The following is a 461,373-nucleotide window of genomic DNA, read 5'->3' as shown; positions in this document are numbered from 1 at the left end:
TCACCGACCCCGAACACCTGCGCCACCAGCTGGCCACCTGCGGTATCGACCCCCACCGTCCCACCCTGGTGCTGCTCGGCGAGGTGCTCGCATGCATGGACGACGCCCAGGCCCTCCACGTCCTCTACACCCTCACCGACCTTTTCGCCACCGGGTTCGTGGCGGTCTCGCACCTGTCCGGGCTCGGGCCCGCCCCGGGCGCGCTCACCGGCGCCACTCGCCAGCGTGTGCGCGCCCGCTCGGCCGAGGAGATACGGGCCCTACTGGAAGCGGCCGCTTTGGAGCCCCACCAGGGGCCGACCCCGCTCTCGTCCTGGCCCCGGCCCATGTGCCCGACCCCGGGCACCGACCTGCTGGGGGCCCTGGCGCGAATCGGAGGATCCCCGTGAGCGCACAGGCCGACTTGGACCAGGCCTTGGCCGGGTTGCACCAGCACAGCACCCCTAAGGAACTGGGCACCGTCTACGAGCACGGCGCCACCTTGCGTCAGCTCGCTGGGGCTACCAAACGCTCCAACACCTGGGTGCTGCGCAAGCTGCGCGAGGCACGCACACCCATGCGCCCGCCTGGCCGCCCCGTCCATGGCCGGCCCCCCAGCACCGGACAGAACCAGGGGGACTCCGCCACCTCTTCCACCGTGCAACGTCATGTGCTCAGCCGCCGCCTGGTGGAGCTACGTACTCACGCCAACCTGACCCAGAACCAGGCCGCCCGTGGAATCGGGGTCTCGCTCTGGAAAATGGTGCGCGCCGAACGCCCGCAGGGGCCACGGTCGCTGGCCCTGCTGCACGAGCTGTGTACCTTCTACGACACGCCGCCGCACGTGCGTGAGGACTTGGCCCGTCTGTGGCGGGAGGGCCATGTCCCCGAGTGGTGGACTGCACAGGGCCTGCGCGTGCCCGATGACCGGCAAACAGCGCTGGGGCTGCGCGCTGACGCGCGCCACGTCTACGGCTGGTCCGACACGCTGGTGCCCGAGTTGGCGCAAACCGCCGCCTACGCACGCGTCATCGAAGCCTCCCGCGGCGATGAAGAGCCCGTGGACATGGCCGTTGCCGTGCTCATGGCCGCCCAGCGCCGGGTGCGGCGCCGCGGCATCGACCAGCGCTACGTCCTGGATGAGGCCGTCATCCGCAGGGGTGTCGGCGGCGCCCAGGTGATGGCTGACCAGCTCAAGGGCCTGCGTCAGATGGCGGTGCGCGGTCGGCTGCGGGTGCTGGCGTGGGACAGCGGCCATATCCCGCCCATCAACGGCTTCGAGCTGTGCTTCATCCCCGAGCTGGGCACCGCGCTGTATAAGCCCCACACCCAGAAGATCAGCGTCCCGGACCCCTCTGACACACCCTCACTGGACTCCTTCCGAACCACCCTGACTCACCTGTGGGAACACGCCGCTGATGCTACGGCCACCACAAACCTGATCGACCACGCCCGCGCCCAGCTCCTAGGCGCACAGGCACCTGACGTCCACACCACTGCCAGCTGAAAAGGCCCATGTCCCACCACGTTTTTGAGCACCACGTCCTGGCCCCCACTCTCGACTCGCCCGATGAGGTGGCCGCGACCACGCGCGCCCTTCTGGCCCGGTGGGGTGTGCGGACGGAGGTGGCGCTGCTGATGATCGCGCGGGTGCGCACCCTGGCCACGCTGCTGACCGCTTGCGCGGCCCACGAGTTCCACCTGCGCCTGCTTAACGAGGACGGGCAGGTGCGGGCCCAGGTCACGACCCCTACCGGTGTGCTGAACCACGACCTGCCCACCTGGCAGGTCCACCCTGCCCACCCGAACACGCTCTATATCACTTCGGCGGCCGTACAGGACCAGCCGCTCGGTGAGGGCGCGTCCTGCCGCCAGCACGCCCTGGCTCCTCAGGAAAGGAGGAGCGCGTGAAGCCCTTGAGGACGCTGCGGGTCGCCCTTGGCCGTTGCGGTGGGTCATGCCGCTTTCGGTCCCTGGCCGCACTGGTGCGGCCAGGCACCCTCAGTGCTGGTGGGAGACGGCCCCTGCCGCACCGAGGAGTCCTTCCATCAACGCCACCATCCGCCTACCTGGTAGGGCCCTAGGCCCTGACCCGGTGACCTTCGTACCGAGGAACCGACCCGACATGACGCATCCGCCACCCCCGCCCAGCTCTGAGCAGGCGGCCCGCCTGGTCCGACACCTGATCACCCAGGACCGCGACGCCGCGGTTCTGCTCACCGTCCACCCCGGCCCCCGATGGTCTACCGGGTTGGCGGCGGCCCTGTGGGACCTACCGCTGGGAGAGGCTCACCAGCGGCTGGAGCGGCTGGTGCACCTGGGCGTGCTCACCCGCCACGCCGACGGGCACCACACCATGGCCATCGAGGTGCGGGCCGCCTTGGAGCGCACCGGCGCTACGGTGCTGCTGCCCGGGTGTCGCCGTGCCCGCAGCCGGGTGGTGGCCTACTACACCGATCAGGCCATCGCTGCGGATCTGGTCCTGGATCCGGGCCGGTGGCGCTGGCACCCGCCCGCGGTCGAACAGATCCGCCGCACCCGGGCCAGGGTCGCCACCCTGGAGGAGACCCAGGCATGGCTGGACGATGAGCTGAACAACCTGCTGGCAGTGGTCGAGCTGGCCCACCACACCAGCCACCACCAGCAGGTCATCCTCATCGCGGAAGCGATCAGCTCCAATGAGGGCGTCGCGCATCGGCCCGCCGCCCTGCGCATGATCCTGGAGCTTGGTGTGGCCTCCGCCGAGAGCTCAGGTGATGAGGGTGCCCAGGCGGTGATGCACCAGGCGATGGCCGCTCACCACCTGCGCCGCGACGACGCCGAGCAGGCGCTGGCCTGCGCCCACTACGCGCTGGCTTTGTGGGCCAGCGCCGAACCCCGCCGCAGGCGCCCCTACCACGAGCGTGGTCTGGTCCACCTGTACCTGCTGCTAGCCCAGGCCCACGACCAAGCCGACGATGTGCTCTCGGCGGCCCGCTACACCGATCTGGCCAAGAGCGTCCACGCCACCTACGACCACCAGCGCGATGCCGCCCTGGTCAGCTACCACCAGGCGGGCGCTCTGTACAACGACGAGCGGTTCAAGGACGCCCGGGCGTTGCTGAACTCGACTCTGGAGATGCTGGCCCCAGAAGAACCGGTATGGCAGGCGCGTGTGCACCAGGCGTTGTGCGAGGTGCTCATGGAGCTGGAGCAGTACAAGGCCGCCCGCGAGCACGGGCAGGCCGCCCTGGATGCGCTCTCGCCCCAGGTCGCTCCGCTGGTGTGCGCCAGCGTGCACGAGTCCCTGGCGTGGGTGGCTCACAAACTGGGCGAGTCGGCCCGGGTACGGGACCACTTCGAGCAGGCCAGAGTCTATTCGGCCTCCGTAGCTCCCGCCTACGCCAGGCAGATGATGGCTGCCCGCGATGAACTCGCCCCCATCCCAGGGGGTCACCTGTGGCCCTGACCCGCGCCTACGCCGCGCTGACCCCCAAGGCCCGCACCCTGCACCAGCTCCTGGTGCTCGTCCCGGGTGAATCCTTCACGGTCGAGGCCGCCGCCGCTCTGGTGGATCTGCCCCTCGCCCAAACCCAACCGCTGCTGGATGAACTGGTGGCCCAGCGGCTGCTCACCCTCGCTGAGGAGCGCTACCGCCAAGACCCCCGGGCCCGTACCCATGCGCTGGAGGTGAGCCGTGAAGCCGACCCGGCCCCAGCCGAGACGGCCCCGGCTCTGCACCGCTTGTTGAGGTGGTACCTGCACACCGCCTCAGCCGCCTCTGCTGTCCTGGACCCGCACCACTGGCACACCACCCCGACCTCGGCCCGCCTCTTCACCGCGGACCGCGCGCGCTCGTGGTTTGCCGCTGAGCTCGGCGCGCTGCGCCTGGCGGTGCGCCTGGCCGCGGAGGTCGGTCACCCCCGCCTGTGCTGGCAGTTGCACGAGGCGATGCAGCCCTACCTGCGGCTGCGCCGCTCCTTCACCCTCTGGCAGGAGACCGTGGGCTGGGCGCGGGCCGCCGCACGCACCGCGGCCGACACTGTCGGCCAGGCCATGACTCTCACCAGCCAGGCCACCCTGGCCCGGGACATGGGGGACCGGGAGGGCGCGGCCAGGGACTACGCGCACGCCCTGGAGCTGTGGGACCGCACCGGGCGCATGGCGGGCTACGCCCACACTCTGATCGAGTACGCACACCTGGAGGTATCCGCTGACCGGTGCGGGCGGGCGCGCCTGAAATTCCTCGACGCCCTGGAGCTGGCCCAGACCGAGCAGGACCTGGACCTGGAGTTGAGGGCCTGGGCGGGGCTGGGCCAAGCCGAACTGGGCCAGGGCCGTCCCAGCGAAGCGCTGACCTGCCTGGAACAGGTCAGTGAGGCCCCCTCCACCGCGCCGGGGCTGCGCCTGCCGACCCTGGTCTTTATGGCCGCCGCCCACCTGCAGCGCGAGGATCCGATCAGAGCCGCGCACCTGCTGCAACGGGCCGACCTGCTGCCCGTTCTGGACCCGGTCGCGGTCGCTGATGTGGACCTGGTCCGTGCCCACCTGCACGCGGCGAACCCCGAGCATGAGCGCACCCATCTGGTGCGCGCCTACAACGTGCTGCGCAGCGCGGGCGACCCACGTGCGGACGCCCTCCAAGCCCAGCTCGACGAACTGGGCGGGTGAGGCCGATGTCCACCTCCGCCCAGCTCTGGCAGAGCAGGGGCCGATTCCCCCTCACGCTCACCTGCGAGCTCCCGTACTGGATGGTGCAGCTGGGGGTCTACCTCTACGCGCTGGATCTCCTGCTCGGCTGGGGCGCCCATCCAGGGCTGAGCTGGGTGGCATTCCTAGTGGCCTTGGGTGCCACCACCGCTCTGGTGCCCTGGCAGGTGTGGGTTCTCGCAGCATCGGAGAGTGTGCGCCGAGCCCAAGCACGCGGCCCCTACCGGCCAGGGCCCGTCTCGTGGATCTGGGCGCTCCTGATCGCATCGCTGTGGATCTGCTTCTGGCTGGAGCATCCCCTGGCGGCCACAGTCATCGTCGTGGTCTCCGGGCTCGTGAGCTTGCTGTCGATCCGGCGTTCCCGCGAAACAAGCAAGGGCTGGAGGTGAGCTCCCCTTCGTAAACCACCCGCGCAGACGCGCCCTTCTCCCGCTCAGCGGCCGGTCGAACACCGACCGGTCAAGCCCGGCCCGGTCAGGGCCAGCAACCCACCACCACAGGAAGCCGCACCATGGACACCATCTTTCGCTGTATGTCCGCCAACGTCTGGCGCTCAGGAGTCTTGACTCCCGAAGGCACCCGCCAGAACCGGATTCCGGCTCTGTGTGAGGCCATCGCCGCCCAGTCCCCGCACCTGCTCGGGGTGCAGGAGGCCAACGAGTGGGCCAAACACGATCACCGCCTCCTGGACGAGGTCTCCGAGCGGGTCGGCCTGAGCGCGGTTCGAGACTCCTTTGCCCCCGACCGCTCCACCGGGCTGCTGTATGACCCCCAGGTGATGGAACTGGTCGAGTGGGAGCCCGTCTTTGAGGCCAACGCGGGGTTCGGCGGCACCGCCCTGTTCGACGTCGGAGGGCCCTTCTTCCTGTCGGTGATCGTCGTCCACCTGTCCCACCAGAGCGCCCCGCGGGCCCTGCACCAGGCCAGCCTGGTCAACGACAGGGCGCGGCGCGTGGCCGACCGGCGCCAGCCCCCCGGCGCGGTACGCGCCGAGGCTTCCCTGGTGTTCGGTGACGTCAACCAGCCCGACCTGTTCCACCCCGGCGCCCCTCCCGAACCCGCGCCGGAGTCCCTGCCCGCGGCCAACCTCGCCTACCGGTTCAAGGGACGGGCTGGCGCGGAAACGGTGAATCGGGACGTGGCCGAGCTGTTCGAGCGCTGCCGGTGGCACAACGTGGCCCATCTGCTGGCCGAGCAGACCGATGACCCCGGAGGGCAGGCCCGGCTCTTGGCGCCCACCGGCCACAACGGCGGGTTCGCCGTCGACCGGGTGCTGGTCACCCAGTCGGTAGCGCCCGCGGTGAGCAACCTGCGCCACGTGGACATCCCCAGCGACCACCGGGCCCTGGTGTGGGAGCTGGCCCCCGAACTGATCGACCCCGCGTTGACCACCCGTCGCCACATCTAGCCCATCCCAGGGGGCGCCCCTCGGGCTGCCAGACCCGCCCCCTTTTTTCCTCTTGTGACTGGTCAAGGAGTGCACACCGCTGTGAGCTTTCGCCCCCCACTGCCCGTTGGTATCGCCGTGGCCCCTCACGTGTCCGGGGTCTGGACCTGGAGCGTGCACACCCCCACCACACGGTGGAGAAGCACCGACGCGACCGCGGCCAGAGTGGGCGAGTTGGCGCCGGTGATCGGCGAGCAGATCACCACACGGATGGGCAAGCACATGGTCCTGGTTGGCCCGCCCGAACTCGGTCTGGACACCCCCGGCTCGGCCGTGGTCACCGCGGACCTGATCGAGCAGGCGCGCTCTTTGGCCACCCAGGCCGTCTCCGATCTGTCCACGGGCCACTTTCGCACCCTGGATCTTGGTCTCCTGCCCGCTGACCCGGGTCGGCTGCCCGGCCCGGCGTGGACGCTGGCGGTCCACGCCATCAGCGACACCGAAGGCGCGGACTGGGCCTGGGTGAGCGGTGCGGGATGGTACGCCATCGGCACCCACCCGCAGGTGGGAGCGCCAGCCGACCAGGTGGCTCGCGCTGGCATCGAACACGCCGCTTCCATTTCGCCTCTGGGCGGGCGGGTGCGGGTGCTGTGTGACGACTACGACGCAGTGCAGGCGGCCGCGACCATGGCGCGGGCCGCCCACCAAGCCCGCCTGCGGGCTGATCCGCGAGCAGTCGCAGAGCTGGAGATCGACTGGATCGAGGCCGACTCCACCCCTGAGCACACCGCGGCCATGGACCTGTGCGAACAGACCATGGCGCCCCTTCCGGCCCCGCCCGCTTCCCCCGACGCGGCCCTGACGGAGCGCCCGGCGCAAACACCCTTGGTTCCTTCACCACCGCCAGAGCCCGAACCCGAACCCGAGCCTGAGCCCGAGCCGGTGCAGGTGGCGGCCCAGGTGTCTGCGTCACCGGCACCACACGTTGAACCCTCGCCCCTGCCTGCCCCACCCGCACCGGTCCAGGGTGGGCTGGAGTTACGCCCTGAACAGCGCGCGGCCATCACGCAGATCGTGCGGCTGTGGGAACGCGATGGCCTCGCCCAGCTGCGGTGGCCCTGCGGGTACGGCAAGACCGTGGCCTACGCCGGCGCGGCCCTGGCGGTGAACGCTTCCTTGACGGCGGTGGTGGTCACCACCCTGGAGCTGGTGGAACAGATCGCCCGTACCTGGCAGGGGTTGTGGGGCGCCCAGTTGGACCGGGTCGTGGCTGTCTGCTCTGACCAGGAGATTCTCCAGGCAGATCGGGCCCGGCCCACCGACGCCTTCGACCAGGAACTGTCGGTGTTCACCGACCCAGACCTGCTGGTCAAGGCCTGCTCAGAGCCGGGCCACACCCTGGTGGTGGTCACCTACCAGAGCCTGGAGGTGCTGCTCAAGGCGTGCGCCAACGGCCTGGATCTGGGGGTGTTGGTCGCTGACGAGGCCCACCACACCGCGGGGCCCGAAACCTCGGTGTGGACCCGGGTACACCAGATCGACGCGCTGCGCCTGTACGGCACCGCCACCCCCCGCTTCATCGAGGCCGCCCCGGATGGGCCTCGCTATTACTCCATGGAGGACACGAGCACCTTCGGCCAGGTCGCTGATGAGCGCACCTTCGGCCAGGGCATCGAGGAGGGGCGTCTGGCCGATTACCAGGTCATCGCCTCGGTGGTTGAACAGGCCAGGATCCTGGCCGCCATCCAGGGCCGCGAGGAACTGGGCGCCGGCCACGTGCGGTTGTCCGCGGATCTGGTGGCCGCCCAGGTCAGTGTGCTCGACGCCATCACCACAGGCGACCTGCGCAGCCTGATCTGCTTCGCCCCCACCCTGGCCTGGGCCGAGGCGTTCACCGGCTCCCTGAATGAGATGGCCACGCTCGTGGGAGGACAGGCGCCCGACCGGGAGCTGGTGGCCCTGCACATCAACGCCTCCTCTGGCGGCCCGGCCCGTACCCGAGCGCGATCCTTGCTCGCCGCGCCGGGCGAGAGGGTCGTCGTGGTCACCGTCGTGGGCTGTTTCGGTGAGGGGGTGGACGTGGCCGCGGTGGACGCGGTGGGTTTGTTCAGCGCGACCGCGTCGTTGGAAAGGCTGCTCCAGCAGATCGGCCGGGCCCTGCGCAAGGGCGGGCGAGCGGACAAGGTCGCCCAGCTGATCACCCCGATGTACACCACCGCCTCAGATGATGCGTCTGCGGTGTTGGAGGAGAACTCCTACGCCGCGCTCGCCCAGGTACTGCGCGCCCTGCGTTTGGTGGACGCCCGTTTCGACGCCGCCGTGCACACCCACTTGCGCACCGGACAAGGGTTGGAGCGGTGGGTGCGCCCGCGTCAGCTAGCGTCCGGTTCCCCGCAGATGAAGGTTGATCTTCCGGCGCTGGCCGAGGCGATCAGCACCGTCATCCTGCCCGATCTGAACTCCTCCTGGTGGAGAAACTTCGCCCTGTGCCAGAGGTGGGTGCGCGCCCACGGCACCCTGCGCGGGGACACCGCCTTCGTCACCATCACCGGCTCCCCGATGCGGGGGTGGCTCATCTACCAGCGTCGGCTCTACCGGCGGGGCCTTTTGAGTCAAGACCAGATCGCGGCGCTCACCGGTCTGGGCTTCGTGCTGGACAGCTACCGGGGCAGGTTCTGGGACCGGCTCGTCGCCGAGACGACCCAGTGGCGAGCCCACCAGGATGACCTACTCCCCAGCTCTGATCACCCTTTCAACGCCACGCTGAACTACGCCCGCCAACTCCGCAAGTGCAACTTCTTCACGACCGGGCAACTGGCGTGGCTGGACGAACAGGGCATGATCTGGGATCCCCTTCACGCTGAGCGCAGCAACCGCATCACCGAGCTGGGCGAGTTTCTCGCTGCCCAGCAACGCCTTCCCGACCCCCTTTTCACGGCTCAGGAGCAACGGCTGGCCCGGTATGTGGCCATCCTGCGTGAGGCTCATCGTGCAGGCTCCCTGCACCCCGACCACGCAGCGCAGTGCCAGCGCTGGCAGGTACCGCTGAGTACCGGCGGCTCCCGGATCCCCCCGCCCTCACCGGACCGCCGCATCCAGGTGGTGGGCGAGCTAGCGCCCAAAGCCCGGGTGGAAGAGATTGTGGACGCGGTGGGCAGGGGGGCGACCAACGACGAACTGGCTCAGGCCACCGCAGTGGCCGCGCCCTCGATCTCGACTCGGCTCACCCGCAACGGCCATCCTCCGCTCACGCGTCTTCGTGAACAGGCGCTGGCCACCCACGCCGCCCAGGCCAGCTGTGTGCAGGACTTGGTGGGCATCGCTGGCCGCTTCCAGGTCACCCCGTCCCGGGTGGCCCGCCTGGCCCCCGCCCACCTACGCCAACAGGTCGACCCATGACCTTCACAGGCCAACACCGCAACCCCCTTGTCGGCTTCGCCCCCGGCCAGAGCCCGTACCCGCCCCCGCAGCTTCCTCACCCCTGATGGAGATCGACCATGTCCGCCCCCTCCAGGTTCGGCTGCCTGAGCTGGACCAGCATGCCCTGCCGCCCCTTGAGCGAGCAGATCGCCCTGGCCGCAGCCCCCGGACTGGGGCAGCTGGAAGTGCACCTGCCCCAGGTGCTGGCCGAAGGGGCCCAAGCGGTGGCCAGCGCGCTGGCCCGGCACCGGGTGCGGGCGGTGGCCGCCACCGGCCTGATGCCCGGCTCCCTCCTGCACCAGGACCTGGACCTGCCCCGCCTGCGAGAAGGGTTGGCGGCCTTGGACCGACTCGGGTGCCCGGTGGCGGTGCTGACGTTGGACCACACCATCGGCGCCCCCTACCCGCAGGCTGAGCAGGCCATCCTGAAGCGGTTGCGCGCCCTGGTCGGCACGGCCGCCACCTACGGTGTGCGCCTGGCCGTGGAGGCGCTGGGCACCCCCGGCGGACACACCCCGGCCCAGGGCAGCGGCCCCGAGGCGGGGATCCGCACCCTGCTCCAGGTCGCCGAACTCCTGGACGGGCTCGGCCGCAAGTCCACCCGGGTGGGGGTGTGCGTGGATGCGGTCTCCTGGGCCGCCACCGGCGCCCACCTGGAGCACATCACCGGTCTGGGCCACCCCGTGCGCCACGTGCGGGTGGCTGACGCCCCCTGCTCCCGCAAGCTCCCTGTGGCCCAGTGGCGGCCCTCCCACCGGCTCATGGTCGGGGACGGGGCCCTGGACTGGTCCTCCTTTGGCACCGCGCTGGCCCAGGCGGACTACAGCGGCCCGTGGGCGTTGGCCGTGACCAACCCCGGCATCCGTTCCCTGCCCGGGCCAGAGCTGGTGGCCCGAGCCCTCGCGGCCACCCAGTACCTGCACTCGAGCACCACCAGCAAGCCTTCCGCCACCCGAGCGGCCTGAGCCAGACACCACACGAAAGGACGACCACCCCTATGAGCAGTGCGGCCACGCCAGAGTTGCCCCAGCAGCTACTGGACAGTCAGACCTGCCTCAGCGCCGACGAGCGCCAGGCCAGCATCGACGCCTTCAGCCCGGCCATCGTCCCAGGCCCGCTACAGACCCCCGCCTACGCGCGCGCCGTTCTGTCCGCCTGCGGAGTCACCAACCCCGCCACTCTGGAAGAGGCGGTGCAGCTGAGGATGGGCCGCGGCCACCATGTGCGCACCGATCACGGACACCCTCACCGCTACCTGCTGACCGAGCAGGCCCTGCACACCCCCTGGCTGGGGGCACAGGAGGTGGGTGAACAACGCGCGTTTTTGCGCGAGTGCGTTCAGCTTCTCCACCTGCGGGTTCGGGTCCTGCCGACATTCAGCCCCATCCCCTGGACCGGGGCGTTCGCGATCCTCACCTACGCCGAGGGCGAGGCATCGGTGAACGTGGAAACCCCCGCGGGCAGGTTGGTGGCCCCCCAGGAGATGGTGCCCGCCTACCGGGCCCACTTCGAGGCCTTGTTCGCTGCCGCCCAGCCCCTGTCCCGCGTGCTGGCAGCACACGAAGGGGCCGGTCCCCAGTGACACGACACAGCGCCGAGCCCACCAGCACTCGGACCACGGCCAAGAGCCGATACATGGCCCTGGCCAGGGAACTGGCGCGTGCGTGGGCCGATACGCCACCGGCGCCCCGCGAGCTCTACCAGGAAGGGCACTGCCGCTCACACCCCGACCTGCCTCCCGAGGCCTGGTTCCCCGCCCAGGGCCTGGGAGAGGTCGCTCGTCAGGCGCGCAAGGTGTGCCGCTCATGCCCGGTGCGGGACATCTGTCTGGCGTGGGCTCTTGAGGCCCAGATCGCCGACGGCATCTGGGGTGGCACCAGCCCCACCGATCGCAAATGGATCACGACCTCTGACATACCCGCCTACCTGCACAGCGAGGCTTTTGCATGAACCGCGCACACGAGCCCGCCCAAGTCCCCGAACCCCTGACCGGAGCCCCTTCCATGAACCCGCCGACCCGGCGCCACCGTGAACAGGACTGGGCGATGGTGGTGCGCAGGGCCGCCGCCCTGTGGGAAACCGAACCCCGCGACTGGCTCACCCCCGTCCAGGCCCGCGCCATCACCGGACTGGGCCCACAGCCGCTCAGCCAGCTCGCCGACGACGACCAGGTACGCACCCAGCGCACCTCGGGCGGGCACCGCCGCTACAACCGCGCCCACCTGATCGGCTACCTGCGCGAGCACGGTCATCCCCTCACACCCCTGGAGGGGGTGGTCGAACACGCCCGCATCCACGGCGCCGCCTTGGATCGCCCCGCCTACCACCAGCACGCCGCCCACACCCGCCGACGCTGCGATCTGAGCGGACCCATCTACCGGCTGGACCTGCACACCCACGCCGGGGACGACCAGGACCCCGCCTGGCAGGCCTGGCAGGAAGGAGATCGGGCGCGGGCCCAACAGCTGCTGAAGGAGGAGCTGCCCGCCCTGCAGGCCCAGCACCGTGCCGAACAGAACCGCGGCCTGCCCTGGCGCCGCATCTGGGTCGTGGACGCCCTGTCCACTACCTACCTGGAGTTTTTGGCCCGCGCCCACCGAGTAAAGGCCCAGGCGGGCGGCCAGATCCGGGTGCTCAACCCCGACCTGCTGCGGTCCTGGCAGGTGGACCAGTGGCCCGAGCTGGTCCTGTACCCCAACCGGCTCGTGTACGTGCTGCGCCACGCCTCGACCGGGCACCCCGAGGGTGCCCACCACGCCCTGCTGCCCGACCCGTTGGCACAGGCCGCCCGGCTCCAGCTGGAGCTGATGTGGCAACAGGCCGGACCTCGCTCCCTGGACCATCTCCTGGGCCGCCACAGCGGGCCCTGACCACCCCGACCGTGCTGGAGGCCACCAGGTCAGAACACACCCTGCGCGAGGTCGGGGTCGGGAAGGCCGCGACCACAACCCCGCACACGTCGGGGCGGTATCGGCGCCGCTTTCGGGGGGTGACTATCCCCCCGATTTTCCCGGGCACCACCAGCCCGGGCTGGTGGCCGAGAGCGCCCGGGGCCACCACCGGTTGGGGTCGCGAGCCCGGCCCGCCTTGTAGTGGCACCGATCTGGTCGGCCCAGAACACGAAAACACCTCGAAGAAGGTCACCGCCAGCGGACATGATCGCTGGCGTCCACCACCATCCACGACTTCAGGGAGACCCTCATGCACCGACATCGCCACCACGCCACACCCCAACCCCGCCCGCCCCGCATGGAAGGACCCTTGCGTGACCAGTGCCGCACAGCACACCCCCACCCCCACCGCCACCAGTACCAGCGCTGACCCCGCTGATGAGCACGAAGACCTGTCCCTGCCCGAGCTGAAGACCGCACGCTACTTCCACTTCCAGGAACAGGTCGCCACCGCCTCCTGGGCGACGATGGCCCGCCGCATGCCCTCCCTGCTCCGGCACGCCATCGTGCTGGCCTGGCAGAGCAGCCCCCGCGATGTGCTGGCCACCACCACCTTCAACATCGGAGTCGGTGCCGCCACCGCCTGGGCCCTGGTCGCCACCACCAGCGTGCTGGACCAGCTCTTCTCCACCGTCCCCACCCCTGACCGGGTGATGGCGGCCCTTCCCGCCCTGGTGTGGCTGGCGGCCGCGCTGGTGACCCGCGGGGCGTGCTCAGCTCTGGCAGGCCGGGCCCAGGCGCGCCTGGAACCGCAGGTGGTGGTCACGGCCGAGGAACGCTTCATGGGCGATGCCACACACGTGGAGCTGGCCGCCTTCGACGACTCCGACTTCCACGACCACCTCTTCCGCTGCTACCTGCGCGGCTGTGACGAGGGCGGCGCGCTGGTGCGCCATGCCACCGACGTGCTGACCGGCCTGGTGAGCGTCGTCGCCGCGGCCGGGGTCCTGACCGCGCTGCACCCGGTGCTGGTGCCCCTGCTGCTGCTGACGATGGTGCCCCAGTGGTGGGGGTCGGCCGCCGCCTCACGTCTGCGGTACCGCACGATGCTGGCCATCACCCAAGGGCGCCGCCGCAAGCACCTGGTCGAAAGGCTGATGATCGACCGCACCACCGCTGCGGAGGTGCGCTCCTACACTATGGCCGACCGGTTGACCTCGGCGTTCTCCAAGCTCGCCCGGCACGAGCTGGCCGTGCACATGCGTCTGGCCACCCGCATGGTCACCATCCGCCTGGCCGGTGACACCGCCAGCGGCCTGGTCATGGGCCTGGTCTTCGTGGTGTTGGGGTGGCTGCTCGTCCAGGAGATCGTGCCGATCGCGACCGCCGGAGCCGCGGTGGTCGCCATCCAGGTCGCCCGCGGCGCACTGAGCCGGGCCCTGTCCTCGGTCGCCCAGGTGTATGAGTCGGGCCTGTACTTCTCCGACTACCTCAACTTTCGCCAGGAAGCCCGCACCCGCCTGCCCGGCCAGGACCTGGCCCCGGCCCCGGCCGGTTTCGACCAGATCTTGGTCGAGAACGCCACCTTCACCTACCCGCAAAGCGCCGGTGAGGACGAGGAGGGCACCCAGCGCCGCGCAGCGCTGCAAGGGGTCTCGGTGACCCTGCGCCGAGGCCAGACCGTCGCCCTGGTGGGAGAGAACGGGTCGGGCAAGACCACGTTGGCCAAGCTGTTGTCGGGCCTGTACACCCCCCAACAGGGCACGGTGTGCTGGGACGGCACCGACCTGGCCGGGGTGGACGGGGACAGCCTGCGCTCCAAGATCGCCGTCATCGCCCAGGACCACACCCACTGGCCGCTGACCGCACGCAGCAACGTCACCATGAGCAGCCCCCGCGACACCGGCCGGCTGGAGCGTGCCGCCCAGGCCGCCGGAGCCGACACCGTGATCGCCACCATGCCCGCCGGCTGGGACACCCTGCTCGACAAACAGTTCGCGCACGGCTACGAGCCCTCCGGTGGCCAGTGGCAGCGCCTGGCCGCGGCCCGAGGCTTCTACCGGGGCGACGACGGCACCGAGGTGCCTTTGCTCATCGCCGACGAGCCCACCGCCGCCCTCGACGCACGCGCTGAGCACAGGTTCTTCTCCTCCCTGCACGCCCATGCCCACCGCACGGGAAGCGCAGTCGTGCTGATCACGCACCGGCTCGCGTCAGTTCGCATGGCCGACCTCATCATCGTGCTCGACCAGGGCCGAGTGGTCGGCCAGGGCACCCACGAGGAGCTGATGGCCATGGGGGACCAGACCCCCTACCGGGAGCTGTGGAACCTGCAGGCCAACGCCTACCGTCCCAGCGACCTGACCGACACCACGTGATGCCAGCCCGGGCAGCGGCCAAAAACCGCTGACCGGGCACCCCAACGCGGACCCCACTAGGTGGGGTCCGCACCTTCAGGGGTGGGCGCCACCGCAGAGCACACGGCAACGCCCGCCCCTGCCCACCATCCCAGGAAGGACCCCATGGCCCCCATCACCGTCGTGTCCCAGAACATGTCCCACTCCGGCCTATACCACAGCAATGGAACCCCCGACCCTGACCGGTGGGACGGACTCATGCACACCATCGCCCAGCACCGGCCCGACGTGCTGCTCCTGCAGGAGGTCGGCCGGTGGAGCGGGCACAACCGGCAGCCGATCGCCCGCGCCGAACGGGACTTGGGCCTGCGCATGGTCGGTATCGTCACCGTCTCGGCCAACGGCGGCACCGCGGTGATGATCAACCCCGCCACGGTGGGGTGGGAGGAGTGGGAGGACCGCTACAGCGGCGAACTCCACCACGGGTTCGGGGTCGCCGTCCTGCGCCTGCCTGACCTGGCCACCCCGCTGGCGGTGATCAGCGCCCACCTGACCCCCTACTCCGCCGCGGCCGCCGCTCAGGAAGCCCAGGTACTGATCGCCCGCGCCTACCGCTACGGCGGTGTGGGGATCATCGGCGGCGATATCAACCACTTCCCCCTCGACTCCCACGCCATCCCCGACCCGGACACCATCCCGCCCTACAACCGCTCCTCACGGTGGATCCGGGAGCAGGACGGCACCTACTCCCCCAACCGGATCGTCGCCCGCACCCTGGCCACAGGGGGCCTGAGCGACGCAGCCGCTCTGGTGGCCCAACGCGCCGGCGACACCTCACTGCTGGGCGCGACCGGGCGCGGTCGATGCAGGGTCGACCAGTTCTGGCTCACCCCGCCTCTGACCCCTGCGGTGGTGGACTACCAGGCCCACGCCCACGAGTTCTCCGACCACCACCTGGTCCTGACCCGCCTGGACCCGGCCCGGGTGGACCTGAACGCCGCACTCCCGGAATGGATCTAATGCTGCAACCCCTGGATATGGCCTCCTCACGGTGGCCGGACCGCGCCGTGCCGCACCTGTACCTGCTCCCTGACCTTGCCGATGAGCACAACGCTGGCTTCGCTCAGCTGGCCGCAGGCTGCCACGACCTGCTCGCCCACCAGTTCAGCGCCCTGATGGATCCGGTACCGACCCGGTGGTGGCATGCCACCGTGCGGATGCTCTCGCCCCTCCACGCCACCGTGCCCTCACCGGAAACACTGCACGCCCTGGCACGCGAACTGCAGCCGCACCTGGACCACCAACCCCCTCTGACCTTGCAGGCCACCCCCGTCCTGGGGCCCTGGAGTGTGCGGGTGGGCCTGGAGCCCACCGAGCACTTCACTGACCCGGTCAGGGTGTGCACTCAGGTAGCGGCCCGGGTCCTGGGACCCGAACACTCGGGTGATTCCTACCGGCGTGCGCACATCACCGCCGGGTACTGCCACACCGCAGGCGATGACGCACCGTTGAGCGCGGCGCTGCGCGCCCTGGGCTCCAGGCCGCTGCGCCTGTCCTCGATGTCCCTGGTGATGGCCATCCAACGCCAGGGACCGCGCCGGTTCGAATGAGCCGAACCGGTGGCGACCTTCCCCCTGGGCGGCGCCCTCCAGCAGGACCCGCCGTGAACAGTCCCACCCCACCACCCCCGTGACAGACCGCAGAAAGGACGGCCCGTGCACCCCTTCATCGGCCACGGCACAGCCCAGTGGCCCCCCAACAGCCATGTCCCGCACCTGTACCTGATCCCCGACCGGCAAGACCAGAGGAACCAAGGGTTCTTCGACCTCGCCCGCCGCCACCGCACCATCCTCACCACCAAGTTCACGCACCTGCTCACCCCGGTCCAGGAGCCGTGGCTGCACGCCACGGTCCAGATGGTCACCAACCCCCACGCCCCACCCCTGAACAAGCCGGTGATGGGCGAGCTCATCGACCGACTGCACTCCCAGCTGGAGCCGCTAGCGGCGTTCACACTTCAGGCCGCACCGCACGTGGGCAGGTATGGGCCCAGCCTGGACCTGGCACCAGATGAGGATTTCGACCAGCTCGTCGAGGTGACCGGCACGGCCTTGGGCACCGTCCTGGGCCAGGCCCGCGCCTCCTACCGCACCGGCGCCCCGCACATCACCACCGGCTACTGCCACACCAACGGCGACTCCGGGCCGGTGGCCAGCGCCCTGCGCGCCTGCCGCCCCTCCCGCGCCGAGCCGGTGTTCTCCCAGGTGGCGTTGGTGATGGTCACCCAGGACGCCGATCGCCACACCTACCAGTGGGAGCCCCCGCTGGCCCTCTTCGACCTGCAGGGGGCCGCCCGGTGAGTCTCATCCGCTCCACCGTGGCGGCCGGCTCTGCTCACCACCCCAACGAGGACTGGATCCGCGCCACCCCTACAGCGATGGTGCTGCTGGACGGGGCCGGCGGCCCCGCTGAACTGGCCAACGGCTGCCCTCACGGCACCGCCTGGTACGTGCACCAGCTCGGCTGCACCCTGCACACCCTGCTCACCCGCCCTGACCACCACCTGTCCACCCTGCCCGCGTTGTTGGCCCAAGCCATCACCACCGTCGCCGCCACCCACCCCGACTGCGACCTGACCCACCCGGGCACCCCCTCAACCACCGTGGTGGCCCTGCGCCAGAGGCCCGGCCAGGGGTGGGACCACCTGGTGCTGTCCGACTCCACCCTGATCCTGCAACCCCCCGGCCAGGAACTGATCGTGGTGTGCGATGACCGCATCGACACCATCGCCCCCACCGAGAAGGCCGCAATGGAGTCCCACCAGCTGGGCACCAGCGCACACCAGCGGCACCGCATCGCCAAGGTCGAACGCGAACGCACCATGCGCAACATCGAAGGTGGGTACTGGGTCGCGGCCGCCGACCCAACCGTGAGCGACCAAGCCCTGACGGGCTCCGTTCCCTCCCTTGACCGTGCGGTGCTGCTCAGCGACGGCGCCGCACGGTGGCTCGGTTTCACCCACCGCGGCCCGCGAGAGCTGTTGCAAGCCTTGGACGAGGTCGGCCCGGACGGGGTCATTGGTCAGGTGCGCGGCTTTGAGGCCCAGGACCCCACCGGCACCCGGCTGCCCCGCCCTAAAGCAGCCGATGACGCCGCGATCGTTGATGCCCGTCTGAACAGGAGCCCCGTATGAGCCACCCCCACACGGACACGATCCGAGTTCTGATCTTCAACGTCCGCAAACGCGACGAACTCCAGGAGAACTTGCCCGATTTCACCGACCACATACGTGCCATCGCCGCGCACGACCCCGATGTGGTCCTGCTGCAGGAGCTGGACGGCACCACCGGCAAACCGCTCGCACCAAACGGGCGCCCCGCGCCCGGGGCCGCGGTGGACACCCGCCAGGCCGAACGGCTCGCCCACTCCCTGGGCATGCGCATCCGCATCGCCGACGCACCCGTGTCCACGGTGCACACCGCCATCGCCTGGCGCCCCGACCTGGAACTGCTGCACTGGGAGGAGCTGTCGGATCGACCTTTCCATCACGGCCAGTCACTGGCCCTCCTTCAGGGCCCCGGCTGGGCTGACCCCATCACCTTCGCCAGCGTCCACTTCGACCCCTTCAGTACCTGCCACGCCGCAGAGGAGGGCCGTCACCTCATCGAGCCGCTGCTCAAACACAGCCCGCTCGCCTTGGCTGGTGGGGACTTCAACACTCCCACCCGCACCGATGTTCAGCGGGGTGTGGACTGGGCGAGCCTGCCCCCGCACAACCGCTCCGCCCGTCTGGTGGCCGACGGCGGGCCGCCGCGCCCCAACTTGGAACTGGACCACGTACTGGCCCTGGCCGACCTGGCCGACCCGGCCGAGCGCTTGCACGCCCAGAGCGGCGACCCCGAGCTGATCGCTGCCACCGGCAAGGGAGGCCTGCGGGTGGACCGGTTCCACCTCACCCAACCGTTGCTGGAGCACGTGGTGGACTGTCGCCCCGTGCCAGGCCACGAGGCCAGCGACCATGTACCGGTCCTGCTCACCCTCACAGCAACCGTATGAGGCCACACACCCACCCCAGCCTGGCGGCCTTCATCAACTCATGTATCGCCATCGGGCTGTGCCTCATGGGCGCGGCCGTGCTGATCGCGATCACCGGTGCTCCGCCCGTGCTGTTGATCACGGCCGCGCTGATCACCGGGGCCGCTGGTGGCCTGTGGATCACTGAACTGCTGGGATGCTTCACCCCCCGGCCACGCAACGCCGGCTGAGAACGGGGTGGCGACCCTCACCGAGGGTTTGCCACCCCACGCCCGTGACCAGAACCGGCCCCGGGCCCATATGTCACCGCGCAAGACCGCGAGCGCCTCCAGGACCCGAACAGCCGAGGTGAAGGTCCAGGCCAGGGCCACGCGGGCGGAAGGAGCAATGCCGTCTTGGTAGTGAGTCTCTCCGCCAGGGCCAGGCACTGCGGTAAGGCTGACGCCTGCAGCACCAGGGTGCGCGTTCAGTTGCTCGTCTCCTTGGCGGGAAACGGTGACGTGGGCGCGAGCTGGTCGGCGTCGAACACTTCGCCCTCGCCCTGCAGTGGACGCTGTTTGCCGAGGTGCACCTTGTACTGGGCCGGCGGCGTCAACGGCTCCATGTTCTGAGAGCTGTCCTCCACCCGTGCGGCCACCACGGTCCCGGGACGCTCAGCGTGTTCCCCTGAGACGACTTGCACCCGGGTGCCGAGGGGGATCGCGCCGATGGTGCGGGCCAGCACCGGGGCGGCGATGTTCTCCGCCCAGGGGGTCAGGAGCACATGCGCGGCGCACTGGGAGCCTCCCCAGGCCACGCTTCGGCCGCGCCCGCCGTACCGGTGGCGGTCGGTGCCGTGGAGAGTCGGTGGCCATTCCCGGTGCACCCACGCCCAGGCCGAGGAGACCTCATCAGCCAGGTCGCACTGGTCCACGTCGTGCCCCAAACCCCGCAGAGCGGCCGGAACGAAAGCGTAGAAGCGCTCGTGGCTGCGCAGCAGCCACACCGTCCGTGCCAGCAGCTCGTCGTTGTGGGCGTCGGGGTGTTGAGCGGCGACCGTGTAGCGGGCCAGCGCCAGCAAGGCACACACCCCTACCCCGTCCCAACTGCCTGCCCCCCACCGCGGTTGGGCCTGCTCACACATCTGGCCCGCGTCCTGCCAGGCCCGCCACCACGGTCCACGGCGCTGAATCGGTTCCACCGGGTGGGTGGGGACCTGGACTTGCGCGGCCGAGCCGACCCATTGAGCCAGAGCGGCCCAGGCCAGGCCACCGTGGTCCAGGTGCTGGTCAACCGCGGTTTGCACCACCACGGTTCGCTGCCGTTGCCATGGCTCGGGGAACGCGGTCTCCATCGCCGTGACCGCTTCCCTGGCCCGTTGCGGGGCGTCGGGGTGAGCCACCATCTGCGCCAACACCGCGAGCCGGTCCTTGCCCTGCGCCCGCGGTTTACCCACCCATGCATGCCACCACAGCAGAGCGAGGACCCCTAGCTGGTTGGTCAGGTGGCCATCAGCGCCCGCACTCAGGTGAGGGGCCAGCATCTCCACGACCGTGAGCACGTCGTGGTCCCAGGGCTCCACCAGGCGCTGCTCCCCCAAAAGCAGGGGTTCCCAGACGGGGTAGAGGGATTCCACGCTCCGCCCACGTCCCGGGGGGTGGGCGCGGCCAGCCACACACGCCAGAGCGGTGTGTAGATGGCGCTCGATCATCCCCGCGTCGCCTTCCAACACCGCCTGCACAGCCTGGGCGCGGATCATGTCGCAGGTGGGCAAGCACGCTTGCGCCGCGGCCATGCTCGCCAGGATCCGCACCCGTGTAGTGAGGGCATCCTCAGCCAGTTCCTGCTCAACACGGGAGGTGAGGACGTCGAGGTCGCTGATCCACCTGCGGAGCTGGGCGTAGGCTCCGGCCGACTCTGCGATGGCCCCTGCCCGCTCGGGGAACGGGTCAGGTTCTCTCAGCAGATTGGTGATCTGGGGGCAGGGAGGCAAGGACTCGGTGACGGGTACGGGAGCCAGGCAGGCCCGGTACCTCTCCGGGGTGGGTTTGGTGCGCACCCAGGCCAGAGCGATCGCGTAGGCGGCGGCTCGCCCCGTTTTGTGCCCTTGGCCCAGCAGCTGTGCCACCGCGTCGTCGGCGCGCGCATGGCTGCCCACGAGCGTGGTCAGCAGCGGTGCTGCTTCTGCCGGGGAGCAGGTAGGGTTCCCGGCGCTGTCGGTGGGTAGGTGAGCGAGGAGCTCGTCAGCGGTGGCCACTCAGGAGGCCCTTCATCGGGGGGTACGAACGCGTCGTACCTTACTTGCCCGCTTCACGATCCCCGGTAGGCGTGAGGGCGTAGGGCTAGTGCGCATGCAGGAGCAGACCCCGCAGGAGCGCACCCCTGGACGTGAGTCGATAGCCGACACCATCCGGATCTGGCTGGTAGGCCAAGGTGCGCAGCATCGTGGCCGGCGGCTCGCTCTCGGCCCACCCAAGGGGGTCGAAGCTGCGCAGCTCCTCCATGTGCGGCAGATAGGACATCGACTGTGCGATGCCGGTCATGTCCACTCGTCTCGGCCCGGAGTGCGGCACGACTCCCCACAGCTGTGCGGTCGTGCCCTGCTCGTACAGGGCCTCCGTCGCGAGCATCAGCATGGACAGAAAGAAATCGTCGGGGTCATAGCCGCTCTCCAGACGGATCCACTCAGGGGAGCGGTCAGCCAGCAGACGCAGCAGTACGCCCACCTGCTCCCACACGACCGCGTGTGCATGCGGTGAGGCCACCCCCTCCAACACCACACCAACAGGCGGCCGGACATGGCTGTGCGGAGTGATCCCGGACAGAAGCTGGGCGGGTTCCTGCCCGGTCAACACAACGACGGTCTCGCTCACACGGCCAGGAGCGTTACCGACCACGACGAGGTCATCCTCGGGGCCGACCGGCGCCCAGGGAAGTGGCGCTGTATCGAGGGCGAGCACCACATGGGTTACCAACACGATCTCCTCAAGGGGGGGTGGGCCCTGACGTTCGCACACTACCGAGAACGGGGCAGGAGGCCGCCGAGTGGATACCTCGTCGGGAACCAGGCGTCTTCACCCGCAGACCGGCGCGGGGCCGCGGCTCGGGGAGCCCTGCGCAGCGAGCCAGGGGGTGCTGTGTGGTGGATGCCCACTCCTCCAGCCCCTTGGAAAGCGGGCTCAGGTAGTTGGGCTACGTCCACATCCGGCCATGAAGACTCCTGCCCAGGCCAGCGCCAGCCCGGCCGAGTCGGGCATCATGAACGCCATGAGCTCACCCCCACCTGGCGCACCGTGATGACCACCCCGAAGGAAGGGCGCCCTCCCCTGTCCGAGTCTGGTGGAAGGCCCCGGGTCTGGGCCCATGTTCGCGAAATACCCGGGGCCCGGGTCATGACCAGCCCTATCGAGGTTGGGGTGTTGCTCGTGCACCGGGACGGCCCCTACGGCGGAGTCCTGATGTCCCACCCCACCCCCACGCTCTCACCCAGGAGGTGAGAGCCAAGGCAGCTGAAGGCGACAGCTACTACAGGGCCACCTGTGTAACAATCTCCCACCGGGTGGTGCAGCTGGCCCACTCATCGAACCGCTGGCGGACCACAGCCAGGGACTCAAACTCAACCGTGATTGGTGACGGGCGGCCCAGCGCTTCCACCAGCTCCTCGACCACCGCGGGGGTGTGGCACCGGGCCAGGGGCAGATGCGCGGTCGCGGTGAACCCACCATGCGCGCCCATCGTTCCCAGGACCCCCTCAGCGAGCTCGCGCACGAGGCGCTGCAGGGGCTCCACCCCCTCGGTGAACTCGTCCAGGTAAATGCCCACCTCTCGCGGAGTTCCGGTGGGGATCAGTCGCAGATCACCCTGCACCGGTAAGGTCTGCCCCGTAGTCGTAACCTTGCGTGCCAGGGCCGCAGCCAGCGCGCCCACATCCGCCGCGGACAGGTTCTTCCCCCAGACGATGGGCCACGCCAGTTCACCGGCCGAGACCGCGCTCACCACATGTGAGTGAGCGGCCCAGGTAGGCAGCAACCGCTCCACCACAGCAGTGAGCTCGCCCCCTTGCCGTGGGAGGACCGCGATCACGGTGATCTCATCACCAGCACGCACCCACTCATCACTCACCCGGGACATGATCGGGGCACCCGGGGACGGGTCGGGTCGGGCCGGGTCCGCCAGAGCGTCCAGGTGCAGCCCCGTGATGATCGGCCCAACTCTCACGTGGTGGGCGATGCGTGCCAGCAGGTCGGTGTTCTCCCCCAGCACCGCCGCCGCTTCCTCGCGTGCGACCTCCTCAGAAACCGGGTGCCGTACCGAGATGTAGGCGAGCTCGTCCCGAGCCACATCAGCGATCTCACCGAGCACCTTCTCCTCAACGCCGTGTTCGACCAGGTACTGGAGCTGTGCGTGTGCGGCGACTGCGAGCATGCGGGCCAGAACCAGCGCGGAAGGTGGGTCGGTGCTCAGGGTGGTGCGTAGTTTCTGACCTACTTCCCTCAGCGCGGCGTACCGCACTCTCACCCCCGCGTGGTGAGCCACCAGGAGCATGGCGGCGAGCCGGTGGCGAGCCGCCTCGCCCCATACGGCCTCGTCAACGCCTGGGCATTCGCGTGGATGTTCCAGAGTTAGGCGGAGGGGCTCTTGGGGGGCTCTCATGGGGCCAGCGTAACCGCCCTGCGGTAGGCACTGAAAGCCACGATAGGTTATGGCTGTTGAAGCCGATTCCAGCCTTTTCTTTCAGTATCGGCAGTGTAAAGGAGAACCACTGAGCACCATGGATCATCCACTGATCGGGATCGATGCTCGTTTAATCGCCCCTGATATCCCCTTCGACGATGAACCGCGTTTGGAGATACGGGTAGAGAAAGAAGTCGATCGGCTCACTCTGGCTGAACTGGATGACCACATCAACCTGCTGCATAGGTTGAGGGAGGGTGCCGTCCAGCCAGTTGTGCGGGTTGTGAACCACCTCATGTGGGCCCTGGATGTGGGCCAGGTTGAGGCTGAGCGAGCCGCACAGGTGTTGGCAGACAAGGGTCATGTTCTTGAGGACTCGGCGACGGCATGGTGGGTGCTGCGCCAAAGCCCCACGACCCTGCGCGTGCTAGTGAACCCTGAGGAGATCCCCTGACCCTGTTGGACCCCACCGTTGCACCCGGTAACGAACGTGAGCGCACGCTGCTGGGGATGCTTCTCGGCGTGGACCCTGGTGGATCACCTGCCCCGGAGCGCCGCTACATGAGCATGTACGGGCTCGTCCTAGATCAGGGCCGCTTCTGGACCCCAAATCCTTTTCCAGACGCATGGGAGGGCTTCCAAGGGGAGCAAACGTGGTGCTTCATGGCCTCCGGGAGAATGGCTGACAATATCCCTGAACTCCACTATGTGGAAGGATATGCGTTCTCTGGTGACTTCGATTTCCCCATTGGCCACGCCTGGTGTGCCCGAAGTGATGGGCGTGTGGTCGATCCTACCTGGGGCGACGCGGGAACCGCGTACTACGGTGTGGCGCTAACCCAGGCTTTCCGCCGCCTGCAGCACGATCCACTCTTGGGGCAGACCTCGACCCTGGTACAGGTCGCGCCGAGCGACCTCTTGGAGCACGGGCTACCCAAGACAGCCCGTGCCCCATGACCTCGGAAAGCAATCAGCGATAATCTCCCCTAGGAGTGGCGCCCGCACCACGAATCGCTGTCCAGGGAATCCAGCTCCTGCTCCTCATCCGCTGAGAGACCTAGAATGAAAGCATCCCAGGCCTGCAATTCTTCGAGCTCTTTATTCTGGGCTGGCTCGACACGGGCGACCTGACCATTCTGCAGCGTGAAGATGACTGCTTCACCCGCCGACTCAACCTTTTCCCAGGTCAGTGCTCGGCGGCGACAGAGTTCGAGGTTATAGACTCGCACACCTGAGCTGGGGTCATCGGAACCAGGCGCGATCGGTCGGATCCACAACAGGTTCTCTTCATCTTGGTCGAGTCGGCAGTGTCGAGCGAGGGCCGCCCGGAAGACCACCTGCCCACCTGGATCCGTAACGACGAGCTGTGCGCCTGCATCGGCGTCATCGCCGGTAGGACTATGAGATCCACTGAGCAATCCTTCTACGATCCGCTGCCATTCAGGCATCTAACACCCTTTCTAGACGGTGACTACCTGGTCGATTGCTTTACCCCCAAGCTGGGTGACGCCCTTTTTCTTCAGCACAGAAAGAACCTTTTTCTTTTCCGCCCCGTCCTTGCATATGATTCGACTGGGTGCGTGCACTCCAAGCAAATCAAGCCCGTTTTTCACCATGACTTCGTTACTCCCCCCGGAGAACTCCGCGATCTTTTTCGGGTCCTTGGTCAAGGATCCGGAGTGCAGGTGGTGATCAGGGTTGATGGCGCCGAAATGGTCTGAGGGGTATCCGTAGATACTGGTGTTGTCCAGGACTTTCAAGGGGTCGTCCCACACGAGTTTGGGCCCGTGCGAGATCGTGCTCTTGCGCACGCGCATGAAGACTGATCCCGCACCGCCGGTGAACTTGTCTTGTTGCTCGCTCATACCCAGGCCGGTGGAGATGCCCATGGTGGCTCGGCGTTCGGTGGAGGCCAGCACTCCTGTAGCGAGGATGTTGGCCAAGTTCCCGCCGGTGACACTGTGGGCGAGGGACTTGCCTTCCCATGCCTTGTTCAGGACCTCCTTGTCGTTGCCCAGATCGAAGCGTCCCCAGGTCAGCCACCCCCCAGCCGCCTTGGGCTTGGGGTCGTAGCCTGTGCTGGCGGCCAGCTCCGCACCGTTGGTGAACCCAACAGAGGTTGCGACGGCCTCACGCACGAGACGAACCTTCTTCGGAAGGCACGCTGCGGCGGCTTCGATCTGCCACCCCTTGGCGAGGGAGGACAGGCCGTCGGCGTTCAGCCCGACCGCCTGGTGGGCGTTCTGGTGGAAGAGCTCCTGCAGCTGCAGCTCTTCCATCTGGTCGGCCTTGGCCAACGCCTCCTTGACAGCAGGCTTGTTCCCGAGCCCTTGGGCGTGGATGTTGTTGGTCAGGTAGGTCCACTCCGCTTCCCGGGGGGACATGGCTCTGTTGACCAGGTGCAACGCCCCTAGGCGTTTGACGAGGTCCTGGCCGTGTCCGGATCCCTGCGGCGCATGCACCTCCAACTGACCGCGCAGGCTGTACTCGCTCTTGTTCTCGGAGTTGGCTGCGTGGGGGCGGTAGACGGCTGTATACCCGTCCCCCAAGTCGATCTCGTACTCCTTACCCTTGGCGGGAGACCGGCTGGTGCCGTCCCAGCTGGTGGTTCCGGTGGACAAGTCGATGTTGGCCTTGATGCGGCTGGCGTCGCGGAGCTTCGCGGTCAGCAGACCATGTGGCGATTCTTCCGTGGGGGCGGGCACCATCTTGGTGACGGTGACCATGCCGCTGTGCTCATACGGCCCGATCTTGGGAACCTTCCCGCCTTGGGCGTAGGGGACGGTCCCGGCCTTGTCGATACGGTCCTGCATGGTGTTGAGCCAGTTCTTGTACACGCCAGCCATGACAAGTTCGTCCTGGGTGGAGTCGGAGTTGTCCAACACCTCCTGTACCGCCGTCGTCGCGTTGTTCAGGTAGTCGAGCGTCTTCTGTGGGATCGGCTGGTCGTGCTTCAGCCTGTGGTTGATGGACACCGCCGTCTTGGAACAGAGCTCATAGAGCTGCTTGTCCTGGTCAAGGGGCAGTCGCCCATGGATCTCCTCTTCGACCTGGACGGGGACGAGCTTTTCTTCGGACAGCGCTAGGGCGTCCATCAGTTTGGCTTCAGCGTCTTCGTTCAGCGTGGTCAGCAACACCTCGCGAGGCCCAGCCTCGTCGGTGGAGTGGTACGAGATGAGGGTGGCTGCAGAGTCCTGCAGGTCCGCCCCGCCCACCAGTACCGGGACGCCGGCCGCCACTCCTTCAGGGGGAGTTTCAGGGACCGGCAGTGCTGCTTCTGAGGCCATGGCATCCGGAGTAACCAAGGACGTCTCGGGGACGTCTGGGGACAACTCGTGGGCCCCCGCAGGTTCCTCCTCTTCCCCCTCAGCGGCCCCAGGAGCAGGCGCAAGGTTCTCTTCGCTTGGCGGTTGTTCCTGTTGCAGGTGGGGTTCAGGAGCGATGAGTTCGGTGATGTCTTCACCCCATGCGGCCTGCTCCTCCTCGACCACGATCTCTTCTGGGGCGAGCTTGATGGTGGGGGCGGTGGCGTACGTGGCGTGCGTCGTCTTTCCAGAACTGCCCATGTCAGCCCCCGTACTTCAGTACGTCGGCGCCGGGCAGGTTGAGCTCCTTGCTGAAGAAGCTGGTGAAGGCCTGCCTCAAGCCGTTCTTTCGCTCGCAGGCGTGGTCAAGGAACGCCTCGGCGATCTGATCGCTGGTGACCTTGGAGGCGGGGATCTTGTGCTTGGTGGCGGCCCTCTTACGCATGTGCGGTACCCACCCGATCTGGGAGTTCTTGGCCCCCTGGTGGGCGGTGGCATGCAGCATCGCCCTCCATTGGGAATCGGGGATGGATTCGAGCTGCTTGATGACGGGGTGGGCCACCGCGGGTTTGATCTTGACCCCGTCGGCAAGACCGCCTTTGGCAGCGGCTTGGTAGGCCTGCTGGTAGGCAGGCCGCGGGGCTCCGAAGCTGGCGTTGGGGTGGTAGTCCAGGCTTAGCTTGTCGGTGCCGTAGTGCTTGAAGGCTTGGCCGGCGTCGATGGGCACGAGGCCACCGGAAGGGGTTTTGAGGATATTTCCGGGGTGACTGTCGTGGTCGCCGAAGACCCACTGGGCCACGTGGGCGCGCACCATGTGGTCGACGTCGGCTTGGGTCCAGGCTTTGGGTTCAGAGGGCAGGGCGGAGGCGCCTTTGACCATCGGCTGGACTGCGCCCGTGTGGCCGCCGACCTTGGCTGTGTACACGGGCACAGCCGAGACTCCGGCGGCTTGGAAGATTTGGGAGGCAGCGGCCTCGGCAGCGGCTCTGGCCCCGCCGGTCTTCTTGTCCGGCTTGAACATCCACTGGCCGCCGTCAGGCCCGGTGTGCAGCGACTTGGAGTGCACACCGCCCAGGCCGGTGGCGGAGGTGCCGGAGCCGAAGTCGTGGGTCGCCACGGCCTTGGCGTCCACCGGTTTGGGTACATCCACAGCGGCACCGCTGTAGTGCTTCAGGGCGTCCAGGAGTTTGGCGTGGTGGCCACCGAAGCTGGTCTTGGCCACCACGCTCGTTTTCGTGGATGGGAATGCCGAAGCAGTTGGAGCAGGCGAGGGTGTGGACGCGGACGCCTTCTTCGCAGTAGAAGGCGCCGCCGGGCCTGTGCTGGGTGGACTCACTCCAGCCCCTTTGAACCACACCGCAGCGATGTGCATCTTGGCGTAGGTCTTGGAGAGCTTGGCCGGTGCTTTTCCGCCAGTCATCCCCAGTGTCTGGGCTGCTTGGATCATGGCGTGTTTGTCTTGGCTCACCGCCCACGCCTTGAACTTCTTGGACAGGTCCTCGGGTGTCAGCGGTCCGTTATGCGCCTCTGTCCCGGAAATCTGCTTGTACATGTTGGGGGCGTCGGAGGTTTGTAGGATCCATTCCGATACGTCTTTCTGGGCCGCGAAGTACTTCTGTGCGGCCTGAGCCACGTTGACGATGTCATCGGCCGAGGCCTTTCCGCCCTCAGCACTGGAGACTGCGAGTTTGCCGTCGTCGGTGAAGGAGATGAGCCCGCCCGGGGCCATGAGCGTGTCGTGCCAGTGCTTTGCAACAGTGAACTGAGCGAAGCGGTGGTCGGCGACCTTGAGCAATTCATCCTTTTCACTTTGGGGCACCGAGGCCCGAGCTAGCTGCAGAGCTGCCATATCTGCTAGGAACTGTCGCTGTACAGCGGGGATGTGCCCCTGTTTCTGTGCCGCTTCCAGCGCGATCTTGACGTCTGGGGTGTTGGGCGGCAAGCCTGCCAGGACTTCGTCGACCTTGACCGTGGCTTCGGCTTTGGAACCGCTCAGTGATTCGGATTGGATCCATGGGATCTTGGCTGTGAAGATCTTGTTCTCAGCGTCGATCATCTGTGCCAGCGACTGAGCACGTTCCTCGGCGGGCAAGGAGGTGAAGGCTTCAGCCTGTTGGTTCAGGGTGGAGCACATGGCCGTGTACTGCTCCTGAGACACCGTCCAGGTACTGGACCCGTAGCCGGAGTGGTCCACGTCCGCCAGTGTCTTACCTGCGACTGTTTGACCTGCGCACAGCTGGGTGAAGCGCTCTTGGGCTTTGGCCTGGATCTTCGTTTTGGAATCCAGGTCCGAGAAATAGTGCGGGTCCAGCCAATGCACAAGTGCGTGATTGGCACCAGGAGCATGGTTAATCCCGACCAGCTCGGGATACAAGAATCCCTGGCCCTTGGCGATCTTCTGCAGCTGCTGATCGCTCAGACCCGCCAACGCCTCTGCAGTGGCTTTTCCCTTGAGATCATTGAGCTCTTCGGCTTGATCTCCCGGAAATCCCTGACCGACGGCATTGATGAGATGGTGGCTGGCCAGATTGGTGGTGTGCTGAAGTTTCTTGTACCAATCCAGTTCGGGGTCTTCGTCGGAGGATTCGATCATGGCGAAATGGTCAGGCCCTTCCTGAAGGGCCTTGATTTCGTCAAAGAGTTGGTGGAACTTCTCCAGGTGCTCAGCCGCCGCCTCACCCAGCCCTTCAGCGGGCTCAACCTCGCTCGGTTGAGCTTCCTGCTCCTGGACCAGGTCCACCACCTGATCCACGTCCAGCCCCAGTTCCGAGGTCACCTCCTCGTGGACGGTGGGAGCGGTGGTGTAGAGCGCGTGTGTTTGCGATCCGCCCGAACCCATCAGCGCCCCTCCCCCACAGCCAGATCCACCAGCACCTGGTCCAGGTGTCCCTCGACCAGGTGGGACAGGCTCGGTGCTTCGGACACCTGCTCCTCTTCGATCAGGTGCACGGTGCCGTCCTGGTCCAGCCAGTACTCCAGCAGTTCAGGGGTGAGCGGGCCCGCGGTGCGCAGGCGTTCCTGCCAGGGCCAGGCGCTCCCCTCGTGTGAGCGCACCCAGGAAACGTGGGAGTCGAGCTGGGGGCTGTTGCCTTTTCTTTCTGTGCCGAGCACGCCCACTGGGTCGGCGGGCACCCCTAGGGAGGGAGACCATACGAGCAGGACGAACAACCGGCGGGCCGGCGTGAATTCGGTCATGAGCTCACCTCCGAGGGGTGGGGCATCAGGGATGCGAAGTAGCGGACGCTGCTGCGGAAGGCGTCCGGGGTGCTGGCGTGTACGCGTTGGCGGCCCTGGGGGCCCATGACCTCGCCGTGCAGCCCGTAGGCCTGAGGGGTCTGGTTGAGCAAGGTCATCCGATCCCCGAGCAACTCGGTCGCGGTGCCGATGCGGTCGGGGCGTGAGAGGCCAGTAATGATCACCGGCAGGTCCGCCGGGATGTGGGCAGCCAGCCAGTGCAGCCCAGGAAGCAACCAGCTGTCCCAGTCGGCGCCGGTACGCATGGTCTGGGCGTTGATGGCGATCGCGGGAGGGCTGGCCTCAGCGATCCACTCGGCCCATCTCTCGAGGTCTTCGAGCCTGAACCAGTAGACGTTCGGAACGGTGGGCAGCCCGGCCTCGGCGAACTCGGTGGCCAGCAGCAGGGAGCGACGCATGTTGATCAGGTGCTCTATACGGGGCCAGTTGCCGTAGATGCTGTAGTTGCAGGCCAAGACCAGGTCCCAGCCCTGGTCGGCGATCTGCTCGATGAGACGGTCGCGGCGGCGCAGCGACCAGAACGCCTCCACCAGCGGGTCCTCCCCGTACCCGGACAGCACGGCGAGCTGGCCGGGTTGGAGTCCCAGCAGTTCTTGGGCGCGAGCTCCGTCTCGCCAGCGCGGGTAGATGGTGTGCGAGCGAGGGCTGAAGACCCGGCGCAGGCCCACGGCGTAGGCGGGCCAGGACAGGTGCTCGTCCAGCGCGGTGACCGCGGTGCCGTCGACCTGGGGGATGTATCCGGGCAGGTGGGGCAGGCCGTGGTCAGGCAGCTCGATGTCGTCGAAGGACAAGGTGGCTTTGACGTCGACCATCCACTCGCGCAGGTTGTCGCGGGAGGGGCAGCGGATGGGGCAGGTTCCGCATGCTCCGGCTGGGGCGTCGGCTTCTGCGCGCGAGCACCCGCAGTAGGAGCAGTCGCTGTTGCTGCCGGAGCACAGGGGCTCAACTGTGGCCGGGCCACCCGTACCGTCGGGGCCAGCCCACCAGGGGCAGGCAGTGCAGTCGCACCCGCGCGTGGGGACAGGGACCTGGGCGGTGGGGATGGGTAGGTCGATGGGGCTCATGCACGAACCTCCTGATCGTGGGCGTTGTCTAGGTGAGGGTGGAGTTCGTCCAGGAGCAGGCGCAGCGACCCGCGCGCGTAGCGGCTCAAGGCCTTGCCGGAGCGCAGGTCGGCGAGTAGGAGGCGCAGGCTCTCCAAGCAGGCAGTGGCATCCGCCTCGGCCTCATCTCCAGCACGGTGAGAGGCCGGGGACTCCTCCAGCGGGGCGTTGGTGCTTTCGCTCTGCTCGTGTTCTGTGGCCTCGCCCGGTACGGGACAGGGGTCTTCGTGGTCGTCGGCGAGTTGCTCGGCCTGCAGAAGTTCCTTGGGCAGACCGGCGTGGGTTCGGCTCAGCGCCTGGGCGCGCGACTCGTTGGCCTGCGCGCGCTCCTGCTCTGCCTGATGGATCACTTGCTCGGCTGACAGGTCTGGGTCAGTCATGGCCGTTTGCACGGCTGAGGCGAGCACAGGGGTCTTCTTGGAGGCTTTGACCGCGGCCCAGATCGCGTCCGCTGCCTCCTCACGTCCCGCCCGCAGTCGCGCAAAGCGGATCCTGGTGGCCAAGCGGACCTTCTCCTCGTCCATCTCCTCGGACAAGGAAGCGGGCAGGGCTTTGAAGGCAGAGACGAGCTCGCGGGCTTTGCGCGGGCTCAGCTGGAGCCCAAGCCGGTTGAGGACTTCTGTCCATGGAGCAGCAGCGGTGATGTCTCCACCGCGGATGCGTTCCAATGCCTCCCAGCGCTGCACCGGATCCTGAAGAGCATCGACCTCGGCGGGTACTGGTTTGCCAGAGTGCAGAAGCTTGGCGGTGAGTACCGCGCACCGATGCCACATCAGAGCGGCGGCCTGTTCGCCTGGACGCAAAGGTTCGCGGGCCAGGTTCTCCACGATCTGCCAGGTACGGCGTTCAGACTCTGACAGCGGACCGGGGCAGATGATGGCGGGCAGGGCGTCGAAGTGGGGGTTGTCCGACAGGTTTGCCGCGCCCCACCGGCAGGCGCGCAGACGCCGTTCCCCCGTGACAAGCTGCAGACGTGGTGGACCCTCCTCTGCCGGGATCTCCTCGGCCAGGACCGGCTGAAGTACCCCGACAGTGGAGATGGAGCTGATCAGGTCCGACAGTTCCGTAGGGGTGGTGGTATCGCCGGGCTGGCGTCCCTGCACGAGGGTGGTGGGGGCGCTGGGGCCGCGCAGGGGGATGGAGTCCATCCGCCGTTGCCGCAGGCGTGGGGAGGACATCAGGGCCGAGATGCCGCCCAGCACGGTGGTGTCATCAGTGCTCATACAAGGAACAAGCCCTCAAAGCATCAGCTTGTGACAGGCTGCGCAGGAAACAGCCCATAAGAAGCCCAGGTGGCGCGAACAACCACCATCAGGCACAAGCCTGTGCCCGGCCATTGGCCGGGCACAGGCACTTACCCGTTAGGTGCGGTTCTGGGGGTCGCGGTGCAGGAAGCTGGTTGCTTCCTCCTCTGGCCGCAGCAGGTTCAGCCAAATCGGCTCATGCGGCCCCTGCTCTTTCAGATCGTGCATGGTGGCAGCGCCGATGTAGAAGCCCGGACGCGGGTGGGCCAGGTGCATCATGTTGGAGGCGTAGACCGCCAAGTCGACACGCCGACGCTCTTGGAGTTGGCGCTGTTCGCCGTCCAGAACCACCAGCACGCGGGGCCATTTGGGATAGCGAGTACGCCAAGCGGGTTGAGCGGCACGTTTGGCCGCAGACCTCTGCCCCTTCGGCTGGGGGTCATAGTCGTAGTAGCGGGCGTAAGCACCGAGCTTGCTGGCCAGGCGGGGAACCGGCATCGTTGCCCGATCCACCTCCACTAGTGCCTGAACCTGCAACCGGCTTCCCTTGGCGGTGATGCGGGTGTAATGCACCAAGGCGTCGCTGATCAGGTGGGTGTCTTCGAAGCGCATGTCTCCGCCGCGGTAGCGGTGCGCCACCTCTGGCATCCAGTCCAGGGGCCCGAAATCATCGCCTTGTTGTGCGGCAGCGTCTATGAAGGCCAGTCCCATGTCCACGACGGAGAGCATGTGCTGCTGTAGGGGTCCAGCCGCCCGCTGGGCGCTCATACGGAAGTTGCGTGCACCCCCGGGCATGGCCTCCTCCGCAGCTTCGGCGCCCGCGTTGGTCAGGTACCAGCGGTGGTGCTCGCGGGTGCTGGGGATGACCCGTTCGATGAGGCCGTAGCGACGCAGCTCGGTGAGGATTTTCCACAGGTACTGACGACTGGAACCTTGGGGTGTGACCAAGCGCCGTAGCTGGTAGCTGGTGGCCAGGCGGTGTTGATAGAGCACGCTCAAAGTCGTGCGAGCAACGCTGCTGAGCTGTATAGGAGCGATACTCACAGGATGCCTCCCTGCTGAGTGAAGCCTTCTTCTTCGGCAGGTGCGGTGTCAGTGTTCTTGGGTTCTGTCGGTGCGGTGAGTGAGGTGGTGGTGCCCTCCCCTGCAGAGCCGGACCGATCGCCCGAGAGCTTGGGTTCTTTACCGGTGTTGTTGCCTGTTTTGGGTTGCGGTAGATCGGGGTCAGGTAGCCCGAGGACCAAGTGGATGCGGGTTTCGAGGGTCTCCATCTCCTCCAAGACTTCCCCGATCCGGCGCCGCTTGAGGTTGGCGTCGATCGCGCGTTGCTGGAGGCCGAGCCGGTCGGGGCGGCTGTGCTCGGCGAAAAGCTCGTCCAGCAGGGGACCGCGTACGCGGAAAGGTTGGGTGGTCTCGCCGGCCACCGTGGTGGAGACGACGTGGTGGTATCGGGGCAAGTCGACCAGGGTGTCGGGGTGGACTCGGTTGGCCCACTGGCGGGTGATGACCCGGACCGCGTCGACCTCCCCTGCGGTCGAGCTGAGCAAGCTCTGGTTCTGCAGCAGCGCGTCGCGGGTGTGCTTGGACAGGCGCTGGGCCATCTGGGTCATGGCGTGCAACCTGACGCCGAACTTACCGAGCTGTTCGAGGATGGCGGCGAGGTGGCCCTTGGAGGCGCCGTCGATCGCGGTGAGCTCGTCGATCATGGCGTCGTAGCGGCGGCGCTGTTCCGGCGGTAGGTCGCCGCGCGACTTGCCGGCGCGGAAGAGGTCGTAGACCAGCAGGCAGTTGACGATCCTGCCGACATCGCCACCAGGAGGGCACAGGAAGACGACCTTGCCCTCGTCCATGGCCCTACGTACGTCATAGGAACCGTGCGCGGAACCAAAGAAGGCCGACAGCGTCGGTGAGGCCGCCAACCGGTCGATGATGTTGGTGACGGTCGGCGTCGCCTCCTGCGGGTACCGCGGGTAGGTGTCCTTCCACCATCGGCGCAAGCTCGCGGGCAGGAAGGCAAGCAGGGGGTCGCGCCACTCGGTGTCAGTCAGCAACCGCGGAATGGTGAACAGAGTGGGTTGGGCCTGACGAGGAAGCCGCAATCCCAGGTGGCACAGGGTCTCGCATGCCTTGGTCAAGATGGTGCGAGCGCGGGAGGCGGTGTCGGACCAGGACAGGGCGCTGGCGATGGCGGTGACGACAGCATCGACCCGGTCCTCGATGTGCTCGGCGCCCAGGCCGTGCATGCTCAAGGGGTTGTAGCCGGCGATCTTGGCGTTGGTGCCGCGCACGGTCAGGTCGATCTCCCACAGTCGGGATAGCACCTCCGGGCTGGTCAACATCGCCGCAGCACGTCGCCATCCGTCAGCATGCGGGTCCAGGAACCACACGCCGTGGCCGCTCAAGGCCAAGGCCACTGCCTGCACGAGGGCGACTTCGGTCTTGCCGTACCGAGACTTGCCGGTTCGGAAGGAGAAGAAGAGATCGTCGAGCGGGGTGCCCAGGAGGCGTTCGGTGCCGTCCTGCATCCGGGCATAGCCCAGCGGCAGCACATCCGGCTGCCCCTGATAGGTGGGCAAGGTGGTGGGAGGTGCAGGCACCAGGCCGCCAGAGCGCAGCACGTTCTGGCCATGGCAGTGCCGAGTAGGGGGCTTGAGCAGACCCATGATCTCGCGTGCGGTCACCAGGTTCTCCGCCCGCGGCGCGAACCTGCCGGTGGCAACGCGCTCGTCAAACCTTCGGCGCCAAGGCCAGGCGTCGGCACCCAGATGGAGGAAGCCGAGATTGACCCCGGCAGCCTTCCAGTAGTTGTCGCCAGCGTAGGTGTCCAAGGCCGACATGATCTGGTGCAGATGAGCCTGGGCCCGGCCCGGGATCTCGCTCTCCACCCGAATGAGGACCTGAGCGGAGAAGACCGGCTCACCGAAAGCGAATTTGGTGCCCTGGCCCCCATGAAAAGCATGGTCGGTCCCTGGCGCCAGTGCGGGAGAGCGGGACGAGGTCGTGCCGGGCACGACCTCGTCAACCAACTCGCTCAGGAGGGAGCCCAATCCGCGGCTTAGGGACGACAAGGCCCGGACCACCCAGCCGTTCGCACCACCTGGGTGGGTGCCCTCTTCGATGAGGTGGGCCACGCGGGCGGGCGTCACGGGTGACAGGTCCAGGCAGATCTCAGCGTGCTCGCCCAGGTCGTGCCGCACGGCGGCCACAGCCGAGACGATGCTCTGCAACGGGTCAGGGCGCAACGGCACCTCCCGCAGCGCCAGGTGGGCGTCGCGGGCCAGCACGAGCTCGGCACGAGCCACATGGATACGTGCCTCGGGTACGGGTCCTGTGGGAGGCGGTGGGGCGCCCTGTTGGTGAGGTTGTGTCACGTGGGTGTCCTTGGGCTAGGGATGAAGATTCACCCTGAACAAGCCCTCAAACGTGCAGAATGTGACATCTCGATGCGAACTACGCCAGGTGGTATCTCCCGCCCGGTTACCCCTCCGAGCCGGACCTACCACCCCATCGCAGGTAGGTGCGCAGACCCAACAGAACCTCCAGGCTCACCGCCCGGACGCCCGGTAGACTGGTGCTGTTGCCGCGATTCTCGGACAACACTGCGGTGCGTGTCTCTCCCAACTGACACGCACCGCTCTACGCCAAAAGCCCTTGGCCCGCTTTCGGGCCAAGGGCTTCTTTGTCGGCGTGCGTTAACCGAGCCTCTCGGTGGCTCAGAGCTGGGCTGTCAGTGGCAAGGGAGCTCCTCCACCGCCGTCAGGATGAGCTCCTCTACCTGATCAAGCGCGAGAGGGTCCTCCAAGTGAGGCACTCCGACCACGGCCGCTTGAGCCGGAACCCAGATGTAGGGCTTGAGCAGCTCGTTAACGCGCCACATGACGCGAACCAAGGACACAGGACTGATGGCGCCCTCCAGGTCGAGCAGGCTGGTCTCTAGCGCTCCCACACTGAGACTGTCGGCAGTGAGAAGGACTCCCACCCTGGGGCTGTCAACGGTGAGATAGGTAAGGCATTGCAATAGTTTCTCCGCTTCGTTGGCATCGAACTTTCGGCGCAACAACAGCGGGGGTGGGCGGCACCGATGCCGCCCACCCCCGCTGCGGCGCTCAGATGCCCAGAGACGACACGGAGAATGATTTGCGAGTGATGACAGTCAGATTCAGGGCGGACCAGTCCTCGATGACCTCATCGCCTTGGAAGGCCAGTTCCATAAGGATGGCTTGCGCGAGTGATTCCCGGGCTTCCCCAAAGCTGTTCCCGGTCACATGGCAGGGCGGTGTCGCGGTCGCGCCGAGCATCCCCATGAGCAGTTCCGCCTCACGTTGCTGCGGGGTGGCGCAGATGCTACCGCCCAGGGTGGTCAGCACCCAGCCCTTCTGGCCCCGGTCCGCCGCAGCCGTGACAGTGAAGTCGCCGCCCAGGTGCTCCCCGTCACGCTCGTAACGGGAGACAACGCGAGAGTAGAGGCGAACCTTCGTGATCTCGGAAAGGGCGACACCAAGGTCTACCGCCTGCGCGTTCTCCCACACCTTCGTGGCCAGGTAGGTACGCACCTCACTCACTTTGTCAGCAGCGATGCCAGGCTGGGTCCCCTTCCCGTCCAACCTCCCCAGCCAGCCATCTTCAACCTGCGTGATGACGGCGCGTGCTTCCAACACACCGGCAGCGGTGATCTTCCAAGAGTTTTCTTCAGTCATGTTGCCTCCAAAGTACGATTCTCGAACTTGCCCGAATCTCCCTTTCGGACAAGACCTATATTACCGCATTTGCGCGACAATGACAAAACCCTGGGGGTTATTTCAGGGCCAGGGAGATCCCTCCCGGGCTCTTTTTAGGGAGTAGCTAGGGAGAAATCTCCTCGGCTCCTATTCCTCCCCAGAAGCGCTCTCTCTTTCAGTTTCGACGTGGGAGTAGGCCGGACTCCCCAGAATGGACTCAGCCCCCCTGGGACCGCCCCAGGAGTAGACCAGGCGCCCGTCTGACCCGGTGGCGAGCTTCACCCGGACCCCCGCGCCTTCCTGGGGGTTAAGCCGCCAGGCGGCGGGGCGTGTACGGGTGAGCTGGTGCGCCACCCGCCCCACCTCCTCAGGCGAAGGCTCAAAGAAGGGACTAGGGAGAAGGCGAAAAGATACACGTTTACTCAGATTTCTGGCGACTAGCTTTCGGCGAAGGATAGAGATCGCGATCAAGAGGAACACGCACAGGATGGTTACTGTCAGCGCGGTCCACAGGACTTCAGGGGGCATACGAAGGAGCGCCTCCGGCGCACTGTTCTCACTGAGATTGCCATGGTGAACCATGACAGACATGAATTACCGTCCTAATAGACTAGGGTTGTTTGAAGAGTAAGATGTCGGCGCTTGCCGATCGGCGACAGGCCTGAGCCGGTAGGGCTTTGAGGCCTCTTCGTCGGATGCTTGTGTCAACCTGCGTGTCAACCGTCCGGTCAACCGTCCGGTCAACCGTCGGGTCAACCGTCGGGTCAACCGTCGGGTCAACCACAAGTAAGGTTTTTCCTAACCCCCCAAGGGGTTTTTAGAAATCATTCCCTACATCCGCGCCAGTTTCCTGAATGCCACTTCCGCTTGGAGTGGAACGACGCCATTTCCCAGCATCTGGAGCTGGCGCGGATTAGGAATTTCGCATCCGGTCACCCATTCCTCGGGCAAGCCCATAAGCCATTCCACCCAGGCCGGGGAGAGTCGAGATCCCCCGCGCTGGCCACGCTGGGTGGGCCAGGGGGCGGGTCGGCCAAGCACGTGTTCCCATCGCTGGATGGCTGGTGTGTACGGTCCCCACGGCATCGTGTGAGCCGTGCAGGCGTCGCGCGCTGGAGGTGTGGGGCGAGCTAGTGCTGTTCGGGTGGAGTGTTCGGTGCTCTGGTTGAGGCTGGTGTAGCGCAGGAGTCGTCGGTGTCGGTCGGGCAGGGTGTTGGCCACTGGGAGACGATGTCGGTGAGGTTGACTTGGCGTCCGGCGCGTCGTCGGCGGGCAGGGTCGGTTCCGCCCCGGTCGCTGTCTCTGGCCTGGGGTGTGGGCAGCAGCGGTATCTTTTCGGGGGTGGGCGAGCAGGAAGAGCCTCTCCCTGCTGTGGGGGGCTCCCACGTCTGCTGCTCGTAGGCACAGCCAGTGCGCGTCATACCCGATCGTGGCCAGGTCTGCGAGTACTCGGTCGAGCCCTCCTCCTCGCCATCGCAGAGCCGCCACGTTCTCCACGAAGAGGAACCGGGGTTCCAGCGTGCGAGTCGCTTCCACGACGTAGGACCAGATGCCACTGCGTGTCCCTTCGGTAATTCCTTGCCGCCGTCCTGCGGCGGAGATGTCTTGGCAGGGGAAGCCAGCGGTGATGATGTCCGGGCGCTCCAGTGCGGCGAAGTCAGCTGTGGTGATGTCGCCGATATTGGTGGCCCCTGGCAGCCGCTGGCGAAGGAGCTCACTAACGTGAGGGTCGGGGTCAGCGCACCAGAGAGTGCGTGTGTGTCCCAGGGCTGCGGAGACCCCGAGGTCGAGTCCGGCATAGCCGGTACACAACGATCCCAGGGTCCATTCCTGTGGGATGGTCATCTTCTCCTTGTGCTATTTTCTGACAGAAACCGTGCAATAAGAAGAAGCCTTGGACGAGGCAGATTGTGACCGAGAAACTGAGAAGACCTTCGCGCCCGGAGCAGCCCTGCCGCAGCCGAACGGTATGAGCACCTGCACTCAGGCTGAGCTCAGCGGAGTCCAACCGCACCGTGGTAGGTGGCGCGCTGCTGCCAGCCTTCGGCGATCCGTACGTCCAAGCCGGTTCTGGGGGCTTCGAGCATGCGGTTCTCGTCGATGTACAGGCCTACGTGGCCGATGCCCCAGGGTGGGTTGGAGCCGAAGAAGAGCATGTCTCCGGGCTGCAAGTCCTCAATGCGGTCGATGCGCACGAACTGGTCGGGGTGGGATTCGGGGAGTTGGACTTGGTCGTATGTGGTGCGGGGCAGGTCCACGCCAGCTCCGTGGTCGTAGGCGTATCGGGTGAGGCTGGAGCAGTCGCACCCATCGGTGGCAAGGTTCCGGCAGTCGCCTGCCCACTGGTAGGGGGTGCCGAGCCAGTCCTCGGCAGCGGTGATGATGGCGTCCTGGCTGCCGCTGCGGTCTACGGCTTGGCCTGATTCACTCATTTCGGTGTAGGTGTCGATCCACTCGGTGACATCGTCGGCGTAGGTGTGGGACTGGTTGTAGCGCCATAGGGCGTCGGCAAGGCCGTCGTCGTCGGACAGATCGGTGGGTTCGTTTCCGCACAGGTAGAGGGCTGCGGTCAACGCGGCGTCGTAGGCGTTGTGGGGGTCGGGTTCTTCTCCGTCTCGGTTGGTGGTTCCTTCGCTTGCCCAGGTGGCGGGGATGAACTGCATGGGTCCTACTGCAGCGTCGTACTCGGCGTCGCCGTCCCATCGGCCGTCGTCGGTGTCGAGGTGGGGTGTGGTGTTGCCGCCGGCACCGGAGCCGTCCAGGGTGGGGCCGATGATGAAAGGGATGATGGTTCCGTCCGCGGAGATGGTCGATCCTGCTGCATGGTCCGACTCGATCTTGCCGACGCCCGCCAGGACGGCCCAGGTCATTCCTTGGCAGTCGGGGGCTCGTTCAGCCATGGCGTCTGCGGCCTGCTGGTAGGCGTCGAGCATGACTCTTGGGATGCCATCCACCTCTGCCGGAGCAGTGGTACCGCCCTGCCCGTTGTGGGTGGTGGCGCTCATGGCGATGAGCGCGATCATCGGTATCAGGACAGATCCGCCCATGAACAGGAAGGTCACCGCAGCGAGGATCCAGGCCTTCTTGCTGTCCAGGATCACTCCCGGTTTCGTCGGGTGTTGCCGCGTCGGCGCATGTGGGCGCGGACCTGGCCGTGCAGGCGAGTGCTGGGTTCGTCCAGGGGCACGAGTTCACCGTGTGGGGCGCCCGCAAAGTCGTCCTCCCGCGGGCTAGCGTCGGGGGTTGCCGTGGTTGCCGACTCGTGTTTGCGGACTTGCTGGGTGTTGCCGACGTCGTACTTGAGCGTTTCGTTGTGGCGTTGCTGAACGTGGTTGCGGGTGCGGGTGGCGTCGGCGTCGGCGGCCAGGGAGGAGCGCACCGCGCGCACTGAGGAGCTCACGGTGGCCTGCACCGCGCGGGCGGGTGGGGTCTGCTTCCACGCGTGAGCGAGGTCGAGGCCAGCACGAGAAGCCGTCACAGCTTTGCTGGCGAGTTTGGCTTTGGTGGCGGCTGAGCGTGTTTTGGCTACGGCCTTGACGGTTTGGGCGGCCTTGGGCAGGGCGATGGGGGCTCCCACAGTGCTGCCGAGGGCGACCTTGCCGACCATGGCTGCGGCCTTGCCGGCTCGCCAGGCGATGCGTCCGCCGCGGGTCTGGTTCATGCGTTGCTGGAGCTTGCCCGCGCTGGGGGGTGTGGGTTTGCCGGGTTTGCCCTTCCAGGCCTTGCCGGCCATGGCTGCGGTGCGGGTGATGGGGGTGGTGACTCGCTGTACTTCGGAGCGGGCGTCGCGGGCCATGCCCGAGAGGGTGGGTGCGGGTCCGCCGGGACCGAGCCAGCCTCGTCCGCGTGCGCCGCCAAAGCGGGCGGTTTCCAGCCGTCGGGACAGGCGCTGGCTGGCCCTGGATCCGGCGTTCAGCAGCTTGCGGTGGTAGATCAGCCCGCCGATGGCGACGATGTCGAGGATGGCAAAACGCGCTACCAGCGGCATGTTCTCGCCTGCGCTCATGAAGGCGCTGATGAGCAGGGTGAAGATGGCGATGAACAAGCACACGGCGAGAATGCTGAGCAGGCTTTTAACGACGCCGCCAACCCAGCGCCACAGCAGTTGCCGGCCTCCCCCGGGAAGAAGTGCGGCAACCAGCGCGAGGGGGCACAGCACCACGTACAGGCCCATGGCCAGCACGGCGATGAGTAGGGCGCATACGAGGAGCAGAATGAGCAGGCTGACGATGACGGTGGCGCCCAGAAGCAACAACGCACCGAAGAGCCGATCTGCGGTGGGGTCGGCGTTGTAGTCGGCCAGGGCCTCGCACTCGGCTTCGTTCATCCGCTCGCGAGGGTCATCTTCGTCCCCCCAAGGGCCGGTCTCGACGATCTCGCGGTAGGCATCCCAGCAGGCGTGGTCTTCGTCGATGGTGGTGCCGTAGTTCAGGGCTTGGTGGGGTTGGACGATGAGCACGTCGACCAACGCGTTGGTGAGGGGTTCGGCTGCCTGCTCAGGGTCGGTGGAGCTTGATTCGCCGTAGGTGAGGGTGACCGAGGTCAAGGCCATGGCGGTGTCGCGGGTGTGCATGAGCATCCCGTCTTCGCCCAGGAGCAGGTCTGCGGGGCGGGCGAGCACGGTCGCGGCCAAGGCGCTGATGATCAGGGTGACTGCGAGTTCTCCTGCGCCCATGGCCACACGGCCCCGCATCATCTGCACGCCGCACCAGGCCGCTCCCAGGAAGAGGAGCACGCCGGGAAGGCCGAGGCGGTCGATGACCGCGCTCTGGTAGGTTTCCCCGATCTCGCGCATGGGGTCGGTGATCAGCTGGGCGAGCTGAAATTCGTAGGCCCAGTTGAGTAGCCAGGCGCAGGCGCCGATGGTGAGCCGGTTCAGGGACATCAGGCCGTTGGTCAGCCAGAGCTGGAGTTTGAGGTCCCAGTCGGACATGCCGCCGGTGTCGGCGGTGATGTCGTAGTGGTCCAACGGGACGCCGTAGGCGTCGGTGAAGTTGAAGGGGGCGAGCAGGCCTTCAGTGTCTGTGGTGGGTTCGGCTGCCGCAGCGCCGGGGGTGAGCACCACCAACACGGCGGCCAGCACCAGGGCGGCAGCACGCCCCCAGCGGCGCAGCGTGAACATGGCAGAGTCCTAGGCTGAGGGGGTGGTCAGGATCGAGGTCTGGATGCGTTCCACGGGCGGGATGAGGACCTGGATGCGGCCCACGCGGCGGCGGGTGTCAGCCAGAAGTGCTTCGCCCTTGCGGGTGGGGTCGCCCGTGGGTGACAGATCGGTGGTCACCAGGTCGACCATTGCCTGGTCGTCGGGGTCCAGGCCGAGGAAGGCCAGGGCCTTGCGGGCCAGGGTCACGTCGCGGTGGCGTAGGACGACTTTGGTGGACAGCAGTCCCTGGACGATCTCGTCTCCGAAATCCGTGGGGTCGTGGGAGCCGAGCATGGCCCCGGCTGCGTGTTTGCGGCCGTCTCGGACGAGCTCGAGGACTAGGTCGGTGCCTTCGGTGGAGCTGGTGAGCCAGTGGCACTCGTCCAGGGCGATGGCGGTGAACCGGGAGTCCGTGAAGGCCATCTCGCGTGCGACGGCCGCTACCAGGTAGAGCACTGCTCGGCCGATGAGGGTTTCCAGGGGTTGGCGCTGCATGTGCCATTCGCTCGCGAAGACCTCACGCTTGGGCAGAGTCAGGCCTGCGGTGGCGAAGACTGTGAAGTCGGCCGAGTCGTTGTCGAGCTGTAGAGGCGGCAGGTCGCCGAAGACCAGTTTCCCGAGTCGGTCCTGAGCGACCGCGGTGAGAAGTCCAGCCAGTTCCTGCGACCGCTCGGCGCGCTCGGTGTGTCCTTCCTCGTCAGCGATCTTCTCCAGTTCAGTGATCACAGCACCCATGTGTGGATCAGTGCTTGCGGCGACGGCGTCCACGGCTTGGGCCAGGGCTAGGCCCCCGGTGGACATGGCGGGAACTCCCAACTGCAGGGTCAGATAGCTCTTGGCGTAGCGGGCACCAACGGCTCCGTTGAAGACCCTCAAGGGGTCCAGGCAGATGGTCGCGTCGGCGTCAGCCCGGATGATCTGGTGCCGGTCGGGGGCGGCCTCGGTAGCGAACCGCGCCCACTCGCCCAGCGGAGTGCGGTCGATCGCGATGACGCGGTCCCCGCGGTCGACGAGACCGATCTGGATCGCCTTGAGCAGCACGGACTTTCCGGCGCCGAGCTCTCCGACCACTCCCAGTGAGGCGCTGGCGTCCTGGCGTGGGGCTCGGGCCAAGTCCACCAGCACGGGCCGAGCGGTGCCGCCGTCCAGGGACACGCCCAGCAGGGAACCCGTGGGGTCGCCGACTTCGGAGGAGGACCAGGGCATGGCCATGGCGTAGTCGCTGGCCAGCTGGTATTGGGTGGCCTCAGCCAACACACCGGGGACGGGTGTTCCGGGGAGCATGCTGGCCCACAGGGCGCGCTGTCCGCCAGTGGGGCGGATCAGCTGGTACTCGGCTGCAGAGAGGGAGTGGCGTAGAAGTTCAGCGTGCCGGTCGGCTTCTTCAGGGCTCTCACCCCATACACACAGAACCGTCGCGGACTGGATCTCCACTTCGGTGCGCGAGCCCTGGAGGCGGGTGCGCTCATCATCCAGGTCCGAGGCGGCGTCAAACAGGCTCTGCGGTGGGCCGGAGGTGTCGCCGTCGTACTCATCCACCTGGGCGGACAACTCTCGAGCCTTGCGTTTGGTCTTGGCGTCGGCCTCGGCGTTGGGCACGATCTTCAGGCGCGAGCACCAGTCCACAGGCATGGGAAAGCGGTCGATGGTGGCCAGCCACTCGCTGCCGGGGAAGGTGAAGGCCGCTGGCATCTCCCCCAGTGTCAGGAAGGCCTGGTAGGCGCAGCCCTCGGGGGTTTCCACCTGGAGCCAGCGACGGCGTAGCGAGACCTGCGCTCCATCTTCAGGGGTGCCGCCCTCCACCAACCGCACCTCGCCCAACCCTGCGAGGGAGGGTCCACGGAGCCACCCCTTCCACAGGCGTGAAGCGGACAGGTGATGGTCGGCGTGGGTGGTGTCGGCGAGCAGGGGTTCAGCGATCCCGCGCCGTACCGAGTGGGCCAGGACCCACAGGATTTCCGCTGGTGTGGCCGGGCGGATGACAGGCTGGCCGGTCATTTGGCGGCTGACCCGGTCTGCTTTGGTCAGGTAGGACTCCACCTGTGAGGCTGATGGCGCCTGCGGGTTCAGCCCAAGGAAGGTGGCAAGGGTGGAGGCGGCGGCGGTGGCCAAGGACCGCAGTTCCAGGGTGGGCCGGTCTGCGGGCAAGGGCAGGGCCAGCCAGTGGGTGCGCTCGGTCAGGGAAACGCCATCAAGCCAGTCCAGGGTTGCCTCAGCGACCTCGGCCCACTGAGGGTGAGCGTCCAGGTCGACGCCTTCCACCATGGCCTCGGCTACGTCAGCGGCGGCGGTCTGGGCACACAGCGACAACAGCATCGGCTCACCGGTCAGGCGCTTGAGCAGACTGGTGGTCTGGGCGTGCAGCTCGGCGCGGGCACGAGGACTGGCATGCAGGTAGGGGTTGGGGGTCACGCGCCACAGCGCCCACACCTGACCGGTGGTGGTCCAGGCGAGGTTGCCGATGATGTGTTGGATGGGGATTTGCATCAGCCCTCCCTCTTCGATGTCGGGGCTGGTTCGGGTTCGGTGAGCAGGTCGCGCAGGGTGGTGGCGCGAGGTCGTGGTGACCACTGCGGAGTTGTTTCGTTGGCGGCCTTGACCCGGTCATCAGGGGTGGGCTGGATGGTGATCACTCCGTTCAGTCGGACGGGGTCGGGTGTGGGGACCGGGCGGCCGTTCAGGGTGCCGCGCCGGGGGGCGGTGTACAGGGCTAGGTAGCCGCCCAAGGCACGGAGTGGGGCGCGGCCTTCGATCTGTGCGTGGCGCACCGCCCAGGTCGCAACGAAGGGGACGGTGACGGGTATCAGGGCGAAGGGGCCCATCTGGGTCCACAGCGGTGCGGTCTGGATGAGCAGCCACAGCGAAAGGACCAGGACGCCGAGCTGGGTGGCGCTGAAAGGTCCCAGCGGCAGCGTCCAGCCCTGGATACGGCCGATGACCCACGGGTGGCGGCGGGCCCGGGTGTAGGAGCGCCCCACCAGCGTGTGCTGGTCGGGCGCTCCTTCCGGTTGACTCACGCCAGCGTGTGCTCAGTCGTGGCGGGGGCGGAGGCTTCGACTTCGCCCTCGAACATGTTGGCGATGCCGTCGACGTTGTTGATCAGCGCGATGATGATTGCCATGCCCAACGCCGCGATCGCTGCTTTCTTCCAGCTGCGGTACACGACGTAGCTGGCCAGGACGACGAAGACACCGATGAGCCACAGGGTTGGGTTGACCAGGTCAGTGATCTCGTTCAGCTTGGTGTCGTACCAGTCCAGAACACCTGCCTGGAGGATGGTTTCGGGCATGGTTGACCTCCACTTGTCGGTGGTGTGGGGACCGTGATGGGTGGGATTGGTGGCTAGGTCAGAGGCGAGGTCGCAACGGCGCTGATCTCCCAGCGCTGGCTGCGGGAGCTCAGCTCCAGGGCGTAGCTCATGGGCCAGGTCTGGTCGTCCGCGGTGGTGACGGTCAGGTCCACCAGCACAGAGACGGTGTCGCCATCGGACGGGGACGCGGTTGCGATGTCCTCATCGCTCTGGGCGGGATAGACACCGTCGACCTTCACCGCGGTGTGCGCCATGGTGATGGGCGGATGGGTTGTGTCGGGAGCCAGATAGCGGTCGAGCTCTCCGTCTGCGACCAGGTAGGCAGCAGCCCAGCCCTGTACCGCTTCAGTGAGCGGTGAGTCGGCCAGCTTGCGCGAGACGTAGCCGAGATCGGGCAGGTCGCCAGGGCCCCAAACGCCCACTTCAGCGGGCAGCGTCAAGGCTGTCCAAGAGGCGTCCTTGCCATGAACCGCCAGTTGGAGGTGTCTTACCGCTGGCGAGGCGGGGTCTTCCCGGCGGGGGTAGACCGCGACAGTCACGGCCCATACCTCGTCGGTGGTCTGTTCAAGAGCCACGGTGCTGACCCGAGTGGGTGCAGCAGCCGGGTCCGGTAAGGAGGACAGCTGGCGATCGCTGACCGGGAATGCCAGCCGGACGGTGTCGAGGTCTCCTTCCACGTAGGCGGTGATGGCGCGTTCAGCCCAACCCGCCACTGCAAGTGCGGACAGGTCCACCTGCTGGTCGGACCGCTCTGGCCCAGCCTCTGGTACGGCTGGTCCACCTCGGGTGACCTGCACGAACAGTGCTGCGGGGCCGCTGAGAATGGCGATCCACACGATGAGTTGAACCAGGATGGTCCGAATGGGCCGGGGCAGGTGCGGGGTGAACCACGGCTCGCGTGTCGGCTCCGTGGTGGGCGCCTTGCCTACCACTCCTCCCCCTCGTACTCCGCGTTCAGTTCGGCAAGGCGGTTGGTCAGGTAGGTGGGGCCGAGCTCGCACAGGCGGTTGAAGGCGTCCATGGCCTCCTCGGCCTGGAAGTCCAGGTATTCACGCAGCTCTGCGATGACACGGGCGTTGAAGGGGTTGTCCTGGAGTGCCTGCAGAATCGGCGTCAACGTCAGATGGGCAAGTCCGACAGTGTGCTCATCGTCGGTCAGCAGGTTCAGACCATCGGTGTACAGGAAGTCGGGCTCGGGGTCGGCGTAGAAGTCATACATACAGGTCCTCGTCAGGTCGGTGAAATGGCGTCATAAGAACAAGCCCTTAAAGGCGAGGCCTGTGACAGGGTTCAGCGGATCTGTTGTGCGAGATAGCGACCTGAGACCTTGGCGATCTTGCGTGCAGCGCGACTGCACCGCTGCCGCATGGCGTGTGGGCTGATGCCCATCTGGTCGGCAACGGCGTGGGAGTCGGCCAGGCTGGACCAGGATTCACGTCCTGGGGATTCCTCGCCGTACCGGTGTGCGAGCAGCTCAGCTTCACCCGCGTTGATGACTCCTTCGGCAATCGACCAAGCTAGGACCTGAGCCAGCTCTTCGCTCGGGTGCAGATGCTCCTCGTGATGTAGCTGCTCGTCGTGGTGCAGCGGTGCGGTCTCCACGCCGAACACACCGATAGGGGTTTCTGCGCCCCCCACCCGGGCGAGGCTCAGCGCGCGCTTGTGCGCCGTCCATGCCAGGTGCGGGGGCAAGAAGCGTGTCTTGTCTCTTGGGCAGGTGCGAATTGCCTCGTACAGGGCCACAGTGGCGAGCTGTGTGCGCTCCTCGATGTCATTGATGAGGTTGGTCATGGACCGCGAGGTGTGGATGACGCGGGCGATCATCAGCTGCAGCAGAGCCCGTGCGGCTAGATCTCCGTCAGAGCCAGGCTCGGAGGCGTAGTCGAGCAGAGCTCGGAAGAGAAGGTCGGTTTCTGCCGAGGTGGGCCCGGACACGAGGTCTTGAAGGTCGCGCAGGCTGGTGGCTTCGCGCAATCTCATGTCGGAGGCCGACCACTGCTGTACCTGCTGCTGTGTCCGTTCCTGGGCGCACAGTCGGTCCCACTCCTGGTGGAGGTCATCGACGATGGTGAGGGTGCGGTCGAGGTCGCTGGCATTACCCACGTGTTCTCCCTGGTTAGGGCGGTTGCTGTGGGTGCCACTTCAGGGAAGAGGGTTTGCCGAGTCGGGCTGCCGATTGTCACGCGAAAGTAACGATCGCCTTGGGGTTCTGCCGCCCGCGTTCCTCTGTCCGGCGTCATTGGACTTGATCCGTCGGCAGGCAGTTGATCTGTTGCGTCAGTCGTTTTGCTCCCCAGGCCGGGCTTGCGCCAGTAGGGTTACTCCACACTGACAGTGAGCGTTTGAAAGCGGTATGGATGCAGCCTGGGTATGGGGTGCAGGAGACCGGGGCGCCCGTAAGGTTCGAGGTCGTCTTCCTCGCCCCTGACGGCACCGAGGAACGTCTGCCTCTGGAGCAAGCGGCCCGATACCCCTTCGAGTCCGTGCTGCCGATCCGTTCCTTCCCGTCGTTCCGGGGTCAGCGCAACAACACGGGCTGGTGGTGGACCGCGACGACCGGCTCCCACGTGGGGTTCGAGTCATGGCTGGAACGGGACCTGCTGATCGGCTTCGACTTCGACCCGACCGTCACGGGCATCGCCTCCCAGCCCTTTTGGCTGCTGTGGCACGAGGACGGACGAGAACGCCGCCACGCGCCCGACTTCTTTCTCCGCCACGTATGCGGAACCGGTTCGGTCATCGACTGCCGCCCGGCCGACCGGATCGGAGCACGCGATGAGGCGGTGTTCGCCATGGCCGCTCGCGCGTGCTCCTGGTTGGGCTGGCGCTTCGACGTTCTCCACGCTCCCGACCCTGTGCGCACGGCGAATCTGCGCTGGTTGTCCGGCTACCGGCACGCCCGGTGCGGGCGTGGGGATCTTGCCCGGACCGCTGTAGGGCTCGCCGCCGATCCTGTGCCGGTGTGGGAGCTGGCGGCAATCCTGGGTGATCCGCTGGGCACCCTGCCTGTCGTGTTCCACCTGCTCTGGCACACAGAGCTGGAGACGAACCTGTCCGTGCCGTTGACGGAGAACTCGCTGGTCGCAGCCCGAAATGTGGTAGCTAGCACGGCACACGGCGCCCAGGGCTCAGTACAAGCGGCCACGGAAGGAGGCGGCGATGGCGGGGCGCGTCCTGCGGCCGGGTGACCGGATTCTTTTCGACGACGCGGAGTGGACCGTGACGGCGGTGGGTGAGGCGGTGCGTCTGGTCGATAGGACGGGGGCCTCGCAGGTGGTCCTGTTGTCGTATCTGCTGTCGTCTACGGGCTTTGAGCTGCTCTCAGGTGCGCCGACCCCGGTGGCGCCCCGGTTGGAGCCGGCCGGGTTGCTGGAGGCCTTGCCCACCGCGGTGGTCAAGGAGGCCCGGGCATGGGAGCGGCACGTCCTGGAGGTCCAGACGGGCCTGCTACCCGGGGCGCAGCAGCCGCGTGCGGGCTTCGACCCCCAGAGCACGACGCTGGAGCAGCGCGAGGAGGCCAAGGCCACCGAACTCACGGCCGCGGGCAGGCGGACGAGCGCGGTCACGGTCAAACGGCGCCGTCTGCGCTACCGCGCCCAAGGACTGTGGGGTCTGGTCGACCACCGACACACCCGCCCCTCCAGCCCTTATGGGCGGGTGGACGAGCGTGTCGTGCAAGCCGCCCGGGAAGCGATCGCCGCGCAGGCCGTGCAGTCGACGGGGACGAAGTCACGGCTACGGCGTCAGGTCCAAGAGGCGGTGATCGCCCGGTTCGGCGAAGGAACGGTCCCCTTGCCGTCTGCGCGCACGTTCGATCGGCTGGTCGATGCGCTCTCCACCGGGCAGCACACCTTCGGGTCGGCGACCACGCGGCGCTCCCTGGCCCAGCGCCCGGAAGGGGCCTTCACACGCACGGTGGCGAACCGGCCGGGCGAGTTGGTGCAGATCGACACGACCCCGTTGGACGTGATGGCGGTGTTCGATGACGGGGTGGCCGGGCGGGTGGAGCTGACCATCGCCCTGGATGTGGCCACCCGCACGATCTGCGCGGCCATCGTGCGCCCGCGGGCCACCAAGGCGGTGGACGCTTCCCTGCTCCTGGCGCGCATGCTGGTCCCCGAGCCGATGCGTCCGGGCTGGTCGACCGCCCTGTCGATGGCCCATTCCCGTATCCCCCACTCCCGATTGCTAGAACTGGACGCGCGCTTGGAGCAGGCGGCGGCCCGGCCGGTCATCGCCCCGGAGGCGGTAGTGATCGACCGCGGCCGGGTGTTCATCTCCGAGACGTTCGTGCGGGCGTGCGACCGGTTGGGGATCTCGGTGCTGCCCGCCCATCCGCGCACCCCGACCGACAAGGCAATCGTGGAGCGCACCTTCGGGTCCATCAACACCCTGTTCTGCCAGCACGTAGCCGGGTACACCGGCCCCTCGACCACCCACCGCGGCCAGGACGTGCAAGCGCGCACCGTCTGGACGGTGGAGCAGGTGCAGGAGCTGTTCGACGAGTGGGTGTTGGCCGGGTGGCAGGTCCGCCCGCACGAGGGACTGCGCGATCCCCACCTGCCCGCCACGGTCCTGTCCCCCAACGAGATGTACGCGGCCCTGATCACCGCAGCCGGTTACGTGCCGATCCCACTGGTCGGTGAGGACTACCTGGAGCTGTTGCCCGTGCAGTGGCGGCGGATCAACGCCGACGGCATCCACCTGGACCACCGAACCTACGACTGCTCCGACCTCAACCCCCTGCGCCGCCAGGATTCGGGTATTTCGGCCAAGGACGGCCGCTGGGCCGTGCACTACGACCCCTACGATCTGTCCCGGGTCTGGGTCCGCGACACCCGCGCGGGCGGCTGGGTCACCGTCCCCTGGACCTTGCACCACCTAGCCCGCCAGCCGTTCGCCGACTTCACCTGGCGCGCGGCCCGGCAGATCGTGACCCAACGCGGCGGAGACGACACCGACCAGGCGGCCATCGCCGCCGCGCTGGAGCGACTCCTGACCCGCGCCGGTGAGGGCCCCGCCCGCCAGCGCCGCACTGCGGCCCGGACCCACTCGGCCCCCTCCCACCTTCCGCACACTGCCGCGCCCGAGCCGTCGGAGTCCAGCCCCGATGAGGAGCAGGAACTCGCTCAGATCATCCCGTTCGGAGTGTTCGACCCCACCGCAGAGGAGCCCTACCGGTGAGCACGGTTTCCGACCCGGCCCGCGAGATGGCCGGGTCGTTGACGGTCAAGTCGAACTGGGCGCGGTTCGTCGCCGACACCCCGGCCCCTCCCGAACTGCTGCCCTCGGAGCAGTGGCGGCAGCTCTCCGAGGCCGCCAGAGAGGACTACGACGAGCTGCGGCTGCGCCATCACGCACGCCTGGTCACGGTCGCCACGCCCCTGGTCAACGAGATCAGCCGCCTGGGGCGGCGCTTGGTTCTGCTCAACCGCGACCAGTTCTCGGCCCGCCGCGGACTGGTCGTCTCCGGCCAGGCCGGCACCGGCAAGTCCACCGCGATCACCCAGTTGGGTAAGCACCACGAGATCCGCTCACGGCGACGGCGAGGGGATGTGCAGGGCCCCTACCTGCCCGTGGTCTACATCACCGTCCCGCCGGCGGCGACACCCAAGACCCTCGCCGGGGAGCTGGCCCGGTTCGTCGGTCTGCCCATCAAGAACCGGGCCAGCCAGGTCGACATCACCAACAGCCTGTGCGACGTGCTCGACCGGCTGGGCACGGACCTGGTCCTGGTGGACGAGATCCACAACATCTCCCTGGAGACCCGCGCGGGCGCTGACGCCTCCGACCAGCTCAAGTACCTGGCCGAGCGGATCTCGGCGACCTTCGTCTACGCCGGGATCGACGTCGAGGCCAAGGGGTTGTTCTCCGGGACCCGCGGGCGCCAGATCGCCGGGCGGTTCGCGAGCGTCGACGCGCGCCCCTTCGCCAACGGCACCACCATCCAACGCCAGGAGTGGGGTGCGCTGGTGGCCACGCTCGAACAAGCGCTGTGCCTGCACCGCCTCCCGGAGGGAAGACTCCTGTGCCACGCTGACTACCTGCATCAACGCAGCGGCGGGATGATCGGCAGTCTCGCGCACCTGGTCCGCGAGGCCGCGGTCGAAGCAATCCTGGACGGCACCGAGACCATCACCAAGGCCTCACTGGGGCGGGTGCGGCTGGACCATGCCGCCGAACACCAAGAGCACGCCCGCCCTGCGCTGCGAGGAACCTCCGCTCGGGCGGGGAGCCGCCGGTGAGGGCCATGTGGGAGGTCCCCGCGACGGTGACCTATCCCTTCACCACGCCCCCGGTCGCCGCCGAGACCACCTCCTCCTACATCGGCCGGCTGGCCGAGATGAACGGCATGGACGAGTACCTGGCCCTGTCCCACATCGCCTTGTGCGGCACGTATGAATCCATCCGTACCAACGGGTGGCACCACTACGACTTCGCACTCAACCCCCGCGCCGCCCAGCGTCTGGCCGCGGTCAGCGGCTACCCGCTCAACACGCTCCATCGGACTCTGTCGTTTCGGGATCTGTGGGTTCATTCCAAGCATCGCCGGGATGTGCCCATCGCTCAGGGCCACCTCCTGAAGAGGGTGCTGACCCCTCCCTGGAATGTGGTGTCCGCCTGCCCGAGGTGTTCCGCGGCCCGCGGGCTCACCACACGCCCGCAGATCGTCCTCGCACCGGGGCGGCTGGTGTGTCTGCGCCATGGGTTCTGGCTGGCGGACCAACCTCAAGACCGTCCGCTCAAGCTGGATGAGTATCCCGGGCTGGAGGCCGCGGCGCACCGGTTCCTGCGCCTGCGGCGCAAGGACGCCGAGCGTGCGGACAAGGCGGTTTTCGCCGCTTATCAGCTCTGGTCGCAGTACCGCTACGGCTCTCATCCGCACCGCTCGGACGTCGTCCAACGAATCTGGCAGCGGCGCGAGAACGCCTGGGGTTGGGTGGTGCGGGATCCATCCCTCACGCTTCGCTTTCCCGAGATCGTGGCGCTGACCGAGATGATCTGTTCTCGGTACTGGGTGCAGGCGACCAGCCGACCGTTCACTACGCGCACGACCCACCGTCCACGACCGGATCAGCGTGACTTCCTTCTCGAAGTCGGGCGGCGGATCGGCCATCCCCGGCCGGACGTCTTCTCCACCAACGCCAGCTCCGTTTCTTCCTGGCTGAGACGAGTGGGGTTCGGGCCGGTCGGCGAAAAAGAACGGGTAGATTGGCGGACTCTGGTCATGGCCGCGCCGGGATAGATGGTCTGCTACTGGTCAAGAACTTCTCTCGAATCAATTCCACTGATACCGGAAATCGGGGTGCCTCTGCCCCTGTGTGTGCAGTTGCAACCCGAATGGGCATCCCCGTCGGCTGATTCGGTTGGGGCTGAGGCAAATGCGATCAATGTTCAATTGATCACGCAAGTGGTCCTCATTCGACGCCAGTGGGATTGGTCTACGGGCGGGCAGTCGAATATTTCCAAAGTACGTCTGCGGATCGTGCGCGTGAGACCGCTCACGGCCGCGTGGGGCCGGTGCGGCCCAGGCAGGTGCAGTGTTGGCAGGCTGCGGTATTCGCCCCGGGACCCGGTCGGTGACCGGAGACCGTGGCGTTCCATCTACCGGCCTGGTCAGGAGAAGGGACATCGCGGCTTCCGGGAGTCAACCGTGGTAGGGCTGGGGCAGTCGGGCCAGCGCTGCTTCGGTGACGGCGTCGGTGCTCAGGGTCTGGAGCATGGGTCTGTGTTGGATGTGGTGTTCGGCGGCCAGAGCCGTATGAGTGTAGGAGCCTGCGGCTTCCTTCGGGCGGCGGCCGGTGTGCTCCCAACCGGTGACGGGAGCACACCGACACCCTCGGCTCACCCCCCGGCACGGGCATCCCGTTCCGGGACACCCGGCCCTGGCGCTCACCGCTGGTTGGCGTTGCGGCTGATCCTGGCCAGGGAGGCCTCGACGTCCACCTTGTTCCGGGGCTGGTTGTAGGGCAGCTTGGTCAGGGCCATGCCCATGGCGCAGGTGTTGGTGATCGCGGCGAAGGTCAGCCCGGCACCGATGAATCCGGCGACCCCCACCGCGGGCGGCCACCAGAGGCCCGCGATCACCGACAACAGGACGATGCTTCCGGCGACCAGGCGCACCTGCCGCTCCAGCGCCCAGCGCTCGGGGCCCCTGATCACCGGTGCGCCGGCGGCGGTCCAGGCGTTCATGCCGCCCGACATCACCACGGTCTCCTCCAGCCCGGCCTTGGTGAGCTTGCCCTGGCACTGTTCGGCGCGGCTGCCGGACTGGCAGATGAGCACCATCTGCCCTCCAGCGTCCTGGGTGATGCGCTCCAGGTGGCGGTCCACCTGTCCCAGGGGAAGGTTGATCGCTCCGTCGATGTGCGAGCTCTCATACTCAGCGGGTGTACGCACATCCACGAGCAGAGTGTCGGGGTTGGTCTCGATCAGAGCACGGACAGCGGCGGCATCGATGGCCTTCGGCGGCATGGGTGACTCCTCGTGGGTCTGGTGGGTGCGGGGGTGCCAGCCCGCTGCCGGGCTGGCACCCCCCGGGGAAACGCTGTGGACAGGGCCTTGCGGGAGGGTGGGAAGGAGCCCTTCGGGTTAAGCGGAGGCGAGCTGGTAGGCGTTGTAGCCGCCGACCAGGTCGGACACCTCCTGGAAGCCGCGGGCGCGCAGGTAGCTCGCCGCGACACTGGAACGGTAACCGCCGGCGCAGTGCACGACCACGGGGCGGTCGGTGGCCAGTTCGCCCGTCCGCTCGGGCAGGTTGGCCAGCGGGATGTGCACCGCGCCCTTGATGGCGCCGCCTTCGCGTTCGGCGCTGCCCCGTACGTCCACCACGACCGGGGCCGCCTGGCCGTCCCGCAGGGCGTCGTTCAGCTCGCTGGCGCTGAGACGCGGTGCCTGGACGGTCTCCTGGGGAACCTGGGCCATGGCCGACTCGGGCTGGGGCAGATAACCGGCGATGTCGTCCAGTCCCACCCGGGCGAGACGGGTGACCGTCTCGCGCTCCCGGCCCGGGTCGGTGACGACCAGGATCGAGCTGCCGGGCTCGACCATCATTCCGGCGGTCTCGGCGAAGCGGCCCTCGGTACCGATGTTGAGGGCGCCGCGCAGGTGCCCGGCGCTGAAGGCCTGCTGGTCGCGGGCGTCGACCACGACCGCGCCCTGGGCGCGCAGGGCCATGAACGTGTCCAGTTCCAGTGGCCGAATCAGGGCGTCGATGTCGAGGGGGTCGCGCTGCTGCCTGTTGCGGGCCGCGTCGTAGGGGAAGTAGTTCGGGATGGCCTCCTGTCCCTCGCGGACCAGTTCGACGAAGGCCTCCTCGCTCATCGGCTGGCAGGCGTAGTTGGTGCTTCGCTGTTCACCGATGGTGGACTGGGTCTCGGTCGAGATGTTCTTTCCGCAGGCCGACCCCGCACCGTGGCCCGGGAAGAGGCGGGTGGCGTCGGGCAGTGCCATGAGCTTGTGGTGCACCGAGTCGTAAAGCATCGGGGCGAGCTTGTCCGGCGTGTGCCCGAAGGAGGCGGCCAGGTCGGGGCGGCCCACGTCACCGATGAAGAGCGCATCGCCGGTCAGGACACCGTAGGGAACCGTGTGGTCGGGCTTTTCGTAGACGAGCACACTGATGGACTCCGGGGTGTGGCCGGGGGTGTGCATGATCTCCAGGGTGACTTCACCCAGGCTGACGCGTTCGCCCTCGGCCAGGCGGCGGATGGGGAACTGGGTCTCGGCCGTGTCGCCGTAGCCGATCCAGGCGCCGGTGCGCTCGGCGATCTCGAAGTGCCCGGAGATGAAGTCGGCGTGCAGGTGGGTGTTGATGACCCCCTCGACCGTCAGGCCCCGGTCGCGCACGTCGTCGAGGTACTCGTCGACGTCGATGCGCGGATCGATGATCACGGCCTTGCCGGTGCTCTCGTCGGCGACCAGGTAGGAGGCCTGGGAAAGGCAGTCAAGGTAGTACTGGGTGAAGATCACGATTCGCTCCTTGTCCGTAAGACCCCCGGGGGTATACCAATGGTATGAGTGCCCCCGGGTGTGTGTTGCGAGGCGGTTCCGTGCTGCCCTCCAGCGAGGACCGGAAGCCTACAGAGGGGCCAGGGAAGACTGAGGGGGAGTTCTCCGCGTTCTGTTTGGCCTGACAGGAGCGGTCTGGGTATGTTGCGGCCGGAGCAGAGTGCCACCGCTCGTCTCCGCCTGGAGTCCCAACCTGTCATCACCTCTCTCGTTCTCACTCGGACCAACATACCCCGGGGTGTACCTATTCCTGGCGGAATCTTCCTGTATCCGTGGGGCCGTCCTTACTCGGGAGGCGTCCTGCGGGCGGGCGCGTCACCGAAGACGGCCGCCGTGAGGCATGCCCGGGACTCCACGGAGCGTGGATGAGACAGGTTGGAAAGGATGATGCCCAGGTCAGTGGGCAAGCAGGGGCAGGGGTGGGCGCATCAGGATGGCCAAGGCCGCCGCGGCGCGGCCCTGGTTCGCGGCCGCCCGGAACCTGCGGCCAAGCTCGGCGCGGTCCTGCTTCAAGCCCGGGCGCGGGCGAGTGCCGACCGTCGCCAGACACATGGGACGACGGCTGTGTGTCTATGCCGCGTCGGTGCCCACTGTCACGCGGGGCGCTGCCGCGCCTGTGCTTGACGGGCTCGCCGGTCTGCTCGGCCATGGCGTGCCCCCGCCACCCGGTCGCCGCTGCAGCAGGGTGGTGCGACCGTACGTTAGGGCTTCCGCCTGCCGTGTCAAGCGGCCCTACGGTTACCTCATTGCCGGGCCTTCAGGCGAACTGGGCCGACCACCGGACCAGGGTTCTCAGGGCCCCACATATGAAGTTATGAGTGAATTTGCCCCATGTAGAGATGTGAAAGGTGATACTTGGGCACTGTTGGCTAGAGAAGGGGGGCTGAGCGATGCACATGGTGGAATGGCTGGAGAAGAACATCATCGCGGACCGGGTGCGCCAACACACCGCCGTGTCTGCGCAGAGGGAACTCGACGAGCAGCTTGTCGATCGCCTTCACCGTTACGCGAACAACCTGGGGACCGAGGACGGCGAGAAGGCGATCACGGCCCGCATCGACGAGTTGGAGCATGAGTCCGACATCGAACGGCTCCTGGAGGCGAACGCGGCCGCCCTGGCCCTCACCGGCACGGTTCTCGCGGGAACACACCACCGGCGCTGGCTGTGGCTCCCAGGAGTCGTCACGGCTTTCTTGCTCCAACACGCGCTACAGGGGTGGTGCCCTCCGATCTCGGTGATGCGTCGCATGGGCATCCGAACGCGCAAGGAGATCGGCATCGAGCGCTACGCGCTGAAGGTTCTCCGCGGTGACTTCGATGCCAGCGCCCAAGCACACGGCAACGACGCCAGCGCTCTCGTTCAGTGGACATTGACAGCGACCGCCCGGTGAACCGCCCCGACGAACCGACCGCAGGGAGGGTTCCTGCCGGAGCGATAGTGGTGGAGGCCGTGGCCGCGTGGTCGGTGCGACAGCCGGGCGCCCGGGCCACTGGCGGCCTGAGGAAAACGCACCTACGAGCAGAGGAACAAGCCATGGACTATGCCCGTACGATCACCCTGGACGTGCCCTACCAGGAAGCCGTGCCGCAAGTGAAGGAAGCCTTCAAAGCCCAGGGATTCGGCACGTTGACCGAGATCGACGTACAGGCAACCCTGAAGGAGAAGCTGGGTTTGGACATGGAGCCCTACACGATCCTGGGCGCCTGCAACCCCGAACTCGCCCACCGGGCTCTGGAGGCCGAGCGCGAGATCGGGCTGCTCCTGCCCTGCAATGTGGTGGTGCGCGCTCATGATGGCGGTGTCCTCGTCCAGGCACTGGACCCGCAGATCATGGTGAGTGTGCCTGAGCGCGACGCACTCCAGCCCATCGCGGAGGAGGCCGACACCCGTATCCGGGCCGCTCTGAACTCACTGAACCCGGAAGGCGCCTGACCTCCGCGACCGCCACAGCGGGCAGGAGTGTGGACACGCGCTCTCGAAGGTGCGCGTCCGTCATGGGACCGCGGACGTGGTCGCGGCTTCCCACCGATGTGTCCTGTCCGCCCCGCCCTCTGCCCGCCAGAACACGACCCTTCGGCTTCGTTCTCAAAGCTGCTGGTTCTAGTCGGCGTGTCCGTTAGGCACCAGCTCCCACGTTGGGAACACATACGGGCGGGGGTACGTTGGAAGCGGTGAAAGGCGGTGGAACATGGACGTGTCCCCGGAGTTGGTGGGCGATGCCCTCACCCGACTGCGCCGTGCCCAGGGTCAGCTGACCGGTGTGATCTCGATGATCGAGGAGGGCGAGGACTGCGCGGCGGTGCTCACACAACTCGCGGCGGTCTCCCGCGCGCTGGACCGGGCGGGCTTCAAGATCGTGTCCAGCGGGATGCGGCACTGCCAGGCCGCACGCGAGCGGGGAGAGGAACCGCCGATGACCGAACAGGAGCTGGAGAAGCTCTTCCTGTCTTTGGCCTGATCGGAACGCGCGGCAAGACGGCTTGCCGCGCACACTTTTACCTGCCTTATACCCCCCGGGGTGTATTACAGAAAGCATTGAGAAGTCACTCAACGTATGGATGTGCGTGGGAAGCAAGGAGAGTGATCACGATGACTGCCGGAATCGACGTCCAGGTGATCGAGACGTCCTCACTGGGCGACCGCAGCTACCTGGCCACCGATGGCGAGGTGGCGCTGGTGGTCGACCCCCAGCGCGACATCGACCGCGTCATCGCGCTGGCAGGACGCCTGGGAGTGCGCATCACCCATGTGCTGGAGACCCACGTCCACAACGACTACGTCTCCGGTGGGCTGGAACTGTCGCGGCTGACCGGTGCGACCTACGCGATGGCGGCCGCCGACGAGGTCCCCTTCCAGCGGATGCCGCTGGCCGACGGCGACCTGGTGGAGGTCTCCCCGCGTATGCGGGTGCGGGCCATCGCCACCCCCGGACACACCTTCCACCACCTCTCCTACGCGCTGGAAGGCCCCCAGGGAGCCGAAGGGGTGTTCACCGGCGGTTCGCTGCTGTTCGGCACCACCGGGCGCACCGACCTGCTGGGCCACGAGCACGCCGAAACGCTGGCCCGACACCAGCACGCCTCCGCGCACAAACTCGCCGACCTGCTGCCCGAAGGGGCACAGGTATGGCCCACCCACGGTTTTGGCAGCTTCTGCTCGGCCACCCAGGCCGAAGGGGACGCCTCCACCGTGGGACGGGAGAAGGAGCTCAACCCGGCGCTGCGCCTGGCCGCCGAGGAGTTCGTCACCCAGACCCTGTCGGGCCTGGACGCCTACCCCGCCTACTACGCCCACATGGGGGTCACCAACCTCGCCGGACCCGAACCGGTGGACCTGCGCGCCCCCACCACCGCGGACCCGCTACAGCTGCGCCGGCGCCTGGAGGCGGGCGAGTGGGTCGTGGACCTGCGCAACCGCAAGGCCTATGTGAGGGCGCACCTGGCCGGCACCGTCAGCCTGGCCCTGGACGGGCCGATGGCCACCTGGCTGGGCTGGATGATCGACTGGGGAGCCCCACTCACCCTGCTCGGTGAGACCACCGAACAGGTCGCGCAGGCCCAGCGCGAGCTGGTACGCATCGGCATCGACCGCGTCGCCGCCGCGGCCACCGGCACCCCCGAGGAGCTCGCCGCCGAACCCGACCAGGTCCACACCATGGCCACCGCCGACTTCGCCGCACTGTCCGCAGCGCTGGAGGGGCAAGCCCCCGACGGCCTGCCCGCGCCCGAGGTCGTGCTGGACGTGCGGATGGGCAACGAGTGGAACACCTCCCACATCGTCGGCGCCGTGCACCTCCCGCTGCCCGAGCTGCCCCACCGCCTCGACGAGGTTCCCGAGGGAGCGGTGTGGGTCCACTGCGGCAGCGGCTACCGCGCCACCGCCGCGGCCTCGCTGCTGGCCCGCGCCGGCCGCCACGTGGTGGTCATCGACGACGCCTTCGACACCGCGGCCGACAAGGGCGTCCCCATGACCGTTTCCGCATAGGCGTCCGGCTTTTCCAAGGACACAGAACCGTTCGGGCGTTCACCGGCGACCGGTCCGCGTGAACGCCCGGCGGCGCCGCGCATCAGCAGCGACCACGCCCAGACACGCGCTCTGCCACCGGGACGTCGCCTCGCGCACCCGCCTCCCGACCCGTACGAACACCAACACGCACTGTCGGCGACGCGTCCCGCGTGCCTGAACCGTGACGCCCATCCGACGCGAAGGACTTCCCACCATGACCATGGCGATACTGTTCGGTCTGCTCATCGGGCTGCTGCTCGGCCTGCTCGGAGCGGGCGGATCCATCCTCGCCGTGCCGGCGCTGGTCTTCGGTGTGGGGATGGGGCTGCACGAGGCCATCCCCGCCTCCCTCGTCGTGGTCGGCGCCTCCGCCCTGGCCGGTCTGATTCCACGACTGCGCCAGCGGGTGATTCGCTGGCCCGTCGCCCTGGTCTTCGGCGCCGCGGGCCTTCCCGCCGCCTTCGCCGGAACCGCGGTCGGTCGGCTCCTGCCCGAGCGCTGGCTCATGCTCGGTTTCGCCGTACTCATGGTCGTCGTCGCCGTGCGCATGCTCCGTAGCCAAACCGAGCAGGGCGGTGCGTGCCGTACCCGAGCAGGCGGGATCAACTGGCGCAGCTGTCTGCCCAAGGCGCTCGCAGCCGGTGCGGCCGTGGGGTTCCTCACCGGGCTGTTCGGTGTCGGCGGTGGCTTCGTCATCGTTCCCGCCCTCGCCTTGCTGCTGGGTTTGACCACTATCGAGGCCGTCGCCACCTCCCTGGTCATCGTGGCCATCAACGCGGCCTCGGGCCTGGCCGCTCATGCCGGAGCCGCAGCCGACCTGGACTACACCGTCATCGCGGTCTTCGCCGCCGCGGCCATGGCCGCCTCCCTTGCCGCTGGCCGCATAGCGAACAAGATTCCCGCGAAGCCGCTGCGCAGGGGGTTCGCCGGAGTGGTGCTGACAGTGGCCGCCGCAGTGGCCGGGACGGTGCTGCTGGCTCCCCATCTGCTCACAGCCTGACCGGGGCGCTCTGCGCCCCGACGATCTCCTCAGGAGCCGTCCGCCTGGACTTGGGTGACGCGTGTCCGCGCAGAAGCCGGTCCGCGTACGGCGCCGGAACCGGGCCAACGACGACAGCGGTACCAGGGCCAACGCCATGAGAACAGTGGAGGTCGGCCCTCCGGTGCCGCTGACGGCGCCGTACCAGGGCGAGGCCTTGAGCAGGAGAAGCGCGACCGAGTGCCACAGGAACACGTACGTCGTGTGGTGGCCCGCTGTGGAGCCCGACCCTCTCGGATCGGGTTCCGTAGCGGGATACCGTTTCTATGGTTGATAGAATTCCCACTATTGCCCATAGAAACCACAGTGTGCGAGGTCCTCGACCATGTCCGAGCAACCCCGACGGAATGCCGTCCCGGCCCTTCTGCTCGCAGGGGCGGCCTGTGCGCTGTTGCTGCTCACGGCCCTCTTTCTGAACGCCGAGGATCCCGGCGCCGCAGGCTCCCCGGGCGGGACCGCCGCCGAAACGGTCAGCGAGGAGATGCGGGCCGCAGGAGAGGAACTGGCCCGCCGGGACGAGGCCGATCCGCACGCGATGGGGGCCGTCGATGCTCCGGTGGTGCTCATCGTCTACTCCGACTACCTGTGCCCGTTCTGCGCCCGCTGGGTTGAGCAGACCCAGCCAGACCTGGTCGAGGCCTACGTCGATCCGGGGCTGGTCCGGATCGAATGGCGTGAGTTCCCCTACCTGGGGGAGAGTTCCCGCCTGCTCGCCCGGGGGGCGGTCGCGGCCGGGAACCAGGACCGGTTCTGGGAGTACCACGCCCGCGTCTACGACGCCCCGGAGGACTTCACCGGTGACGCGGACGAGGTGCGCACGCGCATGCTGGAGGCCGCCGAGGAGATCGGCCTGGACACCGACGCCTTCGCACACGACCTGGACGCCCCCGAGAGCGAGGAGGCCGTGGCGAGGGATTTCACCGAGGGACAGGACATGGGGATGAGCGGCACACCGGCCTTCCTCGTCAACGGTGACCCCGTGCTGGGGGCCCAGCCCCTGGAGGCCTTCACCACCAGCGTCGACGCGGCGCTGCGCGCGGCCGGGCGGTGACCATGGCGACCCCACGGTTTCCCGGACGCCTCCTCCGCCATCGGAACGTTCCCGGGCCGGGGCGGGCGAGACGGGCGCGGAACCCGGTGTGCACGGCCGCTGCGGCGTGCCTGCTCCTGGTGCTCACGGCCTGCGGCAGACCCGAACTCGCCGCCCCCCAGGACGCACAGCCCCTGGACGAACCGCCCGCTCCCCCGGTGGCCGTGGACTCCGGACGGATCCCCGGCCTGCTCAGCGACCGGGGGCTGTGGACTTCCCCCTACTCCTCCGAGCCCAAGGCCACCGACGACGGCTTCGTCGGTCTGGTCGCCGACGAGGAGGGCGGGGACCTGCGCTTCCTCGGGGTGGACTCCCGAGGGCACACCCGTTGGTCGACGGCCCGCAACCCGAGCTGCACGGGGTTCACCACGACCCGCGACAATCGGGGCGAGGAGCTGGTCGTGCTCCTAGACAGTGACGCCGCGCCCGAACGGGGCCTGTTGGCCGCCACGGTCACCGCGGCCGCCTACGACCCCTCCACGGGGCACAAGGTCTGGGGGCCCACCGAGGTACCGGGCACCTGGGTGGGTCCCGGCCTGGTCTTCGCCCAGGTCTCACACACGGTCATGAGCGAGGAGACCGGCCCCAGGGTCGCCCTGGCCGCGGACACCGGAGCGGTGGCGGCCGACGAGCAGGACGGTGACGCGGTGCTCCACGAGTACCAGGGAACCCTCCTGGTCCACCGCGACGGCGGGCTCCGCGCCATCGACACCTTCTCGGGCGAACAGCTGTGGCGGGGCTCCGAACTGCCGGTCCCCGCATCCCTGGCCGAAGAGACGGGAGAGACCACCCTGACCTACGGCCACCGCCCCGCGAGCGACTCCGCCAGGCTTTTGACCCTGCGCTGGGAGCGCGGCGGGGCGGCGGTGTACACGGTGCACGACATACGCGAGGGCCGCCCCCTGGCGGAACTGTCCTCGCGCGCCGAGCCCGTCACGGTCGGGGACGGCTCCGGGGGCGCGGTGGTCGCGGGTGTCTCCGCGGCGACGGACGCACCCGTGCTCTTGGGCCGAAAGGGGCCCTCCCAGGACAGACTCTGGTCGGTGGAGGCCCGCTCCGGCGAACGCCCCGTGCGTATCGTCGCAGGCCTTGCGTACACCACCACCGGCGATGGAAACCGTGTCCTGTCCATGGCGGACGGGCGGACCCTGGAGGAGGGGGCGTGGGAGATCCCCGTGGCGGGACCCGAGCACGGCCCGGTGCTGGTGGAGGCGGTCGACCGCAACGGGGACGGCGCCTACGTCGCCGTCGACCGCCCCGAGACCGAACACGGCTGAGAAGGAGCGCCACTATGCTGAACCCGATCCGCGCGGTGAGAGGTGGGACGAGGACACCATGATTCCTGGACTCGGACCGTTGGAGGCGACGGTCATGGAGATCTTGTGGGAGGCGTCCGAACCCCTGCCGGTCCGACAGGTGCGAGAGCACCTCACCGACCACGCGACCGCCTACACCACCATCTCCACCGTGCTGGAGAACCTCAGGCGCAAGGGCTGGGTCGACCGCGAACAGCTCGGCCGCGTGTGGTTCTACCGCCCCGTGCGGGAGCGCTCGGCGCACGCCGCCGACCTGATGTACGAGGCGCTGACCGGCAGCCGCGACTCCGAGGCCACACTGCTGCGGTTCGTCGACAGCATGCGACCCCAGGACGTGCGCGCCCTTCGCACCCTGCTCGACGGCCTTCCTCCCGAGGAGGAGGCGTGATCTGGTCGTTCGCCGCCGTCTGCGCGGTCGTCGCGCTCGGTGTCACAGGGCCCGGGCTCCTGCACCGCGCCTCCCGCGCCTCCCGCGCCTGCGGCCCCGGGCCGAGGGCGATGCTGGCGCTGTGGACCCTGGCGACCGCGGTCTGGTTGGTCTCCTGCGCCACCCTGGCGGCCGTGTTCGCCGCCGAACTCCTGGGCCCCTCGGCCAAGGCGGTCCTGGCCGCCTGTCTCAGCGTGTTGCAGGCCCTGGAGCGCAACAACGCCGGGTGGGGCATCGGCGTCAGCGCCGCGCTGGTCCTGGCGGCGGCGCTGCGCCTGCTGTGGACGGGGGTGCGGCGCAGGCGGGAGGGCACCTCGTGGCGGCGCTCCCACCACCGTGACCTGCTCTCCCGCGCGCGGCGCCGTCTCCTGCACGGTCAGCGGGTGTGGCTGGTCGACTCCGCCGAGAGCGGCGCCTACTGCGTTCCCGGCGCGCACGGGGGCGTGGTCATCACCCGGGGCGCCCTGGCGGTGCTGAGCCAATCCCAGGTGCGCGCCGTCCTGGCCCACGAGAAGGCCCACCTCCAGGGGCGTCACCACGTCCTGGTCGGGTGGGTGCGTCTGCTCGACGCTGCCTTCCCCTGGGTCCCCCTGTTGCGCGCGGCGGCGTCCGAGGTCCCTGTCCTGGTGGAGTGGGCCGCCGACGACCGCGCCGTGCGCGAGGTCGGTATGCGCCCGCTGGTGCACGCCCTGGGAGCCCTGGCGGAGGCCGGTCTGGGGCGTTCCCCGCAGGTCCTGTCCATCAGCGGCGCCTGTCCGGTCGACCGGGTCCGACGTCAGATCACACCGCTCATCGGATGCCGACGGTGGAGGACGCGTGCGCGCACCGCGCTGGTCACCGCCCTGGTGACGGCCCCCCTGGTGCTCACGGTCGCCTCGACGCTGGCCGGGGTCCTCCTCCCGCACTGCGACTGCGCGGCCTACTGACTCCTCCGTCAGCGGTCCGTGCCGGTACGCACCCCGTCCGCTGTTTCTATTAAGCTTAGAAATTGTACTAGGCTCCATAGAAACAGCGTGAGTCGACCGAGGGGCACCCACATGTCCAGCCCATCCGGGCCCGAACCCGACGGCAAGAAGAAGCAAGCGAACGCCCGGCCCTCGCCGGGCACGAAGCGCGAACGGGGGCGCACCGCGGACGGAGGCGCCGGTGGTTCGTGGCGGGGCCTCCTGTTCGCCGGCCTGGCCCTGGTGGTCATCGCGGGTCTGCTCGTGGCCAACCGTGCCATGGACGACCAGGCGGACGGGCCGGCGGCCGACTCCGCCCCCCAGACCGCCGCCGAGGCCGACGGCCAGCTCCCCGACCACCGGGAGTTCGGGGCCCTGCTGGCCCGTCAGGACCCCGAGGACCCCACCGCGATGGGCGACGTCGACGCGCCCGTGGTCATGGTGGCCTACTCCGACTACAACTGCCCCTACTGCGGCCGCTGGGCCCGGGAGACTCAACCCGAACTGATGCCCTACGTCGAACAGGGGGATCTGCGCATCGAGTGGCGCGACTTCCCCATCATCACCGGATCCTCGGAGACGATCTCCCACGCCGCCCGGGCCGCCGGCATGCAGGGCAGGTTCTGGGAGTTCCACGAGACCTACTTCGCCTACGAGGAGAAGTTCGAGGGTGAGGCCCTCGAAGAGGCGTTGGACGAGATCGTCGCGGAGCTCGGCATGGACCCCGAGCGCTTCGAGGAGGACCGCCGCAGCGACGAGGTGGCCGAACGGGTGAGCCGTGACTTCGCGGAGGCCCAGGGGATAGGGGTCACCTCCACCCCCGCCTTCCTCGTCAACGGCCAGCCGCTCATGGGCGCCCAACCGCTTCCCGTGTTCGAATCGGCCATCGAGAACGCCCTGGCGGGCGCCGGGAGGGGCGATGATGGCTGACGTCGGTTTCGTCGCCGCCCTGGCGGGCGGTGTGCTCGCCCTGTTCAGCCCGTGCAGCGCCCTGCTGCTCCCCTCCTTCTTCGGGTACGCGTTCCGCGACCCGCGCCGCCTCCTGGCCCGCACCGGTGTGTTCTACCTGGGCCTGTGCACCACACTGGTTCCGCTGGGGGCGGGATCGTCCATGGTCAGCCGCCTCTTCTACGGAGAACGCGAACTCCTCATCACCATCGCGGGCTCACTGATCATCGCCTTCGGCGTGGCGCAGATCATCGGCTTCGGGTTCTCCTCGGGGCTGGCCCAGCGCCTCCAGGGACGCTTCTCCGGCCGCACGAACACCGTCTCGGTCTTCGCGCTGGGCGCGGTGTACGGGTTCGCCGGTTTCTGCTCCGGACCGATCCTCGGCGCGGTCCTGACCGTCGCAGCCACCGGCGGCCCCATGCGCGGCGCCCTGCTCCTGGCGGTCTACGCGCTGGGAATGGCGGGTCCGCTGTTCGTGCTGGCGCTGCTGTGGGACCGCTACGACCTGGGAAAGAAGCGTTGGCTTCGCGGACGCACCATCTCCCTCGGGCCTGTGCACATCCACACCACGAGCACACTGTCCGGTCTGCTATTCATCGCCATCGGGATCGTGTTCCTGCTCTATGACGGAACGGCGACCCTCTTCGGTGGCATCGGAGCGTTCGACGACCAGAGCTACCGGATCCAGGAGTGGCTCTTCGCCGTCGGCGGGACGGGGATCGACGTGTTCGTCCTCGCCGCACTCGGGACGGCCCTACTTGCGATGGGTGCCTGGAAGTGGAGCCGCTCGCGCAGGACGAGGGGAACCGAGGGGAAGAAACCGATTCCTGAGGTCATCTCCCAGAGCATCCGCCCCGACACCACCGACGGAGACGTGTGAGTGCACTGTTCTGCGGGTTCTTCAACGAAGGGACGACGAAGCGATGACGCGGTGGACGTACCGGCAGTGGCTGGTGGCAGCAGGCGGTTTCCTGGGTGCCCTGATACTGCTGGGAGTGCCGACGGTGCTGTTGCCCAACAGCCTCTTCACCAGGGAGATCGAACCGACGTGGTGGTCCTATCCCGTGTGGGGCGTCACCGCCGTGCTGTGCGGCCTCCTGGCGGCCACCTACGTCAGAAACGGAAACCTGCCGGCGAGGACCGAGGAGGCCAGGAGCGTCACCGGCGTCGTCCTGACGTGGTTCGCCATCGGCTGCCCGGTATGCAACAAACTCGTCCTGTTGGCCCTGGGCACCTCGGGCGCCCTGGCCTGGTTCGCACCCCTGCAACCGCTACTCGCGGTCGCGGGCGTCGTACTGCTGTCGATCGCGGTCAGGACGCGGCTGAAGCGAACTCGTGCGTGTCCGCTTCCATCGCCCCAGAATGGGTGAGGGGCACCGTGCCACCGGTACGGCATGAGGGCTGTAGCGCCGGGACCACCCACACCCAAGGAAGCGGCCGGAAACATTCCTGAAGTGACGGCAAGGGTTCTGGCCTGTTCCCGACGGAGATGCTGAGCCGGGAGTGGCGCCCCTTCGACGCGATGCGCACCGAAGTCATGGCCGGACAGTACCTGGACACCCTGGAGCAGGCGCAGGGCACCGCCACCCGCGAGGCCGCGCTGCGTTACAAGCCCGCCCAGTACACGGTGGAGCGCCCACTGGGCCTGGGCGCGACCCTGGTGGGCGACGGCTCCAGCTCGATGGCGTTGAGCAGCTCCCGGACGGTGCGGGCGCCGGTGAGGACATGAGCCAAGGTCTCGACCGGGGCATCCTCGCAGGCCACGCCGAGGTCGTTGGGGCTCACCGAGTCCAGGCGGGTGGCGATCTGACAGGCCCGTTTGACGGGGTCAGCGACGCAACATCTCCAGGTCTGCGTCAAGGCTCTGGCTGGATTGAACCCGTCAGTGCAAGCACCGGCGGGCCTGCGTGTTTCGCCCTTGGGCCTCGGGTAGTCGTGTACGACAGCTCGACACAAGACCGGCCCAGCCTCCCAGGGGGAACCGATGCCCACACCAACACGAGGAAAGCCGCGCTCACGCCATGGCCGCAACCTGATCGCGGGCATCCTGCTCGGCTTGGGCACCGCCGCCTTCCTCGACGAGATGGTCTTTCACCAGCTCCTGCACTGGCACCACTTCTACGACCTGTCCACCAGCGACGTGGGACTGGTCTCGGACGGGCTCTTCCACGCCTTCAGCTGGTTCGCCACCGTCGCCTCGCTGCTGATGGTCGCCGCGCTGCGCCGCGAACACACCTTCTGGGGCGCGGCCTTCACCGCCGGGTGGCTGACCGGGGCAGGGTTCTTCCAGCTCTACGACGGATTGGTCCAGCACAAGGTGATGGGTATACATCAGATCCGCTACGGCGTGAACCTGGTGCCCTACGACGTGACGTGGAACGTCATCGCCGCCGTCCTGCTCCTCGCTGGAATCGTGCTGTGGATCGTCACCGCACGACGCGCGGGCCGGTCCGCAAAACCCACCGAGGCCACGGCCTGACCCATGGACCACCACGAGCACCACGTCCCCGAGGCCGCCTGGCCCGGCCCGGGAGAATCGGCGACAGCGCTGCTGTTGGTGACCGCCCTGGTGGCCTACGCGGTGGCGGTGGCGATCCTGCACAGGCGCGGCACCTCCTGGCCGATCGCCCGCACCGCGTCCTGGGCGGCAGGCCTGCTATGCGTGGGCGTGGCCCTGGTCGGCCCCGTGGCCGAACGGGCCCACCACGACTTCGCCGTCCACATGGCCGGACACGTCCTGTTGGGAATGCTGGGGCCGCTCCTGCTGGTGTTGGCGGCCCCCATCACCCTGGCCCTGCGGGCCCTGCCGGTGCGGACGGCCCGCCCCCTCGCCTGGCTGCTGTCCTCGCTTCCGCTGGCGGTGCTGACGAATCCGTTCGTGGCGGGGGTGCTCAACATCGGCGGACTGTGGGTGCTCTACCGAACCGGCCTGTACACCGCGATGCACACCGACCCGTGGGTGCACGCTCTGATCCACGCGCACGTGTTGGCCGCCGGATACCTGTTCACCTTCGCCGTCCTGGGCGGCCCCGACCCAGCGCCGCACCGGCCCTCCCCGCCGTGGCGGGCAGCGGCGTTGGTCCTGGCGATCGCCGCGCACAACATCCTCGCCAAAACCCTCTATGCCGCCCCGCCCGAGGGGGTCCCCGCCGAACAGGTGCGCGCGGGAGCCGAGCTGATGTACTACGCGGGTGCGCCGGTGGAGATCGCGCTGATCTTCCTGGTGTGCCGCCCCTGGATCCTGCCACGCAGGAAGGCCTCGAACGCCTCCAGGTTCGAGTCCGTGTAGGGCTCGCAATATCCTGCAGACGGATGTGAGCGGCATGCCCCAGCGCGACTTCCTGCGCGGCATCGAGTTGTTCGGCACCAGGGTGCTCCCGCGGATCCGCGCCGATCTGGGAACGCCGTAAGCGCGGATCCCGGCAAGGCGGAGAAGGGTCGCCCGGGACTTCGGCGGTGGGCCCCGGCCGAGACGATGGGGAGCACACCCAGGGCCTTGCGCAACGTCTCGTTGCGCAAGGCCCTTTGATCGTGCTGGCCCCCGCGAGTAGAAGCGGCTCCTGTGAACAAGTCAGGTTCGGGCCGGGCAGCGAAAAAGAGCGGATCGATTGGCGGACTCTCATCATGACCGCGCCGGGATAGATGATCCGCTGCTGGTCAAAGACCTCTCTCAGATCAAGTCCAATGACGCTGGACATCCTCATTGGAAGGTGTTTGAGCAGGTCAAAGCAGGATTCTGCGTGGCAGTGATATGGGTTGCCATTACAGAGGGCATGCCGGGCGAGGACATCTGGTGCCTGATTGACTGCACACATCGGTGTGGCCTCGCCAGGTCGCTGCGGAGCCTGTCAGCCTTGCTGCACTTTGAGCGCACCGTCCGTGTAGAAACTTCCGGAGCCTCGTGGGGTGGGAGTTCGGACAGCTCCAACCTGCTCCCCGGGCTGCGGTACCAACTCTCAGCGCCTGAACGCTTTCCTGCCTCATTCGGGATCGCCTGCGCATACAAGCGGGCATGCGTGCATCATGAGTGCATGCTGAACGACATGCTGTACGCCGTGGAGCGGTCCTTCTTGACCCCTGACGAGTTGGGGCGCGACTATCGCCGGGTGTGCCGTGTCGCGGGGTTGCACCCGACCCGCGAGGGGTACGGGCTTATCCACGCTCGTAACACCCAGGGTGAGCGGTACACACTCATGACTTCGGACGTGGAGTACGTGCGAACCCTCGCAGGAGCCCCCGGTGCGGTTCTTGAGGGTCTGAAGCTAAGTGCGGGCAAGTTCCCCCGGTACCGCAGAGGGTGGCCGGATGAGTGGCTCAAGTAGATGCCAGCGTTTTAGCGCCCAGCACACATCAGGCTCGTTGGTGGAGTCGACTCAGCTCTAGGTGCTGGCGGTATCCTCGGCGGCCCTGTGCGAAGTCGGGGCTTGCCGGCGCGAACGGGCCAGGTCGTGGTCGTGGGCGGCTTGGACATCTTGTTCTGTGGCACCGAAGACCTCGGCCAAGGCTTGGGCGTCCATGGGCCGCAGACGGGTGATGCGTCCGGATTCGACCCCGCGGTAGGCCTGTAGAGACAGGCCTGTGCGCATCTGCTCGATCACTTGCTGTTGGGAGAGCCCTGCCCTGGCGCGCAAGGCGGCCATACCTTGGGCTTGAGGGTCGATGAAGGCGGAGGGTGAAGTCCCCAAAGCCTGAGCCAGTGGGCGAAGCTTCTCAGCTGCGGGTGCTGCACCGCCTTGGGTCTCATAGCGCACGATCATCTGGCGGCTGATCTTCAGTTGCCGGGCCAGGTCGGTCTGGGTGAGCCCCGCGTCCCGGCGGGCTTGGGAGAGGGCATGGGGGAGCCATCCGTGTGCCCCGCTTCTGCTGCCCACGTTTGCCCCGCTCGTTGGATCCGTGCCTACTGTCGTGCACCTACGCGAGGCGCATTCTACCGACGGCACCTGGATACCCCGGCCACAGGTTCTCAGAGTGCTCGCGACGAAGCACGAAATGACTGGCGGGCGGCCTTGGCCAAGGCCGCCCGCCCATGTATAGGCGTTTTACCTGCCCGCCTTAGCTCGGTGGTTCAGGGCCCGGATGTAGTCCTTCATGCGGACTTTGGCGGTCACAGAGTGGCCTTCCGAGCGAAGCACGATGTCTTCGGGGGTGGCTCCTGCGCCCTCGTCCAGGGCTGCAAGAGTGGCTGGTAGTTGCCTGGCCAGGAAGGCATTTATTCCTTCGATGGCAGTCGGGAGCCAACGGCATTTTCCTGCTTCTAGCGGTGCTTGGCGGCTGCGGTGAGCACGTCTCGCATGGCGTCGCGGGCACGTTGCTTCTCCGCGGTCACCAGGAAGTGTTTGCACTCACCGCAGTCTGTTTCTGTGGTGTCTGGTACCTCTGTGGCTTCCGGGCTTACGACCCTGTAGCAGTGCGTCCATGAGCCGTTGCGGTCTTTGATGGTGTCGTCGACTTCGTGGACGGTGGGGGACCAGGGCTGGCGGATCTTCACCCGTTCTCCTTGGCTGAGGTGGCAGAAGGTCAAGTCGGACGGGACGGCCTGCTGTGCAGTCACTTCTGGTTGTCTCGGTCGAGGGTGTCCTTCAGCGGCCCGTAGAGATAGCGGACTTTGTGGATGGGGATGGTGGTCCTTGCGTTCAAGACCATCGCGTATTCCCCGTTTGGTTGGGGGTACCATTGGTGCCCGTCCGCGTCGGTGTAGATGTCCTGGTCCATCGTTTTGCCTCCCGAGTGGCGTCCACGACCTTGTCCAGAACGCTGATGTAGGGCTGAACGAACTTGGCCCGGGTGTGGCGGTTGAAGCGGCTGATTTCCTGCTAGCCAGTTCACAGTGCCCGCATCTGCTCTTCAGCGTCCTCAAAGGTGGGGGCGCACTGGGCTCGAATGTAGGGCAACGTGTCGGCCCCCTGGCCCAGGAGTTCAGTGATGCGTCGGGCGATAGCGTCCACATCATCTAGGCCCAGCTGAACAGGCACGGTGCCGACCGCATCATCTCGACTGTCCATAGGCCCTGTGAGCAGTTCCAACGGTGTGTCGATGCCCAGGGACTGGAGCCAGGCCTCACCGAGTGCGGAACGAACGGGTGCCTTGTCCAGCGGTAGGCCGGAAAGCTCGCGTGCTTGGTTCCACAGGGCGGTGGCGATTCCCTTGCGCCGCCACCGGGGCTGTACACCTACCAGCTTGAGCATACCTTCGTCGGTCCACAGCAGTAGGCCACAGGAGCCGTCTGCGGCATCAGGCTCCTCGGAGTGAACGAGTTGCCCCTGGGTGGGCGTGGACGGCCCGCAGGGGTGGGGGGAGAGGGCGTGGACGGGGTCGCCCAGGGAGTCCTTGGTGCGGGTGTAGACGAAGTAGCAGTTGTGTGACATGGGCTTGGCCTTCCGTCGGTGAGGCGCCTCTCAGCGATTGACAACTTTAGATTAATAACTAATCTAAAGTTGTCAACCTGTTGGGCACCCAACCCCGGAGGAGGCCTCATGGGCACCCCACACCCCTCATATGACGACAGCTACGTCGACGTGGACACACGCCTGTCCGCGTTCTTGACCAAACACCCCGAAGGCGCGCTCCAGCCACTGGATCCGGCCCGCCCGTACCGGGTTGAGCGCGTCGAAGGCACCGACGAGCGCGGGCGGTCCGTGGTGACGACCTTTTTGGTCTACACCGCCGCTGCCTACCGCTCTCCCGACGATCAACTGCCAGGGGTCGGAGTCGCGTGGACGCCTTTCCCTGGCCGCACCGATTACACCTTGGACGCTGAGTTGCAGAACGCGGAGACCGCCGCGTGGGGGCGCGCGATCCGGGCGGTCATGCCCATCGACCGCGCCTCTTCGGCTCGCCGCTCTCCGGCTCAGGGCAAGCCCTTGCCTGAACGCCAGGTCCAGGGGCTGCGCACACGGGCGAACAAGAGCGCCACACCGGATCTGCTCAAGGTCCTGGTGGCTGAGATCGATGACTTCCAAGCCCAGGGCCGCCTACACAAGGAAACAGCGGATGAGCTGCGGAAACTTGCGCAAGATCGCCAGGAGCACCTCGCCGCTTCTACGGCTTCGAACGACGGCAAGAAGACACCGCTGAGCGTGGTCGAAACCCCGGGCGAAAAACCAACTCCGACCGCAGATGAAGACCTCAAAACTCGCGCCAAGCGGATCTCCGCCAAGTACGGCACCCCACCCGCCAGCTCGAAGACGAAGAAGAACGAGGGGGAAGCCAGTGAGTGATCAGACTTTGCGTCCAGAACAGATCAGTTCGGCGGTACTGGATGTGGCCACCACACGCGGTGTGGTGGACGAAGCCAGCGAACACTATGAGAGCGCACGCAAGAAGGCGCGTGCGGGCCTTCTCCCCTATGTTCGAGCCGGGGTCAAGAGCTTGACAGCAGCCCTGCCTGACGGAACCGCGCTGGGAACCCTGACTTTCAGTCGCCCCGCCCCGCGAATCACGTGGGATGAGGATGCCCTCACAGAGTTCGTGGATGAGACCGCCCCGACCGAGATCGATGAGGACATCGATCCTGCGATCCTGGCCAACCCGGATGTGGTGGAGTGGATTCTGGAGCATCACCCCGAGGCGCTGAGGCGATCAGTACGCCCCAAGTACGTGACCCTGCTGGAGCAGGATCTGGATCATCAGGGATGTTTGGCTCACCCCGTCACGGGTGAGCTGGTAGCGGTGGCCACCGTGACCGTCCCGAAGGTGACCGGGCAGTTCCAGTGGAAGGCCGATCACTCACAACGCTCCCGGCTTCTCACTGCGGTGCGCTCTGGGGAAGTCGGTGGTGGCGCTGACCTACTCAAGCTGCTCCCGGACCAGCAGGATGAGGGGTCCGAGGGCAACGACCTGGTGACCGAGGATGATCCGCTAATCGAGCGTCAGCACCTGGCTGAGCTGCACAGCAGGATGCACCAGGCAGGCCTGACCGAACGCGATGAAGCGTTGGCCTACATCGGCCAGGTGCTGGGCACCACCGTGTCCTCGCGCAAGGAGTTGCGCCTGTCCCAGTGGCAGCAGGTGGTGATGGCGCTGGAGCAGGCTACGGCAACCGCGGTCTGACGCTCATACGCAAGTTCTCAGCAGGGGTGGCGTTCGCGCCACCCCTGCTCGCTGTTTCCATCTCGGCGTGACATCTTTGCTTCTCAAACGTGATCTGACCAGGGAAGATGGCCTGAGGGGCGCCTTCGCTCCCGCATCCCTTGCCACCACGGCGGTCTCGGCTCACTTCAAGGCCGAAGGAACGAAGTTTCGCATGGGTTGTCCTTTACTGTCCGTTTTCTACAATCGACCGGCATCCATGAAACCCCTGGTGGGAGCCCTTGGGCTGCCATGACGTCGTAACTGCGGAGGTGCCGTGCGCGTCCCCCTGTCCCCCGGGCCAGCCATCCTGCCCCGAACAGCGGTGGTCCTGTCCGCAGCAGCGCTCTGCCTGACTGCGTGCTCCACCGCAACAGAGACCGAAGGCACTCCTGTCGAGCCTGGCTCCTCGATCGACTCCGAGCAGGCAGAGGCAGCGCTGGAGACCTACCGCTCCGCCCAAGAGCTCTACATCACCGTGGTCCAGGGCGAGAGCGAACTGGACGAAGCCCTGCCTGAACTGGAAGAACTCAGCAGTGGTCAGGCTTTGGAGGCTTTCACTGCCGATGCTCGTGCCTTTGAGGAGGCGGGTGTGACCTTCGAGGGAACGCCGAGCAGCACCCCTGAGGTCACCGGTCTCGACACCGAGGCGGATCCGGCGGTCGCGACCATCACAGACTGCTGGGACGACGCAGCCTGGCAGCCGGTCAGCGAAGAGGGGCAACCTCTGGAGTTCGAAGACGGTCAGCCCTCGCGCCGTGTCATCAACGCCCGTGCCGAGCAGCAAGAGCAGGGCTGGGTGTTGACGCAGATGAGCCCGGAGGAGGGACGGACATGCTGAAAAGGGCAGGCTTCCTTGCATTGATCGGTGTGTTCCTTCCGCTGTCGGTCCCACTCTCTCCGGCCGCCGCAGACGGCTCAGTCGTGTGTTCTGAGGCTCTGGGGGGTTGCGTCATCGTCGCCGAAGACAGCAGTTCCTCAGGGGGCAGTTCCACGCCCGGGAACACCGGAGCAGCAGTCAGCGAGGCTGAGGGACAAACGATCGAACCTGAGTGTGAAGTCGGTGAGGACTCTGCGATCTGCGTGGGCTCCGCAGCCTCGTCGGGAACCGCAGCCCCTGCGGTCTCCCCGGTTCAGGTAGCCGCACAGGCGATTGAGATGTTGCCGCTGCCCGCTCCCGAGATCGGGCTGGCCCCGAACCCGCCCTCGACAGCGCTGGTCGGCTCACCTGTATGGCTGTGGGTCGACAACCAGACGTGGACAGCGGCGAGCCGGACCGCGACGGCTGGCTCGATCAGCGTGACCGCCACCGCCACACCTGACCGTGTGGAGTGGAGCATGGGCGATGGTTCCTCGGTCACCTGCTACAACGCTGGCCGCCCCTACACCCGCGGGACGTCCTCTTCCTGCACCCACACGTACGTAAGCTCCAGCCGGTCCGGCCCCTACACCATCACGGCGACGGTGTACTGGGATATCTCCTGGTCAGGTGGGGGCGCCTCTGGGGGCCAGACCCTCTCCCAGTCCTCGACTGCGTCGTTGGGCGTGCGAGAAGCACAAGCCATCGTGCAGTAGCCCCCTCCCTTCCCTCGCTTCGCCATCCCCCGGTGTCCCATTCCGCTCTCTTGGAGAGGTACCGCGATGACGGCTGCGCCGACACGCTCCCCGCACACACGGGCCCAGGCCCCTACCGACCAGCACATCGCCTCGGCTCCGACGATCGCACCGCCGACGCGGCGGCGGCCGTGGCTGATGGTGCTGGGGGTCTTGCTCATCACCACGTGTGCGCTGGCCGGGGCCGCGCTCGTGCAGTCCCTGGACGAGCGCACGCAGGTGCTCGTGGTCGCGCGTGAGGTGGCCATCGGGCAGGTCCTGGCCGAGGAAGATCTGGTGGCCGCGCAGGTTTCCGCGGACCCGTCCGTAGAGACAGTCCCCGCTGACCAGGCAGATTCCGTGGTCGGCCAGACCGCGGTGACCCCCCTTTCCCCCGGCGAGCTGGTGACCAGGGCCAAGGTCGACTCGGATCCCTTGCCCGAGTCAGGGCACCAGTTGGTCGCTATCGCCCTGCGCCCCTCCCAGCTACCCGCCCAAGGGTTGCGTGTGGGCGATGTGGTGCAGGTGGTCAGCACCCCGGGTGAGGGCGGTGAAGTTCCTACCGAGCTGCCTTTGTCGGTGGCCGCGACCGTGTTGCGTGTGGGTGAGGCGGACATGGACGGCATCACGGTCGTGGACGTGCAGACTCCGGAGACCGACGGCGCTGTTTTGGCCGCACGTGTGGCCACCGGGCGTATCGCCCTGGTTGTGGAAGCCCCTGGCGGTGGTGCGTGATGCTGGTCTGTGTCACCTCTGTCAAGGGCTCCCCCGGCGCCTCGACTGTGGCGTTGGCGATGACTCTGGCCTGGCAAAACCCGGTGCTGCTCGCTGAACTCGACCCGGCCGGCGGGGACCTGCGTCCCCGGCTCATGCCTTCTCTGTCCGGTAGTCACCAGCTTCTCAACCTGGCGTCACTGGACACTTTGACGTCCCATGATGTGGCCTCCCAAGTGGTTTCGCTCAACCCGCCCCAGCACACCAAGGTGGTGCTGCCCGGGCTGACAGACCCCTCTACGGCCGCCGCTCTGGGGCAGACCTGGCCCCAGCTCGCCGACGTGTTGACTTCCTTCCGCCTACGGGAAGGCCAGCCCCCGCTGGACGTGATCGCTGACTGTGGACGGTTGGGCTCCGATGGGCCACAGGCTGTCCTTTCCCAGGCCGATGTGGTGCTGGTGGTGCTGCGGGCCCGTTTGGACTCCGTCGCACTGGCGGCACCCGTTATCCGCAGGTGGAAAAAGACCTCTTCCGTCCCGTTGTTGCCAGTGGTGGTGCAAAACGGCCCCTACAGCCCGCGAGATGTGGACCAGACCCTGGGAGCTCGGGCAGCGCGATTGCCCTTCGATGCCAAAAGCGCGCAGGCCTTGGAGTTGGGACGGTGGGGGCGCAAGCTTGACCACTCACCGCTGATGCGGGGAGCACGCAAGCTCGTCAGCCATGCGACCAAGAAGGGTCCCCGCCGTGACGTGGAATCGTTCCTGACCGCAGGGGGCACCCGTGGATGAGCTCGAAGTCCTCCCCGCCCCCGCCCAAGACCTCGACTGGAGAGTCGTCCGTCAGCTGCGAGACGTGGTGGTGGACCGTCTCAGCGCCAGCCGGGTACCGCAAGCGCACCAGCGTGAGCGCGGACGCGAGATCATTCAGCGCACCGTCGCCTCGTGGGTTCAAGAGCAGATCGCCTCGGGGTCGCGCCCGGCCAGCTCGTACACGACGCTGCTGCAGGAGGCCATCTTCGATTCGGTGTTCCAGCTGGGTCGGCTGCAGTCTCTGCTGCGCCCGGATGTGGAGAACATCGAGATTCACGGCTGTGACACCACCTGGCTGCGCTTGCAGTCCGGTGAGCTCGTGCGTGGACCGGGTGTAGCCGATTCCGATGAGGAGTTGGTGGCCGAACTGCAGTTCCTGGCTTCCCGAGCTGGGCGGAGCCTGTCGGCATCCCATCCTCGGCTGCACATGGAGCTGCCTGACGGATCCCGCCTGGCCGCGGTCATCGCCACCACCCGGCGCCCTCAGGTCGTGATCCGTCGCCACCTTCTGCAGACGGCCACCGTGGAAGACCTGGTCACCAAGGGGGCGCTCACCCCAGCGCTCGCTGCGTTCTTGAGCGCTGCGGTCAGAGCCAAGCGCAACATTGTCGTGTGCGGGGGACAAAACTCCGGCAAGACCACGCTGATCCGTTCCCTGGCCGGCCTGATCCCGCCACACGAGCGCTGGGCCACCGCCGAGCAGGAATACGAACTGCACCTGGACAAACTCCGCCAGCACCCACACCTGGTGTCCTTCCAAGCCCGCGAGGGCGGCTCGGAGATCGGCGCCGACGGGCGTGCGGCCGGTGAGGTGAGCCTGCAGGAGATCGTGCGCGACAGTCTGCGGATGAACCTGTCCCGCATCCTCGTGGGTGAGGTGCGCGGGTCTGAGGTCATCCCGATGCTGGACGCGATGTCCACCGGTGACGGCGGAAGCATGTGTACCCTGCACGCCCGCTCGGCCCCCGATGCCGTCGAACGGTTGGTGGTGCTGTGCGGCCGGTACGGGGTGACTCCGGATGTGGCCTACCGGTGGATCGCTGGCGCGGTGGACCTGATCGTGCACCTGCAGATGTGGGACGAGAGTGCAGTGGGCGGTGGCCGCACCCGGTTCGTGAGCCAGGTCAGCGAAATCGTCGGTATGGGAGAGGGCGGCCGACCCGCCATCAACACCCTGTTCCAGGGGCAGGGAAACATCCCTGAGGCGGTGCCGACGGGGATCGCACCCCAGTGCGCCCCCGAGCTGCGACGCAACGGCTTCGACATGGGGTGGCTTCAGCACGGCCGCGTCCCCCTCGCGCAGACGGGCGGTGTGTGGTGACCAGCATGGGTGTCCTCGCCTCTGTGTGCGGTGCTGGCATGGCCGCAGGCGTGTTGCTCATGGTCGCGGGCATCCGCCGCGCCCCCGCGCGCGCGAACCGCCCGCGGGGGGTGAGTGTGTCGTGGGATCGCCGCCAGATCGTTCTCGGGTTGAGCGGTGTGGTCCTGGGCGCGGTCGGGTGGGTGGTGACTGGGTGGGTGTTGGCCATCGTCATCGCTCCGCTCGCCGTCGTCGGGCTGCCCTACCTGTTGGGCGGTGGCAAGCAGGCCCAGCAGGCCATCACCCGGCTGGAGGGTGTCGAGGAGTGGGTGCGGCTGTTGGCGACTCGGCTTTCGGCCGGGATCTGGGTGGAGCAGGCGCTGGTCTCCAGCGCCATGTCCGCTCCCGAAGCGATCAAGCCCGAGGTTGAGCGGCTGGCGGCTCGGATCCGGTCCGGGCGCACCACCGAGGATGCGCTGCACGCCTTCGCGGCCGAACTGGCCTCCCCTGTGAGCGACTTGGTCTGCTCTGAGCTGGTCCAAGCCAGCCGAAGCCGCAGCCACGGTGTGGCCCACGCCTTGACCCAGCTGGCTGAGCTGGTCTCCGAAGAGGTCTCGATGCACCGCCAGATCGAAGCCGAGCGGTCCAAGCCACGCACCACCGCACGGTTGGTCATCGTGCTCACCCTCGGCGCCGGAGCGGCCTTGGCCGTGTTCGGGGACTTCATGGACCCCTACGCCAGCGCCACCGGCCAGCTCGCCTTGGCCGCAGTCGTGGCCTGCTTCGTGCTGGCCATGGTGTGGATGCGCCGGCTGACCACCCCGCAGGCGGCTCCGCGGTTCCTGGTCGAGGAAGGGCAGGCATGATGGCACTTCTACCTCTCGCCTTCGGTGCCTTCCTCGGTCTGGGTGCCACACTGCTGGTCGCCGGCCTGATTCCGGCCCATCCCGACATGCGTGCCGTGGTCGCTGGTTCGGCCACTTCGCACCAGCCTGTCAGTGGCCATGGGTGGCGCCCTCATCTGCGGGTTTCTCTGGAGCGTTTGGCCGAGTCATCCCTGGTACGCACACCGCATCAGCGTCTGGCGTTGGCACGCCTGAGCCCGGCGCGCTACGTGGCCTACAAGATCGGCGGCCTGGTGGCCGGCGCCGCAGCACCCCTGCTGCTAGGCGCCGTGCTCATGCTGCTGGGCACCCCAGTGGCCCTGGTGATCCCCGCTGGGTTCGCCCTGGCATGCGCAGGTGTGGGCTTCCTCGTACCCGACGCTCTGATCCGCCAGCGCGCGGAACGCGCCAAGGCCCAGGTCCGCGAAGCCGTCACCGCCTATCTGACCCTGACCGCGCTGTCCCTGCGCTCCGGGCTCGGGCTGGACGCGGCACTGATGGAAGCCGCTCGCGTAGCCGACACCTGGATCTGGCGCACCATCTACCAGGCCCTAGACCACGCCGTCCTGGCCCGCCAGCCAGCGTGGGAGGGGTTGCGGGCGCTGAGCCGGGAGTTGGACGTACCCGAGCTGGTCGACATCGCCGACATCGCCATGACCGGTTCTGAAGGAACCGCGGTCGCTGATGCGCTGATGGCCCGCGCCCGCGCCCTACGCCACCAGATCCTGGCCGAGCAACGCGGCCAGGCCAACGAGATCAACGAGAAGTTGGTCGTGCCCATCGCCCTGATGGGGCTCACCTTCCTGGCGATGCTGTTCTACCCCGTCATCAGCCGACTCCTCGAAACCACCATCTGAAGTGGAGAGTTCCATGATCCCCGTGCTTTTCACCGCTCTGCGCCAGCGCATGAGCGACCTGTGCCAGGCGTTGGCGCCCAAGGACGCCGACGACGCTGGTCTGGGCACCTTGGAGACCGCGATCATCGCCTTGGGTGTGATGGGGCTGGCCCTCGCTTTGGTCGCGGCCATCACCTCAGCGGTCAACTCCCGGTTGGAAGGCATCCAGTAGTGCTGCGGCTGCGGCCACGCTCCACTGACCAGCAGCAGGACCGGGGGTCGGTGACGTTGGAGACCGCCATCCTCTTCCCTGCGATCCTGCTGCTGGTCATGGTGGCCATCCAAACCGGCCTTTGGTACTACGGCCGCTCTGTGGCTCTGGCCGCAGCTCAAGAAGGTGTTTCCGCAGGACGAGCTGAAGGTGCCTCGGTGACCCGTGCGGCTCAAGCAGCCCAGGACTTCGCTGCTGATCAGGGCCGGGGCATGCTGGGCGAGGCGAGGGTGTCCACTGCGAACTCCAGCGCTACCCGGATTCATGTGCATGTCTCCGGGGAGATCGTCTCCCTCATCCCGGGTGTGCCCATCGCGGTCTCTCAGGAGGCTTCTGGCCCTGTGGAGCGCTGGACCCAACCATGAGCGAACACGACGACCGTGGGAGTTCCACGCTGGAACTGGCGGTGCTCTCGATCGGGCTGCTGCTGGTGATCTCCACGATCATCGGGATCGGCCGTATCCAGATCGCCTCCCACGGAGTGGAAGAAGCCGCGCGGTCTGCCGCCCGGGAGGCCAGTATCGCCCGCACCACAGGCGAGGCCCGTTCCAACGCCATCAGCGCCGCGAGCACCACCCTGAACGACCAAGGGCTGACCTGTCAGGGCATGAGCGTGGAAGTCGACTTGGCCGACTTCACCAAAGCAGCCGGCACGCACGGAACCGTCACCGCCCACGTGTCCTGCAACGTAGCGCTGTCCGACGTCATGCTGCCTGTGCTGCCCGGCCGCCTATCCCTCAGTGCTCACATCGACAGCCCCATCGACACCTACAGGGAGACCAGCCGATGAGACCGCCAGCACGTGATGAGGGGCAGTTGACGCTGTTCTTCGCGATCGCTGTGGTGGGCCTGCTTCTCGTTGCCGGCCTGGTCCTGGACGGCGGTGCTCAGCTCCGCGCGGCCCAGCGTGCCCAGGCCATCGCCGAAGAAGCCGCGCGCGCCGGGGCCCAAGCCGTGGACGTGGACGCGCTGATGCGAGGCGAGGCCACCCGCCTGGATCCGCAACAGGCGCGCACCGCTGCCACCGCCTACCTGAACACCTCAGGTGCCACAGGCTCAGCAAGCGCAGGGACCGAGACGGTCAGCGTCGAGGCGACCCTGACTGAACCGACCCTGTTCCTGTCCCTGATCGGCATCGGCGAACTGTCCGCATCCGGATCGGCCACCGCCCGGCTGGCTCTTGAGGAGGGCTCCCCATGAACTCTCGCCCCATACGCTCCACCCTTTTCGGCCTCGCAGCCCTGGCTGGCATCATGCTGGTCGTCGCGGGCTTCCCCCTCGTGCTGTTGGCCGTTGGCCACCTGCCGAACCCGACTAGTTGGTCGGCTCAGGCCCTCATGGACGCCTTCACCCGCCCTGACGATGGCTCGTTGTTCCTGAGCGCGCTGACCATGGTGGCCTGGGCCAGCTGGATCCTGTTCACCGGGCTCATCGCGCTGGAAGTGGTCGCCCAGCTACGTCAGCGCCCCGTGCTTCGCCTTCCCGGCCTGGGGTGGGCCCAAGGCTTGGCCGCGGGGCTGGTCTCCACCGTCGTGGTGGGCCTGTCCAGCCAGACCGCGATGGCGGCAACGCCAGAGATCATGCCGGTGGAGATGACGCAGACAGCAGCCCACGACTCCTCCACCACGCCTTCTGCCAGTGAGGAAAGCGCGAAGGGAGCGGGTCAGGCCGAAACCAACAGCAGCTATGTGGTGCAAGACGGTGACACCTACTGGAGCATCGCAGAGAACCAGCTCGGTGCCGGGGAGCGCTACACCGAAATCGTCGACCTGAACCAGGGCCAGGAGATGGTTGACGGTGTGGTCCTGACCGGAGACGAATTCCCTCACCCCGGTTGGGAGCTGCTCCTGCCAACCGGTGCCGCCGACACGCAGAAAGCCCCTGCCCAGGAAGAGCCGAGCGAGGTCCTGCACACCGTCCAGAGCGGCGAGAGCCTGTCACAGATCGCTCTGGACCACCTGGGTGAAGCCAACGCCTACCCCGACATCTTTGAGGCCAACGAAGGGCGTGCCCAAACGGTCGGCGGGTCACTGACCGACCCCGACCTCATCCGTCCCGGCTGGGACCTGGCCATCCCCAGCACCGACCAGGCCTCTACCGAGAGCACCAGCGAAGAACCCGCAGACCAATCGGCTGAGGACGACATCGCTGACCCTGAAGAGCCGTCGAACGAGGACGACGACACCACACCAGCAGACCCAGCAGAAAGCGCCGCTGGCGACACACAAGAAGGCGAGCCCGAGGAATATCCACAGCCTGTGGATACAGAACCAGAGCCCGCCACCGCTTCCCCGGCCCCGCCATCAGCTTCCCCACAAGCCCCCCAGGCCGAAGCCGATGATGAGGACGTTGTTCTCGACGCGACCTTGACCGCGGACGACTCAGACCTGGCCGCGACCGTGGCCCCATGGGCGGGCTACAGCGCCTTGGCCGCCGCTGGACTGGGCGCCATCCTGCTCATGCGCAGACGCATCCAGCAGCGCGACCGCCGCCCTGGCCACCGCATCGTCCAAAGTCAGGATCCACAGATCCACGAAGCCGAGGCGGACTTGCGCGCCTCAGCTGACCCGGTCTCGGTCGAACTGTTGGACCGAGCCCTGCGCAGCTTGTCAGCCAAGTGCGCTTCGACCCAGACCCCACTGCCTCACATCCTGGGCGCACGCCTAGGCGAGGACTGCGAGCTCCTGGTCGGCGAGGACCAAGGCATCCCCGTCACTCCGTTCCGTCGGGTCGACGCGCGTACCTGGCGTGTGGACCAGACCTCGAGTGCCCTGCTGGATGAAGAGAGTGCACGTGAGATCCCCGCCCCCTACCCTGGCCTGGCCACGCTAGGTCTGGACAACGAGGGCGGGCAGGTCTTGGTGGACCTGCCCCAGATCGGCGCCATCGGTCTAGCCGGAGAGGAAACCGCAGTCTCCGAGGTGCTCACGTCTTTGGCTGTGGAGCTGAGCACCTCCCCAGCAGCCGACCACATCAACGTCACCTGCATCGGCCCGATCGCCCCTGACCTGGCCCAGCTGGTCAAGACCGGACGTGTGCGCGCCTTCGCAGACGTGGACGCCTGTCTCAAGGAGCTGGAGCTGCAGACCCTGGAGTACGCCTCCACCGGGCCTGGGGAGGACATCGCGCCTGAGGTAGTGCTGTCCGCACGGCCGTTGAGCGGCCAACACCTGGACCGGCTGAGTCGGGTTGTGGGCTCGGCCGCTGCCCCGCCCATCGCCCTGGTCGCCCGTGAGACCGATGCCCATCAGCTTCCCGGAACCTGGCATCTGCAGGCTGAGGGCGAACAGTCCCTTCTCGGGCTCGGCGACATCAACGTCACCTTGCAGCGTGTTTCGTGGGAGTCCTACGCACAGATTCGCACCTTGCTGGAGACGGCCGAGGTCACGGCCAGTGTTCCGGCCCCGGGCTGGGAGCAGGTCCCCCAAGAGGCACAGCTGGTCAACTCTGGCCGCACATCCTCTGCGGAAGCGTCCGCGTCCATGTCGGCACTGATGAACCTGTCCGAACCCGCTTCTTCAGAATCCGCGTCCCTGGGTTCCCTGCGCCCCAGGCCCCTACAGGGCTACGAAGTCCAGGTTCGGGTGCTGGGAAGGGTAGAGATCATTGGCCCCGACACATCCACTCTGGAACCTGGCCGCCGCCGCTCTCTCACCGAGCTCGCTTGCTATCTGAAACTGCGGCCCGGACGCACCCCGGACCAGATTTCTCGCAGCATGGGCGGCCCCCGAGGCCCGTGGACCGCGTCCACCCGCAGCGCCCACCTGAGTAAGCTGCGCGCCTGGCTGGGGCGCGACAGCACCGGAGCCCCGCATTTCCCCACCCAGGCCGACGGCACCTACGTCCTGGCTCCGAGCGTGGGTTGTGACTGGGAGGTGTTCCAGGAGCTGGCCAAACTCGGCCTCGCTGAGGACGCTCAAAGGGCTACCACCCTTCTGGAAGAGGCCTTGGACCTCGTCTCGGACGAGCCTTTCAGCGGCGTGGGCTTGGACCGCTACGGGTGGGCTGAGCCCCTCAAACCGGAGATGCACGCAGCGATGGTCGATGTCGCCCACACCATCGCCGTCCGGCACCTGAGGGATGGCTTCCTGGAAGCGGCACGAACCGCGCTGACCAAGGTCCTCGAGCTCGACCCCGCGTGCGAGCTGCTCTATCGGGACCTGTTCCGTATCGAGCACAAGGCGCACAACCCCGAAGGGATCACACGAGCTGTACAGCGCCTGCACATCGCCCTAGACCAGTTGGATCTGGAGATGTCAGAGGAAACAGAAAAACTCCTGGCAGACCTAAAGAGGTAACCGAAGCCAGCCAGAAGTGCGATTACTTCACCTGGGTGAGTCCAACCCCACCCAGGCACCAGGGTGGGAAAGGCTGATATTTTCGTTCTGGCAAACGGCCTCACAGCCATAGCCGGAACCGGACACCAGAACCATGCCTTCCCTACCAAGAACAAGATTCCCTAGAAAACCCGCGAGGGAAGAACGTGCTCATCGCCTACAACCACGACGACGAGCGAACCCTAGCAGCCAAAGACACTCCAGATGGGCCTTACACCTGCCCGGAGTGCACTTCGGAGGTCATCCTTAAGAAACGCGGACGAAAGGTCGCGGCACACTTCGCTCACAGGCCAGGGGCCAACTGCACAGCCGAAGGCGAAAGCTGGCGCCACCTACTCGCCAAGAAAGTTCTGGCAGAGGAGTTCACGCGCCTTGGCTACACCGCTGAGATCGAGGTAAGCCATAGAACCCAGGGACGTCGTGTGGACGTTGTCGTCTCCCGCATCGACTCCCAGGGCAACACCCGCAAGGTTGCCGTTGAAATCCAAGACTCCGCGATCCAGGTAGAGGAAGCGAAAGACAGGCTCATACGGGATCGCCGCCTCGGTTACGATGCCACAGTGTGGCTGTTCACCAGTAATCGCGCGTCGACCCTGCTCATCGCAGACGATGACGATGAAGTACGTGTGCCTGCGGAGATGCTGTGGGTGGATAACCGTTACGGGCAAGGAGTACACATCATCGACCCCGAGAGCCGCGAGGTGTGGCGCATCGACTTCACGAATCTCCACCGTTCTGGGGAGTCTTACTCCTGGTACGGGCCAGGGGGTGAACCGACGGGTGTGGACTATCCGGGATACTCACCACGAACCCTCAGAAAATGCTCGCGCAAAAGAGGAGGGTTCAAGTTGAGCTCGACTCGTGGGAAGTTCGGCAAAGAGTGGGCCATCCTTCTGGTTCCTGAGGAGCAGGAAACGAAATCAGACCTTCAACGTAGACGTCCCGAGCAGCGACGTTGAGACATCCCCTCGAAGACCAGCTCAAGCTCCTCCATGGAGCTTCAACGTAGACGCCCCGGTCAGGGACGTTGGGACGGTGAAGAGGCCGTCGGTGTGTTGGAGCGCCTGGACCTTTAACGTAGACGCCCCGGTCAGGGACGTTGGGACACTTCGAGGGACGCCCTTGTCGTTGTCGACATGCACCTTCAACGTAGACGTCCCGGTCAGGGACGTTGAAACCTTGCGGTCTCGGCAACGGGGGTTGACCGCCACGGTCCTTCAACGTAGACGCCCCGAGCAGGGACGTTGAAACGCGGGGGCCGCGCGGCGGGAGGAGGCCGCCTTCTTCCTTCAACGTAGACGTCCCGAGCAGGGACGTTGAGACCTGGCCGTGTGGTCCAAGCCCATCCCGCCCCTGTCCCTTCAACGTAGACCTCCCGGTCAGGGACGTTGAGACTGCTCGTCCGGGGCTTCCCCGAACCATTCCCGGAACCTTCAACGTAGACGTCCCGCTCAGAGACGTTGAGACTCCTTGACGAGCTGGGCCATCTTGGTGTCCTTGCACCTTCAACGTAGACGTCCCGAGCAGGGACCTTGAGACGGGCGGGGGTCGCGCGGCGGGAGGAGGCCGCCTTCTTCCTTCAACGTAGACGTGCCGAGCAGGGACGTTTGGACGGTCTGCCAGTCGATTTCGGAGACCCGGAGGATAACCTTCAACGTAGACGTCCCGAACAGGGACGTTGCGACGCCCCTACGCCCACGGGGTGGGGGTCAAGACCTGCCTTCAACGTAGACGTCCCGTTCAGGGACGTTGAGACCGGCGCACAGCCGGTACGTGGAACCGGTGCTGGACCCTTCAACGTAGACGTCCCGAACAGGGACGTTGAAACCGGGCGCCACGGTGGGCGTGCTCGTCCTGCTGATGTCTTTCAACGTAGACGTCCCGAACAGGGACGTTGAGACCTGACGGTGTCGGCGTTGCCGTGGTGGCGGATCAGCCTTCAACGTAGAGGTCCCGAGCAGAGACGTTGAGACCGCGCGATCCCTCCGAGCGACCCCATGCGCCCGGTCCTTCAACGTAGACGCCCCGAGCAGGGACGTTGAGACCCACCTGGCCGCCGCGAACCGCGTCCCCAACGCTGTCCTTCAACGTAGACGTCCCGAGCAGGGACGTTGAGACCGGGGCGTCCTCCAGAAGCTCGGGGACCTCCTGGGAACTTCAACGTAGACGTTCCCCTCAGGGACGTTGAGACGCCGGATGGGTGCCGCTCCCTCGACGCACCACCGACCTTCAACGTAGACGTCCCGACCAGGGACGTTGAGACTCATCCCCGGCTCGCCGTAGGACGTCCATGGAATACCTTCAACGTAGATGTCCCGAGCAGGGACGTTGAGACAGCCGCACCCGGGGCACTCCGGGCAGATCCACGCGACCTTCAACGTAGACGTCCCGAGCGGGGACGTTGAGACGCGGGCGGTGTGCTCCACCACCTGCGAGTCGTCCTTCCTTCAACGTAGACGTCCCGAGCCGGGACGTTGAGACCCGCTGCTGTCCGCGCTGGAGACCGGCAAGACACCCCTTCAACGTAGACGTCCCGAGCCGGGACGTTGAGACGCCGCCCGCCGCCTGCCGACCCTGGACGTCAGCCCGCTCCTTCAACGTAGACGTCCCGCTCAGGGACGTTGAAACCGCTCGAGGTGATGGGGACTTCTCCGCACGACAGGCCTTCAACGTAAACGTCCCGACCAGGGACGTTGAGACTTCTGCCGGGTCGACCCGTGCCTGTGGAGGATCATCCTTCAACATAGATGTCTCACTCAAGGACGTTGAGACTTCCTGGCGATCTCGTAGGTCTCGCCGTCGAGGGTCCTTCAACGTAGACGTCCCGACCAGGGACGTTGGGACGTGTGAGGGTCATCAGAGGTGGGCCAGAAATACTTCCTTCAACGTAGACGTCCCGCTTGAGGACATTGAGACCCAGTAGGTTTCCACGTGCTCGTGAGCGTGGGTCTTCCTTCAACGTAGACGTCCCGATCAGGGACGTTGAGACAGCGCGTGAACAGGCAAAACCCTCTGCAGAAGCTGCAGGAAACTCCCGTCACAGGCCGGATGCTAGGCGTTTTGTGTGGATTTGTGGTTGGGGACCTCCCAGGGATGTGGCGTGCACTTGGGGTTCGCGCTTCAGAACAAGTTGATGGGCATCGGTGTGAGCACGCCTGCGGACTTGCCACCCGGGATGGGGCGACGGTGCGCTGCGGAGACGGTGAGCACACCCAACGGGACCAGGCTCTTCCGGTCCAGACGGGGTGTCGGTTGCTCTGCGGGCTGAGGTGTCAGGTTCGGGTGGGTGAGAAGGGCTTGGACGCTGTCCAGGTCCAAGGGGTGTTTCCATACGGGCCAGAGCATGATGCGTTGCCGGTTGTGGCGGTACCACAGGCCTGAGCGCAGGTATCTGCCATCGCCGAACAGCGGCAACAGGGGTAGGGCTTGGGTGGCCAGCCAGGTCGCGCCGGGCACCCCGTTGGGTGTGGAGGCGCCGGTGGTGGTGTCCACCGCGGTGCGGATGGCTCGGTGGTCGAGGTTCTCCCCGGTGCACCCCTCCAGACGCTGCCAACCGGTGAGGGCCTGGTGCAGAACTGCGGGGTCTTTGAGGACCAGTTCCAAGGGTTTGGAGAAGAACGTGGCGGCCTTCTGCCCGCCCGCGGGGGCCATGAAGGGTGTGAGCACGACGCGGCCGTCATTGTCGGTGGCCAGGTCGGTGACGATGGTGTGCAACCAGGCCGGGGCGTGTTCACCACCCACCTGTCGGGCCCGATCTCGCAGCTCCTGCAAGTGTTGGCGGGGAACGCGCAGAGGGTCCTTGCCGACACCGATCTGGGGTGGCCAGGCCGCCTGCACCTGCGGGAGAGCCCCGCCCGTGGGGATGTCTTGGACGATGCGGTGCAGGACGGAGCTGATCTGTTCCACGTCGCCGAGTGGGCTGGTGATCTGCGCGGTGGCCATCAACGGGTCGAACGAGAGCCGTACTCGATCGGGGCCCAGGTGTTGGTGGAGTAGGCGCAGCACGCCCAGGCTGGTGAGGAAGCCCAAGGGGTCGCGCCCGTCCAGGGCCGGCAACGTCACCGTGTGCGCCTCGATCGCTGTGGCGGCGGGGGTGGGGTGCTGGTGGGGCCGGGGTGGGGTGTGCGTTGTGGTGGTGACCGATTGCCCAGCCGAGCACCACATGTCGGCCATGCGCACCACCGCTTCCAGCAAGGTCAGCTTCCACCGTCCATGCGTGTGGTTGAGGCGGGCGAACCGGGCTGGGGAGCGCCAGTCCAACAGGTCCGCGGTCTCCACTGTGGTGTCGGTGCCCGGGATGGGCACCTGGACGGGTGCGGAGTCGGGTACCGGTGGCAGCAGGGGGCGGGAGTGGCCGTGGTGGGAGGCCACCAGGTGCAACACCAAGTCCCGTACCTGTTCGTCGAGGCCGTGGGAGCCCAGGTGGTGTTGGGCGATGCGGGCGGAGAGCCCTTCATGGCGTGTGCCGGGCGGGTAGCCCGAGGCGTGGAGCGCCTGCTCGCGTGCGGTCGGGTCGGTAGGGGCCTGGAGTGACTTGGCGAGCACCTGCCCTGACTGTGCTTGCGCGGCGGGCAGGGGGAGGCCGCCGCGCAGGATCGTTTGGAAGCGGGGGTCGCGTTTGCCCTCGTCGTGGTACAGGCCCGCCAGGTAGACGGCGTGCACCTCGGTCTCGGTCAGGCCGATGTTGCGGGCGAAGGCCGCGGCCTGGCGGGCGACCTGGTCCTGGTGATCGTCCAACCACACCGGTTTGGACTCGTCGGTGGTGGAGGCCGAGGCCTCGTCGGTGTCGCCGCCGCGCAGCACCCTGCGTGCGGCCAGCACGACCCTTCCCCGCAGCGACTCCTGTTCCACCTCAACCCCGGGGCCGGGGGTGCTGGGCTCTGTGCCCTCGGCGGGGAGGATTTTGACGAGCAGACTGCGGTTCTTGGCGGCGTGGGCGAGCCGGGTCAGGTTCGTGGCCAGCGGATGCTGTAGGCGTTGTTCTTGGATGAGTGCGTTGACCTGTTCCAGAGCGGCTCGGTAGTCGCCTGGTTCGGGGGCCCTGCCCGTCTCCTCGAAGGCGTCCTGGACCGCGAGCAGTTCGTGGAGGGCTTGTCGTAGGTCCTGGGCGGGGGCGCTGGCATCGTTCGCCTCGACCAGGCCGACGGTGTGGATCAGGCGCTGGTCCAGGCGCACGGTGGGGAAGCCGCGGCGTGAGGCCAGGTCGGCCACGTCCACGACGGGCCCGATGTGGTGCTGGGGTGCCCATCCGTAGCGGTCGCATCCGCCGAAAGTACTGGGCAGGATGAGGGCATCTCCTGGGCGGACCTGGTTCAGGGTGATGCGTTCCAGGTCGCGGTGGCCGCGGTAGCGCAGCACGAACTCCTGCTCAGCCACCTCCTCCACGTCCCGGACCGGGCCTGTTTCGAGGTCGGCGATCTGGCCGGCCGCGACGTGGTCGCTGTTGCGCCAGCGGCGCAAAGCGGTCAGGGAGACCTGGAGTTGTTCGTCGCTGCTGGGCGGTACCAGCCGCAGCCGCTCGACCACCTCTTGGGCGACCTTCCCGGTCTTGTCCAGGCAGGTGGCGGGGTCAATGTCCTCGCGCCAGAGCACGGTGACGTCGGGGTCGCGGGTGTCGAGTCCGTGCAGGAACGGCGCCACGGGTGGGTCGGTCACGGGGGTGGGGCTGGTGTGTTCCCAGGACCGCAGCACCCCCGGGTGCATCACCGGCGGTGCTTTGGCCGCCTCGCGCAGGGCGGCCCGCTCCTCCCCGGTGGCCTGGGCGAGCAGCTCCTTGAGGGCCGCGGGTGAAACCTCGATCCCGGCACCCAGGTCCTCCACAGTGCAGGCCTGCTTGGGGGTGGTGGCCAGGGGCGGACACAGGCGGGACAGCAAGCGCCAGGTGCCCTGGCGGGCTGCCCCGTAGACGGGGTCCTCGTCTTCCACCGATGGGTCGTGGACGATGACCGCAGGAGCCCGCCACTCACCTCCGGCTGTGGCGGAACTGCGGGTTTCGGGGGTGCGGGCCAGCCGTCCCAGGCGTTGGATGAGGGCGGTCATGGACGCCGATTCGCTCACCAGCACATCTGCGTCGATGTTGGCGCCCACCTCCACCGTCTGGGTGGCGACCACGTACAGCGGCTCGCTCTCCCGACCGTGTTCGCGTTTGACCTGGATACGGTCGTAGAAGGTGTCCATGAGGCGTTGCCGGTCCGCGGGGCGGCTGCGCCCGATCAACAACACCCTCTGCTCGGGGGCGATCTGTGCCTGGGCCAGGGCGGTGAAGACCGCTCGGGCTCGCGCGACGGTGTTGCACACCACCAGCACCACCGGGCCGGCCATGGGTTGGGCTGCTGCCAGGGTCTGGGCCCAGGAGGCGAGCTGGGCGGTGATGACCTGTGAGGCGTTCTTCTTGGTGACCTTGTGTGGTTCGACCAGGTGCATCCACCGCGGCGAGGTCAACCGGCGCGAGGCCACCGGGTGGGCGTGGTCGGCCTCGCCGATGGAGTGGGTCCGGCGGGCGGCACCGTCTTTGACGGTGGCTGACATCTGCACCACACGCGGCCGGGCGAGCCGGTGCTCGGGCTGATCGACGGTGGCGGCGTCGATGCTGGTGAGCATGGCCTGGGCCAGGTGGGCCTCATCGACCAGGATGAGACTGTCGGTGCCCACCAGGGCCGCGTCGATGGGGCGCAGCCGGTCGGAGACGCCGTAGCCGCGTAGGAACAGGCGGGAGCCGATCTGGTCGACGGTCCCCACCACGAGGGCGTGGCGGTCGGGGCGTTGGATCCACTGCCAGGACCAGGTGGTGCCGCCTCGCATCCGCGTGACCTCCACGACCGGGCCTTGGTCCTCGGGCTGGCGCAACCGGTCAGCAATCGCTCCCAGCACGGCCATGTCCTCGGCGGTTCGGCCCGAGTCTGGGGGTGTGTGTCCGTTGAGCAGGTCGGCGATCACGTGGGCGTGCTCAAAGGCCTCATCCACCACCAGGCGGCGGTCGACGATGAAGAACACGCGGCGACGCCGGTCAGGCGCACCGGCTGCGGCGGCGTACAGGGCGATGTCGAGCAGGCTGGTCTTGCCCAGCCCGGTGGGCACATCCACAGCCTCGGGCCAGCCCTCACCCGCCAGGAGCCGGTCGGCGAGAGCTGCTTGCCAGGGGAAGGGGCCATGGCCGTGTACGGCCTTGAAGAACGCGGTGAACGTGGGCAGTTCAGCCGGTGACATCGACAACCTCCTCCGAGCGGGCACGGTTCTGGGCCGTGGTGCGGGGGCGGGCTGTGGGGTGGGGTTCGAACAACCCCAGGCCCAGGTAGCGCATGGAACCGACCAGCACGGGTCCCACCACGGGTTCGGGGAACTCGATGCGGGCGTGCAGCACCCACCGCCGGGGCCGCCTTGGGGGGTAGGTGTCCTTGCGGGGGCGCAGCATCGCCCCCGGGGTCAACGGGACCTGGGAGACCTGCACACGTGAGGGGGCGGGGTAGCCCGCGGTCACCACGGAGCGAGCGATGCTCTCGGTGGGGTCGCTGTTGCGGCGCACGAACCGGTCCAGCATCAGCGGGGTCGCGCTCACCCACACCCGCGAGCCCGTTCCGGGGGCACTCCAGCGTGTCGGGTCCAGCGCCTTGGTGTTGGAGCCTTCTGTCTGCAGGCGCAGGGGGAAGATGGGGCCGTAGCCGCGGTTGAGATGGGTCAACGGCTCCTCCACCAGGGCCCGGTGCACCGCCTGGGCCGCCTCGGGGTCCACCTCGTGGGGCAGCACCACCGCCAGGCCGTGCAGGGCACCGCGGGCGTGACGGTGGCCGACCTCGGGCAACCCCACAAAGCCCACGTGGTGACGGCCCGTCTCGGCGTGCCCGGACACCTGCCCGGGGATGTTCTCACCGATGCGCGCCATCACCGTGTCACGGAGCTTGTCGGTCAACGTCAACAGCTCACCGGAAGCAGGCAGCACCACCTCGCGGCCGAAGGCGAACACCAGCATCGTCCCGAACGGGCCCCGCACCACCTCAGGCTCTTGCACGGCTGGGGTGTCGGGGGTGGTGTAGCCGATCGTGCGGCGCACATCCCACGCACTCTCCCCTTGGGTGAAGGCCCGGTCCAAAGCCTCCAAATAGCCCGGGTAGGGCACGCCCAGCGCGGTCGTGGCCCGCTCGCCCAACGCCACGGGGGTGTAGGGGGTCCACTCCTGCCGCGGGGCGGGGGTGGTGTGGACGCGGATGGCGACGGTGCTGGTGGAGCGGCCCAGGTAGGGCACCTTCCACGCCAGCTCCGCCAACGCCTTCTCCACCTGCGCCGGCGGGTCGGCCTGGGCCCACACGAACGCGAACTCATCCGTGTCCGGGATGCCCGACACCCTTGTCAACGGCGCGGTGGTCCGCCCGGGCAGGGACTGACTACCGCCCTTGCTCGAGGTCTTATTGGTCACCGCATACCCATCCGAACGAAACCGCGCCCGCTCGGGCAACTTCCCCGCCCACACCTGGGGTGGGCCCTGGTTTTCCAACCAGACCAGGGCTTGTCGTTCCTCCTCGGTGGGGGCCGAGGCCACCAGGGCGCAGAACAGCCGGGAGGGGGCGGGGGGCCATTCCACGTTCTCGCGCCACCCATCGGCGGCGTCATAGCGGCCCTGCAACAGCCGCACGCTCATCACCAACGGCACAGGACTACTCCCCCGGCTCGTCGGACTTGGCCACCGAGTACTCGATGGCCTTGGCCAACGCCGGAACCGGGTCCAGGGCGATGATCTCCTGGGACATGGCGATGCCGGCCTTGGCGGTGCGCTCGCACAGCTCGTGGAAGACCTCGATCGCCTCACCCGCCCCCAACGTGATCTCTTCACGCGTCTCGCCCTCGCCTTCGAAGACCAGACGCTGGCCGGTGTGGATCAGGTCGCACCCCGAGCGCAGCCATACCGAGGGCCCACCGAACGCCAACCGGTCCCCGGCCAAAGCCAACGCGGCCAGCGTGGCCCGGGCCAAACGCACCGCCTCCACCGGCGCGTCACCAAAACGCAGCCGCGCCAGCGCGGCCATCGACAGCCAACCCGACCGCCGGGCGCCGGTGATGGACACCCCGCCGTGGGCGGAGTTGGGGGCGATGTTGCCAAGGCCGCGCTCGCTGAGCTTCTCGCCCTTGGTCTTGGCCTTCTTCTCCCCCGGGACCATGAACTCCCAGTCATCCTTGGCCGAGTCCTTGACGGCACCGGTGAGGTTGACCGGGTCCATCCGCCCGCCCTGACGCTGACCCAACCGCGGGTCCAGGCCGACGATGGAGGAGGAGTAGGCACGAGCGAACCGGGTCTGGTGGCCCTTGCGGTGGGAATCCCAGCCGCCGAACAGCAGCGACTCGGGCGAGTACTCGAACAGGGCCCGCACATCCCGGGCGGTGACCGAACGGATCTTCTGCCCCACCTCCGTTTTTGGGAAGCGCTCCCCGTTGATCTGGCTGTCGCGCAGGTAGGCGTCAGCGAACCGGTGTGGCATCTCCAACGAGGTGATCCGCACCGGACCACGCGAGGTGGAGGTGGTGAGTTCGAACAACGGCAGCCGGATGCGGCCCTCGTCACGGGCCTCCAGCAGGGCGGTCTCGATGCGATTGGCCTGGCTGGGCACCTGGTCCAGCACCACGACCCACCGCTGCTTACCGTCCACCCAGTGCTCCTCGGCCAGGTAGGGCGCATCGGCCAGCGGGTTGTCCTTCTCCTGGCCCCTGTCCTTCTCCTGGTTCCTGTCCTTGGGGTAGGAGGGCGGGAACACCTTGTCGCCCGCGGCGGGACGGTATTCGGCCTGGGCCGACACCCCGGCCCAAGGGCGTTCGGGCCCCACCGCGGCCAGCAACAACTCCAGGAACTGACTGGACATCAACGTCTCCTTCAACAAGGCAAGGGGGCTGCGTAGTGATGGCGGTGACCAGCGGGGTGAAAGGGGTCCTACAGCGGTGTGGGTAGCACCAAGCAACACCGTAGGGGCAGGGTGTGACAGAACCGGGTGTTAGTCTGCCGATCCGACAATCGCCAAGCATCTGTGATGACGGAACTCGGCCCGCGCGAACCTGGAGTGCGCATGAAAACCCCAGCAGGTTCCCAAGCAGAAAACGGACAAAACGTCTGCAAGTACTGGCCTGTCCGCACTCCTGCAAAGGTCTGCTACAGGTATCCCCTGGTCAGATGCTGTCTCAACGGCTCCTTGGGAGCCGTCCACGTTGAAGGCAGGTGGTGGTGCGGCCGACCTCCGGCCCGGTGTCGTCTCAACGGCTCCTTAGCAGCCGTCCACGTTGAAGGCGGTACTGGGCTGGGGAACGGGTCAACCTCGCCGGATCTCAACGGCTCCTTCGGAGCCGTCCACGTTGAAGGGCGTGAGCAGAGGAGCTGAGGCTGGACAGCCAGTAGGTCTCAACGGCTTCTTCGGAGCCGTCCACGTTGAAGGGAGCGCCAGGACCACACCGGACTCAGGCCAGGACGTCTCAACGGCTCCTTGGGAGTCGTCCACGTTGAAGGCGGTCGGCGGCCCTCTTTTTGCGCACGGCTTGGTCGTCTCAACGCCTCCTCGAGAACCGTCCACGTTGAAGGACGTCCAGGGGGACGAACAGGCCGGGGTGTTTCACGGTCTCAACAGCTCCTCGAGAGCCGTCCACGTTGAAGGTTCGAACGCGCGGTCGGCTTCGGCCAGGGTGGCGCGTCTCAACGGCTCCTCGAGAGCTGTCCACGTTGAAGGTTGTTGCAGATCCACGCGGCCCAGAACAGACCGACCGTCTCAACGGCTCCTCCGGAGCCGTCCACGTTGAAGGACCAACGCGGCGATCGCGATGGGGCAGGCCACGAACGTCTCAACGGCTCTTTGAGAGCCGTCCAGATTGAAGGGACAACGGCCGGCCGCTGGCGGCAATGGTGGCCGCGTCTCAACGGCTCCTTCGGAGCCGTCCACGTTGAAGGTCGGTGTGGCCGGTACGCAGCGTCCGGTAGAGCGAGGTCTCAACGGCTCCTCGCGAGCTGTCCACGTTGAAGGGTGGTTCCGTAGTCGAGGCCGACAGCGTACATGGTGGTCTCAACGGCTCCTTGGGAGTCGTCCACGTTGAAGGGACTTCCAGGAACGTGGCCTCAAAAAGTTCAACATGTCTCAACGGCTCCACGTAAGCCGTCCACGTTGAAGGACCGAGGAGGCCATGGGCACCGCAAGCCTCATCAACGTCTCACCAGCTTCTCAGGAGCTGTCCCTGTTGAAGGCTCCTATCGTTGGTGCTTCTATGGTGTGTGGGGTGCGCCTGGGAGCGCGCTACGCGGAACACCTCAGCCTCCTATGGCTCGAAGCGTTGGGGCACTGCCCCTACTTTTTGCCCTGCCGATGCAGTCCCAGTTCCCACGTGGGGCTGCGTACACGCTTACAACCCAGATCATGTAGTGTCCTTCCTAACCCACAGCAGACTCTGAGAAGGGCTTCCAGAAAATCGAAGGCATCGTGCTCGACTTAATGAGTCGCCCACATTACGTTAGCAATTTTACAAGCTGACGCTGCCCAAAATCTGGAACCAAGCGCTTCTCAACTCAGCCCGAGGCAGCTCCTTAAGTACCTCTTGGCCGCCGGAGCCGGACTGTCCACCTGCATCTTCATGACCGGTCTCGCCCTCCTCACCCTCCGGATCATTAAGCGCCAAATGGAAATTTGGTGGAGCAGAAAAAGGCTTCTGCAACTTCAGCAAAAAATTGATACCCTGACCACAGATACGCCTGGGGTCGAAACTACGCGCAACGCAATTCATGGCAGTATCCATGGCTCCAGCACGGTCCTGCAGGCCGGTCACATCAGCATCCACCTGCACGCATCCATGCCACCAAGGAGCTCCGACGGCAGCCCCAGGACGCCCGGCCCTCAGCACCACGAGGAACCTGACGCGTAGGCCCTCAGCCCCGACTAGGACGTGGCACGGCTTCATCCTCCGGGAAGAAAACTGGGACGCTGCCCTTCCCACTTGATGCAAGTACCTGGGCTGGATGCGGGAGTTATCCACAGCCGTGTGTGGACAACCACTGAAGCCCCGCAGGACGCCGTAGCCTAAGAGGGTGCTGCTGACCTATGTGGACGAGAGCTACTCGTCAGATGCTTACTACATCGCTGCGCTGATGGTCCCTGAGCGAGAAGCGATGCCCCTAGCTGATGCTTTGGACACGGTTGTGGCCAAGGCCGCGGTCGATCACGAGGTCAGTACCACTGCCGAACTTCATGGGCATGATCTTTTTCAAGCCAAGGCTGACTGGGCGCACCTCGAAAAGAAGCCTCGAGTGAGGATCGGTGTCTACAACGCTGCGTTCCAGGCCATCGCGGACCACGACGTGAAGATCATCCTTCGGGGGGTCGACGTCGCTGGCTTGAAGCGACGCTACACGAACGCCCATCATCCTCATTCCATTGTCTTGGCTCACCTCATCGAGCGGGTGAACGAGTGCGCAGCAAGCCAGAGCGAGCTGGCGTTGCTGATCGCTGATGAGATCTCCGAGCAGGATCAGTATCGAAGCGAGTTGGGCCAGTACCAGAAGGTGGGCACTTGGGGGTATCGAGCCACCCAGATCACCAACATCGTCGACACCATGCACTTCGCACCTTCCAAGGCGAGCCGCCTAGTGCAGGCTGCCGACTTGATCGCCTTCTTGCATCGTCGACGGTGCTCCGAGAGGGCTCGCAAGGCCAAAGGGCACACGATGGATGAGCGGGCCCTGCGTGCCAACCAGAAGCTATGGGAACGCATCATGCCGAAGATTGCTCACCAGAACACGTGGTACCCCTAGATGCACGAAGGTCCCGCTACGCTGAGTAGCAGGACCTAAGGCTCACCGGAGCGTGCCCCCAGAGGGTTTCCCGTCCTGTGGAGCACGTCCTGGCAGCATCATATCAATCTGATATGACATGAGCCCTGCCGACCTCACCTTCGGCAGGTCAGTTTTTGTGCGTCCTGGTCTCAGAGCAGCTTGTTGGCGCGCCGAAGGCCCTCGGTGAGCCGCGGCTGCATCACAAACTGGCGGGCCGTGGCAACACCTTGCAGCCGATAGGGCAAGGTGGGGGCATGACGACCACGGCACACACAACAAGCAGTAGCTCGCTACGGACCGCTTCAAAGGTCTTGTCAGAGCCAGGTGTGAGCGCCCAGGTCGTGCGGACACTGAACATGCGAGCACTCATCCTGCACAGGAAGAACAAAGCCGAGTATCGGCGCCGGCGCCAGGTTTCCGCAGCACCTCTCAAGAGGCTGGCAGATCTGGACACACTCCTAGGCCTACCTGTGGCCATGCCGCTACCTCTCCTCTCCCTTGGGGATTCTGAGAGGAAGCGCGTCCACAAGCTGCCCTCGGGCTCGGTCTCCTTCGAACAGGGTTGTGTTGTACGCCGGGCAGTCAAGCCCGTCGAGGTCAAGCTCGCGATTGTTGCAGCTGCCCAGCCACGCCGTGGTTTGGAGCAAGCCTCGCGTTTTGCACCTTTCTGTAGCAGAGCCGTCCTGCTACACCAACCAGCTCCGCGGATGGACGATTTCCTGAACGAGGCCTCTTTTTACGGGATCGGGGTGCTGTTGCACCGCGAGGACGGGGTCGAGGAGTTGTTGGAGGCCGACCCCTACCGGCCGGCCAGGCACACGGCTGGTGCCTGGGGGTTCGTTGAGGACCTTTATCAGGAACTCTCCTGACCAGCAGCCTTGGCAGAGGTGGCGGCTTCGCTCTGCTCGGGCAGAGGCAGCGCAGCCCACAGCGCTACCTGCTTGGGAACAGAGAAACCCTTGGGCACTCTCAGTTCGGCGTTGATCGACTCGCACCGGCCTTGTACCTGTTGGCAGGACTCACGCCATGACCGCTGCCGGGGCAGGCCCGGCTCCTGCGCCATCAGCTGGTCTCGCAACCTGCGTAGGATTTCGATGTTGTGCGCTGCTGCTTCTTTGAGATCTTCTCCTGCACGGGAGAGGAACCGGTCCAGGCCGCGCTCCTCGCAGACAGTACAGTCGCAGATAGGGGCCCGGGCGCCTGCGAACCTGTTCTGCAGCGTGGAACCGAGATAGAACCCCAGCGTCTCGTGGTGCAGCACATGCGGCGAGCTGGCGTATGCTCCGCCACCGGTTTGCGCCTTTGCCCCGGGTGGAACGATATGGCGCATGGATGAGGTCGCTCCGATCGAGGCAAAAGCGGCTCCGTGCGCGAGCGCGCCAAACGCTGCAAGATCTGCTCTCATCAGGGAGCAGTCTTCAACCTCGGTGAGAACTTTGCACAAGTTGGTGACCGGCTGCTTGAAGCGGCTCAGGGGGTCCATCTGCCCGCCGAGCATAATGGCCTTGGGGCCCTTGTACATCTGGAGTGCGGCGATAACCGTGGCGGTGTTGGCGTCGTCGCGAAACCAGGTGACGTCCAAGGGCAGGACAAGGATCACTGCGGGGTCACCGTGGGCGATGGTCGCCTCGACCATAGCGATGAGTGCTTCGGAGTCTTCCGCCCGGACGTACCCACTGGGTGTCATCGCAGCTGTAACACCAGCGGCCCGCTGCGCCTGTAGTGAGCGTTCAAGAGGGTTGCCCTCGTCCTCTTCGAAAAGGGACACTGCGGCTTCCTCTGCCGGTGCCCGCACAGGCACCGGGAAGGGACGCTCTTCGGTGGCAGGGTGTTCCTGGTACAGACCAGGATCGACCAACAGGGGGTAGTGGAAGCCACGTCGGCGCAAGTTACGCGCCTTCTTGTACGCCTGTGGGCCGACCAACACCAGGCCTTCGCGTTCGGCTTCCACATGTTCCTCCACCCACCAGGACAGGTTGGCGCTGATCTGGAGGAGAACACGACCCTGGAGGGGTTCGAGGCCCCGCGGGTAAGGCGTGCGCACGGGAGCGCGACCGTCCCGGGGCGAGGGAGCTGACAGATTACTCATAGCCTCACCTCTGTGGCTTCCTGCTGTGACACTGAGCACGAATCGTTGACATACAGGACGGTGAATTCCGAGGGTTTCAGGTAGCTCTCGTATGCGACCTGTTCAGAGGCCATACCTTCTTCCTTGAGCAGCTGTTCGAGTAGCCCCTCCATATAGCTCGGACGCTCGAGGGGGATCTCCATCGGTTCGGCGGTCCGGTAGCCAAGTGTGGACATCTCCACGGCGAGGTTGCGGTACTGCCAATCGGTGATGACGCCCACATCGCGCCCTCTACGCAAGAGCGCTGCCATGGACACACCCCACTTCTGCTTGAGCGAGGCCAACTCCGCTATACCCAAACGTGAGGGGATCTGCTCGCTGATGTCCTTGGCAGGCATCAAGAACTCCGAGGCGAAGGCATCAGCCTGCTGTTCCTGCTCAGTTCCCTTACCCGGTTCGATGTGCATGATCAGATGCCCGATCTCGTGAGCGACACTGAATCGGCATCGGGCACCGGGAGCCCGTTCGTTGACCAACAGCAGAGGCGGCCCCGTCTCTGGTTTCTGGCTGACGGCATCCAGCAAGTCACTGTTCAGGTCACGCATGACCACCACGGCCCCTGCGTCCTCGGCTGCCTTGATCACGTTGTCCACCGGGCCAGGGGGCAGCCCCCACTCCTGGCGCACTTCTCGGGCGATCCTTTTGGCATCCCGCAGAGGAGCGATGGGTTTGTGGGAGAAGTTGACTGGGCGCTCCGGCCCCCCGAGTGCGGAGATCAACCCGTTGATCTGGATGCGAACCAAAGCGAGTGTTGCGTGGATCACCCGCAGTGCACTGGCAGGCAACGAAGCACGTTTGCGGTGATGAATCAGCCCGACGCCGACACCGTGCACTTGAGGGTCAACGTAGAACAGATGTTCGGGGTAACCCAGAGCAGACGCAAACAACGAGAGCCTTTCGGGCGAGACCGCGACCTTGCCAGCCTCAACCTTGCTCACGTAGCCCTGGGAGACCACAGTCCCCCCATCTCCCGCCACCTGGGTCATCTGGCTCGCCAACTCCGACTGAGTCCATCCCCTGGACTCCCGAGCGAGTACGAGCATCGAGGCTTGGGCCCTCTCCCCTCCATCCAACATGCGACCACCCTCATCCAGTTCACAACCTAAGACCACGCCAGAGATCCTCACTCTAGCACGCCAAAATATTCCACACCTCGGCTTTGACCAAACACCGCCGCGAGCACCCCGAACCCTGATCCGAAGGAGCAGGGGCCCTGCGCTGAGAAGCGAAGACACCGAATGTCAGACCCCGGGTATACGGTCCACCCCAAGGCAGACAAACCATGGATAGGGCTCGGGGGTGACGATGGCGCAGGTACTCAGAGCGTTCCGCTACGCCCTGGACCCCTCCCCGCCCCAGCTTGAGACCCTGCAACGATGCGCCGGGAACGCCCGGCTGGCCTTCAACTTCGCGCTCGCGATGAAGAAGGACGCCCACCAGCGCTGGCGTGATGAGGTCGACATACTCATCACCACAGGACTGAGCGAGAAGGACGCGCGCACCCGCCTCAAAGGCACCAGCAAGATCCCCAACAAGCCCGATGTGTACAAGGCCTTCCAACACCTGCGCGGCGACGCGGCCCAAGGAATCGACGGCATCGCGCCCTGGCACGCAGAAATCCCCACCTACGTCTTCCAGTCTGCCTTTCAGGATGCTGACCGGGCGTGGAAGAACTGGCTCGACTCCTACACCGGCAAACGGGCCGGCCGTCGCGTGGGCTACCCCAGGTTCAAGAAGAAGTTCCGCTCCCGCGACTCCTTCCGGCTGCACCACGACGCCAAGAAACCCAAGCCCGCACTCCGGCTGGAGGGCTATCGGCGCCTGCGCCTGGGCGGGGCCCTCAAAACGGTGCGCCTGCACGGATCAGCCAAACCCCTGCACCGACTCGTCTCCTCCGGACGTGCGGTGGTGCAATCAGTGACCGTCTCCCGGGGCGGAACCCGGTGGTATGCCAGTGTGCTGTGCAAGGTCGAGACCGATGTGCCCGACCCCACCCACCGTCAAAAGGCCAACGGTCGCATCGGGCTCGATTGGGGCCTCAACCACCTGGCCGCCCTTTCCACACCACTGGACGGCCACCACCTGGTAGACAACCCCCGCCATCTGCGCCACGCCTCAAAGCGACTCACCAAGGCCCAGCGTGCCCTCTCACGCACCCAGAAGGGGTCGGCCCGCCGACGACGAGCTGCTGCCCGAGTAGGAAAGCTTCACCACCTGGTGGCCGAGCAGCGCGCCACGTTTCTGCACACTCTCACTAAACGCCTGACCACCACGTTTGCCTGCGTGGCCATTGAGGACCTGAACGTAGCGGGCATGACTCGCTCAGCCCGGGGCACGGTACAACTGCCTGGCAAGAACGTGAGCTCCAAGGCCGGGCTGAACCGGTCGATCCTGGACGCGGCCCCGGCCGAGCTGCGGCGCCAGTTGGAATACAAGACTTCCTGGTACGGGTCCCACATCGCGATTCTCGATCGCTGGTTCCCCTCCAGCAAAACCTGCTCGGGATGCGGATGGCGAAACCCAAGCCTTCCCTTGTCCGAGCGGGAGTTCGTCTGTGCCGAGTGCGGGTTGCGGTTGGACCGCGATCTGAACGCGGCCCGTAACATCGCCGCTCACGCGGAAGTGCCAGCTTCTGGCACCGGTGCCCCTGGTAGAGGGGAATCCGTGAACGCCCGTGGAGGGTGTGTAAGTCCCCGGCTCCTTCGGGAGTCTGGGCAGCACCCATCGAAACGGGAAGACGCTGCGCCCTCTGGGCCAGCGCCACCTCGGCGGAGCAACCCGCCGACGTTCCCATAACCCACATATCGGGAAAATAACGGCCCGTGTTGTCGCAGGTCATTTCCTGTCGGGTCCACGCGCACAGGGAACGACCGCACCCAGGTATCTGCGATCCCTGGTGTTCGGCGTCGGGTCCACGCGCACAGGGAACGACCGGACTGCCACACGTAGCGAACCCCGCTGGCAACGTCGGGTCCACGCGCACAGGGAACGACCGCCGGGCCGAGTCGTCATCCGGGGCGTCCTTACGTCGGGTCCACGCGCACAGGGAACGACCGGACATCCTCGACCAGGCCCCGGACGCCTACGTGGAGATCAGCGCGTACGGGACGGGCCGGTACATCGCCCTGACTGTCCGCCCGTACCGCAACGCCCCGAACCTACTCGGGGACCTCACAGACCTGACAGGAGACCTGAGTCAGCTACCCTCATCCTCGGACAGTCGGTAGCCGAACTGGAAACGCTCTGGGACGTCTTCGGTAGACCACTCAGCGATGGGGTGCAGAGACCAGCGCGTGAGCGCGTATTCCAGCTTGAGTGTCAGGTCGCGTATTTCTTCGATCTGCTCAGGCTTGAAGTGGCCTCGCGCAGAAGCTGGCTGGATGGATTTTCGGATCGTGATGAATCGATCGCGGAGTGTCTGCCAGCTGTTGGTGAACCACTGCTGAAGTTCGTCGCTGGTTCCTTCATCGTTCAGTAGAACCTGGACCATCAGCACCCTGCTTGCCAGGAAACGGTAGGCGCCAAGCTGCTCATACGCGACTGCCCTCCCCGTCACGAGCCGATTGAACTCCGCTGCGGCCTGAAGGAACTGTCCTAGGACAGCCTTCCGAATCTCGTCCCGCCTGCGCTCCTCATCACGGGCCGCCTGCTCGACTCGCTCCTGCCTCTCCCGCTCTTCGCGCTCCTTTTGGTCCTGGCTTCGACGAGCCTCTGCTTGGCCCACCTCATGAGTTGCGGTCCACCACGCGACCCCTGCTGCCGCGACGCCTGTAAGAAGACCCGAGATTACGGCGGCCCAGAGGTTGGGTCCGTACTGACTGGCGGCTTGTGCCGCTAACTCGAACATGCCCGAACCCTAGCCGGAAGGAGGCCGACCATAGCCGGAATGGGACCGCCTCGTCGGGTCCACGCGCACAGGGAACGACCGATCCCGAAGGCCCGGCACTGGGAGGCGATCATGTCGGGTCCATGCGCACAGAGAACAGCTGAAGCCACCAAGCCCAGCGGGCACATCGGAGCAGCCCCCCGAAACCGTTCCGATGTCATGCCTGGACCAGCCCGTACCACCGGCGTACCAAACTGGCCCACGAACCGAGCAACGCGCCTGGCACCCCGTACAGAAACAAGCAGCAAACACCCGGGGAGAGCGGTGCGTGTACTAGCTCGAACCAAGCCGGTACACGCACCGACCAGCACACCCTACGTGGACAGCAAGCGACTCTGACGAGCCACCAGGAAGAACTTTATTTTACAACTCTTCCTGATTCCCTGATTTTTCGATAATGGCCCTGGACCAGCGCCGGGACTTTCCATACCTCTCCGCGAGCTTCCTCTCCGAGAGCGGAGATCCAATGCGCACGCTCTCCCGATAGGCCCTGATCGCTTCTTGGTCGGTGTCCACAACTGCCGCTGGCTCCTGAGGCGCAGCGCTAGAGCTGGTTCGAACCAGCCACATGAGCATCTCGTAGCACCCCACCAAAGCAACCGCCGGCCATGCGGCCACAATGGAGCCGACTAGCCCGTTCTGCCACCCGTGAGCGATGTTCGCCGCCAACGTCGCCGCGATCCCCAGCCACAACAGGATCCAAGCCAGGGGAGGCGATTTCACACCCACTCTCGCGGAATGAAGGATCACCATCGAAGCCGCGTATACCAGGCCGTCAATCGTCAAGGGGATCATGATCGCGGTAGCACCGCTCTCCCCATACTCCGTGACGACAGCGTATGCGTGCCGGTAGGAAACGATCGCAGCGATCACAGCGACTCCGCAGACCACGAGCTTGGTGGTCCCACGGATAAACCGATCAGCCTTCTGCTCTTCCTTGCGCCCATCTTCGTCTGCCAGACGCCTCACGTCCTTCCATCCTCACCAGAAGAAGGACGAAAGCAGGCAGCTTGTGACAGCTGACCGTGCAAAATCTGCGTACGCAGGGCATGACAGAGACGGGCCTACACGCACCTAAGGCGAGTGGCCCTTGAAAAAGGATGCTCATCTGGCTTGTCCTCGGTGATCGCCTGAGACCTTGCCTCGCCAACGTTTACCGGCGCAGCCGGACGGAGATGGGGCTGGCTGTCAGGTGGCGCGAGGGGCCGCCGGGGAGCGCCCGAAAGGCAGAGGTCCACCCAGCGCCGAACCAAGGAAAGCTGCCTGGCTGGGAGGCATAGCCCACCCAACTGCGTCCAGGGAAACCCACCGCCTAGCAGGCTGCTACGGCGATCTCTGACAGGTTCGTCGGCCCCTGCTCCACCGCCCGGTTTCGAGGGCTGAGTGCCTGTGCCAGATGGCCCAACCATCATTCAATGATGGTTGAGCCATCGTTGAACCATCATTCGAGCGTTCGCGGGGGTACTCGCACGTGCTCGGGCGTACTACTCGGCCGAGCGCGCAGAGTCCGCGTCGTTCGAGGTCACGACCCCGATCGGGCAACTGGCACCGGTTCCACCGATCCCGCAGTATCCGTTAGGATTCTTCTGCAAGTACTGCTGGTGGTAGTCCTCGGCGAAGTAGAAGGCCTTGAGCGGGGCGATCTCGGTGGTGATCGTGCCGTAGCCCGAGCGGATCAGGATCGGCTGGAAGGCGTCGCGGGTGGCCTCGGCGGCCTCGCGTTGGGCCTCGGAGTGGTAGTAGATCGCCGACCGGTACTGGGTGCCGACGTCGTTGCCCTGGCGCATGCCCTGGGTGGGGTCGTGGCCCTCCCAGAACACCTTGAGGATCTCGGTGAAGGAGATCCTCTCCGGGTCGAAGACCACCCGGACCATCTCGGTGTGCCCGGTCAGGCCGGAGCACACCTCCTCGTAGGTGGGGTTGGGCGTGTAGCCGCCCGCGTACCCCACGGCGGTGGTGATGATGCCGCGTTCCGCGCCCAGTCTCCAGAAGGTGCGCTCGGCGCCCCAGAAGCAGCCCATCGCCACGTCGGCGATCTCGCTGCCCTCCGGGTAGGGCGGGGTGAGCCGGGTCCCCAGCACGGTGTGCCCGAAGGGCACGTCCATCGGGGTGTCCCGGCCGGGCAGGGCGCGTGCGGGGTCGACCATCTTGGTCTTTGTGCCGAACATGCTTCCAGGCTATCCGCCCCGTCCACTGGCTCCCAGGGATGTCCACAGCCTGTGGAGAGGCCGCCCGGGCGTCGTCCACAGACCGGGATATACGGGAGACAGGACCGGGAATTCGTCCTACCATTGCGGATGTGCCGGAAACCAACCGCGGCGTCGCCCTCGGGGCGACCGCCTTCCTCATGTGGGGCTTCGCGGCCCTCTACTGGCCCTTCCTCTCCGCTTCCGAACCCTCCGAGGTCCTCGCCCACCGCATGGTCTGGGCCCTCCTCGCGATGTGCGTCTTCCTCCTCCTGGCCCGGCGCGGCTGGTCCTGGCTACCCCAGGTCCTGCGCAGCCCCCGGCAGTTGCTCCTGGTCGCCGCCGCCGCGGTGCTCATCTCGGTGAACTGGTGGGGGTTCATCTACTCGGTCTCCATCACCCAGACCCTCCAGGCCTCGCTGGCGTACTTCATCAACCCCCTGATGACGGTCTGCCTGGGCGTGGTCTTCTTCGCCGAACGCCTGCGCGCCGCCCAGTGGGTCGCGGTCGGACTGGGCGTGGTGGCGGTCGGCGTGATGACCGTCGCCTACGGCTCCACCCCCTGGCTCTCCCTGCTGATGGCCTCCTCCTTCGCCGCCTACGGGGCGGTGAAGAAGTACGTGAGCCTGGACGGGATGCAGAGCCTGACCGTCGAGACCCTGATGATGTTCCTGCCCGCGCTGGGGTTCGTGCTCTACCTGGAGGCGACCGGGGCGGGCACGGCCTTCTCCGTCTCCCCCGGGCACACCATCCTGCTGGTCGGCGGTGGATTCGTGACCGCGCTGCCGCTGCTGCTCTTCGGACTGGCGGCGCGCAGGGTGCCGCTGAGCGTAATCGGCATGCTGCAGTTCATCGCGCCGACCATGATGTTCCTGATCGGCTGGCTGATCCAGGGTGAGGAGATGCCGCTGAGCCGCTGGATCGGGTTCCTGTTCGTATGGCTCGCCGTGTGCGTGTTCGCCTACGACCAGATCCGGAGCTCACGCGCCCGTTCGTCGGCGGCCAGGGCCGAGGCGGCAAGGGTCGGGGCCGCCCAGACGCCGACACCGCGGCCCGAACCCAGAGTGTGACCCCTGACCGGGTTCCCCGGTTTCGGTCAATCAAAACTACCCTCAGTGACAATGTGCTAACGTCAGGTCGTGGGCGCCGGGCTCTGCCCCGCCCCGACCTGGCCACACGTCCCGGAGGGTCCCCTTGATTCCTCGCACCAGCCGAACCGGCGCGCTCCGCGCCGCCTCGGCCGCGTGCGCGGCGGCACCCTCCCTCCTGGCCCTGCCGCTCATGGTCGGCGCTTTCCTCGCCGTGCTGTGGCTGCTCGCCGCTCCGGCCCAGGCCGACGCCGGTTCCGGCACGCTCGGGGGCCCGGTCGCCGAGACCGCCTCCGCCGCGGGCGGAGCCCTCGGTCTGGGGGAGCCCCCGACCCTGGAGAAGCAGACCCTGGAGCGGGTCGTGCCCGAGGAGATCACCGAACCGGTGACCGCCACCCTGGGCACCGTTCACCAGCGCCTGGAGAAGGGCACCGCGGACACCGCGGCCGTCGCCGCCACCCTGCACGAGCCCGCCACCGGGGTCCGCGACGAGGTGCGCGGGGTGGTCACGGAGATCGACCGCGCCCGCGGCGAGACCGTGGAGCGGGGGCTGGCCCACACGCTCCCTACCACCGAACCCCGCACCTCCCGCACCACCGGCCCGCCGGAGGACGAGGGCACCGCGGGGAGCGGGGAGGAGGAGCGGGAACCGAGCTCCGAGTCGACTGACGGATCCGCCGAGGCCACGTCACCGACCACACCTGACGCGCCCGTGCGTCCTGCCGTCACGGCGCAGCAGCACCGCTCCGAGTCGGCCGCCGAGACCACCCGGGCGACCACCGCCGGGACCGGCACCGCCGACCGCGCCCCCGAGCCCCAGCGCTTGCAGGCCGCGACCGGTTCGGCCGCACCCGCCGCCAGCGCACCGGCCCCGGCGGGCGGCGTGGCCGGATACCTCACGGCGGCGCCGCTGCCCGCGCCCGCCGCCGACACCGCGCACCTGGCCGCGTACCGACTGCACAGCGTGCCCGCCGACCCGGCCGACGACCCCACGGTCTCGCCGGACTAGCGAACGGTCCCACCCCAGGCGCGCCCTCCCCTGGGCGCCCCGGACCGTTCCCAGCCCGTACTTCTCCGGTACTTCTCCTGGGAGCTGACCTGAGTCCCGTGCCGTCGTTCACGTGATTCACGTCAGCCGGTGGTCCGCACCGGCTTCCCATGGCCGCCGTCCACGGCGTCGCGGCCGATCCGACGTCCAGAGCTTCATCAGAGAAGGAAACCCATGACGCAGATCAAGCGTTTCTCCGCCCGAGCCGTTCTCCTGGCCACGGGTACCGCGGGCTTCGTGGCCCTCGGCGCCGGAGTGGCCGGCGCCGGGGTCGCCGGCACCGGTGCCGGGGTCGCCGGCGCCGGTGCCGAGACCATGGAGACCGTCACCCACGACATCGCTCCCATCGTGGAGCGGGCGCTCGTCGAGGGTGTGGCTCCGACCATGCACAAGCTGGCCCCCGAGGGCGTCACCCCGGTCGCCGACAACGCCCTGAGCGAGCTCCAGGCCGCCGCGAACAACGAGAAGGCCGCCCCGGACCTGGGCACCGTGCTGCCCCCCTCCCCGCTGGCCGACGCGGTGACCGAGGCGCAGGAGGCCACCGGTCTGGACGGCGACCCGCACGACACCGTCGGCCAGGCCGCGGGCCGGGCCCTGGAGGCCAGCGCCCAGGACACCAGCATCGCGCTGGAGGACACCGCCCGTGAGGCCGGTGGGAGCGTGGAGGAGACCGCCAGCGAGGTGCTGCCGCACACGGTCCAGTCCGTGGCCGACATGCGCGACGAGATGCTCGCACTGCCCGAGCTGGACGCCACCGAGCTGCCCGACCTGCGGGACCGCCGTCTGCCCGAGCTGAGCGAGGCGCCCTCGCTCAGCGATGTCACCGGCCTGACCGGTGAGAACACGCTGTCGCTGAACGAGCTCGGCCCGGTCGACGCGCTGTCCCAGTCGGCCCCCGCCACGGTGCCCATGAGCGCCGCCGCCCCCGCTGAGTCCACCGACCTCACCGCGCCCAACATGTGGGACCTGGCCGCGGCCTTCGGCCTGGAGACGCCCGGTGGGCTCCAGGACGTGGTGGAGGCCACCGAGCTGACCGCCGACAACTACGTGAGCCTCGGCGAGGAGGAGGTCCTGGGCATGGTCGGCAACCGCGCCTGGGACGACGAGAAGCTGACCGCCGTCCAGACCGTCCCGCAGAGCTCGCCCCAGACGGTCGCCGCCCAGACCCCCGGGGTGGAGGCTCCCGGCTTCGAAGCGCCCGGCTTCGGTGACCTGACCGACGCCCTGCTGACCGGTGTGGGCGACGCGGGCAAGGCCGAGCCGATCGCCCTCAACGGCCCGCTGGCCGACGCCGGGCTGCCCCAGGTGGCCGAGGGCCTGGACACCACCACGGTCGAGGACCTGGTGGCCGGTCTCAGCGAGGGCGGCCTGCTGGACCAGCTGGACACCAGCGACCTGGTGTCCATCGAGGGTGGCAGCCCCGAGCCCGAGACCCCCGCGGGCATGGTCGAGCACCCCACCTTCACCGAACTGCCCGGCTCCGAGGCCCTCCCCCTCGTGCGCTGACCCTTCCCCGCACCCGCACAGCGTCACGGCGCCGCCCCGCTCCGGGGCGGCGCCGCCGTCGTGTTCGATCCGGGGAGCCCTCAGGCCGCAACGTGGTCGGCCAGCGGGAAGTTGTAGGCCCGCTTCATCACCGCCGTCACCCCGGTTCGGGCGGTGATCCCGACCAGCAGCCCCATGAGCAACGACATCACCCGGAGACCCAGCTCGCCGGTGTCCGGGGCGGCCAGTGAGGTGTGCGTACCGCCCATGGCGTGGTTGGCGTCGACGAACTCGCGCATCGCCCGTTCGTAGGCGGGAAAAGCAGTACGGTGGTCGCCGCCCGCCCTGGCCAGAGCGCCGCCGAGGACGCACGCGCCCACGAGCGCCATGGTGCTCCCCTGGCCGGTCATCGGGTCGGGGCAGTAGCCCGCGTCCCCCAGCAGCGCCACCCTGCCACTGGTCCAGGAATCCATGTGGATCTGCACGGTGGGCGACATGTGCGTCATCGGAGAGGTCTCCATCTCCGACAGTAGGTGGTCCGCCTCCCGCCCGTCCCCCGCGAAGCGCTCCTTCAGGAGGCGCCGGTGGCGGTCGGGGTCCTCCAGGGGTTCCTTGTCGCGGGTGAGGATGGTGCATTCGAGACGGTCGGGTTCGGGAAAGGGGGCGAGCAGCACTCCACGCCCGGGCTTGATTCTCCCGACCATGCGATCGGTCAGACCGAGGTGGTTCTCGAGCTCGAAGAGGGCAAGATTGGTCCCCAGGTACCTGCGGAAGCGCTCCTTCGGCCCGAAGGCCAGGGACCGGATGTTGGAGTGGATGCCGTCCGCGCCCACCACCAGGTCGAACTCGCGCGGCTCCCGGTTCTGGAAGCTCACTGTGACACCGTCGGCGGTCTCCTGGAGTCCGGTCACCGAGTCGTCGAAGAGGTACTCGACCTCATCACTGACCTGCTCGTACAACACCTCGCAGAGCTCCCCGCGCCGGATCACCAGCCCGTTCTCCTCGCTGACCAGCGACGTGCCGGGGATCTTCACCTCCCGCCGACCACCGAACCCGAATCGGACCTCGCCCGGCGCCGAGGATCCCCGCTCACGCGCCTGCCCCAGAACTCCCATACGGCGCAGTGCCTCGACCCCGACGCCCTCGATCTGGAGGCGGTGGCCGACAGCGCGCACCGTCGGCGACCGTTCGACGATGGTCGGGCGGAACCCGTACCGGTGCAGCCAGTAGGCCAGGGCGGGACCGGCGACCCCGCCACCGGAGATCAGGACTCGCGTTTCGGACATGTCGGCCTCCAGGGGTTCGCGTGCCTCACTTTTGATTGTACGTACGTTCAAATCCTCGTCAAGTACCCCCCGAGCGGCCTCGCGCCCCGCCAGGGCCGCCAACAGAACACGCGCGACCACTGCCAGCACCAGCCGCACGCCACCGAGATCGTGGCCAACTTGATCCTTTAAGTGCAACTTGTCCATTTTTGCGTCCGCAAGAATCAGGACATGGTTCTCAGCAAGATCTACTGGTTCACCATGGTGGGTGTCGGGAGGGTTTCGACGGGAGCCGCCCGGCAGCGGCGCTGGGGTGACTCCAGCAAGATCTGTCCCGCGTGGACCTATCGATGACCTGTCCACCAGCGCTCGCAGGCCAAGGCCCTGGCCGCGGGAGTGACCTCATAGAAGCCTGTGCAGCCGATAACTCACAGTAGATCTGTCCCCCGGGCCAGGGCCCTGGTAGTCGTCCCGTTCCTGACCAAGAGGAAGCAGGACACCACCATGGTGACAGTGGGTATCGATCCGCACAAGGACATGCACCAGGCCGTCGCGCTGGCCCAGGACGGCACCCGCCTGGGCAGGGCCAAGAAGGTCAACACAGGCCCCCAGGCCCTGGGCCAGCTCTTGGCCTGGATCCGCGCCCTGGCCGCAAACAGCCCGGTGCTGTGGGCCATCGAGGGCGGCCCCGGCCTGGGCCGGGCCCTGGCCGACGCTCTGCTGGGGGCGGGCCAGGAAGTGGTGTGGGTGCCACCGCGCGCCATGGCCGCCCACCGCCGCCTGGGCGGGCCGGTGGGCGCCAAGTCCGACGTGATCGACGCGGTGGCCATCGCGCGTGCGGCCCTGGCCGACCCTGACCTGGCCCGCCACCGGATCGACCCGCAGGTGCGGCAGGTGCGTGTGCTGGTGAACCTGCGCCAGAACCTGACCGATCAGCGTGTGGCCCTGACCAACCGGGTGCTGGCGGCGGTGCACATCGAGCTGGACCACCGCCTGGGCCAGGGGGCGTTGAAAACCCGGGCCAAGGTGGGGCGGGTGCGTGCGCTGGTGGAGGGGGCCGGGTTGGACGAGATGGTGCGGTGGGCTCTGCTGGAGCAGTTGGAGGAGATCCACACCCTGTTCGTGCGTGCGGCCGAGGTGGAGCGGCGCCTGAAGGAGTTGGTGGAGCCGTTGGCGCCGAACCTGTTGGGGATTCGTGGTGTGGGTGTGGTCTGGGCTGCGGTGTTGCTTGCGCAGGTGGGGGATGTGTCGCGGTTTGCGACCTCGGCGAGGATGGCGCGGTGGGCGGGGAGCGCGCCGATTCCGGTGTTCTCCTCGGGGCGGGATCGGCACCGGTTGCACCGGGGTGGGAACCGGCAGGTGAACCGGGCGTTGCACTCGATCGGGGTGGTCCAGGTCCGGCTGGGTGAGCCAGCGCGGGAGTTCGTGCGTTCCCGGGAGGGGGCCAAGGGCACCAAGGGTGCGTATCGGGCTTTGAAGCGGCATCTGGTGGATGTGGTGTATCGGGCGATGGTCGCTGATCAAGTGGTGAGAGGGCGGGCTGAGGTCTGTCTTCAACCCGCCACTTGACATAGAAGCGTCATCGAGTGGGACGACAACCGCGTCGCCCGCAAACACGGCCTCATCTACGGCGAGGCCTGGCGCGACCCCGACCTCGCCTCCGCCCTCCCCGCCGTCACCAGCGGTGACATCGCCATGGGCCTGTCGCTCCTGGGCACTGACGACCCCCAGCTCCGGTCACTGCGCCTGCACGTGCTCTCCGACCGGACGATCCCCCTGCTCGCCAAGCTGGAGTCCGGGATGGACCAGCCCGACCCCGAACCGGACCTGCTCCTGTGGGCGGGCGCCACCCGGGTGAAGGCCGCCTGGGAAGTCCGTACCTCCCAGCGCGCCAGGGACGTCGGTCCTGAGCGTTTCAAGCGCTTCCACGAGATGCTGGCCTCCGCCCGCGAGCCCCTCCTGTACGCGGCGCAGACGACTCTGACCCCCACCGCCCTGGACCAACTCCAGTGGTTCGGGCTGGGTATGGAGATCCCCCGGGAGGAGATGGACCGGCTGTGGGAGCGGATCGTCGCACTCGACCCGCACCATCACTCCGCGATGGAGGGCAGACTCCAGGTGCTGTGCCACAAGTGGCGGGGTTCCCACGAGGAGATGTTCACCTTCGCCAGGGAGACCCCCCGCAAGGCCCCTCCCGGTGACCGGTCCCACCTACTGATCGTCCAGGCCCACTTCGAGTACGCCGCCATGGCCCTGGACGATCGGGGTCTGGACACCTACGGCGCGGTGGGGAAGACGCTGCGGGACTACTACGGTGACCCCGCGGTGGCCGCGGAGGTCGCCGGGGCCGCCGACCGCTGGCTCTGCGGCGATCCCTCGTACCCCACCGCGGCGGCGGACGCGCACTGCCTGGGTTCCGCGCTGTACGTCGGCGGCGACGAACAGCGGGCCGCGGCCGTCCTCGCCCGGGCCGGAACCGTGGTTCCGGAGTACGGGGCCCTGTGGAGTTACCTGGACACGAACCCCGCGGCCCGGTACGCCCGCGTCCGGACGAGGCTGGGCATCGCCCTGCCCACCGTCTGAGCGGCTCAGACGCGGTGGTCCCGGGAGGCCGAGTACGGCGGGGTCCGGTCAGCCCCAGTCGGGATCGCAGGGAGCGCCGTCGGTCTGACTCCAGACCCGGGCGTCCTCCTCCCCCGCGTCGACACACCTCTCGGTGGCGATCGGGTCCGGCTCCCGCTGACTGTCACGGACGTGCGCGTTCTCCGAGAGAATTTCGTAACGGAGCAGGCTCACTTCGGGCAGCCCCTCGAAAGTGAGGGTGAACCCGGCCGAGGCCTCCTCCGGGGTGACGACGGCGAGGACGCCCTCCTCCTCGGCGGAGTACTCCTCTATCCGCTCCCCCGTGTAGCCGTCGGGAAGGACGAGACCAGCGAAGTCGTCGGCGTGCACGGTCAGGTCCCCGCTCCCGTACAGGTAGGTCACCTCGGCCGTCAGCACCACCGAGCCGTCCCGGGCCTCCACCGAGGTGAAGTCGATCTCCGCCAGCCCCTCGCCCTCCTCCGGGGTCGGGTGGGGTCCGTAGGTGCCCAGGTTGGTGAAATCGGCGGTGTAGATCAGGATCGTCGGCCCGCTGGCCTGGTCCATCCCCAGGAACTCGACCACCTCGACCCCTTGGGGGTCCAGCAGACCGATACCCCCTCGCTCGGGCTCGGCCCCCTCCGCGGAGGGGGCGGCCGAGGCCTCGGCCTCGGGCGCCTCCTCCGCCGGTTCGTTCCACGGCGAGCATCCGGCCGAGGCGCCCAACAGCACCGCGGACACAGGCGCCGCCCACCACCAGGCACGGGCGGCCGACAGCAGAGAGGGTCGGTTCACGGGGGGGAGCTCCAAGCGTGTCGAAGGGTGGATCCGATGCTGCGGAAACCACCCTTGGGACTCCACCGCCACCCCTGTGGTTGTCCGGATCACCCGGGCGACTCAGACACAGTTCTCTGACGTCGGCGTCGAGAAAGCGCGGGGCGGGCGGGGTCGGGGGTACCGAAGACCCCCGGCACCCGTGCCGGGTGGCGGGGGCCTCAGCAAGAATCGGGGGCGGTGGTCCTGCAGGTCAGCCGTTGCGTTCCACCACGTAGTCGCACAGCGCCAGGAACGCGTCCCGCGCCGGGATGTCCGGCAGGGTGGACAGCTCCTGGCGGGCCTTGTCGGCCCAGCCGCGCAGGGTGGCGTCGGCCTCGGCCATGGCCGGGTGCGGGCGCAGCAGCGCCAGGGCCTCCTCGGCCTCCTCGTCCCCCAGCGGGCGGCCCAGCATCGACTTCAGCCGCTCGTCCGCCGCCTCCTGGGAGCGCATCGCGTAGAACATCGGCAGGGTCAGCACACCCTCGCGCAGGTCCGTGCCGGGCACCTTGCCGGACTCGTCGCTCTCACTCGCGACATCGAGGATGTCGTCGGCCAGTTGGAAGGCCATACCCAGCGCGTCACAGGCCCGCGTCAGGGTGCTCACCGTCTCCGGGTCGACCTTGCCGAACATGCCGCCGAACTCCGCGGAGGAGGCGATCAGCGACGCGGTCTTGTCATCGATGACGTTGAGGTAGTGGTCGAGCGGGTCGACGCCGTCGCGCGGACCGGAGGTCTCCAGGATCTGGCCCTGGACCAGACGCGCGAAGGTCTCGGCCTGCAAACGCACGGCCTCCGTACCGAGGTCGGCCAGCATCGTCGAGGCTTTGGCGAACACGAAGTCACCGGTGAGGATGGCGATGGTGTTGCCCCAGCGCTGGTTGGCGCTGGGCTTGCCGCGGCGCAGCTCCGCCTCGTCCATGACGTCGTCGTGGTAGAGCGTGGCCACGTGGGTCAGCTCGACCACGGCGGCCGCCGGGATGAGGTCGGGGACCCGGGGGTCGCCGAAGTGGGCCGCGAGCAGCACCAGCATGGCGCGGAAGCGCTTGCCTCCGGCCGCCAGCAGGTGGGAGGCGGCCTCGGTCAGCAGGGGGTCGCTCGACCGAACCGACTCCCTCAGCAGTTCCTCGACCTTCTCCAGGTCGTCCTGGATCTGGCTGGCCAGGGTCGGGTCGACTCTCGGCAGAGCGAGAAAACCGCTCGGGACAGCACCGCTCACCGTAAAGCTCCACCTGTTGAACGGGCGTGTCGGCGACCCCCTGTGAGGGGGCCGCCGCACGCTCAGCACATGAACATGATCCGACTTGCCACGGTATCCGACCCGGAATGATCGTCCAAAGCCACACCCGGGTCTGCGGTCATTCCCCGGCGGGAGCCTCCGTGACCTGGTCGACCATCACCGCGGCGGGTTCCTGGCCCGGTTCCCCGGACGGCAGAAGGGTGTCCAGGAAGGCTCCCGGGAAGATCCCGAGCGCCAGCGTGGCCGCGACACCCACGGTGATCACACCGCCGGTGAGGAAACCGGCGCGGGCCACCGTGGGGCCCTCGCCCTCCGAATCCCGGAAGAACATCACAACGATGATCCGGACGTAGAAGAACGCGGTGATGGCGCTGCTGAGGACGCCGACCACGACCAGCGGGGTCGCCCCGGCCGCCACGGCCGCCTCGAACACCGCGAACTTGCCGATGAACCCGCTGGTCAGCGGGATACCGGCGAAGGCCAGCAGGAACAGCGACAGCGCCAGGGCCAGTCCCGGGGAGCGGCGCCCCAGCCCGGCCCACTTGTCGATGTCACCGAGCTCCTGACCGCCGTCCCTGGTACGGATCAGGGTGACGACGGCGAACGCGCCCAGCGTGGTGAACCCGTAGGCGGCCAGGTAGAACATGGCGCCCGCGAGGCCCTCGACGCTGCCCGCGACCACGGCGGTGAGGATGAACCCGGCGTGCACCACCGAGGAGTAGGCCAGCAGCCGCTTGATGTCTCGCTGGGTGACGGCCACGATCGCGGCGACGACCATCGTCAGGACGGCCACCGTCCACAGCATCGGCTCCCAGATCTGCGCCGAGGTCCCGAAGGGCACGAAGAACACCCGCAGCAGGGCGCCGAAGGCGGCGACCAGCGTGCAGGAGGCCATCAGCGCGGTGATCGGGGTCGGTGCGCCCTGGTAGACATCCGGCTTCCAGTTGTGGAAGGGCACGGCGCCGACCTTGAACAGCAGGCCGATCGCGACCAGGCCCACACCCATCAGCAGCAGCGGTTCGCCGTTGCCGCCCTGGAAGATCTCGGCGCCGCCGGACTCCACGGCCTGACGGATCACGGCGAAGTTCACCGAGCCCGCGTAGCCGTAGACCATGGCGATGCCGAACAGGAAGAACGCCGAGGAGAACGCGCCCAGCAGGAAGTACTTGACAGCGGCCTCCTGCGAGAACAGGCGGCGCCTGCGGGCCAGACCGCACAGCAGGTACAGCGGCAGGCTCATGACCTCCAGAGCGATGAACATGACCAGGAAGTCGTTCGAGGCCGGGAACATCAGCATGCCCAGCACCGCGAACAGCACCAGCGGGTAGACCTCGGTGTGCTGCGAACCCGCGAGGATGTGCGTGCGCTCCTCCTCGCTGCCCGGGACCGTGGCGGCCTGGGCCGAGAACGCGTCCCGGCCGTCCCGCCGCTCGGCGATCAACATGAGGCTGATCAGGGCCAGCACGGTGATGGTGCCCTGGAAGAAGAGCACCGTGCGGTCCAGCGCCAGCACGCCGTTGCCGACGGTGGTGCCCTCGCCGACCGCCTCCACCTGGAGGACGATCAGCCCGAAGGTGACCAGCAGGGAGATCGCCGTGAGGGCGATCTGCACGGTGCGGCGGGAGCCCTTGGGCCAGAAGGCCTCGAAGAGCACCGCCAGCACACCGGCGCCGAACAGCACCAGGAGCGGCGACAGCAGCCACCAGTCCAGGGCGGGCGGCGCCTCGGTGACGCCGTGGAGCGCCGGAGGCGCCCCGTCCGCGAGGTTGAGGGGGATCACTCCTCGGCTCCTTCCGCGTCGCCGTCCGCGACCGCCACCTGGGTGTCGGTCCCGGCCTCCACCGTGCGTTCGACGGCGGGGTTGATCACGTTGAGCAGGGGCTGCGGGTAGACGCCGAACGCGATGATCAGGGCGATCAGCGGTGCGACCGCCCAGGTCTCACGAGCGGACAGGTCCGGCAGCTTGGACAGTTTCTCGGGGGTGGGGCCGGTCATCGTGCGCTGGTACATCCACAGGATGTAGAGCGCCGCGAGGACCACGCCGACCGCGGCGATGACCGCCGGGACCGGGTTGAAGGCGTACACCCCGACGAACACCAGGAACTCGCTGACGAAGGGTGCCAGGCCCGGCAGTGCCAGACCGGCCAGACCGGCGATCAGGAAGACCCCGGCCAGCTTGGGCGCGACCTTCTGGACGCCCCCGTAGTCCTCGATCCGGGCGCTGCCCTGGCGGGCGATGAGGAAGCCCACGACCAGGAAGAGCGCACCGGTGGCGAACCCGTGGTTGACCATGTAGAGCGCGGCCCCTGCCTGGGCCTGCTGGGTCAGGGCGAAGATGCCCAGGGTGATGAAGCCGAAGTGGGACACCGAGGTGTAGGCGATCAGGCGCATCATGTCGCTCTGACCGATCGCGAGGATCGCGCCGTAGACGATGCTCACCAGGCTCAGCGCCACCACCGGCCACACGAACCAGGACACGGCGGCCGGGAACATCTCCAGGCAGTACCGGAGCATGCCGTAGGTGCCGACCTTGTCCAGCACGCCCACCAGCAGGACCGCGGTGCCGGGGCTCGAGGAGCCCGCGGCGGTGGGCAGCCAGGTGTGCACCGGCCACATCGGGGCCTTGATCGCGAAGGCGATGAAGAACCCGAGGAAGAGCCAGCGCGCGGTGGCCGGGTCGATCGCCGCGAGGGCGCCGCCCGGGTCGGTGAGCTCGGTCCACAGGAAGGTGCCGCCGATGACGTACACGCCGATCACCGCGACCAGCATGATGAGACCGCCGGCGAGGCTGTACAGCAGGAACTTCATCGCGGCCTTGGCGCGGTCGGCGCCGCGCCCGTAGCGCCCGATCATGAAGTAGACCGGGATCAGCATGACCTCGAAGAACACGTAGAACAGGAAGACGTCGGTGGCGGCGAAGACACCGATCATCATCGCCTCGAGGGCCAGGATGAGCGCGAAGTAGCCGCGCCCGCCGTCCTCGCGGTCCGCGTGCTCGTTCCAGGCTGCCAGGATGACCAGCGGCACCAGGATCGCCGACATCAGGATGAGGACGAGCGCGATGCCGTCGACCCCGACCGCGTAGTGGATCCCGAAGTGCGGGATCCACGGGTGGACCTCCTCGAACTGCAGGCCCCCCGCCCGGGAGGTGTCGAAGTTCAGGGCCATGACCGCGACCAGGACCAGGGTCGCGAGCGAGAAGCCCAGGGCCAGGCGCTTGGCGGTCAGCGCCGGATCGCCGGAGGCCGAGCCGGTGGCCGGGCGGGCCTTGGTGGCCGTGGCGGTGCCCGCACCGGCCTGCCCGGAGGCGGCGGCCGCGGCCGACACGTCGGCCGCGGCGGCACCGCCCGCCGGGGTCTTGATGCGCGGCAGCGCCCAGATGACGGCCGCGCCGATCGCGGGGAGCGCGATCGCGAGAGTGAGCCAGGGGATCATTTAGAACCTCACAACCAGCGTCGCGGCGACGATCACGGCGCCGAGGAGCATGGTGAGCGCGTAGGTGCGGGCGAACCCGGTCTGCGTCTTACCGAGTCCGGTGGAGGAGTCGCTGACGCCGGCACCGATCCCGTTGACGGCGCCGTCGATGACCTTGTCCTCGATCACCACCAGCGCCTTGGTGAGCACCTGGCCGGGACGCATGAACAGGCCCTCGTTGATCTCGTTGCCGTACAGCTCGTTGCGGGCCGCGTCGGTGACGAGGTTGCCCTTGGGCGCGGTGCGCTCGACGGGCTTGCGCAGGTACATGAACCAGGCCAGCGCCACCCCGAGGACGAGCACGGCCAGGGCGGCGATGCCGTAGGGGGCGGTGAGGGCGTGGCCCACCGTGAAGTGGGGCAGTTCCGCGCCGGTGACGGGCTGGAGGAAGGCCGCGAAGCGGTCCCCGGCCACCAGGAAGGCGCCGAGGGCGACCGACCCGATCGAGAGCACCACCATGGGGGCGGTCATGCTCACCGGCGACTCGTGCGGGTGCACGCCCTCGTCCCAGCGCTTCTCGCCGAGGAAGGTCATGAAGACCATCCGCGACATGTAGAAGGCGGTGAGCGCGGCACCCAGGATGATGGCGCTGCCGAAGACCATCCCCGCGGTGCCGCCGATGCCGAAGGCCGCGGAGATGATGCTCTCCTTGGTCCACCAGCCGGACAGGAGCGGAACCCCGATGATGGCGAGGTAGCCCAGGCCGAAGGTGGCGAAGGTGATCGGCATCTTCGACGCCAGACCGCCGTACTTGCGCATGTCGACGTCGTCGTTCATGCCGTGCATGACCGAACCGGCCCCCAGGAACAGCCCGGCCTTGAAGAAGCCGTGCGTGACCAGGTGGGCGATGGCGGCGACGTAGCCGACCGGGCCGAGCCCGGCGGCCAGCACCATCATGCCGATCTGGCTCATCGTGGAACCGGCCAGGGACTTCTTGATGTCGTCCTTGGCCGAGGCGATGAGCCCGCCCGCCAGCATGGTGGCGGCGCCGACCGACATCACCACGATCTGGGCGACCGGAGCGCCCTCGAAGATCGGCCCGGCGCGCACGATGAGGTACACACCGGCGGTGACCATGGTGGCGGCGTGGATGAGCGCCGACACCGGGGTCGGGCCCTCCATCGCGTCCAGCAGCCACGCCTGCAGCGGGAGCTGCGCGGACTTGCCGCAGGCGCCCAGCAGGAGCAGCAGGCCGATGGCGAGGAGGATGCCGTCACTGGCCCCGGGCACCGCGGCGAAGACCTCGCTGAAGCTCACCGCGCCGAGCGCCGTGAACATGATCATGATCGCCACGAGCAGGCCGATGTCGCCGACCCGGTTGATCAGGAACGCCTTCTTGGCCGCGGTGGCGGCGGAGGGCTTGTACTGCCAGAACCCGATGAGCAGGTAGGACGCCAGTCCCACGCCCTCCCAGCCGAGGAACAGCAGGACGAAGTTGTCCGCGAGCACCAGCACGAGCATGGCGGCGACGAACAGGTTCAGGTAGGCGAAGAAGCGCCGCTTACCCGGGTCCTCGGCCATGTAGCCGAGGGAGTAGATGTGGATGAGTGAGCCCACGAAGGTGATCAGCAGGACGAAGCTGATCGAGAGCGGGTCCACCAGGAGGTTGATCTGGGCGGAGAAGTCACCCGCCGCGAACCACTCGTAGACGGGGACCGAGACGGTGCGCTCGGCGGCGCCCCGGCCCAGGAGGTCGAACAGCGCCAGCAGGGCCCAGACGAAGGAGCCGATCGGCAGGAGGGTGGCCAGCAGCGGCCCCCATCCGTTGGTGCGCCGCCCGCCCAGCAGCAGCACCGCCGCGCCCACCAGGGGCAGGGCGATCAGCAGCCAGGCGTTCGACAGCACCGCGCTGTCGGCCGCGGTCGCCACCGCGGGGTCGGCGGCGAGGTACGCGTGATGTTGTGTCACTTTCCCGTCGCCTTCTAGTGCTTGAGCAGGTTCGCGTCATCGAGCGACGCCGACCTGCGGGTTCGGAAGATCTGCATGATGATCGCGAGGCCCACGACCACCTCGGCGGCGGCCACGACCATCACGAAGAAGGCGACGACCTGCCCTTCGATGTCTCCGTGCATCCGGGCGAACGCGACGAACGCCAGGTTGCAGGCGTTGAGCATGAGCTCCACGCACATGAAGACGATGATCGCGTTGCGTCGGACGAGGACGCCGACCGCGCCGATGGTGAACAGGAGCGCGGCGAGGACGATGTAGTTCATCGGGTCCACGTGGACTCGACCTCCTGCCCGTTGCCGTTCTCTTCGCCGTCCGGTTCGGAGGCGGTCCCTTCCCGTTCAGCGGGCCGGGCTTCCTCGTCGGCGACCGGCTCGCTCTCCTTGGAGCCGGCCGAGTCCGAGGCACCGCCGGGAAGGGCGGCGCGTCCGCTCCGGGCCTCGCTCGGGACGCCCGACTGGAGTTCGGGGTCGCGGGCGGCCAGGACCGGGTTGACGGAGAGCTGGGAGACCGTGCCGTCCGGCAGCAGCGCGGGCATGTCGATCGCGTTGTGCCGGGCGTAGGTGCCGGGTCCGGGCAGCGGGGTCGCGTGGTCGCCGCGGATGCGGTCCTCGGACATCTCCCGCTGGGTGCGGCGCTTGCCGGTGCGGGCGGTGTGCGCGAGCACCATGGCGCCGAGCACCGAGGTGATCAGCAGCGCGGCGGTGGCCTCGAAGGCCACCACGTAGCGCAGGATCAGCTCGCTGGCGATCCACGGGATGGTGCCGCCGACCGGGGCTGCCGCGGCGGCGATCCCGGCCGGGTCGCCCACGACGATGCGGGTGATCCCGGTGGTCAGGGCGCCGACGAAGCAGATCGCGACGATCGCGGTCATGAGCCGCTGTCCGCGCAGGGTCTCCACCAGGGAGTCCGCGGAGCTGACGCCCACGAGCATCAGCACGAACAGGAACAGCATGAGCACGGCGCCGGTGTAGACGACGATCTGCACGACCATCAGGAACGGCGCTTCGTTGATGCCGTAGAAGATGGCCAGGCCCACCATGGACAGGGCCATCGACATCGCCGAGTGCACGGCCTTGCGGGAGAAGACCACGCCCAGGGCTCCGAGCACGACGATCGTGCCCAGGATCCAGAAGACGGTGGCCTCACCCGAGCCGATCGGGGCCGCGGCGGCCAGGCTCAGCGCGGGGGACTGTGTCGCTGGAACGGGGAAGGCGAGCGGGTTCAACGGGCCGCCTCCGTGTTCTCCGGACGGTCCTGCGTCCCGTGCTCACCGCGCCCGGTGGCGTAGTAGTCCAGGTCGCTGTCGCCGAGCCGCATCGGGTGCGGCGGCTGCTCCATGCCCTCGCGCAGCGGGGCGAGCAGCTGCTCCTTGGTCCAGATCAGGCTCTGCCTGCTGTCGTCGGCCAGCTCGTACTCGTTGGTCATGGTCAGGGCCCGGGTCGGGCAGGCCTCGACGCACAGACCGCACAGGATGCACCGCAGGTAGTTGATCTGGTAGACGCGCCCGTAGCGTTCGCCGGGCGAGTACCGGTCGTCCTCGGTGTTGTCTCCCGCCTCCACGTAGATGGCGTCGGCCGGGCAGGCCCAGGCGCACAGTTCGCACCCGATGCACTTCTCCAGGCCGTCGGCCCACCGGTTCAGCTGGTGCCGTCCGTGGAAGCGCGGCGCCGTGGGGCGCTTGACCTCCGGGTACTCGACGGTGGGCACCTTCTTGAACATCGTGTGGAAGGTGACACCGAAACCCTTGACGGGGTTGAGCCACTCAAGCACCGGTAACCTCCCCCTTCTTCTGATTGCGTTCGGCGGTGGCGGCCGAGGCCGTCCGCGACGGTTCGGCGAGCACGCTGCTGCCGTAGTGGGCGGCGGTGCTCGGCGGCACCGGGAACCCGCCGAAGGAGGGTTCCTTGTGGGCGCGGCGCGCGTTCTCGGCGCGCTGTCGGGCCTCCTCCGCGCGCTCGCGGCGCACGAAGCGGACCCAGGCGGCGATGGCCGCGATGGTGGCGACGGAGAAGCCCGCGACCACGGCGGCGATGATCGCCGGGTGGGCCTCGTCGAGGACGAGCATGCGGACGACGGCCACACCGGTGATCCACACGAGCTGGATCGGGATGAGGACCTTCCAGCCGAGCTTCATGAGCTGGTCGTACCGGACGCGCGGGAGGCTGCCGCGGGCCCAGATGAACAGGAACATGACGGCCACGAACTTGAGCAGCCACCACAGGGCGGGCCACCAGCCCTCGTTGGCGCCGGGGAAGATCGCGGTCATCCCCGGCGGGGCGTACCAGCCGCCGAGGAAGAGCGTCACGGACACCGCGGCGACGGTGCACATGTTCACGTACTCCGCGAGGAAGAACATCGTGAACTTCATGGACCCGTACTCGGTCATGAAGCCGCCGACGATCTCGCCCTCACCCTCGGCGAGGTCGAACGGGAGCCGGTTGGTCTCACCGACCATCGTGACGAGGTAGATGAGGAAGGAGGGCAGGAGCAGCACCGCGAACCACAGGTTCTCCTGGGCGGCGACGATGCCTGAGGTGGTGAGCGTGCCCGCCATGATGAAGACCGCGACGAACGACAAACCCATCGCGATCTCGTAGCTGATCACCTGGGCGGAGGCGCGCAGGCCGCCGAGCAGGGCGTACGGGGACTGGGAGGCCCAGCCGCCGAGCACGAAGCCGTAGACGCCGAGCGCGGCGGTGGCCAGGACCAGCAGGGCGGCGATCGGCAGGTCGGTGAGCTGCAGCGGGGTGATGACCCCGAACATGTTCACCTCGGGCCCGATCGGGATGACCGAGAAGGCGATGAACGCGGGGACGGCCGCGATGATCGGGGCGGCGATGTAGACGAACCGGTCCACCCCGCGCGGGATCAGGTCCTCCTTGAGGGAGAGCTTGATGCCGTCGAACAGGGACTGGAGGAGGCCGAAGGGCCCCATCCGGTTGGGTCCGTGGCGCTGCTGCATCCGGCCCATGACCTTGCGGTCGGCCATGATCATCATGAGCACGCAGACCATGAGGAAGGCGAAGATCCCCAGGGCCTTGATGGTGGTGATCCACCACGGGTCGTTCCCGAACATGCCCAGGGTGCTCTCCGAGGCCAGGTGGGCCACACGCGGATCGAGAGCGTCGGGGGTCACTGCTGCCTCCCGTTGGTGGTGGGCGCGGCCAGGGCGACCGTCTGCCCGGCGGTGCCGCCCAGGTCACGGCGGATGTCGCAGCCGTGGGCGTTGGCCGGGAGCCAGACGACCCGGTCGGCGATGTCGGTGACGACCACGGGGACGGTCACCGAGCCCCGCTCCCCCGTGACGCGGAGCGAACCGCCGTCGGGGACCCCGACCTCGTCGGCCGTGGCCTTGGACAGGTAGGCGCGCGGCTGGCGGGCGGTACCGGCGAGGTAGGGCTCGCCGTCCTCCATCCGGCCGGTGCCGAGCAGCTGCCGCCAGGTGGACAGGAGCGCCTGCCCTGGGGCGGGTTCGGGCAGCGGGACTGGCCGGACCGAGGGTCCGGCGGGCCGCTCCCCCAGCCACATGCCCAGCTCCAGCAGCTCCCCGTAGGCGCTGGCGGAGTCGGGCAGGCCCAGGTGGACGTCCATCTCGTCGGCGATCGCGGCCAGCACCCGCAGGTCCGAGAGGGCCCCGGGCACCTTGAGCGCGTCGCCGAAGGGCCGGTGGCGGCCCTCCCAGTTGACGAACGTGCCGGACTTCTCGGCCACGGCGGCCACCGGGAACACCACGTCGGCGCGGTCGGTGACGTCACTGGCGCGCAGTTCGAGGCTGACGATGAACGGCACCTTCGCCAGGGCCGCGCGGGCGGCCTCGGGGTCGGGCAGGTCGTCCAGCTCGACCCCGGCGATGACCAGGGCGTCGAGTTCACCGGCGGCGGCCGCGGCGATGATCGCGTCGGTGTCGCGGCCGGGGGCCTCCGGCAGTGAGCCGACGTTCCAGGCGCGGGCCACCTCGGCGCGGGCCGAGGCGTCGGCGACCGGACGGCCTCCGGGCAGCAGGCCCGGCAGCGCCCCGGCGTCGATCGCTCCCCGCTCACCGGCGCGGCGCGGCACCCAGGCCAGCCGGGCCCCGGTGCGTTCGGCCAGGGCCACGGCGGCGGTGAGCGCCCCGGGGACGGCGGCGAGCCGCTCGCCGACCAGGATGACGGCGCCCTCCTGGCCGATGGCCTCGACCACCTCGGGGTGCTCGGAGTCCAGGGCGTTGAGAACGCGGCCCTCGTCGCCGGGAACCGTGCGGACCAGGGTGCCCTTGGCCTTGGTCAGGCCCAGGCTGGCGTGCGAGGCGACGGAGTAGACCTTCAGCCGCCGTTTGCGCGCCCCCTTGCGCAGACGCAGGAACACCAGGGGGGACTCGTCTTCGGGTTCGAACCCGGCCAGTAGGACGGCGGGGGCCTTCTCCAGTGCCGTGTAGTCCACGTCCACCGGGGTCCCGGCCACACGGGCGGCCAGGAAGTCGGCCTCCTCCTTCGAGTGCTCGCGGGCGCGGGCGTCCACGTCGTTGGTGGCCAGGGCCACGCGAGCGAACTTGGCGTAGGCGTAGGCGTCCTCGTAGGTGAGGCGCCCGCCGACCAGCACGCCCACGTTGCCGCGGGCGGCGGCCAGCCCCTGGGCGGCCGTGCTGATCGCCTCGGGCCAGGAGGCGAACACCAGGGCCCGGGAGTCCTCGTCGCGCACCAGCGGGCGGGAGAGGCGGTCGGACTGGGTGGCGTAGGTGAACGCCCACCGGCCCTTGTCGCAGTTCCACTCCTCGTTCACCTGCGGGTCGTCGCCGGCCAGGCGGCGGGTGACCTTGCCCCGGCGGTGGTCGGTGCGCTGGGCGCAGCCGCCCGCGCAGTGCTCGCACACGCTGGGCGTGGAGACCAGGTCGAAGGGGCGCGAACGGAAGCGGTAGGCCGATCCGGTGAGCGCGCCGACCGGGCAGATCTGCACGGTGTTGCCGGAGAAGTAGGAGTTGAACGCCTCCCCCTCCGCGATACCGACCTGCTCGTTGGCGCCGCGCTCCATCAGCTCGATCAGCGGGTCACCGGCGATCTGCGCCGCGAAGCGGGTGCAGCGGGCGCACTGGATGCAGCGTTCGCGGTCCAGCAGCACCCCGGTGGAGAGCGCGATCGGCTTGGGGAAGGTCCGCTTGACGTCGATGAACTCGGACTCCCCCTGCCCGGTGGACATGGCCTGGTTCTGCAGGGGGCACTCGCCGCCCTTGTCGCAGACCGGGCAGTCCAGCGGGTGGTTGATCAGGAGGAACTCCATGATCCCGCGCTGGGCCCTCTCCGCCACCTCGGAGGTGAGGTGGGTGTTGACCACCATCCCCTCCATGACGGTGATGGTGCAGGAGGCCTGCGGCTTGGGCATCCCGCGCCCGTTGCCCATGTCGGGGATCTCCACCAGGCACTGGCGGCAGGCCCCGACCGGGTCGAGCAGCGGGTGGTCGCAGAACCGGGGGATCTGGATGCCGAGCAGCTCGGCGGCCCGGATCAGCAGGGTGCCCTTGGGGACCCGGATCTGGAAGCCGTCGATGGTGACGGTGATCAGGTCCTCGGGGGGCGGGGCGGGCGAGGACCCGCCCGAGGTGTTGGAGGTGACGGTCACTGGTTCCCTCCCTCTTCCGTGGTCGGCCGGTCCGCCCAGACGGTGGACCTGGAGTGGTCGAAGGGGCAGCCGCCCTTCTCGAAGTGGTCGACGTACTCCTGGCGGAAATACTTGATCGACGACATGACGGGGCTGGTGGCACCGTCGCCCAGCGCGCAGAACGAGCGGCCGAGCAGGTTGTCGCAGATCTGGAGGAGCTTGTCGATGTCGGCCTCGGTGCCCTCGCCGCGCTCCAGCCGGTCCAGGACCTGGACCATCCAGAAGTTGCCCTCGCGGCAGGGCGTGCACTTGCCGCAGGACTCGTGCGCGTAGAAGGCGATCCAGCGGCCGACTGCGCGGACCACGCAGGTGGTCTCGTCGAAGATCTGGAGCGCGCGGGTGCCGAGCATGGACCCGGCGGCGCCCACCGACTCGAAGTCGAGCGGGGTGTCCAGGTGCTCGTCGGTGAAGATCGGCGTGGACGAGCCGCCCGGCGTCCAGAACTTGAGCCGGTGCCCCTCGCGGATCCCGCCCGCCATGTCCAGGAGCTCGCGCAGGGTGATCCCGAGCGGCGCCTCGTACTGGCCGGGGTTGGTGACGTGCCCGGACAGCGAGAAGAAGCCGAAACCGGCGGACTTCTCGGTGCCCATGGACGTGAACCACTCGGCGCCGTTGGCGACGATCCCGGGGACGCTGGCGATGGACTCGACGTTGTTCACCACGGTGGGTGAGGCGTAGAGCCCGGCCACGGCGGGGAACGGCGGCTTGAGGCGGGGCTGGCCGCGGTAGCCCTCCAGGGAGTCCAGGAGGGCGGTCTCCTCACCGCAGATGTAGGCGCCCGCCCCGGCATGCACGACCACGTCGAGGTCGAAGCCGCTGCCGAGGATGTCCTTGCCGAGCAGCCCGGCCGCGTAGGCGTCGGCGACCGCCTGGCGCAGGCGGCGGATGACGTGGACGACCTCGCCGCGCACGTAGATGAAGGCCTGGTTGGACTTGATCGCGTAGGAGGCGATCGCCACCCCCTCCACCAGCACGTGCGGGTTGGCGAGCATGAGCGGGATGTCCTTGCAGGTGCCCGGCTCGGACTCGTCGGCGTTGACGACGAGGTAGCGCGGGTTGGGGTTGTCCTTGGGCAGGAACCCCCACTTCATCCCGGTGGGGAAGCCCGCGCCGCCGCGGCCGCGCAGGCCGGACTGCTTGACCAGGTCCACGATGGAGTCGGGGTCCATGGCCAGGGACTTGCGCAGCGCCTCGTAGCCGCCGGTGGCCCGGTAGCCGTCGATGGTGAAGGAGTCGGGGCGGTCCCAGTTCTGGGACAGGATCGGGGTCAGGGCGGTCACTTCGCGCCCTCCTTACCCTGGTCGTCGGCTTCGGGAGCGGGAAGGTTGTTCGGGTCCGGAGCGGACCAGCCGTTGCGCTCGGCGATCCGGAGCCCGGCCAGCGAGGGACCGGCGGCCTGGACGCCCTCACCCGCCCGACCGTCGTCGAACCCGGCCAGCACACGCGAGGCCTGCTTCCAGGTGCACAGGCTGGCGGGGCCGCGCGTGGGCGCGACGTCCTTGCCCAGCCGCAGGTCGTCCACCAGCTGTTTGGCGGTGGCCGGGGTCTGGTTGTCGAAGAACTCCCAGTTGACCATCACGACCGGTGCGAAGTCGCAGGCCGCGTTGCACTCGACGTGCTCCAGCGTGACCTTGCCGTCCCCGGTGGTCTCCGCGTTGGCAACGTCCAGGTGCTCCTTGAGGGCGGAGAAGATCTCGTCCCCGCCCATCACCGCGCACAGGGTGTTGGTGCACACGCCCACCTGGTAGTCGCCGCCCGGTTCGCGGCGGTACATGGTGTAGAACGTGGCCACCGCCTTGACCTCGGCGAGGGTGATGTCCAGCTGGTCGGCGCAGAACTGCATGCCCTCCGCGCTGACGTGACCCTCCTCGGACTGCACCAGGTGCAGCAGCGGGAGCAGCGACGAGCGCGGCTTCGGGTAGCGGCTGATGATCTCCTTGGCGTCCTGTGCCAGACGCGCGACGACCTCGTCGGTGAAGACCCCGGGGGTCTCCGCCGTGCCTTCTTCTCGGTTGTTCTCGTTGTGTTCGCTCACCGGTCCACGCCTCCCATCACCGGGTCGATACTGGCCACGGCCGCGATGACGTCCGCCACCGTGCCGCCCTCGCACATGGCGGCGACGGCCTGCAGGTGCGTGAACGAGGGGTCGCGGAAGTGCACGCGGTAGGGGCGGGTGCCCCCGTCGCTGACGGCGTAGCAGCCGAGCTCGCCCTTGGCGCTCTCCACCGCCGCGTAGGCCTGGCCCGCGGGGACCCGGAAGCCCTCGGTGACCAGCTTGAAGTGGTGGATGAGCGCCTCCATCGAGCCGCTCATGATGTGCGCGATGTGGTCCGGGGAGTTGCCCAGGCCGTCCGGGCCCAGCGCCAGCTTGGCGGGCCAGCCGATCTTGGCGTCCTTGATCATCACCGGGCCGGGCTCCAGCTTGTCCAGGCACTGCTCGATGATCTTGAGGCTCTCGTCCATCTCGGCGATGCGCACCCGGTAGCGGGCGTACACGTCACCGCCGTCGGAGACCGGCACGTCGAACTCGTAGTTCTCGTAGCCGCAGTACGGCTTGGCCTTGCGCAGGTCCCAGGCCAGGCCCGAGGCGCGCACCAGCGGGCCGGTGATGCCCAGCGCCATGCAGCCGGGCAGGTTGAGGTAGGCGACGTCCTTGGTCCGGGCGAGGTAGAGCGGGTTCTCGTCCAGGAGCTTGCGCATGGTCTGGATGCGCTTGGGCATCTCCTTGAGCAGCTCCCGGACCTTGCCCACCGCGCCGGGCGGCAGGTCCTGCGCCACCCCGCCGGGCCGGACGTAGGCGTGGTTCATCCGCAGGCCCGTGACGAGCTCGAAGATGTCCAGGATCATCTCGCGCTCACGGAAGCCGTTGGTCATCACCGTGGTCGCGCCCAGCTCCATGCCGAACGTCGCCATGGCGACGAAGTGCGAGGCCATCCGGTTGAGCTCCATGAGCAGTACCCGGATGACGCTGGCGCGCTCGGGCACCCGGTCGGTGATGCCGAGCAGCTTCTCGACCGCCAGGCAGTACGCCGTCTCGTTGAAGAGCGGCGTGAGGTAGTCCATGCGGGTCACGAACGTGGTGCCCTGCGTCCACGTCCGGTACTCCATGTTCTTCTCGATACCGGTGTGCAGGTAGCCGATGACCACGCGGGCCTCGGTACAGGTCTCGCCGTCCAGCGTGAGGACCAGGCGGAGCACGCCGTGCGTGGACGGGTGCTGCGGTCCCATGTTGACGACGAGGCGCTCGGCGCTGGTGCCCTGGGCCTTCTCGATAACGTCGTCCCAGTCCCCACCGGAGGCGTCGATGTAGTCCTCGGTGACGGTCATGCCGTGCCTCCCTTCTGGAGTGGCCTTCGTGTGGCCGGTGTGGTGGCCGTGCGGATCACTGGGCGGGTCACTTGTAGGACCGCCGCTCGTCCGGCGGGGGCACCGTGGCGCCCCGGTACTCGACCGGGATGCCGCCCAGCGGGTAGTCCTTGCGCTGGGGGTGGCCGTGCCAGTCGTCGGGCATCTGGATACGGGTCAGCGAGGGGTGGCCGTCGAAGATCAGCCCGAAGAAGTCCCAGGCCTCGCGTTCGTGCCAGTCGTTGGTCGGGTAGACCGACACGATCGACGGGACGTGCGGGTCGGCGTCGGGGCAGGTCGTGCAGACGCGGATCTCGCTGTTGTGGGTGATCGACCGGAAGTGGTAGACCGCGTGCAGCTCGCGCCCGACGTCGTCGAGGTAGTGCACCCCGACCACGCCCGTGCACAGCTCGTAGCGCAGGGCCGGGTCGTCGCGCAGGACGCGGGCCAGCTCCAGCAGTGCCTCGCGACGCACGTGGAAGGTGATCTCGCCGTGGGCGATCTCCACCCGCTCGACCTCGCCCTCCTTGCCGATCGCCGTGAGGGCCGCCTCCAGGTCGTCGGCGACCCGGTCGAAGTCCGCGGTGCGCGGGTCGTCGGGATCGGTGAAGGGGCGCCGGCTGTGGACGGGAGCGCTCCCCCGTACCTGGAGGCCACCGAAACCGGAGGTGTCTCCCGATGTGCCGGCGCCGAACATGCCGGTGCGCTTGACCGGTGCAGCCAAGCGCTCGCGGCCGAGCTGGTCGGGAAGGTTCTCCGCCGCCTCGTCGCGCTCGTTCTCGTTGCTCATGATCAGTCCTTGGTCACCAGGGGCAGCGAACGGCGGAGCATGCGCTCCTCGGTCTCGGTGATCTCCTGCTCCCGGTGGGCGCCGAGCTTGGTGTTCTGCACCTTGTCGTGGAGCTTGAGCACGGCGTCCAGGAACATCTCCGGCCGCGGCGGACAGCCGGGCAGGTAGATGTCGACCGGCACGATGTGGTCGACGCCCTGGACGATCGCGTAGTTGTTGAACATGCCGCCGCTGGAGGCGCACACGCCCATCGCGATGACCCACTTGGGCTCGGGCATCTGGTCGTAGATCTGGCGCAGGACGGGGGCCATCTTCTGGCTCACGCGTCCGGCGACCACCATCAGGTCGGCCTGGCGCGGGGTGGCGCCGAACTTCTCCATACCGAACCGGGCGAGGTCGTAGTGGGGGCCGCCGACGGACATCATCTCGATGGCGCAGCAGGCCAGGCCGAACGTGGCGGGCCACATCGAACTCTTGCGGGCGAGCCCGACGACCTGTTCGACCGTGGTGAGCGCGACTCCGGCCGGCAGTTTCTCTTCGATTCCCATCAGCTGCGAACCTCCTCCGGGCTGGGCGGCTGGGTATGGCGTGTCTGTGTTCGGGGGGTGGCGGTCAGTCCCATTCGAGGCCTCCGCGGCGCCACTCGTAGGCGTAGGCGATGGAGACGTTCACCAGGAAGAGGATGATCGCGATGACGCCGAACCAGCCCAGGGCGTCGAAGTGCACCGCCCACGGGATGAGGAAGATGATCTCGATGTCGAAGATGATGAACATCATCGCCGTCATGTAGTACTTGACGGTGAAGCGTCCGCCGCCCGCGGGCTGCGGGGTGGGTTCGATACCGCACTCGTAGGCCTGCATCTTGGCCCGGTTGTACCGCTTGGGGCCCATGACCGCACCGGCGACCATCGACAACACGACGAACGCGGCGCCGATCCCACCGAGCACGAATATCGGTGTGTACAGCTCCACGGCTCACCCTCCTCCGCTGAATGGCTGGTCGGGGTGCGCGACCGGCAGTCTTGTGAACGTTTTCACGTGGCTTCTCTCGGCTCTTCCCGAAATTCCTTGTGGTGCGGCCGGACCGCCGTCGGCGAAATGCCCCGGCACGAATACCGGGGGACGCCGACGGTCCGGCCGCATGAGTTCTCCGCTATGCGGCGGGTGCCATCTTGGAGAGGCCGTTGATGACCCGGTCCATGGCGTCGCCCTTGCTCGGCTCGGTGAGGTTGGCGAGCATCTTCAGCACGAACTTCATGAGCGTGCGCTGGCGCAGTCCGTACTTGGTCGCGTACTTCATGAACTCGGGCTGGCCGATGACCTTCACGAAGTAGCGGCCGAGCGTGTAGTAGCCGCCGTAGGTGTCCGCGAGGACGTCCGGGTAGCGCAGCAGCGCCCGTTCACGGGTCTGCTGGGTGGTGCGGCCGTGCGCCTGCACGATCACGTCGGCGGCGATCTGCCCGGCCTCCATGGCGTAGGCGATGCCCTCGCCGTTGAAGGGGTTGACCATGCCGCCCGCGTCGCCGACCAGCAGCAGGCCGCGCGCGTAGTGCGGGACCCGGTTGAAGCCCATCGGCAGCGCCGCGCCGAGGATCTTGCCCTTCTGGTTCGCCTCGGTGAAGCCCCACTCCTCGGGCATCGACTCGGTCCACCGGCGCAGCAGCTTGCGGTAGTCCGTGTCCTGGAAGGAGGCGGTGGAGTTGAGGATGCCCAGGCCGACGTTGCTGGTGCCGTCGCCGACGCCGAAGACCCAGCCGTAGCCGGGCAGGAGGACGTCCTTGTCGCCGCTCTTGTCCCACAGCTCCAGCCAGGACTCCAGGTAGTCGTCCTCGTGGCGGGGGCTCTCGAAGTAGGTGCGCACGGCCACGCCCATGGGGCGGTCGTCGCGCTTGCGGATGCCCATGGCCACGGAGAGCCGGGAGGAGTTGCCGTCGGCGGCCACGACCAGCGGCGCCCGGTAGGTCACGGGTTCGCGGTCGGCGTTCTTGGCCTGGACGCCGACGATGCGGTTGCTGCGCTCGTCCATGAGGGGGCCGGTGACGTTGGTCCGCTCCAGGAGCTTGGCCCCGGCGGACACGGCCCGGTTGACCAGGATCTGGTCGAAGTCGAAGCGGGTGCGGACGAGCCCGAACCCGGGGTAGGCCGCGAGGTCGGGCCAGGGAAGTTCGAGGCGCACGCCCGCGCCGACGATGCGCAGGCCGTGGTTCTTGATCCACCCCTCGTCCTCGAAGGTGACCCCCATGGCGGTGAGCTGTTTCACCGCCCTCGGGGTGAGTCCGTCGCCGCAGACCTTCTCCCTGGGGAAGGAGGTCTTCTCCAGGAGCAGGACGTCGAGTCCGGCCTGGGCAAGGTAGTAGGCGGTGGTGGAGCCAGAAGGGCCAGCGCCGACGACGATGACGTCGGCGTCGTACTCGATCCGTTCCCGGCCTCTGGGAGAGGAGGTGGCTGTCTCGCTCACGGATGTGTCCTCGACTACTCGCGCGGTACGCCGTGGCGGGTCAGTGCGGGATCGACCCGCTCACGGGGGTGTTATGGGGCGGTTAGGGACTTCCGACATATCCGACATGGGTCTTGTGGTATATGCCTCGCGCGCTTGTGAAGCACTTCACAAGCCTCTTTTCCGCAGTCTAGACCCTCCCGAGCCGCGAGGCGACCCCCGGGGTACCTTCTTCGGCAAATCGGATATAGAACCCATAAGCCTCCAGACACCCCCCAAAGCCGTCACTCGGCACCAAAAGCCCAGCTGGCGGCACCCCTGGGGAACAAGTGACTCACGAGTAACAAGAAAAGCCCCGAGGAACAGATCTTGAGTTCTAGTGGTCGTTGCAACACCCCATCTCTGAAGGGGTGCGATGGACGACTTCGAGTTCAAGGCCCGCAAGATCCGATCACCACAGGGACGCAAGAAGCTCCAAAACGAGCGTGCGGCGTATCTTGCTCTGGTGACCAAGGGATACAGCACCAGCGAGGCGTGTCGAATCGTCGGAATCAACCGCAAGACCGGTTACCGGTGGCGGTTCGGCGTCACCAAGACCAGGACCGGGCGCAAGGCCAACCAGCCTCCGGCCCGGATGGTGTCCCATCAGGTGGTGTAACTTCACAACCGCACTAACCCCCGGGCAGTGACCCGGGGCCGATCTCGTTCGGGCCCTGCTGTCTGCCCGAGCCGCGCGCGTCCTGGCCCAGCAACTCGACCATGGACGCCTCGGACAAATAACGACGATCGCTCACCTGCCACTCGTCATGCAGCTCGGCCAGCACCGCCCCGGCCAACCGCCCCAACGCCTTCGGATTCGGAAAGACCTGCACCACGTCCGCCCGGCGCTTGACCTCCCGGTTCAACCGCTCCAGCGGGTTGGTCGACCAGATCTTCTTCCAATGCCCGCTCGGGAAGTCCGCGAACGCCGTGATGTCCACCGCCGCCCCGGTCAGCATCTGCTCCACCTGCGGGAACTGCCGCCCAAGCATGGTGGCGACCGTGCCCAGATGGGTGCGCACCGCCTCGGCGTTGGTCTGAGCGAAGATCGTGCGGATCGTGGCCGCAACCATCTCCCCCGACCCCCTGGGCACCTTGGCCAGCACATCACGCACGAAATGCACCCGACAGCGCTGCCAGGCCGCCCCGAGGAAGACCGCCTCCACCGCGGCGACCAGGCCGGCGTGGGAGTCCGAGACCACCAACTGCACCCCGCCCAGGCCGCGTGAGCGCAAGCCGCGCAAGAACTCGGTCCAAAACGCGCGGGTCTCGCTGTCACCCACGGCGAAGCCCAACACTTCCCTTCGTCCCTGGGCGGTGACTCCGGTGGCGATCACGACCGCTTGGGAGGCGATCCGGTGCTGGATACGGGCCTTGCAGTAGGTCGCGTCCAAAAACACGTAGGGGAAGGCGGTGTGGTCCAGGGGCCGCTGCGCGAAGGCCTCGACCTCCTCGTCCAGCTCGGCGCAGATCCGCGAGACCTCGGATTTGGAGATACCTGAGTCGGCTCCCAAAGCTTTGACCAGGTCATCCACCGATCGGGTGGAGACCCCGTGCACGTAGGCCTGCACGATGACGGCGAACAGGGCCCGGTCGATACGGCGGCGGCGTTCCAACAGGGAGGGGAAGAACGATCCGGAGCGGAGTTTGGGGATCTTCAGCTCCACGTCCCCGGCCGTGGTGGCCAGGGGACGGTCGCGGTGACCGTTGCGCCTGTTGGTGCGCTCGGGCGTGCGCTGGTGGGGGTGGGCACCGATGGTGGCGGTGGCCTCGGCCTCGATCAGTTCCTGGAGCATGCGCTCCAGCACCAGACGGACCATGTCGACATTCTCGGCGGCTTGTAGTGACTCCAGGAGCTGTTGTAGGTCATGCTGGGACAGAGCCATCGTGCGTCCTTGGGTGAGGAACTTCAGACCTTCTCTCACTTAGACGGTCACACGATGGCTCGCCTGGTTTCTATAGCCGTGCAGGTCAGATCCCTGAACCCGGAGTTACACCACTCCAAGGGACATGACCCCGGCCCGGCCTGGTCCCCTCCCCTCCACCTCCGAGCGAGGCCGCTACCTATCCCAGAACGAGCGGCTCCACATCGCTGACCTGCACCGCGAGGGCAAGACCGTGCGAGCGATCGCCACTGAACTGGGCCGCAACCCCTCCACCATCAGCCGGGAGATCCGCCGCAACCGCTCCTACTACGCCGCATCCAGGGTCCACGCCTACCGGCCCTACGCCGCCCAGGCCCGTGCCGAGGCCCGCCGGCCTCGACCCAAGCCCTCCGCGTTCGCCCTGCACCCCGAGCTGCGCACCCGGGTCCAGGAGCTGCTCGACACAAGATGGAGCCCGGAGCAGATCAGCCGTAGGCTCAAACGGGACTTCCCCGATCGGCCGGAGCTGCACGTGTGTCACGAGACGATCTACCGAGCGCTCTATGTCCAAGGCCGCGGCCAGTTGCGTCGCGAGCTGGCCGGAGCGCTGCGCACCGGCCGAGCCGTGCGCAAGCCTCGCCGCCGTGCTCAGCAACGCCAGCCGCGCTTCACCGCGCCCATGGTGATGATCAGCGAGCGCCCGCCCGAGGCCGCTGACCGGGCCATTCCTGGCCACTGGGAGGGCGATCTGATCATCGGTGCTGACGGTGCTTCGGCGATCGGCACCCTGGTCGAGCGCTCGACCCGCTATACGCTGCTGGTCCACCTGGAACAGGGCCGTCGTTCCGACTATGTGCGTGATGCCCTGGCCCAGACCATGGCGACGCTGCCTGCCCATCTGCGCAGGTCGCTGACTTGGGATCAGGGCGCGGAGATGGGACGCCACCACGAGTTCACCCTGGCCACCGATATCCCCGTCTACTTCTGCGATCCGGCCAGCCCTTGGCAGCGCGGCTCCAACGAGAACACGAACGGCCTGCTCAGGCAGTACTTTCCCAAGAGCACGGACCTAGCGGTCCACTCCCGGGAACACCTGGAGGCGGTGGCCGTCGAGCTCAACGGTCGCCCACGCAAGACGCTCGACTGGGATACCCCAGCCGAGCGTCTGGCTAAGCTCCTTACGGCGAGCAACTGACTTCACGTGTTGCGACGACTGTTGGAATTCGCCGATCGTTCCTCGGGGCTTGAGTGCTTTTTAGCTTAAAGTGAAGGTTTTTGCCTTATGGGCGCTATGTCTGATTTTACTTTTCGCGGAAGCCGCGGTGGAGGGCCACCGTGCCCAGCGTCAGGTTGCGCCACGCGACCCGCGACCACCCGGCGCCCTGGAGGTACCTGGACAGCTCGGCCTGGTCCGGCCAGGCCATGATCGACTCCGACAGGTAGTCATAGGCCTCGCTGCGCCCGGAGAAGGCCCCGGCGATCTTCGGCAGCGCCGCCATCAGGTACGTGGAGTAGAGCTTGTCCACGAACTCCACCGGGATGTGGCTGAACTCGCAGATGACCAGTCGGCCGCCGACCCTGGTCACCCGCAGCAGCTCCCGCAGTGCCTGGTCCACGTCGGCGACGTTGCGCAGACCGAAGGAGATGGTGACGGCGTCGAAGGTCTCGTCCGCGAAGGGCAGCGAGAGCGCGTCCCCGGCCACGAAGGTCACCCCGCCGCGCGAGGCGCCGCCCCGGCGCCGCGCGCCGTTCTGGAGCATGCCCAGCGAGAAGTCGCAGGCGATCACCCGCGCGCCCTTCCTGATGAAGGACTCCGAGGATGTGCCGGTGCCCGCGGCGAGGTCCAGCACCAGTTCACCGCTGTGCGCGTCGACCGCGTCGACCACGGCACGTCGCCAGACGCGGTCCTGGCCGAGCGAGATGACGTCGTTGACGAGGTCGTAGTTCTCTGCGATGCCATCGAACATCGCGGCGACGTCCTGGGGCTTCTTGTCGAGCTTCGCGCGGGTCATGGCAACAGCCTAAGGGGGGCCGGACATCGGTGCGGACCGGGCTCGACCAGGGGACATCTCATTACTCGGAGTAATTGAACAACAACCGCATGCAATAATGGAGCTTCCGAAACCATCCCGCCGCGTGCCCGAGGAGAGACCCGTGAAACCGGCCCGATCGCTCGTCGCCCTGACGATGAGCTCTCTGCTCCTGCTTCCGTTGGGGGTCGCGACCGCGGCACCGGCTTTCGCGGCCCCGCACCAGGGTGTGGTCAGCGAGCAGCCCGTGCAGTGGACGCCCCACGTCCTGGACGGGGCGATCAAGGACATCCTCCGTATCGGCGACACCGTCGTGGTGGCCGGGGAGTTCAACCGCGTGTCCGACGCCGCCGGGAACCGCACCCACAACCGGCGCAACCTGTTCGCCTTCCGGCACGGCAGCGGGGAGCTGCTGTCGAACTTCACCCCCCGGGTGGACGGCACCGTCACCTCGTTGGCGGAGGGTCCCGACGGTTCGGTGATCCTCGGCGGCCACTTCCGCCAGATCAACGGGAAGATCAGCCGGGGCGTGGCCCGGATCGACGCCGCCACCGGGCAGAACGTGCCCGGGTTCGACGCGGCCGTGAACAACGGGAACGTGTACCGGCTCGCCAGTGACGGCAGCGACGTCTACCTCGGCGGGAACTTCTCCGGGGTGAACGGCCAGAGCCGTGCCGGACTGGCCCGGATCGACGCCGCCACCGGGCAGCTGGACCCGGACTTCACCCCGACCATCTCCGAGCAGCGCCGGGGCAGCCTGCGGGTGCAGGAGCTCGCGCTGAGCCCGGACGGGAGCCGGTTGGTCATCAACGGCACCTTCACCAAGGTCGACGGCGAGGACCGCTACCAGATCGCCATGATCGACACCGCGGCCGGAGCGCTCACGCCCTGGTCGACCTCGGCCTACGAGGCGCCCTGCGACTACTCGGCGATGCACACGTACATGCGGCAGATGGACTTCTCTCCCGACGGCTCCTACTTCGCCGTGGTGACCGCGGGCGGCCCGCAGATGAAGCCCGGCCTGTGCAAGTCCACCGCCCGCTTCGAGAACGACGACGCCGCGGACTCCGCACCCACCTGGTCCAACCTGACCGGCGGGGACTCGCTGTACTCGGTCGAGGTCACCTCGTCCGCCGTCTACGTCGGCGGCCACCAGCGCTGGATGGACAACGAGCAGGGCGCCCACCACCCCGGGCCGGGATCGGTCGCCCGCGAGGGCATCGCCGCGGTCGACCCGCAGAGCGGCCGGGCCCTGCCCTGGAACCCGGGCCGGGCGCGCGGCCACGGGGTGGAGGCCATGCACGCGACCTCCGACGGCCTCTACGTCGGCAGCGACACCGAGCGCCTGGCCGACGCCTACCACGCGCGGCTGGGCATGTTCCCGACCTCCTGAGGCCCGCGAGACCCCGACGGGGTGGTGTCCGCCGTGGGTGGGGCCACCCCGTTCGCCATTCCTACTTCTTGGTGCCCTCGGCCCTGGGGGCTTCCGTGCCGGCCCTCTCGGCGGACTCCGCGGGCTCCTCGGCCTTCTCGCCGTTCTTCTCCGCCCCGGCGGCGGCCTCGGCCTCCTGGGCGCGCAGGAGCTCGTCCTGGATCTCGTCCTCACGGGCGGCGCCGCCGACCAGTCGGCTGCCCACCGCCTTGTCCTGCTTCTCGCGCTTGTTCGACCAGTCGACCACCGACGCCGACATCTGGTCGCGCCACTTGGAAAGGAGAACGTAGGAGGCGAGTCCGCTGATCACCCACGCGAGAATCAACGCGATCCACGACCGCGCGCCGAACAGGTAGACCACTCCGAAGGCGCCCGCGAAGAGCGCCACCCGGGCGGCGGTATAGGTCAGCCAGCTACGCATCAAAAAGCCTCACAACAGACGTTTACCTGCACTAGATTGGGCAGCGCGCCCATCCACGCACGTTCACGCACGTGGGCGGCCGAGTCGTGCGACAGCGACCGAAGCGGCCGAAGGGGTGGCGGCCCGCATCAGGCAGCCCTACCTCCAGGTTAAGGGCGTGTCCGCGCGGGCGCGCACCAGGGCGGGGTGTGCCCCGTCGCAGACCAGACAGGGCACGATCGGCATCGGATTCAGATAGTCATGGGATGTTTCCAATCCCGACAGCAGGGCCTGAACATCACGTTCCGATCACATATCCCCCACTCATCCCCCGAACACCGCAATTTCTCCGAAAACTAGGGAGGAAACGGACCAACTCGTGCACACTAGGGGATCAAACGCCCGCCGCCCCCTCAGTCCAGGCGGGCACGATTAGGGGGAATGTGAAGGTGGAACGAGCAAGCGAACGCCTGTTGACCCCCGGGGAAGTGGCCTCACTCTTCCGGGTTGATCCCAAGACCGTCACGCGCTGGGCCGCCTCCGGGCGGATCAGCAGCATTCGGACCCCCGGCGGGCACCGCCGTTTCCGGGAGTCCGAGGTACGCGCCCTCCTGCTCGGGGAACCGAGCGAGAGCGCCACCTGACACACGTTCAGCACGCCCTCCACGGCCCCGGACCCGAAGATCCGCGCGGTCTCCCCTAGCCCTGGGCCGGCGTCCCCGGCCGTGAGGAGTCGACAGCAAGAGTAGGCTGTAACCATGGTGTGGCTCAGTGGCCTGATCGGACTGGTATCGATCGTTCTATGGGTGTACGCGTTCTTCGACGCGCTTACCACCCCTGCCCAGGAGGCCCGGAACCTCCCGAAGGTGCTGTGGCTCGTCGTCATCGCGCTGTTCATGCCCGTGGGGTCGATCCTGTGGCTCTTCCTCGGCCGCCCTCGCAAGCCCGCCTCCGTCCTGGGCAACGCGTCCTCCCCGGCTCAGGCCGCCGCGTCCATCGACGACCTTGACCCGTCAGACTTCGCCAAGCCCTCCGACAGCCCGCACCCGCTCGGCCCGGACGACGATCCCGATTTCCTCCGGAACCTCAACCGCCGGATCGACCCGGAGGACTGACCCGCGAGCCGGGGCCGCGCCGCGGTCCGCGGTGGTCGACAGCAGACAGACATGACGGTGGGGCCGTACCCGGGGACACAGGGGTACGGCCCCACCGCTGTTTCCGGCCGCTCCGCCGGAATCCCGCACCGGCGTGCGGTGCCCGCCTACAGGCGCCCGGTGCCCACCTCCCGCGGCAGGCCGCGCACCGCGTGCACCGGCTCCGCCTCGGCGGTGAACTGTGGCACCCAGGTGAGCTCGGTGCCCAGCGTCCGGTCCGGGAACAGCGCGTTGTGCTCGGCGACCAGGTCCACCGGGTTCAACCGGCCCTTGCCCTCGCTCAGCAGCACGTTGCCCCGCTCCACGATGTCCGTGCCGCCCCAGTTGTACAGCAGCTCACCGGCGCCGATCCCGTCGTGCAGGTCGAAGATGTTGTTCTCCGCGTACAGGTGCGACTCCACGCCGACGCCCAGGCTGTAGCCGAAGTGGTCCGGGTCGCGGACCGTGTAGTAGTTGTTGTGCACGTGCACCTGGCCGTAGCGCACCCGGGGCGCCCGCTCCCCCAGCCCGTCGAAGTGGTTGTGCCGCCAGGTCACCCGCAGGTAGCCCCGGTCGGTGGTCCGGCCGTCGCTGTTGCCGAGCAGCATGGCCTTGTCGCGCCCGTCGAAGTGGTTCCGGGAGACCGTGACCAGGTCGGTCTCCCGCACGATGTCCAGCAGGCCGTCGTGCACCTCGTACTTGCGGCCGAAGTGCTCGGGCAGCTCCGTCCCGGGGTTGTCCCCGTCATTGAAGGTGTTGTGGTCCACCCACACGTTGGTCGCGCCGGAGACCTCCACCTGGTCGTACTCGGAGTTCCAGTTACCGCTGTCGCCGTCGCCGGGGTCCCAGCCGGGGAAGCAGTCGTGGGTGTCGGAGAAGGTCAGGTTGCGCAGGATGACGTTGTCGACGTCGTAGACCCGCAGGTTCACACCGGTCAGGACTGCGTCGTCGCCCAGGCCCAGGATCGTGGTGTTGGATCCGACCTCCACCCTGATCTGCGCTTCCTGCACGGCGGCCGAGGCGAGCCGGGCGTCCTCCAACGGGCCCTCCACGTCCTCCCAGCCCCACTCCTCGGGGTCGTAGGTCTCCAGGTACTCCTCCAGCGTGTACCCGTCCACGGCGTAGTCCGCGCAGGTCAGTGGAGTCCCGTCGGCGCTGGTGTTGGCGTCGATGGTGCCCTGGACGTAGACGATTCTGGGCGTGTCGTCGTCCTTGCCGCCGACCGCCGCGCGGAAGTCCTCGAAGGTGGAGACCACGTAGACGTCCTCCGGGGCGGCCTCGGAACCGCCCGTGGTTCCGTATCCGGCCGAGCCCCAGCCGTCGCCCTCGGGCAGGGTCTGGCGGCCGATACCGCGGGGGTCGGGATCGGGTTCGGCGGCGGCTGGTGTGAAGGAGGTGGCGGCCAACAGGACCGACCCGGCCAGGGCCAGCGCCAGGGTCGGGCGCGGGGTGGACCTACGCATGGGGGTTGCTCCTCGGGGGATCGGGGGGAAACACGGGGATCCAACGACAAACGTTTGCAAGAATCTCTCTGATCCACCGGGGAGCGTCAACCCTCCTCGGCGAAGTTCCGCTCGGAAAACCCTGGAAAAGCGGGCCTTCGATAGGACAGGATGACAAAAGCGGCAAGCTCGGAACGGATTCCGTGCAGCAAACGGTTGCTGCAACAGCACCGCATCAGCGAAACGGGGTACACGGGTGGCCGTCACCATCAGGGACGTGGCACGGGTGAGCGGGGTCCACGTCTCCACGGTCTCGCGGGCCTTCACCGCGGCCCACCTGGTCAACCCCGAGACCCGCGCCCGGGTCCTGGCCGCGGCGGAGGAGCTCGGCTACCGGCCCAACCGGGCCGCCCGGGCCCTGTCCACCCGGCGGACCGGCAACCTCGGTCTGATCGTGGCCGACATCGCCAATCCCTTCTTCCCCCCGCTGCTCAAGGCCGCCCAGGCCCAGGCCCGCGCCCGCGACTACCACGTGTTCATCGCCGACACCGACGAACAGTCTCGCGTGGAGGAGGAGTTGGTCCGCTCGATGGCCAAGCAGGTGGACGGCGCCGTCCTGGTCGCACCCCGGCTGACCAACACCGCCATCACCGCCCTCGCCGAGGAACTCCCGCTGGTCGTGGTCAACCGCCGACCGCCGGGCGTACCCGGGGTGCTGATGGACGTCGGTTCGGGCGCCCGCAAAGCCATGGAGCACCTGCTCGCCCTCGGACACCGCGAGATCGCCCTGCTCAGCGGCCCCGGCCGGGCCTGGACCAGCGGGGAGATCGAGCGCGCCGCCAACCGCGTCGCCGACGACCACGGGGTGCTGATCCAGCGGATCGGCCCCAACCCGCCCACCGAGGAGGGCGGCCGCGCCGCCGCCGAGGAGGTCGCGGCCAGCGGCGCCACCGCCGTCCTGGCCCACAACGACCTCGTCGCCTTCGGCCTGATCCGCCGGTCGGCCGAGCTCGGGCTGAGCGTCCCGGGCGACCTCAGCGTGGTCGGCGTGGACGACAGCCACCTGGCCCGGTACACCGCCCCCGCCCTGACCACGGTGCACATGCCGGTGGCCGAGGCCGGACGCGGCGCGGTCGACCTCCTCCTCCAGTCAGTGACCTCAGGCGGCTCCGCGGGCACGGTCTCCCTGGAGACCGCCCTGGTCGTCCGCGACTCGACCGCGCCACCCCCGGGAAATACGTCGGCCGCACCGCCCCCTGTGACAGGGGACGACGCGGCCGGGTGAGTTGGAGTGCGGGGTTAGGCGTAGGAGTGCAGGCCGCTGAACATGTAGTTCACGGCGAAGAAGTTGAACATGACGGTCAGGAAGCCGATCACGTTGATCCACGTCGCCTTGGGGCCGCGCCAGCCGCCGGTGGCGCGGGCGTGCAGGTAGGCCGCGTAGATGACCCAGGAGATGAAGGACCAGACCTCCTTGGGGTCCCAGCCCCAGTAGCGACCCCAGGCCTCGTCGGCCCAGATGGAACCGGCGATGACGCCGAAGGTCCACAGCGGGAAGGCGAAGAGGATGAAGCGGTGCGAGATGCGGTCGAGCAGCTCGGAGCTGGGCAGGCGCCCGGCGATACCGGCGCCCTTCTCGCCCAGGGCCTTCTTCGCCTCGGCCCGGTGCGCCACGAGGTAGGTGATGCCCGCGACGCCGGAGACCATGAACGCGCCGCCCGCGATGATCAACGCGGTCACGTGGATGGGCACCCAGTAAGACTGCAGGGCCGGGATCAGCGGGCCCGGGTCGACGTACAGCCAGCGCACGCCGATGCCCAGCAGGATCAGCGTCGGAACCAGGACGAAGGCGCCGAGGAAACGGGCCTGGTAGCGCCAGGAGGCGTAGAGCAGACCGCCGACGGCCACCAGGCACATCGCCACGATGAACTCGAACATGTTGCCCCAGGGCCAGCGGCCCGCGGCGAGTCCTCGGGTGATGATCTGCGCGACGCCGAACAGGAAGCCGAGCGCGGTCACGCCCAGGGCGATCTTGCCGAGCACGCTCTGGGAGGCCTGGGCCTCGCCCTCGGTGGTGCGGACGTTGACCTCGATGTCGTCGTCCGCGCCCTCGGCGGCCCCCGCGCCCACGGGCATGAGGCGGCCGGCCTTGAGCTTGGTGCGTCGTCCGTAGGCGGCCTCGATGGCGAAGAGGAACAATGCGGCCGCATACGTCACGATCATCGCGATGATCAGCGTGTCACTGGCCGACGCCATGGCCTCGTCCACCGGTCCGGCGAGTGTGTACGTCACCGGTCACTCCCTTTTGTCGTCGACTCTGACGGGTCGGATGGTGTGTGGGGGTTGTCGTCCGACTCGTTCCGGAGCCGTCCGGCTAGCTGCTTGGTGATCTCGTGGAACTCGGTGTTGTCCCCGGCCGCCTCGGTCTTGCCGAGTCCGGCCAGTTCCACGCGGGTGCGTCCGTCCTCGCCCTCGGTGGCGCGTACCCACACCCGGCGGGGGCGCACGAACAGGGTGAGGAGCAGACCGGCGACGGCCGCGGTGGCCGCGCCCAGGGCTGGTAGACGGGCGGCGTCCCGATTGCTCTGCAAGGAGACGAAGTCCTTGACCCCGGTGAAGGTGATCGACCCCGAACCGTCCGGCAGCTCCCAGGTCTCACCCACCGCGAGCACCGGGGACTCCCCGATGTGCTCCATGCCGGCGGTCTGCAGCTGGTAGACCGACTGCGGCTCGACCATGCCCAGGTCACCCTTGTAGGCCTCCACGGTCACCATCGGGTTCTGCACTCCGGGAAAGGCCGAGACCAACTCGCCCTCAGGGTCCTCCATGGCGGTGGGCAGGAAGACCCCGACGAAACCGAGCTCCTCGCCGCCGGTGTCCGGAACCTTGACCACACCGTCGGAGATATAGGTCATGGTCTCGCGGTGCAGGAACGGGACCGCCTGGTCGAAGACGAGGTCGCCCTCGGCGTTGCGGACCTGGAACTCCGGAGCGTAGCCGTGGCCCAGCAGATAGACCTGGACACCGTTCACACTCAGCGGGTGGTTGACCTCCAGCGTGTGCTGCTGCTCGGGGGCATCCGCCCCTGCCCGGTAGCGGATGTCGGCCACGAACGACTCCGCCTGCCCCCGCAGTGAACCCTCCTCGATGAAGGTGGGTTCGAACTCCTCGAGATACATCGTGAAGGGCGCGAACTCGTCGGTATCGGTCCAGTGCCCGGGGTAGATGGCGTCGTAGGACGGCAGGGTGTTGGCGAAGCCGTCGCCCTCGACGATGAGCATGTTGCCGCGGTAGCCGAAGAAGGATCCGGCGGCTAGGGCGAGCAGCAGGGCCAGGAGCGCGAAGTGGAACAGCACGTTCCCTACCTCGCGCAGGTAGCCGGTCTCGGCGGAGACCGAGTCGCCGTACTTCTCGACCCGGTACCCCTTGAGGACCTTGCGGGCCTGCTCCAGAGCGGTCTCGGGTGCGGCGTCGGTGCTGAACCGGGCCACGTAGGGCATCCGGCCCAGGTTGCGCGGGGTGGTCACGGGACGTGCCCGGACCGCCTTGGCGTGCACCAGGGCACGCGGGATCACGCACCCGGCCAGGGAGACGAAGAGCAGCAGGTAAATCGCGGCGTACCAGGGCGATGAGAAGACGTCGAAGAGGTAGAAGCGGTCCAGCCAGGGCGCCAGTTCCGGGTTCTCTCGGAAGTAGGTGGCCACCTCGTCGACGCTGACCACGTTCTGCGGCAGGATCGAGCCGGGAATGGCACCGACCGCCAGCAGGAACAGCAGGATCAGGGCGGTGCGCATCGAGGTGAGGGTGCGCCAGATCCAGCGCCCCCAGCCCGCGAGGCCCAGGCCCTTGGGGCCCTTGGCGGCCCCGGAGTGCTGCGCGGCGGAGGGCTGTGCAGCGGAGGACTGGCCCTCGGTCGTGTTGTCCGGGTTCCCGGACGTGCTCGTGGTCAAGTCAGATCACCGTCGTGAAGTTGGCGGCCCAGCCCTGCATGGCGATGGTCATCTGCGTCCACAGGCCGGTGACCATGGTCAGGCCGACCAGGACGAGCATGACGCCGCCGATCACCGTGACGGTCCGGGTGTGGCGCTTGAGCCACCCGAACGCGTTCAGCGACCGCCGGTACAGCAGCGAGGCGACGATGAACGGCAGGCCCAGCCCGACGCAGTAGATGAGGGACAGGAGCATACCCCGGCCCGCGCCGCCCTCGATGAAGGCGAGCGTCTGAACCGCGGCCAGGGTCGGTCCGATGCACGGGGTCCAGCCCAGGCCGAACAGCACACCGAGCAGGGGCGCCCCGGCCAGTCCGGCACGGGGTAGCCGGTGGAAGCGGAACTCGCGGCCGAACCCCGGCATGAGGCCCATGAAGGCCAGACCGAGGACGATCGTGAGCGCACCGAGCACCCGGGTGATGGGGTCGGTGTAGTCCATGAGGACGTCGCCGAGCCAGCCGATGAACCCGCCCACCGCGATGAACACGAGGCTGAACCCGGCGATGAACAGGATGCTGCCGGTGACCATCGTCCAGCGGCGCTGGGCGAGTTCGGCGTCGATGTCGGCGACCGTGCTGGTGGCCGCGCCGGTGGACGCACCGCCTTCTCCGCCTTGGCTCTTGGCCGCCTCGGCCTGACACTCACGCACGTGGGAGCCGCTCATGCCGGAGACGTAGGACAGGTAGCCGGGCACCAGGGGGAGCACGCACGGGGAGAGGAAGGAGACCAGGCCGGCGGCCAGGGCCAGGGGCGCGGCGAGCAGGAGGGAACCGGTCAGGACGGTGGCGCCGATAGGATCCATCAGTCGTCGTCCCCGTCCGCGTAGGCGTCACCGGAATCGCCCGAGTCGTCAGCGTCGGCGTCATCCGAATCCTCGGCGTCCTCGCCGTAGCCCTCCTTCTCGGAGACTCGGGGGCGCTCCTCGGGGTCACCGAAGTCGAACTCCACTACCAGCGGGTCGAGGAGGCCGGTGAGCTGCCCGTAGGTGGTGGGGCCGATGACCCGGGCGGCGATGTTGCCGTCCGGGTCGATGACCAGGGTGCTGGGGATCGCGCGCGGCGGCACCGTGCCCCGGAAGGCCTGCGGGATCTCGCCGGGCTGGTCGTACAGGCTCGGGTAGAGCACGCCCTTGCTGTTCGTGTAGGCGATCGCGGCGGTCTCGTTGTCCTTGATGTTCACGCCGAGGAAGTCCACACCGAAGTCGCCGTACTCGGCGTGCACCTCGTCCAGGACGGGCTGCTCGGCCCGGCAGGGTCCGCACCAGCTGGCCCACACGTTGAGCACGAGGATCTCGCCCTCGTAGTCACTCAGGGAGAGCTCGTCACCGTCGAAGGTGGTCCCGGTGGTCGCCGGGGCGGCGTCGCGCTCCCCCGCCTCGAAGACGGTGGCGCTGCCGTCGCCGGAGATGAACCGGTCCTCTTCGCCGCCGGTCTGGATCTCGGTGCCCCCGGCGCAGGCCGACAGGGCGAGGACGGCGGCCAGTGCGGCCGACAGGCGCGGCACGGCACGGCGGCGTCGCGTACCTGTGCTGGTACAGGGCATCAAGGGGACCTCGCGAACCGGGTGTGAACAGGGCGGACTACAACAACGACAAAGTGTAGTAGATGCCCTGGAGCCCCCTCCGTCGACCCGGCACAAGAGCATGAGGTCCCGTTCACGGGGTGACGCTTGGCGAGGTGAGGGTTTCCCGGTGGGGGCGATGCTGGGGAATCATCGCCCCCCGGGTTGTCAGCGGACCGGGCACATGGCGTGTCGCCTCGCACCCTGGTCCGGCCTGGCCGTCAACCAGCCTCGACGAAAGCCTCGCGGAGGTAGTCGTGCACGGCACGTTCGGGGACCCGGTAGGAACGCCCCACACGAATCGCGGGGAGAACTCCCGAGTGCACCATTCGGTAAACGGTCATCTTGGACACACGCATGATCGTGGCGACCTCCGCCACGGTCAGGAACCTGACCTCTTCGAGAGGCGGCTTGCTCCCGTTCATCTTCCGACGCCCTCATTCCCGGACGTGAGCATTTGTCTACCCTTCAGCCCTGGCGTGCCGGGCGGTGGTCGAGCGACCCCGGAAAACCTGCACTCGTCCCACCGACACGCCAGCGTGTCATGCTGTCACTGCTGACACGTCCGTTTTCAGAGTAGAGCCGAGTTCCCTTCTGCGGAAGGTCGTTTGTGCCGTCTTCGGGGCTGTGCGTTGACTACGGGTCAGATGAGGTTTAACGGTGGGTATAAATGGTCGGCCCTGCTCAAAGAAGGCCCGCTCTGGCCAGAACGTAATCGCGCAGCGGGGCGTAGTCCTCCGGCAGATAACCATCGTCCAAAGGCACCGTGACCAGTAGTTTCCCCTCGTGTTCGGCGAGGAACAGCGCGGGGTCGTTGCAGTCGGCGAAGCCCACCGTGGGAACCCCCGCCTCCCCCGCCGCACCCGCGTATCCGTGGTCGGCGATGACCAACTGCGGCCATGGCTCGCCCCGCCCGGAGAGCTCGCCGAGAATCGCCCGCATGGCGAAGGGGTGGTGGCTGTGCCGGGGAAGGTGCCCGTCCGTCACCAGGGCGACGTCGCCCTTCCACACCACGATCCGGCGGTTGGGGGGCCGTTCCGTGGTCACCTCGTAGGAGTAGCCGCCGGCCGCGGTGACGACCGTGCAGCCGCGTCGGACCAGGGCGTCCTTCCAGGCTTGGTAGGTCTCCCGGAGGTTGCGGGGGTGGCCGGTGGCGAACATGACGCTCTCCCGGCGATCGGCCGCCAGCGCCAGCCGGTCGGCGAGGGCCTCCAGGGCGTCGATGGTCCGGTCGGGGTCGATCGTGTCGATCCCCCAGACGTACTCCTCGTCGCCCACCACACCGCAGCGCTTGTTCATCAGGGCGAGGACCTCGGAGACGGTCCAGTCGTGGGAGAAGGTCAGCCCGAACTGGTGGTACGGGTCCTTCTGCACGAGCCTCCGGTAGTGACGCAGGTTGTTCTGCCGTGGGGTGTCCACGTGCCCCGCGATCCCCGTGCGAACCAGATAGGTGATGAGTTCAGCGCGTGTCGGCGGCGTCACCTGCGTTCCCCTTCCTCGTCTGCGCGGCGAGCATGCGAAACGCCGCGCGACCACCACGACGTAGGCTCCTGTTCGCCCGGTATTCACCCCCTTCCTACCCGCTGAACGCGCGCCACGCGGCAATCGAGGAGATTTCACCAGGGTGTGATCAGAGCGGCGTGATGCGGAGAAGGAAGGGCCGGGCTAGAGGGTGGGGTCGATCCCGTGGCTGGGAAAGACGGCGGTTCGGGTGGCGTGGATGGCCCTGTCGACCGGGTCGCCGGGGTCGTAGCCCTGCTCGAACGGGGTGAAGGAGACCCCGCGGCCGTCGGTCATGTAGAGCGGGGCCAGCTCGCCGGTGCGCTGACGCACGAAGTCGCGCCACCCCTGCGGGGTCTCGCGGTCCGGGTCGATGGGCGCGCCCGCGGCCTCGGCCAGCAGGTGGGTCCAGGCCCGGGGCACCACGTGGACGAGGCCGTAGCCGCCGCCCCCGAACAGCAGCCAGCGCCCGCCCGCGGTCTTGCGCGCCAGCTTGTGCAGCTCCTCGTAGGCCCGGCGCTGGCCGTCCACGCTGAGCGTGAGGTTGGCCAGGGGATCGAGGGCGTGGGTGTCGCAGCCCTGCTGGGTCACCAGGATCTCGGGCTGGAACTCGTGCAGCAGCGGCGGGACGACCGCGTCGAAGGCGCGGTGCCAGCCGGTGTCGCCGGTCCCGGCCGGCAGGGCGACGTTGACCGCGTACCCCTCCGCCTTCGGGCCGCCGACCTCCGAGGCGTGCCCGGTACCGGGGAACAGGGTCACCGGTGACTCGTGGAGGCTGATGGTCAGCACCCGGGGGTCGTCGTAGAAGGCGTTCTGGACGCCGTCGCCGTGGTGGACGTCGATGTCGACGTAGGCGACGCGCTTGGCGCCCTGTTCCAGGAGCCAGGCGATGGCCAGCGCCGGGTCGTTGTAGACGCAGAAGCCCCACGCGTTGCCGTGCATGGCGTGGTGGAGGCCGCCCGCGATGTTGGCGGCGTGCGCGCTCTGCCCGGTCCACACGGCCTTCGCGGCGGCCACCGAGGCGCCGGAGATCAGGGCAGAGGCCTCGTGCATGTCGCGGAACACGGGGTTGTCCAGGGTCCCGAGCATGTGGGCGTCGTCGGGCTCCAGGGTCCGCCCGGCCCGTTTGACCGCCTTGATGTAGGCGGGGTCGTGCACCAGGGAGAGGAGTTCGTCGGAGGCGGGCTCCACATCCAGGAGGCCGGCCCCCGGCCCGTCGAAGACGCCGAGTTCACGGCTGAGCGCCATGGTCAGCTCGACCCGGATCGGCGCCATCGGGTGCTGCGGCCCGAAGTCGTAGGCGGTGAGTCCGTCGTCCCATGCCACCCGAAGCGAGCAGGACGTGCGCCCTCCCATGTGGTGACCCCCGTTTCAGGTGTGCGTGCTCCGAAGCACACAGTACGCAAAGCCGGACCCCGGACAGAACTCCGGGGGTGGGTCCCGCCCCCGCGGGCAAGAGAGCGGGCCCCGGCGCAGAGGGTTCCTCGCGCCGGGGCCCGTGCCTCGGTCAGCAGGTGCCGCTGGGGCGGCGCTGCCGGAAAGGGGCGGATCAGTCCGAACTGATGTAGATGCAGTCCGCGTAGACGTCACCGGCCTTCATGTCGACTTCCCCCTCCAGGGGGCGGTCGAAGATGCTGCCGCCGGTCGAGCCGATCAGCACCCGGTACTTGCCCGGGTCCAGCTCCAGGTCCATGGCGTTGGGGTCGTCCAGGCAGGACGTGCTGCTGGGCGGGGCGGAGGTGTCGCAGTCGTCGCAGGGATCGATGGTGACCTCGCCGTGCGCCCCGTCCGGTCCCAGGTAGAGGAAGCGCATCTCGTCGTCGGTGTAGTTGACGTACTGGATGGAGACCTTGTCACCGCCACCGGTCTCGTAGGGAGACCCTTCGATGTCGTTGCTGGCGATCAGGGTCGCCTGGTCCATCTCCCGTTCGATGTACGCGGCGCCGACGTACCGCTCCAGCTCCTCGATGCCGTCGACGTCGTAGTCGGGGTAGTTGGCCTCGAGGTAGGCGACGGTCTCCTCCGCGTCCTCGAGGTCACCGGAGTCGATCTGGGCCCAACCGCAGTTGAGGGCCGAGTCCGGGCGTTCCTCCTCGATGCGCTCGGCGACCCCGGGGGCGGCGTCCCAGTCGAGGTCGTCGAAGATCCCGATCTGGTCGAAGGCCGCACACCAGTTCTCGCCGGCGTAGTCAGCGGTGGTCTCGTCGTAGAGCTCGGTCAGCGCGGTGGGCACGTCCGAGGCGGACGGGGTGTCGGAGAAGTCCTCGGCCACGAAGGAGTAGGTCTCCTGGGCCTGGCGATAGGCCTCCCTGGCCTCCTCGAACTCCTCGTCGGTCGCGGCGCTGCTGTAGAGCTGCTCCGCCTCGGTGGCGAGCTGACCGGCGTAGTTGAAGTGGATCTCGGCGACGCTGCCGTCGGTGTCCTCCCAGCGGGAGGCGTCGTGCTCGAAGTACTCGATGTAAGAGTCGATCGCGTGGTCGTAGCTCTCACTGGCCACGTCGCGCTGGGCGCGGTCCAGCAGGTGGCAGGCCTCGCTGCCGGCGCGGGCCTTGTTCATCAGCGACGGCGACATGGAGAGCTGGAAGCCGCTCTCGACCTGCCCGTAGACGTCGATCGCGGTGTCGCAGTCGCCCCGGGCGTGCGCGGCGTCGGCGACCCGCAGACGCCACTCGCCGGTCTGCCACACGCCGACGAGCGAGAGGATCATGACCACGACGAGACAGGCCGCGAGAACGACCGGCTTGCCCTTGACCACGGGCTGTTCGCCCCGTGACATCTGGCGGCGTTCGTGCTGGCGGCCCACGAAGAGGCCGACGACGACGGTGAGCAGGACCCAGGCCAGCAGGACCGGGGCCCAGGTGAGCAGGTTGTCGGCCGCGTCCATGATGGCGGCGGCGACCAGCAGTCCGATGGTGCCGGCCAGGTTGATCCCGAAGAACACCCAGCTGCGCAGGTGGAAGAAGCCCGCGCCGACACCGGACAGGTTCAGCAGCGCGGCGCGCCGCCCCACCTTGGACTTGAAGAGGCCGAGCGGGGGCAGGGGCGGCGGCGGGCCGCTGAACTGGCCGGGGCCACCGGGGCCACCGGGAGGCGGCGGACCGCCGGGGGGCATGCCGCCGGGCGGCATTCCACCGGGGGGCATACCGCCGGGGGGCGGCGGGCCGAAGGGCGGGTTTCCACCCGACGGGGTACCGCCGGGCGGAGGCCCGCTGAACTGGCCGGGGCCACCGGGACCGCCGGGGGGCGGGCCACCGGGACCACCGGGGGGCGGGCCACCGGGACCACCGTGGGGCGGCCCTCCGGGGTTACCGGGTGGCGGTCCTCCCGGTGGCGGACCGAGGGGTGGTTGGCCACCGGAGGGCGGACCGAACGGCGGCTGTCCGCCGGAGGGGTTCTGCGCGACCGGGTTGCCTCCTGTGGGAGAACCCCCAACGGGATTCTGCGGGCCGCTCGGAGCAGGAGGAGGCGTCGCGGATCCGGGCTGGCCGGGGAAGTTGGACGGGTCCGAAGGGGGTTGAGGATTTGTCATGGGGCCCCGGAATCAGTGAAGAGGGGAAAACGTACACAGCGGAAGGGTAAAGAGGGGCACACCCCTCTTATCCCGACTTTATTCACCGGGTATGACGCTCCGCCCGGGGCCCCTGACCAACCGGAACGGGAATTGGGTGTGTGAGATGCGTCACACAGCCCGCGGGTCAACTCTCGGAGAGCGCCCGACTCCGGTCCCGGGCCGCCTCGATGGCGTCCGTGAAGGCGGTCCGCACCCCGTGTCGTTCCAGCTCGCGCAGGGCTGCGGCGGTGGTCCCGCCCGGCGAGGTGACGGCCTCGCGCAGCACCACCGGGTGCTCCCCCGACCCGTCGAGCATGGCCGCGGCGCCGGTGATCGTCTGCCCGACCAGCCGCTGTGCTGTGACACGGGGCATACCCATCGCGACACCGGCCTCGATCATGGTCTCGGCGATGAAGTAGAAGTAGGCCGGTCCGCTGCCGGAGATGGCGGTGACCGTGTCCATGTGCTGTTCGCCGACCCGCAGCACCTCGCCCACCGTGCCCAGGAGCTCCTCTGCGCGGTCCAGGTGCGCGGCCTCGGTGTGCGCGCCGCCGGAGACGGCGGTCATCCCCTGGCCCATGAGCGCCGGGGTGTTGGGCATCGCCCGCACGACCGGCACCCCGGAGGGCAGGTGGCTCTCCAGGACGACCGTGGTCAGCCCGGCGGCCACCGAGATGACCAGGTGGCCCCGGGACAGGTGCGGGGCGATGTCGTCCAGCAGGGCGAGCATGTCCTGCGGCTTGAGGGCCAGCAGCAGAGTGTCCGCGCGCTTGGCGGCGTCCGCCGCCGGGACCGTCTCGACCCCGTAGCGGCCGCGCAGCTCCGCCGCGTGTTCCGCACGCGGCTCGGTGACGAGCACGCCCTCCGGAGCGTGGCCCTTGGCCAGTAGCCCGGCGAGCAGTGCCTCGCCCATCTTTCCTGCACCGATGATCGCGATCATGAAAAGGGGTCCTCTCTGCGAGTCCCCTCCACGCTAGCCGTCTCGGACCTGCCGGACGGACCGGTTGTCTCACTCGGCGGACAGTCGGCGGCGGATCCGGGCCCGGGTCCGGGCCCGGACCGTCAGCCCTGGTCGACCGACCCCTCGTCGTCGACCGGCCCCTTGGGGTCCACCGATCCCTTGGGGTCCACCGAGAAGCGCCGGGGCGGGTCCTGGGGGCGCCTGCGCAGCAGGGCAATGCGCTCGCGGCGGCCCAGCCGGGGTTCGGAGGCGGGCGGGCCCTGCGCGAAGTGCAGCCGGGTGAACGCCAGCGCCTCGGCGAGTTCGCGCATGCGCGCCTGGCGGTCGGCGGCCTTGCGGGTGCTCACCTCCAGAACCAGCTGCCCCTCGTAGCCGCTGCCCGCGAGGTGTTCGAGCAGTTCGGCGACGGGCTGGCTGCCGCGGCCGGGGATGAGGTGTTCGTCGAGGTTCTGGCCGCCGAAACCGTCGGCGACGTGCACGTGGGAGAGGCGGTTGCCCAGCCGCTTGGCCATGTCCATCGCGTCGGAGCCGGACATGGCGGTGTGCGAGAGGTCGAGGGTGACGTCCGGGTAGTCCCGGTCGAGCGGGTTCCAGCTCGGCGCGTAGGGGACGACCTCGCGGTCGCGCACCCGCACCGGGTACATGTTCTCGACGGCGAAGACCACGTCGGTCTCCTCCTGCATGCGGGCGACGCCGTTCTCGAAGTCGCGGGCGTACTCGCGCTGCCAGCGGAAGGCCGGGTGCACCACGATCGCCTTGGCGCCCAGCGCCTCAGCCATCTCCTTGGAGCGGACGAGCTTGCCCCAGGGCTCACGGCCCCACACTCGCTGGGTCAGCACGAGACAGGGCGAGTGGACGGCGGTGACGGGCATCTGGTGGTAGTCGGAGAGGCGCCGGAGGAGTTCGATGTCCTGGCTGGCCGGGTCGGAGGAGACGAGGACCTCAACGCCGTCGTACCCCAGCTTCGCGGCGATCTCGAAGGCGGCCGGGGTCTTCTCCGGGTAGACCGACGCCGACGAGAGGACCACGGGCGCGTCTGGGACCTGGATAGGGCTCACGTGACCCAGACTATGCGCTCCACGGCGTTTCGGGACGTCCGCCCGGGTGAACGCGGCGTGGCGCTTGCCCCCTTCCGGTCGGCTCCGCGGGCCCCTGTGACAGGGGGGACGGCCGCTCCCCCGGGTTACCTGGGGGAAGCGGCCGTCGAAAGGAATGTGGCGCGTAACGGTGCACGGTCACGCGGTCGGCGGACTCAGATCCGGACGGCGCCCGCGAGGTTGTAGCGGGTCACGTCCCGCTCGGCGATGCTGCGCCCGGAGCGCGGGGCGTCGATCATGCGGCCTCCGCCGAGGTAGATGGCCACGTGGTAGGCGTAGCCGCCGCTGTCGGTCCAGTAGAGGATGTCGCCCCTCTTGGCGTTGGCGTAGCTGACCCGGGTCCCGGAGTTCACCTGGTCATGGGCGATACGGGGCAGGCTCACCCCGGCCTGCTTGAAGGAGTACTGCACCAGCCCGGAGCAGTCGAAGGAGTTCGGACCGGTGCCGCCCCAGGCGTAGGGCTTGCCCTTCTGGGACTCCGCTGCGCTGATGGCCTTCTCGACGGTGCTGGAGGAGAGGGCCTGGTGGATGCGCTCGGCGCCCGGGGCGCTCTGTACTGCCTGCAAACTCGGTGCCGACTGGGCCAGGGCCGGGGTCCCCCCGGCTGCCAGCGCCGCGGCCGCGAGTACGGCGACGGCGAGCGCGCGTGGCGTACGGCGGCGCGACTGAGCGGGTGCGGCCTGCCGCACCGGGTTCGTGGTGGAACGGCAGGCCCGCGTTTGCTCGTGGTGTCGCGGTAGTCGCATGACGTGGTTCTCCCTACATGGTCCGTCGGGGCCGCCCACGCCACTGTGACGCGGATCTCCTGACCGCCAACACACCACCATTGGTCACACAGACACCACGAATTGTCACTCTCCGTAGTCTTATCGATGCCGAAAGTTGGTAAAGCCTGCTTGACCTCGGCGGACAAAACGGCCAGTGAACCATCAATCCACCGTCCGCCGCCGAGGCCCGTGACCGTCGGCTACGAGCCGACCGGGTACTTCGGCCAGGACCTGTTCTTCTGGATGCTTTCGCTCGTGTCGGCGGAGCCGACATCGACACGAGCGGCCGTCGCCCCTACTGTGCGGTGCTGAGCAGGTCCGGCAGCATCGCACAGCAGGGGCTCGCCCGGGTCTGGCTGTCCGAGCCCGTGCCAGCCGGGATCGGCGGCGCAGCGAGAGACAGCCTGGTGGTTCCGCGAGATACCGCGCCGAAGGCGTCCGTTGAGGGTGGTGGCGGGCGACGGGCGCGGAATGATCCGAAAACAGGGCAGGACACCTACGGTGGCGGCGGGGTCATGGCCATCACCGCTGGTCAGGGCTGTTCTCTTGACAAGAGGACCCTACATATCAGGGCTGCGGGACACCCAGGGCGGAGCGGACGAAGTCGGTCGTCGCCGCCATGCCGAGGTTGTTCGGGTGCACGGGCGCCCCGTCTTCCGGAATCAGCCCCTCGACCCAGCGGGTGTCCGAACCCTGGCAGACGTCGTGGCCGCGCTCGAGGGTGTCCACGAAGACCGCGCCCTGGGCCTCAGCCTCCTCCTTGAGCATCGCGTTGAGCGCGGTCTGCGCCTGGTCCAGGAACGGGACGTCGCCGCGGGAGATCGGTGTGCTCGGCCAGCAGCCGCGGCTCTCCGGCAGGATCTGGAGGTAGCCGACGCTGAGGACCGTGGCGTTCGGGCTGCGCTCGGCGATGTCCGCGTAGACCCCGGAGACCTCACCCCGCAGCCCGTCGATCCGCTGGTCCAGCTCGTCCCCGTAGTGGTCGGCGCACGGGCTGCCCAGCGGGTTGGTCAGGCTCCGCTTCGCGCACTCGACGAGGACCTCGGAGAAACCGAAGTCGTTGCCCGCGATGCCCACCGTGACCAGGTCGGTCTCCGGCCGGAGCACGTCCAGCTGCGGCGGGGTGTCACTGAACTGGGCCTCGTAGAGGTGGGTCATCCGCGCGCCCGAGCAGCTGACGTCGGTGATCTCGGTGATCCCCAGCTCCTCGGCGAGGCGCTTGGGGTAGTTGACCGAGGACTGCATGCATCCGAGCAGCGGCATCTGGGCTCTGACCATGGGCCCGGCGACGAAGGAGTCACCGATGGCGACGTAGTGCTCGAACGCGGCCGCCTCGGCCTCGTCCGCGGCGGCGGGGGCGGGGGCGGTGGCGGTGACCAGCGAGAGGCCCAGGGCCACGAGGGTCAGCGGGGCGGTGATCCGGGCGAGTCGGCGCAGGCCGCCGGCCCCTCCCGGGGCGTGGGGGACGGCGGGGGATCGGTGTGTACGGAACACGAGGGGTTTCCTCTCTCCAAGGAGCGGGGGCTTCGGAGTGTTCGGACCTTGGGAAGAGGGTGACTCTCCCCACACACTCTCTAACATGACTTACGAAACGAAGGAGCTAACCCGTAGGTAACTTTCATGTGTCCCCAGCGGCCCCTCCGGTGACAGCGGGACCTGTCACCGGGAGCCGTTAGCGTGTCGACCATGGCGAAAGCAGCGAAGACCACGTTCCGGTGCGCCGAGTGCGGATGGACCACCCTCAAATGGGTGGGGCGCTGCGGCGAGTGCCAGGCATGGGGCACCGTCGAGGAGTCCGGAGCCCCCGCCCCCTCGGTCGTCACGGCCGCCCCGGTGACCTCCCGGGCCCGCCCCATCACCGAGATCAGCGTGGAGAGCGCCGAGGCCGTGCCCACCGGCGTGGACGAACTCGACCGGGTCCTGGGCGGCGGAGCCGTCCCCGGAGGCGTGGTCCTGCTCGCCGGTGAGCCCGGCGTGGGCAAGTCGACCCTGCTCCTGGAGGTCGCCGCGATGCGCGCCGCCAAGGCCAACGTCCTCTACGTGACCGGCGAGGAGTCGGCCGGACAGGTGCGCCTGCGCGCCGAACGCCTCAACGCCCTCTCCGAGCAGCTCTACCTGGCCGCCGAGACCTCGGTGGCCACCCTCGCCAGCCACGTGGACGCGGTCGCGCCCCAGCTACTGATCGTGGACTCGGTGCAGACCATGGTCTCCCCCGAGACCACCGGCGTACCCGGCGGTGTCACCCAGATCCGGCAGGTCACCGGAGCGCTCATCCAGATCGCCAAGGAACGCGGCATCGCGACCGTGCTGGTCGGCCACGTCACCAAGGACGGCTCGATCGCCGGACCCCGCCTGTTGGAGCACCTGGTGGACGTCGTCCTGCACTTCGAGGGCGAACGCCACTCCCAGCTGCGCCTGCTGCGCGCGGTCAAGAACCGCTACGGGCCCACCGACGAGATCGGCGTCTTCGAGCTCACCGAGAAGGGCATCTTCGGACTGCCCGACCCCAGCGGCCTCTTTCTCACCGAACGCACCGACCCGGTGCCGGGCACCTGCGTGACCGTCACCCTGGAGGGGCGGCGCCCCCTGATCACCGAGGTACAGGCCCTGGTCGCGCCCACCCCGCTGCCCGCGCCCCGCCGCGCCACCTCGGGCCTGGACACCTCACGGGTGAACATGATCCTGGCGGTACTGGAGAAGCGCACCGGCATGAAGCTGGCCAACATGGACGTGTACGCCTCGACCGTGGGCGGAGTGAAGCTGGGCGAACCCTCCGTGGACCTGGCCCTGGCCATGGCCGCGGCCAGCTCCAACAACGACGTCCCGCTGCCCGCGGGGTTCATCGCGATCGGCGAGGTCGGCCTGGCCGGTGACGTGCGCAGCGTGAACGGCGTGCGGCGCCGGGTCGCCGAGGCGCAGCGCCTGGGCTTCACCGAGGCGGTCGTACCCAAGCACTTCGGCGACCCGGTCAAGGGCATCCGCGTCCACGAGGTGGAGGAGCTGAGCGAGGCCCTCACCTGGGTCAGGAACCGCCGGCGCCGGGGCTCCAGGAGCGAGGCCGCCGAGGACTGACGGCCCCGGGGCGCCTGAACCTAGAAGTCGAAGATCGCGCCCTTGGTGCTGTTCATGACGCACTGGTTGCCGAAGGTCTCCTCGTACTCCTCGGCCCCGGTGACCCGGACGGTGACCGGCCGGTACTCCATCGTGCAGAAGCCGTCCCCGGCCGAGGTCACGCCGGCGATCCCCCCGTGCTCGGCGATGAGGTCGCAGGCCTCCTCGGCCTTGGCGTGTCCGCCCCCGGCCGGGTCGCACGTCAGGGTCGTGGCACGGTGCCAGCTGATGGCGGTGTCACCCCGCTCCTCGACGCCACCGAAGACCTGCAGGGTGTACACGTCCGGCCCGGCGGGCTCCGCGTGCACGGGCGCGGCCATGGCGAGCGCGAAGGCGGCACAGGCGAGAACGGTGGCGGTGCGTATCACTGGAATCTCCCAGGGTGACGGAATCGGATGCACCACGAATAGTAAGCAGTCAATGACCAGATGTCATGGGACTCCGGTAATCCGCTCCGTGAACAGACAAGAACCCCGCCCGGAGCCGGGCGGGGTTCACTGGCGTTGACACCTCGGACTCAGGCCTTGAGCTGGAAGACGAGCTGGTCGACGCTGCCCACGTGGTCGCCGTGCAGGTTGGCCTTGTACCAGCCGGGCTGGGCCTTGGCGCTGCTGGCCCGGCAGTCGGTGAAGGAGCGGTCCAGATCCCAGGTGATCGTGAAGTCGTGCGGGGTGCCCCGTTTGAGCTGGCGCTCTTCCTGGGCGTTGCCCTCCACGCAGTCCGCGGTGGAGTAGACGCGGTCCTGGCCGGACTCGATCCGCAGCTCGAACGCTTCGGGGCCCACGTCCACGGTGCAGGTCTGATCGGCGGTGTTGACCACGGTCACCTTGAACTCGGGGCTGGTGCCGCCGCCGTACACCTCGCGGTCGCTCTCCGCGAAGTCGAAGGTGACGACCACGTCCTGGGGGCGGCACGGGTCCTCGGGGCGCTCGGGTTCGGGGGCCCCGGCCGAGCCGCTGTCGGAGCCGCCCTCTCCGTCCTCGTCGTCCGCGCTGTCCTCATCCTCCGAAGGGGAGGGTGAGGGTGAGGCGGACGGTTCCTCGTCGTCTTCCCCGGTTTCGGGGTCGGAGGGCTCGTCGACTGGCACACTGGGAGAGGCTTCGGGGCTATCGACACTCGCCTCGGAGGAGCCCGACGGTTCGGCTTCGTCCCCGGTGTTCCGGAAAACGAGCGCGACCAGCGCGAACACCAGCATTACGCCAGCCAGCACGAAGGCCCGTCGTTTCCAGTAGGTCTCGCGGCTGACAGGTGCTGGTTGTCCGGTACTTGACGCCATGGGCCGTAGTATTGCGGTTTTGCACGCCACTCACCTACTCAACCCGCCGATTTACCGTTAAAGATGAGCGATAACCCTTACAGCACACCGGTTCTGGCGTGGTACGAGTCCAACGCCCGAGACCTTCCCTGGCGTACCCCGGACGCCTCCCCCTGGTCCGTCCTGGTCAGCGAGATCATGCTCCAGCAGACCCCCGTCGTGCGGGTTCTCCCCGCCTGGGAGGCCTGGATGGAGCGTTGGCCCACCCCCGCGCACCTGGCCAAGGAGCCCTCGGGTGAGGCGGTCCGCATGTGGAACCGGCTCGGCTACCCGCGCCGGGCCCTGCGTCTGCACGCCTGCGCCGTGGCCATCACCGAGGAACACGACGGCCAGGTCCCCGACGACCACGCGACCCTGCTCTCGCTCCCCGGGATCGGCGCCTACACCGCGGCCGCCGTGGCGAGCTTCGCCTACGGCCAGCGGCACGCGGTTCTGGACACCAACGTGCGCCGCGTCCTGGCTCGGGCCGAAACCGGGATCGAGTACCCGCCGAAAACCCAGACCAAGGCGGAGACCGCCCTGGCCGAGTCGCTACTGCCGCCGACGGCCTCGGTGGCGGCCCGCTGGGCCGTGGCCGTGATGGAGCTGGGGGCCCTGGTCTGCACCGCACGCTCCCCGCGCTGCGCGGACTGCCCCATCGCCGGGCAGTGCGCCTGGAAGCTCGCGGGCAAACCCGCCCATGACGGGCCGCCCCGGCGCGGGCAGACCTACGCGGGCACCGACCGGCAGGTGCGCGGCAGGCTCCTCGCCGTTCTGCGCGACTCGCCCGACCCGGTGGCCAAGGACGCGCTGGACGCGGTCTGGGACGACCGCGTCCAGCGCGAACGGGCTCTGGACGCCCTGGTCTCAGACGGCCTGGTCGACCCCCTGGACGACGGCCGGTACGCCCTGCCGGGGTAGGGCGGGCGCTCAGTTCCTCCGGGCGTCGGTCTCGTCGGAGAGCGCGGCCTCGACCTCTTCCTGGGTCTGGTCGACCGCACCGCTGCACGCGGCACCGGGTTCGGGCACGTTCGGGCTCTGCTCGTACTCACGCAGGAACTCGCCCAACCGCGGGTCGTCGGCCTCGTCCAGCTGGAGCTGGACGCCCCAACCCGAGGCCACCACGGCCGAGGGCAGGCCCTCCATCGGGCTGACGATCACGTAGGAACCGGGCGTGTGGAAGCCGGTCAGCGTCTGGACGTCGGAGTCGGGCAGGTCCGGGTCGTAGGTGATCCAGACCGCGCCGTGCTCCTGGGAGTGAACGGCCAGCTCCGGCGTGACGGGTGCGTCGTAGACGCCGCAGTTCTGCCACGTCGGGTAGTGCTGGCCACCCGCCGGCGGGTACTGGTCGTAGTCGACCCTCTCCCCGATCTCCACGTGTGAGTAGTCCAGGACCTCGAAGGTCTCCACGCCCTCGATGGCCCTCTCCCCGGCTCCGCCTCCGGAGGCGGAGCCGACCGCCCCGCCGTACAGCCACACTCCGCCGAAGACCGCACCGCCCGCCAGGACCAGCGCGAGCGCGATCCCGCCGGCGATCAGCCACGGCGAGGCGCCGCGTTTCGGCGGAGGAGGACCGCCGGGGTACCCCTGGGGCGGGTATCCGGGAGGGGGCCCCTGCGGTGGGTAGCCGGGCGGCGGGCCCTGCGGTGGGTAGCCGGGCGGCGGGCCCTGCGCCGGATGACCGGGCGCAGGGTAGCCGGGGCCGGGCGCAGGGTAGCCGGGGCCGGGCGCAGGCCCCTGGCCGTGCGCGGGCCCCTGAGGCGCTTGGTGCGCCCCCGGAGGGCCGTGAGGGGGCGGAGGGCCGGGCGCAGGCCCCTGCGGCGGCTGAGCGCCGCCCTGGCGGGGATCGTTTGGATAGGCCACGGACCGCACCCTAGCGTTTCCGCCCCTGCCCGCGCGCCCCGCCAACGCCGACGGGGGCACCCCTCTACAGGGATGCCCCCGTCCTCAGACAGCTGCCGACGCGGAACCGACCGGCGGTGCTACCGCTTACTCACTCTTGGTGGCGGACTCCACCTCGGGGGTGTCCGGAACCGCGGCGGGCTTCGGCACACCCTTGAAGGTGAACTTGGCGTCCGTGCCCTCGCCCTCGGCGTCGATCACGACGATCTGACCCGCCTTGAGGTCGCCGAACAGGATCTTCTCGGACAGCTGGTCCTCGATCTCCCGCTGGATCGTGCGACGCAGCGGCCGCGCGCCCAGGACGGGGTCGAACCCGCGCTCGGACAGGATCTTCTTCGCCTTGGGACGGAGCTCGATGCCCATGTCCCGCTCCTTGAGGCGGCTGTCCAGGCTCGTGACCATCAGATCCACGATCTGGAAGATCTCCTTCTCGGTCAGCTGGTGGAAGACGATGATGTCGTCCACACGGTTGAGGAACTCCGGCCGGAAGTTGGTCTTGAGCTCCTCGCTGACCTTCGCCTTCATCCGCTCGTAGTTGGTGTTGGCGTCGTCCTCCTTGGCGAAGCCCATGGCCTGGCCCTTGGAGATGTCCCGCGTACCCAGGTTGGTCGTCATGATGATGACCGTGTTCTTGAAGTCGACGATGCGACCCTGGGCGTCGGTGAGACGGCCCTCCTCCAGCACCTGGAGCAGAGAGTTGAAGATGTCGTTGTGGGCCTTCTCGATCTCGTCGAACAGGACCACGGAGAACGGCTTGCGGCGCACCTTCTCGGTGAGCTGGCCGCCCTCTTCGTAGCCGACGTAGCCGGGAGGCGAACCGAACAGCCGCGAGACCGTGTGCTTCTCCATGAACTCGGACATGTCGAGCTGGATCAGCGCGTCCTCGTCCCCGAACAGGAACTCGGCCAGGGTCTTGGACAGCTCGGTCTTACCCACACCGGACGGACCGGCGAAGATGAACGAACCACCGGGGCGCTTGGGGTCCTTCAGACCGGCGCGGGTACGGCGGATCGCCTGGGAGAGCGCCTTGATGGCGTCCTCCTGGCCGATGACCCGGCGGTGCAGCTCGTCCTCCATGCGCAGCAGGCGCGAGCTCTCCTCCTCGGTCAGCTTGAAGACCGGGATGCCGGTGGAGGCGGCCAGGACCTCGGCGATGAGCTCCTCGTCGACCTCGGCCACGACATCCATGTCGCCGGCCTTCCACTCCTTCTCCCGCTGCGCCTTCTTGTTGAGCAGCTGCTTCTCGTCGTCACGCAGGGACGCGGCCTTCTCGAAGTCCTGCTCGTCGATGGCCGATTCCTTGTCGCGGCGCACACCGGCGATCTTCTCGTCGAACTCGCGCAGGTCCGGCGGAGCGGTCATCCGGCGGATGCGCATCCGGGAACCGGCCTCGTCGATGAGGTCGATCGCCTTGTCCGGCAGGAACCGGTCGCTGATGTAGCGGTCGGCCAGCTGCGCGGCGGCCACGAGGGCACTGTCGGTGATCGAGACCCGGTGGTGGGCCTCGTAACGGTCGCGCAGGCCCTTGAGGATCTCGATGGCGTGCGTGATCGTCGGCTCGTCCACCTGGATCGGCTGGAAGCGGCGCTCGAGGGCCGCGTCCTTCTCCAGGTACTTGCGGTACTCGTCGAGCGTGGTCGCACCGATGGTCTGGAGCTCACCCCGGGCCAGCATAGGCTTCAGGATGGAGGCGGCGTCTATGGCACCTTCCGCCGCCCCCGCTCCGACCAGCGTGTGCAGCTCGTCGATGAAGAGGATGATGTCACCGCGGGTGCGGATCTCCTTGAGCACCTTCTTGAGGCGCTCCTCGAAGTCACCGCGGTAGCGGCTGCCCGCGACCAGGGCGCCCAGGTCGAGCGTGTAGAGCTGCTTGTCCTTGAGCGTCTCCGGGATCTCACCCTTGACGATCTTCTGGGCCAGGCCCTCGACGACCGCGGTCTTACCGACACCGGGCTCACCGATCAGCACCGGGTTGTTCTTGGTGCGCCGCGAGAGCACCTGCATGACGCGCTCGATTTCCTTGTCCCGGCCGATGACCGGGTCGAGCTTGGACTCACGCGCGGCCTGCGTCAGATTGCGGCCGAACTGGTCCAGCACCAGCGAGGTGGAGGGGGTGGACTCGGAGGAGGCACCGGTAGCCTGCGGCTCCTTGCCCTGGTAACCGTGCAGCAGCTGGATGACCTGCTGGCGGACCCGGTTGAGGTCCGCTCCGAGCTTCACGAGGACCTGGGCGGCGACGCCCTCGCCCTCGCGGATCAGGCCCAGCAGTATGTGCTCGGTACCGATGTAGTTGTGGCCGAGCTGAAGCGCCTCGCGCAGCGACAGCTCAAGGACCTTCTTGGCGCGCGGGGTGAAGGGAATGTGCCCCGACGGCGCCTGCTGGCCCTGACCGATGATCTCCTCAACCTGCTGCCGAACCGCTTCGAGGCTGATACCAAGACTCTCCAGAGCCTTGGCGGCGACACCCTCACCCTCGTGGATGAGGCCGAGCAGGATGTGCTCCGTACCGATGTAGTTGTGGTTGAGCATCCTGGCTTCTTCCTGAGCCAGAACCACCACTCGCCGCGCGCGGTCGGTAAACCTCTCGAACATGTTCGTCGCTCCTCTACAGAGCGGTCAGGCGGGGACGGTCATTACCGACCCAACTCTTCCGCATATAGGCCCCACAGGGATTAACCGCCCCGGGGAGCGCTGCCGCACCCGTCCACCTTGCCGACGGCTGCCGACAGGGTGGACGTCTCCGTACGGGCGACCGCAGCCGTCCGTGCCAGAGACTTTCCCCGACGATAGGGCGTTCACCCAACATCCAACTACCAATTGACGCGTCAGATTTCCCTGTACGCCGAAGGCGAACGGCCCGGACACTCCCATCCATCACGAGAGTGCCCGGACCGCACGTGCGTATGCCGGATTATCGGCTCTAAGCGAACAAGCCGAAGGCGTGTTGTTCTTCAAGCGGAAATTACCGACCCCGCGGACTCCTCCTCGACGGTGTCGCGGAGGTCACCGTGCGGCGCATGCGACAGTCGCCGTCGCCGGCGACCGGCGGAGGGGCCGGGGTCGGGCCGCACGCTTCCCCGGGTCCGGGCCGAGATCCGTCCCTGCCGGGGCTCGCGTCCCTTCACACTCCCCCGCACCCCGGTGTCACGGGCTCTCGGCGGCGCGGGTCCCGACGGGGCGGGGTCCGTCGCCGACGGGTACCGGCGATCCGGTTTCTCCGACGGCTCGAACTCCCTCGCTCATAGGACGTCCGGGCCGGATCGGGCCTCGGGGCGCGGGGGTCAGGGACAGCGAACAGCAGGGCCTGGGGCGAAATTTCGATCAAGACCTGACAACATTTCGGCCGACCGGGCCGGTGGCAAACCTAACCCTTGATGGCCTCATATTCGGCAACGATGGCAGCGGGGATACGGCCACGCTCATTGACGGGCTTCCCGGCGGCCTTCGCCCACGCGCGAATCTCCGCACTGCGCTCACGGCTGGGAGCATTCCGGCTTCCGCGCCGAGCGGCACCGCGAACCTGCTTCGCCGGGGCCTTACGGGAGGCCTCGACGAACGGGCTAAGGGCCTCGCGGAGCTTGGCGGCATTACCCGCGCTGAGGTCGATTTCGTACGTCGATCCATCGAGACCGAACGTCACCGTCTCCTCGGCCTCGCCGCCGTCGAGGTCGTCGACCAGGAAAACCTGGACCTTCTGTGCCATGGAATCAAACCTTTCAGAAGAGCGGTGTCTCCACACCTGAATATAAAGCTATCTCGCGAGAACGCGAAAGACAATTCCCGGCGCGTCAGAAATCCTCCGAGACCGGATCGAGAGGATTCGGGGTCACCGGAGCAGCGCGAGGCGGCGAGTTGACCCGCACACACGGGTATCCCCCGCGGGCGGGGGTACTCAGTGCCGGTTTCAGTCCGGCACCGTATCTAACGACCCTCGGATTCGCTACGTTCCCCGTCCCGGGCAATCGGCGTCTCATTCGCCGCCCCGGCCTCCTGGACCTCGGCCGAGCGCTTGTCACCCGCACCGGACTCACCGGTCTCATCGTCGCTGACCAGGCTTCCGTCCATCCTGCGCGGTGCCATCTCCTTGCGGAGCAGCTGGATGACGAAGGCACAGAACACGGACCCGACAACCACCGGCGGGATGAGCGCGGACAATACGTCGATCAGTCCGGGGGGAAGCACCGATGACAAAAAGTCGCCCATCGAAGCGGCCTACCCTTCCTGGTTGTTACTTATTGCAGCAAATACCCGACTCAGGGTTCGGGACACTCCCGGGGGATGGCGCTCCGGCACGACCGGGCAAACGCATACCAGACATCATAGACATCGTTTGCCCCCGGTTTGACACCGGACGTACCCGAGACGTCCCGGCAAAGCCTGATGGCGACCAATGTCCGGTCGGCTGTTACGCCCTCGCGCGGCAAGACTCCCCGCAGTGCGACGGTCGAGCACTGGCGGCATCCGGAAAATCCGAGATGCTGAACGTCTCACCCTCACTTCACCGGGTAACCGGCGATCCGGGCGGACGCAGGTACACATTACCTGCCTTGTTCCACACGCATACCACCCGGTGCAGTTAAGCGCCCACAGCGGCCGGAGGAGGCCGCGAACCGTTCAGAAGGGGAAGGATGTCCTATCCGGGGCCCAAATCCTTTAGCCGACCGAGCCCGGCTGACTCTCGTCGAGGTGGACAAGCATGCGGGTGTTCCCCAGGGTGTTGGGTTTGACCCGCTCCAAGTCGAGGAATTCGGCCACTCCCTCGTCATAGGAACGCAGGAGTTCCTCGTAGACGCGGAAGGAGACCGGGGTGCCCTGGATCGGGGCAAAGCCGTGTTTGGCGAAGAAACCGGTCTCGAATGTCAGACAGAACACACGCCGCACACCCAACTCGCGCGCGGTGTCCAAGAGCTCGGTCACGATTCGGTGACCGACGCCGAAACCGCGCAGGGAGGGGTCGACGGCGACGGTGCGCACCTCCGCGAGGTCCTCCCAGAGGACGTGGAGGGCTCCGCAGCCGACCACGCTCAGCTCGCCCTCCTCCGGCGGCGGCTCGCCCGGTGTGTCGTCGGGCAGCATCTCCGCTTCGGCCACCCAGAACTCCTGGATGTCCTCGTAGAGGTTGACGGTGCTCTTGGAGAGCACTCTCCGGTCGACGGAGTAGGTGTCGACGAGGCGGCGGATGTGGGTGACGTCGCGCGTCCTGGCGCGACGGACCCGGACATGACGAACGGGCATAGCCGGACCAGACTACGCCTACGCGGCCTCACCCCGGAACGCTCTTCATCCGGTGCTCGGCGACGCTCGGCTTCCTGGGCCGGTATGCCCGCGGTGTCTCCCGGCGATCACCGGGAAGCGCCTCCTACTGGTGCTCGGTCATCGGAGCATCAGATCAGCTGGCGCCTCGCGGCCCACACGACCGCCTCGATGGGTGTGTTCACACCGAGCACGTCGCAGATGTTGCGAATGCGTCGGCGCAGGGTTCGGGCGCTGAGCTCGAGGTGCCGAGCGGCCACTTCGGTGGTGACACCGGTGGCGATCTCGGCGAGCAGCTCCAGCTCCTCATGACTGAGCTCAACCGGCGTGTAGGCGCCGTTGAGCGTGTTCTCACGCGACCGAGCCTGAAGGGGAACCACGTTCTCTCGGTGCTCTCGCGGCGAGAGGGTGTTCTGATCCTCAACGGTACGTCGTACGAGTGTGGCCTGTTCCACTCCGTCCTCCCTCATCCATGTGAGTGCGGAACATCAACTCGTCACCGAACGGTCAAGCGCGTCCGACTGGCTGTCGGTGCGGGTGAGTCCCGGCCACCCCGGCCTTCTCCCGAAACCCCTCTGGCACAGGGGTGGGAGTCGGAGGGGAGCACGAGGACACACGAACCCCGGACGCTGAGGTCTGGGACGGACAGACCACACCGTGGGTGCGTGCGCGGCGGATTCCAGGACCTCGCCTGGCCCCGAATCCTTGCTCACCGTTGTTCTCGATCAATTCGGCAAACTCGCGGACCAAGGCCCGCCCTCAGAACGCTAGGCGCAGTGGATGATACCGTCAAGGCCCCATAAATCACCATGGGTGATCAAATGGGTCCACTGGGTCACAGGGTCACGAGTGTGGAAATACCCCGCCCGCGCTGACCTGCGTAAACAATCTTCAGCAAAAGCGAGCTCGCGGTAACCGAACTCCCAGGGGAAAAACTGTTCTCCACCCCCGCGGGCATCCACCCCTGGCTGGGATTTTGTTCCGTATGACCGGCAAGTGAGCCAGGTCTCGTGCCCTTCGCCACATTCCCGCAGGCGGGCGGGTACGACTCGGGGCCACCGCACGCCAGGTGCGACGGCCCCGAATGCGACCTTTCGGTCTTCCCACTATCGAGATTCGCCCTCCCCCCCTTTTCCGTCAAGCGGGGGCCAAGAGAGGGCGGCTAGTCCCCGGAGGGCTTCACGATCGGGAAAAGCACAGTTTCCCGAATATTCTTGCCGGTGAAAGCCATCAGCAGGCGGTCGATCCCGACGCCCACGCCGCCGGAGGGCGGCATGCCGTACTCCAGCGCGCGCAGGAAGTCCTCGTCCAGCTGCATCGCCTCGGGGTCGCCCTCGGCGGCCATCAGCGACTGCTCGGTCAGGCGGCGGCGCTGCTCGACCGGGTCCACCAGCTCGGAGAAACCCGTGCCGAGCTCCATGCCGAAACCGATCAGGTCCCACTTCTCGGTGAGCAGCGGGTCCTCGCGGTGCTGGCGGGTGAGAGGGCTCGTCTCCAGCGGGAAGTCGCACACGAAGGTGGGCTGGACGAGCGTGTGCTCCACCAGCTCCTCGAAGATGTGCTCGACCAGCTTGCCGGGGCCCCACTCGTGGCTGTACTCGACGCCCTTGGCCTCGGCAAGGCGGCGGACGTCCTCGATCGGGGTGCGCGGGGTGACCTCGGCGCCCAGGGCCTCGGAGACCGAGCCGTACAGCGTGATCCGCGGCCACTCCCCGCCCAGGTCGAAGGTCTGGCCGTCGCGCTCGATCGTGGTGGAGCCGAAGACCGCACGGGCCGCCTCCTGGACGAGCTCGCGGGTCACCTCCGCCATGTCGTTGTAGTCGGCGTAGGCCTGGTAGAACTCCAGCATCGTGAACTCGGGGTTGTGCGTGGAGTCCGCACCCTCGTTCCGGAAGTTCCGGTTGACCTCGAAGACCTTCTCCAGGCCGCCCACGACCAGCCGCTTGAGCGACAGCTCGGGGGCGATGCGCAGGTACAGGTCCATGTCGTAGGCGTTGATGTGCGTGACGAACGGACGCGCCGTGGCGCCGCCGTGCACGCGCATCAGCATCGGGGTCTCGACCTCGATGTAGTCGCGGTTGCTCAGCCCCTCCCGGATCGCCCGGATGGCGGCCGAACGGCTGCGCACCATCTGCTGCGACTCGGGGTTGACGATGAGGTCCACGTAGCGCTGGCGCACCCGGGCCTCGGGGTCGCTCAGCCCCTTGTGCTTGTCCGGGAGCGGGCGCAGGCACTTGGCCGTCAGCGTCCAACTACTCACCAGAATGGACAGCTCACCGCGGCGGGAGGTGATGACCTCACCCTCCACACCCACGTGGTCGCCGAGGTCGACGTCGGCCTTCCAGGTGTCAAGGCTCTCCTTGCCGACCTGGTCCAGGGACAGCATGATCTGCACGTCCCCGGTCTCGTCGCGCAGGGTGGCGAAGCACAGCTTGCCGCCGGAGCGGTAGAGCATGACGCGACCGGCGATGGCGACCTTCGCCCCGGTGTGGGTGTCGGGCTCCAGGCCCTGGTGTTTCTCACGCACGGGGCCGATCGACGTCGTCCGCGGGTAGTTCACGGGGAAGGGGTCGATGCCCTCCTCCCGGAGACGGTCCAGCTTCTGCCGCCGGACCCGCATCTGTTCGGGCAGGTCGTCGTAGTCGTCGTGCGTGTCATTCACGGCCACGATCCTACCGGCGCCCGCACCCCCGGCGGCACGCGTTACACGGTCTCCCGGCCGCCGGTCCCCGGACCCGGTTTCGGCCCCTTTTTCAGGGATGATCTTGCTACCAGGAGCGAGTTCGGCGCCGATTTCGCTCCTGGTAGCAAGATCACCGGGGGTGAGGGGGTTTCGGAAGCAGCGGACAACCCCAGGCGCGGGTTACGGGCATCCTGGCCTGCCCAGAGCCGACACCACAGCGCTGAACCCAGCTCACCGCCGCTGGTCCGATGACACGCGTGAGCGGCAGCGACACGCGGCCCGACCCGCGCAGAGGTGAGGAATCCGCTGCCTTCGCTGCCGCTGTTCCGTCGCTCACCTTGACCGGCCGCGACACGGCCAGGCGTTGCGCGCAGGCTGGGGGAGGCACCGGCCGAAGGCCGGGGTCGTTGCCGTTGGGCCCCTTCGGGGCCCGAAGGGATCCGTTCACCACCCGGACCACACCCGCCCCCTTTCCCGACAGCCGCCCACCGCCCTCGCAGCGAGGCGGGTCGAGGTGGAGCGCCCGCGCCGCCTCAGCCCGTGTTGCGTTCGAAGACCAGACGCAGGCCGATCAGGGTGAGCCAGGGCTCGTGGACGTCGACCGTCTCGCACTCGCCCACCACCGTCGAGGCCAGGCCGCCGGTGGCCACCACGGTGACGTCGTCCGGGTTGTCGGTGAGCTCGCCGACCATGCGGTCGACGATCCCGTCCACCTGGCCGGCGAAACCGAAGACAATCCCCGAACGCAGCGCCTCCGTGGTGTTCTTGGCGATGGCCGCGCGCGGCTTGACGATCTCCACCATGTGCAGCTGGGCCCCGCGCCGGGAGAGGGCGTCCACCGAGATGTCGATGCCCGGGGCGATGGCCCCGCCCACGTACTCGCCCTTGACGCTGACCGCGTCGAAGGTGGTCGCGGTGCCGAAGTCCACCACCACGCTCGGCCCCCCGTAGAGGTGGCTGGCGGCCAGCGCGTTGATGATCCGGTCGCTGCCCACTTCCTTGGGATTGTCCATCCGGATCGGCACGCCCGTCCTCACGCCGGGTTCGACGATCACCGCCGGCAGGTCACCGAAGTGACGGCGGAACATGTCCCGCATCTCGTGCTGGACGGAAGGGACCGAGCAGCACATCGCGATGCCTTCGACCTCGGTCAGCTTGCTCAGGGAACTACCGTCGATGAGCCCGCGCAGGACCACGGCCCACTCGTCCGCCGTGCGCCTGGTGTCGGTTCCCACCCGCCAGTGTTCGAGAAGGTCGTCGGCCTCGAACAGACCGAGGACCGTCTCGGAGTTACCGACGTCGATCGCGAGCAGCATTCTGGGGGCCTCACTGGTCGAATTGGTGTGTACCAAAGGAATCTTCCACCAAATGGGCCGATCACAACAGGTCGAGCGCGATATCCAGTGCGGGGCTGGAGTGCGTGAGCGCGCCGACGGCCAGGTAGTCCACACCCGTGCGGGCGACGTCGGCGGCGACGTCGAGGGTGAGTCCACCGCTGGACTCCAGCCGGGCCCGGCCGTTGACCAGGTCCACTGCCTCGGTCAGCCGCTCCACGGTGAAGTTGTCCAGCAGGATCTCCTCGGCCCCGGCGGCCAGCGCTTCCTCGATCTGGTCGATCCGGTCCACCTCGACCTCCAGCGGAAGGTCCGGGAAGCGCTCGCGGATGGCGCGGACCGCCGCGCCCACTCCCCCGGCGGCGACCACGTGGTTGTCCTTGATCAGTCCGGCGTCGCTGAGGCTGTAGCGGTGGTTGACCCCGCCGCCGCAGCGCACCGCGTACTTGTCGAGGGCGCGCAGCCCCGGGGTGGTCTTTCGGCTGTCCCGAATACGCGCTCCGGTCCCGACCACCGCGTCCGTCCAGGTACGGGTGGCGGTGGCGATGCCGGACATGTGGGTGAGCAGGTTCAGCGCGGTGCGCTCTGCGGTGAGCAGGTCGCGGGTAGGGGCGGTGACGGTCATGAGGACGTCGCCGCGCTTGACGGAGTCGCCGTCCGCCGCCTGCCGGGAGACCTCCAGAGCGCCCTCGGCGACCATCCAGAAGACGAGTTCGGCGAGGGGGAGGCCGCTGACGGTGCCGTCTGCGCGGGCCACCACGTGGGCGGTGCGGACCTGGTCGGCGGGGATGGTCGCCACCGTGGTGACGTCGATGCGCGGGCCCGCGGTGAGGTCCTCGGCCAGGGCGCGGCGGACGGTGTCCACGTGGGACTGGTGCGGGGCGGTCCACGGGAGGGTGAACTCGGCGCGCTCCTCGACTGAGGCCTCCGGGCGTGCGAGGGGGAAGGCGATGGTGTCGAGCTCGGCCACGAGGGCGGGCGGGAGGGAGGGCTGCCAGGTCTCGTCAGTGGTCACGATCGAGTCCCCTTCCAGTCGGACGACCATGGGCCGCACGCGCAGCTCGGGTCGTGGTTCGGGTGCGTCGGCGCGCTGGTGGGAGCCACGGCTCTCGGTGCGGTGCCGGGCGGCGGCGGCCACGAGGCGGGCCACGGTGAGCAGGTTGGTGGCCTCCCAGGCGGTGACGCCGGGGGCGACGTGCTCGGCGGGGACTGCCAGGCCGTCGAGCCGGGCCACGAGTTCGGCCAGGCCCTCGCCGGTGCGCAGGACCCCGGCGTCGCGGGACATCAGGGTGCGGACCGTGGCGGAGGTGGCCGGGTCGACCAGCGGTGTGTTCGTGCCCAGGGGCTGGGCCTCACCCGAGTCCCGTGCCGGGGCGTCGGCCAGCCGGGTGGCGATCCGGTCGGCGTAGACCAGCCCCTCCAGCAGGGAGTTCGAGGCCAGGCGGTTGGCCCCGTGCACGCCGGTGCGGGCGACCTCGCCCACGGCCCACAGGCCGGGGACCCCGGTACGGCCGTCGATGTCGACCTCCACGCCGCCGGAGGCGTAGTGCGCGGCCGGAGCGACCGGGATGGTCCGGGCGAGCGGGTCGATGCCGTGGGCGCGGCAGGAGGCCAGGATGGTCGGGAACCGCTTCTCCCAGGTGGCCCGGCCGAAGTGGCGGGTCTCCAGGTAGACGTGATCGGTGCCCTGCTCGGCCATGGTTCGGGCGATGGTGCGGGCCACGACGTCGCGCGGGGCGAGGTCGCCGAGCTCGTGCACCCCTTCCATGATCCGACGACCCTCGGCGTCCACGAGGTAGGCGCCCTCGCCGCGCAGGGCCTCGGAGATGAGCGGCTGACGGCCGCGCGCGTTGGGGCCCAGCCACAGGACCGTGGGGTGGAACTGGATGAACTCCAGGTCGCGCAGGCGGGCCCCGGCCCGGGCGGCCAGGGCGAGCCCGTCGCCGGTGGACACGGGCGGGTTGGTGGTGGCGGCGAAGACCTGTCCCATGCCGCCGGTGGCCAGCACGACCGCGGGGGCCAGGACGGCGCCGACGCCGTCGCGCTTGCCCTCACCCATGACGTGCAGGGTGGCGCCGCGCACCGCGCCGCTGTCCGGGTCGCGCAGGGCGTCAAGGGCGATGGCGTGCTCGACGACCTCGATGCGTTCCTCGGCCAGAACGGCTTGGACCAGGGCGCGCTGGATCTCGGCGCCGGTGGCGTCACCGCCCGCGTGGGCCACCCGGTCGGCGCGGTGGCCGCCCTCGCGCGTCAGGGAGAGCTCTCCGTCGTCGTCACGGTCGAACTCCGCGCCCAGGCCGATCAGCCAGCGCAGGGCTTCGGGGCCCTCGGTGGCCAGGACGTTGACCGCGTGGGGGTCGCACAGTCCCGCCCCGGCCAGGAGGGTGTCGACCATGTGGGCGACCGGCCCGTCCTCGGGCGCCATGGCCGCGGCGATACCGCCCTGGGCGTAGGCGGTGGAGCCGGTGGAGAGCCGGTCCTTGGTGACCAGGACGACCCGGCCCGACCTGGTGCGCCGCACGTAGCGCAGGGCGGTGCTCAGACCCGCGATCCCCGAACCGACCACCGCGACGTCGGCGCGGAGGGCCCAACTGGGTTCGGGGGCCTCGATCCGGGTCTGTCCGGCAGAACTCATCTGGGGTCTCTTTCCGCGAGGGTGACCGACACGTTGTCGATGAGTCGGGTGGTGCCCACTCGGGCGGCGACGGCCAGGACGGCCTCGCCCCGGTGGTCGGCGGGGGCGTCGGCGAAGGTGGCCGGGTCGACCAGCGCCAGGTAGTCGAGCTCGACCGGCGGGGTGGCCCCGGCGGCCTCGTCCAGGACGGCGCGAGCCGCTTCGCGGACGGCCTCGGCGCCCGCGGGCGCGGCTTCGGCGCCCGCGCGCAGGGCCCGGGACAGGGCCAGGGCACTGGTGCGCTGGGCCGTGTCGAGGAAGACGTTGCGGCTGGAGGAGGCCAGGCCGTCGGGGTCGCGCAGGGTGGGGGCGCCGACGATCTCCACGGGCAGGTTCAGGTCGGCGACCAGGCGGCGGACCAGGGCGATCTGCTGGGCGTCCTTGGCACCGAAGACGGCGAAATCCGGGCGGACCAGGTTGAACAGTTTGGTGACCACGGTGAGCACGCCGGTGAAGTGGCCGGGGCGGGAGGCGCCCTCCAGGCGTTCGCCCATGGCGCCCGCGTCGACGGTGACCATCTGCGGGAGCGGGTACATGGTGGCGGCCTCGGGGGCGAAGACCACGTCCACGTCCTCCTCACCGCACAGCGCGGTGTCACCGGGCAGGTCGCGCGGGTAACGGTCCAGGTCCTCGTTGGGGCCGAACTGGAGCGGGTTGACGAAGACGCTGACCACCACGCTGTCGGCCTGTTCACGGGCCAGCCGCATGAGGGAGCGGTGGCCGCCGTGCAGCGCGCCCATGGTGGGGACCAGGCCCACCCGGCCCGCGCCGGCCAGGGCCCGGCGCAGTTCCGCGGGCGTGCGGACGACGACGGGACCGCCGGCGGTCCTGCCCGAGGGTCCGGACGGAGCGGTTTCGGTCATGGTTGTCTCCTTGCTGTTCTGCCTGGGCCGCATCGTGTCCGGTCCGGTGCCCGGTACCCGTGCGTCCGCCGGTGCCGCGGGACAGTGAAGTCAGTGAGAATCGTGCTGGTCGCGATGGGCGGTCAGCGCCGCAGGACGTCCAGCAGGCGTGCGGCGTCCTCGGGTTTGAGCATCCCCGCGTTGATGGCGCGGTCGGCGGTCAGCCGGGCGAGCTCGACGTAGCTGGCCACGCTCTCGGGCGCGGTCTCGCGCAGCTGCTCCACGTGTCCGGCCACGGTTCCGGCGTCACCGCGCAGCACGGGCCCGCTGAGACCGTGGATACCCAGGCGCAGGGCGTTGTCCAGGGCGGCGCTGAGCATGGGCGCGAGCATCCGACCCGGTTCGGGAACCCCGGCCGCGCTGAGCAGGGAGGCGCTGTCGGCGACCAGGGTGACCAGGTGGTTGGCCCCGCCCGCGAGGGCCGCGTGGTAGAGGGTGCGCTTGTCCTCGGCGATCCACACCGGCTCGGCGCCCATCTCGACCACCAGGGCCTCGGCGATGGGGCGGAGCTGTTCGGGCGCGGTCACCCCGAAGGCACAGTTGGCGAGCCTGTCGATGTCCTCGTCCCGGCCGGTGAAGGTCATCGCCGGATGCAGGGCCAGAGGGAGGGCCCCGGCGATGGTGGCGGGGGCGAGGATCCCGTAGCCGTGGGCGCCGCTGGCGTGCACGATGATCTTGCCGCGCAGGTCGGTGCCGGTGGCGGCCAGGCCCTCGACCAGGTCGGGGAGGGCGTCGTCGGGGACCGTCAACAGAACGAGGTCACTGGCTTCGGCCACCTGGGCGGGTTCGAGGATCCGCGCGCCGGGCAGGCGTCCCTCGACCCTGGCGACCGAGGCTTCGGAGACCGCCGAGGCGGCCACGACCTTGTGTCCGGCACGCGCCAAGGCGGTGCCGAGGGCTGAGCCGACCCGGCCGGCCCCGACGACGCCGACGCGCAGGCGCGCGGGGCGCGCCTCTGTCGTCTCCATGTTCCGTGTCCCCTCATGGTCCGGTGCGTCCGCTTCTCCCCGCACCGTCTGAGCACACGATAGCCCTCCCGGACCGGTGACCAGCCGCCCCGCCCCCGGCGCAGGGTTCGGGCACAGGCCGCACACGCGAACGGGGGCGGGCACCGTCGCCCACCCCCGCGGGTGTCCACCGCACCCCTCTCGTCAGAGGGGACCCGGCAACTAGTTCTGGATGATCACCCCGGAGTTGACGCAGGAGCCCAGGGACTGGCCGAGGACGGCGTTGGAGTTGCCGCAGCCTTCGTTGGTGTTGTGCACGCCGTTGATGTAGGAGATGTTCCCGCTGGCGTTGGAGCCGTTGCCGGAGGTCCAGGCACCAGCGTGCGCCGCGGCCGGGGCGGCGGAGAGGAGGACCCCGGCGGAGGCGAGGACCACGGCACCGGCGGCGAGCGTCTTCTTCAGCACTACTTCGTCTCCTTCAATATCCGGGCGGGGGGACCGACCGGATTCGCAGTGACTCTTCGGTGGCGCCCGGGGGGCGCCGAGAAAGAAATTACCGACGCAGGAGCCTCGTGAACATGCCCTGAACTGCATTGATCACAGAAAATCCACACATGCTCACACTGGGTGGAAGAACACCACGGGCGTGTTCCGGACAAAGGCGGGGAGTTCGGCACTCCCGGCGTGTGCGCAGCGTCACCGACCATCCGGGTTGCAGTCAGACACCAATGCCGTTTCCGGGCGTGCACCCGATCTCCGGGCACGGAGTGCGCCCCGAAACACGGGCCGCGCCCCCGGAACACAGAAAAGGGCGCCACTCCGTCGTCACGGAGTGGCGCCCCTTGCGCGAAAAGCTCGCTGACCCAGGCCGGGTCGGATCAGTCGGGACGCCTCCGACTGGACACCCCCGCCCGACAGGGCCGGGAAGTCAGAATGCCGCTAGTTCAGCACCTTGGCGTCGGAGTTGGTGCAGGAAGCGCCAGCGACGCCCAGGACGGCGATGGCGTTGCCGCAGACGTTGATCGGCACGTCCAGGTCGGCGACGATCTGGTTGCCGCCGAGGATGCTGCCGTTGCCGGAGGTGAAGACGTTGCTGTTGGCCATGGCCGGGGCACCGGCGAACAGGACGCTGCCAGCGGCAGCGGCGATGGCCGTGGCGGCGAGAGCCTTCTTCAGCATGTGTTTCTCCCGTCGGACCGGAGGGCAGGGGTGCCAACCGGTCGATAACGTTGACGATGTGTATGACAGTGAACACTCAACGTGTTCACCACTATTTAGCCACACTCGGTCGCCGCACGTGACCAGAACGCGGAAGAATTTTGCGGCCCTGACCTGGAAGTATCACCATGAGTGAGTAGACATGTCGGACATGAAACCGATAACTGGAACCCCTTGGGCATCATTATGTGACACACGCCACACTCACCTCTCGGGGGTGTCACCCCTCGGACCCTCCGATTCCTCACCCTCGTACCGCTTGGTCACCGACTCTCCGTGCATGGTTGCCCGGGTCGCCCACCGTTCCGTGCCGGCCGAGGGCACCCTGGCCCGCCTTCCGTACTCCACCAGAGCGTCCAGGAACCGCCGTCCCCGCACCGCCTCCCGGTCCGGGGCACGGGCCGCGACCGGCCCCGGGGGCGTGTCCACGTCGACGGTCACCCTCCCCCTGATCTGCGCGATCGGCCCCGCCGACAGCCGCAGCGTCTGCATCCGCTCGACCGGGACGATCTCCGTCACCCGGCAGAACAGCCCGCGCACGCTCACGAACAGCCGCTCGTCCGTCCCCGCCGCGGTCGACAGCGGACCGCGGTTGACCACCAGCGGCACCAGCGCGGCCTCGCTCTCCGGGAAGAGCTCGTTCACCAGCGAGTACGCCCGACCGAGCGGTGCGACCGGGAGCAGGTCCGTGGAGTCGCCCTGACGCGCCCCCGCGTACCCGGCCACCGTCGCCTCGACCCTGGCCACGCCGAGGGCCCGCCACAGCAGCGGCTCGACCACGCGTACGGCCTGGACGCGTCCGGGCGGGACCGTCTGCATGCGGCGTTGGAACATCCCGTAACGCAGCCGCAGCCCGTCCGACGAAAGCGACGCGTAGAAGTCCGTGTAGCGGGCCAGCGGTCCCCAGTAGTAGCGCAGCAGCCCGAGGACGAGCGGGACGGCCCCACCCAGCACCCCGGGTTCGAGGAACACCAGGAACGCCGTGACCAGCAGGAGCAGCAGGACGAAGGACAGCAGCACCGGCACTCGGAAGGTGAGCGCGCCCAGAAGCAGCAGGAAGGGGAGGCGGTAGAAGGGCCACTCAGGCGCCTCCGGCGAGCGGCCCGGCAGCCCGGCGGCGTGCGCCAGCACCGCCACCCGCAGCCGTTCGGCCACCTGTCGGCGCAGGCAGCGCAACCGGATGGCGCTCCCGTCACCGCCGGCCAGTTCGATCCGCAGCTCCGCCAGCCCGAACACCTGCATCAGCAGGGGCTGCACCACGTCCACCGCCTGGAGACGGCTCAGCGGGATCTCCCGGGAACTGCGCATGAGCAGGCCGCTGTGCACGACCAGGTGGTCCTCGCGCAGGCCGAAGGAGCCGTACCACCAGGCGGGCAGGGCGTAGGCGAGGGAGCCGAACACCACCGCGACGGCCAGTACGAGCACCCAGGCGAAGCCGAACTGGGTCAGGATCGGCCCGATCAGCGCCACGAACACCAGGGTGACAGCGATGACCTGGAACGGGATGATCAGCCAGTGCGCGCGGAAGACCCCCGTGGTGACGTCGGCGTCCCGCCGGGGCCCCGGCGACGGCATCGGCGGCTGCCCGCCCCGGGCGTGGGGCGGCAGCATCGCGGGCCCCCAAACGGGCTGCTGGCCGGGCGGCGGACCGGGAGCCCCAGGCGGCCGGGCAGGTCCGGAGGGTTGGGGTCCCTGCTGCGGGGCCCCGTACGGCGGGGGCCCGGAATGCTGCGACGGTCCGTGCACTTACAACCCCGTTGAGAAGCTCTCGCTGCGCGCCGCGAGCCGGTCGCGCAGCTGAACGGCATCGGCGAGCGGAAGTCCCACCACGCGCGTGTCCGCGGTGCTCGCGGCGGTCCGCACCCGCACGGTCGCGATTCCCAGAGCCTGTTCGAGCAGGTCGGCGGTGACGTCCACGACCTGCATCCGGCCGTAGGGCACCACCACCAGCTGACGGACCAGCACCCCGTAGGTGAGGTACAGCTCGGCGGAGGCCTCGGCGTACCCCCAGGACCGCTGGAAGCGCCCGGCCAGGAACCACAGGACGACGGCGGCCACCAGCAGCAGCCCCGCCCAGACCCCGGCGAGCAGCGGCTGGCCCCACAGGAGCAGAAGCAGCACGCCCCCGCCGCCCACCGCCAGGCAGGCAGCGCTGGTCACCAGGCGGCGGTACCAGGCCAACGCGGTCGGGAGCCGCTGCCAGGGCGCGTCCGCGGGCGCGGCGAAGGCGTCGTCCACGGAGCCTGGGCGGGCCTCGTCCGCGGCGCCCACGGGGCCGGTCCGCGCCTGGAGCCCGTCCGCCGACCGCTCCGGCTCGCCCCCGGCCGGCCGCTCCCGGATCTCTTCCACTGGCGGTGGTGTCGGTTCACTGGTGTCCACTGCCTCAGTCAACCATCAGCGGGCAAGCCCCGCCCGAACCGGCTCGGCCGCTCCCGCCGCCCCACCCCTACGGTGACGTGCCGCCAAAAGCGCGGTACCGCCGAAACCCCAGGCACAGAACTCGCTTCCGGTGGCGAGACCACGGCTCAGGCGGGGCCCGGCGTGTCGTCGCGGTCCTCTTCGTCGTTCTCCGGCACCCGGCAGGCGTACTCCAGGTAGAGGGCGGCAGCCAGCAGCAGTCCGGCGGCCAGGGCGGTGCCCAGCGCGGTGAGGAAGACCTCGCGGTGGCTGGGCAGGTCCAGCCGTTCGGTGACCGCGAGCGCCGTCCCCGCGAAGTACCCGAGGGCCAGCGAGGCGAACAGCGCGCTCGCCTTGGCCAGGGCCACCAACCGGGCCGCGCTGAGCGGCTCGATCGGTTCGGTCCCCGGCGCACGGCCGATGCGGCGCGCGGTGCGCACGGCCGTGAAGGCCTCGGCGAAGGCGAGCAGCAGCAGGGTCGGGATCGCCGACCACGGCATCACCGGCAGGCCGCTCACCGAGTTGGCGACCAGCAGCCCGGCCATGGCGCCGATGAGCACCAGCAGAGCCGGGACACGCCACCCCGTCGGGGTGAGCGTGCCCCCGCCCTCACCCGACACGGTCCGCCTCCCCCGGCAGCCGCAGCCGCAGGTCCTCCCGGCGCGTCAGCCGCTGTTCGCCGCCGGCGTCCGCTTCCTCAACCCCGGCCAGCAGGGCGGCGACCGGGGCCCGGCCGGGCAGGACCGCGGCGGGGTCCGTGTCCAGCCAGGGGCGCAGCACGAACGCGCGCAGGTGGGCGCGCGGGTGCGGCAGGGTCAGCTCGGGGTCGTCGTCGGTCAGGCCGCCGAAGGCGATCACGTCGACATCCAGGGTGCGCGGCCCCCACCGGACCTCGCGGACCCGTTCGAAGGCGCGCTCCGCCGACCGCGCCAGCTCCAGCAGCTCCTTCGGCTCGCCCTCGGCGTCCACGACCAGGACCGCGTTGAGGAAGGCGCCCTGTTCGGGCCCGCCCACCGGGGCGGTCTCGTAGACCGGCGACACCACCACGGGCGTGACGCCCCTACCGGCCGCCAGCAGGTCCACGGCGCCCTGGAGGGTCGCCATCCGGTCCCCGAGGTTGGACCCCAGGGAGAGCACCGCACGGGTGGCCTCCGGCCTCACGATCGGCCTCCCTTTCCCCGCGTGACGGTGACCGCCACGTCCGCGAACTCGTGCTCGATGGGGGCCGACGGCTTGTGCACCGTCAGCTCCACGCCCTCCACCAGCGGCTCGGCCAGACAAACCCCGGCCAGCCGCTCGGCGAGTTTCTCGATCAGGTTCACCGGCTCACCCGTGACCACCGCGACCAGTTTGTCGGCGAGCAGGCCGTAGTGCACGGTGTCGCCGACGTCGTCGCTGGCCGCGGCGGGCGCCGTGTCCAGGTGGAGCACGGCGTCGACCACGAAGTCCTGGCCCTCGCGGCGCTCGAAGTCGAACACCCCGTGGTAGCCCCGGGCGGTCAGGCCGCGGAGCTCGATGCGGTCCCGCATCAGTCCTCGGCCTCCGCCTCGTCGTCGTCCTCCATGAGCACCGGCGAGGCGTGGTGCGACCACAGCCGCCACCCCTGCTCGGTGTCGACGAACAGGTTGGTGGTGACCACCTGCCCGCCCGCCACGAACCCGGGACTGCCGTCCTCGGCCGTCAGCACGTTCTCCTCGCAGGTCACCATGGCGATGTCGCCGCCGACCCCGATGTGCGTCTCGGTGAGCACGTACTGGATGTAGGTCACGTTGGCCATGATCAGCGACCAGGCGCGCATGATCTCGGTGCGGCCCCGCAGCAGCGGCCAGCCGGGGTTGACGCACACCAGGTCGGGGGCCTCGTGCTCCTCCGCCCACACGGTGCGCATCAGGTCGATGTCGCCGTTCTCGATCGCGCTGTAGAACTGCGCGTTGGCCTCGGCCACGCGCTCCATGACCTCCTGGCGGGACTTCACAGGCCGCTCCGGCCCACGGTGCGGTCCCGTCCCTCGTCGAGCGCGGCACCGCCGTCGGCCCAGGCCGCGGCCACCCGCACCGCGTCGGCGTTGGGCCGGACGTCGTGTACCCGCACCGCCCAGGCGCCCCGGTCGGCGGAGAGCGTGGTCACCGCCGCGGTGGCCGCGTCGCACTCGACGAAGGGCCGGTCCTCGCCCTTGGCGTCACCGAGCAGCCGGCTCAGGAAGCGCTTGCGCGAACCCGCCACCAGGACGGGTCTGCCCAGTTCGTGGAACCGGTCGAGATGCTGGAGCAGCGCCCAGTTGTGCGCCTGTTCAGGGCGCTTGGAGAATCCCAGCCCCGGGTCCAGAACGATCTGGCCGGGGTCGACACCTGCGCTGATCATGGCCTCCATACGGTCGCGGAGCTCATCGATGACCTCCTGGACAACATCCGTGTACACGGCACGGCTCTGCATGTCATGACTATGCCCACGCCAGTGCATCAACACGTAGGCGACACCGGAAGAAGCGACGAGTCGGGCCATTTCCGGGTCGGCCAGTCCGCCGCTGACGTCGTTGACCAGAACCGCACCGGCCTCGACCGCGCTCGCGGCCACCTCGGCCCGCATGGTGTCGACGCTGACCGCGATCCCGCGCGCGGCGAGCTCACGCACCACCGGCTCGACCCGGCGCAGCTCCTCGGCGGCCGAGACCCGTTGGGCGCCGGGGCGGGTGGACTCACCGCCCACGTCGACGAGGTCCGCGCCCTCCTCGACGAGGTGCAGGCCGTGCTCGATCGCACGCTCGGGATCGAACCAGGACCCGCCGTCGGAGAAGGAGTCGGGGGTGACGTTCACGACCCCCATGACCAGGCACCGCCCGCGGTCGGGCAGCCCCGGAAGTGTGTGTTTCGGCGCCATGCGCATCACCCTACGCGCACGCCGAGGGGCCGGGGGCACACGGCCCCCGACCCCTCGGCGGGTGTTGTCAGAGTGTGTCCGGACGCCGGATCAGCGCTGTCGGATCAGTGCCTGCGGAACAACGCTTGTCCGGTTCATCGCCGGTCCGGTCAGCGCTTGTCCAAAATCAGGCTCATGGCCTCCGACCGGGTGCGGTCGCTGCTGCGGAAGATACCCCGCACCGCGGAGGTGACCGTCTTGGCCCCCGGCTTGCGCACCCCGCGCATGGTCATGCACAGGTGCTCGGCCTCGACCACCACGATCACGCCGCGCGGGTCGAGGTGCTCCATGATCGCGTCCGATACCTGGCCGGTGAGGCGCTCCTGGACCTGCGGGCGCCGGGCGTAGACGTCCACCAGCCGGGCGAGCTTGCTCAGCCCGGTGATGCGGCCGTGCGCGCCCGGGATGTAGCCCACGTGCGCGACCCCGTAGAACGGCACGAGGTGGTGCTCGCAGGTCGAGTACAGCTCGATGTCCTTGACCAGGACCATTTCCTCGTGGTCGGCCTCGAAGACCGTGGTGAGGACGTCACCGGGCTTCTGGCCGAGCCCGGCGAACTGCTCCTCATAGGCCCGGGCGACCCGCTCGGGGGTCTTGCTCAGGCCGTCGCGGTCCGGGTCCTCCCCGATCGCGATGAGGATCTCCCGAACCGCGCTGGCGATGCGCTCGCGGTCCACGCGTCCGACGGGCAGGTCCTCGCTCACGCCTGGTCTCCTTCCGTGCTGGTGGACGGCCCCGTCGGAAGCTGGCCGTTGGTGGCCGAGCCCTGGATCTCAACGCCGTTCAGCGCGGCCAGCTCCTTCTTGGAGTGGACCGGGGGCCGGTTGGAGGGCATGCGCTTGCCGTAACCGATGTAGGAGCCGCGCGAGGGGCGCTTGCGCACCGGCGCGAAGATCTCCAGCACCTGGCTCTTGGTGAGCGTCTCCTTCTCCAGCAACTGCACGACCAGCTCGTCGAGCACGTCGCGGTACTCGACCAGGACCTCGTAGGCCTCGTCGTGCGCGGACTCGATGAGGCGGCGCACCTCCTCGTCGATGATGGAGGCGATCTCCTCGGAGTACTCGCGGGCGTGGGACATCTCCCTGCCCAGGAACGGCTCGGTGTTGCCGGAGCCGAACTTGCGGGCGCCCAGGCGCTCGCTCATGCCGTACTCGGTGACCATGTTGCGGGCCAGGTTGGTGGCCTTGTCGATGTCGTTGCCCGCGCCCGTGGTGGGCTCGTGGAAGACGAGTTCCTCGGCGGCGCGACCGCCGAGCATCATGGCCAGCTGGTCCATCATCTGCGAGCGCGAGGTGAGGAACTTGTCCTCGGTCGGCACCGACATCGTGTAGCCGAGCGCGCGGCCGCGCGGCAGGATCGTGATCTTGTGGACCGGGTCGGAGTTGGGCAGCGCGTGGCCGACCAGGGCGTGACCGCCCTCGTGGTAGGCGATGACCTTCTTCTCGCGGTCCGACATCACGCGGGTCTTGCGCTCGGGACCGGCCATCACGCGCTCGATGGCCTCCTCCAGCACGGCGTGGGTGATGACCTTGCTGTCCGCGCGGGCCGACAGCAGCGCGCCCTCGTTGATGACGTTGGACAGGTCCGCACCGGTCATTCCGGCGGTCTGGCGAGCGATGACGGTGAAGTCGACGTCGTCGGCCATCGGCTTGCCCTTGGCGTGGACGGCGAGGATCTCCTTGCGGCCGTCCATGTCCGGGCGGTCCACGACGATCTGACGGTCGAAGCGGCCCGGACGCAGCAGGGCCGGGTCGAGGATGTCGGGGCGGTTGGTGGCGGCGATCAGGATCACGCCGCCCTTGACGTCGAAGCCGTCCATCTCGACCAGCATCTGGTTGAGGGTCTGCTCGCGCTCGTCGTGCCCGCCGCCCATACCGGCGCCGCGGTGGCGGCCGACGGCGTCGATCTCGTCGATGAAGATGATCGCGGGGGCGTTGGTCTTGGCCTGCTCGAAGAGGTCGCGCACCCGCGAGGCGCCCACACCGACGAACATCTCGACGAAGTCCGAACCGGAGATGGAGTAGAACGGGACCCCGGCCTCGCCGGCGACGGCGCGGGCCAGCAGGGTCTTACCGGTTCCGGGCGGCCCCATCAGCAGGACGCCCTTGGGGATCTTGGCCCCCATGGCCTGGAACTTCTCCGGGCTCTGCAGGAACTCCTTGATCTCGTGGAGCTCCTCGATGGCCTCGTCCGCACCGGCCACGTCCTCGAAGGTGTTCTTCGGGGTGTCCTTGGTGATGAGCTTGGCCTTGGACTTGCCGAACTGCATCACCCGCGAGCCGCCGCCCTGCATCTGGCTGAAGATGAACCAGAAGATGAGGATGATGATGATCAGCGGCAGCAGGCTGAACAGGGCCGTGGTCCAGATCGGTGTGGTCGCGACCGAGACCTCGTAGGACTTCAGGTTCCCGTCGGGGTTCTCGCTGGACTCCTGGAGCATGTTGGCCAGCTGGAGGCCCTGGCCCTCGACCCAGTACGCCTCGTGGATGTCATCGCTGGTGTCGGTCAGCAGGATGCGCTGGTCGCGGTCGACGATCTCGGCATTGTCCACCTGGTCCTGCTCGATGAGCTGGTAGACCGTCGAGATATCGGTTTCCTCGGGCTGCGGACCACCGCCCACGTCGAACACGCGGAAACCGATGACGAGCATGAGGGCGACAGCCAGGATCCAGATCCACGGGCCGCGGAAAAAACGCTTCAGATTCATGTGAGCGGAACCCTGTCGGGTCCGTCCCTCCTGACCAGGCCGCCCGCCCCAGAGGACTTTCCGAAGCAGGACCTATCGGACACGTGCTCCCTGCGATGACGCCGGGATATTCGACGGTACACCTCGCCGCGCGGAGCGGGCACACCGCTCGGGCCGGGCAACGGAGCCGTCATGAAGGCAACGACGGCGACCCGTTCCGTTGTTCCCGCCGCGGTCGCCGCCGACGCCGCCGTGCCGGACCTCACGGGCCCGGCAGGGCGACCGGAACGCTACTTCTCGTAGACGTGCGGGGCGAGGGTGCCGATGAACGGCAGGTTGCGGTACTTCTCGGCGTAGTCGAGCCCGTAGCCGATGATGAACTCGTTGGGGAGGTCGAAGCCGATGTACTTGACGTCGAGGTCGACGTCGAAGGCGAGCGGCTTGCGAACCATGGTGCAGATCTCCACGGACTTGGGGCCGCGCGACTTCAGGTTGCCCACCAGCCAGGAGAGGGTCAGGCCGGAGTCGATGACGTCCTCGACGATCAGGACGTCGCGGTCCTTGATGTCGGTCTCCAGGTCCTTGAGGATGCGCACCACGCCCGACGAGGTGGTTCCGGCCCCGTAGGAGGAGACGGCCATCCAGTCCATGGCGACGGGGCTGTGCAGCGCCCGCGCGAGGTCGGCCATGACCATGACCGCGCCCTTGAGCACTCCGACGATCAGCAGGTCCTTGCCCGCGTAGTCCGCGTCGATCTGCGCGCCCATCTCAGCCAGGCGAGCCTTGATCTCTTCCTCGGTGACCAGGACCTTCTCCAGGTCCTGACCCATGTCCTTAGCGTCCACGCTGATTCCTCGCTGCTGGGTTCCCCGTTTGCGGCAACCAGGATAAACGTGCCGAACGAGGTCACGGTGCCCGACGGGCTGCCCGGGCCGCGGAGTCGGCGCCCGGTTCAGCGTTCGAAGCGGACGCGACCTGCCGCGCGGCGGCCCCGGATCCCGGCGGGCAGGTCGATGTGGGCCTGTCCCCGCCATTGGGTGACCAGGCGATCCAGCTCACGTACATGGCGTGCGTTCAGCGCGCCGGCCGGGCAGCCCGCCTCGAGGGCGGCGCGGCGCAGGACACGGGTGCGCAGGGAGGGTTCGGCGCGCTCCAGCGGCGCCACGGCCAGGCTTCCGTCGGCTGCGCCCTCTCGGGCCCGTTCGTGGAGGGCGTCAGCGAGCGCGTCCAGGGTGTCGGCGTCCGAACGCAGCAGGGCGGCGGTCCTGGCCAGGGCGGCCGCGATCCCCGGGCCCAGGGTGCTCTCCAGGGCGGGCAGCGCCTCGTGGCGCACCCGGGAGCGGGCGAAGCGCGGGTCGTGGTTGTGCGGATCCTCCCAGGGGCTCAGCCCCATCAGGGAGCAGGCCTCGCGGACGGTGGAGCGGTCCAGGTCCAGCAGCGGGCGCAGGTAGTCGCCGGTGCGCGCGGCCATCCCGGCCAGGGAGCGGGCGCCCGAACCGCGGGCCAGCCCGAGCAGGACGGTCTCCGCCTGGTCGTCGAGGGTGTGGCCGAGCAGGACCACCGCGGGTGCGTGCTCGGCGAGCGCCTCGTCCAGGGCCTCGTAACGGGCCCGCCGGGCCGCGGCCTCGGGACCGCCTCCCCCGCCGACCCGCACCGCGACGGACCGGACGGGGTCCAGACCCAGCCCGCGCAGTACTTCGGCCACTTTCTCGGCGCGATCGCCCGAACCCTCCTGGAGCCCGTGGTCGACGGTGACGCCGCCCGCCGCGATCCCCAGCTTGGGCGCCTCGAAGGCCACCGCGCCTGCCAGGGCCAGCGAGTCGGCCCCGCCGCTGCACGCCACCAGCGCGGTGGTCTCCCGGGGCAGCTCGGAGAACACCCGCCGGACCGCCGAACGGACGGCGGCCACGGCGGGGGGCGGACCGCTCACTCCGTGATGGCGGCGGGCCGCACGACCCGTTCGATCCACTGCGAGGGGCTGCGGATCTCCGCCAGCGTGGGCAGCGTCTCGCGCGAGGCCCACACCTTGTTGAAGTCGTCCATCCCGACCTGGGCGACGACCTGCCGCACGAAGGCGGCGCCCTCCTCGTACTGCTTCATCTTCAGGTCCATGCCCAGGAGCTGGCGCATGACCCGGTCGAGGGGGTTGGGCGCCTGGCGCCGCTTCTGGAAGCGGGCGCGGATGGTCTCCACCGAGGGCACGACCTCCGGGCCGACGGCGTCCATCACGTAGTCGCCGTGCCCCTCGGCCAGGCTCATCACCGCGGTGATGCGGTCCATGAGCTCGCCCTGCTCCGGGGTCTGGAAGGCGGTGAGCAGGTTGCCCTCGCCGCCCCGCACCGCGTCGGCCACCGCTTCGCCCGCCTGCCGGAGCCGGTCGATGAGGTCCGAGGCGTCCATCTCGGTGGACAGCAGGAGCTCCTGCATGAGCTCCTGGACGTGCTCGCGCAGCCACGGCGTGGCCGTGAACTGCATCCGGTGGGTCTCCTCGTGCAGGCAGACCCACAGCCGGAAGTCGCGCGGGTCGACGTCCAGCTCGCGTTCGGTGTTGACGATGTTGGGCGCCACCAGGGTCAGGCGACCGGTCGGCGAACTGCCGTCCGGGTCCGGTGGCAGGAAGAGTTCGTACTGGCCGAGGACCCGCCCGGCCAGGTAGGAGAGGACCGCTCCGAGCTGCACCCCGGTGATCCGCGAACCGACCGCGGAGGTCAGGTTCCCGGCCGGGCTGTTGTTCAGCCTCTCGGCGCCCATCTGTTCCAGCACGGGTTCGAGAACAACCCGAAACCCGTCCACGTTGGCTCGAATCCACCCCGGGCGGTCAACGATGACCGCGGGCCCGGAGGGTTCGAGGGGGTTCATTCCGGTGAATTCGCGCACATGCCCGGCCGCCACGGTGGAAAGCTCGCGCAACTGCGCCACGGCCTGCCGTGCGTCGGACAGGTCCACCTGCGGCCCAGGGCGCACGAGGCGGACACCGGTGTTGACGGCTACGTCCCAGTCGATCACAGTCACACGGCCAGCCTACCCACGCGTCGCCTGTGAGCACGGGGATCAGGGCGCTATTTCAGGGCAGGCCCAGGGATCCCCCTGAGACCGGCCGAAAGCCCCGGCTCCATGGCCTCCGCAGACGTTCGCCCCAAGGGTGTCTATTGAGGGTGGTGGGTGACGGGTGGGCCAAGGCGCCGCCGAGGCACAGGAGGTCACGAACACCCGCACCGGCTCAGGGCCGCGGCGAGCGTGTCGAGTTGGGGGCCGGAGGCTCCGGCGCTGTTGGCCATCAGGGCGAACACGAACACGTTGCCCTCCTGGTCGTGGATGGTCCCGGCCAGGGTGCTCACCCCGTCCAGGGTGCCGGTCTTGCCGCGGACCAGGCCCGCCGCGTCGTGGGAGCTGGAGAACTCCGAGTAGCGCCCGGCCAGGGTGCCGGTGGAGTTGGCGGTGGGCAGGCCGGTGACGGCCGCGTTGAACCGGGGCTCCTCGGCGGCCACCTTGACCAGCTGGACCAGGGCGCGCGGCGTGATGCGGTTCTCGGTGCTCAGGCCGCTGTTGTCGGACAGGCTGACCCCCTCGATGCCCAGGTCGTCCATCACCCGGTGGGTGGCGGCCGCGCCTCCGGCGAAGGAGGGTTCCTCACCCAATTCCAGGGCGGCGATCCGGCTCATGGACTCGGCCATGTTGTTGTCACTGGCCAGCATCATGAACTCGACCAGGGCGCTCATCGGCATGGAGTCCACGGAGGCGACGGGATCGCCCGAGGCCTCGGCCTCGGCCGGGGAGCCCTCGACGGTCAGCCCGGCCCGCTCCAGCTGGTCGGCGAAGGCCTCCGCGGCGGCCAGCGGCGGGTTCGGGGAGCGGGTGGACACGTCCGGGTCCACCCGGCCGCTGTCGACCATCAGCGCGTGGATGGTCGCCGTGCTGCCCTCGGTCACGTAGTTGGGCTTCCAGCCGGGGCCGGTCTCCGATCCGGTGAACAGGGAGTCGTCGTAGCCGACCGAGACCGTGTCCGACCCCAGGTCGGCGAGGGCTGCAGCGGTGTCCTCGGCGAGCTCCGACAGGGTCGCTGCCTGCGGGTAAGCTGCGGGGTCGGCGGTCGCGGTCAGCGTCGCGTCGCCCCCGCCACGCAGCACCACGCGGTTCGTTCCGGGGTCGAAGTAGGCCTCGGTCCGCAGCACGTGGTCGGGGCCGACGGCGTCCAGAACGGTGACCGCCGTGGCGATCTTGGTCGTCGACGCCGGGGTCACCGGGGTGTCCGCGTCCCGTTCGAAGAGTGTCTCTCCCGTCACGCCGTCAACCACGTAACCGGAGAGGCCCTCCTCAAGCCCGGAGGATGACATGGGATCATCAAGAATGTCCGCGATCCGAGCCGGGTCCGCCGGAGTCGGGGCCGCGGGTGCAACCGCCGCCACGCCGTCGGCGTGCGTGACGGGGTTGGGCACCGCCGGAAGCGGTCGTGCCTCGATCACGTCCAGGGCGACGAACCCGGTGATCAGCACGAATATGTTGAGCAGGGCCAGCGCGAGGAACGCCTCGCCTCGTACCCGTCGCACCCGGGGCACCTGCCCTTCCTTCGGTGTCGCGGTCTGACGTTGTAGTTATACGGCGACATTAGTCGCATTGGGAGCCGAGATCAGCATGGAATTCGACGTTACGATCGAGATCCCCAAGGGGGAGCGCAACAAGTACGAGGTGGACCACGAGACCGGTCGTATCCGTCTCGACCGCATGCTGTTCACCTCTACGACCTACCCCGCCGACTACGGCTTCGTCGAGGGCACCCTCGGCGAGGACGGCGACCCCTTGGACGCTCTTGTCCTGCTCAAGGCCCCGACCTTCCCGGGCTGCCTGATCCGGGCGCGCGCCATCGGCATGTTCCGCATGCGTGACGAGGCGGGCGGCGACGACAAGCTGCTGTGCGTTCCGGCGACGGACCCGCGCCAGGAGCACCTGCGTGACATTCACCACGTCAACGAGTTCGAGCGCCTCGAAATCGAGCACTTCTTCACCGTGTACAAGGACCTCGAGCCCGGCAAGTCCGTCGAGGGCGCCAGCTGGGTCGGCCGCCACGAGGCCGAGCAGGAGATCATCGCCTCGGTGAAGCGCGCCGAGGAGGCCGGTGTGCACGGAGACTCCTCGCACATCATCACCAACGAGGACAAGTAACCGCCGACGCCACCACGCGTCTCGGTTGCCTTTGTCAGGCCCGGCAGGTTTTCCCCGCCGGGCCTTCGTCATGCCCGGACCGCCCCCTGCGGGTCTCCGCAGCTCAGGAGCACCTCGTCCGTGCCCAGTTCGTGGACGGGGTCGCGGACCAGCGCGTAACCGGCCAGCGCGAGCACCAGCAGCGCGCACAGTACAGCGACGACCAGCGGCACCGGGGACAGCCCGGCCGGGAACCGCGGGGTCTCGGGCCGCAGCGGGAAGCCGTCATCGCCGAAGCGGTCGGCCCGGGCCGCGACGTGGATGCGGTAGCCGTGCAGTTCGGGACCGCTCATCCCGTTGAGGACCCTGGCCCGGACCATCTCCGTCCGTTCCGGCAGGGACAGCGGCCGGCAGTCGCCGGGCCAGGGCGCGCGGAGCTGCCGGTACCGCACGCACTCGGCCTCCGTCACCGCGTGCAGCCACTCCCCCAGGAGCTCGGGGTCCGGCAGTCGGCCGATGTGCGCGCGGGCGACGATCAGCGTGTCTCTGAGGACGACGTGCGCGGCGTCCCTGTCCCGCAGGACCAGGATGCAACGCCGGTACAGCTCCTCTCCATAGGCGTCGAGGAGCCTGCTGTAGGCGTCCGCCGGCGGGACCCGGCCGGAGCTCAGCACGTACAGAAGATCCCGGTCCGTCATAGCCCTAGAATCTACGCCGCGCACGGGGTGCCACCCCCCGGTTCGGTGAAAGACACGCCGCTGCCCGCTCTCCCCGCGGCGCCCCTGAACTGCACGGGACGCTCTTCTCCGCGTCGTCCTCGCGGGGAATGTGATCTCAGTCCGGTGGGTTCCGGGGGCGGGGACCGCGCGGCGGGTCCGTCGGACCGTCCGGGTCGACGGCGGGGTCTTCGGGCGGTTCGGGGCCGGGGCCCGGCCCCGGGTCGACGAACAGGAAGCCCGCGTAGCGGGAACGCGCCCACAGCAGCACGTAGGTGAGCGCGGTCAGGAAGGTGACCAGCAGCGCTGCCCCGGGCCCGAGGAAGCCGAGCGCCATCACACCGGCGGCGGCCACGACGAGGGCACGCACCAGTACACGCGCCCACAGGCCCTGTGCCTGGGGGCTCAAGGCTGCCCTCTGGGGACGGACGGCTGCACGGCCACTCCTGTCGCTACGGCTGTACTGGGGGATGGGTCCCGGACCGGCGGAGGCGCCGTGTTCTCGGGTTCCACATGTCACCACCACCGGGCGCCGCCCGCAACATGTTCCGGGCGAACCGGTGAGCTGTACGACACGCACGATTCCCGGCGTTCGCTTGACGCACGACCGGCTTTACTGGTCTCCTTACCTTCATGTATCCGCGCACCCGCACCGACGCCACGGCTCGTACGACCCCCTGGGTCTCCTGCCACCTGGCCCGTGCGGCGTGTCCGTGTTGTCGTCACTGAGTCGCAGCCGAGGGGTCTGAGTCGACCGACCCCGCCCGACCAGTCCGTGAGCGGCCTCCACCCCGTGGTGTGACGGGCCCGCGAGCGAGCTCCACCTGGGTGATTCTCCCCTCCGAACGCACGTTCGGAGCGGCCGCCCCTGCCGCCCCGGCACCGCCGGGGCCCACTGACGACATACCCGCGGCCCCGGTCACAGGACCCGGCCGCGTACACGTGAAGGATCTTCTCACGATGCCCCAGCAGGCCTCCGCCACGACCGTCCTCCGCCCCGGCGCGACCGAGCACACCCCCCGCCCGCGCGCCGCGTCCGTCTCGCTCGACGGGATCGGCGACGTGATCGACGCGGGTCGCACCTCCGGCTACGCCCACCTGAGCGAACGCCGTCTGCCCACCCTCGGACAGCTGGTCTCCGCGGCCCGCGGCGCCGCTTCCTCGCTGCTCCGGCCGACCCTGTGGCCGACCCGGCGCGGCCACTGGCAGCCCGCCCCGCGCAGCGCCCGGCGGCACGTGAGCGGCCGGTTCCGGGTGACCACGGTCGCCCTCGAACCCAACAGCTTCGTGCCCGGCCCGGCCCGGCGCTCCGACCGCCCGCACACTCTGGAGGTATTGCACCTGGTCAGTGGTCGGGCACACCTGATCACCTCCGGCGCCGACGGCCAGATGCGCTCGGCAGCCGAGCTGGCCCCCGGCCGGACCCGCGTGGTGAGCGGCACCGGCACCGCCGCGCAGGACCACCACTACCTGGTGAACACCGGCGACGAGGTGGCCGTCCTGGTCCGGGTGACCGCCTGACCGCCTCAGGGAGTCGCCTGAGCGCTCCGGCGAACCGCCCGGCGGTCTCGGAGAACCGCTTGGCCGCCGCGGAGCACCGCCCGAACACTCCAGCGAACCGACGGGCCGCTCGTGGGACCCGTCCGGGAAATCACGCGGGGGCTCACTCATGGCGGCCCCCGTCCGGGGCCGAGGCGCGCAGCGCCCCATCCACCGCCTCGACGGCGCGGAGGACGTCTGCGGTGCGCTGCCCCTCCGCGAGGTAGGCGTTCATGACCTGGTCGAGGGCGTGCGGCGGCAACTGGTCGCGTAGGTCCACGCGGGCCGTGCGGTACCCCTCCCGGGCCGCCTCCAGCGCCGCGGAGACGTACTGGCGCGCCAGCCGGGAAAGGGCCACGGGGTGGCGCCGCAGGACCCCGTGCAACCGGTAGTCGGCCGGCACGTGGTCGAACAACCATTCCAGGGCCGTCCGCTCGAAGGAGTCCGACCCGGGTGGGTGCACACTCGCGGGCCAGTCCGGCGTCAGGGACTGATCGGGCATACCACACAGCATACCCGTTGTTCGAAAACGTGTTCGATACCCACGGCCCCGAGGCCGGGGATCCCTCCGGTCAGTCGGGGCTGTCGGCCTCTTCCTTGTCCGTCTCCTCGGCCGTCCGCCTCTCCAACTCCACCCGGATCGCCTGTTCGGCCGCATCCACGGCGGCCCGGGCGGTGATGGCGTTGGTGTGTGCCCGGTCCAGCTCCTCCAACAGGATGCAGTCGAACGAGACCCGCGCATCGTGGATAGCGGCTTCCAGCTGACGTGATGCCTCTTCCAGACTCATGTCCCTTCACTTCCCCAGAAGAAGGCCATCGCACACACCCGCCCCACCAGCACCTTCCCCGCCCCGCCCCGGACTGTCACCGCCCGGACCTACGATGGTCCCGAATCGCCGCTGCTCACAGCGGCCAACCACGTACCGGGCCGCCGCCCGGCCGGAGAGGAATCCATGCGCAACCGCTTCCCCGGCACCTGCGTCACCTGTTCGGTCCGGGTGGAGAGCGGGGCGGGCTTCGTCGTCAAGGAGAGCGGGCGCTGGCGCACCCACTGCGCCGACCACGAACCGCGCCCGGCCCCTCCCGCACGCGGCGGCCACACCGGCTGGCACACCACCGACCTCGCCGGGTTCGACACCGAGACCTCCTCCCCCGACCCCGCCACCGCCTTCCTGGTCTCGGCCGCCGTGGTTGACCTCGACGGCGGCCGGCGCACCTGGCTGGTCGACCCCGGTGAGAAGGAGATCCCCGCCGGGGCGGTGGCCGTCCACGGCATCAGCACCGAGCGGGCCCGCGCCGAGGGGCGTCCGGCCACGGAGTGTATCGAGGAGATCACCGCGACCCTGGCCGGGCACCTGGACGGCGGCCGGGGACTGGTCGTGTTCAACGCGCCCTACGACCTCACGCTGTTGGACGCCGAACGGCGCAGGCACGGCCTGAGCCCGCTCTCCGAGGCCCTCGGCGGTCCCGTGGAGCCCGTCGTGGACCCGCTGGTGATCGACCGGGGCCTGGAGCCCTTCCGGCGCGGCAAGCGCACGCTGAGCGCCCTGTGCGAGTACTACGGGGTCGCGCTGACCGACGCGCACACCGCCGTGGGCGACGCCGCGGCCGCGCTGGCCCTGGCCGTGGAGATCGGTGCCCGCCACCCCGAGGCGGCGGCGCTCACCCTGCCGGAACTGCACCGGCGGCAGGTGGAGTGGGCCGGGGAGTTCGCCCGCAGGCGCCAGGAGTGGCTGGACCGGGAGAAACCGGACCACGGAACGGTGGTCGACGGCACCTGGCCCTGATCCCCGGAGCTGGATCCGGACGCCCCGGCTCAGGCGGCGCCGCGCCAGCCGGTATGGAGGGGGGCCAGCGGGGTAGTTCACTGATCGGCCCGAAGCACACTGACCGACCAGGAGCGCACATGGTCTACCTCATCCTCGTCCTGCTGGCGATCTGGCTGATCCTGGCCATCCTCGGCATCGTGATCAGGGGGTTGTTCTGGCTGGCCGTGATCGGCGGCCTGCTGTTCGTCGCGACCGCCGTGTGGGGATGGCTGCAGAACCGCCAGCGCACCTGACCAGCACCAGCTCAGGGCTCCAGCGCGGGCCGCCCCTCCTCGCCCAGGCGCCGCACCACCAGCCGCGCCCGGTTCTCGTCACCGCCCAGGCGCGTCCGGACCAGCCGGACCGCCTCGTCGGCGCGCCCCAGCGCGACCAGGTTGCGCGCCCGGGAGAGCACCTCGGCGGGGAGTTCGTCGGGATCGCGCTGGATCGGCACGTACCCGCCCACGTGGTTGCCGTGTTCGGCCCTCGGGGGCGGTTCCGGCTCCGCCACGGCGACGCGCGCCTCCATGTGGGCCAGGACGCGGCGCAGGGCGTAGGAGCCACCGCCAAGCACGATCACCGCGCCCATCAGGGCGAACAACATGAACAACAGACTCATATCGCCCACCTACCCATACTTCGGACACGACAGGCTCAACACCGATACACGCGGAGTAATCATTCCCCCAAGCCCACCCGTCGCCCACCACCACCCTCAACGGACACCTACGGCGCAACACCCCCACGCCACGTCGCCCACCACCACCCTCAACGGACACCTACGGCGCAACACCCCCACGCCACGTCGCCCACCACCACCCTCAACGGACACCTACGGCGCAACACCCCCACGCCACGTCGCCCACCACCACCCTCAACGGACACCTACGGCGCAACACCCCCACGCCACGTCGCCCACCACCACCCTCAACGGACGCCTACGGCGCGACACCCCCCAAGCCCCGTTCGGGGAGGTCCTCCGGCAGCAGGGTCTGGAGCTCGGCCACGTCGGGGCTGTCCCCAGCCTGCGCCGCCGCCTCGATCCGCCGCGCCTGCCGGGTCACGCTCGCCTCGAACAGCGCCCGCACCCGGTGCCCGTTCTCCTCGGTGAACCGCCCGTCGTCCGCCCCGACCATCTCCGCGAGCGCCCGCCGGGTCGCTTCCGGGACCCGGAGGTCGGCCCGCTCGGCCATCACCGCGAAGACCCCCACCAGCTCCTCCCGGCCGTAGGGAGCGAACTCCACCGTCCCGGAGAACCGCGAGGCCAGCTCGGGGCTGCCCGACAGGAACCCGGACATCTCCCGGGGGCGACCGGACACGATCACCACGACCTCACCGGGGTGCTCCTCCATGAGTTCGAGCAGGGTGTCGACCACGTCCTGACCGACCCCGCGGCCACCGGCGAAGTCCCTGGTCAGTTCATCCGCGTCCGTCACGTACAGCAATCCGCCGCGCGCCCGCTCGAACAACTCACGCGTGCGCCGCGCCACCTGTCCCGGCCCGCGCTGCCCCGGCGGTCCCACCAGGTGCCCCGGCCCGGCCTCGACCAGGTGCCCCCGGGCCAGGACCCCCAGCGCCGCCAACAGCTCACCGTAGAGCCGCGCCACCGTGCTCCGCCCGGTCCCACTCGGTCCCAGGAACACCAGGTGGCGTGCGGCGGGCACGGCCTCCCCCTCCGTCCGCCGCGCCGACGCCAGAAGATCCGCGAACCCCCGCACCTGGCGTTTGACCTCGGCCAGGCCCACCATGCCGTCCAGACTGGCCAGCAGCGCGCGCACCCGGGCCCCGTCGCGCGACCCGACCGCCCCGGCGGCGACCGCGTCCTCCAGGTCGGCGGGCCGGAGCCGGGTGAGGTCCTCCACGGTCTGGTAGTCGCCCGACACGATCCGGCCCGCCTGGGCCCGCAGCGCCTCCTCGAACACCCGGCGCGCCTCGTTGCCGTTACCGAAACCCTCCCCGCGCAGAACCTCCCCGCGCGGCCGCCCCCGGAAGTGCCGGACCAGGAGGTCGCGTGTGCCCTCCCCCAGGGTGTAGCCCTGGGCCTCGACCATCCCCTCGAAGATCCCGCCCAGCTGCTCCGGCGAGTAGTCCTCGAACTCGATGGTGCGCGCCACCCGGGCCCGCAGCGCCGGGTTCGCTTCGAGGAAGTCCCGCATCGGCCCGGTCCTCCCGGAGAAGACCACCACGACCTCGTCACGCAGTTCCTTCATGAGCCTGATGAGGGTGTCCACGGCCTCCTGTCCGCTGGCGCCCTCAGGGTCCGGGCACGCACCGGCCGCCCCCGCACCGTCGTCCAGGAGCTCGTAGGCCTCGTCCACGAACAGCACCCCGCCCCGGGCCCGCCCGACCAGATCGGCGGTCTTGCGCGCCGTCCCCCCGAGCTGCTCGGCCACCAGGTCCGCCCGCGAGACCTCCAGCAGCTGCCCCTTGCCCAGCACCCCCAGCGAACGCAGGATCTCCCCGTAGAGTCGGGCCACGGTCGTCTTCCCGGTCCCGGACGGGCCCGAGAACACCAGGTGGCGGCTGACGTTGAGCGCCGGAAAACCCGCCTCCACCCGCTTGGCGCTCACCAGCTGGAAGTTGACGAGGGATCGGACCTCCTTCTTCACCCCCTCCAGCCCCACCATCCCCTCCAGCTCGGCGAGCAGCGATTCCAACGGTCGCGCCCGGTCCCGGACCGCGCTCTCACCCGGCCCCCAGGCCGCAGCGCCTCCCCCCGGCTGGGCCACGCTCGCAGCCGCACCCGGGACGCTCGAACCGGCCTGGTCGCCGTCCCCGCCCCGGTTCCCGCTGAAGGTGCTCTCCTCCAGGTACACCGACGCGCCGCCCGCGGCCCACAGGCCCTCCTCCTCGTTGCCGGACACGGTGCACCGCACCAGGCGTACCCGACCGCCGTCCTCCACCATGATCCCGTCGCCCCGGCCGTCGCGGACGGCGGTGTCCTCCAGGGCGGCGACCCCGCCCTCCCCCACTCGGACGCCGCGCTCCCCGCTGCCGGACAGGGTGCAGGAGCGGAGCGTGACGTGCCCGCCCTGGACGTAGACCGCGTCCTCCCCGCAGTCGGACAGGTCAGCGTGGTGCAGCTGGATCTCGGTGCCGTCGAGGATGTTCAGGCCGTCCTCGCGGGCGTCGCGCAGCACCATGCCGCGCACCGTGAGCGTGGCCTCCTCGCGGCTGTGGATGCCCGAACCCACGTCGTGGCCGACGATGTCCTCGAAGAACCCGCGACCGCCCACCACGATGGCCATCGGTCCGTGCCAGCGGCTCACCCGCAGGTCGCTCACCTCGAACCGGGAGCGCACGGCGGCGATCGCGCCCCGCTCCTTCTCCCCGCTCTCGGCCACGGACATCCCCGCGACGGTGACCCTGGCCCCGTCGGCGACCAGCAGGGCGGCCTTGCCGATCCGGGTGCACCGCAGATCGGTGATGGTCGCCTCGCCGCCGTCCACGAGAACGGCGTCGGTGGCGGCGCCGGTCACCGTCAGCCCCCGCGCGGTGAGCCTGCCGCCCTCGATCGCCACCCCGGTGCGGGTCGCGCCGGTGATCTCGCAGTCGTTCAGGGCTGCCTCGGAGTCCCCGTGGACGAAGACCGCGTCCGTGTCCTTCTTGCGGGCGCCCTCCACCACCATGCGGGTGAAGGTCGCCCTGGAGCGTTCGTAGACCCGCACCGGCCAGTCGTGGGAGCCGGTCACCCTCAGGTCCGTGAACTCAGGCCGGGCCTGGTCCCGCACGTAGACCCCGCCGCCGTCCACCAGCGCGCAGTCGACGAACTCCGGTGCGGAGCCGGCGACGTAGAGGGTGTGCCAGTCGTCGTGGGCCCCGGTGAAGACCGTCCCGCTGAATTTCGGCGCGCACTCGCCCTGGACGGCGACCACCGCACCGGCGAAGTAGCACTCGCGCACGCTGCCCTCGCTGCCGTCCCACAGCAGCCCGCTGTCCTCGAAGCGACAGCCGACGATCTCCGCGCGGGCGCCCACCACGTTGACCCTCCTGGGCGCGGTGAAGACGCAGTCGACCGCCTTGAGCCGGGCGCCCTTCTGCACGTACAGCGGCGGGTACTCCGCGGAGGAGCCGCGCACGCAGATCCCGTGGATCTCGAGTGCGCCGCCCCCGTGGACGTTGAACACGTTGGTCTCGTTGGCCGCGACGACCGTCACCGTCCCGGCCCCCTCGGCGGGGGTGATGACCACGCGCCGCTGCACCCCGATGACCAGCGGCTCCACGTACTCCCCCGGGTCCACGACCAGGTGGACCCCGCCCGCCCGGTAGCGATGGTCCCGCACCGCCTTCCCCAGCGAGGAAACGGCGGCGGGGTCTGTCTTCGAGACGCGGACCGTGATCATCCATCGACTCCCAAGGGGTATCGGCCCCGGCGCCGCGCCGGAGGGTCTGCGCTAAGTACCGTATCCACCTGGGCCGCCGGGAACCCGGGACAACGCACACACGTGTGGCCAGGGTCGGTCAACACCCCCGGAACCGCAGGTCCGGTCCGGGCTGGGCTGACCACCTGGCCACTCACCGATCACACAGTGTCTCCGCTGGGTCTCACACCGCGCCGACGTCCTCCGGCAGCAGCAGCTGGAGGTCCTCCTTGCCGACCGTGTGCCCCGCCTGCGCCTGCGCGTTGAGCCGCCACGCCTGCTTGCCCTGGGCCGCTTCGAAGAGCTTGCGGACCTCACGGCCGTTGCCCTGCGCGTACAGCGCCGCGTCCCGCTCGAAGACCCCGGCCAGGGCCTGGCGGGTCTGGTCCGGCACCAGGAAGTCGGAGCCCTGGGCCATCCCGGTGAAGATCCCCACCAGGTCGTCCCGGCCGTAGGGCTCGAACTCCACCGTCCCGGAGAACCGCGAGTCCAGACCGGGGTTGCTGGCCATGAAACCGGCCATCTCGTTCGTGTAGCCGGCCACGATCACCACGACCTCGTCGCGGTGGTCCTCCATGAGTTTGAGGAGGGTGTCGATGGCCTCCTGGCCGAAGTCGGAACCGGAGGCCCCCTCGCGCGCGAGCGTGTACGCCTCGTCGATGAACAGCACCCCGCCCCGGGCCCGCTCGAACACGTCCTTGGTCTTCTGCGCCGTCTGGCCCACGAAGGCGCCCACCAGGTCGCCTCGGGCCACCTCGACCACCTGTCCCTGGGCCAGGACGCCCAGTGCGGCCAGCAACTCTCCGTAGATCCGCGCCACCGTGGTCTTACCGGTACCGGGAGGCCCGGAGAACACCAGGTGCTGCGGCGGGATGCTACCGCTGAGCCCGGCCTCCTGCCTGCGCCGGGCGGCCGCGATGCGGGTGATGATGCCGGCGACCTCGTTCTTGACCCCGGCCAGCCCGACCATGCCCTCCAGCTTGGCCAGCAGGGCCTGGGTCTGGTCGGCGTCCCTGGGCGCGCCGACCCGGGCGGACAGGCCGGTGTCCACCACGCCCTCGAGGTCGGCGGGCAGGATCAGGGAGAGGTCCGCGGCGCTGATGTCGTCCAGCTCCGCGAGCCGGTCGGCCTGGGCCTGGAGCACTTCCTCGAAGAGCCGCCGCGCCTCCCGGCCGTTGCCGAAGGTCTCGTCCCGCTTCTGCTTCTGGAAGTGCTGGACCAGGGTCTCGCGCACGCCCTCGCCGAGCTCGTTGCTCTGTTTGGCCGCCAGGCGCTCGAAGATGGTGGTGAGCTGTTCGGGCGAGTAGTTCTCGAACTCGATCGTGTTCGACACCCGGGAGCTCAGCCCCGGGTTCGAGTCGAGGAAGGTCCGCATCTCACTGGAGTAGCCCGCGAAGATGATGACGATCTCGTCGCGTAGGTCCTCCATGAACTTGATGAGGGTGTCGATGGCCTCCTGGCCGAAATCGGAGCCGGAACCGAACTGCCGGGACAGCGCGTACGCCTCGTCCACGAACAGCACCCCGCCCCGGGCCCGCTCCACCACCTGGGTGACCTTGGCACTGGTCCCACCCAGGTGCTCGGCGACCAGGTCCTGCCGGGCCGCCTCGACGAACTGTCCGTTCGACAGCACGCCCAGGGACCGCAGGATCTCCCCGTACAGGCGGGCCACCGTGGTCTTGCCGGTGCCGGGAGGCCCAGAGAAGATCATGTGGCGACTCATGGGGGGCACGGGGAGCCCGGCCGCGGCCCTTTTCGCGTTGACCTTAAGGAGGTTGACGAGTGAGCGGACCTCCTTCTTGACCCCGTCCAGCCCGACCATCGCGTCGAGTTCCGCGAGGAGCTCCTCCAGGGGCCTGGCCTCTCCCGTCGGCGCGTCCGGCCCGGCGGGGGCGTCCTCCGCCGCGGCGTGGGCCTGGACCTGCTCCTTCACCTTGTTGTCGGTGAAGGCGGTGTCCTCGACCTGGACGGCGGCGTCCTCGTGCGAGTCCATCCCGTAGCCCTTGTTGCCGGTGATCTCGCCCCGGAGCAGCCGGGCCCGGCTGCTCCCGTCGATGACCTGGACCCCGTTCTGTGCGCCGTCCCGAATCGTGCAGTCCTCCAGGGTGACGCTCCCGCCCTGTAGGACCCCGACCCCCTGCCCCTCGCTCTGGCTCACCGTGGACGAGCGCAGCGTGAGGCGAGCGCCCTCGACGTAGACGGAATCGTAGGCGGTCTCGGCGATGTCGACGTCCTCGGCCTCGACGAACGCACCCGACATCACCAGCATGCCGTTGCACTCGGCCTTGGCGGTCCGCAGGCCGCGTACCTTGACCGTGCTGTCGTCCTTGACCACGAGCCCGCCCCAACCGCCCTCGGCGGTGATGTCGGTCAGGGTCGCGTCGGACTTCACAGTGATGGCCACCGGTCCCCTCGATCCGGACGCCCGCACCCGGCTGAGCTGGAGCCGGGAGCGCTCCACGAAGATACCGGCGAGGCCCTCGTTAGTACTGGGGAGGGGGTCCCGCATCTCGATGTCGGACAGGTCGATCTGTGCGTCGACACCGGAGACCGCATGGTTCCCGAGTCGGCTGAAGGTGAGCCCGCCGCCGGTCACGCTGCCCTTCGTCACCTGGAGAGCGATGCCCGTCAGGTCCTCACAGGCGAGACCTTTCGCGGTCAGGGCCGCGTCGTTCACGTCCAGGGCCACGGATCCCATGTTGCTGATCCGCGCGCCCTCGATGCTCCCCGAGGCGCCCTCCAGGAATCTGACCGAGGGATAGCCTTCCTCCCCGCCGGACACCAGCAGATTACTGAACTCCGCACGGGTGTCCCTGCCCCGCACCATGATCGGCATCCACCTCTGCTCGGGAAGCGAGAGGTTGACGAACCGCGCCTTGGCACCGCCGAGCACGGCCACCGCTGTCCCGGCTTCGCTCCCGCCGTTCTTGATGACGCAGTCGGTGACCGTGATCGAGGCGCCGTCAACGGTCAGACTGTTCCACTCGGGGCACCCGCCGCTGAATTCGACCGCGTTCACCTCCGGACGGGCGTTCTTGCCGAGGGTGAGGACGGCGTCACGGAAGGAGGAGTTGCCGATCCGACCGCCGCCCTCGAACCAGCAGACACCGGCCCCCACGAAGGTGCAGTTCAGCAGTTCCTGTGCGCGGCCGTTCAGGTCTATCCGGACGCTGCCTTCGAACCAGCAGTCGACCGCCTTGAACCGGCTGCCTTCGTGCGTGTACAGCGGCGGGTACTTAGAGCTGTTGCCGACGATCTTGACGCCGTAGAGCTCCAGCTCACCCTTGACGTTGAAGACGTTGCCCTCCTGGGGCCCCGCGACCACCACCGTCTCGGGCCCCTGGGCCGGCACCACCACCAGTTTCCGTTGCACCCCGACGCCCCGGGGCTCGATGTAGTAGCCCGGATCAACCTGGAGGTACAGGTCCAGATTCGCGTACCGAGGGTCCCTGACCGCGTCCCCGAGGGAGGAGAAGGCTCGGGGGTCGGTCTTGGACACACGGACCGTGTACATGCGGCGGCTCCTCGGGGGTACTCGGGGGTGCGTAGGGGGGCTTTGCGGGGAACTGGGGCACCAGGGATCAGGTGTGTGCGTTATGTACCGTAGCGCGCACCACCGCCGGGAAGCGTGCCGCAGGCCCTGTGAACCGGGCCCGGAAACACCTCAGGCCCGCCCGATGCTCAGGGAGGGGGCCGAGGCCGTGGAGAACCTGTTCGCCGAACAGACACGGTCGCCCCATCGGCCACCAACGCGAAACGCCACCCCGGTCCGGGGTGGCGTTTCGGCTGGAGCCGCCTATCGGAATCGAACCGATGACCTATTCATTACGAGTGAATCGCTCTGCCGACTGAGCTAAGGCGGCACACCGGCACGCGTTGCACGTGCCGAAGCAGAAACCAGTCTAACGCCTCCGATGAGTGGCGCGTACCGTTTTCCCGGCCACCCGGGTCGCGGCTAGCCGACCTCGGCCGCGCGAGGACCGGCACAGGCCATCCCGTCGTCCGGTACGGCCAGTTCCAGCAGGTAGTCGTCGACCATCGTGTCCACGCAGGCATCGCCCATGCGGTAGCCGGTGTGGCCGTCGCCGTCCCGGGTGACCAGGAAACCCGAGTCCAGCTGGGCGGCGAGCGCCTCGGACCAGGCGTAGGGGGTGGCGGAGTCGCGTGTGGTACCCACCACCATGATCGGGTCGGCGCCCGGGGCGTTGAGCTCGGCGAGCGGGGCCACCGCCTCCTCCGGCCAGAACGCGCAGGTCAGAGCACCCCACGCCAGCATCGGGCCGAACATCGGTGATTCCTGGGCGGCCTCGGCCGCCGCCTCCGCGTAGGCCTCCACCTCGCGGGGCGCCTCCGAGTCCGAGCAGTTCACGGCGACGAGCGCCGCGGTGGAGTTCTCGTACTCGGCCAGGTCGCCGCGCCCGTACAGGTCGTCGCCGAGCAGCAGCAGTCCGGTGCCGTCGCCGCCCTCCATGGCGTCGGTGAGCGCCTCGCGCACCCGCGGCCACCAGTTCTCGGTGTACAGGGCCGCGAGCACGCCCAGCTCGGCGCGGGCCCGGTTGACCTCGCGGTCGTCGTCGGTGGCACTGGTGAGCGGCTCGGCCGCCGTGTCCGCCAGGAAGTCGTCCAGAACCGCGATGCCCTGGTCGACGCTGTCCCCCGGGCTACCGAGGGGGCAGTCGGGTCTGGTCAGGCAGTCCTCGACGAAGGAGCGCAGCGCCGTCTCGAAACCGGTGGCCTGCTGAACGCTCACGCTCAGCTGGTCCTGGCTGGGGTCGACCGCGCCGTCGAGCACCAGGGCGCGAACCCGCTCCGGGAACTGCTCGGCGTACTGCGCGCCGATGTGCGTGCCGTAGGAGGCGCCGAGGTAGGTGAGCTGCTCGTCACCGAGCAGCCCGCGCAGCACGTCCATGTCTCGGGCGACGTCGGCGGTGCCGATGTTGCGCATCAGCTCGGAGTCGTTCTCCTCGCAGGCCTCGACGAAGGCGCGGCTCTTGGCCTCGATCTGGTCGAGCCCTTCGGGGCTGAGGTCGGCGAGGTCGTCGGCCTCGCCGTAGTCGGTTCCGAGGTAGTCGTCGATCTCCTCGGCGTCAAGGCAGGTCAGCGGGGTGCTGCGGCCCACGCCGCGCGGGTCGAAGCCGACCACGTCGAAGCTCTCCCGCACCGCCTCGCTGACGGTGTAGGGGGCGTGGTCGACGAAGTCGAACCCGGAGCCGCCGGGGCCGCCGGGGTTGACCAGTAGGGAGCCGATGACGTCGTCGCCGGTGGCGGGGAAGCGCTTGACCGCGATCTCGATCCGCTCACCGTCGGGGTCCTCGTAGTCCAGCGGCACCTCGAAGACCGTGCACTCGCTGCCGGGCAGGCCGCTGTCGCACTCCTCCCAGAGGAGCTCCTGCTCCGCGACGTCCACCCGGGTGCCGTCACCGCCGCCGCTGTCCTCGTCGGCCGTGTCGCCGCCCGCCGTGCAGCCGGAGACCAGCACCACCCCGGCGAGCAGTGCCGCCAACGGACCCCGAAGCCTCGTCCCCACCCGTAACCGCCTTCACTCGAATCCCGTAGCCGCACCATTGTCCCGGGCTCCGCGGCCGCCCGTACCCCGCGCCCGCCGCCCCGGAGGGCCGGGATGCGCCCCGGTCCCGCCTCGTGTCCTAGCCCGCCAGGAGCGCGGAGGTCATCGCCTCCATGGCGATCTGCGGGTGCACGTTGGCCGCGATCCGACCGCGGCAGTCCATGATCGCGTCGATCCTTCTGAGCGTGGACTCAGGGGTACTGGAACGGGCGATCCGCTGCAGGTCGCCGGAGCGCTCGGCGGTGGACAGCTCCACCGTCGCGCCCAGCTGAAGGGCGAGCACGTCCCGGTAGAAGGCCGCCAGGTCGAGCAGGGCCCGGTCGTAGGAGTCCCGCTTGATCCGGGTGGCCCTGCGCTTTTGCCGTTCGTCCAGGTCCTTGAGCGCCCCCGCCGCGCCGCGGACCGCCTTGGCCACGCCCTTGCCGGTGGAACCCTCGCCGAAGGCCGCCTTGAGGTCGTCCTTCTCCTTCTCGTTGAGGGCCGTGGTGAGCGCCTTGGACTCCTCCTCGGCGATCTCGAACAGGCGCGCGGCCGCGGTCACACAGGCGCCGAGTCCGTCCAGCCCGGCCGGAATGGACAGGACCTCCTCCCGGCGGCGGCGCGCCTCCGGGTCGGTGGCCAGCTGCCGGGCGCGGTCCACCCGTCCCGCGGCGGCTCTGGCGGCGGCCTCGGCGGTGACCGCGTCCACCCCGTCCCGCTGGACGAGGGCGTCGACGATCTGTCTGGTGCCGGGGCTGGCCAGGGTGACCAGGCGGCAGCGGGAGCGGATGGTGATGAGCAGATCGTCCGGGGTGGGGGTGCACAGCAGCCACACCGTGCGCGGCGAGGGTTCCTCCACCGCCTTGAGCAGCGCGTTGGAGGCGGCCTCGGTGGCCCGGTCGGCGTCCTCGAAGAGCACGATCCGAAAGTTCCCGCCGGACGGCTTGGACCCGGCTCGGAGCACGAGGTCACGGGTGGCGGCCACACCGAAGCTCAGCCCGCTGGGCTGGACGTAGAGCATGTCCGGGTGGGTGCCGGTCAGCACCTGGTGGCAGGAGTCGCAATGTCCGCAGCCCCCGTCCGGGCATTGGAGGGCGGCCGCGAAGGCACGCGCCGCCTCCTCCCGGCCGGAGCCGGGCGGGCCGGTGAACAGCCAGGCGTGGGTCATGCCGGCGCCGCGCCCCCCGGACAGGAGGTCGGCCGCACCGGCCACGGCGCGCTTCAGCTGTGCGCTCGCCGCCGCCTGGCCGACGAGGTCGTCGAAGACCGTCAAGCTTTCCCCCCGGACCGCATGGAATGTCAGGCTTCCACAATAGGAGCCCGCACCGACACCCGATCCGTTTTCCACAGGCCTTCCCCGAAGCGTCTCCCCCGTCCCGGTGCAGCGGCCGCCGACGCGGCCCCCGCCCTCTGGTTGTCCGCATGGCCGGACCAGGTCAGAAGGGGTCCGCAGGCAAACCCGGGTCCCCGCTCAAGGATCTTCTCCAGTAAGGGCGGACGCGGGGGCGCCGCCCGCCAACGGAAGGGGAACATATGTCGAGCGCACGTGGAATCACCACGCTGATCGCGTCGGGCGCCGTGGTCGCGGGGGTCGGGCTCGCCGGGGCTCCGGCAGCGCTGGCCGACGGCCCGAACACGCCTCCCGAGGTGGTCGCCGCCATCGAGGCCGCGTCGTGGCCCGTCCTCTCGGAGGGCGACAGCCGCTGGGAGGTGTCGGTGGTGAAGTTCATGCTCTTCGACTTCGGCTACCTCGACGTCGTCCACGCCGACGAGCACTTCGACGAGCGGCTCACGGCCGCCGTCGAGGACTACCAGACGGACCAGGGACTCACCGCGGACGGCGTGGTGGGCCGCCCCACCTGGGAGGCCCTCGCCGAAGACCTGGGCCTGGTGCGCCGGGGCGACGAGAACAACCTGGTCAAGGCGGTCCAGACAGCGCTGATCTCCGGGTACGGCTACGACCTCCTCCTCGACGGGAGGTTCGGTCCGGCCACCGACGGCGCCGTCCGCGAGTTCCAGGGGGTGCGGGGCATCGATGCCGACGGCGTCGTCGGACCGATCACCTTCCAGGCCCTGATGACCCCTGACGACGTCTCCGTCGACGACTGACGTCCGAGGTGAGGCCCCGGAGCCCCGTGCCCCGGCCGGACGAGTGGGTCACCGGCCGGGGCACGGTCGCGCCACGATCAGTTCCGGACCGGGCCGGGGTAGTCACGAAGGCTCACCATGTTCGCCGTCCTCTGCATGTCCCCCATGAGCTTCCCCCCGCCCGGAACACGGGTCGCCGTCCGCAGGATCCAACCGCGTGCGCGGATCCCCCAGCGGGTGTTCGGGGCGATCTCTCCCGGCGGTCGCCTGCTGTTGGCGCGAGCGTAGTCGCTCAGGGCCCTTTCGTAGGCGGCGAAGGCGGCACGGTGGTCACCGTCGGCCGCGGCCAGTTCACCGGCCAGCACGTAGGCGCCCACGAACGCCATGCTGGTGCCCATCCCCAGCGAGCCTCCGCAGGCGGCGTCGCCGACCAGCACGGAGCGGCCATCGGACCAGCGCGGCGCACGGACCCGGGCGTCCCGGTTGAAGTAAAGGTCGTCGGCGCGGCGCAGGTATCCCATCAGCTCGGGGACCACCCAGCCCGCATCCGCGTAGACCCGCTCCAGATAGTCCTTCTGCTCCCTGACGCCCTTCCGCTCCCAGCCAGCCGAAGGAGCGGCGAACATCAGCATCACGCGGACCTCCCCGTCCTCGCCAACCGGGTAGACCACGACCGCCCGTCCCCTGGTCGTACCGGTCCCGGGCAACAGGCACATCTGCTCCCAGCCGTCGAGGTCCGTGTCCAGCCGGGCCCGGAAGAGCGCACTGTACTGGCCGAGGTCGCGAAGGTGGCCGGCTGAGTCACCGAAGGCGAGCTCACGCACCCCGGAGCGGATACCGTCCGCTCCGACCACCACGTCGAAGACCCGGGACGAGCCGTGGGCGAAGTCGACCCGAACCCCCTCGTCCCCTTCGGCCATGGCGACGATGTGGTTGGCGAACAGGTAATCGACCCCCTCGCGCGCCTCCCGGTGGAGCAGCCGTTGGAGGTCGTCACGGAGAATCTCCAGATCGGCCACGACACCACCCGAGTCGCCGAACGTGTCGGCTCCCATCCGGGCCATCCGCCGCCCGTTCTCGTCGAGGAAGGCGATGCCGCGCGTCCCGGTGTGGTGAGCGCGGACCTCCGCCAAGAGCCCCATCCGCTCCACCACGTCCCGGGCCGTTCCCCGCACGTCCACGGCCTGTCCGCCCGTACGCGGCTCAGGAGCGCGTTCGACGACGGTCACCCCGAACCCGTACCGGCGCAGCCAATAGGCCAGCGCCAACCCCGCGATCCCCGCACCCGACACCAGGATCTCTCGCCCACGCATGCCGTAACCTCCCATCATCCACTGTGGGACCCCCCACATGCGATCCTTGTACGACCCGGCCGGGCCCTGGCCAAGGCCGCACTAGTTCACCCGGCGTCAAGGCGCAGGTCCGGCGTCGGGTCACCGGCGGCGAACGCCCTAGTACACCGACGGAGCCAGATGGAACCCGAAGCGCCCTACCTGAGGATCGCCGCGGAGATCCGCGACCGCGTCGCCCGAGGCGAGCTGCGCCCGGGTGACCGTGTCCCCTCCACCCGGGAGATCCACCGGGAGTGGGGGGTGGCGATGGCAACCGCGACCAAGGTGATCGCCCACCTGCGCGACGAGGGACTGGTGTCGACCCAGCCGGGTGTGGGCACGCTCGTGCGGCAGTCCCGTCTCGTCCCGGTACCGCGTGAGAGGGAGCCCGGGTCCGCACCGCCCGCCCTGACCCGGGAGCTGATCGTGCGCACGGCGCTCGCACTCGCCGACAGCGACGGCTTGGAGGGGGCCGCTCCGCGCCGGGTCGCGGTCGCCCTGGGCGTGCCGACCAAGGAGCTGCACCGGCATGTCCGGGGCAGGGAGGACCTGCTGACGGCGATGCTCGACGCGGTGTTCGACGAGGAGCCGTGGCCACTCGGGCCGCCCGCCCACTGGCGGGACCGGCTGGAGCTCAGCGCCCACCGGACATGGCGAATGTTCCAACGCCACCCGTGGGCGGCCCCGCTGCTGTCGATGACCCGGCCGCATCTGTCCAGGTCCGCCATCGCGTTCAGCGAGTTCTCTCTCGGCCCCCTGGCCCGGCTCGGCCTCGACGCCGACGAGGTCATGTCCATCAACCTCACCCTCACCGGGTACGTCCGGGGTACGGCGATGAGCCTGCAGCCCGAGCGGCGGGCCGAACAGGACACGGACCTGACCGCGGACGAATGGATGGACACCCAGACCGGCAGGCTCGCCGAACTCGTCGCCTCGGGCCACTACCCGGGCTTGCGGTACGTGTCGGCGCACGGGTTCGACTACGACCTCGACGCCCTCTTCGAGTACGGGCTCCAGCGCCTGCTTGACGGAGCCGAGGCCAGGATCCGGGAACTGGGCCTCCTGCCCGAGGGCTGACGGTCCCCGCTTGCGACGGTAATGAACCACTCCACCCCCTGACCGTACGGAGCGACGGTGAGCCAACCACCTCCCCCTCAGCCACCGCAGGGCCCCCAGCACCTCTCCGGGCCGCAGCGCTTCCCCTCCGGCCCCCACCGGCCCCCGTACGGGCCGGCCGTGCCGCCCGAAAGCCTGTCCACCGGCGCCAAGATCGCCCTCGGCGGTGCCGCCGCGGGCACGCTCCTGCTGGTCCTCATCCTCATCGGGTACTTCGCGTGGGTGCGCCCCGGGGGAACCTCCGGTGCCGCCGAACCCCCGCCCTCCCCCTCCGGGGCCGTCGAGCCCGAGGGGGACGAGGAGCCGCAGGACGGACCGCGGGACCCCGAGGACCGGCCCGGAGACGGAGACGGGGGCGAGGCCGGACCCCAGGACCCGGGCGCCCCGCCGGAGTTCGCCGAATTCGAGGTACAGGAGTTCAGCGGGAGCGGCCGGACCACCGTCGACATCGAGACCAGCGAGGAGCCGCGGCTCCTCTCCATCAGCAACAAGGGGGCCGGGGGCATCTCCGTGTGGTCCGTGGACTCCGAGGCCGAGACGCAATGGGAGGTGATCCGCCGGGGCGGCGGGTACGAGGGGCGCCTCCTGTTGACGCCGCCGAGCATGATCGACGACTACGACGCCCTGCTGGTCCACGCCGACGGCGACTGGGAGATCAGCCTGCAGCCGCTGTCGGCCGCGGACCGCTGGGAGGCCACCGAGACGGAGTACGGCGGCAGCGGTGACGATGTCGTCCAGCTGCTCTGGTCCCCGAACAACTTCTCCAGGCTGGACGTGACCCACACGGGATCGAGCAACTTCTCCCTGCGCTCCTACGACGACACCGGCACCAGTTCGCTGGTCAACGAGATCGGCGACTACGAAGGCCAGATCACGCTGACCCCGCGGACCGTCCTGATCGAGGTCCAGTCCCAGGGCACCTGGACCATCACCCGCTGACCCCGCCCTTACCGGACCGAACAGCGCGAAGGGCCCCTCCCGGGGGTAGCCAACGCGGGAAGGGGCCCTTCGTACGTTCTCGGGACGCTGTCCAGCGCCCGGTCAGGCGCCCGGCTACACGTGCTGTTACGCCTCCTGCTCGGGGCGGATCACCGGGATCATGCCGGTGACCGCCTCCGAGCTGGAGTCGATCGGGTCGGGCAGCAGCGGACGCAACCGGCGCTGGATCTCCCGGGTGATCTTCTCCTGCGGCTCCCGGGCGTCGAGCACCAGGTAGCGGTCCGGGTTGGCCTCGGCCAGCGAGCGGAAGCCCTTGCGGACCCGGGCGTGGAACTCCACCGACTCCGACTCGATGCGGTCGGCCGGGCCGCCCAGACGGGACAGGCCGTCCTCGGGCCGCACGTCCAACAGCACCGTCAGGTCCGGAACCAGGCCCTGCGTGGCCCAGGCACTGATCTCGCCCACCTCCTCCACCGCCAGGTCGCGCCCGGCGCCCTGGTAGGCGAGCAGGGAGTCCACGTAGCGGTCGCTGATCACCACGGCACCGCGGCGCAGCGCCGGAAGGATCTCCTGTTCGACGTGGTCGGCCTTGTCCGCCGCGTAGAGGAGCACCTCGGCGCGGTCGGTGATGTGCGAGTTCTCGCGGTCCAGCAGAATGCCGCGCAGCCGCATACCGAGCTTGGTGGCGCCCGGCTGGCGGGTGCCCACCACCTCGAAGCCCTGGTCGCGCAGCCACACCGTCAGCTCGCGCACCTGGGTGGACTTGCCCGCGCCCTCGCCGCCCTCCAGCACGATGAAGGCGCCGGTGAGCCGGGCCTCCTCCTCTTCTTCGGCCTTGGGGGTCACCCCGCGCAGGGCCGCGAAGAGTTCGGGGAGCAGACCGGGCCCGGCCTCCGGGTCGTCCAGATTGGCTTGCCGGTAGGCGACGACCGCCGCGATGACCGCGATCAGGCCGCCCGCCATCAGGACCAGGCCGCTGCCGTACAGGTCGTAGGCGAGCGGTCCGCCCAGCGGGATCTCGTGGTCACCGGCGAACCCCGCGGCCAGCGGGGCCAGGACGGCGCCCAGGAGCAGGGCCAGACGGCCGGTGCCGTGCAGGAGGGCGAACGCGGAGTCGCGCTGTTCCTCCTCCACCTCCACGCTGATCAACCCGGTTCCGCTCACCCAGGTCAGACCGGCGCCCAGGCCCAGGACGAGGGCCAGGACCGCGGAGAGCACCATGTCGGAGATGGCGCCGGTGAACAGCAGGGCCAGCGCGGCCAGGACGACGGCCAGCCCGAGCAGGCGGCGTCGGCTGAACTGCTTGAGGACGCGCGGCCCGGAGACCGCGCCCAGCCCCAGGCCCAGGAAGAGCGCGGCGACCAGGACGCCGAAACCGGCGTTGCCCGCGCCGAGGTTCTCCACGTGCGGTCGGCCCACGCCGAGGACGAGGCCGCCCGCGGCCGCGGTGACGGCCAGGCCGGTGACCACACCGCGGACCAGCGGGCCGCTGCCGACCGCGGTGCGACCGGCGAGGACCGCGTGGATCGTGTTCGCGTCCCGGTTGGGGCTCAGCGAACCCTTGGACACCGCGTGCTTGGGCAGCGGCAGCGAGGCGACGACGATCGCCGCGCCGAAGAACGTCAGGGCGTTGAGGTAGAGGGCGACGTCCGCCTCGGGGTTGGCCATGGACGGCACGAGCGCGCCGAGCAGGTTGCTGACCGAGGCCAGCGCCGCGAACAGCAGGGCCGCGACCGGCGCGGCCCCGTAGGTCGCCAGCAGGGTCAGCTTGTTGGCCTGTCCGAGCATCCGCTTGGGGACGAGGCTGGGGATGGTGGCGTCCCGGGCGGGGGTCCACAGGAGCGCGACGATCTCCGCGAGCAGGCTCGCGATCAGCAGCCACCGCAGCGCGAAGCCGGAGGACAGCAGCCCCACGACCGGGATGGAGACGTAGAGGAGGCCGCGCAGCACGTCGCCGCCGACCATCGTCCACCGCCGGTCCAGCCGGTCCGCGAGAGACCCGACGAGAGGGCTGAGCAGGACCGCGGGGGCGAGTTTGATGGCGACGACGCCGGTGACGGCCAGGTAGTGGACGAGTGTGGAGCTTTCGGCGGTGAAGATGGCCGCGAGGGACACCAACGCCAGCAGGCTCAGCCAGTCCCCGAGGCTGGAGAGGGAAAGCGAGATCCACAGCCTTCTGAAGGGTGTGATCGCGAGGACGTTCTGCGCCTCGGCCGGCGCTCCCAGGGGTGCAGATCTGCTCATAGCGCTCAAGATTATCGATGAGGGGGATAGGAACTGACAGGCGTGACCACCTGTCCAGGGAATTCGGGGGATACGTCCGGGGTCACACACGTTTCAGTGGCCCCATCCGTCAGGCACACAGTAGTACGGAAGATCATCCCCGAACAGAGGATGAAGTTGCGTATCCGTTGCGATACCCCGGTACACCACTCACCCGGGCGCTCGGTGTGGGAACGCCCAGGTGAGTACGTGTGACCGCGGTCTGCCTGCTGCTGTGCCGCCTACCCGGTTCCCGCTTACTCCTCGGCGGCCTTCTTCGCGGTGGTCTTCGGCTCACCGGTCTTCTTGGCCGCGGGCTTCCTCGCCGCCGCCTTCTTGACCGTGGTGGTGGCCGTCTTCTTCGCCGGAGCCTTCTTGGCGGCGGGCTTCTTGGCCGGTGCCTTCTTCTTGGCGGGCGCCTTGGCCCGGCGCTCGGCCAGCAGCTCGGCGGCGCGCTCGTCGGTGATCGACTCGACCTCGTCACCCTTGCGCAGGGAGGCGTTGACCTCCCCGTCGGTGACGTAGGGGCCGAAACGGCCGTCCTTGATCACCATCTTGGCACCCGACGCCGGGTCCTCGCCGAGCTCGCGCAGCGGCGGGGCGGCGGCGCGGCGCCCGCGCTGCTTGGGCTGGGCGAAGATCGCCTGGGCCTCCTCCAGGGTGACCGTGAACATCTGCTCCTCGGTCTCCAGGGAGCGGCTGTCGGTGCCCTTCTTGAGGTAGGGACCGTAGCGGCCGTTCTGGGCGGTGACGTCCTCGCCGTCGATCTGGCCCACCACGCGGGGCAGGGACAGCAGGCGCAGCGCGTCCTCCAGGGTGACCGTGTCCAGGTCCATGCTCTTCAGCAGCGAGCTGGTGCGCGGCTTGACCTTGGCGGCCTTCTTGGCCTTGGGCTTGGTCTCGCCCTCGGGCTCCTCCGGCTCCGGGATGACCTCGGTGACGTAGGGGCCGAAGCGCCCGGACTTGGCCACGATCATGTGGCCGCTCTCCGGGTCCTCGCCGAGCTCCCGGTCACCGCTGGGCTGGGCGAACAGCTCCTCGGCCTTGGCCTCGGTGAGCTCGTCCGGCGCCAGGTCCTCCGGCACGTTCACCCGGACGCCCTCGCGGTCCAGGTAGGGGCCGTAGCGCCCCACCCGCAGCACGATGTCGGTGCCGGGCAGCGGAATGGAGCTGACCTCCTTGGGGTCGATCTCCGTGATGTGGTCGCCCACCAGCGCCTTGAGACCGGTCTCCTCGTTGCCCTGGGCGTCCTGGCCGCCGAAGTAGAACCGGCGCAGCCAGGGCAGACTCTCGGCCTCGCCCTTGGCGATGTCGTCGAGGCTGTCCTCCAGGCGCGCGGTGAACTCGTAGTCCACCAGGTGGCCGAAGTGCCGCTCCAGCAGCTGCACCACGGCGAAGGCCAGGAAGGACGGCACGAGTGCCGTGCCCTTCTTGAAGACGTAGCCGCGGTCCAGGATGGTGCCGATGATCGAGGCGTAGGTGGAGGGGCGGCCGATCTCCCGCTCCTCCAGCTCCTTGACCAGGCTGGCCTCGGTGTAGCGCGCGGGCGGCCGGGTGCTGTGCCCCTCGGCCTCCAGGCTCTGTGCCTTGACCGGGTCGTTCTCGGCCATGGCGGGCAGGCGGCGCTCGCGGTCGTCCAGATCGGCGGCCGGATCGTCGGAGCCCTCCACGTAGGCCTTGAGGAACCCGTGGAAGGTGATGATCTTGCCGCTGGCGCTGAACTCGGCGACCTCGCCGTCGGTGGAGGTCCCCTCGATCCGCACGGTGACGGACTCACCGACCGCGTCCTTCATCTGGGAGGCGACGGTGCGCTTCCAGATGAGCTCGTAGAGGCGGAACTCGGGGCCGCTCAGGCCGCTCTCGTTCGGGGTGCGGAAGGTGTCGCCGGCGGGGCGGATCGCCTCGTGCGCCTCCTGCGCGTTCTTCACCTTCTTGGCGTACACGCGCGGCTTGTCCGGCAGGTAGTCGCCGCCGTACAGGCGCCGCACCTGGTTCCGGGCGGCGTTGACCGCGCTGTCCGACAGCGTGGTGCTGTCGGTACGCATGTAGGTGATGTGCCCGTTCTCGTACAACCGCTGGGCGACCTGCATGGTCTGCTTCGCGGACAGGTTGAGCTTGCGGGACGCCTCCTGCTGGAGGGTGGTGGTGCGGAACGGCGCGTACGGCGAGCGGCGGTAGGGCTTGCGCTCCACCGACTTGACCGCGAACCCGGCCCCGGCAAGGCGCTCGGCCAGGCCCCGGGCGGTCGCCTCGTCCAGGTGGCGCACGTCGCGGTCGGCGCGGATCGTGCCCTGGGGACCGAAGTCGCGGCCGGCGGCGATGCGCTTGCCGTCGACAGAGACCAGCGTGGCGGGGAAGGCGGAGGGCCCCTCGGCGGCACCGGCGTCGGTGGCGTCGAAGACGGCCTTGAGGTCCCAGTAATCGGCGGAGGTGAACGCCATGCGCTCGCGCTCGCGCTCGACCACCAGCCGGGTGGCCACGGACTGCACGCGGCCCGCCGAGAGCTTCGGCATGACCTTCTTCCACAGCACGGGGGAGACCTCGTAGCCGTAGAGGCGGTCCAGGATGCGCCGCGTCTCCTGGGCGCTGACCAGACGGGTGTTCAGGTCCCGCGTGTTGTTCGCGGCGTGTTGGATGGCGTCCTTGGTGATCTCGTTGAAGACCATCCGGCGGACGGGGATCCGGGGGTTGAGTTCTTCGCGCAGGTGCCAGGCGATGGCCTCGCCCTCGCGGTCCTCATCTGTGGCGAGTAGGAGTTCGTCAGCGTCCGCCATGAGCTCCTTGAGCTTCTTGACGTGCGCCTTCTTGTCGGTGTTGACGACATAGAGCGGTTCGAAGTCACCGTCCACGTCCACGCCGAGCCGGGCCCAGGGCTGCCCCTTGTACTTGGCGGGGATCTCCGCGGCCTTGGTAGGCAGGTCGCGGATGTGGCCGATGCTGGACTCCACGACGTAGCCGCGCCCCAGGTAACCGGCGATGGTCTTCGCCTTGGCTGGTGACTCGACGATGACGAGAGCGGTACCCGCTCCTTGACCTGCCTTGTCCTTCGAGCCGTTCTTGCCGGCGCTGCCCTTCGTGGGTGGCACGCTGTTTCCCCTACGTCTAGCCTTACGTGTTCTGTCGGCCGCGGTCCTTCGGATCCCGTGGGAACCGACAGTAACCGAACTACAGGCACTCCCCCGTCGGTGAGCGGGCCTGATCCCTCATTCGGGGCTCACCCCGCGTGGACTCCCAGCCCTTACCCACCGGCACCCGCAGAATAAGCGCTACCCGGACCGGTACCGGCCCCCAACGTGCGCTACCGGCCGTGGCGGCGCTCTCCTTCGCACCGTTTCCGGCTCTGGCGAGCACCTGGAACACCCTCCTGCAGTGACTTGCATCACACTTGAGGGGTTCAGGGTGTCCCTGCCTCCAGAATGCGGCGAGTCCTCCCGGATATTCCCGGGAGGACTCGGCTCACGTCCTTCAGCTGGTGGCCGCCACCTCCGCGCTCCCGCAGTCCACCGCGTTCCATAACGGAACGGGAGGGCGGAGGCGACTCACCACCTGCGTTTCGAACACCCTGCGCTTCGAAACACAGTGCTTCGGACGTCTACGGCACCTGGGTGCCGGTGGCGGGGACACTGACCCTTCGCACCGCCACCGCCGCGCCCGGGGGTCCGGCTTCCCGCAGTCCACCGCGTTCCATAACGGAACGGGAGGCCGCACTCCCCTGGTCCGACGGGTGGCCGTGTCCGGGCTCACCCCCCGCTCGGCCCCTCGCGGAGCCGTTCTGGTCCCTACAGGCCCACGCCCACGGCGCCCAGCACGTCACCGACCGGGTCGACGGACGGGATCTCGGTGGCCTCGGGCAGCTCCTGCGCCCGCTCCGGAGCGTGCTCCTCGACCGACTGGGCGGCGGTCTCGCTCAGGTCGTAGCCGACCGGCAGCATCTCGGAGACGGGGACCTCGGGCAGCTCGCTGACCAGCGGGACGCTGTCCAGGGCGGAGGACTGGGGCTCGGTCTCGGCGCTCTGGTGGACGACCTTGGCGTCGGAGCCGGTCGCGCTGGCACCGGCCACGCCCGCGACGGCGCCGACGGCGTTGCCCGCGACGTTCACCGGCACGTCGGCGTCGGCGACCAGCTGGTTGCCGCCAGCCAGGGAGCCGTTGCCGGAGGTCGCGATGTGGCGCTTGGGCTCCTTGACCACCGCGTCGCTGTCGGTGGCGGCCGCACCCGCGACGCCGCCCACGGCGCCGACCGCGTTACCGGCCACGTTCACGGGGACGTCCAGGTCCAGGACCGCCTGGTTGCCGCCGAGCACGGAGCCGTTGCCCGAGGTGGCGATGGACTGGTGCTCGCGAACCGGGGCGGACTGGTGCTCGACCGGGGCGGACTGGCGCAGGACGCCCGCGTCCACACCGGAGGTGTCCGGCAGGAGCTGGACGTTGTCGAGGGCTTCGGCGACCAGGTCCTGCGTGGTCACCGGAGCGGACTGGTGCTCGACCTCGTGGTGGTAACCGTTGTCGTGGCCCTTGTCGTGACCCTTGCCGTGGCCGCCGTGGTGGTGGCTGTTACGGACGATCGCGTCGGCGTCGGTGGCCGCCGCGCCCGCGACGCCGCCCACGGCGCCGATCGCGTTGCCGGAGACGTTCACGGGGACGTCCAGGTCGCCGACGATCTGGTTGCCGCCGATGAGCGAGCCGTTGCCGGAGGTGGCGACGTCCGGGTTGTGGCCCTTCTTGTGGCCCTTCTTGTGGCCGTGCCCGTCGTGCACGACCTTGGCGTCGCTGTCGGTGGTGGAGGCGCCCGCGACGCCGCCCAGGGCGCCGATCGCGTTGCCGGAGACGTTGACCGGGATGTCGCCGTCGACGACCAGCTGGTTGCCGCCCAGGATCGAGCCGTTGCCCGAGGTGTGCACCTCGTTGCGGTGGCGGTCGATCACCTTGGCGTCGGAGCCGGTGCTGGAGGCGCCCGCGATCCCGGCCACGGCGCCGACCGCGTTGCCGGTGACGTTGACGGGGACGTCGGCGTTGAGGACGGCCTGGTTGCCGCCCAGAACCGAACCGTTGCCGCTGGTGGCCACGTCGCTGTCGGCGAAGGCGACGCCGCTGCCCAGTGCCACGAAGCCGGCCGCCAGGAGCACGGTCTTCGCGGAGGTGCTAGCCCACTTACGCATGTGGGAAGTCCTTTCGAGTGAACGAGTAGATGAGAAGGTGTCGTGCTGTGGGCCACAGGCCGTTCCACGCCCCTGGGTGGAGCGCGGGCCTTCGGCCAAGGCCGGGGATCATCCGGTCGGCTCCGCACCTGGTCGGTACGGGTCTGCCGGGCTGTCGGGTGCGGCCGCGTCCGTCTGCGCTGGCTGCGTGCGGACGTTCACACCCCGTCGATCAGCTCCGCCCTGGTTGGACGGCGGCTGACGTGAACCCCGAGCACATGGCCTTGGCCGGTGCTGCGGGACTCGCGTCAACCCCCGGGCCGTGCGGCCCGGGAAGCTGGTCAGGCGCGGGCCCTGCGGCGCTTGCCGAAGAGCAGGAGCCCGGCGCCCGCGGCGACCGCCAGGACCGCGGCGGCCAGCAGCCCGGCGAGGGCGCTCTGGTCGGTACCGGTGACCGCGAGGCGGCTCTCGTCGGCGGGCGGAGCGGAAGGAGACGCGGACTCGGAGGGCTCGGGAGAGGGCTTGTCCTCCTCGGCCTGCTCCTCGCGCTCCTCTTCCTCCTCCGGCTCCTCCTCGACCGGCTCCTCTTCCTCGGGCTCCTCCTCGCGCGGCTCCTCCTCGGGCTCCTCCTCGACCGGCTCCTCTTCCTCGGGCTCCTCCTCGGGCTCCTCCGGGTCGTAGCCCTCGTAGCCGGGGTGGGGGTCCTTCGGGGTCTTGGTCTCGGTCACCTTGGCGTCGCCGCCGGCGCAGTTGGCTCCGGCCACGCCCAGGACCGCAACGGCGTTCCCGCAGGCGTTGACCGGGGCGTCGACGTCGAGCACCACCTGGTTGCCGCCGCCGATCGACCCGTTACCGCTGGTCGTGGTGTCGGCGAGGGCGACGCCGTGGGAGGTAACGATGAATCCGGCTGCCAGGACCGCGGCGAGTCGGAGGTGGGTTGTCTGGGTCATCGGCTGTCCTTTGGTCGACGAGGAGAGGTCTGTTGGTGCCTCAGGGACCGCGGACGGATTTCCCGGCGTGGGAGCCTGGGGAAGAGAGCACGCCCGACCGGATTCGGTGGGGCGGCTGTGCGCAGGGCGCACGGACCGGCCGCGGTCTGGAGCGCGGCTAGTCGGGGGAGAAGGAGGGGTCGTCCGCGGCGTCGCGGACCACCAGGTTGGGGTCGCCGGGCAGGGCGACCCGCTGGGCCCGGAGCACCATGTGCTCGGAGCGGGCCATCAGGAACCCGGCGGCGCCGGGGGCCTGGAAGGACGGGGCGGAGGCACCGGTGGTGTCCGGCCCGGCCTGGTGGTAGGAACCGCCGCCGATCAGACGGATCCGCTCGGCGGACTCCCCGCCGGCGGCCGTGTCCCCGGCTTTGCGGGCGGCCTCATCGGCCACACGCCACGAGTTCTCCACCACGTGCGCGGCGATCTCGTCGGCCGCACGCGCCACCCGGGCATCGCGCTCTTCACGCTCACGCTCTTCACGCTCGCGCTCGTCCGCATCGGCGTCGGGACGCTGGTCGGCGGGCAGGGTGGCGAAGGCGGAGTCCTCAGCCGAACCCAGGACCGGCAGACCCAGGGGTCCCCCGTTCTCGGTCACGGCGTCGGTCCCGCCCTGGCCGACCGTGTCGGCCAGGCCCGAGGTGACGGTGTCCACCAGCGCGTTCTCGCGCAGGGACCCGTCCGTGGACTCGACGACCTCCTGGCCGGTGCGGGCGACCCCGGTGACGAGGCCGGTGGCCCCGCGTGCGGTGTCGTCGACGGCCTGGCCGGTGTCGTGCACGATCTCGTTGGCGACGGAGCCGACCGTGCTCTCCTCCAGCGCCGCACTGACACCGGTCTCCCGAAGCGCGTTCGCGGGAAGCGCGGACGCCTGCGGCACGACGGTCTCGGTGAGGGCTCCGGTGGAGGAAGCGGCTCGGGTGGCCGTGTCGGAGAGGCGGGTCTCCCGGAGCTCTCCGGCGGCCTGCCCCGTGCGGTCGGTGATCTCGCCGACGCCCAGGACACTGCCACCGAGGTTGCCGAGCCCGCCGGATTCGGTGGAGGTCTCGCCGTGCGCGACACCCACTCCCCCGGCCAGCCAGGCCACGGCGACGATTCCGGACAGGATCAGCAAACGGGCGTAGGCACCACGGGGGTTGCGAGCAGCGCGACTGGCTGAGACCAGCCACCCTCGGCTCGCGAGCACCATGGATGCCCCTTCGTTTCGCTGTCACTGAACGGTCCCGTGCGGCGGCGCCGCGAACGGTCGCTCCACGAAGCCCCAGAACACAGGGCAACGTCGAACTGAAAGAAACCGTAGCATCACCCTGAGTGACAGTGCGCGAAAAAACCAACCGCGCCGAGAAGTTCCCGGCGCGGTTGGTCCGGTTTTGCGGAGTCTGGCCCCAAAAGATTCGGCCAGCACCCGTCGGAATTTAGGTCAACACAGCGGGTCAGCTCATGCCGATGAAACGGTCCAGCACCCGCACACCGAACTGGAGGCCGTCCACGGGGACGCGCTCGTCGACCCCGTGGAACATGCCGGCGAAGTCCAGCTCCGGCGGCAGCTTCAGCGGCGCGAAACCGTAGTTGCGCACGCCCAGCCGGGAGAAGCTCTTGGCGTCCGTACCGCCCGAAAGGCAGTAGGGGACGGCCTTGGCCCCCGGGTCCTCGGCCAGCAGGGACTCCGACATCGCGTTCACCAGACCGCCGTCGAAGGAGGTCTCCACGGCGGGCAGGTGGTGGATGAAGTCGCGGCTGACCTTCGGGCCGAGCAGTGCGTCGATCTTCGCGAAGTACTCGTCCTCGGTGCCGGGCAGGAAGCGCCCGTCCACCTGAGCGGTGGCCTCACCCGGGATGACGTTGGCCTTGTAGCCGCCGCCGAGCACCGTCGGGTTGAGGGTGTTGCGCAGCGTGGCGCCGATCATCTTGGCGATCGGGCCCAGCCGGGCCACCGTGGCGTCCACGTCCTTCTCGTCGAAGGGGATCTGGAACTCCTCGCAGATCTCCTCCAGGAAGGTCCGCACCGTCGGGGTGAGCTGCACCGGGAACTCGTGCCGCCCCAGCCGCGCGACGGCCGCGGCCAGCTCGGTGACGGCGTTGTCCCGGTTGGTCATCGAACCGTGCCCGGCGGTGCCGCGCGCGGTGAGCTTCATCCACGCGATGCCCTTCTCCGCGGTCTCCACCAGGTACAGGCGCCGGTTCTCGTTGACCGTGAAGGAGAAACCGCCGACCTCGCTGATCGCGGAGTCGCAGTCGGCGAACAGCTCGGGGTGCTCGTCCACCAGGTACTGGGCGCCCCAGGTACCGCCGGCCTCCTCGTCGGCGAGGAAGGCCAGCACGATGTCCCGCGGCGGTTTGCGCCCCTCGCGCAGCCGCTGCCGCAGCATCGCCAGCACCATCGCGTTCATGTTCTTCATGTCGACCGCGCCCCGGCCCCACACGCAGCCGTCGGCGACCTCACCGGCGAAGGGGTGGTGGGTCCAGTCCTCGGGCGCGGCCGGAACCACGTCGAGGTGCCCGTGGATGAGCAGCGGCGGCCGCGAGGGGTCCTCACCCGTGATCCGCGCCACCACGTTGCTGCGCCCGGGGTGCTTCTCGTAGATCCGCGACTCCACCCCGACCTCGTCGAGCCTGGTCGCGACGTACTCCGCCGCCTTGCGCTCCCCCGGACCGGAATGGTCGCCGTAGTTGGAGGTGTCGAACTCGATGAGCTCCCGGCACAGGTCGACGACCTCGACCTCGCCCGCGCTCAGTTCCTTACCTGGATCCACCATCTGGCTCTCCCGTCTCCGGCCGCACCTTTTGCCCTAGAGCCTGTCACGACCACCCCCCGCCGGAAAACTGGTTCGGAAGCCCCCAGACCTTTGCTATGGTTAAACCTGTTCGGAGCGATGCACGCCGAACAGCCCGGTCCGGGTGGCGGAATAGGTAGACGCGCTAGCTTGAGGTGCTAGTGGCCGTTAAGGCTGTGGGGGTTCAAGTCCCCCCTCGGACACGAACCATCCCCCCACGGGGATCGTTGGACTTCTGATGCGGGTCGAGATGAATCTCGGCCCGCACGCTGTTTTTCACGGGGTCATAGCGCATCCGCAGGCCCAAACCCTGGTAGAGCTCGACCTTGTCCCAGGGCTCGGCCTCACCGAGCACTCGGGCGATGTCGCCCAGGTCGTTGACCATCTTCATGACGTCGTCCTTACCGGCCTTCTTCGGTGTCCGTTCCAGACGGTGCACCTTGGCCTCAGCGGCTGATCTCTCGGCCTTGGTCTCGTTCATCCACTGCGTGACTTCTACGGGATCGGCACCGGCCTCCAGCACCGCACGGTGCTGTTTGAGCTTGCGGTCGCACTCAGACATCGTCTGTCGAAGTTCCGCGACCTCACGAGCTCTCCGGGCGTCCTCTCCCGTGTCCTCCTTCATGAGCGTGTCCACCGTCGCTGCGATCCTGCCCGGGGCGAACTCGGCGGCGATCCACCTGTCCAGCACCGGAACCACGTCGGCTTCCCTCACGTAGACGTTCCGAGGGTGGTGGACCTTGTTGGCCAACGCGTACTCCTCAGGGAACCGGCAGCGGTAGTAGGCCTCCTCATGGGACCACTGACCTTGCATCCTTCGATCGCACAGGCAGCACTCGAATGCCCCCCGGAACAGGTAGGGGTTCAGGGTCCGACGCGTCTTGTGCTCCCCGCCCGGGGTCCGGCCACGTGAGCCCATCAGGGCCTTCGCTTGAGCGAAGTCCTCGTGGGTGATCAAGGGCTCATGGACCTGGTCCCGCGACCACACCCACTCATCGTCCCCGTTCCACCGCAACAGGGTGTGGTGGCCAAGTTGGACGTCGTTGACGTCGAGGAGAACCTCGTCCTTGCGCTGTTTGGCCCACACCTGGTGACCGGTGTACCGGGGGTTCCTCAGGATGGCGCGGACCGTGCCCTTGGACCAGGCGATCCCGGAGCGGTGCCGGTTGCGCTTGCGGTCATGGGCCGACGGCGAGGGGATGCCGTCACGTGTGAGCCCTTCGGCGATCGCAAAGATGCCCAGCCCGAGCAGGTACTCAGCGAAGATCCGTGCCACGACCCCGGCCGTCTGAGGATCTGGGACCAGCCGCCGCATTCTCTTTCCGTCAGCGGCTTTGGAGGGATTGGGGTGCGGGCCCGCATCCACGAGCATGTACCCGTATGGCGGGCGCCCTCCCAGGTACCGGCCTTCTAGCAGGGCCTGAGCAGCCATGGAGCTACGGACCCGTGTCTTGATCCGGGTCCGCTCGCCTTTGGAGATCCCGCCGTACATCGACATGATCAGCTCGTGCGCTTCATTGGAGGGGTCGATGGGCCCTCCAATCTCAGGCACCCACAGCTGTACGCGGTAGTGCTCGAACACCGGTGCTGTCATCACGAACTGGCTGCCGTAGAAAGCGCGCTGTGGTTCTCCGATCACTACCGCTTGGAAACCTCGCCCGGGGTCAGAGAGGGAGTCCAACAAACGGCTAGCCTCTGGGCGGCGCTGCGGAGGGATCGAGCGTGAACGATCGATGTCGAAGTACTCCGCCACGATTCGCCCACGGGGCCCGATCAGCGTTTCGGCGCGTGCTTTCTGCCAGTTGCGCGAGGATTCAGGATCTTGCTTGTCCTCGGTGGACACGCGTCCGAGGAAGGCGAAGTCCAGTGGCTGCTGGACCGTAGACATGTCTCAGGCCCTTCTGTCGGTTGACGAGGGATCGAAGTCGTCGGCGATGCGCCGTGCGTACGCTTTGCGGATGATCTTCAGTAATGCTTGAGCCCCTTCGGGGGAAATGTGCGGTGGGTCTTCCGGGGGGTGCACGGTCGGAGCCCTCTTGCGTACGCGGTCGGGGTCGGTGTGCCCTTCAGGATAGGTGACAGCGGCACCATTTTCACAGTGTTTCAGCTGGTCAGAGCCCTTATATTTCTCTTCAGACACACAAACCTCCCCCGGAGGTAAGGTCCCGGAGAGCGGCAATACCGGCACCCGCTCGGCATTGCCGCTCTTGCCGCCGCGATGCCCCGCTCGTGTGGTGATGCCGACGGCTTTGGAGCCCCGGGACGCCGCATGGTGGAATGGCAGCGAGATGGGACCGCATACCGAGCGGCAACGAGACGGACCAGGCAACCGGTAGGAGCGCCCTTCTCATCGGGCCTCCCAGCGGATTCTCGAAACTCCTTCGGCCCGTGGCCGCCGGGGTGGATGCCAGCCCTCCCGAGACGGCAATGCCGCGACCGGTTTCCACCCAGCGGCGCGCAGCGACGCCCCGGTTTCGTCGGCGCGGGTGTAGGTGACCAGGCGCCGGTAGGCCAGTGCCCGTGCGGCCCTCCAAGAGGCGGCGTAGAGCATCGAGCACGTGTTGCGTGTGCCATCGCTGGCGAGCCGGGTGACTTCGAGAGTGCGGCCGTCATCGAGCCCGCGCGCGACCGGTCGGCCGACCACGGCAACAGCGACCAGAACCCCGTCGTCATCGGCAATGCCGAGGCTGAACTTGTGGCCGCGGGGCGCTTTCAGATGGCGGTGCCACACATCGATGAACGCCTTCGCTTCGGCGAACGGCACGGGCACCAGTGTCAGTCCCATGCCGCACCTCCCCCTTCGGCATGAGCCATCTCGGCGAGCAGGTGCCGCACGGCAAGCCGAGCCTGCTGCGGCACCACACCGTTGCCGAGGGCGTGGAGTTGAGCACGACGCGGCATGCCGAGTTCCGGGTCGGTAACCCACCCCGAGGGGAGACCCATCAGCCACTCAACCCACTGAGGGCTCAGGCGGGGTCGTCCCCGCTGTCCTCGTTCGTGGGGCTGGGGTGCGGGTCGTCCGAGCGCGCGCTCCCAGCGGTGGATGGCGGGGGCATAGATCCCCCAGTCGAAGCCGCAGGATTGGTGTCCGGGGCCGTGTTTGTCTGTTTGGCATCGGGGCCAAGCAGTAGTTCGAGAACAACCTGACTCAAGGGAGGACGGAAACCGTTCCCTGCACGTCGTCCAGCGGTTCCGGTGTCCGAGGCCCGTGGGGTGGGCAGGAGCTTGGGTGGGTCGAACGCAAGTGCTGGACACTGTGCGTGCCTGGGATGAGTCGTGCAGCTGGCGGTATCGCTCGTGCACGGTGCTGGAGGTGACCACACGGTGATGAGGTCGGTGAGGTTGACCTGTCGTCCGCTGGCGCGTCGTCGGGCAGGGTCGGTTCCGCCCCGGTCGCTGTCGCGGGCTTGTGGTGTGGGAAGCAGGCGTGGCGAGGATGAAGTGATCTTGCTTCGGTTCGGTGGACAGGTGTCCGCTTTCGGATACTTTGTCATTGAACGAGGAGATTGAAGTGCCCAAGACCCGCCCTGCGTACCCGCCGGAGTACCGCGATCAGATCATCGCGCTGGCCCGCTCCGGCCGTAGCCCCGAGGACCTGGCAGCTGAGTTCGAACCCTCGGCCCAGACGATCCGCACCTGGATCAATCAGGCCAAGATCGACTCCGGCCAGGCAGAGGGCACCACCAGCGATGACAAGGCCGAACTGGCCCGCCTTCGCCGAGAGAACGCCCAGCTGCGCGAAGAGCGCGAGATCCTGCGCAAGGCCACGGCTTTCTTCGTCCGGGAGACCAGTCGGTGATGTTCCGGCTGATCGACGAAGAAAAGACACGCCACTCCGTCTCCCTGATGTCCCGGCTGCTCGGCGTATCGCGGCAGGGCTACTACAAACACCACCACCGAATCCAGGACGGCCCCACGGCCAAGGAACGCTCCGACGCTGACCTGTCCGAGCGCATCCAGGGCCACCACGAGCGCTCCCGCGGCACCTACGGCTCCCCCAGGCTCCAGGCCGACCTGGCCGAGCTCGACGGCATCCGCGCTGGACGCAACCGCATCACCCGGCTGATGCGCCGCCAGGGCCTGGTCGGGGTCCACCGCCGCACCGGCCGCAAAAGCCTGACCTCCCAGGACCGGATGGCCACAGCCCCACCGGATCTGGTCGGTCGTGACTTCACCGCCCATGCCCCCAACACCAAGTGGAGCGCGGACATCACCTACGTGCCCACCGACCAGGGGTGGGTGTACCTGGCGGTGGTGATGGACCTGTTCTCGCGCCGCATCGTGGGCTGGGCGATGGCCCCTCACATGCGCGCCGATCTGGTCTGCGACGCGCTGGCCATGGCGGTGACCGCCCGCCGTCCCGGTCCGGGGCTGATCCATCACTCGGACAAGGGATCGCAATACACCAGTCTGGCCTTTGGTCGCCGCTGCGAAGAGGCAGGGATCGCTCCCTCGACGGGGCGGACGGGGTCGTGTTACGACAACGCCGTCACCGAGAGCTTCTTCGCGTCGTTGGAGACCGAGTTGATCGACCGCACCCGTTTCGCCACCAGGGCGGATGCGGAGCGGGAGGTGTTCTCCTATATCGAGGGGTTCTACAACCCCTGGCGGCGGCATTCGGCCAATGGTCAGCTCAGCCCGGCTGAGTATGAACGTCGCCACACCGAAGTTGCTCAAGACAGGCTTGCGGCGCTGTCTCAGGCCGCGTAAAACCCCAGCTCACAGGTGTCTACCGAACTGAAGCAACATCAACCCGCTTGCGGCCGTGCCGCAGTCCAACTCGGCTGGAGGACAACGGGTGGTGCCGGTCTGGGCAAACCGGCACCACCAGCACACATCAGTGCCCGTCGTGTCCTTCCTCGGACGGTGACTCATCGTCATCGCCCTCTTGGTCTCCTGCCCCGGATCCGAGCATCTCGTTCATCAGCTCGATCTCGGCTCGCTGCGCGTCGATGATGTCCTGGGCCAGAGCACGCGCCTCGGGGTTGGTGCCCTCGACCATCTGTGTCTGAGCCATGTCAATGGCGCCCTCGTGGTGCTCGATCATCATCTCCAGGAACATGGTGTCGAACTCTCCACCTTCGGCCGTCTCCAGCTCTGCCATCTGTTCCTCGGACATCATGCCGGCCATGCCGTCGTGGTCCATACCCTCCATGTCCTCCATGGGTTCGTGGCCCCACGCCTCCAGGAGAGCGTTCATCTGCTCGATCTCGGGCCCCTGTTCGGCCTTGATGTCTTCGGCCAGCGCCTGGACCTCGTCCCCCGCCCGCCCCTGCGCCAGTTCCGCCATGGCGGTGGCCTGCTCGTGGTGCGGGATCATCATCTGGGCGAACATGACATCGGCGTCGTTGAACTCCGAGTCGCCCTGCTCGGAGGTCTCCGAAGCCGGAGGAGCGGAGTCCTCCTCCGCTCCCCCGCACGCGGCCAGGAAGACCGTGGCGGCGAAGGCGGCCGCCACGAGCATCAGAGCTTTCTTCAGGAGTGTCATCATCGTTCTATCCCTTCTGTTGCGTTGCCGCGCCGTGTGGCACCTGGCCCGGGCGCGGTGTCTGTACGTACCTTTCGGTGCTGGTGCTCCGTGGCCGCTGAACTCGTTCGCGACCCGTAGCGATGTGCTTCCTCCGGTCAGAGAACCCCGGGCAGAGCGAGCCCCATCCCCGGGCACAGAAACCGGCGCTGGGGGAGGAGGCCCTGCCGGACCGACATGGCAAGGCTCCGGAGGCCACGCTGGTGAGCACGGCCATCGGCCTTCACGAATGACTTCAACGCTGCCCCCTTGGTGGTTGTCAGGGTCGTCGGGCACCGACGAAGTGCTGTGCCCAGTAGTCAGCGAGCCGTACCTCGGAGACGGTCTTGCCGCTGCTGGGGGCGTGCACCATCAGACCGTTGCCGACATAGAGGCCGTTGTGGCCCAGGTCCGGGAAGAAGAAGAGGATGTCGCCCGGCTGGATGTCCTCCCAACCCACGGAGTTGGGCATGTCGAACTGGGTGTAGGTGGTCCGGGAAATGCTCACCCCGGCGGCAGCCCAGGACGCCTGGGTCAGCCCCGAACAGTCATAGCCGTTGGGCCCGGTTCCACCCCATAGGTAGGGCGTACCGATCTTGCTGTAGGCGAACTCCACGGCAGCACGCGCGTTACCCGAGGCAGAGCCGGTGTAGGCCGGAGCTGGACCCGTCTGTGACTCGCCCCCCGCCGTGGGGTTCTCCCCTTCGAAGGTGGCGAGCAACTCCTCCTGCTCAGCGAGGCTGTCCTCCACTTCCCCTTGGCGCTGTTCGAGCTCTTCCAGCTGCTCGGCGGCCTCGTCGTAGGCCTCTTCCGCGTCGGCTTTGAGGGCGATCAGCCGCGCATCGCTCTCAGCGAAGGCCTCCAGATCCAGTCTTCGCGCCTCGGAGAGGTAGGACAAGTCGGCGGACTGCTCGTAGATCTGCGACGGATCGTCCACGAACAGTGCCGCGGTCACCGAGTCGGGGTCGTTGGACTGGTAGCTGGCGCTTGCGAGCTCAACAACCTTCAAGCGCAACTCTCCATAGCGCTCCTCCTCGGAGCCGATCTGGCCGTCGGTCTCCTCGGCCTTCGCTTTGACCGCCTCGTAGTGCTCCTGTGCCTCGTTGTACTCCTGGACGAGCGTGCTGGACTCCTGGAGTAGTTCCTCGATCCGCTCCTCTACTTCTTCCTTGGTGGGTTCGGGCTCGGCGTTAGCCACAGCGGTGGGCAGCAGTAGGCCACCTGCGGCCACACAGGCCACAGTGGCGAACATCAGACTCCTGGCACTCACACGGTGCTCGTTCTTCATACGGACCTCGGCGTCAGGGGGCCATGCCCCGAGGGCATGGCTGAGGGAGGGAAAGGGGTGTACGGCAAGGCCGCCCGTGAACCGCCTAGGCGTCAGGGGACAAGGAGCGGGCATCACGGGCGAAGGCGGTGAGAGGGCGCGTGCACAACGGTCCTCGGGCCGCCCGGCCGCGCTGGGAACTACCTGGCTCAGGCTGGACAGGGCGTCTCAGCACCGGTGTGTACGGTGCGGGGCCGCCCGGGTTCGCGCAGGCGGCTGCGGGCCGGGCGGTCTACACGCGGCGAACGCACAAGGACACGAGTGCCCTGGTTCCTCCAAGGGGAAGCACACGGTGCGATCGAGCCGAGCGGGGAAGCGGTGTCACCTTCGGAGGCAGTACGGGCAACCCCGGGAAAGCGAAGAAGCCCAGTCCCAACAGGAGAGACGCCGAGAGCGAACCGGTGCGCTGGTCGGCCAGCACGTCGGTCTCGTCACAGTGCCCCTCATCACGCTCCGCGTGGGGGCTGCCATGAGCATCGGCCTGCTCTGAAACGACGGCCGCGGAAACCGAGCCTTCGTACGGCGCCGCGTCGGTGTGGCACAGGGAGACGACCGCTACGCCGAGCACGAGCAGCATCATGAACACGACTCTGGTCCAGTGTCGTGGCGCTGTTCGCTGAGCGGCTACCGGCATGGTTTCGACCTTACTCAATTCGTCGAGGTCTCGCACACCCTCCGGGTGAACGCGTGCCGGATCCGGGACTCCACACGCCCGCGGACCCTCTATCTGCGTCGTAGCCCGTGTTGGCGGTGCTCACCGAGCAGGCCGAGGGCGACGTTTTCCAACGCGCTGGTGAGAGCGCTGATCCGAGCGAGAGTGCCTATGCGGTAGGAGCCCTTGTCGATCACACGGTGGATGCCGCGGGTCTGGCCCTATATGCGCCCGGGGGCGAGGGAGCGCACCTTGTCGCTGAAGCATCCGTGGGCGCTCTTGGTCATGGCGGCCACCGTGGAAATCCCCGATCGGTGGGACCAGTCTGGCTCCTCGCGCATGCCGTCACCGCTCATCCAGAGACGCCGCTTCCGGTGAAGCGTGCCGCACTGTGTGCTGGGGCGAGATCGAGGCGCCGCAGGAGCTGCGCGTTCAGGGCGACCACGACGGTGGAGGCGGACATCAGGATCGCGCCGATGCTCATGGGTAGGACGAAACCGATGGGTGCGAGGACGCCGGCTGCCAGCGGAACGGAGATGAGGTTGTAGCCCGCGGCCCACCACAGGTTCTGTTTCATCTTCCGGTAGGAAGCGCGCGAGAGTTCGATCACCGAGAGCACCGAGCGGGGATCGGAGGATGCGAGGATGACGCCCGCGGAGCCGATCGCGACGTCGGTGCCGGCACCGATGGCGATGCCCACGTCGGCCTGGGCCAGGGCGGGCGCGTCGTTGACACCATCGCCAACCATGGCGACCTTCTTGCCCTCGCCCATGAGCTCGGCTACCTTGGCGGCCTTGTCTTCGGGGCGGACACCGGCGAAGACGCGGTCGATGCCCAGGTCCTTGGCGACGGTGTCGGCGACGGCTTGGGCGTCGCCGGTGATCATCACCACCTGCAGACCCGCGGCGTGCAGGGCGCCGACGGTCTCGCGTGACTCGGGCCGGATCTCGTCTGCCAGGCGCAACGCTCCGATCACTTGGGCGTCTGCCATGACGTGCAGGATGATCGCGCCTTCGGCGCGCCACCGGCTGGCGATCGGCTGCTCGGTGACGTCGCGCTGTTGGAGCAGGTGGGGTCCGCCGACCTCGATCACCGCGCCCTCGACGGTGGCCTTGACACCGACCGCCGGGGAGGAGGAGAAGTCCCTGGCCTTGGGTGGACGCAGCTCACGGGCGGTAGCGGCGTCCCGGATTGCCCTGGCCAAGGGGTGCTCGCTGTCGGCTTCGGCGGCGGCGGCCAGGGCCAGGACCTCGTCCTGGTCGCGTCCTTCGGCGGGTTCGATGGCGGTGACCGTGGGCTCTCCCTTGGTCAGGGTTCCGGTCTTGTCGAAGAGCACCGCCTGCACGGTGCGTGTGGACTCCAGGGCGAGGCGGTCCTTGATGAGCACGCCGCCGCGGGCGGCGCGTTCGGTGGAGATGGAGACCACGAGTGGAATCGCCAGGCCGAGTGCATGGGGGCAGGCGATGACCAAGACCGTGATGGTGCGCACCACCGCCATGTCGGGCAGTCCGAACAGTGACCACACGATTGCGGTGATCGCCGCGGCTGCGAGTGCGAACCAGAACAGCCACGCGGCGGCCACGTCCGCGATGCGCTGGGCACGAGAGGAAGAGGCCTGGGCGTCGGTGACGAGCTTGTGGATCCCGGCCAGTGCGGTGTCGTCGCCGACGGCGGTGACCTGGACTCGAAGCCCGGAGTCGGTGGCGACCGTACCGGCGACGACGTGCTCCCCCGTCCCGCGGCGCACGGGTTTGGATTCTCCGGTGATCATGGACTCGTCGATCGATGCCGAACCATCGACGATCTTGCCGTCGGCGGGAACCGAGGAACCGGGGCGGACGATGACCACGTCACCGACCAGCAGATCGGCGGGGGCGACCTTGACGACCTCGTCGCCGTCGAGCTTGTCGGCCTCATCGGGCAGCAGGGCGGCGAGCGAGTCGAGCGCGGAGGTGGTCTGTGCCAGGGAGCGCATCTCGATCCAGTGGCCCAGCAGCATGATGACGACCAGTAGGGCCAGTTCCCACCAGAAGTTCAGTTCGTGGTCGAGGATGCGCAGGCTGGCGCCCCAGGACGCGATGAACGCCACGGTGATCGCCAGGCCGATCAGCAGCATCATGCCCGGATTTCGGGAGCGGATCTCAGAGACCGCGCCGACCAGGAAGGGCTGGCCTCCCCAGAAGTAGACGAGCGTTCCCAGGATCGGGGAGATCCACCAGACCCACACGGCATCTGGCAGCTGGTAGCCGACCAGGTGGGCGAACATTTCGTTGAAGCCCACCACCGGAAGGGCCAGGGCGAGCATGATCCAAAACAGCCGCCGGAACTGACCCACATGATCACTGTGTCCGTTGTGAGCGGCGTGGTCGTGGTGGCCGGTGTGCTCCTCACGGGTGGTGGGAGGGTTGTCTGGCGTGGAGTTCATGCCCGTTCTCCTTCATTCACCCCACCGCTCTTGGGCGAGGGGCCGGTGCTTTCCGAAAGGCCGCCTTCCGAAAAGCACCGGGTCGGGTGTGGGTCACGCGGTGGCGTAAAGCTGGGGGTCGGCGTCGAACAGCGGGCCGCAGGAGTCGCAGCACAGCCAGTACCGTTGACCGTTGTGGTCGCGATAGAGACCGAGTTCTTCGGCCTGGGACTTGATCACTGGAGTACCGACCATGACCGGGCACTCGGCGACGTCTTGACCCGCTGCGGAAGCCAGGTCCTCCTTTGTTGGTGCGTGGCCGCAGCAGTCTCCCGCCTTGGCGGTGCTGTCGTGGTCGCGGTTTCCTGGAGTCGTCATGAGAAGTCCTTTTCTACGGTGTTCGGTTCGCTGTCAGGCATTCATCGGTTGGCGGGCTGGCGCCTGGTTGGTGGGCGAGGATGCCTGGATCGCGTCGGCGTGAGCCTTGAAGCTGCGCAGGCGCAGGCTGTTGCCGACCACGCAGACGCTGGAGAAGGCCATCGCCGCTCCGGCCAGCATGGGATTGAGCAGTCCGAAGGCGGCCAGCGGGATCGCCGAGGTGTTGTAGGCGAAGGCCCAGAACAGGTTGGTCTTGATGGTGCGCAGCGTCCGACGAGCCAGGCGGATCGCGTCCGCCGCCGCCCGCAGATCGCCGCGGACCAGGGTGATGTCGGCGGCTTCGATCGCCACGTCGGTTCCGGTGCCCATGGCCAGCCCCAGATCGGCTTGGGCCAGGGCGGGGGCGTCGTTGACGCCGTCGCCGACCATCGCCACGACCCTGCCCTCTCCCTGGAACCGGGCGACGACGTCGACCTTGTCCTTGGGAAGCACCTCGGCGATCACACGCTCGATGCCGACCTCGGCGGCGACCTGCTCGGCCACCGCCTGGTTGTCCCCGGTCAGAAGCACCGGGGTCAGGCCAAGCTTCTTGAACTGGGCGATCGCCTCGGCGGAGGTGGTCTTGATCTGGTCGGAGACCACCAGCACACCGCGCGCGGCACCGTCCCAGCCGACCGCGATCGCGGTCTTACCCTCGGCCTCGGCGGCCCGCTTGGCCGCACGCAGGTCCTCGTCAAGAGCCAGGGACCACTCAGCCAACAGCGTCTCGCGGCCCGCGACGACAGCGTGCCCCTCGACCACGCCCTGCACACCCTGACCCTCGATGTTGTCGAAGGACTCCGGAGCAGCAAGCTCACCGACCTCAAAGGCCGCACCTGCGGCGATGGCCTGGGCGATGGGGTGCTCGGAGTAGTCCTCCAAGCCGCCAGCCAGGCGCAGCAGCTCGGCGCGGTTCACCCCTTCGGCGGCGATCACCTCGGTCAGGGTCATCTTGCCGGTGGTGACGGTGCCGGTCTTGTCCAGCACGACGGTGTCGACCTTGCGCGTGGACTCCAGGATTTCGGGGCCCTTGATGAGCACGCCCATCTGCGCGCCGCGCCCGGTTCCGACCAGCAGCGCGGTCGGGGTGGCCAGCCCCAAAGCGCACGGGCAGGCGATGATCAGTACGGCCACTGCCGCGGTGAATCCGGCGCTGAGCGGGAACCCGGCTCCGATCCACGCTCCCAGCGCGCCCACGGCGATCGCGATGGCGATCGGCACGAACACCCCGGAGACCCGGTCGGCCAGGCGTTGGATCTCGGCTTTGCCGGACTGAGCGTCCTCGACCATCTGGGCCATTTGCGCCAACTGCGTATCGGAGCCCACTCGCGTGGCCTTGACGACCAGGCGACCTCCAGCGTTGACGGTGGCACCCGTGACGTTGTCGCCCTCGGTGACTTCCACCGGCACGGATTCGCCGGTGAGCATCGAGGTATCGATCGCGGAGCGACCCGAGGTGATCACCCCGTCGGTGGCGATCTTCTCCCCGGGACGGACGACGAACTCGTCCCCCACGGCGAGCTCATCGATCGAGATCCGCTGTTCCTTGCCCTCGCGCAGGACGGAGGCTTCTTTCGCACCAAGTTCGAGCAGGGCACGCAGCGCGGCACCGGCACGGCGCTTGGAGCGCTTTTCGAAGTAACGGCCCAGGAGGATGAAGGTGATCACCCCCGCGCCGACTTCAAGGTAGATATGCCCGAAGCCGTCACTGCGCGAGATCGTCAGCTCGAAGGGATGGACCACGCCCGGCTGTCCGGCCGTGCCCAGGAACAAGGCGATGATCGACCAGATGAGCGCTGCAGTGGTACCCACGGAGATGAGGGTGTCCATCGTGGCCGCGCCGTGCTTGAGATTGGTCCAGGCCGCCTTGTGGAAGGGCCATCCCGCCCAGACCACAACGGGGGCGGCCAGTACCAGGGAGGCAAAACCCCAGTAGTCGAACTGCAGCGCGGGAATCATCGCCATCGCGATGACCGGCACCGCCAGGCTCGCAGCACCGATCAGCCGCTGTTTGAGGGCACGCAGCTCCGTTTCCTCGCGCGACTCGCTCTCGTTCTCAGAGCTCCCCGTGCTGGCTTGGGGTGCGGCGGGAAGCGAGGCCGTGTAGCCGGTCCTTTCCACCTCGGAGATGAGCGCTTGGGGGTCCAGCTCCGCTGGCCCGGTGATGCTGGCCTTCTCAGTGGCGTAGTTGACGCTGGCGGTGACGCCGTCGAGCTTGTTGAGTTTCTTCTCGATCCGGTTCGCGCACGAGGCACACGTCATGCCGCCGATCTGCAACTCGATGCTGCCGTTGGTTGTGCTGGTGGCGGGTTCAGTGGTCATGGTCATCTCCGTCCTGGCGCTCGTCACCGGTTCCCGAGACGTCACCGGAGTGGCCGTCCTCGCTTGGACTCTGCGATGGGTTGGCGGTCGTGTCGATGACCAGCGGGGCGGTGTGCACCTGTCCGTCAACCTGGAAGTCCAGGTACAGCAGGTAACGGCCCTCGGTGGGCGCGGTGGCCTCGAACGCGATGTCCGGACCAGCGGTCTGCCCGGCCTCGGGCTCGGTGCCGTACGGGTGGACGTGCAAGTAGGCCAGGTCCCCATCACGAAGCGCCACCAAGTGGCCGAAGGCCCCCAGGTAGGGCTCCAGGTTCGTGACCGGCTCACCATCACGGGCCACGGACACGGTCAGCTCCGAGGGCTCACCCGCGACCAGGTCTCCCCGCACGCTGACGTCGAAACCACCCGCGCTCGTTTCGGTGACCGGTTCATTGGCAGGCACCGCAGCGTAGTCACCAGCCACCTGCACCGTCGTCGACAGGGTCATGTCCTCCCCGGCCACTGATGGCACGAAGTCCGCGAAGATGCGATAGGTTCCGGCCTCCTCCCATTCCCAAGGGATCGACCAGGTGCCATCGGCGTCCAGTTCAGGATGGACGTGCCGGAAGTGCTGTCCATCCGCGCGGACGGCGATCAGATGCATCAGCTTCTCGTGATTGAGCTCGAATTCCGTTACCGGCTCTCCCTCGCGCGTACTCACCGCGAAAGTCAGCTCGCCCTCGATGCCCGGCTCCTGCGGGGCGCTCACCCCGGTGAGCTGATGGCCGTCTTGGGCGAGGCCGAGCCCGAGTGAGGCCGCATCGCCCGTGGGTGCCCCATGTCCGGCGGCGTTCGCGTCGCCTCCCTGGCCGTGCTGACCGTGGTCCGTGGTCTCCTCCGACCAGTTGCGAACAGTCTCTTCGGGGACCACCGCGTTCGCTGTGAATCCAGCGACCGCGAACACCGTCACCAGGGCCAGCCCGTACAGAGCCAGCTTCGTTGGTGCGTTCACGTCAGTTCCTCGTGGCCGCGTATCCGGCCTCTTCGACCGCGGCGATCACGGCCGCGTCATCGATCTGCTCGCCCGCGGTGACGATCAGGCGGCCCATAGCGGAGCTGACCTCGACCTTGGCGACTCCCGAAACGCGGGACACCTCGGTGCGGACTGCCCCCTCGCAGTGTCCGCACGTCATCCCCGTTACGGCGTAGGTCTGAGTGGCACTCATCCGGTTGGCCTCGCTTCTCAACGATCAACATCCTGTACCCCCGAGGGGTATGTTTACAATCCCAGATATACCCTCTAGGGGTATAAGGGTCAAGCGAAACGCAACAGCAGGAGAGTCATGTCGACACACCAGGTAGTGGTCCTCGGCGCGGGAGCGGCGGGAACAGCGGCAGCCGAGAACTCGTCACGACCAGCGGAGTCGGAGTCACACTCGTCGGTGCCAGCAACCAGGCGCCCTACAATCGGACCCTGGTGAACAAGGGGGTGGCCGTTGGGCTCATAACGCCAGAGCAGGCCACGTTGTCGCCCCCGGGGGAGCCCTTCGTGGTCGGCACCGCCCGCCGAGTCGACGTCGCCGCACGTGAGGTACACCTCGACTCAGGCGCGACCTTGGGCTTCGATGCCCTCATCGTGGCGACCGGCAGCACCCCCAGGCACCTGAACGTCGATCCGCGCGGCGTCCACGCCGCCGCGAGGGCAGGGCGCCTGACCACGCTGCACTCGATGCACGACGCGCTACGCGTGCGCGACCGGCTCGCCCGCACCCCCACCCGGCACGCGTGATAATTCTGGGTGCCGGACTGGTAGCTGCTGAGACCGCCTCCCTGCTGCACCAGGCCAGACACGGCATCGCACTCTTGTCCCGCTCAAACACTCCGGGACGCACCGCGCTGGGCGACCTGGTCGCCCAGCGGGTAGCCGACCTGCACCGCACGCACGTCTCGACGTACTTCGCACGTCAACCCGTCGCCGTAAGGCTCAGCGATGCCCACATCGGCCTCACCCTCGATGACGGAACACGCCTGGACGCCGACCTCGTCATCGCAGCGAACGGCACCGCCCCATCGCACTGCAGCCCTGGCTGAGCGGCGTCGACGTCGGCGCCCGACTCCGCGTCGCCGGTGCGCCGCGGTTTTATGGAACCGGAGGCGTTGCCTTCCATCACGGCGGCCCGCTGGGGCCCTGGCGGATCGACCACTGGGACGACGCCGCCGCGCAAGGCGGGCACGCCGCCCGCACCCTGCTGCACGACCTCGGGCTCGGCGCCGACCCCGGACCCTACTTGCCACGCGCGAACTTCGTGGCGCGCATCTTCGGCCACACGCTCACCTGTGTCGGACACAACGGTTCAGGAGCGTGCGAGCGCTGTGTGTCGACCGATCCGTTGCTGGTCGTCCACGAGGTAGAGGGTAGGACGGTAGGAGCGGTCGGGATCGGTGCAATTCGACTCGTCCAAGAGTGGGCACCACGCCTGCACGCGTGTCCGTGAGCGGCCAGCGTGCGAGCCCAAGCGCCCGAGGGAGTCGACCGGGTTGCGTTGGCAACCGCAGGGAAACATGCGCGGTCCACAGACGGTGCCAGACCATGCACGAAGTGGATGACCCGATGAGGAAGTCATTTACACGGTGGAGCCCGCACAGGCCTTTCAGGACCATCCACGGGATGCGCTGACCGGTGACGCCGCTCGGCCTGATTCCCGATCGGTTATTCTTATACCTCCTGGGGGTATCCTCGAAGCATGAGCAAAGCGACAACGCCTGTGACCCCCTGCAAGTCCGTCTGCGGTTCCGGTTCCGCTGAAATCGCTGTGCCGCTTCGCCTGCTGCGTCTGTGCCTGCGACTGCGACTGCGCGTCATCCTCTCCGGACACTGCCCTGAGCGAAGCTGATCAAGAGTTCTTCGGATGTGTAGGACCTGGGGTTGTACTCACGTGGGAGTTCTGAGTCGAGAACCTGCCCATCGGTGGCCTGATTAGCCAGCGTCATCGTTCCCTTCCTCTTCAGACGGTGTGCAGAGCTCTGCCAGAGCCCTGCACACCTCGCCTCGTACCGGTAAGGCCAGAACAACACTCGCCGTTCTGCTGATTGATCAGTACGGATCGAGGCCAGAGCCGACGTGGCCAGTCATACGGAAGAGGCGGAAGACGCTGGGAACTCGTCTTCCTGAACCAGGGCTTGGTCGAACTTGCCCTTTCGCCCCCACTGGCTGATCAGCCTGCCCCACCGGGGTTTACGGCCGAAAGCCTTCGCAATCTGATCTCCCGTGGGCAGCGCCCCCTGCTCTCTTTGCTGTTCCAAGGCCCATCGCCATGCGCGCACCTGGATCTCAGGCGGCGCAGGGTGGCTCGGTTTGCTTCCGTCGGGTGTTCCGGTGTGCTGTTCGCGAACGACGTACAGCCCTGTCTCCTCCGCCTGCGCTTGGTCTTCGGGAGCCGAAGAGACCTCTTCGGTGTGCGTACGCTCTGCGTACGCACCTGGCCGCTGTGCGGAACGCCCGTATGAGCAGTTCGTACGCACCGATCAGCGCGAAGCACAGCCAAGCATGGATGATCCTCGACCACATCGTCGGGTCGGCCACCGCGACGTTGGCCGCCAGGGACGCGGCCGACCCGATGATCAACAGTGTCCAAGGCAAGACACCGCCCTTGCGGCCGTTGCGCGCATCGCTCAGCAGAGTCATGGAGGAGGCGACGATCATGCCGTCGACCGAGAGCGGGAACAGGGCCGCGCGCCACTCGGGCTCACCGTGGCGCAGGGCGAGTTCGTACATGTGCGAGCACGACACCACCGCCGCGATCACAGCCAGCATCAGCACAGCAACGATGGCTGTCCAGCGGAAACAACGGGAAGACTCCATCACAGGTCACCACCCGTCCAGCGACAGATCCGTGCTCAGAACCAACGGGCTCGGGTCCTGCAGGGGGATGGTTCGACCCCCCTTCGAACACAGAATTATACATAATACTACATAAAAATTCTTCACTACAAGATCCCAGGGACTGGTGTCCTGGGATCTTTCGTTTCGCACTCTCCCTAATATTCGAGATCTATGCATGGGAGTGCATATTTTTCGTGGGGGTTCGATACGGTTCGGCTCCCCGCAGAGCTATCGAAGCCGAGGAAGTCCTAGACCCAGAGCACGATCCTCCCCCTCTCGGTGTCGGTACTCAGTGTCTGTTCGATCGGGTCGTACCTGAGCTTCAGTCCCGCTGCTCGGCAAGCGGCGACCTGGTCGGGTACTCGACGAGGGAAGTTGACCTCCTCCAAGGGAACACCCGTTGGTGCTGAGACTCTGATCAGGAGCGGGCCGAGGCGACCGGTGACTGCGTCCTCACGGACGAAGACGTCGCGCGGCTTGTGCCCGATCTGATGCTCTTGGAGCCCGCCGGGCGATACAGCGGTAGTCCCGCGCCGTCCTCACGAGCCCCGGCGTTCCCGTACCGCAACATCACGCACCTGTGTGCCCGAAGAAGCACCCGACACGCCTGGCACGGTTCCTCCGGAGCGTGTTCATCATCGGTCGCCGGTCTCCACGGTGGTAACCCGCGAGCGAGTCACCCGGTCACGCACCATCGCCGTCACGACGCCGACTTCCTCAATGCGCAGAAAGCGTCCCAACAACAGGAACAGCGGGATCCCGCATACGACCCCGACCGCCATCGCGGACACGGCCGCGACCGCCTCACCCGCGAACCAATTCGCGGCCAGAAACAGCGCGCCCCCGGCCAGCAACGCGGAGGGAACCGCCGCCATGTGCAGCCGGACCACCGTCCACGTGATCCGCTTCCCGTCGACTCCCCCCAGTCTGCGGCTGAGCACGGCGCCCCCGATGAGCAACCCACACACGTAGGAGAGCATGAACCCGGCCGCGATCCCCATCACGACCTGGTGGGGTGGAAGGAACCAGTAGGAGGCAACGGCGGTCGCGGCGTGCACCGCGACGTTGGCGAGACTGGTCAGCGCCGGGGTACGCGTGTCCCCGGAGGCGTAGAAGACGCGCAGCATCAGCTGGTAGCCGGTGAAGGGGACCAGTCCCAGGGTGAAGACGGTGAGGACACGGCCGATGGCGCGGGCGTCTTCGACCGACGTGTTGCCGCGGGCAAACACCAGGACGCACAGCGGAACGGCGTAGACGGCCATCAGAAGCGCGATGGGGACGAGCAGGACCGAGACCGTTCTCAGACCACGCGAGAAGTCGTCGCGCACCCTTCGCCACGCGTTGTCGGCGGCGTGCGCGCTCATCCGTGGCAGCAGGACGGTGATGACCGAGACGGCCACGACCGCGTAGGGCAGCTGGAACAACTGGTAGGCGTAGTTGTAGGCGGTCAGGCCCGCGCCGACGCCCGCGTCCCCGGTGGCCGCCGCGACACCCGCCCGGTTGGCGATATTGGCGGTGATCAGGAACCCTGTCTGCATGGTGCACACGAGCACGAACATCCAGCCGGCCGCGCGCAGTGCCTCGCCGAGTCCCGAACCCCGTAGGTCGAGACGCGGCCTCCATCGGAACCCGGCCGCGCGCAGCGCCCACTGCAGTGTGAGGGCCTGGAGCGCCATGGCCCCCGCCGTTCCGAGCCCCAGCAGGACGACCTGCCTGTCGGTGATCGTCCCGGTGGTGACTCCCGAGCCCGAGACGGCGATGAAGGTGAGCCCGACACAGATGATGACGACGTTGTTGAGGACTGGGGCCCACACGGGAGCGCCGAACCTGCCACGGGTGTTGAGCAGGGCTCCGGACACACCGCTCAGCCCGATGAAGAAGATCTGGGCCAGCAGGAAGCGGGCAAGTAGCACGGCGACGTCGAACTGGGCGTCGGTGAACTCCCCGGCGTAGAGGCGGATCAGCGGCTCCGCGGCCAGGACCGCCGCGGACGCCAGCACCAGGAGGGCGATGAGTGCCATGGTGAAAACGCGCTGCTCGGTGGCATACCCCCCGTCGGGGTCGCGCTTGCGGCGCCTGACCAGGAACGGCACGATGACGCTGGCCATCAGACCGCCGATGAGCAGGTCGTAGACGACGAAGGGGATCGTGTTGGCGGTGTTGTAGGCGTCCCCCAGAAGCTGGGTCCCCAACGCCGCCGCAAGGACGACCGTACGTCCGAATCCGCTGACCCGGGAGACGGCGGTACCGACAGCCATGACACCGCTGGACCTCGCCAGGTCCGGTTTGCGTGGTTCCGTGGAGGGTGCCGTCACCAGGCGTGGCCCCTGTTCTCGTCCGCGTGGTGGTCGAACCATGTCAGTGCCGCAGGGGCGCCCGGTGTGCTCATGGTCACTCCAGCTCGAGAACGAAGGGCGTCCACAGCTTGCCGTCCATGTCCGCCTGGTCCGGCTGGGACTTCCAACTCAGGCGCTCGTAGAACCGCTTCGCCGGCTCGTTGTCGCTGCTGGTGTAGAGCCTGAGTCTCTGGGAACCGTGGAGGCGGGCGATGGCGGCGAACCGCTCGACCAGAAGGGCCCCCACCCCTGCCCGGCGTATGTTCTCGTCAACCACGACATGGCTGAGGACCCCGGTCCGGAGTCGCTCCCCCTGCTCCGCGTTCGTCCCGGTGGTGGAGCGCCGAACGCCCCTGACGTAGCGCCGAGCACGCGTGCGAACGAAACGCATGGTCAGTTCTGGCCGTACGAGCAGCGACATCATCCCCGCACGAGCGAGTCTCCAGCGCTCCAGTTGAAGCATGTGATGGTGATGTACCACCTCGTCCAGCGATCCGACGAGGAATCCAGCGGGTCGGCCGTCGACCTCGGCGATGAGTGCCACCGCCGCGGGGCTGGTGAGGAAGGTCCGGTAGTAACGCTCGAGGAATCTATCGCCGAGTTCGACGAAGAACCCCGCGGGCAGGTTCAGTCGGTGCAGGTGGACCGCTATGGGCACATCCCGCAGTTCCATGACGCGCAGCGAGACCACGGGCGTCTCCGTAGGTGGAAAGGAGGGCATGACCGCAACCTACTACACTTGTAATAGATCTTGGCAAGGCCTGCCCTCACGCTTTCCCCGAAGGTGTCGCGAGCGAGGCCGCCCAGGAGACTTACTACTAGTGTAGTAGCAGTGTCGCACGATCCTCCCCCAGCGCTGAGCGCCTTCGATCGTGCCGACACACCACCTCGAACACGTGGCGCGGTCGACGACCGCCCAGCAGAAGAAGGACCCCCTTGGGACGGATCACGTTGATACTGCGACGCGTCGCGGCCCTGACCGCGATCACCTTTTCCCTCGCCTCCTGTGCCTTCGCCGGGCAGGAGGCGCAACAGTCGTCCTCCGACACGGACGAGACCGACCCCGCGCCGACGCTGCCGGCCGTGTCGGCGTTCGAGGTGGCCGAGGACGAACCCGCTCTGGAGGCGAAGCGGACCGCGGCTCGTTTCCTCGAAGCCGCGTTCAACTACGAAGCGGAGGACGGTACCCCGGAGGCAGCACGCGAGCGTTTGGAAGCCGCCGGTGTCCTCCACAGCACGGACCGGCTGGACACCTCGCTCCTCTCCCCCGGTACGGCGGCCGCGACCCAGGTCATCTACCCGCAGTTGGGCGGGCTGACGGAGGACGAAGCCTCCGTCATGACCGTGGTCGAGTTCACCACCCTTCGAGAGCAGGAGCTGTCCGCCTGGACACGCACCATCGACGTCCGCCTCGAACAGCAGGAACGGGGCTGGACCGTCACCGAGATCGCGTCGGAGGGAGGCGCACCGCCCGGAACCGAGGCGACACCGTCCGATGCGGCCGCACGCGTACTGGCCTCCGACCGGATCCAGCTGCCGGACAGCTCACGCTGGGACATCCTCGCGGGGGACATCGACGATCGGACACTGGAGATGATGCTCTCCCTTTCGGCCGAGCACACGATCTCGGTGGCGGTCCTTTCCACCGGGCACCCGATCAACGTCTTCGGCAGCGACTCGGTCAGCAATCACATCAACGGCCGGGCGGTGGACATCTGGGCCGTCGACCAAGTCTCGGTCTCTGACCTGCGATCCCTTGAGGAAGCCAGCCCCGCCCGCACGTTGATGGAACTCGCGCTGGCCGAAGGGGCCACCGAGGTCGGTGGACCCTGGGCGCTCTCGACCTCAGCGGGGGCGTCCTTCACTGACACCGTGCACCAGGATCACCTGCATATCGGATTCAAGCAGTAGGGGATCCGAGCAAGCACCGACACAGGCGGGGGCCAGGGGACGGACACCGCGCGGGCGCGGACGACCCGTACGACAAGCCCGTTACCGGCCGTTCAGATCAACAGGAGGGTGAAGAGGTGGTGGAGCTGGACACAGCTGGAGGCGATACCGCCCGAGGCGACTCCCGTGCCGCCCAGGAGGGCCGGGCCGGCCACAGGACTGCCCGACGGGGCGTCACCGAGCAGGGCCTCCACGCGGTGGACCACCGGGGACTGGGCGAAGGCCAGGTGCCAGGTGGAGCGGGGAGCGGGGGCGGCCAGTGCCACACGGGCGATGGTGTGGGCGACCAGTTCCCGGTCCCCCGTGGCCGCGGCGGCGTCCTCGTCCGCCCAGCGCTCCAGCGCCAGGCGCAGCGACCTGTGGAGCGGGTTCAGCGGAGGGAAGACCGCGGCGGAGAAGGCACCCAGGACAGTGTAGACGTGGTGCCCGTGACGCAGGTGCGAGTGCTCATGGCGAAAGACCACCTGGAGTTCTTCCCGGGACAGCATCCGCATCATGCCTTTGGAGACCAGTACTCCGCCGCGGTGCCCGGGAACGGCTACCGCCAGCGGCTGTTCCTGGCCCGTGATGCTGGAGGCGTTCGTGCGCACGGATCGTATGTCCCTCCACCACCCCACGCCCACACGGATGGTCCCGAAAAGGCCGATGGTCAACAGGAGCAGAGCCATGAGGCCCACATTGGCCGGCACCGGATGGTCGAGGAGGAGCCTGCCCTTGGCCGAGGCCAGGACCGAGTCGGCGGGCAGCAGCCTCACGATGTACGCCGCCGCCAACAGGAACGTCGTACTCAGGACGGCCAGTGCCGTGGACACCGCCGAGATGGTGAGGATGCGCGCTGACCAGAATGGGTGGACGGGCAGGGGTCTCCATGCGAGGGCCAGGCTCAGCGCTGTCAGGAGCAGGGCGGGAGCAAAGGTCAGCCAATTCACGACTACTCCTCACGCCGGTTCAGGAGCGCACGAAGGGCCTTCTCCTCCGAGGTGCTGAGCCCGTGGACGAACTGGTTGAGGACACTGGAGGGATCGCTGGCCACACGAAGGTGGTCGAACATGCGCTCGGCCACCAGTTCGGACTCGTCGACGACAAGGCGGTAGACGAAAGCCCTGCCCCGTTGGGAGCGTTCGACCATCTTCTTGTCCAGAAGCCGGAACAGGACGGTGTTGACCGTGGTGTAGGCGGGGGCGCCGTCGAGTCTGTCAAGCAGTTCCCCCGTCGAGAGGTGGCCCTGGGCGCCCGCCAGTACGGCCAGCACCTCGGCCTCCAGTTGGCCGAGCTTCTTGCGTGTCATCTCATCCTCAGGCTTTCCTGGTTCTCGCCTTCGTCCAGTATCTCCGGGGACGCGACATCGGCGCGAGAGCGGTGCGGACACTGGTGGGAGCCCTCGGGCGAGGACGGACAGTGGCCATGGCCTAGCCGCACCAGCGGAGTGACCGGCGGCGCTGGGCGAAATCAGATTCGGCGACGAAGGTCTCCGCCGAGTGCCGGATCATGGTGACACCGTCGCGCCACGTGTCGTGAAGGGTGCTCCCATCATCATCGAGAGCCTGGCCCAGCAGTCCGCCGATCTCGTCCACGCCCGCAGCCGCGGTGAGAGTGGAACTTCCGGAGAAGCGCGGATTAATCTCGAACACGCGCGGTGTGCCCGAGGCGTCCACACGCGTCTGGACGTTCAGGGGGCCGTCGGCGGTGAGCACGTGCGCGGCCTTGACACACACCTCAGTGACGGCGGGGTGGTGGCGGCTGATCGCGTAACGCGAGGAACCCTCTTTGAGGACCACCTCCTTCGGCACGACGGCCTGGACGCGACGGTCGCGCCAGAGGACGACGGAGGCGGAGTACTCCGGCCCCTCGACGTATTCCTGCACGATGACGCGGCCGGGCTCATCCCCGCTGCAGTTCAGGGCCAGTGCGAGTTCGGCTGCGTCGTGGGCGACGAACACGCCTCTGCTCCCCCGTCCCCACCGCGGCTTCACGATGACCGGGAAGTCCATGCCGTCGCGTCCGGACGTGGCCAGGCGTGTCCTCGGCACGGGCACACCCGACTCATCCAGAAGTTCCATGAGTGTCAGCTTGTCCAGGCAGCGAGCCACGATCTCCGCACGGGGCAACAGGATCTGCACACCGTGATCAGCGAGGGCCCACACCGTGACCAGTTCCTCGTCGACCAACGGCACGATCGCCCTTATCCCTTCCAGTGCGCAGATGCGGAGGATCTCAGGAGCGAAGTCGGGGCTGTGCCCATGGGGAACCACGTATGCCTGGTCCGCGAGGTAGAGGCCCGCCGCCCTACGGTCGATATCCGCTGCGACCACCCTGTAGCCCGCCTCGCGCAGCCCCAGGATCTTCCCAGCTGTGCCCTCTGCCCCGGCAGCGGTAACCAGGATGCTCACTCTGTCGCTCTGCATAGCCCTGCTCCCCCGCAACTGCGTTCGCATCATCAACTACTACAATAGTGGTAGACTAGCCCGTTCCCCGGACCCCGGCCGGACCTGGCCATTCCCCGCCACCGAGAAAACGTGTCGGCGGCGCGCTCCACACCTCGACGTCTTCGGGAGCCTTGATCTGCTGGAGCACCGTGAGCACGGCGATCCCGGTTTCGTCGACACCGACGAGGAGCGTCTTGCGCGGTTCGATCCCGATGTCGCCGCTGTCGTGGATGGAACGGTAGTCACGCACACGTACTCGGGTCGGCGCTGAACAGCGTGGCTCCTCTCATGGTGATGTGCCACCCCACGTGTGACCAGCGACGCAGAAGTGCGAAGTGGAAAGGGCGTCGGGCGAAGCGCCCGGCGCCCTTTCCAAGCATCGGCAACACCTTGTTCAGGCCGACGCCGGTCCCGTGCTCCTCAGCAGTGAGCCTCGCAGGCCTGGCCAGGAGAATTCAGCACCGGTCAGCGCGACGCTGTCAGGGGGGTCGGGCACCGACGAAGTGCTGTGCCCAGTAGTCAGCGAGCCGCACCTCGGAGACGGTCTTGCCGCTGCTGGGGGCGTACACCATCATTCCGTTGCCGACGTAGAGGCCGTTGTGCCCCCAGACCCGGGAAGAAGAATGAGCCCGACCGGCGCATGATGTTGCGCCCAGTTCAACGTCTCCGACTCCCGCCACCAGCTGGACCGCAAGATCTGCCTCGGCAACTGCGGCGCACTCAAGCAGCGCTACCGCCAGGGGCTGGAGGACCAGCTCGGTGCCCTGGGGCTGGTGCTCAACGCCGTGGTGTGGTGGAACGCGCTCTACATCGACGCCGCCGTCACCCGGCTGAGGGCCGACGGGTTCCCCGCCACGGATCAGATGTGCGCGCGGCTGTCCCCGCTGGACTTCGACCACATCAACTTTTATCCGGACAGGATGCGAACTCGTTATGTCACAGGTCCACGGTGTTCGTGGACCCGATCGAGTTGGTCGAGCGTGGCGTCAATTCAGGTCGTGGGCTGTTCCGGTTCGGTCGCCTCGCCGAGCTCGGTGAGAAGGTCGCAGATGCGACCGGATATGGCGGTGTGCCGCTCGACCTCGCGTGGCCAACCGCGTTCGGTGGCGTCCTGGATGAGCTGCTGCTCGACTGCGAGGCGAGCACGGAGGCGGGGCGCGTACTCGCTGGTGGTGAAGAACTTCGAGCAGCGCAGGTAGAGATCGCACTCGCAGGGGCCCTCGGCCGGTGCGCGCAAGCAGTGGCCGAGTGCGAGTTCGGTCTTGAAGAAGTTGGTCTTGAGCCAATCGACGGTTTCGGTATCGAGTTGCCCGGTGAGCAGGGCTTCGGCGGCGGGGCCGGCGACCTGGCCTCCGGCCGCGATGACCCTCTCGTACTGCTCTTTGAGCACGGGTTCGCTGATGTGGGAGTAGGTCGCCGACAGGCGCGCGGAGCCGGGACGGCCTCCGTGAGCAGCGCGCGCCAGGCGTCCAGGCGGCGTTCGTGCTCGCCTGTCTCCAGCAGGCAGGTCGCACCGCCGTTCTGGGCCATGGGCAGGGCGCGCGGGTGGCCCGCCCGGGCCGGGGGTGCCAGGTCGGCCAGGAACGCGCACCCTGGATCACAAGGGGCATCGCGGTCGGGCAACTGCTGCAGGCGGGTGTGGGCGGTGCGCAGCAGGGTTTGGAAGTCCGCTAGTTCGACGGCCCGGACCCGGGCCAGCTCCAGGCGCTGCTCCAGGCGCGGGGTGAGGGCTTCCTTGACGCGCGCGCAGGGGTGGTCCGCCCACAGGGCGGTCAGCTCTCCGGTCTCCTCCAGGTCCAGGCCCAGGCGTTTGGCGGTGGTGATGAAGGTGAGCCGGTCCAGGGCGCGCTCGTCGTAGAGGCGGTACCCGGCCGGGGAGCGCTGGGCCGGGAGCAGCCCTCGCTCCTCGTAGTAGCGCAGGGTGGTGGCCGCCACGCCGGAGCGTTCGGCTGGTTCGGAGACCCGCATCAACACCATGCGCCCACGGTAGACCTTCGAGTCGACTCGAAGGTCAAGCCCGGAAGGTGATGCACTGCGGAGCCGGGCGCGGAGGCCTTTCCGCGCCGCGGTCAGCTATGTGACGCGATCCCAGGGCGCGCGGTCCAGACGATGGCGGGCAGGACCGCCAGGGCGAGCACCCCGCCGGTCAGGGACAGCACGGCGTAGCTTCCGGCGGCCACGACCAGCCCTGAGGCCAGGCCTCCGCCCGCTCCGGCCACGGCGATGGCCACATCCACCGTTCCTTGGGTCTTGGCGCGGGTGGCCAGCGGGACGGCGTCGGTGACGATCGCGGTGCCCGAGACGATTCCGAAGCTCCATCCCAGGCCCAGTAGGGCCAGGGCCAGGGCCAGCAGTCCCACCGAGTGGGGCGGGGCCAGGGCGGCCAGCAGCCCGGCGGCCAGCAGTGTCACCCCAGAGGCGGCGGCCACGGGCAGGCGGCCCAGGCGGTCGACCAGGAAGCCGCTGAGCGGGGAGGGCAAGAACATTGCCGCCACGTGGACGGCGATGACCAGCCCGGCCGCGCCGACGGAGTGTCCGTGGCCGGTCATGTGGACGGGGGTCATGTTCATGATCGCGACCATGACGAGCTGGGACAGGACCATGACGGCGGCACCCAGCACCAGCATCCGCGTGTTCGCGGCGATGGCGGCAGAACCTGGTGTGGTCGCTGCGGTGGGTTGAGGGAGGGCTGCTTCGGCGCGGGCGGTGGTGAGCGGGTCGGGGCGCAGCAGCAGCCACAGGACCAGCCCGGCCGAGGCGTAGGCCGCCGCTGCCAACAGGAAGGGTCCGGCCAGCACCGGGATACCCATCGCGCGGGCCAGGTCGCCCAGTTGGGTGACCAGATTGGGGCCCACGACCGCGCCCAGGGTGGTGGCCACCATCACCGTGCTCAGGGCCCGGCCACGGTGCTGGGGGGGGGTGGCCAGGTCGGCTCCGGCGTAGCGGGCCTGGAGGTTGGTGGCGGTTCCCGCCCCGTAGACGAACAGGGAGGCGAACAGCAGCACGACGCTGCCGAGTGTGGCGGCGGCGACCACGCCCACGGCTCCCAGTGCGCCCGCGGCGTATCCGGCGGCCAGGCCGGTGCGTCGTCCCAGGCGTTGGGAGGTGCGCCCGATCAGGGCCGCGGCGGCGGCCGAACCGATGGTGAACAGAGCGCTGGGCAGTCCGGCCCAGCCCGCGCCGCCGAGCATGTCCTGGGCCAGCAGGGCGCCCACGGTGACGCCCGCGGCGAGTCCGGCCCCGCTGAGGACCTGGGCGGTGACCAGCACGGTCAGCACGCGTCGTTGGGCGGGGTGCGGTGCAAGGGCGGTGGTGGTCATGGAGAAGGCCTTGTCATAGGAGCGGGCGGGGGTGGTCAGGGGGTGACCAGGCCGTCCGAGCGCCACTCCAGGACGCCCTCGTCCAGTAGGGCGGCGTCGCGGCCGTGGGCGCGCAGGAGGCGCACGGCGTCGTAGGAGAGCACGCAGTAGCGGCCCCGGCAGTAGGCCACGACTTCGGTGTCGGCGGGGATCTCGTCCAGCCGGTCGGCCAGCTCCTCCAGCGGGATGGACACCGCGCCGGGCAGGTGTCCGGCCTCGTACTCCTGGCTCGGGCGCACGTCCAGGACCAGGGCGGTGCCGTGGGCGGCCGAGGACAGCAGTTCCTCGCGCCCCACCAGGCGGATGTCGTCGTGGTCGAGGTAGGCGCGGCGGGCGGCTTCGACCTCGGCCTGGTGGGTGTCGGCCACGCGGCACAGCACCGACATCAGAGTGGCGACGTCGTCGCCGGCCAGCCGGTAGAAGATCTTGGTGCCCTCGGCCCGGGCGGTGACCAGTCCGGCCTGGCGCAGTACCTGAAGGTGGGCCGAGGCGGTGGACAGCTTCAGCTCCACTGTGCGGGCCAGGTCCTGCACGGGGCGTTCTCCCTGGGCCAGCAGTTCGACGATCTCCAGGCGTTTGCCGTGGGCCAGGGCCTTGCCGGTGCGGGCGATGGCGTCGTACAGATCGGTCTTGCTCATTCCAGTAGCTCCATAGTTCCATGTATCTTTGGAATAGATCGTATGCGCAAGGTGAGGCCGAAGGGGAGTGCGCTGCTCCCATCCCGAGCCGCCGCTGCGCACCCCTACCGAAGGAGGCGGACGTGGGCACCGATCTGGGCGCGTCCCAGCGCGAGCACTGGCAGGACGTCTACGACCGCAACCCGCACATGTACGGCGCCGAACCGTCAAAGCCCGCCCGGCACGCGCTGGAGGTGTTCACCGCCCGCGGTGCCCGGGAGGTGTTGGAGCTGGGTTCGGGGCACGGGCGTGACACCCTGTGGCTGGCCGCCCAAGGGCTTCAGGTCCATGCCGCCGACTTCAGCGCCACCGCCCTGGACCAGCTCACCCGCACCGCCGAGGAACAAGGGGTGGCGGTTCGCGTGGTGACCCATCTGCACGACGCCCGCACGCCCCTGCCCCTGGCCGATGCTTCCGTGGACGGGGTCTTCGCGCACATGCTGCTGTGCATGGCCCTGACCACCACGCAGATCCACGCGCTCATGAACGAGATCGGCCGCGTCCTGCGCCCTGGTGGCGCGTTGGTGTACACGGTGCGCCACACGGGTGATGCCCACTACGAGACCGGGACCTCGCACGGCGACGACATCTTCGAGCACGGCGGGTTCGCCGTGCACTTCTTCGACCGCGCCCTGGTCAACGACCTCGCCGACGGATGGGACCTCCTCGGGGTCGAACCCTTCGAAGAGGGCGAGCTGCCCCGGCGCCTGTGGCGCATCACCCAGGTCAAGCGCCCGCTGCGCTGAGCACAAGCCTGAACTTCAGGAAGCGGGGTGCCAGGGGCGGCGGGCCGGGTCGTGCGCGGCTCGGGCAGAAATTTACCCTCGTCGACCGTGTACCGCCCGGCGGGGTGATTGGCTTCTCCACCAGCCACCGGAGACCCTGGCCGCGACGACGTGGACACGAGCGGCGTCCAGGGCCTGAACCCTCCATCCGACACAAGGAGATCTCCATGAGTGTGGCCAGCCAGATGCTCGACACCTACCCCAAGGACCTGGGCGGAGTGGACCGCGAGAAACTCCGAGCCTGTATCGAGGCCTGCTACGAGTGCGCCCAGGCGTGCACCGCCTGCGCGGACGCCTGCCTGAGCGAGGACCAGGTCGCGGAGCTCACCAAGTGCATCCGCACCAACCTGGACTGCGCCGACCAGTGCGAGACGACGGGGAAGGTGCTGTCCCGCCACACGGGTTATGACGCCAACCTGACCCGTGCGGTGCTCCAGGCCTGTGTCCAGGCCTGCAAGGCCTGCGCCGACGAATGCGACGCGCACGCCTCCGAGCACGGGCACTGCCACGTGTGCGCGGAGGCCTGCCGCCGCTGCGAGCGTGCGTGCCAGGACCTGATCGACTCCCTGTGACCCAGCCGGAGCCGGCAGCCTGCCACAGACGCGCACCTGCCCGCTCGCGGCGTCCGCAGACAATCGAAACGTGACCTGAGACGGCCCGTCGTGCACCAGGACGTGGTTCCGGCGGTCATGTGGACGGTGGATGCGGCTGTATCCGGTCCACCGTCCACACCGACACTGCTGTCATCACCTCGTGCACTTCTTCAACCGCGCCCTGGTCGACGCACTCGCCCGGGGATGGACCCTGGGCGAGGTCGCACCCTTGGAGGAGGGCGAGTTGCCGCAGCGCCTGTGGCGCATCACCCAGACCAAGCCGGTGCTGCGCTGAGCCCTGCTTCCCTTCAGGAAGCGGGGTGCCAGGGGGCGTCGGGCCGGGTCGTGCGCGGCGCCTGCGTGACCCGGAGTCCGTAGGCGGGCCGACCATAGCCCCGGGCCGGTCCCAGGTAGGTGTGGCCGGTCAGGTGGCACCAGGCGGGCAGGTCCAGCGGCGCGGCGGGGTCGGAAGCGAAAAGGTGCACCACAGTGCCGGGCGGCAGCTCCTGCACACGGTCGCGCAGTTCGAGCAGCAATCGCACACACGAGCGGTCGCCGCCGTCGACCACCACAGGTTCTTCCTCGACGTCGTTCATGGGCCTGGTCCTGTCATCGGTGCCTTCTTCCCCTTACGCTGTTCGGGGCGGCCGGACGTGGTGCGCGAGCACCTGGCCTGCCCCAGCGCTCTCCAGGCCCTGGACCAGCGCACGCTCTTGTGATTCCTGCGCACCGTGGCCCGGGACCGGGCCATCTGCCACCTGGCCTACTACGCCGGTCTGCGCATCGCCGAGATCGCCGCCCTGGCCTGGACCCGGCCCATATCCGGATCTCGGCCCACAAGGGCAGCGTGCGCGTCCGAGGCAAGGACAGGTTGGTCGGCAAGGACGGAATCGTGCCCCTACACACCCAGGTTCGCGCCTCGATCGAGGCGCTCCTGGACGGACTCGGCCGCCCCACCTCGGGGCCGCTGACCCGCAACCACGACGGTGGACGGCTGTCCACCTGGACCATCAACGCGATGGTGTGCGCCCTCGGGACCGTAGCGAGGGGCAGCCCCTCGGACGACGGCGAACCTTTCGGACCGCACGTTCTGCGGCACATCTTCGGCACCGACCTGACCCGCTCGGGGATGGACGTGACGACCGTGGCGCAGTCGATGGGGCACAAGCGGCTGAACACCACCCGGCGCCACGCGCTACCCACCGAGGCCGACATGGAGGTGGCAGTCGCCCCGAACCCCACCGACGACTGAGCGGCAGGTGTCACGGAGAACTGAACGCCAAGCGCTAGATCTTCCGCGAAAACTATCAAGACCCATGACCCTGCTGCACGGACCCAGACGCTCAGCAGTATTGCCCAAGTCAGTCCGACGGGCACTCACGCAGCGGGGATGCCCCGAAATCGGGGATGGGTCGGGCCTGCGCCTCCTCGGGCGTCTCGGCCTCTCCGTTCTCCTCGATGTCCTTGATCAGCCACTCCATCTCGCTGATCTCCCGCTCCTGGGCCGCGATGATCTCGACGGCCAGTCGGCACACCCGGACGTCGGTGATCTCGGCGCGCTCGGACCGGGTGATGGCCAGCGAGTGGTGCGGGATCATCGAGCTCATCCAGGCGGTGTCCTGCACCGTGGTCTGGCTGCGGTCGAGGAACACGCCGCCGCCCAGCAGCAGGAGACTCGCCACCACGATGGCGATGTTGCCCTTCATGTTCTTGTACATGTTGAGCATCCACGCGAGCATGATCAGCCCCATGGCGCCACCCATGGTGAGTGTCATGAACAGGCGGCTCTCGCTCCACCGCACGTGGCTCCACTCCCACGTGCCAGCGAACATGGTCCAGTACATGACGACCATGGCGGTCAAGATCATGGCTGCAAAGCGCAGGTACATCTTGGTCTGGTGCGACAGACCGCCACCCTGCTGGTGCTCGTTCCCCTCGGCGTTCTCCGCCATGAATGGGTCTCCGTTCCGTCGTCATCAGCGGAAGGGGTCCACACGCGCCCCCGCCATCTAACGCTTCTATCCTTGTCCGGTGACGCCGAAACGGGCCGTGGCGACTGGGGGCTCCCGCTCAACGCCGAGGACCGCGTGGTGCAGGCGACGATGTGGCACCGATCACCGCCGCTGTTCTGTCCCGCCACACCGGCTACGATGCCAACACCACGAGCGCGATTACCGGTGACGGCCCTGGGCCGGCAAGTGCTGACCGCCCTCAACCAGCCGACGGTTTGGGCGACCACCCAGAACGAGTACCGGCCCGACGCCGTCGTGAGCGCCCTCGGTGCCACGGTGGGGCCGACCCCTCGGACGACGGAGGACTCTTCGGTACGACCTCGTGCGTAGCCGCGGCGACTTCACCACTGAACTGGTCGACGTCGTGTTCGTGGCCGAGCAGCTGGGCCAAGCCGACTCAACACCACCCGTCGCTACGCCCTGCCCATCGACGATGACCGGACCCGCACCAGCCTGCCCCGGAGCTGAGGCCGGTAGTTTCTGTGATTCCTGTGCAGTGTGGCTGGCACAGCCGGTTTCAACCTGCGCGTCAAAACGGCTGACGCAGTAGGTCAACTACCTGTCGATGGATCAGGTTCACTGACGCTGGACACGTGATCCACTTCACAAGAGCCCTGACCGTGACTTTTGCGAAACACACTCGTTACCTTGGGTAGGCTGCGTGCCGTGGGAGTAACGACGACGTCACTGAAGCGGCACGGCCTGACGGCCCTGTTGCTGATCGTCGGTGTCCTGTTCCACGTGCTATGTTCCGCCGGACACGCGGCGGAAGCATCCGAGTCCGCCCTCGGATCCTCGACCCCGACCGCGACCGCCACGACCGCCCAGCCGCTGGCGGGCTCCGATCCCGCCGCGACACCCCACGTGCATCTGACCGGTGGGACGCACGAATGCGCCGATGCGGCGGTCGCGAGCGCGGATCCGCGCGGTTCGGCTCCAACGCTGCTGTCCCTGCTGCTCGCCGTCGGTCTCGCGGTCCTCATCGCACCATGGGCCGGCCGCCCTCCCGCCTACATCCGACCCGCGGCACGGAGAAGGCGCCCCCGCCGGCGCAACGCGGCCCCACTCCTGCTCGCCCTGTGCGTGTGGCGGATCTAGAAGATCTCTCTCCCGTCGCGGCGTGAACCACCCGCCGCCACGGGACCAGCCTTCACCCCGTGCGCAGGAGTCCTCCTCCGCACGGGCTCCCTGACGCACCGCGCCGAAGAGGCGCGGCGCGGTAGCCGACGTGTCCCGAGCGGACACGGTGAGTCGAGAGAGACCCATGCGGACCAACACCCTTGGCGAAGTCATGCCCGGAACCAGCCCCGGACAGCTACTGGCCATCCCGCCCACCATGCCGCAGCACACCCCCGCCGGAGTCGTGGGGAACACGCCCCTACTTTGGATCGGTACACCGTTCTGCGGCCCACAGCAGGGTTTCTGGGCCAAACTCGAAGGCCACAACCCGGGCGGCATCAAGGATCGAACCGCGCTGTACATGGTCGAGCGGGCCCGCGAGCGGGGAGAACTCGCACCCGGTGCCACCATCGTCGAATCCACCAGCGGCACACTCGGGCTCGGGCTCGCCCTCGCCGGCATCACCTATGGCCACCCCGTGGAGCTGGTCACCGACCCGGGGATGGAACCGCTGATGGCGCGGCTGCTCGCCGCCTACGGCGCCGTCGTGCACACCGTCACCGAACCGCATCCCACCGGGGGCTGGCAGCAGGCCCGACGGGACAGGGTCGGCGAACTGCTCGCCGACGATCCCACCGCTTTCTGCCCCGACCAGTACAACAACCCCGACAACGTGGCGGCCTACGCCCCGCTCGCCCACGAGCTGATCGCCCAGGTGGGGCGGATCGACACGCTCGTGGTCACGGTCGGCACCGGAGGCCACTCCGCGGGCGTCTCACGCACCCTGCGCGAGTTCTTCCCGTACCTGCGCGTCGTGGGCGTCGACACCATCGGCTCCACCATCTTCGGCCAGCCGGCCCTTCCCCGTATCATGCGGGGTCTGGGCAGCAGCATCCATCCGCGCAACGTCGACTACGGGACCTTCGACGAAGTGCACTGGGTCGACCCGGCCCAGGCCGTGCGGACCAGCCGCACACTCGCCTCGTCCCACTACGCGAGCGGCGGCTGGAGCGTCGGGGCGGTGGCCACGGTGGCCCGCTGGCTCTCCCGCACCAGCCCGGCGACCGAACGCATCATCGCGATCTTCCCCGACGGCCCGCAGCGCTACTTCGACACCGTCTTCAACGACGAGTACTGCTCCGAGCGCGGTCTCCTGGACCAGCCGCTCCTGCGCGCACCCGGCGAGATCGCCGAGCCCGGTGAACGCGTCGTGACCCGCTGGACCCGCTGCACACAGGTCCACGACCCCCGTGAGGGCGCGTCCACCACCTTCGCCGGAGCCGGGGAGGTCCGGCGATGATCCGGACCTGGCGGCGCCTGCGGGGATTCGACCGCAGCGTGAAGCTGTTGATGGTCAACCAGCTGACCATCAACACCGGCTTCTACATGCTCATGCCCTACCTCGCCTTCCACCTCTCCGACAACATCGGCATGGCCGCCTGGTCGGTCGGGCTCGTCCTGGGGATGCGCAACCTCACCCAGCAGGGCATGTTCCTCATCGGCGGCAGCATCGCCGACCGGTTCGGCTACAAACCCGCGATCCTGGCCGGCTGCACCCTGCGCACGGTGGGCTTCGCAGCGCTCGGCTTCGCCGACTCCCTCCCGGTACTGCTGCTCGCCTCGGCCGCGACCGGCTTCGCCGGCGCGCTGTTCAACCCGGCGGTGCGCGCTTACCTCGCCGCCGACGCGGGGGACCAGCGTGTGGAGGCCTTCGCCCTGTTCAACGTCTTCTACCAGACCGGCATCCTCATCGGCCCGCTCATCGGCATGGCCCTCATCGCCGTCGACTTCACGGTCGTGGCCAGCGTCGCCGCGGCGCTGTTCCTGGCCCTGACGGTGCTCCAGGCCCGCGCGCTGCCCGCCCGACGCGCTCCGGCGACCGGTCAGCGGGCCGGTGTCATCGGCGTCCTGGGCGACTGGCGCACCGTGGTGACCAACCGCGGATTCGTCGTCTTCACCGTCGCGATGGCTGGCTCCTACGTCCTGAACTTCCAGGTCTACCTGGCGCTCCCGCTCACAGTGCAGGACACCGTCGAGACAGCGGGGTTCGGTGAGGGCAGCGGCAACATCGCGGTAGCCGCCCTGTTCGCGGTCTCAGCGCTGGTGGCCATCACCTGTCAGGTCCGCCTCACCGACTGGGCCAAACGCCGATGGGACGCCGCGCAGGCGCTGCCGCGCGGCCTCGCGGTCATGGCCGTGGCGTTCCTGCCCGTCCTGGCCACACCGCCGCTCGCCGACGCACTACGGGACATGACGGAAGCGCCCCCGCTCGCGGCGGCCCTCGTGGTGGCACCCGCCCTTCTCACCGCGGCCCTCCTCGGGCTCGGCGGCGCCCTCGTCTACCCCTTCGAGATGGACACCGTGGTCCGCCTGTCCGGGGACAGGCTGGTCGCCACCCACTACGGCCTGTACAACACCGTCTCGGGCATCGCCATCACTCTGGGCAACCTCGCGATCGGGGCCGTCCTGGGACTCGACGCACCGATCGCCGCGATCGCACCCTGGCTCACCCTGGCCGCACTCGGCGCGGTGGGCTCGGTGAGCCTGGCCATCATCGGCAGGCCCGGTGGAATCACGAACACGGCACCGCCCACAGGTTCTCCTGCCGCTCAGGCGAGGTGACGAACAGGGCCGCGGTGCGTCGAACCGCACCGCGGCCTCACAACGGCGCGGACGCCCCGACGACGGCTGGAAAGTGGATCCGCCCGAGAGCCCGGGCCAAGGCAACCGCCGCGAACACCCGACATCGAAGGGACCAGTTCAGTCGCCGCGGCCTCCCGTCGTCCTCGCTGAGCTCACGCCAGACGCGGTACACGTCGAGCGCCTCCGCGCGGGGCAGGTGGCGCATGGGCAGCCGCCGCTCGTCCCACGCCTGGGGAACTCGCCCTAGCTTGGCGTTTAACCTCGAGCCCGTGACCGGATACCGTCCCGGTCACGGGCTTCGTTGTTTCCCGGACAGCACAACGGCCTTCGCGTGATCATGTGCTTCAACCACGAACACACCTGATCACAACGAAGGCCGTCACCATGAGTCTGCTGCACCAGCACACCCCTGTCGAGCCACTGTCGACATTGGCCCGATTCCGCTCCCAGTTCCACGCCTGCCTGACCACACGTGCTGACGCCCTCTTCGAGGTCTGCGAAGCCCTGGTCAGCACCCCGACCCCCGTGCGCCACCTGGCACAACTCTCCCTGGAGCCCGAACACCACCGCGGCCACGGCTCGGCCTACGCCGCCCTGGCCCACGGAAGCATCGACACCACCCAACTGCGATCGATCCTGGCCTCGCTGCCCCTGCCCCGCTTCCACGGGCGCATCGTGTTGGCCTGCGATGTCTCCCCCTGGCTGCGCCCGGACGCCTGGACCAGCCCTGACCGGGCCTGGTGCCACACCTACGGGCGCGGCACCGGCCAGGCCGAGATGGTCCCGGGCTGGCCCTACTCCATGATCGTCGCACTGGAAGAGGGCTCCACCTCCTGGACCGCGCCCCTGGACCTGCGCCGCCTGCACAGTGACGAGGACCCCACCACCGTCACCGCCCACCAAGTCCGCCAGCTGATCGCCCGATTGATCAGGGCTGAACACCACCAGCAGGGCGATCCCGACATTGTGGTGGTGGTTGACGCGGGCTATGACAGTCCTCGTCTGGCCTATCTGCTCGCTGATCTGCCCGTTCAGGTGGTGGGCCGGTTGCCCTCCAACCGGGTGCTCTACGGCCCAGCCGAGCACCGACCGATCTCAGCCAACGGGCGCCCGCCCAAACACGGGGCTGCCCTACGGATGGCCGCCCCCGATACCTGGCCCGAGCCGGAGACGGTGACCACCGCTGCCACCCGCCGCTACGGCAGTGCCACCGCGCGCTCCTGGGATCGGATGCATCCCCGGCTGACCCACCGCTCAGCCTGGGCCGAGCACCCCGGTGAGCTACCGGTGATCGAGGGCACCCTGGTGTTGTTGCAGGTGCAGGCTTTGCCCTCGCGGCGCGATCCCAAACCGTTGTGGTTGTGGTCCTCAGCCACCGGCATGCGCTCAGAGCAGGTCAGTCAGATGTGGTGGGCTTATTTGCGCCGGTTCGACATCGAGCACACCTTCCGCTTCCTCAAACAGTCGTTGGGGTGGAACGCACCCCGGCTACGGGACCCGCGATCGGCGGACCGGTGGTCCTGGCTGGTCGTGGTGGCCTATACCCAGCTACGTCTGGCCCGGTTGTTGGCGCGTCAGGTCAGATTGCCCTGGCATCGGCTGGTGGAAGCGGACCGGATGAGTCCGGCGCGGGTGCGTCGGGGGTTTCGGTACATTCGCGCTGACCTGCCGGTGTGTGTGGGTGCACCGAAATCCTGCGGGCCTGGTCCGGGGCGTCCGGTGGGGAGCCAGAACAAGCGTCCAGCTCCCCGATACGGGGTTCCCAAGAAGAACAAAACGGGCACTACGGGGCACCCCGGAGCCAAGCAAGCAGGTTAAACGCCAAGCTAGAGGAAGTCGGAGTCGAAACTGCTCCGAGCGTTCGCGCAACAGGACACGTACGCCTCCCTGCGGACATCGGGAAGGTATCGGCCTCGCCCTGGCCTTCCGGGCATCGGTTCGCCGATCGTGGCAGGGAGACCCGTACCACCGTCCACGACCTGCTCCCCGCTCTCCAAGGGGCACAGCCACTGTTCGATCCAACGTCACCTGGGCATGGGATCCACCAAACGCCCCGGGCCCAGCCCCAGGACGGAAGCCGCCACGGGCACGCGAGGTGACGGGATGAATCATGAGTCCGCCCGAGGTCCAATTAGACGAGGAGGAACACTTACGTCTGAAGCACGTGGGCGAGCAGTACCCCAAGCTGGACGCCTCGGCGGGTCATGTGCGGTCCTTCGCGCAGATCCTCACCCAGCGGGACGACTGCCCCCTGGACGGGTGGATTCACGAGGCGCGCAATGTGAACCTTCTAGCGCTACAACTGCACTAGAACCCGCGCTCACGAACAAAACCAGAGGTCTGCGCTTTTCGATACGATGCTATGCACGACGTGCCCCGCCCCCGGCGGTGCGATCCTGGTGAACAGGAGTGAGCGTGACAACTGGATCGAGCAACGCCAACACTTGCCACAGAACACCGTGGAGCAAGGGCGGCGAGACGGCCGCAGTGAGGCGCCATGTTCTGCGCCGCTGGCTACCGCAAGATGTGGGACGTCTAGAGGTCGTGGCCGATGCCTAGAGGAACAGACGCCGGGCTGCTGGACAGCCCCAAACCGCAGTCGGTCTACAAGCACGGACTCCTCGAGCAGTACATCATCAGATTCGCAACGATGACGGCCAGCGGACTGACTCCGAAGCGGTCGGTGCTCTTCGATGGATTCGCTGGCCGGGGGCGCTTCGACTCAGGCCAACCGGGGTCAGCCGAGCACATGATGATCGCCGCTCAGAAGGCCAAGGCGAGAACACAGATCGATCTGCTCCTGGTGGAACAGGCCCGCGGGGAGTACGAGACTCTCGACAAGGTTGCCGACGAATATCGCGCCCGCGGCATCCACATCGACAGTCACCATGGCGACTGCGGGGACCGCCTCGATGACGCGCTGCGGCTGGCTGCCGGGGCCAGCCTGTTCGTGTTCCTCGATCCCTGTGGAGCCGTGCTCCCTATGGACTCGCTCAAGCATGTCCTCTATGAACGTGGCATGCGGCCAGCGACTGAGATGCTATTGAACTTCAGCGCCGATCTGATCCGTCGGGCCGCAGGGCAACTGAAGAAGGGCCAGCTGAACCTCGGCGGTGTCGAGAAAGCAGATGCCGTGTGCGGCGGCACATGGTGGCGCGATGTGGCACTGCGGGCCCATGAGGCCTCTGGCGGACAGGGGTGGGGGCCAGCCGCGGAGACAGTCGCGCTCGAGTATGCACGGCGTCTGGTGGCGGGCACCGAATACGGATTCGTCGTCGCGCCGGTACGACGGCAGGTTCACCACCAACCGGTCTACTACCTGATCTTCCTTACCAAGAGCCCGCATGGGTTCTGGGTGTTCGGCGACGCCGCCTCCAAGGCGCGCGAGAAGTGGCTCAGGTTCCTAGGGCCGGATCCTGACGAAGCAGAGACCATGCTCTGGGACACCGTGGCCGAGCAGGTTGAGCGCGAGCACACTAAGGCGATCGAGCACATCACCGACAATCTACGCTGCCTGACTGCGAATGGGCAGCGAAGAGAGGTCGTCAGACACGTCAAGGAGGTCTACGGCGATCTCTATGGTGAGGCGAAGGAAACCGCGTTCACAGCTGCTCTTCGTGCATTGGTGAAAGAACCAGCTGAGATTGAGTATGTGCTTCGGGGCCGCAAACCGCACCAGCACGTCATTCGCGGTGCCACGGTCACAGACTAAGCTGACGCGACAGCAAGCTCCGGCATGTCGTCCCAGGTGCGCCCGTCGAGTTCCCGACCGTTCGCCTTCGGTGTCCGACCGCCCCACTGTTTGAAAAAGAACGCCACGTCGGCATCGATGCACTGATCGCGAATGTCCTCCACCCAGGCTGGATCCATGGCCCGTGCCCGTGGCCCCGACTCGCCACCCGCGATGACCCAGTCGATGCCGTCGAGATTCAGCGCAGGCAGGGCCGTGATGAGCGGTTCGCACGACAAGAACCGCTTTGCGGCCGGGACATCGCGGAGACGGTCGACCCGATCCACAACATCGAACGACTCCACAGACACGCCCATCCAAAGGTTTTCGGGCCACTCGAGCTTTTCGGCCACCCTCGTCATCCGAAGAGCACGCTTGGTCAGCACTTGGTAGGTATGCTGCGGAGTCTCGCGAATCACGTCGAATATGTCACGGATGAAGTCGAGCGGGACCCTGGCGTGGAACAGATCACTCATCGAGTTCACGAACACGACCTTGGGCGTACGCCACCGCAGCGGCTGACCGAGCGCGCGAGGATGAGTCGTAACCCCGAAGCCGGGTCCCGACGTCCGGGGGTCACCATCGTTCTGGTACTTCTCCGCACCCATAGCCTGGAGGCGCTTCGCAAGTGCGAGCGCATAACAATTATCACAACCAGCCGCAACCTGATCACAACCAGTGACTGGGTTCCACGTTACCTCGGTCCATTCGATCCCGCTGTTCGTGGCCACAACGTCACTCCTCTCGTCTCGGTGATGAGCGTATCGGCAACCAGACGAAGCCGTGAAGCGAACCACCCCCGTCCCACTAGTCACATGTGATCATGCTCCCTGGCGGCCGTGATGAGCATGCCAGCTGGCACCGACGCTCAGGCCCCGTAAAGCGGTCTCAGGTCAGCCGCCCTCGTCCTTTTTCGGATGAGATGCTCGTGCAGATCGGTGGGACCTCACCCAAGGAAACCGATGCGGTCGTCGGGAGGCTGCCAAGTACGAAAACACCCACCAATGCATGATCCACCCGTGCGCTTCACCGAGATCGTCACACCCGACTGCATTTACCCAGTTCAAATGCTGTATCCACGGCCCGGAAGGACCGTCCACGTTGCTGGAGCTCAGACGTGTCAGGCTACCCGTGGGGTGCGAAGGTATCCACAGCCCCAGCAGGCTGTCCCCGCCGAAGAAAGGGAACGCTCTGCTAGCGCGAACTGACGGACACTGTCTCGGGCGCTCCTTCCACGGTTTCCTGACCGAAGCGCCCTGCTTCGCCCCACCTCTTGATGAGACGGCCCCACCGCTCCTTACGCCCGAAAGCACTGCCGATCTCCTTTCCAGTGGGGGGCCTTCCATCCCCCTGCGGTTCTTCAGCGCCCACTTCCATGCATCCACTTGGACACTGGGCGGCACGACAGGTTCGGATGCATCCTCAGCCTAGGAGTCTCTGTTTGAAACATGGGGACTCGGCGCAGATACGACATGAAGCTAGCTCTGGTGGCTCTTGTTGTCGACAACCGTCGCGTCGAATACCTCCGGTGTGTCTTCGAAGTCACCGCGAATAAAGCTCGATCAGCCGTGTCAATGTGTGGTCTCAGGAGATCCTTGACCGTTCGTTCTCAGGACACGGTTGAGTGGGAAGGCAAGAACACCTGGACCTGGGCCCACCACGACTGGATCGCCCGCCAACGGTTCACTGAACCGGCCCTGCAGGCGGCCCTCGAAGCCGCCCACGAGCAGGTCCTGCTGGTGCGGGACCGCCTGGACCAGGCCATCACCCGACAGGCCGCCGAAGGCGAGTGGGCACCGGTCGTGGACCGGCTGCGGTGCCTGCGCGGGATCTCCGCCATCACCGCGTTCGGGCCGGCCACCGAGATCGGCGACTGGCACCGCTTCACCGGTTCCAGCATCGGCGCGTATGTGGGGCTGGTGCCCAGCGAGCGCTCCTCAGGCCAGCGCCGTGTACTGGGGCCGATCACCAAGACCGGCAACACCCATGTGCGGCGGCTGCTGGTGGAGGCCGCCTGGCACCACCGCCGCCCCTACCGCCGGCCCACGCGGGAGATGCGCCAGCGGTGGGAGCGGGCACCGGCAGCGGCCGTGGCCCGGGGCCATGCGGGCAACCACCGCCTGCACCAGCGCTGGGCCCTGGCCGTGGTGGAGGAGTGAGTCCTTAGCGCGAGGGAACGGCATCTGTCGAAGAAGGCCAGGGGACGCCCAGCAAGGAGACCAGCGATGACGGGTACTCACCTGTCGCTGCTGGTCAGCGCTGTGCTCTTGACAAAAAGCCCCCACATATCAGGTGTACCGACCACGGAGCCCGGTTCACAGCAGTGCGAGGACCGGCCCCGCGGTGAGGCCCAGCCCGAGGGAGACCGCCGCCGCGGCGATCGCGGTTCCCGTGCTCCACCGCCCCGGAGGCCGGGCCCATTCCGCCTCCGACCGCGCCTCCCGGCGGAACAGCGGCAGAATCCAGCGCAGGTAGTAGAAGAGGCTGGCCACGGTGTTGGCGGCGGCCAGCACCATGAGCCAGCCCAGGTCCGCGTCCAGGGCCGCGGTGAAGAGGGCGAGCTTGCCGACGAACACCGCCGTGGGCGGGGTACCCACGAGGCTGAGCAGGCACACGACCAGGCTCAGCGCGAGCCAGGGGTGGCGGCGGAAGAGACCGGTGTGCTCCTCCAGCGTCCGGGCCCGGAGCGCGCACACGACCGCGAAGGCCCCGATGTTGGCCGCCAGGTAGGCGCCCAGGTAGAACAGCAATCCCGGCTCGGCCAGCCCGGCGCGTCCGCCCACCGCGGCCGCCGCCATCAGCAGGTAGCCGACCTGGCTGACGGTGGAGTAGGCCAGCAGGCGCCGCGCGTCCGTCTGGAAGAAGGCGCCCAGGTTGCCCAGGGTCATCGACGCCGCGGCCAGGAGCCCGGCCAGCAAGGCCCAGTCCAGGGCGGTCCCGACCAGGAGCTGGTCCCCCAACCGGTACAGGGCGACCAGCGCGCCGATCTTGGGCACGGTGGTGACGAAGGCGGCGACCGACGCCGGGGCGCCCTGGGTCACGTCGGGCACCCAGAAGTGCAGGGGCACTCCCCCGGCCTTGAACAGCAGCCCCGCCAGCACCGCGACGACACCGACGGCCACCAGGGCACGGGGCGCTCCGGGGAGGGCGTCCGCGAGTCCGGCGTAGCCGGTCGTGCCGCCCGCGCCGAGCAGCAGGGCGGCACCGGTGAGCAGCAGGATCCCCGCCAGGGCGCCCATCAGGTAGAACTTCAGGGCGGCCTCGGTGCCAGGGCCGTCCTTGGCGAAACCGACCAGCGCGTAGAGCGGGATGCTCGCCAGGAGGTAGGCCACGGCGAGCACCAGTAGGTCGGTGGCGCCCGCCAGCGCCACCGTGCCCAGGGCGCCGAGCAGCAGCAGGACGTAGAACTCCGACTCGCGCGGGTGGTCGGCGAAGGCGTCGGCGGCGAGCAGGACCGTGGCCAGGGTGCCCACCAGCACGGCGGCGCGTACCGCGTGCGTGGCGGTGTCCACCGTGTAGACGCCGGAAGTCGGCCCCGACGCTCCCGCCGCGGCCAGGAGCGTGGCCGCCAGCCCGATGAGGAGGGCGACGGCCGCGAACAACCGTACGATCCACTGTCGCTCGCGGGGCGTCCAGCTCCCGAGCAAGAGCGCCCCCACCGCGGCGAGCGCCAGGATCATCTCGGGCAGCAGAGCGGCCAGGTTCATCTCCCCCATACCGTTCACCCGGCCACCAGGGCGGCCAGGGTCCGGGCCGCGGGTTCGATGCGGTCGAGCAGGAAGTGCGGGAGGAGACCGATGGCCACGGACAGGGCCAGGAGCGGCGCGATCGCGGCGCTCTCACGGACGGACAGGTCGCTGACCTGAGCCGTGCGCGGCCCGGGGCCGCCCAGGAAGAGTCGTTGCAGGGCCCGCAGGAACAGGGCGGCGGTGACGAGGATGCCCAGCAGCGCCAGTGCCGTGGGCACCGGAACCGGGCCGAGGCTGCCCGCGAAGATCTGGAACTCGGCGATGAACCCGGACAGGCCCGGCAGCCCCAGGGAGCCGAAGAACGCGACGGCGGCCAGGGCGGCGAAGAGGGGGGCCTTCGCGGCCAGACCGCCGTAGGAGCCCATGTCGTAGGTGTCGCCCCGGTCGTGGAGCACCCCGGCCAGCAGGAACAACGCACCCGTGAGCAGCCCGTGGCTGACCATCTGCGTGACACCGCCGGTGATCGCGAGCGCCGCCGCACCGGCCTGCCCGCCCGTGGCGAGTCCGGCCGCGCCCAGCCCCAGGAGGATGTAGCCCATGTGGGTGACGGAGGTGTAGGCGACCATGCGCTTGAAGTCGGTCTGGGCCAGCGCCACCAGCGCCCCGTACAGGACCGAGGCCACACCGACGACCACGACGACCATCGCGTACTCGCTCCAGGCCCCGGGGAGGATCGGAATCGCGATGCGCACGAACCCGTAGGCGCCCATCTTCAGCAGCACACCCGCCAGGATCGCCGACCCGACCGCGGGGGCGTCGGTGTGCGCGGGAGGCAGCCAGGTGTGGAAGGGGACGGTGGGCGTCTTGACGGCCAGGCCGATCCCGATGGCGAGCAGCACCAGCCCTCCGGCGAACTCCTGTCCCTCCAGGGGACTCTGACGGGTCAGTTCCACCATGTCGAAGGTGTGGGGGTCGGCGGCCACGTACAGGCCGATGAAGCCCAGCAGCAGCGCCAGGGATCCGAGGAAGGTGTAGAGGAAGAACTGCGTCGCCGAGCGGGTCGCCCGGCCGTGCCCCCATCCGGCGATGACGAAGTACATCCCCACGATGGACAGGTCGAAGAAGACGAAGAACAGCAGCAGGTCCAGGGCGCTGAACAGGCCCATCGAGACCGTCTGGAGGAAGAGGAAGAGGACGGCGTGGGCACGGGTGCGCCGCCGCTGGCGCAGGGAGTGGACCGCGCACGCCAGGAAGAGCACCGCGGTCATCGCCAGCAGGGGCAGGGAGAACCCGTCGACGCCGACGTGGTAGCCCGCTCCGACGCTGGGGATCCAGCGCAGGTGCGTCTCATAGGCGAAGGCGCCCATCGCGCCCTCCGCCGAGCCTGTGGCGGTCGGGTAGTTCACCCACAGGCCGAGGACGAGCACGAGGTCCAGGGAGGCGACCGTGACCCACGTCCACGCTACGGCGGTGTCGCGCGGACGCGGCACGACGAGCAGGGCCAACCCCGCGAGCAGGGGCAGGAACACGACGATCGAGAGCACGGATCACCTCACCAGGAGGAAGAGGGCGGCCAGCACGGCGAGCGCGACGACCGCTTGGGCGTAGTACTGGTGCACGAGACCGGTCTGCGGGCGCAGGGCCCAGGAGGCGGCGGACCGTGCACCCGCTGCGACCGCTCCCACCGCGCGGTCCACCGCGATCTCCACGCGGGTGCGAGCCGCTTCGGCCGTTGACACACCCAGTTCCGCGACGGCGCGCACCCCACCCGCCACCGAACGGTCGTCGAAGACGGCCAGTCCCCGTGACAGCGCGGCCGCGGACCGGGCGGCGGCTCCGACGCCGCCGGCGACCACGCGGTCGTCGAAGGCGGCCAGGCTCCGCGCCAGTGCCATGGTCGGCCGGACGACACCGTTGTCCACCAGGCGTTCCAGCCCGAGCCAGTCGCCCAGCCACTGCCTGCCCGGCAGAGCTCCGGCCGTGACCCGTGTGGCACCGCGCGCGTACACCAGCCAGACGCCGACGACCACCGCGGTGCTCAGAAGGCCCGACACCGCCATCTCCCACATCGAAGGCTCCGGTTCGCCCGCAGCTCCCAGCAGCGTGCGCCACCACCGCGCCAGCGGCGGGAGGGCGAACATCCCGAGTCCCGCGGCGGCGACAGCCAGAGCGAGCAGCGCGGACCGCTCGGAAGGCGACGCCGACGCGGTGACGCTGTGGTCTCCCTCGGGTCGTCCCTCCTCAGGGGAGGAGTCGACCGTCCATACGAGGGCCAGTGCCTTCGCGGCGTAGGCAGCGCTGACCGCCGCTGCCACCAGGCCAGCGGCGTACAGGGCGGGAGAGGCCGCCAGTGCCGCCGCCAACACCTCGTCCTTGGCCACCCATATCCCCAGCGGTGGCAGTCCCGCGATGGCCATTGCCCCGACCGTGAACACCGCTCCCACCAGCGGGCGACGCCGCGCCGCGCCCCGCAGCCGCCCCAGGTCCTGTGTTCCCGACGACGCCAGCCAGGCCCCGGCGCACAGGAAGAGCAGGCTCTTGGCCGCGGCGTGCGCGGTGAACTGCAGGGCTCCTCCCGCGATGCCGCCCACACCCGCCGCCAGGACGATGAATCCGATCTGGGAGCAGGTGGAGGCCGCGAGCAGCTGTTTCAGGTCTGACTGGGTCAGGGCGACCGCACCGAGCAGGATCGCGGTGACCGCTCCGGTCCAGGCCAGGAACGGTCCCGCTGATCCGGTGGCTGCGATCGCCGGTGCGGTCCGCACGAGCAGGTAGCCGCCAGCCGCGACCATCGTGGCCGAGTGGAGCAGGGCCGAGACCGGGCTGGGGCCCGCCATCGCGTGCGAGAGCCAGAAGCTGAACGGCAGCTGCGCGGACTTGCCCAGCGCGGCGACGATCACCCCCGCCACCGCCGCGTCCCGCCATCCGTCCTCCAGGGAGGCCAGGGCGGAGAGCTGGAGCGCCTCGGCGCCCCCGGCCAGAGCCGCTCCGGCGGCCAGGTACAGGCCCAGGTCGGCGGTCCGTGTGGTGAGGAAGGCCAGCGTCGCCGAGCGGACGCGGTGGGCTTCCCGCCACCAGTAGCCGATGAGGGCGTAGGAGAGTGCGCCCATGACCTCCCACGCCATGAGCAGCGTCAACAGGTCGGTGGCGGTGACGGTGACGAGCATCGCCCCGGTGAAGAGCAGCATGAGGCCGAAGAAGCGGCCGCGCGCCTCCCCCTCCCCCATATCGGCGGAGGCGAAGAGCACGACCGCCGTGGCGACGGCGGCGACGGTGATCACCGCGACGGCCGACAGTCCGTCCACGGCCAACCGCGCGGGAACGCCCTGGAGCATCGGCACGGACGTACTCGGACGGGTCGCCGCCGCGATGACGGCCGCCACCAGTGTCAGGGCCGTGGCGGCGACGGCGCAGGGCGCGGCGGCCGGGTCGGCGCGTCGTCCCGACACCAGCAGGACCGCGCCCACCGCGGCGGGCAGGCCCACCAGTACCCACAGGACCGCCGTCACCGGTCGTCACCGTCCCCGTGGTGACCGTGGTGCTCGTGACCCCCGCCGTCCCCATGGTGTCCGTGGTTGCTGTGGTTGCTGTGGTCGACGGGGCCGCTGTGATCGGCAAGGTCGGCGGCCATGTCGACCATGTCGACGTCGCGCGCGCGGAAGATGGCGGTGGTGACCGCGAAGCCCATCGCCATCTCCACGGCCATCGCCGTGACCGCGACCAGGACCAGGACCTGGCCGTCGGTCCGCTCGGGCGATGTGTGGAGCCAAAAAGTCGCCGCGGCGACGATGACGGCGTTGACCATCAACTCCAGGCCCATCATCACCATGACGACGGACTGCTGGCTGAGCGCGCCGAACAACCCCACCGAGAACAGGGCGGCGGCCAGGAGAAGGTAGGTCTCCAGCATCATCGGCCCAGCCCCCCGCCGATCGGGTCGTCGGGGCGCTCGCGCCGCAGGTCGTCGCCGTAGCGGTCGTAGCGGCCCCGGTGGGTGGTGAGCACGGTGGCCGCCACCATGGTCGCGAACAGCAGCAGTCCGACGAGCATCATGACGAGCATGTACTCGCCCATGACCGCCTCACCGAGCGCCAGTGTGGGATCCGCGGGGGGCGTGCCACCTCGCTCGGGCCAGGGCACGAGGAACACACCCGTGGCGAGGACGGCGAACGCGCCGATCGCCACCGCCAGGGAGCCGACCTTGTTGTGCACCATGGTCATCGGCATGAGCCCCGCCGGGTTCATCATGTACATGATCATGAAGACGGCCATGACCATCATCTCCATGACCATCATGAGGATGACCAGCACGCCCAGGTAGGACAGCCCCAGCAGCAGGATCGCCACCCCGGTGAGGACGAACGAGGCCAGCAGGGCAAAGGTCGCCCGGGCCATGGAGTCCACCACGAACACCATGACGCCCGAGGCCACCGCGCCCACGGCGCAGACAGCGAACACGACCGTCTCGGCCATTCCTCCTCCTAACGCACCAGTACGTACACGGAGACCACCAAGGCCTGGACCAGGGTCAGCGGGACCAATACCACCCACGCCACCTCGGTGAACCGGTCCGTCCGCACCGCGGGCAGCCGGTGCCCGAGCCAGACCAGGAACCCCAGGACCACCGCCGTCTTGACCAGCGACCACAGCCAGCCGGGCAGGAGGGGGCCCGCGCCGCCGCCCAGGAAGAGCGGCACCGCCATCGCCGCCGCGACGGCCAGGAGCATGTACCGACCGGCGCGGAAGACCAGCCGGTCCACGCCGGACAGCTCCGCGGCCGCGCCGCCGACCAGATCACGCCCCACTGGCGTACCGAACGGACCCCAGAACGTCATGGCCAGCGCCGAGAGCAGGTAGACCGCGAAGGCGACCGGCATGAGCACGGCAAACCACACCTGCTCCTGCTGGGCCGCGACGATGTCGCCCACCCGCAGTGATCCGGCGGCCAGGGCCGCGCACGTCAGGGCGAACATGTGCGGCAGCTCGTAGGAGAGCCCTTGGACGAGGAAGCGGTAGCCCCCGGCCAGGCCCCACACGGAGTTGGCTCCCCAACCCAGCATCCACACCGCGCACCAGGCCAGCACCTCCATGGCGTTGAACCACACGACGCCGACCGACAGGTCGCTGATCGCCGTCGGACCGAGCGGGATCACCAGTGCCGCCAGTACCGCGGCCACGGGCAGGATCGCCCCGCCCAGGCGCCACAGCAGCGTGTCCGCACCGGGAACGGTCCGCCGCCGCTGCACGAGCAGACGGGCCGACTCCCGCGCCGGAGCGGTCAGCCCCGCCTCCGGCGCGGTTCCCGCGGCCCGCGCACGGAGGGCGGCCGTCCCCGCCGCGGCGCCGTAGCCGAAGGCGAACAGCAGTACGGGCACGAGCAGGACGGTCCACAGCGGCGCGGCCCCGCTCACGCGTCACGCTCCGGGGCGTAGGCGCCGACCGCCTCGGTGTCGGGGTCCAGGGAGGCCATGATGAGCCGTGCCGCCGCCAACTCCTGTCCGACCACGAGCGACGGCAGCAGTTCCAGCGCGGCGTGCGCGGCCTGCTCCCAGGAGGCGTCGGCCGGTGCGCCCGAACCATGGGGGCCGGTGAGTGTCTCCTCGACGGTGTCGATCCAGCGCGACCACCGGTCGGTGGTGTCACCGCGCAGCACCCGCGGAGCCCTGTCCGTGACCCGGCCGAGCCCGTCGGTGGACCAGCGGAGCATCCGGGAGCGCCGCACGCGCCGCAGCCAGCGGAGCGCCTCCCGCCGTACGTCCCCGGTCGGTCCGCCTCCCTCCAGGAGTGCGTCGCGCAGCCGACGGCCGGTCACGGCGGTGGGCCACCCGCTGACGGCGAGGAACCGCTGTAGGGAGTCCAGGGCGTGGGCCGCCCTGAACAACGCCCGGTCGGGAGGGGAGTCGGTATCCGGAAGCGGCGGGTTCCAGAAGGGGACCGTCGTCGGTGATCCACCGACGATCGACGTCTGCGCCTCCTGGACGACGTCTCCCTGGAGGGTCAGGCGTAGGGACAGTCCGGCGGGCCAGTCGGGCATGGCCGGGCCCAAGGCGATGTGGAGCTGGTCGAGCTTCAGTCCGTCGCGGTCCTCGCCCCGGTCGGCCATGGGGACTCCGCCCGGCATGGGCATCTCCTCGTCCCCGTCGGATTCCGACTCCGCCTGTTCACGCGCGGTCCGGTCGCGTTCGTCGGCGTCGCGACGCTGTCGGGTGAGGTCGAGTAGGCCGACGCGCGCCTCGTCCAGCAGCCGGGGGACGTCGTTGGCCGACTCCGCACGAACGTGAGCGCGGGGGCCGGGTATCTGCCTCCAGACCCGGCCGATCGCTTCGTCCATGTCCGCGTGTTCGGGCCCGCAGACCACCAGGAGGTCGGCCTCGGCCGGGCTCAACGCCTGCTTCCAACCGCGTTCCCGCAGTGTCCGCTCCACCGCGAGCCGTGCGCCCGTCCCTCCGATCGCGGTCACGACGAAGGCGCACGGCACGGCACGGCGCAGCAGCCAGCCGGTCAGGTCCACCGGAACGCCCCCTCGCGCCACGCGTAGACGACCGCGGCGACCAGTACGGCGAGGAAGGCGAACATCTCCACGACGGCGGGCGCGCCCTTGTCCGCCACGACGAGCACCCAGGGGTACATGAAGACCATCTCCATGTCGAAGGCCAGGAAGAGCAGCGTCACCGCGTACCAGCGCACGTGGTACCGCGAAACCGCGTGCTCGGTCACGGCCGCACCCGACAGGAACGGTTCCACGGTCACCGGCGCACGCCGCAGGCGCACCCCGGAGGAGAGCGCGTAGAGACCCAGGACCAGAGCGACCGCGACTCCGACGAGGGCTAGGGCCGGGCCGAAAGCCTCCATCTGCCACTCCTGTTCCGGTCGGTTACCACCGGCGGCTACCCGGCTCCAGCGAACAGCAAACTCCGGTGAGTGCGGTGTCGCATCCGCGCCGTGACCAAGCTAGGGCAGGGCGTGTCCTGGACAGGGGAAACACGCTGGCCAGAGAACCACTGTCGGAAACCCGCCCGGCGGAACCGGCTGCGCAGCCGTGAGGCGCGGTTCCCGCGTCTCCTTCCCTGTGGAGCACCGCGAGGCTCCCATCGCGGCCGCCATTCCGGGGGCGAAAGGCGGCCTTCCCAGCAGAAAAGACCTTGTGTGGCCTTCGGCGGTGCCATGGGAGCGGGTGCCCTGGTCGGCCCCCTGCTTCCCGCCACCGCGACCGCGACCGGGGACAGCAGCCACACCGAACACGACGCGTCGGACGAGCAGGAAACCCCCACGAACACAGCGCACGCCCCTTCCGGTCTCCAGATCTCCCAGGACGGCTACACACTCGGTCCCGTCGAGGTCCCCGACAAGGCGGGCCAGGAGGAGTCCCTGTCGTTCCGCGTCCTCGGGCCCGACGCGGAGCCCTTGACCGCCTTCACCGAGTCGCACGACAAGCGCATGCACCTGATCGTGGTCGGCCGCGACATGACCGGCTTCCAGCACGTGCACCCAGAGATGGCCGACGACGGCACCTGGAGCATCCCGCTGGAACTGGACACCCCCGGGCCCTACCGGATGTTCGCCGACTTCGTCCCGCAGGAGCACGGGGAGGGACTCACCCTCGGCGCGGACCTCTCCATCCCCGGCGACCACGAGTCCCGGCCGCTGCCGGAGCACGCGCCGACCGCGGAGGTGGACGGCTACACCGTCACCCTCGACGGCGAACTCGTGCCCGGCCGGACCAACGAACTCACGCTCACCGTCAGCAAGGACAGCGAGGAGGTCACCGGCCTGGTGTCCTACCTCGGCGCCTACGGCCACCTCGTCGCCCTGCGCGACGGTGACCTCGCCTATCTGCACGTTCACCCCGAGGGCGAACCCGGCGACGGCGTGACCGGGCCCGGCCCCGACATCACGTTCCAGGCCGAGGTGCCCTCCACGGGCGACTACCGGCTCTTCCTCGACTTCAAGCACGACGGCGAGGTGCACACCGCGGAGTTCACCGCGATCGCCGGCAGCGCGGTCGACGGTTCCGACGCTCCGGCTGAGGACCAGGACGGCGCCCACGACGAGGACGACGGCGCCGAGTCCGGCCACTCCCACTGACCTGACGACCACGGCCGTACCTCCGGACATCCACAGGAGCGAAGATGAGCGCGAAGCCCAAGGACCCACGACAGGAACAGGGCCAGGTCGAGCTGGCGATCGGCGGCATGACCTACGCCGCCTGCGCGAACCGCGTCGAGAAACGGCTCAACAAGCTCGACGGGGTCACCGCCACCGTCAACTACGCCACCGAGAAGGCCCGTGTGGTCTTCGACGGCACGCCCGTGGCGACCGGCGACCTGATCGCCCAGGTCGAGGCGGCCGGCTACACCGCCGCCCTCCTCGAACCCCGCGCAGAGGAGAGGACCGGCACCGCCCGGGGCGGAAACGGCGACGACGCCGTGGACCCCACCCGCCCCCTGCGCAACCGGTTGGTCGTCAGCGCCCTGTTGTCGGTGCCGGTCGTCGCGATGGCGATGGTCCCCGCGCTCCAGTTCACCTACTGGCAGTGGGCCTCCCTCACCCTCGCGGCGCCCGTCCTGGTCTGGGGCGCGCTGCCCTTCCACGTCGCCGCCCGGAAGAACCTCAAGCTCGGCGCGGCCACCATGGACACCCTGGTCTCCCTGGGAACCATCGCCGCCTTCGCCTGGTCCCTGTACGCGCTGTTCTTCGGCACGGCGGGTGAGCCGGGGATTACCCACCCCTTCGAGTTCACCATCGCCCGCGGCGACGGCTCGGCCAACATCTACCTGGAGGTCGCCGCCGGGGTCACCACCTTCATCCTGGCCGGACGCTACTTCGAGGCCCGATCCAAGCGCCGTGCCGGTGCTGCCCTGCGCGCCCTGCTCGAACTCGGCGCCAAGGAGGTCACCGTCCTGCGCGACGGCGCCGAACAGCAGATCCCCGTCGCCGACCTGGCCGAGGGCGACCTGTTCGTCGTCCGCCCCGGCGAGAAGATCGCCACTGATGGCGTGGTGGAGGAGGGCACCTCCGCCGTGGACATGAGCATGCTCACCGGCGAGTCCGTGCCGGTGGAGGTCGGCCCCGGCTCCCCCGTGGTCGGCGCCACCGTCAACGCGGGCGGGCGCCTCGTCGTGCGCGCCACCCGGGTCGGCTCGGACACCCGACTCGCGCGGATGGCCCGACTGGTGGAGGAGGCCCAGAACGGCAAGGCCGAGGTCCAGCGCCTGGCCGACCGCGTCTCCGGGATCTTCGTCCCCGTCGTCATCGCCCTGGCCGTTCTCACCCTCGGGTTCTGGATCGGCACCGGCGGCTCGGTCGCGGCGGCGTTCACCGCCGCGGTCGCGGTGCTCATCATCGCCTGCCCCTGCGCCCTGGGCCTGGCCACACCGACCGCGCTGCTGGTCGGCACTGGGCGCGGCGCCCAGCTGGGCATCCTCATCAAGGGCCCAGAGGTGCTGGAGACCACCCGCGGCGTCGACACGATCGTGCTGGATAAGACCGGCACCGTCACAACCGGCCGCATGACCCTCACCGACGTGTTCGCCGCCCAGGGCCAAAACGAGCGGGACGTGCTCCGTCTGGCCGGAGCGCTGGAGAACGCCTCCGAGCACCCCATCGCGCAGGCCGTCGCCAAGGGTGCCCTCGCCCGTACCGGTGGGCTCGGCCGCGTCGAGGACTTCGCCAACATCGAGGGCCAGGGCGTCCAGGGCGTCGTCGACGGCCACGCCGTGCTGGTGGGCCGCACCTCACTCCTGGCGGAGTGGTCCCGGGAGCTGCCCGTCGACCTGGAAAGGGCCAAGGCCGCCGCCGAGGCCGAGGGCAGGACCGCGGTCGCCGTGGGCTGGGACGGCCAGGCCCGCGCCGTGCTCGTGGTCTCCGACGCCGTCAAGCCCACCAGCGCCCAGGCCATCGGCCAGTTCCGCGACCTGGGACTGACCCCGATCCTGCTCACCGGAGACAACGCCGAGATCGCCCGCACCGTGGCTGCGCAGGTCGGTGTCGACGAGGTCATCGCGGAGGTCCTGCCCCAGGACAAGGTCGACGTCGTCAGGCGGCTCCAGGCCGAGGGGCGCACGGTGGCGATGGTCGGCGACGGGGTCAACGACGCCGCTGCTTTGGCCCAGGCCGATCTGGGTCTGGCGATGGGCACTGGCACCGACGTGGCCATCGAGGCCAGCGACCTCACCCTCGTGCGCGGCGACCTGAGGGCGGCCGCCGACGCCATCCGGCTCTCCCGCAAGACCCTGAACACGATCAAGGGGAACCTGTTCTGGGCCTTCGCCTACAACGTGGCGGCGCTGCCCCTGGCCGCGGCTGGGCTGTTGAACCCGATGATCGCGGGCGCGGCCATGGCCTTCTCCAGCGTCTTCGTCATCAGCAACAGCCTGAGGCTGCGCGGTTTCAAACCGCTCAAGGGCAACGACGACGCCCCTGCGGTTTCCGTGCCCCCCGTAGCCGACCGCGGGGAGGCCGCCCGCGCGGCCTGCGGCGCCGCGCCCGCCGGTGCCCGGACCTCGACAGTCCGGGGCACCGCTCTGCCCGACCGCACCAGATGACCGGCCAGCCCGAGGGCCCCACACGCCACGACGCGACGAGACGAGGAGGCGCGCATGACCGCCGACAAGGGCAGGAAGACCCGCAATCGCCAGAGGCTCAACCGGATCGAGGGGCGGGTCCGGGGCATCTCCCGCATAGTCGAGGACGACCAGTACCGCCTCGACGTGCTGACCCAGGTCTCCGCCGCCACCCGGGCGCTTCAGGCGTTCGCCCTGGAACTCCTGGATGAGCACATGCACTGCTGTGTGGCCGACGCCGCCGCTCGCGGAGGCCCCGAGGCCGGGGAGAAGAACGACGAGGCCTCTGCCGCCATCGCCCGTCTGGTCCGCTCCTGACCCGTTGGAGGGACCGCACCACGCCGCTGGGGGCAAATCCCGCCAGTAGGTCCGGGGCCCTGCCCAGGAGACCGTCAGCTCACGCGAACAGCCGCCCCTCGTCCACCCCCAGAGGTATGGCCATGGCGAACACCTACCTCCGGGGTATTTCGTCGAGAACGAGGGAGTGACGGCGACGGGCCCTGGCCGTTTCCAGGGCCGGCTCTCACCACGAGTGGAAGGTGGTCCCGGCGTCGGCGGACCTGCTCACCCGGTGGTCGGCGACCACGATGAGCTGTTCGGCGTCGGCGTGGAGCGCCTGCGCCTGCCCTGCGACCTGACCGGTCGGCTCCCAGGTCTCGCCGGAGTCCCCACTGCGGTGAACACCCCCGTCCTGCGCGACGCCGAAAACGACCTCCGTGTCCGGGACCCAGTCGACCAACGCTAGAGGCGGCGCTCCCTCGACGGGGGAGAACGCCGCCCCGCCGTCGGTCGAGCGGGTCAGCCCACCCTGCGTGGTCGCCACGACGGTCCGGCCGTCATCGGCCATCGCCAGGGAGAACGGTTCGATGCCGTCGTCGAGCGCCTCCCAGGTGTCTCCGTCCTCGGTCGCCCGGAGTCTCCCGTCGAAACCGACCACGCGCTCGGGTGTCGCGACCAGGGCGTGGAAGTCCGACTCCCCCGCTCTGGACAAGGCCTGCCAGGTCGCCCCGCTGTCACGGGACTCGATCAGACCCACCGGATTCGGCATGTCGACACCCTCGTGGGGGTGACCGCTCGCCACGTAGCGCCCCGGTTCGGCGACCGAGAAGCCCATCAGGTCGATGCCGGGACCCACCCGTTCCGGCACGACGGGCTCGCCTCCAGACCCCGCTGGAGCGGGTAGGACGTAAAGGCCCTCGTGGGAGGCGACCAGGATGTCACCGGTCTCGGGATCGGCCCCGACCCCGTGCACGTGCGACACCTCCGTCGGCAGGTCGATGCCCACCACGGCGGACTCCGTGTCCCGGTCCCGTCCGCCTTCCCCGGACTCCCCCGAAGCGCAGCCGGCCGACACGGCGACCAGAACCGCCACCACACCCACAGCCGTCGACAGCCGTGTCGTCTGTTTCATGTTCACCGCTCCGTACCCGGCCCCCAGCCGACGTCGTCCACCCTGGAACGGGTGACGGTCAGTGCCCCTCATGGTCCTCCTCCGAGGGGGACGCCCCGTCGTCGTCTCCACTGTCCTGGCCCTCGGCCCCGAGCATCTCGTTCATCTGCTCGATCTCGGCGTGCTGGGCGTCGATGACCTGCTGAGCCAGCTCACGCGCCTCGGGGTTGGTGCCCTCGTCGAGCTCCGTCTGGGCCATCTCGACGGCGCCCTCGTGGTGCTCGATCATCATCTGGAGGAACATGGTGTCGAACTCCTCGCCCTCGGCCGCCTCCAGTTCCGCCATCTGCTCCTCGGACATCATGCCGGTCATACCCTCGTGGTCCATGCCCTCCATGCCTTGCGGGGGCTCCTGACCCCACGACTCCAGGAGGGCGTTGAGCTGGTCGATCTCCGGCCCCTGCGCTGCCTGGATCTCCTCGGCCAGCGCCCGCACCTCCCCCCCGGTCCGTCCCTGGGCCAGCTCCGCCATGGTGACGGCCTGTTCGTGGTGGGGGATCATCATCCGGGCGAAGGCGACGTCCGCCTCATTGAACTCCGCGCTCTCCTCCGCAGAGGGCTCCGAGACCGGAGCAGCTGGTTCCTCCTCTGTTTCACCGCAGGCGGTCAGGAGCCCGATGGTGGCGAAGACGGTCGCGGCGGGCATGAACACACGCTTGAGGACGGTCATGATCGGTCAACCTCTCTGTTGCGCTGCTTCACTTCTTGGCTCTTCGAACAGGCGCCACGTTCTGCGCGAGTGCGCTGAGCGCGCGCACCACGGGGTCCTGCGAACTGGCCTGACGTGCGCGGACGCGTCCGGGTACACAGTATCGGCGAGGACGCGGCCGAAAGCGTTGATGCCCCAGACCACACACGGAACGGCTATGGGACGAGTACGCCGCCGGTTGTCCGCGCCGGTCAGGGGGCGGCGGGGGGACGGTTCACGCATCTCGCGGGAACCGTCCTCCGCGCACCGGCGGTGGTTAGGGTCGTCGGGCACCGACGAAGTGCTGTGCCCAGTAGTCAGCGAGCCGTACCTCGGAGACGGTCTTGCCGCTGCTGGGGGCGTGCACCATCATTCCGTTGCCGACGTAGAGGCCGTTGTGCCCCAGGTCCGGGAAGAAGAAGAGGATGTCGCCCGGCTGGATGTCCTCCCAGGCCACGGCGTTGGGCATGTCGTACTGGGTGTAGGTGGTCCGTGGGATGCCCACTCCCGCGGCGGCCCAGGACGCCTGCGTGAGACCCGAGCAGTCATAACCGTTGGGCCCGGTCCCTCCCCACTGGTAGGGCGTGCCGATCTTGCTGTAGGCGAAGTCGATCGCCGCTCGCGCGTCGCCCGAAGCCGATCCGCTGTAGGTCGGGGCCGGCCCCGTCGCGGACTCCCCCGCTGCCGCCGGGTTCTCCCCGTCGAAGGTCGCGAGGAGCTCCTCCTGCTCGGCGAGGCTGTCCTCCACCTCCTCCTTACGCTCCTCCGCCTCTTCCAGCTGCTCGGAGGCCTCGTCGTAGCCCTCCTCCGCCTCTTCCTTGAGTGCGATCAGACGCGCGTCGCTCTCGGCGAAGGCCTCGAGTTCCGCCCTTCGCGTCTCTGAGAGGTAGGACAGGTCGGCGGACTGCTCGAAGATCTCCGACGGATTGTCGACGAACAGTGCCGTGGCCGTCGATTCGGGGTCGCTGGACTGGTAGCTGGCGCTCGCGAGTTCAACTACTTTCGCACGCAGCTCCTCGTAGCGCTCCTCCTCGGATCCGATCTGGTCGTCGAGGTCCTCGACCTGCTCTTCAACGGCCTCGTAGGCCTCCTGCGCCTCGTTGTACTCCTGGACGAGCGTGCTGGACTCCTGGAGCAGTTCCTCGACCCGTTCCTCGACCTCTTCCTGGGTGGCTTCGGGCTCTGCGTGTGCCACGGCGGTGGGCAGCAGTAGACCGCCCGCGGCCATGATGGCCAGCGTGGTGAACATCCGGCTTACGGCACTCGTACGGTGCTGGTTCTTCATACGGACCTCGTCGTCAAAGGCCACGCCTTGAGGCATGACCGGGGAAGGGGGTGATGAGGGATCACCCATGTGGCGCGGGTGTCGGCGGCACAGGGGACGCGTGCGCCACAGGAGAGGGTGGTGGGAAGGCGCGCGGCAAGCGGTCGGCGACCCCGCTATCGGATGAGGAAAAGACCTGGTTCAGCCCGCGTGGGGGCAGCCTCACAGCCGTGTTCGGCCAGGGGAATACGCCTGCGCGCCGGTGGAGGCGGGTCGGCGGTCTAGACCCGGCGCACGCACAGGGACACGAGTGCCCTGGTGCCACCGAGGGGGAGGGTGCGGTGTCCCTTGGACGACCGCTGGACGAGGGTCGGCCTCGGTGTCAGGACGGGCAGGCCGAGAAAGGCGAAGACGCCCATTCCCAGCAGGAGGGACGCCGACAGTGATCCGGCGCGCTGGTCCCCCAGCACGGACCCGGCTTCGTCGCAGTGCTCCTCGTGATCGTGCGCGGCGGAGGCGGCGGAGGCCGTCTCCTCGCTACCGTCGCCGAGGGTGGGCGCCGCGGAAACGGCGCCTCCCTGCGGAACCGCGTCGGTGTGGCACAGGGAGAGGGCCGCTACCCCGAGCGCGAGCAGCACGACGAGCACAACTCTGGTCCAGAGACGCGGCGCTGCGGCGGAAACGGCGATGGGCACGAATGCGAGATTACCCAAACAGTCAAGCCGTCGCACCCACAACGGTGGCAACGGGGCACCCCGGCACCGCGCCTCCTGGCGGCCTATAGTCACATCCAACATACCCCTTGGGGGTATATTTCCACCGGGGCGCGCCCGTCCGACGAAGTATCCGTCACCGATTCCGCGAAGGAAGACGAACATGGAACCCTCTGACAAGTCGCACCACAGCCATGAACCAGCCACCGGCCACGCCGCGCTCAATCCGGATGAGGTCGCGGAGTGCCCCGCCATGCGCGGCGCCATGGTCGTCAAGACCGAGGCCGAGGAGGACGGCCTCGTCCGGGAGTACACGCACTGTGTTCCGCCGGCTCCTACGTCCTGAACTTCCAGGTCTACCTGGCGCTCCCGCTCACAGTGCAGGACACCGTCGAGACAGCGGGGTTCGGTGAGGGCAGCGGCAACATCGCGGTAGCCGCCCTGTTCGCGGTCTCAGCGCTGGTGGCCATCACCTGTCAGGTCCGCCTCACCGACTGGGCCAAACGCCGATGGGACGCCGCGCAGGCGCTGCCGCGCGGCCTCGCGGTCATGGCCGTGGCGTTCCTGCCCGTCCTGGCCACACCGCCGCTCGCCGACGCACTACGGGACATGACGGAAGCGCCCCCGCTCGCGGCGGCCCTCGTGGTGGCACCCGCCCTTCTCACCGCGGCCCTCCTCGGGCTCGGCGGCGCCCTCGTCTACCCCTTCGAGATGGACACCGTGGTCCGCCTGTCCGGGGACAGGCTGGTCGCCACCCACTACGGCCTGTACAACACCGTCTCGGGCATCCTGGCAAGCGAACTGACACCCTGGGGCATCATCACTGTCGGTGCTGCTGAACGCCGCCCGAATCGCAACTCCGATGGACCGTTGGTCCCGATCCAAGCCCGCCTGCTTTGAACACGACAGCCTCACAGGGGGCACATTGGGAACCTCCAGTACTCAGACGAACCTCGGGAGGTTCCTAAGCGCGAAAACACCCATCAAGACACGATCCACCCGTGTGCTTCCCCAAGCTCGTCGCACCTGGTTGCATTTACCCAGTTCAAATACTGTGTCCACGGTCCGGAGGGACCGTCCATGTTGCAGGCCCCGACCCATCCCCGTGGGAGCGGCCTGTGCGTGGTGTCCACGGTTCGGAGGGACCGTCCATGTTGCAGGTCTGCGCACACCAGTTCCACATCGTCCGCCCACAGGGTGTACACGGCCCGAAAGGACCGTCCACGTTGCAGGATGGGCCTCCAAGGCGAAGAGGCCGTCGGGGTGCTGGTGTCTACGGTCCGGAAGGGACGTCCACACCGGAGAAGGAACGTCCTAGCGCGAGCTGACGGACACTGTCTCGGGCGCTTCTTCCATGGCTTCCTGATCGAAGCGCCCTGCTTCGCCCCACTCCTTAATGAGACGGCCCCACCGCTCCTTACGACCGAAGGCGTTGCCGATCTCCTTTCCGGTGGGAATCTTTCCGTCCTTCCTGCGGTTCTTGAGCGCCCACTTCCACGCCTCCACTTGGACGCTGGGCGGCACAGCAGGTTCGGATGCACCCTCAGTCCAGGAGTCTCTGCTTGTGGCATGGGTGCTCGGTGTGGGCACGACATGGAGGTAGCTCTGGGAGCTCCTGTTGTCGACAACCGTCGTGTCGGGTGCTTCCGGTGTCTCTTCGGATCCGCTGCCGGTAAGTAGCTGCTCCTCTTCTGCGGACGCACTGCGTACGCACCTGGCCGCCGTACGGAACGCCCGCATGAGCAACTCGTACGCACCGATCAGCGCGAAAGACGGCCAAGCATGGATGATGCGCGACCACATCGTGGGGTCGGCCACCGCCACGTTCGCCGCCAACGACGCGGCTGACCCGATGATCAACAGACTCCACGGCAGCAGACCGCCCTTGCGACCGTTTCGGGCGTCGCTCAGCAGCGTCATGGAGGAAGCAACGATCATGCCGTCGACCGAAAGCGGGAACAGAGCCGCGCGCCATTCAGGCTCACCGTGTCGCAGCGCGAGTTCGTACATGTGGGAGTAGGAGACCACCGCCGCGATCACGGCCAAGAGCAGCACGGCGGCGATAGTCGTCCAACGGGACCAGCGGGAAGAATTCATTGCAGGTCACCGCCCGTCCAGCGACAGATCCGCGCTCAGAACCAGCGGGCTCGGGCCCTGTGGGGGGATGGTTCGAGTCCCCCCTCGGACACAAACGGAGGCCCTGCTCAGCAGGGCCTTCTTTCGTTGCCGGTCCCACCACCAAAGGCGGCGACCGCCCCCGGCGGTGGACCGGGTCAGCGGGTCGCCCTCACGTGTCCCAGGTGACCGGGAGGCTCTTCACCCCGTAGATGTCCGCGGTCTCCGGGCGCAGCCGGAGCTCGTCGGCCGGGACGGCCAGGCGCAGCGTCGGAAAGCGGTCGAACAGCGCGGGGAGCGCGACCCCCAACTCGACGCGGGCCAACTGCTGCCCCAGGCACAGGTGGGCGCCGTGACCGAAGGCCAGGTGACCGCCCTCCTGCCTGCGAATATCGAGCGCGTGGGGGTCGGTGAAGCGCTCGGGGTCGCGGTTGGCGGTGTTGAGCGACAGGACGACCGCCGTACCGGCCCCGATGGTCTGCCCGCCCAGCTCGACGTCCTCCAACGCCGTCCTCACGAACGTCTTGGCGACGCTCAGGTAGCGCAGCAGCTCCTCCACCGCCCCGTCGGCCAGTCCGCGGTCGCCGCGCAGCGCGGCCAGCTGCTCCGGGGCGCGCAACAGCGCGAGGGTGCCCAGGGCGATCGTGTTCGCGGTGGTGTCGAACCCGGCGGCCAGCAGGAGCAGGGCCATCCCCTGAAGTTCCTCGTCGGTCAGATCGCTGTGGGTGAGGTCGCTGAGCACGTCATCGGTGGGGTTCGCGCGTTTGGCGGCCACCAGCCCCGCGAGGTACTCCTGGGTGGCGGTGTAGGCCGCGAACAGGTCCTCGTCGCTGGTCTCACCGTCCATGAACGACTCGACCTGTTCCTGGAAGGAGCCCCGGTCCTCGTAGGGCACACCCAGCAGCTCGCAGATCATCATGGCGGGGACGGGCTTGGCGAACGCGGTCACCAGGTCCGCTGGCGGCCCGGCCTCCTCCATGGCGTCCAGGTGCTCGGCGGTGATCTGCTCGACCCGCTCGGTGAGCATGCGCATCCGCCGGGCGGTGAACTTGCGCACCAGCGGCTTGCGGTAACGGCTGTGCTGCGGCTCGTCCATGAGGAGGAACTCGCCGGGCAGCGCCGGAGGGACTTCGATACCGCTGTAGTCGATCAGCGGGTGGTGGCTCATGAGCTCCTTGCGCGAGCTGAACCGCGGGTCCGCCAGGATCGACCTCACCAGTTCGTACCCGGTCACCAGCCAGCCCTGGTGCCCGTCCGGGAAGGAGAGCCGACTGATCGGCCCGTGCTCACGGGCTTCGACCAGCTCCGGCGGAGGGGCGAAGGGGCAGCCCGGACGGCGTCGCGCGGGCATCGCGGTGAGGTGGTGGGGGGTCTCGTTCACGGCCGTTCCTCTTCTCTCGGTACTGGGTGTTCGTTCCGGTCGTCTCCGGTTCCCGGTCAGGAGCCGGAGGGGTCGCGGTTGTACAGCTTCCTGGCCCACAGGTAGGAGGCCAGGGCGATGGCGGCGCACCAGGCGAGGGCCTGGATGCCGCTGCTCCCGATCTCGGTACCGGTCAGCAGCCCGCGCAGGGTCTCGATGATCGGTGTGAAGGGCTGGTACTCGGCGAACCACCGGATTCCCGCAGGCAGGGTCTCGGTGGGCACGAACCCGCTGCCGAGGAAGGGGAGGAAGACCAGGGGTAACGGCAGATTGCTGGCCGACTCGACGGTCTTGGCGACCAGCCCCAGCGCCACCGAGAACCACGTCAGCGCGAACGAGACCGCGGCCAGGAGGCCGAGGGCCGCCAGCCACTCGGCCGGGCCCGCGCTGGGACGGAATCCGACGAGCAGCGCCACGGCGGTGACCGCGGCCACCGTCAGCATCGCCTGGATCAGGCTGCCGACAACGTGACCGGTCAGCACCGAGACCCGGGCGATCGCCATGGTGCGGAACCGTGCGACGATCCCCTCGGTCATGTCCATGGCCACCGAGATGGCCGTGCCCTGCGCCGCGCTGGCCACCGTGATCAGCAGGATTCCGGGCGCGATGTAGTTGGCGTAGTCGGCGCGGTTGCCGACGGCTCCCCCAGCGCCCATCGCACCGCCGAAGACGTACACGAACAGCAGCATGAAGACGATGGGCATGCCCATGAGGGTCAGCGTCATGGACGGATAGCGCCGCATGTGCAGCAGCTGGCGGGCGACCATCGTGGCCGAGTCGCCGAGGGCGTGGGAGAGGGCGGTCATCGGCTCGCCTTCCGTGTGTCGTCGTCTGCGCTGCGGCGGCCGGTGAGCGCGAGGAACACGTCGTCCAGGGCCGGGGTCCGCACCGACAGCTCCTCCGGATGGATGGACGCGTCGTCCAGGCGTTTCAGCAGGTCCCGCAGGGAGGCGACGCCTCCGTTTCCGGGAACCCTGAGCGCCAGGGCATCGTCGTCGGCCTCGCCGCCCAGCACCCGGGTCGCGGACTCCAGGGCTTCGGTCCCGGTGAAGCGCAGCCGGACGTGGCCGCCGGGGACGCGGCGTTTGAGCTCGGCGGCGGTGCCCTGGGCCACGATCCTGCCGTGGTCGAGCACCGCGATCCGGTCGGCGAGCTGGTCGGCCTCCTCCAGGTACTGCGTGGTGAGGAAGACGGTGACACCGTCGGCCACCAGGTCGCGGATGATCTGCCACATGTCCCGGCGGCTGCGCGGGTCCAGCCCCGTGGTCGGCTCGTCGAGGAAGATGAGCCGGGGCCCGCCCATCAGGGTCATCGCCAGGTCGAGCCGTCGGCGCATACCCCCGGAGTAGGTGGAGGCGGGTTTGCCCGCCGCGTCGACCAGGTCGAAGTGCTCCAGCAGCTCGTCGGCACGGCGCCGTCCCCGGGCCCGCCCCAGGCGGTGGAGCCTCGCCATCAGCATCAGGTTCTCGCGCCCGGTGAGCAGGCCGTCGACCGCCGAGTACTGACCGGTGACCCCGATCGCGGCGCGCACCGCCTCGGGTCGGGTCGCCACGTCGTGCCCGAGGACTCCGGCTCTGCCGCTGTCGGCGCTGATCAGCGTGGACAGGATCTTCACGATGGTGGTCTTGCCGGCCCCGTTCGGGCCGAGCAGCGAGAACACGGTCCCCGCCTGGACCCGCAGGTCCACACCGTCCAGGACGACGTGGTCGCCGTAGGCCTTGTGTAACCCCGTGGCGGTGATGGCCGCGGGGGGAGTGTGCTGTGCCATGTCTGCCTCGCCTCTGTGTGCTCCGGTGTCAGGAACGGTGGATCAGGATGTCGCCCCAGACGCTGCGGGCCCGGACCTCGACGGTCCGTTCGGTGGTGGCGGGTCCATCGGCGGCTTCCAGGGAGCTGCGTACGACGCCCTTGGTGGAGAGCACGTCCAACCAGGCCGCGGTGCCCTCCGGCACACCGACCTCCAGCTCGCCGTAGGAGGACTCCACGTCGACGCTGCCCTCCGGAACCCGGCCGATCCGGACGCTGCCGTGGGTGGTGCGCGCGGTGACCGGGCCCAGGGCGCGGTCGACGGTGATGTCGCTGTGCGCGGAGTTGGCCCGCAGCTCCCCGGTGACCTGGCCGAGGGTGATGGCGCCGCTGGTGGACTTGGCCACCGCCGATCCGCCGATCTCCTCCGCCCGGATCGAACCGTGGCCCACGGTGAGCTTGGCGTTACCCCTGACACGGTCCACCGTGATGTTGCCGGTCGAGACGGAGAGCTCGGACGGGCCGAGCACGCCCTCGCAGCGGACGTTGCCGAACCCGCCCGTGGCGTGCACGCGCGAACCCGCGGGAAGTTCGACGGTGATGTCGACCATGCCCTTGCGCCCGATCACGCGCCCCAGCACCGAGGGCTGGGGGTCGCGTACTTCGAGGCGGCCGCTGGCGTAGTCGACCTCGACCAGCTCCGCGGCGCGTACGTCGTTGTCCTTGTCTGCGATGCGCGGACGGACCTCGACGGTGGTCTCGGTGCGGTCTCCGGCGATGATCTGGAGGTTTCCGGAGACCACGGTGATGTCGGCGGTGATCGGTTCGGAGGTGTTGAAGGTCGGCACGTTCGTCTCCCTGGTGTGGCGTCGGTGGTCGTCTCCGCTTCCGGGAGACGCGGTGCTCGGGTGGTCGGTACTGGTCACCGGACCCAGCCGGTGTGGCCGCGGCCGATCTGGCGTGTGCGCCGGGTGCCGGGCCGGGGGCCGCCGCCGTCGAGCGACGCGGCGACCGCGCGCACCAGCCAGGCGTTGACGGACAGCCCCTCCCCCCGGGCGGCCTCCTCGACAAGCTGCTTGAGTTGGTCGGGCAGACGGAGGGTGATCCGTGAGGTTCCTCCGTCCTCGCCATCGATCAGGGCCTGTCCCGCGGGCGTGCGGCCGGAGCCCGCGGCTTCACCCTGGTGGCCCCCCTGTGATGTCACGACGCCACCTTCCCCCGCCTCGTCGAACTCGGGTGACGTCACTATGAAGTCAGCCTGCCGCCCGCGCAGGCGCACCTCCACCGAACCAGGAGCCATCTCCCTCGTGATCTCGTCCGCGGCGGCGGAGAGCACATCAAGCAGGGCCAGTCGGGCAGCGGGCTCCAGCGAGACGCTGAGGCGCTCGGCGGTGGCCCGGGTCTCTTCATCCCCGGCCTCGGCGGCCGCCAGGAGCTGTCGGCGGAGTTCGTCGGCATACGGCGTCAAATCCATGACGTCATAATGACTCCACGAGTGACGTCATGTCAAGCGACCTCGCCCGAAGTCGACGTCACTCGCTCACGCTGGGGCCCGTGACACCGCTGGAGGAGTGCGCTGGCGGAGCCCACCGGCGAAACGACCTGTTGCCGACCGGCATCCGTTGCCCCTGCGCGGAGCCCGGCATAGCGTGATGCTGTGAATTAACTCCGATGTGGGGCCGGAGGCCTGTGTGAGGCCTGGGGCCGGAGGCCTATGTGAGGCCTGGGGCCTGGACCTGGGACCTGGGACTCGGGTTGCGGTTCCCCCGGTTCCCCAGCCCTGCGCGGATCGGTTCGCGTGTCGCGGCCGGTCACCCGGTCACCCGGTCACCCGTGTCAGCGAACACCACCAGCGGCCCGCCACGTCCCCGGGCCCGGTTTCGGCCCCTTTTTCAAGGATGATCTTGCTACCAGGAGCAAGTTCGGCGCCCTCGGGTTTCGTGGTTTTTGGAGAAGTGTCCGCTCGTGAGTGCTTTGGTGTGAACCTGGACAACCACCCGCCCCGCACACGACAAAGGGAGCATCAACCAGTCACCGCAAAGAGGCTCGCTGATGCTCCCACACCCCACCCTACCGCCCTGCCTGCAACGGCTCCTCACCCACTTTTGGCCCCACTTCACCCGACCCACCTTCACCACCTTCACCGCCCTGATCACCGGCCTGATCACCCACACCGGACCCCGCACCGTGTGCGGCATACTCACCGGCTCCGGCCTGGCCCGCCACTGGCACCACGACCGCGCCCACGCCTTCTTCTCCCGCCGCAAATGGGACCCCCACCACCTGGGCCTGACCATGGCCCACCTCATCACCCAGGCCTTCACCCACCCCGGCCAGGACCTGACCCTGGTCATCGATGACACCCTGATCAAACGGTGGGGCCGCCGCGTCTGGGGCCGGTTGCGCCAACACGACGGAGCCCGACCCAAAAACAACCCCCTGGCCTGGGGTGTGTGCTTCGTGGTCACCGCCCTGGCCGTCCGTCTGCCCGGCAGGACCACAGCCCTGGCCCTACCCGTGCTGACCGCGTGCTGGCGACCCTCAACCACCAAACGAAGCCCCGGCAAAGCAGGCCACAACGGCCCGATGCCCCACCCCCAGACCGCACACACCTCCAGCACTGCCGCCACCGCCCGCGTCCTGGACAGCGCCCGCACCCGCCACGCTCAGGCCCACCATGGTCTGCAGCTGCGCCTGGACAAGGAAGCCGCCCTACCGGCGGGACACCGCCTGCCCGGCCCCGACCCCGCACCCGCCCTCAAAGAGCGCCTGAACCGGTGCGCCCGGGAACTAGCCACCGCCCAACACGCCCATGAGCAGGCCCTAGCCCAGGTACTGCAAGCCACCACCCCCACCAGCGGCGGCCCAGCCGGCCCCGCCGACCAGACCGACACCGCCCAGCAACCCACCAAGACCGAGACCGCGATCGCTCTGGCCACCCGCCTGGCCCACCAGTTTCCCGACCGCACCCTGCACGTGGTGGCCGACTCCGCCTACCACAGCCCAGCACTAAGAGCCCTGCCCACCACCATGACCTGGACTTTTCGTCTGGCGGCCACCGCGGTCCTGCACCAGGTTCCCCCACCCGCACCGGCGGGCACCCCCACCCGGCCCGGGCGGCCCCGCTACGCGGGCCCCCGGTTGGGCACCCCCGAACAGATCGCCGCCACCGCCCACTTCGTCGCTTCCGGCAACGGCACCGGCCAGGAGATGGCCGTCATCGACTGCCGGTGGGTGCGCTCCCTGGGCCCCACACCCCTGCGCCTGATTTTGGTGCGCAACCCGCACAGCCCCCAACCCTACGAGGTGGCGTTGTTGAGCACCGATACCACCAGCCCCGCTGAAGAGATCGTGCGGCGCTATGCCGACCGGTGGCCGATCGAGGTGTGTTTCCAGGACAGTCGTGCCCATCTGGGGTTGGAGCAGGCCCAAAACCGCACCCGCGCCGCGGTGGAGCGCACGGTCCCCTTCCAGCTGCTGGCTTACAGCCTGGTGGTGGTCTGGTATCGGTGGCACGGCCAGGGGCAAGCGGACGTGGCTGCCCGCCGCTATCACCAGCCCTGGTATCGGTCCAAGACCGATCCGGCCTTCTCAGACATGATCGCCGCGCTCAGAAGGCAGGTGATCGAACACCGAATATCGTGCAGGGTGCCTGATCGGGGGTTGGGTGGGTTAATCCGAGAGATCGTCGGGGACTGGTTCGACATCGCAGCGTGAGCCGGGCCCACCCGAACCGGACACCTCTGCAAAAACCACGAAACCCGAGGGCGCCGAACTTGCTCCTGGTAGCAAGATCACCGGGGGTGAGAGGGTTTCGGAAGCAGCGGACCACCCCAGGTGCGGGATACGGACACCCGGCTCGCCCGGAGCCGACACCACAGCGCTGAACCCCACCCTCACCACCGGGTGTCCGATGGCACGCGTGACCGGCCGCGACACGCGAACCGGTCCGCGCAGGGCTGGGGAAACGGGGAACCCCAACCCGAACCCCGAGCCACAGGCCCTGAGCCCCAGGCCCCGAACACAGGCCCCACCCCGACCCCACCCGGATGCCCTATCCGAGCCCGAGCCTGACCCAGAGAAGCCTCCCCAGATCAGCCTCCCCGTGTCAGGCTCTCCGCCTCTCCGGGCCCCAACGCCGCGGATTCGCCAACACCCTTTGTCCGCAGGCTCTAACGCCACGGAGCCCCCGGCAGCGCCTACGTCGACGAGGACGTGTGGCCGGAGAGCTCCGCCCTCGCCGACTACTTCCTCGTCGGCCGACCGCACATGAACTTCTGCGAGGGCAGCGCCCACCTCGACGACCTGAGGCTCCACACCCCCGAGGACTGACCCGCGCCTCCTGCGGCCCGGCCCTCCAACCCGGGATCGTCACTGCCGCGTGGCACCCTGGGGCCATGACCATCGACGTGCGCCCGGCCTCGGTCTTCGAGGACGTCCGGACCCTGGTGGGCCCGAAGTCGCCCACCGCCAACGTGTGCTGGTGCCTGAGCTACCGGGTCCCGTCCAAGCTCAACAACGAGCTCCGCGGCCCGGCCCGCGGCGAGTACGTCGCCGAACTGTGCCGCGCGGAGCCCGCTCCCGGGGTGCTCGCCTACGACGGCGGCGAGTCGGTCGGCTGGGCCGCCGTGGCACCGCGCTCGGCCACGTCGTTCGCCCGCAGCCGGAAGATCCCGCACGTCGACGACCTGCCCGTGTGGTCGCTGTGGTGCATCCGGGTACGGCCCGGCCACCGCGGGAAGGGGATCTCCCACGCCCTGATCACCGGAGCCGTCGAGTTCGCCCGCTCACACGGTGCTCCCGCGGTCGAGGCCTACCCCCTGGACAACGGCGGCGACAGGGTGGACACGACGATGGCCTACCCGGGCCTGCGGCGGAACTTCGAGCGCGCCGGATTCACCCACGCCGCCGACACCACCTCGGTCCTGTCGGGTTTCCCCCGTGTCCTGATGCGCCACGACCTGCGCTGACGCCTCCTCGGACCGATGGCCGGAGATCAGCTGCCCGGGTTCGGTGTGCCCGCTAGGTTGACCGGATGGACGAACTTGATTCGGCGATCATCCGCCAACTCCAGCTGAACGCACGGCAGACCAACCGGGAGCTGGCCCGGCTGGTCGGAATCGCGCCCTCCACCTGCCTGGAGCGGGTGCGTTCGCTGGTCGAGCGCGGGGTGATCCGCGGCTACCACGCCGAGATCGCGCCGGCCGCGCTCAACCGACGTGTCGAGGCGTTCGTCTCCGCCCGGCTGCGCCCGCTGAGCAGGCCCGTCATCGACGGGTTCAAGAAGGCGCTGATCGACCTCCCCGAGGTGTCGGCGGTGTTCGTGGTGGCCGGGGACGACGACTTCCTCATCCACGTGTCGGCCCGGGACCTCGACCACCTGCACGACTTCCTCATCGACCGGCTCAGCCAGCGCCGTGAGGTAGTGAGCTTCCGCAGCCAGATCATCTACGAGAGCAGCCAGAAACACGTACTGGAGGGCCTACCCGAATCCGCCCGTCTCCGCGGCGAGGGTTCGTAGCGCCTGGAGGCCCAGGGGCTCGGTTCCGGTCAGGGGGAGTTCGACCGTCCCGTGCGGGGCGAAGCGCTCGCGGACGGCCTCGAGGACCTCGGGGTCGACATCGGCGGGGACCTGGTTGACGATCACCGTGCCCAGCCGGAAACCGGTGCGGACCAGTTGGGCCGCGGCGCGGTCGGTCTCGGCCAACACCATCCGGCGCGGGACCAGCACCAGTCTGACCTCGGCGTCCTCGCGAAGACGCGTGGCGGCCCGGTCCAGTTTGCGGCGGCGGGCGTGCAGTCTCTCCAGCAGGGGGTCGTCCGGCGTCCCGTCGGAACCGCCGCCGACCACCCCCGCGGCGAAGCGGTCCGCGTCCACCACGCGTTCGCGCTGGCGCACGAGGCCCTGGACCCACGGGGTCAGCAGTTCGGGCAGGTCGAGCAGGCGCAACAGGTGGCCGGTGGGGGCGCTGTCCACCACCAGGCGGTCCCACGTTCCGGGGATCTCCTCCATGGCGTCCATGAGCAGGTCGGCCAGGGCGGACTCGGCCATCCCGGGACCGGCGGCGGCGTGGTCCAGGTGGCGGGTGACGGCGGGCAGGATCTCCCGGGGCAGGGCCGCGCCGGCGTCGTCGCTGATCTGTCGGACCCTGCGCTTGAGCGCGGAGTCCGCGTCGGGCTCGCGCGCCCACAGGTTCTCGCTGACCCGGACCGGCGTATCGCCCAGGGGGACACGGAGCGCGTCGCCGAGCGAGTGCGCCGGGTCCGTGGAGATCAGCAGCGTGCGCAGGCCCCCGTCGGCCAGGCGCAGCGCGTGTGCGGCGGCCATGGTGGTCTTGCCGACCCCGCCCTTGCCGCCGAAGAAGACGATGGGAGAGACCGAAGCGTCCCGCGGCGTCCGCCCGGTGGCGTCACCGCGCCGTTCGCCGAACCTCAACAGCACACCCCCGGCCCCCCGAAATCGTCGCGCCCCATGCGCTGGTGCCATTCGTGCAGGTCGGCCACCATGTACGGGATGAGGTCGAGGGTCTCATAGGAGACGGGCCCCTCCACTCCCAGGGTCTCCAGGAGCAACAGGGCCCGCAGGGTGTCCTCCTGGGTGCGTGCCTCCCGGCGCAGCTCCTGGCGCCAGCGCGAGGCGAAGACCGCGTCGTGGAGGGCCTCCACCCGCCTCCAGACATCACGCGCGCGCGAGAGCGCACCCAGCGGGTCCACGGTGTCACCTCTCCTTCGGGCCGGTGCTGTCGGAGGCCTCGGCGGCCCCGCGGAGCCGGTGCTCTGTGCGCTGGCACCCTCGGTCTCGGCACCGTCCTCCGCGACCTGGGGAGGGGTCCGGCCCGACGATGGGAGCGGCGCTCGCCACCGGCCCGAGTGGGCCAGCGGTACGGGCACGGCCGCGGGCCACCTTTCACGCTCCGGGCCCGCGTCGCCACCCGGGCCTCCACTGCCTGGGCGTCCACTGCCTGGGCGTCCACTGCCTGGGCGTCCACTGCCTGGGCGTCCACTGCCTGGGGGATCGCGTGCGATTCGGCGGATGGGTTAAAGTCACCAGAAATTAGCATGTAACTTTCCTCACGTATAAGGCCTGACCTTGACTGACCTGATCACGGTTTGGCAGCGATCGACCGTCGCCGAACTCAGCTGGACCACCTCCGCGGGACCCTCGGGAATCCCCGTGGTTCCACTCATGTGGCGTGAACGCCCCTGCGCGGCGCTCCCCTACTCCGTGGCCAAGACCGCCCTGTCGCTGCGCGGTCGGCATGTCGCGTTCAGCGTGAGCGACGCGGACGCGGGCGGCCGCACCGCGGTGGTCGGCAGCGGCCCGGTCGAGGTGGTCGAGGACCTGGCGGGCGAGGAGTTCCTGGAGCACATGGCGGAGCAGGAGGCGCTCAAGCACCCGCCCACCCGGCTGCGCACGGACAGCCTCATGGGACGCAGGGAGAACTGGTGGTGGGTCCCGCGCGTGCTCGTGTCCCTCCCCGTGGTCGAGGAACAGCGCGAGCTCCACCCGCGCACCCGCTCCGGAGACGCCCTCCTGGTGCGCGACCGCGCGGGCCGCCCGGAGGTGGACGTGGTCACGGCCCAGGACTGGTCGGACGGGACCGCCGAGAGCATCACCCTGTGGTCCCGGGGCGGCGGCCTGCTCGACGGCGCCCGGGAACCGGCATTCGTGTTCTCGCACCAGTACAGCCCCGATTTCGAACGCTGGGAGCGCTGGTCCCGCTCCGGGCACCTCACCGGAGAGTCCCTCCTGGTCAACGAGGTCGAAGGCGCCCCCACGGGTGAGGCCCCCTCCGGTCCGCTGTCGCCCTACAGCCTGCTCGAACGCTTCACCAACCACCGGTCCCTGGCCCGCACCTGCCGCACCGCCATCCGCAGGGCCGAGTCCCGCGAGGTCTCCTGAGCCCGCGCTGCCGAACCTTCGCTCCCGAACCCGCACCGACCTGGTCCGCAACCGTGAGCGACCCCCGGGACCAGGCAGGACGGCGGATAGAATTCCCCGGTACCGCCGGACGAGAAGAAGCGTGCATGGGGAATCTGAACAGCGAGCTCTTCGCGGCGATCGACAGCGTCGCCGACGGGGCCAACGAGCACGATCTGGCCGTGTCGGTCCAGGAACTCATGAGGAAGTACCGGGGGAGGGTCGACCCCCGGGACATCGTCCTGGCCTCGGACACCGACGTCATCGCCTACGCCGCCTACCGGCTTCCCGCCACCTTCGCCGCCGCCCGGTCGGCCTTCGAGACGGCCGCCGCCGCGATGCCCGGGTTCGCCCCGACCACCCACCTGGACGTGGGCGGGGGCATGGGCGCGTCCGTGTGGGCCGCCTCCGCCGCCTGGCCGTCCCTGCGCTCGACCACCGTGCTGGAGCAGTCGGCGCCCGCCATCAAGCTGGGCAAACGGCTCGCCCGCCGGTCCACCGACACCGCGGTTCAGGGTTCGGAGTGGGAACGCTTCCGGCTCACCGGCGCCGTCCCGGACGGTCCCCGCGTGGATCTGGCCACCATGTCCTACGTGCTCAACGAGCTCACCCCGCAGGTGCAGGAGGAGGTCGTGCGCTCCCTGGCCGAGCGGGCTCGGACGGTCGTCCTGCTCGAACCCGGCACCCCGGAGGGCTACGAGCGGATCATCACCGCCCGCGGGCACCTGATCGCCGAGGGGATGAGCGTGGCCGCGCCCTGCCCGCACGACGGCACCTGCCCCATCACCCCAGGCGAGGACTGGTGCCACTTCGCCGAGCGGCTCAACCGCTCCGGTATCCAGCGCAGACTCAAGTTCGGCACGCTCGGGTTCGAGGACGAGAAGTACGCCTTCGTGGCGGCCACCTCGGAGCCGGTCGAGCGCCCGGCCAGCCGGGTGCTGCGCCATCCGCAGAAGCGCAAGGGCCTCGTCTCGCTGCGCCTGTGCACCACCGACGGGATCGAGGACCGGGTGGTGTCCAAGCGCCAGGGCGAGACCTACCGCGCGGCCCGCAAGACCGACTGGGGCGACCCCTGGCCGCCGCTGGAGGAGGCTGACCGCTGACCGCAGGCGGCCGGGCCTGTTCTCGGCCGTTGCCCCGCCCCGACCACTGACCACGCTCCGGGGGACATCCGTTACGCTTCGGATGAATCCCCGCGAGCCTGGAAAGAACCCCCGTGGAGCCCCTGCACCCTGACGATCCCCGAGAGCTCGGGCGCTTCCGCCTGCTCCGCCGGGTCGGCGAGGGCGGCATGGGCGTCGTGTTCCTGGCGGTCTCCACCGAGGGCGCCGCTGACGGCACCGGGTCGGCTACCGGAGACGACCTCGCCGCGGTAAAGGCGATTCGCCCCGAGTTCTCCGGCGACCGGGAGTTCCGCGCGCGCTTCGCCAGCGAGGTGGAGCTGGCGCGCCGGGTCCGCGGCCCCTACACCGCCCGGGTGCTGGACGCCGACACCGAAGGACGCAAGCCCTGGCTGGCCACCGAGTACGTCCCCGGCCCCTCCCTGCACCAGGCGGTGCGCGACAGCGGCCCCTTCCCCGAACCCTCGCTGCTGGCGCTGGCCGCCGGTCTGGCCGAGGCGCTGAACGCCATCCACGGGGTCGGGCTGGTCCACCGCGACCTCAAGCCCTCCAACGTCCTGCTGTCCCCGCGCGGGCCACAGGTGATCGACTTCGGCATCGCCCGCGCCACCGACGCCACCGCGCTCACCCGCACCGGGCAGGCCCTGGGCACCCCCGCCTACATGTCGCCCGAACAGGCCGTCGGATCGGTCGTGGACCCGCGCAGCGACCTGTTCTCCTTCGGCGGGGTGCTGCTGTTCACCGCCACCGGCCGACAGCCCTTCGGCACGGGTAATGCGCACGCACTGCTCTACCGCGTGGTCAACGAGGAACCCGACCTCACCGGGGTACCCGAGGGCCTTCGCCCCCTGATCACGGCCTGTCTGGCCAAGAACCCGGACGACCGGCCAGAGCTGGCTTCGGTCCTGGCCGACCTGACCGGGACCAAGCTTCCCCGGGGGGACGAGGACCCCACCGAGTGGCTCCCCGAGGCCGTGGCCACCAAGGTCCTGCACACCACCGCCGCCGCGACCGAGGTCGCGCCGACCCTCGCCGTCACCAGCGAGGTCCCGGCGGAGGAGCCGGCGGAGGAGCCGGTTCAGGAAGAGACAGCCCCGGAGGACGCGGCGCCGGAGGAGCCGTCCGCTCCCGCCGAGCTGGCCGAAGAAGCCCCATCCGAGGCCTCGCCTTCCGAAACCGACCGGGCTCCCGATCAAGCTCCCAGGAGCCGTGACCCCGAAGCCTCCAGCTCACGGGCCCTCTGGTTTCTCGGGACCGCGACCGTGGCGATGGTGACCGCGCTGGCCCTGGTCATCAACGCCACCGGTGGGATCGCCCCGCAAGCTGGAGCGGGCGACAACAGTCAGGCAAGCGAGTCCAACCAACCAGCACCGTTCGCACCCGAGCTCGATGAAGCGGAAGCGCGCGGCCGAGAGGTCGCGGACAGCGTCTTCCTGGACGGGGCCGACCGCTTCGCGACGCTGTCCGGAACCGGGGTGAACATCTTCGAGGCCGGTAAGACCAGTGCGGTCGAACAGGTCACCGACTCGTACGAGGTCAGCCTCTCCAGTTCCACGGAGCTGGTCACGACCCTCGATGGCTCCCTAGTGGCCGCGAGGTCGAACAAGACCACGCTCCACGAGGCGGCGATCCACGTCTGGGATCTCGAATCATCGGAACGGCATGTCATCGAACTCCCCGACGCGGGCGGCGGCGGATACCTCGCGCTCTCCCCCGACGGCGAAACGGTGTACTTCGGGGAGAATGTCGAGGAAGAGCCCACGGTGAGCGCCTACCGCGTCAGCGACGGCGAGGAGCTCTACAGCGTGGAGGTCCCGGCGGAACCGCGCACCGACGACAGCACGGACACCTCCCGGCGGGCATCGATCGTCGCCGTGGGCACCGCCCAGGGCGGGGACTTGCTGGTCGCCGCCCTGGACACCGGGATCGCGGTGTGGGACGCCGCGACGGGTGAACCGCACCCCTCCCACCCGGAACTACGGGAGTGGCGCGCTGACTTCGCCAGCACGGCGGCGATCGGTGATCGGTACGTTGCCGCGGCCGCTCCCCTGGGCGTTCTCCTGTGGGACCTCACCTCAGATGAGGACCCGAAGGCGATTCCCCTGCCCGAGGAGCTCATGGATACGGACGCCAGGTCAGCGAGCACGGGCCTCAGGGTGCAGAACGTGGCTCTTGGAAACAGCGAGACCCGGATCACGGCCTCGGGCCAGAACAGGAGTCCGAGCCGCAGTTTCCTCATCACCTGGGACCTGGAAGGTGAGGTCCTGGCGGAGGGAGACCCCCGCCAGGAGTACACGTCCCTGACCGCTTCCCCGGACGACAACCGTGTCCTGGTCTCCACTTACGCGCTGAACAAGAAGAGGGACCAGATCATGATCCTGGGCGGAAACCTGGAACCCGTCGAGACGTTCCACGTGCCCCGCCGCTGAGCCCCAGACCCCGAACCCGGAGCCCAGGCAGCAGGTGTTCGCGGAGAGGAGCGACCGCGCCACCGTTTCACCGAGCGGGGGCGCGGGCACTCAGAGCCAGGCAGCGCGGTCGCTTCCCCACAGCGTGGAAGCTGTGGCCCAATCCCTCGGGCCGCCCTCGTAGGCCACCGGCGGGACCGCGTAGCGCAGCTTGCCGTAGTCGGACGAGCCCTCGGTGAGCCAGGCGGCGGGGTCGTACCCCTCGCCCTCGACCGGTTCCGGGACGATGTCGTTCATCAGCCAGCCAGCCGTTCCGGCCAGGGAGAACCGCAGGTGGCGGCCCCTGCCATCCGTCTGGCGTTCGGTGAGTGCGCGCAGTACCCCGGAGGCCAGCAGGTAGCCGGTGCCGTGGTCCAGCGCCTGGGCGGGCAGCACCCCCGGCCGGTCCCCGGAACCCGCCTCGATCGAGGCGATCCCGCTCGCTGCCTGCACCAGGCTGTCGAACCCTCGGCGCCCGGCCCACGGCCCCGTCCAGCCCCAGGCGCACAGCTGCGCGACGATCAGACCCGGGCGGCGGGCGATCAGTTCCTCGGCCGCCAGCCCGTGGCGGTCCAGGCCGCCCGGACGGTAGCCGGTCACCACCACGTCGGCCGTGGCCAGCAGTTCCTCGAAGACACCCCGCCCCTCGGCGGTGTCCAGGTCCAGCAGGGTGGAGCGCTTGCCCAGACCGGTGTCGGTGTGGCTGTCGGGGTCCTCCTCCAGCCTCGGGGAGTCCACCCGCAGCACGTCGGCGCCCAGCAGGGACAGGGTCCGGGTGGCGACCGGCCCGGCGATCACCCGGGTCAGGTCCAGGACCCGCACACCGCTGGCGGGCAGTTCGCCCCCGGCAAGTCGGCGTCCGCCGTCCTCGCCCACCACGTCGGCCTCGGCCAACGGAAGCCCCGCCGCCTTGAAGTCCCCCGGCCTACCGGGTTCCCCGTCCTCCCCCGGCGCGGGGGCCACGGCGACCGCCAGGCCTCCCCCGGCGTAGACCGCCTCCTGGACCTGGCGCGCGGACCGGGTGGCCACTTCCCGGCTGAGCTCCTCCGGTCCCGCCTCGGCGTCGAGTCCGAGCGCGGCCAGCAGCCGGGTCCGGTGGTGCGGGTAGTTCGCGTGGGTGCGCACCCAGCCGTCGGCGGCCTGCCAGAACCCGGAAAGCGGCGCGAACGGGGTCGGTTTGCGGCCGTCCACCAGCAGGTGGCGTTCGCTGATGAAGGCGGTGGCCACCGCGCCCTCGTCGACCACCGCCCCGGGGACCGCTCCGCCGCCCCGCGCGGCCAGTAGTTCGGCGGCGGCCAGGGAACACGCCCCCACGGTGGCCCGCGCCAGTTCGCGTACCGGCAGCACGGCGGGGAGCACCTCTCCCGCGCCCCGGTAGGAGACCCGTTCCACGAGGTCGGCGTGGCCGCCGATCGCCTGCCACGCCTGGGTTGTCGTCCGGTCCGGTGCACCGCTGGGGTTGGTCCTCATGGCGTCATTGTGCCCACCCGGAGCACCGGTCGCATCGGGCGGCCCCAGGCTGTGGACAACCGCCGCCGGTCACAGCTGTTGGTCCTGACCACTGCCGTGGGCCACTGCTGGAACCCGGGCGTTCGGTCCGGAGCCGAGGACACCGGCTCCGCCTCCTTGGTCAGCACCGGCAAAGCGCCGCTCTCCTCGTCGGGGCCGGAGGGGCTCCTCGTCCGCCATGGAGCTCCCCCGCTACGCCCCGACGGACGCGGACTAGGATCACGCCATGGCCTCTGACGCGTTCGTACCGGAAGACTTCGAACCGCCGACCTCCCTGACCACCGAGCGGTTCCGCCTCGAACCACTCGGCCCCCAGCACAACGAGGCGGACCTCGCCGCCTGGACTTCGAGCATCGAACACATCCGTGCGACCCCGGGCTACCCGGACGGGAGCTGGCCACCGTTCGAGGGGATGTCCCCGGAGGCCAACCTGGCTGACCTCAGGCGGCACGCGGACGACTTCGCGGCGCGCAAGGGCTTCACCTTCACCGTGCTCGATCCCGGCGACGACGACGTCATCGGCTGCGTGTACCTGTATCCGACGCGCTCCCCGGGCTACGACGTGACCGTCCAGTCCTGGGTACGCGCCGACCGGGCGGACCTCGACGGCCCCCTCGCCGACGCCGTCGCCGCGTGGGTGGCGACCGACTGGCCGTGGAAGCGAGTGGACCGCGAAGGCCGCTGAACCGCCACCGCACCAGGGCCGTTCCCCGCACTTGACGGTCCTGGCCCGTCAAGGTCGAACGAGGGCGTCTCGGGATGCTCCAGCCGCTGCCCGCCCTCGTTCGACCCTCACTCTGTCAGCGCTGGTCCCCCTCGGACCCGGCGGGACGGTCCACCGCCAGCGCGGCTCGGGCGGTGATCCGTTCGAGGGGGCCGCGTCCGGCGGTCAGGGCCCACAGCGTGCACCCGAGCAGGAGGACGCCGACGGACACGAGCCACAAGCCCGTTCCAGGCCCGCCGGGGCCCCACTCCAGAACCTGTGGGGCCAGGTTGACGGGATCGCTCAGCACAGCGAACGAGACCACGTGCGCCGCGTAGGCGGTCAGCGGCATGGCGCCGACCGCCGCGATCGGAATGAGAATCCAGCGCAGGGGGGCGGCGAGCAGCAGGCACGCTCCGACCACGGCGAGCGCGAAGCCGCCCGACGCGATGATTTCGAGGGTGCCGCCCGAGTGCGGGCCGCTGCTCCAGGCCGCTCGCACCGCCGCACCCAGGTCGGACCCGCCGATCGACTCGAAGTAGCCGTCACCCTCCTCGGCGTCTCCGTCGCTGCCTTCGCCGTCGCTCCAGTCCTCGCTGAAGCAGGTGACCCACCCGTCGAAGTCCTCGACACAGACCTTGCCGCTCAGGTCCACGTCCTCGCCCGGCACCTCCTCCGGCTCCTCGTACTCCTCGACCGACTCGTACATCTCGATCGACGAACTCCCGTACGAGCCCGACTCGCCGTCCAGATCATCGACGAGTCCGCCGAGGGCGTACCCGCCAGCGGTGAGGATCGCTCCGACGCCCAAGACGGCGACGGCGGTTCTGGTCTCGCCGAGCGTGCAACGGCCCACGGCGATTCCAGTGAGCATCAGCGGCAGCCACACGGTGACCGGATACACCCCGTTGATCAGGAAATCCACGCCTTCGCCCCATGACCCGAACGTGAGCGTCTGCACGACCGCTACGAGGGTCGGCCCGGTCAGGGCGAGTGCGAGGGCCGTGAGGACGAGGGTGCGGCGCCGTAGTCCGAGGAACGGAATCACGAGAAGGAACAGCACGCCGTAGACCGAGAGGATGACCACGATGCTGCTGCCGAGCAGTTCGAGGAGGAGGCCGATCGCCAGAACCGCGATCGCACGCCCCGCCATGCGCAGCCGCGCCGAGCGCAGTGCTTCGCCCGTCGGCCGTTTCCCGGCTCCAGCGGCGAAGGCGATCGAGATTCCGGCGACGACCGCGAACAGGATCGACGAGCGGCCCTCGGCCAGGGCGACCCAGGTGCGGGGGTCGAGCAGTTCGAGAGAGGCCGCGATACCGGCGTGGGCGGCGATCATTCCGAAGACGGCGATCCCGCGCGCGACGTCGACCCCCATCAGACGCGGCGGCCGACCGAAGTCGCGCCATGCGGTGATGGGCGAGCGGCGCCGCCGGACGGTGTCTTCCGTACCTGGCTGGCGATCGGCTACAAGGCTCAAGGGATGGTCCTCTCTGGCTGAGCTCTCCTGCGGCCAGCGGGGGTACGGCACGGTCTCGTGACCGCTGCCCGCGCTGACGCAGGACTGCTAACGCCGCCTGCTCGGCCAGAGGTTCGGTGCGGGCGGGTGCGTCGGAGCGGCATGGGTCACATGAGAGGGGCCGTCCGCGCTCCGCCCTTTCGCGGACATCCGGGCATCCCGGGCTACAGTGTTCGCGGGAATGAGTAAAGGGAGCCCTCGCCGGTGCGAGGGCTCCCTTCTTTGTGCCTACGGTCGTGTGGTGCGCAGTAGTGCGACCCACTCCGGGCCGGGGAACGGAAGGTAGCCGCGCTCAGGGTGTTTGGAGTCGCGGACCGCAGTGCCCCCGGGAACGTCGGCGACCGCGACACAGTTGCTGCGGTCGCTGTAGCTGGACGTGCGGAAGTCGAGGGCGTCGGGATTGGGAATGAGGTTCACGGGTGCTCTCTCAGGGTGCTTTGGCTATCTCGCGCAGGTAGGCGACGCTCTCGTCGACGTTGAGTGACCTGCTCACGAGGTGGTTGAAAAGGTTCCGGTAGCGAGTGACTTCGTCTGGTTCCTCCAGAAAGAGGCCGTCTTGGTCCATTTCGAGGTACACCACAGGATCAGCGGCGGCGAAATCCATCAGGACGAAGCTGCCCTTGGCACCAGCGTGGATCCCCGCGCTGAACGGGACTACCTGGACCGTGATCCCGTCGCCGTTGTCTGCCACATCAGCCAGATGGCTCACCTGTTCACGGCAGACCTCAGGTATAGCGCGCAGCCGCTCAACAGCACCCGCGTCGATGACCGCCCAGAGGTCGGGGCCGTCCGCGCGAGTGAGGATTTCCTGTCGACGGCGTCGCGCGTCTACCGAGCGCAGAATGTCGACCGGGTCTCGGATCAGATTCCCCGAACGCGTCAGAAGCTCCACATAGCCCGGCGTCTGCAGCAGCCCTGGGATGATCATCGGTTCGTAAGTGCTGATCGCCGTGGCGTCGGACTCCAGAACCGGGAACTCGTCTGGGATGACATCGCTGTACTTCGTCCACCAACCCTTCTTGCCTGCTTGCCGAGTGATCGCGAACAGGGCTTCCCGGCGCTGTCGGTCGGTCACCTCATAGACGTCGAGCAAGGCCCGCACCTCGACCACGCTGGGGCGAAGTCGGACGCCGGTCTCGATATTGGAGACCTTGCCGACGCTCCATTCGGTGGCGGCTGCCGCATCGTCCAGGGTCATGCCCGCTGCGATCCGGTAGCGACGAAGTTCCTCCGAGAGTCGTCGCCTGCGGACACTCGGGCGTGATGGGTCAGGCATGGGCTCTCTCCTGGGGGTGGTGTCTCTCAGGATGTTACGGCTGGTCGGCGATTCGGGCATCCAGTTACAGACAGGATGAAATCCTCACACCCTGTATATCTAATTTTCTATGTTCATTGAAACCCTGAGGATTTCATGATTTTCTGAGCTCACTCATTTCCGCGCTGGGCCTCCCTCCCAGCATCTGAGCACCAGGAGGTGCGCGCCCATGGCGCCCCGCTACCTGAATCTCTCTGAGCTGGCGCGCGTGCGCTGGTTGGCTTCCGAAGCGATGCGTCGCCGTCGTCCCCGCAAGGCCGGTCGTGTCCGTGCCTTCGCGATGACGGCCACGCCTCACCCCGAACCTCGCCCGCACGGGCCCGTGCTCCCGGTTCCCCTGCCCCGCCGCCCGCTGGCCGCCTCCAGGCCTCGGCGGTGGCCGCTGGAGACCGCGCCCCTGCAAATCCTGCAGATGCTCCTGACCGGGCTGCGCCAGCTGGGGGTGGCCTTCTGATGCTGGACATCTACACCGATGACCTGCTCACCGTCGTCGAAGAAGCCCTCCAGCCGCCCGCGCACCTGACCCCTCCCAGCTGGCCGAGTGGCACTCCCACACCCTGCGCAACCGGCTCCCCCTGGTCCGGGAGGCGTTGCGCCTGGCCCGTGAGGAAAGGGACTGCGAGCTGGCGACCGGGCTCGTCGACCAAGCAATCGCCCACCACCCCGACCCGCACTCCCCCACGGTCCGGATGGTCGGGGCGATCGGCAGTGACGGCGCCCGCCTGCCCCTCCCCGCGCAGGCGAGCCCGCCCTCCTTCGAGGGGGAGCTGCCCGTCCCCGAGCACGTGTTGTGCCCGTTGCTCTACAAGCACTGGTGCATGACCATCGAGGGCAAGCCGCCCCACGAGACGTTCGTGGCCTTCCGCCCCATCGGCTGGGCAGGGGAGGGCGACCCGTACGAGCGCATCACCGCCTCCAGCCGCAACGAGCTCCTGTACCTGCTCTTCCGCCGCCACCTGGTCAACGGCAATCCGGAGCACACCCAGATGCCCGCCAACTGAGCCTCGCTCACCTTCACAACGCCGCACGCCCGCAGGCCGTCAAGGCCCGGCGGGCGTGCGGCTAGCCCCCACAGGACACGGGTGCGATGGACAACCGAACGCGCTGCTCAGACCGGAACGGCCACGATTACATCCCGGACCAACCCCCGGTGAAGCGCGGCAGTACGGCCACCGCGACCTGCCGCTACTGCGGGCACACGATCACCGCCACACGCTGAACCCTCCGGGTCTTCAGCGCTCATGAGAAAGCTCTGGCGGGTGCGACAACACCCCCAGAGCAGGCCGACAACCAACCACATCGAAGAGAAGAGTTGCCGACATGGCCATTGTGTCAAACATCCACGCCCTCACACCCCCGTTCGCGGAACGCCGCTGGCCCTCCCGCACCCGCCCCGGCGACCTGGCCCAGTCCAGCCGGGTGCGATCGGTCCTCAGCACACCCCGGGGGCAGCGCTTCTCCCGCCCCGGATCGGCGCACCCGACCAGCGCGCGCTCCCGGTCGGCCGACCCGATCGCGCCCGAATCTCACCAGGAGCGCCGAGAGCGGTTGCTGCGCCAGATGCAGGGCAACCCCCGGGTGGCGCACATGCTCGAGCACGGCCCGACCCCGCACTGGTTCCACGTGGCCCGCCAACGACGCGAACAGGAAGAACGTGAAGCCCGGAAGCTCGAAGCAGCTGTGGCAGAAGCGGAGGCCTACCTCGCGGCGCAAACGGCCCCCGCGCCACCGCGCGGCCGACACCGGGCACCCCGCCGGTGGTGGGCCTGGCCCGCCGCCGCTCTGAGCTCCGCGCTGTTGTTCGGGCTGACGGTCACCGAGGCCCTGGCCGAGGGTTTCGCGCACAACGTCGGGTTCGTGCCCTAACCGAGCGCGAACCCATGGCACACCGACCAGGCCAGTCCGGAGAGGACCGGAGCCCAGCGCGAGGGTTCAGCGCTGGGCTCCGGTTTCGGTGAGAGGGGGAAGCCCCGAACGTGCCCGTGCGCGCGCCGGACCCCGGATCGCACCGGAGCCCTCGGAGCACACCCGCGGCGGTGCGGCGTAGGGTTCGGATATGGGTTCGGGCAGGCGATCGGAGCGGGACGGCCACGCGGACACCGTGGTCCTCAAACCGGCCATCGACGGCATCGCCGAGGTGTTCCACACCCACATGCGCCAGCACGCCTACCCGATGCACACGCACCGGTCCTGGACCCTGCTCATCATCGATTCCGGGACCGTCCGCTACGACCTGGGCCGTCACGAGCACGGCGCTCTCAACCGGACGGTGACGCTGCTGCCGCCGCACGTCCCGCACAACGGCACCCCCACCACCGAGCAGGGGCTGCGCAAACGGGTGCTGTACCTGGAGCCGGAGCAGATCGACCCGGACCTGGTGGGCAGCGCGGTGGACCACCCGATGTTCGACGACCCCCTGCTGCGCCACCGCATCCACCAGCTGCACGGCGCCCTCTTCCAGCCGGGGGAACAGCTGGAGGCGGAGAGCCGTCTGGCACTGGTCTCCGAGCGACTGCGCCAGCACCTGCTCGACGACCTAGAGGCGGGCCCGGTCACCGACGACCCGGGCCTGGCCGACCGGCTGCGGGACCTGCTGGACGCGCGCACCGTCGAGGGGATCTCCCTGGCCGGGGCCGCCGCGCTCCTACACGCCCACCCGGTCCACCTGGCCCGAGCGTTCACCCGCCGGTTCGGGATGCCCCCGCACCAGTACCTGGTGGGACGCCGGGTGGATCTCGCCCGGCGGCTGATCCTCGAAGGCCGGGCCCCCGCGCACGCGGCGGCGGATTCGGGCTTCCACGACCAGGCCCACCTGAACCGCCACTTCAAACGAGTGCTCGGCCTCCCGCCCGGCCGCTACGCACGGGCTCTGCGCAGCGGCACCGACCTCAGCGGTGCATCCGGGCGCCCTTGACGATCTTGTCCACGCCGTTCTTCGGCCCGTGCACCGCCATTCCCACCAGGTCCAGCGAGTCCCTGCCCACCGCCCGCACGGCGGCCCGGTTGTCCCGGTCGTTGCCGGTGGCGAACAGGTCCGAGGTGAACACGGCGAGGTCGGCGTCCCGGGCCACGGCCCGGGTGTGCGCCTTGGTCAGGGTCTCCTTGTCGGCCTCGAAGACCATGACCGGCTGGCGGAACATCGGCAGGTAGGCGGTGCCGTCCGCGTCCTCGTAGGGTTCGCCGATCAGCTCCGGAACCCGGCTGCCGAGACCGCTGACCAGGAAGGCCGTCACGTTGAGCCGCTGCCAGACGGCCAGGTCGTCACGGAGCAGGACGGCGATCTTGGTGTCGAAGCGAACGGGTGCGTCTGTGTTGTCCATGCACCGCATCCTCGCCGCGAGCCCCGCCCCGGGTCTTGTACGTTCCTAACCTGCCGTGGGCGCGGTGGGCCCCGGCGGCTCGTACTCCAACCCGATCCCCCGCGCCCACAGGCGGGTGGCGGTCTCCACGACCACCTCCGGGTCGTGGTCCTCCCCGTACAGGAACAGCATCCGGGCGGTGTGCTCCACCATCCCGCCGAGCATGCTCGCGGTGGCCTCCACGTCGATGTCGGACGAGGCCAGCCCCTCCTCCTGGAGGCGGCGGGTGCCCGAGATGATCCGGTCGACGAAGAGCCCGCGGATCTCCAGGAACAGGGTCCGGAACACGGGGTGCCGCGGCGAGATCTGCTCGATGACCTGCATGATGCGCGCGTTGTCCCGGTAGGCGGCCAGGAAGCGCCCGGTGGCGTGCCTGATCCGGTCCACCGGGGCGGTACCCGGGGGCGCGGCGGAGCGGGCCGCGTCGAACATCTCCCCGGCCACCCCCTTGGCGACCTCGTGGAAGACCGCGTCCTTGGAGTCGAAGTAGGTGTAGAAGCTCCCGTAGGCGATCCCGGCCCGGCCGGTGATCTGGGCGATCCTGGTCTCCTCGAAGCCGGACTCCTCGAACACCTCGCGGGCGGCCTGGACGAGGACTCCCCGCTTACGCCGTCCGCGCTCCGTGGGCGGCCGCCCGGTCAGCGTCTGCTTTCCCACTGCTCCCCCTCGGCTTCCCTCCCGCCGACGCGCCTCGCGGTCACCGCAGCGGGAGGAACTTCGCGATGACCTCGTTCATGATCTCGTAGGTACCGCCGCCGATGCTGAACACCCTGGCGTCCCGGTAGTGGCGCTCCACCTCGGTACCGCGCATGAACCCCATGCCGCCGTGCAGCTGGACGGCGTTGTCCACGACGTAGTCCATGGCCTCGGTGGCGGTGTTCTTGGCCATCGCCACCTCGGCGATCAGGGGCTCCCCGTCCTGGAGCCGCTCGGCGATGCCCCGCACGTAGGCCGTGGCCACCTCGGTGCGGCGGTGCATCTCCACCAGCCGGTGCCGCAGCACCTGGCGGCGCGAGAGCGGACCGCCGAAGGCCTCGCGTTCGCGGACCCACTCCACGGACAGGTCAACGCAGCGGCGCGCCATCGCGCAGGCCTGGACCGACAGCCCGATCCGCTCGCTGGCGAACTGGCGCATGATCTGGAGGAAGCCCTGGTCCACCTCGCCGAGGAGCCGGTCGGCGGGCACGCGTACGTCCACCAGGGACAGCTCGGCGGTGTCCGAGGAGCGCCAGCCCATCTTGTCCAGTTTGCGGGCGGCGGTGAACCCGGGGGTGCCGCGCTCCACCACGAACAGCGAGATGCCCTCGTGCCCGGTGTCGGAGGTGCGGGCGGCCACCGTCACGAAGTCGGCCCGGTAGCCGGAGGTGATGAAGGTCTTGGACCCGTTGAGCACCCACTCGTCGCCGTCGCGGACCGCGCTGGTGCGCAGGTGGGCCACGTCCGAGCCCGCTTCGGGTTCGGTGATGCCCAGGGAGCAGACCAGCTCACCGGCCAGGGCGGGGCGGACGTAGTCGCGCAGCAGGTGTTCTCGGCCGTCCGCGATCAGGGCCGGCAGCGCGATGGTGTGGGTGAACAGCGAGGCCAGGACCCCCGTGGGCACCCCGGCCAGGACGGACTCCTCGGAGACGACGAGCTGGTCGAGCATCTCGCCGTCGCCGCCCGCGGACTCCGGCAGGCCGAGCCCGAGCAGTCCGAGGCGGCCCGCCGCCCGGTGCAGGTCGCGGGGCAGTTCGCCCTCGTCCTCCCACCGTTCCACGTGCGGAAGGATCTCCTTGGCCGCGAAGGTCCGCACCGTCTCCCGGAGCGCGGCGCGCTCGGGGGTGTTCCAACGGTCGGTCCGGGGGGCGTCGGTCGCGGTCATGTACGCACACTCGCATCCGTCTCGGGGACAGCCGGGAGGGGCTGGGGACCTGGGAGAGCCAGGTCACACTTTGCTATGGTGCGCCGAACATGACAAGTCAGTCAACATCTGTCGGATCTGTGGACCGGCATCCGTTGGAAAACCGGCGGACGCTCCCCCGAGGAGGATTCGTGGTCGACACACACGCCCTGCTGGCGGACCTGCGCGCGGAGCAGGAGGAGCTCGCCGCGCTGCTCGAGGGCCTCGACGCCGCGGACTGGGCCAGGGCGACCCCCTCGCCCGGCTGGAACATCGCCGACCAGGTCGCCCACCTGGCCTTCTTCGACCGGTCGGCGCTGACCGCCCTGACCGACGCGGACGGGTTCGCGAAGATGATCGAGGCAGCCCTGGCCGACCCCGAGGGATACGTGGACACCGCGGCGGCCCCGCTGACCGGCCTACCCCCCGCCGACCTGCTCGCGGAGTGGCGCCGGGTCTCGGCGGCGCTGCGCGAGGCCTTGGCCGAGGCCCCTCCGGGGACCCGGGTGCCCTGGTTCGGGCCGCCCATGAGCGTGCCCTCCAAGGCGACCGCGCGGCTGATGGAGACCTGGGCGCACGGTCAGGACGTGGTGGACGCCCTGGGTCTGACCCGAACCCCCACCGCGCGGCTGCGGCACATCGTGCACATCGCCCTGCGCGCCCGGCCCTACAGCTACTTCGCCCGAGGGCTCACCATGCCCGAGGCACAGGTCCGCGTGGAACTGACCGCCCCCGACGGCGGACTGTGGCTGATGGGGGCGGACGGCGCCGAGGACGTGGTGCGCGGCGACGCCGAGGAGTTCTGCCTGGTCCTCACCCGCCGCCGCCACGTGGCCGACACGTCCCTGACCGCCGAGGGGGCGGCCGCCCGGGAGTGGCTCGAAGTCGGCCAGACCTACGCTGGCGGCCCCGGCGAGGGCCGCCAGCCGGGCCAGTTCCCCGGCCGCGCCCAGAACGGTCGAGGCTGACCGACCAGAGTTGATCAAGCTGTCAGATCGAGTCCGGCGTGAGGGAACCCTCGATCCGGGTGAGCCGGTTCAGCTCGTCGAACTCCAGCCCGATCCCCAAGGCCTTGAGCGCGAGGGTCCGGCCGTCGGCGGAGAACTCCGGGTCGAGTCCGCGCAGTCGGCCGTAGCTGTACACGGCCCTGCGGTGGTCCGTGATGTAGGGGACCCCGGAGACCGCCTGCTGGATGAGGCTGACGGCGTGCATCGGGGTGGCCTCGGCCAGTAGGAAGCTGGGGTGTTCCAACAGGAAGGCGGCGCGCGTACCGCCGCCGACCGGACCGTTGTAGGCGGTGAAGCGCCCGGTGAGGACCTTCGCGGCATCGGTGAGCAGCGACAGGACCTGGTGCGGCTCCTCCGGGGAGCCAGGCAGGGCGGCGAAGGGCACCTCGGGCTCGGCCAGCTCGGGGACACCGTACTCGCGGCCGAGGTCGCGCACGGACTCGGCGAGTTCGATGGTCTCCGGAAGGAACCCGGACGGGTTGGCCCAGGCCCACAGCCAGGACCCGGGGCCCGGCGCGGCGCTGCCCAGCAGGTGGAAGCGCTCGCAGACCAGCTCCGATTCGCCGTGGAAGTCGAACTTGGGCTCGGCGAGGTCCACGTGCCAGTTGAGGTCGCCGACGACCGTCTCCAGGTGGAGCTGGTGCTCCAGGGAGAGGATCGCGGCGTCGTTGAGGAGGTCGGGGAGGGTGAGTGAGTTCTGCACGTGCCGGAGACTAGCTGGCACGGGCGACATCCGGCGAAACGTCCGGTTCCGGGGCGGGGCCGCCCCCAGCCCCAGCCGGGCCTCCCGTTCCCTGCTCACGCATCGGACTCACTCCTCTAACGGGCCCGGGACAGGACCTTCTTCTGGAGGGCTTCCAGCGGCCCCTGCCGGAAGACCCGCAGCCACAGCACCGACGCCGTGACCAGGAAGAGCGACACGGCCGCCCACAGGCCCATCACCCACCACGAGTCCGCGCCCGCCATACGGTCGGCCAGGCCGAGGCCGAAGCCGTAGCAGACGAACACGAGGATGACGTTCTGCGCGACGTAGCCGGTCATCGCCATCCGGCCGAGCGCGGAGACCCCGGTGACCACGGGCCCGGTGCCCTTCACCCGGTCCAGCACCCAGCCGACCAGGCCGATCAGGCCCAGGGCGACCAGCGGGGCCGCGGCGTAGCGGTCCAGGAGGAACCAGTCGGGACCGGCCAGGGACGCGGTGACGGTGAGCGGAACACCCAGGCCGAGCCCCCATCCGAGCAGCCGGGCGCGGATCCGGCGGCCGGTGGCGTCGTCGGCGAAGGCGCCGGCCCGGAAGAGGCGCACGCCCAGCAGGAACATGAACACCATCAGGCCGAAGGTGACGATCGGTTCGGCCCGCAGGGCCAGGGCGTTGTCCAGGCGGAACGCGACCTGGTCCAGGTAGGAGCCGTGGGCGTAGAGGTCGACGGCTTCGGGCGGCATGTCGGGGTGCGCGGCGGGTTCGGTCGCCAGCACGGCCGTGAGCAGGGCCATCAGGGCCAGGTGCAGGGCCAGCGACGTCCACATGACGACGCCCCGGACCCGCTCGGAGCGGGTGAGCAGCCAGGCGACCAGCAGGGCGACCACCGCGTACCCCATGAGCACGTCGGCGGCGAAGACCAGCGTGAAGTGCACCGTCCCCTCGGCGAACAGGAACAGTGCACGCCACCGGTAGGGCCCCGGCCAGCGCGTACCCCGTTTGGCCGCCGACTGGAACTGGATGGCCAGGCCCACGCCGAACAGAAGGGTGAGCAGGGCGAGGAACTTGCCGTTGGAGGCGGTCCGGAAGACGCCCTCGGCGAGGTTCGCGGCGGAGGGTTCGTCGAGGAAGGTCTCGAACGGGCTCAGCCCCTCATGGCCGTACAGGAGTGCCGACTCTCCGCCGGGTCCGGTGAACAGCCACACGTTGGTGGCGAGCGTGCCCAGGATGGCGACGCCCCGAAGGACGTCGAGCAGGGGCAGGCGCCCTCTCGCGCGTGCCTGTTCCGCCTGTTCGGCCCCCTGGCTGGCAGGGGTTCCGGTGCCGATCACGTCAGTTCTCCTCCGTCTGGGGGTGGGTCGGGTCGAGCCCCTCGGGGTCGGAGAAGAGCCGGGTGAAGTACTGGCGGAGCGAGCGTTCGGCCGTGGCGTCGTCGAACAGGTCCGCGGTGGCCAGTCGGTGGATGGTGAGCCCGTCGACGAAGGCGACCAGGGCGAGGGCCTCGGCCCTCGGGTCGAGGCCGAGGGGGAGCTCACCGTGGCGCTGGGCGGCGGCGAGCCCCTCGGTCAGCCCGTCGATCAGCTCATGGGTGGCGGATCGGTGGAGTTCGGCCATCTCGGGGTCGTGGACGGTGGCGGGCAGGAACTCCAGCCACACGGTGAGTTCCCGACGCCGTTCCTCGTCCAGCGGCAGCAGGGTGCGGGCGGCCCGGAACAACAGGTCGCGGACGGGCAGGGTGCGCTCGACCGCGGCGATCCGCTCCTCACCGCGCTTGTAGAGGTGCTCGACCCCGAAGCGCAGCAGGTCGTCCTTGCTGCGGAAGTAGCGCTGGACCAGGCCGACGGAGGCGCCGAGCTCGTCGGCGACGTCGGCGAAGGTGGTCTTGGCCAGGCCCTTGCGGGCGATGGCGCGCAGCAGGGCCTCGGCGACCTGGCGCCTTCTCTCGTCGTGGTCCGCGGTACGTGGCATATAAAAATATTAGGAACATATTTTTATATGCGCAACTCCTGACCTCCTCCGGCCGCGCCGCCCGACCCTCCTCCCGCCCGAAGGGCTCCCCCGGGCCCGGTCCAGTCGGCGGTGCCCGGATAATGCGGGTGTGGCGTCCCTCGGACCGGGGGCCGCGCAGGGGACTCAGGAGGCGGTGTGGGCTCGGGCGGACGGGGTTCGGACGGCAACCCGCCGACGGCGGTGAGCCGGAGGTCCCTGCTGGTCGGCGGGGGTGTGCTCCTGGGCGGAGCGGTGGCCCTGGGCGCCTCGGCCCATCTGTACCGGGAACGCTGGGACGTGGCCGTGATCGGCGCCGGGGTGACCGGCCTCTCGGCCGCGCGGAACCTGGCCGACCACGGGCTGTCCGTGATCGTCCTGGAGGCGCGCGACCGTATCGGCGGCCAGCTGTACACCGACCACGACTTCAGCTCGGTCCCGGTCGAACTGGGCGCTGGGCTGATCCACGGCCGGGAGGCCCACACCTGGGAACTGGTGGCGGAGGCCGGGGCGGAGACCGTCCCGGTCCGCGCCGGGAACGGGACGGTCGAAACCCTCACGACCCCCGATCCGCCCCGGGACGACGAGGACGCAGCGGCCTACCTGCGCCGGATGGGCGTCCCCGAGGACCGTTGGCCGCCGGTGTCCATCGACAACGAGTCGCTGGAACGGTGGAGCGCGGTGTGGATGCGCGAGTACGGGCTCTTCGACTGGTGGGCTGTTCCGCGCGAGAACTTCCGGGTGGTCGGCGGTTACGACAGCCTCCTTCCACCGCTCTCCTACGACCTGGACATCCGCCTGGAGCACACCGTGGACCGCGTGCGCTGGTCCGGGCGGGGCGTGCGGCTGGACGTGTCCGCCCCCGGGGGCGGAACGCGGGTACGCGCGGACCGCTGCGTGGTCACCCTGCCGATCGGCGTCCTCAAGGCCGGTGACGTGGACTTCGAACCCCCTCTTCCCGCCGGGCACCGCGACGCCGTCGACGCCCTGGACCGCACCGACGCCCTCAAGCTCGTGTACGAGTTCGACCGCGCGGTCTTCCCAGCCAACGAGGACGCCCTGGGCTGGGACGAGGACTCGGGGTTCGTGTTCTGGTGCGTGTCCCGGGAGGCCCCCGAGGTGGTCGTGGCCTGGGCCGCGGGCGAGAAGGCCCGCGAGCTCCAGGGCATGCCGACCGCGGAGCGGTTCGCGACCGGGCTGGCGGCGCTGTCCGAGGCGCTCGGCGCCGGGGTCCCCGAGCCGGTCGCCCGGACCACCCACGACTGGGCGGCCGACGAGTTCAGCCGGGGCGCCTACCTGTTCGTCCCGCCGGGCGCGCACGACGCGCCGGACGCGCTCGCGGCGCCGCTGGAGGGGGTCGTGTACTTCGCGGGCGAGCCGACCACCGGCGAGAACACCGTGGACGGCGCCTACGCCAACGGCTACGACACGACGGACGTCCTGCTCACGAACCTGTGAGTACCGGGGCGAGCCGCCTAGACTCGCGGGGCAGCGGGCACGATCTCCCAGAGCCCACCGAAGCCGCAAGCCACGCCCGATATGCCGGAATTGTTTAGTTGTGGTGCAATAACCGAGGGTTTCGTGACCCGTGCGGGCTCCGGCACCGCGCAACAGCACAACGAGCCAGAGGGAGGTTGGCGATGACCAACCGCGCGTACGTGATCGCAGGTTCGGAGGCCACCGGCGGCGCCGGGATCCAGGCCGACCTCAAGGCCTTCCAGGAACTGGGCGTCTACGGGGCCGGGACGATCACCTGCATCGTCTCCTTCGACCCGAAGGACGACTGGGGCCACCGCTTCGTCCCGGTCGACCCGGGTGTCATCGCCGACCAGATCGAGGCGGCCACCGCCTGCCACGACCTCGACGTCGTCAAGATCGGCATGCTCGGCACCCCGGACACCATCGACGTGGTCGCCGAGGCCCTCCGGCGCCAGCCGTGGCGGCACGTGGTCCTCGACCCGGTCCTGATCTGCAAGGGCCAGGAGCCCGGCGCCGCGCTGGACACCGACAAGGCCCTGACCGCGCAGATCCTGCCGCTGGCCACCGTCATCACCCCGAACCACTTCGAGGCCCGCACCCTCGCCGGGATGGAGTCGCTGGACACCGTCGACGACCTCGTCGAGGCCGCCCGCCGCATCCGCGAGCTCGGCCCCCGGCACGTGATCGTCAAGGGGGGCACCGAACTGCCCGGACCGGACGCCGTCGACGTCTACTTCGACGGCGAGGAGGTCGCCGTCCTGAGCGCCCCGAAGATCGGCGAGGAACGCGTGAGCGGCGCGGGCTGCACCTTCGCCGCCGCGATCACCGCCGAACTCGCCAAGGGCACCGAGGTGGGCGAGGCCGTGCGCACCGCCAAGGCCATGGTCCGCGAGGGCATCGCCGAGCGCCTGACCACCCGTGCCCCCTTCGCCTCCGTCGTGCCGAGCGCCCCCGCCCACGCCTAGGCCTCAGCAGGTGATTCACGCCACTTCAGCCACATCCGCCCCCCGGAGGATGATTAGGCCCCGCTCAGATTGGCTAGGGCTATGGGTGGAACCGATCGAAGGAGGCTCGCATGTCCGAGAGTGACAAGGCCGAGAACAAGTTCGACGAGTTCAAGGGCAAGGCCAAGGAGGGCGTCGGCAAGGCCACCGACAACGAGCAGTGGCAGGCCGAGGGCAAGGCCGAGCAGACCAAGTCCAAGCTGAAGCAGGCGGGCGAGAAGGTCAAGGACGCCCTGACTCCGGACGACAAGCCCAAGGGACAGTAGTCCGCGACGGGCACCGGCCCTGAGGCCGGGCGCCCCGAACAGGATTCCGAGGGGAGGCCCCGATCACGGGGCCTCCCCTTCGCCGTGCCCGGGGTGGGATCAGGGCTCCTCGGGGGCGCTGTCGCCCAGGGAGAGCAGCAGCGTGCGCAGCAGGTCGGCGAGCCGGGCCTGCTCCTGGGCGCTCAGCCCGTCGAGCAGCCGGGCCTCGTTGGCCACGTGCCCCTCCACCGCCCCGTTCACCAGGTCCAGGCCCTTGTCGGTGAGGCCGACCAGCACGCGGCGCCGACTGGCGGGGTCCACCTCGCGGTAGACCAAATCCTTGCGCACGAGGCGGTCGACCCGGTTGGTCATGGCGGCCGAGCCCACCATCATCATCCGCACCAGGTCCTTGTTGTTCAGCCGGTAGGGCGGGCCGGACCGCCGCAGGGTGGCCAGCACGTCGAACTCCCAGCGCTCCAGGTCGTACTCGGCCAGGAGGTCACCGACCCCCCGGCCCAGAATCTGCTGGAGGCGGTTCATCCGGCCGATGATCCCCATCGGGGCGGTGTCGAGGTCGGGCCGCTCACGGGCCCATTGGGCGAGGAAGAGGTCGACGGCGTCGTTCATCCGCAGAGCATAGCGCCGTGCCCTTGACTCACCCGGGAACCCCGCATAATCTTTCGACATCGAACATTTCGACAGCGAAAGGTTTGCTCATGGCACCCCCCACCGTCGCCGAGGCCATCCGCCACCGGCGCAGTGTCCGCCGCTTCCGCCCGGACCCGGTCCCCGAGACCCTCCTGCACGAGCTGCTCGAACTCACCATGGAGGCTCCCTCCAGCTGGAACTTCCAGTCCCGCTCCGTGGTGGCCGTGCGCGACCCCGTCGCCCGGGAGGCGCTCTCCCGAGCCGCCTACGGTCAGCGCCAGCCTCGCGAGGCCCCGCTGACACTGGTCTTCCTCGCCGAGACCGGCCGTTGGCACGAGGACCTGAGCGGCATCTACCGCGCCGCCCGGGACAACCGGGCCTGGGACGAGGACTTCGTACACGCCACCGCGACCTCCGGGATCGACTTCCAGCGGGCACTCGACGCCCGAGGGCTCGGCCGCGAGTACGCGGTCAAGGACGCCGTCATCGCCGCCACCCACGCGATGCTCGCCGCCTCCGCGGCCGGGCTGGCCAGCTCACCCATGAACGGCTGGGACGAGGCCCAGGTGCTCGGGGCGATCGGCGCCGACCACCGCGACGGCCTCGCTGTCGCCCTCCTGCTCTCCGTCGGCTACCCGGCCGAGCAGCACCGCCACCCCGGCCGCCTGCCACTGCACCGCGTCGCCTTCGGTGACCGCTACGGGGAGTCGCTGTGACCGGCCGCGGACGGATCGCCGCCGACTCCCTGCTCACCGCCCTGGCCCCGATGGTCTGGGGCAGCACCTACCTGGTCACCACCGAGTTCCTGCCCCCGGACCGCCCCTTCCTGGCCGCCCTCCTGCGTGCGCTGCCCGCCGGGCTGCTCCTGGTGCTGTTCGCCCGGGCCCTGCCCGCCGGCGTGTGGTGGTGGCGCTCCCTGGTCCTGGGCACCCTCAACATCGGTGCCTTCCTCTACCTGCTCTACGTCGCCGCCTACCTGCTGCCCGGCGGGATCGCCGCCCTGGTGATGTCGGTCCAACCGGTGATCGTCATGCTCCTGGCCGCCCTCCTGCTCGGCGACCGGCTCCGGCTGGTCCACCTCCTGGCCTGCGCGCTCGGCGCCTTCGGGGTCGGACTGCTGGTCGTGGGCCCGGAGGCCGCCCTGAACCCGCTCGGCGTCCTGGCCGGTCTCGCCGCCGCGGCCTCCATGGGCAGCGGCATCGTGCTCGCCAAACGCTGGGGCCGCCCCGAGGGGGTGAGCCTGCTCGGCGTCACCGGTTGGCAGCTCACCGCGGGCGGCTTGGTCCTGCTGCCCCCGACCCTGCTCTTCGAGGGCCTGCCCGGCGGCCTCACCCCGACCAACCTGGCCGGATTCGCCTACCTGGGCCTGATCGGCGCCCTGCTCGCCTACGTGCTCTGGTTCCGCGGCCTGGAACGGCTCCCGGCCCTGGCGGTGTCCTTCCTGTCCTTCGCCAGCCCGCTCACCGCGACCCTGCTCGGCTTCCTGGTGCTCGGCGAGACCCTCACCCCGGCGCAGGGCGTCGGAGCCCTCGCCGCCGTCGGCGCCGTCCTGCTGGTCCAGCTCACCTCACGCCGCCCGCCCGGCGAGAAGGAGACCGCCCCCGGCAAGCCTCAGCAGCTGATCCGCCTCTAGGGAGGCCGAAGACGGGAGAGGGGCCCTCAAACCTCCCTGAGGTGCAGCAGCAGCGCCTGGGCCGGGTTGAGCCCCGGCATCTGCAGACCGGACCGGGCCAGTACGGCGCCCGAGATCACCGCCTCGCCCTTGACGAACCATTCGGGCATCACCTGCTGCATGGTGGACGGCCACCCCGCCTCCCGCCGCCAGGTGACCCGGTACCGGCGGTCCTCCCCCAACCCGGGAAGGCGGACCCGCCCGGGCAGGGCGCGCGCGGACGACGCCAGCCGGGCGTACCGGAACACCGCCTCGCCGCGATCCCGTGCGACCACCCCGTCGAGCTGTTCGGCGGGGTCCGCGGGGTCCGCGTGCACCGGGTCGCCGGAGTGCAGCAGCGGCCGCAGCTCCTTGTACAGCCCGATCCACGAGGTGAGCGCGGCGAGCTCGTCCTCGGAGCAGCCGGTGACGTCCCACTCGATCCCGGCGTGCGACATCAGGCTGGTGAGCAGTCGGGCGGACAGTGCGGTGACCCGTCCCGTGGTGTGCGACTCGGGTCCGCCCACGTGGCTGCCGACCAGCTCGGGCGGGAGCAGCAGGCCGGTCCACCGCTGGATGGCCAGCCGCTCCAGGGGGTCGTTGTTGTCCGAGGCCCACACGCGGTCGGTGCGGGCGAGGATGCCCAGGTCCACGCGGCCCCCGCCGGAGGAGCAGGACTCGATCTCGAGCCCGGGGTGGTGTTCACGCAGCCGGTCGAGGAGCGCGTAGACCGCGCGGGTCTGGCCGTGCACCCCGGCGCTTCCGGTCGGTCGGTGCACCGCCTCCATGAGGTCGCGGTTGTGGTCCCACTTGAGGTAGTCCGGCCGGTACTCGGTGACCAGCGAGTCCAGCCGCCCGAACACGTACTCCAGCGCTTCGGGCCGCCCCAGGTCCAGGACCTGCTGGTTGCGGCTGGGCGGGGACAGGCGGCCCTCGGGGGCGAGCAGCCAGTCAGGGTGCGCGCGGGCGAGGTCGGAGTCGGGGTTGACCATCTCCGGTTCGACCCACAGCCCCGCTTCCATGCCCAGGGCGCGGACGCGGTCGAAGAGCGGGTGCAGGCCGTCCGGCCACACGTGGGGGTCCACGGTCCAGTCGCCGAGCCCGGCGGTGTCGTCGCGCCGACCCCGGAACCAGCCGTCGTCGAGGACGAAGCGCTCCACCCCGATCCGCGCGGCGGTGTCGGCGAGCTCGGTCAACCGGTTGAGGTCGTGGTCGAAGTAGACCGCCTCCCAGGTGTTGAGGACCACCGGTCGGGGTGTGGTCGGGTGCTCGGGGCGGGCCCGCAGCCACCGGTGGACCCGGGCGGACATGCCGTCCAGACCCCGGTCCGACCAGGACAGGAACACCCAGGGGGTGCTGTAGGACTGCCCCCGGACCAGCCGGACCTCACCGGGGTGCAGGAGTTCGCCGCCCGCGATCACCGCGTCGGCCTGTCCGGCGCCCTCGGGGAGGCGTTCGGCCAGGTGGACGTGGTCGCCGCTCCAGGCGGTGTGCACGCCCCAGACCTCGCCGTGCCGGAACCCGAAGCCGGGGCTGCCCGCGGTGAGCAGCAGCGGGGCGTCGTGTCCGGAGCGGCCGCGCCGGGAGGCCCGCGTCCGGGTGCCCATGCTGAGCGGCTGCCGTTGCGGGGAGCGTTCGCGGACCCACCGCCCGGTCAGGTCCAGGACCTCCTCGGCTTCCCGGGGCAGCGGCAGGGTCACGCGCAGGGCGTCCAGGGTCCACGGGTCGGGGTCGAGGTTGGTGACGGTGTTGCGCGCCCGGAGCAGCCCGGAGGCCTCCATCCGCAGCTCGCACCGGATCCGCAGGCCGCCGCCCTCAGCGGTCACGGTGGCCTGGCCGCCTGCTCCGCCCCCGGCGCCCGCGCCTGGGCCTGTGCCCTCCAGCGGGTCGACGACCACCTCGACCCGGCCCCAGCGGGGATAGGTCACCCGGCCCTCGTGGTGTCCGGACAGTCCGGGGTGGCCGCGCCAGCCCTCCCCCTGGGTCGGCAGCAGTGAGATCCAGGCGGGTGTGTCCACCCCGTTGTTGGCCGCCGCGGGCGAGGCCGCCGCGGCCAGTCCCTCAAGGCCGGGCAGGTCGGCACCCCAGTGCAGGACGTGCGGCAGCCCGCGGTCGGGAACCCCCAGCACCAGCGCGGTCCCGGCGGCACGGAGTTCGATGGTCCGGTGGTGGGTCATCCCTCGCTCGCTCCCAGGGGTCGGCCCGGCGGTGGAGTGTCCCCCGCGGGAGCCACCAGCTTCGGGAGACACCCCGACTCTGTCAACACCCCCAAACAGATATCAACAGAATCCGGCAGCAAAACCGGGCCTGTTGACAGCAAGGGAGCCGAAAGGGCACCTTAATCAAACAGAATCCAACATGTATCACTCTGGAGGGCGGATGCTGGCCGCGCAACGGCAGGAGTTGATCCTCGAACAGGTCCGGCGGGACGGAGGCGTCCGCGTCACCGAGCTCGTCGAGGCCTTCGCCGTGTCGGACATGACCATCCGGCGCGACCTCGACGCCCTGGAGCACCGGGGGGAACTTCGTAAGGTCCACGGCGGCGCCGTCGCCCCCGAGGGGGCCCGCACCGAGGAGCCCGGGTTCGAGGCGAAGTCCACCCGCCAGTCCGCGGAGAAGCACGCGATCGCCCGCGCCGTCACCGAACTGGTCGAGCCCCACAGCGCCGTGGGCCTGTCCGCCGGGACCACCACCGCCCTGGTCGCCGAGTACCTGCGCGAGACACCCGGGCTCACCGTCATCACCAACTCGATCCACGTGGCCGAGGTCTTCTACCGGTCCGAGCGCACCGACCAGACCGTGGCGCTGACCGGTGGTTTCCGCACCCCCTCGGACGCCCTCGTCGGCCCCCTCGCCCTGGCCTCCGTGCGCGGGATCAACCTGGACACCCTGGTCCTGGGCGTACACGGCATGCACGAGCGGGCCGGGTTCACCACGCCCAACCTGACGGAGTCCGAGACCAACCGGGCCCTGGTGGAGTCGGCCCGGACCCTGGTAGTCGCCGCCGACCACACCAAGTGGGAGACGGTCGGCATCAGCACCATCGCCCCGCTGGACCGCTGCGACGTGCTCGTCACCGACGACCGCCTCACCCCCGGCGCACGCGAGGCCCTCCAGGACCGCGTGGGCCGCCTCGTGATCGCCGACGTCACCCGGGAGACCCCATGAGGAAGACCGCCACGCGCCTGGCCGACGGCCGGGAGATCATCTACTACGACGAGGGACTCAGCGACCGCCAGGAGCTCCCCGACCTGCGGGACCTGCCGCCCGCCGCCTTCGCCTCGGAGCTGCGCTGGGACCCGCTCCGCCGCGAACACGTCATCCTGGCCGCCCACCGCCAGGGCCGCACCCACCTGCCGCCCAGCGACGAGTGCCCGCTGTGCCCCTCCCGGGACGACCGGCTGACCGAGGTGCCCTCCTCCGCCTACGACGTGGTGGCCTTCGAGAACCGCTTCCCCGCCCTCAGCGGGTCCCGGGGCCGCTGCGAGGTGGTCTGCTTCTCCTCCGACCACGACACCTCCCTCGCCGAACTCGGCCCCGGACGCCTGCGCACCGTCGTGGACGCCTGGGCCGACCGCACCGAGGAGCTGTCCGCCCGGCCCGAGGTGGACCAGGTGTACGTCTTCGAGAACCGGGGCCCGGAGATCGGGGTGACCCTGCACCACCCGCACGGGCAGATCTACGCGCTCCCGTTCGTCACACCCAGGACCGAACGCGACCTGGAATCCGCCCGCCTGCACCGGGACCGGACCGGACGCGACCTGTTCGCCGACATCCTGGCATCCGAGAGCGCCGGCCCCCGGGTGGTCCTGCGCAACGAGCACTGGACGGCCTTCGTCCCCGAGGCGGCCCGCTGGCCGGTCGAGGTCCACGTGTACCCGCACCGGGCCGTGCCCGACCTGCCCGCCCTGGACGACGCCGAGCGCACCTCCCTCGCCGAGCTCTACGGCGATCTCCTCGGCCGCGCGGACCGGCTGTACGACACCCCGCTGCCCTACGTCTCCGCCTGGCACCAGGCCCCCGTCAACGACCCCGGGCTCCGCGGGCTCGCCCGGTTGCGCCTGGAACTGTTCTCCGTGCGCCGCGCCCCGGGGAAGCTCAAGTACCTGGCCGGAACCGAGTCCGGCGCGGGTGTGTTCAGCAACGACGTGGCCCCCGAGACCACCGCCCAGCGACTCCGAGAGGCCTGATCCGTGAAGCTCCTCGTCACCGGCGGCGCCGGTTACGTCGGCAGTGCCGTCACCGCGCTCCTGCTGGAGGCCGGGCACCAGGTCACCGTGCTCGACGTGCTCTCCGCCGGACACCGCGACGCCGTCCCTCCGGGCGCGGCCCTGGCCGAAGGGGACGTGCGCGCCGCCGCCGACGTGCTCGACCCGACCTTCGACGCCGTCCTGCACCTGGCCGCCAGGTCGCTGGTCGGCGAGTCAGTCCAGGACCCGGGACCGTACTGGGCCGACAACGTGGGCGGCACGCTCGCCCTGCTGGAGGCGGCCCGGACCCACGGGGTGGACCGCCTCGTGTTCTCCTCCACCGCCGCCGTCTACGGGGACCCGCCCTCGGACGCGCCGCTGCGCGAGAGCGACCCGGCCGCGCCCGTCAACCCCTACGGCGCGAGCAAACTCGCCGTCGACCACATGCTGGCCGGATGGGCTCGGGCGCACGGGCTGGGCGCGGTGAGCCTGCGGTACTTCAACGTGGCCGGCGCCTACCGGGCCTTCGGTGAGCGGCACGACCCCGAGACCCATCTGATCCCCAACCTCCTGCGGGTGGCCGCCGGGCAGGTCCCACACGCCTGTGTCTTCGGAACCGACTACCCAACCGCGGACGGCACCGCGATCCGCGACTACCTGCACGTGGCCGACCTCGCCGACGCCCACCTGCGGGCGCTGGAACACGTCGAGCCGGGGACCCACCGTGTGTACAACCTCGGTAGCGGCGGCGGGTACTCGGTGCGCGAGATCCTGGCCGCGGTCCGGCGGGTCACCGGGCATCCCGTCCCGGTGGTCGAGGAGCCCCGGCGCGCGGGCGACCCGGCGGTGCTGGTGGCCGCCACCGAACGGGCCCGCGCGGAACTGGGCTGGGCGCCCGTGCGCGAGCTGGACGAGATCGTGGCGGACGCCTGGGCCTTCACACGCGACGGGGTGACCGCCGAGTGAGCGACCACCACAGGGGCGAACAGCGCTTGAACGACATCGCGGAGGACTTCCGAGAACTGTTCGGTACGGCCCCCGAGGGGGTGTGGTCCGCCCCGGGGCGGATCAACCTCATCGGTGAGCACACCGACTACAACGACGGTTTCGCCCTGCCGATCGCCCTGCCCCACTCACTGGCCGCGGCCGCCGCGCGCCGCCCGGACGGCGTCGTCCGGCTGCGCTCGCGCCAGTTCGACGGCGCTTTCGAGCTCCGCCTGGCCGACCTGTCCCCGGGCGGCGTGCCCGGCTGGGCCGCCTACCAGGCCGGGGCGCTGTGGACGCTGCTCGACGAGGGGTACGACATCGGAGGGCTGGACCTGCTGGTGGAGAGCCGCATCCCCACCGGAAGCGGGCTGTCCACCTCGGCGGCGGTGTGCTGTGCGACGGTGCTCGCCGCCACCGGCCTGTACGGCCCCAAGTCCTCATCCGGGTCCTGTGCCGGGCCCGCTCCGGCTGAGGTGGCACGACTGGCCCAGCGCGCGGAGAACGACTTCGTGGGGATGCCCTGCGGGATCATGGACCAGTCCGCGGTGATGTTGGCCGAGGAGGGGCGTGCGCTCTTCCTGGACTGCCGTTCCCTGGAGACCGAGCAGGTGCCGTTCGACCCGGCCGCGCACGGGATGTCGCTGCTGGTGGTGGACACCAGGGCCCCGCGCCGCCTGGTGGAGGGCGCCTACGCCGAACGCCGACGCTCCTGCGAGGAGGCCGCCCGGATCCTGGGGGTGCGGGCGCTGCGGGACGTCTGGGTCGGGGAACTGCCCGAGGCCCTGGCCGCGCTCCCGGACGACCTCTCCCGCCGCCGGGTGCGTCACGTGGTCACCGAGAACGCGCGTGTGCTCGAAGCCGTGGACCTGTTCCGGGCCGGTCGGCCGCGCGAGGCGGGGCCGCTGTTCACCGCCTCGCACGTTTCCCTGCGCGACGACTACGAGGTGAGCGTGCCCGAGGTGGACACGGCGGTGTCGGCCGCGCTGTCGGCGGGGGCCCTGGGCGCTCGCATCACCGGCGGCGGGTTCGGCGGCTGCGTGATCGCACTGGTGGACACCGAGAACACCGCGGACTGCGGCGAGGCGGTGCGCGCGGCCTTCGCCGGCCAGGGGTTCGACGAACCGGTGGTGTTCACCGCCCCGCCCTCCGCCGGGGCCCGCCGCCTGAGCTGAGGCCCCGGACGGCCGGCCCCGCCGGGCCGCCCGGGCAGGCGTCCGGGCGGCTGGTCGGGGCGGCGGTCCGGGCGGCGTCACCGGCCGGTTGTGATCGCCCGGAGGTCACCACCGGGCGGAGCCGAGGATGCCCTCGGCCTCCGCGGTCCGGATGCCCGACGTCCTGCCCGCCCTCGACCGCCCCGTGGTCCTCGACCGGACCGGGACCGAAGGCGCCTCCCGCCGAACCGCCGCCCGCGCCTGTCCACCCCCGGCTCGCTTTCACCGCGCCCGACCCGCGGATCCGCTCAGCCGAGTCCGGTCTGCGCGTGCGGGCCGGGGCCGAGTACACGCCGACCATGGCCGACGCGCACCAGGGCTACTCCAGGTAGGTGCGGAGCCTCCTGGCCTCAGCCTCGTTGCCGTTCTCCCGGTACAGCCGCTCCGCCTCCACCAGGTGGGTCTTCCAGTCCTGCGCACCGGTCAGCTGGGCGTGTCCGGCCAACATCTCGCGCACCCGGGCCGACTCGTGGACGAGCCCTCTGGCCGCGAACCCCATCAGGGCCAGGTCCAGTTCCCGCTGGGCCTCGGACCACCTGCGCTTGGCGACCAGCGCACGTCCCCGCTCCTGCCGCACCTTGGCTATGTCGACCTCGTCCACGGAGCTCCCGTCGTCCGGAGCCGAGAAGAACTCCAGAGCCGCGTCCAGGTGTTCGAGAGCGTGGTTGAAGCGCCCCATGTTGATCAGGGTCCGACCGACCAGCAGATCCAGGCCCGCCAGACCGCGCGGGCACCCCGCGGCCTCCCTCAACGGTCGGACCCTCGTGAACAGGGCCAGGGCGTCGTCGTGGCGGTCGTCAGCCAAAGCGATCAGGCCCCTGCCCTCAAGGGCGGCCGCACGGCCCCGGTCGTCGCCGTCGGCAATGGCCAACGCGTAGGACGCGGCGAATTCCCCGTCAGCCTCGTCGAGCGCTCTCGCACCCCTCGTTCTCACGTCCGTGAGGAGTGCCAGGCCCAGCAGGTTGCGCATCCGGGCCTGCCACACCGTGTCCCCCAGGGCCCGGGACGAGTCCAGTCCCGACCTCAACAGTCCGAGGAGCGCGTCGTACTGACCGTTCTCCCGCATGTAGGCTTCGGCGGCCTCCACCGTGCGGCAGACCGCATCGTGCATACCGCGGCTCCGCGCCCAGGCCACACAGCCACCCAGGAACCCGGCGTTGGCCCGCATCCAGTCCCTGGCCTCGTCGCCCGACCCGAAGTCGGGCAGGCTCAGGTCCGTGTTCTCGTCCGGTCGGGCCAGAGTCCGGTCGGAGGCGATGAAAGCGGCGGCACGGATCGCACCCTCGCACACGTAGTGGACGAACCGGAACAGAACCGCATCGCGCTCCTCTTCGGAGAGCTCCTGTACGGCCGGAACAGCCCGTTCGGCGCCTGCCGGGCAGAGGGTGGCCAGGCGGGCGGTCTTGTGGGCGGCGTCGGTCTCGAACCACTCCGAGGGCAAGCGCCGGCACAGATACTCGGCGGCTGTCTCGCGGTCCATCGGGTCCAGGTCAGTCGGGTCAGGTCTCACCGTCTCGTCCCCTCCCACGGGAAGCGCGCATGTGCATGGCACGGCAGAACACCCGCCTCGGCACCCCTCGCTGAGGGGGCGGCAACCGGCCCGAGCCGAGCGGAGAACTCCGTGCGCTCCAACACCCCGAGCGGTCCCTCAGGTGGCCCATCATGCGGGAGCCCGGAACAAATGACCAGGAGTTTTTCGACGCGCTCGAAGGCGCGAACTCATCGCCCCACGGAAGAAAGCCCGCTCCACCAGCGAAGTCGTCGAATCCGGTGCTGGGCCGCGCGTCCGGACCTGGCCACGCCCGACGGACGGTCGTCCCTGTTCCCGGGTATGACCGGTCGAGTTCCGGCCTTCTTCCGCAGACCGGTTCGGGTGCGCTCGGGCACACGGTTCGGCGCTGCCACAGGGCCTGCTTCACGGCGTCCGCGGTGGCCGGAGCGAGCACGGGATCGCCGTGCCCGGGGCTGATCGGGCCGAGGAAGGAGGTCCGCGCTACGGGTCCGATACACGGAAACCCTTGATGGGAGCGCTTCCATGGGCCAGGGTTGCCTGGGGAGAGAATCACCCAGGAGAAGCACCACTGAGACGGGAAGGTCCATCCATGGGACTGCGGTTCGGGCTGTTGGGCACGGGTTTCTGGGCGACCGAGACCCAGGGGGCCGCACTGGCCGCACACCCGGAGGCGACGCTGGCCGGGGTGTGGGGACGCGACCCCGCCAAGGCCGCGGAGCTGGCGGACAAGCTGGACACACGCCCCTACGATGACGTGGACGCGCTCCTGGCCGACGTCGACGCCGTCGCGATCGCGCTGCCCCCGCACGTCCAGGGCGAACTGGCCCTGCGCGCGGCCCGGGCCGGGAAGCACCTGCTGCTGGACAAGCCGATCGCCCTGGACACCGCGACGGCCGACGCCCTCGTCACCGAGACCGAGGCACGCGGGCTGGCCTCGGTGGTCTTCTTCACCAGCCGTTTCTCCGACGGAGTGAACGACTTCCTACGCCAGGCGGTCGCCGACGGCGGCTGGCACGGGGTACGGGCGACCCTGTTCGCCTCCATCTTCCAGCCGGGCAACCCGTACGGGGCCTCGCCCTGGCGCCGCGAGAAGGGCGGGCTGTGGGACGTGGGACCGCACGTGCTCTCGGTGGTGCTGCCCGTCCTGGGTCCGGTCGAGGAGGTCACGGCGGTGGCCGGCCCCCGGGACAGCGTGCACGTGCTCACCCGGCACCGGGACGGGGCCGTGGGTTCGCTCTCGGTGACCCTGGACGCGGCCCCGGAGGCGGGGGCCTTCTCCGTGGACCTGTACGGCGAACACGGCTGGCGGTCGGTCCCGGGCGGTGACCGCAGCGCGGTGGAGGCCTTCGGGTCAGCCGTCGACCGCCTGTCGGAGCAGGTCCGCACCGGCCCAGGCGACCCCTGCGACGTGCGGTTCGGCCGCGAGGTCGTGGCCGTCCTGACGGCGGCGCAGGCCTCAGTGCGCTCCGGCCGGACGGTACGCGTGGCCGAGGCCGCCGGTTCGGATCCGGTGGCCTCGGCTTGAGCTGGTGACGCGGGCGGTCAGACCGCCAGGCCTGCGGTCAGGCGGCGCTGGCGTTCTTGGAGTACATGCCGTCGGCCAGGTAGACGATGGCGGCGGCTACCAGGACTTGGATGATCAGTACGAACAACCAGACCCCGGTGAAGAAGCTCGCGATCCAGCCGCCCAGCAAAGCGGCCACGATGCCCAGGAGCAGGGTCAGCCAGATCGGCAGGTGCTGCTTTCCGGGTACGACGAGACGACCGAGCGCACCGATGATCAGACCGACGATGAGCGCGCTGATGATTCCAGTGATCTCCACAGGACCTCCCAGGTAGATACCTTCCCCCTCTTCCCGCTCCGCAGGTCGCGAACACGGCACACGGAGAAACTTTTGCCCCCGAGTGGAATCTTCATGCGCATGAGCACCTGCTACTACCCATACGTCCCTTTTTGTCGGCATTAACCCGTGCGGCATGAGGGCAGGCACTTCCTCCGCCCTATCGGGGGAAAGCCCTTCGTGCCCCGGCGCACGCCCGTGCGTGCGGACCGCTCACACCGCCCAGTCCTCATCGTCCCCGCCGCGCATGGTGCGCCAGCCCCGGAGGTCCTCCAGCGCACGCCGCGCCAACTCGGCGTACTGGACCGGGCATTCCCACAGCTCGCGGTCGGAGAGTTCGGCGGGCACGGGGGTCTCCGGCTGGCTGTCCGGGGCGTACAGGTGGACCACCGCGCGATACCTACTTCCGACGTTGGCGTCGGCGGTGGACCAGGGGTGCCGCGGATGCTCACAGGAGGCGTCCAGGTCGATGGTGGCCAGGGCCTCCGCCAAGGTGCGGGCATACGACGGGGGCAGCCCTTCGTACGTCTGGGCGATACCCATCCACATGCACAGGAACAGGCCGATCCGGTCCTCCTCGCGTACCTGTCCGGACAGCCAACGGCGGGCGGACCACAGAGCCACCGGGCCGGTGTTGTTCAGCCAGGTACGACGTATCGCCTCCTGCATGGCGACGATGTCGAGAGCACCGTCGCCCCGGGCGAACCGCGCGTCGAGGTGGGAGAGGTCGACGTGGCCGAAGATCTCCTGGCGCGCCTCACGTATGCGGTTCGCGGCCTGTTCCGCGAGGCCGGTGAGGAACGCCTCGCAGTCGAAGGCCGCCAGTTCCGCGCCCTCGAACTCGTAGTCCTCGGCGTATGCGGCCCGGCCGGTCTCAGTGAGCATGTAAACCCCGAGTACGACCCCCTCCTCCGGGCCCGGGGCAGCGGGATGGGTACCGTCCGGGCAGGTGCACGAGGCCGGGGACAGCGTGGCACGGACCCCGTCCAGGGCCCTGGAGTAGGAGGCGAACAGAGATTGGCTGAAGATGCGGGCGGCGACGTACCAGCAGGTGGCATGGAGCAGGAGCGTGTAGCCGGTCAGCTCCCGGCGGCCCTGCGGGGTGCCGCTCCGGTGGAGCGTCCGCGCCGCGTCCTCGGCAAGGGTGGTGAGGAGCGGTTCCGGATCCCCGTACGGGTAGTCGCACACGATCCCTGACAGGTCGCGGATCAGTTCGTGGTGGTCGTCGGAAAGATCCGGCATCGTTTCGGTCATACCTGTGGCTGACGTCCAGTTCGGCGGATTGGTTCTCCGGTCGGAGCGCGCCCCGGCCCGGCGTTCGAACTCAGGCCCGGTACCGCGGCGCCGACAGACCGGGGTCGGCAGCGCTCCGACACCGCTCGGGGGACGCGATGGACGATTCAGCCGGGTCGGCCAGTGTGTTGACCGCGGACGAGACCTCATCGGGTCGGGCGAACCACACCTGTCTCGTTCCCCCGATTCCCCCGCCACCGGGTTCTGCCGTCCGCATAAGGCCACCGATATCCCTCCCCTTACGGCATTCACGCGGCGTAGGGTCGAAAAGCCGGGACACGGCCAACAGGGGAGGCACCGATGCCCGAAAACGTCCTACACGCGCTGGACGAGGCGCGCAGAGGCGACCGCTCCCACGGGCAGGTCCCGGAGCGCACCCACGAGCGCCCGGACGAGCCCCTGATGCGCGACCTCATCGGCGACCTGCTGCGCCGCACCCGCACAGAGCAGGGCCGGACCCTGCGCGAGGTGGCCGAGGACGCCCAGGTCTCCCTCCCCTACCTCTCCGAGATCGAGCGCGGCCGCAAGGAGGCCTCCTCCGAGGTCCTCGCTGCGGTCTACCGCTCCCTGGGCCTGAGCATCGTCGACGTCCTCGGCGAGCTCTACCGGCGCACCCATCTGGCCCGCTTCGAGGTGGTCGGCCAACGCCAGGCCCACCTGTCCCCTGTCAGCGCGCCTCTGGTCGCCCAGGCCCATCAGGCCCGGGTCATGTCCCTGGCCGCCTGACTCCCCCCGAACCCGCCCACGCCTGCACCCGCATCCCCCACCTGGACGGCATCGCGTCCGGCCCGTCCCAGCCGCGCGTGCCGGCGGCCCCGAGCTCCACCGCCCGGGGCCGCGGCCCTCTCCTGCGCTTCAACTCTCCTCAGGCGACCGCCCGGCCGACCTCCCGGGTCGTGATGATCCCGTCCACCAGGCCGTACTCCTTCGCCTGCGGCGCCGTGAAGATCTTGTCCCGGTCGGTGTCGGCCCGCAGCCGCTCCTGGGTCTGCCCGGTGTGCCGGGACAGGATCTCCTCCACCTGGGACCGGATCCGCAGGATCTCCGCCGCCTGGATCTCCAGGTCGGCGGCCTCGCCCCGCCCCTCCGTCGAGGGCTGGTGCAGCAGCACCCGGGCGTGCTCCAGCGCCGCCCTCTTGCCCGCTGTTCCCGCCGCGAGCAGCACCGCCGCCGCCGAGGCCGCCTGCCCCATGCAGACCGTGGCCACGTCCGCGCGCACGAAGCGCATCGTGTCGTAGATGGCGGTCAGCGCGGTGTTCGAGCCGCCCGGCGAGTTGATGTAGAGCTGGATGTCCATGTCCGGGCTCTCGTAGTCCAGGTGCAGCATCTGCGCCATGACCACGTTGGCGACGTCGTCGTCGATCGGGGTGCCCAGGAAGATGATCCGCTCGGACAGCAGCCGGCTGAACACGTCGAACGAACGCTCTCCGTTCGGGGTCCGCTCGACCACCATCGGAACCGTGTAACGCCCGCTCATCGGGCACCTCCCGACTTCCCCTGCCGAACGAACCCGGGCGAGTTCCCGCCCAGCCGAACGCCGCCCGCCATCTGCCCGACCGACGCGACCACGTGGTCGATGAACCCGTAGTCCCGCGCCTCCTGCGCGGTGAACCAGGCGTCCCGGTGCTGGTCCTTGGCGATGGTCTCCTCGCTCTGGCCGCTGTGCCGGGCGATCAGCCGGATCATCGTCCGCTTCGTGTGGGCCAGGTTCTCGGCCTGGATGGCGATGTCGGCGGCGGTCCCGCCCAGTCCGCCCGACGGCTGGTGCATCATGATCCGCGCGTGCGGCAGGCTGTACCGCTTTCCGGCGGTCCCGGTGCAGGCCAGGAACTGTCCCATGCTCGCGGCGAACCCCATGACCAGGGTGGACACGTCGTTGGGGACGAAGTTCATCGTGTCGTAGATGGCGAGTCCGGCGGAGACCACACCGCCGGGGCTGTTGATCGCCAGCGTGATGTCCTTGTGCGGGTCCTCATCGGCCAGCAACAGGATCTGGGCGCACACCCGGTTGGCGCTGTCCTCGTCGACCTGGGTCCCCAGCAGCACGATGCGGCTGCGCAGGAGCCGCGCGGCGAGCTGGTCGTCGAAGGTTCCGCTCGGCGCGTGCTCCGCGACGAGCTGGTGGTGGATCGGTTGTCGGTGGATCGGCATGAGCACTCCTCGGCCCGGCGTCTTCCGGAACGGACCCCTCGTCCGCTCCCGCCGGTGCTCCCAGACTGCGCCGGGAAGCGCCGCGGCCTCCACCTTTTCGGCCCGGGGCAGATCTGCCGCGGGCAGACCGGCCCGGTCGAACGAAGACCGGGTCGGCAGGCCGATCGGGTCCTTGGGGTCACTCAGGTCTCGTTGATCGCTTCCCGCAGCTCACGCAGCACATCGAGAACGACCGGACGCAGGGACGGACGTATCGCGTCGAAGACCTGGCGCTGTTTTCGCTCCATGTACTTGCGGCGCTCGGCCAGGACCCGCTCGCCCTCCTCCGTGATGGTGACGACGGTGCTGCGTTCGTCACGTTCGGAGCGGCGCCGGGCCATCATTCCCTTGCGTTCGAGCTGTTGGATCATCCGGGTGGCCGAGGGCGATGACACACCGACGATGTGAGCAACCGCACCGACACTCGGACTGTCCATGCCGCGTACCGCTTCCATCAGCAGCGACTGTGTCAGGGTGAGTTCCTCAGTGCCGTGATGCCCGTGCCCTCCCCGGGAGCGGGCGTGCAGCGCCGCATTGATGAGTTCGGTCCACACACGCTGGAACTCTTCGAGCTCCTCCGCGTCGGGCTCGGTTGGCCCCCGCTGATCAGAAGATGCTTCCGGCTGGTCAGGACAGGGCTCAGGGGTCTCGTCGGGCACGAAACGGTCCTCGCAGGCTGGGCTGTGACGCGGGTCCTTGACTCGCGTGGTGGTTTGACGTTTGCATAGCCTAGCCATTAAATAGCTTGCGCACGCAAATTCAAAGAGATCCATGCCCCCTCACAACGGCAGCGACACCCGCCCACTGATCTGACTGTGGGCGGCTTTGTCTGCTGCGGGGGCGGTGGACGTCCGTCCGAACACCCGGGCGGGCCCGGACCGGTCCGGGAGGGGCGCATTGACAACAGTGCTGGTCGCGCATTTCATCACAGCTGCGGTCGCGCCGTTACTGGTGCGCCTCTGGGGCCGTAACGGCTTCTACGCGCTCGCGATCGTTCCTGGCCTGGCCACCGTGTGGGCCCTCTTCCAGCTGCCCGCCGTCCTCAACGGCGGCACGCTGGCCGAATCCGTCGAGTGGGCACCCCAGTTCTCACTCCGGCTCGGCCTCCACATGGACGCCCTCGGCCTGACCATGACGCTCATCGCCGCCGGCGTGGGCACGCTGATCCTGATCTACTGCGCGCGTTACTTCGACGACTCAGAGCCCGGTCTCGGGCTTTTCGCCGGTGTGTTCGTCGCCTTCGCCGGGGCCATGCTCGGCCTCGTGCTGGCCGACGACCTCATCCAGCTCTTCATCTACTGGGAGCTGACCACGGTCTTCTCCTACCTCCTCGTCGGCCACAAGGCCGAGAAGAAGGAGAGCCGCCGGGCAGCGATGACGGCCCTGACCGTCACCACCTTCGGCGGCCTGGCGATGCTGGTCGGCATGATCATGCTCGGCGAGACCGCCGGGACGTACGTGATCTCCGAGATCGTCGCCGACCCGCCCGCGTCCGGTCCCGTGGTCACCGCCGCACTGGTGCTGATCATGATCGGCGCGATGTCCAAGTCGGCGCTGTTCCCCTTCAGCCTCTGGCTGCCCGCGGCCATGCAGGCTCCCACGCCGGTCTCCGGTTACCTGCACGCCGCGGCGATGGTCAAGGCCGGTGTCTACCTGGTCGCCCGCCTCACCCCCGCCTTCGGTGACGTCGTCGTCTGGCAGAGCATGGCTCTGTTCTTCGGTGTGATCACCATGATCTTCGGCGGCTGGAAGGCACTGCGCCAGTACGACCTCAAGCTCGTCCTGGCCTACGGCACCATCAGCCAGCTCGGTTTCCTGATCGCGCTGCTGGGCACCGGAACCCGGGCCGCCGCCCTCGCCGGTATCGCCATGCTGGTCGCGCACTCGCTGTTCAAGGCCACACTGTTCCTCGTGGTCGGCGTCATCGACCACAGCACCGGCACCCGGGACCTGCGCGAGCTGTCCGGCCTGCGCACCTCCATGCCCGCCACCTTCTGGATCACGGTCGTGGCACTGGCCTCCATGGCCGGCCTTCCCCCCACCGCGGGCTTCGCCGCCAAGGAACTCGCCCTCGGCGCCTACACCCACGGCGGCGCTCTCGACACCCTGGCCCTGGTCGGACTGGTGGCGGGCTCGACCCTCACGGTCGCCTACAGCCTCCGCTTCCTCTGGGGTGCCTTCCTCGAGAAGGAGGGTGTGCGGCCCACCCCGGTGCACGCCCCCGGGGCGCTGTTCCTGGCGCCCGCGGCCGTCCTGGCGGGGTTGAGCCTGGTCGGCGGTGCGGCCTCCAGCACGGCGGACCCGTTCCTGGCGGTCTACGCCGACACGGTCCCGCCGGGACCCTATGAGCAGTACACGACCCACCTCGCGCTGTGGCACGGCTGGGAGCTACCGCTCCTGCTGTCCGCGATCTGCGTGGTCGGCGGCCTGGTGCTCTTCTACTTCCGCAACGGTGTGGCCTGGCTGGGCACCCGGTTGGCCTTCGTCAACCCCGAGCGCAACTACCGGCGGATGCTCGCCGGGCTGGAGAACCTGGCGCTGCAGGTCACCGGTAGCACCCAGCGCGGTTCGCTGCCCGTCTACCTCGGAACCATCCTGGTCGTCCTGGTCGTGGCCACCGGCATCCCGATGGTCACCGGTCGGATCTGGGCCGGGCCCAAGCCCGATCTCCGCCTCTGGGACACCCCGGTGCAGATCATCCCGGCCCTGATCATCGTGATCACCTGCCTGCTGATCCTGTTCGTACGACGCCGACTGTTCGCGGTCATCCTCGTCGGTATCGGGGGGTACGGCGTGGCCGCCCTGTTCTATTTGCTGGGTGCACCGGACCTGGCGCTCACCCAGTTCCTCGTCGAGACCGTGAGCCTGGTGGTCTTCGTTCTGGTACTGCGCCGCTTCCCGGCGAACTTCTCGGCCCCCGCGCTCAAGGGCCGCCGAATCTGGAACATGGCCATCGGAGCGGGCACCGGTGTGGTGATGGCCATGTTGACCTGGTTCGCCCTGGCTGGCCGCCAGGAACCGTCGATCTCGGAAGGGTACGAGGCGGTCACCAGAGAGGTGGGCGGCTACAACATCATCTCCGTGCTGTTGGTCGACGTCCGTGCCTGGGACACCATGGGGGAGATCTCGGTCCTGGCCGCCGCTGCCGCCGGTGTGGCCAGCCTGATGTTCGTCCGCCGCCGGGCCCAGCCCCGCAAGGCCCCCGGCGGTGTCATGGCCCTGTCGGTCACCAAGCCACCGGAGCCCGTCAAGGGGCATGGCGCGGTGGATCTGGGCGACCTGCGGATCGCGCCGCGGAACATGCACGTCAAACCGCTGTGGAACCGCACATGGCTGCCAGGCGCCGACAGCCTCCCGACCGAGCGCCGGTCGATCATCTTCGAGGTCGTCTCACGCTTCCTCTTCCCGGTGATCATGATCCTCTCGGTGTACCTGCTGCTGACCGGGCACACCGACGTCGGCGGCGGTTTCGCGGGCGGCATCGTGGCTGGCCTGGCCTTCATCGTCCGCTACCTCGCGGGCGGAAGGTTCGAGCTGTACGCCACCGCGTGGGTCCAGCCGGGCGCCCTGATCGGCGCCGGCCTGGCCCTGGCCACCGGCACAGCGCTGGGAGGGGCGGTCTTCGGCGGCGACGTCCTCGCCGGCGGAGACACCTACGTCAACTTCGGTTTCCTCGGCGAGGCGCACCTGACAGTCGCCCTGATCTTCGACATCGGCGTGTACCTGCTGGTGATCGGACTGATCCTGGACATCCTGCGCAGCCTGGGCGCCCGTATCGACGAACAGATCGAGCGGGACGCGGCACATGCGGACGAGACATCCAGGGTCGAGGCTCGAGCACACGCCGAGGAGGTCACCTCGTGAACGATTCACCAAGTCTGACCCTCGTCATCGTCATCGGAGTGCTGGTCGCCGTCGGTGTGGTGCTGCTGCTGGAGCGCAGCCTGACCCGCGTGCTGCTGGGGTTCATCGTGATGAGCAACGGCGTCAACCTGATGATCATGGCCATGGCCGGGCAGCCCGGCGGGCCCCCGATCCTGTGGTTCAACGACGCGGACGAGATGTCCGATCCCCTGCCGCAGTTCATGGTCCTGACCGCGATCGTCATCACCCTGGGCATCACGGCGTTCCTTCTGGCGCTCGCCTACCGGAGCTGGCAGCTGGAGGGCAACGACGAGGTCCAGGACGACGCCGAGGACCTGCGCATCGCCCAGGGCGAGGGCCGCCGCGCGGTGCGACAGCGCTTCCTCAAGGAACGCCGCAGGCTGAGGGCGGACATCCGCCGTCAGCGGGCCGAGCTCCAGGCCACCATCGCCGCCGCAGACGCCCAGGAACTGGCCGAACAGGCCCGTATCAAGGCCGAGATCGCGGCGGCCCAGGCCGAACTGGCCAGATTCGAGGTCGCTGCCGAGGACGGCCGGTCCGACGAACAGTCCGAGGAGACCGTACGCCAGCTGACCGACCGCCAGCAGAGCATGGTCAACCAGGTCACAGAGCTGAGAGGGCGCATCCGGCTGGGCCGTAAGCGACTGCGCGAGCACCGCAGGGCCGACCGCGCCGCCGAACGCGAGCTGTGGCGTGAACTCCGCCGCCGTATCCGCTCCCAGAGGCGGAAGGCCCGCCAGACCATGCGGGCGGAGCGGGAGCGCCTGGCACGCGCAGAGGACAGCGAACTGCAAGGGAACGACTGACCATGGGATGGGACTACTTCAACGGCATCCTCCACTACCTCATCCCCCTGCCGGTGGTGCTGCCGCTCTTCGCGGCCGGGGTCAAACTCGCCATGGGCATCCGCTGGCCTCGGGTCCAGCAGTGGCTGAGCGTGATATCCCTGGCCCTGGTGCTGGTGATCGGTGCCGCGCTGATGGTGGGCGCCGACATGTTCGGACCCCAGGTCGTGCACGTGGGCGGTTGGCAGGCCCCCGTCGGCATCAACCTGGTGGCCGACCGGCTGTCCGCGCTGATGGTGACGGTCTCGGCCGCGATCACGCTCGCCGTTCTGGTCTACTCGATCGGCCAGGGGATGGCGGGCAAGGCCGAGGTCGCACCGCTGTCGGTCTACCAGCCCACCTATCTGATCCTGGTGGCCGGCGTCTCGAACGCCTTCCTGGCCGGTGACCTCTTCAACCTGTACGTGGGCTTCGAGATCCTGCTGACCGCGAGCTACGTACTGCTGACCCTCGGCGGAACCCAGTCGCGGATGCGGGCGGGCGCCATCTACGTGGTGGTCTCGCTGGTCTCCTCGGTGCTGTTCCTGATCGCCATCGCCCTGGTCTTCGGTGCCACGGGCACGATCAACATGGCCCAGCTGGGCGAGCGCCTCCCCGGAATCTCACCGGACCTGGCCCTGGTCCTGCAGGTGATCCTGCTGCTCGCGTTCGGTATCAAGGCCGCGGTGTTCCCGCTGGCCGCCTGGCTACCGGACTCCTACCCGACCGCGCCCGCACCGGTCACCGCGGTGTTCGCCGGGTTGCTGACCAAGGTCGGCGTGTACGCGATCATCCGCACCCAGACCCTCCTCTTTCCGGGAACCCAGCTCAACAACGTGCTGATGTGGGTGGCCCTGGCGACCATGGTGATGGGCATCCTGGGCGCCGTGGCGCAGACAGACATCAAACGTCTGCTGTCGTTCACACTGGTCAGCCACATCGGTTACATGGTGTTCGGCGTGGCGTTGGGCACCGAGCAGGGCATGGCGGGAGCGGTGTTCTACATCGCCCACCACATCACGGTTCAGACCACGCTGTTCCTCGTCACCGGTCTGATCGAACGCCGGGGCGGGTCCACCTCCCTGGACCGGCTGGGTGGACTGGCCAAGATCGCTCCCCTGCTCGCGATCCTCTTCTTCATCCCCGCGATGAACCTGGGCGGCATTCCACCGCTGTCCGGTTTCCTCGGCAAGATCGGTCTGCTGCAGGCCGGTGTGGAGGTGGGCACTCCGCTCGCCTACACGCTGGTCGGCGCGTCGGTCATGACCAGCCTGCTGACGCTCTACGTCATCGCCCGGGTATGGAGCTACGCGTTCTGGCGCACCCCGGCCGAGGGCATGGTGGCCGAACCCGGAACCGTGCTGGACGACTCCGAGGCGGACGACACCTCGACCGCGGCACTGGGCCCCTCGGAGGAGGCCGTGGGCCCGTCCTCCAGGCTGAGTGACACCACGACGGTGATCGCCCCCGTCGTGACATCCGTGGTGCTGCCCAAGAGCATGGTCGGTGCCACGATCGCGCTCGTCGGGTTCGGGCTCGCCATGACCGTGTTCGCCGGCCCCCTCATCGGTTACTCCTCCGAGGCGGCCGTGGAACTCCAAGCGCAGTGGCCCTACATCGAAGCGGTCCTGGGAGGCTCCCGATGAACGACCTGAGGACCAGGAAGGCGCGGGGGCTCAACGCGGTCCGGCGCCGCCTCGGCAAGGTACAGATCCCGGTCGCCCTGGGGATGACCGTGGTGTGGATGCTGCTCTTCAAGGGGTTCGAGCCCCGGCCGGAGTCCCTGGGGATCGCGGTTCTGGGCTTCCTGGTGTCCGCGGTGATCATGATGGTGTTCCCGATGCCGCCGATCTCCCCGGGGTTCCGCTTCTGGCCGGTGCAGTGCGTCCGCCTCTTCTTCCACGTCCTGTGGAAGATGGCGGTCGCCAGTTCCCAGGTCACACTCCAGGTGTTCCGCCCCGGTCCGCCGGTACGCAGCTCGGTGGTGGCCGTCCGGCTGCGCACGGACTCGGACCTGATGCTGGTGTGCACCGCGATCACCACATCGGTGATCCCCGGCAGTGTGATCGTCGAGGTGGCGCAGCCCGAGCACACCCTTTACGTGCACGTCCTGGGCGCTGAGAGCGAGGCCGAGGTGCGCAACGCCAAGCAGATCATCCTCACCCTGGAGGAACGGATCGTCCGGGCTCTGGGCACCCGTGAGAACATCGCCGACCTGGAGGCCGCGACCCCGGCCGGAGAGGAGAACGCGTGAGCGCGCTGTGGACCGTCATCGCCGTCCTGCTGGGTGTGGCCTCGCTACTCGGTACCGCCCGCCTCCTGCTGGGACCGAGCATCCTGGACCGGGCTCTGTCCGTCGACGTCCTGCTGGCCTCGGCACTGACCGGGCTGGGTGCCTACGCGGCCTTCAACCGCGACCCCACCATCCTGCCCACCCTCCTGGTCCTTTCACTGCTGGGGTTCGTGGGTTCGATCAGCATCTCGAAGTTCGTCGCCCGACGCCCCGAGGAGCACGCCAGGCCCGAGGAGACCATTCACCCGGCCACCACGGAACAGGGAGAAGACCATGCATGAGCAGCTCGTCGTCGTGCTGGACTGGGTCGCGATCCTGTGCATCCTGGCGGGTGCGATGCTGTCGTTCGTCGCCGCGGTGGGCCTGATCCGCTTCCCCGACCTGCTCTCGCGTATGCACACGGCGGCCAAGCCGCAGGTGCTGGGCATGCTGCTGGTACTGCTCGGTATCGGTCTGCGCATCATGCCGGTGGAGGAGACCGGGGTGTTCGACTTCGGCACGCTGATCCTGGTCGGGCTCTTCCAGGTCATCACCGTTCCCGTGGCCGGCCACATCGCGGCCCGCGTGGGTTACCGGACCGGGCGGATCCGCCACGACCTGGTGGTCACCGACGAACTGGAGGAGCGCCTGGAGGCCACCCGCCGCGCCGAAGCGGCCGGGAGGAGCGGTGAAGGCGGCTCGTAGCCGTCTGGAACACGTAGCCGGGGCCGGGAGGCGACACGCCTCCCGGCCCCGGCCTTCCCCTCCTCCAGCGGGTCGGTCACTCCAAGCGCTCCGCCTCCTCGTCGGTCATCAGCCGTGACCTGATCAGGAAGCGGTTGCCGGTCGGGGCCTCCACGGAGAAGCCCGACCCCCGTCCCGGGACGACGTCGATGGTCAGGTGGGTGTGGCTCCACAGCTCGAACTGCGAGCGCGACATCCACACCGGCACCGGTTCGGGGAGTCCCGCGTCCAGGTCGCCCAGGTGCACGTCGGCGGCCCCGGTCCGGAACTCGCCCAACGGGTAGCACATCGGTGAGCTGCCGTCGCAGCAGCCGCCGGACTGGTGGAACATCAGCGGGCCGTGGTCGACGGTGAGCTCCCTGATCAGGGCCGCCGCCTTCTCCGTGAGCGCGACCCGCTCCGCCGTCGCCTCGCCGCCGTGCGATCCGTCCGAACCGTGGCCGTCCATCAGAAGAACCCCAGCGCCTGATCCGAGTAGCTGACCAGCAGGTTCTTGGTCTGCTGGTAGTGGTCGAGCATCATCTTGTGGTTCTCGCGCCCGATCCCGGACTGCTTGTACCCGCCGAACGCCGCGTGCGCGGGGTAGGAGTGGTAGTTGTTCACCCACACGCGCCCGGCCTGGATGTCGCGTCCCGCCCGGTAGGCGGTGTTGCCGTCGCGCGACCACACGCCCGCTCCGAGCCCGTACAGGGTGTCGTTGGCGGTCTTGATGGCGTCCGCGTAGTCGTCGAAGCGCGCCACCGACACCACGGGGCCGAAGATCTCCTCCTGGAAGATCCGCATGGTGTTCTGGCCCTCGAAGACCGTCGGAGCGACGTAGTAGCCGCCCGCGAGGTCGCCCTCCATCTCGGCCCGGCCGCCGCCGGTGAGCACCTTGGCGCCCTCCTTACGGCCGATGTCGATGTAGGAGAGGATCTTCTCCAGCTGGTCGTTGCTGGCCTGGGCACCGATCATGGTCTCGGTGTCCAGCGGGTTGCCCTGCGCGATCTGCCCGACCCGCTCCAGGGCGTCGCTCATGAAGCCGTCGTAGATCGAGTTCTGCACCAGGGCGCGCGAGGGGCAGGTGCACACCTCGCCCTGGTTGAGCGCGAACATCGTGAAGCCCTCCAACGACTTGTCGTAGAAGGCGTCCTGCTCGGCGGCGACGTCGGCGAAGAAGATGTTCGGGCTCTTGCCGCCCAGCTCCAGGGTGACCGGGATGAGGTTCTCGGAGGCGTACTGCATGATCAGGCGGCCGGTGGTGGTCTCGCCGGTGAAGGCGACCTTGCGCACCCGCGCGCTGGAGGCCAGCGGCTTGCCCGCCTCGACCCCGAACCCGTTGACGATGTTGACCACGCCGGGCGGGAGCAGGTCGCCGATCAGGTCGATGAGGACCAGGATCGACGTCGGGGTCTGCTCGGCGGGCTTGAGGACGACGGCGTTGCCCGCGGCCAGGGCCGGAGCCAGCTTCCAGACCGCCATGAGGATCGGGAAGTTCCACGGGATGATCTGGCCGACCACGCCCAGCGGCTCCTGGAAGTGGTAGGCGACGGTGTCGCCGTCGATCTGGGAGCTGTGGCCCTCCTGGGCCCGAATGGCTCCGGCGAAGTAGCGGAAGTGGTCGATGGCCAGCGGAATGTCCGCGGCCAGACACTCGCGGACCGGCTTGCCGTTCTCCCAGGACTCGGCGACGGCGAGCTTCTCGAGGTTCTCCTCCATCCGGTCCGCGATCTTGTTCAGGATGACGGCCCGCTCGGCGGCGGAGGTGCGGCCCCATTCGGGGGCGGCACCGTGCGCGGCGTCGAGGGCGAGCTCGACGTCCTCGGAACCGCTCTGAGCGACCTCGGTGAAGGTGCGCCCGGTGACGGGGGTGGGGTTCTCGAAGTAACGTCCCTTGACCGGTTTGACCCACTCGCCGCCGATCCAGTTCTCGTAGCGCGACGCGTACTGGACGACGCTTCCGGACTCACCGGGGGGAGCATAGATCGCCATGGTGGTCTGCCTCCTTGTGTAGCTGCACAGGTGCACCGGGACGCCTGACCGGCGCCTCGAGGAACAGTTGGGTGTGACGCTAGTTACACCCAGGTTGCGACCACGTTGCGGCCGTTGCGAGGAGGCGCTCCGAGGAGCTGTTGCGAGAAGGCGTCGCGGGGAGGCGTCGCGGGGAGGGCTCAGCCACCCAGCCAGCGGAGTCGGCCGCGCAGGGCGGCGTGCCGGGGCGAGCTGGAGTCGAGAGAGCGCAGGGCCGCGGTCAGGACCCGGGGGTCCTCCCGCCATTCGGGATGCTCCGACCAGGCCAGCAGCACCCGGGGGTCGGCCTTGGCCGCGAGCACCTCGCACACCTCCGCCTGGAGTTCGTCCCTGGTCTCGACCACCCCGGGCGCCTCGGAGCGGGGCAGCACCGGCCCCTCGTAGACGTTGACCGCCTGTCGGTAGGAGCCCTCGGCCAGGTGGCGGCGGACCTCGTCGATGTCGGTGGCGAGCGGGCGGCACAACCGGTAGGGGCGGGAGGCGAGCAGCTCCGAGCCCACCAGGCGGCGCAGCCGGGACATCTCGGCGCGGATGGTGACCGGGGAGGCGTCGTGCTCGTGCAGCAGGGCTCCGAGGGCCTCCCCGGTGAGGCCGCGCGGGTGGCGGGCCAGTAGCAGGAGGATTTCGGAGTGACGGCCGCTGAGCTCCACCGAGCGCCCGTCCGCTTCGAGCAGCCCCTGATCGCGGCCGAGGACGCGCAGGCAGGCCGGTCCCGGAACGGGTTCCGCGAAGTCGGCGACTCCCACACCGGTCCGGGGCGAAGGCAGCAGACCGCTGATGCGCTGGGCCCGGATCTCCATCTCGGCCGCGGTGGCGGCCGCCCGGACCAGGGCCAGGGCCTGCGGGGAGGCCAGGAGGTCCTCGCCGGTGAGGTCGAGGACGCCGATCAGCGCTCCGGTGTCGGGATCGTGCAGCGGGACCGCCGAACAGCTCCAGCGCTGGACGCCCCGGCTGAAGTGCTCACTGGCGAAGACCTGCACCGCGTGGTCGACGGCCAGGGCCACCCCGGGGGCGTTGGTCCCGGCCGAACGCTCGTGCCAGTTGGCGCCCTCGACGAAGTGCATGGACTCGGCGCTGCTGAGCAGCTTGTGGTCGCCCTCCACCCACAGCAGGCGGCCGGAGACGTCGCCGACCGCCATGATCTGTGGTCCGGGCGCGCTGTCCAGGAGGAGGCGGCGCAGGAGGGGCATGGCCACGGCGAGCGGGTGCGCGCCGCGCTGGGTGTCCAGGTCCGGGCCGGTGAGTTCGAGCCGGGGCAGGGTGCGGTCGGGGTCCACCCCGTGCATGGCGCTGCGGCGCCAGGACTCACCCACCACCGACCGGACCCGTGCGCTGAGCCGCCCGGAGTCGGTGAAGCGTTCGTGCGCGACGGCCACGTCCCGGCGTAGGGCGTCGGGGTCGGTGTCCCATGACCACGCGTTCCATGCCCTGGACATCGGTGCGTCCCTTCGTCGCGACGGCGCAGGCCCCGGGCGGAGATCCGCCTCGGGCCACCGAGTCAATCCGCGCGGGAGGGTCTTGACAAGGGGTTCGGCCAGAACTACTGACAAGTTGCCCCGGCCACGCCGTGTATGTACCCCAACGCGTCACCTGGGAACGGACCAGGCGGCCCGGTGTGCCTGTGGTGCCGGTGGGATGTTCGGTGAGCCAGGTGGGACCCATGGGACGGTCAGGGCCGGTAGGGCGGCTGGGACCCGTGGGACGGGTGGCGCTGGGGGAGGGCGGGTGAAGTGGGCGGGGCCGGTGCCATCGGCACCCGGCACCCGTTATGCACCGGGATTCTGCGACACTTCGTGTACGGACACTTTCCCTCCGTCCCCACCCGGAAGGCGCCAGTCCCCCTATGTCCACCCCCCGGCAGCACCCTGCCCCGCAGGACCCACCTCAGGGTTCCGGGCAGCAGCACCTTGAGCAGTACAGCCCCGAGCGGTACGGCCCCGGGCGGCCCAACCCCGGACACCAGGCCCCGGGGTTCGCTCCGCCCGTGCCCCCGCACGTCGCGACGGCCCACCCCGCACCCCCTCAACAGGCGACACCCCCGCCCGGCCTGCCGCCGATCCGCCCGCACCGGAACTGGTACTGGGTCACCGCCCTGTTCCTCCCGGTGGGCGTGCTGATCACAACGCTGGCCGTCCAGGTCGGCGGCGCACCGTTCTCCAGCCCGTGGCTGCTGGCGCCCTTCATCTCGCTCCTGCCCACGTTGGTCTGGCCGATGGTGATCTACCTGATGCGGGACGGCTCCGAGCGCCGTCGCAGGCTCCTCCTCCCGCCACCGCCCACCCTGATGCACATCGCGCCCTACCCCGGAGCTCCGACCTACGCGGTGTGGTTCCAGCCCCGCACCGCACCACCCCTGGATCCGCGGAACCTGCGGCCCAGACGCTTCTGGTACGCCGTCGCGGTGCTGTCCCTCGTACTGGCCCCCCTGATCTCACCCATCGCCGGGACCCTGGTGGGTAACTGGCTGGGCGCTCTGCTCGGCCTCCTGCTCTTCTTCATCGCCCCGCCCACCCTGGTCACCGTGGTGCTGGTCCGGCGCGCCGCACACCGCAAACGGATCGCCCACGAGCACCTTCTCAAGGAGTGGGAACAGGCCCACCGGGGTTGATCAGAACAGTCGCAAAGCCCACATTCACCCTTTTCCTCACCTGTCACACGATTCTGCGACACTGCGTGCATGACCAATTCCCCTGAGCATCCGGGCGCGTCCCCCGTGCCCGCCGCCAAAGCCCCCGCCAAGACCACAGGCAAACGCGGCTACTGGTGGTCCGGTGCACTCGTCCTCATCTCCGCTCTGATCTTTGGCCTGGCCCTTCTTCTGGTCCATCAGCCGATCAGGACGTCCCCCGAGGTCGTCGACGAGATGGGATGGGGTGAGGCGGTCGAATTCGACGTCGCCGATGGTGAGGAGGATCGTTGGGCTGTCTACATCAGCACCGGCCATGACTTCCACGACTTCCGTGACTGCCGGTCGGGGCTGATGAACACCGTCGAAGGCCGCTACCCCTCCATCCCGAGGGAGAGCGAAAAGGGCCCCTACGGTGACTGGGAGCTCATCGGAGTACTGGAGACTCCCGCACCAGGGGACTACTACGTCCGCTGTGGAATCCTCAGTGATGCGCCAGCGGGAAGTGACGTCGAGTTCGCTCTGGGCAGTGCGGGTCCGCTGCACGCAGTACAAGCACAGGAATCAGCCGGTCTGCCGGTCGTCCTCATCGGCACTCCGCTCTCCCTGATCGCGGCGACCGTGGTCGGGGTGGTCACGGCACTTCGCCGGCGGTCCGCCCGCAAGCTGACCCCCGCTGCTCAGGTTCCCGCCCCGCACGCGGCGTCTCCCCAGCAGTGCCCCTCCCAACCACAGCCTCCCCAACAGCACCCTCGCCAGCACTGATCCGAAAGTTCCAGGACCCCGTATGACCACCCCACAGGAAGGCCCACCGCCCGGTGAGGCCCAGCAGCAACCCTCTCCCCTTTCCCCGCCCCCGGAGTTCCGGCTGCCCAGGGCCCCGCAGGGCGCTCCGCCCCAGCCGCCCGCGCAGTACCCGCCGCCGCAGCGCCCGACCGCCACTGCCGACACCACTTCCGCCGGGGCTCCCTCAGCCCCCGCCGCACCGAGCGCCGAGGCCTCCCTCCCCGAGGTGAAGCCCGCCCGGCTCTGGTACTGGGTGTTCGGCACGATCTTCCCGGTCAACCTGCTGATCAGCATCCTGTTGCTCAGCGACAACCCCGGAGCCTCCCCCGCGCTGATCGTCAGCGGCATCGTGACCCCGATCCTGACCTTCTTCGTCTCCCTGATCGGCTGCGTGGTCGTACTGGTCATCCGATCCGCCGGGATCTCCCGCCGCCGCGCGGAGCAGACCCAGCGTGCGCGCATGGCCGCCAGTGGCGTCCCCGTGTCCCCGGAAGGCATCCCGATGCCCTACCCCGGGCAGTACATCCCCGCCGCCCAGCCGGGCTACGCCCCGCAGCAGCCACTCGTCGCGCGCATGCCGCCGGTCAGGATCCCCGCGAAGGACGTCCGTCCCCGGCGCCGGTGGATGGTGGTCGGCGCGCTCATCTTCCCGCTCTCGTTCCTCCTGGGCACGACCGGCTTCTGGACGTTCGGCAGCAGCGCCGCCGAGGCCTCCCCCGAGTTCGCCTCCGGGGTCATCGAGGGCACCGGGAGCGTCACCTTCCAGGTGAGCGAGGACCAGGTGGGCTCGTTGGGCCTGTACTCGACCGGAGGACTCGACGACGAGAACAGCTTCACCTGCGACCTGTCCGGAGCCTCGTACGCCGGGTTCACCGAGAGACCGGTCGGTTACAGCCACGGCGAGTGGCGGCTGGTCGAGTCCGCGGTGGTCACCTCCCCCGGCACCTACACGCTGGACTGCTCCGGCCCGAGCACCCTGGAGTTCGCTATCGCGGACACCGACGTCGCCGTCGCCTACGACGACGCGATGCTGGCCTCGGTCGGGTTGATGATGCTGTCCTGCTTCGTGGGGTTCATCCTGTCGCTGACCGTTGTGATCACGGTGGGGGTCAAGCGCGGCAACCACCGCGCGCGGCTGATCCGTGAGCACCAGGCCCGGATGTACCAGACCCGGGCCCAGGGCCAGGGCCAGAACGCCTCCCGGCACCACCCGACCTGATCCCCCTGCTCCCGGACCCCGAACACACGCCGGTGCCGCCTCCCCGACTGGGAGGCGGCACCGTTCTGGCTCTCCACCGCGCGGTCCTGCCGAGGCGCGCTAGTCGTGCGGGGGCTCGCCGGTGACGACGTGGTCGGCGTGGTTGAGCGCCTCCAGCACCAGGCGGCGCAGGTGGCCGTCGGCCATGCGGTAGATGGAGTGGCGCGAGTCCCGGCGGTACTCGACCAGCCCGGACAGGCGCAGTTTGGCCAGGTGCTGGGAGACGGCGGTCCGCGAGGCGCCCGCGGACTCGGTGAGCCGGCCGACGTCGGCCTCGCCCACGTTGGCCAGGGTCCACAGCAGGTGCAGCCGGGTCGGGTCGGCGAGCAGCCGGAAGACGTCGGCCGCCACGGCGAGCCTTTCGGGTCCGGGCGGCTCCGGGTGGAACAGGCTCGGCTCGGGGGACGGCTCACTCGGTGACATGGGCCCAGCCTACGGCGGCTTCCCAGCATTAGACATGTGCGTAAGTGCGCACATATGATGCACGTATCCGCCGCCTCCCGAGGGGACCCCCGTGCTCCACGTGCTCGCCAACCGCACCTACCGGCGCCTGTTCGCCGCACAGGCCATCGCCCTGCTCGGTACCGGCCTGGCCACCGTGGCTCTCGGCCTGCTCGCCTACGACCTCGCCGGAGCGGACGCCGGAACCGTCCTGGGCACCGCCCTGACCATCAAGATGGCGGCCTACGTGACGGTGTCACCCCTGGTGGGCGCGGTCTCGGCCCGGCTGCCCCGGCGCGTCTTCCTCGCCACCGCCAACACCGTCCGCGCGGTCTGCGCGCTGTGCCTGCCGCTGGTCAGCGAGGTCTGGCACGTCTACCTGCTGATCCTCCTGCTCCAGGCCGCCTCGGCCGCCTTCACCCCCACCTTCCAGGCGACGATCCCCGACGTCCTGCCGGACGAGCGCGACTACACCCGCGCGCTGTCGCTGTCCCGGCTGGCTTACGACCTGGAGAGCCTGGCCAGCCCGCTCCTCGCGGCGGTCCTGCTGACCGTGGTCGGTTACCAGGCCCTTTTCCTCGGGACGGCCGCCGGTTTCCTCGGCGCCGCCCTACTGGTGCTGTCGGTGGCCCTCCCGGTTTCCTCCAGCAGCCGCGGTGAGCGCTCGGCGCCCTTCCTCGGTTTCGGCCCCTTCCTGCGAATCCCCAGGCTGCGGGCCCTGCTCGCGATGAACCTCGCCGTCGCCGCGGCCACCGCGGTCGTCCTCGTGAACACGGTGGTCCTGGTCCGCGCCGACCTCGGCCTGGGGCAGCCGGAGGTGGCGCTGGCGCTGGGCAGCTTCGGCGCCGGTTCGATGCTGGTGGCCCTCCTCCTCCCGAAGACGCTGGACCGGGTCGGCGACCGCCCGGTGATGCTGCCCGCGGGGTTCGTCCTGGCCGCCGGGCTCGGAGCGGCCGCGCTCGTGCTCTCCACTGCGCCCGCCCCGGTCGCCTGGTGGGGGCTTCTGGCCTGCTGGTTCGTCCTGGGCACGGGGACCTCCCGGATCCTCACCCCGACCGGCCGCCTCCTGCGCCGTTCCGGAGAGTCCCGGGACCTGCCGAAGCTGTTCGCCGCGCAGTTCGCCCTCTCCCACGCCTGCTTTCTGCTCACCTACCCGCTCGCCGGGTGGCTGGGGCCCGCACTCGGCCAGGCCACCACCCTCGGGGTGTTCGCACTACTCGCGGCAGGCGCGGCCGGGGGCGCGGTACTGCTCTGGCGGGAGCCCCGCGGCACCCCGGTGCGCAGCCGGGGAAAGACCACCGGGTGACCGGAACCGGAGCGGTGCCGCCGGGGTCCTAGTGGCTGAGCTCGGGGCGCGACCGTCGCCCCGCATGTCAGCCACCAGCTCCTCGGGAGCGCTCGTGACCTCTCCTGCACCTCCCCGCCCGATCTTCCAGCCCCTGTGGCCCCGCGATCCCGCCTCCGTCGGCGGCTACCGGACCGTGGCCGCCTCAGACCGAAGACCGACCCGGAATCCGCGGACGGTGTGCGGGTGGCGGAGGTGGAGTTGTGGCCTGCGGGGCACGTGTTCCGCGCACGCAACCGGGTCCGGGTGCTGGTGGCGGGTGGCTTCCACCCGAGGTTCGCCCGCAACACCGGGACCGGTGACCAGCTCACCGCCCAGATGCGGGCGGTCGGCTTCGAGGTGCTGCACGACGCCGACCACCCGTCATCGATCACCCTCCCGAGCCGGGCCCCCGGGGTTCCCCGCCCAAGATGACCGGGCCGTCGCCAGACCGGCTGGCCTCGACCGGGACGGCCGGGGATCCGAGGGCGATCCGGTGCGTCACTGCCTACCGACGGGGGGCTGCCGGGCGAGGAACTCCTCGAAGGCCACCTTCTGTTTGGGGTCCATGAAGCCTTCGCGGACGCGTCGGGCCCGCACTTGGAGCCAGTGGGCCTCGTCGGAGTCCAGGAGCTCGGCGACCACCGCTCCCTTGCGAGCGATCGCCGTGCGCCCTCCCGCACATCGGCGGAAGAACGTGAACGCGCCGACTTTCGCCGGGTGGGCCAGTTCGGGCGTCTCCGGTTCAGCCCGGTTCTCGTCCCCGGCCTCGCGCGCCGGGTAGGCGGAGCGTGCCCAGTGTTCCCAGCGCGCCAGCGTGGCCGCGGGCACCAGCACGGCGCGCTCAGCCCTCGCACGCCCTTCCTCCGCACGCCCCTCCCGCGTGAACGTGACAGTGACGGGCTCGCCGACCTCCTCGACCAGTTCGAGCGCCCTCTCCATCTCGTTGTTGTTCGGGTAACCCGTCCCTGCGTCGATCTGAATGCCCATGGCGCCAGAGGCTACTGGCCGTCTCCGACATACCGGGCCCACGGCTCCCGCGTCCCTTCGAACACAGCGCAGCATGCCGCCGTCGCTGTAGAGGTCCGGGACCACGGTGAGGTACCCGGCCCGGGCCATCCTGTCGGCGTGCAGGCGCATCTGTTCGTCGACCCCGAAGGCCTCGTGCGCCACCACCGCCCCGGGCCACGGTCCGTTGCCTTCGGGCCGGGCCAATTAGGCGCGCAGGTTGGGCGAACCGTCACCGCCCTGTGTCAGCTCGCTGAGGTCGATCTCCGGCATGGCTGTCTCCTGATCATCCCGCCCCCGGGTCAGTGCTTCCGCTGACTCTAGACATCCTGCCGCCGTTGGGAAGGGGGTTGGACGAATCTCCCCGAAGCGGGTCCCTTCACCTGCCAAGTCCTCTCGGTACACATCAGCACACACCGCCATGAACCGACCAGCGGTCGCGCGTCCTCGAAGGGTCAGCCGGGCTGCCCGGTGCGTTCGCCGCCGACTCGGGCCACGCCCACCTGGGTAACCTCCTTGCGGAGAAGGTAGGCCGACCCGAGGACTGGAGCACGCTCGATGGGTGGAGTGGCTGAAGAACGTGGGGAACACCGGGACGGCGAAGGGCAGCGGGAAGCCGCGGTACGGGTGTGGGCCAAGGCCAGCCTGGTCACCCCGATGGCGATCCGGGCGGTGGCCACGCTGCGAGTCGCCGACCACCTGACGGAGGGGCCGCGCACCGCTCAGGAGCTGGGCGAGGCGGTGGGCGCACGCCCCGAGGCCCTGGCCCGGGTACTGCGGCACCTGGTGGGCGAGGGCCTGTTCGTCGTCGCGAACGACCGCTTCTCGCTCACCGAGACCGGTGCCGCACTGCGTTCGGACCACCCCTACTCGCGGATCGGCTGGTTCGCGGCCGACAGCGCGCACGGGCGCGCCGACCTCTGTCTGTCCGAGCTGACCGAGGCGCTGCGCACCGGGGAGCCCGCCTACGGGCTGCACTTCGGCGGGTCCACGTTCTGGGACGACCTGTCCGCGGACCCGGACCTGTCCGCCTCCTTCGACGACATCATGGGCGCCCGGATGGCGGCACAGGCGCGCACCCTGGCCGGGATGTACGAGTGGCAGGCGCTGGAGCACGTGGTGGACGTGGGCGGCGGGGACGGCACGCTCCTGCGCACCCTGTTGGAGCGCTTCTCCCGGCCGCGCGGGACCGTGGTCGACCTGGCCGGCCCCGTCGCGGCCGCCCGCGAGACCTTCCGCCGGGCCACCCTGACCGACCGCGCCGGGGCGGTGGAGGGCAGTTTCTTCGACCCGCTGCCCGAGGGTGGTGACGCCTACCTGCTGTGCTGGGTACTGCACGACTGGGACGACGCCTCGGCCCGCACGATCCTGCGCCGCTGCGCCGAGGCGGCCGGGCCGACCGGGACCGTCCTGGTCGCCGAGTACGGCGGCGGCGCCGAGATGTCCGAGCTCGACGTGCGGATGCTCGCGTACTTCAACGGTCGGGAGCGCGACGGCGAGGCACTGACTGCCCTGGCGGCGGAATCGGGACTGAGTCTCGCGGGAGACCACGAATCACACGGAATCAGGCTCCTGGAGTTCACCGTCGGCCATCCAATGTGACTTGTATCACACTACACTTCTGTCACCACGGGTAACGCGGCCAACACCCGACCCCACCGGCCTCCCCCTGTTGACGCGGACACCTCCCGACTGGCTCCATGGGGCGCACCTCTTCACCCACAACGAGGACGGCATGTTCTGCAACACCTCGATGGTGGACCAGTTCAGCGTGCCGATCGGCATCCGGCTCACCGGGGACGACGACCAGAGCACCGGCTTCCTCCTGCCCGGCGGCCACGACGCGATCTTCGAGACGCTCGCCCCGACCCGGACTTCTCCGTGCTGGTCTTCGACGACCACCGAATCATCGCCCCGGGCCACGCCCTCGACTCCGGGATCTTCCCCACCGACTACTACGACCCCTACGTGGACCAGGTGTGGTCGCACTACGCGGGCACCGACCTGAGCGTCACCACCAACGCCGGGACCTTCACCGGCCGGGTGGAGGGCGACCAGCTGCTGTTCGACGGCGGGGTGTCCCCATCCCCCGGCCTAGCACCCGCGACGTGTTCTTCTGCGACGGCGCCCTGGACGCGCCCAACGACGGGATCACCGGGCCGGTCGCGGCGATCGCCGGCGCGGCGCTCAACCGCTCCACCCTGCTGGACACCGCCCAGCAGCCCACCGATGACCCGGCCGAGTTCTACCTGGCCGACATCGCCAACCGCTACGCCGGGGTCTTCCACGACCACACCGAGGACGGCAAGGCGTACGGATTCGCCTTCGACGACGTCGAGGACTTCGCGTCCTACATCCAGGACCACGGCCCCTCGGGCCTGGAGATCACCCTGACGCCCTTCTGAATCCCCGCGCGAGGGCGGCACCACGGACGCGCGCCCCGGACACCCCAGGCCTGATGGGAGCGGGGGTGGCCGGGGCGCGCTCAAAATCCAGCGGCCAGGAGCTCGCTCGGCTGAGCTCACCCCGAACTCACTACGGAGCGGGTCACTCCGGAGCGGGCCCCGATACCTGGCCGGAGCGCTCGCGCACCGATTCCACGATGGCCGAGAAGTCGCGCGGCTCACCGTCCAGGCTGTCCGCGAAGGCGCGGTAGATCTCGGCCGCGTGGCTGCCGATCAGCGCGTCCACCCCGGTCTGTTCGAGTGCGTTGGCGGCCAGTCCCAGGTCCTTGGCCATCAGCGCGGCCGCGAACCCCGGCTTGTAGTCGTTGTTGGCCGGGCTGGTGGGCACCGGCCCAGGAACCGGACAGTAGGAGGTCAGCGACCAGCACTGCCCCGACGCCGTGGACATCACGTCGTACAGCGCCTGGTGGGTCAGGCCCAGCCGCTCACCCAGCACGAACGCCTCGCTCACCGCGAGCATCGACGCGCCCAGCACCATGTTGTTGCAGATCTTCGCCGCCTGGCCGCCGCCCGGACCGCCGCAGTGCACGACCTTGCCGCCCATGACGTTCAGCAGCGGCTCCGCCGTGGCCAGGTCGGCCTCCTCCGCGCCCACCATGAAGGTGAGCGTGCCGCCCTGGGCCCCCGCCACGCCTCCGGAGACGGGGGCGTCCATGGCCCGGTGCCCGGCCTCGACCGCTGCGGTGTTGGCCGTGCGGGCGTCGGCCACGTCCACCGTGGAGCAGTCCAGGAACAGCGTGCCGGGGCGGGCCGCGGCCAGCAGCCCGCCGCCCGTCGAATCCGTGGCGCCCTGATAGGCGGTGATCAGGTGGCGGCCGCTCGGCAGCATGGTGATGACCACGTCCGCTTCGGCCACCGCCTCGGCCGCGGAGCCCGCGACCCGGACCCCGGCCCCGGCTGCCTTCTCCAGTGCTTCGGAGACCAGGTCGAACCCGGTGACGTCGTGCCCGGCGGCGACGAGGTTGGCGGCCATCGGGCCGCCCATGTTGCCGAGCCCGACAAAGGCGATCGCGGTCACCGCGCACCTCCGGAGTCGCTGTCACTGCTCGCCGCACCGGCCTCGGCGAGACCGAGCGGACCGTCCGGGGCCGGTTCGAAGGCCCGCGCGACGTCGGCGTCGCCGACCTCCGCCAGCGTGGCCGGGGACCACTTCGGGTTCCGGTCCTTGTCGATCACCTGCGCCCGGATGCCCTCCACCAGGTCGGGCCAGGTCAGCGTGGCCGTGGAGACCCGGTACTCCTGTTCCAGGACCTCCTCCAGGGTGGCCAGCTCCCTGGCCCGGCGCAGCGCCGCCAGGGTGGTCTTGACCGAGGTCGGCGACTTGGCCTCGATGGTGTCGGCCGCCTTGGCCGCCTCCGGGTCGCCGTGCCCGCGCAGCCGCGCCACGATCTCCTCGGCGGTGTCCGCGGCGTAGCAGGCGTCGATCCACGCCTGCCGGCCCGCCAGGGACCCGGCCGGGACGATCTCGGCGAAGCGGCCGATCACGTCGGCGACGCCGGTCTCCGTGCTCGCCTCCGAGAGCGCGGAGATCAGGTCGGGCAGACGCTCGGAGGGCACGTAGTGGTCGGCCATCCCGGTGTACACCGCGTCCGCCGCACCGACCGGGGTGCCGGTGAGCGCCAGGTGGGTGCCGGTCTCGCCGGGCGCCCGCGACAGCAGGTAGGTGCCGCCGACGTCGGGCACGAACCCGATGGTGGTCTCCGGCATGCCCACCTTGGAGCGCTCGGTGACCACGCGGACACCGCCGTGCGCGGACACGCCCACGCCGCCGCCCATCACCACGCCGTCCATGAGGGCGACGTAGGGCTTGGGGTAGCGGGCGATCTGCGCGTTGAGGTGGTACTCGTCCCGCCAGAAGTCGGCGGCCTGGCGGTCCCCGTCCACGGCACTGGCCCGGATGGCGCGGATGTCGCCGCCCGCGCACAGGCCCCGCTCCCCGGCGCCGTCGAGCAGCACCACGGACACCCGTTCGTCCTTCTCCCAGGTGGTGAGGGCGTCCGCGAACGCGAGGACCATCCCGTGGTCCAGGGCGTTGATCGCGCGCGGCCGGTTGAGCGTGGCGTGGGCGAGCGCGCCGTTGACGCGCAGCAGCACCGTGGTGTCGTCCGGGGTCTGCCGGGTGGGGGTGGCGTCGCCGGTCATCAGGCGGCCCCGGTGAGTCGTCGAGCGATGATGAGGCTCATGATCTCGTTGGTTCCTTCCAGGATTCGGTGCACCCGCAGGTCGCGCACGATCTTCTCAATGCCGTACTCCGTGAGGTAGCCGTACCCCCCGTGGAGTTGGAGTGCCTGGTCGGCCACGGTGAACCCGGCTTCGGTGGCGAAGCGCTTGGCCATGGCGCACAGGTGCGCGGCCTCGGGGGCGCCCTCGTCCAGGGCGGAGGCGGCCCGCCACAGCAGGGAGCGGGCGGCCTCCAGGTCGGTGGCCATCTCCGCGAGCCGGAACTGGAGCGCCTGGGCGTTGATCAGCGGAGCGCCGAAGGCCTCGCGGCTGCCCAGGTAGGCGGTGCTGCCCTCCAGTGCGGCCAGGGCCCCGCCGAGCGAGCAGGCGGCGATGCCGAGGCGGCCGCCGTTGAGCCCGTTCATCGCGATGCGGAAGCCGTCGCCCTCCGCGCCGAGACGCCGGTCGGCGGTCAGTCGGACCCCGTCCATGAGGACCTGGCGGGTGGGCTGGGCGTTCCAGCCCATCTTGGCCTCGTTGGCACCGAAGGAGACCCCGGGGTCGTCGCGGTGCACGACGAACGCGGAGATCCCCGCGGCGCCGTCGCCGCCGGTGCGGGCCATCACCACGTACACCTCGGAGGCGCCCGCCCCGGAGATGAACTGCTTGGAACCGGTGAGGACGTAGCCGTCCCCGTCGCGGACCGCGCGGGTGCTGAGCGCGGCGGCGTCGGACCCGGCTCCGGGTTCGGTGAGGCAGTAGCTGCCCAGGGCCTGCATGGAGCACAGGCCCGGCAGCCAGCGGGCCCGCTGGGCTTCGTCGCCGTAGCGGTCGACCATCCAGGCGACCATGTTGTGGATGGACAGGTATCCGGCGACGGACGGGCAGCCGGTGGCCAGGGCCTCGAAGGCGAGGACGCCGTCGAGCCTGCTCAGGCCGGTTCCACCGGACTCCTCGCGGACGTAGAGGCCGCCCATGCCGAGTTCGGCGGCCTTGCGGAGCACGTCGACCGGGAAGTGCTTGGTCTGGTCCCAGTCCACGGCGAACGGGGCGAGGTGTTCGTCGGCGAACCCGCGCGCGGTCTCGGCCAGCGCGCGCTGTTCGTCGGAGACCGCGGCGCTCACCTGACGACCGGGATCGTGAACTCCGCGCCCTCCTTGACCCCGGAGGGCCAGCGCGAGGTGACGGTCTTGGTGCGGGTGTAGAAGCGGATGGAGTCCGGGCCGTGCTGGTTGAGGTCGCCGAAGCCGGACCGCTTCCAGCCGCCGAACGTGTGGTAGGCGACCGGCACCGGGATGGGCACGTTCACGCCGACCATGCCGGTGTTGACCCGCTGCGAGAAGTCGCGGGCGGTGTCGCCGTCCCGGGTGAAGATGGAGACGCCGTTGCCGTACTCGTGCTCGCTGGGCAGGCGCAGGGCCTGCTCGTAGTCGTCGGCGCGCACCACGGACAGCACCGGGCCGAAGATCTCCTCCTGGTAGACGCGCATGTCCGGGGTGACGCGGTCGAACAACGAGGCCCCGGTGAAGAAGCCGTCCTCGCAACCCTTGACCTTGTGGCCGCGGCCGTCCACGACCAGTTCGGCGCCTTCCTCGACACCCAGCCCGACGTAGGAGTCGACCCGCTCCAGGGCGTCCCTGGACACCAGGGGGCCGAAGTCGGCGTCGGGGTCGTCCGAGGCGCCGACGGTCAGCCCGGCGATGCGTTCGGTGAGCTTGGCGACGAGGGCGTCCGCGGTCTCCTCGCCCACCGGGACCGCGACGGAGATGGCCATGCAGCGCTCGCCAGCGGAGCCGTAACCGGCGCCGATGAGGGCGTCGGCGACCTGGTCGAGGTCGGCGTCGGGCATGACGATCATGTGGTTCTTGGCCCCGCCGAAGCACTGGGCGCGTTTGCCGTGCGCGGTGGCCGTGGAGTAGACGTACTCGGCGATCGGGGTGGAGCCCACGAAGCCCACCGCGGCCACACGGGGGTCGGTGAGCAGGGTGTCCACCGTCTCCTTGCCGCCGTTGACCACGTTGAGCACGCCCGGGGGCAGTCCGGCCTCGTGGAACAGCTCGGCCAGCCGCAGCGGCACCGAGGGGTCGCGTTCGGAGGGCTTGAGGATGAACGCGTTTCCGCAGGCCAGCGCGGGCGCGGCCTTCCAGAGCGGGATCATCGCGGGGAAGTTGAACGGGGTGATGCCCGCGACCACGCCCAGGGGCTGGCGCAGGGAGTGGACGTCGATCCCGGATCCGGCGTTGTCGGTGAACTCGCCCTTGATCAGGTGCGGGATACCGGCGGCGAACTCCACCACCTCGAGCCCGCGCTGAAGGTCGCCGTGCGCGTCGGCGACGGTCTTGCCGTGCTCGGCGGACAGCGCGCGGGCGATGGCCTCGCGCTCGGGTTCGACCAGCTGGAGGAACTTCAGCAGGACCCGGGCCCTGCGCTGGGGGCTCCAGGAACCCCACTCGACCTGGGCCTGTGCGGCGTCGGCGATGACCGCCTCGGTCTCCGCCCGGTCCGCCAGGGGGACGCGCGCCCGCACCTGCCCGGTGTTGGGGTCGTACACGTCGCCGAAGCGGCCGGTCCGGCCGGGGACGTTCTTGCCATGCACGAAATGCGTCAGCTCGCTGACCATACGTGTTCGCTCCATCCTCGTGGATCACACGACTCTCGGGCCGCGAGCGGTGGTCTGACTTCCGGACGTTGTGTCCGGTCACAGTGGCGGGACCGTGCTGGATTCGCACCAGCTTCCCCGCTCCTCGGCACCCTCACCATATAGTTGGACGTCCTACTAAATCCAGCCCTCAAGTGCCCCCGGCCACAGAATCCTCCGTAACCGCAGTTCACCGAAGCGGAGAAGACCCCCGGAGCGGGAGCGACTGGCCCGGGCGTCGTCAGAGGCCCACGTACGGGGCCGCCTCATCCACAACATCCACCCTCTGACCGAAGGTGGACAACCACGGCACTTTGTGGGACCGCGGCCCGCTTAGTAGGCTCTGCGACTTGTGACCGCCGAGGAGAACAGCCGCCCCGCCAGACCACTGGCGCTGACCCCGCGATGGCGGACGGCGGACACCAGCCTGCACGTGCTCCTCGTGATCCACAGCGTCACCGCGGCCACCCGAATCGCCGACGTCCTCCCCGCCCTGCACGACCCCCGGGTCCAGCTCCACTGCACCCAGACCAGCGGAGCCGTCTTCGCAAACGGGGTCGACGAGTACATTCGGGAAAGCGGAATCCGGCACATCCCCTGGGACCAGGCCCGGGAAACGGAATTCGACCTGGTGATCACCGCCAGCCTCGGCGATAACCTACACGAGATAAAATCCAAGATCCTGAGAATTCCCCACGGCAACGGATACAATAAGCAGTGGAACCAGGAACCAGGAACCAGGAACCAGGAACCAGGAACCAGGAACCAGGAACCAGGAGGTCTTCGGGCTTTCCGACGGCACCCTCAAACACGAGGGGCGCCTGGTCCCCAGCGCCATCGCGCTGTCCCACCACGAGCAGTACGCCCGGCTGCGCGAAGGCTGCCCCGACGCCCTCCCGCTCGCCTTCCTCGCCGGTGACCCCTGCTACGACCGCCTCCTCGCCAGTGCGCCCCGCAGGCTCAACTACCGAAAAGACCTCGGGCTGCACGCCAGCCACAAACTCATCACGGTCAACTCCACCTGGAAAACCGATTCCCTCTTCGGGGCCGATCCGGAACTGGTGAACCGGCTTCTCGCCGAACTCCCCTACGACGAATTCCGTATCGCCCTCGTCCTGCACCCCAATGTCTGGTCCTCGCACAGCAGCCGCCAGATCGAGGCGTGGCTGGCCGAGGCGCTCCGGTCCGGGCTGGTGCTCATCCCTCCCCACGAGGGTTGGCGGGCCACCGTGACCGCCGCGGACCTGGTCATCTCCGACCACGGCTCCGTCAGCGTCTACGCCGCCGCCGTCGGCCGTCCGGTCCTGCTCGCCACGGACGGCCGTGACGCCATCGACCCCGACTCCGGGCTCGGCCATCTCTACGGGGTAGCGCACCACCTCGACCCCCGCGCGCCCCTGCCTCCCCAGCTGCACCAGGCGGAAAAACGGCGTGAGCAGACCCGCGAGACGGCCCGCACCTGGGTCAGTTCCGCACCCGGGCAGGCCCTGGACCTCATCCGGGCCGAGGCCTACCGGCTCATGGGCGCCACACCACCGCCGCACGCCCCCGCACTCCTGGCCGTGCCGCCGCCCCAGCCGCAGAGCAGCGCCCCCACCTCGCTGTGGGTCAGCGTCACCCCGGTCGAGACCGGCTCTCCCGACGGTCCCGAGCTCACGGTCCACCGAACGCCCGCCGCGGTGAACCCGCACGGCCCCGGCACCCTGGTCTCCTCCGACGCCGAGCTCGACCACCGGCTCGCCGCTGCCGCCGACGTCCTCACCGTCGCCGAGTGCGAGCTGCCCGCGGACGAGGCCCTGTGGTCCGCTACCGCCTTCTCGCACCGGCCCGGCGCCCGCCTCACCGCCGTGCACTCCCCCGAAGGGGCCCGCCTTCGCACCCGCCACGGAGACACCCACAGCGTGCGCTTCACCCGGCCGCTCCCCGACGACGCCCACCTGGTGGTGAGCGTGCTGGCCGACCTCCTCGTCACCGCCGAGGAACCGCCGACGGCCGTCTCCCTGGCAGCTTTCAGCCCGCTGCGAATCCGGATCTCACCCGACCGGACCCTCAACGTCCCCTTCCAGGTCAGCGCCGACTGATTTCCGGATTCCGCCGACATCATGAGGCTACGCTCGGTAGTTTCATGCCATGCCAGGATTCGACCACGAGCTCCAGGTTCGCCTGCTCCAGAACAGGCCGTCTCTGGTCCCTCTCATGCTGCGTGACACACTCGGCTTCCCCGTTCCCGACTTCGCCCGCGCGGAGCTCGGCTGTGGTGACCACACCAAGCTCAAACCGACGCCGTTCAAATCGGACAACGTCGTCGTTCTCTACGACAGCGACGGCCGCAAGCTGCTCGCGATCCTCTCGGAGGTTCAGCAGAAGAAGGACGACGACAAGCCCTACACCTGGCCCCTCTACCTGGCCACTGTTCGGGATCAGCTGCGCTGCCCGGTTCGGCTGATGGTGGTCTGCCCGGACACCGCGACGGAGCGGTGGGCACGCCGCCCGATCGAACTCGAGACCGGGGGTGCCGTGCTCCGGCCCGCGGTCCTGGGACCGAGCAACACCCCGGTCGTCGACGACATCGACCGTGCGAAGCGCCTCCCGGAGTTGGCCGTCCTCTCGGCCGCCGCGCACGGGGACAACCCCGCGGTGCTCAAGGCCGCCGAATCGGCGCTGGACGACCTGCCCGAACACACCCGGCTCATTTACTATGACTTCATTGAGTCCAAGCTCAGCGTTGCGGCTCGACTGATGTGGGAGGAACTCATGGCAACCGGCACCTACGAGTGGCAGAGCGACTTCGCCCGCAAGTACGTCGGTCAGGGGCGCGAGGAAGGCCGTGCTCAAGGCCGCGAGGAAGGCCGCGAAGAAGGCCGCGAAGAAGGACTGGAGGAGGGTCTCGCCAAGGGCAGGCGGGAGGACATCCTCCGTCTTCTGGAGGCCCACGAGGTCGCCGTCGAAGCCTCCGCACGGAGCCGCATCGAGGATTGCTCTGACCTCGAGCAACTCGACACCTGGTTCACCCGGGCCATCTCGGCCAGGAGTGCCGACGAGCTCTTCGACTGACCTTCACGAACTGGCGGGGCCGGGTGCCTGGCACCCGGCCCCGTAGTGGTTCCCTAGCCCAGCCTTCCGCGGGCACGGTCGGCCGCGCCCGTGGCGCCGACGAGGTCGAAGACCTCCGCGGCGGTGGTCCACCGCTGTTCGGGGGCGTCGCCCAGGTCGCCCAGGCGTTCCAGGGCCTTGCCGACCTGGTAGGCGCGGTCGGCCGCGAGGAAGTGGTCCAGCGCCGTGTTCAGCAGGGTGACGGACCTGGCGGGGTCGTCCTTCTCGGTCAGGCGGGCCAGGCGTTCCAGGACCTTGCCCTCGTTGGCGTGGTCCGGGCCCTCCCGGAGCGCGTGTTCGCCGAACAGCCGGAGCGACTCCTCGTAGCGTTCGGCCGCCACCTCGTGGTCGTGGGCCCACAGGGCGGTGTCGCCCAGGTGCATGTGGTGCAGGGCCAGGGGGCGTGTACGGGTGTGGTCGAGGAAGGGCAGTGATTCCTTCAGGAGGCGCTCGGAGGCCGCACGCTCGCCCTCACGGCGTTCCAGGATGCCCAGCCACTCCAGAGCGGCGCCCAGGCCACGGGGGTCGGCACCCTCGGTCCGGGCCGCCGCCAGGGAGAGTTCCAGCTGCCGACGGGCCTCGGCCAGGCGGCCCCGGCCCAGCAGCGCCTCGCCCCACTGGGCCCGGATCCGTGCCGTGGCGTCGGCGTCCCCGCCGGCCTCGGCGTCCCGCGCGGCCAGGGCCAGCAGGGTGAGGCGCTCATCGATCCGGCCGTGCCCGGTGAAGTAGGCGTTGGCGGCCTCGGCCACCTGCCAGGCGTAGCCGGGCTCGGGGCGGCTGCCGTCCCACACCCGGCCAGTGCTCTCCACGCAGGCCATGATCGCTTCCAGGTTGGCCTCGAACCACACCGCGGGGCTGGGGTCCCACTCGGCTTTGCGGGGCTTGAGCAAGGCGCTGCGCTCGCGGACGCGTCGGCGGCGCTTCAGCCACTGGTCCAGCTGTTCCCCGGCGTTCTCGGGCGGTTCGGCGGCGCTCGGCCGCTTGGCCTCGGTGAAGTCCGGCAGGGGGTAGGGCGAGGCCCGCCCGTACAGCGGGCCGAGCCTCCAGCGTTTGGCGGTGTCGGCGGCGACCGCACCGAACAGGTAGTAGCCGCGGGTCCGCCGCTGGTCGAGCCGGCGTTCCTGGGCCGAGCCCCGCGTGCGGGCGACCCATCCCGCGTGCTCGTAGGTGAGGTCCTCCATGACGTAGCGGCCCGCCCAGTCGGTCTTGACCAGGGTCCGGTTCAGGAGCTGCCGCAGTGCCTTGGAACCGCGCTCGGGCTCGTCGGAGAAGTACGCGCGGGCGAGCCAGGCGTCGAAGTCCCGGGTGGGGTGGGTGCCCAGCGCCCGGTAGAGCCGCGCGGCGTCGGGATCAAGGGCCTGGTAGGGCACGTCGAAGACCGCGGCGGGCCGGGTGGCCGCCTCCGATACCTCCTCCAGGAAGTCGATGCGGCCGCTCTCCGCCATCCGCTCGACCAGTTCCGCGACGGACAGGTCCGTCGAGTCGTACAGCAGTCCGGCGGCGTACCCGGCGAACAGCGGGATCCCGCCGCAGAGGTCGACCAGGCGTGTGAAGGCCTCGGGTTCGGCGGTGCGCCGCTCGGGCCCGAGGACGTCGTCGAACAGGGCGGTGATCGCCTCGTCGGCCAAAGGTCCGACCTGGACGGCGGCCGGTCGGCGCATGCCCAGGCCCCGTACGGGTTCGCGGCTGGTGGTGATCACGACGGTGCCGGGCAGGTCCGACAGGAAGGGTTCGACCTGGGCGGCGGTGCGGACGTCGTCCAGCAGGATCACCACCGGCCTGCCCTCGGTGTGCTGGCGGAAGAGGCTGAGCTTGCCCTCCAGGGTGTCGAACCCCGGGGCGTCGGTGTCCACGCCGACCGCGTGGAAGTACTCGTCGCACACCTGCTCCACGCCCCTGCCCCGCCCCAGTCCGGGGTCGCCGCCGCAGGCGACGGCCAGCTGGGCGTGGCCGAAGCGGTGCCGGTTCTGGATGATCCAGGTGAGGACGAGCGTGGTCTTGCCGACCGCCGGTCCGCCGACGACGCTCCACAACCAGCCGCCTTCACCGGACTCCGCGCGTTCGAGGAGGGTGTCGAACAGGGCCAGCTCCTCGGTGCGGTTCTGGAAGACACTGGTCTCCCGTTGCGGGAGGATCCGCACGGTTCTGGCCTCGGGCTGGTGGATGCTGACCGGACCGCCCACCGAACCGATCTGGATCTGTGTGCCGTGGTTGTCGCCCTGGGAGGTATTGCGTGTGCCACTCACAGCGCCCCATCCTGGCCGAGAACGGCGTCTCCCACCAGCCCCACAGGTCGGAGGGGCCTGACCGACACCGGTCACGGTCCGTCTCGGCGCACCCCTTAACCTGTCATCCCCGGTGCCCCGCTCGGGACCGCCCCGACGCACCGGGCTGCGAAAGGTCGGTGGTTACCCCCCATGTCCGACTCCACGACCCGGGCGACGACGGCGCCGCTCGGCGGGCGCTTCTGGGCCTTCTGGTCCGCGTCGCTGGCCTCGAACCTGAGCGACGGCGTGGCGATGATCGCCGTGCCCTGGCTGGCCTCCTCGCTGGCCCCCGACAACGCCGCGCTGGTGGCGGCGGTGGCCACCGCCGGGCGGCTGCCCTGGCTCCTCCTGGCGCTGCCCGCGGGGGTGCTGGTGGACCGGCTGCCCCGGTTCACCCTGATGGTCTGCGCGAACTCCCTGCGGCTGCTGCTGTGGGCGCTGCTCGCCGCGGTGGTCCTCGCCGGCTGGGCCTCGGTCCCGTTGCTGGCTGTCTTCGCGTTCTGCTTCGGCGCCCTGGAGGTCTGTTACGACACCGCCGCCGAGACCACGGTGCCGGCGCTGGTCCCCAAGGGGAACCTGGAGCGCGCCAACGGGCACGTCCGGTCCGGGGCGATCGTGGCGGAGGAGTTCGTCGGGCGGCCGCTGGGCGGTTTCGTGCTGGCGCTGGGGCTGTTCGTGCCGTTCCTGTTCAACATCGCCGCGCTGCTGGTCTCGGTGGTGGCCCTGCTGAGAGTTCGCGCGACCGCGCCCACCCAGGGCAGCGCCCCCGAACTCGCTCCGGAGGACCCGCCGAAGGCATCCCGCGGGCTGCGCGGAGTGCGGGAGGACGTGGTCGAGGGCGTGAAGGCGCTGTGGAGCCAGCCGCTGCTGCGCGCGGTGGCGGTCATCGCGGTCTTCGTCAACACCGCCTACGCGACCATGCTCTCCACCCAGGTGCTGTTCGTCCGGGACACCCTGGGGCTGGGCTCGGCCGGGTTCGGCCTGCTCATGGCCTTCGCCGCGGTCGGCGGGATCCTCGGCGGCCAGCTGGTCTCATGGCTGCGCGCGATCCTGCCGGACGGCACCCTGCCCGTCTTCTGTCTGGCCGGGAGCGGCCTGCTCTACCTGGTGGTGGCGGTGTTCCCGCTCACCCCGGTGGTGGCGGGGGCGTACTTCCTCTCGGGCGGCCTGGTGCTGGGGTACGCGGTCGCGATGACCTCGATCCGCCAGCGCATCACCCCGGACCACCTGCTCGGCAGGGTGAACGCCGCCATGCGCACGGTCAGCTGGGGCATGAGCGCCGTGGGCATGGCGGCCGGCGGTGTCCTGGTGGCCTCCCTGGCGCCCGCCCTGGGCCAGACCGACGCGCTCCGCGTCCCCTACGCACTGGTGAGCGCGGTCAGTCTGGCCGTGGTGGTGTTCTTCGGCCGCGGGCTCGCCGGTCTGGTGCGGGAGCACGACGTCTGAGCCCTCACCGGTGTCCTCCCCCGGCTCCGGAGCGGGCCGGGGCTCTCGGGACGGGGGAGGCAGCGGTGGCGCGGCAGGGAGCGGGGCGGCCGAAGGCGATCGGTCGGGAGCGGTGCGGCGGAGAACCGCGGGCCGGGGCAGGAGGGTCGCGCCCCGGTCCGGTCAGTTCCCCAGGGTGCGCAGCATCCCGTGGGCCTCGTCCATGCGGGCGGGGAACGCCTCGGGGTTCTCGGCCAGGCGCATGGCGGTGAGTTCGCAGGCCATCGCGGCGTGGGAGGCCAGGACGGCGACGCTCTCCACCGCCCCCGCCTCGATGAGCGCTCCGGCCAGGCGGAGCGCCCGTTGTTGGCGGGTGAGCAGGTAGCGGGATCTGAGGTCGATGCTCTCCCGCAGGAGCCGGACCAGGACCGCCGAGTGCGCCGGGGACAGGGCGGCGTAGGGCCGGGCGACGGTCGCGGCCTCGCGAAGCAGGGTGAGTGCCGCCCCGAGGTCGCTGCCCAGGGGGCGGTCCGCCTTGTCCAGCACGTAGGCGCACATGCGGTCGGCCTCGGCGCTGTCGTCGGCGAACAGCACCTGTTGTTTGTCACCGAAGTACCGGAAGAAGGTGGTGCGGCCGACCTCGGCGCGTTCCGCGATGGCGGCGACCGTGACGTTGTCGAATCCGTGTTCGGCGAAGAGCTGGAAGGCTGCCGACACGATCGTGGCCCTCGCCTTACGGCGTTTGCGAGCGTGGAGCGTGTCCGGGGGGTGGTGCATGGGCGACCCTATCGAGTGGGAACTCGGTTCTTGTTGGTACGCGGGACCGTCCATTGGGACGGTGGTCCCGAAACGGACCGAGAGACCGAGCTAGCGGGAAGTCTTCCGGGCTGGAGGACGGGTTGTGGCCGGTATACCGAAACCCGGAGGAGTCTCGGCGCGAACACCGGTTGGCCCGGGAGTTTATTGCAAAGAGATCGGGTACTGACAACCGCCTTCCACTCACCGCTGACACCCTTGCTCGGAAAGGGTTCCCTCCACACGGAAGTTATCCCTCCCAGGATCCCAGCATTTCCGAACGGTGTGAATTAACCACCCACGGCAAATCGTTCGGGTTCCTAACTATTCAGTTACCGAGATGTCCGGAACCCCGCCCCCGACGCCGCTCCCACCCCTCTCCCACTCTCCGGACACGGCCTACCGGGTGACCGCCCTCCGAATGTCGCACCCCTGTGCCACAGTGGAGATATCACTCACACCCTGGGGTTTCTCATGGCGTATCTCCTGGTCATCGGCACACGCAAGGGCCTGTTCACGGCCCGCAGCGAGGATCGGCGCGGGTGGGAGGTGAGCGGTCCGCACCGGCTCGACGAGGCCAACGACGCCGGGATGAGTCCCGTCTACACCGTCGGGATCAACCCGCACACCAAACGACTGCTCGCCGGGACGGAGAGCTGGCACTTCGGTCCGAGCGTCTGGCACAGCGACGACCTCGGCGCCACCTGGACCGAGCCCGGGGCCCCGCCCATCGCCTTCCCCGAGGACACCGGCGCCTCGCTCACCCGCGCCTGGCAGTTCGCCTTCGGCGCGGACCCGGAGACCGTGTACGCCGGGGTGGAACCGCACGCCCTGTTCCGCTCGGACGACGGCGGGACCAGCTTCGAACTGGTCCGCGCGCTGTGGGAGCACCCGCACCGCACCGACTGGTCCCCCGGGGCCGGGGGCGCGGCGATCCACACCGTCCTGCCCGGCACGCTCGGCTCGGGCCGACGGTCCCCAGAGGCGATCACCGTGGCCATGTCTACCGGAGGTGTCTACCAGACCGAGGACGACGGGGCCAGCTGGGCACCGGCCAACCGCGGCATCGCGGCGGGATTCCTCCCCGACGAGGAGCCCGAGTACGGCCAGTGCGTGCACAAGGTCGCCGCCGCCTCGGACGGCTCCTTCTACGCCCAGAACCACCACGGGGTCTACCGCAGCGCCGATCCGGCCGCCGACGGGTGGAGCCGGATCGAGGAGGGCCTGCCCACGGACTTCGGCTTCGCGGTGGTCGCCCACCCGCACCGCCCCGAGTCCGCGCTGAACTTCCCCGTGGTCAGCCAGGAGGTGCACTTCCCGCCTGGGTACCGGCTGAGCGCGTACCGCACCGACGACGGCGGCGGGTCCTGGCGGGCGGTCAACGAGGGTCTGCCAGCGGACCCGTACTTCGGGATCGTGTTGCGCGACGCCGCCTGTACCGACGGCGCGGACGTCCCCGGCTTCTACTTCGGCACCCGCTCCGGGGACGTCTACGCGGCCACCGACGACGGCGGACGCTGGGAGCCGGTGGCCGCGCACCTGCCCGACGTGCTGTGCGTCCGGGCCGCGGAGGTGTGAGATGCGGGTGACCGTACACCTGACCAGCGTGCTGCGGGCCGACGCCGACGGAGCCGCCCGCGTCCCGGTGGAGGTCGACGACGGCACCGCGCTGCGCGGGGTGCTGGACGAGCTGGCCGCCCGCCACCCGGGGCTGGACCGCAGGATCCGGGACGAGCGGGGCCAGCTGCGCCGTTACGTGAACGTGTTCGTGGACCAGGACGAGTGCAGATCCGTGGGCGGCCTGGACGCCGCGGTCCACGAGGGCTCGGACGTCCGTCTGCTGCCCTCCGTGGCCGGGGGCTGAACGGCGGACTCCCCACGGCACCGGCCGCGGGGAGTCCGGACACGGTCGGCTAGCCGATGCCGGTGTGCGCCTTCGCGGTCCCCTGGCCAGCAGCCGTCCGACGGCGCAGGGGCAGCGGACGGAGCCGGACGATGCTGCGCCACACCCACTCCAACGGGCCCAGACGGAACGCGCCCATCCACCAGCGGGCGGCCAGGACCATCACCGCGAAGTAGGCGGCGGCGAGCCCGTACTGCGCCAGCAGGGTGATCCCGCCCTCCAGCGGCTTCGTGCACAGGAACACGGCGGTGCTGAGCAGGTACACGGTAAGCGTCATCCGGCCCAGGGGCGCCAGGGTGCCCAGCACACGGGAGGCGGCACGGCCGCGGCGCACCAGCCACCACACGAGCCCCAGGTAGACCAGGGCGCCGCCCAGACCGGTCAATGAGGCACCCAGTGACACCAGGGCGTGCGATCCCGGATCGACCACCGGCAGGCCGTCCGCGCCCAGCACCGGGATGCCCTCGGCGTCGAACTCCATCGGGAAGAGCCAGTCGGAAGCGAACATGAGGACGAACCCGAGGGGCTTGATGAGCAGGCCCGCCCAGATCATCCGCACCGGGAGCCTGGTCGGCCCCTCGAAGTCCGGGGAGAGCTCGGGGCGGCGGGCCAGCCACACGCCCAGGCAGAAGAAGGCCAGTGTCTGGGGCACCATCGCGACCAGGAACAGCAGTTCGTTCCCCTGGCCGACGAGGTACTCCAGGGCGGGGGCGGCGGCGAACAGCGCCACCGCCGCCCAGAACGGGCGGGCCCGCGATCCGCCGAGCAGCAGCGGCAGCGCCGGGGCCAACAGCAGAGCGGACACCGAGTACAGGGTGAGGATGTCCCCGGAGAAGACCAGCAGGTGCGGCACTCCGAAGACCACGCCGAGGACCGCATACCTCCAGAGCGTGAGGACCATCGGGCGGCCCCCGCGCCTTTCCGCCGCCCGCCAGGACAGGACCACTCCCACGCCCAGGAGCACCATGAGCATGGATCGGGCGTTGCCGGACATCAACAGGTTCAGGGCGGCGTCGACCGCCGCCGTCAGGGTTGACTCCGGCCTCTCCCCGCCGCGCTCGGCGGCGAAGACGACGATCGGCGCGTTCATCATGACCACGCCGATCATCGCCAGGGCGCGGGCCACGTCGAGGAAGGCGACCCGACGGACGGGCACGGCCGCGCTCTCGGGCGGTTCGGCGGACTGGTCTGCGCCCGGCACGGGCGGATGCGGGGTCGTCTCTTGCATGGGGCCTCCTTGGCAACCTCCCCAGGATCGTCCGCGGCCCCCTTCCCGCACATCGCCCGAACAGCCGAGACGCCCGCGCCCGGGGGTACGACTTTCGGCCGACCCCGAGGCCGCGGGCACCGACTTTCGGCCCGCCACCGTGTACGCGCCGACCGGTGCCGCGCACGGGTCCTCCCTTTGACCGATGCCCGCACGAGGGCCGGGCCCTAGCCTTGGCCCTATGTCACCGAGCTGGCTTCCCACCCGCCTGAACAGGCTTTTCGTCCCCGACGTCAACGGCTTCCCCGTGTGGGCCTACCTCGCCGCGCTCGCCGTCACCCTGGTGATGCCGCTGCTGTGGACCCTCGACCTGGTCAACGTGCTGTCCACGCGGGAGATCGACGACTGGATCGGGCCGCCGCACTCCCGCATGGACTTCGCGTACACGCTCTCCGGAGCCGTCTGCGCCCTGTCCGCCGCGCTGGCGGTGTGGCCCCGCGTCGGCCCCTGGGCGACCCTGGCCGCCGGTTCGGCGGCCCCCTTGTCGGTGCTGGCGGCCTCGGCGCTGCTGTGGCCCGCGCCCAAGGGGGTCTTCGGCTACCCGCTCGGCGTGGCCGAGGTCTTCGGCATGCTGGTGCTGCTCGCCCTCACCGCCCTGCGCTGCAGGCCCTGGCAGGTCGCCCTGGTGTCGGTGCTGTGCGCCCTGGCCGTCTACTCGGACTACCTCCGCGACCCGTTCAGCCCCGACCCCACCTCCGCCCTCCTGATGGTCGCGGTGGGGCTCGCTCCCGGGCTGTACCTGCGCTGGCGCCAGGCGGAGCGCCGCGCACACGTGGATCGGGTCCGCGCCGAGGAGCGGCTGGCCATCGCCCGCGACCTGCACGACGTGGTGGCCCACGAGGTGACCGGGATCGTGGTGCAGGCCCAGGCCCTGCGGCACGTGGCCGAACGGGACCCGGAGGCCGTCCGGGCGGTACTCCCGGAGATCGAGGCGGCCGGGGCACGGGCGCTGGAGTCCATGCGCGGCATGGTCTCTCGGCTGCGCGAACCCGGGGAGGCCCCGCTGACCGCGGAGCCCTCGGAGGTGCTGACGGCCCTGGCCGCCCCAGCCTCACACGGACGCCCGGAGGTATCCGTGCACGTGAGCGGGCCGGTACGGGAACTGCCCGCGGAGGTGGGCACGGCGGTACTGCGGATCGCCCAGGAATCTGTCACCAACGCGCTGCGGTACGCCCGGGGCGCCAGCCGGGTGAGCGTGGTCGTGTGCGCCGACAGCGAGGAGGTGCGGCTGCGGGTGCGTGACGACGGGTGGGGCGGCTCCGGACGCGGCGCGGGGGGAACGGTCGGCGGCGGGCACGGCCTGGTCGGCATGGCCGAGCGGGCTCGGATCCTCGGCGGGGACCTGTCCGCCGGACCGGACGGAATCGGGCAGGGTTGGACCGTGCGGGCGACGATCCCCGCACCGCGCGACCAGGGGAACGAACAGACGTGACGATTCGGGTAATGCTCGCCGACGACCAGCAGATGGTCCGCACGGGTTTTCGCTACATGCTCGACGCCGAGGACGGAATCTCGGTGGTCGGGGAGGCCGGTGATGGGATCGAGGCGGTCCGGCTCGCTGGGGAACTGCGCCCGGACGTGGTCCTCATGGACATCCGGATGCCCGGGATCGACGGCCTGGAGGCGACCCGGAGGCTGGCCGGACCGGGGGTGGCGGACCCGCTCAGGGTAGTCGTGGTGACCACCTTCGACCTGGACGAGTACGTGCACGCGGCGCTGACCGGCGGCGCGGTCGGGTTCCTGCTCAAGGACGCGGGACCGGCGCTGCTGATCGAGGCGGTGCGGGCCGCCGCCCGGGGTGATGCGATGGTCTCGCCGCAGATCACGGTGCGTCTGCTCAAGCACTTCGCGGCTTCCCAGGCGCCCCGGCGGGACCACGGCCAGAGCGGACTGACCGCGCGTGAACTGGACATCGTGCGGACGGTCGCGCGCGGGCTCACCAACACGGAGGTGGCCTCGGAGTTGTACGTCACGATCAGCACGGTCAAGACGCACCTGGCCCGGGTCCAGGAGAAGCTGGGAGCGCGCAACCGGGTGGAGGTCGCCGCCTGGGCCTACCGGAGCGGGCTCATGGAGTGAGTCGTCGGACGCCTGGCCGCGCCGCTCAGCTCTCGGGGCCTCGCCGCTTGACGAAAAAGTGAGCGGGTTCTGACCCTTATCGCCCGCGTCGTCTGGGTACACACCCATGCACCGAGTGTGATGATCGGTGAGGAAATGGGTGCAGACGACATGACTGCGAGGAATGACCTATGGCCACCATGCGCGCGGCCCGGCTGAACATCACCGACCGAACCCTCGAGGTCACCGACGTGCCCAGACCCGTGCCGGGCCGGGGGCAGGTCCTGGTCCGGGTCAGGGCCGCCGGAGTGTGCCTGTCCGACGTCCACCTCATCGACGGCACCCTGAGCCCGCTCCACCTCGACGAGGACACCGTCACCCCGGGGCACGAGGTGTCCGGGGTGGTCGAGGAGCTGGGTCCGGAGGTGCTCGACGTCGAGGTCGGCGACCGGGTGGCGCTCCAGGCCGGTGAGCACGACCGGCACGGGCGCGTGCTCACCCGGGGCGTGGACTACGACGGCGGCTGGGCCGAGTACGCGCTGGCTGGTGAGGACACGCTCGTCCCGATCCCGGACGAGCTGTCCTTCGAGCAGGCCGCGATCATCCCCGACGCCGTCTCCACACCCTGGGCCGCCGTGACCGCCACCGGTGACGTACGCCCGGCCGAGGCCGTCGCGGTCTGGGGCGTGGGCGGTCTGGGCGCGCACGCCGTCCAGCTGCTGCGGCTGGTGGGCGCCGCCCCGATCATCGCCGCCGACCCCGACGAGCACGCCCGGGCGCGTGCCCTGGAGTACGGCGCGGACGTCGCCCTGGACTCCACCGCGGCGGACTTCCTCACCCGGATCGGTCAGCTGACCCACGGCCGCGGCCTCGACGCGGCCTTCGACTTCGCCGGGGTCCCCGTCGTGCGCGAGCAGGCGGTCCGGGTGCTCGGCGAGCACGGCCGCCTGGTGCTGGTCGGCCTGACCGACAAGCCGCTGGAGGTCGGGGACGGCACCCGGTTCAGCTACCTGCGCCAGCAGATCCTCGGCCACTACGGTTCGGAGGCCGAGCACGTGGTCCAGCTGGTGGACCTGGTGCGGGCGGGCCGCCTGGAGTTCAGCCGCTCCATCAGCGGCGCGTTCTCCCTGGAGGAGGCGCCCAAGGCCGTGGAGCAGCTGGAGAAGCGGATCGGCTCACCGGTCCGCCTGGTCCTCCAGCCCTGACCGCCCTGACCCAAACCGCACAGCCCTCGGACTGCTACCAGTTCGAGGGCTTGTAGTTCCTGAGATTGTTGTTCGCCAAAAACCCACCCTTGCGTGTGCACATTGTGCGCACAATCCGGGGTATGGCTACCAGCATGAAGTCAGAGAGAATCCACCTGAGAGTCAACGACCAGCAGAAGGCCCTGCTCGAGGCCGCGAGCGCCGCCTCGGGGGACACGGTCTCGGCCTTCGTCCTCGGTGCGGCCACCGAAGCGGCGGCAAACGCGCTGGCGGATCGACGGGTCTTCATGTTGGACGAACAGGGGTGGGCAGCCTTCGACTCGGCCCTGGAACGCCCCGCACGCGACATCCCCGGATTGCGAAAGCTCCTGACCGAACCCACGGTGCTCGATGAGAACAGCTCTCAGCATCATGAGGACGACACGTGAAGCCGAGGTTCGGGCCGGTCGAGCCGCTCACCGCACAGCACAGGACGGCCGACTTCGACTGCGGATCACACGCCCAATCCGACTGGTTGAGCGACCATGCCCTCCAAGCGCACCGATCGGGTGGGTCACGCGTGTATGTCGTGTGTGACGAAGACCCGGACACGGATCGCCCGGTCGTCGGCTACTACGCTCTGGCCGCTGGAAGCATCGCCCCCTCGGTGGCCCCCAGCCGACTCCTGCGCGGTGCCGGCAAGTATCACCAGCCCGTTGTCATCCTGACCCGGCTGGGGGTAGACATCCGCGTCCAGGGGACGGGACTCGGTAAAGCCCTCGTAGTCGATGCGCTGCGCAGGGTCGCGGTGGCTTCCGAAACGATCGGCGTCCGAGCCCTCCTGATCCACTGCGAGAGCGAATCAGCACGACAGTTCCACCTCGGCCTCGCTCAGTTCGAGCGGAGCCCCAGCGACCCGATGCATCTCGTACTACTGATGAAGGATCTACGCCGCGCACTCGCGTGATCCGCAGGCCGCCCAGCCCTCGGACTGCTACCAGTTCGAGGGCTTGTAGTCCTTGAGGAAGCAGCCGTGCAGATCCTCGCCGAGCTCGCCGCGGACGATGGGGTCGTACACGCGGGCGGCCCCGTCCTCCAGGTCCAGGGGGGCGTGGAAACCGGCCTCGGCCATCCGCTCCTTGTCCGGGTGCGGCCGCTCGTCGGTGATCCACCCGGTGTCCACGGCGGTCATGAGGATACCGTCGCTCTCCAGCATTTCCGGGGCGCTGGTCCGGGTGAGCATGTTCAGCGCGGCTTTGGCCATGTTGGTGTGCGGGTGGCCGGGACCCTTGTACCCGCGGCCGAACACGCCTTCCATCGCGGACACGTTGACGATGTACGTGCGCCGCGCGGGAGAGGCGGCCATCACCGGGCGCAGCCGATCCACCAGCAGGAACGGCGCGCTCACATTGCACAGCTGCACCTCCAGCATCTCGACGGGGTCGACCTCGCCAACGCGCTGGGTCCAACTGTTGACCGGGGCCAGGTCCGGTACCAGGCCGCCCGCGTCGATCGCCCCGCCCTCGCGGATCCGGTCCGGGTGCGCCGCGCCGGTGGTCAGGGCCAGCGAGGTGAGCATCTCGGGGGTCAGCGTGTGCGGAGCGGCCTTGGCGACCTCGGATTCGGGTGCGCCCTCCAGCTCGCGGGGGCGGACCCCGCCGAGCACCAGCGGTTCGGGCAGTCCCTTCCCGGTCAGCGGCTGGGCCTCGGCGGCGATCAGCGGGGCGTAGGAGCCCGGTGAGCGGCGGACGGTCTGCGCGGCGTTGTTGATGAGGATGTCCAGCGGCCCCCGCTCGGCCACCGAGTCGGCCAACCGCACCACCTGACCGGGGTCGCGCAGGTCGATACCGACCACCCGCAGGCGGTGCAGCCACTGGTCGCTGTCGGGCATCGCGGCGAACCGGCGCACGGCGTCGTTGGGGAAACGCGTGGTGATGGTGGTGTGGGCGCCATCGCGCAGCAGCCGCAGCGCGATGTACATGCCGATCTTGGCGCGACCGCCGGTGAGCAGGGCCCGCCGCCCGCCGAGGTCGGTGCGGGCTTGGCGGCGCTGCCGGTTGAAGACCGCGCACTCGGGGCAGAGCTGGTGGTAGAAGGCGTCGACCTCCTGGTACTTCTGCTTGCAGACGTAGCAGGGGCGGGCCTTGCGCAGGACCCCGGCGATCTGCCTGGATTCGGGCTGCCCGGCCTCCGTGCCCGAGGCCTCCTCGGCACCCGTGTCACCCGGGTCCCCACTCGCGGCCAGTGCCCGGCTGGTCAGGGCTCGGCCGTTGGTCTCGTCGTCGATCCGGCCCGGCGCGGCCGTGGCGGTGGCGGCGAACACGGCCTCGTCGTGGGCTTTGCGGGCGGCGTGGCGCTCTTTGCGCCGCCACTCCTTGAGCGCCTTGAACATCCGGGCCGTGGCCCGCTGGAGGGCCCTGGAGTCGTCGTGGTCGGCGGGCAGCTGCTCCGCCTCGGCCAGCACCTCCAGGCACACCCGAAGCCTGTCCGGGTCGATCCCGTCGACCGTCGACCGCGTCACCGTTTCCGTCACCACTGCATCCCGCCGCTGTTCCGATGGCCGCTTTGCCGGGCCAACAGGAACTTTATGCGCACTCCGGTACCGGACGGCCGGGATGCTCCCCGCCCGCATCCCCCGACCCGGTGCGAAGGGGTGCGCGGGACGGGAGACCATGGGGTGGACAGTCGCGGGGAACAGCCCAGAGAGCCGGTGAAGAGAGTCGATGCCTGAGTTCGTGGTCCTGCTGGATGAGCGGCACCAGCGGGTGGGGGTGGCCGACAAGGCCACCGTGCACACCGAGGACACCCCGCTGCACCTCGCCTTCTCCTGCTATGTCGTGGGGCCGGACGGGCGCGTGCTGCTCACCCGCCGCGCCCTGGGCAAGACCACCTGGCCTGGGGTGTGGACCAACAGCTGCTGCGGTCACCCCGCCCCGGAGGAGACCATGGTCGAGGCGGTGCGCCGCCGGGTCCGCCAGGAGCTGGGCATCGAGTTGACCGAGGTCACCGAGGCACTACCGGACTTCCGCTACCGGGCGGTGTCGACCGAGGGGATCGTGGAGAACGAGTTCTGCCCGGTGTTCTGGGCCCGGACCGAGGACGTCCCCTCCCCTGACGCGAACGAGATCGCTGAGTTCACCTGGGCCGCCTGGCCGGAGGTGGTCATGCTCGCCGAACGGACACCCTGGGTGATCAGCCCCTGGGCGGCGGAACAGATTCCGCAGCTCAACGACGCGCGCTGACCAGGCCGGGGCCGACCTTCCGGTTTGTCGGAAAAACCCGAAGGACACCACTCAACACTTGCGCACCATAAAGTCGTGCTATGTCCAACACACCCCCCGGCCATGGTTGGCACTACGGTGAGCCCGACCCCCAGCAGCCGCACCACGGTCACGCGGAGCGACCGCTTCCTCCCTATCCCCGACAGCCCGGCCACCCGGGCGCGCCGTACGGCCGGGGAGGCTCGTACCACGCCGGGCCCGACAGCCGTTCCCCTTACGGTCCGGATGGTCCGTACGACCGTCAGGGTCCGCACGACCGTCCGAATCCGCACCACCCGTATAACCCGCACGGCCACCAGGCTCCGCACCACCCGCAGGCCCCGCACCCCCCGCAGGGCGAGACCAAGCCCGTCGGCCGCGCGTTCCTGCTCCTGATCCTGCTCAGCTGCGGCGCCCTCGCCCCCTTCGTCTACGGGTACGCGGCACTGCGCTACTGGTCCCGCGCGGCGGGCATCTGCGCCCTGATCACCGTGCCGTTCGTCGTCGTCATCGTCGCGAGCGGGGAAGACAGCACGCTCGGCACGGTGGCCAGCGGCATCTACATCGTCTTCGTCGTCCTCGCCACGGCCTACCTGTACCACGACCTCTACGGGGTGAACTCCGACCGCGCCAAGAGGCTGCGCGGCGAACCGGTCACGGCCGCGCCCGGCGGCTCGGCGCCCTCCTCGGCGGAGGGTGCCCGCAAGGTCAGCAGCAACGCGGAGCTCAGGGCGAGGGCGGCCGACCGCGCCCAGCGCAGGAAGGAGTCCCGGAGACTGGCCGAGGAGGACCCCGCGCTCGCACGGGAACTGGGTGTGGGCCGACCCGACCTGCAGACCGGCTATGACGACGGTGGTCTGGTGGACCTCAACCGGGCCCCCGCCCAGGTGATCGCCGGGCTCCCCGGCCTGACCTCCGAGGACGCACAGGCCCTGATCACGGCCCGTTCGTCCGCGCCGTTCATCTCGCTGCCCGACGCGCTGATCCGCACTGGCCTCCCGGCGCACCTGGAGGACGAGATCTCCGACTACGTGGTCTTCTGAGCACGGCTGCGGGGTAGGTAGACCGCGGCACCCCTCAGGAGTTGGAGCACACCCCATGCCCCCTCACACGCACGTTCCCGTCCGTCCCTCGGCCCTGGTCCTCGACGCCCTGGACACCCTCTTCCCGCTCGGCCCGCTGGAGTGGCGGTTCCGGGAGGCCGGGATCCCGCGGGTGCTGATGACCCGGTGGCGCGACCACCTGCTGCGGGACGCGTTCGCGCTGTCCCTGCTGAACGAGGCCCGCAGCTTCGAGGAGGTCGCCCGGGGTTCCCTGCGCGACATCACCGGGAACCAGATCGCCCCGGCGGCGGAGGACGCCATCCTGGACGGGATCACCCGCCTCGAACCCCGCCGTGAGGCCGCCCCGGCCCTGGCGGCCGCGCGTGAGCGGGGGGTGCGGACGGCGGTACTCGGTCAGGGGGACGGGGATCAGGTGCGCCTGCTGGTGGAGCGCTCCGGGCTCCCACTGGAAATCCTCGCCGAGGGTGACCGGCCCGGAGCGTGGAAACCAGCCCGTGAGCCCTACCTGGCGGCGGCGCGCGCCCTCGACGTGGCCCCGGGGCGGCTGGGGCTGGTCACCGCGCACGGCTGGGACGCGGCGGGCGGCCGCGCGGCCGGACTGGTCACGGGCTGGTCGGCGCATCTGGAGGGACGCTTCCCGTCGGTCTTCGCCAGCCCCGACGTCGAGGGCCGGGACCTGGCCGAGACCGTGGACCGGCTCCTCGCCCTGCCCGAACCCAAGCCGGCCTAGCTTCTCCCCAGAGCTCAGTCTTCCCAGGTGCGGTCGTATTCGGGGTGGCCCCGGTAGACGGCGGCCAGGTACTTCACCGCGAGTCGCCAGGCCAGGAGTTCGGACCAGGGGTCGCCCTTGGCCTTCACCGCCTGGGCGGAGGTGTCGATGATGCTCATGCTCGCGGTGTGCGCCTCGGTGTAGCCGCGGACGATCTTGCGTTTGGCCGTCACCTCGGCCAGTGCGCGCTCCCGGCCGCGTGAACCCACGGGGACGGCCTTGGACGCGCGTTCGTCCTCATCCAAACGCGCGTTCAGGAACTCGACGATGGTCAACGGACGACTCCTCTTCTGTCCCCCCCAATGCCCTACATAAGGTTCAGTATCTGCCATTTGACCCGCTTGGGCCACCCGGCAGGCCCCGCTGATCCGGGTGGATGTGGCACCGCGTTCCCAGCCGTCACACCGGGTACCCGCCACTCCGGCAGCGTTCCCCCGCTGATACGTCGCTCCCCGAGCACGCCTCAGCCGCAGCCCTCGAACTGCGGGACGCTCCGGACCACCTCCAGGTCGGTCTCGCCGAACCACTCCTCCAGCAGGTCCACCGCGGTCCCGTCCTGGTACATCTCGCTGACCGCCTTGTTCACCGCCTCGCAGGCCGCCACGTCGCCGTGTGGCAGACCCACGCCGTACTTCTCGTCGGTGAACGGGTTGTTCACGAAGCGGAACGAGTCCGGGTCCTCGGCCAGGAACCCGGCGAGGATCAGGTTGTCCGTGGACACCGCGTCCACCGACCCCTCGCTCAGCCTTTCGATGCAGACGCTGTAGGTCTCCGCCTCCTGGAGCTCGAGCACGTCGATGCCCAGGCCGTCGGTGATCCGGAAGGCCGAGTTGGAGCCCGCGCCCTGGCAGACGCTGCGCCCCTCCAGGTCGCGCACACCGTCCACCGCGTCCTCCTCCGCGCGCACCAGGATGTCCTGCTTGGCCACGTAGTACGGGCCGCCGAAGGTCACCTCGGTCTTGCGGGCGGGGGTGATGGAGTAGGTCGCCACCACCATGTCCACCTCACCGCTGACCAGCTTCTCCTCGCGCTCGGCCGAGGTGATGCCCACCAGCTCCACATCCTCGATCCCGAGGTGGGCGGCGATGTAGTTGGCCACGTCCACGTCGAACCCGACCAGCTCGCCGTTCACGTCCAGGCCCAGTCCGGGCTGGTCGTCCTTGACCCCGATCGTCAGCGAGTCCGCGTCGACCAGGGACTCCTCCCGCTCCGCCGAACAGGCGGGCAGCAGCATCACCGCCACGGCGCCCAGGGCTGCCGCGGCCGCGCCACGACGGTGTCGAAACCACATCGGCCTGTTCCTTGTCTCTCGGGGGTCAGAGTCTGTCCGGGGTCAGCGGTACTCGGCCAGGCGGGGCCGGACCCCGACCACCACCAGCGCGAGCAGGACGAGGGCGCCGACCGGCAGCCCCCAGGTCCACGGGGACAGCGCGGCGTCACCGCGTTCGATCCCGGCGGTGAACTCCTCCTGGTGCCGCTCGATCAGCCCGCCCAGCGCTTCGGTGTAGGCGGGGAAGAGCCCGTCCTCGGCGTGCGCCACCCCCATCCGGATGTCGATCGCCGCGGCCAGGTCCTCCTCCTCGGCGGCCTCGCGCATCAGCTGGTCCTCCTCCTGGAGGGCGGCGTAGGCGGTGAGCACCTCGGCGAGGGCGCCCTCCTGACCGGGCAGCAGCGAGTCCTGGGCGCTCTGCCCCAGGTATCCGAGTGTTCCCGGATCGTCGGGGTCCGCGCCGTCCGAACCGGGCAGGTTCGGGTAGGCACCCGGGATCTCACCGATCGCCTCGTAGTAGTCCGTCAGGGTGCTGGCCGGGCGGAACAGCACCTGCTGCGCCCGCTCCAGGTACACCTGCTGGTAGTTGTCGGCGTAGTCGCCGTCCGCGAGGTAGCGGCTCTGGTCAGCCTGCATGTCGGTGGCGATCGCCCCGGCCCGGGCCAGCGCCATGGCGGCGTCCAGTCCTTCGTCCTTGGCGTCGCTCTGGTGGGCCCCGCTGCTGTTGAGGGCCATGATGACGCCGAGGGTGAGCACCACGGTCCCGGCCGTGGCGGCCAGGAGCGGGGCGTTGAACCGGCGTCGGAACCGCACCCGCAGGTACAGCTGGAGGCCGATGAGCGCGGCCACGGTCGCCACGCCCACCACACCGACCCACACGAGTCCGAGCGCCACTGTGGCCTGCCCCTCCTCGTGGTTGGCGCGCACGATAGCCGAGGAGTCCAGTCCCAGGTTGAACGCCTTGGGCAGTAGCTCGGTGTGCATCAGCTGGGTGGCCTCCCGATACGCCTCGAGGGCGTCGGGGTCCACCTCCCCCGGAGCGGCCTGGGCCTCGTCGTTGAGCAGACGCGCCTCGCTGACCTTCTGGTCGTAGACGCCCATCCCGTCCAGGACAGCCTGGACGTTGAGCTCCTCGACGGTGTCGCCCTCGGTGAGGGAGGCCGCCTGGAGCAGGGCCGCGTTGGCCTGGGCCCGGCTGCCGTCGTACCGCTCCAGGGCCGCCTCGCGCCCCGACCCGAGATCGTGGTCGGTACCCATGAGCAGCACGTCCGCGACGCCGGCGTCCATGTCGGCCAGGGCCAGGTACAGCTCGGTGGTGGCCATGGCCTGCGGCCCGGCGTCGCGGCCCAGGACGGTGAGCCCGTCACGGGCCTGGTTCAGCGTGACCGTCGCGGAGCCGTACAGAGTCGCGATGGTCAGCACGCACAGGAGCGTCAGCGCCCACACCCGGGCGGGCGTGGTCCGCATCGAGGCGCGCGCCCGCGGCCACCACGAACGGAGGTACCGCCCTCCCGTGGAGCCGTCGGCGGGGTTGCGCGTGGCGTCGCCCTCCGGCTGTGCCGGTCCGGAACCGTGGGGTCCGGTGAGCTGCCGACCGCCCGGCCGCCCGCCGGGGGCCGACTCGACGGACGACGGTGGCAGAGAGGGGGCGCCCGGTTCCGGGCGCCCGGCCACCTGGTCGGGGTTGGGGGGCATCAACGGGGTTCACCCCTTCTGGAGGATGATGACGGTCCATGCGCCGACGTAGATCCTGTCGCTGTCATTCAGGGGAACCTCCACGTGGTGGGCGATGGGGTTGGCCGTCCCGTTGATCGTGGTCCCGTTGGTCGACCCGGGGTCGACCAACGACCACGTGTCGCCCGGGCGGGAGAGCAGGACCGCGTGGATGTGGGAGATCGCGGGATCTCCCCCGGGGCCGCCCAGGTCGATCTCCGGGGTGAACCCCTTGGACCTGCTTCGTCGTCCGATGTGCACCCGCTCGCCCTGGAGGGTCACCCGGCGCTGCTGGCCTCCTGCGGGGAAGCTGATCTGCGTCGGGTCGAGCATCCCCTGGTCGACCATGTACTGGTAGTAGGCGGGGTCGGCCGCCACGACCGCACGCCAGCGCACCCCGATCGGCGCGCTGCCGGGCGCGGAGATGCGCCGCTGGTGGCTGCCCGACTGGGAGGCGAAGTCGTATCCGCACTCCTCGCAGAAGCGGCCCGCCCTGGAGGTGCCGCACTCCGGGCACGGCCCTCCCCGGGTCGCCGGTCTGGGTCTGGGCGGTGACTGGTCGGGGGCGGGGCGCTGTGCCGGTGGCCGCGCCGACGGTTGCTGCGGATGCTGCGGGTATTGATGGTGCTGCGACTGCTGGTGTTGCTGATGACGCGGGTGCTGCTGCGCGGGTGGGTGGCCAGGGGGCGGCACGGACAGCGCCTGGAGGCGCAGCCCGCAGATGTCGCAGAAGTCGGTGGCCGTGGAGTGGTGCCCTGAAGGGCAACTCGGCATGGGTCCCTCCTACCCGGGTCCGGGGGCACCGCCGGTTCCCGGTCCGCTCTGGCGGGGACGGGTCCGTACGGTCCGGGTCGAGTTGGTGTCGAGGGTCATCTCGTCGACCTTGTCGACGCTGGGCTTGAGCCGGACCGTTCCGGTGACCGCGTCGACGACGTCGACGACGCGGTCGAGGAGTCTCGCGGTCTCCTCGTTCCCCGACTCGTTGGCGAGCGCGACGGCCCGACCCAGCCTGGTGGTGGCGGTCGCTTCGTCTCCCTCGCGACGGGCGGCGAGCCCGTCCTGAATCGCCTGGGCCAGTTCGGCCTGACCCGTGTAGTGGGCCACCCGGGGGTTGATCTCGGTGGCCCTGACCTCGTCCGACGTCCACTCGGCGAGGATGTTTCCGGAGGCGAGGACCTGGTCCGGGGCCCCGCCCTCGCCGGGCACCACCACTCTGACCCAGCCCGCGCGCAACTGGCGGCCGGGATCGCCCGGCGGTACCTCCACGCACACGTGGTAGTCGCGGCTCTCCGTACCCCAGGAACCGGTGGGGTAGTCCCCGGCCTGGGCGACCCGTTCGACCGCGCGTCCGCTGAGGTCCTGGACGGTGGGCGCCACCTGTTTCACGTAGCGCACCACCGCGTGTTGGGGCGTCCACAGGCGCAGTGCCACATCGGCCACCGCCTTGCCCATGGAGGCCTGGGCCATCGCCCGGAAATCCGCCTCCAGGTCGGCGGGGTCGGCGATGATACCCGGCCCGCCGCCGAGCAGGGCGGCGTCGATCCGGCGCAGCTCCGCCACCTTCCAGTCGGTACCCACCCCGCGGCAGTCGCAGACGAACCGTCCGGCGAGCCGCTGGAGCACCCCCTCGAAGACGTCGGACATCTCGTTGTTCTGGCCGTCGGTGAGCAGGATGGCGTGCTTGATGCCGTCGTCGACGGTGTCGAACAGCGCCGCGGCCTTGAGCAGCCAGCTGCCCATACGGGTGCCGCCGTCGGCGCGCAGCTTGCCCACCGCGTCCAGCGCGGCCGCCCGGGTCGAGGCGTCGACCTCCACCAGGCGGGCGGTCTCGGGGAAGATCATCTCCGCCTCGCGGTGCCCGGCGACCACCGCGAAGCGGACGCCGTCGCGCAGGGTCTCGATGGCCGCGCGCGCCGCCTGCTTGGCCGCGTTGATCTTCTCGCCGTACATGGAGCCGGAGGTGTCGACGATGATCACCTCCGCGGCGCGCACCGCCGAACCCACCAGCACCGGGCTGTTCGAGGTCACGCTCACCACGGCGTGCACCTCGGTACCACCGATGGGCAGGAAGGGGTTCTGGTCGATCTCGACGCGGAACTCGGGCTCGCCGGAGCGGTCAGAGCTGTGCGGCACGGGAACCCCCTTGTTCGGTGGGTACGGGAATGACGACGACGGTGATGTTGTCCTTGCCGCCCGCTCTCAGGGCGAGGCTGACGTAGGTGCGGGCCCCCTCCAGCGGGGCGGCGGTGGCCCCCGGTACCGCATCGGTCAGGTCCTGGGCCTGCGGGTAGTAGTTCCAGAGGCCGTCGCTGCACAGCAGGATGGCACCGGGACCGGTGGGGGTGACCGTCGAGACGTGCGCGTCGATCTCTCCCGAGTCCGCGCCCATCCAGGCGATGAGCGCGTGGGCGTTGGCCGAGCGCATCGCCTCCTCGCGGGAGAGCGCACCCATCTGCACCATCGCCTCGCTCCAGGAGTCGTCCCTGGTGAGCAGGGTCGAGGCACTGGAGGCGGGGCCGCCGGAGATCCAGTAGGCACGGCTGTCCCCGACCCAGCCGACGGTGACCGCGCCGGTGGCGGGGTCCACCACCGCGGACACGAAGGTGCAGGCCGGGGCGGAGCTGGGTGAGTCGGCGATGGCGGCGACCGCCTGGGCGGCGCGGGTCATCGCCGCCCCGGTGGCCTCGCGGGGGTCGGCCCCCTGGCGCATCTGCTCGGCGAGCACGGTCGCCCCGGTCTCGGCGGTGACCCGGGAGGCCTCGTCGGAGCGGGGCGAGCTGGAAACCCCGTCGCAGACGACCGCCACGACGGTCCCCGCGGCCCGGGGCGCGCCGTCCTCGATGACCCGGATGGCCATCGCGTCCTCGTTGCGCTTGTGCCGCAGGCCCCGGTCACTGACCCCGAAGGCCCGTCCGGCGCGGACCTCGACGTGGTCGCGTCCGGTGGGCTGGAGGAAACCGCACTTCTCGCAGTACCCGTCCACGACCCGTCCCGGGCACCACACGCACAGTTCGGGGTTGTCCACGGCGACCGGGTTGCTTCCCACGGCGGGCGGCGGCCACTCGGGGACGGCCTCCGCCGCCGGGGGCGCTCCGGCCGGTTCGGGCCTGGATGCGGGGGGCGCCGGGTTCCGGTAGATGGGTTGGGTGATCTGGAGGTCGACCGCCTCCCAGTCCGAGAGCTCCCCGTCGGGGTCCCCGGCACCGTCAGCGTCCCCGTCGCCCCGGCCACCGCCCTCGATCCGCTCGTCGCGCACTGCGCCGTTCAGGCTGACCTGGGGCGCGGTCGGGGCGCCGTCAGCGGGGGTCAGGCCGGGACGCTCCACCACCATCGTCTCCGCCTCGGAGGCCGAGGCCCCGGACATGCTCGGCTGGGGGGTGGTGGGCACGCGGTCGGGTTGACCGCTCTCCTCCGTCCGCGCCGACGGGGCCTTCGGGAGGGTCTGACCGCACCCCTCACAGAAGGCGTCCTCCGCTGACACCGTGTCGGCGCAGGTAGGGCAGGTCCGCACCTTTGTCATCGCCGTTCCTTCGATCCTCACAGGAGTGTCACCGGGCGTAGGGAGTTCGCCCTGTCGATGAGCTCGTAGCGCTCCGAGGTCCGGCTGGCCCGGTGTGCCAGGGACCGGTAGCGGCGCTCCAGGTTGGCGCGGACGCCCTCCTCGGTGAGGTCACCGTCCAGGAGTCGCTGACCGGCCGGGGCGCTGCCGCCCGACCGGAGCCAGGTCAGGGCGGACTCCAGGACCCGGGCGGCCAACCGGTCGGCGGACTCGCTGTCCAGACCGATCCGGCCGAGCCGTTCACCGGCGCGCACGTAGTCGGCGCTGTCGGTGGCGCCGGTGGCGAGCGCGGCGATCAGTGCGGTCTGGGCGTGGATGTACAGGCTCGACAGCTCGGGGACGGTGTCCAGGACCTGGATGGCGGAGGCCCGGTCACCCTGGGCCACTCTGATCCGGGCCAGTCCGAAGGCCGCGCTCACGTAGGAGTGGTCGGTGGACCACACCGTGGCGTACTGGCGTGCGGCCGTCTCCAGGTCTGCGGTGCGTTCGCACGCCAGGGCCAGGCCGAGCTTGGGCGCCACCTCCCCGGGGAGGTGGTCGTAGAGCTCGTCGAAGTGGTTCCGGGCCTCCTGGAAGCTGCCCGTGCTGAGTTCGGCCACGGCGAGGTACCACATGGTCCGCCAGTCGCCGGGCACGGCCGAGCTGAACTGTTGGAGGGCGTCCAGGGCCTCGTTGTGCTGGCCGACCGTGATCAGCGCCCGGGCGAGCATCAACAGGGTCTCGGGGGTGGGCGCCTGGGCCGCGCGCAGGGTCGGGATGAGCTCGGCCGGGGGCATGCCCGCGAAGCTGCGCAGGAGTTGGGCGGCCGGGTCGACCGGGTCGACGAGCGGGGCGGGCAGCAGCCCGGCGGCCTCGGTGGGCGAGGGCGGGCTGAGCATGCGGTCGGCGTTGTGCGCGCCCACGTCGGAGCCGCTGGTGAAGGTTTCCCCGCCGAAGAGCGCGGAGGCCGCCGGGTGCGGGGTGCCCTCGATCTCGGAGAGGACCTCGCGGAGCACCCCGGTGAGCTGGTCGGCCATGTCCCCGGCGTCGTGGAAGCGCGACTCGGGTTCGATGTTGGTGGCCCGGCGCAGGAAGCGGTCGTAGGACTCGTACCGCTGGAGCAGCGGCACCTCGTTCCGGGGCGGGATGCTGTGCGGGTGCTGGCGCATGAAGCTGAAGTGGAAGCTGAGCACCGCCAGGGCGCGGCCGACGGAGTAGAGGTCGGCGCTGATCGTGGGGCCCGGCCCCCGGAGCTCGTCCTCGGGCACCCGGTAGCCGGGGGTGGTGTAGACGGGGCTGAGCGTGTCGTCCATGCGCCGGACGCCGCCGAGGTCGATGAGCTTGATCAGCTCCTCGCTCTGGATGACGTTGTCCGGCTTGAAGTCGCAGTAGAGCAGGCCCTTGGAGTGCAGGTAACCGAGGGCGCGCAGGCACTCCAGGCCGTAGGCGATCACCCGCTCGACGGGGAGGACCTCCTCCCCGGAGCCGTCCTGCCGGCGTTCGACGAGCAGCTCCCGCAGCGATTTGCCGCCCACGTACTCCATGACGATGTGGCCGCCGGGGATTCCGGTGCGCGGGTCGGGGTGCTGGGAGAAGTTGATGATCTTGACGATGTTGGGGTGCTCGACCTCGGAGAGGAAGGCCCGTTCCGCCGCGGCGGCCTTGTGCGCCTCGGCGTCACCGGCGTTGAGCAGGCCCTTGAGGACCACCCAGCGGTCGTTGACGTTGCGGTCCCTGGCCAGGTAGATCCAGCCGAGCCCGCCGTGGGCCAGGCAGCCCAGGACCTCGTACTGACCGCCGACCATGTCGCCCTTGGCCAGCTTGGGGGTGAAGGAGAACTGGGTACCGCACTGGCGGCAGAAGCCCTCGGTGCGGCCTTCCTGGCCTCCGCGGGCCCGGCCGACCTTCTCTCCGCAGTTGCCGCAGAAGCGGTTCTTCTCCGACACGACCGGGTTGGTCATGATCGCTTCGGAGGGGTCGCGGGCGGGGACCAGCGGGACCTGGACCATACCCAGGCCCAGCATGCCGCGCTTGGAACCGCGGCTGGAGCTGCTCCCGGTGCGCGAGCTGCCGACGGTCCCGGCGGTACTGCCCGGACCGGAGCGGCCGGACAGGCGGATGTTGCCCGAGCTGATCGGGTGGGAGTGCACGGACATGTCGTTGCCCGCGGGGTCCCGGAGGGAGGGGCTGGAGGGCACCCACTGGTCGGTGGCACCGCTCCCGGCCGGGGAGGGGCCGGAGGCCGGGGAGGGTTGCGGACCCGAACCCAGTGGACTCGCCTGCTGGGGCACTCCGAAGACGGGCTGGGGTCCGGAGGCCGCAGGCCGCGGGGCGGGTGGTCTCTGCTGTCCCGGGGGCGCCTGGGACGGCTGGGGCCAGGAAGGGTGCTGGGCGGCCTGGGGCCCGGAAGGGTGCTGGTACCCGGGCGGGCGTTGGGGCCCCGAGGGGCCCCGGTAGCCAGGGGATCCGGGAGGTCCGGGAGGTCCGGGGGATCCGGGTGCCGGACCCGCGGTCGGCGCCCCGGCACCCGGCTGGGGCACAGGAGGCTGTGTTTCCACCGGGGCGAGACCGCACACGACACAGAAGCCGTCCTCGATCTGGCCCTGGCAGCCGGGAGAAGTGCACTCGGTCATCTGCTCACACCACCATCAGTCTCGCCATCTGACGCCCTGTCTCCCGGTGTGGTTCTGCTTCCCGGGGGTTCGTCTCCCGAAAGTTCCTGGAGCCTCCGCTGGTAGGCGGACAGCGCCACGGTGGCCGCTCGCAGGTCACAGGGGGCGTTCCACAGTTCCCAGTGGGCGCGGCCGTGGAGTTCGGTGAGCCGTTCGTGTTCGGCCAGACCGAGGCGGACCGAGCGGGCCCGGAAGGCGTCGAGTCGGCCGCGGAGCTCGGCCCGGCGCTGGAGGAGCCCGGTGAGGTTGTCCTCCCGTTCCTTCGCGTCGTCACCGGCCTGGTGGACGGAGCGCTGCAGCTGTCCCAGCCGGGCGCCCAGCCCCCACCAGTCGCTCTGGGAGCGCAGGATGTCCATCTCCACCACGGCGGCGCGCAGCCCCGGCACGGGGTCGGGGACGTCGATGGCCCGGGGTGAGGAGATCTTCGCGATGACCCGGGCGCGCAGTTCACCGGCGCGCCGGACGACCTGTTCCACGTCGTCGATGGCCGAAACGAGGCGCTTGATGCTCTCGGTGTAGGAGTCGCGCATGCGCAGGGCGTCGCGGAGTTCGCCGCGGGTGCGGTCGAGCAGGCCCCTGAGGCGGTCCAGGGACGAGGTGTCGACGCGGGCGTCGACGACCAGGGAGAGGGGGTCGCGGCGGACGGTCTCCCCCACTCGGAACAGCTGTTCGCGGAGGTTCTCGTGCTGATCGTCGCCCAGTTCGACCTGGTCGGAGAGGGTGCAGACCTCCTGCCACATGGACTCCAGCTCACCGAGCCTGGGGTGCAGGGCGTCCCAGGCGGTCTCCGCCGCCGAGATGACCTCCGTGGCCTCCTCGTAGTCGGCGGACATACGCGCGACGGCCTCGGCGAGGGTGATGTGTTCGGTGTCGGGGTCGAGCAGTCCTCGCTCGCGCAGGGGCTGCTCGGCGAGGGGGAGCGTGACGGACTCGCCCAGGAGCAGGAACGTGAGTTCGCCCAGCGGGTCCTCGCCACCGTTCGCACGCACCCGGACCGCCCGGTCGATGACCGCCGCGAAGGCGCCGTGTACCGTCCACAGCCTGTGGAGGTGCACCGAGGCCTGATCCCAGCGGCTCCTGGTCCCGCCGACCAGGTCGGCCTCCCTGAGCAGCTGGTATCCCACGTGCCGGTCCAGATCGGCGAGGTTGAGCGCGATACGGTCGGCCTCGCCGCGGACCCGGTTGAGCGCGTGGTCGACGCCCTCCCAGCTCATCGGCGGCACACCCGACCCTGAAGCCCTCGCCACCTGACGTATCACCCCCGGCTGCCCGAGCCGCTCCGTACTCTCTCTTTACCTAGGACAAGAGTGTGGCCGGGCCCACCCCGATCCACAAGGGACTACGCGTTTTCCGGCCACGAGCGGCCACAACCGCAACACACACGTCATCTGCGGCATCCCATGCGCTGGGTAGGACACCCACATGGCCAGAACAGAGGACAGAGCGGAAGAAGAGTTCCCCGGCATCGGTGCCCCCGCCCAGCGGGCCCTGGCACACGCCGGATACACGAGACTGGAGCAGCTGGACGGGGTGAGCGAGAGCGACCTGCTGGAGCTTCAGGGGATGGGCCCCACGGGCACCGACATCCTGAGCGACCTGCTGAACGCCCGGGGTATGTCCCTGGAGGCCTAAGATGTGCTCCGCGCAGGCCTGGGCCCGCAGGTCTGGGCCCGCAGGTCTGGCCGGGGGCTTCGCCAGGTGGTCCGGTACGAAGCGGACGCGCTCGGCGACCGGCACCCGGGGCGGGGTGAGCAGCTCGCACCCGCAAGGCCGGGTGGGCCTCGCGCGTCCCCTCACAGGTGCGTCCGGCCTCCTCCGATGACCGGTGGCGCTCGCTGTCCCCGGTGAAGGCCTCCGGCCAGGGCGGGGCCGTCGATCTGCCGCCGGTCGCGGATGACGGCCCGGCCCGCCTCGACCGTGCGCCCGTACCCGAGCCCGGCCAGGTGGTCGATCAGGGTCGTCTCGCCCGGTCCCGGTCCGCCGGTGACGACGACGAGGTGGTCCATGCGCGCTCCCCGCTGTTGGTGATGCGCGGCTGGCGGTGTGGCGTCGACGAGGCACGGCGGTGCGCCGTACCCGCCAAGGGCGCGGCGCACCGCCGTCATGGGAAGAGGTGTCGCGGAGAGGGCTACTCGGCGGCTCCGGCCGCCTCGGCCGCCTTCCGGGCCTCGGTCTCGACGAGGTCGGCCGCGTAGGAGGTACCGCTCTCCTGGAGCCGGGCGCTGATCCCGGCCAGGCGCTCGGCCACCGCCGGGGCGGAGGTGAGGTCGAGCAGGGCCGCCCGCAGTGCCCCGGGGGTGGCGTCCGCGGTGTCGATCCGGCGGGCCACCCCGACCTCCTGGAGGCGGTCGGCGTTGTCGAACTGGTCGGCCGCCTGGGGCACCGCGATCATCGGTGTGGCCGTGTACAGGCCCTCGCTGGAACCGCCCATCCCCGCGTGGGTGACGAAGGCGTCCGCCTGGCGGAGGATGTCCAGCTGCGGTACCCAGGAACGGACTTCGACGTTGGCGGGGATCGCGCCCAGGTCGTCGGCGTTCACGTACTCGCCGACCTGGAGCACGGTGTGCCAGCCGGGCAGGTCGCCGAAGGCCTTCAGGCAGGAGCGGTAGAACTCCGGCTGCCGGGTGAAGGCCGAGCCCAGGGAGACCAGCAGGACCCGCTCGGCGTCCGCGGTCCTGGTCCAGTGGCCCTGGTCCGCGCGCTCGCCCAGGCACGGGCCCACGAACGTGACCGTGTCGGAGACGGTGTCGGCGAAGGGCTGCATCTCACGCGGGATCATCGCCAGAGCGCGGTCCGGGACCCCGGCGAAGTTCGTGTGGTCCAGCCCGGTGACGCCGTTCCCGGTCAGCCAGGAGTCGAACTTGGCGAAGTGCCCGCTCGCGCCGGGCTGCTCGCGCAGCCGTTCCAGGACGGTGTCCGCGTAGTCGGCCCAGGCCACGTAGGTCGGGGAGAGCTGCACGGACGGGACGCCCCAGTTGACGGCCAGGACCCGGGCCGCGTAGCCGCCGATGTCGTACAGGAACAGGTCCGGGCGGTCGTTCTCGTAGGCCTCGCGGAGCACGGGCAAGGAGTTGATGGCGTCGTCGAGGAAGATGTCCATCCCCTCGATCGGGTCGCCGCCCCACTCCTCGTCCCCGGTGGGCAGGGTGGTGGTGAAGCGGACGAGTTCGGCACCGGTCGAGGCGATGAGGCCTCCGACCCGGTCCACGGGGTCGTTGGCGTAGGTCACGCGGTGGCCGCGGGCGACCAGCTCCCGGATGATCTCCAGGCTGGGCAGGACGTGGCTCACGGCGGGGACCCCGACCATGGCGATGTGCAGGCGGCGAGTCAAGGTGCTTCTCCAGGGGGCTCTCTACGGGTAGGACTGGCGGGCGCCGGTCCCCTGTGTTGGCGGGGAGGGCGCGGGGCGTCGGGGGCCTAGCCGTAGATCTGGTGGAAGCACGTGCGCGCTAGGCTAGGACAGCCCCGCGCCCGGCGTCCAACGCTTTTCCGGACGCACCCGTGACAGAGGAGAGCCAGGTCATGCCCGCGTCCCCCGTCGCGCTGGTGGTCTCGATCCGGGCCCTGCCCGGGCGGCGTGAGGAGTTCCTCGCCGGGATCTCCCGCAACGCCTCGTGCGCGCTGCGGGACGAACCGGGCTGCCTGCGCTTCGACGTGGTCGGCGACCCGGCGGACCCCGACGCCTTCTGGGTGTACGAGGTCTTCGCGGACGAGGACGCGCTGGCCGCGCACCGGCTCACCCCGCACTTCCTGGCATGGCAGGAGGAGAAGGCCGAGCTGGTCGTCCCCGGAAGCCAGGTCAACCGGCTCGGCCCCCTCCTCCTCAGCGAGGGCTGAGACCCCCTCGCGGTCCTGCGGGGCCCTGCGAACCCTTTGGTGTCACAGGGTGCCGGGGTCCTCGGGACGCTCCTTGTGGGCCCGGTGCCGACCGGCTCTGGGCGCCGCGGTCTCGTCCTCGGCCGCCTCCGGGATCTGGTCGGTGTCCCGCTGGTCGCCGCGGTAGCCGTCGCTGTAGCCGCCCGCGTAGCCCTCGTCGAAGGCGCTCACGGGGCGCTCCTCGTCCGCGGGCTCCGTACCGGCCTCCGCTGTGGGCCCGCCCACGTCACCGGATCCGCCGAAGTCCTCGGCGCCGGCTGTCATCTGCTCTTCCTCGCTGGCGAGGCGGTCAGCCGCACCGCGCAGCCGGAAGCCCGCGACCGCCATCACCACACCGAACACGATCGCGTAGATACCAACGACGGTGATGATCGTCAGGGCGCCCAGGATCGGTTCCAAGAACAGCAGGGCACCGAGGATCACCGAGAGAGCGCCAATGAAGATCAGCAGCCACTCCGAGCTGATCTGAGCACGCAGTCGTACGGCGGTAACGATCTCGGCCACACCCGTGACGATCGCCCAGGCAGCGATCACGAACACCATCGCGAGGCCGAAGGCCAGCGGCCAGATCAGTGCGCCCAGCCCCAGAAGGATGGAGAGCACGGACTGGATCACCAGTGGTGTTCTCGTACCTGACGCCGCGCGGAAGGCCGTGATCCCCACGGCGATGCCGTCCACGAGCGCGAAGGCACCGAAGACGATCATCAGGGCGAGGAGGCTCTCTCCTGGCCAGGCGAGAGCTACCACGCCGAAGATGACGGCCGCCGCACCGCGTACGACCAGGACCCACCAACTCTGACTCAGGTCTCCGAGTATGTTCCCGGCCAACGCGTACCGGACCATAGCCAGCCCCCTCCCCTCGCGCGGGCCCGCTCGTGTGCGGGACCACCCTCTGGAACTTCCCTCACCGTCGCATACCGATGACAGAAAGTACGCAAAATGTATGGAAAGGGAAGTTCTACTCCGCTGTAACTTCCTACGGATCCCCCGGACACACGAACGCCCGCCCTCGTCGGTGACGTGGGCGGGCGGTCGAGGTACTCCGGAGGCGTCTAGCCCTGGCCGGGGTAACGGCGCTCGGCGGCGCCGATGTAGTGCTGGCGCGGGCGCGCGATCCGGAAGGCCGGGTCGACTGCCTGCTCGCGGAAGTGGGCGATCCAGCCGGGCAGACGGCCGATCGCGAACAACACGGTGAACATGTTGGTCGGGAAACCCATGGTGCGGTAGATGACGCCGGTGTAGAAGTCGACGTTCGGGTAGAGCTTGCGCTCGGTGAAGTACGAGTCCTGGAGCGCGGCGGCCTCGAGCTTGAGGGCGAGCGCGAAGAGCTCGTCCGGGTTCTCGTGCCGGTCGAGGATCTGGCTGGCCAGAACCTTGATCTCCTTGCTGCGCGGGTCGAAGTTCTTGTAGACCCGGTGCCCGAAGCCCATGAGGCGCATCTCGCGGGCCTTGACCTTCTCCAGGAAGTCCTCGATGGAGATACCGGAGTCGCGGATCTCCTCGAGCATCTCCAGGACGGCCTGGTTGGCGCCGCCGTGCGACGGGCCGGACAGGGCGTTGATACCGGCGGAGACGCTGGAGTAGATGTCGGCCAGCGAGGAGCCGACCACGCGCACGGTGGCGGTGGAGCAGTTCAGCTCGTGGTCGGCGTGCAGCACCAGCAGCATGCCGACGGCCTTGTTGAACAGCTCGCCGAGCTCACCCGTGGGCGCCTTGTCACCGAAGGTCATCCGGATGAAGTTGTCGACGTAGTCGAGCGAGGTGTCCGGAGCGATCGGCGCCTCGCCGATCGAGTTGCGGTAGATGCGGGCCGCGATCGTCGGCAGCTTGGCCATCAGCCGGATCGTGGCGAGCTCGACCTGGTTCTCGTCGCCCGGGTCGACGCTGTCGTCGCAGTAGGCCGCGAGAGTGTTCACGGCGCTGGAGATCAGCGTCATGGGGTGGCCGTTACGGGGCATCGCGTCGATGAACGCGCCCATCTCGGCCGGGATGTCGGAGTTGTCGCGCAGCTTGTCGGAGAACTCCTTGAGCTGGCCGGGCTCGGGCAGCTCGCCGTAGATCACCAGGTAGGCGGTCTCCAGGAAGGTGCTGTGCACCGCGAGGTCCTCGATCGGGTACCCGCGGTAACGCAGGATGCCCGCGGCCCCATCGATATAGGTGATCTTCGAGCTACACGAGGCGGTGTTGCCGAACCCCGGGTCCAGGGTCGTCATACCGGTCGACCCCAGCAGGGTCTTCAGCTCGATGGTGCTCTCACCCTCGGTACCGGTGAAAACCGGCAGCTTCAGCACGCCGCCCTCGTAGTGGAGCTCCACCGTGCGCTCTTTGTCATCGCTCATGCCCGAGGTCAACCTTTCCAGGCGGGGGATACGTGAGGTGTGTCAGACGCGAGGCGATCCGCCTCCACGTTCTTGATTCACTCGTTATTGTTCTGTTTTGTTAAACGACGGTTAAGCAAAATCATATAAGTTTCACCGATTCACGAACAGGTGACATGCAACACATACCCAGACGTGGTCAGAATTACCGCAGAGTGAAGATTTACAGACTTTGCCGAACGCCGATAACGCCGTGATCGCCCTGAGACTTCGCGGACGGCGACGGGGGTCCCCCGCCGTCCGTCCCTCGTCTCCTGAACCGGTCCCCTGGGCGCCCCGAACACACGCGGCCCGCGCCCGGACCCGTCGCGTCGGCCCGCACTTCACAGATGCGGACATACCCGAACAGAGCCCGGTGCGGCCAAGCGTTCGCAAGCGCCCTAGTGGCCTGTCATCAGGGTACCTTCGCCCTGATCACCAGGGCTGGCGCGGGGTGGCCCCGACTCGGTGATCTTGGCCTCTGCCACGCCGCCCGGCGGCCCGGGGCGCCCCCGGAGCACTCTCTCCCCCCGCTCCAGGGACCTGAGTATGTGCCCCGGGCACGAGATTTCACACACGAGCCGGACGTGGCATTTCTCCCCCTCGCCGGGCCCCTTACCGACAGGCTCGAAGCGGCACGAGAATTCACCACCGAACAGGACCGGAGTCGACAGCGAGTAACCAGCATTCACTAGGGGTAAACAATGCGAGCGCTCTTTGCCGAAGAATCCAGCTTCCGTGGCGGACCCGGTGACGGAACGCTCCCCGAAGAGGTTGCGCGGAGGTGACGAACCTTCTCGGGGGTTACTCGCCCTCGTCGACGCCGCCGGCCAGCAACGCCTCCATGAACAGGGAGGGGTTGTCCCGCTCGATCACCCGCAGGCGCCACTTGTTGTGCACCAGCACCAGGAGTTCACCGTCCGAGCGGCGGCGCAGGACCTCGGCCCCGGACAGCGCGTGCAGGGTCGGAGCCGACTCGGCGTCGGTGCGCCGCGCCACCGAGTACTCCAGCGGGGAGGCCTCGATGGGGCTGCGGAACTCCTGCTCCATGCGGTGCTTGACCACGTCGAACTGGAGCGGGCCGACCGCCGCCAGCACCGGGGCCTGCTCTCCGCGCACGTCGGAGGTGAGCACCTGCACCACACCCTCGGCGTCGAGCTGGGCGATACCGCGTTGGAACTGCTTGTACTTGCCCGCGTCCACCGCGCGCGCCACCACGAAGTGCTCGGGGGCGAAGCTGGGGATCGGCGGGAAGGAGACCTTGGGGCCGTCGTAGAGGGTGTCGCCCACGGCCAGCGAATGGGCGTTGACCAGGGCGATCACATCGCCCGGGTAGGCGGTGTCGATGGTGGAGCGGTCCGAGCCGAACACCGCCTGGGTGTACTTGGTGGCGAAGGGGCGGCCGGTGGGCGCGTGGGTGAGCACCATGCCCCGGTCGAAGCGGCCCGAGCTGACCCGCACGAACGCCATCCGGTCCCGGTGGTTCTTGTCCATGTTGGCCTGCATCTTGAAGACCTGACCGGAGAACGGCTTCTCCACCTCGCGCGGCTTCTCCTTGTCGTCGGCCTTGGCCGACGGCGCGGGGGCGCGGTCCACGATCGTGTCCAACAGCTGGCCCACACCGAAGTTGGACAGCGCGGCACCGAACAGCACCGGGGAGGACTCGCCGGCCATGAAGGACTCGTGGTCGAAGTCGGCGCCCAGCGCCTCCAACAGCTCGATCTCCTCCTGTGCCTGCTCCCACGCGTCGAGCTCGACCTCGGCGGCCCGGTCGGCGTCCAGGACCTCCTCGATCGCCTTCTGGGCGCCGCCGGGGGTGCGGGTCATCTTGGTGTAGGTACCGCTCGTGCGGTCGACCAGGCCGCGGAAGTCACCCGCGATACCCACCGGCCAGTTCAGCGGGGTGGGACGCAGGCCGATGCGCTGCTCGATCTCGTCGAGGAGCTCCAGCGGCTCACGGCCCGGCCGGTCCCACTTGTTGACGAACGTGATCACCGGCATCTTGCGGGCCCGGCACACGTCGAAGAGCTTGAGGGTCTGCGGCTCCAGGCCCTTGGCTGAGTCCAGCAGCATGATCGCGCAGTCCACCGCCGAGAGCACCCGGTAGGTGTCCTCGGAGAAGTCGGCGTGGCCGGGGGTGTCCAGCAGGTTGAGGACGCGGCCGTCGTAGTCGATCCGCAGGGCCGCCGAGGTGATGGAGATCCCCCGGTCCTGCTCCATGTCCATCCAGTCCGAGGTCACGCCCTTGCGGTCGCCCTTGCCGTGCACCGCACCGGCGGAGGAGATCGCGGCGGCGTGCAGCGCCAAGGCCTCGGTCAGCGTCGACTTACCGGCGTCGGGGTGGGAGATGACCGCGAAGGTCCGCCGCCGCTCCGCCTCGTGGGCGACCTCTGACTCCTGCTTGGTCGCTCCCGCCGTGTCCACGCTCATCTGCGCTTTCCGCCTCGTCTCGTGTACTGCCCTGTTCACCTGCCGCCCTGGTTTTGGGCCCCGTCCAGCCTACGCGCGCACGGGTGTGGCTGGGACCCGTGTGACAGACCTGTGCGCGGCGGCGTGGAGGTGGGGGATCAGCAAGAACAACGTGCGGGCGGGCGGCCGCATTCCGGGGTGCCCGCCGGGGTGTGCGCCGGGTGCCTAGCGGTCCCCTTCGACCGCCTCGGAGATCCGGCGCAGCAGGTCAGCGGTGGAGGCCCCGCGCGGATAGACCGCGACCAGCACGCGCTCTTCCCCGGACTCGCGGGCTTTCCCGGTTTCCCCGGCTTCTCGGGCAGCTCCGGCTTCGGCGCCCTTTCCGCCTGCCAGCAGCGGGGCGGCCAGGTCGGCGACCCGGGCCATCGCCTCGTCGAAGCGTTCCCACACACGGTCCCCGTCGGGGTCGCGCAGCCAGCCGCGGAGCACGTGGTTGTGCGCGGCGATGAGGGCCGCCGCAACCACCTCGACCTCCAGGGACGGACGGTCGGCACCCGCGCTCTGACTCAGGTAGCGGCTGAACGCGGCCTGGTAGCGGGCGGTCATGGCCACTTCCCGGTCCCGCAGCCGGGGGTGGGCGCGCACCAGCCGGTACCGCGGCACAGTGATCTCGGGGTCGCGGACGTACCCCTGGAAGACCAGGCGCGCGGCGGCCGCCACCGTGGCCATGGGGCTCTCCGGTGAGGCCTCCATGTACCGCACGACCGTCTCGAAGAGCTCATCGTGCTCGGCGAAGAGCAGGTCCTCCTTGGAGCCGAACCTGCGGAAGAGGCTGCGACGGCTCACCCCGGTGGCCTCGGCGATGCCGTCCATGGTGGTGCTGTCGAAACCCTCGGCGGTGAACAGCCGCACGGCCGCCAGCACGGCCTCGCGGGTCGACACGCGTGTCGGTGCCATGCCCACCTCCTCCCCCATTGCCCGGTGACTCGTCCGGCGACAAGCTATCCGACCGTGTCTGTGTACTTCGCACCGATCATCTCTTACCCTGGCACTGAATGCCATATCCAGGCACGCGGTGCCAAAGCGAGGAGAGCGTGATGGGCGACTTCGATCTGTTCAGGACCAACGAAGAGCACGAGGAGCTGCGGGCGGCGGTCCGCTCTGTGGCCGAGGACAAGATCGCCCCGCACGCCGCCGAGGTGGACGAGAAGTCGGCCTTCCCGCAGGACGCGCTGGACGCCCTGGTCGCCACCGACTTCCACGCCGCGCACATCGCCGAGGACTACGAGGGCGTGGGCGCGGACGCGCTCGCCACCTGCATCATCATCGAGGAGGTGGCCCGTGTCTGTGCCTCCTCCTCCCTGATCCCCGCCGTGAACAAGCTCGGCACCATGCCGGTGATCCTGGGCGGCTCCGAGGAGGTCAAGCAGCGCTACCTGACCCCCGTCGCACGCGGCGAGGCGATGTTCTCCTACGGCCTGTCCGAGCGCGAGGCCGGTTCCGACACGGCCTCCATGCGCAGCCTGGCCACCCCCAAGGGCGACGACTGGGTACTCAACGGCCAGAAGTCCTGGATCACCAACGCCGGTGTCAGCGAGTACTACACCGTGCTGGCCGTGACCGACCCCGAGGGCAAGCGCGGCCGCAACATCTCCGCCTTCGTCGTGCACGCCGACGACCCGGGCTTCACCCTGGGCGAGCCCGAGCGCAAGCTCGGCATCAAGGGCTCCCCCACCCGTGAGCTGTTCTTCGACGACGTCCACATCCCCGGCAACCGGATCATCGGCGCCCCGGGCGAGGGCCTCAAGATCGCCCTGCGCACCCTGGACCACACGCGCGTCACCATCGGCGCGCAGGCCGTCGGCATCGCCCAGGGCGCCTTGGACCACGCCGTGGCCTACGTCAAGGAGCGCAAGCAGTTCGGTAAGGCCGTCGCCGACTTCCAGGGCATCCAGTTCATGCTGGCCGACATGGCCATGAAGCTGGAGACCGCCCGCCAGATGGTCTACGTGGCCGCCGCCAAGTCCGAGCGCGGCGACGACGACCTGGCCTTCTACGGTGCCGCCGCCAAGTGCTACGCCTCCGACGCCGCCATGGAGATCACCACCGACGCCGTGCAGCTGCTGGGCGGCGCTGGTTACGTGAAGGACTTCCCGCTGGAGCGCATGATGCGCGACGCCAAGATCACCCAGATCTACGAGGGCACCAACCAGATCCAGCGCATGGTGATGGCCCGCCAGCTCCTCAAGTAGGCCGCTGAACTCTGCTCCGCGGTGCGCACTCAGGTGCGGCAGCAGGCCCCCGCCCGGGAACGGGTGGGGGCCTGTTGGTGTGTCAGGGGCGTGTCAGGGGATCAGTCCTGGTCGGTGCGGATCGCACCGAGAGCGGCGTGCGGTCAGAAGTTCTCGGGCAGGGCCAGGTCGACCTCGTCGCCGTACCCGTACAGGTTCAGCACCTTGCTGGTCGCGCCAACGACCACCTGGACGTTCTCGCCGCTCTTGCGGGTGCCCCGGATCGTGAACGTCGTCGGTGTGTCCTTGCAGTAGAAGGACTTGTACTCCCACTTTCCGCTGGACGTCTTCCAGCCGAAGGTCGCGGACTGGTCGGTCATGGCGCCGGGGCCGTCATACGCACTGAACTCGCACTCGATGACGTAACCGGTCGGCCCGTCGGCGCGCACCGTTCCCTCGGCCCGGATGTCGTACTTGTTCTCGCCGTACGGGTCGTCGACGATGTACACCGGGGTGAACCTCTGCTTCGGGCCGCCCGGCGGCACCGTGACACTGCTGCCGTAGTGGAACTGGCCGGAAAGGCCGTCGTTGACACCCACGCGGAAGTCGACGGTCTCGTTCGCCTCCCGGCTTCCGCTGCCCTCGACCTGCCAGGTGTTCTCGCCGCTGCCCACGATCTCGTACTCCAGGTAGGAGTACTCACCGGACGTGGCGCCGTGGCCCAGGCGCACCGTGTTGTGGAAGGACTCGTCACCTCGGTAGAGCTGGCAGCTGGACTTGAGGGTTCCGGAGAACCGGTAGTGATTGGGGCCATCGGGCTCCACGACACCATCGAACTCGGCGACCGAGTTGACGTTGCTCTTGAAGGTCGGATCCAAGGCGGCCATGGGCAATCCTCTCCGTAAGGTCCGCACCCCTGGCGAACACGATCAGCGCTCTGTTGCAGTGCGGCAGGGCCACAAAACAAAAGCCGAGAGCAACAATAAAACTACTCTAGGTAACTTAGTAGTGCCGCACGCTGAGCGAGAACCGCACGGAGTCACTTCACCGCTTCGCGGACGAACTTGGCCATGGGCACCGGGTCGCGGCCCAGGGCTCTGCGGACGTCCTCCGTGACGATGGCGGCCTGGCCGTTGGCGATGGCCCGGAACCGTTCGTTGAGGGTGTCCACGTACCGGTCCGACCAGCCCATGTCGGTGGCCCGGAAGTAGAACCCGGCCTCGTCGACCTTCTTGTACCGCCACACCGGGCTCTCGGTGCCCTTGGTCATCTTGACCACCTCGCGGAAGGTGACCGGCGCGGGTCCGGTGAGCGTGTACTCGCGGCCGTGGTGCGCCTCGTCGGTGAGCGCGGCCACCACGGTGTTGGTGACGTCCCGGGCGTCCACGAAGCTGACCGAAGCACGTTTGGAGAGAGGCAGCTCCAGGCGTCCGTTGCGCGAGCGGGCCAGGCGGGCGAAGAGGCCTTCGGTGAAGTCCTGGTCCAGCCAGTTGGGGCGGACCACCGTCCAGTGGTCGAACAGCTCGCGGACCCTGCGCTCCAGAACGCGCTGTTCGGAGTCGGGCGGGCTGTTCTCGGTGCCCATCGCGGTGGTCAGCACCGCCGTGCGCACCTTCGCCTCGGCGGCCCGTTCCAGGAAGGCCCCGACCCGGTCGGAGAGCCCGCTGGCCATGGGCACCGTCACGAACAGGCTCTCCACGTCCTTCAGCGCCGGTTCCCAGCTGGTGGTGTCGGTCCAGTCCAGTCGCACCTCACCGTCCCTGGAGGCACCGGCGGCGGGCAGGCCGCGTCTGCGCAGTTCGGTCAGGACACGTCGACCCACCTGTCCGGTGGCGCCGGTGACCAGTGTGCTCATCGGGTGATCCCCCAGGTTCACGCGCGTGTGCTCCGCCTGCTGACGCTACCTGTTTATTCCGGGAGTGATCCGGCCTTCAGGTCGGGGGCGAATCGGATCAGAGCCCGCGTCTGCCTGCCAGGGCGGGCAGTTCCCCGTTTTGTCGTAGGCAGGTGTGAGGGTGCTGGTGTGCAGTTGAGATACACCTACCGCTTCTACCCGGACCGGGGCCAGCGCGCCGCGCTGGCCCGTCTGTTCGGGTGCGTGCGCGTGGTGTTCAACGACGCCCTGGCACGCCAAAAGCCCCTCAAGGCCTCGAACAAGCTGCTCGGTTCCCCCAAGAAGCGTGTGGCGGAGGGCCCCTACCAGCGGGTGCCCAAGAACCCGGACCTGTCGCGGGAGCTGATAACCCGAGCGAAACAGACCCCGGAGCGGGAATGGTTGGGTCAGGTGTCGGCGGTCCCGCTCCAACAGGTGTTGCGGGACCTGGACAAGGCGTGGGCGGCGCACGAAGACTCCAAGACCGGGAAGCGTCAAGGGCCCAAGGTGGGGGCACCACGGTTCAAGTCGCGGCGTGACCGCACCCAGTCGGCGCGCTTCACCGCCAACGCCCGTTGGAAGATCACTGACGCGGGGAAGCTGTCTCTGCCCAGGATCGGTGAGGTCAAGGTCAACTGGTCGCGGGAGCTGCCCTCGGCCCCTTCGTCGGTCACCGTGATCAAGGACGCGGCTGATCGGTACTTCGCCTCGTTCGTGGTCGAAACGAACGCTTCAGAGGTACTGCCCGAAACCACACCCGAGGTCGGGATCGATCTGGGCCTGTCGCACTTCGCGGTCCTGTCCGATGGCACCAAGGTCGCCAACCCGCGATTCCTGCGCCGCGCCGAACGCAAACTGAAGAAGGCCCAACGCGCCCTGTCCCGCAAGACCAAGGGCTCCAACAACCGGAACAAGGCCCGCCTTAAGGTAGCCCGCGTCCACATGCGGGTGGCCGACGCCCGCAAGGACTTTCACCACCAGCTGTCCACCACGATCATCCGCGAGAACCAAGCGGTATATGTGGAGGACCTGTGTGTGAAGGGCCTGGGGCGTAGCAGGCTGGCCAAGAGTGTGCACGACGCCGGGTGGTCGGCGTTCGTGCACATGCTGGAGTACAAAGCCACCAGGTACGGGCGCTTCTTCGCCAAGGTGGACCGATTCCTGGCCTCCTCACAGACCTGCTCACAGTGCTGGGCGGTGGATGGCCCCAAGCCGTTGCACGTGCGCCAGTGGACCTGCACGGCGTGTGAAACCCTTCATGATCGGGACGTGAACGCGTCCCGCATCGTCCTGGCGGCCGGACGGGCCGACAGGGAAAACGCCTGCGGAGGGACCGTAAGACCAGCCGCCTGAGGCTGGCAGGACTCGATGAAACAGGAACCAGCACGCGCCGTGAGGCGCGAGCACCGACCCGCCTGTGAGGGCGGGCCAGAATCCCCGTCATTCACGACGAGGAGGACGTCAACTACTCCCGCGCGCGGAACGGCCGCGAAACGGCGCATCGGCCCGCCCTCAGTTCCACGGATCCGACCAAAGTACTCAATCCCCTGTCGTTGGTATCCGGTTCCGGTCCGGGTGCTCCTCCCGCGCGGTGTCCGCTCGTAGACTCCGAGCGATGAACGAGACGACCCCATCCCACCAGCGCTACCGCCGCAGCGTGCGCGACTGGGTCGTGGACTCGTCGATGTTCCTGATCGCCCTGGGGTTCGGGCTGCTCGGCACGGTCACCTTCCCCGGGGAACCGCCACCGCCGCCCAAGCCCGAACTGTTCACGGTCACCGAGTACCTGGTCGCGCTGGGCGGCTGCACCGCCCTGTGGTGGCGCCGCCGGTGGCCGGTACAGATCGCGGTGGTACTGACCCTGCTCTCCGCGTTCTTCCCTCTGGTGGGCGGGGCGATGCTCGCCGCCCTGTTCTCACTGTGCGTGCACCGTCCGCCCAAGGTGGGGCTCACGGTACTGGCACTGGGTGTCCTCGCCTCCTACGTCAACCTTCTGCTCCACCCCGCCGAGCACGGCGCGCCCTTCCTGGTGATGTTCCTGCTGAGCACGGTCCTGCTGGGCGCGGTCGCCGGGTGGGGCATCTCCGTCCAGCACCGTCGCCAGCTGTACGCGTCGCTGCGGGAACGGGCCGTGCACGCCGAGGCCGAGGCCCAGCTGCGCGCCGAGCACGCCCAGCACCGGGTGCGCGAGTCCATCGCCCGCGAGATCCACGACGTCCTCGGCCACCGGCTGTCCCTGCTCAGCGTGCACGCGGGCGCCCTGGAGTACCGTCCGGACGCCTCACCCGAGGAGGTCGGCCGGTCCGCGAAGGTGATCCGGGAGAGCGCCCACCAGGCGCTCCAGGACCTGCGCGAGGTGATCGGGGTGCTGCGCGCCCCCGTGGGCGAGCTTCCGCAGCCGACCATGGCCGACCTCGCGCAGCTGGTCGAGGAGGCCGGTGACGCGGGCGCGGGGGTGGAGTTCGTCGAGGAGTACACGGGCGCCGTCCCGGAGCGGACCGGCCGCACCGCCTACCGGATCGTCCAGGAGGCGCTGACCAACGCCCGCAAGCACGCGCCCGGGGCCCGCACCTCGGTGCGCGTCTCCGGCTCCCCGGGCCGGGGGCTGAACGTGGACGTGCTCAACGGGCCCGCCACCCGTGCCGCGGAGCCCCCCGCCAGCGGCCCCGGGAACGGCCAGGGCCTGGTCGGGCTCACCGAACGCGTCTCCCTCGCCTCCGGCCGCCTGGAGTACGGCCGGACCGCCGATGGTGGCTGGAGCCTGTCGGCGTGGCTACCGTGGCCCTCATGAGCGAAGCGGAGCGGGACACCGGGCAGGGCGCGGAGCGGCGGATCGGCGTGCTGATCGTCGACGACGACGCCCTGGTGCGGGTCGGCCTGGTGATGATGATGGGCGGCGCACCGGACGTGCGCGTGCTGGCCGAGGCCGAGGACGGCGGCGCGGTCCTGGACCTGGTCGAGCGGCACTCGCCCGACGTCGTCCTGATGGACATCCGGATGCCCACGGTGGACGGGCTGACCGCCACCGAGAGGCTGCGCGCCCTGCCCGACCCGCCGGAGGTGCTGGTGCTCACCACCTTCGACGCCGACGAACACGTGCTGCGCGCCCTGCGGGCGGGGGCGGCCGGGTTCCTGCTCAAGGACACCCCGCCGGAGGAGATCGTGGAATCGGTCCGGCGGGTGGCGCGGGGTTTCCCCGTCCTGTCCCCCGCCGTGACCCGGCGGCTGATGGACCGGGTCGCCCACGCGGACCACGGTGAGCGCGCGGGCCGGGCCCGCGACCGGCTGTCCGTGCTGAACGCCCGGGAGACCGAGGTGGCGGTGGCGGTAGGCCAGGGCCGCTCCAACGCGGACATCGCCGCGCGGCTGTTCCTGAGCGTGCCGACCGTCAAGACCCACGTGTCCAGCATCCTGACCAAGCTGGACCTCAACAACAGGGTGCAGGTCGCCCTGCTGGTGCACGACGCGAACCTCCTGGACGAGGCGCAGGGCTGACCCGCCCGGTCTCCCGGACGCGCCGGACCCCCGCTCAGCGCCCTGACCGTCCCTGGGCGGGGGCGGCCGGTTTCGGCCCCTCCTTCCAGCGTGATCTTGCTACCAGGGGCGAGTTCGGCGCCGAACTCGCCCCTGGTAGCAAGATCACCGGGGGCCTGCCCGGGTTCCGGACACCTCCACCCGCACGCGACCCCTGAACCTAGTCGGCGGGTTCGAAGGACTCCGCCATACGGTCGAGGAGGTCGTGGTTGTAGTCCTGGTCCTCACCGCTCACCAGGAACAGCGCGTACCCGATGTTCTCGGTGTGGAAGCCGCGGTTGATGGCGTGCATCTCGCCGTTGCGGCCGCTGAAGGTGAACTCCCAGTCGGCGGCGCTGACGTAGTCGTCGGCCCACTCGGCGTCCACGTCCTCGATCCCGATCAGCGAGTAACCGGAGAAGTTCTGGCGGCCGGTCGGCTCGAAGTCGCGCCAGTCGTCACCGGCGTCGTCGTTCGGGTTGGAGGTCTGGTCCACCAGCAGGTAGCCGCCGTCCGGGTTGCGGAAGTAGACCATGTGGCTCTGCCGGTCGATCTCCCAGTCCCTGGGGACGTCCACGGCGAAACCGCTGGAGTCCTCGTGGCGGACGAGGAAGTCCCACCGGTCGTCCTCGTCGTCCTCCGCTTCCTCCTCCGGATCCTCCTCTTCGGAGGCGTCCTCGCCGCCCCCGGCTCCGGCCTCGGCCTCGCCGCCCTCCGCCGGTTCCTCCTCTTCGGTACCGCCGGCGGCGGGCTGCTCCTCACTGGAGCCGGCCAGCCCGGCGTCGGGGTCGCCCGGGCGGTTCATGCTGACGAACAGCGTGGTCGCGGCGGCGGCGACCAGCAGGACGAACACGGCCGCGATGACCATGAGCGTGCGCTTGCGGGAGGCCGCCGCGTCCTCGCGGGTGTGCCGGGGGACGTCGACGGGCGGCGGGACGGCCCCGGTCGCGGACCGGGCGGCGGCCGGAGCCGACTCGGCGGCGCTCACCGCGCGGTCCACCGTGCCTTGGTCGGTGACCTTGTTCCAGTCCGGTTCGGCCGCCGGGTCGGCGGGTTCCAGCGCGGGTTCGGCCGGGGCGAGGGCGGGTGCGACCGCGGTGGCGGACGCCCCGCCCGAGTCCCGGATCTCCCGCAGCAGGGTGCGCACCTCGAGCACGCTCGGGCGGTCCTCGGGGCGCTTCTCGGTGAGGGCTTCCAGGACCGGACGGAGCGCGCCCGCGTTGGGGGTCTCCGGCAGCTCCTGGGTGACGATGGCGGTCAGCGTGGCCATCGGGGTGGGCCGGTCGAAGGGCAGTCCGCCCTCCACCGCCTGGTAGAGGGTGATACCGAGCGCCCACATGTCGGAGGCGGACGTGGCCGAGTGGCCGTGCGCGATCTCCGGCGCCAGGTAGCTCGGCGAGCCGATCAGCAGCCCGGTACTGGTCAGGTGGGTGGACCCGTCCAGGTGGGCGATACCGAAGTCGGTGAGGACCGCACGGTCGTTCCCCGCGATGAGCACGTTGCCCGGCTTGATGTCGCGGTGCACGATGCCCCGGTCGTGCGCCTCGGCCAGACCGGCGGCCATCTGCTCACCGATGTTGGCGGCGCGCCGGACGTCCAGGACGCCAGCGTCCTTGATGATGTCGCCGAGGGAGGGTCCGCGCACCAGCTCCATCACGATCCACGGGCGCCCGTCCTCCTCGGCCACGTCGAACACCGTGATGATGGCCGGGTGGCTGAGCTGGGCGGCGCTGCGGGCCTCGCGGATCATGCGGGTGCGCAGGACGTCGACCTCGTGCGGAGGCAGGTTCGGCGGCGTGGTGAGTTCCTTGACCGCGACCGTCCGGCCCAGCAGGGTGTCCGTGCCCCGCCAGACCCGGCCCATACCGCCCGCGCCGATGATCTCGTCCAGGCGGTACCGGTTGACCAGGATGCGGCCGGGGTCGGCTTCCGAACTGTTCATGTGTGCGCGCAATCCTCTTCGGGGAAGGGGGCCTTCCGTAGCAGGAGGGCAGGCTAGTGGAGGGGGGACGGCACAGGGGCCGACACCGGGGGTGGGGGCAGGGTCGAAGGGCGGGGGTCGTGGGGGACCCTGCTGAGTCTAAGAGCCCGGGCCCGTTCTTTGGTGCTCCCGCGGAGGTGCCAACCGTGTTCCCGGGAGTCGACAGACCCGCCCAAAACCCCCCTGAAAAGCGAAGATCCCGTCACGGGCCACCGAAGCGACCCGTGACGGGATCCGCAGATCCGGGCGTGTCCCGAAGCGTGCTCAGCGCAGGCGGACCGGGAGGGCCTCGACACCGTTGGAGATGATCGAGGGTGCCGGGACCAGCTCCTCGTCGGCCACCGCCACCTCCAGCTTGGGGAAGCGCTCGAACAGGCGCGGCATGACCTCGTTCATCTCCATGCGGGCCAGGCTCGCCCCCAGGCAGTAGTGCCGCCCGTGGGAGAAGGCCAGGTGGGAGCTGTCCTCGCGGGTGATGTCGAACTCCTCGGCGGTGGGACCGTGGTGCGCCTCGTCCCGGCTGGCGGAGCCGTAGCCCAGCAGGAGCGGCTCACCCTTGGGGATGGGGACCCCCGCCAGCTCCATGTCCTCGGTCGTGTAGCGCATGGGCACGTACTGGCCGGGCGGGTCCCAGCGCAGCACCTCCTCGATGGCCTTGGACCACTCCACCTTGCCCTCCATGACCAGCTCCAGCTGGTCGCGGTGGCGGGTGAGCGCGCGCACGGCGTTGGAGATGAGGTTCATCGTGGTCTCGTAGCCGGCGCTGATGAACAGCACCAGGTTCCAGATGAGCTCGTCCTCGGTGAGCTTGTCCTCCTCGTCACGGGCGGCGATGAGGGCGGTGGTGAGGTCGTCGCCGGGCTCGGCGCGCTTGGCCGCCACCAGCTCGGTGAGCACGCCCCACAGCTCGAAGAAGGTCGCCATCGCCTGCTCGGGCGTGATGCTCTGGTCGAAGAAGACGCCGACCGGGCCGTGCAGCTTGGGCCGGGTCTGCTCGTCCACCCCGAACAGGTCGCTGATCACGGTGAGCGGCAGCGGTTGGGAGACGATGGCGCGCAGGTCCACGACCCCGTCCTCGCTGGCCTCGGCCGCCCGCTCCAGGGCGTCCAGGAGCGACTCGACGATGGCGACGACGCTCCCGCGCAGCAGCTCGACGCGGCGCGGGGTGAACGCCTTGGAGACCAGGCGGCGCAGCCTGCTGTGGTCCTCGCCGTCCCTGGACAGCATGTTCTCGTTGATGATCCAGGAGATCAGCGGCCAGTCCGCCGGGATCTCACCGTTGTTGAAGGCCGTCCAGTACTTCTTGTTCTTCTGGATGCGCGGGTCGGCCAGGGCCTGGGTGACGGCCTCGTGGGTGGTCACGACCCACGCATCAACCTCACCAGGAAGTTCGACAGGGACGACAGGGGCGATTTTCCTGAGGTGGGTGCTCTGCGCACGGAGGTTTCCGGGTGCGAGTCGGACGCGGTCCAAGGGGTTCCTTCCACCGGTGTGGGGGTCAAAGGGCTCTGTGGGGAGAACTGCACGGGAAGGGTCACGGGGATCCAGGACAGGGCGGACAGGTGCCAGCGGAGGTCCTCCGGCGGCACCGCCACCCGGAGCCCGGGAAGGCGTTCGAGGAGGGTGCGCAGCGCGACGATGGTCATCGTGGTGGCCTCCTCGCGCGCGGGGCACCGGTGCGGACCGGCGCCCCAGGCCACGTGGGCCCGGTTGCGCGACTCCGCGAGCTGCTCCGCGTTCTCCTCCAGGAAGAAGCGGTTGGACGCGGCGAAGCCGAGCAGGATGGGCGAACCCGCCTCGATGGTGCGGCCGCCGCCCAGCGGCACGTCCACGCGGGGGTAGAGGACGGGGTAGTTGGTGATCGGCGGGTCCTGCCACAGGACCCGGTCGACGATGTCGGCGAGCGCCGTCGGGGAGGGCGCCCGGCCCTCCGCGACGTTCGGGTCGGCCAGTACCTCCCGCACGCCCGCGTTGATGAGGTTGGCGGTCGGCTCGTTGGCGGCGGCGACCACCAGCAGGAGCTGCATGATCACCTCCTCGTCCGACAGCGCGGCGCGGTGCTGGATCAGCCGGGTGGTGACGTCGTCGCCGGGCTCTCGGTGCTTGGCGGTGACCACCTCGGACAGGGCCCGCTCGGCCTCGGCGTTGGACTTCTCCGCGTCGACGCCGAGCCACAGGTTGCGCATGGCCTCGACGAAGCGCACCCCCTGGTCGCGGTCGAAGCCGAACAGCTCGTTGATGACGAGCAGCGGGAGCATGCGGGCGTACTCGTTGAGGACGTCGGCCTGGCCCCGCTCGCAGAACTCGTCGATGAGACCGTTCGCGTAGCGCTCGGTCACCTCGGTCAGCCGGTCGGAGCCGACCGCGCCGAGGCTGTCGGTGATCGCCCGGCGGTAGCGCTGGTGCTCGGCGCCGTCGACGAAGAGCGCGTTGGCCCGGGGCGCCATCATGGGCAGGACGGCGGCGTCAGCGTCGATCCGGCCCTCCCGGAAGTCCTTCCACAGGCGCGCGTCGTGCCCGAACGTGGTGGTGTCCCGGGACCAGGAGATGAGGGTGGTGTAGTCGGTGACCAGCCAGCCGTGTACCCCGGGCTCGAGCTCCACCGGGATCACCGGGCCGTGTTCGGCGCGCATCCGCGCGTACACGTCATAGGGATCCGCCTGGGGTTCGTCGTGGTGCAGCTTGGCGCGGGGGCATCCAGATGTCACGAGGGCCTCGGGGGTTCGGGGTACGGGCTGCGGGGTCGTCCTCATGGCTGTTCCCGGCGCGCGGGCACCGGTGGGGGTACGGGCACGAAACACGGACGGACCGCGTGGTTCGACACGAAATCCCACGGGGTGGGGTTCCGCGCAAACCCTAGCGGCCCGTCCGCACCAAAAGCGAGACCTGGGTCACTCTACGTGGCGTTATGTGACGATCTGGCCGGTTCCGGTCAGCGGGCGGAAACGGCGCAGCCGCTGGCTGTTGCTCACCACGAAGACGCTCGACAGGGCCATCGCCGCACCGGCCAGCATCGGGTTGAGCAGGCCCATCGCGGCCAGCGGCAGGGCCGCGGTGTTGTAGGCGAAGGCCCAGAACAGGTTGCCCTTGATGGTGCCGAGCGTGCGCCGGGACAGCCGGACCGCGTCTGCGGCCGCCCGCAGGTCGCCCCTGACCAGGGTCAGGTCGCTGGCCTCGATGGCCACGTCGGTGCCGGTCCCCATGGACAGCCCCAGGTCGGCCTGGGCGAGCGCCGCGGCGTCGTTGACCCCGTCGCCGACCATCGCCACCGTGCGGCCCTCGGACTGCAGCCGGGTGACCACGTCGACCTTCTCCTTGGGCAGGACCTCGGCGATGACCTCCTCGATGCCCACCTCCGCGGCGACCGCACGGGCCACCGCCTCGTTGTCACCGGTCAGCAGGATCGGGGTCAGCCCCAGGTCGCGGAACTGGCGCACGGCCTCGGCGCTGGTCGGCTTGACGGTGTCGGCCACCACGAGCACCCCGCGGGCCCGGCCGTCCCAGCCCACCGCGACCGCGGTGGACCCCTCGGACGCGGCCGACTCCATGGCCCGGACCAGTTCCTCGGGGATTTCCTGCGACCGCTCCGCCAGCAGCGCGGCCCGGCCCACCAGCACGGCGTGGCCGTCCACGACGCCCTGGACGCCCCGGCCCTCGATGTTGACGAAGTGCTCCGGTACCGGCAGGTCGCCGACCCGCACCGCGGCCCCCGTGGCGACGGCGCGGGCGATGGGGTGCTCGGAGGCGTTCTCCAGGGCGCCCGCCAGCCGCAGGACCTGTTCGGCGTCCTCGCCCCCGGCGGCGGTGACGCCGGTCAGCGCCATCTTGCCGGTGGTGACGGTGCCGGTCTTGTCCAGCACGACGGTGTCCACCCGCCGGGTGCTCTCCAGCACCTCGGGGCCCTTGATCAGGATGCCGAGCTGGGCGCCGCGCCCGGTGCCCACCATCAGTGCCATCGGGGTGGCCAGGCCCAGGGCGCAGGGGCAGGCGATGATCAGCACGGCCACGGCCGCGGTGAAGGCGGCCCCGACCGGGTCGCCGGTGCCGAGCCAGAAGCCCAGGGCGCCGACCGCGATCATGATGGCGACCGGGACGAACACCCCCGAGACCCGGTCGGCCAGCCGCTGCACGGCGGCCTTGCCGTTCTGCGCGTCCTCGACCAGGCGCGCCATCTGTGCGAGCTGGGTGTCCGAACCCACCCGGGAGGCGCGCACGACGAGGCGACCACCCGCGTTGACGGTGGCGCCGACCACGGCGGAGCCGGCCGCGACCTCGACCGGTACGGACTCGCCGGTGAGCATGCTCATGTCGACGGCGGAGGTGCCCTCCTCGACGGTGCCGTCGGTGGCGATCTTCTCCCCCGGGCGGACCACGAAGCGGTCGCCGACCGCCAGCCGGTCCACCGGGACCAGCTCCTCACGGGCGGCGGGCCCCTCGCCCCGCAGCACGGCGACCTCCTTGGCGCCCATCTCCAGCAGCGCGCGCAGGGCGGCCCCGGCGCGGCGCTTGGAGCGCGCCTCGAAGAACTTGCCGAGCAGGATGAAGGAGGTGACGCCCGCCGCGACCTCCAGGTAGATGTTGGCCGAGCCGTCGGTGCGGGTGATGGTGAACTCGAAGGGGTGGGTCATGCCCGGCGTCCCGGCGGTGCCGAGGAAGAGGGCGTAGAGGGACCACAGGAAGGCCGAGGTGACACCCAGGGAGACGAGGGTGTCCATGGTGGCGGTGCCGAGCTTGAGGTTCTTCCACGCGGCGACGTGGAAGGGCAGCGCGCCCCAGACCACGACCGGCGCGGCCAGGGCGAGGGAGGCCCACTGCCAGTAGGTGAACTGCAGGGCCGGGATCATCGCCATCGCGATGACCGGCGCGGACAGCAGCATGGAGACCAGCGCGCGGTGCCACAGCGCCTGGGTGGGGTCGGCCGCCTCGGCCGCCTCGGGGTCGGCCTCCGGCTCGGCCTCGGGCACCGTGGCGGTGTAGCCCGCCTTCTCCACCTGGGCGACCAGGTCCTCGACCGGGGCCGCCGGGCCGTCGAAGGTGACCCGGGCCTTCTCGGTCGCGAAGTTGACGGTGGCGGTGACCCCGTCCATCTTGTTGAGGCGTTTCTCCACCCGGTTGGCACAGGCCGCGCAGGTCATCCCGCCGATGGCCAGTTCTACCGGCTCCACCGCGGCGGCCGCCGTCTTGCTACTACTCATATGCCGCTCCAGGGTGGCTAGTGCTGGTCGCCGTCGGCGCCGTCGTCGTCGGCGTCGTGGTCCTGTTCGTCCGGTCCCGGGAGCTCGACGCTCTCGGTGTGCCCCTCGGGCCTCTCCGGCAGAACGGGGCCGACCAGGTTGCCGACCCCGAACGCCGCGACGAACACGACCACGAGACCCACGGCGTAGAGCGCGAGTTTCGTGGTCACCCCCATGTCAGCCCGCCACCTCGTACCCGGCCTCGTCGATCGCCGCGCGCACGGCCGAGTCGTCGATCCGGCCCTCACCGGTGACGGTGACCTTCTTGTTCTCCAGGTCGACCTTCACGTCGGTGACGCCGTTGACCCCGCTGACCTCCTCGGTAACCGAGTTGACGCAGTGCCCGCAGCTCATGCCCTCGACGGTGTAGACGGCGGTGCTGGCCATTCCTGCCTCCTGGTGCGTACTTCCGCGCTGACTCGCGGACTTGTCTCCAACGGAGCTCAATATACCCCCCTGGGGTATCCGTCTGTCAAACGACCGCGGCGCTCCGCCCCGGAACGCGCTCGCCACGCTACCCCAGGGGGGTACCAAGGGGGAGCAAAACCCCCGCCAGAACAGGACAGCACCGCCCGCCACGGTGATCCGGACACAGCGGCCGAAAACGACAACAGGGGCCCGCGCACCGCGACGCGGGACCCCTTGGATCATCGGACGCCCCGGGCCCGTCGCCACGGCGACACGCCACGGGAACCGGGGAAAGTCCGGAGGGATATACCCTCCCCCCGTTTGGGGACCGCTCCCACGGCAGGGGCGGGGAGTGGCGGGAAACCGACGGGGGACTACTCGTTCTTGAGCTCCAACCGGGCCACCACCCGCTCGCTCAGATGGTGCCCCTCCAGCGTGAACCCGGCCCGGCGGAACATCTCCACCGTCCCGGTGTAGACCTCGGCGCTGGGCGCGCGGCCGCCCGCCGTGTCCACGGGGTAGGCCTCCAGGACCCGGGCCCCGCCCGCACGCGCGTACTCGATCGCACCGTCCAACAGGCGGCTTCCCACCCCGCGCCTACGCCTGCGCGGCGGCAGCCAGAAGCACACCAGGGACCACACCCCGGGCTCGTCGGGATCGGCCGGCCGCAGCGTCCGCGAGCGGGACAGTCGGATGAAGTCCTCCCGCGGCGCCACGGACACCCACCCGCAGGGGCCGTCCTCGTCGTAGGCGAGCAATCCCGGCACGCGCCCGTCCAGGGTCAGTCGACGCAGCTCCTCCTTGTTGTCCAGACCGCGCGTGGAACGATCGCACGAGATACTCGCCGTGTGGTCCTTGGCGCGTCTGCGGAAGAACGTGCACCAGCAGTGCCCGTACGCTCCGGTCGGTCCGAACAGGTTCTCCAGGTCATACCACCGCTCGGCGGTGGCGGGCTCGATTGAGACGATGGACATCGGACTCCCTCGCGAGGCACAACTCTGGCCGCCACAACTGTGATGCAGCACACTAGCGATGATCCGCGGTGACCGAAAGAACACGGATACCTGAAAGCTCCTACTGTTAGGGATTTGTGTGCTTCTTCGGGTGAACCAAATGCTGCCGGAGCCGTCGGGGCACCCGGACAGCAGCGCGGGGCGCGCCCGGACCGGACGCGCCCCACACCCTGCACCTGTCTACTTCTTCTCGCTTCCTCGGAGGACCCCGGTCAGGAGGAGACCCGGCCCTTCTCCTTCGGCTCGGCCTCCTCCCGGGGCTCCCAGCACTCCACCCCGCGCAGATCAGGCATCCGGTCCCGGGTGAACACCGGGTCGATGCCCTGGCGCCGCTGCTCGTTGTAGTCCTTGAGCAGGCGGAAGGCGATTACCGCGAGCGGCGTGATCGCCACCAGGTTGACCAGGGCCATCAGTCCCATGGTGGTGTCCGCGAGGGTCCAGACCAGGTCGATCGAGCCCAGGGCGCCGAGGAAGGTCGCCGTCAGGAACAGGATCTTGTACACGAACATGGCGTTCGCGCTGCCGGTCAGGTACTCCAGGTTGGACTCGCCGTAGTAGTAGTTGCCGAGCACCGACGTGAACGCGACCAGGACGATGATCAGGGTCATCAGGTGCAGCGCCCACGGACCCATGACGGCGGTCATCGCGTGCTGCGTCAGGTCGGGCTCACGGGTACCGTCCAGCGTGCCCTGGTATCCGAGCAGGATGACGAACGCGGTGATCGAGCAGATGACCAGGGTGTCGAAGTACACGCCCAGGCTCTGTACCAACCCCTGCTTGACCGGGTGGCTGACCGAGGCGCTGGCCGCGGCGACCGGGGCCGATCCCAGACCCGCCTCGTTGGAGAACATGCCCCGGCGCACACCCTGGATGATCACCATCGCCAGACCGGCGGCGGCGAACTCACGGATACCGAACGCGTGCTGAATGATCAGCGCGAACATGCCCGGGATCTGGTCGTAGTTCACGACCATGACGAACAGGCCCAGCAGGACGTAGACCAGCGCGAAGGACGGGATGAGTGCCTGGGCGGTGTTGGCGATCCGCCGGACGCCGCCGAAGATCACCAGTGCCGTGACCAGGACCAGGGCCAGGCCGACCACGACCGGAAGCACCCAGCCCGGGGTCGCGGCGACCTGGTCGACCGAGTTGCCGACCGCACCGACGATGGTGTTGCTCTGCACGGCGTTGAAGACCATCGCGAAGGTCGCGAGGATGGTGATCGAGAACAGGACGCCGGCCCATCGGGCACCCAGCCCCCGTTCCATGTAGTACGACGGGCCGCCCCGGTATCCCGTCTTGTCCCGCACCTTGTAGAGCTGGGCGAGGGTCGACTCGATGAAACTGGCCGCGCCGACGACCAGCGCCATCGCCCACATCCAGAAGACCGCGCCGGGTCCGCCGAGGGAGATCGCCACGGCGACACCGATGATGTTTCCGGTGCCCACGCGTGCGGCCGCGGAGATCATGAAGGCCTGGATGGAGGAGACCGCCCTCTTCCCGTCCGGAGCGATCTCCGGCTTGCTCCCCAGGACCCGGAACATCTCGGGGATCATCCGGAACTGGACGCCGCCCGAGCCGATGGTGAAGTACAGGCTGACCAGTACCAACAGGGGTATCAGGATCCAGGCCCAGAAGATCTCATTGTTGAAGAAGGCGATGGCGTCGGTGATCCGCGCATCGAGTGTGGGGGCTGCGTCAGCGACTGACAAGGGGTGGGGCTCCTTTGCTCCTGAAAAAGACAACCGACATCCCATGCCCACATAGTGGGACAGAACACTTTTCAGGCACGCAACGTGGCCGGATAGTGATGTTCCCGTTAGGCCTCCACCACCGGGCTCAGCCCGCGTGGACCAGGTCCGCGTAGTCCGGGTTGCGCTCCAGGAAGGCCTGGGCGAACGGGCAGATCGGCACGACCTTCAGGCCGCGCTCCCGGACCTGGTCCAGGGACCGGCGCATGAGCTCACTGGCCACGCCCTTGCCCTCGAAGGAGGACTCCACCTCCACGTGCGGAAGGGCCAGAACCCCCTCGGCGATCAGGTGGTAGGCGGAGAAACCGATCACCGTCCCGTCCGCGCTCACCTCGTACCGCGACCGCTCCGGAACGTCGACGACGGACAACTCCATTGCCACTCCCCCGCTTCGTGCGTGTCACACGCACGTGGTGTGCGCGTGGTGGGCCCCACAGGATGTCATGTTCCCGCTCAGGCCCCCCGCGCACACCCGGGTTCGCGCGGCTCCGGGTCCACCCGCCCGGAAAGGGGTGGGATCGACCCGGAGCGTTCCCCGTCAGCGGCCCGACTGGTGAGGGTCGGTGACCCCGCCCGGACAGGCCAGGGCGTCGATGTCCCAGCCGAGCTCACCCGCTCCGGCCCGGTAGGCGCTCTCGAAGAACGCCAGGACGGCCGCCCGCGGATCCGGCTGCTTGCGCGCGTCGGCGTACCGCAGCAGCGCCAGGTGCCCGTGCCCGCTGGGCACCCACTCCGCGGCCGCCGGACTGAGCGGCTGCTCCGTGAGCCTCTCCGGTTCCGGCGCGGCGTAGGCGTAGAAGCAGGGTTCGGGGATGGTGTCGTCGCCGAACCAGAACCCGAAGCTGACCGCCTCGCGCGAGTAGGCCTCGCGCACCAGACCGCCCGCCGCCTCCGGCTGGTCGACCGGGTGCGAAGAGAAGCGGGTGAGGGCGAGGTCGAACGTGTGCCAGAAGTGGTGCACCGGGCTGGTCTTGCCGGAGAAACCGGCCGCGAACTCCTCCAGCACCAGGTTCACCTGGCTCAGCACCTGCCAGTACCTCGTGGCGTGCTCGGGCACGTAGGTGGCGTGCTCCCGGTCGTCCGCGAAAGGACGGTCGGCGTCCGGCAGGTCGAAGGGATGGGCCACAGGGATGCTGCCGTCCACCCCCAGACTGTCCAGCGCCGACTGGAACTGGAGGTAGAACGAGGAGACGCTGTGCCCCTGGAGCGGGAAGCACGCCGTGTGCCCCTGCAGGTTGGACGCGACCAGCTGGTGCCGGACGAAGTCGAAGTCCACCGTGAAGACCGGGTTGCCGTCCACCAACCCCATCGGACGGGAGGTGATCCCGCTGCCGGTCAGGTGGAAGGGCACGTTCCACCAGTGGTTGCGGCGCGGGCTGTGGGCCAGCCGGACCTTGCCGACGATCTGCTCGAAGCGGTGCACGGTCTGTTTGGTGTCGTACCACTCGTCGAGCGGAAACGCTGGGAACAGCTCCATGGCGACGGTTCTCCTTGTGGGATCTCGCGGCGGTCGGGGCCGACCCGGCCGGGTCACCAGCCCCGGCGCGCGGCCCGCTGCGACTGCCCGGCGGCGGCCGGGTGCGGGTCACGCGTGCGGTAGACGACGTAGGGACGGAACAGGTAGCCGATCGGCGCGCTGAAGGCGTGCACGAGCCGGGTGAACGGCAGTAGGGCGAACAGCGCCAGGCCCACCAGCGCGTGCAGTTTGTAGGGAGCCTCCGCGGCGGCCATCGCGGTGATGTCGGGCTGCAGGATCCAGATGGACCGGAACCACGGCGACACCGTCTCCCGGTAGTCACCGGTGTGTCCGCCCGCGAGCTCCACACCAGCGAAGTAGACGGTCATTCCCAGACCGGTCACGATCGCCAGCACCAGGACCAGGTACATCAGCTTGTCGTTGCGGGTGGTGGCGCTGAACACCGGACCGGTGGTGCGCCTGCGCCAGACCAGCAGGACGATCCCGGTCAGCGTGCACACCCCCGCCACGATCCCCATCGACAGCGCCGACACGTGGTAGAGCGTGTCGGAGACCCCCAGCGCCCGTGTCCAGGTGTCGGGAACCAGCAGGCCCACCACGTGGCCGACGATCACCACCAGCAGACCGAAGTGGAAGAGCGGGCTGCCGATCCGCAGCAGCCGGGACTCGTACAGCTCCGAGGAGCGGGTGGTCCAGCCGAACCGGTCGTAGCGGTAGCGCCACACCAGCCCGCCCACCACGAGCACCAGCACCGCGTAGGGCAGTACGCCCCACAGCAGGAGGTCCACCGGCCCGTAGCCTCCCGCCCCGGTCAACGCGGTCTCCCGGTGATGTCGGTCAGCGGCAGCGGGACGCGCGGCCGCGCACCGTAGGGTTCCATGCCCACGTCCTCCGCGGGCGGCCCCTCCTGGGCCAGGCGGCGCACCCGCTCCTCGTCCGCGCGGCGGGGCGCCGGCAGGGTGTACCGGACCGCGTCGACGACCCGCGCGTAGGGCGTACCGTGCTCCCCCAGGGAGCGGGACAGCAGGTCCAGCCCCGGGCGGAAGTTCACCAGCAGCTCCTGCCCGGCCTCGGCGTCGCCCCGGGCGGCGAACTCCAGCACGACCGCCAGGTGGTCGGACAGCTCACGCGCGGACACCCGCCACCCGGCCTCGGCGTAGACCCGTTTGACCTCGGCCAGCGCGTGGCCGCGGCGACGGGTGTCGCCGTCGGTGTAGTAGGTCATGTGCAGCGCCCGGCGGCGGCGCAGGTCGAACACCTCCACGTAGTGCTCGGCCAGGGCCAGCTCGGGCGTGGTGGAGGCGTGCTCGCAGAACTCCAGCAGGTCGGTTCGGGCCTGGCTCCTGGGCAGTTCCGCCGCGGCGCGCGCGGCCAGCGGCAGCCTCTCGAAGAAGACCTCGTCCGGGTAGCCGAGCAGGACCGAGGACGCCTGGTGGATCACCGCCCTGGTGTGGGCCCGGCGCGCGGCCCGGCCCGCGCCGAGCCACCCGGCTCCGCTCCGGGTGTCCGGGTTCCGGTCGTCCTGGCTCGGGATCGCCGGGCGCGGGACGACCGGGCGCGTGCCGTCAGCGCCGCTGGCGCCCTCGCCGCCGGCGCCGTCGTTCGTACCGTTGGTGGTGCTGCTCATGTTCGACCCCCTAGCGCGGCCCGGGGTCGGCGCCCCGGTCTCCGCCGTTGTCGGTACCGCCACCCCGTCGGGGTGGGAAGAGCCCTCGGGGACGTCCGTTGCCGTCCCAGTTCAGAAGGTTGACGCGGCCCCTGGCAGCTGTCCTTCCGTGGGCCGCGCCGTCGTTGGCCGCGCCGTCACTGCTCTGGCGGTCGCGGAGTGCGTGGAAGGTCTCCACGGAGGCCGCGTCCGGGCGCCCGGACGCCTCACCGAAGGGGACGTCGCCCATCCCGCCCATCCCGGGGCCGCCGTCGAAGTCGAGACTGCACCCGACCTCCTCGATGACCCCCTTGTCGGCCTCGTCCACCCCGAAGGCGGTGGGCACGACGTAGCGTTCGTCGTACTTGGCCAGAGCCAGTAACCGGTACATGTCCTCGACCTCGATACCGGTCATTCCGACCGCCTCGGCGATGGACTCGTCCCGCTCCTGACCGAGGTTGACCCGGCGCATGTAGGAACGCATGGCGGCCAGCCGCCGCAGCACCAGGTCCACCGGTGCGGTGTCCCCGGCTGTGAACAGCTCGGCCAGGTACTCGATCGGGATGCGCAGGGCGTCGATGGCGCCGAAGAGGTTGCCCGCCTCCTCACCGTCGTGGCCGGTCCGGGTGAGCGTGTCCACCACCGGCGACAGCGGCGGGACGTACCAGACCATCGGCATCGTGCGGTACTCCGGGTGCAGCGGCAGGGCCACCCGGAAGCGCTTGGCCAGGGCGTAGACGGGTGAGTGCTCGGCCGAGTCCACCCAGCGGTCAGGGATGCCGTCGCGGCGGGCGGCGGCCCGCACGGACGGGTCCGAGGGGTCGAGGAAGACCTCCAGCTGGGCCTCGTAGAGGTCCTGCTCGTCCTCGACCGACGCCGCCTCACCGACCCGGTCGGCGTCGTAGAGGACGACCCCCAGGTAGCGCAGGCGCCCCACGCAGGTCTCGGAACAGATGGTGGGCATGCCCACCTCCACACGCGGGTAGCAGAAGGTGCACTTCTCCGCCTTGCCCGTCTTGTGGTTGAAGTAGACCTTCTTGTACGGGCAGCCCGTGACGCACATGCGCCAGCCCCGGCAGCGGTCCTGGTCCACCAGCACGATGCCGTCCTCGACCCGCTTGTAGATCGCCCCGCTCGGGCAGGCGGCCGCACAGGCCGGGTTGAGGCAGTGCTCGCAGATGCGCGGCAGGTAGAACATGAAGGTGTCCTCGTAGGAGAGCTTCACCTTGTCGCCGAGCCTGCGCACGATCGGGTCCCGCGCGGTGAGCTCGGGGCCGCCGCCCAGGTCGTCGTCCCAGTTGGCGCTCCACTCCACCCGCATCGGCTTGCCCGTGAGCGCCGAACGCGGTGTGGCCACGGGGAAGTCGTCGCCCAGGGGCGCGTTGGTCAGGGTGTCGTAGTCGTAGGTCCAGGGCTCGTAGTAGTCCTGGATGGAGGGCATCACCGGGTTGGCGAAGATCGTCGCCAGCCGTCTGATCCGGCCGCCCGCGCGCGGCACCAGCTTCCCGTTCGGTCGGCGGACCCAGCCGCCCCTCCACTTCTCCTGGTCCTGGTAGGTGCGCGGGTACCCCTGGCCGGGCCGGGTCTCGACGTTGTTGAACCACGCGTACTCGACCCCGCCGCGGTTGGTCCACGCCTGCTTGCAGGTGACCGAGCAGGTGTGGCAGCCGATGCACTTGTCGAGGTTCATCACCATGGCGACCTGCGCCATGACCCGGCCGATCGGCCGGCCCCCCGAGCCCGTGCCCTCCTTTGGGCGCGTCCCCTTCCCGGTCTGGTTCGGCTCCGTCATCAGTACCGGACCTCCGTCGTCCGCTTGCGCACGACCGTGACCTCGTCGCGCTGGTTGCCGGTCGGGCCGAGGTAGTTGAAGGCGTACGTGAACTGCGCGTAGCCGCCGATGAGGTGCGTCGGCTTGACCATCAGGCGGGTGAGGGAGTTGTGGATACCGCCCCGGCGGCCGGTGGTCTCGGTCCTGGGCACGTCGACGGTGCGCTCCTGGGCGTGGTGCATGTACACCGTCCCGGTCGGCATCCGGTGCGAGACCACCAGGCGGGCCGCCACGACGCCGTTGCGGTTGACCGCCTCCACCCAGTCGTTGTCGGCGGCCCCGATCGCCTCGGCGTCGGCCACGCTCATCCAGATCGTGGGGCCGCCCCGGGACAGGCTCTGCATGAGCAGGTTGTCCTGGTACTCGGAGTGGATGGACCACTTGGAGTGCGGGGTCAGGTAGCGCACGACCACCTCGCGCTGCCCGGTCGGGCCGATCCGCGGTTCACCGAACAGGCGGCTCATGTCCAGCGGAGGCCGGTACACCGGCAGGGCCTCACCGAACTCGTGCATCCAGTCGTGGTCCACGTAGAAGTGCTGGCGGCCGGTGAGCGTGTGCCAGGGCTTGTCGTGCTCGGTGTTGATGGTGAAGGGCGAGTAGCGGCGGTCTGCGGCCTCCTTGCCGGACCACTCCGGGCTGGTGCCCACCGGGGTCGGCCCGCGCTTGGCGTCGTCGAAGACCACCCGGCGATCGGCCGAGTGGTTGATGAGCTCGTCCATGTCGGTGCCGGTGCGCGCGGCCAGGCGCTCGAAACCCTGCGCGGCCAGGCGTCCGTTGCTGGTGCCCGACAGCGCGAGGATCATCTCGCAGGCCTTGACGTCGGTGTCCAGGGACGGGCGGCCGTCCGCGACCCCGCCGCGCACGGTGCCGTTGCGCTGGCGCAACCACGCGATCTCCTCGTCAGGGGTGAAGGACACGCCCTTGACCGGGAGCCCCCTGTCCTCGGCGAGCGGGCCGAGCGCCGCGAGTTTCTGGGCCACCGCCGAGTAGTTGCGGCGCACAGCGACGATGCCCGGCATGGTCCTGCCCGGGACCGGGCGCTCGCCCTCCGCCTTCCAGTCCGGCGGCACCCCGTGCGGCTGGGCGAGCTCCCCGGCCGTGTCGTGCTGGTGCGGTACCGCGACCAGGTCGGTGACCTCGCCGAGGTGGTCGGCGGCCAGTTCGCTGAACACCTTCGCCAGGGCGTGGAAGGCGTCGAAGTCGGTGCGGGTCTCCCACGGCGGGTCGATGGCCGGGTTGAAGGCGTGCACGAACGGGTGCATGTCCGTGGTGGACAGGTCGTGCTTCTCGTACCAGGTGGCGGCGGGCAGTACGAGGTCGGACAGCAGGGTGGAGCTGGTCATCCGGAAGTCCATGGTGAGCAGCAGGTCGAGCTTGCCCTCCGGGACCTCCTCCCGCCAGGTCACGTCCTCGGGCCGGTCCTCCGGGCCCGCGGGCTCCGACTGGAGGTTGGAGTGGGTGCCCAGCAGGTGCTTGAGGAAGTACTCGTTGCCCTTGGCGGAGGAGCCGAACAGGTTGGAGCGCCACAGGGTGAGGGTCCGGGGCCAGTTGGCCGGGTCGTCCGGGTCCTCGGCGGCGAAGCGGAGCGTGCCCTCGTACAGCTGGTCGGCGACGTACTCGGCGGGGTCCCGGCCGAGTTCGGCGGCCTCCCTGCCGAGCTGGACCGGGTTGCGGTTGAAGGTCGGGAAGGACGGCATCCAGCCCATCCGGGCCGAGGCCGCCACCAGGTCGGCGGTGTGCCGGCCCCTCACCCTCCCCGGGCCGAGCGGTGACATCAGGGCGTCGGCCCGGTAGGTGTCGTAGCGCCACTGGTCGGTGTGCGTGTACCAGTAGGCGGTCCCGGCCATGAAGCGCGGCGGGCGCGCCCAGTCCATCCCCGAGGCGTAGGCGGCCCAGCCGGTGGCCGTGCGGCACTTCTCCTGGCCCACGTAGTGCGCCCAGCCGCCGCCGTTGACGCCCTGGCAGCCGGTGAGCAGCAGCAGGGCCAGGAAGGAGCGGTAGGCGTTCTCGCCGTGGAACCACTGGTTGGTCCCCGCGCCCAGGACGATCATCGCCCGGCCCCCGCTGGCCTCGGCGGTGTCGGCGAACTCCCGGGCGACGCGCACCGCGCGGTCGGCCGGGACGGAGGTCAGGGTCTCCTGCCAGGCCGGGGTGTAGGCGGCGTCCGGGTCGTCGTATCCGGCGGGCCACACCCCGGGCAGGCCGGGGCGGGACACCCCGTACTGGGCCAGGACGAGGTCGAACACGGTGGTGACCAGGCGCCCGCCGACCCTGCGGACCGGGACCCCGCGGGTGTCGACCTCGGCCGCGCCGCTGGGGGTGTCGAAGCGGGGCAGCGCGACCTCCGCGGCCTCCGCGCCCTCGGCGTAGAAGGTGAGTTCGGGGACGCGGCCCTCCAGGTCGAGGTTCCACCGGCCCTCGCCCTCCTCCCCCCAGCGGTGGCCGATGGTGCCGTTCGGGGCGAGGGGGGCGTCCTCCCCCTCCGGCCAGAACACGGGTTTCCAGTCGGGGTTCGCGTCGTCGGTGTTGTCCGGCAGGTCCGAGGCCATGAGGAACTTGCCGGGCACCAGGCGGCCGCCCCGCTTCTCCAGGGCCACCAGGAAGGGGAGGTCGGTGTAGGACCGCACGTACTCGGCGAAGCGGGGGGTGAGGCTGTCGACGAAGCGTTCCCTGAGGATCACGTGTCCCATGGCCATCGCCAGGGCCCCGTCCGTGCCCGGGTGCGGGGCCAGCCACTCGTCGGCGAACTTGGCGGCGTCGTTGTAGTCCGGGGCGACGACCACGACCTTCTGCCCCCGGTACCGGGCCTCCGCCATCCAGTGGGCGTCCGGGGTACGGGTCACCGGGACGTTGGAGCCCCACAGCACCAGGTAGGCGGCGTCCCACCAGTCACCGGACTCGGGGACGTCGGTCTGGTCGCCGAACACCTGCGGGGAGGCCACCGGCAGGTCCGCGTACCAGTCGTAGAACGACAGCATCGAGCCGCCGAGCAGGTTCACGAACCGGGCGCCCACGCCGTGGGAGACCATCGACATCGCGGGGATCGGCGAGAACCCGGCGATCCGGTCGGGCCCGTACTTCCTGATCGTCAGCACGTGCGCGGCGGCCGCGATCTCCAGGGCCTCCTCCCAGGTGGTGCGGACCAGCCCGCCCTTGCCCCGCGCCCGCTGGTAGCGGCGGCGCTTGGCGGGGTCGGTGGTGATCTCCTCCCACGCCAGGACCGGATCGCCCAACCGTTCGCGCGCCTCCCGGTACATCTGGACCAGGACACCGCGCGCGTACGGATAGCGGACACGGGTCGGCGAATAGGTGTACCAGGAGAAGGCGGCGCCGCGCGGGCAACCGCGCGGTTCGTACTCGGGACGGTCCGGACCCACCGAAGGATAATCGGTGGCCTGAGTTTCCCAGGTAATGATTCCGTCTTTGACATAAACATCCCAGGAACAGGATCCGGTGCAGTTCACGCCGTGCGTGGAACGGACCACCCGGTCATGGCTCCAGCGGTCCCGGTAGAACACGTCCCCTTCGCGTCCACCATGTCTGACCTGTGCACGCTCCCCGTCGAGGGGCACCGAACGGGTCAGGTAATTCCCCAAACGGAGGAGGCTTTCGCCCGCTCCCTCATTTTTACTCCGTGCCGCCATCAGGAAAACACTCCGTTTGCCCGCCCCTTGCCCGCGACGCCGGAAAGCACGTCCGGACCCGGCCACATTCCGTTAATAAATATGCCTGCTCCGGCACGGATGTCACGTTTCCCACACCGCATCAGGTGACAATCGCGGCAGACCGACAGAGAAGGAGCCGAAATGCGTGCGGAAGTTGGCGAGCAGACCGCCCGCTCGGGGACCGCGGGCGGCAACCTCGCCCTCGCGACGGCGGCGTTCGCGCTGACCTTCTGGGCCTGGAACCTGATCGGCCCGTTGTCGCGGAGCTACAGCGAGGACCTGGGCCTGACCCCGACCCAGACATCGATCCTGGTGGCGTTCCCCGTGCTGGTGGGTTCCCTCGGCCGGATCCCGGTGGGCGCCCTCACCGACCGCTACGGCGGCCGGGTGATGTTCACGGTCATCTGCTTCCTCAGCATCGTCCCGACCCTCCTGGTCGGGGTCTTCGCGTCCTCGTACGAAATGCTGCTGCTCTGGGGCTTCTTCCTCGGGATCGCGGGCACCTCGTTCGCGATCGGCATCCCCTTCGTCAACGCCTGGTACCAGGCCGACCGGCGCGGGTTCGCCACGGGCGTCTTCGGTGCGGGCATGGGCGGCACCGCGCTCTCGGCCTTCCTGACCCCGCGCCTGGTCGAGGCCATGGGCGTGTTCGCCACCCACCTGCTGATGTGCGTGGCGCTGGCCGCCATGGGCGCCCTCATGTGGTTCTTCGCCCGCGACTCGCCCACCTGGAAGCCGCAGACCGAAGCGGCCCTGCCGCGCATGCGCGAGGCGCTCAAGCTCAGGGCGACCTGGCAGGCGTCCGCGCTGTACGCGCTGGTCTTCGGTGGTTTCGTGGCCTTCTCCACCTACCTGCCGACCCTGTTGACCACCGCCTACGCCTTCGCGCAGACCGACGCCGGCATGCGCACCGCCGGGTTCGCGGTCGCGGCGGTGGTCGCCCGGCCGATCGGCGGCATCCTGTCGGACCGGATCGGGCCGGTGAAGGTCTGCCTGATCTCGTTCTTCGGCACGTGCGCCTTCGCCTTCGTCCTGGCGCTGCACCCGCCCGCGGAGTTCCCGGCGGGACTGTCCTTCGTGCTGATCGCGCTCTCCCTGGGCCTGGGCACCGGAGCGGTGTTCGCCCTGGTCGCCAAGCTCGTGGACCCGTCCCGCGTGGGTACGGTCACCGGCCTGGTGGGCGCCGCGGGGGGTCTGGGCGGCTACTTCCCGCCGCTGCTGATGGGCGTGGTCTACCAGGCCACGGGCGCCTACGCCCTGGGCTTCGTGCTCCTGGCCGTGGTCGCGCTGATCGTGGCCCTGTACACCGCCCGCGCCTTCCGCGACGTCAGCTAGCGGTGAGAGAGGGAAGTGCCGGAAAAGTTGTCCACACCCTGTGGACGGAGCGCGGCCTCAGGATTCAGGCAGGCGGGGACGGGCAGGCGGGGACGGGCAGGCGGGGAGGCGGGGAGGCGGTCACAGCGCCGCGGCGAGCTCCCGGGCGCGGACGAGGGCGGCCGAACGGTTGCCGACCTTCACCCGCTCCAGCGCCCGGACCCCCTCCGGCAACGGGATCCGGCGGGTCCGCGCCGTCACGACGACCACCGCGTGCGAGGGCAGGACGCGGCCCATGGCGGCGAGCAGCCCCCGGATCGGGTCGCCCTCCGGGACCCCGCCCTCCCAGTGGGTCATCTCGCCGTAGGGGACGTCGGTGATCACGAGGTCGGCGTCGACCGGTTCGGTCAGTCCGAAGACGTCGGCCACGGCGGACTCGTGCGGGAGGTCGCCGCCCGTGGCCGCCAGCCCCGCGGCCAGGTCGCGGGCGGACTCGGCCCGTTCCACGAACGCCACCCTGCCGAAGTCCAGCGCCGAGCGGCGCAGCTCCCGCTCCCGCTCGGCCAGCCCTTCGGCCGTCAGCAGCTCCAGGTTGCGCGCGGCGATGCCCACGGCGTCCGCGTCCACGTCCGTGGCGCGCACGTGAGTGAGCCGGTCGCGGTGGAGCAGGCCCAGGACGGCCGCCAGGTACCCGCTGCCGCAGCAGGGGTCCCACAGGCGCACCTGCCCGCCCTCCGCGTGCACCATCGCCCGCTGGAGGAGCTCGCTGGCCAGTCTCACGGGGAACCCCGGGTATCCGGGCGCGGACCGCAACACCTGTCCGCTGGCCAACGCCGAGTGGTCCGTGCGCTCGGTGGCGTAGCGGTAGCTCACAACCGTCCCTCTCGTTTCCCCGACAACGCCGAAGGCCCGGTGTCTGGGACACCGGGCCTTCGATGATGCGGTCCTGACGGGATTTGAACCCGCGGCCTCCACCTTGACAGGGTGGCGAGCACTCCTAACTGCTCCACAGGACCTCGTTGCGTTCACAACTCTAGCGCGACTTTGGAGTACTTCGTACCCCCGCCGAAATAGAGTGGCTCACAACGCACCCGAAACCACGAGAGGACCCCTGCGTGAGCGACTCGTCCGCCCCCCTCCCCTCCGGCCCGGACTCCACGCGGGTCGACCGTTGGCTGTGGGCGGTACGCCTCACCAAGACCCGCTCCGACGCCGCCCAGGCCTGCCGCGGCGGGCACGTGCGGGTCAACGACCGCCCGGCCAAACCGGCCATGGCGGTCAGGGTCGGCGACCAGGTCAGGGTCCGCCTGCACGGCACCACTCGTATCATCGATGTGACCCACATCATCGTGAAAAGGGTCGGCGCACCGATCGCCGCCCGCTGCTACACGGACCGCACCCCGGCACAGCCGCCGCAGGCCACCGGACCGGTGATCCGCCGGGACCGCGGCGCGGGCCGCCCCACCAAACGGGACCGCCGCCAGCTCGACAAACTCCGCACGGAGTTCCCGCCCCCGGCCTGATCCCGCGCGCGGCACACCCCCGCAACAAGCGTCAGGAGCCGCTATGGCCACGCCCGTCCCGCCCGTCCCGCTGGCCTCCGGACGCGACGCCGAGGTGTTCGCCCTGGACGACCACCGGGTGCTGCGCCGCTACCGGAATTTCTGCGACACCGCCTCCGAGGCCGCCGCCATGGCCCACGCGGCCCGGCACGGCTACCCCGTCCCCGAGGTGCACCGGGCGCAGGGCCGCGAACTGGAGATGGAGCGCCTGTACGGGCCCACGATGCTCGACGCCTCCCTGGACGGGCTGATCAGCCCCGAGGAGTCCAGCCGGATCCTCGCGGAGCTCCACGAACGCCTGCACGCACTCCCCGGCAGGAAGGGCTCGGGTCAGGACCGGCTCCTGCACATGGACCTGCACCCCGGCAACGTGGTTCTCGCCCCGAGGGGCCCGGTGGTGATCGACTGGACCAACGCACGCGACGGCGCCCCGGACCTGGACCTGGCCCTGACAGCGCTGCTGCTGGCCCTGACCGGGGACAGCACGGACCCACCCCTGGCCGGACTGGCCGAGGCCTGTCTGGCCCCCTACGTGGGCCACGTCAAGGGCGACCCGACCCGCCTCATCGACGAGGTGGTCACCCTGCGCTCGGACGACCCCAACCTCACCCCCGAGGAGATCGCCCTGCGCCCCCGGGCCGCCGACCTCGTGCGGAAGGCGTGGGCCGCACAGGTTCACTGAAGGCCCTGTCATCCCGGAGTTCCCTGAGCGAGGATGGGGTTCCCCGTCGGACTTCCCGCGGAAGCCAGGTGCCATGGACAGCGAGAACCACCCCGAGAAGCAGCAGCCGTCGGAGAACCTCCCCGAGGAGAAGCCCCGCGAACTGCCGCGGAGGGAGAAGCCCGGGGAGTCCGGTTCGGGTATCGGCCGGGAGAGGGACGGGATGCAGTATGTCACTGGAGCCAGCATCGCTGGTGGAATCCATGTAGGCTCCGTCAACATCCATGCCCCGGCGCCCTCCGTTCCTGGGCCCCCAACCGCTCCCGCCTCTTCTCCCCGGCGCGAACGCGCCCAGAGATTCCTGGTGAGTGTCAACGAACAGGCACTGCGTCATGCGGACAACTCGTTCCGAATGAGCATGTGGGTCATGGGGACGGGCGCTTTCGTCATCGCGCTCGGTGTGCTCCTGAGCCTGCTGCTCACCCTGTTCATCACCACCGAGACCGGCGCGGCGGCCACTGCCATGGCCTCCGGTGTCACCGGCGGCACCGTGCTCTCCCTAGGTACGGCCCTCGCCCTGCACGCGCACAGGTCCCGCAAGCACCTGGCGGAACAGGCGCAGAAGGTGCACGAGGAACTCAGACTGGAGGACGCGGTCGACCGGGTGCTGGACATCACCGGATCGCTGAGCGACCCGGTCCAAGGCGACAACCTCAGGATGATGGCGGCGCTGCGCATCCTCGGGCTGGAGCCCACCCAGGAATCGGTCAGGGCCCTGATGGTGGCCCAGCAGCAGAAGTCCGCCAAGGACAAGCCCTGAACTCCTCTACCGGACCTGGGGGGAGTCCGACCTAGAACGGGTTGCGGGTGAGGAAGTCCAGGACCGCCTCGGTGGCCTTGGGGACGGCCTCGTGCAGGTAACCGTGGCGGACGCCGGGCAGGACCAGCAGTTCGGCGCCGGGGATGCGCTCGGCGAGCAGCTCTGCGTTGCCCACCGGGGTGAGCTCGTCGTCCTCGCCGTGCACGATCAGAGTCGGCGCCTGAATCCGGGGCAGCAGGTCCCAGCCGTCGTGCTTGAGGCTGGCCTCGTAGTGGCGGCGCTGGGCGCGCAGCGGGTTTCGGGGCAGGATGCGGGTGACCGTCTCCGGGTGCTCCCGGGCCCACTCTGGGGTGTAGAAGAGGGGGCCGATCAGCTCGCGCCCCTCATCGCTGCTGGCTCGGCGCAGGGCCAGGGAGGCGTGTTCGGGGCGCTCGACCTCGTTCTTCCCGCCGGGTGCGGTGGCGCCGAGCACCAGGGCGCCCACCCGCTCCGGGGCGATGGAGACGAGGGTCTGCGCGACCTTCCCGCCCATGGAGAACCCGTAGACGTGCGCGCGCTCGACCCCGAGGGCGTCCAGGACCGCGAGGACGTCCCGGGCCAGCAGCTCCATGCTGTAGGCGCGGTCGAGGGGCGCGTCACTGCCGCCGGTGCCGCGCAGGTCCACGCGCACCGCCCGGAAACGTTCGGCGAGGTCCTCGTGCACCCCGTCCCACATCTCGTGGTCGAGGGACTGTCCGTGGATGAGCAGCAGGGTCTCCCCCGCGCCATGGACGTCGTACCAAAGGCGGGTTCCGTCAGCGGCGATCGCGTGGTTCACGTCAACGGACACTACCCGACAAACCCGGCACACCTCGGGCTCAGGGACGAAGGAGGGCGCTCCTACTTGAAGCGCTCATCGAGGATCGACTCGCGGGCGGCCCACCCGATCGCCGCGCACGCCACGACCATGACGAACACCCCGGAGCCTGCGGATTCCGCCTCGTCGGAGAGCATGGGGAACCAGGCGAGAAAGTACAGGACCGGGGTCAGGGCGGACAGGACCACGGTCGTCACCAACATGCCCTTGGACGTCCCCTTGAGACAGGTCAGCGAGAAGAAGAACAGGACCAGAAGCGCGACGAAGGCGAGCATGTACAGCCATCGGGGCTCCCCCAAGGCGGCCCCGAACACGTCCCAGCCCGTCGCGTAACCACCCAACGGCCTCGAACGGGCCGCACCTTCCGACGCGGAGAAGCCCAGGCCGCCCCCGTCACGGACCCACGGCAGCGCCATGGAGAGGAAAAGAGCGACCGCACCGGAGGAGAGGGCTGCGACCAGAATTCGCTCCCGGGAGGCCTCAGCTCTATGCCGGTCGACCTTGCTCGCCAGGAGATGGAACCGTTTCCGAAGCTCCGCAACTTCACCGACTACGTCTGAACTTTCCCGTGGCAAGGAAGCGCCTCCTGCTCGTGGTGGATATGGCAACACCGGTGTAGACACCGGTCACAGCGCGATGGTTCGCCCCATGTGCAGGGGCGCTGCCTCTAGTTCGTGATCTCTCGTGACCTCCCCGCGCGAACCAAACCACCGCCCCCGTGCATCTCCCCAGGTCCCATCGTTTGTGGGTGCGGCACCACAGGATCCGGCCGAAGGAGCGCGCGTGAGTCCCCCCGTCATCGCCACCGACACTGACCAGGGCCCTCGGCCGAGCCAGCAGGACGCCTACTCCCACCGGCTCGAACCCGCCTCCGGGGGCTGGCGGGCAGCCGTGGCCGACGGGTTCGGCGACCACCCCGACACCCGCGAGGCCGCCCAGCTCGCCGCGGACACCGCCACCACCGCCTCGGGCGAGGCCGTGGACGCCGTCCTCGCCGCCCATCGGGCGATCACCCTGGTCCACCCCGGGACCGACTGCGTGATGGCGCACGCCCGCCAGGACTCCCCGGACGAGCCCATAGACATCGCCTGGGTCGGCGACTGCCGGGTGTGGACCTGGAGCCCCTCCGAAGGGCTGCGCCAGCACACCCACGACCACACCTTCGGGCAGGAACTGCGCGACCTGTGGGTCGCGGACGATCTGGCGCGGGTCGGCGACCACGCGGTCACCACCTCCGTGGCCACCGCCGTCCTCGACGAGGTCGGAACCGCCACCGCACCCGCGGCCGACCTCACCCTGTTCACCTGCGACGGCATCCACGACTACGTGGACGAACGGTTGCTGGCCGAGCTGGTCACCGACCACGCGCACGACCCCGCGACCCTGGTTCAGGTCCTGGTGGACGCCGCCCGCGAGGCGGAGAGCACCGACAACGCCACCGCCCTGGTGATCAGCCTGACCCCGGAACCGGCCGGCCCCGGCGCCCCTCTGACCCGCCAGGAACGCCTCCTGGAGGGCCTGGAGAGCTTCGGCGGCCCGGGGTTCGGTGAACGGTTCCCCGGCAGCAACGAACACCTGCTGCGCGCTCTTTCCGAGGACCGAGCCGCCGGAATCGCCTGTGACCGCTTCCTCCTGCGCGACGGCACCACCTACTGGTGCACGAAGGACTCCGACCACACCGACCACCACGTGAGCTGGCACGGCGTCACCTGGTGAACCCGGTTCCGCCCTCTCGAGCAGCCGAGGGGCGCCCCAGCGCCTACCCGGCGGCCTGTTCATCTCGGCGATGCCGATCGGCCAGGCCAGCGCCGACCATGCCCTGACCAAGGACGAACTGGACGAGGCCGCCATCGAGGCGGCCGAAGCACTCCTCCAGCCCCGTCGACACCCTCTCGCCAAAGTATCTATGAGATATATTAGGGGGAGCAGTGTCCGGGGCCGAGCAGGCGGCACGGACGCCATCGAGACGGGAACACCAATGACCACCGCGGCACTCGTCCTGGCACTCGCCGTCCTGAGCGTCCTCGGGGTGGTTCAAGCCCTCATCCTCGTTGGCTTCCCCTTGGGCGAGTACGTGTGGGGCGGCCAGGCGCGCGTACCGACCCCGCGCTTACGCTGGTCGGCGGCGATAGCCCTGGTGATCCTCCCAGGCTTCGCCCTACTGCTGGCGAGCCGTGCGGGCCTCCTCCCCGGCGGCGGATCCCCCGCGATCGTCATCGCCACCTGGGTGCTGTTCACCTACTCCGTGCTCATGGTCGGGCTGAACGCCGTCTCCCGCAGCCGCCCCGAACGCCTGACCGCGACCCCGGCCTCCGCCCTGCTCGCCCTCAGCACGTTCGTCATCGCGCTTGGGTCCTGATGCATGGTCCCGGGCCCTGGCACCGCCACTGAGCCACCCGCAACTCCAGCGCGTATTCAGCGCAGCCGCCCACCGAAAACCCGCACCGGCACCCGGTCCGCACCCCGGACACGAAAAAGCCCCGCTCCTGGAAACCCAGGTTGCGGGGCGTTTCACGCGATTCGTTCTGTGTGGCTAGGGGCGGGGTCGAACCGCCGACCTTCCGCTTTTCAGGCGGACGCTCGTACCAACTGAGCTACCTAGCCGCGGCGCCGATTACCTCGACGACGCTTGCGGTCCTGACGGGATTTGAACCCGCGGCCTCCACCTTGACAGGGTGGCGAGCACTCCTAACTGCTCCACAGGACCTTGTTCAGTTGTCACACTCGGCTGCGCTGGCCTCGTGCTTCGCTGCGGTTCTTATTCTGCCAGATGCCCGACAGTGCTCTGAACCGCTTCGTACCCCCAACGGGATTCGAACCCGCGCTACCGCCTTGAAAGGGCGGCGTCCTGGGCCGCTAGACGATGGGGGCCCGTGTAGACAGCCTAAGCATAGGGGAGATTCCCACCAACACCAAAGTGATTGCCCGAGACCGGCCGAGACCTGCACGACCTGCGCCTGCACAGGGGCTCCATGTCGGGCGGAGAACGGCTAGGGCGTGTCCTCCGCCGGGCTCGGCTCCTCGTCCTCCTCGTCCTCCTCGTCCTCGACCGGTTCGCCGACGTTACGCCCCGGGTCCTCCTCGATATGCCGTTCGACCTGCGCGGACGTGAGACCGATGCCACCGAGGTCGATGTCGTCGCGGGCCTGGAGACGGCCGGTTTCGGCATCGAAGTAGAGCACGGACGCCTGATACGGGGTCGGTCGGCCGGAACCGTGATCCAGCCCACTCAGCCCCGCACCGCCGGTGGACCCCTGAATGAGGAACCTGGTGCCCAGGTCGGTGAGCTCGCTGGAACGCCGGTGCTCGTTCCCGGCCAGGACCAGCGGAACCACCCCGTCGAACGGCTCCGCCTGGGTGCGCGTGTGCAGGATCGCCACGTCCACGTCGTCTGAACCGCCCGCGATCGACGCCGCCTGTTCCTTACCCAGCGCGGCCACACCGGCCGCGTCAGGGTTGAGCCGGGTGGCGTCCGGGGTGAATCGGGGGTCGCCCGCGCCGTAGAAGGTGAGACCGCCGACCTCCTCGACGTCCCCGTCCAGGACCACGGTGTTGGGCTGGGCCTCCACCGCGCGCTGGGTACCCATGGAGTCGTGCTGTCCGCGCACCCACACGTAGGGCACGTCCAGCTTGCCAATCTCGTCCGCGAAGACGTCCTCCGCCGCGCTGCCGCGGTCGGTCAGGTCGCCCGAGTCCACGATCACGTCCACCCCGTACTGCTCTTGGAGGGTGCTGATGATGCTCCACGACGCCGGGTTGAGCTGGATATCGGAGACGTGCAGCACCCGGATGACCGACTCGTCATCGTCGTAGACCGGCAGCGACGAGGTGGCCTCGTAGATCATCGACACGTTGCCGACCAGCCCGGCGAGCTGCTCCTGGTACTCGGTGAACCGGCTGACCACGTCGTCGGCGCTGCCCACCACCATCGGGGCGCCCGCGATCAGGCCGGTGTAGCGGGGCTCGGCGATGGCGCTCGGGTTGAACGTGAGACCGGCCACGCCACCGAAGCCCACCAGGACCAGCAGCGAGGTGGCCCCGCTCGCCAGGGCGCGCCAGGCGCTGCGAAAGAGCAACAGGCCCATGATGGCCGCGCCGGCGGTCGCCGCGAGTGCAGACCGCAACAGGAGGGCGGTCACGCCGCTGGTGAGGTCCGCGCCGATGCCCGCGGCCATCCGGTTGATCGCCTCGGGGTCGGCGAACATCTCTTCGGCCGCGGCGAGCCGGATGTCGGTGATGGTCGCCTCGAGCTTCAGCGGCGCCGCGTGGGTGTCGAAGGCCAGCTGACCCAGCGGGGCGACGTTGACGACGGTCTCACCGTGCCACTGGGGGCTCAGGGAGAAGGTGACGTCCGCCGGGCCGATCGGCGTGACCACCTGGCCGCCGAGGGCCAGGCCGAGCCAGCCGCCGACCAGACCCGCGACGAAGACACAGCTCCATCGCCACAGCCGCCCGGCACGCCACCGGCGCAGGGTCGCTCGGAACCGTTCGTAGGCTCCACGAAAGTCACAGGCGCGGTTCTCTCCCCAAGACAACACACCCCCATCATGCCGTTGAGTGGAGCCGTTCCCAATGTTTCCTCCCGTCCAGAGTGTTATGTCTCTTCCTTGCGGCTCCGGGGAGGCAGCACAATGGCAGGCGTGGTTGAACTGACGCGCAGGTACTTCGAGGAACTGGTGGCCGACGCCCTGGACCAGATCCCGCCAGAGCTGGCCCAGCTCATGGACAACGTGGTGATCACGGTCGAGGACGAGTCACAGGAGGGGCTGCTCGGCCTCTACGAGGGGATCCCGCTGACCGAACGCGGCGACTCCTACTTCGGAGTGCTCCCGGACCAGATCTTCATCTACCGACGCAACATCTGCGCGATCTGCGAGACCCCGGAGCAGGTGGTGGACGAGGTGCTCATCACCGTGGTCCACGAGATCGCCCACCACTTCGGCATCGACGACGCCCGACTCACCGAACTCGGCTGGGGCTGACCGGGGACCCGGCGACAGCTTGTGAGCCGACCCCCGATCCCTTCGGAACGCCACCGACCGGTGCTCACTCAGAGCGACACTCGGGCGAATAATCATCCGAAGATCCTATAAATTCGGGCGCTCGGGACACCGTTTTGCATTCGCGGCACCACTGCGGCGGGTAACAACTTTCCGCAGCGCCTGACGCGCCAGGCGACCGAAAAACCTCCCCTTGAACCGTGGCTACCTGGGAAAACAAACCGGACGCCACCAATACGAACCCCTACCGAATCAGACCAGGAGAAATTACTCGGAGCAACGAATCAGACACGAATTCACCCAACCGGCTTGCCACCCAAGCCCACTTCGGGAACCGTTGGTCATTGGGACACGACACAGCGTGATTCCACCCCCTGTGACTGTAAGGGAGTGCCAGGTGGGCAATCCAAGCCTTGACAAAGCCCCTGACGACGGAGACCACGAATCTTCGGAGACGCAGGACGACAAATGGCGGAGCAGTTACCGCGACGTCATGGCTATCGGCGAGTTCCGCTCGATGTGGGCGGCCCACGCCCTGTCGATGATCGGCACCAACCTGCTGAACATCACCGCCAGCGTGTTGGTCTACCAACTGACGCAGTCGGCCTTCGCGGCCGGAGTCACGCTGGCCGTGATGTTCCTGCCGCCGATCCTCGCCGGCCCGCTGTTCTCCGGGCTGGCCGACGTCCTGCCTCGGCGCCAGATGATGATCGTCTGCGACCTGCTCCGGGCCGTGGTCATCGTGCTGGTCGGAATACCCGGGATGCCGATCTGGGCGGTCTGGGTCCTGCTGTTCCTGTCGGTTCTGCCGGGGATCCCCTTCGCCGCGGCCCGGGCGGCCCTGCTCACCCAGATCGTCCAGGGCGAGCGCTACGTGGCCAGCACCGCGATCATCCAGCTGACCGCGCAGGTCGGAATGCTCCTCGGGCTGATCGCGGGTGGTGTGATCGTCACGTTCGTCAGCCCCAACGTCACCCTGATGTCGACGGGCCTGCTCTTCGTCCTGTCCGCGCTGATCGTGCGGCTCGGAGTCAAGTCGCGGCCCGCTCCGGCACGCGAGGGGGAGGGCGAGAAGCGGCCCGGCCTCCTGGTGATGACCAGGGACGGTGCGAAGCTGGTCTTCAGCGACCCCAAGCTGCGCACCCTCGCACTGCTCGCCTGGCTCGCGGGTCTGTACTCGGTCCCCTACGGTTTGGCCAACCCCATGGCCGATGAGGCGGGCGCCGGTCCGGCCGCGGCCGGTTTCATCATGGCCGGACAGTCGATCGGCGCGCTCTTCGGCGGTTTCGTCCTCACCCGGCTGGTCCCCCCGCCCACCCGGATCCGGATGCTGGGGCCGCTCGCGATCCTCACCTGCATACCCCTGCTGCTCTGGGTCTTCCAGATGCCGCTGTGGATGATGATCGCGGCCCTGACCCTATGCGGGGCGGCCGGTTCGTACCAGTTCGTGGCCAACGCGGCCTTTGTCCTATGTGTGCCCAAGGAGGGCCGAGGACTGGCCTTCGGCCTGGTCGCCTCGGGGCTCCAGGCCGCGCAGGGCCTCGGCATCCTGCTGTCCAGCCTCTTCGTCGAGATCGCCGGCACCGGCACGGTGATCGCCGGTGCGGGGGCGCTCGCCCTGCTCTGCGCGATCGGTCTGGCCATCCCCTGGTCCCGGATGTCCGGGGAGGTCGCCGCGCGAATGGAGGCGACCGAGTCGGAGACTGCCTCCTAGAGGCCGCCCCTAACGCTCGGGGCGGTGCTCCGCGGGTTGTTCGCGGGCCTCCTCGGCCTCCCGGTCCTCCCGCGGAGCGCACAGCTCACGCCGCCGCCAGTCCGGGTGTGCGCGCAGGCTCCACATCAGTGCTCACTCGGCTTTCCCTGGAAGTTACGGATGATCTGCTCCAGCAGCGAACGCTGCTCGCTCTCGGCGGGCATCAGCAGCCAGGCCAGGATGTAGATCGGAATACCGGCCATGCCCAGCAGGACGAGGATGACGAAGATGATCCGGACGATGGTGGAGTCGATGCCCGTGTAGGCGGCGATACCGCCGCAGACACCGGTCAGGAAACGGTCGGATTCACTGCGCTGGAGCCGCTTGCCCCCGAAGTTCTCGTTCATGCTTCTACCTTGCCCGTCCACGACGACGATTCCCATCGGGGAGAGCCCTGGGTGGTCCCTGACTTCCGTCCCCGACCCCTGAAGGTCGGGCACGGACCCCGCACGAGTCCGACGCCCCTGGCACCCGAGGCGTTCCTGAGGCGTGGACCACAGCGCGATCAGTCCTCCGCGGCGAAGACCTCACCCAGCATCCGGAACGACTCGCCGAGATAGGAACGCAGCTCGTCGATCCCGCCCCCGGGACGGTCCGGGGCCATCTTCATGGAGTGCCGCATGGCCGACATCGCGGCCGCGGCCGCCAGATGTGAGCGAGGATCGTCCTCGGGAGCCCCGGCCCGCTCGGCGATCGCCACCGCGACGCCCCGCTCCACGTCGTAGAAGCGCCGCAGCAGCCCGGAGAGCAGATGGGGTTCCTGCTCCGTGAGCCGCTTGCGCAAAGCCATATCCGCGCGCTGCGCCTCAAGGTCGTCCGAGGCCAGGAGAGTCGCCATCAACAGGGCACTGAGGTCCTCGGTGAAGGCCCCCGTGGGCCCGCCCGCCACGAACGCCGCCCGCGCGTCCTCGTCGAGGGAGACGGCGACGCTGTCCAGGAGCGCGTCCTCCTTGGTCGCGAAGTAGTTGAAGAAGGTCCGCGGCGAGACGTCGGCCTCGGCCGAGACCGCCTCCACCGTCACGTTCTCCAGCCCCCGCTCCAACGTGAGCCGCACTGCCGCTTCCCGCAGAGCGCGCCGCGTGGCCAGCTTCTTGCGTTCCCTCAGCCCCATAGGTCCTCCCCTTACACGACCCAGAGTTGCATTTCGTGCAATATTTCTCAATGTGTATTTTTTTCATGCCGCAACACGAGGAGATCGCCCCGCTGGCGCCCGGTGATCATCCCACTCCCCGCAGTCCACCGAAGAAGAGCACACCAGCCACTCCGAAAGCACCCCGAAACCCCTACGGGACAGGCAGCCCGGCACCCACCCAAGGTTGCTCTGCGTCGGCCCTACCACTGCGGTAGAGTTGTCTCGGCGCCGAGCCACTCGTCGCCGTGGGGCCTTAGCTCAACTGGCAGAGCAGCGGACTTTTAATAAGCGTGATCACACCGCTTACCCGCAAAAAACCCGCAGTTCAGAGCGGGTGCATTGCACAAATCGGGCGCCCATTCCACCTTGGGTTCGCTCCATGTGCGCTCCCCTGCCTCGCTCGTGTCTCGAGGCCGCTGAGCACCTCCCGAAGGCGTGCTCCGCGCATCGGCCGCCCCACTGAGGTTTTCTCAGCGAAATGATCTCTGCGGAGCAGGGTGATTTTCGGATCCCCGCCGGGCCGGACGAGTGGCACCTGGATGCGAGCAGACGTAAAGCCCCTGGTAGGACAGGTCTCACCACAAGATCATGTCCGTAACCACCAGAGGCTTCACGTTGGTCACCTATTCTGCCACCCTCGACGTCCCACGCCACATCGTCGAGTTCCTCGCCCGACACCTGGCCGCCCACCGCCGAAGCATCGCCACTCCGAAGGGCTCACGGGCACTCGGGCCGTTCCGCCAAGCGGTGCTGGTGCTGCGCTGGTTCCGTGAGCGCGGCTGTGTGCACTGCCTGGCCCGTGACGCCGGAATCTCCCAGGCCACCAGCTACCGCTACCTACACGAAGGCATCGACGTCCTCGCCGGCCAGGCCCCCGACCTGCACGAAGTCTTGGCCAATTGCCACAACGAAGGGATAGCGCGCGTAGTCTTGGACGGCACGCTGATCGCCTCCGACCGCCTCGCGGGCGTCCGCGAGAACGGCAACGACCTGTGGTTCAGCCAAAAACACAAGGCCTTCGGCGGCAACATCCAGTTCCTATCCGCACCGGACGGCACCCCGCTGTGGGTCTCCGCAGTCGAGCCCGGATCCACCCCCGACATCACCGCCGCCCGCCTCCACGCCCTGCCCGCCCTGTACAAGGCAGCGGCCGAGGGCCTGCCCACCCTGGCTGACAAGGGCTACCAAGGCGCCGGTATCGGCGTGCACACCCCCATCAAGCGCCCTACGGGCCAGGGCGAAGGGGCTCTGCACGTGGACACACGGATGTATAACGCGCTGTTGCGGCACGTGCGTGCGCTCGGTGAGCGCACCGCCGCCGAACTCAAGGAGCGCTGGCGGACGCTGAAGTACGTCACGCTTAGCCCGAGCCGGATCGGAGACATCGCCCGTGCGGCTCTTGTCCTCAACAGGCAGTGGAAATGATCTTCGCTGAGAAAACCTCACGTGCGCCACGAGGCGCTGTTCAAACACATATCCGAGTGGAGGTGAAAGCAACTCCGCCGCCTTCTCGTCGTAGCGAGAAGGTGAAGCAAGGGGCAGTCTGAAGCGGAGATCGCCGCCAAGGACGGGAAGCAGCCCTGACAATGCCTGGATGGCCCAGTACTACCGGATGGGTCATGCCGCGGTTAGCGAGATGGGACGGTATACGAAAGGAACCGGTGCCATAAAACCCCCTAATTTTTCGCCAGCTCTAACCCGGTGGATCCGGGCTGGAAAGCAGTGCGCATCCACCAACGGAGAGGACCATAGTTCTCTCTCGTGGTGGAAAACTCCCGAGCCGGTATGTGAGATCTGGCAGGGAGGCCCTGGTGAAGGTCTACGGCGTAACCAGGGCGATACTGCGGGGGTAAAGCCGGGTACCTCGCCCGTCGATCGGAGAACAGCGAACGTGGGAACCACCGGTCCTCACTCCCTTCCCTTCTCGATGCCATCGAGAAAGGAAAGGATAGGTGCGATGCTCACCGAAGAAGGCCAGTGGGGCGGAGACGCCGTAGTAGTCCGAGACCGGGAAAGCCGGTCACATGGCGAAGGGCGGCAGCGATTCCAAGGAGAACACAGGTGAATGCAAGATCCGAAGACGCACCGGTGAACACCGGAGCTTCGATCGTATGGCCGGATTCCGATACCGCCTACTTTCGGGTACGGAAGATGCAGACCAAACTCCATCAATGGGCGAAGGAGGATTCTTCACGCAGGTTCGATGACGTATTCAACCTGGTCTATGATCCGGCGTTCCTGGTCGATGCGTTCGAACGCACCGCCCGGAACAAAGGTGCCAGGACAGCAGGAGTCGACGGGGTCACCGTGCACATGGTCCGATCCCGTATCGGAAGGGATGCGTTCCTCCAACAGGTGCGCGACCTGCTCAAAAGCGGGGAATTCCGACCCAGTGAAGTACGTCGGGTGGCGATCCCCAAAGCGGGCGGGAAGCTGCGCAAGCTGGGGATCCCCACCGTGATCGACAGAGTGGTTCAGGCATCACTGAAAGCGGTGCTGGAACCGGTCTTCGAGGCGGACTTCCTTCCCTGCTCCTATGGTTTTCGGCCCAACCGGCGCGCTCAGGACGCGATCGCCGAGATCCACAGCCTCGCCTCACCGGTGAAGAACCACCACTGGGTTCTGGAAGCCGACATCAAAGCGTGCTTCGACGAGATCGATCACACCTCTTTGATGGATAGGGTGAGAGGACGGGTCAAGGACAAGCGGACCAACGCGCTGGTGAAATCGTTCTTGAAATCCGGCGTGATGACACAGTCCGGGAATCGAGAGGAGACCATCACCGGGACGCCGCAAGGCGGAATCCTGTCACCGTTGCTGGCCAACATCGCGTTGTCAGCACTGGACGAATACATCGCAGCGCAATGGGAAACCAGTGCATACCGTAGACGTGTTCGTCGCCAGAAGGGAATCGGTAACTGGAAACTGGTTCGTTACGCTGATGACTTCGTCATCATGGTGCAAGGGAGCCGTGACCGGGCCGAGGTCTTGAAAGAAGAGGTGAGCCAGGTACTGACCCCGTTAGGGCTGCGCTTGGCCGAGGAGAAAACCGGGGTTGTCCATATCGACCAGGGGTTCGATTTCCTCGGGTTTCATATTCGCCGCAGGGTGAAGAGAGGGACCCGACGTCGGTACGTCTACACCATCCCGTCTAAGAAATCCGTTCAGGCGATCAAGGACGGGGTGCGGCGGGCAACGAACAGACCCACCCGGAACACGGCCACCGAACGCAAGATCGCGGAGGTGGACACGATGGTTCGGGGGTGGGCGAACTACTTCCGTCATGGTGTGTCCAAGAAGATGTTCTCCACTGTGGATTCCTTTTCCTGGTGGAGGTTGTCTTCTTGGATCCGCCGCAAGCACTCCAATATTGGTCTGCGTGAGTTGAGGCGGCGGTTCACCGATCGTGGGTGGCGGCTCGCCTATCAGGGATCTGTTTTCCGTGGCGCATCCAACGTCACGGTGTCCCGGTATCGGTTCAGGGGGTATTCGATTCCCACCCCGTGGACCACACGACCTGCAACCTGTTGAGGAACCGTGGAGAGCCCGTTGCGTTGAAAGGCGCACGGCGGGTTCGGAGGGCGGGCCGTGGAAACCTGTCGTGAGTGATCACGGTAAGGCGCCACGGTCCGACCCTACTAACAGCCCCGGGTATCCCCCAGGGCCCCGGAGTTCTCGCGGTTTGTCGGGGAAGTAACGAACGCCGGATCTACACCGCCTGTGAGGACATAACCGGGTTCTGACATGCAAAAACGGGCACGGGCCTGAAGGATCATGGAGTTGTCGAGACACCACTATCCGCAAGGCTCCGCACCCGCTGTGTCATCATCTCGCTCCCAAGGCGTTCTCACAACCGATCCCGCCGAACCGCTCACCCCGGACCTGATGGACCACCTGGCCACCATCGACGACCCCCGCCACCCACGCGGCCGCCGCTACCCCCTGACCGCCTTGCTCGCCCTGAGCGTGTGCGCTCTGACCACCACCGGCCACAACACCACCACAGCCATCACCGAATGGGCTCACAACGCACCCCCACCCATCCTCCTGCGCCTGGGGCTTCCCGTCTGCCCTTTCACAGGGCGGATTCACATCCCCGACGAGCGCACCCTGCGCGAGGTGCTCGCCCGCCTGGACCCCGCCCAACTCGCCCGGGCCGGCCTGGCCACCCTGGACACCCGCACCGGCCCACCACCCACACCCCACAGTGCGGCCCGCACCCCCGGCGGGGCACCCGAACGCGAACACCGCCGGTCCCACCGCACCCGCCAATGCCAGATGCCACCCCCACGGCTACGCCACACCGCCTACGCCGTGGACGGCAAGACCCAGCGCGGCGCCCGACCGCGCAAGGGCCGCGCTTCGATCTCGATGTCCTTGCACGCCGCCCGCCACCACGACGCCGCCGTGGCCGCCTGCACCCAGCTGGGCAACAAGAAGGGTGAGACCAGCGCCTTCACCGCCCTGCTCGACCAACTCCACGACACCGAGCTCCTGGGCGCGATCATCACCGCCGATGCCCTGCACACCGTGGCCGACCACGCCACCTACCTCCTTGAGCGCGGCGCCCACTACCTGATCTATGTCAAGGGCAACCGGCCCAGGCTGCACTCCCAGCTGTCCACTCTGCCCTGGTCACAGATACCGGTGGCCCACAGTCAGGGCCCCACCCACGCCCACGGACGCGAAGAACACCGGTCGGTGAAGGTCACCGCCGTGACGGGCCTGGCCTTTCCCGGGGCCCGACAGGTGGTGCGCATCGAGCGCCACCGCCGCGAGCACGGCAAGGCCCAGGGCAGCCGCGAGGTGGTCTTCGCCGTCACCGACCTGGACGCCCACCAGGTCTCGCCCGCGGAACTGGCGGCCCACGCTCGCGGTCATTGGACGGTGGAGAACCGGGTGCACTACGTGCGGGACGTGACCTTCAACGAAGACGCCCGGCGCACCCGCACCGGGGCGGCCCCGGTCGTGTTGGGTTGCTTGACCGACATCGTCCGCCAGGCGCTGAGCGCCGCGGGGTGGAAGAACACACAGTCCGGGCGCAGAGCCCACACAGGCAAGGACAAAGTCCTCGACCTACACGGCATCAGACGAACTCGGCCTGTATGGATCTAAACCGCGAGAACTCCGGGGCCCTGGGGTATCCCCAGGGTTGTTTCAAAGCCGGTTAGGGTCGGTATCAGTGCTATTCACGCGAGTCCGAGAAGGTCAAGCGAGCGAAAGCCTCGTAGGCCACCCAGCACCCCGCCTCAGCGGATGCTCGTGTGCCCCAGCTCCGTCAGCAGTGGGATCACCAGATTGCGCAGCATCGCCATGTTCTGCGGACCGTGCCCGGTCCGCACCCGCGAGGCGTCCTCACCAAAGTTCACGCCCCGCACATGCTGCAGCGCCCCAATCCGCCAATGGCCCCGCACCAGATAAGCCAACCGGGCGGCATCGGCCCGCTCGGCAGGCAAGCTCGTGATGACGTAGGCGTAAGTACGCCGCACCCTGCCTGTGACCGATGTCTTGACCCACCGATGTACCCGCAGCACCTGCTCCGCGGGCGGAAAGACGACCCGAACACAGTGAGCACCTTGACCGTGTGTCTCTCGACCCGCCCGTGTTTGTGGTCGATCTCGGTGAACAGAGCGGGCACACGTCCCCAGGGGATCGCTTTGAACTGGGAGAACAAGGATGGAAGTTCCTGACCTTCTACCAGGGCCCCGTTGTTGTGCTCGAGGAGCTTTCCTTGCTCTGACGCTCTCCCGTGACCAGGAGTGATGCTGCCCGTCACCGGCTTTGCAACACCCCTGCTTCTCGACCAGCAGGCATCGGTACACCGAATCGGCCGTAAGGTTCGAGCTGGAGCGGGGGCAAGATCGGGTCGTCAGTGTTGTCCGTCGGACATGAGCCCGAGATCTCATAGACGTCGGAGGGCGCCCTGCCGTCGAGTTCGTGCCCACCTCGACCTGTCGGTGGTGTAGGACAGGATGAAACTACTCGATTTGTGAAGGAGCGAGGGTGCCACCGAAGAAGAAGCAGGCCCAGAGTCTCGAAGAGACTTTGTGGGATGCAGCTACTGCGCTGCGATCGTCGATGGATGCTGCCGATTACAAGCACGTCGTGCTCGGCTTGATTTTCTTGAAGTATGTCTCCGACACCTTCATGGTTCGGCACGACGAGCTCACCCGGCTCGTCGACGACGAGTCATCCGAGTACTTCATGCCGACCGAAGCCGCGAAGCGCTCGGTGCTTGAGGACCGTGACGAGTACACAGCCGAGGGCGTCTTCTGGGTACCGGAAGGTCACCGCTGGACAGACCTGCGCAAGGCTGGCAAGCAGCCTGACATCGGCGCGCACATCGACAAGGCCATGGAAGCCATCGAGCGCGAGAATCCCAAGCTAAAGGGAGTCCTGCCGAAGAACTTCTCCCGCCAGGAGCTTACACCGGAAATGCTCGGTGGTCTCATCGACGTATTCTCACGATCTTACCTGGCCGCCGAAGAGCACAAGGACCTTGATGTACTGGGCCGCGTCTACGAATATTTCCTGGGCAAGTTCGCTGGTGGCGAAGGTAAGCGCGGCGGCCAATACTACACTCCTCGCTCGGTCGTGCAGCTACTAGTTGAGATGCTCCAGCCGTACCACGGTCGAGTCTTCGACCCAGCCTGCGGCTCTGGCGGTATGTTCGTTCAGGCCGACAAGTTCGTGCGGGCTCATGGAGGCACCCACGCGGACATTTCTGTCTACGGTCAGGAATCGGTGCCGACGACATGGCGACTGGCCAAGATGAACCTCGCTCTGCGCGGTATCGAGGCGAACCTGGGCAGCGAGTGGGGCGACTCGTTCCACGCCGACAAGCATCCCGACCTTCGCGCCGACTTCGTGATTGCCAACCCGCCGTTCAACGTAGACGACTGGCAGGGGGAGAAGCTCCGACAAGACCCACGCTGGAAGTACGGTGTGCCGCCAACTAGCAACGCCAACTATGCGTGGATCCAACACATGCTCCACCACCTCGCCCCGACGGGGACGATGGCTACCGTCCTCGCGAACGGATCGCTCACAAGCACGAAGAACGGTGAAGGGGAAATCCGTCGGGGCCTTGTTGAAGGTGATGTCATCGAGTGTGTGGTCGCACTGCCACCTCAGTTGTTCTACAACGTTCCCATCCCCGTCTGTGTCTGGATCCTGACCAAGAACAAGAAAGGCACTCCCAACGGGTCCAGGGCCCGTAACCGAACGGGCGAGACTCTTTTCATCGATGCGCGCCATGTCGGTTTCATGGAGACGCGAACGGTTCGTTCCTTTACTGATGACGACATCAACAAGATCGCAGACGCCTACCATGCTTGGCGCGGCAGCGAGACAAGCGGCGACAAGCCCTACGAGGATGTTGCTGGCTTCTGCAGGTCAGTCACCACTGATGAGATCGCCAAGCATGACCATTCGTTGTCGCCGAACTGGTATGTCGGCACTGTGGCGGCAACAGACGATGGGGAACCGCTCAACGAGAAGATCGAGCGGCTCTCGCTGGAGATTCGTGACGGTTTCAAGAAACGCGAGGGTCTCCAGGCGACGGTGATCGCAGCCCTCAAGTCGTTGGAGAGCGCTGATGAATAGGTGGCACAGCACTACATGGGGTGGGGTTTCGACGCTCCGATACGGGAAGGCGCTCCGCGACTACAAGGAAGGGATTGGCGCGACTGAAGTCTTTGGGACCAACGGTCCGGTTGGGTGGACTGCGTCTAGCCCTCTTGCAGTTGGTCCTCGCCCAGTTGTCGGGCGCAAGGGCGCTTATCGCGGGGTCCACCTCGCGAGGGGGCCGTTCTGGGTGATCGATACGGCCTACTGGCTCGAGCCAGGGCCATCGCTCGATCCCACATGGGCCTACTACAAACTCCTGACGGTCAACATCAACGATATGGACTCCGGGTCTGCGATCCCCTCGCTAACCAAATCCCACTTCGAGGCGCTACCTCTAGACATCCCTTCTCCCGAAGAGCAAGGGAGGATCGCCGCACTGCTTGGCGCCCTCGATGACCTCATCGAGGCCAATCGACGTACAGCGTCAGCAGTTCTACGACTCGCCATGGCTTCATTCAGCCATCTGGACGCTTGGTCGACCCACCTCGCGCCACTCAGCAAGGTCACAACCAAGATCGGAAGTGGGGCCACACCTCGGGGCGGTAAGGCTGTCTACCAAGAAGAGGGAATCTCGTTCATCAGGTCACAGAACGTCTACGACGGCGCATTCTCATTTGACGGCCTGGCAAAGATTTCAGAGGAGGCCGCTGACGCGCTGCGCGTCGTGACTGTCCTCCCAGGTGACGTACTTATCAATATCACCGGAGAATCCGTTACAAGAACCGCACTCGCGCCCGAACGTGCACTGCCAGCGCGCGTGAGCCAACACGTTGCCATTGTACGCCCCGACCCTCGCGTGCTGGACTCCCGGTTTTTGATGCTGGCGTTGCTGAGCGACCCGATCAAGGCACATCTCAACGGCTTGTCGGCAGCTGGCGCAACCCGGCGTGCACTAACGAAGGCGCACCTCCGCGGAACGCAAATCCCTGTTCCACCGCTAGCGGCCCAGAGGCAAGTCGCTCGCGTGCTTGACGCGATCCATGAACTGGAAGACGAGATTGCCGATCTCACCCGCACACGCGACGAACTCCTGCCCTTGCTCATGTCCGGAAAGATCCGAGTCGACGAGACACTGGAGGTGGTCTGATGACTGAGGACGACCTGGAAGAGATAGTCTTGAACGATCTCGCTGAGCTCGGCTGGATGCGTGTCCATGGTACCGACATCGCACCAGGGGAGCCGCACGCCGAGCGAACCGACTACCGCGACACGATCCTCGATAACAGAGTTGCGTCGGCCGTGCGCCGACTCAATCCCGACCTCCCGTCGGAAGCCGTCGAAGACGTCATCAGCACGATTAAGCGTTCCGAGTCTCCGCTCGTGGAGTCCGAGAACTGGCGAGCATACAAGTTCCTGATCGAGGGTGTGCCCGTCGAGTACCGTGACAACGAAGGCGCCCTGCGAACAGCCCGTGCCTGGCTGGTCGATTGGAACGAGATCGAGAACAACGACCTCGCAGCGGTTAATCAGTTCACGGTCAAAGGTCCCAAACACGAGCGAAGACCAGACGTCATCCTCTTCATAAACGGCCTCCCGATGGCGCTGTTCGAACTGAAGAGACCGGGCAAGGAGTACGCCTCGGTTAAGGGTGCCTACAGACAGATCCAGACCTACCGGTCACAGATCCCGGACGTCTTCAAGTGGAACCAAGTGACAGTCGTATCCGACGGCCTGTTCGCTAAGGCGGGAAGCTTCTCCGCGCCCTGGAACCACTGGGCGCCGTGGAAGACGATCGACGGCACCGTGAAAAACCCGAAGCACCCGGTCGGCTACAAACTGCCGCAGCTCGAGGTGCTCACCAAGGGACTCTTCAGGCCCGACGTCTTCTTCGACCTGTGCCGCAACTACATCGCCACCTACGGCGATGGTGAGACCACTCGCAAGGCGGCCGCGAAGTACCACCAGTATTGGGCCGTCAAGAAGGCCGTCGACCAAACACTGCGTGCTGTCGACGGCGACGGACGCATCGGCGTCGTCTGGCACACCCAGGGCTCGGGGAAGTCTTTGGAGATGGCGTATTACACCGGCAAAGTGATGCGCGATCCCGGTATGGAGAACCCCACCGTCGTTGTCTTGACCGACCGCAATGACCTCGACAACCAGCTGCTCGATGAAACCTTCGCGTCCTCCAAGGTCGGCTCGCCCCTGCCGGAGACACCCGTCCAGGCTGACTCACGGGCGCACCTGAAGGAACTGCTGGCTGGCCGCGAGTCCGGCGGGATCATCTTCACCACCATCCAGAAGTTCGGCCTGGCTAAAGACGACAAGGACGCCGGCCGGAAGTTCCCACAACTCTCCGGCCGTCGGAACATCGTGGTGATGGTCGATGAGGCCCACCGCTCGAACTACGACGTGATCGATGGCTTCGCACGCCATCTGCGAGACGCACTGCCGCACGCCAGCTTTATCGGCTTCACTGGCACACCCATCGATGAGCGCGACCGCTCCACGCCGGAAATCTTCGGCGAGTACATCGACGTCTACGACATGACCGACGCGCAGGAAGACGGTGCGACGGTCAAGGTCTACTACGAGCCGCGCCTGGCTCGGATCGACCTCCCGGAGGACGCCAGGGAGGAGATCGACGAGGAGTTCGAGGACATCGTCGAGGAGAGCGATGAGGGTGTCGATGAGCGGCTGAAGTCGAAGTGGGCGAAGGTCGAGGCGATCGTTGGCTCAGACAGGCGCATCGCTGAACTGGCTGCCGACATCGTCGAGCACTGGGAGTCTCGCCGCGCAGCGCTGATCGGCAAGGCGATGATCGTGACGATGTCGCGCCGTATCGCCGTCGATCTTTATGACGCGATCATCAAGCTCCGCCCCGACTGGCACCGTGAGGACGACGACAAGGGCGTCATCAAAACTGTCATCACGGGCAATGCCACGGACCCCGTGGAGTTCCAGCCCCACATCCGCAGTAAGCAGGCTCGCAACGCAATGAAGACGAGGGCTAGCGATGTAGAGGATCCGTTGGAGCTCGTGATCGTCCGCGACATGTGGCTGACCGGGTTCGACTCCCCGCCTATGCACACCATGTACGTCGACAAGCCGATGCAGGGTGCGTCGCTGATGCAGGCGATCACCCGCGTGAACCGCACGTTCAAGGACAAGCCGTCCGGCCTTGTGGTCGATTACATCGGCATCGCAGAGAACCTCAAGAACGCGCTGAATACCTACACGAAGCGCGACAAGGACAGCCGCACCGTCGGCGACGACGTCCGTAAGTCGGCCATCCCGGAAATGCTCGCCGAGCACAGCGTCGTCTCTGACCTTCTGCATGGCATCGATTGGCTCACCATCCTCGAATCCGATGGTGACAAGGCGTTCCTCCACGCCGTCGCTGCCACCGTCGACCACCTGCTGGAGTCCCAGCGGAACCACGACGATGCTTCGCAGGGGGAATACGGCGAGTTCGAGAATGAAGAGGGCCACACCCTAAAACAGCGTTTCATGGCCCACACCCGCCGACTGAAGCAGCTGCACGCACTGGTTCCCACATCTGCGGAGTCGAAGACTATTCTCGATGACGTGGCCTTCTTCGACGCTGTGCGGCAATCGATCGCGAAGATCGAGGGAGCCGACCGCGAGTCCGCCGACGACGACGCAATCCTCGACACCGCGGTGCGGCAGATCGTCAGCCACCACATGGCTGGCTCTGGTGTCATCGACATCTACGAGGAAGCTGGCATCGGCAAGCCAGACATTTCGCTGATCGACGACGCGTTCGCCAGGCAGTTCGAGACCGCGGACAACAAGAACCTGCAGCTGGAGATGGTTAGGCGGCTGATCTCCAACGAGGTCAAGATCGTCGAGAAGCGCAACGTCGCAGCTGGACGGCAGTTCTCGGAGATGCTCGCGGAGGCGCTGAACCGGTACCAGAACCGCGCCATCGACGCTGCCCAGGTAGTCGCCGAGATCGTCGAGATCGCCAAGCAGATCAAGGCTCAGCGCAAGCGCGGTGAGCAGACTGGTCTGGGTGAGGACGAGCTGGCGTTCTACGACGCGCTGTGCTTGAACGCCGCCGCCAAGGAGGCGATGAAGGACGAGGTCATGCGTCAGATCGCGCACGAGCTCACCGAGATCATCCGCAACGACGCCAAAACCGACTGGAACGTAAAGGAAACCGTCCGAGCGAAGATTCGCACGCGGATTAAACGGTTGCTCCTGAAACATGGCTACCCACCGGACCAAGAAGTCACCGCGACCGATCTCATCCTGCGCCAGGCCGAGGCCATAGCTGGAGCAAATGACCGAGCAAGAACTCGAAAAGGCGGCTCATGAGTTCTTTGCAGAAGAGAAAGGCAGGGGCCAATAAAGCAGTAATCGACAGGTTGAAATAATGGATTCATAGAGCAAGAAACTGCTAGATCGAAGAGAATCAGAGAAAATTAAAAGTAGGCCCCCAGGGGCTCGAACCCTGAACCCACGGATTAAAAGTCCGTTGCTCTGCCAATTGAGCTAGAGGCCCGCGCGTGCGACCTGGAGCCTGACTCCTGGCCGTCGCCGCGACAACTCTACCGCAGCCGTGGGCACTTGGGACGTCCGGTCACGGCCAATCGCCGAGGTCGCACCTCGACGCGGTGCTGGGTGAGGTGGAGGGTCTGCCCGCCTTCCTGACGAACACCCGAGCCACCATCGAGCACACCAAGCCCGTGCCCTTCGCAGCGGTGTAGCGGCCCTTGACGGGACCAGCATGGTGATCGGCACTCGGCTCCCTCTGCAGGGACCACAGAGAGGCCCCGCTGGGGGCCGTGTGTGGCCTTGTTCCCAACGGGGCTTGCAGATCCCTTCCGTCAGGCGCGGTGTGCTGCGGGCTTCAACATCGCCGCCGTAGCCTCGGCCGCAGCCTTGGCTACGTCCGGGAACACGGTCTGGTAGGTGTCCTGGGTGAAGTGGGTCGTGGCGTGTCCGAGCTCGGCGGAGACGACCTTGACGTCCACCCCGGCGGCCAGACTCATCGATGCCGCCCCGTGGCGCAGACCGTGTAGGGCGATGGGCGGCAGCCCGGCGGCGCGGGTGATGCGGTGGAACCAGTCGGTGACCTGGGCCGGGTGCCAACCCTGCCCGTCTTCGCGGGTGAACACGAGTCCGGTGTCTGGCCACTGGGCTCCGAGGGCCATCTTGGCTTCGAGCTGGTGGCGCTTCCAGGTGCGGAGCACCCGGACGGTGGTCGCGTCGAGGGTGATGGTGCGCTCCCCGGCCGTGCTCTTGGGCGTGCAGGTGTGGGTCTCCCAGCCGAGTTGGACGACCTGGGTGTGGATGTCGATCTGACCGTCCACCAGCCGGGTGTTCGCCCAGGGAAGCCCGACGGCTTCGCCGCGCCGTAGCCCCTTGACCGCGATGAGGTGGAAGAGCGGGAAGAGCCAGGTGTACTTGCGGGCGTGGTCCAGGAAGCGGATGGTTTGGTCGGGTGTCCAGATCATCACCTCCCCCGGGATGGTGCCGTCCTTCTCCCACTGCTTGATGCGGTCGGCTGTCCAGACCAGGGGTTTCTTCCTGGGACAGGACGGCAGACGGGCGTGGGAGGCGGCGTTGAAGGTCACCGGCAGATCGGGGCGACGCACCGCGTCCGACAGGGCGCTGCGCAAGGTGGCGCGGATGCGGTGCTTGGTGGCCAGCGAGACCACCCGCCTGCGTTCCAGCTTCGCCCACGCCCCGGTGTCCCCGGCCTCGCGGCACTCGATGATGCGTTCGTTGACCTCCTCGATCGCGGTGAACATCGCCTCCACGTGGCGGGCCTGGAGTTTGTCCAACCGGATCCTGCCCAGGTGCGGGACCAGGTGGTTCTTCATGTGGCTGCTGTAGGAGCGGCGGGTGTTGCGGGTCAGGTCGGGTTTGTCCTTCAACCACTCGGCCAACCATTCCTGGACGGTGGGCACTTCGGTGCGTAGGTTCACCCCCAGGTGGAGGCGGCGTTTGACCTCCTCGACCTCGGGCAGGGGTCGGCGGGCCCTGATCTCGGCTTGGATGAGGTCAGCGACCTGGATCAGATCGTCGGGGTCCTGGCCCGCCAGATCAAGCAGCACCCGCACCCTCTGGAGTGCTTCCAGCGCGGCCTCTTGTGAGGCCAGGCCGATCTGGCGGGCCTGGCGCCTGCCGCCCTGGGCGGTGCGAGGAAGCTCGACCTGATAGCCCCAACGGCCGTGGGTGGAGCTCCAGGTTCCACTGCGGCGGCGCAGCATCGCGCACCGCACCCCGAGGAGTTTTCCGTTGTCGTCACGGCATCCGCAGCGTTTGAACGTGGAGCCTTCATGTGTGGCCAAGATCGACCTCCTGGTGCTGGTCACGGCGCGCACCGCATCCGCAGCAGACCCAGGTGAGGGGCCGCAGGCCCAGGTGGGCGAGTATCCCCGCGGTGGGGATGCGCCACTGGCGACCCACCTTGTAGGCCGGTGCGGGGAAGGTATCGGCGTCAAGCAGGGTGTAGACGACTGTTCGGCTCATGCCGAGCAGGTCTCCGGCTGTGGCCGGGTCCACCCAGACCGGCAGCGCGCCGACCTGGTCCAGCGTGACCGTCTTACTCACTGCCACCTGCCCACCTTTCCACCACCTGTGAACTGCACGGATGCGGTGCGCGGCCCCGCGTTTGGCGGGGCACCACGCATCCACGCTCGACCTCGCCGAGCATTGCAAGCGGATTCGACGATTCCCCCAGTGGATTGACCCTCCCCTGACGGCCACCGACCGTTATCGACCGATAGGCCGGGTTCGGTGTCCGTGGCCGTCAGCGGCCCACATAGGCCCCGAACGCCCCGGGCGGCCCCCATGGGCGCATGGGGCCTGTTCAGTGCCGCACGATGCCCCACACGGCCCGTACCGCGCCCGAACCCGTCCCGCGCTGGTTCCGGCCCTGTTGTCGTCCACGTGTTCGGCCAGCCGACGATGGTGTTTGCGCCCCGCGCGTGCCACCCCCAGGGGCCGCTGTCCTGGGAGGGTTCCTCGTTGCGGATCCACAGGTCGGTGTTGGTGCGTGTCATCCAGAGCGTTCTCCTCGGCCATGGCGCTGCCCGACTCAGGTGCTTCGACTCGGCGAAGCACCTGTGGGTCGTGCCGCTTTGATCTCTCATCCTGTGAAGAACGCGCTCCTGCCCCTGGGTTCGACAGCGGACCTACAAACCTCTTCCAGCGGCTCCAGGCACAAACGCCCCATGCCAGCGCCTCGGTGGGTCCTCACCGGCAGGTTTCTGGAGTCCGACGGTGCGGGACCTCGTCTCAACCGGTTGTGAGGGCAGCCGTCCAGGTGAGCGCCGCCTCGGCCCAGGCCTCTCGATCTACGGCCGAGCTGCTCGCGCGGACGCTGCTGGGCTTCGCGCCGGGTCGGTCGGCTCGGACCTTGAGAAGCTCCGAGAATCTCTGCTCGGATGCAATCAATCGCATGGGGGTCCACGGTGTGGGCGATCAATTTCTTGTGTCTGGTGTGGTTCCGGCCGATCACCAGGACATTCAGAAAAGGTGCTGATGCAAATGGTTGGAGAGCTTTTTGTTCTCCGGAGACGGATTGGGAGGGGCGGGGGTGGGGAGAGTGGCCGGAGACGGCAGCAGGCGGAGCGGGCGGTCGGCCGTTAGGCCGACCGCCCGCCGAGATGGGGCCGCCGCCCCTACGTGAGGGTGATTACCTACTGGTATAAGTCTGGACGCCACAGGCCCAGGTGGACTCCGGTTGAGCTGTGTGAATGTGCGTTCTGGGTGGGCCAGCAGGAGGCCCTGGAAGTGGCCCACCCTGAAATTCGGGTTCAGAGGGCGTTCACCTGTCTCTCTGGGCAGGTGAGACACCTCTCGAGTGCTGGATGGCGGCGCCTGCAGCGGGAGCACGCACTCCCGAGTGCGCGAGGTTGCACGGCGTGGCCCGGCTGAGTCCTGGTGCCGGATACCGGGCAGGAAAGTGCCATCCCTTTTGCAACACGGGGGCACTTCGGCGGTGGCTGAATTATTTCGTATGCGCAAGAACTCTCGGTGCCGTGAATGGCTCGCTTCATGTGGCGGACCGGGACATTGCGAGGTGTGGATGGACTCGACGACAAGGAGTTGAACCAGCGCACGAGCCGGGGCCGTCTCCTTGCTGGAGACGGCCCCGGCTGACGGACCCCAGAGGTCAGGCCACAGGCTGCTGGAGCATCTGCCACTGCCGTACCAGCACGGTCAGCTCGTCCCACTCTCCAGGTTGCCCGGCCCTCTTCACGTCCACGGGGATGCGGGGAGCGGTGACGTCTCGGGAGGTGGGCGGGGCCAGCAGGTCACCCCGCGAGGCTCGTTGGCGTTGTTCGTGCGCGACCAGGTAGGGGCGCACCGCGCGTCCACCGGCCTCGTCCTCACACCAGCCCGTCTTCGGCAACCGCTCCACCGTGGCTACGGCCGGGCGTTCGGTGTAGAGCTCCCGGGCCCGGTCAGCGTGCTCCCGCCGTGCCTGGTCATAGCGTCGCACCCAGGCCGGTTCCCGGTGCTCGGCCGCAGGGGCTGAAGGTGCGGCTCGGGGCACCGGCCTGGGCCTCTTCTCGTCTTGGCGTTGCGGTCGGCGTGGAGCGCTTGTCGCGCCCACGATCGCGCACAGCATTGCGCCCACCGTCCAGCGAAGTCGGCTTGCCCAGCCGCTTCGACGCCTTCGGTGGCGGCCCGTACCATTGGCCATGATCTTCCTCCTGGGTATGCAGGTGGGTGGATCACGCCTCGGGTGGTGTTCCCGCACCCCCGAGGCGCCTTCTTTTCTTCTCTTGTGCAGCCACCGGTTCCGCTGTTCGAGGGCGGGGCGGGTGTCAATGGCCCGGCCGGGTCGTACGCCCCAGCAAGGCTGCGCTTCCTCACTCCGCCCGATACAGCGCCCGGCGCTCCTACCTGGCCTTCAACGCGCCTTGGACCTGCTCGTTCTGCTGGTTGAGGGCAGCGAGTTCAGGCATCACGAATAAACCCCTTTTTTCGGGCATAAGAAGCACAACGGGAAAATAGGAATGCCACCGTTCACCCGGGTTGAACGGTGCGGGTGCGATATTTCCCTATACTCGCGAGAAGTTTCAACCCCGCATTTCGTAGAAGTCATGGACCAGCACAAACAGCGAAATGGGGCTGTGCGGACAGCGGTGTCCGCACAGCCCCAGCGGTCACGGCGGCCCCGATCCCGCCGCTACCGGTGCCGCATCACCCCGGGTTGAGGTGCCGTCGGGCGATGTCCACCAGGTCCAGGGGATCGCTGCCCTGGGGTGTTCGCCAGATGCGGGCGGCGGGCCCCGAGGCCGCGAGCGCGCCGTGTGTGGCCACGTAGGCTCCCACCTGGCCGGACACGGACCGGCCCATCCTGGTGGTGATGCTTTCCTGCCTGCGTTCGGAGTGCACGGCCACGAGCACGACCGAGGGCAGTCCGGAGGCCACGGCCAGCCGCTTGTAGCTGGCCATCTTGCCCACGACCCTCGTCACCGGCTCGGTGCCGGTGTCGTACTCCCAGAACGCTTCGAGCGCGGAGCTGCCCTGGACCCAGCGCATGAAGGCGTCGGGGCGCACGAACTGCCCCCACTGGCGTGCGCACTCCCTTTCGCTGTCCCAGCGCTCCAGCTCCGCGTCGGCCACGGTGCGGGCGGCCTCGGTGGTCAGGGTGAAGCACTCGGTCAGACCGAGCATGTGTCCCAACCGGCCGGAAAACGCCCACCGGCAGACCTGCTCCTGGCGAAACCCTAGCTCGGCCACCCCGATGTCCCGGTGGGCGGCGAGCACCTCCGCCCCTGCCCGGGAGAGCACCCAGTGGTCGGGGACATAGGCCCCGGAGAAGGGACGGAACCGGTGCAGCAGCCCGTACCTCAACAGGGCCAGGAGGCGACGGCGGGTCCGCCGGTCCTGGGCCTGGGCGAAGTAGAGCCGGTGCAGTTGCAGGGTGGTCATCACGTTGTGGTCATACACCCCGGCCAGGATCTCCAGGTCCCTGGCGGTCACCCGGGAAGCCAAAGACTCCAGCAGCGAGCGCGTGCCCTGTCGGCCCGTTCCGTTGGGCTTGCTCACCCCGCGTTCCCCTTCCTACCGCCCATGGACGGGGGCGGTGTCGAGCTCCTGGGCTGAGCGGGCTCTGTGGCACCGAAGCGCCTGGCGGCCTGGCGTATCTCGGTGGCGCGCCCCGGGACGCCTTCGGGGAGCGGGCGGGTCCGCACGGTGACCGCGCCGAACTCCTTGGCCCCCACCAAGGGACGCACCACGGCCTGAAAGGCCCCCAGGTGGGTGAGGTCGTAGGCGCCCAGCACCGGCCGAGTGTGCTGTTGCAGGCTCGTCGCGTCATCCGGCGAAGCCGAGAAGTACACCTTGGTGCGGGCGTTGGCCGAGACCGCCTTCCTCAGGTCCCCCGGAAGCTGCCCGAGCTCCTGGTGGGCCAGGGTCAACCCGAGCCGGTAGCCGCGGGCTTCGGCGAGCATGTCCTCCAACGACCCGGGCAGATTGAGGAAGTTCTGGGCCTCGTCGATGTAGGCGCACAAGTCCTTGCGCTGGTGTTCGGGTGTGTGGATGCGGGCGGTGACCGCCTGCCAGGTGGCGGCCAAGGCGAACGACCCGATCAGCGAGCTGGTGTCCTCGCCCAGGCGGCCCTTGGGCAGACGCAGCAGCACCAGGTGCCCGGTGTCGAACAGCTTCGGCAGGTCGATGGTGGAGGGCCCCGAGGCCACCACCTGGCGCACCCACGTACGCAACAGCGCCGTCCTGAGCTTGTTCAGCACCGGCCCGGTCACCGACGACCTAGCTGAGACGGTGAGCCCGGAGTACCACCTCCAGAAGTCGGACAGGGCCGCGTCATCGCCGCTGCGGGCGATGACCTGGGCCATCGTGTCCGCCCGCAGAGCGTCATCGGAGAGCAGGCGCGGCACGTCCCCCAACGTCAACGACGGGTCCTTGGCCCGGGTCAGGGTCAAGGTGGCGGCCCGCAGGATGTCGTCAGTTCGGGGCCCCCAGTACTCGGCGTAGATACGGCGGAAGATCCCCACCACCGTGTCGGAGGTGAAGTCAGCATCACCGCCCTGGAGCAGGTTCAGCCGGGGCGGCAGGGCGTTGTCGTCAGGATCGAAGAGCACCACCTTGTCCACCGCGTGCTCGGGCAGACGGGCCAGGATGTCGGTGACCAGGTCCCCGCGCGGGTCGATCACCAACCCCGCCCGCCCCGCCTCGGCGTCCTGGAGCACCAGGTTGGCCAGCAGCGTGGACTTGCCCGACCCCGTTTTGCCGAGGATGTGGGTGTGCTGGCGGGCCTCCACCACCCCCAACGCGACAGGACGGTGAGAACGGGCATCGGAGTCCCCGACCACCCGGGTGTTCTCGCCCCCGCGCGGAACGGTCGGCGCGGGTGCGGCCGGGCGTGCTCCGGCGCGGGCCAGACCGGGCACGCTGGTGTCGGTGGGCAGGTGCGCGATCCCGGCCAGCTCAACGGTGGACAACAGCGCCCCTCGGGCCAGGAACCGGTTCACCGCCCACCAGGCGGGTGTGAACATGTGGCGGCGGTGCAGGTGGTTGGTGCCCGAGGTGAACGCTGCGAAGCTCGAGGCGACGCTGTGAGCGCGGCCCCGCAACCGCTCCCGGGCCTGGTCCCCGGGGCAGGTCGTGGTCAGGATGTAGGAGAGCGAACAGGCCAGCCTCGGGCTGCCCGCCTTGGTCAGGATGGAGCGGATGTCATCCCCGGTCCCCGGAAGTGTCAGCGGACGCCGCGTGCCCGCACCCGTTCCCGGAGGGGCCAGCGTTTCGACCACCATCGAGGCCGTCCCGGCGTGCCCGGCCAGCCGGGCCGCCGTCTGCCGTGCCCTGGCGGCCCGCCCTCCCGTCACTGGCCGGGCGGTGATCCGTACCAGGGCGTGTTCGCCCTCGGCCAGGTCCTCGAACGCCCCGAGCAGAGGCCGGGCGGGGTCGTCGTCGAACTTGGTGCGCAGCGGAAAGACCTCCTCGCGCCCCAAGCCCAGGTGCCCTCCGGTGGTGTAGACGCCCTCAGGAAGCGGCGACTCCTCCGCCTTCACATGGCGCGTGGAGGTAGTGGCTCCCGGCCAGGCCGCACAGACCGCCCTCTCCACCGTTCCCGGAGGGACGAGGCCAGGCACCCACACCTGGAAGCGCACCCCGTCCGCTGAGGCCACGATCTCCAACGCCAGGTGGGGTTGGAGCAGCCACCGCGACCAGCGCGGCCGCAGCAGCCCCATCACGTGCTGCCAGAACGCGCGCGCGTTCTCCAGACTGGCCTCGGGCGGAGGCAGGATCTCCACCACCCGCGCGTCGCGGGACAGGTGGCGGTGCCGGGCCAACCGCGCACCGAACACCGCCGCGCCCACCCCTGCCCCGGTGAGCGGTATGGCCCCGATCAACAGGAAGACCCCGCCGCCCAAAAGGAAGTCGACCATCAAACCACCCGCCCAACGCTGTGGGAGCCACCCCGGCTGCGGTGCTGCTCCGCCCCACGGCGAGTACCGGTTCCTGCCGAGGCCTTGAACACTGCCGCGCCGCACTTGCGCCGTGACCTGACGGTGGTTGTCTCCCTCCAGGCTTGTGACGACTCGCTGGTGTTCTCTCCAGGTGCGGGCCGCCCCTCGCACGTGCGGTCGGCTGCCGTGGCCCTGCACAGAACGCGCATGCACTTCCCCTCTCCAGCTCCGGACCAGAGCGGACGAGGGAACTGGCCCCTGATCCGCTCCGATCCCTTCAGCGCGACCCCGGGAAACACCGGCCGTGAAGCTCACGTCATAGCCGGATTCCTGCGGTTGCCTTCATCTACTTAAGAAGCCAGCGGAAGTCGGGGAATCGACTCCGTCTGTGAGGCGGATGTGCGCATGGCGTGGACATTCACGGTCGAAGCAGGAGGTTCCGCCGCCGCGGGTTCGTCCGCGCGGCGGTGTTCACGCGAGGGCCGCAGACCGGCGGCGAGGTGTGCCTCGGCCCTTCGGCGGCGTTTGGCCAGGGTCTTGTAGGCCACCCCGAGCTCGGCCGCGACCGTTGCCAGAGGCACAGCCTCCAGCCGGGTCCGGGCGATCAGTTCGGCGTCGGCCCCGGAGATGATCCCCTCCCGTGCGGCGGCAAGCAGCACCGCCTCACAGGACCCCGCCGTGTCCGGTTCGCTGCCAGCATCAGGCAGGCCTGTCGGGTGGGTGAGCAGGTCCGGAGCGGCCAGGACCCGCTTACGCGCACCCAGCGCCGCACGCCTCACCCGGCAGCTCAGGTAGTAGGCGATACGCGCGTACTCCAGCCGGATGGTGCGGATCTGGTGCATGGCGGCGGCCAGGGACTCGGCTTCGACATCGGCAACGCTGTGCGGGTCCAGGCCGCGGCGGGCCATCCGTACAGCGGAGCGCAGCATGGGCATGGCCAGACCGAGCGCTCCGAGCATCCAGTCCTTCGAGTGGCGAGCGGCCGCGATGGTGTGGCGCCAGACCTGGTCGCGGACGGCGTAAGGCGTCCCTCGGGTCATGAGGATCTCGCGGAGTTCGTCGAGCCCGTAGGGCCGGTCCTGGAGCCAGGGATGGACCGAGTGGCCCAGCACGAGCAGGTGCGTGCGGGTCAGTCGTATGAAGGACTCTTCGGTGGCGGCGAGGGGTGATGAGGTGACGGACACGAAGGCCTCCCGGGGTGCCGGTGCTGTGACACCGACACCTCACACCAGGCCACGCTCAGAACAGACTCAAACGTTGCTCAGGGCACGCTCAGACTGGACTCAGATGTGACTCACAGAGCGCTCAGCGAGGTAAAAGTTCGACCAAGGAGGCGAGCGTCCAAGCGCAGCTCTCGAAGGTGCAAACCCCGAGCGACTGGGGTTGGCTATGACTCTGAGTCAGCGGTGAGTCCTTGTGAGTCTGGTTTTCTCGCGACACGCAGACACTTCTTCTTCAAGAGGTGTCCTTCCACGCGTTGCGGGAGTCCGGTTCTTCTCGCTTATCAGCTCATCTGTCGGATTCGCATTGAAGGCTGTTGGCAGCGACGAAGGCGGGTCCCGCCACTACCTCGGCGGCAGCGACGGGACCCGAGGGGTGCCGTTCCGGGATCAGGGGAGAACGGACGGCGCCCACTCCAGGGCAGGTTCATTCGGTCCGGGCAGGAGTTCGGACAGGGTCGAGGCCACCTGGCGGAAGGTCTGCTCCGGCAGGAAGAGCTGGATATCGACCTGAGCCCAGGCAGGGACGCGGCGCAGGCGCGAGATGAGTTGGAGCAGGTTGTGGCTTCCCAGGCCGATCCGGGCCCAGGTGCTGTCCAGGTCGAGGCCCTCGGGCAGGTCCGCCAGCCGTGCGACTTCCTCGGTCAGGTGTGCCTGGACCTGGTCCCGGGCGGGTGTCAGGGCCCGTGGCTGATCTGTGGTTGTGCTGCCGCTACGGGTGTGGTCCCAGCCCGGGGCGATCACCAGTTCCGGGTGAGCCCTCGTGGTGGGCCCGGTGGGGGTGATGCCTGTGGTGTAGAGCTGGCCGATCCCGCGAGCAAATCCAAAGGAGTCGCTGGTCACGGCGGTTACCGCTACGTCGGTCAGGGTGTGGGTGATGTGCTCGGCCAGCAGCACCTTGGGGCCGATCTCCACGAAGACCACCGGTCGCTGGCCCATGGCTGAGGCGGCGGTGTGCAGGGCCTGGGTGAAGCGCACCGGCTGCCGTGCCTGGTCGGCCCAGTAGGCCGGGCCCCAGGTGTGCGGGTGGCCTGCGGTGTGGTCGGGGTCGGCGGTCGAGACGATGGGAAGGCGGGGCGGTGCGCTGACCAGCCCGGCCAGGGCCTCACGGAGTGCAGGCGCGAGGGGGCCGATCAGTGGGGAGTGCGCGGGGATCACGTCCGGTACCGGTTTGCACCACATCCCCTCCTTCTCCAGGTGTGTGTGGAGGTGGTCCAGGTCCTCTTCGGGTCCGGCGACCACCTGCACGTTGGGTGCGCTGTAGGAGGCGATGGTGAGGCGGCCCAGGTAGGGGCCGAGCAGGGCTTGGACCTCGTCGGCTCTAGCACGGACGGCCAGCAGTCCACCGGCCTCGGTCAGTTGGGCCAAGAGTTCGGAGCGTCGCGCCAGGACGCGGGCCGCAGCTCCGGTATCCAGGATCTGTGCGGTGTGGGCGGCGGCGATCTCCCCCACCGAGTGGCCGAGCACCAGGTCGGGGTTGATGCCGCGATCGACCAGGAGCGCGGTGAGCCCGACCTGGATCAGGTGGGTGCAGTGCTGAGCGTCGCTGAACCCGGTGATGTCCTGGCCCGGAGCCCACACTGGGGAGCCGGTCTGCTGGGCCAGCGCCGCCCGCGCTTCCTCCACCGATTGGGCGAAGACGGGCCGGTGCATGAGTTCGGTCCCGGCGTGGGGGTGGTGGCCGCCGTGCCCGGAGTAGACGAACACCACCAGCGGCCGCTGCCCCAACGTGAGGCGTGGGGTGATGGTGTACGGGTCAGGGGTGCCGTCCTGGAGGCTGCGCAGACCTTGGACCAGGGTGCCCAGGTCGGCGGCGGTCACCGCTGCCCGCCACCGGTGGTGCGGACCCCGCGTGAGCGAGGTGTCGGCCACTGTCCCGACCGAGCCGCCCCTGGGGGCGTTGACCGCCAGGCGGCCGGCGGCCGAGGCGAGAGCGGCCGGGCTGTGTGCGGAGATGAACACTGTCTCCGGTAGCGGCGTCGGATCCTCGACCGAGGGAGGATCAGTGGCGGGTGCTTGAGTGAGGATGGCGTGGGCGTTGGAGCCACCGAACCCGAACCCGCTCACACCGGCCACTCGTCCTCCGTTCACCTGGCTCGTGTGCGGCCACGGTTCGGCCCGCACGGGCACCCGCACCTGGTGTTCCAGTCCGGCGCGGAGCTGGTGGTGGTGCAAGGTCGGTGGGACCTGCCCGTGGTGAACGGCCAGGGCAGCAGCCATGACACCGAGAGCTCCGGCGGCGCCTTCGAGGTGGCCCAGCACGCTCTTGACCGACCCCACCGCCACCGGACCGCCCTCGCCCAGCGCCTGGGCGATGCCTCGCGCTTCGATGCGGTCGCCCGCTTTGGTGCCGGTGCCATGGGCCTGCACCCACCCCACCCGCTCGGGGCGCATCCCTGCGTCATCCAGTGCCCGTTGGATCGCCTGTGCTTGGCGGTCGGCGCGCGGAGCCAGCAGGTGCGGGGCCTTCCCGCCGTGGCCGATCCCGGTCCCGGACACCCGCGCCCAGATCCGGTGCCCGCGTGTGGTGGCTTCCCCGGTACGGGTGAGTACCAGGACCACCGCGCCTTCGGAGCGCACGTACCCGTCGGCGTTGTGGTCGAAGGGCGCGCACCGGCCACGCGAGGAAAGCACCCCGGTTTCGGTGAAGCTGGCGGTGATGACCGGGTTGGAGAGCACGTTGGTCCCGCCCACCAGCGCCGCCTCCACTTCGCCCGAGCGCAGGTCCCGAACTGCGTAGTGCAGGGCGGTCAGTGAGGAGGAGCAGGCGGTGTCCAGGGTCAGGGAGGGTCCGGCCAGGTCCAGGTGGTGGGAGAGGCGGTTGGCCAGGATCGCCATCCCCGCCCCCGAGGCGGTGAACACCCCTACCCGGGCTCTGGCTCCGAAGTTGGTGGCGGCCTGGTCGATGGAGGCCGCCCCCACGTACACACCGGTCCTGGTCCCGGCCAGCTCGGCGGGGTCCAGGGCGGCGTCGGCCAGCGCCTCATGGGCGACCTCCAACAGCCATCCTTGTTGAGTGTCCATCTCAGCTGCCTCGTCGGCACTGATACCGAAGTAGGCGTGGTCGAAGGTGTGGTCCACGATCCCGGCCGCGAACGGGTGTTCAGGTACCTGTTCCGGGTGAAGGCGTTCGACCATCAGCTCCCACCGCTCCTGCGGGATCCGCGAAAGGCAGTCGCGCCCCTCGATCAGGGTCTTCCACAGCTGGTCGGGGGAGTTGACACCACCGGGCAAGCGGCACCCCATGCCGATGATCGCCACCGGAGCATGCGGTGGGGCGGGCTGGTCTGTAGTCATCGGCGCGGCTCCCTGGCGACCCACACCCCAGCCGAGCCCATGACGTTCAGTTCCACACGGGCGAAATGCAGGTCCAGCATGGACCGCAGGTCGACCAGGCGGTCTCCGGTGTTGTGGAAGATGTTCCTGCCCGCAGCGTTGTATGCGGACTGAAGTCGCCGGGCGAGCCAGTTGTTGCTGGTGTGTGGGTCTTCGGTCCCCAGGAGGGTGGAGCCGAAGAACGTCCCGTTCGGGCTGAGCACGCGTGCGGCTTCGGAGAATGCCTTGGTCTTGTACCGCAGCGAGGGGCCGGGGACGCAGTGCAGGACGTGGAACATCGCGACCGACCCCACCGAGTCGTCCGGCAACGGCCACGGCGCGGACAGAACGTCGTGCCGGTGAGGGATCACCTGGCCGTGCTGGGCGAGCTTGGGTGCGCAGTAATCCAGCGGGGCGTCGTTGAGGTCCAACAGGTGGATCTGCCGCAACGCCACCGACACCGGCTCTCCTCGCGGCCCGGTGGGCGGGGGCGCGTTCAGCAAGAAGTGGCCGTCCGCCGGTCCCACCTCCAGGTGGGTCGGGGCCGTGTGAACCGCATACAGGTCGCGGATGTGGTTGTTGTCGACCTTCCACGCGAGGCGGTGGGACAGCCCGACCACCACTCGGCGGTAGCGGCGCAGGTTGCGCAGGCTGTACAGGCGGGGGTTGGGCACCGAACCGGTGCTGGTGCGGGGGGTGTGTTCGGGCATGGCGCAGCAACGCCTTCCATTTCGAAGAAGAACCAAGGGGAGGGTGGGGTCAGAGGGTGAGCAGGTGGTTCATCCGTGCGGGGTCGTCCAGTCCGGCGGCCCAGGCCGCCGCCCCCTCAGGGGTGGCGACGGTCTGGGCGAACGCGGACAACACGTGCTCGGGCAGGAACCCGCTCCAGTAGGCGGTGACGAACCCGCCGAAGGCCGAGGTGTACTGACCGTGCCGAGCCCAGTAGGCCTCCCACGCCCCTGACAGGAACTCCGCGTCCACAGGCAGATTGACTTGTCGCTGCTGTCGGATCTGGTCGCGCAGCGTCGACGCGGCCCAGGTCGAGGCGCCCGCGCCTTGTCCGGAGGCGTGCTCGACGGTCATCGTGGCGTCCCCAATCCCCACCACCGGTTTCCCAGCCACGGTGGTGACCGCTTTCCTGACCTGCGGGTGTATGTCGCGGACCAGCTCTGAACCGGCCACGACATCGTGGTCGGAGCACCATGCGGCCAGCACGGGGTCCAGGGCGTGGAGCCGTTCGAGCACGCGGGCCCAGACTGTGCGGGCGTGGACGCCGTGCCTGCGTGGCAGCCCTGCCCCCGTCTGCCCCTTGGTCATGTCCGGTGACGCTGCGCAGGTGGGGTCCAGCGGGCTGCCAGGTCGGGCCATGACCTGCACGCACACCGCCGCGAAGGGGGTGACGTGTACAGGTGGGGCATCCGCCGCGGACAGGGCCCGTACCTGAGTGGGGGTGAGTGCGTCCACGGTCAGGACGGGGTAGACCATCACCTCACCCCACGGGCAGGTCAGCACCTGAGCCTGGTCAGGCAGGTCGTCCTCGGGCACCGTCAGGTGGACTTGGACGACCACGCGGTCGGTGGCTCCTCCGGTGCGGTCGGGGTCGGGGGTGAACAGGTGGCGCAGGTCGGAGTCGACGCCGGGGGCGACCACGATCAAGTCGTGCAGGCCTGTGGCGGCGAACCCGGCCACGTCTCCGGCGGTGCAGGTGCGCTCGTGGACCCGCCCGCCCCGGTCGGCCACGTGTTGGAGCCAGTAGGCGCTCTTGAGCCGGTGGTCCACCGCCACCGCGGCGCCCGGCAGGGGTGCGGTGAACTCCAGCCCTTCCCCTTCGGGCGGCTGCATGCGCATGCGCACCTGGTGGGCTGGTGGGGCGCTGTGCTGCCACAGGCCCAGCCCCAGGGCGAGTTCGGTGGCGTGCACCGAGGGCAGGGTGAGCTGGGTCAGCCCGGCACCGTTGCCCAGGATCTCGGGGGTGGAGTGGCGGGTGAACACATCCACCAGCCAGCCGTCCGCCAGGAGTCCGGTGGCCAAGGTGAGGGCGGAGTGTCCGGAGCCGAACACCACCGCGCGCAGAGCAGGGTTCATCGCTGTTCCCCGTTCATGCGGGCCGAGCACAGGTCCATCAGCGCCTCGCACACCCCGCGCTCATGAACATCCCCGACCACCACCGGGGTACGGGCGGACAGGCCCAGGCAGGCGCGGACCACGTCGGTGTCCACCTCCCCGGTCCCGTCCTGGTGGATCAGGACCACCACCGGCACCCCGAAGGCGTGCAGAGCCAGCAGACTCTCGCGAGCCGCGTCCAGCTCCTCGCTGGCAGGTCCGGTAATGAGTACCGCGCCGAAGGCTTCGCGGCACACGTCCCCCCACACCGGACTCGCCCCGCCCAGGCCGCTGATACCCAGGGCCAGCAACTCCAGGTCCGGAGCGATCCGGGTGGCGGCGACCTCGATCACCGGCGGCCCCGAAAGCCGCCACGGCTCGGCATCGCCCAGATCGGCCAGTGCGTGCTGAGTGTGCTCGCCCACGGTGCTGACGATGAGGGTCTTGATCACCGACACCGCTACCGGAACCAGGCCTGGGCGGCTACTGGTGGCCCAGGCGCGGAGCCGCTGTGCCCAGGCGGGAGCGCGCACCACCCGCACCAAGTCCAGGTCGGCCAGTTCGGCGACCACCACACCGGTCACGGCCGGGGAATGGCCGGCGCGGGCAGCCAGCTCCGCGACGGTCACCGCCCGCTCCAGGCCCCGGCACACCCGCAGGGCCTGGCAGAACACCTCGGGCAGGTCCGGTTCGTAGGAGGAGGGGACGGCCGGGTTGACCTCGATCATCGTGTGCATGACCACCGCCGCTGAAGGGCGCACCAGCAGCGGGGCCGGGACCAGGGCGCTCACCGCGACACCCCCGCAGCAGGCAGCACGCCGCCCGTTGAGGAGAGGATGTCGGCGGGGAGCAGGTGCGCGGCGCGAGTGGTGAACCGGGCGATGGCGTAAGCGATCTGCCCCAGTTTCTCCACGTCATCGGTCAGCAGTCCCAGCCCGAACGAGCCGCCGACCGGGGCCAGGACGAGGGCTCCGGAGGAGTAGCGGACCACGATGGTCTCCGCCTCGCCCTTGTCGGTGAGCTTGCCGAGCCCGCGGGAGAGCAGCAGCACGTTGGTCATGACTGCGGTGATGCTCTCCGCACCGACCTGGTCCAGGTCCCCGGACCGCAACAGGTGCAGCCCGTGGGTACCGAACACCACCCCGTAGGAGGCGGCGGTGTCACGGAGCAGCCCGTCCAACAGGTCCTGGAGCTGGCCGTGGTGTTCAGGATCAAGCGAGGCGGTGTTCATCAGACGCGGCGGCGCCGGTGTTGTGATCGACATGCTCAGCAGTTTCTGAGCGCATGTGTCAGGAACCTATGCGCACTCGGATAAGCGCGATGTTCGAACTATGCGGGCTGTTCGATTTCTCCTCTCTGACAGGTGCGAAGGCTCCGGGGAGAACCTTTCCGCTTCGGCAAGAAGCTGAGCGCGGGGAGGAAACCGTGATTACTGTGGAGTGATCTCGTTACACCCCCAGGTGACGGAGGAACCCCTCGATGCGTTGTGGAAACTGCGGACGAGACCGCGGCGCCTTACACGGCTCCTGTGAGTGCATCCCCTCGTGGGTATGGCGGGACCCGGAAATGGTGGACGCTGTCCGGGAGCGCGACGCTCAGCGGGTGATCCGTTTTCTGCGCCGACGGGTCAAGAACCTGTCCCAGGAAGCTCTGGCCAGGATGTGCGGGGTCGCCCAGAGCACCATCACCCGCGCCGAGGCAGGCAAGGGGCTCAGCGACCGACGCAAGATCCACGAGGCCCTCCAGGGGCTCGGAGCTCTGGACCAGCATCCGCCCGACGACGCGCCCCGAGTTCTCACGGAGCCCGAGCCCGAGAATCTGACTTCAACAGGCTGGAGCGGTGATGTCGACTGGGATCGTGGCATCGCGCTGCTGGAATCCCTCGTCAACCGGTACGACCTTCCCGACGACGGCAGGGTGCGCACTCTCGGTCAGCTCCAGCGCGAGGTCAGCGGCCTCATCCGTTGTCGCCTGAACTCGCACTACAGCTGTCTGATGGCACGGCTTCCCGAGCTTCTCCCTGAGCTGAGCCGTGCCCTGTTGAGCAGCCAGGGGCAGGACCGTGCTCACACGGCCCGGCTGCTGGTCCAGGCGTACCGAGCTGCTGACGCGATCGCTGACAAGTTCGGCCTCCACCACCTTTCCGCCCGTACCATCCAGGTGCTCCTGTGGGCAGCCGACCAGACCGGGGACGAGGTGACGCGGGCCGCCGCCACCTACGTGCGCGGGGAGACCTTCTTCTGCTCCGGCGAGCACGAAGCAGGACGCCGTCTGCTCGAACGGGCAGCGGAGAATCTGGCGCCCTCGGACGCGCGCTCGTGGGCGGCCTACGGGTCCCTGCACATGCGTGCCGCCGTGTTCGCCGCGCGGAACCGCCAACCCCGTCAGGCCGCGCCCCACCTGGTACAAGCGCGCCTCGCCGCTGAGCACACCCGGGAGGCGGTCTACACAGGAACGGCCTTCGGCAGCGCTTCGGTGCGCGTCCACCAGGTCACGCTGGCGCTGGAGTGTGAGGACCCCGACCAAGCGCTGCAGGCGGCTGCGGGTTGGACTCCACCCCGGGAACTTCCCGCTGAGCGCGCTTCGCACTACTTCATCGACGTGGCCCGCGCCCACCACCTCCTGGGGCGCCAGGAGGTGGCTCTGGCCAACCTCCGGTCCGCGTGGCAGAAGGCCCCGGAGCACACGCGGCTCAACCCTCACGTGCGGGCGCTGTCAGGTCTCCTCCTGTCGTCCGGGCCGACCCAGGTCCAAGCTCGGGATTTCGTCGCTCAGGCCGGGGTCAGCCCTTTGTGGTGAGCAGGCCTGGCAGTTCCTTGATGGAGTCGATGACCCAGTCCGCGTGAGCGCGCACCTGGGGTTGATCCGCCCACAGGTACCCCCAGGGGCCGCGACGGATCAGCGCCGGCCGCAAGCCCGCTTCGCGGGCGGGAAGAACGTCGTTGTCACGGTGGTCGCCCACGTACACGATCTCCTGCGGCTCCCCGGGCGCCATGGCGATGACTCGGTCGAAGAAACCGGGGTCGGGTTTGGCCACCCCCCACTCCCCGGACGTGGCGATGGCCTCGACCGGAAGGTTCAACTGTTGGAGGAGCTCTCCGGCACGGGCGGTCTGGTTTCCGGCGATCCCCACCCAGAGTCCGGCCTCCCGAAGGGCCTGGAGCCCGGGCCGGACGTCGGAGTACAGGTCCACTTCCTCGATGAGCTCTCCGCGGCCCGCGTCCTCACGCCGTTGGCGCTCCTCGGCCAGGTCGAAGCCCGGACGGAAGTAGTCGAAGGTCTCCGCGTTGTTGCGCCCCTCAGCCGTGACAGCACCCAGCACGGCGGAGAAGGTGTGCAGGGGGACGTTGAGCCAATCGGCCCATCGCGCCCACTCCCGAGTGTCGTCGATGAGGGTCTCTCCGACGTCGAACACCACTGAGCGAATCATGCTCTCCTGCTCTTTCCAGACATGTCGTGCGTCGCACTCTCGGCGTTCAGCGTAGGACCAGCGACGAGTCGAGGCATGTGCACTCGACATGCTGGGTTCCTCAGTGCTGTTCAAACCGGGTGTTTCGAACACAGCGCATAAATCGAACGGTGGAATTATGCGTCTGCGCATAGGTCGATATCCCGAGGCGCGCGACACTTCTGACTCCGGTCGCCGTTGGCAGCACGAAGCCCGCTGGACGGTTGACCGGTTCTGATCATCGCGATGGTGACCACCCCACGGGAAAGGCGCACATGAGCAACAAGACCAGCCTCACGACGTCCACCGACCGCACGACGCAGCTCACCACCGCCGACCTCAGCAGGATCATGACGCTCACCCTGCCCCAGGTCGGCATGGACAGGATGACCGCGCCCCGGGTGGAGGAGACCCTGGCCTGCTCCGCCCTGACCGCTCACTTCTAGACCGACGCGTTCGTCCGCCTGAGAAAACGAAGGAGCCATGAGTGAGTAACTGGGAACGGGTCACACTGCTCTTCGCCAACGGGGCGAGGCCCCTGGCGCAGAAGGACGCACTGTCGTTCGCCGATCTGCTGCGCGCGAACCGCTTTCCGCCGTCCATGTTCCAGGCCTACGAAGTACCCGGCGACGGGAGCCTGCGGCCCGTTCCCATCTCTCACACGCTGGAGGAGATCCCCGAGACGAGCAACGTCATCCTGCAGTGCATGCGCAACACCGACGCTGAACTGGTGCCGCCCGCCCTCAGCACGTACGCGCACACGGACCGCCCGGTCGCGGCCATGTACGACCTGAAGTACGCGGAGAAGGACTCCCTCCACGGCGTCCACCTCGTGGACGACGAGCAGCTCCGCGAGATGGTCTTCGACAAGATCGCGGACTTCCTCAACGAACACCGCGTGGAGCTTCCGCTGGTCGCCGGGATCTCCGGCGGTGGCGACTCCAGCAGCATCGTCCAAGGGCTGCGCCGCTACGCCACGGCGCAAGATCTGCCAGCCGACCAGGTGCTGTGCTTCACCGTGGTCTTGGACCCCCTCTGGAGGGGGACCGCCGCCGACCGGGCGCGAGAGCTCTGTGAGGGCAACGGGTTCGGCCACCGTGTGCTCTACCCGGAGGACATCGCGGCCCTGCTGGGGATGAGCACCACACCCCAGGCCCTGTGGACCGAGATCAGGTCCGCCTACGGGCCGGACTCCTCGCACTTCTTCGGTACCTGGCTGCTCAACCTGGTGGGCCGTGCCCTCAACAAGGAGATCGGCGGGTCCAGCCTCCTGATGGGCTACAACCGCGAGGACGTCATGGCTGAACTGCTGTTCTGCCTGATGAACGGGCGATGCCCGCTCCCCTACCCCAAACGTCGGACCGGAGGGGTGGACTGCTTCATGCCGGTGTGGGACGTGCCCAAGGTGCTGCTGGACTCGTGCTACCCGCAGGTGAGCGAGGTCAACTACGCCGAACGCATCGACTCCACCGCGCCCCGGCGCTCCTCGATCTACTACCAGGCACACGCCCTGGACGCGATCGTGCCGCAGATGTCCCTGTCCCTGATGACGGGGGTGCGCACGCTCATGGACTCGCTCAACGGCTGGGAGGAGTTGGAGGCCGTCGACGGTACACCGCTGCTGCACACCGGTCACGGCAGCCCCGAGGACCGCGCTTCGCTGGTCGCGCTCCTGGCCCGGCACTTCCCTGACTGGTCGGTCAGCGAGCCTGACCCACAGTAGTCTGACGCCGTCCCGGGAACCGTGAAGTCACAGCAGGAGTAGCGTTCACATGGCCAAGTCAGCAGCTCCCTCCGGAACGAGGGACTTCCTCGCCGACGACCTGCGCCGCCGTAGGGCGGCGTTCACCACCGTCAGCGACATCTTCGAGCGCTACGGGTTCGACCCGCTGGAGACCCCCGCGTTCGAGCGACTGGAGGTGCTGACCGGCAAGTACGGCGAAGAGGCCTCCCAGCTCCTGTTCAAGATCTTGCGTCGCGGGGTCCACGAGGCCTCCGGCAAGCCCGACCTGGCCCTGCGCTACGACCACACGGTTCCCCTGGCCCGGGTCATCGGCACCCACGGGGCGAAGCTGCCCAACCCCTACAAGCGCTACGCCATCGGCCCGGTGTGGCGGGCCGACCGCCCCCAGGAGGGCCGGTTCCGGGAGTTCGTGCAGTGCGACATCGACACGGTGGGTTCGTCCTCCCCGCTGGCTGACGCCGAGGTCGTCCTGGCTCTGGCAGAGAGCCTGGACGCCTTGGGGGTGAACCGGTTCCGCTTCCTCGTCAACAGTCGTGAAGCGCTCCGCGGCCTGCTGGAGGTCTACGGCGTCGCCGAGGAGAACGGTGACGGGGTCCTGGCGACGCTGGACAAGCTCGACAAGGTGGGCGCCGGCGCCGTGGCCAAGGAGCTGGTCGATGAGCGCGGGCTGGACGTGGCGAGTGCCGAGCGCCTGGCCGAGGACGTCGCCTCCGACGACCCGGACCTGATCCGGTCCAAGCTCGCCACCAACGAGCGCGGCCAGCGCGGCCTCGCCCAGATCGACAGCCTGCTGGAGCTGACCGCGAGCCTGGGCGATCGGGCCGTGTTCGCCCCTCGCATGGTGCGCGGCCTGGACTACTACACGGGCGCGATCTATGAGGTCGAGGCCGAGGGCTTCCCCGGGTCGATCGCGGCGGGCGGGCGCTACGACGGCCTGGTCGCCTCGCTGGGCGGCCCGGACATGCCCGCCTGCGGCGGTTCCATCGGCATCGAGCGCATCCTGGCCATGCAGGACACCGGCGACGCTCCCGCCGTCGGGCTCGACGTGGCGATCACGGTACTGGGCGGCCAGGCCGAGCTGATGAAGCTGGCGAGCGAGCTACGCGCGCAGGGGCTGCGGGTGGGCACCTACTTGGGCTCCTCCGGCAAGCTCGGCAAGCAGTTGCAGTGGGCGAACGCGCAGAACGCGCGGTTCGCCGTCATCTTCGGTTCCGAAGAGCAGGAGTCCGGCGAGGTCACCGTCCGCGACATGGTCTCGGGCGATCAGAGCCGCGTTCCTCTGGCACAGGCCAGCGCCTATCTTCGGGAACGCCTCGAAAGGTGACCGGTTGAGCGCCCCCACCCCCGAACACGCCGATCCAACGACCTTTCGCCTCCGAGCCCAGGGGAGACCGCCGGGACTGCTTGAGGAAGCAGCAGACAGACTTGGCACCCGTCTCGTCGAGGACCGCTTGGTGGTGCGTGGATCACGCCCGTCGGTGGGGGCGCCGACCACACGCGGAACCTGGGCGCGCATCAGCTGGCGCCCGCCATCCAGGGTCTTCGCCCGCGAGTTCAGCGGTTTGGAGGCGTCGGTGGCCGTGCGTGACGTGCCCAAGCCGTCGTTCATCCAGACGGTGCACTGGATGAACGACGACCTCGTCTGCCGTGCCGAGGAGATGACGCTCATCGGCGAACCGGTGGTCTCCACCGCCTACACGCTGGACAAGGCACCCGAGCTGAGCGGCCAGTGGTGGGAGGAGCTATCCACCGCTTTGGAGCGGCTGGCCAGTACGGACACCGATCGTGTCTCCCTCATCCAGGCCGACATCGACCGCTCCATCCGGGAAGCGTTCGGTGCCCCGATCGACACGACCGTCTCCCAGTGGGTGATCGGCCACGGGGATCTGCACTGGGCCAACCTGACCGCACCCCGCCTGTTCCTGCTGGACTGGGACAGCTGGGGCCTGATGCCCCGCGGCCTGGACGCGGCGAAGCTGTGGGAGTCAGCGTTCCGGATCCCCGACCTCACAGAGGAGATCACAAAGCGGCTGGCCCCCGACCTCGCCTGCCGTGACGGCAAGCTCAGCCGACTGTGGGTCTGCGCGAACAGGGTCCTGGGAGCCAGGTACCGCAAGCAGGAGACGGACCAGACCAGGCACGCGCAGCGAGCGGGCAAGGTTCTACTGGCAGAGCTGTCGTGAGCGCTGTGGGATCACTAGCACCCGGCGGTCACACTTCAACACCTAACCATCGGCCTGACACATGCCAGAGCGTCCATCGCACCCGGCACAAGATAAAACACCTGTGCTGGCTCTTCCCTCAATCGCCCCTCCGAGACGGTGCTGGTTGAAATGGTCAGTCGCGCATCTCGTAGCGGATACGAGCCCGGAGCGTCTTATGCACGCGGTGCAGCTCGGAAGCCATGTCTGCCAGACACACTCTTTGCTGGATGGAAGTCGTGTCATCGGCTGGACCACCAGCATCAGCGCGCAGGGGACGAAGATATTCCTGTGCTTCAGCGAGGGCTCGGTGGAAGGTGCTAGCCCTGCTCATGAAGTCCTGAAGGAGCCCGTCCACCTTTTCGCTCGCGAGAGCATCCGCTTGACCACCCACACGGTCTAGCTCATCCAGGTCGACCTCTTCCAAGGCCACGAGTGGTGTAGCTGACCAGTTCTCCGCGTTCTCGACGATGCGTGCGGTGAAGCGCAGCAAATCGGCATAAAGCTCCATACGCCGCCCCCTGAGCTGCTCCTGACGGGCGCTCTTGCGACGCGCTCTCTCTGCGATGAGTGGCGTGAGAATCGCGGCTGCCAATGTTCCGATGATTCCGGCGATACCTGTGATTGCAGTTGGGTCCATCAGCACACTCTTCATCTCTGTCCTACACTGCCGTACCACAGCTACTGAAGCGCACCAATCCGCAACACCCAGTGACAGATTCTAGTGGTGATCTAGAGTGGGGGCTTCGTCATCCGACAGCCGCACTGGCACCGGGCAAACACGGCGAAGGAGAATAAGCGCCTGTACGCCCCGCCTTTTCGAGCACGTCCACACCGTAGTCTGTTGCGGCTGGTGCAGCCTAGTCCTACTGTTGAACCCAGCCACAAGATGTAGGGGTGGGGCCAGTACATCTAGTGGGGCGGGCGAAGAGGGATGAGCCTGTGCTCCTGTCCTGAGCGCAGGCAACGGAACCAGCAGGAGCAACAACGTTGGGTAACATGGGCCAGCCTTCCACACAGGCCGCGTTGAAGCCTGCACCCAAAGCAGCAGCGCTCCTCGGCACTGCAAAGCACGAACGTCCGCTGGTGCATGTGTTTGTGGACGAGACAGGTGATCGCGGCTTCAGCACGAGGTCATCGCCCTTCTTCGCGATGACGGCTCTCATGGTCCCCCATGAAGCCGAAGCGAGCATGCGGTGTGTGGCGGGAGGGTTGAGGTACCACCTGAACACAACCAAACCACTCCACTGGGTGGAGCATTTCAAGGCGAAGCGCTGGAAGCGTCGGCAATTGGCTGCTGAGCAGTTGAGTAGCATTCCCGGAGCGCGCGTCGTCCACGTTGTGGTCGAGAAGGCTTCAGTTCGCTCCTCCGCCGGGATGCGCAAGGACTCATCGTTGTTCTACAACTATGTGACCAGGCTGACCTTGGAGAGGGTGGCCTACGCTGCCGAGAACTGGCCCAGCGGACCCCGCTTCGGGTCTGTCCGCTTCGGGTCTGTAGCGGGCTTGGATTCAGCAGCCGCGCTGCGGTACCTCACTCGCATCTACTCATCGCCTTCGCCTGTGCCCTGGGATTGCTTGAAGTGGCCACCTGTATGGCGTGGAACAGAGTGGGACGGTATCCAACTCGCCGACATCCATGCAGGGATACTCAACTCCGCGCTCACCGGAGACGTGGATGATCCGGCTTGCGCCGCCTACCTCCTAGAGGTCAGACATCAGCTCCAGCGCAGCAACCACGGACAGCTTTTCGGCT

406 protein-coding genes, 7 tRNA genes, 10 pseudogenes and 1 riboswitch (2 of these 424 cut by a window edge) are annotated in these 461,373 nt (G+C 69.0%); of the genes and pseudogenes, 175 read left to right on the top strand and 248 right to left on the bottom strand.

All coding sequences use genetic code 11. The annotated features are described in order from the left end of the window. The 19 genes from HNR07_RS29030 to HNR07_RS28940 all read left to right on the top strand — a co-directional run. Positions 1–389, top strand: the 3' portion of a protein-coding gene (locus HNR07_RS29030) for an SAM-dependent methyltransferase (protein WP_184368734.1). The gene continues 385 nt to the left of window position 1, outside the view; only the last 389 of its 774 coding nucleotides appear in the window; its start codon lies beyond the left edge, outside the window; the stop codon is at positions 387–389. Continuing rightward, the gene (locus tag HNR07_RS29025; protein WP_184368731.1) at positions 386–1,486 is read left to right on the top strand and encodes a Scr1 family TA system antitoxin-like transcriptional regulator; all 1,101 of its coding nucleotides are present in this window, start codon (positions 386–388) and stop codon (positions 1,484–1,486) included. Before HNR07_RS29030 ends, HNR07_RS29025 begins: the two co-directional genes overlap by 4 nt. 8 nt (positions 1,487–1,494) lie before the next feature. Then, positions 1,495–1,890 (top strand): hypothetical protein, encoded by a 396-nt coding sequence (locus tag HNR07_RS29020; protein ID WP_184368728.1) that lies wholly within the window; start codon positions 1,495–1,497, stop codon positions 1,888–1,890. 214 nt (positions 1,891–2,104) lie between these two features. Further along, positions 2,105–3,427: a hypothetical protein gene (locus tag HNR07_RS29015; RefSeq protein ID WP_184368725.1), complete on the top strand. Its 1,323-nt coding sequence runs from the start codon at positions 2,105–2,107 to the stop codon at positions 3,425–3,427. Next, positions 3,418–4,629 carry a hypothetical protein gene (locus tag HNR07_RS29010; RefSeq protein WP_184368722.1) on the top strand — a complete coding sequence of 404 codons (1,212 nt, stop codon included), beginning with the start codon at positions 3,418–3,420 and terminating at the stop codon, positions 4,627–4,629. The genes HNR07_RS29015 and HNR07_RS29010 overlap by 10 nt, the downstream gene beginning before the upstream one ends. A gap of 5 nt (positions 4,630–4,634) precedes the next feature. After that, positions 4,635–5,057 carry a hypothetical protein gene (locus tag HNR07_RS29005; protein ID WP_184368719.1) on the top strand — a complete coding sequence of 141 codons (423 nt, stop codon included), beginning with the start codon at positions 4,635–4,637 and terminating at the stop codon, positions 5,055–5,057. 122 nt (positions 5,058–5,179) lie between these two features. After that, a complete protein-coding gene (locus tag HNR07_RS29000) occupies positions 5,180–6,076 on the top strand; it encodes a hypothetical protein (protein ID WP_184368716.1) in 897 nt (298 codons plus the stop codon). An 81-nt stretch (positions 6,077–6,157) separates the two neighbouring features. Further along, positions 6,158–9,454 (top strand): DEAD/DEAH box helicase, encoded by a 3,297-nt coding sequence (locus HNR07_RS28995; protein ID WP_184368713.1) that lies wholly within the window; start codon positions 6,158–6,160, stop codon positions 9,452–9,454. A gap of 98 nt (positions 9,455–9,552) precedes the next feature. After that, positions 9,553–10,440 carry a sugar phosphate isomerase/epimerase family protein gene (locus HNR07_RS28990; protein ID WP_184368709.1) on the top strand — a complete coding sequence of 296 codons (888 nt, stop codon included), beginning with the start codon at positions 9,553–9,555 and terminating at the stop codon, positions 10,438–10,440. Positions 10,441–10,472: 32 nt separating this feature from the next. Next, positions 10,473–11,057 (top strand): DUF5753 domain-containing protein, encoded by a 585-nt coding sequence (locus tag HNR07_RS28985; protein ID WP_184368706.1) that lies wholly within the window; start codon positions 10,473–10,475, stop codon positions 11,055–11,057. Next, the gene (locus HNR07_RS28980) at positions 11,054–11,425 is read left to right on the top strand and encodes a WhiB family transcriptional regulator (RefSeq protein ID WP_312894008.1); all 372 of its coding nucleotides are present in this window, start codon (positions 11,054–11,056) and stop codon (positions 11,423–11,425) included. Before HNR07_RS28985 ends, HNR07_RS28980 begins: the two co-directional genes overlap by 4 nt. Then, a complete protein-coding gene (locus HNR07_RS28975) occupies positions 11,422–12,345 on the top strand; it encodes a DUF6879 family protein (protein WP_184368703.1) in 924 nt (307 codons plus the stop codon). Before HNR07_RS28980 ends, HNR07_RS28975 begins: the two co-directional genes overlap by 4 nt. Positions 12,346–12,740: 395 nt before the next feature. After that, the gene (locus HNR07_RS28970; protein ID WP_312894007.1) at positions 12,741–14,744 is read left to right on the top strand and encodes an ABC transporter ATP-binding protein; all 2,004 of its coding nucleotides are present in this window, start codon (positions 12,741–12,743) and stop codon (positions 14,742–14,744) included. A 144-nt stretch (positions 14,745–14,888) separates the two neighbouring features. Further along, a complete protein-coding gene (locus HNR07_RS28965; RefSeq protein WP_184368700.1) occupies positions 14,889–15,743 on the top strand; it encodes an endonuclease/exonuclease/phosphatase family protein in 855 nt (284 codons plus the stop codon). Continuing rightward, a complete protein-coding gene (locus HNR07_RS28960) occupies positions 15,743–16,333 on the top strand; it encodes a hypothetical protein (protein ID WP_184368697.1) in 591 nt (196 codons plus the stop codon). The genes HNR07_RS28965 and HNR07_RS28960 overlap by 1 nt, the downstream gene beginning before the upstream one ends. A 105-nt stretch (positions 16,334–16,438) precedes the next feature. Continuing rightward, positions 16,439–17,083: a hypothetical protein gene (locus HNR07_RS28955; protein WP_184368694.1), complete on the top strand. Its 645-nt coding sequence runs from the start codon at positions 16,439–16,441 to the stop codon at positions 17,081–17,083. Continuing rightward, positions 17,080–17,916 carry an integrase gene (locus tag HNR07_RS28950; protein WP_184368691.1) on the top strand — a complete coding sequence of 279 codons (837 nt, stop codon included), beginning with the start codon at positions 17,080–17,082 and terminating at the stop codon, positions 17,914–17,916. Before HNR07_RS28955 ends, HNR07_RS28950 begins: the two co-directional genes overlap by 4 nt. Further along, complete coding sequence (locus HNR07_RS28945; protein WP_184368688.1) at positions 17,913–18,779, top strand: endonuclease/exonuclease/phosphatase family protein; 867 nt, start codon at positions 17,913–17,915, stop codon at positions 18,777–18,779. The genes HNR07_RS28950 and HNR07_RS28945 overlap by 4 nt, the downstream gene beginning before the upstream one ends. Further along, positions 18,776–18,988, top strand: coding sequence for a hypothetical protein (locus tag HNR07_RS28940; RefSeq protein WP_184368685.1), 213 nt, complete (start codon positions 18,776–18,778; stop codon positions 18,986–18,988). The genes HNR07_RS28945 and HNR07_RS28940 overlap by 4 nt, the downstream gene beginning before the upstream one ends. A 236-nt stretch (positions 18,989–19,224) precedes the next feature. Here HNR07_RS28940 and HNR07_RS28935 read toward each other — a convergent pair whose 3' ends face one another. From HNR07_RS28935 to HNR07_RS28925, 3 genes are all read right to left on the bottom strand, one after another. Next, on the bottom strand, positions 19,225–20,994 hold the full coding sequence (locus HNR07_RS28935) for a hypothetical protein (RefSeq protein ID WP_184368682.1): 1,770 nt from the start codon (positions 20,992–20,994) through the stop codon (positions 19,225–19,227). 85 nt (positions 20,995–21,079) lie between these two features. Further along, positions 21,080–21,715, bottom strand: a complete 636-nt coding sequence (locus HNR07_RS28930; RefSeq protein WP_184368679.1) for a hypothetical protein — start codon at positions 21,713–21,715, stop codon at positions 21,080–21,082. Between the two features lie 547 nt (positions 21,716–22,262). Further along, the gene (locus HNR07_RS28925) at positions 22,263–23,390 is read right to left on the bottom strand and encodes a hypothetical protein (protein ID WP_184368676.1); all 1,128 of its coding nucleotides are present in this window, start codon (positions 23,388–23,390) and stop codon (positions 22,263–22,265) included. Between the two features lie 49 nt (positions 23,391–23,439). On the opposite strand from HNR07_RS28925, the gene HNR07_RS28920 reads away from it, so the two are divergent. Further along, positions 23,440–23,865, top strand: coding sequence for a hypothetical protein (locus HNR07_RS28920; RefSeq protein ID WP_184368673.1), 426 nt, complete (start codon positions 23,440–23,442; stop codon positions 23,863–23,865). Positions 23,866–24,397: 532 nt separating this feature from the next. Here the strand turns inward: HNR07_RS28920 and HNR07_RS28915 are convergent. The 19 genes from HNR07_RS28915 to HNR07_RS28820 form a co-directional block, all read right to left on the bottom strand. After that, positions 24,398–24,859, bottom strand: coding sequence for a hypothetical protein (locus HNR07_RS28915; protein ID WP_184368670.1), 462 nt, complete (start codon positions 24,857–24,859; stop codon positions 24,398–24,400). Between the two features lie 12 nt (positions 24,860–24,871). Continuing rightward, entirely contained in the window at positions 24,872–26,977 is a 2,106-nt protein-coding gene (locus tag HNR07_RS28910; RefSeq protein ID WP_184368668.1) for a hypothetical protein, read from the bottom strand. A gap of 1 nt (position 26,978) precedes the next feature. Further along, positions 26,979–29,555: a hypothetical protein gene (locus tag HNR07_RS28905; protein WP_184368665.1), complete on the bottom strand. Its 2,577-nt coding sequence runs from the start codon at positions 29,553–29,555 to the stop codon at positions 26,979–26,981. Next, positions 29,555–29,911 carry a hypothetical protein gene (locus HNR07_RS28900; protein ID WP_184368662.1) on the bottom strand — a complete coding sequence of 119 codons (357 nt, stop codon included), beginning with the start codon at positions 29,909–29,911 and terminating at the stop codon, positions 29,555–29,557. The genes HNR07_RS28905 and HNR07_RS28900 overlap by 1 nt, the downstream gene beginning before the upstream one ends. Next, positions 29,908–31,035, bottom strand: coding sequence for a DUF4417 domain-containing protein (locus tag HNR07_RS28895; protein WP_184368659.1), 1,128 nt, complete (start codon positions 31,033–31,035; stop codon positions 29,908–29,910). Before HNR07_RS28895 ends, HNR07_RS28900 begins: the two co-directional genes overlap by 4 nt. Beyond that, positions 31,032–32,297 (bottom strand): ParB/RepB/Spo0J family partition protein, encoded by a 1,266-nt coding sequence (locus tag HNR07_RS28890; protein WP_184368656.1) that lies wholly within the window; start codon positions 32,295–32,297, stop codon positions 31,032–31,034. Before HNR07_RS28890 ends, HNR07_RS28895 begins: the two co-directional genes overlap by 4 nt. A 138-nt stretch (positions 32,298–32,435) precedes the next feature. Next, positions 32,436–33,362: a replication-relaxation family protein gene (locus HNR07_RS28885; RefSeq protein WP_184368652.1), complete on the bottom strand. Its 927-nt coding sequence runs from the start codon at positions 33,360–33,362 to the stop codon at positions 32,436–32,438. After that, a complete protein-coding gene (locus tag HNR07_RS28880) occupies positions 33,359–35,689 on the bottom strand; it encodes a type IV secretory system conjugative DNA transfer family protein (RefSeq protein WP_312894006.1) in 2,331 nt (776 codons plus the stop codon). Before HNR07_RS28880 ends, HNR07_RS28885 begins: the two co-directional genes overlap by 4 nt. A 356-nt stretch (positions 35,690–36,045) precedes the next feature. Next, entirely contained in the window at positions 36,046–36,264 is a 219-nt protein-coding gene (locus tag HNR07_RS28875; RefSeq protein ID WP_246421433.1) for a hypothetical protein, read from the bottom strand. A gap of 160 nt (positions 36,265–36,424) precedes the next feature. After that, positions 36,425–37,015 (bottom strand): hypothetical protein, encoded by a 591-nt coding sequence (locus tag HNR07_RS28870; RefSeq protein ID WP_246420556.1) that lies wholly within the window; start codon positions 37,013–37,015, stop codon positions 36,425–36,427. Between the two features lie 852 nt (positions 37,016–37,867). Then, positions 37,868–38,881, bottom strand: a complete 1,014-nt coding sequence (locus HNR07_RS28860; RefSeq protein ID WP_184368645.1) for a DNA cytosine methyltransferase — start codon at positions 38,879–38,881, stop codon at positions 37,868–37,870. A gap of 149 nt (positions 38,882–39,030) precedes the next feature. After that, positions 39,031–40,137, bottom strand: a complete 1,107-nt coding sequence (locus HNR07_RS28855) for a C40 family peptidase (protein WP_184368642.1) — start codon at positions 40,135–40,137, stop codon at positions 39,031–39,033. After that, positions 40,134–42,158, bottom strand: coding sequence for a type IV secretion system protein (locus HNR07_RS28850; protein WP_184368639.1), 2,025 nt, complete (start codon positions 42,156–42,158; stop codon positions 40,134–40,136). Before HNR07_RS28850 ends, HNR07_RS28855 begins: the two co-directional genes overlap by 4 nt. 9 nt (positions 42,159–42,167) lie before the next feature. Beyond that, the gene (locus HNR07_RS28845) at positions 42,168–44,666 is read right to left on the bottom strand and encodes an ATP-binding protein (protein ID WP_184368636.1); all 2,499 of its coding nucleotides are present in this window, start codon (positions 44,664–44,666) and stop codon (positions 42,168–42,170) included. Further along, a complete protein-coding gene (locus tag HNR07_RS28840; protein WP_184368633.1) occupies positions 44,666–45,196 on the bottom strand; it encodes a TcpE family conjugal transfer membrane protein in 531 nt (176 codons plus the stop codon). Before HNR07_RS28840 ends, HNR07_RS28845 begins: the two co-directional genes overlap by 1 nt. Then, on the bottom strand, positions 45,193–45,468 hold the full coding sequence (locus HNR07_RS28835) for a hypothetical protein (protein ID WP_184368630.1): 276 nt from the start codon (positions 45,466–45,468) through the stop codon (positions 45,193–45,195). Before HNR07_RS28835 ends, HNR07_RS28840 begins: the two co-directional genes overlap by 4 nt. Positions 45,469–45,521: 53 nt before the next feature. Then, positions 45,522–46,421, bottom strand: a complete 900-nt coding sequence (locus HNR07_RS28830; protein WP_312894005.1) for a conjugal transfer protein — start codon at positions 46,419–46,421, stop codon at positions 45,522–45,524. Next, the gene (locus HNR07_RS28825; protein ID WP_184368627.1) at positions 46,415–46,708 is read right to left on the bottom strand and encodes a hypothetical protein; all 294 of its coding nucleotides are present in this window, start codon (positions 46,706–46,708) and stop codon (positions 46,415–46,417) included. Before HNR07_RS28825 ends, HNR07_RS28830 begins: the two co-directional genes overlap by 7 nt. Positions 46,709–46,779: 71 nt before the next feature. Beyond that, a complete protein-coding gene (locus tag HNR07_RS28820) occupies positions 46,780–47,592 on the bottom strand; it encodes a sigma-70 family RNA polymerase sigma factor (RefSeq protein WP_184368624.1) in 813 nt (270 codons plus the stop codon). A gap of 254 nt (positions 47,593–47,846) precedes the next feature. Between HNR07_RS28820 and HNR07_RS28815 the strand changes: the two genes are divergently transcribed. From HNR07_RS28815 to HNR07_RS28800, 4 genes are read left to right on the top strand one after another with little or no spacing between them, the layout of a single operon-like run. Next, positions 47,847–48,677, top strand: coding sequence for a TnsA-like heteromeric transposase endonuclease subunit (locus HNR07_RS28815; RefSeq protein WP_246420554.1), 831 nt, complete (start codon positions 47,847–47,849; stop codon positions 48,675–48,677). Continuing rightward, a complete protein-coding gene (locus HNR07_RS28810) occupies positions 48,649–50,673 on the top strand; it encodes a Mu transposase C-terminal domain-containing protein (RefSeq protein WP_184368622.1) in 2,025 nt (674 codons plus the stop codon). Before HNR07_RS28815 ends, HNR07_RS28810 begins: the two co-directional genes overlap by 29 nt. Beyond that, positions 50,670–51,734 (top strand): ATP-binding protein, encoded by a 1,065-nt coding sequence (locus HNR07_RS28805; RefSeq protein ID WP_312894004.1) that lies wholly within the window; start codon positions 50,670–50,672, stop codon positions 51,732–51,734. The genes HNR07_RS28810 and HNR07_RS28805 overlap by 4 nt, the downstream gene beginning before the upstream one ends. Positions 51,735–51,760: 26 nt before the next feature. Beyond that, on the top strand, positions 51,761–52,735 hold the full coding sequence (locus HNR07_RS28800; protein WP_184368621.1) for a TniQ family protein: 975 nt from the start codon (positions 51,761–51,763) through the stop codon (positions 52,733–52,735). A gap of 647 nt (positions 52,736–53,382) precedes the next feature. On the opposite strand, the gene HNR07_RS28795 is transcribed toward HNR07_RS28800, so the two are convergent. Together HNR07_RS28795 and HNR07_RS28790 are read right to left on the bottom strand one after the other, a co-directional pair. After that, positions 53,383–53,964 carry a rhodanese-like domain-containing protein gene (locus tag HNR07_RS28795; protein ID WP_184368619.1) on the bottom strand — a complete coding sequence of 194 codons (582 nt, stop codon included), beginning with the start codon at positions 53,962–53,964 and terminating at the stop codon, positions 53,383–53,385. A gap of 117 nt (positions 53,965–54,081) precedes the next feature. Then, positions 54,082–55,458, bottom strand: coding sequence for an MBL fold metallo-hydrolase (locus HNR07_RS28790; protein WP_184368617.1), 1,377 nt, complete (start codon positions 55,456–55,458; stop codon positions 54,082–54,084). Positions 55,459–56,387: 929 nt separating this feature from the next. On the opposite strand from HNR07_RS28790, the gene HNR07_RS28785 reads away from it, so the two are divergent. The 15 genes and pseudogenes from HNR07_RS28785 to HNR07_RS28715 all read left to right on the top strand — a co-directional run bounded on the left by HNR07_RS28785 (position 56,388) and on the right by HNR07_RS28715 (position 68,556). Next, positions 56,388–56,888 (top strand): YgaP family membrane protein, encoded by a 501-nt coding sequence (locus HNR07_RS28785; protein ID WP_184368615.1) that lies wholly within the window; start codon positions 56,388–56,390, stop codon positions 56,886–56,888. A 143-nt stretch (positions 56,889–57,031) separates the two neighbouring features. Next, positions 57,032–57,430: a DUF302 domain-containing protein gene (locus HNR07_RS28780; protein ID WP_184368613.1), complete on the top strand. Its 399-nt coding sequence runs from the start codon at positions 57,032–57,034 to the stop codon at positions 57,428–57,430. 256 nt (positions 57,431–57,686) lie between these two features. Continuing rightward, positions 57,687–57,956: a metal-sensitive transcriptional regulator gene (locus HNR07_RS28775; protein WP_184368611.1), complete on the top strand. Its 270-nt coding sequence runs from the start codon at positions 57,687–57,689 to the stop codon at positions 57,954–57,956. Positions 57,957–58,087: 131 nt separating this feature from the next. Further along, a complete protein-coding gene (locus tag HNR07_RS28770) occupies positions 58,088–59,482 on the top strand; it encodes an MBL fold metallo-hydrolase (RefSeq protein ID WP_184368609.1) in 1,395 nt (464 codons plus the stop codon). A 235-nt stretch (positions 59,483–59,717) separates the two neighbouring features. After that, positions 59,718–60,503: a sulfite exporter TauE/SafE family protein gene (locus HNR07_RS28765; protein ID WP_184368608.1), complete on the top strand. Its 786-nt coding sequence runs from the start codon at positions 59,718–59,720 to the stop codon at positions 60,501–60,503. Positions 60,504–60,867: 364 nt separating this feature from the next. Further along, complete coding sequence (locus HNR07_RS28760) at positions 60,868–61,593, top strand: DsbA family protein (protein WP_184368605.1); 726 nt, start codon at positions 60,868–60,870, stop codon at positions 61,591–61,593. 86 nt (positions 61,594–61,679) lie between these two features. Next, positions 61,680–62,909 (top strand): pyrrolo-quinoline quinone, encoded by a 1,230-nt coding sequence (locus HNR07_RS28755; RefSeq protein ID WP_312894003.1) that lies wholly within the window; start codon positions 61,680–61,682, stop codon positions 62,907–62,909. Between the two features lie 58 nt (positions 62,910–62,967). Then, complete coding sequence (locus HNR07_RS28750; protein ID WP_184368599.1) at positions 62,968–63,336, top strand: BlaI/MecI/CopY family transcriptional regulator; 369 nt, start codon at positions 62,968–62,970, stop codon at positions 63,334–63,336. Next, positions 63,333–64,301 (top strand): M56 family metallopeptidase, encoded by a 969-nt coding sequence (locus tag HNR07_RS35745; protein ID WP_184368596.1) that lies wholly within the window; start codon positions 63,333–63,335, stop codon positions 64,299–64,301. The genes HNR07_RS28750 and HNR07_RS35745 overlap by 4 nt, the downstream gene beginning before the upstream one ends. 111 nt (positions 64,302–64,412) lie before the next feature. Further along, positions 64,413–65,249: a DsbA family protein gene (locus HNR07_RS28740; RefSeq protein ID WP_184368593.1), complete on the top strand. Its 837-nt coding sequence runs from the start codon at positions 64,413–64,415 to the stop codon at positions 65,247–65,249. After that, positions 65,242–66,147: a cytochrome c biogenesis CcdA family protein gene (locus HNR07_RS28735; RefSeq protein ID WP_184368590.1), complete on the top strand. Its 906-nt coding sequence runs from the start codon at positions 65,242–65,244 to the stop codon at positions 66,145–66,147. Before HNR07_RS28740 ends, HNR07_RS28735 begins: the two co-directional genes overlap by 8 nt. Positions 66,148–66,190: 43 nt before the next feature. Continuing rightward, on the top strand, positions 66,191–66,637 hold the full coding sequence (locus HNR07_RS28730) for a hypothetical protein (RefSeq protein WP_184368587.1): 447 nt from the start codon (positions 66,191–66,193) through the stop codon (positions 66,635–66,637). A 107-nt stretch (positions 66,638–66,744) separates the two neighbouring features. Further along, a pseudogene (locus tag HNR07_RS28725) lies at positions 66,745–66,933 on the top strand (polyprenyl synthetase family protein); the annotation flags it as partial. Between the two features lie 318 nt (positions 66,934–67,251). Further along, a complete protein-coding gene (locus tag HNR07_RS28720) occupies positions 67,252–67,746 on the top strand; it encodes a DUF2243 domain-containing protein (RefSeq protein WP_184368584.1) in 495 nt (164 codons plus the stop codon). Between the two features lie 3 nt (positions 67,747–67,749). Further along, positions 67,750–68,556, top strand: coding sequence for a cytochrome c oxidase assembly protein (locus tag HNR07_RS28715; RefSeq protein WP_184368580.1), 807 nt, complete (start codon positions 67,750–67,752; stop codon positions 68,554–68,556). Positions 68,557–69,646: 1,090 nt separating this feature from the next. Here HNR07_RS28715 and HNR07_RS28710 read toward each other — a convergent pair. The 4 genes from HNR07_RS28710 to HNR07_RS28695 form a co-directional block, all read right to left on the bottom strand. Then, positions 69,647–70,138, bottom strand: a complete 492-nt coding sequence (locus HNR07_RS28710; RefSeq protein ID WP_184368578.1) for a helix-turn-helix transcriptional regulator — start codon at positions 70,136–70,138, stop codon at positions 69,647–69,649. 383 nt (positions 70,139–70,521) lie between these two features. Then, on the bottom strand, positions 70,522–70,818 hold the full coding sequence (locus HNR07_RS28705; RefSeq protein WP_184368575.1) for a hypothetical protein: 297 nt from the start codon (positions 70,816–70,818) through the stop codon (positions 70,522–70,524). After that, on the bottom strand, positions 70,815–70,979 hold the full coding sequence (locus HNR07_RS28700; protein ID WP_184368572.1) for a hypothetical protein: 165 nt from the start codon (positions 70,977–70,979) through the stop codon (positions 70,815–70,817). The genes HNR07_RS28705 and HNR07_RS28700 overlap by 4 nt, the downstream gene beginning before the upstream one ends. A 110-nt stretch (positions 70,980–71,089) precedes the next feature. Beyond that, a complete protein-coding gene (locus tag HNR07_RS28695) occupies positions 71,090–71,632 on the bottom strand; it encodes a GNAT family N-acetyltransferase (protein WP_184368569.1) in 543 nt (180 codons plus the stop codon). Between the two features lie 108 nt (positions 71,633–71,740). On the opposite strand from HNR07_RS28695, the gene HNR07_RS28690 reads away from it, so the two are divergent. The 15 genes from HNR07_RS28690 to HNR07_RS28620 all read left to right on the top strand — a co-directional run bounded on the left by HNR07_RS28690 (position 71,741) and on the right by HNR07_RS28620 (position 85,037). Then, the gene (locus HNR07_RS28690; RefSeq protein ID WP_184368566.1) at positions 71,741–72,484 is read left to right on the top strand and encodes a hypothetical protein; all 744 of its coding nucleotides are present in this window, start codon (positions 71,741–71,743) and stop codon (positions 72,482–72,484) included. Then, positions 72,477–73,316: a hypothetical protein gene (locus HNR07_RS28685; protein ID WP_184368563.1), complete on the top strand. Its 840-nt coding sequence runs from the start codon at positions 72,477–72,479 to the stop codon at positions 73,314–73,316. The genes HNR07_RS28690 and HNR07_RS28685 overlap by 8 nt, the downstream gene beginning before the upstream one ends. Before the next feature lie 343 nt (positions 73,317–73,659). Next, positions 73,660–74,175, top strand: a complete 516-nt coding sequence (locus HNR07_RS28680; protein WP_312894002.1) for a hypothetical protein — start codon at positions 73,660–73,662, stop codon at positions 74,173–74,175. 317 nt (positions 74,176–74,492) lie between these two features. Beyond that, positions 74,493–74,909: a hypothetical protein gene (locus tag HNR07_RS35260; protein ID WP_246420550.1), complete on the top strand. Its 417-nt coding sequence runs from the start codon at positions 74,493–74,495 to the stop codon at positions 74,907–74,909. A 66-nt stretch (positions 74,910–74,975) separates the two neighbouring features. Then, positions 74,976–75,662: an SAF domain-containing protein gene (locus tag HNR07_RS28670; protein WP_246420548.1), complete on the top strand. Its 687-nt coding sequence runs from the start codon at positions 74,976–74,978 to the stop codon at positions 75,660–75,662. A gap of 59 nt (positions 75,663–75,721) precedes the next feature. Continuing rightward, the gene (locus HNR07_RS28665; protein WP_246421333.1) at positions 75,722–76,429 is read left to right on the top strand and encodes a hypothetical protein; all 708 of its coding nucleotides are present in this window, start codon (positions 75,722–75,724) and stop codon (positions 76,427–76,429) included. Further along, positions 76,422–77,771: a CpaF family protein gene (locus tag HNR07_RS28660; RefSeq protein WP_184368554.1), complete on the top strand. Its 1,350-nt coding sequence runs from the start codon at positions 76,422–76,424 to the stop codon at positions 77,769–77,771. Before HNR07_RS28665 ends, HNR07_RS28660 begins: the two co-directional genes overlap by 8 nt. A gap of 38 nt (positions 77,772–77,809) precedes the next feature. Further along, positions 77,810–78,616 (top strand): type II secretion system F family protein, encoded by an 807-nt coding sequence (locus HNR07_RS28655; RefSeq protein WP_246420546.1) that lies wholly within the window; start codon positions 77,810–77,812, stop codon positions 78,614–78,616. A 221-nt stretch (positions 78,617–78,837) separates the two neighbouring features. After that, a complete protein-coding gene (locus HNR07_RS28650; RefSeq protein ID WP_246420545.1) occupies positions 78,838–79,491 on the top strand; it encodes a type II secretion system F family protein in 654 nt (217 codons plus the stop codon). Between the two features lie 13 nt (positions 79,492–79,504). Beyond that, a complete protein-coding gene (locus HNR07_RS28645) occupies positions 79,505–79,702 on the top strand; it encodes a hypothetical protein (RefSeq protein WP_184368548.1) in 198 nt (65 codons plus the stop codon). A gap of 50 nt (positions 79,703–79,752) precedes the next feature. Beyond that, the gene (locus HNR07_RS28640; RefSeq protein WP_312894001.1) at positions 79,753–80,106 is read left to right on the top strand and encodes a TadE family protein; all 354 of its coding nucleotides are present in this window, start codon (positions 79,753–79,755) and stop codon (positions 80,104–80,106) included. Continuing rightward, positions 80,103–80,531, top strand: a complete 429-nt coding sequence (locus tag HNR07_RS28635; protein WP_184368545.1) for a TadE/TadG family type IV pilus assembly protein — start codon at positions 80,103–80,105, stop codon at positions 80,529–80,531. Before HNR07_RS28640 ends, HNR07_RS28635 begins: the two co-directional genes overlap by 4 nt. Continuing rightward, a complete protein-coding gene (locus HNR07_RS28630; protein WP_246420544.1) occupies positions 80,528–80,941 on the top strand; it encodes a pilus assembly protein TadG-related protein in 414 nt (137 codons plus the stop codon). The genes HNR07_RS28635 and HNR07_RS28630 overlap by 4 nt, the downstream gene beginning before the upstream one ends. Further along, positions 80,938–84,039 carry a LysM peptidoglycan-binding domain-containing protein gene (locus tag HNR07_RS28625; RefSeq protein WP_184368542.1) on the top strand — a complete coding sequence of 1,034 codons (3,102 nt, stop codon included), beginning with the start codon at positions 80,938–80,940 and terminating at the stop codon, positions 84,037–84,039. The genes HNR07_RS28630 and HNR07_RS28625 overlap by 4 nt, the downstream gene beginning before the upstream one ends. Before the next feature lie 185 nt (positions 84,040–84,224). Beyond that, positions 84,225–85,037: a competence protein CoiA gene (locus HNR07_RS28620; RefSeq protein ID WP_184368539.1), complete on the top strand. Its 813-nt coding sequence runs from the start codon at positions 84,225–84,227 to the stop codon at positions 85,035–85,037. Between the two features lie 2,161 nt (positions 85,038–87,198). On the opposite strand, the gene cas3g is transcribed toward HNR07_RS28620, so the two are convergent. From cas3g to HNR07_RS28600, 4 genes are all read right to left on the bottom strand, one after another. After that, positions 87,199–91,284 carry a type I-G CRISPR-associated helicase/endonuclease Cas3g gene (cas3g, locus tag HNR07_RS28615; RefSeq protein WP_184368537.1) on the bottom strand — a complete coding sequence of 1,362 codons (4,086 nt, stop codon included), beginning with the start codon at positions 91,282–91,284 and terminating at the stop codon, positions 87,199–87,201. Then, on the bottom strand, positions 91,271–92,722 hold the full coding sequence (gene csb2 / locus HNR07_RS28610) for a type I-G CRISPR-associated protein Csb2 (protein WP_184368534.1): 1,452 nt from the start codon (positions 92,720–92,722) through the stop codon (positions 91,271–91,273). Before csb2 ends, cas3g begins: the two co-directional genes overlap by 14 nt. Before the next feature lie 4 nt (positions 92,723–92,726). Next, a complete protein-coding gene (gene cas7g / locus HNR07_RS28605; RefSeq protein WP_184368531.1) occupies positions 92,727–93,923 on the bottom strand; it encodes a type I-G CRISPR-associated RAMP protein Csb1/Cas7g in 1,197 nt (398 codons plus the stop codon). 1,633 nt (positions 93,924–95,556) lie between these two features. After that, a complete protein-coding gene (locus HNR07_RS28600; protein ID WP_184368528.1) occupies positions 95,557–95,871 on the bottom strand; it encodes a hypothetical protein in 315 nt (104 codons plus the stop codon). 247 nt (positions 95,872–96,118) lie between these two features. On the opposite strand from HNR07_RS28600, the gene HNR07_RS28595 reads away from it, so the two are divergent. Continuing rightward, entirely contained in the window at positions 96,119–96,841 is a 723-nt protein-coding gene (locus HNR07_RS28595; RefSeq protein WP_184368525.1) for a DUF3800 domain-containing protein, read from the top strand. A gap of 275 nt (positions 96,842–97,116) precedes the next feature. Then, on the top strand, positions 97,117–97,731 hold the full coding sequence (locus HNR07_RS28590) for a hypothetical protein (protein WP_184368523.1): 615 nt from the start codon (positions 97,117–97,119) through the stop codon (positions 97,729–97,731). Here the strand turns inward: HNR07_RS28590 and HNR07_RS28585 are convergent. Together HNR07_RS28585 and HNR07_RS28580 are read right to left on the bottom strand one after the other, a co-directional pair. Beyond that, the gene (locus tag HNR07_RS28585) at positions 97,716–98,906 is read right to left on the bottom strand and encodes a hypothetical protein (RefSeq protein ID WP_184368520.1); all 1,191 of its coding nucleotides are present in this window, start codon (positions 98,904–98,906) and stop codon (positions 97,716–97,718) included. The genes HNR07_RS28590 and HNR07_RS28585 overlap by 16 nt on opposite strands. A 41-nt stretch (positions 98,907–98,947) precedes the next feature. Beyond that, positions 98,948–100,033 carry a helix-turn-helix domain-containing protein gene (locus tag HNR07_RS28580; RefSeq protein ID WP_281387209.1) on the bottom strand — a complete coding sequence of 362 codons (1,086 nt, stop codon included), beginning with the start codon at positions 100,031–100,033 and terminating at the stop codon, positions 98,948–98,950. A gap of 262 nt (positions 100,034–100,295) precedes the next feature. Between HNR07_RS28580 and HNR07_RS28575 the strand changes: the two genes are divergently transcribed. Beyond that, entirely contained in the window at positions 100,296–101,786 is a 1,491-nt protein-coding gene (locus HNR07_RS28575; RefSeq protein WP_184368498.1) for an RNA-guided endonuclease InsQ/TnpB family protein, read from the top strand. Between the two features lie 400 nt (positions 101,787–102,186). Here HNR07_RS28575 and HNR07_RS28570 read toward each other — a convergent pair whose 3' ends face one another. From HNR07_RS28570 to msrA, 3 genes are all read right to left on the bottom strand, one after another. Then, on the bottom strand, positions 102,187–102,837 hold the full coding sequence (locus HNR07_RS28570; protein WP_184368495.1) for a hypothetical protein: 651 nt from the start codon (positions 102,835–102,837) through the stop codon (positions 102,187–102,189). 402 nt (positions 102,838–103,239) lie between these two features. Beyond that, positions 103,240–103,845, bottom strand: coding sequence for a DUF2637 domain-containing protein (locus HNR07_RS28565; RefSeq protein ID WP_312894000.1), 606 nt, complete (start codon positions 103,843–103,845; stop codon positions 103,240–103,242). Between the two features lie 515 nt (positions 103,846–104,360). Next, entirely contained in the window at positions 104,361–105,044 is a 684-nt protein-coding gene (gene msrA / locus HNR07_RS28560) for a peptide-methionine (S)-S-oxide reductase MsrA (RefSeq protein ID WP_184368492.1), read from the bottom strand. 131 nt (positions 105,045–105,175) lie between these two features. Here msrA and rarD point away from each other — a divergent pair, with 131 nt between their 5' ends. From rarD to HNR07_RS28545, 3 genes are all read left to right on the top strand, one after another. Next, positions 105,176–106,132: an EamA family transporter RarD gene (gene rarD, locus HNR07_RS28555; RefSeq protein WP_184368489.1), complete on the top strand. Its 957-nt coding sequence runs from the start codon at positions 105,176–105,178 to the stop codon at positions 106,130–106,132. 124 nt (positions 106,133–106,256) lie between these two features. After that, positions 106,257–107,159 carry a hypothetical protein gene (locus tag HNR07_RS28550; RefSeq protein ID WP_184368487.1) on the top strand — a complete coding sequence of 301 codons (903 nt, stop codon included), beginning with the start codon at positions 106,257–106,259 and terminating at the stop codon, positions 107,157–107,159. Positions 107,160–107,372: 213 nt separating this feature from the next. Then, positions 107,373–108,704: a hypothetical protein gene (locus HNR07_RS28545; RefSeq protein ID WP_184368484.1), complete on the top strand. Its 1,332-nt coding sequence runs from the start codon at positions 107,373–107,375 to the stop codon at positions 108,702–108,704. 80 nt (positions 108,705–108,784) lie between these two features. Here HNR07_RS28545 and HNR07_RS28540 read toward each other — a convergent pair whose 3' ends face one another. Then, positions 108,785–109,969 (bottom strand): FAD-dependent monooxygenase, encoded by a 1,185-nt coding sequence (locus tag HNR07_RS28540; RefSeq protein WP_184368482.1) that lies wholly within the window; start codon positions 109,967–109,969, stop codon positions 108,785–108,787. 483 nt (positions 109,970–110,452) lie between these two features. Between HNR07_RS28540 and HNR07_RS28535 the strand changes: the two genes are divergently transcribed. Both HNR07_RS28535 and HNR07_RS28530 read left to right on the top strand, forming a co-directional pair. After that, entirely contained in the window at positions 110,453–111,517 is a 1,065-nt protein-coding gene (locus HNR07_RS28535) for an IS110 family RNA-guided transposase (protein ID WP_184368479.1), read from the top strand. A 126-nt stretch (positions 111,518–111,643) separates the two neighbouring features. Beyond that, entirely contained in the window at positions 111,644–112,531 is an 888-nt protein-coding gene (locus tag HNR07_RS28530) for a hypothetical protein (protein WP_246420542.1), read from the top strand. A 48-nt stretch (positions 112,532–112,579) separates the two neighbouring features. Here HNR07_RS28530 and HNR07_RS28525 read toward each other — a convergent pair whose 3' ends face one another. The 17 genes from HNR07_RS28525 to HNR07_RS28445 form a co-directional block, all read right to left on the bottom strand. Further along, positions 112,580–113,323, bottom strand: a complete 744-nt coding sequence (locus tag HNR07_RS28525) for a hypothetical protein (RefSeq protein WP_184368476.1) — start codon at positions 113,321–113,323, stop codon at positions 112,580–112,582. A 232-nt stretch (positions 113,324–113,555) separates the two neighbouring features. After that, on the bottom strand, positions 113,556–114,560 hold the full coding sequence (locus HNR07_RS28520) for a polyprenyl synthetase family protein (RefSeq protein WP_184368473.1): 1,005 nt from the start codon (positions 114,558–114,560) through the stop codon (positions 113,556–113,558). 139 nt (positions 114,561–114,699) lie between these two features. Next, positions 114,700–116,361 (bottom strand): NADH-quinone oxidoreductase subunit NuoN, encoded by a 1,662-nt coding sequence (gene nuoN / locus HNR07_RS28515; protein ID WP_184368470.1) that lies wholly within the window; start codon positions 116,359–116,361, stop codon positions 114,700–114,702. Further along, positions 116,358–118,016 carry an NADH-quinone oxidoreductase subunit M gene (locus HNR07_RS28510; RefSeq protein WP_184368467.1) on the bottom strand — a complete coding sequence of 553 codons (1,659 nt, stop codon included), beginning with the start codon at positions 118,014–118,016 and terminating at the stop codon, positions 116,358–116,360. Before HNR07_RS28510 ends, nuoN begins: the two co-directional genes overlap by 4 nt. Further along, positions 118,017–119,963, bottom strand: a complete 1,947-nt coding sequence (gene nuoL / locus HNR07_RS28505) for an NADH-quinone oxidoreductase subunit L (protein WP_184368465.1) — start codon at positions 119,961–119,963, stop codon at positions 118,017–118,019. Positions 119,964–119,977: 14 nt separating this feature from the next. Continuing rightward, positions 119,978–120,277 carry an NADH-quinone oxidoreductase subunit NuoK gene (nuoK, locus tag HNR07_RS28500; protein ID WP_017543069.1) on the bottom strand — a complete coding sequence of 100 codons (300 nt, stop codon included), beginning with the start codon at positions 120,275–120,277 and terminating at the stop codon, positions 119,978–119,980. Next, the gene (locus tag HNR07_RS28495) at positions 120,265–121,230 is read right to left on the bottom strand and encodes an NADH-quinone oxidoreductase subunit J (RefSeq protein ID WP_184368462.1); all 966 of its coding nucleotides are present in this window, start codon (positions 121,228–121,230) and stop codon (positions 120,265–120,267) included. The genes nuoK (HNR07_RS28500) and HNR07_RS28495 overlap by 13 nt, the downstream gene beginning before the upstream one ends. Continuing rightward, positions 121,227–121,775 (bottom strand): NADH-quinone oxidoreductase subunit NuoI, encoded by a 549-nt coding sequence (gene nuoI, locus HNR07_RS28490; protein WP_017578741.1) that lies wholly within the window; start codon positions 121,773–121,775, stop codon positions 121,227–121,229. The genes HNR07_RS28495 and nuoI overlap by 4 nt, the downstream gene beginning before the upstream one ends. After that, positions 121,768–123,081, bottom strand: a complete 1,314-nt coding sequence (gene nuoH / locus HNR07_RS28485) for an NADH-quinone oxidoreductase subunit NuoH (protein WP_221319954.1) — start codon at positions 123,079–123,081, stop codon at positions 121,768–121,770. The genes nuoI and nuoH overlap by 8 nt, the downstream gene beginning before the upstream one ends. A gap of 56 nt (positions 123,082–123,137) precedes the next feature. Continuing rightward, on the bottom strand, positions 123,138–125,597 hold the full coding sequence (locus HNR07_RS28480; RefSeq protein WP_184368456.1) for an NADH-quinone oxidoreductase subunit G: 2,460 nt from the start codon (positions 125,595–125,597) through the stop codon (positions 123,138–123,140). Further along, complete coding sequence (gene nuoF / locus HNR07_RS28475) at positions 125,594–126,916, bottom strand: NADH-quinone oxidoreductase subunit NuoF (protein ID WP_184368453.1); 1,323 nt, start codon at positions 126,914–126,916, stop codon at positions 125,594–125,596. Before nuoF ends, HNR07_RS28480 begins: the two co-directional genes overlap by 4 nt. Next, complete coding sequence (gene nuoE / locus HNR07_RS28470; RefSeq protein WP_184368450.1) at positions 126,913–127,671, bottom strand: NADH-quinone oxidoreductase subunit NuoE; 759 nt, start codon at positions 127,669–127,671, stop codon at positions 126,913–126,915. The genes nuoF and nuoE overlap by 4 nt, the downstream gene beginning before the upstream one ends. Further along, complete coding sequence (locus HNR07_RS28465; protein ID WP_184368447.1) at positions 127,668–128,963, bottom strand: NADH-quinone oxidoreductase subunit D; 1,296 nt, start codon at positions 128,961–128,963, stop codon at positions 127,668–127,670. The genes nuoE and HNR07_RS28465 overlap by 4 nt, the downstream gene beginning before the upstream one ends. A gap of 67 nt (positions 128,964–129,030) precedes the next feature. Further along, entirely contained in the window at positions 129,031–129,771 is a 741-nt protein-coding gene (locus HNR07_RS28460) for an NADH-quinone oxidoreductase subunit C (RefSeq protein WP_184368444.1), read from the bottom strand. 2 nt (positions 129,772–129,773) lie between these two features. After that, the gene (locus HNR07_RS28455; RefSeq protein ID WP_017578748.1) at positions 129,774–130,319 is read right to left on the bottom strand and encodes a NuoB/complex I 20 kDa subunit family protein; all 546 of its coding nucleotides are present in this window, start codon (positions 130,317–130,319) and stop codon (positions 129,774–129,776) included. Positions 130,320–130,383: 64 nt separating this feature from the next. Continuing rightward, on the bottom strand, positions 130,384–130,743 hold the full coding sequence (locus HNR07_RS28450; RefSeq protein ID WP_017578749.1) for an NADH-quinone oxidoreductase subunit A: 360 nt from the start codon (positions 130,741–130,743) through the stop codon (positions 130,384–130,386). Between the two features lie 181 nt (positions 130,744–130,924). Continuing rightward, positions 130,925–132,229, bottom strand: a complete 1,305-nt coding sequence (locus HNR07_RS28445; protein WP_184368441.1) for a geranylgeranyl reductase family protein — start codon at positions 132,227–132,229, stop codon at positions 130,925–130,927. A gap of 394 nt (positions 132,230–132,623) precedes the next feature. On the opposite strand from HNR07_RS28445, the pseudogene HNR07_RS28440 reads away from it, so the two are divergent. Continuing rightward, positions 132,624–132,842, top strand: a pseudogene (locus tag HNR07_RS28440) (helix-turn-helix domain-containing protein); the annotation flags it as partial. Positions 132,843–132,879: 37 nt separating this feature from the next. On the opposite strand, the gene HNR07_RS28435 reads toward HNR07_RS28440, so the two are convergent. Next, the gene (locus HNR07_RS28435; RefSeq protein ID WP_246420327.1) at positions 132,880–134,133 is read right to left on the bottom strand and encodes an IS256 family transposase; all 1,254 of its coding nucleotides are present in this window, start codon (positions 134,131–134,133) and stop codon (positions 132,880–132,882) included. A gap of 118 nt (positions 134,134–134,251) precedes the next feature. On the opposite strand from HNR07_RS28435, the pseudogene HNR07_RS28430 reads away from it, so the two are divergent. Then, positions 134,252–135,307 (top strand): annotated as a pseudogene (locus tag HNR07_RS28430) (IS30 family transposase); the annotation flags it as partial. 106 nt (positions 135,308–135,413) lie between these two features. Here HNR07_RS28430 and HNR07_RS28425 read toward each other — a convergent pair. Further along, positions 135,414–136,124, bottom strand: a complete 711-nt coding sequence (locus tag HNR07_RS28425) for a demethylmenaquinone methyltransferase (RefSeq protein WP_184368436.1) — start codon at positions 136,122–136,124, stop codon at positions 135,414–135,416. A 142-nt stretch (positions 136,125–136,266) separates the two neighbouring features. On the opposite strand from HNR07_RS28425, the gene HNR07_RS28420 reads away from it, so the two are divergent. Beyond that, positions 136,267–137,535: an NHL repeat-containing protein gene (locus HNR07_RS28420; protein WP_184368433.1), complete on the top strand. Its 1,269-nt coding sequence runs from the start codon at positions 136,267–136,269 to the stop codon at positions 137,533–137,535. Between the two features lie 61 nt (positions 137,536–137,596). On the opposite strand, the gene HNR07_RS28415 is transcribed toward HNR07_RS28420, so the two are convergent. After that, positions 137,597–137,995: a DUF4229 domain-containing protein gene (locus HNR07_RS28415; RefSeq protein WP_184368430.1), complete on the bottom strand. Its 399-nt coding sequence runs from the start codon at positions 137,993–137,995 to the stop codon at positions 137,597–137,599. A gap of 422 nt (positions 137,996–138,417) precedes the next feature. On the opposite strand from HNR07_RS28415, the gene HNR07_RS28410 reads away from it, so the two are divergent. Both HNR07_RS28410 and HNR07_RS28405 read left to right on the top strand, forming a co-directional pair. Further along, positions 138,418–138,618: a BldC family transcriptional regulator gene (locus HNR07_RS28410; RefSeq protein WP_150238267.1), complete on the top strand. Its 201-nt coding sequence runs from the start codon at positions 138,418–138,420 to the stop codon at positions 138,616–138,618. A 114-nt stretch (positions 138,619–138,732) separates the two neighbouring features. After that, positions 138,733–139,089 (top strand): PLD nuclease N-terminal domain-containing protein, encoded by a 357-nt coding sequence (locus HNR07_RS28405; protein WP_184368428.1) that lies wholly within the window; start codon positions 138,733–138,735, stop codon positions 139,087–139,089. Between the two features lie 146 nt (positions 139,090–139,235). Here the strand turns inward: HNR07_RS28405 and HNR07_RS28400 are convergent, their stop codons facing one another. Next, entirely contained in the window at positions 139,236–140,570 is a 1,335-nt protein-coding gene (locus HNR07_RS28400) for a pectate lyase family protein (protein WP_184368424.1), read from the bottom strand. A gap of 235 nt (positions 140,571–140,805) precedes the next feature. Here HNR07_RS28400 and HNR07_RS28395 point away from each other — a divergent pair, with 235 nt between their 5' ends. Next, positions 140,806–141,834 carry a LacI family DNA-binding transcriptional regulator gene (locus HNR07_RS28395; protein WP_184368421.1) on the top strand — a complete coding sequence of 343 codons (1,029 nt, stop codon included), beginning with the start codon at positions 140,806–140,808 and terminating at the stop codon, positions 141,832–141,834. A gap of 14 nt (positions 141,835–141,848) precedes the next feature. On the opposite strand, the gene ccsB is transcribed toward HNR07_RS28395, so the two are convergent. From ccsB to HNR07_RS28335, 12 genes are all read right to left on the bottom strand, one after another. Beyond that, positions 141,849–142,841 (bottom strand): c-type cytochrome biogenesis protein CcsB, encoded by a 993-nt coding sequence (ccsB, locus tag HNR07_RS28390; RefSeq protein WP_184368418.1) that lies wholly within the window; start codon positions 142,839–142,841, stop codon positions 141,849–141,851. Beyond that, on the bottom strand, positions 142,838–144,499 hold the full coding sequence (gene resB / locus HNR07_RS28385; protein ID WP_376769957.1) for a cytochrome c biogenesis protein ResB: 1,662 nt from the start codon (positions 144,497–144,499) through the stop codon (positions 142,838–142,840). The genes ccsB and resB overlap by 4 nt, the downstream gene beginning before the upstream one ends. A gap of 1 nt (position 144,500) precedes the next feature. Next, positions 144,501–145,340 carry a cytochrome c biogenesis CcdA family protein gene (locus HNR07_RS28380; RefSeq protein ID WP_184368416.1) on the bottom strand — a complete coding sequence of 280 codons (840 nt, stop codon included), beginning with the start codon at positions 145,338–145,340 and terminating at the stop codon, positions 144,501–144,503. Continuing rightward, entirely contained in the window at positions 145,340–146,080 is a 741-nt protein-coding gene (locus HNR07_RS28375) for a TlpA family protein disulfide reductase (protein ID WP_221318966.1), read from the bottom strand. The genes HNR07_RS28380 and HNR07_RS28375 overlap by 1 nt, the downstream gene beginning before the upstream one ends. Positions 146,081–146,319: 239 nt before the next feature. Continuing rightward, complete coding sequence (locus tag HNR07_RS28370) at positions 146,320–146,523, bottom strand: helix-turn-helix domain-containing protein (RefSeq protein ID WP_013155995.1); 204 nt, start codon at positions 146,521–146,523, stop codon at positions 146,320–146,322. Positions 146,524–146,782: 259 nt separating this feature from the next. Next, entirely contained in the window at positions 146,783–147,580 is a 798-nt protein-coding gene (locus HNR07_RS28365; RefSeq protein ID WP_184368413.1) for a phosphatase, read from the bottom strand. 183 nt (positions 147,581–147,763) lie between these two features. After that, on the bottom strand, positions 147,764–148,924 hold the full coding sequence (locus tag HNR07_RS28360) for an acetoin utilization protein AcuC (RefSeq protein WP_184372823.1): 1,161 nt from the start codon (positions 148,922–148,924) through the stop codon (positions 147,764–147,766). Positions 148,925–149,147: 223 nt separating this feature from the next. Beyond that, positions 149,148–150,710 carry a DUF1109 domain-containing protein gene (locus tag HNR07_RS28355; RefSeq protein ID WP_221319947.1) on the bottom strand — a complete coding sequence of 521 codons (1,563 nt, stop codon included), beginning with the start codon at positions 150,708–150,710 and terminating at the stop codon, positions 149,148–149,150. Positions 150,711–151,293: 583 nt separating this feature from the next. Then, positions 151,294–152,088, bottom strand: a complete 795-nt coding sequence (gene proC / locus HNR07_RS28350; protein WP_184368410.1) for a pyrroline-5-carboxylate reductase — start codon at positions 152,086–152,088, stop codon at positions 151,294–151,296. A 122-nt stretch (positions 152,089–152,210) separates the two neighbouring features. Continuing rightward, positions 152,211–153,167 (bottom strand): sugar phosphate isomerase/epimerase family protein, encoded by a 957-nt coding sequence (locus HNR07_RS28345; protein WP_184368407.1) that lies wholly within the window; start codon positions 153,165–153,167, stop codon positions 152,211–152,213. A 194-nt stretch (positions 153,168–153,361) separates the two neighbouring features. After that, the gene (locus HNR07_RS28340) at positions 153,362–153,952 is read right to left on the bottom strand and encodes a C40 family peptidase (protein ID WP_184368404.1); all 591 of its coding nucleotides are present in this window, start codon (positions 153,950–153,952) and stop codon (positions 153,362–153,364) included. Positions 153,953–154,540: 588 nt separating this feature from the next. Beyond that, positions 154,541–155,467: an SGNH/GDSL hydrolase family protein gene (locus tag HNR07_RS28335; RefSeq protein WP_184368401.1), complete on the bottom strand. Its 927-nt coding sequence runs from the start codon at positions 155,465–155,467 to the stop codon at positions 154,541–154,543. Positions 155,468–155,659: 192 nt separating this feature from the next. On the opposite strand from HNR07_RS28335, the gene radA reads away from it, so the two are divergent. Then, a complete protein-coding gene (gene radA, locus HNR07_RS28330; protein WP_184368399.1) occupies positions 155,660–157,045 on the top strand; it encodes a DNA repair protein RadA in 1,386 nt (461 codons plus the stop codon). A 20-nt stretch (positions 157,046–157,065) separates the two neighbouring features. On the opposite strand, the gene HNR07_RS28325 is transcribed toward radA, so the two are convergent. After that, positions 157,066–157,452 (bottom strand): SSI family serine proteinase inhibitor, encoded by a 387-nt coding sequence (locus HNR07_RS28325; RefSeq protein ID WP_184368396.1) that lies wholly within the window; start codon positions 157,450–157,452, stop codon positions 157,066–157,068. Between the two features lie 149 nt (positions 157,453–157,601). Continuing rightward, entirely contained in the window at positions 157,602–158,279 is a 678-nt protein-coding gene (locus HNR07_RS28320; protein ID WP_184372818.1) for a hypothetical protein, read from the bottom strand. 144 nt (positions 158,280–158,423) lie between these two features. Between HNR07_RS28320 and HNR07_RS28315 the strand changes: the two genes are divergently transcribed. Further along, positions 158,424–159,299 carry an A/G-specific adenine glycosylase gene (locus tag HNR07_RS28315; RefSeq protein WP_184368393.1) on the top strand — a complete coding sequence of 292 codons (876 nt, stop codon included), beginning with the start codon at positions 158,424–158,426 and terminating at the stop codon, positions 159,297–159,299. 9 nt (positions 159,300–159,308) lie between these two features. Here the strand turns inward: HNR07_RS28315 and HNR07_RS35740 are convergent, their stop codons facing one another. The 26 genes from HNR07_RS35740 to dacB all read right to left on the bottom strand — a co-directional run bounded on the left by HNR07_RS35740 (position 159,309) and on the right by dacB (position 187,846). Beyond that, positions 159,309–160,241, bottom strand: coding sequence for a DUF3105 domain-containing protein (locus HNR07_RS35740; RefSeq protein ID WP_312893999.1), 933 nt, complete (start codon positions 160,239–160,241; stop codon positions 159,309–159,311). Between the two features lie 126 nt (positions 160,242–160,367). Further along, entirely contained in the window at positions 160,368–162,872 is a 2,505-nt protein-coding gene (locus HNR07_RS28305; RefSeq protein WP_184368390.1) for an ATP-dependent Clp protease ATP-binding subunit, read from the bottom strand. A gap of 772 nt (positions 162,873–163,644) precedes the next feature. Then, positions 163,645–163,983, bottom strand: a complete 339-nt coding sequence (locus HNR07_RS28300; RefSeq protein ID WP_017578775.1) for a histone-like nucleoid-structuring protein Lsr2 — start codon at positions 163,981–163,983, stop codon at positions 163,645–163,647. Between the two features lie 218 nt (positions 163,984–164,201). Then, a complete protein-coding gene (locus HNR07_RS28295; RefSeq protein ID WP_184368387.1) occupies positions 164,202–164,483 on the bottom strand; it encodes a hypothetical protein in 282 nt (93 codons plus the stop codon). A gap of 450 nt (positions 164,484–164,933) precedes the next feature. Next, on the bottom strand, positions 164,934–165,515 hold the full coding sequence (locus tag HNR07_RS28290) for an amino-acid N-acetyltransferase (protein WP_184368385.1): 582 nt from the start codon (positions 165,513–165,515) through the stop codon (positions 164,934–164,936). 149 nt (positions 165,516–165,664) lie between these two features. Then, positions 165,665–165,988, bottom strand: coding sequence for a LuxR C-terminal-related transcriptional regulator (locus tag HNR07_RS28285; RefSeq protein ID WP_017578778.1), 324 nt, complete (start codon positions 165,986–165,988; stop codon positions 165,665–165,667). A 707-nt stretch (positions 165,989–166,695) separates the two neighbouring features. Further along, entirely contained in the window at positions 166,696–168,195 is a 1,500-nt protein-coding gene (gene lysX / locus HNR07_RS28280) for a bifunctional lysylphosphatidylglycerol synthetase/lysine--tRNA ligase LysX (RefSeq protein ID WP_184368382.1), read from the bottom strand. A 554-nt stretch (positions 168,196–168,749) separates the two neighbouring features. Further along, positions 168,750–169,532 (bottom strand): type III pantothenate kinase, encoded by a 783-nt coding sequence (locus HNR07_RS28275; protein WP_184368379.1) that lies wholly within the window; start codon positions 169,530–169,532, stop codon positions 168,750–168,752. A gap of 61 nt (positions 169,533–169,593) precedes the next feature. After that, entirely contained in the window at positions 169,594–172,185 is a 2,592-nt protein-coding gene (locus HNR07_RS28270; RefSeq protein WP_184368376.1) for an L-aspartate oxidase, read from the bottom strand. Further along, positions 172,182–173,087 carry a pantoate--beta-alanine ligase gene (gene panC / locus HNR07_RS28265; protein WP_184368373.1) on the bottom strand — a complete coding sequence of 302 codons (906 nt, stop codon included), beginning with the start codon at positions 173,085–173,087 and terminating at the stop codon, positions 172,182–172,184. Before panC ends, HNR07_RS28270 begins: the two co-directional genes overlap by 4 nt. A 122-nt stretch (positions 173,088–173,209) precedes the next feature. Beyond that, positions 173,210–174,094, bottom strand: coding sequence for a Rossmann-like and DUF2520 domain-containing protein (locus tag HNR07_RS28260; RefSeq protein WP_184368370.1), 885 nt, complete (start codon positions 174,092–174,094; stop codon positions 173,210–173,212). A gap of 201 nt (positions 174,095–174,295) precedes the next feature. Then, entirely contained in the window at positions 174,296–174,538 is a 243-nt protein-coding gene (locus tag HNR07_RS28255; RefSeq protein ID WP_017578786.1) for a hypothetical protein, read from the bottom strand. 474 nt (positions 174,539–175,012) lie between these two features. Beyond that, positions 175,013–175,252 carry a chaplin family protein gene (locus HNR07_RS28250; protein WP_017578787.1) on the bottom strand — a complete coding sequence of 80 codons (240 nt, stop codon included), beginning with the start codon at positions 175,250–175,252 and terminating at the stop codon, positions 175,013–175,015. Between the two features lie 243 nt (positions 175,253–175,495). Continuing rightward, positions 175,496–176,902 (bottom strand): PH domain-containing protein, encoded by a 1,407-nt coding sequence (locus tag HNR07_RS28245; protein ID WP_184368367.1) that lies wholly within the window; start codon positions 176,900–176,902, stop codon positions 175,496–175,498. 135 nt (positions 176,903–177,037) lie between these two features. Beyond that, a complete protein-coding gene (locus HNR07_RS28240; protein WP_184372812.1) occupies positions 177,038–177,529 on the bottom strand; it encodes a PH domain-containing protein in 492 nt (163 codons plus the stop codon). A 287-nt stretch (positions 177,530–177,816) separates the two neighbouring features. Next, on the bottom strand, positions 177,817–178,308 hold the full coding sequence (locus HNR07_RS28235) for a DUF3180 domain-containing protein (protein ID WP_184368350.1): 492 nt from the start codon (positions 178,306–178,308) through the stop codon (positions 177,817–177,819). Then, on the bottom strand, positions 178,298–178,792 hold the full coding sequence (gene folK / locus HNR07_RS28230) for a 2-amino-4-hydroxy-6-hydroxymethyldihydropteridine diphosphokinase (RefSeq protein WP_221319937.1): 495 nt from the start codon (positions 178,790–178,792) through the stop codon (positions 178,298–178,300). The genes HNR07_RS28235 and folK overlap by 11 nt, the downstream gene beginning before the upstream one ends. Before the next feature lie 53 nt (positions 178,793–178,845). Next, positions 178,846–179,217: a dihydroneopterin aldolase gene (gene folB, locus HNR07_RS28225; RefSeq protein ID WP_184368343.1), complete on the bottom strand. Its 372-nt coding sequence runs from the start codon at positions 179,215–179,217 to the stop codon at positions 178,846–178,848. Then, entirely contained in the window at positions 179,217–179,663 is a 447-nt protein-coding gene (locus HNR07_RS28220) for a nuclear transport factor 2 family protein (protein ID WP_184368340.1), read from the bottom strand. Before HNR07_RS28220 ends, folB begins: the two co-directional genes overlap by 1 nt. Further along, positions 179,660–180,565, bottom strand: coding sequence for a dihydropteroate synthase (gene folP, locus HNR07_RS28215; RefSeq protein ID WP_246420540.1), 906 nt, complete (start codon positions 180,563–180,565; stop codon positions 179,660–179,662). Before folP ends, HNR07_RS28220 begins: the two co-directional genes overlap by 4 nt. Positions 180,566–180,714: 149 nt before the next feature. After that, entirely contained in the window at positions 180,715–181,308 is a 594-nt protein-coding gene (folE, locus tag HNR07_RS28210; RefSeq protein WP_184368337.1) for a GTP cyclohydrolase I FolE, read from the bottom strand. Beyond that, positions 181,305–183,311, bottom strand: a complete 2,007-nt coding sequence (gene ftsH, locus HNR07_RS28205) for an ATP-dependent zinc metalloprotease FtsH (protein WP_184368334.1) — start codon at positions 183,309–183,311, stop codon at positions 181,305–181,307. The genes folE and ftsH overlap by 4 nt, the downstream gene beginning before the upstream one ends. Positions 183,312–183,580: 269 nt before the next feature. Next, the gene (gene hpt / locus HNR07_RS28200; protein ID WP_017578797.1) at positions 183,581–184,135 is read right to left on the bottom strand and encodes a hypoxanthine phosphoribosyltransferase; all 555 of its coding nucleotides are present in this window, start codon (positions 184,133–184,135) and stop codon (positions 183,581–183,583) included. A gap of 107 nt (positions 184,136–184,242) precedes the next feature. Further along, positions 184,243–185,220, bottom strand: a complete 978-nt coding sequence (tilS, locus tag HNR07_RS28195; protein ID WP_184368330.1) for a tRNA lysidine(34) synthetase TilS — start codon at positions 185,218–185,220, stop codon at positions 184,243–184,245. Continuing rightward, positions 185,217–186,296: a zinc-dependent metalloprotease gene (locus HNR07_RS28190; RefSeq protein WP_184372807.1), complete on the bottom strand. Its 1,080-nt coding sequence runs from the start codon at positions 186,294–186,296 to the stop codon at positions 185,217–185,219. Before HNR07_RS28190 ends, tilS begins: the two co-directional genes overlap by 4 nt. A gap of 194 nt (positions 186,297–186,490) precedes the next feature. Further along, on the bottom strand, positions 186,491–187,846 hold the full coding sequence (gene dacB, locus HNR07_RS28185; protein WP_184368311.1) for a D-alanyl-D-alanine carboxypeptidase/D-alanyl-D-alanine endopeptidase: 1,356 nt from the start codon (positions 187,844–187,846) through the stop codon (positions 186,491–186,493). A gap of 76 nt (positions 187,847–187,922) precedes the next feature. On the opposite strand from dacB, the gene HNR07_RS28180 reads away from it, so the two are divergent. Continuing rightward, a complete protein-coding gene (locus HNR07_RS28180) occupies positions 187,923–188,450 on the top strand; it encodes an inorganic diphosphatase (protein WP_184368308.1) in 528 nt (175 codons plus the stop codon). 68 nt (positions 188,451–188,518) lie between these two features. Here the strand turns inward: HNR07_RS28180 and HNR07_RS28175 are convergent, their stop codons facing one another. Both HNR07_RS28175 and HNR07_RS28170 read right to left on the bottom strand, forming a co-directional pair. After that, the gene (locus tag HNR07_RS28175) at positions 188,519–189,127 is read right to left on the bottom strand and encodes an RNA polymerase sigma factor (protein WP_184368304.1); all 609 of its coding nucleotides are present in this window, start codon (positions 189,125–189,127) and stop codon (positions 188,519–188,521) included. A gap of 136 nt (positions 189,128–189,263) precedes the next feature. Then, on the bottom strand, positions 189,264–189,554 hold the full coding sequence (locus tag HNR07_RS28170) for a hypothetical protein (protein ID WP_184368300.1): 291 nt from the start codon (positions 189,552–189,554) through the stop codon (positions 189,264–189,266). Positions 189,555–190,105: 551 nt separating this feature from the next. On the opposite strand from HNR07_RS28170, the gene HNR07_RS28165 reads away from it, so the two are divergent. Then, positions 190,106–190,666 carry a hypothetical protein gene (locus HNR07_RS28165; RefSeq protein ID WP_184368297.1) on the top strand — a complete coding sequence of 187 codons (561 nt, stop codon included), beginning with the start codon at positions 190,106–190,108 and terminating at the stop codon, positions 190,664–190,666. Positions 190,667–190,808: 142 nt separating this feature from the next. Here the strand turns inward: HNR07_RS28165 and HNR07_RS28160 are convergent, their stop codons facing one another. Further along, positions 190,809–191,198, bottom strand: a complete 390-nt coding sequence (locus HNR07_RS28160) for a hypothetical protein (RefSeq protein WP_184368294.1) — start codon at positions 191,196–191,198, stop codon at positions 190,809–190,811. A 58-nt stretch (positions 191,199–191,256) separates the two neighbouring features. Next, complete coding sequence (locus HNR07_RS28155) at positions 191,257–191,472, bottom strand: hypothetical protein (protein ID WP_017578806.1); 216 nt, start codon at positions 191,470–191,472, stop codon at positions 191,257–191,259. Between the two features lie 165 nt (positions 191,473–191,637). Between HNR07_RS28155 and HNR07_RS28150 the strand changes: the two genes are divergently transcribed. Both HNR07_RS28150 and HNR07_RS28145 read left to right on the top strand, forming a co-directional pair. After that, positions 191,638–192,471, top strand: coding sequence for an exonuclease domain-containing protein (locus HNR07_RS28150; protein ID WP_184368291.1), 834 nt, complete (start codon positions 191,638–191,640; stop codon positions 192,469–192,471). 119 nt (positions 192,472–192,590) lie between these two features. Continuing rightward, a complete protein-coding gene (locus HNR07_RS28145) occupies positions 192,591–192,746 on the top strand; it encodes a hypothetical protein (protein WP_017578808.1) in 156 nt (51 codons plus the stop codon). A gap of 11 nt (positions 192,747–192,757) precedes the next feature. On the opposite strand, the gene HNR07_RS28140 is transcribed toward HNR07_RS28145, so the two are convergent. The 6 genes from HNR07_RS28140 to HNR07_RS28115 form a co-directional block, all read right to left on the bottom strand. Next, entirely contained in the window at positions 192,758–193,111 is a 354-nt protein-coding gene (locus HNR07_RS28140; RefSeq protein WP_184368289.1) for a hypothetical protein, read from the bottom strand. A 319-nt stretch (positions 193,112–193,430) separates the two neighbouring features. After that, a complete protein-coding gene (locus HNR07_RS28135; protein WP_184368286.1) occupies positions 193,431–196,835 on the bottom strand; it encodes a right-handed parallel beta-helix repeat-containing protein in 3,405 nt (1,134 codons plus the stop codon). 202 nt (positions 196,836–197,037) lie between these two features. Further along, positions 197,038–200,367 (bottom strand): AAA family ATPase, encoded by a 3,330-nt coding sequence (locus tag HNR07_RS28130; RefSeq protein WP_184368282.1) that lies wholly within the window; start codon positions 200,365–200,367, stop codon positions 197,038–197,040. Between the two features lie 273 nt (positions 200,368–200,640). After that, positions 200,641–200,716 (bottom strand) — tRNA-Thr (locus HNR07_RS28125). Between the two features lie 92 nt (positions 200,717–200,808). Continuing rightward, a complete protein-coding gene (locus HNR07_RS28120) occupies positions 200,809–202,356 on the bottom strand; it encodes an alpha/beta hydrolase (protein ID WP_221318963.1) in 1,548 nt (515 codons plus the stop codon). Between the two features lie 142 nt (positions 202,357–202,498). Further along, positions 202,499–203,671, bottom strand: a complete 1,173-nt coding sequence (locus HNR07_RS28115) for a DNA polymerase III subunit delta' (protein ID WP_184368276.1) — start codon at positions 203,669–203,671, stop codon at positions 202,499–202,501. A gap of 260 nt (positions 203,672–203,931) precedes the next feature. On the opposite strand from HNR07_RS28115, the gene HNR07_RS28110 reads away from it, so the two are divergent. Further along, the gene (locus HNR07_RS28110; protein ID WP_184368272.1) at positions 203,932–204,507 is read left to right on the top strand and encodes a peptidoglycan-binding domain-containing protein; all 576 of its coding nucleotides are present in this window, start codon (positions 203,932–203,934) and stop codon (positions 204,505–204,507) included. A 77-nt stretch (positions 204,508–204,584) separates the two neighbouring features. Here HNR07_RS28110 and HNR07_RS28105 read toward each other — a convergent pair whose 3' ends face one another. Further along, positions 204,585–205,799, bottom strand: coding sequence for an FAD-dependent monooxygenase (locus tag HNR07_RS28105; protein ID WP_184368269.1), 1,215 nt, complete (start codon positions 205,797–205,799; stop codon positions 204,585–204,587). A gap of 159 nt (positions 205,800–205,958) precedes the next feature. Between HNR07_RS28105 and HNR07_RS28100 the strand changes: the two genes are divergently transcribed. Together HNR07_RS28100 and HNR07_RS28095 are read left to right on the top strand one after the other, a co-directional pair. Further along, positions 205,959–206,894 (top strand): TetR/AcrR family transcriptional regulator C-terminal domain-containing protein, encoded by a 936-nt coding sequence (locus tag HNR07_RS28100; protein ID WP_184368266.1) that lies wholly within the window; start codon positions 205,959–205,961, stop codon positions 206,892–206,894. Positions 206,895–206,951: 57 nt separating this feature from the next. Continuing rightward, positions 206,952–207,872 carry a hypothetical protein gene (locus HNR07_RS28095; protein WP_221318962.1) on the top strand — a complete coding sequence of 307 codons (921 nt, stop codon included), beginning with the start codon at positions 206,952–206,954 and terminating at the stop codon, positions 207,870–207,872. A gap of 126 nt (positions 207,873–207,998) precedes the next feature. On the opposite strand, the gene tmk is transcribed toward HNR07_RS28095, so the two are convergent. The 6 genes from tmk to HNR07_RS28065 form a co-directional block, all read right to left on the bottom strand. Continuing rightward, entirely contained in the window at positions 207,999–210,116 is a 2,118-nt protein-coding gene (gene tmk / locus HNR07_RS28090; RefSeq protein ID WP_184368258.1) for a dTMP kinase, read from the bottom strand. Between the two features lie 275 nt (positions 210,117–210,391). Further along, a complete protein-coding gene (gene topA / locus HNR07_RS28085; protein ID WP_184368255.1) occupies positions 210,392–213,220 on the bottom strand; it encodes a type I DNA topoisomerase in 2,829 nt (942 codons plus the stop codon). A 693-nt stretch (positions 213,221–213,913) separates the two neighbouring features. Beyond that, positions 213,914–215,293 (bottom strand): hypothetical protein, encoded by a 1,380-nt coding sequence (locus HNR07_RS28080; protein WP_184368252.1) that lies wholly within the window; start codon positions 215,291–215,293, stop codon positions 213,914–213,916. A 320-nt stretch (positions 215,294–215,613) separates the two neighbouring features. Next, a complete protein-coding gene (locus HNR07_RS28075; RefSeq protein ID WP_184368249.1) occupies positions 215,614–216,222 on the bottom strand; it encodes a chaplin family protein in 609 nt (202 codons plus the stop codon). Positions 216,223–216,379: 157 nt separating this feature from the next. Then, a complete protein-coding gene (locus HNR07_RS28070) occupies positions 216,380–217,447 on the bottom strand; it encodes a hypothetical protein (RefSeq protein ID WP_184368246.1) in 1,068 nt (355 codons plus the stop codon). A gap of 244 nt (positions 217,448–217,691) precedes the next feature. Next, on the bottom strand, positions 217,692–219,014 hold the full coding sequence (locus HNR07_RS28065; RefSeq protein WP_184368243.1) for a M20/M25/M40 family metallo-hydrolase: 1,323 nt from the start codon (positions 219,012–219,014) through the stop codon (positions 217,692–217,694). A gap of 136 nt (positions 219,015–219,150) precedes the next feature. Here HNR07_RS28065 and HNR07_RS28060 point away from each other — a divergent pair. Beyond that, a tRNA-Leu gene (locus tag HNR07_RS28060) sits at positions 219,151–219,235 on the top strand. Here the strand turns inward: HNR07_RS28060 and HNR07_RS28055 are convergent. The 3 genes from HNR07_RS28055 to HNR07_RS28045 all read right to left on the bottom strand — a co-directional run bounded on the left by HNR07_RS28055 (position 219,217) and on the right by HNR07_RS28045 (position 221,817). Beyond that, positions 219,217–220,920 (bottom strand): recombinase family protein, encoded by a 1,704-nt coding sequence (locus tag HNR07_RS28055; protein ID WP_184368241.1) that lies wholly within the window; start codon positions 220,918–220,920, stop codon positions 219,217–219,219. The genes HNR07_RS28060 and HNR07_RS28055 overlap by 19 nt on opposite strands. 3 nt (positions 220,921–220,923) lie before the next feature. After that, positions 220,924–221,172 (bottom strand): hypothetical protein, encoded by a 249-nt coding sequence (locus HNR07_RS28050; protein ID WP_184368238.1) that lies wholly within the window; start codon positions 221,170–221,172, stop codon positions 220,924–220,926. A 207-nt stretch (positions 221,173–221,379) separates the two neighbouring features. Continuing rightward, entirely contained in the window at positions 221,380–221,817 is a 438-nt protein-coding gene (locus tag HNR07_RS28045; RefSeq protein ID WP_184368236.1) for an XF1762 family protein, read from the bottom strand. A 726-nt stretch (positions 221,818–222,543) separates the two neighbouring features. Between HNR07_RS28045 and HNR07_RS28040 the strand changes: the two genes are divergently transcribed. Beyond that, positions 222,544–223,742, top strand: a protein-coding gene (locus HNR07_RS28040) for an IS3 family transposase (RefSeq protein WP_184371482.1) whose coding sequence is annotated in 2 segments (ribosomal slippage) — positions 222,544–222,787 and positions 222,787–223,742 — 1,200 coding nt in all. Because the reading frame shifts where the segments join, the coding sequence is not laid out codon by codon here. A gap of 127 nt (positions 223,743–223,869) precedes the next feature. On the opposite strand, the gene HNR07_RS28035 is transcribed toward HNR07_RS28040, so the two are convergent. The 9 genes and pseudogenes from HNR07_RS28035 to HNR07_RS27995 all read right to left on the bottom strand — a co-directional run bounded on the left by HNR07_RS28035 (position 223,870) and on the right by HNR07_RS27995 (position 232,865). Beyond that, positions 223,870–224,523, bottom strand: coding sequence for a DUF305 domain-containing protein (locus tag HNR07_RS28035; RefSeq protein ID WP_246420539.1), 654 nt, complete (start codon positions 224,521–224,523; stop codon positions 223,870–223,872). Between the two features lie 295 nt (positions 224,524–224,818). Continuing rightward, entirely contained in the window at positions 224,819–225,790 is a 972-nt protein-coding gene (locus tag HNR07_RS28030; protein ID WP_184368234.1) for a C40 family peptidase, read from the bottom strand. A gap of 307 nt (positions 225,791–226,097) precedes the next feature. Next, entirely contained in the window at positions 226,098–226,445 is a 348-nt protein-coding gene (locus tag HNR07_RS28025) for a hypothetical protein (protein ID WP_184368231.1), read from the bottom strand. Positions 226,446–226,588: 143 nt separating this feature from the next. Then, positions 226,589–226,726 (bottom strand): annotated as a pseudogene (locus tag HNR07_RS36235) (metal-sensing transcriptional repressor); the annotation flags it as partial. Positions 226,727–226,869: 143 nt separating this feature from the next. Beyond that, complete coding sequence (locus tag HNR07_RS28015; protein WP_184368228.1) at positions 226,870–228,942, bottom strand: heavy metal translocating P-type ATPase; 2,073 nt, start codon at positions 228,940–228,942, stop codon at positions 226,870–226,872. 93 nt (positions 228,943–229,035) lie between these two features. After that, entirely contained in the window at positions 229,036–229,299 is a 264-nt protein-coding gene (locus tag HNR07_RS28010; protein WP_184368225.1) for a hypothetical protein, read from the bottom strand. Positions 229,300–229,332: 33 nt separating this feature from the next. Further along, on the bottom strand, positions 229,333–231,660 hold the full coding sequence (locus tag HNR07_RS28005; RefSeq protein WP_221318961.1) for a heavy metal translocating P-type ATPase: 2,328 nt from the start codon (positions 231,658–231,660) through the stop codon (positions 229,333–229,335). Further along, positions 231,650–232,651 carry a heavy-metal-associated domain-containing protein gene (locus tag HNR07_RS28000; protein WP_184368219.1) on the bottom strand — a complete coding sequence of 334 codons (1,002 nt, stop codon included), beginning with the start codon at positions 232,649–232,651 and terminating at the stop codon, positions 231,650–231,652. Before HNR07_RS28000 ends, HNR07_RS28005 begins: the two co-directional genes overlap by 11 nt. Position 232,652: 1 nt before the next feature. Continuing rightward, positions 232,653–232,865, bottom strand: coding sequence for a heavy-metal-associated domain-containing protein (locus HNR07_RS27995; protein WP_184368216.1), 213 nt, complete (start codon positions 232,863–232,865; stop codon positions 232,653–232,655). A 161-nt stretch (positions 232,866–233,026) separates the two neighbouring features. Here HNR07_RS27995 and HNR07_RS34495 point away from each other — a divergent pair. Together HNR07_RS34495 and HNR07_RS34490 are read left to right on the top strand one after the other, a co-directional pair. Next, positions 233,027–233,428 (top strand): annotated as a pseudogene (locus tag HNR07_RS34495) (FAD-dependent oxidoreductase); the annotation flags it as partial. After that, a complete protein-coding gene (locus tag HNR07_RS34490) occupies positions 233,425–233,730 on the top strand; it encodes an FAD-dependent oxidoreductase (RefSeq protein ID WP_312893998.1) in 306 nt (101 codons plus the stop codon). The pseudogene HNR07_RS34495 and the gene HNR07_RS34490, both read left to right, overlap by 4 nt. A gap of 1,240 nt (positions 233,731–234,970) precedes the next feature. On the opposite strand, the gene HNR07_RS27985 is transcribed toward HNR07_RS34490, so the two are convergent. From HNR07_RS27985 to HNR07_RS27975, 3 genes are all read right to left on the bottom strand, one after another. Then, positions 234,971–235,453 carry a DUF2637 domain-containing protein gene (locus HNR07_RS27985; RefSeq protein WP_246420537.1) on the bottom strand — a complete coding sequence of 161 codons (483 nt, stop codon included), beginning with the start codon at positions 235,451–235,453 and terminating at the stop codon, positions 234,971–234,973. Positions 235,454–236,157: 704 nt separating this feature from the next. Next, the gene (murJ, locus tag HNR07_RS27980) at positions 236,158–237,780 is read right to left on the bottom strand and encodes a murein biosynthesis integral membrane protein MurJ (RefSeq protein WP_246420535.1); all 1,623 of its coding nucleotides are present in this window, start codon (positions 237,778–237,780) and stop codon (positions 236,158–236,160) included. Between the two features lie 133 nt (positions 237,781–237,913). Further along, positions 237,914–238,579 (bottom strand): GNAT family N-acetyltransferase, encoded by a 666-nt coding sequence (locus HNR07_RS27975; RefSeq protein ID WP_221318960.1) that lies wholly within the window; start codon positions 238,577–238,579, stop codon positions 237,914–237,916. 215 nt (positions 238,580–238,794) lie between these two features. On the opposite strand from HNR07_RS27975, the gene HNR07_RS27970 reads away from it, so the two are divergent. Further along, positions 238,795–239,769 carry a hypothetical protein gene (locus HNR07_RS27970; protein ID WP_246420533.1) on the top strand — a complete coding sequence of 325 codons (975 nt, stop codon included), beginning with the start codon at positions 238,795–238,797 and terminating at the stop codon, positions 239,767–239,769. Positions 239,770–239,861: 92 nt separating this feature from the next. Here HNR07_RS27970 and HNR07_RS27965 read toward each other — a convergent pair whose 3' ends face one another. The 4 genes from HNR07_RS27965 to HNR07_RS27950 form a co-directional block, all read right to left on the bottom strand. Further along, the gene (locus HNR07_RS27965) at positions 239,862–240,737 is read right to left on the bottom strand and encodes a M56 family metallopeptidase (RefSeq protein ID WP_184368210.1); all 876 of its coding nucleotides are present in this window, start codon (positions 240,735–240,737) and stop codon (positions 239,862–239,864) included. A 2-nt stretch (positions 240,738–240,739) separates the two neighbouring features. Further along, on the bottom strand, positions 240,740–241,096 hold the full coding sequence (locus HNR07_RS27960) for a BlaI/MecI/CopY family transcriptional regulator (RefSeq protein ID WP_184368205.1): 357 nt from the start codon (positions 241,094–241,096) through the stop codon (positions 240,740–240,742). A 121-nt stretch (positions 241,097–241,217) separates the two neighbouring features. Next, positions 241,218–242,213 (bottom strand): ATP-grasp domain-containing protein, encoded by a 996-nt coding sequence (locus tag HNR07_RS27955; RefSeq protein ID WP_184368202.1) that lies wholly within the window; start codon positions 242,211–242,213, stop codon positions 241,218–241,220. A 55-nt stretch (positions 242,214–242,268) separates the two neighbouring features. Continuing rightward, a complete protein-coding gene (locus HNR07_RS27950; protein ID WP_184368199.1) occupies positions 242,269–242,484 on the bottom strand; it encodes a hypothetical protein in 216 nt (71 codons plus the stop codon). Positions 242,485–242,917: 433 nt separating this feature from the next. On the opposite strand from HNR07_RS27950, the pseudogene HNR07_RS36230 reads away from it, so the two are divergent. After that, positions 242,918–243,085, top strand: a pseudogene (locus HNR07_RS36230) (Tn3 family transposase); the annotation flags it as partial. 140 nt (positions 243,086–243,225) lie between these two features. On the opposite strand, the gene HNR07_RS35970 reads toward HNR07_RS36230, so the two are convergent. From HNR07_RS35970 to HNR07_RS27920, 4 genes and pseudogenes are all read right to left on the bottom strand, one after another. After that, positions 243,226–243,624: a hypothetical protein gene (locus tag HNR07_RS35970; RefSeq protein WP_184373121.1), complete on the bottom strand. Its 399-nt coding sequence runs from the start codon at positions 243,622–243,624 to the stop codon at positions 243,226–243,228. A 329-nt stretch (positions 243,625–243,953) separates the two neighbouring features. Then, positions 243,954–244,202: pseudogene (locus HNR07_RS35965) on the bottom strand (MerR family transcriptional regulator); the annotation flags it as partial. 101 nt (positions 244,203–244,303) lie between these two features. Further along, on the bottom strand, positions 244,304–245,554 hold the full coding sequence (locus tag HNR07_RS27925) for an MFS transporter (RefSeq protein WP_184368196.1): 1,251 nt from the start codon (positions 245,552–245,554) through the stop codon (positions 244,304–244,306). A gap of 35 nt (positions 245,555–245,589) precedes the next feature. Next, positions 245,590–246,231, bottom strand: a complete 642-nt coding sequence (locus HNR07_RS27920) for an ArsR/SmtB family transcription factor (RefSeq protein ID WP_184368193.1) — start codon at positions 246,229–246,231, stop codon at positions 245,590–245,592. Between the two features lie 122 nt (positions 246,232–246,353). Between HNR07_RS27920 and HNR07_RS27915 the strand changes: the two genes are divergently transcribed. The 3 genes from HNR07_RS27915 (at position 246,354) to HNR07_RS35735 (ending at position 247,943) form a co-directional block, all read left to right on the top strand. Then, positions 246,354–247,016 carry a class I SAM-dependent methyltransferase gene (locus HNR07_RS27915; protein WP_312893996.1) on the top strand — a complete coding sequence of 221 codons (663 nt, stop codon included), beginning with the start codon at positions 246,354–246,356 and terminating at the stop codon, positions 247,014–247,016. Between the two features lie 206 nt (positions 247,017–247,222). Continuing rightward, positions 247,223–247,627, top strand: coding sequence for a four-helix bundle copper-binding protein (locus HNR07_RS27910; protein WP_184368188.1), 405 nt, complete (start codon positions 247,223–247,225; stop codon positions 247,625–247,627). A gap of 181 nt (positions 247,628–247,808) precedes the next feature. After that, positions 247,809–247,943 carry a hypothetical protein gene (locus tag HNR07_RS35735; RefSeq protein WP_281387208.1) on the top strand — a complete coding sequence of 45 codons (135 nt, stop codon included), beginning with the start codon at positions 247,809–247,811 and terminating at the stop codon, positions 247,941–247,943. 13 nt (positions 247,944–247,956) lie between these two features. Here the strand turns inward: HNR07_RS35735 and HNR07_RS27900 are convergent, their stop codons facing one another. Further along, on the bottom strand, positions 247,957–248,244 hold the full coding sequence (locus tag HNR07_RS27900; RefSeq protein WP_184368184.1) for a sulfurtransferase TusA family protein: 288 nt from the start codon (positions 248,242–248,244) through the stop codon (positions 247,957–247,959). 296 nt (positions 248,245–248,540) lie between these two features. Between HNR07_RS27900 and HNR07_RS35245 the strand changes: the two genes are divergently transcribed. After that, complete coding sequence (locus tag HNR07_RS35245) at positions 248,541–248,900, top strand: site-specific integrase (protein WP_312893995.1); 360 nt, start codon at positions 248,541–248,543, stop codon at positions 248,898–248,900. Positions 248,901–249,009: 109 nt separating this feature from the next. Here the strand turns inward: HNR07_RS35245 and HNR07_RS27890 are convergent, their stop codons facing one another. Further along, the gene (locus tag HNR07_RS27890) at positions 249,010–249,600 is read right to left on the bottom strand and encodes a DUF305 domain-containing protein (RefSeq protein WP_184368181.1); all 591 of its coding nucleotides are present in this window, start codon (positions 249,598–249,600) and stop codon (positions 249,010–249,012) included. A gap of 726 nt (positions 249,601–250,326) precedes the next feature. Here HNR07_RS27890 and HNR07_RS27885 point away from each other — a divergent pair. The 6 genes from HNR07_RS27885 to tcmP all read left to right on the top strand — a co-directional run bounded on the left by HNR07_RS27885 (position 250,327) and on the right by tcmP (position 257,134). After that, positions 250,327–250,758: a hypothetical protein gene (locus HNR07_RS27885; RefSeq protein ID WP_184368178.1), complete on the top strand. Its 432-nt coding sequence runs from the start codon at positions 250,327–250,329 to the stop codon at positions 250,756–250,758. A gap of 166 nt (positions 250,759–250,924) precedes the next feature. After that, positions 250,925–252,079 carry a PLP-dependent cysteine synthase family protein gene (locus tag HNR07_RS27880; protein ID WP_184368175.1) on the top strand — a complete coding sequence of 385 codons (1,155 nt, stop codon included), beginning with the start codon at positions 250,925–250,927 and terminating at the stop codon, positions 252,077–252,079. Then, on the top strand, positions 252,076–253,401 hold the full coding sequence (locus tag HNR07_RS27875; RefSeq protein ID WP_184368172.1) for an MFS transporter: 1,326 nt from the start codon (positions 252,076–252,078) through the stop codon (positions 253,399–253,401). The genes HNR07_RS27880 and HNR07_RS27875 overlap by 4 nt, the downstream gene beginning before the upstream one ends. Before the next feature lie 405 nt (positions 253,402–253,806). After that, positions 253,807–255,240: an NF041680 family putative transposase gene (locus HNR07_RS27870; protein ID WP_184360963.1), complete on the top strand. Its 1,434-nt coding sequence runs from the start codon at positions 253,807–253,809 to the stop codon at positions 255,238–255,240. 346 nt (positions 255,241–255,586) lie between these two features. Continuing rightward, complete coding sequence (locus tag HNR07_RS27865; RefSeq protein ID WP_184368169.1) at positions 255,587–255,733, top strand: hypothetical protein; 147 nt, start codon at positions 255,587–255,589, stop codon at positions 255,731–255,733. A 240-nt stretch (positions 255,734–255,973) separates the two neighbouring features. Beyond that, on the top strand, positions 255,974–257,134 hold the full coding sequence (gene tcmP / locus HNR07_RS27860; protein WP_184368166.1) for a three-Cys-motif partner protein TcmP: 1,161 nt from the start codon (positions 255,974–255,976) through the stop codon (positions 257,132–257,134). On the opposite strand, the gene HNR07_RS27855 is transcribed toward tcmP, so the two are convergent. Then, positions 257,131–257,883, bottom strand: a complete 753-nt coding sequence (locus tag HNR07_RS27855; RefSeq protein ID WP_184368163.1) for a DUF5131 family protein — start codon at positions 257,881–257,883, stop codon at positions 257,131–257,133. The genes tcmP and HNR07_RS27855 overlap by 4 nt on opposite strands. Positions 257,884–258,747: 864 nt before the next feature. Here HNR07_RS27855 and HNR07_RS27850 point away from each other — a divergent pair. Next, entirely contained in the window at positions 258,748–259,311 is a 564-nt protein-coding gene (locus HNR07_RS27850; RefSeq protein WP_246420530.1) for a transposase, read from the top strand. A 156-nt stretch (positions 259,312–259,467) separates the two neighbouring features. Here HNR07_RS27850 and HNR07_RS27845 read toward each other — a convergent pair whose 3' ends face one another. From HNR07_RS27845 to HNR07_RS27810, 8 genes are read right to left on the bottom strand one after another with little or no spacing between them, the layout of a single operon-like run. Continuing rightward, positions 259,468–260,868, bottom strand: a complete 1,401-nt coding sequence (locus HNR07_RS27845) for an NADH-quinone oxidoreductase subunit N (protein ID WP_184368160.1) — start codon at positions 260,866–260,868, stop codon at positions 259,468–259,470. Between the two features lie 5 nt (positions 260,869–260,873). Next, entirely contained in the window at positions 260,874–262,385 is a 1,512-nt protein-coding gene (locus HNR07_RS27840; RefSeq protein WP_184368157.1) for a complex I subunit 4 family protein, read from the bottom strand. 3 nt (positions 262,386–262,388) lie between these two features. Further along, positions 262,389–264,350 carry a proton-conducting transporter transmembrane domain-containing protein gene (locus HNR07_RS27835; protein ID WP_184368154.1) on the bottom strand — a complete coding sequence of 654 codons (1,962 nt, stop codon included), beginning with the start codon at positions 264,348–264,350 and terminating at the stop codon, positions 262,389–262,391. After that, entirely contained in the window at positions 264,347–264,754 is a 408-nt protein-coding gene (gene nuoK / locus HNR07_RS27830; protein ID WP_246420529.1) for an NADH-quinone oxidoreductase subunit NuoK, read from the bottom strand. The genes HNR07_RS27835 and nuoK (HNR07_RS27830) overlap by 4 nt, the downstream gene beginning before the upstream one ends. Then, on the bottom strand, positions 264,751–265,314 hold the full coding sequence (locus HNR07_RS27825) for an NADH-quinone oxidoreductase subunit J (protein ID WP_184368150.1): 564 nt from the start codon (positions 265,312–265,314) through the stop codon (positions 264,751–264,753). Before HNR07_RS27825 ends, nuoK (HNR07_RS27830) begins: the two co-directional genes overlap by 4 nt. An 8-nt stretch (positions 265,315–265,322) precedes the next feature. Next, positions 265,323–266,252 (bottom strand): NADH-quinone oxidoreductase subunit H, encoded by a 930-nt coding sequence (locus HNR07_RS27820; protein WP_184368147.1) that lies wholly within the window; start codon positions 266,250–266,252, stop codon positions 265,323–265,325. Further along, positions 266,249–267,352: a hypothetical protein gene (locus HNR07_RS27815; RefSeq protein WP_184368144.1), complete on the bottom strand. Its 1,104-nt coding sequence runs from the start codon at positions 267,350–267,352 to the stop codon at positions 266,249–266,251. Before HNR07_RS27815 ends, HNR07_RS27820 begins: the two co-directional genes overlap by 4 nt. After that, positions 267,343–267,693 (bottom strand): NADH-quinone oxidoreductase subunit A, encoded by a 351-nt coding sequence (locus HNR07_RS27810; protein WP_184368141.1) that lies wholly within the window; start codon positions 267,691–267,693, stop codon positions 267,343–267,345. The genes HNR07_RS27815 and HNR07_RS27810 overlap by 10 nt, the downstream gene beginning before the upstream one ends. Positions 267,694–267,987: 294 nt before the next feature. Between HNR07_RS27810 and HNR07_RS27805 the strand changes: the two genes are divergently transcribed. Genes HNR07_RS27805 through HNR07_RS27795 form a run of 3 tightly spaced genes read left to right on the top strand, consistent with a single transcriptional unit; the run spans position 267,988 to position 271,721 of the window. Further along, complete coding sequence (locus HNR07_RS27805) at positions 267,988–268,926, top strand: hypothetical protein (protein WP_184368138.1); 939 nt, start codon at positions 267,988–267,990, stop codon at positions 268,924–268,926. Between the two features lie 44 nt (positions 268,927–268,970). Then, positions 268,971–271,385: a heavy metal translocating P-type ATPase gene (locus tag HNR07_RS27800; protein ID WP_184368135.1), complete on the top strand. Its 2,415-nt coding sequence runs from the start codon at positions 268,971–268,973 to the stop codon at positions 271,383–271,385. 54 nt (positions 271,386–271,439) lie between these two features. Then, positions 271,440–271,721 (top strand): metal-sensitive transcriptional regulator, encoded by a 282-nt coding sequence (locus HNR07_RS27795; RefSeq protein WP_184368132.1) that lies wholly within the window; start codon positions 271,440–271,442, stop codon positions 271,719–271,721. Between the two features lie 205 nt (positions 271,722–271,926). Here the strand turns inward: HNR07_RS27795 and HNR07_RS27790 are convergent, their stop codons facing one another. From HNR07_RS27790 to HNR07_RS27775, 4 genes are all read right to left on the bottom strand, one after another. Further along, complete coding sequence (locus HNR07_RS27790; RefSeq protein WP_184368130.1) at positions 271,927–272,814, bottom strand: F510_1955 family glycosylhydrolase; 888 nt, start codon at positions 272,812–272,814, stop codon at positions 271,927–271,929. A gap of 58 nt (positions 272,815–272,872) precedes the next feature. Beyond that, the gene (locus tag HNR07_RS27785) at positions 272,873–273,523 is read right to left on the bottom strand and encodes a DUF305 domain-containing protein (protein WP_184368127.1); all 651 of its coding nucleotides are present in this window, start codon (positions 273,521–273,523) and stop codon (positions 272,873–272,875) included. A 295-nt stretch (positions 273,524–273,818) separates the two neighbouring features. Continuing rightward, a complete protein-coding gene (locus HNR07_RS27780) occupies positions 273,819–274,826 on the bottom strand; it encodes a C40 family peptidase (protein ID WP_376769956.1) in 1,008 nt (335 codons plus the stop codon). A 260-nt stretch (positions 274,827–275,086) separates the two neighbouring features. Beyond that, the gene (locus HNR07_RS27775) at positions 275,087–275,500 is read right to left on the bottom strand and encodes a hypothetical protein (RefSeq protein WP_184368124.1); all 414 of its coding nucleotides are present in this window, start codon (positions 275,498–275,500) and stop codon (positions 275,087–275,089) included. 181 nt (positions 275,501–275,681) lie between these two features. Between HNR07_RS27775 and HNR07_RS27770 the strand changes: the two genes are divergently transcribed. Together HNR07_RS27770 and HNR07_RS27765 are read left to right on the top strand one after the other, a co-directional pair. Then, positions 275,682–275,864, top strand: a complete 183-nt coding sequence (locus HNR07_RS27770; RefSeq protein WP_184368122.1) for a hypothetical protein — start codon at positions 275,682–275,684, stop codon at positions 275,862–275,864. A 32-nt stretch (positions 275,865–275,896) separates the two neighbouring features. After that, on the top strand, positions 275,897–276,418 hold the full coding sequence (locus tag HNR07_RS27765) for a hypothetical protein (RefSeq protein ID WP_246420528.1): 522 nt from the start codon (positions 275,897–275,899) through the stop codon (positions 276,416–276,418). Between the two features lie 414 nt (positions 276,419–276,832). Here HNR07_RS27765 and HNR07_RS27760 read toward each other — a convergent pair whose 3' ends face one another. The 6 genes from HNR07_RS27760 to HNR07_RS27735 form a co-directional block, all read right to left on the bottom strand. Further along, complete coding sequence (locus tag HNR07_RS27760) at positions 276,833–277,615, bottom strand: DUF2637 domain-containing protein (RefSeq protein ID WP_184368119.1); 783 nt, start codon at positions 277,613–277,615, stop codon at positions 276,833–276,835. A 190-nt stretch (positions 277,616–277,805) separates the two neighbouring features. Then, entirely contained in the window at positions 277,806–279,014 is a 1,209-nt protein-coding gene (locus tag HNR07_RS27755; protein WP_184368116.1) for a cytochrome P450, read from the bottom strand. A 56-nt stretch (positions 279,015–279,070) separates the two neighbouring features. Continuing rightward, on the bottom strand, positions 279,071–279,859 hold the full coding sequence (locus HNR07_RS27750; RefSeq protein WP_184368113.1) for an ABC transporter permease: 789 nt from the start codon (positions 279,857–279,859) through the stop codon (positions 279,071–279,073). Further along, positions 279,856–280,821, bottom strand: a complete 966-nt coding sequence (locus HNR07_RS27745) for an ATP-binding cassette domain-containing protein (protein WP_184368109.1) — start codon at positions 280,819–280,821, stop codon at positions 279,856–279,858. Before HNR07_RS27745 ends, HNR07_RS27750 begins: the two co-directional genes overlap by 4 nt. 28 nt (positions 280,822–280,849) lie before the next feature. Further along, positions 280,850–281,647: a DUF4097 family beta strand repeat-containing protein gene (locus HNR07_RS27740; RefSeq protein ID WP_184368093.1), complete on the bottom strand. Its 798-nt coding sequence runs from the start codon at positions 281,645–281,647 to the stop codon at positions 280,850–280,852. A 74-nt stretch (positions 281,648–281,721) separates the two neighbouring features. Further along, positions 281,722–282,273 (bottom strand): histidine kinase, encoded by a 552-nt coding sequence (locus tag HNR07_RS27735; RefSeq protein ID WP_184368090.1) that lies wholly within the window; start codon positions 282,271–282,273, stop codon positions 281,722–281,724. A 578-nt stretch (positions 282,274–282,851) separates the two neighbouring features. Here HNR07_RS27735 and HNR07_RS27730 point away from each other — a divergent pair. The 3 genes from HNR07_RS27730 (at position 282,852) to HNR07_RS27720 (ending at position 286,320) form a co-directional block, all read left to right on the top strand. Then, on the top strand, positions 282,852–284,516 hold the full coding sequence (locus HNR07_RS27730) for a transposase (protein ID WP_184366186.1): 1,665 nt from the start codon (positions 282,852–282,854) through the stop codon (positions 284,514–284,516). A 680-nt stretch (positions 284,517–285,196) separates the two neighbouring features. Continuing rightward, positions 285,197–285,769, top strand: coding sequence for a GNAT family N-acetyltransferase (locus tag HNR07_RS27725; RefSeq protein ID WP_184368087.1), 573 nt, complete (start codon positions 285,197–285,199; stop codon positions 285,767–285,769). Between the two features lie 65 nt (positions 285,770–285,834). After that, positions 285,835–286,320: an Lrp/AsnC family transcriptional regulator gene (locus tag HNR07_RS27720; RefSeq protein ID WP_184368084.1), complete on the top strand. Its 486-nt coding sequence runs from the start codon at positions 285,835–285,837 to the stop codon at positions 286,318–286,320. On the opposite strand, the gene HNR07_RS27715 is transcribed toward HNR07_RS27720, so the two are convergent. Both HNR07_RS27715 and HNR07_RS27710 read right to left on the bottom strand, forming a co-directional pair. Next, positions 286,282–287,241, bottom strand: coding sequence for an ArsA family ATPase (locus HNR07_RS27715; RefSeq protein ID WP_184368081.1), 960 nt, complete (start codon positions 287,239–287,241; stop codon positions 286,282–286,284). The two genes, HNR07_RS27720 and HNR07_RS27715, sit on opposite strands and share 39 nt — an antisense overlap. Then, the gene (locus tag HNR07_RS27710) at positions 287,232–287,513 is read right to left on the bottom strand and encodes a cory-CC-star protein (RefSeq protein ID WP_184368078.1); all 282 of its coding nucleotides are present in this window, start codon (positions 287,511–287,513) and stop codon (positions 287,232–287,234) included. The genes HNR07_RS27715 and HNR07_RS27710 overlap by 10 nt, the downstream gene beginning before the upstream one ends. A gap of 376 nt (positions 287,514–287,889) precedes the next feature. On the opposite strand from HNR07_RS27710, the gene HNR07_RS27705 reads away from it, so the two are divergent. The 3 genes from HNR07_RS27705 (at position 287,890) to HNR07_RS27695 (ending at position 292,270) form a co-directional block, all read left to right on the top strand. Beyond that, the gene (locus tag HNR07_RS27705; protein ID WP_184368075.1) at positions 287,890–288,702 is read left to right on the top strand and encodes a hypothetical protein; all 813 of its coding nucleotides are present in this window, start codon (positions 287,890–287,892) and stop codon (positions 288,700–288,702) included. 125 nt (positions 288,703–288,827) lie between these two features. Continuing rightward, entirely contained in the window at positions 288,828–289,823 is a 996-nt protein-coding gene (locus HNR07_RS27700) for a small ribosomal subunit Rsm22 family protein (RefSeq protein ID WP_184368072.1), read from the top strand. A gap of 113 nt (positions 289,824–289,936) precedes the next feature. After that, positions 289,937–292,270 carry a protein kinase domain-containing protein gene (locus HNR07_RS27695; RefSeq protein ID WP_184368069.1) on the top strand — a complete coding sequence of 778 codons (2,334 nt, stop codon included), beginning with the start codon at positions 289,937–289,939 and terminating at the stop codon, positions 292,268–292,270. Between the two features lie 90 nt (positions 292,271–292,360). Here the strand turns inward: HNR07_RS27695 and HNR07_RS27690 are convergent, their stop codons facing one another. Continuing rightward, on the bottom strand, positions 292,361–293,758 hold the full coding sequence (locus tag HNR07_RS27690) for a CoA transferase (RefSeq protein WP_184368067.1): 1,398 nt from the start codon (positions 293,756–293,758) through the stop codon (positions 292,361–292,363). A 265-nt stretch (positions 293,759–294,023) separates the two neighbouring features. On the opposite strand from HNR07_RS27690, the gene HNR07_RS27685 reads away from it, so the two are divergent. Next, positions 294,024–294,482, top strand: a complete 459-nt coding sequence (locus HNR07_RS27685; RefSeq protein ID WP_184368064.1) for a GNAT family N-acetyltransferase — start codon at positions 294,024–294,026, stop codon at positions 294,480–294,482. Between the two features lie 115 nt (positions 294,483–294,597). Here the strand turns inward: HNR07_RS27685 and HNR07_RS27680 are convergent, their stop codons facing one another. From HNR07_RS27680 to HNR07_RS27670, 3 genes are all read right to left on the bottom strand, one after another. Then, positions 294,598–295,977, bottom strand: coding sequence for a heparan-alpha-glucosaminide N-acetyltransferase domain-containing protein (locus HNR07_RS27680; protein WP_184368061.1), 1,380 nt, complete (start codon positions 295,975–295,977; stop codon positions 294,598–294,600). A 267-nt stretch (positions 295,978–296,244) separates the two neighbouring features. Next, positions 296,245–296,433: a DUF397 domain-containing protein gene (locus HNR07_RS27675; protein WP_184368059.1), complete on the bottom strand. Its 189-nt coding sequence runs from the start codon at positions 296,431–296,433 to the stop codon at positions 296,245–296,247. Positions 296,434–296,443: 10 nt separating this feature from the next. Beyond that, positions 296,444–297,292: a helix-turn-helix domain-containing protein gene (locus HNR07_RS27670; RefSeq protein WP_184368056.1), complete on the bottom strand. Its 849-nt coding sequence runs from the start codon at positions 297,290–297,292 to the stop codon at positions 296,444–296,446. Positions 297,293–297,500: 208 nt separating this feature from the next. On the opposite strand from HNR07_RS27670, the gene HNR07_RS27665 reads away from it, so the two are divergent. From HNR07_RS27665 to HNR07_RS27645, 4 genes and pseudogenes are all read left to right on the top strand, one after another. Further along, the gene (locus HNR07_RS27665) at positions 297,501–297,785 is read left to right on the top strand and encodes a hypothetical protein (RefSeq protein WP_184368053.1); all 285 of its coding nucleotides are present in this window, start codon (positions 297,501–297,503) and stop codon (positions 297,783–297,785) included. Then, positions 297,785–298,332 (top strand): annotated as a pseudogene (locus HNR07_RS27660) (hypothetical protein). The gene HNR07_RS27665 and the pseudogene HNR07_RS27660 overlap by 1 nt, the downstream one beginning before the upstream one ends. Positions 298,333–298,651: 319 nt before the next feature. Continuing rightward, positions 298,652–299,197 carry a hypothetical protein gene (locus tag HNR07_RS35240; RefSeq protein WP_246420526.1) on the top strand — a complete coding sequence of 182 codons (546 nt, stop codon included), beginning with the start codon at positions 298,652–298,654 and terminating at the stop codon, positions 299,195–299,197. Between the two features lie 190 nt (positions 299,198–299,387). After that, a complete protein-coding gene (locus HNR07_RS27645; RefSeq protein WP_184368050.1) occupies positions 299,388–300,245 on the top strand; it encodes an AraC family transcriptional regulator in 858 nt (285 codons plus the stop codon). Here HNR07_RS27645 and HNR07_RS27640 read toward each other — a convergent pair. The 3 genes from HNR07_RS27640 to HNR07_RS27630 are packed head-to-tail and all read right to left on the bottom strand — an operon-like array spanning position 300,220 to position 302,551. Further along, complete coding sequence (locus HNR07_RS27640) at positions 300,220–300,651, bottom strand: DUF2000 domain-containing protein (protein WP_184368048.1); 432 nt, start codon at positions 300,649–300,651, stop codon at positions 300,220–300,222. The genes HNR07_RS27645 and HNR07_RS27640 overlap by 26 nt on opposite strands. Before the next feature lie 45 nt (positions 300,652–300,696). Continuing rightward, positions 300,697–301,347, bottom strand: coding sequence for a TetR/AcrR family transcriptional regulator (locus HNR07_RS27635; protein WP_184368045.1), 651 nt, complete (start codon positions 301,345–301,347; stop codon positions 300,697–300,699). 40 nt (positions 301,348–301,387) lie between these two features. Beyond that, positions 301,388–302,551, bottom strand: coding sequence for an acyl-CoA dehydrogenase family protein (locus HNR07_RS27630; RefSeq protein ID WP_184368043.1), 1,164 nt, complete (start codon positions 302,549–302,551; stop codon positions 301,388–301,390). Between the two features lie 170 nt (positions 302,552–302,721). Here HNR07_RS27630 and HNR07_RS27625 point away from each other — a divergent pair, with 170 nt between their 5' ends. Continuing rightward, a complete protein-coding gene (locus HNR07_RS27625) occupies positions 302,722–303,537 on the top strand; it encodes a TIGR03084 family metal-binding protein (RefSeq protein ID WP_184368041.1) in 816 nt (271 codons plus the stop codon). A 22-nt stretch (positions 303,538–303,559) separates the two neighbouring features. Here HNR07_RS27625 and HNR07_RS27620 read toward each other — a convergent pair whose 3' ends face one another. The 3 genes from HNR07_RS27620 to HNR07_RS27610 all read right to left on the bottom strand — a co-directional run bounded on the left by HNR07_RS27620 (position 303,560) and on the right by HNR07_RS27610 (position 306,244). After that, positions 303,560–304,279: a DUF6882 domain-containing protein gene (locus tag HNR07_RS27620; protein ID WP_312893993.1), complete on the bottom strand. Its 720-nt coding sequence runs from the start codon at positions 304,277–304,279 to the stop codon at positions 303,560–303,562. A 116-nt stretch (positions 304,280–304,395) separates the two neighbouring features. Further along, positions 304,396–305,607, bottom strand: coding sequence for a DUF418 domain-containing protein (locus HNR07_RS27615; RefSeq protein WP_376769955.1), 1,212 nt, complete (start codon positions 305,605–305,607; stop codon positions 304,396–304,398). A gap of 1 nt (position 305,608) precedes the next feature. Then, positions 305,609–306,244, bottom strand: coding sequence for a TetR/AcrR family transcriptional regulator (locus tag HNR07_RS27610; RefSeq protein ID WP_184368039.1), 636 nt, complete (start codon positions 306,242–306,244; stop codon positions 305,609–305,611). A 177-nt stretch (positions 306,245–306,421) separates the two neighbouring features. Between HNR07_RS27610 and HNR07_RS27605 the strand changes: the two genes are divergently transcribed. The 3 genes from HNR07_RS27605 to HNR07_RS27595 all read left to right on the top strand — a co-directional run bounded on the left by HNR07_RS27605 (position 306,422) and on the right by HNR07_RS27595 (position 309,011). Further along, positions 306,422–307,720 carry a flavin monoamine oxidase family protein gene (locus tag HNR07_RS27605; protein ID WP_184368036.1) on the top strand — a complete coding sequence of 433 codons (1,299 nt, stop codon included), beginning with the start codon at positions 306,422–306,424 and terminating at the stop codon, positions 307,718–307,720. 182 nt (positions 307,721–307,902) lie between these two features. Then, the gene (gene thiD / locus HNR07_RS27600; RefSeq protein ID WP_184368033.1) at positions 307,903–308,706 is read left to right on the top strand and encodes a bifunctional hydroxymethylpyrimidine kinase/phosphomethylpyrimidine kinase; all 804 of its coding nucleotides are present in this window, start codon (positions 307,903–307,905) and stop codon (positions 308,704–308,706) included. Positions 308,707–308,816: 110 nt separating this feature from the next. Next, positions 308,817–309,011 carry a CsbD family protein gene (locus HNR07_RS27595; RefSeq protein WP_184368030.1) on the top strand — a complete coding sequence of 65 codons (195 nt, stop codon included), beginning with the start codon at positions 308,817–308,819 and terminating at the stop codon, positions 309,009–309,011. A 99-nt stretch (positions 309,012–309,110) separates the two neighbouring features. On the opposite strand, the gene HNR07_RS27590 is transcribed toward HNR07_RS27595, so the two are convergent. Continuing rightward, positions 309,111–309,617: a MarR family winged helix-turn-helix transcriptional regulator gene (locus HNR07_RS27590; protein WP_184368028.1), complete on the bottom strand. Its 507-nt coding sequence runs from the start codon at positions 309,615–309,617 to the stop codon at positions 309,111–309,113. A gap of 89 nt (positions 309,618–309,706) precedes the next feature. On the opposite strand from HNR07_RS27590, the gene HNR07_RS27585 reads away from it, so the two are divergent. After that, positions 309,707–310,354, top strand: coding sequence for a nitroreductase family protein (locus HNR07_RS27585; RefSeq protein ID WP_184368025.1), 648 nt, complete (start codon positions 309,707–309,709; stop codon positions 310,352–310,354). Beyond that, positions 310,351–311,271 (top strand): EamA family transporter, encoded by a 921-nt coding sequence (locus tag HNR07_RS27580; RefSeq protein ID WP_184368022.1) that lies wholly within the window; start codon positions 310,351–310,353, stop codon positions 311,269–311,271. Before HNR07_RS27585 ends, HNR07_RS27580 begins: the two co-directional genes overlap by 4 nt. 26 nt (positions 311,272–311,297) lie before the next feature. Here the strand turns inward: HNR07_RS27580 and HNR07_RS27575 are convergent, their stop codons facing one another. Further along, the gene (locus tag HNR07_RS27575) at positions 311,298–313,466 is read right to left on the bottom strand and encodes an alpha-galactosidase (protein ID WP_184368019.1); all 2,169 of its coding nucleotides are present in this window, start codon (positions 313,464–313,466) and stop codon (positions 311,298–311,300) included. A 202-nt stretch (positions 313,467–313,668) separates the two neighbouring features. Between HNR07_RS27575 and HNR07_RS27570 the strand changes: the two genes are divergently transcribed. Genes HNR07_RS27570 through galK form a run of 4 tightly spaced genes read left to right on the top strand, consistent with a single transcriptional unit; the run spans position 313,669 to position 317,638 of the window. Further along, positions 313,669–314,457, top strand: coding sequence for a DeoR/GlpR family DNA-binding transcription regulator (locus HNR07_RS27570; protein ID WP_184372779.1), 789 nt, complete (start codon positions 313,669–313,671; stop codon positions 314,455–314,457). Beyond that, on the top strand, positions 314,454–315,479 hold the full coding sequence (galT, locus tag HNR07_RS27565; RefSeq protein ID WP_184368016.1) for a galactose-1-phosphate uridylyltransferase: 1,026 nt from the start codon (positions 314,454–314,456) through the stop codon (positions 315,477–315,479). The genes HNR07_RS27570 and galT overlap by 4 nt, the downstream gene beginning before the upstream one ends. Positions 315,480–315,482: 3 nt before the next feature. Further along, the gene (galE, locus tag HNR07_RS27560; RefSeq protein ID WP_184368013.1) at positions 315,483–316,445 is read left to right on the top strand and encodes a UDP-glucose 4-epimerase GalE; all 963 of its coding nucleotides are present in this window, start codon (positions 315,483–315,485) and stop codon (positions 316,443–316,445) included. Between the two features lie 26 nt (positions 316,446–316,471). Beyond that, positions 316,472–317,638 (top strand): galactokinase, encoded by a 1,167-nt coding sequence (gene galK / locus HNR07_RS27555; RefSeq protein WP_184372776.1) that lies wholly within the window; start codon positions 316,472–316,474, stop codon positions 317,636–317,638. A 358-nt stretch (positions 317,639–317,996) separates the two neighbouring features. Here the strand turns inward: galK and HNR07_RS27550 are convergent, their stop codons facing one another. Continuing rightward, positions 317,997–319,187 carry a hypothetical protein gene (locus HNR07_RS27550; RefSeq protein ID WP_184368010.1) on the bottom strand — a complete coding sequence of 397 codons (1,191 nt, stop codon included), beginning with the start codon at positions 319,185–319,187 and terminating at the stop codon, positions 317,997–317,999. Positions 319,188–319,779: 592 nt separating this feature from the next. Between HNR07_RS27550 and HNR07_RS27545 the strand changes: the two genes are divergently transcribed. Further along, a complete protein-coding gene (locus HNR07_RS27545; protein WP_184368007.1) occupies positions 319,780–320,715 on the top strand; it encodes a Gfo/Idh/MocA family protein in 936 nt (311 codons plus the stop codon). Positions 320,716–320,752: 37 nt separating this feature from the next. Here HNR07_RS27545 and HNR07_RS27540 read toward each other — a convergent pair whose 3' ends face one another. Further along, on the bottom strand, positions 320,753–321,013 hold the full coding sequence (locus HNR07_RS27540; RefSeq protein ID WP_184368005.1) for a GlsB/YeaQ/YmgE family stress response membrane protein: 261 nt from the start codon (positions 321,011–321,013) through the stop codon (positions 320,753–320,755). A 231-nt stretch (positions 321,014–321,244) separates the two neighbouring features. Beyond that, positions 321,245–322,273: a hypothetical protein gene (locus HNR07_RS27535; protein WP_221318957.1), complete on the bottom strand. Its 1,029-nt coding sequence runs from the start codon at positions 322,271–322,273 to the stop codon at positions 321,245–321,247. Between the two features lie 351 nt (positions 322,274–322,624). Here HNR07_RS27535 and HNR07_RS27530 point away from each other — a divergent pair, with 351 nt between their 5' ends. Continuing rightward, positions 322,625–323,050: a helix-turn-helix domain-containing protein gene (locus HNR07_RS27530; protein ID WP_184368000.1), complete on the top strand. Its 426-nt coding sequence runs from the start codon at positions 322,625–322,627 to the stop codon at positions 323,048–323,050. A 139-nt stretch (positions 323,051–323,189) separates the two neighbouring features. On the opposite strand, the gene HNR07_RS27525 is transcribed toward HNR07_RS27530, so the two are convergent. The 3 genes from HNR07_RS27525 to HNR07_RS35730 form a co-directional block, all read right to left on the bottom strand. After that, positions 323,190–323,801 carry an ATP-dependent Clp protease proteolytic subunit gene (locus tag HNR07_RS27525; RefSeq protein WP_184367997.1) on the bottom strand — a complete coding sequence of 204 codons (612 nt, stop codon included), beginning with the start codon at positions 323,799–323,801 and terminating at the stop codon, positions 323,190–323,192. Continuing rightward, entirely contained in the window at positions 323,798–324,475 is a 678-nt protein-coding gene (locus HNR07_RS27520; RefSeq protein ID WP_221318956.1) for a ClpP family protease, read from the bottom strand. Before HNR07_RS27520 ends, HNR07_RS27525 begins: the two co-directional genes overlap by 4 nt. A gap of 182 nt (positions 324,476–324,657) precedes the next feature. Further along, positions 324,658–325,173 (bottom strand): MarR family winged helix-turn-helix transcriptional regulator, encoded by a 516-nt coding sequence (locus HNR07_RS35730; RefSeq protein WP_184367995.1) that lies wholly within the window; start codon positions 325,171–325,173, stop codon positions 324,658–324,660. A gap of 247 nt (positions 325,174–325,420) precedes the next feature. Between HNR07_RS35730 and HNR07_RS27510 the strand changes: the two genes are divergently transcribed. The 6 genes from HNR07_RS27510 to mnhG are packed head-to-tail and all read left to right on the top strand — an operon-like array spanning position 325,421 to position 332,200. After that, complete coding sequence (locus HNR07_RS27510; RefSeq protein ID WP_184372770.1) at positions 325,421–328,378, top strand: Na+/H+ antiporter subunit A; 2,958 nt, start codon at positions 325,421–325,423, stop codon at positions 328,376–328,378. Further along, on the top strand, positions 328,375–329,205 hold the full coding sequence (locus tag HNR07_RS27505; protein ID WP_184367993.1) for a Na(+)/H(+) antiporter subunit C: 831 nt from the start codon (positions 328,375–328,377) through the stop codon (positions 329,203–329,205). Before HNR07_RS27510 ends, HNR07_RS27505 begins: the two co-directional genes overlap by 4 nt. Positions 329,206–329,207: 2 nt before the next feature. Beyond that, complete coding sequence (locus HNR07_RS27500) at positions 329,208–330,869, top strand: Na+/H+ antiporter subunit D (protein ID WP_184367991.1); 1,662 nt, start codon at positions 329,208–329,210, stop codon at positions 330,867–330,869. Continuing rightward, positions 330,866–331,477, top strand: coding sequence for a Na+/H+ antiporter subunit E (locus HNR07_RS27495; protein WP_184367989.1), 612 nt, complete (start codon positions 330,866–330,868; stop codon positions 331,475–331,477). Before HNR07_RS27500 ends, HNR07_RS27495 begins: the two co-directional genes overlap by 4 nt. Next, complete coding sequence (locus HNR07_RS27490; protein WP_184367987.1) at positions 331,474–331,797, top strand: monovalent cation/H+ antiporter complex subunit F; 324 nt, start codon at positions 331,474–331,476, stop codon at positions 331,795–331,797. The genes HNR07_RS27495 and HNR07_RS27490 overlap by 4 nt, the downstream gene beginning before the upstream one ends. After that, entirely contained in the window at positions 331,790–332,200 is a 411-nt protein-coding gene (gene mnhG, locus HNR07_RS27485) for a monovalent cation/H(+) antiporter subunit G (protein ID WP_184367985.1), read from the top strand. Before HNR07_RS27490 ends, mnhG begins: the two co-directional genes overlap by 8 nt. 76 nt (positions 332,201–332,276) lie before the next feature. Here mnhG and HNR07_RS27480 read toward each other — a convergent pair whose 3' ends face one another. The 3 genes from HNR07_RS27480 to HNR07_RS27470 all read right to left on the bottom strand — a co-directional run bounded on the left by HNR07_RS27480 (position 332,277) and on the right by HNR07_RS27470 (position 335,685). After that, entirely contained in the window at positions 332,277–332,687 is a 411-nt protein-coding gene (locus tag HNR07_RS27480) for a DUF779 domain-containing protein (protein ID WP_184367983.1), read from the bottom strand. Further along, a complete protein-coding gene (gene exaC, locus HNR07_RS27475; RefSeq protein ID WP_184367981.1) occupies positions 332,687–334,210 on the bottom strand; it encodes an acetaldehyde dehydrogenase ExaC in 1,524 nt (507 codons plus the stop codon). Before exaC ends, HNR07_RS27480 begins: the two co-directional genes overlap by 1 nt. Before the next feature lie 179 nt (positions 334,211–334,389). After that, positions 334,390–335,685 (bottom strand): GAF domain-containing protein, encoded by a 1,296-nt coding sequence (locus HNR07_RS27470; RefSeq protein ID WP_184367979.1) that lies wholly within the window; start codon positions 335,683–335,685, stop codon positions 334,390–334,392. Between the two features lie 407 nt (positions 335,686–336,092). Here HNR07_RS27470 and HNR07_RS27465 point away from each other — a divergent pair, with 407 nt between their 5' ends. The 3 genes from HNR07_RS27465 to HNR07_RS27455 all read left to right on the top strand — a co-directional run bounded on the left by HNR07_RS27465 (position 336,093) and on the right by HNR07_RS27455 (position 338,880). After that, the gene (locus tag HNR07_RS27465; RefSeq protein WP_184367964.1) at positions 336,093–336,857 is read left to right on the top strand and encodes a hypothetical protein; all 765 of its coding nucleotides are present in this window, start codon (positions 336,093–336,095) and stop codon (positions 336,855–336,857) included. Positions 336,858–336,926: 69 nt separating this feature from the next. Next, positions 336,927–337,640, top strand: coding sequence for a hypothetical protein (locus tag HNR07_RS27460; RefSeq protein WP_184367960.1), 714 nt, complete (start codon positions 336,927–336,929; stop codon positions 337,638–337,640). Between the two features lie 22 nt (positions 337,641–337,662). After that, a complete protein-coding gene (locus HNR07_RS27455) occupies positions 337,663–338,880 on the top strand; it encodes a hypothetical protein (protein WP_246420525.1) in 1,218 nt (405 codons plus the stop codon). Between the two features lie 99 nt (positions 338,881–338,979). Here HNR07_RS27455 and HNR07_RS27450 read toward each other — a convergent pair whose 3' ends face one another. Then, positions 338,980–339,342 carry an ArsR/SmtB family transcription factor gene (locus HNR07_RS27450; RefSeq protein WP_184367958.1) on the bottom strand — a complete coding sequence of 121 codons (363 nt, stop codon included), beginning with the start codon at positions 339,340–339,342 and terminating at the stop codon, positions 338,980–338,982. Positions 339,343–339,433: 91 nt separating this feature from the next. On the opposite strand from HNR07_RS27450, the gene HNR07_RS27445 reads away from it, so the two are divergent. Both HNR07_RS27445 and HNR07_RS27440 read left to right on the top strand, forming a co-directional pair. Continuing rightward, positions 339,434–340,666: an MFS transporter gene (locus HNR07_RS27445; protein WP_184367955.1), complete on the top strand. Its 1,233-nt coding sequence runs from the start codon at positions 339,434–339,436 to the stop codon at positions 340,664–340,666. Positions 340,667–340,900: 234 nt separating this feature from the next. Then, a complete protein-coding gene (locus tag HNR07_RS27440) occupies positions 340,901–341,119 on the top strand; it encodes a hypothetical protein (RefSeq protein ID WP_184367952.1) in 219 nt (72 codons plus the stop codon). A gap of 66 nt (positions 341,120–341,185) precedes the next feature. Here the strand turns inward: HNR07_RS27440 and HNR07_RS35235 are convergent, their stop codons facing one another. Beyond that, entirely contained in the window at positions 341,186–341,899 is a 714-nt protein-coding gene (locus HNR07_RS35235) for a dienelactone hydrolase family protein (protein WP_246420524.1), read from the bottom strand. Between the two features lie 351 nt (positions 341,900–342,250). Here HNR07_RS35235 and HNR07_RS27425 point away from each other — a divergent pair, with 351 nt between their 5' ends. From HNR07_RS27425 to HNR07_RS36220, 3 genes and pseudogenes are all read left to right on the top strand, one after another. Next, positions 342,251–343,294, top strand: a complete 1,044-nt coding sequence (locus HNR07_RS27425) for a methyltransferase (protein ID WP_184367949.1) — start codon at positions 342,251–342,253, stop codon at positions 343,292–343,294. A 133-nt stretch (positions 343,295–343,427) separates the two neighbouring features. After that, positions 343,428–343,714 (top strand): annotated as a pseudogene (locus HNR07_RS36225) (beta-1,3-glucanase family protein); the annotation flags it as partial. A gap of 86 nt (positions 343,715–343,800) precedes the next feature. After that, positions 343,801–344,097: a beta-1,3-glucanase family protein gene (locus tag HNR07_RS36220; protein WP_376769954.1), complete on the top strand. Its 297-nt coding sequence runs from the start codon at positions 343,801–343,803 to the stop codon at positions 344,095–344,097. Positions 344,098–344,239: 142 nt separating this feature from the next. On the opposite strand, the gene mmsB is transcribed toward HNR07_RS36220, so the two are convergent. The 4 genes from mmsB to HNR07_RS27400 all read right to left on the bottom strand — a co-directional run bounded on the left by mmsB (position 344,240) and on the right by HNR07_RS27400 (position 348,937). Further along, the gene (gene mmsB, locus HNR07_RS27415; protein ID WP_184367946.1) at positions 344,240–345,175 is read right to left on the bottom strand and encodes a 3-hydroxyisobutyrate dehydrogenase; all 936 of its coding nucleotides are present in this window, start codon (positions 345,173–345,175) and stop codon (positions 344,240–344,242) included. Then, positions 345,172–346,299 (bottom strand): enoyl-CoA hydratase/isomerase family protein, encoded by a 1,128-nt coding sequence (locus tag HNR07_RS27410; protein ID WP_184367943.1) that lies wholly within the window; start codon positions 346,297–346,299, stop codon positions 345,172–345,174. Before HNR07_RS27410 ends, mmsB begins: the two co-directional genes overlap by 4 nt. Next, positions 346,299–347,441, bottom strand: coding sequence for an acyl-CoA dehydrogenase family protein (locus HNR07_RS27405; protein ID WP_184367940.1), 1,143 nt, complete (start codon positions 347,439–347,441; stop codon positions 346,299–346,301). Before HNR07_RS27405 ends, HNR07_RS27410 begins: the two co-directional genes overlap by 1 nt. Beyond that, on the bottom strand, positions 347,438–348,937 hold the full coding sequence (locus tag HNR07_RS27400; RefSeq protein ID WP_184367937.1) for a CoA-acylating methylmalonate-semialdehyde dehydrogenase: 1,500 nt from the start codon (positions 348,935–348,937) through the stop codon (positions 347,438–347,440). The genes HNR07_RS27405 and HNR07_RS27400 overlap by 4 nt, the downstream gene beginning before the upstream one ends. Further along, positions 348,936–349,083, bottom strand: a riboswitch (adenosylcobalamin (AdoCbl) riboswitch). Its footprint overlaps the gene before it by 2 nt. Positions 349,084–350,016: 933 nt before the next feature. On the opposite strand from HNR07_RS27400, the gene HNR07_RS27395 reads away from it, so the two are divergent. Together HNR07_RS27395 and HNR07_RS27390 are read left to right on the top strand one after the other, a co-directional pair. Next, positions 350,017–351,036: a hypothetical protein gene (locus HNR07_RS27395; protein WP_184367934.1), complete on the top strand. Its 1,020-nt coding sequence runs from the start codon at positions 350,017–350,019 to the stop codon at positions 351,034–351,036. 49 nt (positions 351,037–351,085) lie between these two features. After that, positions 351,086–352,009 carry a hypothetical protein gene (locus HNR07_RS27390; RefSeq protein ID WP_221318954.1) on the top strand — a complete coding sequence of 308 codons (924 nt, stop codon included), beginning with the start codon at positions 351,086–351,088 and terminating at the stop codon, positions 352,007–352,009. A gap of 53 nt (positions 352,010–352,062) precedes the next feature. Here HNR07_RS27390 and HNR07_RS27385 read toward each other — a convergent pair whose 3' ends face one another. Beyond that, entirely contained in the window at positions 352,063–354,294 is a 2,232-nt protein-coding gene (locus tag HNR07_RS27385) for a tetratricopeptide repeat protein (protein WP_184367928.1), read from the bottom strand. Between the two features lie 171 nt (positions 354,295–354,465). On the opposite strand from HNR07_RS27385, the gene HNR07_RS27380 reads away from it, so the two are divergent. Next, positions 354,466–355,761 (top strand): MFS transporter, encoded by a 1,296-nt coding sequence (locus HNR07_RS27380; RefSeq protein ID WP_184367925.1) that lies wholly within the window; start codon positions 354,466–354,468, stop codon positions 355,759–355,761. A gap of 162 nt (positions 355,762–355,923) precedes the next feature. On the opposite strand, the gene HNR07_RS27375 is transcribed toward HNR07_RS27380, so the two are convergent. After that, positions 355,924–356,517: a TetR/AcrR family transcriptional regulator gene (locus HNR07_RS27375; protein ID WP_184367922.1), complete on the bottom strand. Its 594-nt coding sequence runs from the start codon at positions 356,515–356,517 to the stop codon at positions 355,924–355,926. 492 nt (positions 356,518–357,009) lie between these two features. Here HNR07_RS27375 and HNR07_RS27370 point away from each other — a divergent pair, with 492 nt between their 5' ends. Both HNR07_RS27370 and HNR07_RS27365 read left to right on the top strand, forming a co-directional pair. After that, positions 357,010–358,113, top strand: a complete 1,104-nt coding sequence (locus tag HNR07_RS27370) for a WD40/YVTN/BNR-like repeat-containing protein (protein ID WP_184367919.1) — start codon at positions 357,010–357,012, stop codon at positions 358,111–358,113. 1 nt (position 358,114) lies between these two features. Continuing rightward, positions 358,115–358,399: a MoaD/ThiS family protein gene (locus HNR07_RS27365; RefSeq protein ID WP_184367916.1), complete on the top strand. Its 285-nt coding sequence runs from the start codon at positions 358,115–358,117 to the stop codon at positions 358,397–358,399. 49 nt (positions 358,400–358,448) lie between these two features. Here HNR07_RS27365 and HNR07_RS27360 read toward each other — a convergent pair whose 3' ends face one another. Further along, the gene (locus tag HNR07_RS27360; protein WP_221318953.1) at positions 358,449–359,666 is read right to left on the bottom strand and encodes a DUF418 domain-containing protein; all 1,218 of its coding nucleotides are present in this window, start codon (positions 359,664–359,666) and stop codon (positions 358,449–358,451) included. 220 nt (positions 359,667–359,886) lie between these two features. Here HNR07_RS27360 and HNR07_RS27355 point away from each other — a divergent pair, with 220 nt between their 5' ends. From HNR07_RS27355 to HNR07_RS27335, 5 genes are all read left to right on the top strand, one after another. Continuing rightward, positions 359,887–361,137 carry a sensor histidine kinase gene (locus HNR07_RS27355; protein ID WP_184367913.1) on the top strand — a complete coding sequence of 417 codons (1,251 nt, stop codon included), beginning with the start codon at positions 359,887–359,889 and terminating at the stop codon, positions 361,135–361,137. Then, positions 361,134–361,784, top strand: a complete 651-nt coding sequence (locus HNR07_RS27350) for a response regulator (RefSeq protein WP_184367910.1) — start codon at positions 361,134–361,136, stop codon at positions 361,782–361,784. Before HNR07_RS27355 ends, HNR07_RS27350 begins: the two co-directional genes overlap by 4 nt. 170 nt (positions 361,785–361,954) lie before the next feature. After that, positions 361,955–362,968, top strand: coding sequence for a zinc-binding dehydrogenase (locus HNR07_RS27345; RefSeq protein WP_184367907.1), 1,014 nt, complete (start codon positions 361,955–361,957; stop codon positions 362,966–362,968). Positions 362,969–363,102: 134 nt separating this feature from the next. After that, the gene (locus tag HNR07_RS27340; RefSeq protein ID WP_221318952.1) at positions 363,103–363,396 is read left to right on the top strand and encodes a type II toxin-antitoxin system TacA family antitoxin; all 294 of its coding nucleotides are present in this window, start codon (positions 363,103–363,105) and stop codon (positions 363,394–363,396) included. Continuing rightward, the gene (locus HNR07_RS27335) at positions 363,393–363,914 is read left to right on the top strand and encodes an N-acetyltransferase (RefSeq protein WP_184367904.1); all 522 of its coding nucleotides are present in this window, start codon (positions 363,393–363,395) and stop codon (positions 363,912–363,914) included. Before HNR07_RS27340 ends, HNR07_RS27335 begins: the two co-directional genes overlap by 4 nt. 27 nt (positions 363,915–363,941) lie before the next feature. Here the strand turns inward: HNR07_RS27335 and HNR07_RS27330 are convergent, their stop codons facing one another. Beyond that, a complete protein-coding gene (locus HNR07_RS27330) occupies positions 363,942–365,480 on the bottom strand; it encodes an SDR family NAD(P)-dependent oxidoreductase (protein WP_376769953.1) in 1,539 nt (512 codons plus the stop codon). 190 nt (positions 365,481–365,670) lie between these two features. Here HNR07_RS27330 and idi point away from each other — a divergent pair, with 190 nt between their 5' ends. From idi to HNR07_RS27315, 3 genes are all read left to right on the top strand, one after another. After that, entirely contained in the window at positions 365,671–366,189 is a 519-nt protein-coding gene (idi, locus tag HNR07_RS27325) for an isopentenyl-diphosphate Delta-isomerase (protein ID WP_184367898.1), read from the top strand. Between the two features lie 80 nt (positions 366,190–366,269). Then, the gene (locus HNR07_RS27320; RefSeq protein WP_246420523.1) at positions 366,270–367,250 is read left to right on the top strand and encodes a type II secretion system protein GspK; all 981 of its coding nucleotides are present in this window, start codon (positions 366,270–366,272) and stop codon (positions 367,248–367,250) included. A 55-nt stretch (positions 367,251–367,305) separates the two neighbouring features. Continuing rightward, positions 367,306–368,001, top strand: coding sequence for an HAD family hydrolase (locus tag HNR07_RS27315; RefSeq protein ID WP_184367895.1), 696 nt, complete (start codon positions 367,306–367,308; stop codon positions 367,999–368,001). 14 nt (positions 368,002–368,015) lie between these two features. Here the strand turns inward: HNR07_RS27315 and HNR07_RS27310 are convergent, their stop codons facing one another. From HNR07_RS27310 to HNR07_RS27275, 8 genes are all read right to left on the bottom strand, one after another. Then, the gene (locus tag HNR07_RS27310) at positions 368,016–368,315 is read right to left on the bottom strand and encodes a DUF6221 family protein (protein WP_184367892.1); all 300 of its coding nucleotides are present in this window, start codon (positions 368,313–368,315) and stop codon (positions 368,016–368,018) included. A 188-nt stretch (positions 368,316–368,503) separates the two neighbouring features. Continuing rightward, complete coding sequence (locus tag HNR07_RS27305) at positions 368,504–369,331, bottom strand: glutamate ABC transporter substrate-binding protein (protein ID WP_184367889.1); 828 nt, start codon at positions 369,329–369,331, stop codon at positions 368,504–368,506. Positions 369,332–369,373: 42 nt separating this feature from the next. Then, positions 369,374–371,005 carry a hypothetical protein gene (locus tag HNR07_RS27300; RefSeq protein WP_376769952.1) on the bottom strand — a complete coding sequence of 544 codons (1,632 nt, stop codon included), beginning with the start codon at positions 371,003–371,005 and terminating at the stop codon, positions 369,374–369,376. A gap of 9 nt (positions 371,006–371,014) precedes the next feature. Beyond that, the gene (locus tag HNR07_RS27295; RefSeq protein ID WP_184367887.1) at positions 371,015–371,797 is read right to left on the bottom strand and encodes an FHA domain-containing protein; all 783 of its coding nucleotides are present in this window, start codon (positions 371,795–371,797) and stop codon (positions 371,015–371,017) included. Between the two features lie 9 nt (positions 371,798–371,806). Then, on the bottom strand, positions 371,807–373,156 hold the full coding sequence (locus tag HNR07_RS27290; protein ID WP_184367884.1) for a VWA domain-containing protein: 1,350 nt from the start codon (positions 373,154–373,156) through the stop codon (positions 371,807–371,809). Continuing rightward, positions 373,140–374,543, bottom strand: a complete 1,404-nt coding sequence (locus HNR07_RS27285) for a PP2C family protein-serine/threonine phosphatase (RefSeq protein ID WP_184367881.1) — start codon at positions 374,541–374,543, stop codon at positions 373,140–373,142. Before HNR07_RS27285 ends, HNR07_RS27290 begins: the two co-directional genes overlap by 17 nt. A gap of 17 nt (positions 374,544–374,560) precedes the next feature. Beyond that, positions 374,561–377,194 (bottom strand): serine/threonine-protein kinase, encoded by a 2,634-nt coding sequence (locus HNR07_RS27280; RefSeq protein ID WP_376769951.1) that lies wholly within the window; start codon positions 377,192–377,194, stop codon positions 374,561–374,563. Beyond that, the gene (locus tag HNR07_RS27275) at positions 377,191–378,447 is read right to left on the bottom strand and encodes a hypothetical protein (protein WP_184367878.1); all 1,257 of its coding nucleotides are present in this window, start codon (positions 378,445–378,447) and stop codon (positions 377,191–377,193) included. The genes HNR07_RS27280 and HNR07_RS27275 overlap by 4 nt, the downstream gene beginning before the upstream one ends. Before the next feature lie 208 nt (positions 378,448–378,655). Here HNR07_RS27275 and HNR07_RS27270 point away from each other — a divergent pair, with 208 nt between their 5' ends. Next, the gene (locus HNR07_RS27270) at positions 378,656–378,865 is read left to right on the top strand and encodes a helix-hairpin-helix domain-containing protein (RefSeq protein WP_017578925.1); all 210 of its coding nucleotides are present in this window, start codon (positions 378,656–378,658) and stop codon (positions 378,863–378,865) included. Positions 378,866–378,922: 57 nt separating this feature from the next. Here HNR07_RS27270 and HNR07_RS27265 read toward each other — a convergent pair. Continuing rightward, positions 378,923–379,239: pseudogene (locus HNR07_RS27265) on the bottom strand (hypothetical protein); the annotation flags it as partial. Between the two features lie 122 nt (positions 379,240–379,361). After that, positions 379,362–380,540: a macrolide family glycosyltransferase gene (locus tag HNR07_RS27260; RefSeq protein ID WP_184372748.1), complete on the bottom strand. Its 1,179-nt coding sequence runs from the start codon at positions 380,538–380,540 to the stop codon at positions 379,362–379,364. Between the two features lie 215 nt (positions 380,541–380,755). On the opposite strand from HNR07_RS27260, the gene HNR07_RS27255 reads away from it, so the two are divergent. Then, positions 380,756–381,070: a putative quinol monooxygenase gene (locus tag HNR07_RS27255; protein ID WP_184367876.1), complete on the top strand. Its 315-nt coding sequence runs from the start codon at positions 380,756–380,758 to the stop codon at positions 381,068–381,070. A 42-nt stretch (positions 381,071–381,112) separates the two neighbouring features. On the opposite strand, the gene HNR07_RS27250 is transcribed toward HNR07_RS27255, so the two are convergent. The 4 genes from HNR07_RS27250 to HNR07_RS27235 form a co-directional block, all read right to left on the bottom strand. Continuing rightward, positions 381,113–381,952 (bottom strand): HdeD family acid-resistance protein, encoded by an 840-nt coding sequence (locus tag HNR07_RS27250; protein ID WP_184367873.1) that lies wholly within the window; start codon positions 381,950–381,952, stop codon positions 381,113–381,115. Positions 381,953–382,161: 209 nt separating this feature from the next. Then, entirely contained in the window at positions 382,162–383,448 is a 1,287-nt protein-coding gene (locus HNR07_RS27245) for a citrate synthase (protein WP_184367870.1), read from the bottom strand. Positions 383,449–384,270: 822 nt separating this feature from the next. Further along, positions 384,271–385,896, bottom strand: coding sequence for a peptide chain release factor 3 (locus tag HNR07_RS27240; RefSeq protein WP_184367850.1), 1,626 nt, complete (start codon positions 385,894–385,896; stop codon positions 384,271–384,273). 204 nt (positions 385,897–386,100) lie between these two features. Next, a complete protein-coding gene (locus HNR07_RS27235; protein ID WP_312894081.1) occupies positions 386,101–386,838 on the bottom strand; it encodes a TetR/AcrR family transcriptional regulator in 738 nt (245 codons plus the stop codon). A 134-nt stretch (positions 386,839–386,972) separates the two neighbouring features. Between HNR07_RS27235 and HNR07_RS27230 the strand changes: the two genes are divergently transcribed. Next, complete coding sequence (locus tag HNR07_RS27230) at positions 386,973–388,127, top strand: acyl-CoA dehydrogenase family protein (protein WP_184367844.1); 1,155 nt, start codon at positions 386,973–386,975, stop codon at positions 388,125–388,127. A gap of 143 nt (positions 388,128–388,270) precedes the next feature. Here the strand turns inward: HNR07_RS27230 and HNR07_RS27225 are convergent, their stop codons facing one another. Together HNR07_RS27225 and HNR07_RS27220 are read right to left on the bottom strand one after the other, a co-directional pair. Then, complete coding sequence (locus tag HNR07_RS27225; protein WP_184367841.1) at positions 388,271–388,993, bottom strand: hypothetical protein; 723 nt, start codon at positions 388,991–388,993, stop codon at positions 388,271–388,273. A gap of 152 nt (positions 388,994–389,145) precedes the next feature. Then, positions 389,146–389,961: an NAD-dependent epimerase/dehydratase family protein gene (locus tag HNR07_RS27220; protein ID WP_184367838.1), complete on the bottom strand. Its 816-nt coding sequence runs from the start codon at positions 389,959–389,961 to the stop codon at positions 389,146–389,148. A gap of 168 nt (positions 389,962–390,129) precedes the next feature. On the opposite strand from HNR07_RS27220, the gene HNR07_RS27215 reads away from it, so the two are divergent. From HNR07_RS27215 to HNR07_RS27205, 3 genes are all read left to right on the top strand, one after another. Further along, the gene (locus HNR07_RS27215; protein WP_184367835.1) at positions 390,130–391,332 is read left to right on the top strand and encodes an RNA-guided endonuclease InsQ/TnpB family protein; all 1,203 of its coding nucleotides are present in this window, start codon (positions 390,130–390,132) and stop codon (positions 391,330–391,332) included. A gap of 262 nt (positions 391,333–391,594) precedes the next feature. Beyond that, positions 391,595–392,770 carry a sensor histidine kinase gene (locus HNR07_RS27210; protein WP_184367832.1) on the top strand — a complete coding sequence of 392 codons (1,176 nt, stop codon included), beginning with the start codon at positions 391,595–391,597 and terminating at the stop codon, positions 392,768–392,770. After that, positions 392,767–393,474 (top strand): response regulator transcription factor, encoded by a 708-nt coding sequence (locus HNR07_RS27205; RefSeq protein ID WP_184367830.1) that lies wholly within the window; start codon positions 392,767–392,769, stop codon positions 393,472–393,474. The genes HNR07_RS27210 and HNR07_RS27205 overlap by 4 nt, the downstream gene beginning before the upstream one ends. A gap of 199 nt (positions 393,475–393,673) precedes the next feature. Here the strand turns inward: HNR07_RS27205 and HNR07_RS27200 are convergent, their stop codons facing one another. From HNR07_RS27200 to HNR07_RS27135, 14 genes are all read right to left on the bottom strand, one after another. After that, on the bottom strand, positions 393,674–395,434 hold the full coding sequence (locus HNR07_RS27200) for a serine/threonine-protein kinase (RefSeq protein WP_184367827.1): 1,761 nt from the start codon (positions 395,432–395,434) through the stop codon (positions 393,674–393,676). Between the two features lie 303 nt (positions 395,435–395,737). Continuing rightward, on the bottom strand, positions 395,738–396,835 hold the full coding sequence (locus tag HNR07_RS27195) for a cytochrome P450 family protein (RefSeq protein WP_184367824.1): 1,098 nt from the start codon (positions 396,833–396,835) through the stop codon (positions 395,738–395,740). Then, complete coding sequence (locus HNR07_RS27190; RefSeq protein ID WP_184372746.1) at positions 396,832–398,118, bottom strand: cytochrome P450; 1,287 nt, start codon at positions 398,116–398,118, stop codon at positions 396,832–396,834. The genes HNR07_RS27195 and HNR07_RS27190 overlap by 4 nt, the downstream gene beginning before the upstream one ends. A gap of 261 nt (positions 398,119–398,379) precedes the next feature. Continuing rightward, positions 398,380–400,668: a heavy metal translocating P-type ATPase gene (locus tag HNR07_RS27185; protein ID WP_184367821.1), complete on the bottom strand. Its 2,289-nt coding sequence runs from the start codon at positions 400,666–400,668 to the stop codon at positions 398,380–398,382. A gap of 17 nt (positions 400,669–400,685) precedes the next feature. Then, positions 400,686–400,883, bottom strand: a complete 198-nt coding sequence (locus HNR07_RS27180; RefSeq protein WP_184367818.1) for a hypothetical protein — start codon at positions 400,881–400,883, stop codon at positions 400,686–400,688. Between the two features lies 1 nt (position 400,884). Beyond that, positions 400,885–401,094, bottom strand: coding sequence for a heavy-metal-associated domain-containing protein (locus tag HNR07_RS27175; protein ID WP_184367815.1), 210 nt, complete (start codon positions 401,092–401,094; stop codon positions 400,885–400,887). Between the two features lie 395 nt (positions 401,095–401,489). Next, positions 401,490–402,089 (bottom strand): GNAT family N-acetyltransferase, encoded by a 600-nt coding sequence (locus HNR07_RS27170; protein WP_184367812.1) that lies wholly within the window; start codon positions 402,087–402,089, stop codon positions 401,490–401,492. A 251-nt stretch (positions 402,090–402,340) separates the two neighbouring features. Continuing rightward, on the bottom strand, positions 402,341–403,840 hold the full coding sequence (locus HNR07_RS27165) for an alanine/glycine:cation symporter family protein (RefSeq protein ID WP_184367809.1): 1,500 nt from the start codon (positions 403,838–403,840) through the stop codon (positions 402,341–402,343). Between the two features lie 127 nt (positions 403,841–403,967). Then, positions 403,968–404,255 (bottom strand): GNAT family N-acetyltransferase, encoded by a 288-nt coding sequence (locus HNR07_RS27160; protein WP_184367806.1) that lies wholly within the window; start codon positions 404,253–404,255, stop codon positions 403,968–403,970. Between the two features lie 162 nt (positions 404,256–404,417). Then, the gene (locus HNR07_RS27155) at positions 404,418–405,356 is read right to left on the bottom strand and encodes a DUF5996 family protein (RefSeq protein WP_184367802.1); all 939 of its coding nucleotides are present in this window, start codon (positions 405,354–405,356) and stop codon (positions 404,418–404,420) included. Positions 405,357–405,409: 53 nt separating this feature from the next. Further along, positions 405,410–406,171 (bottom strand): respiratory nitrate reductase subunit gamma, encoded by a 762-nt coding sequence (gene narI, locus HNR07_RS27150; protein ID WP_221318950.1) that lies wholly within the window; start codon positions 406,169–406,171, stop codon positions 405,410–405,412. Further along, on the bottom strand, positions 406,168–406,983 hold the full coding sequence (narJ, locus tag HNR07_RS27145) for a nitrate reductase molybdenum cofactor assembly chaperone (protein WP_221318949.1): 816 nt from the start codon (positions 406,981–406,983) through the stop codon (positions 406,168–406,170). The genes narI and narJ overlap by 4 nt, the downstream gene beginning before the upstream one ends. Positions 406,984–406,993: 10 nt before the next feature. After that, positions 406,994–408,793, bottom strand: coding sequence for a nitrate reductase subunit beta (narH, locus tag HNR07_RS27140; RefSeq protein ID WP_184367799.1), 1,800 nt, complete (start codon positions 408,791–408,793; stop codon positions 406,994–406,996). Beyond that, a complete protein-coding gene (locus HNR07_RS27135; protein WP_184367796.1) occupies positions 408,793–412,476 on the bottom strand; it encodes a nitrate reductase subunit alpha in 3,684 nt (1,227 codons plus the stop codon). Before HNR07_RS27135 ends, narH begins: the two co-directional genes overlap by 1 nt. A 162-nt stretch (positions 412,477–412,638) precedes the next feature. Here HNR07_RS27135 and HNR07_RS27130 point away from each other — a divergent pair, with 162 nt between their 5' ends. Beyond that, positions 412,639–413,832 (top strand): MFS transporter, encoded by a 1,194-nt coding sequence (locus HNR07_RS27130; RefSeq protein WP_184367793.1) that lies wholly within the window; start codon positions 412,639–412,641, stop codon positions 413,830–413,832. Positions 413,833–413,952: 120 nt separating this feature from the next. Here the strand turns inward: HNR07_RS27130 and HNR07_RS27125 are convergent, their stop codons facing one another. Beyond that, positions 413,953–414,684 (bottom strand): rRNA methyltransferase, encoded by a 732-nt coding sequence (locus tag HNR07_RS27125; protein WP_184367790.1) that lies wholly within the window; start codon positions 414,682–414,684, stop codon positions 413,953–413,955. Positions 414,685–414,752: 68 nt separating this feature from the next. Further along, positions 414,753–414,827 (bottom strand) — tRNA-Asp (locus HNR07_RS27120). Positions 414,828–414,926: 99 nt separating this feature from the next. On the opposite strand from HNR07_RS27120, the gene HNR07_RS27115 reads away from it, so the two are divergent. The 3 genes from HNR07_RS27115 (at position 414,927) to HNR07_RS27105 (ending at position 416,854) form a co-directional block, all read left to right on the top strand. Then, positions 414,927–415,334: an RNA-binding S4 domain-containing protein gene (locus HNR07_RS27115; protein WP_184367787.1), complete on the top strand. Its 408-nt coding sequence runs from the start codon at positions 414,927–414,929 to the stop codon at positions 415,332–415,334. 43 nt (positions 415,335–415,377) lie between these two features. Beyond that, on the top strand, positions 415,378–416,055 hold the full coding sequence (locus HNR07_RS27110; RefSeq protein WP_184367784.1) for a phosphotransferase: 678 nt from the start codon (positions 415,378–415,380) through the stop codon (positions 416,053–416,055). A gap of 73 nt (positions 416,056–416,128) precedes the next feature. Further along, positions 416,129–416,854 carry a TRADD-N-associated membrane domain-containing protein gene (locus HNR07_RS27105; protein ID WP_184367781.1) on the top strand — a complete coding sequence of 242 codons (726 nt, stop codon included), beginning with the start codon at positions 416,129–416,131 and terminating at the stop codon, positions 416,852–416,854. Positions 416,855–416,885: 31 nt separating this feature from the next. On the opposite strand, the gene HNR07_RS27100 is transcribed toward HNR07_RS27105, so the two are convergent. Both HNR07_RS27100 and HNR07_RS27095 read right to left on the bottom strand, forming a co-directional pair. Further along, complete coding sequence (locus tag HNR07_RS27100) at positions 416,886–417,671, bottom strand: alpha/beta fold hydrolase (protein ID WP_184367778.1); 786 nt, start codon at positions 417,669–417,671, stop codon at positions 416,886–416,888. A gap of 62 nt (positions 417,672–417,733) precedes the next feature. Next, the gene (locus tag HNR07_RS27095; RefSeq protein ID WP_184367774.1) at positions 417,734–418,126 is read right to left on the bottom strand and encodes a hypothetical protein; all 393 of its coding nucleotides are present in this window, start codon (positions 418,124–418,126) and stop codon (positions 417,734–417,736) included. A gap of 367 nt (positions 418,127–418,493) precedes the next feature. Between HNR07_RS27095 and HNR07_RS27090 the strand changes: the two genes are divergently transcribed. Beyond that, a complete protein-coding gene (locus HNR07_RS27090) occupies positions 418,494–419,426 on the top strand; it encodes a PP2C family protein-serine/threonine phosphatase (protein ID WP_184367771.1) in 933 nt (310 codons plus the stop codon). A gap of 262 nt (positions 419,427–419,688) precedes the next feature. Beyond that, the gene (locus tag HNR07_RS27085) at positions 419,689–420,069 is read left to right on the top strand and encodes a hypothetical protein (RefSeq protein ID WP_184367768.1); all 381 of its coding nucleotides are present in this window, start codon (positions 419,689–419,691) and stop codon (positions 420,067–420,069) included. A gap of 171 nt (positions 420,070–420,240) precedes the next feature. On the opposite strand, the gene HNR07_RS27080 is transcribed toward HNR07_RS27085, so the two are convergent. From HNR07_RS27080 to HNR07_RS27065, 4 genes are all read right to left on the bottom strand, one after another. Beyond that, positions 420,241–420,314: transfer RNA gene (locus HNR07_RS27080), tRNA-Phe, on the bottom strand. Between the two features lie 28 nt (positions 420,315–420,342). After that, a tRNA-Asp gene (locus tag HNR07_RS27075) sits at positions 420,343–420,417 on the bottom strand. 91 nt (positions 420,418–420,508) lie between these two features. Then, a tRNA-Glu gene (locus HNR07_RS27070) sits at positions 420,509–420,581 on the bottom strand. Positions 420,582–420,700: 119 nt separating this feature from the next. Beyond that, positions 420,701–422,245: a metallophosphoesterase family protein gene (locus HNR07_RS27065; RefSeq protein WP_184372737.1), complete on the bottom strand. Its 1,545-nt coding sequence runs from the start codon at positions 422,243–422,245 to the stop codon at positions 420,701–420,703. Positions 422,246–422,341: 96 nt separating this feature from the next. Between HNR07_RS27065 and HNR07_RS27060 the strand changes: the two genes are divergently transcribed. Beyond that, positions 422,342–422,692, top strand: coding sequence for a metallopeptidase family protein (locus tag HNR07_RS27060; RefSeq protein WP_184367765.1), 351 nt, complete (start codon positions 422,342–422,344; stop codon positions 422,690–422,692). Positions 422,693–423,107: 415 nt separating this feature from the next. Beyond that, a complete protein-coding gene (locus HNR07_RS27055) occupies positions 423,108–424,424 on the top strand; it encodes an MFS transporter (RefSeq protein ID WP_184367763.1) in 1,317 nt (438 codons plus the stop codon). 125 nt (positions 424,425–424,549) lie between these two features. Here the strand turns inward: HNR07_RS27055 and HNR07_RS27050 are convergent, their stop codons facing one another. Together HNR07_RS27050 and HNR07_RS27045 are read right to left on the bottom strand one after the other, a co-directional pair. Then, complete coding sequence (locus tag HNR07_RS27050; RefSeq protein ID WP_184367761.1) at positions 424,550–424,810, bottom strand: PspC domain-containing protein; 261 nt, start codon at positions 424,808–424,810, stop codon at positions 424,550–424,552. 158 nt (positions 424,811–424,968) lie between these two features. Next, on the bottom strand, positions 424,969–425,574 hold the full coding sequence (locus tag HNR07_RS27045; protein ID WP_184367758.1) for a TetR/AcrR family transcriptional regulator: 606 nt from the start codon (positions 425,572–425,574) through the stop codon (positions 424,969–424,971). Between the two features lie 636 nt (positions 425,575–426,210). Between HNR07_RS27045 and HNR07_RS27040 the strand changes: the two genes are divergently transcribed. From HNR07_RS27040 to HNR07_RS27030, 3 genes are all read left to right on the top strand, one after another. Then, the gene (locus HNR07_RS27040; RefSeq protein WP_184371353.1) at positions 426,211–427,020 is read left to right on the top strand and encodes a transposase family protein; all 810 of its coding nucleotides are present in this window, start codon (positions 426,211–426,213) and stop codon (positions 427,018–427,020) included. 636 nt (positions 427,021–427,656) lie between these two features. After that, a complete protein-coding gene (ltrA, locus tag HNR07_RS27035; RefSeq protein ID WP_221318691.1) occupies positions 427,657–429,126 on the top strand; it encodes a group II intron reverse transcriptase/maturase in 1,470 nt (489 codons plus the stop codon). 288 nt (positions 429,127–429,414) lie between these two features. Next, positions 429,415–430,710 (top strand): ISAs1 family transposase, encoded by a 1,296-nt coding sequence (locus HNR07_RS27030; RefSeq protein ID WP_221318720.1) that lies wholly within the window; start codon positions 429,415–429,417, stop codon positions 430,708–430,710. Positions 430,711–430,844: 134 nt separating this feature from the next. Here the strand turns inward: HNR07_RS27030 and HNR07_RS27025 are convergent, their stop codons facing one another. Then, positions 430,845–431,084, bottom strand: a complete 240-nt coding sequence (locus HNR07_RS27025; protein ID WP_184367755.1) for a hypothetical protein — start codon at positions 431,082–431,084, stop codon at positions 430,845–430,847. Between the two features lie 514 nt (positions 431,085–431,598). Between HNR07_RS27025 and HNR07_RS27020 the strand changes: the two genes are divergently transcribed. The 3 genes from HNR07_RS27020 to HNR07_RS27010 all read left to right on the top strand — a co-directional run bounded on the left by HNR07_RS27020 (position 431,599) and on the right by HNR07_RS27010 (position 437,505). Further along, the gene (locus HNR07_RS27020; protein ID WP_312893992.1) at positions 431,599–433,200 is read left to right on the top strand and encodes a class I SAM-dependent DNA methyltransferase; all 1,602 of its coding nucleotides are present in this window, start codon (positions 431,599–431,601) and stop codon (positions 433,198–433,200) included. A gap of 211 nt (positions 433,201–433,411) precedes the next feature. Further along, positions 433,412–434,311 carry a restriction endonuclease subunit S gene (locus HNR07_RS27015; RefSeq protein ID WP_184367751.1) on the top strand — a complete coding sequence of 300 codons (900 nt, stop codon included), beginning with the start codon at positions 433,412–433,414 and terminating at the stop codon, positions 434,309–434,311. Beyond that, positions 434,311–437,505, top strand: coding sequence for a type I restriction endonuclease subunit R (locus tag HNR07_RS27010; RefSeq protein WP_184367749.1), 3,195 nt, complete (start codon positions 434,311–434,313; stop codon positions 437,503–437,505). Before HNR07_RS27015 ends, HNR07_RS27010 begins: the two co-directional genes overlap by 1 nt. A 114-nt stretch (positions 437,506–437,619) precedes the next feature. Here HNR07_RS27010 and HNR07_RS27005 read toward each other — a convergent pair. The 12 genes from HNR07_RS27005 to HNR07_RS26950 all read right to left on the bottom strand — a co-directional run bounded on the left by HNR07_RS27005 (position 437,620) and on the right by HNR07_RS26950 (position 453,488). Then, positions 437,620–437,692 (bottom strand) — tRNA-Lys (locus HNR07_RS27005). A gap of 325 nt (positions 437,693–438,017) precedes the next feature. Further along, positions 438,018–439,487 carry a tyrosine-type recombinase/integrase gene (locus HNR07_RS27000; RefSeq protein ID WP_184367746.1) on the bottom strand — a complete coding sequence of 490 codons (1,470 nt, stop codon included), beginning with the start codon at positions 439,485–439,487 and terminating at the stop codon, positions 438,018–438,020. Then, the gene (locus tag HNR07_RS26995) at positions 439,474–439,749 is read right to left on the bottom strand and encodes a helix-turn-helix domain-containing protein (protein WP_312893991.1); all 276 of its coding nucleotides are present in this window, start codon (positions 439,747–439,749) and stop codon (positions 439,474–439,476) included. The genes HNR07_RS27000 and HNR07_RS26995 overlap by 14 nt, the downstream gene beginning before the upstream one ends. A 1,567-nt stretch (positions 439,750–441,316) precedes the next feature. Beyond that, entirely contained in the window at positions 441,317–441,646 is a 330-nt protein-coding gene (locus tag HNR07_RS26990) for a hypothetical protein (protein ID WP_184367743.1), read from the bottom strand. A 707-nt stretch (positions 441,647–442,353) separates the two neighbouring features. Further along, positions 442,354–443,205: a replication-relaxation family protein gene (locus tag HNR07_RS26985; protein WP_184367740.1), complete on the bottom strand. Its 852-nt coding sequence runs from the start codon at positions 443,203–443,205 to the stop codon at positions 442,354–442,356. Beyond that, complete coding sequence (locus HNR07_RS26980; protein WP_184367737.1) at positions 443,202–445,565, bottom strand: type IV secretory system conjugative DNA transfer family protein; 2,364 nt, start codon at positions 445,563–445,565, stop codon at positions 443,202–443,204. The genes HNR07_RS26985 and HNR07_RS26980 overlap by 4 nt, the downstream gene beginning before the upstream one ends. Before the next feature lie 371 nt (positions 445,566–445,936). Continuing rightward, complete coding sequence (locus tag HNR07_RS26975; RefSeq protein ID WP_184367735.1) at positions 445,937–446,770, bottom strand: sigma-70 family RNA polymerase sigma factor; 834 nt, start codon at positions 446,768–446,770, stop codon at positions 445,937–445,939. 426 nt (positions 446,771–447,196) lie between these two features. Next, positions 447,197–450,103, bottom strand: coding sequence for a type I polyketide synthase (locus HNR07_RS26970; protein ID WP_184367732.1), 2,907 nt, complete (start codon positions 450,101–450,103; stop codon positions 447,197–447,199). Next, positions 450,100–450,831: a class I SAM-dependent methyltransferase gene (locus HNR07_RS26965; protein ID WP_184367729.1), complete on the bottom strand. Its 732-nt coding sequence runs from the start codon at positions 450,829–450,831 to the stop codon at positions 450,100–450,102. Before HNR07_RS26965 ends, HNR07_RS26970 begins: the two co-directional genes overlap by 4 nt. 49 nt (positions 450,832–450,880) lie before the next feature. After that, complete coding sequence (locus tag HNR07_RS26960) at positions 450,881–452,206, bottom strand: hypothetical protein (protein ID WP_184367726.1); 1,326 nt, start codon at positions 452,204–452,206, stop codon at positions 450,881–450,883. Next, entirely contained in the window at positions 452,203–453,015 is an 813-nt protein-coding gene (locus HNR07_RS26955; protein WP_184367723.1) for a DUF742 domain-containing protein, read from the bottom strand. The genes HNR07_RS26960 and HNR07_RS26955 overlap by 4 nt, the downstream gene beginning before the upstream one ends. Continuing rightward, the gene (locus HNR07_RS26950) at positions 453,012–453,488 is read right to left on the bottom strand and encodes a roadblock/LC7 domain-containing protein (RefSeq protein WP_184367720.1); all 477 of its coding nucleotides are present in this window, start codon (positions 453,486–453,488) and stop codon (positions 453,012–453,014) included. The genes HNR07_RS26955 and HNR07_RS26950 overlap by 4 nt, the downstream gene beginning before the upstream one ends. A 302-nt stretch (positions 453,489–453,790) precedes the next feature. Here HNR07_RS26950 and HNR07_RS26945 point away from each other — a divergent pair, with 302 nt between their 5' ends. After that, positions 453,791–455,023, top strand: coding sequence for a helix-turn-helix domain-containing protein (locus HNR07_RS26945; RefSeq protein ID WP_246420515.1), 1,233 nt, complete (start codon positions 453,791–453,793; stop codon positions 455,021–455,023). On the opposite strand, the gene HNR07_RS26940 is transcribed toward HNR07_RS26945, so the two are convergent. Further along, positions 455,007–455,654, bottom strand: coding sequence for an HAD family hydrolase (locus tag HNR07_RS26940; RefSeq protein ID WP_184367714.1), 648 nt, complete (start codon positions 455,652–455,654; stop codon positions 455,007–455,009). The genes HNR07_RS26945 and HNR07_RS26940 overlap by 17 nt on opposite strands. 293 nt (positions 455,655–455,947) lie before the next feature. Here HNR07_RS26940 and HNR07_RS26935 point away from each other — a divergent pair, with 293 nt between their 5' ends. The 4 genes from HNR07_RS26935 to HNR07_RS26920 all read left to right on the top strand — a co-directional run bounded on the left by HNR07_RS26935 (position 455,948) and on the right by HNR07_RS26920 (position 459,599). Next, the gene (locus HNR07_RS26935; protein WP_184367711.1) at positions 455,948–456,118 is read left to right on the top strand and encodes a hypothetical protein; all 171 of its coding nucleotides are present in this window, start codon (positions 455,948–455,950) and stop codon (positions 456,116–456,118) included. 41 nt (positions 456,119–456,159) lie between these two features. Continuing rightward, positions 456,160–457,395, top strand: coding sequence for a hypothetical protein (locus HNR07_RS26930; protein WP_184367708.1), 1,236 nt, complete (start codon positions 456,160–456,162; stop codon positions 457,393–457,395). 49 nt (positions 457,396–457,444) lie between these two features. Further along, positions 457,445–458,740 carry a histidine--tRNA ligase gene (gene hisS / locus HNR07_RS26925; protein WP_184367706.1) on the top strand — a complete coding sequence of 432 codons (1,296 nt, stop codon included), beginning with the start codon at positions 457,445–457,447 and terminating at the stop codon, positions 458,738–458,740. 130 nt (positions 458,741–458,870) lie between these two features. Continuing rightward, a complete protein-coding gene (locus HNR07_RS26920) occupies positions 458,871–459,599 on the top strand; it encodes a hypothetical protein (RefSeq protein ID WP_246420512.1) in 729 nt (242 codons plus the stop codon). A 154-nt stretch (positions 459,600–459,753) separates the two neighbouring features. Here the strand turns inward: HNR07_RS26920 and HNR07_RS26915 are convergent, their stop codons facing one another. Next, entirely contained in the window at positions 459,754–460,272 is a 519-nt protein-coding gene (locus tag HNR07_RS26915; protein ID WP_184367703.1) for a hypothetical protein, read from the bottom strand. Positions 460,273–460,616: 344 nt separating this feature from the next. Here HNR07_RS26915 and HNR07_RS26910 point away from each other — a divergent pair, with 344 nt between their 5' ends. Next, on the top strand, positions 460,617–461,373 hold the 5' portion of the coding sequence (locus HNR07_RS26910) for a DUF3800 domain-containing protein (RefSeq protein ID WP_246421282.1). It continues 86 nt past the right edge of the window; 757 of the gene's 843 nt are visible here — the first part of the coding sequence; it begins with the start codon at positions 460,617–460,619; its stop codon lies beyond the right edge, outside the window.

The sequence above is a fragment of the Nocardiopsis metallicus genome (genome assembly GCF_014201115.1).
GTDB classification, from domain to species: domain Bacteria; phylum Actinomycetota; class Actinomycetes; order Streptosporangiales; family Streptosporangiaceae; genus Nocardiopsis; species Nocardiopsis metallicus.
The sequence above is the reverse complement of the archived record's forward strand: the minus strand, read 5'-3'. Positions and strand labels throughout refer to the sequence as shown.

Excerpts from the sequence above, each read along its gene's own strand:
- HNR07_RS27810 (WP_184368141.1), bottom strand. The coding sequence starts at position 267,693 with ATGGAGGCTTTCGGCCCGGCCCTAGCCCTCGTCGGAGTCGCGGTCGCT.
- HNR07_RS29005 (WP_184368719.1), top strand. The coding sequence starts at position 4,635 with ATGTCCACCTCCGCCCAGCTCTGGCAGAGCAGGGGCCGATTCCCCCTC.
- HNR07_RS28740 (WP_184368593.1), top strand. The coding sequence starts at position 64,413 with ATGTCCAGCCCATCCGGGCCCGAACCCGACGGCAAGAAGAAGCAAGCG.
- galT (WP_184368016.1), top strand. The coding sequence starts at position 314,454 with ATGAGGAAGACCGCCACGCGCCTGGCCGACGGCCGGGAGATCATCTAC.
- HNR07_RS27795 (WP_184368132.1), top strand. The coding sequence starts at position 271,440 with ATGACCGCCGACAAGGGCAGGAAGACCCGCAATCGCCAGAGGCTCAAC.
- HNR07_RS28100 (WP_184368266.1), top strand. The coding sequence starts at position 205,959 with ATGGAACCCGAAGCGCCCTACCTGAGGATCGCCGCGGAGATCCGCGAC.
- HNR07_RS27640 (WP_184368048.1), bottom strand. The coding sequence starts at position 300,651 with ATGGACAACACAGACGCACCCGTTCGCTTCGACACCAAGATCGCCGTC.
- HNR07_RS28920 (WP_184368673.1), top strand. The coding sequence starts at position 23,440 with ATGGCTGTTGAAGCCGATTCCAGCCTTTTCTTTCAGTATCGGCAGTGT.
- HNR07_RS27770 (WP_184368122.1), top strand. The coding sequence starts at position 275,682 with ATGGAACCCTCTGACAAGTCGCACCACAGCCATGAACCAGCCACCGGC.
- thiD (WP_184368033.1), top strand. The coding sequence starts at position 307,903 with ATGACCAACCGCGCGTACGTGATCGCAGGTTCGGAGGCCACCGGCGGC.
- HNR07_RS28545 (WP_184368484.1), top strand. The coding sequence starts at position 107,373 with ATGACGCAGATCAAGCGTTTCTCCGCCCGAGCCGTTCTCCTGGCCACG.
- proC (WP_184368410.1), bottom strand. The coding sequence starts at position 152,088 with ATGATCGCGATCATCGGTGCAGGAAAGATGGGCGAGGCACTGCTCGCC.
- HNR07_RS28305 (WP_184368390.1), bottom strand. The coding sequence starts at position 162,872 with ATGTTCGAGAGGTTTACCGACCGCGCGCGGCGAGTGGTGGTTCTGGCT.
- radA (WP_184368399.1), top strand. The coding sequence starts at position 155,660 with ATGGCGAAAGCAGCGAAGACCACGTTCCGGTGCGCCGAGTGCGGATGG.
- HNR07_RS27135 (WP_184367796.1), bottom strand. The coding sequence starts at position 412,476 with ATGGCGGCACGGAGTAAAAATGAGGGAGCGGGCGAAAGCCTCCTCCGT.
- nuoK (WP_246420529.1), bottom strand. The coding sequence starts at position 264,754 with ATGATGCTGGAGACCTACCTTCTCCTGGCCGCCGCCCTGTTCTCGGTG.
- HNR07_RS28065 (WP_184368243.1), bottom strand. The coding sequence starts at position 219,014 with ATGGTGGATCCAGGTAAGGAACTGAGCGCGGGCGAGGTCGAGGTCGTC.
- HNR07_RS28370 (WP_013155995.1), bottom strand. The coding sequence starts at position 146,523 with ATGAACGGGAGCAAGCCGCCTCTCGAAGAGGTCAGGTTCCTGACCGTG.
- HNR07_RS27985 (WP_246420537.1), bottom strand. The coding sequence starts at position 235,453 with ATGCTGGCTGTGATCGCGGCGGTGGTGTCGTGCTCGCACATGTACGAA.
- HNR07_RS28670 (WP_246420548.1), top strand. The coding sequence starts at position 74,976 with ATGACGGCTGCGCCGACACGCTCCCCGCACACACGGGCCCAGGCCCCT.
- HNR07_RS28575 (WP_184368498.1), top strand. The coding sequence starts at position 100,296 with ATGGCGCAGGTACTCAGAGCGTTCCGCTACGCCCTGGACCCCTCCCCG.
- HNR07_RS27095 (WP_184367774.1), bottom strand. The coding sequence starts at position 418,126 with ATGGCGCTGCCGTGGGTCCGTGACGGGGGCGGCCTGGGCTTCTCCGCG.
- HNR07_RS28890 (WP_184368656.1), bottom strand. The coding sequence starts at position 32,297 with ATGAGCACTGATGACACCACCGTGCTGGGCGGCATCTCGGCCCTGATG.
- HNR07_RS28320 (WP_184372818.1), bottom strand. The coding sequence starts at position 158,279 with ATGCTGGTGTTCGCGCTGGTCGCGCTCGTTTTCCGGAACACCGGGGAC.
- HNR07_RS27790 (WP_184368130.1), bottom strand. The coding sequence starts at position 272,814 with ATGAAACAGACGACACGGCTGTCGACGGCTGTGGGTGTGGTGGCGGTT.
- HNR07_RS28180 (WP_184368308.1), top strand. The coding sequence starts at position 187,923 with ATGGAATTCGACGTTACGATCGAGATCCCCAAGGGGGAGCGCAACAAG.
- HNR07_RS28135 (WP_184368286.1), bottom strand. The coding sequence starts at position 196,835 with ATGATCACGGTCCGCGTCTCGAAGACAGACCCCGCCGCCGTTTCCTCG.
- HNR07_RS27365 (WP_184367916.1), top strand. The coding sequence starts at position 358,115 with ATGCGGGTGACCGTACACCTGACCAGCGTGCTGCGGGCCGACGCCGAC.
- HNR07_RS27690 (WP_184368067.1), bottom strand. The coding sequence starts at position 293,758 with ATGAGGACCAACCCCAGCGGTGCACCGGACCGGACGACAACCCAGGCG.
- HNR07_RS28570 (WP_184368495.1), bottom strand. The coding sequence starts at position 102,837 with ATGTTCGAGTTAGCGGCACAAGCCGCCAGTCAGTACGGACCCAACCTC.
- HNR07_RS27955 (WP_184368202.1), bottom strand. The coding sequence starts at position 242,213 with ATGCAGAGCGACAGAGTGAGCATCCTGGTTACCGCTGCCGGGGCAGAG.
- HNR07_RS27220 (WP_184367838.1), bottom strand. The coding sequence starts at position 389,961 with ATGAGCACACTGGTCACCGGCGCCACCGGACAGGTGGGTCGACGTGTC.
- HNR07_RS27920 (WP_184368193.1), bottom strand. The coding sequence starts at position 246,231 with ATGAGCAAGACCGATCTGTACGACGCCATCGCCCGCACCGGCAAGGCC.
- HNR07_RS28025 (WP_184368231.1), bottom strand. The coding sequence starts at position 226,445 with ATGATGCTGCTCGTGCTCGGCGTAGCGGTCGTCTCCCTGTGCCACACC.
- HNR07_RS28175 (WP_184368304.1), bottom strand. The coding sequence starts at position 189,127 with ATGACGGACCGGGATCTTCTGTACGTGCTGAGCTCCGGCCGGGTCCCG.
- HNR07_RS27545 (WP_184368007.1), top strand. The coding sequence starts at position 319,780 with ATGGGACTGCGGTTCGGGCTGTTGGGCACGGGTTTCTGGGCGACCGAG.
- HNR07_RS28155 (WP_017578806.1), bottom strand. The coding sequence starts at position 191,472 with ATGAGTCTGGAAGAGGCATCACGTCAGCTGGAAGCCGCTATCCACGAT.
- HNR07_RS28455 (WP_017578748.1), bottom strand. The coding sequence starts at position 130,319 with ATGGGAATCGAAGAGAAACTGCCGGCCGGAGTCGCGCTCACCACGGTC.
- HNR07_RS27870 (WP_184360963.1), top strand. The coding sequence starts at position 253,807 with ATGAGTCTGCTGCACCAGCACACCCCTGTCGAGCCACTGTCGACATTG.
- idi (WP_184367898.1), top strand. The coding sequence starts at position 365,671 with ATGCCTGAGTTCGTGGTCCTGCTGGATGAGCGGCACCAGCGGGTGGGG.
- HNR07_RS27225 (WP_184367841.1), bottom strand. The coding sequence starts at position 388,993 with ATGGCCGCCTTGGATCCGACCTTCAAGAGCAACGTCAACTCGGTCGCC.
- HNR07_RS27260 (WP_184372748.1), bottom strand. The coding sequence starts at position 380,540 with ATGGTCGGGGTCCCCGCCGTGAGCCACGTCCTGCCCAGCCTGGAGATC.
- HNR07_RS27200 (WP_184367827.1), bottom strand. The coding sequence starts at position 395,434 with ATGAACAGTTCGGAAGCCGACCCCGGCCGCATCCTGGTCAACCGGTAC.
- HNR07_RS27750 (WP_184368113.1), bottom strand. The coding sequence starts at position 279,859 with ATGACCGCCCTCTCCCACGCCCTCGGCGACTCGGCCACGATGGTCGCC.
- HNR07_RS28160 (WP_184368294.1), bottom strand. The coding sequence starts at position 191,198 with ATGCTGTGTGGTATGCCCGATCAGTCCCTGACGCCGGACTGGCCCGCG.
- HNR07_RS27530 (WP_184368000.1), top strand. The coding sequence starts at position 322,625 with ATGCCCGAAAACGTCCTACACGCGCTGGACGAGGCGCGCAGAGGCGAC.
- HNR07_RS27390 (WP_221318954.1), top strand. The coding sequence starts at position 351,086 with ATGCCAGGATTCGACCACGAGCTCCAGGTTCGCCTGCTCCAGAACAGG.
- HNR07_RS27060 (WP_184367765.1), top strand. The coding sequence starts at position 422,342 with ATGGCAGGCGTGGTTGAACTGACGCGCAGGTACTTCGAGGAACTGGTG.
- HNR07_RS27925 (WP_184368196.1), bottom strand. The coding sequence starts at position 245,554 with ATGACCACCACCGCCCTTGCACCGCACCCCGCCCAACGACGCGTGCTG.
- HNR07_RS27320 (WP_246420523.1), top strand. The coding sequence starts at position 366,270 with ATGTCCAACACACCCCCCGGCCATGGTTGGCACTACGGTGAGCCCGAC.
- HNR07_RS28665 (WP_246421333.1), top strand. The coding sequence starts at position 75,722 with ATGACTCTGGCCTGGCAAAACCCGGTGCTGCTCGCTGAACTCGACCCG.
- HNR07_RS27010 (WP_184367749.1), top strand. The coding sequence starts at position 434,311 with ATGACTGAGGACGACCTGGAAGAGATAGTCTTGAACGATCTCGCTGAG.
- HNR07_RS28730 (WP_184368587.1), top strand. The coding sequence starts at position 66,191 with ATGACGCGGTGGACGTACCGGCAGTGGCTGGTGGCAGCAGGCGGTTTC.
- HNR07_RS27300 (WP_376769952.1), bottom strand. The coding sequence starts at position 371,005 with ATGCCCCCCAACCCCGACCAGGTGGCCGGGCGCCCGGAACCGGGCGCC.
- HNR07_RS29020 (WP_184368728.1), top strand. The coding sequence starts at position 1,495 with ATGTCCCACCACGTTTTTGAGCACCACGTCCTGGCCCCCACTCTCGAC.
- HNR07_RS27045 (WP_184367758.1), bottom strand. The coding sequence starts at position 425,574 with ATGGGGCTGAGGGAACGCAAGAAGCTGGCCACGCGGCGCGCTCTGCGG.
- HNR07_RS28405 (WP_184368428.1), top strand. The coding sequence starts at position 138,733 with ATGGTGTGGCTCAGTGGCCTGATCGGACTGGTATCGATCGTTCTATGG.
- HNR07_RS28425 (WP_184368436.1), bottom strand. The coding sequence starts at position 136,124 with ATGACCCGCGCGAAGCTCGACAAGAAGCCCCAGGACGTCGCCGCGATG.
- HNR07_RS27370 (WP_184367919.1), top strand. The coding sequence starts at position 357,010 with ATGGCGTATCTCCTGGTCATCGGCACACGCAAGGGCCTGTTCACGGCC.
- HNR07_RS27460 (WP_184367960.1), top strand. The coding sequence starts at position 336,927 with ATGACCAATTCCCCTGAGCATCCGGGCGCGTCCCCCGTGCCCGCCGCC.
- HNR07_RS27210 (WP_184367832.1), top strand. The coding sequence starts at position 391,595 with ATGAACGAGACGACCCCATCCCACCAGCGCTACCGCCGCAGCGTGCGC.
- HNR07_RS28110 (WP_184368272.1), top strand. The coding sequence starts at position 203,932 with ATGTCGAGCGCACGTGGAATCACCACGCTGATCGCGTCGGGCGCCGTG.
- HNR07_RS27520 (WP_221318956.1), bottom strand. The coding sequence starts at position 324,475 with ATGCCGATCCACCGACAACCGATCCACCACCAGCTCGTCGCGGAGCAC.
- murJ (WP_246420535.1), bottom strand. The coding sequence starts at position 237,780 with ATGGCTGTCGGTACCGCCGTCTCCCGGGTCAGCGGATTCGGACGTACG.
- HNR07_RS27975 (WP_221318960.1), bottom strand. The coding sequence starts at position 238,579 with ATGCCCTCCTTTCCACCTACGGAGACGCCCGTGGTCTCGCTGCGCGTC.
- HNR07_RS28380 (WP_184368416.1), bottom strand. The coding sequence starts at position 145,340 with ATGGATCCTATCGGCGCCACCGTCCTGACCGGTTCCCTCCTGCTCGCC.
- HNR07_RS35260 (WP_246420550.1), top strand. The coding sequence starts at position 74,493 with ATGTTGCCGCTGCCCGCTCCCGAGATCGGGCTGGCCCCGAACCCGCCC.
- HNR07_RS28900 (WP_184368662.1), bottom strand. The coding sequence starts at position 29,911 with ATGACCGAATTCACGCCGGCCCGCCGGTTGTTCGTCCTGCTCGTATGG.
- HNR07_RS27110 (WP_184367784.1), top strand. The coding sequence starts at position 415,378 with ATGGCCACGCCCGTCCCGCCCGTCCCGCTGGCCTCCGGACGCGACGCC.
- HNR07_RS28700 (WP_184368572.1), bottom strand. The coding sequence starts at position 70,979 with ATGGACCAGGACATCTACACCGACGCGGACGGGCACCAATGGTACCCC.
- HNR07_RS27175 (WP_184367815.1), bottom strand. The coding sequence starts at position 401,094 with ATGGCCAGCACCGCCGTCTACACCGTCGAGGGCATGAGCTGCGGGCAC.
- HNR07_RS28645 (WP_184368548.1), top strand. The coding sequence starts at position 79,505 with ATGATCCCCGTGCTTTTCACCGCTCTGCGCCAGCGCATGAGCGACCTG.
- folB (WP_184368343.1), bottom strand. The coding sequence starts at position 179,217 with ATGCGGGACCGCATCGAGCTCCGCGGCCTGACCGCCCGGGGCTACCAC.
- HNR07_RS26945 (WP_246420515.1), top strand. The coding sequence starts at position 453,791 with ATGGTGGACGCTGTCCGGGAGCGCGACGCTCAGCGGGTGATCCGTTTT.
- HNR07_RS27875 (WP_184368172.1), top strand. The coding sequence starts at position 252,076 with ATGATCCGGACCTGGCGGCGCCTGCGGGGATTCGACCGCAGCGTGAAG.
- HNR07_RS28990 (WP_184368709.1), top strand. The coding sequence starts at position 9,553 with ATGTCCGCCCCCTCCAGGTTCGGCTGCCTGAGCTGGACCAGCATGCCC.
- HNR07_RS28015 (WP_184368228.1), bottom strand. The coding sequence starts at position 228,942 with ATGAACTCCACGCCAGACAACCCTCCCACCACCCGTGAGGAGCACACC.
- HNR07_RS26970 (WP_184367732.1), bottom strand. The coding sequence starts at position 450,103 with ATGACTACAGACCAGCCCGCCCCACCGCATGCTCCGGTGGCGATCATC.
- HNR07_RS27630 (WP_184368043.1), bottom strand. The coding sequence starts at position 302,551 with ATGACCGCGACCGACGCCCCCCGGACCGACCGTTGGAACACCCCCGAG.
- HNR07_RS28775 (WP_184368611.1), top strand. The coding sequence starts at position 57,687 with ATGGACGTGTCCCCGGAGTTGGTGGGCGATGCCCTCACCCGACTGCGC.
- HNR07_RS28145 (WP_017578808.1), top strand. The coding sequence starts at position 192,591 with ATGGTCTACCTCATCCTCGTCCTGCTGGCGATCTGGCTGATCCTGGCC.
- HNR07_RS28245 (WP_184368367.1), bottom strand. The coding sequence starts at position 176,902 with ATGCTGCCGCCCCACGCCCGGGGCGGGCAGCCGCCGATGCCGTCGCCG.
- HNR07_RS28975 (WP_184368703.1), top strand. The coding sequence starts at position 11,422 with ATGAACCGCGCACACGAGCCCGCCCAAGTCCCCGAACCCCTGACCGGA.
- HNR07_RS28055 (WP_184368241.1), bottom strand. The coding sequence starts at position 220,920 with ATGTCTACGGTCCAGCAGCCACTGGACTTCGCCTTCCTCGGACGCGTG.
- HNR07_RS27825 (WP_184368150.1), bottom strand. The coding sequence starts at position 265,314 with ATGGCCGAGACGGTCGTGTTCGCTGTCTGCGCCGTGGGCGCGGTGGCC.
- HNR07_RS27305 (WP_184367889.1), bottom strand. The coding sequence starts at position 369,331 with ATGTGGTTTCGACACCGTCGTGGCGCGGCCGCGGCAGCCCTGGGCGCC.
- tmk (WP_184368258.1), bottom strand. The coding sequence starts at position 210,116 with ATGAGCAGATCTGCACCCCTGGGAGCGCCGGCCGAGGCGCAGAACGTC.
- HNR07_RS27085 (WP_184367768.1), top strand. The coding sequence starts at position 419,689 with ATGACCACCGCGGCACTCGTCCTGGCACTCGCCGTCCTGAGCGTCCTC.
- HNR07_RS28080 (WP_184368252.1), bottom strand. The coding sequence starts at position 215,293 with ATGCGTAAGTGGGCTAGCACCTCCGCGAAGACCGTGCTCCTGGCGGCC.
- HNR07_RS28580 (WP_281387209.1), bottom strand. The coding sequence starts at position 100,033 with ATGCTCGTACTCGCTCGGGAGTCCAGGGGATGGACTCAGTCGGAGTTG.
- HNR07_RS28260 (WP_184368370.1), bottom strand. The coding sequence starts at position 174,094 with ATGGAGACGACAGAGGCGCGCCCCGCGCGCCTGCGCGTCGGCGTCGTC.
- HNR07_RS27500 (WP_184367991.1), top strand. The coding sequence starts at position 329,208 with ATGGGATGGGACTACTTCAACGGCATCCTCCACTACCTCATCCCCCTG.
- tcmP (WP_184368166.1), top strand. The coding sequence starts at position 255,974 with ATGCCTAGAGGAACAGACGCCGGGCTGCTGGACAGCCCCAAACCGCAG.
- HNR07_RS28355 (WP_221319947.1), bottom strand. The coding sequence starts at position 150,710 with ATGCCCCCCGGCGGTCCGCCGCCTCCCGGTGGCCCCGGTGGCCCCGGC.
- HNR07_RS26960 (WP_184367726.1), bottom strand. The coding sequence starts at position 452,206 with ATGAACCCTGCTCTGCGCGCGGTGGTGTTCGGCTCCGGACACTCCGCC.
- HNR07_RS28150 (WP_184368291.1), top strand. The coding sequence starts at position 191,638 with ATGCGCAACCGCTTCCCCGGCACCTGCGTCACCTGTTCGGTCCGGGTG.
- HNR07_RS27845 (WP_184368160.1), bottom strand. The coding sequence starts at position 260,868 with ATGGGGGAGATGAACCTGGCCGCTCTGCTGCCCGAGATGATCCTGGCG.
- HNR07_RS28785 (WP_184368615.1), top strand. The coding sequence starts at position 56,388 with ATGCACATGGTGGAATGGCTGGAGAAGAACATCATCGCGGACCGGGTG.
- HNR07_RS28300 (WP_017578775.1), bottom strand. The coding sequence starts at position 163,983 with ATGGCACAGAAGGTCCAGGTTTTCCTGGTCGACGACCTCGACGGCGGC.
- HNR07_RS28965 (WP_184368700.1), top strand. The coding sequence starts at position 14,889 with ATGGCCCCCATCACCGTCGTGTCCCAGAACATGTCCCACTCCGGCCTA.
- HNR07_RS28715 (WP_184368580.1), top strand. The coding sequence starts at position 67,750 with ATGGACCACCACGAGCACCACGTCCCCGAGGCCGCCTGGCCCGGCCCG.
- HNR07_RS27155 (WP_184367802.1), bottom strand. The coding sequence starts at position 405,356 with ATGGAGCTGTTCCCAGCGTTTCCGCTCGACGAGTGGTACGACACCAAA.
- HNR07_RS27575 (WP_184368019.1), bottom strand. The coding sequence starts at position 313,466 with ATGACCCACCACCGGACCATCGAACTCCGTGCCGCCGGGACCGCGCTG.
- HNR07_RS27245 (WP_184367870.1), bottom strand. The coding sequence starts at position 383,448 with ATGAGCGATGACAAAGAGCGCACGGTGGAGCTCCACTACGAGGGCGGC.
- HNR07_RS27960 (WP_184368205.1), bottom strand. The coding sequence starts at position 241,096 with ATGACACGCAAGAAGCTCGGCCAACTGGAGGCCGAGGTGCTGGCCGTA.
- HNR07_RS27800 (WP_184368135.1), top strand. The coding sequence starts at position 268,971 with ATGAGCGCGAAGCCCAAGGACCCACGACAGGAACAGGGCCAGGTCGAG.
- HNR07_RS28165 (WP_184368297.1), top strand. The coding sequence starts at position 190,106 with ATGCCCCAGCAGGCCTCCGCCACGACCGTCCTCCGCCCCGGCGCGACC.
- HNR07_RS29000 (WP_184368716.1), top strand. The coding sequence starts at position 5,180 with ATGGACACCATCTTTCGCTGTATGTCCGCCAACGTCTGGCGCTCAGGA.
- HNR07_RS28105 (WP_184368269.1), bottom strand. The coding sequence starts at position 205,799 with ATGCGTGGGCGAGAGATCCTGGTGTCGGGTGCGGGGATCGCGGGGTTG.
- HNR07_RS28415 (WP_184368430.1), bottom strand. The coding sequence starts at position 137,995 with ATGCGTAGCTGGCTGACCTATACCGCCGCCCGGGTGGCGCTCTTCGCG.
- HNR07_RS28860 (WP_184368645.1), bottom strand. The coding sequence starts at position 38,881 with ATGACCATCCCACAGGAATGGACCCTGGGATCGTTGTGTACCGGCTAT.
- HNR07_RS26935 (WP_184367711.1), top strand. The coding sequence starts at position 455,948 with ATGAGCAACAAGACCAGCCTCACGACGTCCACCGACCGCACGACGCAG.
- HNR07_RS28375 (WP_221318966.1), bottom strand. The coding sequence starts at position 146,080 with ATGCCCTGTACCAGCACAGGTACGCGACGCCGCCGTGCCGTGCCGCGC.
- HNR07_RS27590 (WP_184368028.1), bottom strand. The coding sequence starts at position 309,617 with ATGAACGACGCCGTCGACCTCTTCCTCGCCCAATGGGCCCGTGAGCGG.
- HNR07_RS26965 (WP_184367729.1), bottom strand. The coding sequence starts at position 450,831 with ATGCCCGAACACACCCCCCGCACCAGCACCGGTTCGGTGCCCAACCCC.
- narJ (WP_221318949.1), bottom strand. The coding sequence starts at position 406,983 with ATGAGCAGCACCACCAACGGTACGAACGACGGCGCCGGCGGCGAGGGC.
- HNR07_RS27670 (WP_184368056.1), bottom strand. The coding sequence starts at position 297,292 with ATGCCTGACCCATCACGCCCGAGTGTCCGCAGGCGACGACTCTCGGAG.
- HNR07_RS28850 (WP_184368639.1), bottom strand. The coding sequence starts at position 42,158 with ATGTTCACGCTGCGCCGCTGGGGGCGTGCTGCCGCCCTGGTGCTGGCC.
- narH (WP_184367799.1), bottom strand. The coding sequence starts at position 408,793 with ATGACGGAGCCGAACCAGACCGGGAAGGGGACGCGCCCAAAGGAGGGC.
- HNR07_RS27240 (WP_184367850.1), bottom strand. The coding sequence starts at position 385,896 with ATGAGCGTGGACACGGCGGGAGCGACCAAGCAGGAGTCAGAGGTCGCC.
- exaC (WP_184367981.1), bottom strand. The coding sequence starts at position 334,210 with ATGGCGATCTATGCTCCCCCCGGTGAGTCCGGAAGCGTCGTCCAGTAC.
- cas3g (WP_184368537.1), bottom strand. The coding sequence starts at position 91,284 with ATGTCACCGGCTGAACTGCCCACGTTCACCGCGTTCTTCAAGGCCGTA.
- HNR07_RS27205 (WP_184367830.1), top strand. The coding sequence starts at position 392,767 with ATGAGCGAAGCGGAGCGGGACACCGGGCAGGGCGCGGAGCGGCGGATC.
- HNR07_RS27760 (WP_184368119.1), bottom strand. The coding sequence starts at position 277,615 with ATGAATTCTTCCCGCTGGTCCCGTTGGACGACTATCGCCGCCGTGCTG.
- HNR07_RS28835 (WP_184368630.1), bottom strand. The coding sequence starts at position 45,468 with ATGCCCGAAACCATCCTCCAGGCAGGTGTTCTGGACTGGTACGACACC.
- HNR07_RS28940 (WP_184368685.1), top strand. The coding sequence starts at position 18,776 with ATGAGGCCACACACCCACCCCAGCCTGGCGGCCTTCATCAACTCATGT.
- HNR07_RS28815 (WP_246420554.1), top strand. The coding sequence starts at position 47,847 with ATGCAGCCTGGGTATGGGGTGCAGGAGACCGGGGCGCCCGTAAGGTTC.
- HNR07_RS28435 (WP_246420327.1), bottom strand. The coding sequence starts at position 134,133 with ATGGCTCTGTCCCAGCATGACCTACAACAGCTCCTGGAGTCACTACAA.
- HNR07_RS28895 (WP_184368659.1), bottom strand. The coding sequence starts at position 31,035 with ATGAGCCCCATCGACCTACCCATCCCCACCGCCCAGGTCCCTGTCCCC.
- HNR07_RS28625 (WP_184368542.1), top strand. The coding sequence starts at position 80,938 with ATGAACTCTCGCCCCATACGCTCCACCCTTTTCGGCCTCGCAGCCCTG.
- HNR07_RS27995 (WP_184368216.1), bottom strand. The coding sequence starts at position 232,865 with ATGAGTGCCACTCAGACCTACGCCGTAACGGGGATGACGTGCGGACAC.
- HNR07_RS28590 (WP_184368523.1), top strand. The coding sequence starts at position 97,117 with ATGACGACCACGGCACACACAACAAGCAGTAGCTCGCTACGGACCGCT.
- HNR07_RS28795 (WP_184368619.1), bottom strand. The coding sequence starts at position 53,964 with ATGCCGCCGAAGGCCATCGATGCCGCCGCTGTCCGTGCTCTGATCGAG.
- HNR07_RS27685 (WP_184368064.1), top strand. The coding sequence starts at position 294,024 with ATGGCCTCTGACGCGTTCGTACCGGAAGACTTCGAACCGCCGACCTCC.
- HNR07_RS28780 (WP_184368613.1), top strand. The coding sequence starts at position 57,032 with ATGGACTATGCCCGTACGATCACCCTGGACGTGCCCTACCAGGAAGCC.
- HNR07_RS28905 (WP_184368665.1), bottom strand. The coding sequence starts at position 29,555 with ATGGGTTCGGGCGGATCGCAAACACACGCGCTCTACACCACCGCTCCC.
- HNR07_RS27780 (WP_376769956.1), bottom strand. The coding sequence starts at position 274,826 with ATGAAGAACCAGCACCGTACGAGTGCCGTAAGCCGGATGTTCACCACG.
- HNR07_RS27645 (WP_184368050.1), top strand. The coding sequence starts at position 299,388 with ATGGGTTCGGGCAGGCGATCGGAGCGGGACGGCCACGCGGACACCGTG.
- HNR07_RS28535 (WP_184368479.1), top strand. The coding sequence starts at position 110,453 with ATGGTGACAGTGGGTATCGATCCGCACAAGGACATGCACCAGGCCGTC.
- panC (WP_184368373.1), bottom strand. The coding sequence starts at position 173,087 with ATGACCGAAACCGCTCCGTCCGGACCCTCGGGCAGGACCGCCGGCGGT.
- HNR07_RS27280 (WP_376769951.1), bottom strand. The coding sequence starts at position 377,194 with ATGACCGAGTGCACTTCTCCCGGCTGCCAGGGCCAGATCGAGGACGGC.
- HNR07_RS28075 (WP_184368249.1), bottom strand. The coding sequence starts at position 216,222 with ATGACCCAGACAACCCACCTCCGACTCGCCGCGGTCCTGGCAGCCGGA.
- HNR07_RS28275 (WP_184368379.1), bottom strand. The coding sequence starts at position 169,532 with ATGCTGCTCGCGATCGACGTCGGTAACTCCGAGACGGTCCTCGGTCTG.
- HNR07_RS28825 (WP_184368627.1), bottom strand. The coding sequence starts at position 46,708 with ATGTATGACTTCTACGCCGACCCCGAGCCCGACTTCCTGTACACCGAT.
- HNR07_RS27255 (WP_184367876.1), top strand. The coding sequence starts at position 380,756 with ATGCCCGCGTCCCCCGTCGCGCTGGTGGTCTCGATCCGGGCCCTGCCC.
- HNR07_RS29015 (WP_184368725.1), top strand. The coding sequence starts at position 2,105 with ATGACGCATCCGCCACCCCCGCCCAGCTCTGAGCAGGCGGCCCGCCTG.
- HNR07_RS27170 (WP_184367812.1), bottom strand. The coding sequence starts at position 402,089 with ATGTCCATCGTCTCAATCGAGCCCGCCACCGCCGAGCGGTGGTATGAC.
- ftsH (WP_184368334.1), bottom strand. The coding sequence starts at position 183,311 with ATGAATCTGAAGCGTTTTTTCCGCGGCCCGTGGATCTGGATCCTGGCT.
- HNR07_RS27185 (WP_184367821.1), bottom strand. The coding sequence starts at position 400,668 with ATGAGTAGTAGCAAGACGGCGGCCGCCGCGGTGGAGCCGGTAGAACTG.
- HNR07_RS28250 (WP_017578787.1), bottom strand. The coding sequence starts at position 175,252 with ATGCTGAAGAAGGCTCTCGCCGCCACGGCCATCGCCGCTGCCGCTGGC.
- HNR07_RS28960 (WP_184368697.1), top strand. The coding sequence starts at position 15,743 with ATGCTGCAACCCCTGGATATGGCCTCCTCACGGTGGCCGGACCGCGCC.
- HNR07_RS27720 (WP_184368084.1), top strand. The coding sequence starts at position 285,835 with ATGGACGAACTTGATTCGGCGATCATCCGCCAACTCCAGCTGAACGCA.
- HNR07_RS27735 (WP_184368090.1), bottom strand. The coding sequence starts at position 282,273 with ATGGATTTGACGCCGTATGCCGACGAACTCCGCCGACAGCTCCTGGCG.
- HNR07_RS28635 (WP_184368545.1), top strand. The coding sequence starts at position 80,103 with ATGAGCGAACACGACGACCGTGGGAGTTCCACGCTGGAACTGGCGGTG.
- nuoH (WP_221319954.1), bottom strand. The coding sequence starts at position 123,081 with ATGTTCGGGAACGACCCGTGGTGGATCACCACCATCAAGGCCCTGGGG.
- HNR07_RS27160 (WP_184367806.1), bottom strand. The coding sequence starts at position 404,255 with ATGGAGTTGTCCGTCGTCGACGTTCCGGAGCGGTCGCGGTACGAGGTG.
- HNR07_RS28130 (WP_184368282.1), bottom strand. The coding sequence starts at position 200,367 with ATGTACACGGTCCGTGTGTCCAAGACCGACCCCCGAGCCTTCTCCTCC.
- HNR07_RS27450 (WP_184367958.1), bottom strand. The coding sequence starts at position 339,342 with ATGTCACCGAGTGAGCCGTCCCCCGAGCCGAGCCTGTTCCACCCGGAG.
- HNR07_RS28765 (WP_184368608.1), top strand. The coding sequence starts at position 59,718 with ATGACCATGGCGATACTGTTCGGTCTGCTCATCGGGCTGCTGCTCGGC.
- HNR07_RS27785 (WP_184368127.1), bottom strand. The coding sequence starts at position 273,523 with ATGACCGTCCTCAAGCGTGTGTTCATGCCCGCCGCGACCGTCTTCGCC.
- HNR07_RS27050 (WP_184367761.1), bottom strand. The coding sequence starts at position 424,810 with ATGAACGAGAACTTCGGGGGCAAGCGGCTCCAGCGCAGTGAATCCGAC.
- HNR07_RS27375 (WP_184367922.1), bottom strand. The coding sequence starts at position 356,517 with ATGCACCACCCCCCGGACACGCTCCACGCTCGCAAACGCCGTAAGGCG.
- HNR07_RS27570 (WP_184372779.1), top strand. The coding sequence starts at position 313,669 with ATGCTGGCCGCGCAACGGCAGGAGTTGATCCTCGAACAGGTCCGGCGG.
- HNR07_RS27725 (WP_184368087.1), top strand. The coding sequence starts at position 285,197 with ATGACCATCGACGTGCGCCCGGCCTCGGTCTTCGAGGACGTCCGGACC.
- HNR07_RS28530 (WP_246420542.1), top strand. The coding sequence starts at position 111,644 with ATGGGCCTGTCGCTCCTGGGCACTGACGACCCCCAGCTCCGGTCACTG.
- HNR07_RS28810 (WP_184368622.1), top strand. The coding sequence starts at position 48,649 with ATGGCGGGGCGCGTCCTGCGGCCGGGTGACCGGATTCTTTTCGACGAC.
- HNR07_RS27910 (WP_184368188.1), top strand. The coding sequence starts at position 247,223 with ATGAGTGTGGCCAGCCAGATGCTCGACACCTACCCCAAGGACCTGGGC.
- HNR07_RS28845 (WP_184368636.1), bottom strand. The coding sequence starts at position 44,666 with ATGCAAATCCCCATCCAACACATCATCGGCAACCTCGCCTGGACCACC.
- HNR07_RS35240 (WP_246420526.1), top strand. The coding sequence starts at position 298,652 with ATGGCCATTGTGTCAAACATCCACGCCCTCACACCCCCGTTCGCGGAA.
- HNR07_RS27270 (WP_017578925.1), top strand. The coding sequence starts at position 378,656 with ATGGCCAGAACAGAGGACAGAGCGGAAGAAGAGTTCCCCGGCATCGGT.
- folP (WP_246420540.1), bottom strand. The coding sequence starts at position 180,565 with ATGGCGCCGAAACACACACTTCCGGGGCTGCCCGACCGCGGGCGGTGC.
- HNR07_RS28540 (WP_184368482.1), bottom strand. The coding sequence starts at position 109,969 with ATGTCCGAAACGCGAGTCCTGATCTCCGGTGGCGGGGTCGCCGGTCCC.
- folK (WP_221319937.1), bottom strand. The coding sequence starts at position 178,792 with ATGGCGACCCTCCAGGGCGCCGTGGACCTGCTGGCGGCCGGTAGGGGC.
- HNR07_RS27890 (WP_184368181.1), bottom strand. The coding sequence starts at position 249,600 with ATGGCGGAGAACGCCGAGGGGAACGAGCACCAGCAGGGTGGCGGTCTG.
- HNR07_RS27425 (WP_184367949.1), top strand. The coding sequence starts at position 342,251 with ATGGGTGGAGTGGCTGAAGAACGTGGGGAACACCGGGACGGCGAAGGG.
- HNR07_RS27745 (WP_184368109.1), bottom strand. The coding sequence starts at position 280,821 with ATGGCACAGCACACTCCCCCCGCGGCCATCACCGCCACGGGGTTACAC.
- HNR07_RS28915 (WP_184368670.1), bottom strand. The coding sequence starts at position 24,859 with ATGCCTGAATGGCAGCGGATCGTAGAAGGATTGCTCAGTGGATCTCAT.
- HNR07_RS28770 (WP_184368609.1), top strand. The coding sequence starts at position 58,088 with ATGACTGCCGGAATCGACGTCCAGGTGATCGAGACGTCCTCACTGGGC.
- HNR07_RS28400 (WP_184368424.1), bottom strand. The coding sequence starts at position 140,570 with ATGCGTAGGTCCACCCCGCGCCCGACCCTGGCGCTGGCCCTGGCCGGG.
- HNR07_RS27480 (WP_184367983.1), bottom strand. The coding sequence starts at position 332,687 with ATGGACGGCCACGGTTCGGACGGATCGCACGGCGGCGAGGCGACGGCG.
- HNR07_RS28070 (WP_184368246.1), bottom strand. The coding sequence starts at position 217,447 with ATGGTGCTCGCGAGCCGAGGGTGGCTGGTCTCAGCCAGTCGCGCTGCT.
- HNR07_RS28870 (WP_246420556.1), bottom strand. The coding sequence starts at position 37,015 with ATGACTGAAGAAAACTCTTGGAAGATCACCGCTGCCGGTGTGTTGGAA.
- HNR07_RS28735 (WP_184368590.1), top strand. The coding sequence starts at position 65,242 with ATGGCTGACGTCGGTTTCGTCGCCGCCCTGGCGGGCGGTGTGCTCGCC.
- HNR07_RS28295 (WP_184368387.1), bottom strand. The coding sequence starts at position 164,483 with ATGGGCGACTTTTTGTCATCGGTGCTTCCCCCCGGACTGATCGACGTA.
- HNR07_RS27585 (WP_184368025.1), top strand. The coding sequence starts at position 309,707 with ATGGCACCCCCCACCGTCGCCGAGGCCATCCGCCACCGGCGCAGTGTC.
- HNR07_RS27665 (WP_184368053.1), top strand. The coding sequence starts at position 297,501 with ATGGCGCCCCGCTACCTGAATCTCTCTGAGCTGGCGCGCGTGCGCTGG.
- HNR07_RS28460 (WP_184368444.1), bottom strand. The coding sequence starts at position 129,771 with ATGAGCAACGAGAACGAGCGCGACGAGGCGGCGGAGAACCTTCCCGAC.
- HNR07_RS28045 (WP_184368236.1), bottom strand. The coding sequence starts at position 221,817 with ATGGGACTGACACTGGTGCCCGTGCCGTTCGCCGAAGCGAAGGCGTTC.
- msrA (WP_184368492.1), bottom strand. The coding sequence starts at position 105,044 with ATGTTCGGCACAAAGACCAAGATGGTCGACCCCGCACGCGCCCTGCCC.
- HNR07_RS28035 (WP_246420539.1), bottom strand. The coding sequence starts at position 224,523 with ATGATGACACTCCTGAAGAAAGCTCTGATGCTCGTGGCGGCCGCCTTC.
- HNR07_RS27345 (WP_184367907.1), top strand. The coding sequence starts at position 361,955 with ATGGCCACCATGCGCGCGGCCCGGCTGAACATCACCGACCGAACCCTC.
- HNR07_RS27470 (WP_184367979.1), bottom strand. The coding sequence starts at position 335,685 with ATGTCCAGGGCATGGAACGCGTGGTCATGGGACACCGACCCCGACGCC.
- HNR07_RS28340 (WP_184368404.1), bottom strand. The coding sequence starts at position 153,952 with ATGCGACTACCGCGACACCACGAGCAAACGCGGGCCTGCCGTTCCACC.
- cas7g (WP_184368531.1), bottom strand. The coding sequence starts at position 93,923 with ATGTCCAGTCAGTTCCTGGAGTTGTTGCTGGCCGCGGTGGGGCCCGAA.
- HNR07_RS27880 (WP_184368175.1), top strand. The coding sequence starts at position 250,925 with ATGCGGACCAACACCCTTGGCGAAGTCATGCCCGGAACCAGCCCCGGA.
- HNR07_RS27180 (WP_184367818.1), bottom strand. The coding sequence starts at position 400,883 with ATGGGGGTGACCACGAAACTCGCGCTCTACGCCGTGGGTCTCGTGGTC.
- HNR07_RS26915 (WP_184367703.1), bottom strand. The coding sequence starts at position 460,272 with ATGAAGAGTGTGCTGATGGACCCAACTGCAATCACAGGTATCGCCGGA.
- HNR07_RS27340 (WP_221318952.1), top strand. The coding sequence starts at position 363,103 with ATGAAGTCAGAGAGAATCCACCTGAGAGTCAACGACCAGCAGAAGGCC.
- HNR07_RS28945 (WP_184368688.1), top strand. The coding sequence starts at position 17,913 with ATGAGCCACCCCCACACGGACACGATCCGAGTTCTGATCTTCAACGTC.
- HNR07_RS28750 (WP_184368599.1), top strand. The coding sequence starts at position 62,968 with ATGATTCCTGGACTCGGACCGTTGGAGGCGACGGTCATGGAGATCTTG.
- HNR07_RS27315 (WP_184367895.1), top strand. The coding sequence starts at position 367,306 with ATGCCCCCTCACACGCACGTTCCCGTCCGTCCCTCGGCCCTGGTCCTC.
- HNR07_RS27455 (WP_246420525.1), top strand. The coding sequence starts at position 337,663 with ATGACCACCCCACAGGAAGGCCCACCGCCCGGTGAGGCCCAGCAGCAA.
- HNR07_RS28690 (WP_184368566.1), top strand. The coding sequence starts at position 71,741 with ATGGGCACCCCACACCCCTCATATGACGACAGCTACGTCGACGTGGAC.
- HNR07_RS27230 (WP_184367844.1), top strand. The coding sequence starts at position 386,973 with ATGGGCGACTTCGATCTGTTCAGGACCAACGAAGAGCACGAGGAGCTG.
- HNR07_RS27275 (WP_184367878.1), bottom strand. The coding sequence starts at position 378,447 with ATGAGCTGGGAGGGCGTCGACCACGCGCTCAACCGGGTCCGCGGCGAG.
- HNR07_RS28630 (WP_246420544.1), top strand. The coding sequence starts at position 80,528 with ATGAGACCGCCAGCACGTGATGAGGGGCAGTTGACGCTGTTCTTCGCG.
- HNR07_RS28510 (WP_184368467.1), bottom strand. The coding sequence starts at position 118,016 with ATGATCCCCTGGCTCACTCTCGCGATCGCGCTCCCCGCGATCGGCGCG.
- HNR07_RS28140 (WP_184368289.1), bottom strand. The coding sequence starts at position 193,111 with ATGAGTCTGTTGTTCATGTTGTTCGCCCTGATGGGCGCGGTGATCGTG.
- HNR07_RS28925 (WP_184368676.1), bottom strand. The coding sequence starts at position 23,390 with ATGAGAGCCCCCCAAGAGCCCCTCCGCCTAACTCTGGAACATCCACGC.
- HNR07_RS27105 (WP_184367781.1), top strand. The coding sequence starts at position 416,129 with ATGGACAGCGAGAACCACCCCGAGAAGCAGCAGCCGTCGGAGAACCTC.
- HNR07_RS28290 (WP_184368385.1), bottom strand. The coding sequence starts at position 165,515 with ATGCCCGTTCGTCATGTCCGGGTCCGTCGCGCCAGGACGCGCGACGTC.
- HNR07_RS27355 (WP_184367913.1), top strand. The coding sequence starts at position 359,887 with ATGTCACCGAGCTGGCTTCCCACCCGCCTGAACAGGCTTTTCGTCCCC.
- HNR07_RS27250 (WP_184367873.1), bottom strand. The coding sequence starts at position 381,952 with ATGGTCCGGTACGCGTTGGCCGGGAACATACTCGGAGACCTGAGTCAG.
- HNR07_RS27495 (WP_184367989.1), top strand. The coding sequence starts at position 330,866 with ATGAACGACCTGAGGACCAGGAAGGCGCGGGGGCTCAACGCGGTCCGG.
- HNR07_RS28465 (WP_184368447.1), bottom strand. The coding sequence starts at position 128,963 with ATGACCGTCACCGAGGACTACATCGACGCCTCCGGTGGGGACTGGGAC.
- HNR07_RS27610 (WP_184368039.1), bottom strand. The coding sequence starts at position 306,244 with ATGCCACGTACCGCGGACCACGACGAGAGAAGGCGCCAGGTCGCCGAG.
- HNR07_RS27900 (WP_184368184.1), bottom strand. The coding sequence starts at position 248,244 with ATGAACGACGTCGAGGAAGAACCTGTGGTGGTCGACGGCGGCGACCGC.
- HNR07_RS27730 (WP_184366186.1), top strand. The coding sequence starts at position 282,852 with ATGCTCCCACACCCCACCCTACCGCCCTGCCTGCAACGGCTCCTCACC.
- HNR07_RS27360 (WP_221318953.1), bottom strand. The coding sequence starts at position 359,666 with ATGCAAGAGACGACCCCGCATCCGCCCGTGCCGGGCGCAGACCAGTCC.
- HNR07_RS27700 (WP_184368072.1), top strand. The coding sequence starts at position 288,828 with ATGGGGAATCTGAACAGCGAGCTCTTCGCGGCGATCGACAGCGTCGCC.
- HNR07_RS28010 (WP_184368225.1), bottom strand. The coding sequence starts at position 229,299 with ATGACGACTCCAGGAAACCGCGACCACGACAGCACCGCCAAGGCGGGA.
- HNR07_RS28030 (WP_184368234.1), bottom strand. The coding sequence starts at position 225,790 with ATGTTCGCCACTGTGGCCTGTGTGGCCGCAGGTGGCCTACTGCTGCCC.
- HNR07_RS28270 (WP_184368376.1), bottom strand. The coding sequence starts at position 172,185 with ATGAGTTCTGCCGGACAGACCCGGATCGAGGCCCCCGAACCCAGTTGG.
- mnhG (WP_184367985.1), top strand. The coding sequence starts at position 331,790 with ATGCATGAGCAGCTCGTCGTCGTGCTGGACTGGGTCGCGATCCTGTGC.
- HNR07_RS27380 (WP_184367925.1), top strand. The coding sequence starts at position 354,466 with ATGTCCGACTCCACGACCCGGGCGACGACGGCGCCGCTCGGCGGGCGC.
- HNR07_RS28655 (WP_246420546.1), top strand. The coding sequence starts at position 77,810 with ATGGCCGCAGGCGTGTTGCTCATGGTCGCGGGCATCCGCCGCGCCCCC.
- HNR07_RS27130 (WP_184367793.1), top strand. The coding sequence starts at position 412,639 with ATGCGTGCGGAAGTTGGCGAGCAGACCGCCCGCTCGGGGACCGCGGGC.
- HNR07_RS28720 (WP_184368584.1), top strand. The coding sequence starts at position 67,252 with ATGCCCACACCAACACGAGGAAAGCCGCGCTCACGCCATGGCCGCAAC.
- HNR07_RS28985 (WP_184368706.1), top strand. The coding sequence starts at position 10,473 with ATGAGCAGTGCGGCCACGCCAGAGTTGCCCCAGCAGCTACTGGACAGT.
- HNR07_RS28005 (WP_221318961.1), bottom strand. The coding sequence starts at position 231,660 with ATGACCACTGAACCCGCCACCAGCACAACCAACGGCAGCATCGAGTTG.
- HNR07_RS26950 (WP_184367720.1), bottom strand. The coding sequence starts at position 453,488 with ATGTCGATCACAACACCGGCGCCGCCGCGTCTGATGAACACCGCCTCG.
- HNR07_RS27295 (WP_184367887.1), bottom strand. The coding sequence starts at position 371,797 with ATGCCGAGTTGCCCTTCAGGGCACCACTCCACGGCCACCGACTTCTGC.
- HNR07_RS28760 (WP_184368605.1), top strand. The coding sequence starts at position 60,868 with ATGTCCGAGCAACCCCGACGGAATGCCGTCCCGGCCCTTCTGCTCGCA.
- HNR07_RS28315 (WP_184368393.1), top strand. The coding sequence starts at position 158,424 with ATGAGCGATAACCCTTACAGCACACCGGTTCTGGCGTGGTACGAGTCC.
- HNR07_RS26980 (WP_184367737.1), bottom strand. The coding sequence starts at position 445,565 with ATGGTCGACTTCCTTTTGGGCGGCGGGGTCTTCCTGTTGATCGGGGCC.
- HNR07_RS27410 (WP_184367943.1), bottom strand. The coding sequence starts at position 346,299 with ATGACCGGCGACGCCACCCCCACCCGGCAGACCCCGGACGACACCACG.
- HNR07_RS27400 (WP_184367937.1), bottom strand. The coding sequence starts at position 348,937 with ATGGTCAGCGAGCTGACGCATTTCGTGCATGGCAAGAACGTCCCCGGC.
- HNR07_RS28695 (WP_184368569.1), bottom strand. The coding sequence starts at position 71,632 with ATGTCACACAACTGCTACTTCGTCTACACCCGCACCAAGGACTCCCTG.
- HNR07_RS26940 (WP_184367714.1), bottom strand. The coding sequence starts at position 455,654 with ATGATTCGCTCAGTGGTGTTCGACGTCGGAGAGACCCTCATCGACGAC.
- hisS (WP_184367706.1), top strand. The coding sequence starts at position 457,445 with ATGGCCAAGTCAGCAGCTCCCTCCGGAACGAGGGACTTCCTCGCCGAC.
- HNR07_RS27465 (WP_184367964.1), top strand. The coding sequence starts at position 336,093 with ATGTCCACCCCCCGGCAGCACCCTGCCCCGCAGGACCCACCTCAGGGT.
- HNR07_RS27285 (WP_184367881.1), bottom strand. The coding sequence starts at position 374,543 with ATGACAAAGGTGCGGACCTGCCCTACCTGCGCCGACACGGTGTCAGCG.
- HNR07_RS27535 (WP_221318957.1), bottom strand. The coding sequence starts at position 322,273 with ATGCCGGATCTTTCCGACGACCACCACGAACTGATCCGCGACCTGTCA.
- HNR07_RS28910 (WP_184368668.1), bottom strand. The coding sequence starts at position 26,977 with ATGGGCAGTTCTGGAAAGACGACGCACGCCACGTACGCCACCGCCCCC.
- HNR07_RS27525 (WP_184367997.1), bottom strand. The coding sequence starts at position 323,801 with ATGAGCGGGCGTTACACGGTTCCGATGGTGGTCGAGCGGACCCCGAAC.
- HNR07_RS27595 (WP_184368030.1), top strand. The coding sequence starts at position 308,817 with ATGTCCGAGAGTGACAAGGCCGAGAACAAGTTCGACGAGTTCAAGGGC.